This is a genomic window from Pseudomonas lundensis (genome assembly GCF_015377145.2).
GTDB classification, from domain to species: Bacteria; Pseudomonadota; Gammaproteobacteria; order Pseudomonadales; family Pseudomonadaceae; genus Aquipseudomonas; species Aquipseudomonas lundensis.
In genome coordinates this window covers 1,199,775-1,661,147 of the sequence record NZ_CP062158.2, presented here as the reverse complement: position 1 = coordinate 1,661,147, position 461,373 = coordinate 1,199,775, and the positions used below count along the sequence as shown (strand labels likewise).

Here is a 461,373-nt window from a genome sequence, read left to right as displayed (position 1 = left end):
CACCGGCGCCGGCCAGCCCGACGCAGACCACCTATTTTTCGGTCTCGCCTTACAAGTTTGGCAGCGTGAACGCCAAGTTCCGGGTAGCCCCCGACCCTGAGCGGTGCCCGGCCTACACGCTGCCCGAGCAGAACCAGGCGCTGCCCAATTTCTTGCGCCAGGCGCTGACCCGGCAACTGTCGACTGACCGTGTACCGGCCTGTTTCGTGTTGCAAATCCAGCGCCAGAACGCCAATCGCTACATGCCGATTGAAGACACCAGCATCGAGTGGCAAACGTCCGATGCACCGTTCGAGACCGTCGCGCGCATCAACGTACCCGCTCAGGACTTTGACACCCCGCGCCAGAACCTGACGTGCGACAACCTGTCCTTCAACCCCTGGCACGGGATCGAGGCGCATCGGCCTATTGGTGGCATCAATCGGTTGCGCAAGGCCGTGTATGAGTCGGTCAGTGAATACCGTCACTCGCGCAACGCCGAACAATAATGACCTGCAGGCCCGTCTCAGGCAGACGGGTCTTGCCCCTGTTCCGTGAGCACCACAAAGGGCTGCCAGCGCTCGGTCACTCGACCTTTGCGTGTCCACACCGTGTCAGTCACCAACACCTCCAACACGGCCCCCTGGGCCACATGCCGGACATAATCAGCGGCACTCAGCACACCGAGGCTGAGCAAATGCTCGAAGTCGCTGACTTCACCCTCGCGCCGGGTCACGCTGGCAATCAACGCGCGGTCGATACCTTCTGACAACTGGCGATACGACAACAATGCCCCTTGGGGCGCCGAAAAATAGATTTTGTGGCCAATCGCGTTTTGCATCAGCCAAAAACCCATGCACACGTTATCCGGCGAAAAACAGTTGTTCATGAGTAAGCGCTGGCTGGCCGGCACAGGCACGCCAGCGTTATCAGCCGAGTGATACACCGCCACCACCTGATAGCCCGCAGGCAATAGAGGCGCACCTGAGCGCTCTCTGCCGTAGGCGTCCGGGCGGTCGTATCGTTCGAAAGCGGCAATGTGAGGGCGTGTGCAGACAAAACGCGCGTGCTCCGTGTGCTTGAGAATAAAACCCACCCGTTGAACCCTTGCACCTTTAAGCATCTGGGCATGGGCCAGTCTGGCGGCGGCATTAGCCGTTGCCGCGATCGGCCCGCACAGGGGCGGCCGGTCATCAACCTGCGTGTCGATGACCTGGCCGGTTCGCCAATCGCCGGTAATGCGAGCGCGTCGACGCCAGAAAATACCGGGGCATACCACACTCAATTCCCCGGCCAGATACACCATCGCCAAAAAATCGCTCGGCAGCAGCACATTCTCGGCATCTGATTGTTCAAGGTGCCCTGGCGGGCCCGGATGGACCAACCTGAACACAGGCATCAAGGCGCGCTCCAGCTGCGAATCGCTGGAGACGTAGCACAGCAGGCTGCCATCGGGATTGGATAAGTAGAAACGCCCGTAATTGTGGCGAAATGAAATGGCCGTGCGCAGATCCATCATGGAGAAGAAGTTGTCTTGCAGGGCTCGCTCTTCATCACTGAGGTTCAGCGGGTGCGCGAAAACAGTGTGTGAGTGATAAAGCCCTTCAATGGCATAGCCTTCAGGCGGCAAAATATCGCCGTTTGCTCCCAGCGACAGCACGTCTGCGGGCCGGAACAGAGTGCCCTCACTGCTCTGTGGGATGGTGGCAAAGTACTGATGGTCTTTGCTCAAAATAAAGCCGCCGAATTCCTCTTCGCGTTGATTGCCAATTAAATCGTGGGCATACACCGCTGCATCGTCTGCGCTGATAAACGCAGGACTCAGGGTGGGAACAAGCGTTGAGTAAGGGCGGGGGGTGTCGAGGGTGGAGTCGTCCATTAGGGGGTCCTTGAGGTCGCGTGGGGGGGGGTTGAGCCGACTTGGTTCAACGGGCCATCACGCAACAGTGTCAAGGTCATTCCCGGTGCCGGGGCGTTACAGGGCTACTACCCGGCAAACGCCCCCTTAATACGCACCCCGCTTGCCGGGGCAGGTATCGAGCCTCAGTGAACAGGCAATTCGACGCCTTCGAACAGGTCTTCAAGTTCTTGCTTGTTATGGCACTGGATCGCTTTGGCCATCACTTCGCGGGTCAGGTGCGGGGCGAATTTTTCGATGAAGTCACACATAAAACCGCGCAAGAACGTGCCCCGACGGAAACCGATTTTGGTAATGCTCGACTCGAACAGCTCGCTGGCATCCAGCACCACCAAATCTTTATCAAGGGTGGTGTCGACGGCCATCTTGGCCACGATGCCAACCCCCAACCCGAGTCGCACATAGGTTTTGATGACGTCGGCGTCGGCAGCCGTGAACACCACTTTTGGCGTAAGGCCACGATGGCTGAACGCCTCGTCGAGCTTCGAGCGGCCGGTGAAGCCAAAGACGTAGGTCACGATCGGGTATTCGGCCAGCGCTTCAAGGGTCAGCTTGGGCAATTTGGTCAGCGGATGCCCTTGGGGCACCACGACGCAACGGTTCCAGCGATAGCACGGCATCATCACCAGGTCGCCGAACAGTTCGAGGGCTTCGGTGGCAATGGCGAAATCAACGGTGCCATCGGCTGCCATCTCGGCGATCTGCATCGGCGAGCCCTGATGCATGTGCAAGGACACGTCCGGGTATTGCTTGATGAAGTTGCTGATAACCGGCGGCAAGGCATACCGCGCCTGGGTGTGGGTGGTCGCAATCGACAGGGTGCCTTTTTTCTCGTTGGAGAATTCCTGAGCGATTTGCTTGATGCTTTCGACCTTGCGCAGGATCTCGCCGGCCGTGGTGATAATGCGCTCGCCGGCCGGCGTGACGCGGGTCAGGTGCTTGCCGCTGCGGGCAAACACTTCGACGCCTAATTCGTCTTCAAGCAAGCGGATCTGTTTGCTGATACCCGGCTGTGAGGTGTAAAGGCTCTGCGCAGTGGCGGAAACGTTGAGGTCGTGGTGCGCCACTTCCCAGATGTAGCGCAATTGTTGAAGCTTCATATGCATCCCTCAAAGCAATTAGACGCCAAGGGTATCGGCGGCGGTATATAACTATATGGAAGGTCAGAAGAAGAAATCTAGAACTTTTTTATCGTTATCAAGCCTGCAAGCGTCTTAACCCTCCGTGCGACGACGGCGCTGCAGCAGCGGCACCAGGTACACCGGCATGCGTGCCAGCTCAATCACCCGCGCCGCCGTGCGTCCCAGGTGGCTGAGCCCGCCCGAAGGCTTGCCATGACTGCCGAGGATCAACAGGTCAACCGCCAGGCTGTCGGACTGCTGCAAAATCACGTGCGCAGGCTCACCCTGAATCACCTTGACCGAGCGAATCAGGGCCAGTTCCTGCCCGCCTTCGCCCAGCTCATCGCGCAGACTTTGCAACACCCGTCCCTCAATGTTCGACAGCATGGTGCTCATGCCCTGCTGGTGCAGCGCACTGAACGCCTCTTCATCGAGATAACTCTGCAACACCGACTCCGCGAACAGCCCCATCGGCTCCACGGCATGCACCACATACAAGTCCGCACGGAAGGTACGCGCCAGCCCCAAGGCGTGCTGCATCACCAGTGGCGCATAAATACCGAGGTCATTGGCAAACAGTATCGAGCGAATCATGCGACCTCCCCCGACTCAATGAGTGGCCGAGATGGATTCAGCTTAGCAGCGCCAAGGGAAGTGCGAGGGCTATCACCGTGCTGTCAGTCGGCAGGCAAATCCTGCCGTTCGTTGCTGATACCGTGGGGCACATGCCCGGTTGCTACGACTTGCCGGGCGCGCTCGCAGTGACCGGCCTGATCGTCGAAAAACACGTCGGCCGCGAACGCTTCGAGAAAGGCCGACTTGTCTAGGCCGCCCAGAAACAGCGACTCATCCAGCCGGATATCCCAGTCACGCAGGGTGCGAATCACTCGCTCATGGGCGGGTGCCGAACGCGCCGTCACCAGTGCGGTACGAATCGGGCAGGCGTCGTCCGGGAACTCACGCTGCAACAGGTTCAGCGCCTCCAGGAACCCTTTGAAGGGACCGCCGCGCAAGGGGCTGCGCGCTGATTCACGCTCCAGGGATTGAAACGCTTCAATGCCGCCCGACTGATACACGCGCTCGGCTTCGTCGGAAAACAGCACCGCATCACCGTCGAACGCTATGCGCAGTTCTTTGTTTTCAGCCCGCCGCGTGCCTCCGGACAGGATCGTCGCGGCCGCAAAACCGGCATCCAGCGCACTGCGGACATCGTCGGCGTGGGTCGATAAAAACAGGTCGCAGCCAAAGGCATTGAGATAAGGATGCGGGTTACGTCCCCCGGAGAAGGCCGCTCGTGAAATCCCCAGCCCGTAATGCTGGATCGAATTGAAGACCCTCAAGCCCGTATCGGCACTGTTGCGCGAGACCAGCACCACCTCTACCCGCTCACGGCCGAGGGTGGCGTTGAAGCTCAGTAACTTTTGCACCAGCGGAAAAGCATCCCCCGGCGCCAGCACTTCATCTTCGTGTTCAATCTGGTACTGGCGATACGCTTCAATGCCGTGGGCCAGATACACCTCATGGCTCGCACTCAGATCGAACAGGGCGCGAGACGAGATCGCCAGCACCAACTTGCCTTTCAAGCCTTTACTCATGTCGCCTCCGCTGGCAGTGCATGGGGGTGGACGACCGGGTCAAGGCAGTTCGTCCGGTTCCGTCATCAAGGCCAGCCGGATGTGATGCGCCAGCTCGCCTTCACTCAAACGCGCTTTCAACTCGCCATAAAACTGGCCGTCACGCACCACCAGCAGGGTCGGCAAATGGAAAATCCCATAACGCTGCACCAACCCGCCGTTGTCACCCGCATCGATCCAGCACAGCCGGTCAATGGGCAGCGTCATCGCAGGCAGCCTGTGCCGGGCGACACGGCAGCTCGAACACCCGGCGCCGGTAAAAATCACCAGCGATGTACCGGGCAGCGCCAGCAGGTGCTGGTCCGCATCAAAATCTGTCAGTTCCATTTCACCCACTATACTGAGGCAAACAATATCAAAGTGCTGGCACTTGGAGTGTGCGTTCATGGGTCGTTTTTTACCTCACCCAGATGATATCCCCGCTGAGATTACGCCCCGCAAACACCCCGCCCTTTCACGCCACAAGCTGCACTCTATCAGCCTTGGCGGCGTTTCATGCAACAGCGACCGAGGCTGGAAGCGTGGAGCGGCCGTTGACATTCACATGCCCACCCTGGGCGAGGATGCGCATTACCAAGGCTATATCGCGTGGTGTGAAAAACGTGAACAGGGCTACCGCGTGGGCATTGCCTTCACCGATGCCCAAACACTGTTTGGTGCCCGCATGGGCGAACAGGTGTGCCAGATCGAACACTTTTACCGCTTGCAGCGACTACAAAACCCGCAGGTGGACAACCTGCAAGCGCTGGCGCTGGAATGGATCAGCCTGAACGCCGTGGACTTCTCCCAAGCCACCCTGGAGCGCGCGCTGACTCAACCAGCACTGGATTAAACCTGCGTGTGCCCATTGTCGGATAACCGCTTTACGCGTTAAGGTTCGGCTCCCCGTTGCGCTCAATCATGCTGTGCTCCGCCGCACGGGGATCGCTGGCGGCCGGCACCCGTGACCTGACGAGTAACACGATGGCTGATTTACCGATCGACGACCTAAACGTTGCCTCCAACGAAACCCTGATCACACCTGAACAGCTCAAGCGCGAAATGCCTCTGCGTGAAACTGCCTTGCAGACTGTGACCAAGGGCCGTGAGGTGATTCGCAACATCCTGGATGGCAAAGACCATCGACTGTTCGTTGTCATCGGGCCTTGCTCGATCCACGATATCAAGGCTGCCCACGAATACGCCGAGCGCCTCAAGGCCCTCGCCGCTGAAGTCAGCGATACGCTGTACCTGGTCATGCGGGTGTACTTTGAAAAGCCACGCACCACCGTCGGCTGGAAAGGCCTGATCAACGACCCGTACCTGGATGACTCGTTCAAGATCGAAGACGGTCTGCACATCGGGCGCAAACTGCTGCTGGACCTGGCTGAAATGGGCCTGCCAACCGCAACTGAAGCGCTGGACCCGATCTCCCCGCAGTACCTGCAAGACCTGATCAGCTGGTCAGCCATTGGTGCGCGCACCACCGAATCGCAAACCCACCGTGAGATGGCTTCGGGCCTGTCTTCGGCCGTCGGTTTCAAGAACGGCACCGATGGCGGCCTGACGGTAGCGATCAACGCGTTGCAGTCGGTTTCCAGCCCGCACCGCTTCTTGGGCATCAACCAGGAAGGCGGTGTCTCGATTGTCACCACCAAAGGCAACGCGTACGGCCACGTCGTGCTGCGCGGCGGCAACGGCAAGCCGAACTACGATTCAGTGAGTGTCGCCTTGTGCGAGCAGGCGCTGAACAAAGCGAACATCCGCCCGAACATCATGGTCGATTGCAGCCACGCCAACTCCAACAAAGACCCGGCCTTGCAGCCACTGGTCATGGAAAACGTGGCCAACCAGATCGCCGAAGGCAATCAGTCGATTATCGGCCTGATGGTCGAAAGCCATCTGAACTGGGGCTGCCAGGCCATTCCTAAAAACCTCGAAGACTTGCAGTACGGCGTGTCGATTACCGATGCGTGCATCGACTGGGCAAGCACCGAGAGCACCCTGCGCAGCATGCGGGCCAAGCTTAAGGATGTACTGCCAAACCGTGCTCGCGGCTAAGCACAGCCACGGTTGAACCTGCAGGAGCGCGCCCGCTCCTGCAGGGGTTTACAGCGCTACAGCGGAATCGAAGCCCGGCGTTCGCCGCGCTCATACACCACGTTGGCGCGCCCCACGATCAAAGGATCGAGCGCCCCGATACCTTTCAAATCCTTGTCGGCATACGGCAGCTTGTGCAGCACATAGCGCATGGCGCTCAGCCGCGCGCGTTTCTTGCAATTGGACTTGATCACCGTCCAGGGCGCATCCGAGGTATCGGTGTAGGAGAACATGCCTTCCTTGGCCTTGGTGTAGTCGTCCCACTTGTCCAGCGACGCCAGATCGATCGGGCTGAGTTTCCAGTGCTTGAGCGGATGTTTCTCGCGCTCCTTGAAGCGTCGACGTTGCTCGTCGCGGCTGACCGAAAACCAGAACTTGATCAGGTGAACGTTACTGCGCACTAGCATGCGCTCGAAATCCGGGGTCTGACGCATGAACTCAAGGTATTCATCGTCCGAACAGAAGCCCATCACGCGCTCAACACCCGCGCGGTTATACCAGCTCCGGTCAAACATCACGATTTCGCCGGCTGTGGGCAAATGCTGAACATAGCGCTGGAAATACCACTGGCCGCGTTCCACTTCGCTGGGTTTTTCCAGGGCGACAATCCGCGCACCCCGTGGGTTGAGGTGTTCCATAAAGCGCTTGATCGATCCGCCCTTGCCCGCCGCATCTCGCCCTTCGAACAGAATGACGACCTTCTGACCGGTTTCCTTGACCCACGCCTGTAGCTTGAGCAGTTCAACTTGCAGGCGATATTTCTCGCGCTCGTAGTTGCGTCGCGACATCAGGTTCTTGTAGGGGTAGTTGCCTTTGCGCCAGTCCGGTGCCAATTGATCGTCCGGGTGCAGGGGACGCTGGTGGAAAACCGACTCGCTTTCCTGGCTGAGCAATGCGTTGCGCAACACCACCGCATCGTCGGGAGACATGCCCGACATCAAGGTGCCCAAGGTCTGGATAAGGCCCTGTGTATCGCCCTGCGGAATCTGCTGCAGGATGTCTTTGACCGCCGCACTGGTGGCCGCCTGGCGCGACTGAATTTTGTCTTCGACGACATGCCGCTGAAGTTGCGCAGGGCTTTGCGTCGGTGCGACATCACCGGACTGTGTGCGGCGTGGGCGGGAGGTACTTGCCGCTTTTTTGGCTGCGGGCTTTACGGAGGCAGTGCGAGTGACCACATCGGTCATGAGATTTCCTTAAATGAACGGCGGATGATTCAAATAAATACAGCATCTGTCGCCCGACCGCCTAGACACAGATCAAAACCCCCTTGATCACCCTCGCAGCAAACGCAGACACCCCGCGAGAACGAAGGACTCGCGGGGTGCAAGGGGGTACGTTTTATACGGGGGTGCGGCAGATCTAACCCAGTTGCTCGTCCGCTTTCACACCCTTGCGATACACCTCATACACGATGACATCAGCGTTGAGTTCGCCCAGGTGCTTTTCAATCAATGGCTTGACGTCGTGCCATTCCAGCCCGCCGACGCCCGTGGCCAGCCGCGGTAGCGCCACACTTTTAATGTGTTCGTCAGCCACATACCGGGCCAGTTCGCGCAAAGCATGCCCTACGTTTTTCAGGGTTGCCTTGCCGGGCTTGGCCGCATGACCGGTATGCAACGAATCTTGAGTCAACAGGTTCACAATGCTGCGCACTGCGCCCTTGTCATCAACCCCTGACCAGCACCAGATTTCACCGGGCTGTGGGGCCTTGCTGTGGGCGGCGTGACGATAATCCGCCACCAAGGATGGCCAACGCTCGCGCAGAGCCAGCGCCAGGCCGGTATCGAAAGGATCCTGAGGCGCAATGCCGTGAGCAATCACCTGCGCTTGACTCAGTAAAATGTCGCCTTCGACTTCACGGATCATATGCGTTCTCTCCACAGTCATTAACCCGGGCTCGGCAACGCGCCGCCCCCGCCTGATTCCAGACTAAGCGAGGGGGTCAGTGATCACGTTGATTCAGGTCAATAGCGGCAAGAGCGGCGTCGGGCAATGCCCTGGACGGGCAGACGGCGCGCAGTAAAGGGTCAGAGTTTGGCTTGAGCGCGCTTGTGGCGCTCCATGTAACGCTCGACGTAAGAGCATGAAGGAATCACGTCATAGCCCATCTTCTCGGCGTAATCGAGGGCTTCTTCGGTCAATGCAGCGGCAATCCCGCGGCCACGCAGGGCGTTCGGAACAAAGGTGCGGTAGATATCCAGAGTCTGCTTTCCCAGATCCATGTAGGTCAGGTAAGCACGATGACCGTCGACAGTGGTCTCAAACTGGTGACCTGCCTGGTCATGGTGGATGGATAACGCCTCGCTCATCATTACTCCTCGCGGGTCTTGAACCGTGACCCCTACCTTACTGTTGTTTGTCGGCCGAGGGAACCACTGGGCACCCGGCTTGGGCCTCACGCAATAGCAAGACGCCAGCCTGTGTAAAGAGTAGTCAAACTCGGCATAAACGCTCGGTGCACGCGACGTGACCGGAGCATCTGTCGCCCAGCCTCATGCCAGACCATTGAACATTTTGCGCAATGTGGAAGCTATGACGAGACTCCGGCACTAAAGTCACTTGAAACCTGATGACCTGTCCCCAAATAGGGCGATGTGCTTAGTGCGTCAAACCGACTGTTTTACAAGCACAATCTGTTAAAGCTAGCCCATGGCCAGTCATTACCAATTATTTTTTTTGGTTCTTGCGCTAGGTCAGTTTACTTACTACAAGTAATGGGTAGTATGTACGCCGGCTGTTTCCTCATGTTGAAGGAGCAGCTTCAATTAGAAAGTCCTTGAAGGGGAACACGATGAACAACGTTCTGAAATTCTCTGCTCTGGCATTGGCCGCAGTTCTGGCTACCGGTTGCAGCAGCGTATCTAAAGAAACTGAAGCCCGTCTGACTGCAACTGAAGATGCAGCAGCACGTTCCCAGGCTCGTGCTGACGAAGCCTACCGTAAAGCTGACGAAGCGCTGGCTGCTGCTCAAAAAGCACAACAGACTGCTGATGAAGCAAACGAACGTGCTCTGCGCATGCTTGAAAAAGCAAGCCGCAAGTAATAGTCCTTCGGGGCTGTTACCAACCGACCCATTTTATGGGTCGGTTTTTTTTGCCTGAGGTATTTTCAACAGGCATTAAAAAGCCGCCGCAGTCAGTGACTGCGGCGGCTTTTAAACAGATCGATTACTGCACGTAATCGAGCGATTGCCCTTCTGGCACTTCGAGCACACCAGGCACTTGCGGTACGACAGCGGTGCTGATTCCGATCTCAGCCGGTATTCCCGTTTCTGCCACGACCACCGGGAACGCTTTTTCCTTGTCGATCTGAATGCTGTTTTCCAGTGCTTTGTGCTTGAGCACGAAGTTCATGAAACCAGCCCACTTTTGTTCTTTGTCTTCTTGAGTCAGATGCGACTTGTCGCTCTTGGCGAGCAGGGATCCGTCTTTGACGTTCAAAGGCTCGTGTACTTCGAGATACACCTTGCCGCCACTTACGCCCATCTTGTAAGGCTCGTTGATAATGCGAACGGGCGTCCCCACAGGCACCAACTGCGACATTTGCAAGACGTTCTTGTTCAGCATGCGGAAACAGCCGTGGCTCGTGCCCGTGCCAATACCGAACTTGGCATTGGAACCATGGATCAGGTAACCCGGCATGCCCAGCGTGAACTTGAAAGGCCCCAGAGGGTTGTCCGGGCCCGCGGGCACCACATTGGGCAGCGGATCACCATTGCGGGCATGTTCAGCCTTGATCGACGCAGGGGGCGTCCAGGTCGGGTTCGGCGTCTTGGCGGTGATTCGAGTCTGGCCCAACGGCGACCCCCAGCCCTCACGACCAATCCCCAGCGGAAAGGTGTACACCTTGTTTTGACCTTTGGGGAAGTAATACAACCGGTATTCGGCCAGGTTGATCACGATCCCTTCCCGCTTGCCGGGTGGCAGGATGAACTGGGTTGGCAACACGATGTCGGTGTCTACCAGCGTGCCATCGGGGTGCTTTTTGACCGGCAGCCAGGCATCGATGCCGGGGTTGGCCGCGATCATCTCCGAATAGCCCAGCTCATGCTCATTGCCCAAGTCTGCGAAGGAGTCTTCGTAGCGGCCCTTGATGACCTGTACCTGCCCCACCACGTCTTCACCGGGCGGTGGCAACGGAAACTCAAGAGCAGCAACAGGGCCTGCCACACACAGTGCGGCAACTGACAGACAACGGGTGACGGCAGGTAGGCGCGACAACATCCGGAACATCCTTCGCATAATCAACGGGGGACAAAAGGGGGAAAGTGTACACGCAGCCTGCCGGGTTCAGGAGGCGGCGTACCTCGCCGAAACAGTCAGACGAGGTAGATCATAGTTCAAAGCGCAATTCGGGCCAGATCGGCTCGGTGCCGCGGCGCTGCGATTCAATGATTGCGCGGCACAGCGGGCAGAGGCGGTGGTCCTGAAACACCTTGCGCGTGACGTCCGACCAACGCGGCTGCGCAGGCAGCAACGAGCCGCACAACGTACGGTCAATGGTGCCTCCCAGCTCCAATTGACGCGTCACCAGATGCACCCGTACCTCCTGGCAGGCGAACAAATCGAGCTGTTCATCGGGCTCGATCAGTTGATAGGCATATAAAGACCAGGCAGGACGCGACATCGGGGGCTCCAAATCGGGGGGGCGCCACCTTAGCCGAAACGCTGCGACTAGAAAAGCATCAAAGCAACGGTTTTAGCGCAGGCCACACATTATCCAGCAGGCGCTTCTGTCCAGCGGCTGCAGGGTGCAAGCCATCAGCCTGCATCAGCTCGGGATGCCCCCCTACGCCCTCAAGGAAAAACGGCACCAGCGCGATCTGTTTTTCGTCAGCCAGCTGCGTGTAAACACGGGCAAACGCCTCGGTATAGCGCACGCCATAATTGGGCGGCAACTGCATCCCCAACAGCAGCACTTTAGCGCCGGCGGTTTTGGCCGCATCGATCATCGCGGCAAGATTTTGTTGCAATTGCGCAGGCGGCTGACCGCGCAACCCGTCGTTGCCGCCCAATTCGACAATCACCACATCCGGTTTATGCTCTGTAAGCAGTGCGGGCAACCGGGCCTGCCCGCCCGCACTGGTGTCACCACTGATCGACGCATTGACCACCCGGTCGTCATGACCTTCGCGTTCAAGTCGCTGCTCAAGCAAGGACACCCAGCCCAGCCGGGTATCCAGGCCGAAACCCGCGCTGATACTATCGCCGACGATCAAGATTGTTCCCGCCGCTGCGTTCTGCGCCATACACATCAGGGCCAGAGCAGCACTTACAAACCACACACGCATCGGATTCTCCATGGGCGAACGTATTCTCACCGCGCAGAACCTTAGCAAAGTGGTACCCAGCGCGGAAGGCGAGTTAACCATCCTTCACCCGCTGAACCTTGAACTGCGTCAAGGCGACAGCCTGGCCATCGTCGGCGCATCCGGCTCGGGCAAGTCGACCCTGCTGGGATTACTGGCCGGGCTCGACCTGCCCAGCGCAGGTGAAGTCATCCTCGCCGGCCACGCCCTGAGCACGCTGGATGAAGACCAGCGCGCCAGGGTTCGTGCCGAACACGTCGGTTTTGTATTCCAGTCGTTTCAACTGCTCGACAGCCTCAATGCGCTGGAAAACGTCATGTTGCCGATGGAGCTGGAGGGCCGCACAGACGCGCGCGATCACGCGCGGCACCTGTTGGAGCGCGTCGGGTTGGGGCAGCGCCTGAGCCATTCCCCGCGTCAATTGTCCGGGGGTGAACAGCAACGCGTGGCCATCGCCCGGGCTTTCGCGGCCGAGCCCGACGTGTTGTTCGCTGATGAACCCACCGGCAACCTCGACAGTCACACGGGTGAGCGCATCACCGATTTACTCTTTGAGCTCAATCAAGAGCGCGGCACCACGCTGGTGCTGGTGACCCATGACGAACGCCTGGCACACCGCTGCCGGCGCCTGATCCGCCTTGAAGCTGGCCATCTGGTCGGCCCTCTGGAGCCTTGATGGCACGCATGCCACTGTTACGCCTGTTGAGCCTCGCCGTACGCCAATTGCTGCGCGATGCACGTGCCGGAGAATTACGCGTACTGTTCTTCGCCCTGCTGGTGGCGGTGGCGGCAAGTACCGCCATCGGTTATTTCGGCGCACGCCTGAACGGTGCCATGCTGCTGCGTGCCACTGAATTCCTGGGCGCCGACCTGGTCCTCGATGGCACCTCCCCCGCGCGGGACGAACAGGTTCGTTTCGGCAAGGAACTGGGCCTCAAGCATGCGCGGGTCGTGGAGTTCTCCAGCGTGATTGCCACCGACAACGGCATTCAACTGTCCAGCATCAAGGCCGCAGACGATGCCTATCCCCTGCGCGGCGAACTGAAAAGCGCTGCCCAACCCTACGCCCAAGAGCAGCCCGGCGGCGGCCCTGAACCGGGCGAGGCCTGGGCCGAATCACGCCTGCTGACAGCGCTGGACCTGAAGGTCGGTGACCCGATCGACGTGGGTTCAAAAACGCTGCGCATTACCCGTGTCCTGACCTACGAACCCGACCGGGCCGGCAATCTTTACAGCCTGACCCCACGGGTACTGATCAACCTGGATGACCTGGCTGCGACCGGCATCGTACAGCCCGGAAGCCGGGTCAATTTCCGTGAACTGTGGCGCGGCGAAGCGCCCGCGCTGGCGTCCTACCGGCAAGTCATCCAGCCCGGCCTTGACGCCAATCAACGCCTGCTGGACGCCCGCGACGGCAACCAGCAAATAGGCGGCGCACTGGGCAAAGCCGAGCGCTACCTGAACATGGCCAGCCTGGTGGCGGTGTTACTGGCGGGCGTGGCCGTGGCACTGTCCGCCACGCGTTTTGCCAATCGCCGCTTCGATGCCAGCGCGCTGCTGCGCTGCCTGGGGTTGTCGCGTCGCGAAACCTTGTGGCTGTTTGCCCTGCAATTGACCGTACTGGGGCTGCTGGCCAGCGTGGTGGGCGCCTTGCTGGGCTGGCTCGCCCAACTCGGCCTGTTCGCGCTGCTGCATGACCTGCTGCCGTCCGACGTCCCACCAGGCGGTCTGATGCCTGCGTTCGCCGGCATGGGCACCGGGCTGGTGGCGCTGGCCGGTTTCGCCCTGCCGCCACTGGCGGCGCTGGGCCGGGTGCCGCCGCTGCGGGTATTGCGGCGCGACCTGTTGCCGATACCCGCCAGTACCTGGAGCGTCTATGGCGCCGCCCTGCTCGCCCTGGGGTTAATCATGTGGCGCATGAGCCTTGATCTGGTGCTCACCTTCGCCCTGCTGGGTGGCGGAGTGCTGGCTGCGCTGGGCTTGGGCGGCCTGTTGCTGTTGGCCCTGCAAAGCCTGCGTCGCCTGTTGGCTGGCGCCTCACTGCCGTGGCGTCTGGGCCTGGGACAACTGCTGCGCCATCCCCTGGCCGCCGCCGGCCAAGCCTTGGCGTTCGGCTTGATCTTGCTGTCGATGGCGCTGATTGCCCTGTTGCGCACAGAGCTGCTCGACACCTGGCAGAACCAACTGCCCAAAGATGCGCCCAATTACTTTGCCCTGAACATCCTGCCCGCTGACAAAGAAGCCTTTGGCACGCGGTTGATGCAACTGCAGGCCACGGCAGCGCCCCTGTATCCGGTAGTGCCGGGCCGTCTGATCAGCATCAACGGCCAAGCCGTGCAAGGGCTCGTCAGCAAGGACTCAAGCGGCGACAAAGCCATTCAACGCGACTTGAGCCTGACCTGGGCCGCCAACCTGCCAGCGGGCAATGAGTTGACGGCGGGCCAATGGTGGACGCAAGACCCCGGCGACGGCATTCCCGGCGTTTCGGTCGAGGCCAAAGTGGCCCAAAGCCTGAAGCTCAAGCTGGGCGACCACCTGACTTTCAGCGTCGGCGGGGCGCGACGTGAAGCGCAAGTCACCAGCCTGCGCAGCATCAACTGGGACAATTTCCAACCCAACTTCTTCATGATCTTCCAGCCCGGCACCTTGCAGGACTTGCCCGCCACCTACCTCACCAGCTTCTATCTGGCGCCGGGCCATGACCGGGAAATCATCGAGCTGTCCCGCCGTTTTCCGGCCGTGACGATTTTGCCCATCGAAGCCTTGCTGGCCCAACTGCGCAGCATCCTGGCGCAGGTCACCATTGCCGTCGAATACGTGCTGCTGTTTGTCCTCGCGGCCGGTATGGCCGTGCTGTTTTCCGGCCTGCAATCCACCTTGGATGAACGCATCCGCCAAGGGGCCTTGCTCCGGGCACTGGGGGCCCGGCGCGCACTGTTGATCAAGGCCCGGCGGATCGAGTTCGGCCTGCTCGGTGCAACCAGCGGTCTGCTCGCCGCGATCGGCGCCGAACTGGTCAGCCTGGTGCTGTACCGCTTCGCGTTTGACCTGCCCTGGCATCCTCACCCGTGGCTGTTGCTGTTGCCGGTCGCGGGGGCATTGATGGTAGGGGCGGCCGGTGTCTTCGGCACACGCAAAGCGCTCAATACCAGCCCCCTGACAGTGCTGCGCGAGGGCTGATAGACTCGCCGCCTTCTCTGCCAATGGATTGCCCATGAGCCGCTACCGCCCCCCTCGCCCCGCCGGCACCGCGCTGATCACCCCCGAAGGTGAAGCGCGGATGCGGGCCGAACTGCACGAGTTGTGGCACGTGCGTCGCCCGCAAGTCACGCAGTCTGTCAGCGAGGCTGCGGCGCAGGGCGATCGCTCGGAAAACGCCGAATACACCTACGGCAAAAAGATGCTGCGTGAAATCGACAGCCGTGTGCGGTTCCTGACCAAGCGCCTCGAAAGCCTCAAAGTGGTCAGCGACAAACCCAGCGACCCCAACAAAGTGTATTTCGGGGCGTGGGTCACCATTGAGGATGAAGACGGCAAGCAGGCGCGTTACCGCATCGTGGGCCCGGATGAGCTGGATTTGAAACAAGGCTTGATCAGCATTGACTCGCCTCTGGCGCGCGCGCTGATCGGCAAGGCGCTGGATGCTGAAGTGCAGGTCCAGACACCCACCGGCGAACAGTGGGTGTATATCGTCGCCATCGATTACCCCTGACCGATACCCCCACAAAGATGTAGCGGCATATGTAGCAGCCGTTTAAAAGCTCAGTTCCCCTTCTATGCTCAGGTGTATCCACCAACGGTCATTCAAGGAGCGAAAGACCATGAGCACAACAACTAACCATTACTGGATGAGTGAAGTCCCTGACATCAACAGACTGCGCATTGGCGAACTCATCCTCCCCGGCAGTCATGATTCAGGCAGCGATAAACAAGCACCCGACTTCCAGTGGCCACAAGAAATCACCCAAGACTTCGCCCCCCTTCACCAACTCAGGCACGGCATCAGGGCACTGGATTTAAGGGTCGCGTTTTACGGCAAGTATCCGCCCGGTGATGCGCGGCGCTTTCAACTGTTCCACAAAACCTCATCCGGGCGCACGGTCGCTGGCGACATCCTGCAAGCGATCAAGACGTTTTACGCGGATGAACGGGCATTTAAAGAGATCGTCGTGCTGGACTTTCATGAGTTCAGGGACTTTACGGCAGAGGCGCACAGCGAACTTCAGGCGCTGATCCTCTCCATGCTGGGCGAACGCCTCGTGTCTGAAAAATGGGCCGGTTTAACGCTCGATGAACTCTACACCACCCATCCGGGGGCCAACGTGGTCGCGGCTTACAACCATTACACCAGCTCGACGTCGCTCTGGGAGGGTGTCGATCAACGTTGGAGCGGTAAAAACCTGATCTCCACGGCTGACCTCAAACACTTTATGGACAGCACCATTACCCGTTACAAAGCGCGAAACGCGTTGGTTGCCATCCAGTGCGCGAAATATGTCTTGCCGCTGCATGTGCCTGATGATTTCAAAGAGGTAATCAATCAGTGGTTCAAGTCGGAGCACTCAGAAAGTTACATTCAAAATTTCTTCATTATTAATACCGACTGGGCAACCCGCAGTGAACTGGTCAACAACTGCAAACACGCCAATCAAGTCAAAGCCCAACGTGTAACCTGACACGCTTATGGAGGCGCCGGGCATTGTTCAAAACACTCGGCGCACGTGTGCCTCAACGCAAGGTAATCAGCCCTTGGCGGGATATGCGTATCAAGTTGCGAATCACCGACTCGGCCTGTTGGGCAGTGGGCGACTGAATCACGGCCAGATCAAAACTGTCATTGGCAAACCGCGCCAGGCTGTCGTCGCCTTCCACAAACTGAATCAAAAATGCTGAAGCCCGTCCCTTTCGACGCGGCCAACCATCCAGATAACGCAACAGCGTCGGCTGGTGTTTGCCGCCCAACAGGATTTTTGGATTACGAAAGGTTTGATTCGCCGTGATCGGCGCAAGACGTACAAGGGGACGTGGCTGACTCATCTATCGGTTTCTCCGCCTCAGGATTCTGCGTGGCAGGTGAGAGGCAACACCGAACCAGCGCTTTAGCGGTATTTCAAGGCCTGTTACAAGCCTCTTGGGTGTTCAGTCGAACACCCGGCGCCCCGCAAGTAGCTGTTTAAATCGGCGCAAGAAAACATCCTAGATAAACCCGGTTACAACTGTCAAGAATGACGTTCTGAGGCAGTCCGCCGGGCAGTGAACCCCTGACAGCAACCCGCCTGCTCGTCTGTAGTCAGGTCAGACGAGCAGGCCTTTGGGCTTACTTATGGGCAATCGCCTGATCCAGGGACAATTTGCCCGCGCCCTCGATCAATACCGCCAAGGTGCCGCCCAGCAGCGCCAAGGCGAATTCATAGCCGTTGTTGGCCATGAACAGACCGTTACTGATATGCACCGTGAAAATCGCCACCAGCAAGGTAAAGGTCAGCCCCAGTGCGGCAGGCCGCGCCAGCAGCCCAATGATCAGCGCCAGCCCGCCAAAGAACTCCGTCCCGCCCGAGAGCAGCGCCATCAGGGTCCCGGGCGCCAGACCGATGCTTTCCATCCATTGCGCCGTACCCGCCAGACCGCCCCCGCCAAACCAGCCAAAGAGTTTTTGCGAACCGTGGGCGGCGAAGATAATGCCGACCAGAACCCGTAACACGGTCAAGCCGTAGCCCGCGTGAGTCCCCAAAACGGTGTGGGTCAATTTGTTCATGGTGCAGTCCTTTTCATCAGTCAGGTTGGGAGTGGCGCCATATTAATCAATTTTTATCCGGTTAAAAGCCGAATAAATGCCCAATAACAATCGGATTTATCGATTATTTGCGGGAAGCCAACTTCGGTTCAGCGGGCTCCAGCGCGTCGCGTTCCCGGTCGAAGGCCAAATAGTATTTATTCACACTATTAACATAGCTGACCGCCCCCATTCCCACCTGCTCCATGGCAATGCGCTCTACCTGAAAGAACCATTGATTGGGATTAAGCCCCCTGCGACGGGCCTCTGCGCGCATGGCCTGCACGCGTTCGGGCCCCATGTTGTAAGCCGCCAGCACGAACGCCATGCGCTCGCGTTCATTTAATTTGGGGCTGGCAAAGAACTTGCGCCGGATCATCGCCAGGTACTTGGCACCCGCCTGCACATTGCTGTCGACGCTTTGAATATTGTTGACGCCCACCCGCTGCGCCGCCGAGGGCGTAATCTGCAACAGCCCCATTGCGCCGCCCGAGCCTTTGGCATTCGGGTTCAGCGTGGACTCCTTGAACGCCAGCGCCGCCAGATTGAGCCAGTCCATGCCTTGTTGCTGCGCATGCTTTTGCAGCACCGGGCGCAGTTTTTCAAGCTTCTGCCGGTCTGCCCGCGCCAGCGGGTAGTGCACGCGATACAGGCGTCGATAGACGCGCTCGAACGCCACATTCTGATCGTCAGGCACGCTGTAGGTCGTCAGGAAGCGATCGATGCTGGCCCGCAACATCGACGCATCGCGACGCACGTACCAGCGCATGGCGCCCGGCTCGCTGACCAGCACTTTGCGATCAAAGCGCAGCTTGGGCATCAACGCAGCCCAACGCTCGGCAATCGGCTGTTCGACCAGGGTCAGGTGGTAGATTTTGGCTTGCACCATCTCCAGCACATCTTCGACCGCCAGGGTCGGGTCCACCCATTCGATTTTCACCGGCGGCAGTTTGCGCAGTGCCAGTTTTTGATTGATCAGGCTCACCGCTTCGCCAGCCGCACTGCCCGTCGTCAGCGCCACCGTGCGGCCCGACAATTGCTCAAGCCGGGTGAAGCGTCGCTCACCCTTGACCCCCACGAGAATCAGCGACACGCGATCAATGATCGGCTCGCTCGGGCTCACGGCATGGCTCGGTTTGACGTCCATCAGCTCGCCGGGCGCCATTAAGTCGCCTTCGCCGCGCAACAGCGCACCCAGCAGTTGATCTTTGGCTTTAGGGATGATTTTGAGGGTGATCTGTTGACCCGTTCGCGCATGGCCGTTGAGGTAACGCTCGAAGGCCCGCAAGCGATGGTATTCGACACCAATCGACTGGCCCTGCACTTCACCGGAACTGTTGCGGCTTTGGTTAACCAGCACGCGCAGCACCTGGCTGCTACGAATCTGCGCCAGATCGCGGACCTGACTCGGCTGCGCCGCCTGGAGCGGTCCGGGCAGGCGTGCCGTTGCCAGACCGGGCAACAGCATCAGGCACAGCGCAATCCACAGCGTCAGTCTTGTCATCCGTTCTCCGCAAAGAATACAGCCCGTCAGCGTGCCGGATTACCCGACAACCGGTCGCCCTTTTGGGGCATAAGGTGCGCTGCGAGCCGTGTGCAATTGCGCGGATACAGCGAATCCTGTACCGGGAATTGCGCAATTGCGGCATTCAAAGACAACCACAACTCTCTGTAGTTCTTGGTTTTTCTTATTAAATCGACAGCTCTGATATGCTTCGCGGCCTGTGGCCTGAGGTAGCACCATGCAACTCATCGATATCGGCGTCAACCTGACCAACCCCAGCTTCGACGGCAAACATGAGGCCGTGCTGGAGCGTGCCTACGCCGCTGGCGTGTGCCAATTGGTGCTCACCGGCACCAGCGTAGACGGCAGCGAGCACGCCTTGCAGTTGTGCCATGAGCAGGATGAAAGCGCCACGCGGCTGTTCTCGACAGCGGGCATCCATCCGCATTCGGCCAGCGACTGGAACACTGACAGCGCCCGGCGTTTACATGCCTTGCTCACAGAGCCACGGGTGCTTGCTGTGGGCGAATGCGGCCTGGACTTCAACCGTGATTTTTCGCCACGCCCGCAACAGGAAAAAGTGCTCGAAGAACACTTGGCGATGGCTGTGGATTTACAACTGCCCGTGTTCTTGCACGAGCGCGACGCCAATCAGCGCCTGCTGGAAATCCTGCGCGACTACCGCGACCGCCTGCCGGCTGCCGTGGTGCATTGCTTCACCGGTGAGCAGAAGGCGCTGTTCAGTTATCTGGACCTGGATCTGCACATCGGCATCACGGGCTGGATCTGCGACGAACGCCGCGGAACGCATTTGCACCCGCTGGTGCGCAACATTCCCCGCGGTCGCCTGATGCTCGAGAGTGACGCGCCGTATTTGCTGCCCCGCACCCTGCGCCCAAAACCCAAAAACGGTCGCAACGAACCGGCCTACCTCTCCGAAGTCCTGTGTGAAGTGGCGCTGCACCGGGGTGAAAGCGAAGCCGATCTTGCCGAACACAGCACCGCCTGTGCCCGCGCCTTTTTTGGCTTGCCGACCCTGCAACACGTTTGAGGCAACAGGGGTGAGCCCTCACAGGTTCACGCCCTTGACCCACATCAACAAGATCGTCATGGTTTGACGGCACAATGATGGCACCTTGCCAATATTGTTTCCGCCAAATCAGAGAAGACCTTCCATGGGTGCCTGGCTTAGCAACATCTCGCTCAAATACAAATTCTGGGCCGTCAACGCGGTGGCCTTCGTCACCACGCTGTTGCTGGTGCTCTACGCCGTGCAACTCGAACAACAATCGCGCGGCGATGCTGCCCGCGCGAATGCCCATGCGCAGGCGCAATTGCTCAGTGCGTGGCCGGGCGGTCAAGCCTTGCCCGCCGTCGACTTCTTGCTGCCGATGAGTCCGGGTCAGGTTCCCACCGTGGACGAACACCCCCTGCCGCAACTCAGTGAGGGCAATGGGTGGGTCTCCCTCCACGCCATGCCGTTCTTCGGGCACAACCCGCTGCTGGGCGCCGAGGTCATCACCCGCCCGGACGGCCAACGGGTTGCGGTACTGGCCTACGCGCCAAGCCTGGCGCAAGTGTTTGTCGAGCGTCTGGCGAACTACGCGGTAGCGGTGTTCGTGCTGATGCTGGCGATGCTCTGCGCTTCGCAACTGTTGATTCAGTTCTTGCTCAGCCAGCTCAACACGCTAAAAGACGTGATGCTGCACGTCGAAAAAACCGGCGACCTGTCCGCCCGCGTGCCCTTGGCGTGCACCGACGAGGTGGGGCAAATGGCGGGGGCCTTCAATGCCATGCAAGCCGGTTATCAGCGTATCGTACAGACCGTCGCCGACACCGCCGCGCAATTGGATGCCGGTGCCGCGCGACTGGCCAGCAGCATGGACGAAGTGCGTCATGGCATGCTCGGCCAGCAAAGCGAAACCGATCAGGCCGCCACTGCCATCAATGAAATGTCTGCCACGGTCTATCACATTGCCCAGCACGCTGGTGCCACCCGCGACCTGTCGCAAACCGCCGACACCCTCGCCGGCAGTGGTCAGCAAGTGGTCAGCCGGGTTCAGGACTCCATCGCCAGCCTGTCCAACGGCGTGCAACAAACCGCCGAGATGATTCAGCAATTGGCCCAAGACAGTCAGAAGATCAACGGCGTCGTCAGTGTGATTCACAGTATTGCCGAGCAAACCAACCTGCTGGCGCTCAACGCGGCGATTGAGGCCGCCCGGGCTGGTGAGATGGGTCGCGGGTTTGCCGTGGTGGCCGATGAGGTGCGCAACCTGGCCAAGCGCGTGCAAGCCTCGACAGACGAAATCACCACCATGGTATCGGCCCTGCAAGCGGGCACCCGAGACGCGGTGGACTTCATGCAGGAAAGCTCGTTCAAGGCCGATGACTGCGTGCAGCAGGCCCAAGAGGCAGGCGAGGCGCTGGCGGAAATCACCGACGCGGTGGCCAAGATGCGCGAGAGCAACACGCAAATTGCGGTGGCCGCCCAGGAGCAGAGCCATGTTGCCGAAGAAATGAACCGCGCCGTGGTCAGCATCCGCGACGTCACTGAAAACACGGTGCAACAAACCGTCGACTCAGCCACGACCAGTAACCAGTTGGCGACGCTGGCCGGTGAACTGAACCGGGCCATCGGTCAGTTAAAGCTATAAGGCCAATAGCCATTGTCGATTCGCCGCGTGCCTTGCGCGGGCCTATCCTCTGTTCATCCGGTTCAGCCATCGCTGAACCCTCGAACAAGGAGTGCAATCATGGGCAAACGTCATCCCAACCTGCCTGCCTGGCAATGGCGCTCGAACCCACAGAGCCACGCAAGCGCCTCGCATCAGGCGATTGACCTGATGGCTGTCGCGTTGATGGTGGTGGCCTTTCTGCTACTGGCCTCGGGCATCTTCAGTGGCAACGCCACCAGCGCGGTGATCGGCCTGGTGACGCTGTTTGCGGCCACACGCCTGCAACACCAGCGTCACAAGGCGCATGAAGAACCACACAGTCAGGCCTTCTGACTGGGGCGGTTCCCGTTTAATAACCGCCGCAACGAACACCCTCGGGGGTGCAGGGCAAGGCGAGAGAAGCGGGGTTGGGTTGTTCCCAATAAACGTCGAGCAACGCCGCCCTGCGCCACGTGGGCTTTCATCCCCTAGCCAAACACCGTGACAGTCTGGCGGCTGATCGCAATCAGCTCGCCCGCAGGCGACCACAGATTAGCCGCCACATGGCCATACCCATCCTGCGCATGCTCGATCACGGCCAGGTATTTGCACCACTCAAGGGTGCTGATGTGAACCTGCGGCTGCACAAACTCAATGGTCCAGGTCAAAGTGCTACCGGCGGCGGGCTTGTCGAGCAGCGGTAGCAAGGCCGGTGGCCAGGCATCGACCAGGGCAAGCACGTGGGTTTCGGTCAGGGGTTCGTCCTTGACCTCACCCGCAAACCGCACCCAGCCGCCCATTTCACGCCCGCCCTTGCCGGTAAATGGCAAGGCGCCTACCGCCCAGCCCATCGACAAATGGCGCATGAATTCCGGCGTGATGCCTTTGATGTAGGGCAACAGCGGGCAGCTGTCGACGGGCTTCATGTCCGGCGCCGGCAGGCTCTGCACCTTGACGGACGATTCGCGTGGCGCCCCGAAGCTGCCTTGAACCAGCGTCACCACCTGACCCTGTTGCAGCGCCCTGCCCAGCACCTGCGTGACGGCCTTGCCTTCACGCAGCACTTCGACTTCAAAGCTAACCGGCACATCCGGGGCCACAGGCCCGACGAAGCTCACCGACAGCGAGCGTAAAGCACGCTGCGCAGGGACTTGGGCACGCATTGCCTCATACTGCAAGGCCGCCATCAAACCGCCAAATGTCGCGCGTCCCTGACCCCAATCGGCCGGAATCGTGACGGACGACGGGTTATGACGCACCGCCGCAACCAATTCTGAAAACTGCATGAGCACCTCGGCATGGATCATCAGACGCAGATACTACGCACCCGCCGCAGGCAGCACAGCGCTTGATTCGGCCAAATCATGAGTGAAAACAGGCCGCGCTCAACTTGATCAACGCGCGGTCGGCGTCCTGTTCACCAAGGGCCAGGGTGTCACGCCAGCCCTCGACACAGGGCTGCAAGTCCGGCTGCTGCTCGGCCTGCAACAACCATTGCCAGGCATCGTGCCAGTCGCCCAGGGCTTTTTGCGCCTCTTTAAGGCGTACCAGCACCCTCGGCGGCAAGCGATCCAGTTCGGGGTAGGCCTCGGCGGCATAGCGCACGCGTTTAATCAGCAAACGCACACGGTGCCGGTCATGGCCGGGGTCATTCAGCGCCTTTTGTAGGGTCTGCCACTGTTTTTCAAGCACCTTTTCGATGCGCGGGCGCAACCCGCGCAGCAACCCTTCACGCTGGGCGGCCCGCAGAAACCGTGGGAAGACGTCAAGGATCATCAGCAGTTGCGCCAACTGCGCGCTTTCGGCCACGGCGACATAGCTGCCCGCCAGTTGCGACAACCGACGTTCAGCCAGTTGCGCGTGCCCCTGTTGCTGCAAATACGCCGCCAGCACTTCCAAATCACGCAGCGGCGTAGTCAGAGCACCCACCTGTGAGGCCGCCATTTCCAGCTGCACCACCCCCGGCAATCCCCGCAGCGGTCTTAGTAGGCTGCGCAGACGGCGCACCGTGGTGCGCAAATCATGCAAGGCTTCGGGGTCGGTTTCGGCCTGCAAGCGCGCCTGACAGGCCAGCAACCTGACCTCCAGACGCACAATGTTCGCCACAATCTTGTCAACCCATTCAGACATCCTTCCCCTCCCCGTCCCGCACCGGTTTAACGACCCGCGCGTGACTCACGAATATAAAAACGCGCTTTCTCGGCTTTTTTCGAGCAGCCTTCAAACGCTTCGAACTGTTGTTGAGTTTTAGCCCCGGTCAACAACGACAGGGCCTTGGAATAGCTGATCGTGCCTGCAAACCCTTCGGCCTTGGCCAGGTCCAGCTCGTGCCAGGCGGCATCCAGCTGCGTCGCGCAACTGTCACGGTAGGCCGTTTTGCCCGCACAACCGGCCAGCATCAACGCCATCAACGGCACACAGATCAGAGCTTTCATGGACATACCCTCAAACAATTAATGTTAATTAGAGGCTAAGACGCAAAAGCAGGTAGAAAGTGCCCTGCCCCGGCGCGCCGTCTTTGCAAGACTAGCTTGCCCATTCAGGAAAAGGCATTGCATTGTTAGCACCTCACTGGCCAAGGATTGATTCATGAAAAAGCGCGTTGCATTGGTGCTGGGCTCGGGTGGCGCCCGAGGGTACGCCCACATTGGCGTCATTGAGGAACTCGAACGCCGTGGCTACGACATCGCCTGCATTGCCGGTTGCTCGATGGGGGCCGTGGTGGGGGGCATTTACGCGGCTGGCAAGCTGGATCTGTACCGCGACTGGATTCAAAGCCTGGACTATCTCGATGTGTTGCGGCTGGTGGACGTTAGCTTTCGCCTGGGCGCCATTCGGGGGGAAAAAGTGTTCGGTCAAATTCGCAACATCGTTGGCGAGATCAACATCGAAGACTTGCGTATCCCCTACACCGCCGTGGCCACTGACCTGACCCACCAACAGGAAATTTGGTTTCAGGAAGGCTGTCTGCATCAGGCAATGCGGGCCTCGGCGGCGATTCCCAGCCTGTTTACCCCGGTGATGCAGGGCAACCGCATGCTGGTCGACGGCGGCCTGCTCAACCCGCTGCCCATCGTGCCAGTGGTCTCCAGCCATTGCGACCTGATCATCGCTGTCAACCTGAACTCCACCCACCAAAACGGCTACCAGTTGCCCGTCATTCAACGTGCCCCGGCGTTCAAAAGCCGTTTCGACAACCTGATGAACTCCCTCGGCTCACACATCCCCTTTCGCAATAAACATGCAAACGACCTGCTGGAGCTGGAGCAAGCGCTGCTCACGCCTGCCCCGGATACCCCGCCCAATCCCTGGATTGAATCGTCGCGCCCCGACGGCCAGCAACCGGCCGCCGCCCCGACCCAAGAAGGCGCGCCCAAATCCGCTTCTGGTTCATTCATCATCGACAACGTCGGCCCGGCGTCGCTGCTGGATTTGATCAACCAGAGCTTCGAAGTCATGCAGACATCACTGGCGCAATACAAGATCGCCGGTTATCCGCCCGACATTCTGATTAACGTGCCCAAGCGGGTGTGCCGGTTTTTCGAGTTTTACAAGGCGCCCGAATTGATCGCCTTGGGCCGCGAGATTGCCAGCGACACCCTGGACCGCTATGAGAGTGAAACCCCCTAAGCGTCCAGCAAGCGATACCCCACGCCCGGTTCGGTCAGGATAAAGCGCGGGCGGGTCGGGTCATCGGCCAGCTTTTGCCGCAAATGACCGACCACAATGCGCAAGTAATGGCTGTTCTCGACATGGGTCGGGCCCCAAATATCCTTGAGCAGTTGCTGCTGGGTGATGACCCGACCCGGATGGCGCGCCAACTGCGCCAGCACGGCATATTCCTTGCGCGTCAGGGCGACTTCGACGCCGTCCAGCAATACACGGCGATAGGCCAGGTCCACGGTCAAGGGCCCCACGGCCACGGCGGCCTGCTGCACCTCGCCCGCCGGAGCCTGACGCAACAACGCACGGATGCGCGCCAGAAACTCCTGAATGCCGAAGGGTTTGGTCACGTAGTCATTGGCGCCGCCATCCAGCGCTTCGACCTTTTGCGCTTCGCTGGCCCGCACCGAAAGCACCAGCACCGGCACCCCTGACCATTCGCGAAACTCGCGCAGCACGTGCTGGCCGTCCATGTCCGGCAGGCCGAGGTCGAGCACCAGCAGATCCGGTTTTTGCAGCGCGGCCAGACTCAAGCCGTCGGCGCCCGTGGCCGCTTCGAGCACCTGATACCCCTGGGACACCAGGCTGATGCGCAAAAACTTGCGGATCTGCGGTTCGTCATCAATGACCAAAACGGTGGTGGGTTGGCTCATGGCGTGGGTTCACCGTGCAAAGAGGCGCGCAGAATATCAGGCTTCACGGGGCGGCTCTTCCCCTTCCGGCAGCGGCTGTTCAGGCAGCGGCAAGTGCAAGGTGATGCACGTGCCGCGCCCGCCGATGCCCTCGCCCACACTGATGCGCCCGCCATGGGCGCCGACCATGCCCTGACAGATCGCCAGCCCCAGCCCCGTGCCCTGCCCGCCCCGGTCGCCGCGAGCAGCGGTGTAAAACATGTCGAAAATCTTCGCCCGGTCTTCTTCCGGGATACCGGGCCCCTGATCGCTCACGGCAAACCACAGCTCCTGTTGATCGGCCCCGGCCACCAGTTGCAGCACGCCATGGGGCGGTGAAAAGCGTGCGGCGTTTTCCAGGACGTTGACCAGTGCCTGCTCGATCAACGCCGCGTGAATGTGTAACAGCGGCAATTGCGGCGCCACGTCGACCTGCACCTGCAACGGCGCGAGCACCGCCCGTAGCCGGTTCAACGCACTGGCGACGATGTCCGTCGGCGACACCCAGTCCCGCGCCAGCTTCAAGGCCCCATGCCCCAGACGGGTCATGTCCAGCAGGTTCTGGATGTAGCGGTCCAGGCGCTCGGCCTCGTCACGGGTGCCCTCCAGCAACTCGCGCCGGTCCTCCAGCGGGATCGCCTCGCCCAGCGCAAGCAGCGTGTCGATACTGCCGCGCATGGTGGTCAGCGGGGTGCGCAGGTCGTGGGACACGGAGGCCAGCAAGGCGCTGCGCAATTGTTCGGTTTCGCCATGCAGGCGGGCGGCTTCAAGGTCCTGGGCCAATTGCGCGCGGGCCAGCGCCTGTGCCAATGGTTGGCTGAGGGCCATCAGCAGGCGCCGCCGCTGACCGGTCAAGCTCTGGCCTTCTTTCGGGCTGACGCCCAGCAGGGCCAATGGACCGTCGTCCACCGTCAACGGCCACCACCACCAACGGCCCATCGGTAAAGTGCCGGTGCCTTTGCCCGCCGGTTGCTCGTGATTCCAGGCCCAGTCGGCCGCCGCGCGCTCGGCCTCGTTGAAGGTCAACGGCCCTCCGGTTTCCACGGTCCAGCCGCCGCTGCCATCACGGTTGAGCAGGCACAGGTTGAGTTCTTTCCAGCCGCTCAAATGCTGGGCGGCGGCGTTGACCACCGCTTTGCGGTCGGTGGCAGCGGTCAGTTTGCGCGACAGGTCCAACAGCTCGCTGGTCTCTTGCTGGGTCTCGCGCAGCGCCTGCAACTGGCGGCGCTGACGGGCCGCGAGGTTGCCGGTCAAGGCGGCCATGAGCAGGAAGAACACCAGCGTCAGCACGTCTTCTTCGCGCTGGATACTGAACGAGAAGTTCGGCGGGATGAATAAAAAGTCATAGGTCAAAAAGGACATCGCTGCACAGGCCAGCGCAGGTCCCAGGCTGCTGCGCACCGCCACCAGCAGCACGGCCGCCAGAAACACCATCGAAATATTGGGCAGCGCCAGCACGCTCGACACCCCCCAGGCCAACGCACTGGCCAGCACGGTCGCCAGCAGCGCCAGACCGTAGTCGAACCACACCAGCGACCCCACGCGCCGACGCGGCGTGGCATCCGGTGCCTGCTCGTTATCGAGCACATTGATTTCCAGCCCGTGGGCATCGCGCAACAAGCGAGATGCCAGCCCGCCGCCGAAGCATTTCCTGCGCCAGTTCGGCCGTGACTGGCCCACCAGTAGCAGGCTGGCGCGGCGCTCGGCGGCGTGCTGAATCAGGGTTTTCGCCACTTCGCCCGCGCGCAGCAACACCACCTCGCCCCCTAGACGCTCAGCCAATTGCTGCGCGCTTTGCAGGCGCAACCGCGACTGCTCGTCCCGCGCACTGCCGTTGTCCACGTGTACCAGACTCCATGGCAAATGCCGGCGCTCGGCAACCCGGCTGGCGTGACGCACCAGCCGCTCGGCCTGCGCATCGCCATCAATGCCCACCAGCAACCGCCCGCGCAACGCCGGGGCAGCCTGACCCAACTGGCGATAGCCTTTGTCCAGCTCATCATCGACATACACCGCCGCGGTCTGCATGGCCAATTCGCGCAGGGCATTGAGGTTGGTCTGGGTGAAAAAGGCATCGATGGCCGCGCGGGCCTGTTCGGGCACATACACTTTGCCATCGCGCAGCCGCTCCAGCAGTTCGCGGGGCGGCAGGTCGATCAGCAACAGTTCATAGGCTTCCTGCACGATCCAGTCCGGCAGGGTTTCGCGCACGTGCACCCCGGTGATGCCGCGCACCTGATCGTTGAGGCTTTCCAGATGCTGGACGTTGACCGTGGTGTAGACATCTATCCCGGCGGCCAGCAATTCCTGCACGTCCTGCCAGCGTTTGGCGTGGCGACTGCCGGGCGCGTTGCTGTGGGCCAATTCGTCCACCAGCACCAATGCGGGCCGGGCGTGCAGCAGGCCATCCAGGTCCATTTCTTCAAGCTGCACGCCCCGGTATTGCGAGCGCACCAAAGGCTGTTGCGCCAGGCCGTTGAGCAGGGCCTGGGTTTCGGCGCGGCCATGGGTTTCCACCACCCCGACCAGCACCCGGACACCCTGACGCACCTGGGTGTGGGCTGCCTGAAGCATGGCGTAGGTCTTGCCCACGCCCGGGGCCGCGCCCAGAAACACCTTGAGCCGGCCACGGCCAGCCCGAGGCAAATCCGCTAACAACGCATCGGCGCGACCGGAATCTGTCATGTCTTTACCTATTCAAATGGAGATCAACGCGGTCGCTGCCGCAACAGGCGGCAGCGACAACGGCGGCAGATGGCTCAGGGTGTGAGCTGGGCCAGCGCCCGGTTCAGGTTCAGCACGTTCACCACCGGCGGCCCAACCCACGGCTGCTCGATGTGCGCCTGCAGCAAGTGCTCGACCGTTTGCACCGGCAAGCCTCGGGCCGCAGCCACACGTGGCAGTTGATAGCGTATTGCCTCAGGTGGCAAGTGCGGATCCAGCCCGCTGGCGGATGTCGTCAGCATTGCCAGCGGCACTGGCCCCTGTTCGGGCACGGCCCATTCGGCGGCGCTGTCCTTGACCCGCGCCGCCAGCGCCGGGTTGCTGGGCGCCAGGTTGCTGGCCGCGCTCGACACCGTGGCGTAGGCCCCGGCCGAGGGCCGCGAGTGAAACCATTGTTCGCCGGTGAAGGCCTGGGCGATCAACTGCGAACCGCGCACGCTGCCGTCGGCATCGCGCACCAGGCTGCCATTGGCCTGATCGGGAAACGCCAGTTGCGCGATCCCGGTCACGGTCAGCGGGTAGATCACCCCGGTGATGGCCGTCAACAGCACCATCAGGCTCAGGGCCGGACGTAAAAGAGTAGCCATGTTGCGTTCCTCCTCGGGTTAAACCAGATGCAGCGCCGTGAGCAGCATGTCGATCAGCTTGATGCCCACAAACGGCACCACCAGCCCGCCCAGCCCGTAAATCAGCAGGTTGCGACGCAGCAGTTGCGCGGCACTCGCCGCCTGCACCCGCACGCCGCGCAAGGCCAGCGGGATCAGCACCACGATAATCAGCGCGTTAAACACAATCGCGGACAGGATGGCGCTTTGCGGGCTGTTGAGGTGCATCACGTTGAGCACCCCCAGTTGCGGGTAAATCGTGGCAAACAGCGCTGGCAGGATGGCGAAATACTTGGCCACGTCGTTGGCAATCGAGAACGTGGTCAGCGCGCCCCGGGTCACCAGCAACTCTTTACCGATCTGCACCACATCCAGCAACTTGGTGGGGTCGCTGTCGAGGTCGACCATGTTGGCGGCTTCGCGGGCCGCCTGGGTGCCATCGTTCATGGCCATGCCCACGTCGGCCTGTGCCAGCGCCGGTGCGTCGTTGGCGCCGTCGCCGCACATCGCCACCAGACGGCCGTCGTTCTGCTCCTGGCGGATGCGCGCCAGTTTTTTCTCCGGCGTGGCTTCTGCCAACACATCATCGACCCCCGCCTCGGCCGCAATCGCCGCGGCGGTCAGCGGGTTGTCGCCGGTCACCATGACCGTGCGGATCCCCAGCTTGCGCAGTTCGGCAAAACGCTCGCGGATGCCGGGCTTAACCACGTCCTTGAGGTGAATCACGCCGAACAGCTTGCCTTGCACGCACACCAACAACGGCGTGCCGCCACTCTGGGCAATTTTGTCGATTTCACGGGACAAGGCCGGGGCGACTTCATCGCGTTTCAGGCCGATAAAGGCCAGCACCGAATCCACGGCGCCCTTGCGGTACACCCGGTCGTTGTAATCGACACCCGAGAGCCGCGTTTCAGCCGTGAACGGCACCGCTGTGATTGCGTGCGCCTCAGGCTCTGGCAGCGCGTGCAGGCCACGGATGAACTCGACAATCGACTTGCCCTCCGCCGTCTCGTCCGCCAGCGACGCCAACAGCGCGCCCTGAGCCAGCTCCATCGCGGTCACGCCGGGGGCGGCATACAGCGCCGTGCAGCGGCGATTGCCGAAGGTGATGGTGCCGGTCTTGTCCAGCATCAACACGTGCACGTCACCGGCGGCCTCCACCGCACGGCCGGACTTGGCAATCACGTTCAGGCGCACCAGCCGGTCCATACCGGCAATGCCGATGGCCGACAGCAAGCCACCGATGGTGGTCGGGATCAGCGTCACCAACAGCGCGACCAGAAACACCAACGGCAGACTGCCACCCGCAAAATAGGCGAAGGGCTGCAAGGTCACGACCACGATCAGAAAGATCAGGGTCAGGCCGATCAGCAGAATATCCAGCGCCACTTCGTTGGGCGTTTTCTGGCGTTTGGCGCCTTCGACCAGCGCGATCATGCGGTCCAGTGTCGACTCGCCGGGGTTGGCGCTGATCTGTACCAACAGCCAGTCCGACACCAGCCGCGTATTGCCTGTGACGGCCGAACGATCACCGCCCGACTCGCGAATCACCGGGGCAGACTCGCCGGTGATCGCCGCTTCGTTGACTGCGGCAATGCCTTCAATCACCTCACCGTCACCGGGGATCATCTCACCGGCTTCGACACGCACCACATCGCCTTTGCGCAAGCGCGTGGCTGGCACCACTTCAAAGCTGCCGTTGGCCGTGCGGCGGCGCGCACTCAACCCCACGCTGCCTGCTTTCAGGCTGTCAGCCCGCGCCTTGCCCCGCCCCTCGGCCAGGGCTTCGGCGAAGTTGGCAAACAGCACGGTAAACCACAACCACACGGCGATTTGCAGCGCTACGCCGGTGGACACCACAGGGTCGGGCAACACGCACAAGATCGTGGTGAAGACCGCCGTCAGTTCCACCACCAGCATCACCGGCGAGCGCTTGAGCTGACGCGGGTCGAGCTTGACGAATGCGTGTAACAACGCCGGACGCCACAGGTCGGCAAACGCGGTTTTCGGTGACGCAGGCGCCTGGGTGTCAGGCGCAGGCGTCAGGGTTTTAACAGGAGCTGGCATGCTCATCATCGTGTCCTCAGAAACCCGGAATCAGTTGTTCAGCGATGGGGCCAAGGGCCAGTGTCGGCAAGAAGGTCAACCCGCCCACCAGCACGATGGTCATGGTCAGCAGCACCACAAACAGCGGGCCGTGGGCGGGAAAGCTGTCCTGCCCCACGGGGGCGGTTTTCTTCATCGCCAGGCTTCCGGCCAGCGCCAGCACCGGCAGGATGTAGCCGAAACGGCCGATCAACATGCCCAACCCCAACATCAGGTTATAAAACGGCGTGTTGGCATTGAGCCCGGCAAACGCCGACCCGTTGTTGGCACTGGCCGAGGTAAAGGCGTACAGCACTTGACTGAAGCCATGGGCACCGGGGTTGCTCACCGACGCCACGGCGCTCGGCAAACTGGTCGCCAACGCGCTGAGCACCAGCACGCCCACCGGCATCACCAGCAGCGTGACCACCAGCAGTTGCACCTCTTTGGCTTGCAGTTTTTTGCCCAGGTACTCGGGGGTTCGGCCAATCATCAAACCGGCCAGGAACACAGCAATCAATACGTTCAGCAACATGCCGTAGAGTCCGGCGCCCACACCACCAAAGATCACTTCACCGACCATCATGTTGACCATCGCCACCATCCCGCTCAGCGGGTTGAGGCTGTCATGCATGCCATTGACCGACCCGTTAGAGGCCGCGGTGGTGGTCTCGGTCCACAGCACCGTGGCGGTGGTGCCAAAACGCACTTCCTTGCCCTCCAGCGGTGCGGTGTGTTCAACCAGCGGGCTGTTGAGCGCAGGGTTGGGTTGAGACTCTGCGTACAACGCAGTGCCGCCGCCGATCAGGAACAACGCCAGCATGCAGGCGATGATGGCGCGGCTTTGGCGCAGGTCCTTGACGTAATGGCCGAAGGTGAACACCAGCGCCACGGGAATCAGGATGATCGACGCCACTTCAAACAGGTTGCTCCAGGCCGTGGGGTTCTCGAACGGGTGCGCCGAGTTGACCCCGAAAAAGCCCCCGCCATTGGTGCCCAGTTGCTTGATCGCAATCTGACTCGCGGCCGGCCCTAGCGGGATGACCTGATCCACGCCCTCCAGGGTCAGCGCGTGAACATAGTGCGCCAGGGTTTGCGGCACGCCCTGCCACACCAGCAACAGCGCCAGCACCAGGCACAGCGGCAGCAGGCCGTAGAGCGTGGCGCGGGTCATGTCGACCCAGAAATTGCCCAGCGTGCGGGCGGACCGGCGGCTGATGCCACGGCACAAGGCAACCAAGACCGCCAGGCCGGTCGCCGCACTGACGAAGTTCTGCACGGTCAGGCCCGCCATCTGGCTGAAGTAACTGAGGGTCGCTTCGCCGCTGTAGCTCTGCCAGTTGGTGTTGGTGACAAAACTCACAGCGGTGTTGAACGCCTGCGTCCACTCCTGACCCGGCAACTGCTGCGGGTTGAGTGGCAAATACTGTTGCAACAGCAAAATCGCAAACAGCAACACAAACCCTGCGAGGTTGAACGCCAGCAACGCCAGCGTGTACTTCTGCCAAGTGTGCTCATCGCCCGGATCGACCCCGGCCACCCGGTAACAGACCTTCTCGACCGGCCCGAACACCGGCGTCAACCAGGTGCGCTGGCCTTCCATGACCTTGTAATAAAAACGTCCCAGCCAGGGCGCAGGCAGCAACACCAACGCGAAAAAGGCCAGCAACAGCCCATAGTCATAACTGTGCATACCCGCTCCTAATTCCGATCAGCGCGCAACAGCGCCACCAGCAGATAAACGAACAGCCCCACTGCCAACAGCAGCGACACCCCATCCAGAATGCCCATCGACGTGCTCCCCAAAGCGGCGATTGCCGCGTGTGGGGAAAGTGTGGGGTTCAGGGGCGTAAAGGATCGAGATCGAGGGGGATGCGAGGGCGTAAAGAGGCCGTAAAGAAAACCATCACGGCAGATCTGTCGCGGCTGCCGGATCTGCCACGACAGTAAGCCGAGCGGTCAGCGCAGCAGGGGGGTGTCCAGCACTTCGGACGCGCCGCCCAGCACGCTTTCGCTCAGCTGGATAAACGATTGGGTATTGACCTTGTCCATGCGCATTAACGCTTGGCTCACATCGTCCAGCGAACGCTTGCTATGGGTTTGCAGACGGATTTCGCGGTCCAGCGCCTGCAACAGCGTCACCGCACGCGCCACCGCCGCCGGATTGGCCTGCGCGCCGCGCATCCGCGTCACGCCTTTGCCAGTCGCATTGAGCTTGTGCTGCAAGGTCTGATACCGCTCGTCGCTCATCCCGCCTGCGCGGCGCATCAGTTCGATGGCGTAATACTCGCTCAACCCTTGGCTGATCCAGTCATGGCCCGGTTCTACCTTGATGCCACTGAACAGTTGCACCAATTCGCGCAACAACGGGCTGCTGCCGGATTCGCTGACCATCGGCAACGCGCTGCTCAGGTAAATGGAGTTGCGGTCGGCGCTGGCGCCTTTCCACATCGGGCTGCCGGCCCCGACGATCAGCAACTTGGGCGGGTTGCGCGGGAACACCGCTTGCACCTGCGGCCAGACGAAGGTCAGCAGCGTCAGGACGTCCATGCGCCGCATGCCCTGTCCTTGCGGTGCGGCAACGGTGACCTCGGTTTCGCCCAGCGTGGTGCGCCGGCTGCCCAGCGTGCCCGCCAGCATCCACCCGGTTGGCCGATCAAACAAACGCGAAACATCGTCAATGCGGAAACGGTTTTTGCCGATGCGCGGCCACGCGGTTTCGACACTTTTCCAGCCTTCGGGCAAGGCGAACGTCAGCCGTGACACCAGCTCGGTACCGTCTTGCTGGTCGAGGCTGGCAGGCGGCACCAGTTGCTCGCCCCGGAACAACGCCCACTTGGCCGTGGCATAGGTGTCGAAACTGCCGTTTTTAAAGGGGTGATTGAGGCGAACCCGGTAGCTCAGCGTGGCGGTGCCTGACGCGGGATGCCACACCCCACGGCTGTGCTGCGGGTCGGGGGTGAGCTGCCAGCCGCCATCGGCCTTGAAATCGCTGTAGCTGCCGGGTGCGCCAAGGTCGAAATCCAGGCTGCGCACGGCTGAGCCTTCAGCCAGCGTCAGGCGCACGTCGGCCTGGCCGGTTTGCGGCATCAGGCGCACGTGGTAATCCAGATTGACTTTTTGCGCGGCCCACAGCGGACTGCCGAGCAGTGCCATCAGCAGCCCCAGGGGGATTCGGTAACGCAGCGGCATACACACTCCTTGCGACCGCTCCGGCGATTAACCGGCGCGGAAAATCAGATGATCTTCCCAGTCTTCTTCCGGCACGCTGCCTTCGGCCAGCATGCGCCCCGATTGCGAGATGCGCTCGTGGTGCACGGCGTCCGGATCACCACACACCAAGGGGTGCCACAGCGGCAGGTCCTTGCGTTCGCTGACCAGCCGGTAGCCACAGGTGGGCGGCAGCCATTTGAATTCCTCCGCCTTGCCCGGCGACAGTTGAATGCAGTCCGGGACAGAATCACGTCGATTCGGGTAGTCCGTGCACCGGCAGGTTTTCAGGTCGAGCAGTTTGCAGGCAATGCGCGTGTAGTAGACGCTGTTGTCGTCTTCATCTTCGAGCTTTTGCAGGCAGCACAAGCCGCAACCGTCGCACAGCGACTCCCATTCCTCCTGATCCAGTTGATCGAGGGTTTTGCGGATCCAGAACGGTTCAACTTTTGCGGCCATGGCTCAAACATCAACATCGGGGAATGGAAAAGGCCGCCAGTCTAGTGCCCAAGGCCCCGCGGGCCAAGCGCTTGTCGTCAGACTTGTCAGCCAGATGGCATAACAGTAGCTTTGCGCCTACGCTGAACCGCGAAAATCAACTCAGGTATCAAGAATGACTGCTAATACCCGCATCGCCGATCACGCCATTCACGAGCAATTCACCCAGCGCTGGTCGCCCCGTGCTTTCACCGATGCCACCCTCGACACACCGACCCTCATGAGCTTTTTTGAAGCCGCACGCTGGGCGCCTTCGGCTTACAACTCGCAGCCTTGGCGCTTTCTGTTCGCGCTGCGCGGCACCCCGGCGTTTGATCGCTACCTGAACCTGCTGGTGGAATTCAACCAGGGCTGGGCTAAACACGCCGCCGCGCTGGTGGTGATTGTGTCGAAAACCACCTTTGCCGCTCCGGGCACCACCGAAGAAAAACCGTCACCGACTAACGCGTTCGATACCGGCGCAGCCTGGGGCCATCTGGCCTTGCAAGCTCACCTGAGCGGCTGGCATACCCACGGCATGAGCGGGCTCGATTACGAGCGCGCGCACAAAGAGCTGAAGATCCCGGAAGGCTATGCCGTGCAAGCCATGGTGGCAATCGGCAAGCTGGGGGACAAAGCGACGCTGGTCGATTACCTGCAAGCCAAGGAAGTGCCCAGCCAGCGTGAGCCGCTGAGCAAATTAGTCGCTGAAGGTGATTTCAGCCTCTAAGCGCGGCCTGTCGCTGCCGCAAACCGCGAGCTTTCGACCTGGCCCTTGAAAGCTCGCAGCCTCGCGTTGTCCGGCAGCGACCCCAGTCTTGTTAATAGCCGCGTGCGAAATCCACTTCGCCACGCATCGGCTGCCCCGCCTGAAACGCACGCAGGTTGTCGACAAACAGTTGCACCATCAACGACGGTGACGTCGGCGCCGAACTGTGGCCGGTCAACAACAGGCCCCAGGCGGTCCAGAATGGATGCTTGGCGGGCAATGGCTCCTGCCGGCACACGTCAATCACGGCGGCGGCAATATGGCCGACCCGCAATGCTTCAACCAAGTCCGCATCCACCACGGCGACGCCGCGCCCGGCATTGATGAACACCCCGGTCGGATTGAATTGTGCAAACAGTTCAGCATCGTACAGGTCGTGGGTGTCCGGCGTGTTGGGCAACAGGTTCACCACGTAATCCACCGCCCCTACCAGGCGCGGCAAATCCTCCAGCGTGCCGACTTCCTTGAAGGGCGCCTGCTCACGGGCGGTGCGGGCGATGGCATACAGCTCCACGCCAAACGGTTGCAGAAACTGCGCCACGGTCTGGCCAATGTCGCCGGCGCCGACGATCAGCACCTTGCGCCCGACCAGGCTCTGGCCCATGCGGTTGTCCCATTTGCGCTCCACCTGACTGACCAGCCGCGCCATGACTTCACGCTCGTGACCGAGGATGTACGTCAGCACGTATTCGGCCATGACCTGACCGAAAATGCCCACGGCACGGGTCAGGCGGTAGTTGCGCTGCAAGCCGCCGGCCAACAGCGGCGTGATGCCCGCCCAGGTCGATTGCAGCCATTGTGGCTGATGCCCCTGACGCATCAGCGTGGCCAGCAGATCAGGCTGGCCCAGCCATACCGGGCAATCGGCCGCCAGACGCGACAGCTGCGCCGAGTCGCCACTGGTCAACACCTCCAGTTCAGGCGCGGCCGCTTGCAGCAGGCGTGTGTAAAGGGGGTGGTCATGTTCGGCAATCAGAACGCGCATGCTCGTAACCTTTTTAAAACGCTGCCAGCGGCCGCCGTCGCGGGTTAACGCGTCGAATGGGGGCACCGCCAATGCATTTGAATCCACTCAGGACAGGTGCCCTCTGCCGGGCACCCGGATCAGGTCGTTACATCGGGTCGTTGCGACGCAACAGCTCTTCAGGCAAGTGCTCGATGTATTCGTCTTCGGCCGGTGGCATCTGCAGGTGATAACCCTGTTTCTCAAGGTTCTCCAGCACCACGGCGATGTCTTCGCGCGACAGCTTGCGCTCGGGGGTCAGCACCAGATCGAACGCGTGAATGGCTTTGCCAAATGCCGCCATCAAAGGTTCCGGCACGCGCTCCAGGGCATCAGCCTTGAGCACGTACAAGTACATTTCGTTGCGCTTGGTGCTGCGGTAAATAGAGCAAATACGTTTCAAGACGGTTCTCCAGCAGTGGCCAGGCTGTCGAGCAGCGCCTGACCCATCAGCTCACGGCGCCATCCGCGCAGTGAGTCCGGTAATTGATAAGGCCCATTGGGGAAGCCGCTCTTGACCAGCGCTTCCAGGGTTTTCTTGCGCAGCATCAGCTCGGGCGCCATGTTCAGTTGTTCGGCATACACCTGGCCCACCGCCCGCAGGCGTTTGATCAGCGCCGCGGCTTCTACCGGCAACGGCTCGGGCACGGCAGGCGGCCACTGCTCCGGTGGCAGGCTGCCTGCACGCTTGATCAGGTCGAGTAAAAACTCGCCGTCCTGACGCACAGTGCGCGGGTGCATGTCTTCGATGCGTGCCAGCGAAACCAGGTTGTCGGGCTGGGTTTTGGCCAATGGCCACAACGCATGTTCACGCACGATCCGGTTGCGCGGCAGGTCACGGGCGCGGGCTTCACGCTCACGCCAGGCGCAGATTTCACGCAAGACCGCCAACTGATCGCGGGACAACTTCCACGCCAGCTTGGCCTCGCGGTACACCTCGTTCGGGTCCACTTCGCGGCGCAGGTTGGCGACCAGCTCAGCACCGTCTTCGAGCACCCAGTTGTACTTTTCGGGCGACAACCGCGGACGCAACAGCACATACACTTCCGCCAGATGTTGAGCATCTTCGGCGGCGTAGCTGATCTGCGTTTCGGACAGTGGACGTTGCAGCCAATCAGAGCGGGTTTCGCCTTTGGGCAGGTCCAGGTCGAGCACTTCCTTGACCAGACGCGAATAGCCCATCGAGAACCCCAGGTTCAGGTAGGCGGCTGCCAACTGGGTGTCAAACAATGGCGCGGGCAAGCTGCCGGTCAAGCGCAACAGCACCTCAAGGTCCTCGCTGCACGCGTGCAGCACTTTGACCACGGCCGGGTTTTCCAGCAGGGCTGCCAGCGGCTGCCAGTTGTCGATGGTCAGCGGGTCAATCAGGTAGGCCCGCTCCCCGTCGCCGATCTGAATCAAACCGGCAATGGGGTAAAAGGTGTCGACCCGCATGAATTCGGTGTCGAGGGCTACAAACGGCAAGTGCTGCCATTGGGCGCAATGTTGGCCGAGGCTATCGTTGTCGCGGATCCAGTGAATATCGATGGCCACACGGCTCTCCCTTGAAGAATGGCGCGCAGTATATATCGGCATCAGGCATTTCCGGCGATTGACTGACAAACTTGTCGACGAAAAAACCTACACAAATTCGGGCCTCTACCTTCAACACATGCGCCGGTTAAATGTGTATTTTCACCCGGCTCGGGCTTCGAACAGCGTTAGCAGCACGCTCACACCTGTGATCAAACGCAACGCGACTCCGTCTTCAAGAAACATTCAGTGACAAGGCCGTACCCTGCACCCGGCACCATCGGCCCTGTTCCCACATCGACCAGAAGGACGCCCTCATGCGCCAGCTGTTTAAACGCACTGCCACTGCCTTTTCACTGTCCGGTTTATGCGCCCTAAGCCTGCCCGCGATGTCTGCCAGCCTGGACAGCACCGTGCAAGAGGCCGCCCAGGCGGTGATGCAGCAGTACAACGTGCCCGGCCTGGCCATCGCCGTCAGCGTCGAAGGTAAGCAGCAGTTCTTCACCTTCGGTGTCGCCTCAAAATTGACGGCCACCCCGGTGACCGCCGACACGCTGTTCGAAGTGGGCTCCATCAGCAAAACCCTGACCGCGACCCTGGCCACTTACGCTCAGGCCAATGGGCAACTGTCACTCACTAAAACGGTGAGCACGTACCTGCCCGAATTACGCAACACCCCGTTCGGCAACGTAACGCTGATCGGCCTGGCCACTCACACGGGCGGCGGATTTCCGTTGCAGGTGCCCGATGAGGTTCAAAACGATGCACAACTCATGGACTACCTCAAAGCCTGGCAACCGACGTACCCGCAGGGCACCCAGCGCAACTATGCCAACCCCAGCATCGGCATGCTGGGGGTGATCGCCGCCAAACGCATGAGCATGCCCTACACCGAGGCCATGCAAGACCATTTGCTGCCAGCATTGGGGATGAAAAGCAGCTATCTGCAGATCCCTGACAGCGAGATGCACCGCTACGCTCAGGGATACAACAAAGAGGATGCGCCCGTACGTTTAGGGGCAGGCGTATTGGCGGACGAAGCCTACGGCCTCAAAACTTCGGCGCGCGACCTGATCCATTTCGCCGAGCTGAATGCAGGTCTTGGCCAGGTCAGCCCTCCCCTTCGCCGCGCCCTGGACACCACCCATACCGGTTACTTCCGGGCCGGGCCCATGACCCAGGACCTGGTGTGGGAGCAATACCCCTACCCGGTCACATTGGCTGCACTGACCGAGGGCAATTCGAACGCCATGGCCTACGACACTCAACCGGTTGAGGCCTTGAATCCACCGCTGGCCCCGCGCGCAGACAGCTGGATCAACAAGACCGGCTCAACCAATGGATTCGGTGGCTACATCGCGTTCGTGCCCGCCAAAAAGCAGGCCGTGGTCATCCTTGCGAACAAAAATTACCCGAACGAAGCCCGGGTGAAATTGGCTCATGCGCTTTTCGAGGCGTTGAATTAACTGCCTTTGCGCAACACGAAAATGCTGCCCGCCGTGTGGCCGGGCAGCACATCGTATTGTTTGAGCACGCTGAAACCCGCCTGTGAAAACTGGGCTTCGATTGCGTCCTTGGTCACCCAGATGCGCTGCGGATTTTGCGAGGGTTTAATGAACAGCGACAGGATCAACGTGTCACGGCTGACCCGGTGCAATTCGCGCAAGATCGCCAGACGGTGCTCGCTGTCACGCACATGGTGAAACAGCTGCATGCAAAAAATGCAGTCCACGGCGTTTTCAGGCATATCGATGGTAAACACCGAGCTTTTAAACAAGGTGACACGCGCCAGCAAGCCCGTCGAATGGTGGGTTCGGGCGTGATCGAGCATGCCCTGAGACGGATCGGCGGCCAGAATCACCCGGTTGCCATGCTCGGCCAACAACGGCCAGAAACGCCCGGCACCGCACGCCAGGTCCAGCACCAGCCCTGGCTCGCCCGCCACTTTGAGCGCGCGCCGAATCAGCGACTGCTCCCGCCACATGGCCAGACGCCGGAGCACACCTTCAGGCCGCACTTCGCGGCATACCTGAGCATGCTCGCGGTCATAGCGTTCAGCGAATTCAAGCTCGATGGTAGAAGGTGGCTGCGATGACATGGCCCGCGAACTCTTGTGTATGAAGTTATTCGCCAAGGAGGTTAGCGGGCCAGCAGTGAAAAAATTGTCAGGAAAGGATGAAAACCTTCGTGGCGGTTAAACGCCTGCCCTCACAGGAACATGGCGTTTAGCCATCCATGGCCCAGTCGCCGGGGAAGGTGGCCTCGTGGCCAGGGTGACAGGTCCATTGCGCCCGCTCACTCCACCCTGTCGCGGCAAGCTCACGCGTGCTGCAAATACCAGCGCCAGTCCTGCTCGCCCACTTCGCCCATGAACTGGCGGTATTCCGCGTTTTTGACCGCCAGGTACACCTTCACAAACGCAGGGCCGAACGCTTCTTTGGCCCAGTCAGAGCGTTCCAGGGCACGCAAGGTTGTCAACCAGTCGGTGGGCAGTTGCTCGGCGGCCTGTGCGTAACCATTGCCTTGGACCGGAGCGCCCGGATCACGCTGCTCTCGAATACCACGATGAATACCGGCCAGAATGGCCGCCGCGGCCAAATACGGATTGGCATCGGCGCCGCAAATCCGGTGCTCGATATGCCGCGAAAAAGCCGGGCCGCCCGGCACCCGCAGGCTCACCGTGCGATTGTCCACGCCCCACGTCGCGGCCAGCGGCGCGTAGCTGTTGCTCTGAAAGCGTCGATAAGAGTTGGCATTCGGGCAAAACATCAGCAGTGAGTCGAGCAGCGTGCTGAGCATGCCGCCCACCGCCTGTTTGAGCAGCGGCGTGCCTTCGGGCGCTTCACTGGCGAACAGGTTGTTGCCGTCCTTGTCGGCCAGGCTGACGTGCATGTGCATGCCCGTCCCGGCCAGATCGTCAAACGGCTTGGCCATAAAACACGCAGCCATCCCGTGCTTGTGCGCCACGCCCTTGACCAGTCGCTTGTAGCGCACCGCTTCGTCCATCGCCTGCAACGCGTCGGCGCGGTGTTCAAGGGTGATTTCCACTTGCCCCGGTGCGTATTCGGAAATGGCGGTGCGCGCCGGAATGCCTTGCAGTCTGCAGGCACTGTACAGATCGGCCAGAAACGGCTCGATTTGCTCCAGTTCACGCAACCCGTAGACCTGCGTCGCACGCGGTCGCTGGCCGTCGGCATCACGCGCCGGTTGCGGCCGGCCCTGGCTGTCGCGCTTTTGGTCGAGCAAGTAAAACTCCAGCTCCGCCGCCATCACCGGGTAATAGCCGTCGGCCTTTAGCCCGTCGATCACCTTGACCAGCAGATGACGTGGGTCGGCCACGGTGGCGGGCATGCCTTGCTCGGGGTGCATGCTGACTTGCACCGCTGCCATCGGTATCTGGCGCCACGGCATCGGTTGCAGGCTGCCACTCAACGGGTAGGCGCGGCAGTCGATGTCGCCCACGTCCCAGACCAGCCCGGTATTTTCCACATCGTCGCCATTGATGCTCAGGCCCAGAATGGTGCTCGGCAGCGGCCGACCGCTTTCATAAACCGCCAACAGTTCATCGCGGTGCAGCAACTTGCCGCGGGGCACGCCGTTGTTGTCGAGGATGAACAACTCAAACATCTCGATATGCGGGTGCGATTGCAGAAAATCCAACGCTTCTTGTAACGGCGCAAACAGGGTCGTGGCACTCATGGGAAGACTCGTATAGGCGTATCAGACAGGCGCGCAAATGCGCGGTTGATCAACATCAGCCAACACAAGGGGTATCCGGGGGGCGCGCATGACGGCAGTGAAACAAGGCCCAAAACGCCAGTTCGCACGGCAGATCACACCGATCAAGGGTGGCACAGGGAAGATAACCACGAAGCGGCCGTCCTGCAGGCGCGTAAATGCCTGACAGCTTCACGCGTTGAATCTCTACAAGGCCAAGCCTCATACCTGCAACCATTGCCGAAAAAGAACACGCAGCCTCCCATGCGCCGCAGCCCGCTTAAATACAGACTTATCAACCTTTGAGTGGCCAACCGCTAAACATTTGAACGCACGTGATAGCGATGCGATGCCACACACCTTGCGTTGATGAACATCTTTTCATCGAACGACTGCGCCAGGCGCAAGGTCGGATCCAGTGTCTATCCTGCTTGGGAATGGGTTAATCGCCTGTCTCAGGCTGTCTGTTTTCTTACTTCAAGGAGCCTCTCCCATGTCCCGAACGGTTGCTGATTTCATTACCGAAACGCTGCAAGAGGCAGGCGTCAAACGCGTGTTTGGCGTGGTAGGTGACTCGTTGAATGGCTTTACTGACTCGCTGCGCCGTCAGGAACAGATTGAGTGGATTCACATGCGCAACGAAGAGGCCGCTGCCTTTGCCGCCGGTGCCGAGGCGCATTTGACCGCTGAGCTGGCGGTGTGCGCCGGCAGTTGCGGCCCCGGCAACCTGCATTTGATCAACGGCCTGTTCGACGCCCACCGCAGCGGCGTACCGGTGCTGGCGCTGGCCGCGCATATCCCCAGCAGCGAAATCGGCATTGATTACTTCCAGGCCACCCACCCCGAAAGCCTGTTCAAAGAGTGCAGCCATTACGTGGAGCTGGTGTCGCACCCCGAGCAGTTGCCGCAGATTCTGGAACGCGCCATGCGCATGGCCATCGCCAAGCGCGGCGTGGCGGTGGTGGTGATCCCGGGGGATGTCGCCCTGCAAACCACGCAAGCCAAGGTGCCCCACTGGCTCAAGCCCGCCATGCCACTGATTCGCCCCGCCGACACCGAAATCGATCAGTTGGCCTCCTTCCTTAACGACGGGCGCAACGTGACATTACTGTGCGGCGCAGGGTGCGCCGGGGCACATACCGAGATCCTGGCCTTGGCCGAACGCCTCAAAGCCCCGATCGTGCATGCATTGCGCGGCAAGGAACACGTCGAATACGACAACCCGTATGACGTCGGTATGACGGGCTTGATCGGCTTTGCATCCGGTTACAAAGCGATGATGAACTGCGACACCTTGCTGATGCTGGGCACCAACTTTCCATACCGCCAGTTCTACCCGGAGCACGGCAATATTGCGCAAATCGACGTGCGCCCTGAAGCACTGGGCAACCGTTGCCCGTTGCAGCTGGGATTGCTCGGTGACGTCAAGCTGACCTTGCAGGCGGTGTTGCCCAGCATCAGACAAAACGCCGACAGCGAGCACTTGGAGGCGGCACTCAAGGATTACAAAAAATCCCGTGAAGACCTCGATGCACTGGCCGAAAGCGGACCGAACAGCGACATCATTCACCCGCAATACCTCAATCGACTGGTCAGCGAGCTGGCGGATGACGACGCGATTTTCACCTGCGACGTCGGCACGCCCACCGCTTGGGCAGCGCGCTATTTGAAAATGAACGGCAAGCGGCGTCTGGTCGGCTCGTTCAACCACGGCTCCATGGCCAACGCCATGTTGCAAGCGATTGGCGCACAGGCGGCGTTCCCGCACCGGCAAGTGGTGTCAATGTCGGGCGACGGTGGTTTCACCATGATGATGGGCGACTTTCTGACGCTCAATCAGGTGGGTTTGCCTATCAAAGTCATCGTGCTGAATAACGGCACACTGGGCTTTGTCGAGATGGAAATGAAAGCGGCCGGGTATCCCGACGTGGGCTGCGACCTGAAAAACCCAAACTTCGCCGCAATGGCCGAGGCCATGGGTGTCAAGGGCATCCGTGTGGAACACCCTTCGCAACTGGAAGCCGCGCTGCGCGAAGCCTTCAGCCACCCTGGGCCGGTGTTGGTGGATGTGGTCAGCGCCCGTCAGGAACTGGTCATGCCGCCGACCAAAACTTTTGAGCAGGCCAAAGGTTTTAGCCTGTTCATGCTCAAAACGGTGATGGACGGCCGTGCGCGGGAGTTGATCGACCTGGCCAAGGTCAACCTGTTGCGCTGAGGTTCGCCGCCCTGTCAAAACCCTTGGGGCCGGCGCCTCGAGGGTTTTGTTCGCCCGCAGCCCGCGCCGGTTTCTCGCCCCACCCGCAAGGCTATCCCGTCAAATTTTGTAATAACTCCGGCTGACCGAAAAAGCCTGGATCGCTGTAGTCTTGCCCTCCCTCATTGACGCAAGGTTTATATGAACACCCTTCTGGAGCCTCCCAGTCGCTTCTTGGCGCTCGCAACTCACCTTCACGTGCACCGCTTCACCTCATCTCCCGGCATCGCCTCCGCTCGGTGCTCGCTCATTGTTTCAGTCCCTGCCCTGCCCCTGACACCCACGCTGCGTTCGTGCGTCAGCGCGTCTGTGGTCGCCCGGCCTGTCGTTTCCTGTCTTGAACAAGAGGTTTACTGATCCCTATGGAATGGATTGCAGATCCGACGGCCTGGCTGGGCCTGTTGACGCTGATCGTGTTGGAGCTGGTGCTGGGCATCGATAACCTGGTGTTTATCGCGATTCTGGCGGACAAACTGCCGCCGGAGCAGCGCGACCGGGCACGCGTCATCGGCTTGTCGCTGGCGCTGATCATGCGACTGGGCCTGTTGGCCAGTATCTCGTGGATGGTGACGCTCACCGAGCCGCTGTTCGAAGTGTTCGGCAAAGTGTTCTCGGGCCGTGACCTGATCATGTTGTTCGGTGGCCTGTTCCTGTTGTTCAAGGCAACGATGGAGTTGCATGAACGGCTGGAAGGCCATGTTTCTGAACGCACCTCGAACACGACCTACGCACTGTTCTGGCCAATCGTGGCGCAGATCGTCGTGCTGGATGCGGTGTTTTCACTGGACGCAGTGATCACAGCGGTGGGCATGGTGGAGCACTTGTCGGTCATGATGATTGCCGTGGTGTTCTCCATCGGCCTGATGATGCTGGCCAGCAAACCGTTGACCCGCTTCGTCAATAGTCACCCGACGGTCATCATGCTGTGCCTGGGCTTCCTGATGATGATCGGCTTCAGCCTCACGGCCGAAGGCCTGGGCTTCCATATCCCCAAAGGGTATTTGTATGCCGCGATTGGCTTCTCGATCCTCATCGAATTGTTCAATCAGATCGCACGGGCCCGTCGCAAAAAAAGTGTGCAAGGCCTTCGCCCGATGCGAGAGCGGACGGCGCATGCGGTCATGCGGCTGTTGAGCGGACGCAAGCTGGAAGCGGATGAAGTGGACGAGGAAATTGCCGATCTGCTTGAAGGCGGCGAGACCAAAGAGGTGTTTCACCGTCGCGAACGCATCATGATCAGCGGCGTGCTGCAGTTGGCTGAACGCCCTATACGCACCGTGATGACGCCCCGCGCCCAAATCGATCACATCGATCTGGCGGATACGCCCGAAACCATTCGCACGACCCTGATGCACTCGTCTTACTCCCGTTTGCCGCTCATTCGTGAAGGGCGAATTGATGAGCCGCTGGGGTTCATTCACAAGAAAGAACTGCTCAAGGAGTTGCTTGCGGGCAATCAGCCGAATCTGGAGGCCATGGCACGTAAAACCATCAACTTGCTGGACAGCTTCACGATCCTTAACGCCCTGGAGCAGATGCGCAAGGAATCGACCCACATTGCGTTTGTGATCAATGAATTCGGGGACTTCCTCGGCATTTTGACCATGACCGACATTTTGGAGTCCATTGCGGGTGAGTTACCCGATGCCAGCGAAATTGACGGGCCTGACATCGACGTACTGGACGACGGGTTCGCCGTCAGCGGCGCGTTGAACCTGAGTCAGGTACGTGAGCGCACCGGGTTCCCGGCCCACGGCACGGACGACTATCACACGGTGGCGGGGATGGTCATGAGCCTGCTGGACCGTTTGCCGATCAAAGGCGACCGGATTCAATGGGAGGGCTGGCACCTGATCGTCACCGACGTTGAAGAACGGCGCGTAACCCGCGTGCACCTCTCCAAAACGTAAACACCTGCGCGCCCTTGCCCCGTTTTACACCAGCGGCAAGGGCCAACCACCGAGTGCAAAGGCGACATCCGGCCTTTCGCTTCGCCAGAACAATCGCTTAATATACGTTTCATATGCATTTCATATTGAGCGTATCAATGGGCATCGTAAAAATTTCAGACCCCATGCACGAAAACCTGCGGCTCGCGAGCAACGCGCTGAGCCGCTCCATCAACGCGCAAGCCGAACACTGGATGCGCATCGGCATGCTGAGCGAGTTGCACCCTGACCTGGACCACAACCACATCTGCCGGTTGCTGATTCGCGCCGAACTGGCGGGCGGTCTGGACCTCAAGACCCTGAGCGAACTCGCACTCAACGCTTCCCCCCTCGAAACCGTATCGCAGGCCGATCAATGAGAAACCACGTCGTCATCAACAGCCCGGCGCAAATCGCTCAGTCCAAATTGGCCGGCATGCTGGCCGCCGAAGTCCTGGCCATGATCGCGGAACACGTTAAACCCGGCGTGACCACAGACCAACTGGACAAGCTCTGCCACGACTACATCGTCAATGTGCAGAAGGCCATCCCCGGCAACGTGGGTTATCACGGCTTCCCGAAAACAGTCTGCACCTCGGTGAACGACGTCGTGTGCCATGGCATCCCGTCAGCCACCCCGTTGAAAGACGGCGACATCGTCAATATCGACATCGCCGTGGTCAAGGACGGCTGGTACGGCGACACCAGCCGCATGTACTTCGTGGGTGAGCCGAGCCCTGAAGCGCGGCGCTTGGTGAAAACCACTTACGACGCCATGTGCGCCGGTATTCGCATCGTCCGCCCCGGAGCGACCCTGGGCGATATCGGGCATGCCATTCAAACCCTGGCCGAGAAAGCAGGCTACAGCGTGGTGCGCGAATACTGCGGCCATGGCATCGGCAAGGTGTACCACGATGAGCCGCAGGTGCTGCATTACGGCTTCCCGGGCCAAGGCATGAAATTGAAGTCGGGCATGATTTTCACCATCGAGCCGATGCTCAACGCAGGCAAACGCCACGTGAAAACCCTGGCCGATCAGTGGACCGTGGTGACCAAGGACCATTCGTTGTCCGCCCAATGGGAGCACATGGTGGCCGTGACCGATAACGGCTTCGAAGTCCTCAGCCCGTGGCCGGACAGCCAGGCCGACTACCCGCCGGTCGGCTGAAACGCGTGATCAATGAGCGGGCCTGCCGAGCGGTCAGGCCCGTGCAGGTGGACGCTGCTGTAGCTCAGCCAGCTGACTGTGTGGCCATCCGGGCGGGTGGTGGCGATGCGTTGGTTGAGCACGTCGTATTCGTGCTGCTCTATACACTTCTTTGGTTAGGCTCTGTACGAAATCCCGAGAAACCCAATCGCCGCGCTTCGGGAGCTGAGATTTTGTAGAGTGCCCGCCATCTACGGAAAGGAATTCGGTGATGGCTAAGCGTTATGAACTCTCGGACGAGGCCTGGGATGTAGTCTCCGATCTTTTCATCGAAACCCATGGCCGAGGCCGGGCGCGCCTGAGCGATCGCCTGATGCTCGATAGCGTGCTCTGGGTACTCTGCTCGGGTGCTGCATGACGAGATATGCCAGATCGATTTGGCCCGTGGTCAACGGTTGCGAAGTGGGCGAAACCAAGGGACATTCGATCAAATGCTCAAAAGCTTGCAGCTCAGGCTCAATGAAAAAGGCCTGATTGATCTGCAAACCGGGATGATCGATTCAACCGCAGTACGTGCAACCCGAGCCTCATCTGGCGCTCGAAAAAAAGGGGGCCTGACCCACCTGCCGATCACGCTCCAGGTCGCAGTCGCGGTGGCATGACCACCAAAATTCACATGCTCTGCGACGCCAACGGGATAACGTTGCGCTTCCTTCTGTCTGGCGGTCAAGCCAGTGATATCAGCTACGCCCAGCCTATCCTGGACGAAGTCAGCATTCCTTCGAGCCAACGTGGTCGCCCGCGCAAACGCTGTAAATGACTGCTGGCCGACAAGGGCTACGACGCCGAAGCACTGCGCCGCTACTGCGATCAATATCGAATGCAGCCCGTCATCCCGCTGCGCTCAATGAAACGCAAGCCCAAGCCTGGCTTACCCAGGTTGTTCGATCGGCCCAAATACCGACAGCGCAACATCATCGAGCATATGTTTGGGTGGCTGAAAGAGAACCGTCGGATCGTGACACGCTTCGACAAGCTCGCGAAAAGTTATGCCGCCATAGTCTCATTGGCGTGTTCCATGCGGTGTCTGCGACATCTCTTTTCGTACAGAGCCTGGTACTTGGCTTAGCGCTTTCTTTATCCAAGTATCCTCTCAACATCTCTATTATTTCGTCTTTTGAATAAGCAAATTACTCATCAGCACTCATCCCTATAATACGTTCAGGTAAGTCATTTAATTTCTCATCCTTGCATTGTTAAGGGCGGCAATCAAGTGATTTGATATACACATATTTTGCGACAGCGCTTGAGTTATACGCCGTGGTTTTTAGGCGCTCTATTGTGTCGAGAGCCAAACTACCGCAACCATCATATTTAATCATCTTTATCACCTGCGCAAGCAGGGTTATTTCATGACACCTTAAATCTTTAAGGTGTCGACTCAAAAATTATACTTTCAAAATAAGATTACTATTTAATGCTATGATGTCTACATGATCAGAGCTTGAAAAGTTATAAAAAATATCTTGAAGATGCATATGCTCTAAGTTTTCACAGATCATTCGGTCAGCTGCTTTTACCAGAAACTCACCAATAGCCTTTATAGTTTCAGGACAACCTAGTATCGATATTTCATCCAATTTGATTGATGTTTCTTTACCAACAGCCGTACCATGAATCTCAAATCCACCAATATCAGTCATAAGTCAAATCCTTTAGTTCGCAAGTACTCTTTCTCTTTCCGAGTTAGCTCTGAAATACCACCCCGTGAACCGTGGCTCTGAGAGCCATCCTTATTAATAACCACTTCTTCACGTCTTAAATTACATTGACAATGTGCATGTACCTGCTGATTCGTATTCTCAACATGAGGCGGGTCAATGCGAACTCTGCCGTTACCGACTCGCTCCCAACGCCCAGAACGCGCCAACCCCAGCGGATCAACCCACCCCGTTGGATTCGGCGCATACGCATAAAGATTCAGCCCACCCGCATAGCTGATCGGGTCTTTGCTGACAAACCGTCCGACCCGTGGATCATAGTACCTATACCGATTGTAGTGCAGCCCTGTTTCGTGATCGTGGTACTGCCCCTGAAACCTGATCGGGTTGGTCAGGCCTTTCTGCCGCGCCCAGTCCGAGCGTTGTTCAGTGACTTCTCCCCATGCTTTGTACTGCGCGCTCCAGGCGATTTGGCCGGTGGGGTCGGTCAGTTCTTGTGGCGTGCCGAGGTGGTCGCACTGGTACCAGGCCAGTACGTCAATCGGTAGCGCTTGCGGGGTGTGGGTCCACAGCGGGTCTTGGTCGATGTCGTAGGCGCCGGTGTAACTCGGTTGGGCCAGCAGGCGCATCGGCTGGTGGCGCAGGGCCTGGGCCACGGGGACGAAGGTGCCGGGTTCGTAGAGGTAGTGGACGGTTTTGCCGCTCGCGCCGTCGGCCTGTGCGGGGCTGCTTTCCCAGGCCAGGGTGTCGCCGTCCCAGCCGAATAACGTGAAGCCGCACCCCAGTTCGCGCTGTTTGCGGGCCTGTTCGTTGCGGTTCCACTGCGAGCCGGCTTCGCTTCGGTTTAGGTGGTGGGCGTTGGAGTGTTTGTAGAGACGCCTTCCCAGCGGGTCGTAGGCGTAGTCGACGCGCAGTTGGCTGTTTTCAAAGCGCACCAGGCGGTCGAACAGGTCCCAGTGCAGGCGGCTTTGCTGGCCGTTGTGCCAGCGGCGGATCTGGTTGCCGCGTTCGTCGTAGTCGTAGTGGCTGCCGGCGTATTCGCGCAGCAGGTTGTCCATCAGGGTGTTGCGTTTGGGGTCGTGGTCCAGTGGACGTTGGACCTGTTGGTTTTTTTCATCCAGCAGGTTGCTGGCCGGGTCGAAGGCGAAGGTTTCGACGCCCAGGCGACTGGTGGCGTTGAGCAGTCGGCCGACCGGGTCGTAGCGGTAAGACAGCGGCCCACGGCGGCTGTCGTGGATGTCGGTCAGTTGGCTGGCTGCGTCGTACTGATAGGTGCGTTTGAGTAACGTTGTTTGATCTTCGCGGCGGCCCAGCAGTTGTTCTTGCAGGCGCCCGGCCGGGTCCCATTGTTGGGTCTGGAGCAGGTGGTTGCCCTGGTGGCGGGCGACTTACACGCTACAAAAAAATATTATTTTCCTGTTCGGATTTCTGCCAGTGCCTTTTCTAATATTTTCATGTCAGGTGGATTTTTTTTGGATGCTTTTGAATCCAACCATGCAGACTCTTTGCGTTTAATTAAGGCAATACCTTCATCCGTAAATTCACTTCTAAAATATTGGCGATCTATCAATTTGCCATCAGCGTCAAAAGGCTTAACTTTCAATAGCTCATTATCGGCAAAGAACTTTATAAGAGCTGTAAGCATCCGCCTCACAATAACTTGCGACTCAACATCAGGAACTATATCCCCCTTCTCATCAATCATCTTGTAAGCAGAAACCATTGTATCTACAGTACCCCAAATCAAATAATCATGGGTCATATCAAGGTATCCTCACTATTTCAGAAATGCCACTGACTGGCACTATTTCTCGAGTTTCTCTATTGCGAATAAATGCTCCACCCTCTGCACGAATTTTTGTTTCCTTCCTCAACTGCTTAGTTTTGTCAGCTGTTGGGCTGGCCACCTCAAAAGTTTGGGCCTTACCGTCCTCAATAACTACCGTGTCCACCCGACGCCTTTCACTTGTAACGGGATCCTTAACTGACTTCCCCGATGCGTCACGTAGATAACACTCACATTAGTGTCGTCGCGTCAGGGTATTTCTCCTTGATCTTTGCATTAAATTCTTGATGGCGAAGATCCCAGCGGATCAATCCACTCCACCGGATTCGGCGCATACGCATAAAGATTCAGCCCACCCGCATAGCTGATCGGATCCTTACTGACAAACCGCCCGACCCGTGGATCATAGTACCTATACCGATTGTAATGCAGCCCTGTTCGTGCCTATAGTACTCTCCCATTCACAAAGTCGAGCGATCGAATCTGTGGGATTAGTATATGTCAGCTAGAAAGGCTAACGCATAAATTCAGATATTGCTTTCTCAATGCCTGATAATAAACTTTCTTTTCTAATCATCTATCCCAGTTTTTCTGATTTTTTATGATCAACTCAAAGCATTGTAACGTCCCTTGCGCGATCATTTCACTTGTTTGGCTGGCTGAAGGAGAACCGCCGCATCGTCACGCACTTCGACAAACTCGCGAAAAATTATGCGCCGATGGTTTCGTTGGCCTGTGCTATGCGGTGTTTACGACATTACTTTTCGTGTATAGCCTAGACACAACGACGGAAAAATAAGCCTACGAAACTACTGACGCACTGTCATAATTTAACTATTTATATTGAACCTAACCTGGGATCCATCTGGAAGGTCTTTAATTTGGCAAGCTATATTAGCTCTAAACTTCATTCCCTCAACAGCATCAACCAAGTACAAATTATCTAGCACAAACTCACCCCCCATCACAAACGGTACTTTTGGCAACAAACGTTTTCCAGCCGGAAGAAGGCCGTACTGCTTTTGCCACTTGTGTGCTAACGAATATCCCGTGAGGACTTCATAATCATTTATGACTAATTTCGCCCAGCTTTCAATATCGTCTGCAAGGTAATCTAACAATCCTGTCTCGGGGTCAAATATATAAATCTTGCTATCTTTAATACAGAATTGCCCTCCAAATATATCTTCAGCAAAAAACAAACAACCATCGGCAAAACCCTTATAGGCGGAGCGCCACAGAGTATTTTCATTCCACTCGCAAATACCAATTTCATCTTTGCTCGAGTGCGTTGGAAACACGTGCAGCGCACTTTCTAACGCATAAAAACCATTGCGCTTATATAGCATTTCCAAAAGCTGACTAACCAAAGCCCCTGCTAGCCTACGTGGGCTCCCTAAAATCTCAGGTTTGTGCTCGCTCAAAGGTAAGCTTGCATTTGTTAGTAGTTTATCCAAACTAGTCATTTTCTAATCCACCACGCCTATTCGTACCTTCGTTCCGTTTGGCAGTTTCCTGCATTGAGCACCGATACAAGCACCAGCCCCACGGTTATCACTTGGGCTTATATGTCTTACCGAGGAACCTTGACCACCTTCTTGGAACATTGCAGGTGGGTACTCATCACGATCATGACCTGCTTTCGTATCAGTACCGCGCAAAGAGTTACGTCTACGGGATGTTGCATTCGTGCGATCTAAGGTCAGAATTTCTGGCCTTCCTGTATTGATAGCATCTTCAATGTGTTGCGCTGACTCAGGAAATCGGCTTTTACTAACGGTTACAATTTTTTCAGCCTGATTCGCAACTACATCAATGCTACATGGGCAACTAGCCAACCCCAGCGGATCAACCCACCCCGTTGGATTCGGCGCATACGCATAAAGATTCAACCCACCCGCATAGCTGATCGGGTCCTTGCTGATAAACCGACCGCCCTGAGGATCATAGTACCGATAGCGGTTGTAGTGCAGTCCCGTTTCATGATCGTGGTACTGGCCCTGAAAACGGATCGGGTTTTTCAAGCCTTCGCGTTGCGCCCATTCTGAGCGCTGTTCCCGCACTTCTCCCCATGCTTTGTACTGCGCGCTCCAGGCGATTTGGCCGGTGGGGTCGGTCAGTTCTTGTGGCGTGCCGAGGTGGTCGCACTGGTACCAGGCCAGTACGTCAATCGGCAGCGCTTGCGGGGTGTGGGTCCATAGCGGGTCCTGGTCGATGTCGTAGGCACCGGTGTAACTCGGTTGGGCCAGCAGGCGCATCGGTTGGTGGCGCAGGGCCTGGGCCACGGGGACGAAGGTGCCGGGTTCGTAGAGGTAGTGGACGGTTTTGCCGCTCGCGCCGTCGGCCTGCGCGGGGCTGCTTTCCCAAGCGAGGGTGTCGCCGTCCCAGCCGAATAACGTGAAGCCGCACCCCAGTTCCCGCTGTTTGCGCGCCTGTTCGTTGCGGTTCCACTGCGAGCCGGCTTCGGTTCGGTTTAGGTGGTGGGCGTTGGAGTGTTTGTACAAACGACGGCCTAGCGGGTCGTAGGCGTAGTCGACGCTCAGTTGGCTGTTTTCAAAGCGCACCAGGCGGTCGAACAGGTCCCAGTGCAGGCGGCTGTGCTGGCCGTTGTGCCAGCGGCGGATCTGGTTGCCACGTTCGTCGTGGTCGTAGTGGCTGCCGGCGTATTCGCGCAGCAGGTTGTCCATCAGGGTGTTGCGTTTGGGGTCGTGGTCCAGTGGGCGTTGGACCTGTTGGTTTTTTTCATCCAGCAGGTTGCTGGCCGGGTCGAAGGCGAAGGTTTCGACGCCCAGGCGGCTGGTGGCGTTGAGCAGTCGGCCGACCGGGTCGTAGCGGTAAGACAGCGGCCCACGGCGGCTGTCGTGGATGTCGGTCAGTTGGCTGGCCGCGTCGTACTGATAGGTGCGTTTGAGCAGGGTGGTTTTGTCGTCGCTGCGGCCCAGCAGTTGTTCTTGCAGGCGCCCGGCCGGGTCCCATTGTTGGGTCTGTAGCAGGTGGTTGCCTTGGTGGCGGGCGACTTCGCGGTGCAGGTCGTCGCGTTCGTAGCCGATCAGTTCGTGTTCGTCGAGGCGCAGGCCCAGCAGGTGGCCGCTGCCGTAGGTCAGCCAACTCACTCTGTGGCCGTCCGGGCGGGTGGTGGCGATGCGTTGGTTGAGCACGTCGTATTCGTGCTGCCACACGGCGACCACCGGGGTTTGCAGGCTCAGGTAGTGCTGGTGTTCGCGCAGCAGGTTACCCGCCGGGTCGTGGAACCATTGCAGGCGGCTGTCGGCGTTGCTGGCCATGACCAAATTGCCGTTGCCGTCGTAGGCGAAGGTTTCGGTTTGGGTGGTGCCGCCCAGGCGTGCGGTGCGTTCGATGAGGCGGCCGGTGGGGTCGAACTCGACCTGGGTGGTGCGCTGGCCGTCGACGGTGCTGGCCAGGCGCCCGGTTGATTCGTCGTACGCGTACAGGGTGCTGCGTCCGTCAAACCCGGTCTCTTTGAGCAGGCGGCCGACCGGGTCGTAATGAAAGGTCGCCTGTTGCCGGTTTTCGTTTTCCAGCGCGAGCAGTTGCCCGAGGCGGTCCCAGCGGTAGCGCAGGGTCTGTTCGGCGGCGTCGATACGTTCGTCGATCAAACCGGCGGCGGTGTAGCTCCAGGTGGTGCAGCGGTTGAGGCCATCGGTGTGGGCCAGCAGTCGGCCTTCGGCGTCGCGGCTGAAGCGTTCTTCGGTGTTGTCCGGGTGGGTGATGAGGATCAGTTGCCCGGACTTGTATTCGTACTCGGTTTTGTTGCCCGCCGCATCGGTGAAGCAGACCATCTGGCCGAGGTCGTTGTACTCCCAAACGCTGGTTTTGCCGGAGCAGTCGGTGTACTCGATAAGTTGCCCGGCATCGTTGTAAGCGAGGGCTTTTTCGTTGCCGTTGGCGTCTTTGATGGCGCTCGGCAAGCCCGCTGCGGTGTAGGCGTATTCGGTTGTGTTACCCAACGGGTCGACGGCTTCGATCAGGTTGCCGCTGTCATCGTAGTCACGCAGCCACAGGCCGCCTTCGGCGTCGCTGATTTTGATCAGTTGGTCGTGATCGTCGTAGGCGTAGTGCATGACGCTGTGGTCGGCGCGGGTATGTTCGAGCAGGTTGCTGCGATCGTCGTAGGCGTAGCGGTCGGTGCTGCCGTCGGGATGCACGTGGCGCACGATGTTTTTCGCGTCGTCACGGAATAGCCATTCCGAGCGCCCGTCAGCATGGCGGATGCGGTAGGTGTAGCCGAGGATGTCGTAGTAGTGCCAGGTCTCGTGGCCGTGGGCGTCGGTGACGTAGGTCAGGCGGATGTTTTCGTCCCACTCCAGCCGCGTGTCGAAGCTGCCGTCGTCGGCCCATTCACGGACTGCTTTCGCGTCCGGGCCGGTGCCTTGCCATTGCAGGTTCATGCCGCGCTGCGTGCGGTCGGTGTAGCGGGTGATCAGGTGGTGCTGGTATTCGTACGTCCAGGCTGCGCCGTTTTCGTCCTGGGCGTTGATCAGGTCGCCGTGGGCATCGTAGTAATAAGCCGCCAGTTGGCGCACCGGCACGCTGTCGCGGATTTCCCACAGGCCTGTGAGGCGCCCGTGTTCGTCCATCATCGTACCCAGATGTAAATGGACGTTGTCGAGGTCGCCCTGGTAGGTGATGAGGTCGGACAACACCGGCTGGTCAGCGTGGCGGTATTCGTGGTGCAGCATGACGCCTGCGCCGTTGCGCAGTTCGATTTGCGCGAGCAGGAAGCAATCGCCGTGACGAACGTAGGTTTCCCTGCGTTCGAAGCCTCGGCAGAGGAGTAAGGAGTTTTCAGTGACGCGGACCAGCGTCAGGTTTTCAATGGCGTCGTAGTGCGCCTGGCCGACGGGTTTGAGTGCGTATTTATGCTCACGGCCGTCAGAATCGTGGAACACCAGCCCCTTGTCGTGCAGGTCAAAGCGGGTGGTGAATTCGGTGATCCAGCGCGCGCCCAGGGCGCCTTGGTCGTAGGCACTCAGGCGCGAGTAGTAGGTGCGTGTCCAGTCAATCGGGAACGGGCCGGGCAAGCTGAAATCCGTGTGGCCGAGCGACTCAGTGCCCATAGCAAAGTTGATGCTGTTACACGTGCCAACACACGGTCCATTTTTCACCGGGTTAGCCGTATTTTGGGCAGGCACCTCTTTTTTCCGGACTTCCAGCTCACCTTTTCCCTGTGTGTAGCGGGCTTTGCTCGTCGTCCCCGTTTTGATGCTACTGCTCAGTGCGTGCGGGTTGCGCGAACGCCATAACTGAACAGCTTTGTTGAGCACGACCAAAAGCGATCCGATGGATCCCTTAAGGGCTGGATCGCTAAGTTTTCTGAGCTGGACGCGCAGCTCGGGCGCCATCGCTATCAAATGCTCAGTCTGCTCGTACACCCGCTTTTTGGCCTGAGCGGGCATCAGAAGTTTGGCCGCCGAGTTGGCCACGCTGGTGCCCGCAGCGACCTGAACATCCCGCAAAGCGCCATAGACATTCGTGAAGATGTGAAACGGGTTGCGCTTGAGCTGCTCGGTGTTGATGGACGTGATGTGTTGCTGCGCGCTGGCAAGACGCCCCTTCACGTCCATGTCACCGTCTACCAGCGCCCTCATTCCTTTGGCGAGGTCCAACACAAGCTCTTCGCCCACCCCCCCTGCCTGCTCCAGCAAATCCGGTAGCTGGCTTTGGGCAATGGTCAGAAAGTGCTCAAGCCGGCCCACAATCGTTGCATTCAGATGCCCAACCATGACTTCAATCAATGCATCGCCGAGCACTATCTTGCCGGTATGGGCAAGCTCACTACGGGCCAAAGACAGGATTGAGCGCAAGCTCACGCGCGCAGCGGTGGTGCCTGGAAAAGGGGCAACACACACCAGATTGATGCCCAGACTGACCCAGTCGAGCGGGTCGCTGCCACCGTTTTTAATCAGACTCACAATGTCGCCAATGGCATCAGCAAGCGCCATGACATTGCCAACGACCGGAACCAAGCCTGCAACGTGTTGCAGTCGTTCAAGGGTAACCGCCCCGCCGCTGATGTCTTGCAGCCAGGCATCAATGGCGGAAACGTCGCGCCCGACATCTTCGATCTGAACTTCATTGAGCGGAACGATGGCAACTTGGGGCGCACGGGTGTGAGCAACGGCATTTCCAGGGGTCATGAAAGCCTCTCACCCGTCAGCAGGCTGACCAGCTCCAGATCAAAAACAAACGGCCGGTTCAAGGCCTCGCGGCCCTTGAAAGCCACGACCTGAACGTCCGCACCCGCAAGGGTGAGCGTGAAATGGGGCTGATCCGCCGGTGAAAACATCCTGACTCCTCATGCAGTGCTGCAGGCGTGCGTCGCCAAAAAAGAGGCGACGAAAACACATCATTCCGGGGTTGAACCTGCGCACCGACCCTCAAGGCGCCCGTGCGCAGAAACACTCAGCCAGCCTTAGCCAGCCACCGGCGAGCGCCAGTCATCGGAACCGGAAGTGCCCGACACTTCGTGGGTCCAGGTGATTTTTCGGTAGGTGAATTCCACGTCTTCCAGGTGCGTGAAGTGCGAATTCGACGGGTCCTGGCAGTTGTGCATGTAGTCCTTGATGTCGACGATGATGGCGTCTTCAAGTTTGGTGGTGAAGTAATGCTCTTGCGTGCCGGCAGCAGAGGTGCGGAACCATTGGATTTCGATTTCGGTCAGGCGCTCGCCCGAGGTCAGTGCGGCCAGCAGCAGCGGCGAGGACTTGTCGAACACCTTGGTGATCTTCACCGGCTTGTGGACACGCTGGCCGGTCGGTTGGCCCGATTGCGGGTCGCGAGGGATGATCACTTCGTGGCTAAAACCCTGCACCATGACCTGATCTTCATGACCTTCCTGATACGTGTTGCCCACCGAATCCGCGGTGAATGCACCGGCTGTAATCAGACCTTGTTTAGTGCCGGTGATGGACATGTAAGCTGGCGTCGCCATTGATGCTCTCCTTGCTCAAAAATGAGGACTTGAAAGGCCCAAATGCCGCTCAAGTGCTGAATGGAGTAACCAAAGTTCGTGCCAGCTTTAATCAAGTCATTTAAAAACAAGGCGTTACGCGGAGTAAGGATTTTTGCTGGTTATTTTTTAAACAAAAACCTCTCAAAAGTGCGCAAGAAGTTGCGCAGCACTGTGCAACTTCTTGCGCACTCGTCTACAGCCCTCGGTTTATATGTACCGTGGCCATGTATCCACACAGTTATCCACATTTGAGTGCGCAACTTCTTGCGCAGTTGCGAAAAATGGGAAACTTCAGAAACGCGATTTTTAAAAGTCGGGTTAGTTTAAAAACAGGCTGTGCTTAGCCCTCAAAATAGTCTTTGAACAGAGCTAAAAACCCGGGGCATTTGGGTAGGCATTACGCCAGAAATTCACCCCCCTTCGCACAGACTCTTGTGCTACTGGGCAGAACCGACTTCAACGATTGGACGGAAGGCCAGCAAGGCACAAGCAAAGCGCTTTACGTCGAGAAAAAACTCGGCGAATCGTGGATCACAGACATCAGCACACGTGGCATTGGACTGTTCCCGACCCTGCAACTAAAACAAGGGCCCCGCCAAAAGACCGTGAATGACATTTTTACGGTTGTCAGACACATTGGGGCCAGCGCTTTTGGAGACAGGACACTCAGATCCGCCCCCTGTGGGCAGCATCAGTCATGTGGGTACTGATGCCGCCCTTGAGCAGGCCGGTCCATTTAGCCGGGAAGAGATCGAGGGAATAGACAAAGTAGATCCTGCGCGCATACCCGATGCCCGCATGAGCATGCTCAACGGCTGGACGGAGCTGTGGTTATCTGACGTGATTGCACTCGTCGTCGAAGACGTGGAGAGGCGTACGGTGCAGGCGCGCAGGCCGCCAGTGGTTCGAGAATAGAAAGCACCGAAAGCGCGCTCCAGGTTGCGCACCGTCGAACGGATCGACTCGGCCCTGGATCAGCGGGTGTCGAGAATGGCCTTTCATCACATCCCGAAAACGAAAAAACCCCTGAAATGTTCAACCATTTCAGGGGCTTAGTCGTATTCAATAATGGCGGAGAGATAGGGACGTTCAGAATCAAACTCTGCAGCCCGTCAAAACCAACAAACACAGGCAGTTTTGAGTATTTTGCTACAAAACTCTGCTACAAAAAGACGTGAAAACCTACCGTCAGAGGCTTTTGGTATCACGACCATTTTTCAGGGTCTCTAACCTCCTCCAGTATCATGAGATATGCAGAGTCATACTTCTTGAATCGGCCGAACCGAATTTTGTTGATTGTGCTTTCGGCACCGAGCCGCTGGATAGCCCTATAGGTGCAGAGAAAGACATGACGATTCGCCTCATTTGAGTTGTCATCGCTATACGTTGTGTTCGAAGTTTCCAAGCAGTTACCGACATACTCAGTTGTGTACTGGTGGATGGCTGTCTTGAAATACTCGTAGAACTCATTAGGCGTTTTTTTCTTGAACTCACGCAACACCGAAGGTACGAAACCCTCATGCATATAGGCTCTGTCCATCAGCTCACTGATCGGTATATCAGCAACCTGAGTATCAAAATACGCATCAAGCCGTGATGCCAGCAATGGCGTTTCCGGCCATCCTCTGACCTCCCTCTTGTGCTTATACCAACCACTGGCCTTAGCCGCCTCAAAGTGGGCATCAATGATCTCGTTTACCCGTTCATTCAGTCCCAGATGCCCGTACAGCCAACAAACACTATCCACATCACGAATATTCATCTTACTTATGCAGACGGTCAACGCCTTCTCAAACGTCGCTATAACTTCATCCTGATTGTCACTGAATGAGCCGTTTAGGACGTCCCAAGCATCACTGAGTAGCTTCATATCCTTATTGTGCTGTATCGAAGCTTCAAGAGCTATCAGCAGCAATTCAAGCTCTTCCTCATCAGCATAACCACGCTTCACCAAAGCAATGACAGCCAAATCCAGCTCATCAGCATAATAGAAGCCATATTCATTCGACCACTTAACTTTCGCCATCAAAGCGTTCTGAGCGTTCCTCTCTTCTTGTGTCGCATCCTTGGACAAAGACAAAAGCTCGATTCTGGCTAAAGGCTGGCTGATGAAATCAATATCCACCGGGCACACACTCGATCCATACAACGCAAAAATAGCCAAAGGCAGGATAACCATAGCCTTTTCGATAATCTCATCAGGAGCGTGTTTCAGGTGCGGCTGAAGCAGTCCATAGAACAGGTCAATTTTCTTCAACAGGCGAATATTGTTGATTTTGAGCTTTTTTATATTTTTGGAAAGTAAAGCGTATTGTGAGTTAGAAGCAGGAAAGACAATATTGACGCATTCCTCAACCTTTGGCTTGTACACCACCTCATAGTCAAACACTTTTTCATTGAAGGTGAAAAATTCATCATCTTCATCCAGCGAATTATCATTCAGTATCAGAATTACGGAGCATTCCCGCCCTTCGACTAGATTTGAAATTAGACCCAAAACATCCCGAGCAGTCAGTGAATTGCTTTTACGTTCAAAATCATCAATACAGATAAGCGTATCTGAGATAGAAGCAAATTGCATTGAATCAACGATACTGCCGATCCCACCAAGCAGGGGGAGTTTCACATCTTTGGTCTGGCCTGTAGCTTTTCTCACCCAAGCTTTTGCATCGCTGAAATCAAGCCGTAGAAGGTTTTCTTTGATGCTTTCTGTTGTAGCAACCTGACCGGCAACGTCTTTCTTAACAATATTAGTGAAGATGGCCCGCTTTAAATCAGCTAATGAAGACAGACCGAATAGCGAGATATAGGAATAGCTCGAGCGAGAAAAATCTTGACGATGTTTCTTGATAACTTCATTCCAGATAAAGGTTTTCCCTGTACCCCACTCCCCCTTCAGAACAATTGCACGACTAGATTTGTTAGTGGCGAAATGCTTCAAAGCATTCTCAACCTGAATCACCGACATAAATTCTTTCCTATACAACCGACTTCCAGTTAAAAACTATAATTCTCTTCGCCAGATTTCGAATTAATTACTCTCGACCAAATCAGACGCCTACTCCAAGATAGACCAACTTCCATCTAACAAAGAGCTAGTCATTTCAGTACCCTCAATGGAGACTATTTTCAGAGTGACACTACCATCATCATCAACAGTGGAATGATCAACTACAGGCATAAACCCTTTAATTCTTGTTTCGAAACAAGGAGACTGGACAACGTTACCAAAAAGATTGAAGGGTCTAGCCTGTACCTCTTTTATCTGAACGTCAGCTTGAATCGGTTGCCCAGAATATGCATCAAGGGGAGTAGGTTCATAATTCTCGTAGAACGCATTCCATATTTCTTCATCCGCAGCCACTGTTTGTGAAAGAGGTCCACTTACCAATGGATATAGGTTATTTATTCTCAGCTCATCGTCTTCATCAACAATCAAAGAACGGATAACCAACGGTTTATTTAACTTATCAGCAATGGCTTTGCCCTTCTCAATCATGCCTACCAGCCAATGAAAAACGCCCAAGAACTCCTGATATTCGGCTGTGTGCTCCTCACCGATCCGGACACTATTAGAGCCAAAAATTAGATCAATACAAATCTGAACGTCAGTTTGTAGCCGTATAAATCGAGCAGCCTTCAACGCCTTTCGATAGTGTGGAAGATTTCGTATTTCCCGATCCTGCCACAACAGCAAATCGAACGACAGGTCTAGCTTTACGGCTTTTCGGCATTTAAAGCTACAGTATACAAAACTAAAAATTCCATCTAAGAAGGAACCGCGGATAGTCAATTCGTCAGAACCAGAAACGACTGTAGACAATGAAGTACCAATCTCGAATTCAGAACCATTTTCAGCCGTGAGGTACATAATAGTCTGAATATCTGGATGATTTTTTTTGATAACCAAGCGACCATCTAGGCCTCTTTCGGTAGCAATGGCATCAAATAGGGGTGAACCTTCAAAACCTATGTCATTCAGTGAAACTTCCAAAGGATGACCTTTCTTGACCAAATCAGACCACCGTTCACTCATTTTATCTCGCATAGCTTCATTGCGAAGCACCAGCGTGACCTTGGGATTCTGGCCCGGTTTAGGAGTGATTGTGTGAAAAACCCCAGAATCCGAAATCTCAACCTGAACGCTGAAGCGTGGATCTAGCTTTTCTATGGCATCTTTATAAGCATGATGAACAGACTGAACAGGAAATTTGAAAGGATTGACCATATTGCTAAAATTGCATGTCAAAGCTCTGACTACCTCAGCTCGAACACTGTCAGCCAATTCAAACTGGGTCAGAGATTTAGTACCAACCATAGACATTGCACGTTTTTCAGCCTTAGCCTTCCATTCATTCAATAGATCAACAGGGTAGCGTGGTTCATCCCGGTCGATGATGATGGAGCAAGACCCGCAGAGCCAAATCCCATTTTTGTAAGAGCTACGTTCTTCTTTCGTCTGATCTTTATTGTAGCGAGCAGCACCGGGGCCGGGAGCGGCAGCACAAATGTGAGCGGCGATACCGTTACCTGCATAATCGTTTCGCTTAAGATTTGAACCTATAGTGTGATTCAGACAATCAGGGTTGGAGCAGACACCCGCCGCCATATGCTGCAGAAGCAAACGTGTTGGCTTGTCGAAATTATGGCGTGGATGCATATCAACAATCGACCCATCCGCCAAGATGACTTCGTTATTCTTTACTTTAACTTTGCTAAACTTAGCCACCCCAACTCCTTGTAAATCTTAAATCTGGCTTTCAGTTAATTACATGGCACATTTACGCAAACCAAAGACGCTCTATTTGATTCCGATTATAAAGTAAGGCCTAGCTCACAGGCCTACATCTCAAGCTGATCGAGCCTCTATTGCAATGGCTCGCCTAAGCTTAACTGCCCTCGCTTTTGCAAATCATTGGCCAGCCAGAGTCCGGCTTTTGTCATTAAAAAGTAAGTAGCCGCAGTAAACCCAACTTGAAAATTATCTACGGCATTTACTACCTTGCCATCCGAACTAATTTTCGCCTCCCTCACTGGCCCTTCATAACCGTGGATCATACCGACATCCACTGTAAACAAATCCACCAGCTCAAAGTATTTATCCATATCAGACTGCATGATTTTATGATCGAGATTGTGAGCAAAATGGTTTCTAATTTTATTTATATGCTTTAAAGCCCTTGCCAAATCAGCCGGCAAGCCAGAAGCTATCGATGTAGTTAGTCTTTCATTAAAATGGCGGAGAATTTCAGCACTCTTGCCTTTTCCACTAACGAAAAACTCGATATTTTCTGGATAAATCCTTTCTTTCAAATAGACGCTTAAAAACCGCTCGCATATCAGCTGCAGTCTTATCACGCAAATCCCATCATCACCTTTATTAAGAACATCGGCATACAAGCTTGGATCAATAAATTTTACAAAATCGTGATTTACCTGAACATAAGTCATGTTTTTTCTCGATGAGTTAAAATTTTTTATAAATTATGATGCCAGCAAAGCTTTTATTTTTTGTGCTATTTCGTCAGGATTTTCTTGCCAAACAACATAAAGCTTGTCGCTCATCAAAAAATTATTATTGAGAATTTTTTCTTTATCTCCATGAATTAATGGCAGCAGTCGTTTGGTCCCACCAGAAATATCCCCATTGAGAACGGCGTTGATTTCCTTTTGCGGCCACGCTTTCACAACAGAGTTATCAGTCATTACAGCAATCACATATTGCGACTTAATAAGGGCTTTGTTGATTGTTTCAATAAGAGAGTCACCCCACGCAATTTCCTTTGAGTCATAAAATGCATGAACACCGATTTTCGTAAGTGCTTCATACAACGGCTCCACAATGGCTGCTTTGTCTTCTGATGCATGACAGAGAAAAACATCGTACATTTTATATTCTTCCTTAATGGATTTTAAAAATTTAGGAGGGGTTTTATCATGCTCGGCCATTTTCAATATTAGTTTAACGTATGTTGGATCGTCTTTTCCTTTCACCATGGCGATAAAAGATAATCTACCATATATGTTATGCTTTAGTTTTCGCCCATCTTCCGTCAGCTCCACTTCGTCGGGATTAAGCTTCAGTATATCAATGAAATACTTACGCTCCGCCTCTTTTGGGTCTTGAATCCAGTGGTATATCGCGGCACGGACTTTGTTTTTATACTCAGCAGGAATGTTTACTTTTTTATTTGTTATTAGCCCTGTCACTTCCTGCCTGTCATACTTTGATTGAAGACGACTCTTTTTTCATTTATTTCAAAGCTGGCCCTCGAAAAAATATTGGCTAAATCTTCCCCAATGATTGTTCGCCCGTCGCTAACATGAGCGATTTCTCGGGGAAAATTCCTTTTCGCGGATAGTGTTATATCATCAGCGTATCTTGAATAAATAAGACGATGACTTCTTACATGCTTGATAATTCGATTATCCAAAATACTGGCAACAATATTCGACACAACTGGAGAGGTTGCAGCACCTTGGGGAAGGTAATTATTAAAACAGCAGATTTGAGCAATAACTGTCGCTACATCCGGATGAATTTCGAAAGGCTTGGCGATGAAAACAGCACGAACTCTACCAAAATTAATTGAACCAAAAAAATCTTTAATATCTACGTTTAACACCCAGTTAGATTTTTTATGCAGAATGGCATTTTGAAGTATGCCCCTTCCTTTAATAAAACCCTGAACGCAAGGTTTGAACTCTAAGTTCTCAGTCAAAAGCTCTGCCAATTTTTGCTGAATCACCCTCAATCCCTTTTGAGGCGAGTCAATCTTACGAAGACCGCCACGTTTTTTGGGAATCTCAAAGGATTTATATTTTTTTTCATCTGCTCGCTTGTAGCAGATAAAAAGAAGGTGTCCTTTTTTTACACCCAGAAGGTTGCAAAGAAGATCAAGAGAATCGAGCTTATGGATAGATCGACTTGGGGGATTCAGTAGCTTCAAGGCAGCCTCCAGCCTGTACGCTACCGGAGTAAGAAGCGGCACCCCCCGCTATTTACCTTACGCCCCGCGAGACTCATAACATTGCGAATCGATAGTCTCAGCGTAACTCACAGTAGCATATGTCCTTACATTAACGATCATTGCAGTGGTAGCACTGCATAGTTAAAGCTTGGAGGGGTGCCCTCGCTCTTTATGCCCGAAAGGCAAACACATGGCAATAGGACATTAGGACAAAGAGAGAAAAGCCAAAATAGACAAGTGGCTCCCGGGTGTACCCAGTCAGCCACCGGCAGCCAAGCAGGCACACCAGACACCCTCCAATACGTCTCAACGGGTCCGGACGCACTTTCCCCGGTCGACACCCTTTCACAAACCATAGACGGCCACAGAGGGTAACGGCTGATGGGCAGGGCGTTAACACTCATAACTCAATCGAAAAAGGACAGACGAAAAAAAACAGCGATTTATTCGCTGTGTTTTGCAAAAACTGCTGCAAACCACTGCTACAAATCACTGCTTTTTAACCTTCGTAACTCATTGATTTACAAAGGTTTTTCAATAATGGCGGAGAGATAGGGATTCGAACCCTAGGTACTGTCGCCAGTACAACGGATTTCGAATCCGTCCCATTCGGCCACTCTGGCATCTCTCCAACGGCGCGCATCATAACAGCACTTTTGATTCAGGCAAACCTTATTTTCAAAAAAACTGCGTGCTATCAGATGCTTGCGCGTTTTTACGGCTTAAAGCGGAACGCCCAGGCGGTTTGCCACTTCTTCGTAGGCTTCGATGACGTCGCCCAGCCCCTGACGGAAGCGGTCTTTATCCATCTTCTTGCCAGTGGCCTTGTCCCACAGGCGGCAGCCGTCCGGGCTGAATTCGTCGCCCAGTACGATCGAGCCGTCATGGAAGACGCCGAATTCGAGTTTGAAGTCGACCAGCATCAGGCCTGCGTCGTCGAACAGCTTGCTCAGCACCTCGTTGACTTTGAGCGACAGCTCTTTCATGCGTACCAATTGCTCGGCCGTGCCCCAGCCAAACGCCACCACGTGGGATTCGTTGATGAACGGGTCGCCTTTGGCGTCGTCTTTGAGGAACAGTTCGAAGGTGTAAGGGTTGAGCTTCATGCCCTCTTCTACGCCCAGGCGCTTGACCAGGCTGCCCGCCGCATAGTTACGCACGACGCACTCAACCGGGATCATGTCGAGTTTTTTCACCAGGCATTCGTTGTCGCCCAACAGCTTGTCGAATTGGGTCGGCACGCCGGCTTCTTCGAGTTTTTGCATGATGAAGGCGTTGAACTTGTTGTTCACCATGCCTTTGCGATCGAGCTGTTCGATGCGCTTGCCGTCGAACGCCGAGGTGTCGTTGCGGAACAGCAGGATCAAGCGGTTGGCGTCGTCGGTCTTGTAAACCGATTTCGCTTTACCGCGATAGAGTTCTTCACGTTTTTCCATGATGGGCTCCGCATGCTAAGTAGGTGGGCTAGGCGATTGTGCGCCAGTCTAGCCCTGAATCTTGATCGGCCAGTTGCAGCCAGTCCGGGTCGCACCCAAGGGTGTCGACAAAACATTGCCGGGCCAGCTGCGGCAGGTTGTTCTTGCTGCTCAGGTGGGCCAGCACCAGGTGTTGCAGGTCTTTCCAGCCCAACTCGGCCACCAGGCTTGCAGCCTGATGGTTGTTCAAATGTCCTTCCTGACCGCCCACCCGCTGCTTGAGAAAGTACGGGTAGTGGCCACGGGCAAGCATGTCGCGACAGTGGTTGGACTCGATCATCAACGCATCCAGATCGCGATAGCTGTGCAGCACGCCGTCGCAATAGGAACCCAGGTCAGTCAGCAAACCAAAACGTCGCTGACCGTCACTGAATACGTATTGCGTGGGCTCCTGCGCATCATGGGCGACCCGTGTGACGCTGATGCTCAACGCGCCAATCTGTAATGTCTCGCCACCCGCCACGTAACCAGCAGGCTCGAGGGGTTTGCGCATCCCGCGCTGGGTGCCACGGCTCATATAGACCGGCAAATTGTAACGCCGAGACAGTAAACCCACGCCATGCACGTGATCGGCATGTTCGTGGGTTACCAGAATCGCGCTCAGCTGGTGTGGACTGATGCCCAACCGAACCAAACGGCGTTCGGTTTCCCGCAGGGAGAAACCGCAATCAACCAAAACATATGTGCTGTCGCTGGCTATCAGCGTGCCATTCCCTTGGCTACCACTGCCGAGAACGGCAAAACGCATAGAATCAGCCCAAGTTGTCCTGGATCACGCCCAACACTTTGCGCGCCACTTCTGGCGACGCTACGGTGTTGATGTTCTCTTCGACCGTCACTTGCACCGCGTCGCCCACTTTGCTCAGGCGAATCTGATAACGCTCGGCACGGGCTTCAACTTCTTCCTTGTCCGGCTTGCTGCCGAACATACCGGCGAAGAAGCCAGGCTTGTCGTCTTTTTTCTGGGCTTTTTCAGCGAGGTTGATGTAGTACAGGCCCAACGTGCGGTTGATGTCTTCAACGCGCCATTCGCCCTGTTCCAGCGCACGACCCACGCTGGACCACGCACGGTCGAGGTCTTCGTTGAGCGTCAGCACCGGGTTGCCGCTGCCGTCTTCGTTCAGGGTTACGCGAGTCGGCGTGTCAAAGTCGCGGGCCGCGAGCAACGACACCGTACCGCCCTTGTCGGCGCTGCGGTTCATGCTGACCAGCATTTCATTGACCAGTGCCGCATCCAGCCCGGCGTTGACCGAACGGTTGGTGAAGTCGACGTTGGCAGTGCTGCCCGCAGGGCGGTTGGCGCTGACCACGTAGATTTCGCTGGTATTGCGCTGCACGCCTGGCTCGATACGGACTCGCAGGCGAGTTTCGCTGTCGGCGGCCAGACCGCTGCTGCCCAGGTGACGGACCATCGAGGAGGACAATTCGCTGGCGCCCTGCCACGTGGTGGTGAACTCGCCTGTTTGCGGGCGCTGCTCGTCGATACGGAAGCCGTTGTCCTGGAAGAACTGAAGGGCCAGCGGCCAGACTTCAGACGGAGAACGCTGCGCCATCAACCAGCGGCTGTCGCCGCTTTTTTGCAGGCTGAAATCGCTCGCACTGGTGGTCGCCACCAAAGGTTGCGGACGCGGTACTTCAAATTCGCCCTTGACGTTGTCATCCGGCACGTTGCTCGGGATCGGCAACAGCGGCACAAGGCGCTTGTCAGTCTGCACACCCGGCGGCAATTGCATTGGCGCCGTTTGTTGCGCCTCCAGATAGTCGCTGCCACGGTCCCGGAAATAACCCTCTGGACCCCACAGCCAACCGCAACCGCTGGTGCTGGAAATAATCACGGCTAGTGCGGAAAGTCCGGCCAATCGCTTCATGCGTAGTGCTTCCTCAATTAAACCAATACGCCGGACTGGCGCAGGGCCTGACGCAGCGGTTCGTGGCAGGCTTCGCTGAGCCAGGTGAGCGGCAGACGGATACCGTCCGGCATCATGCCCATCTCATGCAGCGCCCACTTCACGGGGATAGGGTTGGATTCGATAAACAGGGTTTTATTGAGCGGCATCAACTGTTCGTGAATGGCACGCGCCTTGACGGCATCGCCCGCGATCGCGGCAGCGCACAGATTGCTCATGGCACGCGGCGCAACGTTGGCCGTCACCGAAATATTGCCCTTGCCGCCCAGCAGCATCAGCTCAACGGCTGTGGCGTCATCCCCGGAGTACACCAGGAAGTCTTTGCTCACGCCGGCCAGGATGTCTTTGGCCCGCTGCAGGTCGCCAGTGGCTTCCTTGATGCCGATGATGTTTGGCACCGTCGACAGGCGCACCACCGTGGCAGGCAGCATGTCGCAAGCGGTACGACCCGGCACGTTGTAGAGGATCTGCGGGATGTGGACCGCTTCAGCGATGGTCTTGAAATGCTGATACAAGCCTTCTTGCGTTGGCTTGTTGTAGTAAGGCGTGACCAGCAGACAAGCATCTGCACCTGCCTTTTTTGCATTGGCAGTCAGCTCGATCGCTTCACGGGTCGAGTTGGCGCCCGTGCCGGCGATGACAGGGATACGCCCTGCGACTTGTTTGACAACGTGACGAATCACTTCGATGTGTTCGTTCACATCCAGCGTTGCCGATTCACCTGTAGTGCCAACGGCAACAATGGCGTTGGTGCCCTCTTGCAGGTGAAAGTCCACCAGTTTGCTCAGAGCGTCCCAGTCCAGGCGACCTTGTGCATCCATAGGTGTGACCAGTGCCACCATACTGCCCGCAATCATGCAACCGCTCCTGCCGGAAAAAGAGAGCCGTAATGGTACTGGCGCCTTGACCCTTGCACAAGCAACAGCGCGCCCGATGAGCATTCCCCTTCGCGCTGCTTTTCGCTACCCTTCAGCCTTTGATTGGTACTGATGTGCACGCGGGCCTGTTTTATGGCTCTTTATATCGCGCCCAAAGCCCCACCCAAACGCCGCCGTGCCGGGTTCGCACCCTTTGCCAACCTTGTGTGATGGCCGCTGCGTGCGAGGGTTTCGCGCCATAAAGTGCGTCACGGGCAACCCGTGCACCGTCCGTACCGACCACTCATCGTTTTAGGAAGGCTGAATGTCCACCCCCACAGTTCGCGAACAATTCCTTGTCATCAGTGCCCTTGGCGCCAACCCAATGGAGCTGACCAACGTCCTGTGCCGTGCCAGCCATGAGAACCGCTGCGCGGTCGTGACCTCGCGCCTGACGCGCCACGGCGAGTGCAGCGCACTGGTACTGGAAGTCACTGGCAGCTGGGATGCGCTGGCGCGCCTAGAGGCCGGCTTGCCATCACTGGCCAAAAAACACGCATTCACGGTCAACGTGATCCGCAGCGCGGCCCTCGAAACCCGTCCGCAAGCCTTGCCTTACGTGGCGTATGTCAGTTCGGCGTATCGTCCGGACATCATCAATGAGCTGTGCCAGTTCTTCATCGACCACAACGTCGAACTCGAAAACCTGACCTGCGACACCTATCAGGCTCCGCAAACCGGCGGCACCATGCTCAACGCCACGTTTACCGTGACCTTGCCGGCAGGCGTACAAATCAGCTGGCTGCGTGACCAGTTCCTTGATTTTGCCGACGCCCTGAACCTGGATGCGCTGATTGAACCTTGGCGTCCACAAAACCCGATGTAAGGAGCGCCCCATGGCTGTAGCAATCGATCAACCCGTCAGCGATTTCCAGATCGCTGCCACCAGCGAGAAAACCGTCAAGCTGTCCGACCTTAAAGGCAAGCAGGTGGTGATTTACTTCTACCCCAAGGACAGCACGCCGGGCTGCACCACTGAAGGCCAAGGGTTTCGCGATCACTACGCGGACTTCCAGGCGGCCAACACCGAAATCTTTGGCGTTTCACGTGACAGCCTCAAATCACACGAAAACTTCAAGGCCAAGCAAGGTTTCCCGTTCGAACTGCTGAGCGACAAGGACGAAGCTCTGTGCCAGTTGTTTGATGTGATCAAGCTGAAAAAGCTGTATGGCAAGGAATACCTTGGCGTGGACCGCAGCACCTTCCTGATCGACAAGGATGGTGTGCTGCGTCACGAATGGCGCGGGGTCAAAGTGCCCGGTCACGTTGAAGCCGTGCTGGAACAGGCCAAGGCGCTGAATAACGCCTGATGCCGCACACTTGCAGGCGCGTCCCCCGCGCCTGCAAGTCAATACGGTTACTGACGCACCAGGCGCAGGTTTTTGAACTCGGCCGTTTCAGTGGAACGGTACGGGTTGATGTCCAGCCCGCCGCGACGCACATAGCGCGCATACACGGTCAAGGCCTCGGGCTTGAGCAGGCGTTGCAGGTCGAGAAAAATCCGCTCGACGCACTGCTCATGAAAATCAGAGTGCTGCCGGAAGCTCACCAGATACGCCAACAGACTGGCGTGATCCAGCGCCGCGCCGCGGTATTGCACCACCACCGTGCCCCAATCGGGTTGACTGGTCACCGGGCAGTTGGATTTGAGCAAATGGCTGTAAACGCTTTCTTCAACCACGTGCGAAGCATCGCACTTCAAAAGCTCCGGACGAGGCTGCGCATAGTCGCTGACCGTGATGTCCAGACCGTCAATGCACACACCCGGCAAAACACCTACGCCATCAGCTTGCACTTCATCCAGCGTCCGTACGCGAACGATGACAGGCTTGCCCGATGCTTCTGACAAGTCAGATGTCAGGGTCTCAAGCAGGCTCGATGTATCCGGGAATACGGTCTGGTTCAGGGAGTTCAAGTACAACTTGAACGACTTGGATTCCACGATGTTGGGCGAATCGGCAGCGAAACAAAACTCGCCGATGGCAACGACCGGTTTACCCGACGGCAACAGCCACGACAGCTCAAAGCAGGTCCAAAAATCCACCCCGACATAGGGCAGCGTCTCGGCGCTCAGACCCAACTCTGCCCATTTTGCGGCACGCGGGATGGGGAACAGCAAGGACGGGGTGTAGGTGCTGATGTATTCACTGGACTTGCCCAGCGGCGAATGTTCGGCTGCGGGATGCATGACAAAAAACCTGGCTAGAAAAACCCCGCAATTCTATCGGGTTTACGCCCGGCTTTCAGCGCCCGCAGACGAACTTCACGATTTAAGGCGCTACTTTGAGCGTCCCGACCATGCCTGCCTGGTAGTGGCCGGGCACATTGCAGGCAAATTCGAGGTCGCGAGTACCGCTGAACGTCCAGGTCAGCTCAGCGGTTTTGCCCGGTTCGACCAGCACGCTGTTGGGGTCATCGTGGGTCATCCCGGCCATGGGCATAGAACCCTGCCCCATCGCACCATGGTCCATGCCGGCGTGGTGCATGCCTGTGGTGGTCATCGCCCCGCTTTGCTGCATCTTGAGCATTTCTTTCTGATGTTCGGCGTGCATCGCGGCATCGCCCAAGTTGAACTCATGCAGCAGTTGGCCCTTGTTGACCAGCACAAAGCGCACGGTTTCACCGGCTTTCACCTCAAGGGTCTTGGGCGAGAACGCCAGATCGGTCATTTCGATGTTAACCGTGCGCGTAGCGCTGGCAGCCGCTGCCGGGTGGCCAATCTCCGCATGACTGCCCGGCGAGGCCACGGCCGACACACTGAATGCCAACACACACGCCGCAAGGGCCAAACGATTACGTAGGGTCATAGGTACTCCAGAAGGCTACTATTCGAACATTCCCTGACTTTAAACCTCGGTACTGGCAGTCAACTGACCGAAAGATTACAACTTTGTCAGGATTACCCTTCGCCACACGCGCCGCTGTATAAGGCTGAGGTATTTTTTTGATAGGTCGCCCATGAAACTGCTGATTGTTGAAGACCAGCCCAAAACCGGGCAATACCTGCGACAGGGCCTGAGCGAAGCGGGTTTCATCACCGAACTGGCTGCTGACGGCATCACTGGCCAGCACCTCGCCCTGACCGGCGACTATGCGCTGTTAATCCTCGATGTGATGCTCCCCGGTCGCGATGGCTGGCAAATCCTGCAAGCGGTGCGCAGCGCCGGGCTGGACATGCCGGTGCTGTTTCTCACCGCCCGCGATGCCGTTGAAGACCGCGTTCACGGCCTGGAATTGGGGGCCGACGATTACCTGGTCAAGCCCTTTGCCTTCTCCGAGCTGCTGGCGCGCGTGCGCAGCCTGTTGCGGCGCGGCAGCAGTACCACCCAGGAAACCAGCCTGCAACTGGCCGACCTGCGCCTGGACCTGATCCGCCGCCGCGTAGAACGCAATGGCCAGCGCATCGACCTGACCGCCAAGGAATTCTCGTTGCTGGAGTTGCTGCTCAGGCGTCAGGGGGAAGTGCTGCCCAAATCGCTGATTGCCTCTCAAGTGTGGGACATGAATTTCGACAGCGACACCAATGTTATCGAAGTCGCCATCCGCCGCCTGCGCCTGAAAATCGATGACAGCCACGACCAAAAGCTGATCCACACCGTACGCGGCATGGGCTACGTGCTTGAAGAGCGCACGCCGTGATGCGTCGCCTGTCGCTGAGCAGTCGTCTGGCGTTGCTGTTTGCGGGGTGTACGGCAGTGGTTTCGCTGTTCGCCGGGGTGCTGTTCGGACGCGCCAGCGAAGTGCATTTCGTCGAACTGGATCAGCAACTGATGGAAGCCCGGCTGGCAGGGTTGCGCAGCACGCTGAACGGCGTAAGCACCCTCGACCAGTTCTCCCGGCGCCTGCCGGTGTTGCTGCAAGATTTGAGTCATCAGCCCGATCTGAGCATTCGCGTGCGCGGCCCCGACGGTCACCCGTGGTTTGACAGCTCAACCAGCCTGCCCAACGATTTGCCCACCACCCCCGGCCTGGGCAGCCTGCAAATAAAGGGCACCGATTATCGCGTGCTCAATCCCCAGCCCGAAACGCCGGATGCACCCCGCTTGACCTTGCTCCTGGACATCACCCATCACCAGCATTTCTTGCAGCGCATGCAACGCTTGATCTGGATGACCGTCGGCCTCTCGGCGTTGGCCACCGCCATTTTAGGGGCGTGGGCGGCGCGCAGTGGCTTGCGCCCGTTACGCCGCATGAGCGCGATTGCGGCCAGTGTCTCGGCTGATTCGCTCACTGCGCGCTTACCTGAAGCGCAAATGCCTACGGAGCTTGCGGACTTGGCGCACGCCTTCAACGCCATGCTGGAGCGGCTTGACGCGTCATTTCAGCGCCTTTCAGCGTTCTCTGCCGACATCGCCCATGAGCTGCGCACCCCGCTCTCCAACTTGCTGACCCACACTCAGGTGACGCTAACCCGGCCACGGGACATTGATGCGTACCGCGAGGCCCTGCACAGCAACCTCGAAGAACTGCAATGGATGGCACAGCTGGTTAACGACATGCTGTACCTGGCCAAGGCCGACCACGGCCTGCTGACACCCAGACGCGAGCCGCTGGACCTGGCACAGGAGGTGGAGGCCCTGCTGGAGTTTTATGCGTTGCTGGCAGAAGAGTCGCAGATTCAATTGACCCATGAAGGCAGCGGCCAGTTGGCGGGCGACCGCAGCATGCTGCGCCGCGCCCTTTCCAACCTGCTGGATAACGCCTTGCGCTACACGCCCGCCGGTGGCGAGATCAAGGTGTGCATGGTGCCCACGGCAGACCGCTTGCGTATCACCGTTGAAAACAGCGGGCCTGGCATCCCCGCAGCGTTACTGCCGAGCCTGTTCGACCGGTTTTACCGGGCGGACCCGGCACGCCGGGAAGGCAGCAGTGAACACGCAGGCTTGGGACTGGCAATCACCCAATCGATCATTCGCGCCCATGGCGGGCAGATCACCTGTGAGTCACAGGCCGGGATGACGCGGTTTGTGATTGAACTGCCTACAAGGGCGCAGTCAATGTAGGCACTGGCGCAGGCTGCATGCCGTCGATCATCAAGCCTGCAGCCTGTGCGCACATGCGAGGGATCAGGAGTAACGCAATGCGTGAGCCGGCTGGATTTTCGCCGCGCGGTACGCCGGGTACAGCGTTGCCAGGAAGCTCAGCACAAAACCCGCCGTGCAAATCAGCAGCACGTCACCGCCTTGCAACTCGGACGGCAGGTTGCTGACGAAGTAGACGTCTGAACTGAAGATGTGTTGCCCGGACACCCGCTCCATCCAGCCCACCAGCGCGCTGACATTCAACGCGGCAATCACGCCCAGCACGCCACCGATCAAGGTGCCGACAATCCCGATCACCGTGCCCTGCACCATGAATATGGCCATGATCTGACGCGGCGTGGCGCCGATGGTGCGCAAGATCGCGATGTCAGCCCCCTTGTCGTTCACCACCATGATCAAGGTGGCGATGATGTTGAATGCCGCCACGGCCACGATCATCAGCAGCAGCAGACCAATCATGGTTTTTTCCATTTTCATGGCACTGAACAGGCTGCCCTGGGTGTGCGTCCAGTCGTCAGCGCGGTAGGCATCACCCAACCCGGCGACCACCTCGGCCGAGACCTTGGGCGCGGCATACAGGTCCTTGACGGCCAGCCGCACGCTTTGGACCTGATTCGGCGCCCAGCGCTGCATGGTTGCTGCATCCTCAACGTGGATCAGCCCCATGGAACCATCCAGCTCGGCCCCCACTTTGAAGATCCCGACCACGTTCAAGCGTTGCAGACGCGGGGTGATGCCACCCGGCGCGGTGCTGGCTTCGGGCACGATCAGGGTGATCTTGTCGCCGACGCCCAACCGGAAACGCCGCGCAGTGATATCACCCAATACCACGCCAAATTCGCCGGGCTTGAGGTCTTCCATGCGCCCCTGCACGATGTGTCGGGTCACGATGGACACCTGGCCTTCGAGTGCCGGATCAACGCCGCTGATCTGAATCGGCTGCATCGACCCCTTGTAGGAGAGCATCCCTTCCATCTCGGTGAACGGCACTGCGGCCGTGACCTCGGGGTTTTTCATGGCGGCTTCAGCCACCGGGCGCCAGTCATCGATGGGCTTTACGCCCACGACCGTGGCATGGGGCACCATGCCAAGGATGCGGTTACTCATTTCACGCTGAAAACCGTTCATCACCGAGAGCACCACAATCATGGCCAATACGCCCAGGGCGAGGCCGATCATCGAGGTCATGGAGATGAACGAAACAAAACGATTGCGGCGCTTGGCGCGGGTATAGCGCGTGCCGATAAAAATCGATAACGGTCTGAACATTCGCGGGCACCGTAAAAAAATAAAAGACCCGGCACCGGTCAGGGTGTCGGGTTTTGGCCGATCAAATCGTGGTCAGGCGACCTTCTTGAAGGTGCAACACGCGATCCATCTGGCGGGCCAGGTTCATGTCATGCGTCACCACCAGGAACGCGGTACGCATCGAGGTGCTGAGTTCGAGCATCAGGTCCTGAATGCCTTGCGCGGTATGGGCGTCAAGGTTGCCGGTAGGCTCATCGAGCATCACCAACCCGGGGTTGTTCACCAACGCGCGGGCGATGGCCACGCGCTGGCGCTCGCCACCGGACAACTCGGCCGGCTTGTGCTCCAGACGGTGGCTCAGGCCGACACGGGTCAACAGTGCCGTGGCCCGCTCCCGCGCTTCGGGAATCGATGTCTTGCCGATGAGCAGCGGCATGCACACGTTTTCCAGCGCCGTGAACTCGGGCAACAAGTGGTGAAACTGGTACACGAAACCCAGTGAACGGTTACGCAACTGGCCACGGGCCTTCTCGCCCAGCGCCGACAGTTCTTCACCCGCCAGCCACACACTGCCGGTAGTCGGCGTGTCGAGGCCACCGAGCAAATTAAGCAAGGTACTTTTGCCCGAGCCCGAGGTGCCGACGATGGCCACACGCTCACCCGGGTGCAACTCCAGTTGCAGGCCCGACAACACCACCACTGACTCCGGGCCTTCCTCGTAGGACTTGCCCAGGTCGCGGCAACTCAACACTGCTTGTTCTTTCATGCCCAACTCACTCATAACGAAGCGCCTGCGCAGGCTGGGTGCGCGCAGCACGCCAGGCCGGGTACAAGGTCGCGAGGAAACTCAGAACCAATGCCGCGCCACAGACCATCAACACGTCCTGCGTCTGCAATTGCGACGGCAGGTAGTCGATGAAGTACACGTCGGCGTTGAGAAACTTGTGGCCGATCAGCCCTTCAAGGGCCGAGATCGCCGCGCTGACATTCAAGGCCGCCAGCATGCCCAGCACCGCACCAATGGCAGTGCCGACCACGCCGATCACGGTGCCCTGCACCATGAAAATGGCCATGATCGTGCCCGGCGTGGCGCCCAGCGTCCGCAGGATCGCGATATCGCCCTTCTTGTCGTTCACCACCATGACCAGCGTGGAAATGATGTTGAAGGCCGCCACGGCCACGATCAGCAACAGGAGCAGGCCGATCATGGCTTTCTCCATGCGGATGGCCTGATACAGGTTGCCGTGGGTGCGGGTCCAGTCACGGGCGTAATAACGGTCATCCCCCAGCTTTTGGGCGATTTCCCACGCTGTGCGAGGCGCCTGGAACAGGTCGTCGAACTTCAGGCGCAACCCCTGGACCTGATCGGGCTTCCAGCGCTGCAAACGCGCCAGGTCCTGCAAATGGGTAATGCCCAGATAGCCGTCGATTTCACCGGCGCCGACATGGAAAATGCCCTGCACCGTGAAGCGTTTCATGCGCGGAAACATGCCCGCCGGGGTCACCGTGACTTCCGGGGCCACGAACGTCAGCTTGTCGCCAACGGCCACGCCGAGCTTTTTCGCCGCCTTGTCGCCAATGATGATGCCGAAGCCGCCGGGCGTCAGTGAATCGAGCTGACCTTGCAACATGAACCGGTCAATGATCGACACCTTGCGCTCTTGCGCGGGGTCGATGGCATTGAGCAGGACTTTTTGCACGTTGCCGTCATGGGTCAGCAGGCCCTGCATCTGGGTGTACGGCGCCACCGCCTCCACCTTCGGGTTCTGCCTGACCTGGGCGGCCAGCGTTTGCCAGTCACTGATCGGCTGGTCGCCGACGATGGTCGCGTGGGGCACCATGCCCAGCACACGGGTGCGCATCTCATGATCGAAGCCGTTCATCACCGACAACACCACAATCATCACGACCACGCCGAGGGCGAGTCCGATCATTGAAGTCAGAGAAATGAACGACACAAAATGATTGCGACGCTTTGCACGGGTATAACGCGTGCCGATAAATACGAAGAGAGGTCTGAACATGTCGGGGCTTGTTCGAGGGAAAAGAAGACGTCCTTGTGGCGGGGCCTGATAAGCAGCTTTACACTCAGACCACAGCCGCCACCATGGGTTCGCCATGTCGACATTAGATGAAGCAGATCGCCGCGAATACTACCGTATCGATGATGTGATCGCACTGGAAATAACCCCGCTGTCGGCACCTCAAGCCGCGAGCACTGAAGTGTTGCAGGATGCTTCGCCTTTATTCAATTTACTCAGTGAGTTACACCTGAGCGAATTCGAGTCGCAGCACCTGCTGCGCCAGATCAGCGAACGCGACCGCACCCTGTCCAGCTACCTCAAAACCCTGAACAAACGGGTCGACCTGCTCAGCCAAGTGGTCGCACAAACCGTACTGGGCAAGATTGGCGAGCTGCAACCGGTCAAGCTGTCCGAAGGCGGCATTGAATTCGAGCATGCAAACGCCTATTCGCCGGGCACCCACCTCTCGATCAAACTGGTGCTGATGCCCCAAGCGCTGGGGCTTCTGTTGCGCGCCAAGGTCACCCATTGCACCCCACGCAACGGCCAGTTCGAGATTGGCACCGAGTTTGAAGCCATCACCGACGCACAGCGTCAGTTGCTGGCCCGTTACATCTTGCAAAAACAGGCCCAGGCACGCCGTCTGGCCCGTGAACAAAACGAAGCAGCCGAAGAAGAGTAAGCGCGTCCCGGCGCTGTGAATTGTGTATTAAGGAGCAATTGTGACCCTGATTTATGGCCATCGCGGCGCCAAAGGCGAAGCACCCGAAAACACCCTCGCCAGCTTCGAGCAATGCCTCAAGCACGGCGTGCGCCGCTGCGAACTCGACCTGCACCTGTCCAAGGACGGTGAGCTGATGGTGATTCACGATCCGACGCTCAAGCGCACCACCGACCGACGCGGCAAGGTGATCGAACACACCGCAGCCGATCTCGCGACCTATGACGCACGCAAGGGCGGCCCGGGCTGGGTGCATCCGTGCCCGATTCCACGACTCGAAGAGTTGTTTGAAAAGTGCGACTTCGAGCATTGGCAGCTGGAAGTCAAAAGCGCGTCCCGTACGCGGGCAGCGACCACCGTGCTGGCGATTCGCGAAATGGCCCAGCGCCACGGTCTGATGGACAAGGTCACCGTGACCTCAAGTTCCCGTGAAGTGCTTAAGGCAGCTATCGAACTGACACCGGACCTGTCCCGCGGACTGGTTGCCGAATACGCCTGGCTCGACCCGCTGAAGGTCGCGCAAAGCTATGGCTGCGAGATGCTGGCATTGAACTGGACACTCTGCACCCCGGAGCGCCTGGAAAAAGCCCAGCGTCAGGGTTTGCATGTGTCGGTATGGACAGTCAACGAGCCTGCACTGATGCGCAGACTCGCTGATTTCGGCGTAGATAGCCTGATTACAGACTTTCCCGGTTTGGCCACTGCCACCCTCGGGAATAGCTGAAATCGGTCTCCCCGGCCGGCTCAGGCCACCGGCCGGAGCCGCTTAAAAAAGCCGGTTAAGGCCGTCGTAAGCCGCTACCCGATAGGCTTCAGCCATGGTCGGGTAGTTAAACGTGGTGTTGACGAAATACTTCAGGGTATTGAGCTCACCCGGCTGGTTCATGATCGCCTGACCGATGTGCACGATCTCCGAGGCCTGATAGCCGAAGCAATGTACGCCCAGTACTTGCAGGGTTTCACGGTGGAAGAGGATTTTCAGCATGCCTTGCGGCTCGCCAGCAATCTGCGCACGCGCCATGCCCTTGAAGAACGCCTTGCCCACTTCGTAGGGCACTTTAGCCTGGGTCAGTTCTTGCTCGTTCTTGCCGATCGAGCTGATCTCCGGAATGGTGTAAATGCCGGTCGGCACGTCATTCACGAAACGCCAGCTGCCGTTGTCCACGATGCTGCCGGCAGCCGAGCGACCCTGGTCGTGCGCTGCACTGGCCAGGCTCGGCCAGCCAATTACGTCGCCAGCGGCGTAGATGTTAGGCACCACTGTGCGGTAGTTTTCGTCCACGCTGATCTGGCCGCGACCATTGGGCTTGATGCCAATGTTCTCCAGCCCCAGCTGGTCAGTGTTGCCGGTACGGCCGTTGCACCAGAGCAAGGCATCGGCCTTGATCTTCTTGCCGGACTTGAGGTGCAGAATCACGCCATTTTCGACGCCTTCAACACGCTCGTACTCTTCGTTGTGACGCACGGTGATGTTGTTGTTGCTGAAGTGGTAGCTCAGCGCCTGCGAGATTTCGGAGTCGAGGAAGCTCAGCAGTTGCTCGCGGTTGTCCACCAGCTCAACCAGCACGCCCAGACCACTGAAAATCGATGCGTATTCGCAACCGATTACACCCGCGCCGTACACGATCAGCTTGCGCGGGGTGTGGCCCAGGCTGAGGATGGTGTCGCTGTCGTAGATGCGCGAGTGGGTGAAATCGATATCGGCCGGGCGGTACGGGCGCGAACCGGTAGCAATGATGATCTGCTTGGCCATCAGCGTTTCGACCACGCCGTTGGCGCAGACCACTTCGATGGTTTGCTCGTCGGTAAAACTGCCGGTGCCGAAGAACAGGTCAACACGGTTGCGGGCGTAGTAACCGGTGCGCGAGGTCACTTGCTTGGAAATCACTTTCTCGGCGCTTTTGAGCACATCCGGGAATGAGAACCAGCGGGGTTCACCGATGGCCCGAAACATCGGGTTGGTGTTGAACTGCATGATCTGCCGGACCGAGTGACGCAGAGCCTTGGACGGGATGGTGCCCAAGTGCGTGCAGTTACCGCCGACCTGACGCCGGCTGTCGACCATCGCCACCTTGCGCCCTGCTTTTGCGGCGTTCATTGCCGCACCTTCTCCTGCCGGGCCGGAACCCAGTACCACTACGTCGTAGTTGTAGACAGCCATGCGTACTCCTCAGAACGGGCCGCGGCGCATTTTCAGGCGCCTGCGGCTAAATCATGACGCGGCCGGCGCCATGAAGGATCAAAACGTGGGGCACAGTCTATAGAAGCCTGAACGCGGCGAACATTAACCCTTGGTCTCGTCGTAGGCTAATTTTGTGTTCACTACATCCAGAACTGACCTTAACTCTCTTCAAGAGACAGTGACGGGTTGCGCGAGATGTAGAATCCGCAGCCTTCTCAACCTTGATCGCGGCCCCGAGCCGCCGCGCCCACTCACCCTTTCAGAGAGCCCCTTATGCGCCATTTATTGATCGCTCTGTTGCTGATGAACAGCCTTTCCTGTCTGGCCGACGAGGCAAAACCGATCAAGGAGGCGAACTTTCCTACTCAATTAAAAGATGGTTCTCAAACCCTACAGCGCAAAGGCCAAATCGTGCTGACGTACCTGTGGGCCGATGTCTATGCCGCGGCCCTGTTTGCACCTGCCAACGTCAGCCCCCGGGACGCCTTTGAGCAGTTGCGCGACCTGCGCCTAGAGCTGTTTTATCTGCGCGACCTTGATCACAGCGACATCACCACCGCCTCTGCCACCATCCTCAAGCGTCAACACTCGCCTGCCACGCTGAGGACCCTCGAAGCGGGATTAAAAAAGCTGCAGGGCAGTTTTGCCAACATCCAGCGCGGTGACCGCTATGCCCTGGATTACGACCCCGCTCGCGGCCTGAACCTGGAACGCAATGGTCAGGTCATCTTCACCAGCACCGACAAAGCGCTCGCCAAAGCGTACCTGGGCATTTGGCTCGCGCCCGAAGGCTTGCCCGAGCCACTGCGTCAAACCCTCTTGGCGCAAACCCTCTGAGCACTCGGTAGTCACTTCATTAGTTGCCTACACATCTTGATACACATATGGTTACAAAACTGTTTGTCTGACTGGCGCAGGCCCGGACCAGACAGTGTGGACGACTAAAAACATGGATACGCATAAAACAGATAACAGCGGGTGATTTCTGATGGCCTCCAGTGCAGGTAAAGGCAAGGCGATTTTTCGCGTTGTCAGCGGTAACTTCCTCGAAATGTTCGACTTCATGGTCTTCGGCTTTTACGCCACAGCCATCGCCAACACCTTCTTTCCAAGCAATAACGCCTTCGCTTCCCTGATGCTCGCGCTGGCCACATTCGGTGCCGGCTTCTTGATGCGCCCGCTGGGTGCAATCTTCCTCGGCGCCTACATTGACCGCCATGGCCGACGCAAAGGGCTGATCATCACCCTCGCCCTGATGGCCATGGGCACTGTGCTGATTGCCTGTGTGCCGGGTTATGCCACGCTGGGCGTGGCGGCGCCGCTGCTGGTGCTACTGGGGCGTTTGTTGCAAGGGTTCTCCGCCGGTGTGGAGCTGGGTGGCGTCTCGGTTTACTTGTCAGAAATCGCCACGCCGGGCCGCAAAGGCTTTTTTGTCAGCTGGCAGTCCGCAAGCCAGCAGGCCGCGGTGGTCTTTGCCGGGCTGCTTGGCGTCGGCTTGAATCACTGGCTCAGCCCACAGGACATGGGTGAGTGGGGCTGGCGCATTCCGTTTTTGCTGGGCTGCCTGATTGTCCCGGTGATATTTGTCATTCGCCGCTCAATGGAAGAAACACCCGAGTTTGAAGCGCGCGAACATCGCCCTACCCTGCGAGAAATCATTCGTTCGATCAGTCAGAACTTTGGACTCGTCCTGGGCGGCATGGCGCTGGTGGTCATGACCACCGTGTCGTTTTACCTGATCACGGCTTACACCCCGACCTTCGGTAAAGCAGAACTGAATCTGTCGGATTTTGATGCACTGCTGGTGACGGTCTGCATCGGCGCCTCCAATTTCTTTTGGTTACCGGTGATGGGCTCACTGTCTGACAAGGTCGGGCGCAAACCCTTGCTGCTGGGCGCGACCATTCTCGCGATCCTGACCGCCTATCCGGCGTTGTCCTGGCTGGTGGCCAACCCGAGCTTCAGCCACTTGCTGATCGTCGAACTGTGGCTGTCCTTCCTGTACAGCTCGTACAACGGCGCGATGGTGGTGGCGCTCACCGAAATCATGCCGGTCGAGGTGCGGACCACGGGCTTCTCGCTGGCGTATAGCCTGGCGACCGCAACGTTCGGTGGCTTTACCCCGGCGGCGTGCACCTACTTGATCCACGTGCTGGACAACAAGGCGGCCCCTGGCCTGTGGCTGACCGGCGCCGCCGTGCTGGGACTGATTGCCACCGTGGTGCTGTTCCGTGGCAACACACATGAACGGCGTACAGCCAAATCGGCCGTGGCCAGTCACGCGTGATATCGCGGCACTGACGCCATAACGCACCTACAAAAACGCCCCGAACCAGTCGGGGCGTTTTCAAGTGCGGCAGTCGCTTAGCGCGGGAACGCTGGCGGGTTAACCCCGGCCATGTCTTCCATCACGCGAACCACCTGGCAGCTGTAACCGAACTCGTTGTCGTACCACACGTACAGCACAACGCGGTTGTCGTTGCAGATTGTTGCTTCCGCATCAACCACACCCGCATGACGCGAGCCAACGAAGTCAGTGGAAACCACTTCCTGCGAGCTGACGAAGTCGATCTGCTTGTGCAGTTCGGAGTGCAGCGCCATGTGACGCAGGTACTCGTTCATTTCTTCACGGGTAGCCGGCTTCTCAAGGTTCAGGTTGAGGATGGCCATCGACACGTTAGGCGTAGGCACACGGATCGCGTTACCGGTCAGCTTGCCAGCCAGCTCAGGCAGCGCCTTGGCCGCAGCAGTAGCAGCGCCGGTCTCGGTGATAACCATGTTCAGCGCAGCCGAACGGCCACGGCGATCGCCTTTGTGGAAGTTGTCGATCAGGTTCTGGTCGTTGGTGTACGAGTGAACCGTTTCAACGTGACCGTTCACAATGCCGAACTTGTCATTGACGGCTTTGAGCACCGGCACGATGGCGTTGGTGGTGCAGGAAGCAGCCGAGATGATTTTGTCGTCAGCGGTGATCTCACCGTGGTTGATGCCGTGAACGATGTTCTTGAGCTTGCCTTTGCCAGGCGCGGTCAGAACCACACGATCAACGCCAGGGCACGCCAGGTGCTGGCCAAGACCGTCGGCGTCACGCCATACACCGGTGTTGTCCACCAGCAATGCGTTTTGAATGCCGTACTGGGTGTAGTCCACCTCGGTCGGATTCTTCGCGTAGATCACCTGAATCAGGTTGCCGTTGGCGGTGATGGTGTTGTTTTCTTCGTCAACCACGATGGTGCCGTCAAACGGGCCATGCACGGAGTCACGACGCAACAGACTGGCACGCTTGACCAGATCGTTATCGGCGCCTTTGCGCACCACGATCGCACGCAAGCGCAGGCCGTCGCCGCCGCCGGTTTTTTCGATCAGGATGCGCGCCAGCAGGCGGCCGATACGGCCAAAACCGTACAGCACAACGTCGGTGCCTTTACGGGCGTCAGCGTTTTGCTGACCCACAACGTCGGCCAGTTCTTCACGCACGAACTGCTCGGCGGTACGGCCATTGCCTTCGGTCTTGAACTTGACGGCCAGCTTGCCCAGGTCTACCGAAGCAGCACCCAGCTTGAGTTCGCTCATCGCTTTGAGCAGCGGGAAAGTTTCGTGCACGGACAATTCGATGTCATCGGACTGACGATGACGCGCAAAGCGGTGAGCTTTGAGAATCGCAATGACTGAACGGTTGATCAGGCTGCGGCCATAGATCGAGCTCACCACGTTGTTATTGCGGTAAAGCTGACCAATCAGCGGAATCATCGCTTCTGCGAGTGCTTCACGGTCGATCCATTCACCAAGACACTGGTCGGGCTTCTGAGTCACGGGAACCTTCCACATGTAGGGGCTGAAAAAAGGGGCTACATTATGCCGCCGCCTCTGGCCATGGGCAATGTGCGCCTGTCATGCGGGCTGACTGAAACGATTAAGCTCCAATATTTACAGGTGAAAAAAATCGCCATGCGCAGTTTTCCCTTGCCTTTTAAGGGCTTGCCAAGGGGGGACGGACGGCGTTTTACCGTTTCCCCGAAGGATTTGGCGCGCCATTAAAGACGGCGACTGACAGCCAACCCCCAGGCCCGTTACAATCGGCCTCTTTGCCGCAACGCTTGGAGCTCAACCTTCCGTGCCCGTCCTGCGACTACCCAAACTTCCTGCTACGGCAGGCAAACAGCACTGGGGCAACCTGCCCGGTGCCGCCCTGAGCCTCGCCATTGCCGAGGCTGCCAGCGCCGCCAAGCGCTTCACCCTGCTCCTGACCGCCGACAGCCAAAGCGCCGAACGCCTTGAGCAGGAGTTGAGGTTCTTTGCACCCGAGCTGCCCGTCTTGCATTTCCCGGACTGGGAAACCCTGCCCTACGACCTGTTTTCGCCGCATCAGGACATCATTTCCCAGCGCATCGCCAGCCTGTACCGGTTGCCCGAGCTGGATCATGGCGTTTTGGTAGTGCCGATCACCACGGCCCTACACCGCCTGGCACCGACCAAGTTTCTGCTCGGCAGCAGTCTGGTGCTGGACATCGGCCAAAAACTGGATGTCGAGCAGATGCGCACCCGCCTGGAGGCCAGCGGTTATCGCTGTGTCGACACGGTGTACGAGCACGGCGAGTTCGCCGTACGCGGCGCTTTGATCGACCTGTTCCCCATGGGCAGCAAGCTGCCTTACCGGATCGACCTGTTCGACGACGAAATCGAAACCCTGCGCACCTTCGACCCGGAGAATCAGCGCTCCATCGACAAAGTCGATTCGGTTCGCCTGCTTCCCGCACGGGAATTCCCCCTGCAGAAGGATGCCGTGACACGCTTCAAGGCACGGTTCCGCGAACGGTTCGACGTCGACTTTCGACGCTGCCCGATCTTTCAGGATTTGAGCAGCGGGATTACGCCAGCAGGTATCGAGTACTACCTGCCGCTGTTCTTCGACGAAACCTCCACCCTGTTCGATTACCTGCCCGGCGACACCCAGGTGTTCTCGTTGCCCGGCATCGAACAGGCCGCCGAGAACTTCTGGTCCGACGTGCGCAACCGCTACGAAGAACGCCGGGTTGACCCCTCCCGTCCTTTATTGCCGCCCGCCGAACTGTTCCTGCCGGTCGAAGACTGCTTCGCCCGCCTGAAAAGCTGGCCGCGGGTGGTCGCCAGTCAGGATGACCTGGACACCGGCAGCAGCCGCGAACGCTTCCCGGCGCAGCCATTGCCCAATCTTGCGATCGAGGCCAAGGCCAATCAGCCGCTGGCCGCCCTCTCGGGGTTTCTTGAGCAATTTGAAGGCCGCGTGCTGTTTACCGCCGAGTCCGCCGGTCGCCGCGAAGTCTTGCTGGAGCTGCTTGAGCGATTGAAGCTGCGCCCCAAAACCGTCGACAGCTGGCCGGACTTCGTGTCCAGCAAGCATCGCCTGGCAATCACCATTGCCCCGCTCGATGAAGGCTTGTTGCTGGACGATCCGGCGCTGGCCCTGATCGCCGAGAGCCCGCTGTTCGGTCAGCGAGTGATGCAGCGCCGACGCCGTGAAAAACGCGCCGACGCCAACAACGACGCCGTAATCAAAAACCTGACCGAGCTGCGCGAAGGTGCGCCGGTGGTGCACATCGACCACGGTGTTGGCCGCTATCAAGGCCTGGCGACCCTGGAAGTCGACAATCAGGTGGCTGAGTTCCTGACCCTCGAATACGCCGAAGGCGCCAAGCTCTATGTGCCCGTGGCCAACCTTCACCTCATTGCCCGCTACACCGGCAGCGATGACGAGCTGGCGCCCCTGCACCGCCTGGGCTCTGAAACCTGGCAAAAGGCCAAACGCAAAGCGGCTGAACAGGTTCGCGATGTGGCTGCCGAACTGCTCGACATTTATGCCCGTCGCGCCGCCCGCGAAGGTTACGCGTTCGACGACCCGAAAGCCGACTACGCAACCTTCAGCGCGGGCTTCCCGTTTGAAGAGACCCCGGATCAGCAGACCGCCATCGAAGCGGTGCGCGCCGACATGCTCGCGCCCAAGCCCATGGATCGCCTGGTGTGCGGTGACGTAGGTTTCGGCAAGACCGAGGTGGCCATGCGCGCGGCGTTCATCGCTGTGCATGGCGGGCGTCAGGTCGCCATTTTGGTTCCCACTACTCTGCTGGCACAGCAACATTACAACAGCTTCCGCGACCGATTCGCCGACTGGCCAGTGCGGGTAGAAGTCATGAGCCGCTTCAAATCGGCCAAAGAGATCAATGCGGCGGTCGCCGATCTGGCCGAAGGCAAGATCGACATCGTGATTGGCACCCACAAACTGTTGCAAGACGACGTCAAAATCAAAAACCTCGGGCTGGTCATCATCGATGAGGAACACCGGTTCGGCGTGCGCCAGAAAGAACAGCTCAAGGCCCTGCGCAGCGAAGTCGACATTCTGACCCTCACCGCCACGCCGATCCCGCGCACGCTGAACATGGCGGTTTCGGGCATGCGCGACTTGTCGATCATCGCCACGCCGCCCGCCCGCCGCCTGTCAGTGCGCACCTTCGTCATGGAGCAGAACAACAGCACGGTCAAAGAAGCCCTGCTGCGTGAACTGCTGCGGGGTGGGCAGGTTTACTACCTGCACAACGATGTGAAGACCATTGAGAAATGCGCGGCCGATCTAGCCGAACTCGTCCCCGAAGCCCGTATCGGCATTGGCCACGGCCAGATGCGCGAGCGCGAACTCGAACAAGTAATGAGCGACTTCTATCACAAGCGCTTCAACGTGCTGATCGCCTCGACCATCATCGAGACCGGTATCGACGTGCCGAGTGCGAACACCATCATCATCGAACGCGCCGACAAGTTCGGCCTGGCGCAATTGCACCAGTTGCGCGGCCGCGTGGGCCGCAGTCACCACCAGGCCTACGCCTACCTGCTGACGCCTCCACGCCAGCAAATCACCGGGGACGCGCAAAAGCGCCTGGAGGCCATCGCCAACACCCAAGATTTGGGTGCAGGCTTTGTACTGGCCACCAACGACCTGGAAATCCGTGGCGCTGGCGAGCTTCTGGGCGACGGCCAAAGTGGCCAGATCCAGGCCGTGGGTTTCACCCTGTACATGGAAATGCTCGAACGCGCCGTCAAGTCGATCCGCAAGGGCGAACAACCGAACCTCGACCAGCCGTTGGGCGGCGGCCCCGAGATCAACCTGCGGGTGCCCGCGCTGATTCCCGAGTCGTACCTGCCGGATGTGCATGCGCGACTGATTCTGTACAAGCGCATCGCCTCAGCGACCGACGAAGAAGGCTTGAAGGACTTGCAGGTCGAGATGATCGACCGCTTCGGCCTGCTGCCGGAACCGACCAAAAACCTGGTGCGCATTACCTTGCTCAAGCTGCACGCCGAACAACTGGGCATCAAAAAAGTCGATGCCGGGCCGCAAGGCGGGCGCATCGAGTTTGCCGCGGACACCCCGGTCGATCCGCTGGTGCTGATCAAACTGATTCAGGGCCAGCCCAATCGCTACAAGTTTGAAGGCGCGACGCTGTTCAAGTTCATGGTGCCCATGGAACGCCCGGATGAGCGCTTCAATACCATCGAAGCGCTGTTTGAGCGCCTGACTCCGAAGCCTTCTTGATGGGGCCCGCACAATGAAGTCCCCATGCCCCTGAACCCGACACCCCGACTGACCAAACCGCTGGCGCCAACGTGGGTCAGCCGGTTCAAAGAGCAAACCCTTGAGCGTGGCCGTCGCTACGCCAGGGAAAATCGCGTCAGAATCGCCCGGATCGGTGACAGCCAGATCACGTCCAGCTGTCAGGGTTCAGGCGAAAACCCCTACCGTCAAACCATTGAGTTGCGCGAGTCTGCCAAAGGCTCGTTGCTACTGGTGGGCGCGACGTGCACCTGCCCTGTGCGCATCCACTGCAAGCACATCGCGGCCGTACTACTGAAGATTGAAGACACTTTGAATTACCCTGCTGCTGCCCAGGACGCCGAGCTTCTGGAAAAACTGCAAGCGGTGCTCGACGCGCGCCGCCCTGCCAACCTGCCCGAACAACTGATCGACGACGTGCAACCGGTGCCGCGCTTGTGGCTGGCCAGTGCCGAGTTCAGTGCGTTCGAGCCGCGCAACGGCAAAATGCAGCGTTACATCCAGCACCGCGCGGCGCTGTCTTTCAACTACCGGGAGCATTACGTCTCGGGGCAGAAAAACGCCGACGTGCTGATTCGCCAGGATGACCACGTGTTGCGCATCAAGCGCCACCCCGAAACAGAAAACGCCTACCGCGAGCAACTGCGTGCCCTGGGATTCAAAATCGCTACCCGCCAGAGCAAAGCCCTGCCTGAAAGCGCCGGTGAACTGTTTGAAATGGTCAACGACAGTGCCTGGCTGAATTTCACCCTCAATCAGATGAACAGCTTGCGAGACCAGGGCTGGGAGTTACAGATCGACGAGCATTTCGGCTTTGACCTGAGCCCTGTCGAAGACTGGTATGCCAACGTCGACGAAGCGCCGGAGCGTGACTGGTTCGACCTGGAACTGGGGATCATCGTCAATGGCCAACGCCTGAGTTTGCTGCCCATCTTGCTGAACCTGATGCGCTCGCACACCGAGATTCTCAGCCCCGAAAAACTGGCCAAACGCCGTGACGATGAACTGATTCTGGTGAACATCCCGGCCATTCCCAACAGCACCCACGTGCCGTTGCAAGTGGCCTTGCCCTACGGACGCCTGAAACCCGTGCTGGCCACCCTGGGTGAGTTTTACCTGGGCGAACCGGGCGCCACGACCTTGCGTATCAAGAGCGCTGACGCGCCACGGCTCAATGCCCTGGACGCTATCCCCCTGCGCTGGGAGGGCGGTGAACAGATTCGCGGGTTCGCCCAACGCTTGCGCGACATCAAGGATTTCAGCGTGGCGCCGCCACAGGGGCTCAATGCCACGTTGCGCCCCTATCAGCTTGAAGGATTGAGCTGGATGCAGTCATTGCGCCAGCTTGAAGTGGGCGGGATTCTGGCGGATGACATGGGACTGGGCAAAACCCTGCAAACCCTGGCGCACATTCTGTGCGAAAAAAACGCTGGCAGACTGGACCGCCCGGCCATGGTGGTGATGCCCACCAGCCTGATTCCGAACTGGATGGACGAAGCCGCGCACTTCACCCCGCAGCTCAAGGTGCTGGCGCTGTATGGGGCCAGTCGCAAAAAACACTACGAACACCTCAGCGAATACGACCTGATCCTGACCACCTATGCCTTGCTGCCCAAAGACATTGAGCGGTTGGCCAACGTGCCGCTACACATTCTGATTCTCGACGAAGCGCAGTACATCAAGAACCCGAACAGCAAAGCCTCACAGGCCGCGCGCGAACTGTCGGCACGCCAGCGCCTGTGCCTGAGCGGAACGCCGTTGGAGAACCATCTGGGGGAACTGTGGGCGCTGTTTCACTTTTTGCTGCCCGGGTGGTTGGGGGACGTCAAAACCTTCAACCGCGACTATCGGGTGCCGATCGAGCGCCAAGGCAACGATGAGCGCCTGCAACACTTGAACGCACGTATCAAACCGTTTCTGCTGCGCCGCACCAAAGAGCAGGTCGCCACCGAGCTGCCACCCAAGACCGAGATCATCCACTGGGTGGACCTGAACGAAGCGCAGCGGGACGTTTACGAAACCATGCGCCTGGCGATGGACAAGAAAGTGCGCGATGAAATCACCCGCAAAGGCGTCGGGCGCAGCCAGATCATCATTCTTGAAGCGCTGCTCAAGCTGCGCCAGGTGTGCTGCGACTTGCGGCTTGTGAGCGATAACCCGCCGAAGAAAGGCAGCACGTCGGGCAAGCTCGACAGCTTGATGGTGATGCTTGAAGCGTTGTTCGCCGAGGGGCGGCGCATTCTTCTGTTTTCGCAATTCACCTCAATGCTCGGGCTCATCGAAGCTGAATTGAAGAAGCGCAACATTGCCTACGCTCTGCTCACAGGGCAAACGCGGGACCGGCGCACCCCCGTCAAAGACTTCCAGAGCGGCAAACTGCAGATTTTCCTGATCAGCCTCAAGGCCGGTGGCGTGGGTTTGAACCTGACCGAAGCGGACACCGTGATTCACTACGACCCGTGGTGGAATCCGGCCGCCGAGAACCAGGCCACCGACCGTGCCTACCGCATCGGGCAAGAGAAACCGGTATTTGTGTACAAGATGATTGCCCGCGGCACCGTGGAAGAGAAAATCCAGCACTTGCAGCAGGAAAAGTCAGATCTGGCCGCAGGGGTTCTGGACGGCCGTAGTGCGGGAGACTGGAAGTTGCAGGACGACGACATTGAGGCGCTGTTCGCGCCCCTGCCACCCAAAACCGAAAAGCGTTAATCCCGATCCTGTAGCCGCTGACCAGCAGCGCCAGGCTTCGTCTGGCGGCTACAGCAGGTAAAGGGCTTACCCTGCCAGCACACGTGCCAGCGTCGATTTGACCTTGCCCATGCCGTCGCGCAGGGCTTGTTCGATTTCGGCCATGGTAATGATTGCCGTGGACTTGCCCGCTGCCGGGTTCACCACCAACGCCAGACAGGCATATTCCAGTTCCAGCTCACGGGCCAGTGCCGCCTCGGGCATACCGGTCATGCCGACAATGTCGCAGCCGTCACGCTCAAGGCGAGCAATTTCAGCCACTGTTTCAAGGCGCGGCCCTTGGGTCGCCGCATACACACCATGGGAGCTGTATGAACACCCCTCGGCAGCCAATGCGCCGATCAACTGCTCGCGCAGGGATTCGGTGTAGGGATGGCTGAAGTCAATGTGCGTGACATGCTCCAGATCCCCCGCAAAAAACGTGTGCTCCCGGCCACTGGTGTAATCGATCAATTGGTGCGGTACGCAGAAATGCCCGGTGCCCATGGCCATATGGATACCGCCTACGGCATTGACCGCCAAAATCGCCTGAGCACCTGCCTGTTTCAGCGCCCAAATGTTGGCGCGGTAGTTCACCTGATGGGGCGGGACCCGATGCGGGTGTCCATGGCGCGCCAAAAACAACACTTCACGCCCGGCGAACTCACCGACCTGAATGTCGGCCGAGGTCGGACCATACGGGGTATCCAGCGCCAGCGAGCGCGTAATGGTCAAGCCTTCAAGCTGGGTCAGGCCCGTGCCACCCATAATTGCGTAAACCGTCATCAGAGCGATCCCTTAATCAATCAACTGAGCATCTTTGAGCGCACCGATCGCCACCTGCCAACGCGGGTCCTGGCGGTAGTCGGTGCTGGCGAAGGCCTGACTGCGCATGCGTGCAATGCGGGCTGAAGGCGTGACCTTCAGGCGCTGGGCCGCCGTGAGGGCCAGCTCCGCCGCCGCGCGGTCATTGCACACCAGGCCCATGTCGCAGCCGGCCGTCAAGGCCGCTTCGATGCGACTGGCCGCGTCACCCACGACATGGGCGCCGGCCATCGACAGGTCATCACTGAAAATGACGCCATCAAACCCCAGCTCACCGCGCAGGATGTCCTGCAACCAGCGACGGGAAAAGCCAGCGGGCTGGCTGTCGACCTTGGGATAAATCACATGGGCCGGCATGACGGCCGCCAACTGCTGACTCAGACGCGCGAACGGCACCAGATCGTGGCTGCGAATCTGTTCAAGGCTGCGCTCATCGACTGGAATGGCCACATGAGAATCAGCTTCAGCCCACCCGTGCCCCGGAAAATGCTTACCCGTGGCGGCCATTCCAGCGTCATTCATCCCGCGGATGAACGCACCAGCCAGGGTTGCAGCCCGCTGCGGATCGCCCTCAAATGAGCGGCTACCGACCACGGCACTGCGCTGGTAGTCGAGATCCAGTACGGGCGCGAAACTCAAGTCCAGACCCACTGCTAAGACCTCAGTCGCCATGATCCAGCCGCATTGCTCGGCAAGGTACTCGGCATTGGGGTTATCAGCGATGGCACGCATGGCAGGCAAGCGGACGAACCCCTGGCGCAGGCGTTGAACCCGCCCGCCCTCCTGATCCACCGCCAGCAGCAGGTCGGGGCGAATGGCGCGAATCGATGCGCACAGTTCACGCACCTGACGCGGGTGCTCAATATTTCGCGCAAAAATAATCAGGCCGCCCACTTCAGGCTGGCGCAGCAGGTGTCGATCGTCAGCCGTCAGCCAGGTGCCGGCGACGTCCACCATCAAGGAGCCTTGCAAGGCAGAACTCATGGGTAATCCTTAAAAGAAAGTGCGCGTGCTCCCCGGCCCCGAATGCAGGCAGCGGCGTGCGCGCCTGCGGTGTGGGCAGCAGCCGTGAAGTGGGGACAGGGGAGCAAGGCGGGAATGAGCATGGCGGCAAGCTTAGCGGAACTGCGCAGCCACGCCCACCCGCGTCAGGTCAAAGCTTGGGGTTGGCTTGAGACGTTTTGTTGCGCGGGCGCATTTGTGCCGCCGCCATCGCAGGATCGACCACGCCGCTTTCGGCACGCATGCCAGCGGCCAGAAAAGGCACCATCAAACGCATGACTTGCTCGATCGAGGTGTTAACCCCGAAATCGGTTTCGGCAATTGCGCGCAGCGCCTTGATCCCGGACATGCTGAACGCAGCCGCCCCCAGCATGAAGTGCACGCGCCAGAACAGTTCAATCGGCGGGATTTGCGGCGCCGCTTCATTGACCAGCAGCATGTAACGGCGAAACACCTTGCCATACATGTCTTCAAGATAGCGGCGCAAATGCCCCTGGCTCTGACTGAACGCCAACCCCAGCAATCGCATAAAGATGGACAGGTCGTTGCCGCTGCGCGGCTGAATCACCAACGCTTGCTCCACCAGCATTTCCAGCAGTTCTTCAAGCTCGGGACGGCTGTCCGGCCTGGCCTGACGCCGTTCCAGCTCACGGTCGAGGTTGGCGCAGAAAGGCCCGAGGAAGCGCGAAAAGACGGCCTGGATCAGCGCTTTTTTAGACCCGAAATGGTAATTCACAGCCGCCAGGTTGACCCCGGCCTTGCTGGTGATCAGCCGCAATGAAGTCTCGGCAAAACCTTTTTCCGCGAACAGCTGCTCAGCAGCATCAAGGATACGTTCAACGGTTTCCGACTGGGCCATGTCTACTCCGACTGACAAACACTTAAACAGTTGTTTGAAACATACGTTTCAGTTTGTAAAAAGTCAAGGTGGGCATTCTTTTTGCGACCGGCCAGTCCGGCATTTAACCACAGCCTCGGAGGACGCGATCTGTGCTGATAAAGTAGCCGCCTCACTGCTCATCGACGACCGTCCAGCGGACGGTTAAAAATGGAGCATTGCCAATGAGCCTTCACTGTATATAATCCCAGTCACTGTATAAAAAGACAGAGCGATCAACATGCTAAAACTGACGCCACGCCAAGCTGAGATCCTGGCCTTTATCAAACGCTGCCTGGATGACAACGGCTACCCGCCCACCCGTGCCGAAATCGCACAGGAGTTGGGCTTCAAGTCACCCAATGCCGCCGAAGAACACCTCAAAGCCCTGGCCCGCAAGGGCGCCATCGAAATGACGCCGGGCGCCTCCCGCGGCATCCGGATCCCCGGCTTCGAGGCCAGTGCCGACGAGTCCACCCTGCCCATCATCGGTCGAGTGGCCGCTGGCGCTCCCATACTGGCGCAGGAACACGTTGAAGAGTCCTGCAACATCAACCCGACCTTCTTCCACCCGCGCGCCGACTACCTGTTGCGCGTCCAGGGCATGAGCATGAAGGACGTTGGCATCTTTGATGGCGACCTACTTGCCGTCCACACGTGCCGCGAGGCAAGAAACGGGCAAATCGTGGTAGCCCGTATTGATGACGAAGTAACGGTCAAACGATTCAAGCGAGAAGGCAGCAAAGTCTGGCTGATCGCCGAGAACCCCGATTTCGCGCCGATTGAGGTCAACCTCAAAGAGCAGGAACTGGTTATCGAAGGCCTGAGTGTCGGCGTTATTCGCCGTTAATAAGGAGGCGTCATGCAGTTCCCGCACACATCGCTACCCGCACAACTTCCTTTATTCGAGGCATTCATGGCTCAACCCATGCCCGCCACGATCAAGACCGTGCTTGATTCACCCTGGCGCGCAGAACCTGAAGTTTTCAGTGAACTGTCGCTACGCGGCGCTGCCGAGAACTGCTTGAGCCTGTTGGCCCCCATGCTTCGCGAACTCAGCGAGCAACAAGATGAGCGCTGGCTGACACTGATCGCTCCACCCGCCAGCCTGACGCAAAGCTGGCTGCGCGATGCTGGCCTGAACCGCGAACGCATTTTGCTGCTCCAGCCCAACGGCAACAAGAGCGCTTTGCAATTGACCTGTGAAGCGCTGCGCCTGGGCCGCAGCCACACGGTGGTGAGCTGGATAAACCCGCTCAACAGCACCGCACGTCAACAATTGATTGGCGCAGCCCTGATGGGTCAAGGGCAAAGCCTGAATATTCGATTGGGCTAAACAGCTCCAGCACGGGGCTTCTATAGAACACAGAAGCCAGCCGTTGAACGGTTCAACCGAAACACTCAGTGAAGGATGCGCGGTCCTTCATCCTCTTTATCAAGCTCGCCCTCGGCCAGCCGCCCCGCCATTTGCACCCCAACACTCAACATGGCTTTTGCCACTTCAACATGCTGCCCCTGAAGAAAGGCCTTGGCGTCTTCAGAGAAGTTCAGCGTCACCAAAGACCCCTCGTCCTCAGCCCGGCGCAATTCGATACGGCCGTCAGGCAATTCGACAATTTCTAGAAAGGACGTTGGCATAAAAGTTGGTTCTCCACGAAAGCGCGGGATTATATCAGTCATCCCTCAGGAATTTGCCACGTTCTGTGGCGCTTTAATGACGTCCTGATGAATGACCGTACAGTTTCGAACCCGACTTTTAGCACTCATTGAGTGCATCGCGAAAGCGCAGGGCCATTTTCTTAAGGCTTTGACGCCATTGTTCAAGGGTTTCGTGGCTGAGTGTTTCCTGCACGTCATCTTCCAGACTGACCACGTCAATCAAGGGTTGAAACACATCGGCCTTGACCTTTTTAGGCGCCTGCAAGGGTTGATACAGGGCTGCATGCGCGGCCACTAACTGCGCCAGCCAAGTGCCCGGAGCCCGTACCAGCTCCACCATTTCGGCCAGTTCCGGAATAGCGTTGGCGTCCAATACGTCTTGCGTCAGCAACAACTCCACACGATTAGCGTGAGCCTGCGGTAACCGATAGAAACCCGCAATTTCATGACACAAACCCAGCAGCGCGCCATACAAGTGAAACACTGCCGACTCGCACTCTGCCTGTCGCAATGCTTGCGCGTTCATGGCCCCGCCGTGTGATGCCTTATTCATGGCTTCCAGCGCCAAGCCCGCAAAATAAATTTTCTGATTGGTGCGGGTATAGAGTTCGTGAGCCATACAGGCGCTCCACAGCAAAAGGGTTAGGGCAGGTCGAGCAGTCTCAAGGAAATGAGGTGACAGGCGCAAGGGGCTTCACTCTTCGCGCCCTGAATCTGCGGCAACCGGACTGTTGCCTCTATAGCCTTTGACGCTTAGCGCGGCGTCCGGCGACGAAGTCGTCGCACGAAAGCATCAGCCTCTTGCCTGGCCGAGACCTCAACCACAGGTCAAAAAAAACCGCGCGGGGCATGCAGCCCTCGCGCGGTTTTTAGCCGTTCAGCAACGGATCAAGCGTCTTTGTCTTTGCGCTTGTCTTCAACTTTCCAGCTGGAACCGTCGTAGAACGCGCGCCAGCCTGTCGGCTTGCCGTCCACTTCAGTTTGCACGTATTGCTCCTTGGTTTTACGGCTGTAACGGATCACAGCAGGTCGACCCTCCGGGTCTTTCTTCGGCGCTTCACACAAGAAGTGGTACTTCGGATCGATTTCATCCTTATGCGGAATGATTTCAATCACCAGCGGTGCGCGAGTCTCACGGTTTTTCGGGAACTGACTGGCTGCCAGGAACAGCCCCGACGCACCGTCACGCAGAATGTAGGTGTCGTTGACCTTCTCGCACTTGAGCTCCGGCATTTTCACCGGGTCCATTTTCGGCGGGGCCGCTTCACCGCTTTTCAGCAGCTTGCGTGTGTTTTTACATTCCGCATTGGTGCAGCCGAAGAACTTGCCGAACCGGCCGGTCTTGAGCTGCATCTCGCTGCCGCACTTATCACATTCCAGGCTCGGGCCTTCATACCCTTTGATGCGGTAGCTGCCCTCTTCGATTTCGTAGCCAGCGCAGTCCGGGTTGTTACCACAGATGTGCAGCTTGTGCTTCTCATCCAGCAGGTAAGCATCCATGGCGGTGCTGCAAATCGGGCAACGGTGCTTGCCCAGCAAAACCCGCGACTCAGACTCACCCTCATCGTCCGCTGCGATCTCGTCGCCCGGCACCAGGTTGACGGTGGCTTTGCAACGCTCTTTGGGCGGCAGGCTATAGCCCGAGCAACCAAGGAATACACCGGTCGATGCCGTACGGATCTGCATCGGGCGCCCGCATTCCTTGCACGCAATATCAGTCATCACCGGCTGGTTGGCACGCATGCCACTGTCCGGGTCCGCCGCCACTTCAAGTTTTTTCTTGAAGCTGCCGTAGAACTCGTCCAGCACGTTCTTCCAGTCACGCTCACCGTGCGCCACGTCATCGAGGTTTTCTTCCATACCGGCGGTGAAGCCGTAGTCCATCAGGTCGGAGAAACTCTCGGACAAACGCTCGGTAACGATGTCGCCCATTTTTTCGGAGTAGAAACGGCGGTTGTGCAAGGCCACATAGCCGCGATCCTGAATGGTCGAAATGATGGCTGCATAGGTCGATGGACGACCGATGCCACGCTTTTCCATCTCTTTGACCAGGCTGGCTTCGGAGTAACGTGCCGGTGGCTTGGTGAAGTGCTGGGTCGGATCAAGGTTGATCAGTTTCAACACATCGCCCTGAGCCATGTCCGGCAACACATCGTCGTCGCCCGGCTTGGCAATTTGCGGCATGACGCGGGTGTAACCGTCGAACTTGAGAATGCGGCCTTTGGCGCGCAGCTCAAAATCACCGGCCGCCACACTCACGGTGGTGGACAAATATTTGGCCGGCAGCATCTGGCACGCCACAAACTGGCGCCAGATCAGCTCGTAAAGGCGCTCAGCGTCGCGCTCCATGCCCGACAGCTTGCTCGGGTGCATGTTCACGTCTGAAGGACGAATCGCTTCGTGAGCCTCTTGTGCGCCTTCCTTGCTGCTGTAGACGTTAGGCGCTGGCGGCAGATACGACGCGCCGAACTCACCTTCAATGTAGGTGCGGGCCATTTCAACCGCATCCGCCGACAGGTTGGTGGAGTCGGTACGCATATAGGTGATGTAGCCCGCTTCGTACAAGCGTTGAGCCATCATCATGGTTTTCTTCACCCCGAAGCCCAAGCGATTGCTCGCGGCCTGTTGCAGGGTGGAGGTGATGAACGGTGCCGACGGCTTGCTGCTGGTCGGTTTGTCTTCACGCTTGGCGATGGTGTAGCTGGATGCCTTGAGCTTCTCCAGCGCTGCCATGGCCTGGGCTTCATTCAGCGGCTTGAAGGCCTCGCCTTTTTCGCGGGCCACATCGAAGCGCACTTTTGCGCCTTTGGCCGTGCCCAGGTCCGCATGAACTTCCCAATACTCTTCAGGGTTGAACGCGCGAATTTCGCGCTCACGCTCAACCACCAGCTTCACGGCCACCGATTGCACGCGACCTGCCGACAAACCACGGGCAATTTTTGACCACAGCAACGGCGAAACCATGTAGCCCACCACGCGATCGAGGAAACGGCGCGCTTGCTGGGCATTGACGCGGTTGATGTCCAGCTCGCCCGGTTTGGAAAACGCTTCCTGAATGGCTTTTTTGGTGATCTCGTTGAACACCACGCGCTTGTAGCGACTGTCATCCCCACCGATGGCTTCGCGCAGGTGCCATGCAATGGCCTCCCCCTCGCGATCCAAGTCGGTTGCGAGATAGATGGTGTCAGCATCCTTGGCGAGCCGGCGCAGCTCTTCGATGACCTTTTCCTTGCCGGGAAGGATCTCGTACTTGGCTTTCCAGCCGTGCTCCGGATCGACGCCCATGCGCGAGATCAGCTGCTTTTGAGCTTTCTCTTTCGGCGACAAAGCAGGTGCTTCGCCCGCCGCGGCCTTGCCACGCTTGGCAGCCGGTTCTTTGCTGGCGCTAGCCGAACCGCTGGTGGGCAGGTCTCGGATATGGCCGATACTCGACTTCACCACGTACTCGTTACCCAAGTACTTGTTGATGGTCTTGGCCTTAGCCGGGGATTCCACAATGACCAGCGATTTGCCCATGGATCAGAAAATTCCTGAATTCTAGAAGTGAAAGGCGGTTCGCGCCTGACGCGGCACCGCTATATATAGTGGCAACAAGGTGAGGTCAAGCGCAGGGTGCTGCGCGACGCCCGCTTATGGCCGGGAAAAAAGACTGGGTTCGGCCTCGATCAGTGCAAAGCGCGGTACCTGCTCGCCATCCACTTCGACCGTTTCCAAAAACATGCTCAATGGGCGCACCCAAAAACCGAAATCCCCATACAGGGCTTGGTAGAACACCACTTCCTCTTCGGTTTCAGAATGGCGAGCCACATTGAATACCCGATATTGCGGCCCTTTGTAATGCTGATAGAGGCCCGGTTGTAGCGGCATGTTGCGACACCCTCTTTACACATAAAAAAATTAAAGCTCATGACGATTAAAAAGTCATAAAAACAAAAACCGGGGCACTTGGCCCCGGCTTCTGTCAACGCAACGCTTAGACGCGTTCGAAGACAGTTGCAATGCCCTGGCCAAGACCAATGCACATGGTGGACAACCCGAAGGTGCCGCCATTTTGTTTCATCACATTGAGCAAGGTGCCGGAGATACGCGCACCCGAGCATCCAAATGGATGACCCAGAGCAATGGCGCCGCCGTGCAGGTTAACCTTCTCATTCATCTTGTCGAGCACTTTCAAATCTTTCAGCACCGGAAGCGCCTGTGCAGCGAACGCTTCGTTGAGTTCGATGAAGTCTATATCGGCCATGCTCAAGCCCGCGCGCTTCAAGGCTTTCTGCGTCGCCGGAACCGGACCATAACCCATAATTGCAGGGTCTACACCTGCAACAGCCATCGAACGAATCACGGCCAGAGGCTCCAGACCCAGGTCTTTTGCACGCTGAGCGGACATCACGATCATGCACGATGCACCATCAGTGATTTGCGACGACGTACCGGCGGTTACCGTGCCGCCTTTAGGGTTGAACGCAGGTTTCAACGCCGCCAGGCTTTCCATTGTCGTTTCCGGACGAATGGTCTCATCGTAGTCGAAGGTTTTCAGGAAGCCATTTTCGTCATATCCCTGCATCGGAATAATTTCGTCTTTGAACTTGCCTTCAATCGTCGCCTTGTGGGCCAACTGGTGTGAACGAACGCCGAAAGCATCCTGTTGCTCACGGGTGATACCGTGCATCTTGCCCAGCATTTCAGCGGTCAGGCCCATCATGCCCGACGCCTTGGCCGCATACAGCGACATGTGCGGGTTAGGGTCGACGCCATGCATCATGCTCACATGCCCCATATGCTCGACGCCGCCTACCACGAATACGTCACCGTTGCCGGTCATGATCGCTTGCGCCGCGGTGTGCAACGCGCTCATGGATGAACCGCACAGGCGGCTCACGGTCTGGGCTGCGGAGGTGTGCGGGATTTGGGTCATCAACGACGCCATGCGCGCGATGTTCCAGCCCTGCTCCAGGGTCTGGTTAACACAACCCCAAATCACATCTTCCACTTCGTTCGGGTCAACCTTGCTGTTGCGCTCCAGCACTTTGCTGATCAGGTGCGCAGACATGTCTTCAGCACGGGTGTTGCGATGCATGCCACCCTTGGAGCGGCCCATCGGGGTGCGACCGAAGTCTACAATCACCACGTCTCTAGGATTCAAGCTCATAATTTCACTCTCACTCTAATGGGGCGCTTAACCGAAGAAGCTCTGGCCGTTTTTGGCCATTTCACGCAGCTTCGCCGTCGGGTGGTACAGCGCGCCCAGTTCAGCGTACTGATCAGCCAGGGCCACGAACTCTGCAACACCGACCGAGTCGATGTAGCGCAGGGCGCCGCCACGGAATGGAGGGAAACCGATGCCGTACACCAGGCCCATATCGGCCTCGGCGGCGGTTTCAACGATGCCGTCTTCCAGGCAACGCACGGTTTCAAGGCACAGCGGGATCATCATCCAGTTGATGATGTCTTCGTCGGTGACGTCACGCTGCTCGTAAACGATCGGCTTGAGCACCTCAAGCACGCTTGAGTCGACGACTTTCTTCTGCTTGCCGCGCTTGTCCGCCTCGTAAGCGTAGAAACCCTTGCCGTTTTTCTGACCCAGACGCTTGGCTTCGTAGAGCGCATCGATCGCTGAACGACGGTCATCTTTCATGCGGTCCGGGAAACCTTCCGCCATCACGTCGCGACCATGGTGGCCAGTGTCGATGCCGACCACGTCCATCAGGTACGCCGGGCCCATTGGCCAGCCGAATTTTTCCATGACCTTGTCAATGCGCACGAAGTCGACGCCAGCGCTGACCAGCTTGGCGAAACCGCCGAAGTACGGGAACAGCACACGGTTGACCAGGAAGCCCGGGCAATCATTGACGACGATCGGGTTTTTACCCATTTTCTTGGCGTAGGCAACCGTGGTGGCCACAGCCAGGTCACTGGATTTCTCGCCACGAATCACTTCAACCAGCGGCATCATGTGCACCGGGTTGAAGAAGTGCATGCCGACGAAGTTTTCCGGACGCTTGAGGGCTTTTGCCAACAGGCTGATGGAAATGGTCGAGGTGTTCGAGGCCAGAATGGCATCTTCCTTGACGTGGTCTTCAACTTCAGCGAGTACCGCCTGCTTGACCTTCGGGTTTTCAACGACCGCTTCGACCACCAGGTCCACGTGACCGAAATCACCGTAGGACAAAGTAGGACGAATTCCATTGAGCACTTCAGCCATTTTGGCGGGGGTCATACGACCTTTATCAACGCGCCCCACCAGCAACTTGGCGGCTTCAGCCAGACCCTGCTCGATGCCGTGCTCGTTGATGTCTTTCATCAGGATCGGCGTGCCTTTGGAGGCCGACTGATAGGCAATACCGCCCCCCATGATGCCCGCGCCCAGAACGGCAGCCTGCTTCACGTCTTTGGAGATCTTGTCGTGGATCTTGGCTTTTTTCTTCAGTTCCTGATCGTTCAGGAACAACCCAATCAGGCATTGCGAGGCAGAGGTCTTGGCCAGCTTGGCAAAACCTGCCGCTTCCACTTCCAGTGCTTTATCGCGACCGAAGTTCGCAGCCTTCTGGATGGTTTTGATCGCTTCAACCGGCGCCGGGTAGTTCGGACCGGCTTGACCGGCCACGAAACCTTTGGCGGTTTCGAATGCCATCATTTGTTCAATGGCGTTCAGCTTGAGCTTCTCAAGTTTTGGCTGGCGCTTGGCCTTGTAGTCCAGCTCGCCGCTAATGGCACGCTTGATCAGGTCCAAGGCCGCAGCGCCCAGCTTGTCGGCCGTCACTACAGCGTCAACGGCGCTGACTTTCAGCGCATCTTCAGCACGGTTTTCTTTGCCGGAGGCGATCCACTCAACCGCGTTGTCCACGCCAATCAGGCGCGGCAGGCGAACCGTGCCGCCAAAGCCCGGATAGATGCCGAGCTTGACTTCGGGCAGACCGATTTTGGCGCTGTCGGCCATGACACGGAAATCCGCCGCCAGGCACATTTCCAGACCACCGCCCAGTGCAATTCCGTTGATGGCTGCTACGGTTGGGACATTGAGGTCTTCGAAGTCACTGAAGATCTTGTTGGCTTCGAGGTTGCCAGCAATCAGCTCGGCATCCGGCAACTTGAAGTTTTCGACGAATTCGGTGATGTCCGCGCCGACGATGAAGACGTCTTTGCCGCTGGAAACAATAACGCCCTTGACCGAAGCATCTGCCTTGATCGCATCGACTGCCTGACGCAGTTCGTTCAGGGTTAGACGGTTGAACTTGTTGACGGACTCACCCTTGAGGTCGAACTTCAGTTCGACGATGCCACTTTCAAGAGCCGTAACCGTGATGGCTTTACCTTCGTAAATCATCAACTGATCTCCAGGATATGGAAGCTGAACAGTACACGTCGGACGCTAGCGTCTGGCTGGCAATGACGACACCGTCAATGCTAACGCCAATCCACCAGGCACACCCGCCAACGCGATATTCGGGGTTATGCGAACGTTGCCTGCACGGCAAACACTCGATTCATACGCCCGTTTGATTTGGGTGTCACACCTTCACGGAAAAGCGTGCGCTTGTCAATTGTCCGAAACAACGATGACAAAACGACCCATCAGTCAGTTCTTGCTCGCCTGCGCACGCCGCCGCGAGACGGTGGCAGCCCGCTCACGCGAGGGCTTTGAGGACTTCATCGATCGCCACCAAGACCTGCGATTCGCCTTTCTCGCCCCAGTACAGGGCGATCATCTGCTTGCCTGCTTCCACTTTGTATACGTTCGCCGGCAGCTTGCGAAACTGCGCCAACAAGCGCTCATCGGTGCAGACTTCACGCCATTGATTGACCCATATTCCCGGCGCGGATTGCCAATAACACCACACCTGCGGGTCGTTGCCGCGCCGCGGACGATGAAACTGCGCACATGAGCCGGGCGGCTCCGGCTCCAGCCAATGCGGCCATTCCTGAGGCGTCAATTGCATGGCCAAACCCATCCGCCGTGCTTCCATGCGCAGCGCCATACGCCCGCTTTGACGACGCGAAGGACGCAGCCAGGCAAGCGGACTCAAAATCAGCGCCAGGATTGACACCACTATCCATACCGTCATATGTGTACTCTCACTGCCTTCAAATTAATGCATTGACCCTGACTTGAACCAAGGCTCTGCAAAAGAGCCATACTCACGCCCATGACCGTTTACAGGAGCGCCTCACATGTCCACCCCCAAACCCTACACGCATATTTTGGTTGCCGTAGACCTGACTGAAGAGTGCGACCCGGTGATTTATCGCGCCAGCGCCAGCGCAGAAGCCAATGGCGCCACGCTGTCTTTGATCCACATCGTCGAACCCATGGCCATGGCCTTTGGCGGGGATGTGCCGATAGACCTGTCACAGGTGCAACAACAACAGTTTGATCAGGCCAAAAAGTGCCTTGATCGGCTGATCGATATCTATCCGCAACTCACAAAAGAAAATTGCAAGCTAGCCTATGGCCAGCCCCGACAAGAAATTCACAGTTTTGCCAAGGAGCATCACTGCGACCTGATCGTCGTCGGCAGCCACGGCCGCCACGGCCTTGCCCTGCTACTGGGCTCCACCGCCAACGACGTGCTGCATGGCGCGCCTTGCGACGTACTGGCGGTCAGCCTCAAAAAGCCCGACTGAGCCCCCCCCCGCGAGCAAAAAAGCCCGACCTTTTGATTAAAAAGGCCGGGCTTTTTCAGTTCAGCAACTGCTCAATCAGGCATCCAGCTCAGCCCAACGCTCCACCAGTTGCTCAAGTTCCGCTTGCAACGCTTCAAGCTTGGCAATCACTTCAGCCGTTTGTGCAGCAGGACGCTGATAGAAGCCCGCGTCAGCCATTTCAGCTTCGACTGCGGCAATCGCCTGCTCCTTGGCATCAATCTCGCCCGGGAGCGCTTCCAGTTCGCGCTGCAGCTTGTAGCTCAGCTTCTTTTTTGCCGCAACAGGCGCCGCCGCCGGCGCTTGCGCGGGAGCTGCTGTGACCACGGCCGAGGTGAGGTCCGCCTTGCCGGATTTGCTTTCAGTCACGCCGAGCAAGCGCGGCGAGCCGCCCTGGCGCAGCCAGTCCTGATAACCGCCCACGTATTCACGCACCTTGCCTTCGCCTTCAAAGACCAACGTGCTGGTGACCACGTTGTCGAGAAATGCCCGGTCGTGACTGACCATCAATACGGTGCCCTTGAAGGTCAGCAAGACCTCTTCCAGCAACTCGAGGGTTTCGACGTCGAGGTCGTTGGTCGGTTCGTCGAGGACCAGCAGGTTGGCAGGCTTGCTGAACAACTTGGCCAGCAGCAAGCGCGCACGCTCGCCCCCTGACAGCGCCTTGACCGGCGTGCGGGCACGCTGCGGACTGAACAGGAAATCACCCAGGTAGCTGAGGACGTGGCGGCTTTGGCCATCGATATCGATAAAGTCACGGCCTTCAGCCACGTTATCGATAACGGTTTTTTCCAGGTCCAACTGATGACGCAACTGGTCGAAGTACGCCACGTCGATGCGCGTCCCCTCTTCCACCTTGCCGTTGGTAGGCTGCAAACCGCCCAGCATCAACTTGAGCAGGGTCGTTTTGCCCGTACCGTTGGCGCCCAGCAGACCGATACGGTCGCCGCGCTGCAACACCATCGAGAAGTCCTTGATCAGGAACGGACCTTCCGGGTGCGCGAAGCTGACGTTTTCCAGCACCATCACTTGCTTGCCGGACTTGTCAGCGGTGTCGAGCTGGATATTGGCTTTGCCGGTGCGCTCACGGCGCTCGCTGCGTTCAACACGCAGGGCCTTGAGCGCACGCACACGGCCTTCGTTACGGGTGCGGCGCGCCTTGATGCCCTGGCGAATCCACACTTCTTCCTGGGCCAGGCGCTTGTCGAACAGCGCGTTCGCGGTTTCTTCCGCTGCCAGGCTGGCTTCCTTGTGGACCAGGAAACTGGCGTAGTCGCCGTTCCAGTCAATCAGGCCGCCACGGTCCAGCTCCAGAATCCGGGTCGCCAGATTTTGCAGGAATGAACGGTCGTGGGTAATGAACAGCACGGCCCCCTGGAAGTCCTTGAGGGCTTCTTCGAGCCAGGCAATGGCACCGATGTCCAGGTGGTTGGTCGGTTCGTCGAGCAGCAGCAGGTCCGGCTCGGACACCAGCGCTTGCGCCAACAGAACACGACGACGCCAGCCGCCGGACAATTCGGCCAGGGTTTTATCCGCCGGCAATTGCAAGCGGCTCAGGGTGCTGTCGACCAGTTGCTGCAAGCGCCAGCCGTCACGGGCTTCGAGGTCTTGCTGGACGTGCATCAGCTTGTCCAGATCGGCGTCGGTGACGATGTTCTGGCTGAGGTGGTGGTACTGAGCCAGCAGCTCGCCCACACCGTCGAGGCCTTCGGCCACCACGTCGAACACCGTCCGTCCGTCGGCAACCGGCAACTCTTGCGGCAATTCGCCAATCTTGAGGCCGGGTGCGCGCCAGACAGAACCGTCGTCGGGCTTTTGATCACCTTTTACCAGCTTCATCATGCTGGACTTGCCGGTGCCGTTGCGGCCGATGATGCACACCCGCTCTCCACGGGCGATCTGCCAGGACACCTTGTCCAACAACGGCGTAGAGCCGAAAGCAAGGGACACATCGCTGAATTTGAGCAGGGTCATGAGCTTCTCCAAAAACTGGGCGCGCATTCTACCTGATTTGCGCCTTCAGGCGGCCGGCTATTTATTGTTGGCCCTGCGCTTGCCTCCATTTAGTCGCAAGTTTCACCGCTGGGCCTGCAAGGCGTTCACGCGCTGCTGGCAAAAGGCTAAGCTACGACTCAATCAGTGCCGGGCTCCCCCTGCACACACCGCGTTTTTCATCTGTACGGAAGCCCCATGCGCAGTCGTCTCTTCAACTTTTTATCCTGCCTGCTTCTCACCAGTTGCGCCGTGCAAGCCGCACAGGCCGCAGACCTGACCCAACAACGCCAACTGTACGACGAGGCCAAACGCGCCTTGGCCAAAGGCGATTCCGGCCCCTACTTCCGAAATGCCGATGCCCTGCGCAGCTATCCGCTGACGCCGTATCTGGTCTACGACGAACTCACCGCCCGCCTGAAAAGCGCCAGCAACGCTGAAATTGAGCAGTTTTTGGCGGCGCATGGCGACCTGCCGCAAGCCAACTGGATGAAACTGCGCTGGTTGCGCTGGCTGGCTGATCGCGGCGACTGGGCGACCTTTGCCAAGTATTACGACCCCAAGCTCAACTTTACCGAGCTGGACTGCCTGAACGGCCAGTACCAACTGGCGCACAACCAAAAAGCCGAAGGTTACGCCAGCGCGGAAAAACTCTGGCTGGTGGGCAAAGCACAACCGGCGGCGTGCGACGCCCTGTTCAGCCAGTGGGCCGCCGACGGCCAACTGACCGAACAAAAACGTTGGCAGCGGGTAAAGCTGGCGGCTGAAGCCCGCAATTACGGCCTGGCCACCACCCTGGCTAACGGCCTCAACACGCTAGGCCCACAAGCCAAAGTGATGATTGAAGTGGCACAAAAGCCCGATCTGCTCAGCCAACCATCGCGCTTTCTGCCCGCCAGTGAGGCCATGTCTGACGCCGTAGGCCTGGGCTTGCGACGTTTAGCGCGACAGGACCCTGAGAAAGCGGCAGCACTGCTCGACACCTACGCCACCAACATGCATTTCTCACGGGATGAAAAGGTCGCCATCGCCCGTGAGATTGGTCTGACGTTTGCCCGCCGTTATGACAGCCGCGGCTTGGACATCATGACAAAATATGACCCCGAGCTGCGCGACAACACCGTCACCGAATGGCGCTTGCGCCTGCTGTTGCGCCTGGCTCGCTGGGAAGATGCCTATCAACTGACCCGCCAATTGCCGCAGGATCTGGCCACCAGCAACCGCTGGCGCTACTGGCAGGCGCGCAGCCTGGAGCTGGCCGAACCGAAAAATCCACAAGCGCAAGTGCTGTTCAAAAATGTGGCCCGCGAGCGTGATTTCTACGGCTTCCTGGCAGCCGATCGGGCGCAGACCCCGTATCAGCTCAACAACAAACCGCTGGTGCTCAGCCCGCAATTGATTAACAAAGTGCGCAACACCCCCGGCGTACAGCGTGCACTGGAATTTCATGACCGCGGGCAAATCGTCGATGGCCGCCGTGAGTGGTATCACGTCAGCCGCCACTTCAATCGCGACGAAATGGTGGCGCAAGCCAAATTGGCCTACGACCGCAAATGGTATTTCCCGGCCATTCGCACCATCAGTCAGGCGCAGTATTGGGACGATCTGGACATCCGCTTCCCGATGGCGCACCGCGACACTCTGGTGCGCGAGGCCAAAGTGCGCGGCTTGCATTCCAGTTGGGTATTCGCCATCACCCGTCAGGAAAGTGCCTTTATGGATGACGCGCGTTCCGGTGTGGGCGCAAGCGGCTTGATGCAATTGATGCCAGCCACAGCCAAAGAAACCGCCAGAAAATTCAGCATTCCGCTGGCATCGCCCCAACAAGTGTTGAACCCGGACAAGAACATCCAGCTGGGCGCCGCCTACCTGAGTCAGGTGCATGGCCAGTTCAACGGCAACCGGGTATTGGCTTCAGCGGCTTATAACGCAGGCCCGGGCCGCGTTCGCCAATGGCTGCGGGGCGCCAACCACCTGGGCTTTGACGTGTGGATTGAAAGCATTCCCTTCGACGAAACCCGCCAGTACGTGCAGAACGTGTTGTCGTACTCGGTGATCTACGGTCAGAAACTCAACGTGCCCCAGCCTCTGGTGGACTGGCATGAGCGGTATTTTGACGATCAGTGACCGCGGGTAATCCCCTGCAGGGGCGAGCGCACCTGCAGGGGCAACGCGTTATTCCAGCACAGTCACCGGCATGCCGACTTCCAGCAGGCCGTGGCTGTCGTTCACCAGGTTCTGCCCGAACATCGTGCCGCCTTCCTGCTTGCGGTAGCTCATCAGGGTATTCAAGGGTTCACGCTGCGCATCACGCTCGCCGGTGTGCGGATCAATGGTGGTGAGGATGCAACGCGAGCATGACTTCACCACGCGAAACTCCACCTCGCCAATACGCACACGCTTCCAGCCATCTTCGGCAAACGCTGCACTGCCGGAGACCACGAGGTTGGGACGAAATCGCAGCATCTCCAAAGGTCGACCGACCTTGTCTGAAATGTCGTCGAGCGATGCCTGACCAATGAGCAACAACGGGTAACCATCCGCGAACGCCACTTTGTCGTCATCGCGGCCATAACCGGACTCAGTGGTCCGCGCCCGCGCCAACGGCACATGCACCAGGCGCACGCGCTGGTCTATAAAACGGCTCAACCACCCGGCAGCTTCATCCCCGGCGTCCGGCACGCGCAAGGTGTCGCGCCAAATGGTCACGCCTCGCAGGTCGCTGTCGGCCTGGGGCACGGGCACCTCCAGCGCCTCAAAGCCATCGGCCTTCAAGGTCAGGCCGCCATTTGCATTCCACAGGGCAGACAGCTGGCTCATGTGCGGGTGGGTGCGCTGGGTCAAAAAGCGCCCGGAGGCTTCATCCACCAGCATCCAGCGTCGATCACCCTCTACGCCCAACGGGTCCAGGCGCACCTGAGACAAGCTTTCGCCTTTGCCGGACTTGAGCGGGAATCGGTATATCGAACTTAGCTGCAGCATGAATCAGCTCCCTGCGGATTAAAAACGCCACAGTATACGAGCCGATCCTGCGTGCAAAGAATCAGGCGGGCACTTGATCCAGCATCAGACGCTGACGGACCACGTCCACCAGTTTGTCCGGCTGGAATTTGGACAGGAAATTGTCACAGCCCACCTTCTTGACCATGGATTCGTTGAAGCTGCCCGACAGCGAGGTGTGCAGCACCACGTATAGACCGCGCAGGCGCGGATCGTTACGAATTTCAGTGGTCAGGCGATAGCCATCCATCTCGGGCATTTCCGCATCGGTGAAGATCATCAACAGCTTGTCGGTCATGACCTGCCCGGCATCTGCCCAGCCCTTGAGCATGTTCAGTGCCTTGAGACCATCGCTGGCCACGTGCATCTTGACCCCCAACTGCGAAAGGGTTTCGCGCAATTGAGACAGGGCGACTTTGGAGTCATCGACCAGCAGCACTTCGCGGCCCCGCGCATGTTCCAGGATCGGGTCCTCGAGCTTCTCACGCGAGACCTTGGCGCTGTAGGGCACGATTTCGGCCAGCACTTTTTCAACGTCGATAATCTCGACCAGTTGCTCATCGACCTTGCTGATGGCGGTCAGGTAATGCTGACGCCCGGCGCTGGTGGGCGGAGGCAGGATGGCTTCCCAGTTCATGTTGACGATGCGGTCGACCCCGCCCACCAGAAACGCCTGAACCGAGCGGTTGTACTCGGTCACGATGATCGTACTGTCAGGGCCGGGCACCAGAGGCCGCATGCCGATGGCCTGCGACAAATCAATCACGGGCAGGGTCTGACCACGCAGATTCACGACACCACACACAAACGGGTGTCGCTGCGGCATCAGGGTCAATTTGGGTAATTGCAGAACCTCTTGCACCTTGAACACGTTGATCGCGAACAGCTGCCGACCCGCCAGACGGAACATGAGAATTTCCAGTCGGTTTTCACCGACCAACTGGGTGCGCTGGTCTACCGTGTCGAGAATGCCGGCCATGAATAACTCCTGGGCGTGGGGGCTGAGTGTGTAGGGTCTGTTCGCATTTGTTCGCAGCGGCGACGAACACCCGCCCTGCGCCTTGCCTGGCTAAATGTGACCCAGCGACGCTGGCTTACATTGAAACAGGAACAGACCCTAGCCTTATCGGCAGCAAAATCAGGACCTTGACCCCCTGCGCCAAACGGCCACACAAAGTGATGGCACTTTAACATCATCTAGTGCCATTATTGCTGCCTGCGCTTGACCCGAGCCCCCTCACCTTTCTCCCTAGCGGGCCCCTCCTAAGGGATTCCCTGAGCAGCACTCAGGAAGGCCCTGATATTCGTGCTATTCGATTGCCATTATTGTGACCCCCTTCGCATTATATGAATCACGGCAGGAACTTTTTATTACTGAAACAGCGCTGTCTTGTGCCGGAAGGTGCATATCTGCGCACCGTGCTTTTTAAAACTTCCGAAGCGAACACATCCACTGCTTACACCCAAAAAGTTGCACTTAAAGTCACCCAAAACGCTGATCCAGTTGCCATGCTCACGGGTGGCTTTTGCACGATGAGCCCGGACATTTACTTAAAAGGCGTTCCAGAAGAGTGAGAATAAGCATGTTCAATGGCAATGACCGGCCATTAGCGCTAGCCGACTTTTTAATCGAAGCTCAGGTGTTATTGACCACCGCAGAAGAATGCCTGACTCACTTGCGACTGATTCACCACGACGAAGACGCGATCGACTGCATAGTCAAGACCCTCTCCAAGCTGGAGAGGCGTGCCAAAGCGTTGACCATCGCGCCCATTGCAGGCTTTTGCCAAACCCTGCGCAACTTGCTCAGGCAGGCAAGAAACCTGGGCGCCCTGCACGAACCGGCGGTCGAAATCCTGAAGGATTGCTTCAGCCTGCTGGCCTGGCAGGTTGAGTTGATAGACCCCCACACGGGCCAACTGACCCTCGATGACAGTGAACAAAAGCTGCTGATTACCTCTTTCACCGAACAGATCGAAGCCATGCAAACGGCTCCGCCGCCCCTCGGCTAGCCTCGTCCGCCCGCCTTCTCCCGGTCCATTTATTCAATGCCCGGTTCAAAGACAGCGTGCGGTGAATACATCATATGTCGATCATCTTGTAAGTTAATTCGCATATCAGACTATAGGCGCCGCTCAGGTATTTGCAGTTAAGCGCCAACTAAGCTATCGACTTATTTCCTATTTAAGCGCGCACGCAAAACCTGTAATACGCCAACTAACACCGCTGTGCAGGGCGCCATTTAAATTGCGTCAAAGGCGACCCGCTTTAAATGAAGTGATACCATGCGCGCCGATCGTTGAGCCGGACGTCTGTGTCGCAGATCCGTTCAGGCTTCGCATCAGCCATGAACGTTGATCCCGTTAACTCTTTACCTGCCAGCCATCTGCCAGGTCCTTCAGCGAACACCTTTGGCTCCACACGCTATGCACGCCAGTCTCAAGTCATTCAAGCCTTTGTGCCCAACGGGTAAAACCGCTCGCCGGCTGACGGCAGCGCTTTGTCTTTGCTCTGCACTTTCAAGCCTCATCGTCTACTGGACCTGCGACGCATTGCCCACCCCGTTGATGCTGCTCGACCTGACCGCCCTGGCCAGCGTCGGCTGGCTGCTGCGGGACTCGCGCAACGCCATCCAACTGCAACCCAAAGAACTGGCGGCGCGCATGATTGAAGTGCAGGAAAACGAACGCCAGCACTTGAGCCGCGAACTGCATGACGACATTGGCCAATTGCTGACCGCCGCCACCCTGCAAACCCGCTGGCTGCAACGCCGGGTTCCCGACGACTTGCAAGCGCACTGCCTGAGCCTGTGCACGTTGCTGGAAGAAACCCTGGCCAAGGTGCGCGATGTCTCCGCGGCGTTCAATCCACGCCAGATTGCCAGTCTCGGTATCGAAGTCAGCCTGCGGGCACATTTGATCAAGACCCTCGAAAACGCTTCGCTGGGCTGGACCTTCGAGTGCCACCCGCGTTTGAGCGATATTCAGGAGGAGATGGCGGTGGTCATCTTTCGCGTCACCCAGGAGTCCGTCACCAATGTGCTGCGCCATGCCAGGGCCAGCAACCTGCTGGTGCAACTGCGGCGCCAGGCTGACGGCCTGCAGTTGAGCGTGCGCGATGACGGCGTCGGCTTTGTCCCTGCCAGCAACCCCGCAGCGGCCGGGCAACGCGGCATGGCCGGGATGCTGGAACGGGTCGCGCAACTCGGAGGCACCCTGCGCGTGATCAGCGAACCCGGCGCGGGCGCCCACATTGACGTGTTATTGCCCTGGCCCCGGCGCACGCGGCAACGGGCACAGCTGGGCCCAACCTCATGACCTGCAATCTGCTACTGGTGGATGACCACCTGTTGATTCGCGCCGGGGTCAAGGCGCTGGTCAACGACTTGCCGGGCTACGCGGTGATTGGCGAAGTCGAGGATGGCGGGCAACTGGTGGAGGCCGCCGAGCGACTTCAGCCGGACATCATTCTGCTGGACTTGTCGATGCGCCATACCGGCGGCCTCGAAGCCCTGCGTCAACTCAAGGCGGTTCTGCCACACAGCAGCGTGCTGATCCTGTCGATGCACACCGACCCGCACCTGATCATGCAAACCCTGGAAAGCGGCGCCCACGGCTACCTGCTCAAGGACACCAGTGCCGTGGAACTCGAACAGGCGCTGGGCGCGCTGCGCAACAATGAGCGCTACCTGAGCCCGGCCATTGCCCATACCGTGATCAATCAGGCGCTCAACCGCGGCCCTGACCCGTGTGCGACCCAGGCCCGGCAGCACAACCTGACAGAGCGTCAACTGGAGATCCTGCGCCTGATCGTGCGCGGCAAATCCACCCGCGAAATTGCCTGCGGCCTCGGCCTGAGCATCAAAACCGTCGAAACCCACCGCGCCCAGGTCATGAAGCGTTTGCAGATCCATGACGTGGCCGGGCTGGTGCTGTTTGCCGTACGCGAGCAAATCATCAGCCTTGATGACTGACCAGCGGCGAATCGTCGGGCAAATGCACCTGCAAAGCGCCCTGACGCACTGAGAACCGGCTCGCTTCCTGCGCCATCGGCTCGCCGTCGAGGTTAATCGACAGCCCTTGCGCCGACGTGATTTTCACCCATGGCAGGCGTGCCCGGACAAACAGGTTGTCCATGCCCCAGCCCCCTTCCATCAGGCCCTTGAGGGTGCCGACCACTTCCTGCGGTGCAGGCAAGATGCTGATGTCCAGCAAGCCATCATCGGCCACCGCCGAGGGGCACAACTCATGGCCGCCCCCGGCCTGACGACCGTTGCCAATGCCCAGCGCCAGCAGATCGCCTTTCCAGTGAAAATCGGGGCCTTGCAATTCAGCGTAGGCCGCGTGCAACTCACTGAAGCGTGACAGGCCGGTAAACAGATAAGCCGCCCCGCCCAGCACCTTTTTCAAGTCCTCGGACGTATTGGCCGTCACCTGACTGCCAAAGCCGCCCGTGGCCATGTTCAAGAACAGTTCGCCGTCAGCATCGCCCAGGTCAATGCGCCGGGTCGGGGCATCCAGCAATGCCAGCGCGTGCAGTGGTTCCAGCGGTACTCCGGCAGCCCGCGCAAAATCGTTGGCCGTGCCCAAGGGCAGCAGCACCAGACTCGCCTGCGCATCCGCTTTGGCCATCGCCTCGGCAATATCGCGCAGGGTGCCGTCTCCCCCTCCGGCAATCAGGTGGGTATACCCCGCATCGAGCGCTTCGTGCACCAGACGCTGCGCATCCCCCGCTTCCCAGGTCAGCCGCACGGCCAGCTCCCAGCCTTGCGCCCGCTGGTGTTCAACAGCAGCCCGCACGTCTTCGTTGAGTGCCTGCTTGCCATGCAAGATTAAAAAAGCCTTTGCTGCGCTCATTCATCGTCCCTCAAACAGTGAGTCTGGTGGGTTGGACAACAGCCAGATGAAAACGGCCTGTTGTTTTTTTAAAAGCGCATCCGCCCGGTCTACACGGCTCAAAACACGATTGAAAAAACGGATCCAAAAATTTGTATTCGCGACAATCTGTTTCATGTTCTTTACTACTCTTCATTCGCTGATAAAGCCCCGCCGGACGCCTGCCAAACGCCGGAATACAAGGGTTTCAGCTTTGTTGTCACACAAAAAACAATCGCGTCTACACTCCTGATCAAACGCAAAACGCCAAGTAAAGAGTGATCAAAAAAACCACCGCAGATTCAGCGTCTGCTGACTATCTGACGTAAAGCAGCATGGATGAATGGCATTGCTTTGCAGTCCGCGCCGTCGACAGGGGGCGCGATTAAGAAGGGATCCTTATGCGCTTGCAGCCCGTTGACAGTTTGTCCCTCACCCGCCCGAGCATGGTCGAGTACTTCTTGTTCGCCATTCGCGTGGTGCACGGCCTCACCGCCATCCTGCCCGGCCTGTTACTGCTGTTTTATTTGCGTGAGCAGCACCCGGAAACCACCAAAAGCTATTTCGCCGTACTGATATTTTTCGGGGTGGTGAGCGTGCTGTTTTTCCAGGCGCTGGGGGTCTACGCCGAAAACATCTTCAGCAACCGCTGGCGCCTGCAACTCACCTTGTTCGCCTGGTCGGCGGCGTTTTGCCTGCTGTTGTTCATGCACCGCGCGCTGGACCTGTTCAACTACATCAGCAACGCCGAATTACTGGTGTGGTACCTCGGCAGCCTGCTGCTGTTCGGGGTCGAGCGGATGATTTTGCTGACCCTGTTCAAACGCCTGATGAGCCGCGGGATCTTCTTGCAACAGGCCGTCATTTTGGGTGCCACCGAAAACGGCGTGCGCCTGGCCGAATACCTGGCCCAGCATCAGGACATCCGCAGCGGGGTGATCGGTTTTATCGATGACCGCATGGCCCGCCTGCCCGACACCGTGGCCCACCTGCCGGTGCTCGGCAATACCCAGGATCTCGAAAAAATGATCCGCGAAGAGCGCGTCACGCAGATTCTGGTGGCGCTGCCCTGGTCGGCTGAAAACCGTCTGGATTACATCATCCGCAACCTGCGCAAGTTCCCGGTGAACGTACTGCTGGTGCCGGACATGATCGCCTTTCGGCATGCCCACAACCGCATCAGCGAAGTGGCCAACCTGCCGATGTTCAACGCCTCCGAAGTGCCCTTGCGCGGTTGGTCGCCAGTGTTCAAGCGCATTGAAGACATGGTGCTGTCGAGCGTCGCACTGATCCTGCTGTCGCCGGTCATGCTGCTGGTGGCGCTGGCGATCAAACTCGATTCTCCGGGCCCGGTGCTGTTCCGGCAAAAGCGTTATGGCTACAACAACCGGTTGATCGAAGTGTTCAAGTTTCGCTCGATGTACCAGAACCAGTCAGACTTCACCGCCGACAAACAAACCACCCGGGGCGACCCGCGCGTGACCCGGGTCGGGCGTTTCATCCGCAAGACCAGCCTTGATGAACTCCCGCAACTGTTCAACGTCTTCGCCGGCAGCATGTCCATGGTGGGTCCGCGCCCGCACGCCACGGCCACCAAGGCCGCCGGCATTTTGTTCGAAGAAGCGGTGCAGGAATACACCGCGCGCCATCGGGTCAAGCCCGGCATCACCGGCTGGGCGCAGATCAACGGGTATCGCGGCGAGACCGACACCCTGGAAAAAATCGAAAAACGTGTCGAGTTCGACCTCGAATACATCGAAAACTGGTCGGTCTGGTTCGACCTGTACATTCTGTTCCGCACGGTTCCGGCGGTCATCCTGACAAAAGAGGCGTTTTGAATGAGCACACTCATTCCGTGCATTATCGCCGGCGGTGCTGGCACACGACTGTGGCCTGTTTCACGGGAGGCCATGCCCAAGCCGTTTATGCGCCTGCCGGACGGTGAAAGCCTGCTGCAAAAGACCTTCCGGCGCGCCACTGGCTTGCGCGATGTGGGCCAACTGCTGACCGTGACCAACCGCGAGGTGTTTTTTCGCACCCTCGACGACTACCGGCAACTGAACAAAGGAGGCGTCGAACTGGACTTCATCCTCGAACCCTTTGGCCGCAACACCGCCCCCGCCATTGCCGCCGCAGCCCTGCACGTGGCGCAGCGCTATGGCGAAGACGCGCAGTTGCTGGTACTGCCTGCCGACCACCTGATTAAAGACATCGAGGCGTTCGCCAAGGCCGTCGACAATGCCCGCCAATTGGCCGATGAAGGCTGGCTGGTAACGTTTGGCATCGTGCCAACCAAGGCAGAAACCGGCTTCGGCTACATCGAAAAAGGCCCTGCGCTGAGCAGCGAAGCCTATGAAGTGGCCCGCTTCGTGGAGAAACCCGATGCCGCCACCGCACAGCAGTATCTGGACGGCGGTTTGCACCTGTGGAATGGCGGCATGTTCTGCATGCGCGTCGACAGTGTGCTGCGCGAGTTCAAAGCCTACGCCCCCGACGTACTGGCGGCGGTCAGCCATTGCCTGGAACACAGCCAGGTGTTTCAGGGCAAACAGGAAATCCACCTCGAACTGGACAGCACCACCTTCGCCCTAGCGCCGGACATTTCCATCGATTACGCGTTGATGGAGCGCTCGAAAAAGGTCGCCGTGGTGCCCTGCAATTTGGGCTGGAGTGACATCGGCTCGTGGGAAGCGGTGCGAGAACTCAGCCCGGCTGACGCCAATGGCAATCAGTGCAACGGCGAAAACGTGCTGCATGACGTACACAACTGCTACATCGATTCGCCCAAGCGTCTGGTGGGCGGGGTCGGGCTCAATGACCTGATCATCATTGACACCCCGGACGCCCTGCTGATCGCTGACGCCAAGCGCAGCCAGGACGTGAAATACATCGCCCAGACCCTCAAGCGCCAAGGCCATGACGCTTATCGCTTGCACCGCACCGTCACCCGGCCGTGGGGCACCTACACCGTGCTCGAAGAAGGCCGCCGCTTCAAAATCAAACGCATCGTGGTCAAGCCGCAGGGCACGTTGTCCCTGCAAATGCACCACCACCGCAGCGAACACTGGATCGTGGTCAGCGGCATGGCCAGGGTCACCAATGGCGACGATGAATTTCTGCTCGACACCAACGAATCCACCTTCATCAAACCCGGCAAGACCCACCGTCTGGTCAACCCCGGGGTGGTTGACCTGGTGATGATCGAAGTGCAGAGCGGCGAATACCTGGGGGAAGACGACATCGTGCGCTTTACTGACATCTACGGACGTGTGCCGGTCGACGCCAGCAAAAACTGACTCAGGTTTTCCATTTGCCCAACACCCGCAAGGGAGCTGTGATCATGCATGCCAGGAAGCGCGAACAATGAAAAAAATCCTGTTGCTGTTGAGTGCCGTGTTGTTGAGTGCGTGCGGCTTGCCGTCCAAAGTGACACTGCCGGACGATGACGTCCTGCGCGAAGGCCACCGCGCCGGGCAAGCCCTGGCCGGAAAACCCCTACCCCTTGAACGCATCCGGGCAGGCGACACCTTGCGCATTGTGCGCAACACCGGTGAAGCGCCGTCGATCTCGGCATTCACCGCCAACTCGATCTACGAACTGACCCTGTTCAACGTGCGCACCGACGGCACGTTTTCTTACCCCTACATCGGCAGCGTCAAGGCAGCGGGCTTGACCCCCGACCAACTGACCGCCGTGCTGGAGAAGAAGCTGACCCACGTCTATCAAGACCCGTCGCTGACCATCAACTTCTCGCAAACCCCGAGCAACACCGTGTACGTGGGCGGCGCGGTGCAAAACCCGGCCACCCTGCAAGTCAACATCGCCACCACCCTGGAACAGGCCATCGTCGGCGCCGGGGGCGTGCTGCCCGTGGGCGACAGCAACAACGTGGCGCTGCTGCGTCAGGAAGACGACGGGCGCTACAACACGTATTTCTTCGATTACAAAAACTCCATCGCGCGGGGCAACAGCATGCAGGCACCGGTTTTGCTGCAGCGCGGCGACGTTGTGTTTGTGCCCAAGTCGTCAGTGGGCAATGGCATCGAGTGGGTCGACCTTTACCTCAACCAATTGATTCCGTTCACCAAGTCAATTGGCATCGGGGCGTCCTACGAACTGCGTAAAAACGACAATAACTAATCGCCAAAGGACTGCAGACATGATCAATATCCGTTCCTTCCGCGATGTGTTGCGCCTGTTCTTCATCTTCAAACGCGAAGTCAAAATCACCGTGCTGGTGACCTTCATCATCATCGTGCTCGGCGCGTTCCTGTTGCCCAACCGCTTTGAGTCCACGGCTTTACTGCTGGTCAAACCCGGCCGCGACACCAGCACCCTGCCGATCGAAATTGCCGACCGCCAGGCGGTGGTCATCCCCAGCGCCATGCGCGACCCGATCATCGACGAAGAACGCATCCTTACCGGCCGCCCGATCGTGCGGATGGTGGCCGAAAAGTACCTCGATGACCTCTCACGGCAGCCACAGCCCACCGGCCCCATGGCGACGATCAAAAACGCCCTGAAAGCCACTGTGCAAGGGCTGGTCGACATCGGTCGCGGTTTTCTGCAAATGCTCGGGCTGGTGGAAAAGCAAACCCCGGTCGAGCGTCTGGCGGACCAGTTGAGCAAAAATTTCAGCGTCACCCACGCCCCCGGCTCGTCGGTCATGGAGGTCAGCTTTACCTGGAATGACCCCAAGGTCGCCCAGCAGGTGGTGAAATCGTGGATCGACCAATACGAGCAGGAACGCACCTCGACCATGGGCCGCAAGAGCCTCTACGGCTTCTATGAAACCGAAGCGGCCGCCACCCAGGCGCGCATTCTCGATTACCAACGCCAGATCGAAAAAATCCTTAACCAACTGGGCGCCGTCAGCATCGATGAACGCCTGAGCGACATCGCCCGCAACCTCAATAACCTCAAGGGCGAACACCTCAACACCACCCGCGCCGTGGCCTCTACCCAAAGCGGCCTGGAGACGATTCAGGCGCAGCTCGACAGCATGAAAAAAGAGATCAGCATCGGCCGGCAAATCAGCATTAACCCGGACCGCCAGGACCTGGCCCAACGCATCAACGCCAAGCTGATCGAACGCCAGGAAATGACCCGCACCTTCAAGGAGACTGCCCCGCCGGTCAAAGCGCTGGACGCGGCCATCGCCAACCTGCAAGCACTGCTCAACAAAGAAAAAGCGGTGGTGCAACGCAGTGAAAACCTCGCTCCCAACCCGGTCTTTACGCGCTTGCAAAACAGCTTCGCCGATCAGCAGGCCAGCCTGAGCCGCCTTAAAACCCAGGCGGCCCAGCAAAAAGTGCAGCTTGAAAAACTGGAACAGGACCGCCGCGAAGCGCTGGCGCTTGAGCCTGAGCTGTCGCGCTTGCAACGCGAGCTGGCCGCCGCCGAAAAAAGTTTCGCGCTCTACAGCGACAGCACTGAAAAAGCACGCATTGACCGTGAACTGGACAAGAGCCGCATCAGCAACATCGCCGTGATCGAACAAGCCACGCTCAACCCCAACCGTGTCTTTCCCAAGAGCCTCTTGATGCTGTTTCTGGCCCTCCCGATCAGCCTCGCGGTCGGCCTGCTGGCGCTGTATTTCTTCTACCTGCTGGATCAACGCATTCACGACGGCGACCACATCGAAGAGCGCTTCGGGGTCAAGGTCTGGACCAGCCTGCAAGACCTCAGCGACAACCAGCCCCAGCGCCGCAGCGCCTTCACCGCCAGCATGTACCGGCTGTATGGCGTGCTGCCGCTGGAGCAAGTGGCCGAGCGCGGGCTCAGCATCGGCCTGACCTCGGCGCGCCGGGGCGAAGGCGTGAGCTTTGTGATTGAGCACCTGCGCCAGTTGCTGCAAGAGCGCGGCCATCAGGTGCGCGTCGAAGGCACCGGCCCTGCGGCGCCGGGGGAAATCCTGCTGCTCAACGCGTCGGGGTTCTTCTCCAATCAGGAAGCCTTCGTGATTCTGCGCCAGGCCGATTTGATTTGCCTGATCGTGGAGGCCGAAAAAACCACCGTGCCGATCCTGCAAACCGCGCTCAACACCTTGAACACCGCGTTCAAGCGCGTGGACGGCATCATCATCAACCGCCGTCGTTTCGACATCCCGGAAAAGGTGTTGAACTTTCTGGCGCGGATACGGGGTAAAGCCTGATGCACATCGCCCTGCTGGCGCCTTTGGCGCCCGAACAAAACGGTATTGCCGACTACGCAGGGCACCTCAAGGCCGCCCTGTTGAGTCAAGGCGTTGAAGTGAGCACGCCGCTGGCCGGGATCGGCAACGACCCCGAACGCGCCCTGCAACGGGTGGCCAGCACTGACTGGCGCGGCATCGATCTGGTACATGCCGAGCTGGGTGGCGGGCGCCTGGCAGAGTTCCACGCCCTGCGTGCCTTGCGCGAACGCTTCCCCAAACTGCCGCTGACGGCCACCGTGCATGACCCGGAGCGTCTGGTCTGGCGTCGCGCCCGGCTGCCATGGCCGTTATCACTGGCCAGCCGCCTGCCGTCACCGCTGCCGCAAATGGCCACCGTACTGGCCGACCCGTTGTGCCTGTATGAAGAACGGCAACTGGCCCGCAGCCTGACGCGCCTGGTCACCCTCACGCAGTCGGGCAGCGACTGCCTGAAACAGCGCATGGGCCTGCGCAACGAGCAAATGGTGGTCATTGCCCATGGCAACTTGCTGATCCCGCCTGCGCCACTGCCTGATCTCAACCCGCTGAAGCTGTTGTATTTCGGCTTTATTTATCGCGGCAAGGGCATTGAGGATTTGCTCGAAGCCCTGGCCATGACCTTCATGCACAAGCCCGAACTCAAGCAACAACTGACCCTGACCCTGGCCGGGGGCAGTGAACCCGAAATGGCCTTCGAGTCGGGCGGCAGTTACCTGCACCTGTTGCGCCAGCGCATCGAGCAATTGGGCCTGGAAAACAGTATCGCCTGGCGCCTCGACCTGCCAGCCAGCGACATTGCGACGGTCATTCAGGAGCATCACGTGATGGTCCTGCCCTACCGCGAGTCAAGCAAGCTCAAGCTGTTGGGCCAATTGCGCGGCACCAGCGGGGCGCTGTCATGGGCCGCGGCCTGCGGGCGCGGGGTGATTACCTCGGACGCCCGTTCATTTGCCGAGGAAGTCGACCACGGCAACGGGGTGATTTACCCCCAAGGCAACGTCGCCGCGCTGGCCGCGGAGCTGGGCCATTTATGTGCCGACCCGATGATGGCGGTGCGCTGGGCCGAGCACGCCCAACAGATTGGCCAAGAACGCGTCTGGAGCGAAACCGCCGAGCGTTTTCACCAGATGTTCAAATCCGCCTGCTGGGGGCGCACCCATGTGGCGTAAACCTGTGTTCTGGCTGCCCGCGCTGCTGATCGCCGTGATCGGGGTCAGCCTGTTGCCATGGAGCCCGCCCGTTGAAGCCCAGGGCACGACCTTGCGCGGGCCACGCCCGGTGGAATGGAAAGACTTTTTGGGGGTCAACGCGCAGTTTCAGTACTTCCCGCAGCCGGTGTATGAAAAGCAGATGCAGCGCCTCGATGAGCTGGGGCTGGACTGGGTGCGCCTGACGATCCACTGGGCGATGATCGAACCCGAAGAAAACCAGCTGCAATTGGCGCCGCTGGATGGCGTGATGCAAGCCATCCGCGCTCACCAGTTCAACACCTTGGCCTACCTGGTCGGCTCAGCGCCGTTCGCCAGCAGCGTACCCCCCGGCGAGCCCACCTCCGACCTCTACCCGCCGAGGGATTTTTCCGTGTTTGCCCGGCGCATGCTGATGCTGGCGCAACGCTACCCGAACGTGAACGTCTGGCAAGTCTGGAACGAGCCCAACATCATGTGGCTGCCCCAGGCTGACCCGGCCGAGTATTACCGCCTGCTGACCACCACCGCCAAGGCGATCCGCGACGTGCGGCCCGAGCAAAAAGTCGCCACCGCCGGGATGGCGTATTACAGCCAGATGCCTAAGCAATCGGGCCTGATGCTGGAAAAAATGCTCGAACAAGGCTTGGCCCAGCAAAACCTGATCACGGCCTACCACCCCTATTCGCAGTACCCGGAGGGCGATACCCCCGCCGACAATGACTTCCTGACCCGCGCCAACTTCCTCAACAGCGCCTTGCACGCTAAAGGCATTGCCCAGGTGTGGGCCACGGAATGGGGCTGGTCGAGCTACAACGGCCCGCAAGAAATGCAACTGCTGATCGGGGTCGATGGCCAGTCCGATTACACCTTGCGGCGGCTGGCGCTGATGAGCGCGATGGATTTTCAGCGCATCTTTTTGTTCAACCTCAGCGACCTCGACAGCCGCGCCAGCCCGCGTGACCAGTACTACGGCTTGCTGGACCTGCAAGGCAATCCCAAGCCCGTGTATGTGGCGTTGCAGAACTTCTTCAAGGTCACCGGCCCGCGTCTGGACCCGGCCGACGCGCCGCAAGTCGAGGGCGCGCCCAACGACCTGTACAGCATTGGCTGGACCCGGGACGACGGCAAACGCCTGTGGATGTTCTGGAGCGCCAGCGGCGATCAGGTGCAGTTGCCGGGCGTGACCCGGGCCACCCTGTACAACCCGCACACGGGCACTGAAACCCCGTTGAGCGACGCGACGGCGATCAGCGTGCCGCTCACATCCAGTTTGCAACTGTTGGTATGGACGCCATGAAAATACTCTGGACCCTGCCCTATCTGCCCTGGCCCACCACCAGTGGCGGCAAGACACGCCAATACCATTTGCTGCGCAGCCTGGCCGCGCGCGGGCACCGAATCACCTTGCTGGTGCAGTCTAAAACCGCCCTCGACGCCGCCACCCGCGCGGCCCTTGAGCCGTTTCTCGAGCGCTTGATCGTGCTCAGGCGTCGACCCTTACGCAGCTTTAAAACCCTGCTGGCCGTGGCCTTGGCGCCCTACCCGATGCTGGCCGGCATCAACGGCGTGACGGCCCCGCTGGAACAGCAAGTCGGGCAACTGTTGCAAGAGCCGTGGGACGTCATCCAGATCGAACACAGCTACAGTTTTCAGCCGTTCGAACGTGCGCTGGCAGCCGCCGGACGCGACTTTATTCTCACCGAGCACAATGTCGAATCCGCTATCGGAGCCGCCAGCTACGACCGTTTGCCGGGCTGGCTCAAGCCGTTTACCTCCTATGACCAGTGGCGCTACCGGCGCTGGGAAAAACGCGTGTTCGGGCTGGCCAAGGAACTGATCGCGGTCACCGAACAGGACGCACAGGTGATGCGCCAACTGACCCGCACGCCGGTGTCGGTGGTGGTCAATGGTGTCGACAGCGGGCATTACGCCCAGGTGCAACCGGACCTGCACAGCCAGCGCCTGCTGTTTGTCGGCAATTACGAATACCACCCCAACGTCGATGCCGTGGAATGGGCGCTGGACAGCATCCTGCCGCAGCTGTGGGCGCTCAACCCGCACGTGCGTTTTGCCGTTTGCGGCTTTGGCCTGCCTGACCGCTGGCGTCAGCGCTGGACCGACCCGCGCATTGAATGGCAAGGCTTTGTCCCGGACTTGCGCGATTTACAGCGGCAGGCCGCCGTCTTTTTTGCCCCGTTACGCCAGGGCGGCGGCTCCAAGCTCAAAGTGCTCGAAGCCATGGCCGCCGGTTTGCCGGTGGTGACCACCGGGCAAGGCAGCTCGGGGTTAAAGGTCATCAACGGCGAGCACTATCTGGGCAGCGAACACCCGCAAGAATTGGCCCAACTGTTGAATACGGCACTGAGCGATCCCGCCCTGCTGCAACGTATTGGCGAGGCCGGACGCGCTTACGTCAGGGCCGAGCATGACTGGGCGGTGGCCGCGGCCCAGCTGGAACAGGTTTACACCCGTCTTCCCTCCTTAAAAGAAGAAGTCAGCGTATGCGCATAGGTCTGGATTACCGCCCCGCCGCGGGCTATGGCAACAGTGGCATTGGTCGTCAGGCGCTGGCGCTGGAAGCGGCGTTGCGCGCACACCCCGAGGTGCAATTGCAGTTGTTCGGCGTCGCCCCCGAAGATCACCCGCTGCGCCGCCGCGTGCATTGCCCGCGCTGGGGGGCGCCGCTGCAAAGCGTGCACCGGCTGCCCGGCCGGTTACGTTTTGAAGGCGGCTTCCTGCCGGGCGCCCTGCGCGAAGCCGGGGTTGAAATTCACATCTGCAACTTCAACATGGGCTTGCCCCTGGGCGCCAAACCCCACGGCATGCGCTATGTGCTGCAACTGCACGATTTGTTCCAGCTGACCCACATCAACCACCACGGCTCTCGTCTCAAAGAGAAGGTGTACCGCACCAGCGACCAACTCTCGATCGGGCATTCGATCAAGATTGCAGACCGCATCTGGACGCCCTCGCAATACACGGCGGATGAAGTGGTCAAGCGCTTCCCCGGCGCCAAAGACAAAGTGCGGGTGCTGCCCAATCTGGTCAGCGGCTTTGTCGGTGAACCGGCCGATATCAGCGAACTCAACCTGCCTGCGCGCTATTGGCTGGCAGTCGGCACCCGCGAGCCGCGCAAGAACATTCCCTGGCTGGTGGGTGCCTGGCAGGCAGCGCGTCAACGCTCGCAACAGGTGCCGGAGCTGGTGCTGGTCGGCACCCGAGAACACCTGCCTGAGCCCTTGCAGTCATTAGCCGGCCTGCATTTTTTAAGCGACCTGACCGACGCCCAACTGCACGCGGTGTACCAACACGCCGAACGCCTGTGGCAGCCCTCTTATGCCGAAGGGTTCGGCCTGCCGGTGATTGAAGCGCTGAGTGTCGGCACCTCGGTGGCCGTGGCCAGCGGCTCGGCACTGGATGAGATCACCCCGGCGCAGAGCCCTCGCTTCTCCCCCACTGACACCCAGGCGCTCACCGGGTTGATGGTAAGCCTGGCCAGTCAGGCCCCGGAAGACCCGCAGCAGATGAAAACCTGGGCCGGCCGTTACGCGGACGAGGCTTACCGCGAGCGTCTTTACGCGCTGCTGGAGGAGCTTCGCTAATGCCTTTGGCGCTTCCGCTGGCGTTGATATTCAGCCTGCTGTTCGGGTTGATGGCCTGGGTGCTGCCGCCGCTCAGCGTGATCGTGTTGATGGTCGGCGTCGCGGGCGTGGTGACGGTGCTGCGCCATCCGCTGTGGGGGCTGCTGCTGTTTGGCGTGCTCGCGACGTTTTTACCCTACACCACGGTCAATATCGGCTTTCGCACCACAGTGTCGGAGCTGCTGATCCTGCTGGTGTGGGGCAGCGTGCTGGTGCAAAAGTTGCTCAATAACCTGCCTCCCGCCCCCACACTGCTGCGCACCGAACGCTGGGTCCTGGCGTTGATGCTGTTCAGTGCCTTGCCGTTTCTGGTCGGCCAGTGGATGGTCAGCGCTGAAGGCAACGGGCCGGTCAATTGGGTGCGCTGGCTGCTGAACCTGTCGGTGCTGTTTTTGGTGCCACGGCTGCTGGATACGCCCAAAGCCCGCGAGCAGATGGTGATCGCATTGCTGCTCGGCACGTTATTGCTGTTGCTGCTGTCGATCCCGGTGTACCTGCGGGACCGTTCTGCCAGCGGCATTACCTCGATCCTCGGCCACTTGGGCTATGGCGGGGTGAGCATGCTCGACGACCGCTTGCAGTCCTTTACCACGCGCATGAGTTCGCCGTGGATGCACCCCAACGTGACGGGCGGCGCCATGGCCTTGTTGGTGCCGTTGGCCCTGTGCTTCGGGTTTACCCGGCGGGGCTGGCTCAGGCTGCTGGGGGTCAGTGTCGGCCTGCTGGGGGTGCTTGCACTGGCCATGACCGGCTCGCGCGGGGCGTTGATCAGCATGATGGTGGTGCTGATCTGGTGCGCCAGCCAACGCGTCCCCTACACCGGGCGCATGCTGCTGGCCGGGGTTGCGGCGGTGGTGGTGCTGTTGCTGGTGTACCCGCCGTTGCAAGAACGCCTGGCCGCCATTTTCTCCACGGCCGACACCGGCAGTACCAGTGTGCGCCTGGATGAATACCGGGCTTTTCCCAACGCCATCGCCGCCTTTCCGCTGGGCATCGGCTTCAAGGTGGAGGCCGGGCTGGCAGGCACGGGTTTGCTGGGTATTTCCAACCTGTTCCTGAACTTTATGTACAAGCTCGGCCTGCCCGGTATGTTGCTGTTCATCGCCGTGATCGCCAGTTGGTGGCGCAGCGTGCGTCCGCGGCACACGCCCATCGTCCTGACGGCCGACAATTCAATCTGGTTCGGCACCACCGTCGGCCTGCTGGCTGCGCTGGTCAGCGGCCTGTTCGATCACTATTTCAGCTTCACTCAGGTGTTGATCGCCTTGTTCTGGCTGATGCTCGGCTTGAGCCTGCATGAAGCCCGGCGCCTCACACACAATGCCCCGGCGCCTTTTTCAGGAGTTCGCCCATGAAGCACCGTCTTTTTCACTCGCGCAACCTGCGTCAGGCCTTGCCCGAGTACGCCGAGAAAATGGGGGTCAGCCTTGAAGATCTGACCAACGCCTACGACTGGATGCTGGCCAATGACGTGTGCTTCGAACAGCCGCTCAAAGGCGACACGTTGTGCTTCATCAGCTACCTGAACATCGAGCCACGCATCGAACCGCCGCTGGCCCGACGGTTTTATGCGTTGCTGGGCCGCGAACTCAAAGGCGCGCTGATCCCGCTGTACGGCAAAAACTGGCCGACCTTGCGCGACCGCCTGCTGCGCTGGTGGGAGCTGGCCTACAACATTCTGATTTGCAAGATCCCCAGCCATACCGTGCGCCTGCTGTGGCTACGCGCGGGCGGGGCGAAAATCGGCAAGGGTTCGACGGTCTGGCGCGACACGGAAATCCTCGGCGTGGACAGCTTGCGCATCGGCGACGACAGCACCGTGGGCTGGCATTGCCAACTGGACGCACGGGGCGGACTGATTATTGGCAACCATGTGACCATCGCCTCGCACGTGCTGATTATTGCGGGCGGGCATGACGTACAAGCGCCCGAGTTCTGGGCCATTGGCGGCCCGGTCTACATTCGCGACTACGCCTGGATTGCCAGCCGCGCCCTGCTCTCCTTCGGTGCCGACATCGGAGAAGGCGCCGTGGTGGGTGGCAATTGCGTGGTGTCCAAACCGGTGCCGCCCTACGCCATCGTCGGCGGTCCCGATGCCACCATCAAAGGCGAACGCTGCCGCAACCTGAACTACAAAGTGGGCGGCAAAGGCCTGTTCACGTTGTTTCACTAGGGCCGGGCCATGTTCGGATCAACCCTGTGGCTGACCCTGGCAACCCTCACCGGACTCGCGGCGGGGTTCGCCCGCGAGTGGTTGTTGGTGGCCGCATGGGGCGCGGGCGGGCGCAGTGACGGTTTTCTGGTGGCCCTGTTTCTGCCCGAAGCATTGCGCATGGCGCTGGCCGCCGGCTTGTTGAGTGCAGCCGCCTTGCCGCTGTACCAACAACGCACGGCGCTGGAGCAACGTGCCTGGCTCGGCGCGTTGGCCCCGCGTTTGTTGCTGTGCGGCCTGCTGCTGAGCGGGATTCTGGGGGTGGGTTCGCTGCTGTGGGTGCGCTTGATCGGCCCAGGCCTCGACAATCAGGGCTATGAACTGGCCAGCCACAGTTTGCGCATTTTGGCGTGGTGCGCACCGGGCTTTGTGCTGCACGGCTTGTTTTGCGTGCCCTTGCAAGCCCGTTCGCGGTTCGTGCTGGCCGGGCTCGGATCGCTGCTGTTCAACCTGCCGCCGGTTATCTACCTGGCCTTCTTCAAGCACCAGTCCACCGCCGAGGGGCTGGCCAGTGCCTGCGTACTGGGCAGTGTGCTGATGCCGTCGGTGATGCTCCTGCCGCTGTACCGCGACGGCTGGAAACCCTGGCAAATGCAGGCCGCGCCCGGTGCCGGTCGTGAACTGCTGCAACGCATCGGCCCGTTGTTGAGCAGTAATCTGGCCAGTCAGGGGCTGGCCTTGCTGGAGCGGATGGTCGCATCGCTACTGGGCGAAGGCTCGGTCACGTGGATCAACCTGGCGCGCAAGCTGATTAACCTGCCGCTGATTGCACTCATGAGTCTCAATCAGGTGTTACTGGGCCTGATGAGCGGCAGTTCCGGCGAGCAACGCCTGGGCCTGCTGCGCAAGGGGCTGGCCAGCGCCACCTTGCTGACCGTGCCCGCCGTGGCCGGACTGATTGGCGCTGCCGGCGCGCTGGTGCACCTGCTGCTGCCCAATCAGGCCGCCGACAGCCCCTTGCCCCACTTGCTGGCGTGGTTTTCGGTGCCCTTGATGTTCGGCGCATGGAACGCCCTGCTCGCCCGTTATGCCTACGCGGCCGGTGATACGCGCCTGCCGCTGACCTGCGAATTGATCGGCAGCCTCTTCAACGCGATCCTGCTGGCCGTGTTGCCCTGGTTTTTCGGCCTCATCGGGATCGCACTGGCGGCGGTGGGGGGCGTGGTGCTCACCGGCCTGCTGCTGATGCGCCGTCAACACCTGCTGGCTGACGTGCCATGGCGCAGCCATTGGTTGCTCGGGCTGGGCATGATGCTGCTGTCGGCCGGGCTGTTGCACCCGTTGCAGTCCATCTGGCTGCAATTGGGCCTGAGCACGGCGTTCGGCGCGTTACTGATGCTGGCGCTGGCGCTGTGGTTACGCCCGTGGCGCACTGACAACCCGGAGGCCCCATGACTGAGCCGCTCACCATTGCCTGCATCATCCCGACTTACAACGGTCGTCAGGAGCTGGAGCGCCTGCTCGACTCGCTGGCGCGCCAGCGTATCGAGTTCGACACTTTCATCGTCGACTCCAGCTCCCGCGACGGCACCTTCGAACGGGCGCAGGCGCGCTGCCCGAACGTGCTACGCATCGACAGCAAGGATTTCAACCACGGTGGCACGCGGCAGATGATGGTCGAGCGCCACCCGGATTACGCAGTGTGCGTGTTCCTGACCCAGGATGCCTATCTGGAGGACCCCGACGCGCTGGCCGCCATCGTTCGCCCGTTCAGCGACCCGACAGTGGGCGCAGTGTGCGGGCGACAGTTACCCCATCTGGACGCCGTGCCACTGGCGCAACACGCGCGGCAGTTCAACTACCCGCCCCACTCGCAGCTCAAAAGCCTTGCCGATGCGCCGCAGCTGGGGATCAAGACCGCGTTCATGTCCAACTCGTTTTCCGCCTACCGGCGTGAAGCCTTGCTCGCAGTGGGTGGGTTTCCCAACCACGTGATCCTCTCGGAAGACATGTACGTCGCCGCCAAAATGCTGCTGGCGGGCTGGAAAGTCGCGTACGAGGGCCAGGCGTGCTGTCGGCACTCCCACAATTACTCGCTCAAGGAGGAATTTCGCCGCTACTTCGACATCGGGGTTTTTCAGGCGCGTGAGCCCTGGATCAGGCAGGCGTTTGGCGGAGCCGGGGGTGAAGGGCTGCGCTACGTGAAATCCGAACTGCGGTTTTTAGGGCCGCGACGCGTGTTCAGTTGGCCGGGTTCGCTGCTGCGCAATGCCGTCAAACTGGGGGCCTACAAGCTCGGTCAGCAGGAGCGGCATTTACCCCCTGGCTGGAAGAAAAGACTCGGCATGTACCAGCGCTATTGGGACGGGCCGTTTGCCTGAATCGCGCGATGGCTGCGTCACTGGCAGCCATCGCGTGGTGCGTCAGCAGCTGCGCGGCGTTAGCCCAGCACTTCGCTCAACGGGATGAAACCCACTTCATCGCCCTGCGCCAGCGTACTGCCCTCGCGCACCTCCACCAGCCCTTCGGCCCACGCCGCGCTGCGCAGCACGCCCGAGCTTTGGTTCTTGTAGATAACCGCACGGCCCTGTTCCAGTCGCCCGCGCAAGTACTCGCGACGATTGCCCGGCTTGGCCCAGACGAACCCGGCCGGCACCTGAAAGGTCAGCGGCTCGACCGCCTGCACACCTTGACGGCGCAGCAGGTACGGCCGCGCCAGCAACGCAAAGGTCACCAGCGTCGAGGCCGGGTTACCCGGCAGGCCGATGACCGGCACGCCACGGTAATGCCCGCACGTCAGCGGTTTACCGGGTTTGATCGCCAGCTTCCACAGCGCCAGCTCACCTTCTTCACGCAGGGCAATCCCCAGGAAGTCAGCTTCACCGACGGACACCCCGCCCGTGGACAGAATCAAATCCACATCGCCCAATTCAACCAGGCGTTGGCGGGTGGCCGGCAAATCATCCGGCAAGATGCCCGCATCCAGCACCTCACACCCCAGACGGGTCAGCCAACTGCACAGCAACACGCGGTTGCTGTTGTAGATCTGGCCCGGCCCCAAGGGCTGTCCCGGCTCAATCAGTTCATCCCCGGTGGACAACACGGCCACGTGGACCCGCCGAATCACTTCAAGCGTGGCGCAGCCCAGCGACGCGGCCAGCCCTTGCTCAATCGGCCCCAGGCGCGTACCTGCGGCCAATACCACCTCACCGACCGTGGTTTCCTGCCCTTGTGGACGAATGTTCTGCTGGACGCGCAGCGACTGAGTGAACACCACCCGCCCATCGGCCTGCACCTGCGCGTTTTCCTGCATTTCGACGCAATCCGCCCCGGCAGGCACCGGGGCCCCGGTGAAGATCCGCGCACAGGTGCCGCGCGCCAGCGCCTCGGGCGCCTGCCCGGCAAAAATGCGCTGGCTGACGGGCAACGGCTCACCCGTCCAGTCAGCAAGGTGCAGTGCGTAACCGTCCATGGCGCTGTTCGGCCAGGGCGGCAGGTCCAGGGTGGAGACCAGATCCTGCGCCAAGACCCGCCCCTCGCAAGCGGCCAGTGGCAAGGTCTCGGTGTCGCGGATCGGCGCGGCTGCGGCCAGCGCCAGCAGGCGCGCAAGGGCCACTTCAACCGGCATCAACTCGCCGGTACGGCCCGGCTTACCCACGGGTTTCACAGGCCGCTGCCTGCTTCAGGTGCGCCACGAAATTGCAGGGGCGATGCCGGGCGTCCAGTTGCTCGGCCAGAATCCCGTCCCAGCCCGTGCGCACGGCATTGGTCGAACCCGGCAGGCAGCACACCAGCGTGCCGTTGGCCAGACCGGCCAGGGCGCGCGATTGCACGGTCGAAGTGCCGATGTCGGCCACGGAAATCTGCCGGAACAACTCACCAAAACCGTCCACCTGTTTGTCCAGCAGGCAGCTCACGGCCTCGGGCGTGCTGTCGCGGGCCGTGAAACCGGTGCCGCCGGTCATCAGCACCACCTGCACGTCATCCTCGGCAATCCACTGCGCAACCTGAGCGCGGATTTTGTACAGGTCATCCTTGAGTAACACCCGCGCCGCCAATCGATGGCCCGCGTCAGTCAGGCGGTCGACAAACACTTGACCCGAGGTGTCGGTGTCGAGGGTGCGGGTATCGCTGACGGTCAGAACAGCGATGTTCAAAGGTACGAAAGGCGCATCAACCTTGGCTTTCATAGACGAGGTCCAGTTGTAGGAAGAACAGCCCGGTGTTATATCACAGCCCTTCTTTTGCCTGACTGCGCGGAGTCAATTCATGAACCGGTTCCCCTGCTCCATCCTGTTACTGGCGGGCGGACGCGGCCAGCGCATGGGCGGGCACGATAAAGGGCTGGTGCAGTGGCAGGGTCAGCCGCTGATTACCCATGCCGTGCAGGTGGTACGGCCTTTCACCGATGACCTGATTATTTCCTGTAACCGTAACCGCGAGCGTTACGCGGCCTTGGCCGATCAATGGGTCAGCGATGGCAACGACGACTTCGAGGGGCCATTGGCCGGTATCCGCGCCGGGCTGGCGGCCGCACGGCATGCCCATTTGCTGGTGCTGCCTTGTGACGTACCGCAGATCGACGCCGCACTGATCGCCCGGTTGCTCGACACCGCCGCTCAGCACCCTGCCCGACCGGTCATGGTGCGCCAAGGCGAACACTGGGAGCCGTTGCTCTGCGTGATCCCCGTGCAACACCGCGGCGTGTTTGATACGGCTTGGGAAAACGGCGAGCGCAGCCCGCGCAAAGTCATGCTTGAGCTCAATGCACAGGCCTGCGAGTGCGCCGAGAATGATCCGCGGCTGCTCAACGTTAATACCCCGGATTTACTCAAATAAACGCAATAGCTATCCTTGCGCCACTAGTCAGGGAACTTGCAGACGATGTATACGTCTCAGGGTCAGTTACCTATAAAGCACATTCATTTGTTGGAGAAACACCATGACTCATCGGACTCTCGCCGCTCTCATGCTCACTGCTGGCCTGGCCGCCCTTGCTGGCTGTGCTTCGCCAACCGTGATCACGCTCAACGACGGTCGTGAAATCCAGGCAACCGACACGCCTAAGTACGATGAAGATTCGGGCTTCTACCAGTTCAAACAATTGGACGGTAAAGAAACTCGCATCAACAAAGATCAGGTTCGTACCGTTAAAGAGCTGTAAGTTTCATGCGTTAAAACAAAACCCGCCTGGTGCGGGTTTTGTTGTTTCTGGCTCGCCGTCGGTTGTGTGTTGCCTACCAGTCCAGCTCGATCCGGCTCTCGAAATAACGCGCCTGGCCTGTCACCGGGTCGATAAAACGCAACGTTTTGGCCAGCAGTTTCAACGGATTGGCGTAGTCATCCACCGCATCCTTGATCACCTGCGGGTAAAACGGGTCGTTGCAAATCCCGGCCCCCAGCGCCGCCATGTGCACGCGCAATTGATGCTTCTTGCCGGTCACCGGCGATAACCCGTAACGCCACAGGTCGCCATTTTTCTCGATCACACTGACGTGGGTCTCGGTGTTGATGGCACCCGGCCCTTCCTGCATACGGAAGAACGGTTCGCCATCGATCAAACGACTTTTATGAACGCGGGGGAGCGGCAGATCCGGCAACGCCGGGGCAATGGCTTCGTAGTGTTTGTCGATTTGGCGAGTGGGGAACAGCGACTGATACGCCGAGCGACTCGCCGGGTTGGCCGAGAACAGCACCAGCCCGGCGGTGTGCCGATCAATGCGGTGCAAGGGCACCAGATTCGGATTGCCCAAGGTGCGAATCAGCCGCCGCAGCAACGTGTGCTCGACGTATTCACCTGCCGGGGTGACGGGCAAAAAGTGCGGTTTATCGGCCACGACCAAATGCTCATCGGCATAAAGGATGGTCTCTTGCACGGGGATCGGCGTTTCGTTGGGCACTTCACGAAAATAGTGAATGCGCAGGCCTTCCTTGTACGCCAGTTGCGGGCCCACTGGCCGACCGTCGGCATCCAGCACCCGCCCACGGGCCATGCGGTCCAGCCACTGCTCACGGCTGATCGCACGAAAGTGATCGCACAAACAGTCCAACACGGTCGACCACTGGCCCGGCGGCAGGTACAGGGTGCTGGCTTGGTGCTCGGCGGCGTTGAAAGCAGGGGTCGACATAGTGAACTCGGCAGTGAAAAAGCAGCCCGGGATTATCCCCCACAGCGCCCTGCCAAGAAACCATCAATCATGCCGCGCCCTATATATGTAGCCATTTCATGCACGCGCACCGGTACACACTGCTCACGTCCTTCTCCCCACCCGGCGGTTGGCTGGATGACACCAGGGCCGCGGGTTACTTGAACATGCGTGAGTGATGTCTATGAGTGATGTGTTTCATCTATCGGATGCCTTGAGCACCGAACTGGTCATGGCAAGCCCGGATGCCGAAAAGCAGCGCATCCAGACGTGGACCGCGCTTGATACGGCGATTCAAACCTTATTGGCGGACCAGCCCACCCTTGAGTCGGTGCTGCACGACGAGCTGAAAACCCGGTTTCCCGAGGCCACAGGTTCACTCGATCCCGAGCGTCTGCTGGTGGTGGTCACGCCGACCAGCCCGCCCTTGTCAACGCTGAGTCCGCAGCCATTAAGCGTGATCGATACAGTACTGGAGACCTTCCGTACCGGGGTCTACCCGCGCTACCCCAAAGAGCGCACCACGGTTGCCCGGGACGACGAAGCCGCAGCCGGCAGCCTGGATATTGCACGTTTTGAAACGTTCGCCGCAGACGTGCGCCAACACCTGCGAACCTACGTAAAGCAACAGACCACTGAATTTTGGAGCGCCCAGACCTCGGTCACCGGAACGCTGTCGCGCAAAGCGTGGCTGCTGGGAAAACTCAGCGAGCTGGTGGTGGCCGAGTCCCACTTGTTGTCCTACGACAGCACCCTGACGCCCGAGCACCGGGTGATGATCGATCAGGTGGTGCGCTACCCGACGCTCACGGCACGGGGCGCGCTGCCTGCTTATTCACGCCCGGCCGTCTACGCCCTGTCGATCAAGACCCTGGAGGACCCGGCACTGGCAGACCTGACGGGCGCATTTGTCATTACCGAGCGTGATGGCACTGGCGCCAATGATGAAGCGGGCGCGTTTTCGATCCCGGCCAAAACCGCCACCGTGCAAATAGGCTCCAGCACCGACGCCGCCAGGGTAGTGCTGTACACGCCGTCTGGGGGCCTGCTGGGCTTCGAATCGTTACAGGCGTTACACACGGAGATCGAACGTCGCTGGCGCAGCGTCTCGGAATTCGAGTCGATGCTGGAGCTGCTTTCAACCCAGGACCTCAAGCGTGTCGTGACGTGGGACAACAGCCCGCAAGCAGCGCTGGATATGGTGTTCACGGAAATTCAGGGTTCAGTGTTTGAGCATGTGTTTAACGCACATGACACTCAGCGCGAACAGAATCTGTTTCATGCCCTGCTCAATGCCGCGCAGCGCTCGCCAACAGACATCAGGGAAGCGGTCGCGCACGTACTCGATTACACACACCGCTTCAAACAGGCCAAAGCGCTGAATGCGCGATCGGTTAAACGGCTTGCCAAGAAAGCCCGCGACTGGTTACTCAAAGCCAGCAGCACCGACCGCCAAACCTGGCTGCAGGTGTCCGAGCAGTACCGACTGCTGAGCCTGATCGCCCATGAAAATGGCGAGCCGTCTCCCGACCAGTTTGGCGACCGGCCCTTCTTGTTGCGCTACGCGCGGGAGCAGTTGCAACAGCATATTTTCGCGGAGTATGGGCTGGAGGTTGATCCGGACACGGTGCTGATTACGGTGACGTCTGCCGAACGAGGATCAGGCCCCGTGATTCCGCTGACAGGCTGGGCGCCTTCGTCGTACACGGCGGCCAACAGCCTTTCACGTACCGGGCCCACGATAAAACTGAGCAGCACCACCCGCACCATGACCGAGCTGGCGCTGGAGAATGTCAGTAAATTCGATATCGACTACGCGCTGACGGCCCGTGTGACCACGCTCAATAACGATGACCCTGCTGCGGCACCGCTGGATGCCGGGCAAGTCAAAACCATCATTCGCGCCGTCAACATTGGCGACAGCTACGCGGCGTTTCTTCAAGACGCCCTGATCGACTCCCCCAAAGCCCAGGCGCGACGCGAAACCGCCATGCGCGTGATGAGTGCGCGCATGCTGGCGGATGCACTGGAAGCCAAGATTTCCGGGGATTTTTCCCCTGATCGCGTGGATCGCGGGTATCGATGGGTGGAAACCGCCGTGAATGCCGCGCAAGACCCGACCCACGCGGGCACCTTTGAAGGCCACCTGATCCAGACCTACCAACTGCTGATCAGCGGGGCGACCGTCAGGGGCGTGTTGATCTTTGGCACACCCGCCGATCAGCAACGCGCGAATTCGCAAATGGAGCTGGACATCAACGCCCCGCAACCTCAATTCGCGGTGCGCTCACTGGTGGTCTACACCCCTGAAGCCCCTGACGGAAAACGCTTTCGCGAATTTGAAAACCGCCAGCATTTTGCCAAGCACTTTTTGGGCAATCCTCAGTTGCTGGACTACTTCGTGGGCCGCGTCAGCCAGGGCAATCAGGAGCGGATTCGCCCGTTACTCGCCCGAGGGCTCAGGGCGCCCGAGGTCAACATACTGCCCGTCGCCGGTAACTTTATCGAACAGGCCTGCCTGGCCGACGCACGGCATGCCCTGGCCAATGCCGACGCCTTGAGTACCTCAACCTCGGAGATCAATCAGCTGACGGTGTGGAACAGCATTGAAACTGCCGTCGACGTGGTGACCATGCTGCTGCCTCTGAAAGTGACGGCACCGATTGCCTTGGGCCGCAGCTTGATGTCGCTGTGGAACTTCATCGACGCGCTCAAACGCGACAGCCAGCGCGAGGCGATCGGGCACTGGGTGAGCATGATTGCGCACTGGGTAGACGCGGGCATCGATGTCGGGGTCGGGATTGTGAGAGGCGTAAAAAAACCTGCCACGCCTGCGCCGGGCCTTGATCCGAAACTGAGCTACAACCAGAGCCTTTCCGACCTGACTTTACGTTCCGACGGTATCTACGAGGGCGTCTATGAAAAAGCGGCCGCACCACGAGGTACGCCGCAACACTTCATCAAGCAGGACGAGCATTGGTTTCAGGTCAAATACGACGCCCACTTGCGCACATGGCGCGTGATGGACATGCGTCACCCGCAAGCCTGGTACCGCTCGCCCGTCGAGCGCGACAGTGCCGGGGTGTGGCGCGTGGGCAGCCCGCAAGGAGGGCTGCGCGGCGGTGTGAGATCGACACTCGCCCCGCTTCGCGTACGCGTGGCATTTCCCAATTTCAGTTACCGCGAAGCGCGAAGGCTGCTGGATCAGTTTGAGTTCCCGGCCGCCAGTCAACAGCGCCTGGAACTGGATCTGGCCGAGTACCTGGTCAAGCATCAGGAGTTTCCGGTCTGGTCCCGGCAATACCACAAGCCTGGCCTGGGTGAAGCCGCGCCACGCGCCGGCACAAGCACTGGCACGGCAGGAAGCCGCGTGGGCCTGAGCAACAAACGCAAGGCGCCTGCGGTCCCCGAAGAACAGCCGGTCAGCCCCGCGAAACAACCCGTGTTTTCAACCACCACGGCCAGCGTTGAACCGTTGAATAACACCAGCTGGAGAAGGTGGGGCGAGACATTTGAAGACGCTCAACTCAAACCTCAAAGCATCAACCCGCCCATCTCAACAGTCACTGACGCACGGGGCACTCACCGGGTTATAAAAATCGACGATCTGTATTATCAGATATTGCCCCAGGGCAACCTTGCCCAAGGCAAACGGGTGTTTATCAAATACCCGGACAAACCCTGCAATACCTATGAGCAACTGGGCTTGCGCATCCATGAAAGCCCTTTTTTACAGCCGAGGCTGGCCGAGTACATCAGCGGTTCCTGGATCGTTTTCCCACCCTTTTTCCAGAAAACCCTGGCCCAATTCATCGGCTCACTCTTGCCCGCCCTGACACCGGTTTCGAGGAGTGCACTGGCCAAACGACTCTACGTAACCGCCGACGCTTCCAGCCCTGACCTGACCCCCACGCGCATGAGCAATATCAACAACACCTTGCACGGCTGGCGCAGCGGCAATGCAGTCCCCGACAACATTCACCTGGGCGACCCGCTGGCCCTGCTGGCGCAAGGGACAGGGATCGGCAACAAAACGTTCACCATGGGGCAACTGGCCCGCCGGGCATTTTTCAACCAGCTCGATCTGGTCTTGCTGGCCAGCGAACGGCTGCTGCTCACGGAGCCCCTAGGGTTGAACAAAATGATGAGGGGCCTGCTGGAACGCTTGGGGTTCGAGATCTATCCCGACGTCACCAGTGCGACTGAGCTGGTGTTCCGCCGCAAGGGCGCCAGCACCCTTAACTACCTGCAACTGCACCGTGTTGACACGCCACAGATTTCATTGGCCAAACCACTGACGGAATCGGTCGACGACTTTATCCGGCGCAATCCTCTGTCGCCGCTTTCCATGGCGCTGAAGACGGCCAAACAGGAAGGCAAGTTGTTGACGTTCTTGGGCGGGGTTCTAGTTGCCCCGCTCAGCGACGTGCCGACCGGGTTCATCTACAGGGCCTGACACAGCGGCGTGAACCCCTGCTGCGCTGCGCCATGCCGAGCCATTCGCTCAGCATGGGCGGTGCATCAGCGGTTGGACGTCGACCTACCGCAGAAACGCCACAATCTGTTCGGTATCGAATGGCCAATCCAACTCGGCGCCCGTGTCCACGCGACGCAGGACAGGAATGCGCAACCCGTAGGCTTCAACCAGTGCCTCGCTGTCGACAATATCGATCAGTTCGACCAGTAAACCGTGTTGGACCAGCGGCATGACTTCTGCTTCAGCGAGTTCACACAGATGACAACCCAGCGTGCCGAACAGTTGACATTCGGAAGGCATAATTCACGACCTGAGAAAAATAGGCGTTCATTCTAGGAGCCTCACCCTGTGTCGTCGACCCGAATCCGGCGCCGCCAGTCACTTGGCCGAATCGGTCTGCGGGCGCCGGGGGCTGACGGCGAAGGTGCGGGCGCAATAGGCCGTGGCCCAGTCCAGTACCGGCTTTTCGAAGAAACGATAGGCCAGCGCCCCGTAACACAGCACGGCGGCCATCATGAGCAGCAGAAACAGCGCGTTGTCCCACGGACTGTCAGGCCACGCCCCGACCCGTTGCCAGAGATGACCGATCACCCCCAACACCAACAAATGCGACAGGTAAATGGTGTAGGACATATCGCCGGTAAAGACCAGAAACGTGGGCACGCGAATCAACTTGCGGCGTTCCAGCAGCGCCAGCGAGCCCACGACGGCGCCGAACACCAGCCCTACTGACAGCATGCGCACCAGCCCTTCGGCAAAGAACAGCTTGTACCCGTAAATCAGCGGGAAACCCGCCAGCAGTGCGATCAGCAACGTCGTCCACACCCAAGCGGTCGGGACCTTGGCGCTGTGCCTGCTGTAAAAAAACAACGCCAGTGCGCTGCCCGCAATGAACTCCAGCGCATAGGGGTGAAGCATGATTTTCAATGCCGGATTGAAGTCTTGCCAATTGGCCAGCCCGTTGAAGGCAACCAGCCCGATCGCCCACAGTGCGAGCAACACCGGCAGGTGTTTCTCCCTGAAAAACAACAGCCCGGTGAAGACCAGGTAAAACCACAGCTCAAACACCAGCGACCAGGCCACCATAACTAGCAACACGCGGTCATTGGGCAATAGCAAAAACGACATCAGCAGGTTCGAACTGCCGTGTGAGGTGTTCACCACCCCCGGCATCGCCAGGGTCACGCCGAGCGTAATGAAGAAGTACAACCAGTAGTTGGGGTAGATACGCGACAGTCGATTGAACACAAAACGCCAGGTTTGCACGGCGTTTTGAAAGCGCCCACGGGTCACGATGACCATGACAAAGCCGCTGATGACGAAAAAAAGGTCGACCCCCAGCTGAAAAAAATTCACCAGCGCTGGCAATAACAGATCGCCACCGGAATACTTCGCCTCCACCGACGCCATGTGAAATAACACCACCCCCAGAACGGCAGCGCCTCTCAAGCCTTGCAGGGAATACAGACGTTCCATAACGCTCCTGACGACTACGCTTGTCTTGCATCCAATTAAGCAGCTGGTTCTGAGCATAGCGAAGGACCGTCATTTTGGAATTTTGCCGTCAAACAATGATGCACATCAGCGCCGGCCCCTTCTGTTTGCCGGATGCTCGCGACTTTTTTTATTTGAACTGACAGGGAAGACTTTTGTGTTTGCCAATTTACTGATCATCCTCGCCTCTTCGCTGGTGGTGATCGCCTTTTTCAGGCGATTGAAACTGCCGCCGGTACTGGGCTATTTGTGCGTAGGCCTGTTTGTCGGGCCTACCGCGCTGGACTGGATCAACGACAGCCCGAACCTGCCCGACCTGGCCGAGCTGGGGGTGGTGTTCCTGCTGTTTTCCCTGGGGCTGGAGTTTTCGTTGCCCAAGATGCTGGCGCTGCGCAAGGTGGTGTTCGGGTTGGGCAGCTTGCAGGTGCTGTGCACCTCGCTGGTGTTGGGGCCACTGTTATATGCATTTGGCATGAGCCTGAACGCCGCGTTCTTGCTGGGGGCCGGGCTCGCCCTGTCGTCCACGGCCATTGTCAGCAAGGAGCTCACCAGCCTGGGTGAAATCTTCAGCCGCCATGGGCAGAACGCCATTGGCGTCTTGTTGTTTCAAGACGTGGTCGCGGTGCTGTTGCTGACGCTGGTGCCGGTATTTGCCGGGAGCAGCGATCAGGCCTGGTACTGGGCACTGCCAATCACGCTGGGCAAAACCGTGATTCTGTTCGTGGGCCTGTTACTGGCCAGCCGTTTTCTGCTGCCGCGCCTGTTCCATGAGGTGGCGGCCTCGCGCTCGGCGGAGCTGTTTGTGCTGCTGGCGCTGGTCATTGTGCTGCTGACCGCTTGGCTCACGCACTTGTTGGGCCTGTCGCCTGCCCTCGGGGCATTCCTGGCCGGGATGCTGTTGGGGGAAAGCCATTACCGCCATCAGATCGAAGCCGACATCCGCCCGTTTCGCGACATCTTGCTGGGGCTGTTCTTCGTCAGCATCGGCATGCTCATCGACCTGCAACTGTTCGTGCACGACGGTTTTCTGATCCTGGGCCTGACCCTGGCCTTGCTGTTAATCAAGGGCGGCGTTGTGGCGCTGTTGGTCAAGCTGCGCGACAGCGATGGCGAGACCGCGTGGCGCAGCGGCCTGGCGCTGGCACAAGGCGGCGAATTTTGTTTCGCGCTGATGGCGCAAATGCAAAGCAATGCCTTGATCCCGCCCGAAATGGCCAGTTACCTGCTGGCCGCCACGTTCTGCTCCATGCTGCTGACGCCTTTGCTGCTGCGCGCGGCGCCACAAATTGCTGCACGCTTGCATCGCAAGTCGTACGAAGAAGCCGAGCTGGAAGAGATCGCGGCGCAGAACGCCGAATTGCACGGGCATGTGGTGATGTGCGGCTATGGTCGCGTCGGTCAGTCCATCGGGCGGTTCTTGCGCAGTGAGCACCACGATTTCGTGGCGCTGGACTATGATCCTGAACGCATTCAGGAGGCCGCCAAGGTCGAGAGTTGCGTGCATTACGGCGACGCCCGGCGCGGCGACCTGTTACGCGCCGTGGGCCTGGACCGCGCGCGCCTGCTGGTGATTGCGGTCGACGACACGGACGTGGCCATGTGCGTGCTCAAAGAGGCGCGCCTGATCACGATTGATGTGCCGATACTGGTGCGCACCCGCGACGATAGCCTGTTGGTCGAGCTCAAGGCTGCCGGGGCAACCGAAGTGGTGCCCGAATTGCTGGAGTCGAGCCTGATGCTGGCCTCCCATGCGCTGATTCTGCTGGGCATCCCGGAACGCGCCGTTCGACACCGCGTGGACGAAGTCCGGCACAACCGTTACCACTTGCTGGACGGGTGCCTGGAAAACGCCGATGCGCGCGAAACGCCAGGCTTCAACCGCGAAGGCGAGTAATTTAAGGTAAGGTTTTGTCACAACGCACGGGTAACGGCTCCAGGGCCTGCCCGACACGAGAATTTCAGTGAACCTTCATTCACTGCCTACACTCTGAACCATCAAGAAGCCACTCACGGAGATCATCATGGCCCGCACTACAGCAAAAAATGCTCAAGAGATTTTGATGGCTGACTTCCAGACACTGGTTGCCGACACCGAACGCCTGCTGGAACACACCGCCTCGCTGGCGGGGGATCAGGCAGACGAACTGCGTGCACAGATCAAGGACAGCTTGCTCAAAGCCCGTGAATCCCTTGAAGAAACCAAAGAGTCACTGCAAGAACGTGGTCAGGCTGCGGTGGTGGCCACTGAAGATTACGTGCAGGCCAACCCTTGGCAATCGGTCGGCATCGCGGCGGGCGTTGGCTTTCTGATTGGTCTGCTGGCTACGCGGCGCTGAATATGACTGACGAATCCGGCTCCCCTCGTTCCTCACCGCGGCGCCTGGGTGCCGCCTTTCTCGGCCTGTTGCACAGCCATGTCGAGTTGCTGGGCATTGAGCTGCAAGAACAGAAAGCCCGCACGGTCAGCCTGTTGCTGTTTGCCGGGCTGGCCTTGGTATTCGGGTTGTTACTGCTGATCGGGTTGTCGGCACTGGTGCTGATTCTGGTCTGGGACAGCTATCGTCTGGCCGGCATCATCGGGCTGTGCGTGTTCTACACCCTGGCCGCCATCTACTGTGGCCTGCGGCTCAAAGCGGCCGTGTTCGATGAGTCCTCTCCTTTCAACGCCACGCTTGAAGAGCTGGCCAAAGACCGCGAGCGTTTGTTGCCATGAACCTGCCTGAAATGCCGCCCAAAGCGTCGCGTCGCGAGATGCGCAAGGTGTTGATCCGCTTGCGGATGGAAATGCACCGCCAGGAGATCCGCCACGAAACGCAGCAGTTGCTACAGCCCTTGCAGAAAATGCGCGGGATGACGAGCAACTGGCAAGAAAGCCTGGGCATCAAGCACGCTCCGCTTTGGGGTGTCGGGGCGGTCACGCTGCTCGGGTTTCTGACGGGCAAAGGTGCCCGCTCCAAGGGCACCGGCCGCATGTCTCGCCTGATCGGCCTGACAACAGGTCTGTTGCCCTTGATCAAACTGGTGATTCAGAGCACAGCCCGTAAACCTTGAACGGGCCCCCATGATTGGCGCAGAGGGCAGCGAAGCAACACTCGCCTGCCCACTGCGCTGGATCATTCTCCAACCTGATCCCCCTTGCACCCTCCTGCGTGAAGCGAGAAGCTGAACCCCTACTCACTGACGGAGCACCGCGCCTTGGATTGGCAGACCCTACTTAATCGCGAACGCCTCGGAAAACCCCATCACAGCCCTGAAGAACTCGGGCGCAGTCCATTCCATAAAGATCATGACCGCATCATTTTCTCGGGCGCCTTCCGACGCTTGGGCCGCAAGACGCAAGTTCATCCCGTCACCAGCAACGATCACATTCACACACGCCTGACCCATTCCCTGGAAGTCAGCTGCGTGGGCCGTTCCCTGGGCATGCGGGTGGGCGAAACCTTGCGCAGCGCCCTGCCCGACTGGTGTGACCCCGCCGACCTGGGGATGGTGGTGCAATCGGCCTGCCTGGCCCATGACATCGGCAATCCTCCGTTCGGCCACTCGGGTGAAGACGCGATTCGCAACTGGTTCCAACAGGCCGCAGACCGCGGCTGGCTGGACGACATGAGTGAAGCCGAGCGTCGGGACTTCCTGAGCTTTGAAGGCAATGCACAAGGCTTCAGGGTGCTTACGCAGCTGGAGTATCACCAGTTCGACGGTGGCACCCGCCTGACCCACGCCACGCTGGGCACCTTCCTCAAATACCCGTGGACAGCACGGCATGCGGACTCGCTGGGTTATAAAAAACACAAGTTCGGCTGCTATCAGAGCGAGCTGCCCCTGCTTCAAGGGATCGCTCAGAAACTGGGCCTCCCGCAACTTGAAGACGAGCGCTGGGCTCGCCATCCATTGGTGTACCTGATGGAGGCAGCCGACGATATCTGCTACGCCTTGATTGACCTGGAAGACGGTCTGGAAATGGACTTGCTGGCCTACCACGAAGTGGAAGCCTTGCTGCTAGGCCTGGTAGGCGATGATTTACCGCAAACCTATCGACAGCTCGGGCCCAAGGACTCGGAGCGGCGCAAGCTCGCCATTTTGCGCGGCAAAGCCATCGAACACTTGACCAATGCCGCGGCGCGCACGTTCGTCGAGCAGCAGGATGCGTTGCTTGAAGGCACGTTATCGGGTGATTTGGTCGAGCACATGCACGGCCCGGCAAAACGTTGCGTGCTGGATGCCAAAAACATGGCTCGGCAAAAGATATTCCAGGACAAACGCAAAACCCTGCATGAGATTGGCGCCTACACGACGCTGGAGATCTTGCTGAATGCCTTTTGCGGGGCGGCCCTGGAGCAGCACAAAGGGCGTACGCCCTCCTTCAAGAGCCGTCGCATCCTCGATCTGCTGGGTAATAACGCGCCAGCCCCTCATTGGCCACTGCATCGTTCATTCATGCGCATCATCGACTTTATCGCCGGCATGACCGATAGCTACGCCACAGAAATGGCCCGAGAAATGACAGGCCGCTCAAGCCCCGTCTGAGCCCCCTGCTTTTCTATACAGGGCTCATCCCGATAACGGATGAGCCCTGTATAGCCCTGTCAGAAAATGGCGTTTAACACCAAAGAATTAAAACAACACAAATAAACACAACAACCAAATACCCCGACAGCATGTAGTACTTTTCCTTCATCGCACTAAACAACTGCTTTAAACCCCAAACATTCAAGCCAAGAAACAGCCAATCCCTTCAACAACCGGCTCTTCGCCTATTCAACTAACCGTACTCTTGCGCCTTAATTTGCGTAGGAATTTTCCCATACTACGTTTGTAGGCCAAAGGGTTCGTGTGCCCACTCCTATAACTGAGCTATGGTGCGCGCTTTCTATACCGTGCTTAACAGGAATTAACTATGACCACCGTCTTTATTGTCGACGACCATCCGGTTATCCGGCTCGCGATTCGTATGTTGTTAGAACATGAAGGGTATGAAATAGTCGGCGAAACCGACAACGGCGTGGATGCAATGCAAATGGTGCGCGAGTGTGTTCCCGATTTGATCATTCTCGACATCAGCATCCCGAAACTCGACGGACTGGAAGTGCTTGCACGCTTTAATGCCATGAACTCAACCCTTAAAACGCTGGTCCTGACAGCGCAATCCCCCACCCTTTTTGCCATGCGCTGCATGCAATCCGGGGCTGCCGGGTATGTGTGCAAACAAGAAGAACTGAGTGAACTTGTCAGTGCAATAAAAGCGGTCTTCGCGGGCTACAATTATTTCCCCAGTCAAGCCCTGGCACCCGAGCGTCACGAGGACGGGGATTCTTCAGAAATCGAATTATTCAAATCGGTCAACGACCGGGAGCTGATGGTTTTGCAGTTATTTGCACAGGGCAAGACCAACAAGGAAATAGCCAAAGGCATGTTTCTAAGCAACAAAACCGTGAGCACTTACAAGAAAAGACTCATGCAAAAACTAAAAGCGAATTCATTGGTTGATCTTATCGAATTAGCCAAACGCAATTCTTTAGTGTGAGAAACAGGATGCCCACGCGGTTAATACACTTCCTTTCACTGATCACAGGTTTCATTCTGTGCTGGCCGGTATTGGTGCAGGCCAACGGCCGTGACAACTATTCATTGCTAAGCCGCTCGGGCATCTATTATCAGGAAGCGCTTCTCGATAAGAATCAACGTACCTGGTTGCAGGAAAAGCGCATATTGCGGGTGGGTATTTCATCGCCGGACTACCCGCCCTTTGACATGACCACCAGTGGTCAGGATTACGAAGGGCTTACTGCCGATTACACAGGGCTTTTGTCCAAGGCGCTCAACGTCTCTATCCGGGTTCAACGCTTCTCTACCCGAGAACAAGCGATTGATGCACTCGTGCAGGGCACCATTGATTTGCTCGGCACCTCAAATGGCTACGAAGCCACCAACCCCGACCTGGTCCTGTCCATTCCCTACGCGGTTGACCAACCTGTGCTGGTAAGCCGCGAAGGAGAAAATCGTTCGCTGACGCAAGGTCTGCAGGGCCTGCGCCTGAGCATGGTTTATCACTATTTGCCACTGGCGGATGTCAAAAAGCTGTATCCCAAGGCGATTGTCCAGTCCTACCCTTCCTATCAGAACGCAATAAATGCAGTGGCCTTTGATCAGGCCGACGTATTTCTTGGGGATACGATTTCAACGCACTACATGATTAACAAGGGCTATTTGAAGAACATCAAAATGGCCAACTTCAGCAAGCATGAAGCGTATGGTTTCAGTTTTGCCGTTCGCCGCGACAACCCCATGCTGCTGGACATTCTCAATACCACGCTGGCGGCCATCCCCAACAGCGAACGTGAAAGCATTGCCAAACGCTGGAGCGCAGGCAGCGACATCCTGCTCTCCGACCAAAAACTTCAATTGACCGAGCGCGAGGAACGCTGGCTGGCTAAACACCCCACGGTCAAAGTCGTGGTCAACGAAACCCTGGCCCCCCTCAGTTTTTTTGATGCGGAGGGTAATTTTCGGGGCATTACGGCAGATCTGCTGGAAATGATCCGACTGCGAACCGGCTTACGTTTCGAAATCCAGCGCACCCGCAGTCTGGGCAACATGATTGACATGATCCAGCATCACGAAACCGACATCATTTCAGCGATCAGTCCTTCGGTGTCCAGAGAGAGCCAGCTCAACTTCAGCCGCCCCTATCTTGAAAACTCATTTGTACTGGTGACTGAAAAAGGCCCCGATCACCCTTCAAATCTTGAACAACTGGCCGGTAAACGTCTCGCACTGACGCTGGGTAATCCACTCACCCCTTATCTTCGTAAAGAGTTCCCCGGTATTACGCTGGTAGAAACAGACGACATCTATCAGGCCACACAACTCGTGGCTGAAGGCAAAGTTGAGGGGGCGGTCAACACGCTGGTCATTGCCAACTACCTGCTGGCGTCTCAATTATTTCAGGACCGGTTACAAATCAGCGCGACCATTGGCACCCAACCAGCCACGTTCTCGTTAGCGACGGCCCGTGATGCCAGCGAGCTGAGCTCCATTCTGGATAAAGCGCTGCTCAGCATTGCGCCTGATGAGCTGGGCATTATCAACAGTCGATGGCGCGGGTATGTCCCGGCCTCTGACAGCTACTGGCGCAATTACCATCGACTGATTTATCAAATCATCATTGGCACCCTGCTTATGTTGCTGCTGTCACTGCTCTGGAACGCTTACATGCGTCGCCAGATCCAGCAACGCAAGCGTGCCGAGCGCGCCCTCAACGACCAGTTCGAATTCATGCGTGCGCTGGTCAATGAAACCCCCCACCCGATTTATGTACGCGACCGCGAGGGCGTACTGAAAACCTGCAACGACAGCTACCTGAAGACTTTTGCCGCCAAGCGCGAAGATGTGATCGGCAAAACGGTCATACAGACCCGGCGCGCCATCAGCAATGAACACGAGGCTCACGACTTTCAGTCAGATTATCTGCGTGTCATTCGAGAAGGCACGCCACTGATCATGGACCGCCAACTGCACGTAGGCGATCAAGCCATCACCATCTATCACTGGATACTGCCTTACCGGGATTCTCTGGGCGAGGTTCAGGGCGTCATCGGTGGCTGGATTGATATCAGTGACCGTCGCCAGTTGATGGACGAACTGCGGGCCGCCAAAGAGCGGGCCGACGAAGCAAACCGCGCCAAAAGTACTTTCCTGGCAACGATGAGCCACGAAATTCGCACCCCGATGAATGCCGTAATCGGCTTGCTGGAACTCACCCTCAAACGGGCCGACAAGGGGCAACTGGACAGGCCCTCCATCGAGGTGGCGTACAACTCGGCCAAAGATCTCCTGGAATTGATTGGTGACATCCTGGACATCGCCCGTATCGAATCCGGTCGGTTGAACCTGTCCGCCGAACGGGTCAATTTGCGCGAACTGGCCAACGCAGTCATTCGCGTGTTTGACGGCCTGGCCCGGCAAAAGAAACTGACCCTGGCTCTCCTATTCAATCCCGAACACGACGCCCCGGATGTCCTGATCGACCCTTTGCGCTTCAAACAGATCCTGACCAACCTGATCAGCAATGCCATCAAATTCACGGAACGAGGACAAGTCACGCTGCAAATGAATGTGCGACCAACCGAGGTTGCGGACCAGGTAGAACTGCAACTCAGCGTCCAAGACACGGGCATTGGCATTAACGAAGCCGATCAGGCCCGCTTGTTCCGACCTTTTTCCCAGGTTGAAAACACCGGGCAACTGGCCTTGGGAGGTGCCGGGCTGGGCCTGGTCATCTGCAGAAGCCTGTGCGAAATGATGGGCGGCACACTGGCACTCAGCAGTCAGCCGAACGTGGGGACGCAGGTACACATCACCCTGAAACTTCCTTCGTTGACGCCGTGCCTTGAGCAGGCGGAAAAAGAACCCGAAGTCGCCCAGAGCACACGCCCGCTAAACGTACTGGTCGTCGATGATCATCCGGCCAATCGCTTGCTGATGTGCCAGCAACTGGGGTTCCTGGGGCACATGTTTACGACTGCGCAGCACGGCGCTGCCGGACTGGAACTCTGGAAACAGGGCGCATTTGACGTCGTTATCGCGGACTGCAATATGCCCGTCATGAATGGGTATGACTTGACCCGGGCCATTCGCCATATCGAATACGTCGAACAACGCCCGCCTTGCGTGATATTGGGTTTTACAGCCAACGCGCAACCTGAAGAACGCCTTAATTGCCAGGATGCAGGCATGGACGACTGCATGTTCAAACCCATAAGCCTGACGTTGCTCAGCAAGCGGTTGAACGAGCTCAAACCGGTTTCAAACGAAGTCGCCTTCAACGTAGAAAGCCTTTACGCCCTGTCCGGCTCGGATCCGGTTCGAGTCAAACGCTTGCTCGAAGAGATCTTGCGCAGTAACCGCACTGACCTTGAGGAACTTCAAAAACTCCGGGCCGAAGACGGGTTGCCGCCGTTTTCAGAGTTGGCGCACCGCATCAAAGGCGCAGCACGAATTGTCAGTGCCCAGCTCTTGATTGCGCGATGCGAAGCACTTGAGCAGGCCGACCTGACGACCGTGGATGAGTGCTGCGACCAAGTGGTACACGCCATGACGTCGATGGAACAAACACTGCTCGCAGAACTTGAGAAACTGAACCACTGATCAACGGCTCCGCGCTGTGAACACAAAAAAAGCGCCGATTATTCGGCCCTACTATGCTTAAGGCGACCTGAGCATTGTTCACAGCGGAGACCCTTTCATGCCCACGACTGCGCCAGCCAGCAAGCGTCAGTTTCCGCTGCATGTGCACATCAGTGTGATGTTTACACTGCTTCTGATCGTGCTGGGCGTAACGCTGGGAATTTTCAATTATTTGCAAACCACGCGCATTATCCTCAACAGCAGCCAACAGCTGTTTCAGCAAATCGAGCGGGATGTTCAGCAAGATTTACAACACACTTACCAACCGATTCGACATGCGTTAAGGCTGCTTGCCCTGAATGCCAATACGGGCATCGAAGGTTCAGAAAGCCGGATGGCGTTGTTGGAGCCCTTTGTCCAGACGCTAAAAGACAACCCTTCTCTGGCTGCGCTGTATCTGGGGGACGCGCAAGGGAATTTCTTTCTGGTCCACCCACTGCGCTCGCAAGCCGCGAAGGACCGCCTCTCTGCCCCGTCATCAGCCACCTACGAAGCCTGGGATATTCAACGTTCGGGCCAGGACGCCGCCCCCCTGTCCCGGCACTTTTTCTACGATGACTCGCTGTCGCTGGTTGGCCAGCGTGACAAACCCGATGAGTCATACGACCCGCGCCAGCGCAGCTGGTTTATCCCCGCCAGGGGCATACACGACGAAATCACCACCAGCCCCTATCTGTTTTTCTCCACCCGCGAGGTGGGTACGACGGTGTCCAGACGCAGCTCCGCAAAAGTCGTCATCGGTGCCGACCTGACCCTCTCGCAATTGTCCGCCACACTCGCCCGACACAAAGTCACGCCCCACACAGAAATAGCCTTGTTCGATCAGGACAACACTGCGATTGCCTACCCTGACTATTCCCGTTTGGTAGCGGCGCCTGAATCCACTCAACTGCCAAAAGTCGATCAGCTCAGTTCGGCCTTGAGCACATTGATCGCCCAACCTGGTACAGCGGGCGCTGAGCTGACGGCGGACCAACGGCAATGGATCGTGTCGCGAGCCGGGCTCACGGATGGTGCGCTTAATGGCCTGCAGTTAGCGCTGATGGTCCCCAAAGACGAATTGCTGGCCGATGCGTACCGATTACGCTGGCAAGGCGCCCTGGTTACGCTGGGTATTCTGTTGTTATGCCTGCCCGTGGGTTGGCTGGTGTCCCGAGTGCTGGTCAAGCCCCTGCGCAGGCTGGTGCAGGAAGCCGAAGCCATTCGCCGGTTCGACTTCAATTACCCCGCCAGCCCGCACTCACCCGTGTTGGAGATTGATCAACTGGCGTCCTCCATGCGCCGCATGAAAGAAACCCTGGCCAGTTTTTTCGAAATCACCGCGAGCCTGTCGGCGCACACCCGGTTTGAACCGTTGCTGCAATCGGTCGTGCTGGAAACCATGAAAATCGCTCAAGCCCAGGCCGGGCTGATTTACCTGATAGACAACGATGGGCCTGAGCTTTCCCTCAAAGGATTGATCATTGGCGATCAGCCCCGGGACGTGAACCTCCTAGAGACCGCCATTAACGCAGACCCGCACCAATACCCTGACTGGCTGCGCACGTTGCACCAAGGGGGCGATAGCGTGGTGTGTACGCTGAACCTTGAGCAGGCGGGCATGCTGCACCCTGTGCTGCAAGCGCTAGACACCCACAGTGCGCACCTGCTTGGCATTCGGTTGCATAACCGCCACGGCGAAACTGTGGGCATGCTGGTGTTGCTGCTCAACAACAGTGACTCCACTGAAGACCGGGAACACCTGCGCCCTGACCGGATCGCCTTCATCCAGGCGGTGTCCGGGGCGGCAGCCGTGTCCATCGAGAGTCAGCGGTTACAGGCACGGCAAAAGCAGTTGCTCGACGCCTTCATTCAATTGCTGGCGGGGGCCATCGACGCCAAAAGCCCTTATACCGGCAGCCACTGTCAACGTGTGCCTGCCCTGACCCTGATGCTGGCGCAAGCCGCGTCCTCCAGTCAGTCACCCGAATTCGAGCATTACCGCCCCACCGACGAAGAATGGGAGGCGCTGCACATCGCGTCCTGGCTGCATGACTGCGGCAAAGTGACGACCCCCGAATACGTGGTGGACAAAGCCACCAAACTTGAAACGCTGTACGACCGCATTCATGAGGTACGCACGCGCTTCGAAGTGCTCAAGCGCGATGCATGGGTCAATTACTGGCAAGGTCGGGCGCTGGGCGGCAACGATCAGCAACTGACTCAGATCCGCGAAGCGGTATTGGCCGCTCTGGATGACGATTTTGCCTTCGTCGCACGTTGCAATCTGGGCGGCGAGGCCATGGCCGAAGATGATCTGCAACGCCTGCAAACCATTGCCCTGCGTACCTGGACGCGCACACTGGATGACCGGCTGGGGGTCTCATGGGAAGAAAACAAACGCCAGACAACGCGTCAGGAACAGCCTTTGCCCGTGACCGAACCCTTGTTGGCCGACAAACCGGAACACCTGTTTGAGCGCAACGACTCCGAGCGGATTGAGCCCGACAACGTCTGGGGTTTTCAGCTGGATGTCCCGGCCTACAAATTCAATCGCGGCGAGCTGTACAACCTGAGTACAACCCGAGGGACGCTGACCCGGGAAGAGCGCTACATCATCAACAACCATATCGTGCAGACCATTCTGATGCTCAAGCACCTGCCCTTCCCCAGCTATCTGGGCAACATCGCTGAGATTGCGGGCGGCCATCACGAAAAAATGGACGGCACCGGGTATCCGAAACGGCTTAAGCGCGAAGAAATGAGCCTGGCGGCGCGGATGATGGCGATTGCCGATATCTTTGAAGCGTTAACCGCTTCGGATCGCCCCTACAAAAAGGGCAAAACACTGAGTGAAGCGCTGAGCATCATGGCAGCGATGTGCCACGACGCTCATATCGACCCGCACCTGTTCGCCCTGTTTATCCACGAACAGATTTTCATGCAATACGCCCGGCGCTTTCTTGAACCCGCGCAGATCGACGCGGTGGATGTCGACGCGTTGTTGCGCAAGGCCGGGCTTGCGGCTTAGCAGTCGCTCAAACGCAAAAAGATCGCCGCCAGCGCTTCAATGCCGACTTGATCCTGCTCGGTGAAACGGCCAATGCGTGGACTGTCCAGGTCCAGCACGCCAATCAGGCGACCGTCCTTGATCAACGGCACGACCAGCTCACTGTTCGACGCGCTATCGCAGGCAATGTGGCCCGGGAATGCATGCACATCGTCAACCCGCTGAGTTTGACGGGTGGCAGCGGCTTCTCCGCAAACACCCCGCCCGAACGGGATGCGAACACAGGCGATCTGGCCCTGAAAAGGCCCCAGCACCAGTTCTTCATTACGGTTGAGGTAAAAACCGGCCCAGTTGAGGTCGTCCAGTTGATGAAACAAAAACGCCGAAAACTGCGAAGCATTGGCAATAAAGTCGCGTTCATCGGCCAGCAGCGATTCCAACTGCGCCGTTAACAGGGTGTAACCGTCCAGGCCTGCGCCTGTGGCGTTCAAATCAATCATTCGTTTGCTCCAGCAATTTCAATCCGACCCAGTAGCGCGCGAACTGGTAAGCGCAACGACCATTACGGTTGCCGCGCCCGGTCGCCCAACGCACTGCCAAAATATCCAGCGCTTGATCACGTTGCCACTGCAAACCGGCTTTGGTCGCCAATACGCCGATCCAGTGCTCAACCACGCTCAAAAAATGTTCTTGTGTGAACGGGTAAAACGACAGCCACAGACCAAAGCGGTCAGACAAGGCGATCTTGTCCTCCACGGCTTCGCTGGGGTGCAGTTCACCGTCCACGCGTTTCCAGTGTTCGTTATCGCTTTCTTGCTCCGGCACCAGGTGGCGGCGGTTTGAAGTGGCGTACAACAGGACGTTTTCCGGTGCCTGCTCCAGCGAGCCGTCCAGCACGCTCTTGAGCACTCGATAATCGCCCTCGCCCGCCTCAAACGACAAGTCATCACAAAACAGGACGAAACGCTGCTCCAGCCCCTGGAGGGCTTCAACCACCCTCGGCAGATCCGCCAGGTGATCGCGTTCGATTTCAATCAGGCGCAACCCCCGCGGGGCATATTCGGCCAACAGAGCGCGGATCAGCGAAGACTTGCCCGTGCCGCGCGAGCCCCAGAGCAATGCATGGTTGGCCGGTAAACCGTCAAGGAATTGCTGGGTGTTGCGCCCCAACTGATCGCGCTGCTTATCAATCCCGATCAAGTCGCTCAGGCGCATCTCAAGGCTGACGTCCAGCGCCTGCAAAAAACCCGTGCGGCCTTCTCGCTGCCAGCGAGCGGCGTAAGCATGCTGCCAGTCCACCGGCTCGCGGACGGCTGGCAACAAGGGCTCAATACGCGCCAGCACCGCGTCGGCACGCTCCAGAAAGGCATTCAGTTTAGAATCCACAACTTCTCCTCGGGCTGATACACAGGGTGCGCAGTGATCGAACGGGCATGGCGATCCATTCTCGACGTCACCGAAACCCGTCAGCAGGATGATCCCGGCACCGTGTGTCGGCTAACCTGTTAATCTCTGGTCCGGCGAAAAGAATGGAAACAGGTGCAGCACCCTATGGATATAAAACTCACCCACCGCCTGTCTTTCAAACAGGCGAGGCTGACAGTGCTGGTCGGCTTTGTATTGGGGACGCTGCTCAGCCTGCTACAAATTGGCATCGATTATGCCAGCGAAAACGCTGCCATCAATCGTGAAATCCAATCCTTGCTTGAGATCAGCCATAACCCGGCCTCACGCATTGCCTACAACCTCGACTCCGAACTGGCGCAGGAGCTGGTACTGGGGCTCTTGCGCTCGCCCGCCATCATTGGCGCGCAATTGAGTGACAACGACAAATCCATGCTGGCCTCGGTGCATGATCAGCCTGAAGACGGCCGCTATCGTACGCTGAGCGACTTTTTGTTCGGCGCCAACCGCTCATTCGATGACCGGCTCTACTTCAATCATTTGCCGGAACAAAGCGTGGGCGTGCTGCACCTTGAGGTGGACACTTATCCGTTTGGCAGCCGCTTCTTGCACCGGGCAGAAGTCACCCTGCTGACCGGCTTTGCCCGCAGCCTGATTTTGTCCGGGCTGCTGCTCGCGCTGTTTTACGTGATGCTGACCAAGCCTCTGGTGCGGGTGATTCGCGACCTGAGCAACAGCAAACCCGGTGATCCCAAACAATCGCGTATTGATTGCCCGCCCGGCCATGAGGACGACGAAATCGGGGTGCTGGTCGACGTCGCCAACCAGCAATTTGACGCCCTGGTGCGGGAAATCGACCACCGGCGCAGCGCCGAGAACCGCCTGACCGAGTACTTGGCGCAACTGGAACACATCGTGTCGGCCCGCACTCAGGAGCTCAAGGCGATCAACGCGCGGCTGACGCAATCCAATGAAGAGCTCGAAACCGCCCGCAGCACGGCGCTGGAGATGGCCCAGGCGCGCTCGGCGTTCCTCGCCAACATGAGCCACGAAATACGCACGCCGCTCAATGGCCTGCTGGGCATGCTGGCTTTGAGCCTGGACAGCCCGTTGAATGCCGAACAGCATCAGCAACTGTCGATCGCCCACGATTCGGGCAAAGTGCTGGTCGAACTGCTTAATGACATTCTCGACCTGTCGAAATTCGACGCGGGGCAACTGGAACTCGAACACATTGCGTTCGACCTCGGCGCACTGGTTGAAGACACGGCCAACCTGCTGTCGCAGAATGCCGCGCCAAGCGTGGAACTGACGTGCCTGATTGACCCGCACTTTCCGGCACTGGTGATCGGTGATCCGACACGAGTACGGCAAATCGTCAGCAACCTGCTCTCCAACGCGCTGAAGTTCACCCGCTTTGGGCGCGTGGATGTGCGTCTGCATGCAGAAAACGACCGGGTGCGCATCGAGGTGTGTGACACCGGCATTGGCATCGCCCGGGAAGCCCAGGCCAGAATATTCAAACCCTTTACCCAGGCCGGCGCAGGCATTACCCGGCAGTTTGGCGGCACAGGCTTGGGGCTGGCATTGACCAATAGCCTGTGCGAGGTCATGCAAGGGCGTCTGACCATTAGCTCCGAGGTGGGTTTTGGCAGCCAGTTCTGCGCCGACCTGCCGCTGCCCTGTCACACGCCGGCCCTTTCGCCCAAGCCATTGCAGGGCAAGGTCATTGCCGTCACCACCGCCAGCAGCGGCTTGTCTGAACTGCTTGGCAACCTGTTGCCGACCTGGGGGCTGAACTATCAACGTTTCTCGATCGACGACTCACTGGCAGGCATTGAGCCTGACCTGCTGATCACCGATTGTCCGGAATGCCTGTTTGGCTTGCGGCCCGCGATCAAAGCGCCGATTTTGCTGGTCACGGCGTATGGCAACTTCATGCCCGGCGACCAAGTGAATGCCCTTGCGCCCCTGCAACAAAAGGCCCGCCCGCTTTCGCGTAAAGCGCTCTATCAAAGCCTGCAGCACTTGCTGCAACACGACGATGACGAAGCCTTGAGCGTGCCGCCCAGCAGCCAGCCCACCGAACATCGGGCGCGAATCCTGCTGGTCGAAGACAACCCGGTCAACCAATTGGTGGCCAAAGGCATGTTGAGCAAATTGGGATGCGATGTCGCGGTTGCCGCCCACGGCGGCGAGGCCTTGAGTCAACTGGAGCAGCAGGACTTTGACCTGGTGCTGATGGATTGCAACATGCCAGTCATGGATGGTTATGAAGCCAGTCGGCAGATCCGCCAGAGTGAGCGCTGGCCGGACCTGCCGATTGTGGCCCTGACCGCCAACGCCATGCCCGAAGAGCGCGAGCGTTGCCGGGCAGCCGGTATGAACGACTATTTGGCCAAGCCTTTCCGCCGTGAAGAACTTGAGGCGCTGCTGGACACCTGGGTGCCCTTGACGCCTTGAAAGGTTGGCCCGGTGTCAGCAAGGACGCTTAGCCGAGAAGTGCTTCTATGTCGGGTTTCAAGGCATTCGGCTTGGTCGGTGGGGCGTAACGCTTGATGGTCTGACCGTCGGCACTGATCAGAAACTTGGTGAAATTCCACTTGATGGCGGTGGAGCCCAGCAACCCCGGCGCCCGGGCCTTCAACGCCCTGAACAGCGGGTGCGCCTGGGCACCATTGACCTCGACTTTTTTGAACAGCGGGAAGCTCACGCCGTAATGGGTCTCGCAAAACTGCGAAATGGCCGCCTCGTCCCCCGGTTCCTGTTGCCCGAACTGGTTGCAAGGGAAGCCAAGAATCACCAAGCCACGATCCTTATACGCCTGCCACAGGGCTTCAAGGCCCTTGTATTGAGGCGTAAACCCGCAGTTGCTGGCGGTATTGACCACCAGCAGCGCTTTGCCATGGAAGTCGGCCAGGGTCTTTGTTTCCCCCGTCAGCGTAGTGCAAGGGATATTCAGCACGTTATCAGTCATGACGGCGCCTCGAAAAGTGATGGTCAGTCGCGCGGTACGAGATCCAGACACACCGAGTTGATGCAGTAACGTAGCCCTGTTGGCGGTGGGCCGTCGGGGAATACATGCCCCAGATGCGCGTCACACTTGGCGCACACCACTTCGGTGCGAATCATGCCGTGGCTCATGTCACGAATCTCAAGCATTGCACTTTCGCCAATCGGCTCATAGAAGCTCGGCCAGCCGCACCCCGAATCAAACTTGGCTGTTGAGTCAAACAAAGGCGCTTGGCAGCAGATGCAGTGGTAAACGCCATCTGTTTTGGTGGCGTTGTATTTGCCCGAAAACGGTCGCTCGGTGCCTTTAAGACGGCAGACGTTGTATTGCTCCGGGTCGAGCATGGCCTTCCACTCGTCCAGTGTTTTTTCCAACTTGTGCATGGTTATCCCTCTGTCACTGAAAAACCCCCGACCAGTGGCTTTTCCAGGGGTCGGGTGGCACGTATGATTGCGCCTCGTTAAACGCCAGTCTGGCACCCGCGTTATCCGCATTCAAACGGATTGTTGAAGCGACGCGGATTGCCGCTGTGTGAAGGCACAGAATTTCCCAGTCAGGCAACACCTCTGGCTGGATCGTTCATTTTCGGGATCACATCGCCATGCAGGTCAGCAAATCAAACAAGCTCGCCAACGTCTGTTATGACATTCGCGGCCCAGTGCTCAAGCACGCCAAACGCCTGGAAGAGGAAGGCCATCGCATCCTCAAGCTGAATATCGGCAACCCGGCGCCATTTGGTTTTGAAGCCCCGGATGAAATCCTCCAGGACGTGATCCGCAACCTGCCCACCGCGCAGGGCTACAGTGACTCCAAAGGCTTGTTCAGCGCGCGCAAGGCGGTGATGCAGTACTACCAGCAAAAACAGGTCGAAGGCGTCGGTATTGAAGACATCTACCTGGGCAACGGTGTGTCCGAGCTGATCGTGATGTCGCTGCAAGCACTGCTCAACAATGGCGATGAGGTGCTGGTCCCGGCCCCTGATTACCCGCTGTGGACCGCTGCGGTAACACTGGCAGGCGGCCATCCGGTGCACTACCTGTGCGACGAACAGGCCAACTGGTTCCCGGACCTGGCCGACATCAAGGCCAAAATTACTCCGAACACCAAGGCCATGGTCATCATCAACCCGAACAACCCGACGGGGGCGGTGTACTCCAAAGAAGTGCTGCAAGGCATGCTGGAAATCGCACGCCAACACAACCTCGTGGTGTTCTCTGATGAGATCTACGACAAGATCCTGTACGACGATGCCGTGCACATCTGTACGGCTTCGCTGGCCCCGGACGTCCTGTGCCTGACCTTCAATGGTTTGTCGAAATCCTATCGCGTCGCGGGCTTTCGCTCCGGCTGGATCGCCATTTCCGGCCCCAAACACAATGCCCAGAGCTACATTGAAGGCATCGACATGCTGGCCAACATGCGCCTGTGTGCCAACGTCCCGAGTCAGCATGCGATCCAGACGGCGCTGGGCGGTTATCAGAGTATTAATGACCTGGTGCTGCCTAACGGTCGCTTGCTCGAACAACGCAACCGCACTTGGGAGTTGCTCAACGATATCCCGGGCGTCAGTTGCGTGAAGCCCATGGGGGCCTTGTATGCCTTCCCGCGGATTGACCCTAAAGTCTGCCCGATCCTCAACGATGAGAAATTCGTCCTGGACCTGCTGCTTTCGGAAAAACTGCTGGTGGTGCAAGGCACGGCGTTTAACTGGCCGTGGCCCGATCATTTCCGTGTGGTCACGCTGCCACGGGTGGATGAACTGGACCAGGCGATCGGCAGAATCGGTAACTTCCTGAAAACCTACCGTCAGTAATTTCCCAACATGCTGTGCGACACATCAAATGTCGCACAGCATGTTTTGTATGAAATATTCTTCACCCGCCACATCCGCTCGCCTGCTGCCCCCCTCCCCGCACCTCGCTAAAATCGCCATGCCTTGTATTTATTGACCCGAAACCGAATTTTCGCGTCTAAAAAAAGTCAATCCGTATTAGGAAACGGCTTTCTTGCAACTAGAATCAGCCTGTAGGACACAGTTTGAAATAGTCACTTGGTTGAATAGCCTGTAACAGCACCTTATATACCCGCATGCGGCAATACCTTAAGTCGAGGAGATTCTTACAACCATGATGCGCATTTTGCTGTTTTTGGCCACTAACCTGGCGGTCGTGCTGATTGCCAGCATCACCCTGAGCCTGTTCGGCTTCAACGGGTTCATGGCGGCCAACGGGGTTGATCTGAACCTCAGTCAGCTGTTGGTTTTCTGTGCAGTCTTTGGTTTCGCAGGATCTTTGTTCTCGCTGTTCATTTCCAAATGGATGGCGAAAATGAGCACCAGCACCCAGGTCATCACTCAACCCCGTACTCGTCATGAACAATGGCTGATGCAAACCGTTGAGCAATTGTCCCGGGAAGCCGGGATCAAAATGCCCGAGGTCGGGATTTTCCCCGCCTATGAGGCCAACGCCTTTGCAACAGGCTGGAACAAGAACGATGCACTGGTTGCTGTCAGCCAGGGCCTGCTGGAGCGTTTTTCTCCCGATGAAGTAAAAGCGGTTCTGGCTCACGAAATCGGCCACGTCGCCAATGGCGACATGGTGACCCTGGCCCTGGTGCAAGGGGTGGTGAACACATTTGTGATGTTCTTCGCCCGCATCATCGGCAACTTTGTGGACAAGGTGATTTTCAAGAACGAAGAAGGCCGCGGCATTGCCTACTACGTGGCAACGATCTTCGCAGAGCTGGTGCTGGGCTTCCTGGCCAGCGCCATTGTGATGTGGTTCTCGCGCAAGCGTGAATTCCGGGCTGACGAAGCAGGTGCTCACCTTGCGGGCACAGCAGCCATGATCAGCGCCCTGCAACGCTTGCGCTCCGAACAGGGCCTGCCTGTGCACATGCCGGACAGCCTGGCGGCTTTTGGTATCAATGGCGGCATCAAACAAGGTCTGGCCCGTATGTTCATGAGCCACCCACCGCTGGAAGAGCGTATCGACGCACTGCGTCGCCGCGGCTAACGTTTACGGCGAACAAAAAAGGGCGACTTCGGTCGCCCTTTTTCATATCGGTCCAGTGCGCGTCAGGCCGTTTTTTCCAGGCGGTAGACACGCTCAACCAACCGGGTTGCACCGCCTTTCAAAAACTTCCAGCTCTTGCCCAAGATGTCCGGTTGCTCAAGGATCTCGACTGACCAATCTGCCGCCAAAAGACGCTGGACCTCCGCATCGGGCACGGAAAACGGCGGGCCTTGCATCTGCGACTGCTCGTAATCAAGGGTAATCAACAGGCCCCGGCAGCGCGCTGGCAAGATGCGTGTCAGATGGGCCGTGTAGTCCTCTCGCATCTGCGGGGGCAAGGCGATGATGGCCGCGCGGTCATACACACCTGAACAGGCCGCGACCTCCTCAGCGCTCAACGCAAAAAAATCACCACACAGCAACGTCACCGGCCCTGCCTCGTAGACCCTGAAGCCGCCCCGCTGACTGACCCTGGGTTCGAGGTCGTGTTCGCTGAAAAACGCCTGCACCGCTGTCTCAGACAGCTCAACGCCCAGCACCTCATAACCCTGTGCCGCCAGCCACGTTAAATCGAGGGTTTTCCCGCACAGCGGCACCAGCACACGCGCTCCAGGCTCAAGGCCGAGGTCGGGCCAATAACGCGCTAAATGGGGATTGACCTGCTCCAGGTGAAAGCCAATCTGATTACGCTCCCAACGGTCGTGCCAAAAGTCAGCCTGCATGATTCACCTTTAAATTCGATGGATAACCACTAAAACTTATATTGGATTTAGATCATTGATCAGAACGAAGATGACGCATCTTAACCCTGAGGGCCCTGTTCATGCTTCCCAGCCTGTTTATTTCTCATGGCTCGCCAATGCTGGCACTTGAGCCCGGCGCCAGTGGGCCCGCCTTGACCCGTTTGGCCGCCGAACTGCCGCGCCCGAACGCTATCGTAATCATGTCTGCACACTGGGAAAGCGCGGAACTGATTGTCAGCAGCGGCGCGGCACCTGAAACCTGGCATGACTTTGGCGGATTCCCCCCTGCCTTGTTCGCTGTGCAATACCCGGCCCCGGGGAATCCCCAACTGGCCGCAAAGGTAGCGCAACGCTTGGCTGACAACGGTTTACCGGCCCGACTGGACCCGCGACGCCCTTTTGATCACGGCACCTGGGTGCCCTTGTCCCTGATGTACCCGCAGGCCGATATCCCCGTGGTGCAGGTTTCTCTGCCCAGCCAACGAGGCCCGGCCTTTCAGACACACATCGGCCGCGCCCTGGCCGGTCTGCGTGAAGAAGGCATCTTGTTGATCGGCTCCGGCAGCATCACCCACAACCTGCGCGAGCTGGACTGGCACGCAGGCCCCGAGCGCATCGAGCCGTGGGCCAAGGCATTTCGGGACTGGATGATTGAAAAACTCGAGGCTGACGATGAGGCAGCGCTTCACGACTACCGGCGCGCTGCCCCCCATGCCGCGCGTAACCACCCCAGTGATGAGCACGTGCTGCCCCTGTTTTTCGCCCGCGGGGCCGGCGGGGCATTTCACGTGGCGCACGCGGGCTGGACGCTGGGTGCGCTGGGCATGGATATTTATCGGTTTGGATGACGGCAGGCTATCGACCTGACGTAGACCCACCTACCGGACAAAAAAAATCCCCGAACACGTCGGGGATTTTTTTATCGATCAATCACTGCAGCAGTGATTAATCTTCGCGGTAGCGGCGCAGCTTGAGCTGTTTGCCGGCAACACGGGTGTCTTTCAGCTTGGCCAGCAGTTTTTCCAGGCCATCTTCCGGCAGTTCTACCAGGCTGAAGCTGTCACGCACCTGGATGCGACCGATGGCTTCACGTGCCAGGCCACCCTCGTTGAGGATAGCGCCCAGCAGGTTCTTGGCAGCGATACCATCACGCGCACCCAGCGCGGTACGGCAACGGGCACGGCCTTCGGCCAATGGAACCGGCGCACGACGCTCACGATCACCACGCTCAGGACGATCACCCGAACGTTCACGCGGCGCGCTGTTCGGCACCAGTGGACGCTCGCGCTCGATGGCCGCCAGGGTCAGGGCTTGACCGTTGGTGGCTTTGCGCAGCAGAGCGGCGGCCAGGGCACGCGGGCTGCAACCGATGTCGGCAGTCAGGCGATCCAGCAGATCACCGTGAGTCGATTCGGCATCAGCCACCAGCGGCGCCAGGCTGTTGGTCAGCTTCTTGATGCGAGCATCGAGAACGGCTTGAGCATCCGGCAGGCGAACTTCAGCAACCTTTTGACCGGTTACACGCTCGATCACTTGCAGCATGCGACGCTCACGCGGCGTTACCAGCAACAGCGCACGACCTTCGCGACCGGCACGGCCAGTACGGCCGATACGGTGAACGTAGGACTCAGGGTCGTACGGCATGTCAACGTTGAACACGTGGGTGATACGCGGAACGTCGAGACCACGTGCTGCTACGTCGGTCGCCACAACGATGTCCAGACGGCCATCCTTGAGGGAGTCGATCACGCGCTCACGTTGGTTCTGGGCGATGTCACCGTTCAGCGCAGCGGCTTTGTAGCCTTTGGCTTCCAGGGCACTGGCCAGATCCAGGGTCGCTTGCTTGGTGCGCACGAACATGATCAGGGCGTCGAAGTCTTCGACTTCCAGCAGGCTCAATACAGCCGAGGTCTTCTGGTCAGCGTGAACCAACAGGTGAGCCTGTTCGATCGCGGTAACGGTCTGAGTCTTGGTCTGGATCTTCACGTGTTGCGGATCGCGCAGGTGGCGCTCAGCAATGGCACGGATCGACTGCGGCAGGGTCGCGGAGAACAAAACGGTCTGACGGGTCGATGGCAGAGCCTTGAAGATCACTTCAAGGTCGTCCATGAAGCCCAGCTTCAACATTTCGTCAGCTTCGTCGAGAACCAGGTGGTTCACGGTTGCCAGTACTTTTTCGTCACGACGCAAGTGGTCGCACAGACGGCCCGGTGTGGCGACAACGATCTGTGCGCCATTACGGATTGCTTTCAGCTGTGGGCCCATAGGCGCGCCGCCGTAAACGGCTACCACAGTTACGCCAGGCATTTGCTTGGAGTAGGTTTCGAAAGCGGTTGCTACTTGCAGCGCCAACTCACGGGTTGGCGCCAGGATCAGGGCTTGCGGCTCGCGCTTAGCAGGATCGATGCGGTGCAGGATCGGCAGGGCGAACGCGGCGGTTTTACCCGTACCGGTTTGCGCCTGACCAATCATGTCGTGACCGGCCATGATGATCGGGATCGATTGCTGCTGAATAGCCGAAGGTTCTTCGTAGCCAGTCGCTGCGACGGCTGCAAGAATATTCGGATTAAGATTAAAAGCGGCGAAGCCGCCGGTTTCCTGGGTCATGGGTCTGCCTCTAAGTGCATCCGCAAAGACCCATGCTCCAAAGCTGCGCATGCCGTGTAAGACTCAAGAGTCGCCCTGGCTGCTTTGTCGGCGGGGATTTGCGAAAACGTTTAAATGAATGGAGCGTTCAGGGTTGTCCGCGAAACGGACGAGCAGCCGAAGCGTGCTTCGGGAAATGCGACACCTAAACGTGGCCCGGCTAAAGGCCGGCGCGCACTATACCGGATTTATCAAAAAAAAGAAGTGTTTTTTTGAGGCAAAAAGCGCTGTATGCCTCTATAGACCGGGCCTTAAGGATATTTTGACCGGTTCAAAAAACGCCAAACCCTTGGCCACTCGGGGCCAAAGGCTAAAACGTTTCATCTTTGCGCATTCAGGTGGCAGGGCGAATGGCTTTGATCAACGGCTCCAGCGAGTACCCCAGCGTCGACGCCAGCGCTTGAGCACGCCCGGTGACCGCGTCCAGCGCCAGTGTCTGCTCCAGATCCGCAGGCACCATCAAGATCACGTTGCCCTCCTTCACCGGCAACTCCCAGTAATGGCGATGGTACAAACCGCGCAGCAGTGCCGCGCCCAACGGTTTGCCATCATCGGTGGCCCACTGATTGATGATCAGCCAGCCGCCGGGATTGAGTTTCTTCTGGCAGTTTTCAAGGAACCCCCAGGCCAGGTGCCCGGACGCAGGCCCGAGGTCGTTATAAAGGTCGACAAAAATGAGGTCCGCCGACTCCGCACTGTCGAGCAACTCCAGGGCGTCCCCGATACGGATGTAAAGCCTGGGGTCATCATCCAGGCCCAGGTACTCGATGGCCAGCCGGGGGACGTCAGGTCGCAGCTCGATGGCTTCGACATCGTCGAGGGGCAGAAACTTGAGGCAGGCCTGCGTCAGAGTGCCTGCGCCCAACCCTAAAAACAGGGCACTTTCAGGGGCTTCATGGCACAGCGCGCCGATCAGCATGGCGCGGGTGTAGTCATACTCCAGCCAGCTGGGATCAGCGGTGAAGACACAACTTTGCTCGATCGCATCGCCAAATTCGAGGAAGCGGTAATCCTCCACTTCAAGCACCCGAATCATGCCGAAGTCATCATGGACTTCGGCGAGCAGACGCTCAACGCGCTCCTCAGACATTTCCTCTCCTTGCCGCGACCCGGCACAACCCGGGCATCGCACTAAAAAACCACCACTCGGCGCCGAGCAGAAAGGCGCGATTGTCGGCCATAGCAGCGCGACAGGTCACGCACTAATTTGCTGCTACCATGGCCCACCTCACTTCCACATTAGAGTCTGCGATGAGCCAATCCTGGAGCCCCGACAGCTGGCGAGCCCTGCCAATCCAGCAACAACCTGTCTACCCTGACGCCGCTCACCTGCTGCGGGTCGAACAAAGCCTGGCCAGTTACCCGCCACTGGTCTTTGCAGGCGAAGCACGCGAGTTGCGCCGCCAATTTGCGGAAGTCACACAGGGTCGGGCTTTTCTGCTTCAAGGTGGCGATTGCGCTGAAAGTTTTGCCGAGTTTTCCGCGGCCAAGATTCGCGACACGTTCAAAGTGTTACTGCAAATGGCCATCGTCATGACGTTTGCGGCGGGTTGCCCGGTGGTCAAAGTCGGTCGCATGGCCGGCCAATTCGCCAAACCGCGCTCGGCCAATGACGAAACCCTCAACGGCGTCACGCTCCCGGCCTATCGCGGCGATATCGTCAATGGCATCGGTTTTGATGAAAAAAGCCGTGTACCGGATCCCGAACGCCTGGTGCAGGCTTACAACCAGTCCACCGCCACCCTGAACCTGCTACGCGCTTTTGCCCAGGGCGGTTTTGCCGACCTGCATCAGGTCCACAAATGGAATCTGGACTTCATCGCCAACTCGGCCCTGGCTGAAAAGTACAGCCAACTGGCCACCCGCATTGATGAAACCCTGGCCTTTATGCGCGCCTGCGGCATGGACAGCTCGCCGCAATTGCGCGAAACCAGTTTCTTCACTGCCCACGAAGCGCTGCTGCTCAATTACGAAGAGGCCTTCGTGCGCCGCGACAGCCTGACCAACGATTACTACGATTGCTCGGCCCACATGCTGTGGATCGGTGACCGTACGCGCCAGCTGGACGGCGCGCATGTCGAGTTTTTGCGCGGGGTCCATAACCCGATCGGGGTCAAGGTCGGGCCGAGCATGAACACCGATGACTTGCTGCGACTGATCGACATGCTCAACCCGAACAACGACCCGGGCCGCCTCAACCTGATCGCGCGCATGGGCGCCGACAAGGTGGGCGATCACTTGCCACAGTTGATTCGTGCGGTCGAGGGTGCAGGCAAGCAAGTGCTCTGGAGTTGCGACCCGATGCACGGCAACACCATCAAGGCCAGCAGTGGCTACAAAACCCGCGACTTTGAGCAGATCCTTCGCGAAGTGAAACACTTCTTCCAGGTACATGAAGCCGAGGGCAGTTACGCCGGCGGTATTCACATCGAAATGACCGGGCAAAATGTCACCGAGTGCATTGGCGGCTCACGCCCGATTACCGAAGATGGCTTGTCGGACCGCTACCACACCCATTGCGACCCGCGAATGAATGCCGATCAGTCATTGGAGCTGGCGTTTTTGATTGCCGAAACACTCAAGCAAGTCAAACGCTGAAATGTTGCGCCTGGCATCAGGCGTAAGGGCGCATGAGGACCCGTTTATTTGTTAAACGGGTCTTCCCAAAAGTGCCGATGACTTTCAATTTCAACGTCCGCACGGCTCAGCCCCAGATCCTTGAGCGTCGCATCACTGATCCTGCGCAAACATGCCCGTTCGCGGGCTAACTGGTGCCACCGGACGAGCCGTGACCACACGACTGAAACCTTATTACCTTTCATCGCTTGAGTCCTCCTGGGGGATGGCTCAAGTGTCTGTCTGCGCTTAAGATCAATCCAACGAATGTTTCTTATGCGACTCATCTCAGAGATTGATGAATGGCTGATTTCCCCAGCATAGATACCGACCTGCTGCGCACGCTTGTGGCGATTGCGGACCATGGCGGCTTCACCCGCGCCGCCGCCGTTGTCAACCGCACGCAATCGGCAGTGAGCATGCAAATGAAGCGGCTTGAAGAAGATGTCCTTCAATGCCCGCTTTTTCAGCGCGACGGGCGTAATGTCTCACTGACGACCGAAGGCCACGTCCTGCTCGGCTACGCGCGGCGCATTCTGAAATTGCACGGCGAGGTCTTCAATACCCTGCGCCAGCCGCACATGGTGGGCACGATCAAAATCGGCTCACCGGACGATTACGTGATGCGTTTTTTACCCGGGGTGCTGTCGCGATTCGCTCAGGATTACCCGCTGATCAATGTGGAAGTGCATTGCGAGCCATCTGCGTTACTGCTGCAACGTAACGATCTGGACTTGACCATCGTCACCCGCAAGCCAGGCTCAGAGCGAGGACAGATTCTGCGTCAGGAACGCTTCGTGTGGATGGTGGCCGAAGGTTTTACGCCCCATGAACAAACGCCGCTGCCACTGGCCATGTTCAACACCGAGTGTTTTTGCCGGGTCTGGGCCTGCAATGCACTGGATGCGATGCAACGCGAATACCGGGTCGCTTATACCAGCGCCAGCCTGGCGGCCATTAATGCTGTGGTCAGTACGGGGCTGGCCGTGACTGCGCAGCTCGAGAGCCTATTGACCCCCGGTCTGCGCATCGTCGCAGAAGCCGAAAATCTGCCTCAGCTGCCGTCTGCCAGCATTGTATTGCTGCGCAAACCCACCACGACGCCCTCACCGATTATTGAATGCTTTGCGCACTACATCGTCGATGGCTTCAAGCCTTGATGGCCAACAACCCGGCGCATACCAACAAGAAGCCGCAATACAAGGCGCGCAGCACACGCTCGGGCAGCGCATGAGCAACTTTTACGCCCCAACTGATACTCAGCAACCCGCCGATGGCCATGGGCACCCCCATCAGCCAGTTGACCTCGTGATGAACGGCGTAGGTCAACAGCGTGACGCTGGTACTCGGTGCCGCCAGGGCCAGCGACATCCCCTGCGCCACCACCTGCGAGGTGCCGAACACGCTGGTCAACACGGGCGCCGCGACGACGGCGCCGCCTACGCCAAATAACCCGCCCGTGGTTCCCGCCAATGCCCCCAACGCGCCAAACCATGGCCAGCCGTAGCGAGAGCCTGTGGGCGCTTGAGCCGCTGCCCCATACAGCTTGATCAGGTTATACAGCGTAATCGCCAGCAAAAAACCGACAAATCCCCACCGAATAATGCGCTGATCCAGCCCTACCGCGAGCATCGCGCCCAGCCACGCAAAGCAGAAACTCATGACCACCAGCGGTAACGCCTGACGCAGGTCGATGCGATTGCGCTGGTTGTAGCGATACAGCGCCACCAGCACATTGGGCACCGACATGACCAAGGCCGTACCTTGCGCCATTTGCTGATCCAGACCAAACCACAGGCCCAGCACGGGAATGGCAATCAAACCACCGCCTATCCCGAACAATCCGCCCATCGCCCCCAGCGCGACACCCAACGCGGTGTACATCACAACATCCATCAACATCACTGCCCCTCATGGTGATCGGCCATGCTACCCAGTCGCAGGCCAGTGGCAAAGCTCAAAACCGCGCCTTGCGCACGATTTCATGAAGCAAAAAAAACCCGACCTTGTGGTCGGGTTTTTGTCGTGCGGTGAACGCCAGGATTAAACCTTGGCGCGGCCCTTGTAGGAACCACCGTCACGGGTATCGATCTCGATCCAGTCGCCGATTTCAACGAAATCTGCAACGCTCAGCTCGGTACCGTTTTTCAGTTTGGCAGGCTTCATCACTTTGCCCGAGGTATCGCCACGAGCGGAACCTTCGGTGTAGTCAACCTGACGCACGATGGTGGTCGGCAGCTCAACGGAAACCAGACGGTCTTCGAAGAAGATGGCTTCGCAAACATCGGTCATGCCTTCTTCAACGAAAGGCAGAACGGCTTCGATGTCTTCAGCGTTCAGCTCGTACATGGTGTAGTCAGTGGTGTCCATGAACGTGTAAGTGTCGCCGGAGATGAAGGACAGGGTCGCTTCTTTACGGTCCAGGATCACGTCGTCCAGCTTGTCGTCAGCGCTGTAAACGATTTCAGTCTTGTAGCCAGTCAGCAGGTTCTTCAGCTTGGTCTTCATGATCGCGCTGTTACGGCCCGACTTGGTGAATTCAGCTTTCTGAACCAACCAAGGGTCGTTTTCGAGCTTGATGACTGTGCCGGGTTTAAGCTCTTTACCAGTTTTCATTGCGAGTATCCGAATTTGGATTGAGATTTACAAAAATCTAGGCCGCGTATCATATCCAATTTCTATAAAACAGTACCAGCGCTTGCGCAAGATCAGCCTGGTTTGCCTGTTGTAGACACCAGCGCTCAGCGTGGGCGGACAGTTGCTCCCAGTGTTCTTCTACGTCATTCCAGCTTTTGGTCATGTCCGCGCCCGCATTCCAGGCCAGCCACAGGTCGGTAATCGCCTGCGCGGCGGCCGGTGACAGGCCGTTGACGTATAACGCCAGGAAGGCTTTGAGCTTGACCCAATGCGCGTCCTCTTCTTGCTGGTAAATATGCCAAAGCATGGGACGAGCGGCCCACTGCGCCCGCACAAAGGAGTCCTCGCCCCGCACGGCATTGAAGTCACAACTCCACAGGATGCGGTCGTAATCCTCCTGCCGGACAAACGGCAACGCCTGAACAGTCAGCGTGCCGCGCCGCTCAACGGTGCCAGGCGGTAACGCTTCAACGTCAAGCCAGTGCAGCAGATCCGTCATGATCCGCCCTTGCGGAACCAGCAAATGCGTCGCGCGATGACCCGCTGACAAGGCTGACAGCCAACTGGCGAGGCCCGTGTTTTCATAAGCAAACAACGAGATCAGGCGCGCCTGCGGGTCTGGAAAGACGCCCAACGCTTGCAGGAACGCCTGCCGCGCCAGCGGATCCCGCTGAAAGGCCTGACGTCGTGCGAGTAAATCGCCTTCGCGCAGCAAGCCGCCCGTCCCAGCTTCAAAGCCGGGAAAAAAGAACATGCGTTTAAGGCCATCGGGCCGCAGGGAAGGCAAACCGTGACAGCCGGCCACCCAGTCCTCTGCACTCAGGTACTCAAGATTGATCCACAACGCAGGGCTGACACGCTCTTTCATGGCGCGCAAATAAGCCTCTGGCAATTTGCAGCCGAACGCCTCGATCACTACGTCGGCCACCTCCACCGCCGCCCAGACCTGTGGCCACTGGCGAACCTCCACGCCCTGCTGCCATTGCTCACTGGCTGTGGCATCCGCCTTAGGACACAGCGGCACGAACGCGCGTAAATCGTCGACCCACAACCGCACCGCCAGATCATGCTCGGCCGCCAACTGACGGGCCAGACGCCACGTGACACCAATGTCGCCGTAGTTGTCGACCACACTGCAAAAAATATCCCAGGAGACTTTCATTCCGGGCTCCAACATTCAAAGGCCCGATTGTCCGCATAAAACAGCAGGGACAGAAGCGTTATGGCGCATTAATCTGCGCGACAGTCGTGCGACAATCGCCGCTCACTCACACCACGCGCCCGCCCGGAGGCTGCCATGCCCGCTCGTCCGATTGCTCGCCGTCGATTGTCAGTCACCCTCACCCCGCTTCCCCTGATCGGCTGTATTGCCCTTGGGCTTTGGTTCGGGTTTGTAGCGATAGCCCTGACGTGCTGGTTGATCTATCGCGCTGCCGGACCCGCTTCCCTGGCGCCTGTAGCCGCCCTCTTGCACCCGACGACACTGCCATCGACGCCGCCGCCCGCCCCAAGCAATGTGATGTTTGAGCAATATCAGCAAAACCTGTATCAACACGAACAGCAGCAACGTCTGGAGCAGGCGCGTGACAGCAACCGCAACCTGGCAAACCCCACCTGCCAGTTTTGGCTACAGCAAGATCAGAACGCACCGACCGACAAAAGCCGCGCCAACGTGCTGCGTTTTTGCAATTAAACGAAGACCCGACCGTCCCTGCCTATGAACAAGATCGACGTACACCGCCTGTTACTGGAGAAACTCGAGGTTGATCTCGATGTGCTGCAACGCGCGGCTCAGACCGCCTACGAAGCTGCCACCCACGAAGAAAATGTGGCTGAGAACAAGTACGACACCCTTGGGCTGGAAGCTTCCTATCTGGCAACAGGTCAGGCACGTCGGGTAGAGGAAATTCGCCAGGCACTTAAACGCTGTCAGGCCATGTCGCTGGAACCACTGGACCCCACGCGCGGGATTCAGATCGGGGCGCTGGTGTGTCTCGAAACAGACAAGGGCACCTCGCAGTACCTGCTGCTGGCCCCTGATGCGGCAGGCTTGACGCTCAAGGCGAACGGGCAAACCGTCACCGTCATCACACCGCGCTCGCCGCTGGGCGCTGCGCTGCTGGGCAAGTACCTCGACGACGAGGTGCAGATCAAGGTCGGGGCCGCAGTCCAGCATTTCAGCGTGCTGGAGATCGCCTGATCAGCAGCATCTACGCGTTTTACTTGGCCGCGGCCATCAGACGGTTCACTTCACTGCGCACCATGTTTGCGTATTCGGGCGGCGACATGGCGTCCAGCTCGGAACGGACCCATTCGGCCCATTTGCCCTTGCGCTTGGCACGCTCACCGAACAGACGTGCGGCATCGCCTTTGGCCTTACCCAGATTGCTCTGCCAAAGGTCAAACAGACGTGATTTTTCATCTTCAAGCGCAGCACGCTCAGCAAGGGGCTTATTGGCGAGATTGAAGCTCATGACAGGTTCCTGCGGCGTAAATTGGGTTACATCTTACACCTTCAAAAGAAGTGTCTCAGCCAGGTTTTTAACTACGCTGTCAGCTCAACACCGTGCATCCCGCAAAACAGATGCAACTTTTCACGACCGGATTGACTCCATAACTCATCATCCTTTTCACCTGCAAGGAGTACCGCAATGGCTCGAAAAAACGCCGTACAAGCCGCTGAAGACCAAATCAAAGACCAGGCTTTCAGCGAGCTGCAAGACCTGATAGCCGAATCGGACAAGCTGCTCAAGGACAGTGCATCGCTGGTTGGCGAAGAAGGCGAAACACTGCGTGCGCAGGTGGGCCTGAAACTCAAGCAGGCACTGGACTCCGTAAACAACGTTCGCGAACGCAGCAAGCCGGTGGTTGACGCAACCGAGCATTACATCGGCGGCCACCCCTGGCAGACCGTTGCTATTTCTGCCGGTTTCGGTCTGGTAGTAGGCCTGTTGCTGGGCCGTCGTAACTAAGATACGGCGACTGTCTCGGCCATCACCGAAACGTTGCATTTTCAAAACCCTTCTCCCTCCGGGTGAAGGGCTTTGTCGTTGGCCTGGAAAAAACTTCGACATATTCAGTGACATGCACGGGCAGCAGTCCTGATACTTCACGCCACACTCCATGCCGATGAGACAGTCGATGTCCACCTCCCCTGCCGCTCACAAACCCCTGAGCACTGCCCTGATCCTGCTGATGGCCACTGCGACGGGCCTGGCCGTGGCCAGCAACTATTACGCCCAGCCTTTGCTGCACACCATCGCCCAAGAGCTGGGCTTGAGCATGAGCAGTGCCGGTACGGTCGTGATCACCGCCCAGTTGAGTTATGGCGCCGGCCTGCTGCTACTGGTGCCGCTGGGCGACCTGTTTGAGCAACGCCGCCTGATCGTCAGCATGACCGTCTTAAGCGCGCTGGGCTTGCTCTTGAGTGCTTTCGCCCCGTCGCTCCCCCTGTTGCTGCTGGGTACGGCGGTCACCGGCTTGTTTTCTGTCTCGGCCCAAGTGCTGGTGCCCATGGCTGCCAGCCTGACGGACCCGCAAAGCCGGGGCCGGGTCGTAGGCACACTGATGAGCGGCCTGCTGCTGGGTATTCTGCTGGCGCGCACCGTGGCCGGCGCCCTCTCTTCGGCAGGCGATTGGCGCACGATTTACCTGCTGGCCGCCGCGCTCATGTTTATCAGCGCCATCGCGCTGTACTGCGCCCTGCCCAATCACCACCAGAGTGCAGGGCTGAGCTATCCGAAACTGCTGGGATCGGTATTTCGCCTGTTCGTCGAAGAGCCGGTATTGCGCCTGCGCGCGCTGTTGGGCCTGCTGACATTCTCGTTGTTTGCCTTGTTCTGGACACCCCTGGCCTTTCTGCTGGCACTGCCGCCCTACGGTTATTCAGACGCCGTGATCGGCCTGTTCGGCCTCGCGGGTGCCGTCGGTGCGGTGGCGGCCAATTGGGCCGGGCGCATGGCTGACCGTGGCAAGGGCCGACAGGCCACCACTGCCGGTTTATTGGTATTGCTGGCGTGCTGGCTGCCCATGGCATTTGCCGGTAGCTCGCTGGCCGCCCTGTTGATCGGCGTGCTGGCCTTGGACTTTGCTGTGCAACTGGTCCATGTGAGCAACCAGAACGCCGTGTTTCAAATCCGGCCCGCGGCGCGCAATCGCCTTAACGCGGGTTACATCACCTGTTATTTCATTGGCGGCGCTCTGGGCTCGCTCGCGGGCGCACAAACCTACCCGGTTTACGGTTGGGAGGGCATCGTCATGGTCGGCGCCGTCATCGCGACCCTGACCCTCGCAGTGTGGGGTTATGCCCTGCAACGAGAAAGCAAGTTGCAGCCTGTCGGGTAGCCCGTGTTGCGGCGCTTTTCATCACCGGGTGAAGCCGCTAGGATGCTCAACACCTTGAAAACGGCCTGTCTTGGCAGGTCGTTTATTGCCCTGAATGGCCCCGAGAATACGAATGATCCCTAAAGAATCCCGCAACGAACTGGCCCTGGATACGTTCATCAAAGGGCACCCTGAACTGATCGAAGAAATGAAAGACCTCAGCCACGAGGATCGCCAGCAGCAGATCCTCTGGGCATTTGAAGACGAAGCCCAAAGCCGTGGCCTCGAAGCCTGGGAACTGGCCCTGGAACTCATCGCTCGCTCGCCGGAAGAATTGGCCGCGATGCGCCGGGAAGTGCATCAGGAAGTCGCTGAAGCCCTGGACATGAGCTGGGAAGAATACTGCAGCTTCAACGACATCGCCGTTTGAGCCTGACGCCTCAGGTGACGCGGCGATTATCGAGTAACCGCTCGTCACTTGGGTGGCACGAACCTGTGCATTTCATACACCAACATCATGTAGCCCTCCCCACTTTGGAGTCGACCTCATGATGACCTTGATTAAACAGCTGTCTTTCGCCACTGCCTTGGGCATGGTGTCCGTCAGCAGCTATGCGGCTTCGTCTTCCACCGGCCCGACCCTTCCCGAAGGGCCCGCCCCCGCGCCAGCGACCCAAGGGATTGAGCCCACCATCAATCAGGATTCCAAAATCCACAACGATGCGGACACCCCGACGCACCCGTCAGTCGATCCACGCATTCAAGGCAATGATCCAGGCCGTCAGGGCGGTATGAACACGGATGGCAATGGCCCGATAGGCGATGGCGAGCGCTCAGTCACACCACCTTCGGCCTTGCCCGGCTCAACCCAACCTTGATGCCGCCTAACGGGCAATGTTTCCACTGGAGATGAAAAGGTCGATGTAAGAAAAAAGAATTTCAAACACCTGCCGTGGTCCCAGTTATAACGACCACTCAGAGGCACAAGATGAAATTCGATACCTTTTCCCAAGGACTTGCCAAGCAGGCAGGAAGCCCCAGAACATTCCAGATCGCCATTTTACTGATCGTGATATGGGCCGTTTCGGGGCCCTGGTTTCATTACAACGACACGTGGCAACTGATCATTAACACCTCGACCACCATCATCACGTTCCTGATGGTGTTCCTCATTCAAAATACCCAGAACCGCGACAACGATGTGCTGCATATCAAAATTGATGAACTGCTGCGCGTCACTAAAGAAGCACAAAACGCCGTGCTCAACCTGGACGCGCTGGACACCAAAGAGCTGCACAATATTCGCAAGCAATACAAACGCATCGGTGAAAACCAGTCAGTGGAAGTGACCTGCACCGAAACGGTCATCACCTCCAACGAAGAAACAAGCGACGCCAACGCCTAGCGACAGTGCGCTGACGCGCCACAGCGTCAGCGCCACAGGGGCCATTAACTGACCGGTTTATCCACCTCACCTTTTTGATGGGTAGTCGCCAACTTCTTGGCCATGTCCAGATGCATCTCCAGCTTTGGCAAATACTTCTTCGCGAACGCTTTAAGCTGCGGCGACGTTGACTGGTGAGCTTGCTGCTTAAAGAGCGAAATAGCGTCTTCGTGGGTTTTTACCTGATTGGCCACATACGCCACATCAAACGACGCGCCTTCCTGCACTTGCAGCATCATCGTCTTGGCCTTGCTCAAGACATCTTCTTCAGCCGCCACCTCCAGCCCTTGCTTCTGAGCAATATCCTTAAGGTCACGGTTGGCATCGGTGTAATCCTTGATCACTTCCACGGCATAGCTGTTGATATCGACCGACTTGGTTTTCTGAATCGCCATACGGCTGTTCTCGATTTCCGCAATCCCTGCCGCAGACGCTTCGTCAACAAACTCAGCGGGGCTTGCAGCCACGGCAGAGCCGGCCATGAACACGGCATAAGCCAACGCACAGCCCGCGACAAAACGCTTAGTGGCACTCGGGGTTTTCATAACATCCTCCAGAAAAAGGCAGGTTTATCTCTGCATTGAATCTGAAGGCGTATGCCGGTAAAGGTTTAGAAAAACCTGCCGGGAACGACGAATGGTAACCCGCCAGCATGTCCGTCACGCTTGATGACTGTATTTGGAACGGTCAAAAACTTTCAATCACCGTTGCCGCCAATGCCTTCGCCCGGTCGAGATTATAAATGCGATGAAGAAACACCCATTGTGCTTCCAACAGATAAACGTTCGTTTCCAGAAGCATTTCTTCAAACAAGAAAACAGGGCAACTTAACTCCATCGTTATCTGTTTTATTGGCCTGCCAAGTATTTCACCCATCGGGTATTCACTTGAAGAGGCCGATAATACAACACGCTCGCGCATCTGCGCCGTCAGCGCGGTCAACTCATGAAATGCCCATTGGTCTGCAACTTCACACTGATGCCGGTGCAACGTCTGATTATACGAGCCCTGCACATATAATTGACCTACAGTTTCAATCTCGACAACCTTCAGCGGTAATATTCGCTGAATGGGTAATGAATCCAGCTCTACAGATTTAAATCGCTTCAATAACGATACACTCATATTCCCTGATACCGCTGATAACGCCGCATCTCCTTCGAGTCTTACTATTTTCCAGCGCGTGACCACTCGGGCGAATTCATGACCACCGGCGGTGAACACATGGAAAAACTCCAGCAAGGAACTCGACTGCCTGACCCGGACCTTCTCCAGAATTGCCGTAAACTCATCAACCTCAAAAAAATCAAACGGACGAATGTAATCAATCTCACATCCGACGACCACCATACTCTGACAGTGTTCACTCACTTGCTGTGCAATCGACACACCCAAATGCTTAATAAACCAGGCACAAATACCATTCACGCTGTACCCCAGTAAAGCTCGCGCATGAAACTGCACCGGCGTAAACAATGTCGGATCGACAGCATAGGTAGCTGAAACACTGCGCTCTGCATTCACTTTAACCTCCCGCAATCGCTGTAAAAATGTCGAGCTGATCATCATTAACAATTTCTTTATGAAACTCATCCACTCTTATCTTTTCCCCGTTCAACGACACATGAAAATTTCGCTTCACATTCCCTTGCCGATCTAAAATCACTTCATTAAGGGCGGGGTACTGCTCAACCATCTTATGAATAGCGCCGACCACCGTATTCCGACATCCCACATCAATATCCAGTGCTCGCTGATAGCTAATAAACCGTGCCAGATTTCCTGATAATTTTATATGCATGATTCCTCCCTATTGAGGATAGCGCTGATAGTACATTTCTATTTCATGGATTTTCTGAATACCAATATCAACTTTAAGTTTCTCTTGAGGATCAGCACCCGCAATCAAGGATGCAAAATCTCGTTGCGCCCGGCCAATGCCGCTGCTTTCGCTATATCCCCATCCGCCTGTCACATTCAATGCCAGGGCCGCAATTTTATTCACCGCCTCAACAGCCTGGTATTTAGCGGACGAAGAGACTGAATCCCAATAGGGATCGGACTCCGCCCTGTCCTGCCGATGCAAGGCATAAAAGACTGACGTTCTGGCAGACTCAAGCAAGATGTACATCTCCCCCACCAAGGCCTGCACATGCTGAAGATCAATCAAAGGACGCTGATGGCGCACAGTCGTGTGTAGATATCCCAGTGTCGCCTCAATCACTGCGCGCGCCCGCCCCAGAAATAAAGTGGTTTGTAAAGCGCGTCGACAATTGAGGAAGTAACGCTGAGCAAAACTAAGGCCATCCGTTGCAATCAACAATCGACTCTTATGTACCCTGACATTAACCATCTCCACTGACGCAATCCCCGTGGAGCGGCAGCCATGCATGGCGCGAGGCGTCACGACTACACCCGGGTCATCAGTGCGCACTAAAAACACTTGGATATCAGCAGTTTCTCCGCGCACAAACATTAAAAAAATATCTGCAGTCTCTGCGCCAGTGACAATTGCTTTCAATCCGTTTAACAGGTAGTACTCAGTCTCCTTTTCAGGCAGTGCACATGATAGAAATGAAAATGCATCTGCGTTCTCTGTATAAGCAAATGCACCAGCCTTTTTTCCCTCTATCAAATCCCTCATATAGACATCATTGATATCAGCACGCTGAACAGCCAATAGCGCGTTGATGAATGACATCCTGACGGATATTAAAAAAGGAAAAGAGACATCGTGAGACAAATAACCAATCTTTTCTAACACTTTCCCCCACGGAGCATATCCCCACCCAAAGCCACCCCATGTTTCTGGCAGGTTATAGGTATAAATGCCGAGCTGAGCAAAACTTCGCATTTGCGCGTGCGTAATCACCGCCGACGCCTGATCGCGAGCCTCAACAGAAACATTCAATTCATTCTCTATAAGGCATCCATATACATCCTTTAAATCCTGAGCACCTTGCCACTCTATATTCATCGCAGTTCCTTCCACGGTGAACAGCACGACATGCCCATACGGGCACACAAACAACCAACTCCCGATTCCGGGCCAAACTGTAGTTCACTCAAGCCAAGACCAAGCTTAGGCGACAAAAAAAATCCGCAACCTTCTTTTTACACAAAACTTCCGACACACAACAAGCAACACTTTGCCCCTTAAGGGGCAAAGCGTGTAATCAGCAGCAACTCGAACGACTACAAAAAATAGCAACCCGCCAAACAGACTTAAAAAGACCTTCACAAACACATATAAATCATCAACTATTAAAGCAATTTACAACCGTGAAAAAACACTAAATCCTCTATAAAAAACCCTCGTAGCCAAAACGCCAGATTTAATTTATTTACATCGATTAATCCATGGCGACGTATGGAAAACCACAATCGACAGTATTAGATCGAACCGTCCAAACGGGCCATGTAGCCATTGGCGAGGCCCGAAAACACTTCCATCGCACGACTATGTGCGCCATGGCACTGTCACGTTATTCGCTGCGCTGGATCATCGTTAGGGCCGTTTGATCAGCAGCATGAGTACCAGCACCGGCATCAGGAGTGGCTGGATTTCCTCAAGAAGATCAACCGAGAAACGCCCAAGCACCTTCAACCGCACTAGATCGTCGACAACTACACGACTCACAAATCCCCCAAGTGAAGGCGTGGCTGGAAAAACACGAATGCTTCCATATGCATTTCACACCGACATCCAGTTCGTGGATGAACATGATCGAGCGTTTGTTTGGGGACAACACGGTGTATGTGCGCGACGGCAGTTTTGGATCAGTACGCGAACTGAAAGCTTCGATGACTACTTTTTTGGCGCGTCAAAATGCGCAACCGTCACGGTATGTCTGGAACGCCAAGGGGAAGATATCTTCAAAAAAATTCATCGCGCCCGCGATGCGATGACATCACAGGTTTATGGGTAAATTATTTCGAGAACCGCACACTAGCACGCGCATGCTCACGCTCTTACTGGAATTTCATAGGGTTTGAAGCGTACGACCTCCTCCCCGAGCCAGTCATCCCCCTACGACATACGCGCCCGAATCGGCTCCAGTTCATTGGCCTCATTGGCCGCATAAATCTGCGCCGCCTCCCTGGTCGACCCAAAACCACCCGCATTCTGCGCCACTATGCCCATCAGCTGCGGATGCTACTGGCCCGGCTGGAGCCAGCAGCACGTAATAAGCTGGCCCGCAGCATCGAGCAGGAACTGCGCCGCAGCCAGCAAAAACGAATCACCGCCCAGCAGAACCCCGATGGCAGCAAGCCCCCCTCGCAAACAGCGTAATTTACGCGGCAAACAGGGGCGTGCTCGAAGAAAGCTGGCAATGGTCAAGAAGCTGCGAACTGCCAGCTATTTGAAGGTGCAAACTGACAGTAACGCCATAAGCGTTGGTTTTACCAGGCGTATTGCCCGGATTGCGAGAGTTCACCAGTACGGGCTGAAGGATCGCGCAGAGGCGCTTGCTCCGCAGGCTCGATATCAAAAGCGGGAAGTATGGGGCTGACTCATACGGATCTGGCGATGATCCGCAATGGACTACTGGCTCACCTTGCAACATGAAACTCAGTCTAAAAACAACCGTTACCTATCAGTTCTACCAGTACCCTGCGCTCGCATAACCCTGTAAACCTTTTAACTAAATGTGATCGAGGTGATGTAGCCCATGAGTAAGCCCACACAGAAAGAGTCGACAGCGCCTCGAACAACGCTGCTTGCTACCGATGCAAGCAACTCGGTGCTGACAGAAATCAACGATTCAGGCCTCAACCAAGCGTCTTACAGTGCTTACGGTCACTATTCATCTGATGCGCAACCAAGCTCTAACCTTGGATTTAATGGAGAAATGCGTGACCCCATCACCAGTTGTTACTTTTTGGGTAATGGGAACCGTGTCTACAATCCTGTACTAATGCGCTTTCACAGCCCGGACAAGTTAAGCCCATTTTATGCAGGCGGATTGAACGCCCATATGTATTGTATTGGTGATCCGATTAACCATTCTGATCCCACGGGTAATTTTCCAATCTGGACACGGATTGTAGGGGGTCTTGCATCTGCTGGAATTATCGTGGGTGCTGTAAGCGCTGCTACAGATGGAGATACGCGCACCATTTTAGGTGCAATTGCACTCACAGCAATTGTGGGAGCTTCGGGTTTAGGCGGGTACAAATTATCTAGAACAACAATCGGAAAAAGCTTCGGGAATTCTTCATTTGCTGGAAAGAAAGCAGGGTACAGAAGGCTGTCAACCGACTCAGTTAACCCTCAACAAAAGCTTAGGGCAGGAACCACGTCTTCGATTAAACCAATAAAAGCCATACCCGTAACCCCAAGTGATCCCCGAGCAGTAACAACAATTAAAAACGCAGTCGGAACAGCCCCACCTGAAAGACCAAACTACTGGCGCGAAGTTATTCCAGCAGATGAGGCGTTTAGACGTCAGGTACGTCTGGCGGAAATTCAAGGTCGAGTGACCAACAACCCGGGCGGAAATGGGCCTTGGGGGCTAGCCGCTCGTAGAGCAATGAGAAGACCCGCAACCGGGGTCCCTGATGGTGTGTCAGAAGCACAACGTATTAGACGGGCAAACTTGTTTTTGGAGATTTAAACCTCCTCCTGTATCCATACGCTTTACAAACCCTTATAGCTGCGCTGTCAGTCCTCATGACGCCAACATTGGCGTCATGAACGACTTAGCCGCCCTCTCACGCATGCTCGAAAGGTAGTGATCTAATGAAACCAGACACCCATTTAGGCGAGAATGCTCTCCATAACGAGATGTCAGATGACCACTACAGCTAGCCTCGCTTCAAGGATGTCCCGAAGGGTAAAACGATCTCACGCAAGATTAATCGACATCAGTTATGGCGATACTTGGTTACCCCTAAACCTCTACGAACCAACCTACGCTTTCAAACGTTATTGCATGCCTGTTTGAGGCATAGAGCCTGGAGCAGAGGCGGATGCTTTCATTGCGAAAAATAATCATCTAAATGCCTCAGACCATCCCCACACCGCTTTTTTCCAGACGCCAGAAACCACAAACCCCCGACTTTCTCTAGGAAAATCAGGGGTTTGTGTTTACTTAATGTGGCGGTGAAGGAGAGATTCGAACTCTCGATACAATTTCTTGTATACACACTTTCCAGGCGTGCTCCTTAAGCCACTCGGACACTTCACCGTATCTCTTCAAACATGTTCTGTCTGTCGAGGCGCGCTAATGTAGTCGAAACCTTTGGAGATGACAAATGTTTTTTTCAGAATTTTCATGCGCTTACGCCATTTAGCCGTTTTTGGGCGTCTGGGCTGGGCCTTGTCGCTACATTCGCCGCGGCACAGGCGCCCGTTCGGTCCAAGGAGGCGGGCTTATATATAGAAGAACCCTGCATAACAGCTGACTCACCAGTCAGTCACGGCGCTTTACCTGCGCCACGTGGCTGGGTAACGTCTGCTCCTCTTCAATACAAGGAATTGCGCCATGAGTGACCTGATTGCTTATCACCTGGAAGACGGTATCGCCACGCTGACCCTGAGCAACGGCAAGGTCAATGCCATTTCCCCGGAGGTTATTGCGGCCTTCAATACGGCGCTGGATCGCGCTGAACAGGATCGCGCTGTGGTGATCATTACCGGGCAGCCGGGGATTCTCTCCGGCGGGTATGACTTGAAGGTGATGACGGCCGGTCCTGAGCAGGCGGTCAATCTGGTGACTCAGGGCTCAACCCTGGCACGCCGCCTGTTAGCGCATCCATTCCCCGTGGTGGTGGCCTGCCCGGGTCATGCCGTCGCTAAAGGCGCCTTCCTATTGTTGTCGGTGGATTATCGGATTGGCGTCGACGGTCCGTTCAGTATTGGTCTGAATGAAGTGCAAATCGGCATGACCATGCATCACGCCGGCATTGAGCTGGCACGTGACCGCCTACGCAAGTCGGCATTTCATCGCTCGGTCATCAACGGTGAAATGTTTACCCCACAACACGCAGTGGACGCCGGTTTCCTTGACAAGGTGGTGCAACCCGAGGAGCTGCACGCGGCGGCACTTGAAGCAGCGCGCCAGCTGAAAAAAATCAACATGAAGGCGCACAAGAACACCAAGCTCAAAGTGCGCAAGGCACTGCTGGACACGCTGGACAACGCGATCGAGCTGGATCAGGCCCACTTGATCTGAATGGTTGGCATCTCGACAGCAACTGCGGTCGAGGTGCCTCCCCCTGTTTTCATGTCCGCCTTCGTTATTGTTCCGAAAACGCTCTATCCCGCCTCCACACCCTAGCGTTGAAACATGCGCTTAAACATCAGCCATCTCCTACATGTATCGGAGTAATTGCCGAATACAGTGCACGTCCGTACACTGCGCCACCTTTTGTTTTGACGAGCCTGTAAATGCTACTTTCGTTCCGTATGTTGTTGATGAGTGTGCATTTTCTGATGGCCGGTATTCTCGGCGTGTTGCTCGGCCTGTGTCGGCCCTTCAACCCTGACAATAGCCGCCTCTGCGCGCGCCTCTACGCACTGCCGTCCAAATGGATCATGGGCTATAAGCTGAAAACCGAAGTCGGGCCGCTGATGGATAAGCCGCAAAGCTGCGTGGTCATTGCCAACCACCAGTCCAACTACGATTTATTTATCTTTGGCAATGTCGTGCCTCGTCGCACGGTGTGCATCGGTAAAAAAAGCCTGAAATGGGTGCCACTTTTCGGCCAACTGTTCTGGCTGGCGGGCAACGTGTTGATTGATCGCGGCAATGCGCAGAAGGCGCGTAAATCAATGCTGACCACCACCCGCACGCTGCAAGAAAAAGACACCTCGATCTGGGTCTTTCCGGAGGGCACCCGCAACCTGGGCCAGACGTTGTTGCCGTTCAAGAAAGGCGCCTTTCAAATGGCGATTACCGCCGCAGTTCCGATTGTGCCGGTGTGTGTCAGTACCTACAGCCAGCACCTGAAGCTCAACCGTTGGCACAGCGCCGATATCCAGATTCGCTCCCTGCCCGCCATCCCTACGGCCGGCATGACCCTGGACGACATGCCAAGGCTGATGGAGATGTGCCGCGAACAAATGCGCGACTGCATCGAGGCCATGGATCGCGAAGTGATGGCCCAGCAAGGCCGCCACGCGCCCGTCCAGAGTGACAGCAAGCGCAAAGGAACCGCCTCCCACCCGAACCTCTGAATGTTTGTCGACTCAAAGGGGGGCATTGCACGCTAAGCTGCATCTTCGTGCCCTAACCCTTTGAAGAAGAAGCGATTAGAACTATGGGGAGAGTTGTTGCTGCCGCGGTGTACAACGCTGGCAAAAAAATCAGCAATATCACGCTGGACGAGGGTAGCGACTGGGCTAAAAAACCCGGTCATTTCGTCTGGATCGGCCTTGAGCAGCCTGATGCGCAAGAGATCAGCAATTTGCAGCGCCAGTTCAACCTCCACGAACTGGCCATCGAAGATGCCCTTGAGCAGCACAGCCGACCCAAACTGGAAACCTTCGGTGACGCGCTGTTTATCGTGATTTATTCGCCGATACGCCACGAAGGCAAACTGGAATTCGTCGAAACGCATATTTTCGCGGGTAACGGTTACATCATCACCTGCCGCAACGGGCATTCAGCCTCATACAAGGCCGTGCGCCAGCGTTGTGAGGCGCGCCCATTACTGCTGGATCACGGTGAAGACTTTGTTCTGTATGCGCTACTGGACTTTGTCACCGAAAGCTATCAACCCGTGAGCGAAGCGATTCATGCCGAGATCGAGGCGCTTGAAAAAAGCATCATGAGCAATTCGCTGAAAGAGGCCGACATTGTGCATCTGCACGGTCTGCGTCGTGATGTGCTGCGATTGCGCCGCTATGTCGCGCCCATGGTGGAAATCAGTGAAGAACTGCAACGCCTGACCTTCCCGTTTATCGACAAGAACATGCGTCCCTATTTTCGGGACGTGCAAATTCATGTCACCCGCCAGATGGAAGACCTCTCCACGCTGCGCGACATCGCCAGCCAAACCATTGAAGTGGTGGTGCTGCTGGAGTCTTCAAGGCAAAGCGCCGTGCAGCGAAAATTCGCTGCTTGGGCGGCGATCCTGGCGTTTCCGACCGCCGTGGCCGGTATTTACGGGATGAACTTTCAGAACATGCCCGAGCTGAGCTGGCATTACGGGTACTTCGGGGTGCTGACGTTTATTGGTGTAGGCGTAACGACGTTGTGGGCCAGCTTCAAACGTTCGGGCTGGCTATAAATACGCGGGCGGACAAGTGCCCGCCCGCCTCATCTGTGCTCGCCCTTTATACGGCTTGCTTTTCAGGCTTGTGCGCCACAAAACGCATCATCCACTCTGCGACTGTCTGACCGTGATGGTCCTTGGCGAGGCTGGCAATGCCCGAGCCATAGACCTCAGCCCCTAACGCGTCCTGGCGCAGGTCCAGCAAGGCACGCGAGTAGTCGTGGATGAACTCGGGGTGCCCCTGGAAGCACAGCACCTGATCGTTGATGTGGTACGCAGCAAACGGGCAAAAATCGCTGGACGCAATCACCGTGGCGTTTTCGGGCAATGCGGTGACCTGATCCTGATGGCTGATGAGCAATGTCAGGTCTTCGACGGCGGGGCTCATCCAGGGCGCCTTGGCCGCCAACCTGTATTGGTGAGTGCCTACACCCCACCCCTGGCTCGCACGCTCGCTCTTGCCGCCCAACAACAGCGCCAATAACTGATGGCCAAAGCACACGCCGAGCAACTTGTCGCCCCGCTCATAGCGCGTCAGCAAATAACGTTTAAGGGTTTCAATCCACGGGTCGGTACCAAACGAGTCGGCCTTGCTGCCGGTCACCAGATACGCATCGTAGGTCTCATCGTCCGCGGGATATTCACCCTGCAAAACGTTGAACACCGTAAATTGCGCGGCGATCGGTTGTTGGGTAAACAGACGCTTGAACATCTGTCCGTAGCCCTGGTATTGATCCACAAACTCAGGGCGCAGAACGTCGGTTTCCAGAATGCAAATGCGTAACGACATAAAATTACCTGGCACGATGAATACAGAAGGGATGAAAACAATGCACAGAGCCTGCCTTGAAACGGCAATTCAAGGCAAGCACTGCACGCTTTGAAACGGTTGCGCAGGCTGCTTGGCGCGGTTGGGCGAACGGAACGTGTCCACCCAACCACGGGCTGACGAACGGTAGCTCACTAAGCACTCTGGTGTTTTGATTCTCCGTTGCGTCTAGCAACGGGGTGTCAGACATAACGGAGGACAGCTAATAGCGTTTTAGAAACTTTCCTCACTGACATGATGTGAAAGGGTTCTAAGCGAGGCGAGAGACCGGCTCTAAGGTAAACCTGTCAGCCGCTGCGAAACGCAAGGACATGCCGTTACTGTCGCGCGGTGCCGTTTTTCAGGAATAACAATAAAGGCAGATCGCCATGCTCAAACACACCAAACTCCGCCAAGCAGGACTCATCCTTTTTGCCACCACCCTGTTGTTGATCGTGCCGAATCTGACCAAGGTCATCGGCTGACCTCTCCTTTTTCAGGCTCCTGGTCTTATTTATAGCGGTGACTTTCGAGGTTGGCACTTGTGTGCCAATCTCAAGGCTCGCCTTTATGGAGGGAACCCTATGCGCCCGTGGTTTACAGTCGTTGCGCTGCTCATGTGCAGCACTGCTCAGGCAGGCATCATTGACGTGAACCGCGCCGTGGATGAAATCAACGATGGCGCGCTGATCCTGGACCTGCGCAACAACAGCGATTTTGCGGCGGGCAATCTGCATAACTCTTTACAAGTCGATCTGACACTGGAAGATGGCACCGGCATTAGCGCGGAAGGCCTCGCCTATCAATTGGGCCTGGTCGTTCTGGACCCCAATAACACCATTGTGATTTACAGTGACACCAATCAACACGCCCTCGAAGCCGAAGACACCCTGATCAAACGTGGGTATTTCGGCGTCGTGAACGGCGGCAATTACGAGGAGTAGCGCGATGCGCTCTTCGATCACGTCTCGCTGACCGAGAACGTACTGCCCGGCGACGAACCCACCGACGACGACATTACAGCCATCAATTGAAATTTATCTGCCTGCTTTTTACCGCCCTGTTCTGCCTGCCGACCTACGCCGCCCAGCTCACCCTCGAGCTGGGTGACACCCGCCGTAGCTGGCAAACGGCCGATTTGCTGAACCACCCTGCCACCCAAGAGGTGCGCATTGTTGATGATGTGTCCTATAAGCGCGACATGACTTATCGCGCAATTCCTGTGGCCACGTTACTGGAAGGCCTTTCACCTGAGGATCATGTGCAAGCCGTCGCGCTGGACGGCTTTGCGGCGGAGCTCAATGTGGCACCGCTGTTGAATCAACACGGCGCAAAAGCCTGGCTCGCCATCGAAGACCCCGAACAGCCGTGGCCGCCACTGGGTAAGGGAAAACCCAGCGCCGGGCCGTTTTATCTGGTGTGGACAGACCCGCAAGCGGGTCACATCAGCCCGGAACAATGGCCGTTTCAAGTGGCGCGCTTTAAACGCCAACAGCCGGTTGCCGAGCGTTTTCCAGCGATGCGCCCCGATCCGTCACTGGCAGCCGATGCGCCAGCCAATCAGGGGTTTGTTGTCTTTCAGAAGCATTGCCTGGCGTGCCACCGGCTTAACGGCGCAGGTGACGCACAGTTTGGGCCTGATCTGAACATCCCTTACAACCCGACCGAATATTTCGGTAAGGCATTCCTCACACGCTACATCCGCGACCCGCAAAGCCTGCGTCAATGGCCACAGGCCCGCATGCCCGGCTTTTCCAGCGAGGTACTGACTGAAGCCGAACTGGCGCAACTGATCGAGTACTTGCAGCACATGGCCACACGCAAGGTGGTGACACCTGAGCGTCAGCCATAAGCTTCTGGCTATCAGCGACATAGGCATTGGTGATTTCACCCGGCGCATACACCCGTGGATACTTGCCGCCATTGTCGAACTTCCCTTTAGCCACCGCCTGCGGTGGCTTTTTTTTTGCCTGCCATAACGCAAAATGGCCGGCCCGCAGGCCAGCCATCTGTGTCTTGAACCACTTTAATTCAGCAGGCCACGCACCTCCTGCTTCACACCCCAGCCTTCAATAATCCCGCCAAGGGGTACGACTACGGCTTCAAAGTCTTGCTCAAAATCCCCGATGCCCCCGTAGGTGGCATACATCACCTTGCTCAGCTCCAGATTCCAGGCACCGTCATCACGCACGTTAATTTGCGCATTTAGCGATTCTCCACAAAATTTTTGTGCTGCACGGCGTGCCCGCTCCTCATCCGGGAAAATGGCGTAAAACTCGATGGGATGAATACGTGAAAAATCAAAACCGCCTTCTTTCATGCGGCGCAGCACGTAGCTGCTGAGGTCTTCTTGATGGGCTGTGCTCATGAAACGTCCTCCTCGCAATGGATAGACTTTCAACGCTCCCCGAGATGCAACCGTCAATTCGTTGCGGGGATCAAGCATGTCGCGAACAAGATCAGAACCAGTCGAACACTTCGCTGGCCTGGTTGCAGATTAGCTCCGCCGCACAGCGCATGCCAAGCGCGGCGTTAAAAAAAGAAACGTTTATAGAAAACGGTTCTATTGCATCGCTGCCGCCTGACGCTTAACAGATGCGCTGTACAGCGTCAGGCAGCCTACAGAGCGCTTATTGCTTCTCTGCGCGCTCTTTGAGCGCTTTGAGGGTATTGAACGGGGCGTCCACTACGAACTTGTTCGCCAACCAGGAGGGCACGCTGCCGCCTGGCTCAGTGTGAACCTGATAAGTGACTTCAGTCTGATCGGCCCCTTTGGGAACCATCTTCCAGAAGCCCTCTACCTGACTCACCCGCACAAAGCCTTTCTCTTCCGGCAGGTACGTGGGCACCTCTTTAAGGGTGCGAGTAACCGTACCATCAGCCCCGACCGTGGTGGTGACTTCCAGAATCGAGTCGCGCGGCGTCACGGGCCAAGGGGTACTGAACTGCGTGTACGTCCAGCTCTTGTCGCCTTCGGCTTTAAGCAGTTTTTGCGACTTGCACTCGTGAATCCACTTGCACGCCCCCGCCACGTCTTCCTGCAAACCACGGACCTTGGCGATAGGTGCCTTGATCGTGGTCACACCTTGATAGGCCTTGTATTTCGAATCTTTGACTTCACTAAGCGACACTTTGATGCCGTCTTCATTCTTCGCCACTTGCCAGTTTTCTGCGTGAGCCGCGCTCACCATTAACACGCTCAAGCCACATGCAATTGCCACTCGATGCAACGAACCCATGGTCTTATTCCTTATTGTCGATGGTTTGTTCACTGGACATGAACACACTATGCCGCCGTCACCTGTTCCCACCACCCGATCAGGTTGATGGCTTCTTCCCGCGTGCTGCCACACACCTCGATGTCGGCCTTGAACGAACCGCACACGTCGGGACGTTCTGGCCGCCCGAACAAATCGCACAGGTTATCGACCGACAGATGCAGGCAGCGTTCCCCGGCGGGCTTGCCCTCGGGCATGCCGGGGATCGGTGTACTGATGGAAGGGGCTATACAGCAAGCGCCACAGCCTTCACGGCAATTCATGACGTTAGCTCCTTAGACGGGGCAAAGTGCGTTGATGACAAGGGATAGTACTCGCTGGAACGGGCGTTTGAAATTGACCGTTCAGCCGAATGTGCGGATTAATGGCAGTGACTGAACAGTCAGTTTAGAAGCCCGTTTTCCGGCATTCGGCACTTATTGTTTGAACTGAAAATCCAGCGCCGCCCCTTCGATCTGCCGGTCGCGGGCTTCGTTGCGCAATTGCAGCTCCATTTCATTGCTCAACAAACGGCCGTTCAACTGAAACGGACTGTCTTGTTCAGGCTTCTCGCCGAACATATTGGGCAACAAAGGTTTGTGTTTTGGCATGGGGATCGTGCCCAGTGGCTGGAGCTGCTTGACCATGTCGGGCGGCAAACTCAAGTCCAGATTGGCACTGGGTATACGTTGCTTGGCAATTTGGCGTGCAGACTTGGATTTACTGGCGATGGGTGCGCGTTTGTGGGTGGGTGTTTTTTTGGCACGGGCAGCGGGTTTTTCTGACGGTTTGACAGACTGGGTCGCAGGCTGTTGAGCGGGTGTCGCAGCCTGCGCCGACACAGCGCTGAACGCGGTCAGCACACCCACCAACACCAGCCTCACACAATAGGTCGCTTTCATAACTCCCACAGCTTTAACGATTTAGGCACCTATGCTCGCGCTTTAAACACATCGTTACAAGTCAACATTAGGCAAATTGCCATACCGTAATGTCGCATGGCCTTCAGTACAGGCCAGCGGCCTCCTGACACAGCTGACTGGCGAGCATCCCCAATGTCATCAACGCACGTTCAGCTTCACGGTTCCACGCTGTGCCGCAATTGAGCCGGATGCAATGGTTGAACTGCTCGGTATTACTGAAGATCAACCCCGGCGCAATGCTGATGCCCTGCTGCAACGCTCGCACGTGCAACTCTTGGGTATTGACCCTGCCCGGCAGGCTGACCCACAAAATGAAACCTCCACTGGGTCGCGACATTTGCGTGCCTTCCGGGAAGTATTGCTGAACAGCCAACTGGAAGGCGCTCAGGTTTTTTCGATACTCCTGCCGGATATGCCTTAAATGACGGTCGTATCCGCCGTTTTCAAGGTAAGCCGCCACCCCCATCTGCGTCACACTGCACGCTGAATGGGTGGTGAATGTCTGTAAGCGCTGAATCTCGGATTGGTATTTGCCGGCAATCATCCAGCCAATACGCACGCCCGGCGACAAGGTCTTGGAAAAGCTCGAGCAATAGATGACCCGATCCAGGCGATCGTAGGCTTTGAGGGCCTTGGTGCGGCCCACCTCGAACATCAACTCGCCGTAAATATCGTCTTCGACAATCTGAATGTCGAAATCAGAAGCCAGGCGCAGCAATTGCTTTTGCCGCTCTTCCGGCATGGTGCCGCCCAGCGGATTGCTTAGGCGCGTAGTCAGAACCAGCGCTTTGATCGACCACTGGTTGGCTGCCAGTTGCAACGCTTCGAGGCTCATGCCAGTGGCCGGATCGCTGGGGATCTCGATCACTTTCAAACCCAGCAAATCAGCCAGTTGCAACAGCCCGTAATAGGTCGGGGATTCCGCAGCGATCAGGTCTCCTGGGCGCGTCAGGGTCCGCAATGACATTTGCAGTGCATCAACGCAGCCGTGGGTGATGATTACTTCCGAGGGGTCGACCACCACGCCGGCATCCCGCATGCGTATCGCCACCTGACGACGCAACGGCTCAAAACCGGGGCTGAACATGTAGCTGAACGCCCGCGGGCTATGGAAGCGCGTGACTTTGGCCAGTTGCTGATGCAGTGCCCGCACGGGCAAATAATCGACACTGGGCACCGCTGCACCCAGCGGGAACACCCCTTCTCGCCGCGATTCCACCAACACTTGCTGGATGATGCTGCTGCGCGTCACCAGCCCTGGCCGCTCGACCCGGGCGATATCCGGTGTGGGGGCGGTCAGCGCAGGCGTTTGGTGAACGTAATAGCCTGATTGCGGGCGAGCGCGAATCAGCCCTTGATCTTCAAGGTTGGCGTACGCCTGCAAAACCGTGGCATGGCTGACATTAAGCTGCGAGCTCATCTTGCGCACAGACGGGACCCGTTCGCCAGGCTGATAGACGCCGCGCCGGATATCCTCGGCCAATTGCTGGGCGATGCGTTGATAAAGCAAAAGGTTGGTCATGACGCAGCACTCGATGTTCAGGCGTTTTTTTTGTTGTGGAGAACAATACCGGAACAGTTTAGAAGTGTACGGGCACAGTTGTCATCCATCTGAGCCGTACAGTGCTGGACGGGGTGTAACTGTATGGGTACAGACGGAACAGGGACGCCTGCAGTCGCTGCCCGACAGCGACTGCATCTGATGCGCTGAGGTGGGGGATTAGCGGGCTGCGCCCAATTGACCTTTTTCGTCAGAAAAAACGATTTCAACACGACGATTCTGCGCCCGGCCACGTTCCGTGGCGTTTACATCCACCGGGTATTCGTCGCCATAGCCTTCAACCTGAATCCGTTTTTCGTCGATGCCCAGGTCAATCAGCACGTCAGCAACGGCTTGCGCACGGTCGCGTGAGAGCTTGAGGTTATCTTCTTTACCGCCCGTGCTGTCGGTGTAGCCTTCAATGCGCACTACACGCTTGGGGTTGAGTTGAAGAAACTGCACCAGTTTGAGCACGGTGCGATTGGCTGAGTTCTTCAGGTCCGCTTCACCGGTGTCAAACAGCACATCGCCCAAGGTCATGACCAGCCCACGATCCGTTTCGTTGGTCGCCAGGTTCAGGATTTGCTCTTCCAGCCATTGCCCCTGCTGTTGAACGCTCAACAGTTTGGCCTCACGCAAGGCCAGTTGCAGGCGTTGGCGCTCCAGCTCAAGTTTGGCGGCGCGTTCCTGATTAAGCACCTGCCGGGTGTGCTCCCGCGCGATATCGCTATAGCGCTGGCTCAAATAGGCGTAATGCGCAACATCGTCGCCACTGCCCCAGTAACTGGACAGACGCTCGGCACGGGCCAGCGACTCACCGGCCCTGATCACGTCCTTGGGTGCGATACGCAGCACATTGGTGTCTTCTTTAACCGACTGAAATTCGCTGGCCGCCTGTTGCAGTGCCTGCTCGCTGGCGTGATGCCCCGCGCAGCCGACAAGCCCTGCACCGGTGATCAGTAACGCGCCATACATGACTGACTTGATGCTCATTGGGCCTCCGCCAGTTGTTTGCGCAAACGGGTGATACGGGTGTTGAGCACGTTCAACTGCTCCTGACTTTTGAGGGTCAACACACGGGCTTCAGCCAGACGCGCATCCAGCTCTGCCTGTTCAGCCAGCATCCGGGCATCTTTATAAGAGCCCTCGGTCATCTCGGCCGAGGCCCGAGCCACCTTGTCTTCGGCCTGTTTGAGCTCGGTAATGTCCTCTGAATTCGCGCCCACGGCACGGGCTTGCTCCAGCGCCTGCTCGGTCAGGCGCATTTGTTCATTCGGCGCAGGATCAGCTGCACAGCCCGCCAAAGCCACAACGGCCAGGGCAGCAAAAAGTGGTCGAATTGTCACTGGGATTTCCTACTGTTTCGGAGCGTTGACCGGCTGTTGCAGCTGGTTTTTCCACCGCTCCAGGTTGCGTTGCAGCGCCGCCTCACTCAGGCCGGACGCCGGCAATTCTGTCATCTTTTTCGCGAGCTGTCCGCGTAACCACGGCTCATTGCAGGCCGAGTCATGGGAAATGGCCAGAAACAGCCCCGGCTGATCAATCGGCTGTACATGGGCACGCACATCCTCACTGATCCCGAGCGTCTGAGCAGTGGCCATTCCCGCATAGCGCCCGGCCAGCACGTATTCGACCTGCCCCAGCAGCAACTTCTGGAAGGCCTGGGTCAGGCCGGGTTGTCGCTCCAGCGTGAGCTGGTGGCGGGCAAATGCGTCGAAGGTTTCAGTCATACGGGCTTTTTCAGAAAGCGCACCGGTATGGCCATGCAGGTCATCCGGCGTTTCGTAGATAAGGGATGAGTCCGCGCGAGTCCAGACCAAATAGTCGTTGCGCACCAGCGGCGGGTGAATGTAATCCTGCGCAGTCAGCCCCGCCAGTGTCAGCGGTGCATCGACCAGCATGTCCATACGGCCCGTACGGACCTCGTTCTGCGCCTCGGACCGCTTACCGCCATAGAGCACCTCAACCTTGATGCCGAGGTCTTGCCCCACTTGTTGCAGCAGGTCGGCACTGGCTCCGATCAGATGCACAGGATCGGCCGGGTCGCGCCAGAGGTAAGGCGGCGCATCCGGGCTGCCCGTCACGATCAGGCGTTCGCATTTGCCTGCCGCCACCGACACGTGGGGCAGCAGCATCAGCCCCAGCAACCATCCGCTTAAATACCGCACATCCATCCCTCACACTCCGTTAAGCCCATTCCGACACACTAAAAAGCCCGATCATACAGACCATGAAGAATCAGCCAGAACACAACGTGCTCCGCCCTTCTCCACGGCCCGGATGATCGGGCTCTTTATAAGTGAAGCGACTGGATTAAACCAGCTTCTCCAGCTCAGGTACGGCTTCGAACAAGTCCGCCACCAGGCCGTAATCGGCTACCTGGAAGATCGGCGCTTCTTCGTCCTTGTTGATCGCGACGATCACTTTGGAGTCTTTCATGCCCGCCAAATGCTGAATCGCGCCGGAAATACCGACCGCAATGTACAGCTGCGGCGCAACGATTTTGCCGGTCTGGCCCACCTGCATGTCGTTCGGTACGAAACCGGCGTCAACCGCAGCACGGGACGCACCCACGGCAGCGCCCAGTTTGTCGGCCAGTGCGTACAGGTGTTTGAAGTTGTCGCCGTTCTGCATGCCGCGACCGCCGGATACGACGATTTTGGCTGCGGTCAGCTCAGGACGGTCCGATTTGGCCAGTTCTTCGTTCACGAACGAAGACGTGCCTGCATCGTGAACGGCCGCGACCGCTTCCACTGCCGCAGCACCACCTTGCGCCGCCACCGGGTCGAAACCGGTCGCACGCACGGTGATCACTTTGACCGGCGCTGTCGATTGCACGGTAGCAATGGCGTTACCGGCATAGATCGGACGCTTGAAGGTGTCAGCGCTTTCTACCGAAACGATCTCGGAGATCTGGTCAACGTCCAGCTGCGCAGCCACACGCGGCAGGATGTTTTTGCCGTTGGAGGTCGCCGCAGCCAGGATGTGGCTGTAGCTTTTGCCCAGTTCTGCAACCAGCGGGGCAACGTTTTCAGGCAACTGATGCGCATAAGCCGCGTTGTCGGCAGCCAGCACCTTGGCCACGCCCGAAACCTGTGCAGCGGCTTCAGCGATGGCGCCAATGCCCTGACCTGCGACCAGAACGTGGATGTCGCCACCGATTTTGGCAGCGGCGGCTACGGTGTTCAGCGTGGCCGGGGCCAGGGCTTTACCGTCGTGTTCTGCGATTACCAAGATAGTCATGTTTAGATTACCTTCGCTTCGTTTTTCAGTTTCTCGACCAGTTCAGCCACCGACTTGACCTTGATGCCTGCGCTGCGTGCCGCCGGCGCTTCGACTTTCAGGGTTTTGTTGGTCGATGCCGTGGAAACGCCCAACGCGTCAGGCGTCAGCACTTCAAGCGGCTTCTTCTTGGCTTTCATGATGTTTGGCAGGGACGCATAGCGCGGCTCGTTCAAACGCAGGTCAGTGGTGACGATGGCGGGCAGGTTCAGGGAAACCGTTTGCGCGCCGCCGTCGATTTCACGGGTCACCGCTACCTTGTCACCGGCCACTTCAACCTTGGAAGCGAAGGTGCCCTGGCCGTAACCGGTCAGCGCTGCCAGCATCTGGCCCGTCTGGTTGTTGTCGCTGTCGATGGCCTGTTTGCCCAGGATCACCAGTTGTGGCTGCTCCTTGTCCACCACAGCCTTGAGCAGCTTGGCCACAGCCAGCGAGGTCAGGTCTTCGGCGGATTCGACGAGGATGGCGCGATCTGCACCCAGTGCCAGCGCGGTACGCAGCTGTTCCTGAGCCGTGGTCGGGCCGATGGAGACGACGACGATCTCAGTTGCCACGCCTTTCTCTTTCAGGCGTACGGCTTCTTCCACAGCGATCTCGCAGAAGGGGTTCATCGACATCTTGACGTTGGCGAGGTCAACGCCGGAGTTGTCCGCCTTGACGCGAACTTTAACGTTGTAATCGACCACTCGTTTGACAGCTACAAGAACCTTCATGGATTCCTCGTTACTCTCCGGTGAAAAGAAAGTCGCCTAGGCGAACCTGGCGGTTGATGCTCATCAGCACAAGGGCACCTCCAAAGATCGTTGCCCTGCTTATATAAAGAAAGACGAGTGCCCAAAACTTCCCTTGCGACCGCTTATCGGATGTGACTGGTAAGTCATTCATCGCAATGACGTGTAAACTTCGCTCAAAAAATGGCAGGCCCCATCAGGCTCATGCCTGTGCCCTGTCTTTAGAGGTGCTCTTGAAACCGACAATCAGCCTACGGCGAGCGCAAAACCGCCCGTATCTTGACCGGAACGCCTTTTGCGGTCAATACAGCAAATCGGCCACTTTAGAGCCGCGCGTCATTGATTTGTCTGGGTTACAGCGATTTCAAACAAACGTTTGTATTGGACCCCGCGGGTGGTGTAGATATAATGCCGTCCCTTAGAGAGAGCGGTGCGTCATCCATTGCGTCTTCAGCCTGCGCCGAGGAAATAATGGATGAAACGCCAAACCTCCAATTAGAAAAATACCGTTGAGCCTTGAGTAGGAGATAGCCTGTGGAACGCGAATACATGGAATTCGACGTGGTCATCGTCGGCGCCGGCCCTGCCGGTTTGTCCGCCGCCTGCCGTTTGAAGCAGAAGGCCGCCGAAGCCGGTAACGAAATCAGCGTCTGCGTGGTGGAAAAAGGCTCTGAAGTCGGTGCACACATCCTGTCTGGCGCCGTGTTTGAACCCCGCGCCCTGAACGAATTGTTCCCGGACTGGAAAGAACTGGGCGCTCCGCTCAATACCCCGGTCACCCGTGACGACATCTATGTACTGCGCAGTGAGACGACCTCGACCAAGGTGCCGGATCTGTTTGTGCCCAAGACCATGCACAACGAAGGCAACTACATCATCTCGCTGGGCAATTTGTGCCGCTGGCTGGCGCAACAGGCCGAGAATCTGGGCGTCGAAATCTACCCGGGCTTTGCCGCTCAGGAAGTCCTGTTCGATGAAAACAACGTCGTGCGCGGGATCATTACCGGCGACCTCGGTGTTGACCGCGAAGGCAATCCGAAAGAAGGCCTGTACACCCCAGGCATGGAACTGCGCGGCAAATACACCCTGTTCGCTGAAGGCTGCCGCGGCCACCTCGGCAAGCAACTGATCGAACGCTTCAAACTGGACGCCGACGCGGACAGCCAGCATTACGGCATCGGCCTGAAAGAAATCTGGGAAATCGACCCGTCCAAGCATAAGCCCGGTCTTGTGGTTCACACCGCAGGCTGGCCACTGGACGTCATGAGCAGCGAAAACACCGGCGGCTCATTCCTGTATCACCTGGAAAACAACCAGGTGGTGGTCGGCCTGATTGTTGACCTGTCCTACAGCAACACCTTCCTCTCGCCGTTCGATGAGTTCCAGCGCCTCAAGCATCACCCGGTGCTCAAGCAGTACCTCGAAGGCGGCAAGCGCATCAGTTACGGTGCCCGCGCCATTTGCAAAGGCGGCCTGAACTCGCTGCCGAAAATGGTGTTCAACGGCGGCGCACTGATCGGCTGCGATCTGGGCACGCTGAACTTCTCCAAAATCAAGGGCAGCCACACGGCCATGAAGTCCGGCATGCTCGCCGCGGATGCCGTGGCGGATTCGCTGCTCGCCGGTTCTGAAGGCGGTGATGCGCTCAATACGTATGTTGAAGCGTTCAAAGGCAGCTGGTTGTTCGACGAACTGTTCGCCAGCCGTAACTTCGGCCCGGCGCTGCACAAGTTCGGGCCTATCCTGGGCGGCGGTTTCAACTGGATGGATCAGAACATCTTCGGCGGCAAACTGCCGTTCACGCTGCACGACAACAAACCAGACTACGCGTGCCTGAAGCTGGCCAAAGACTGCAAGCAGATCGACTACCCGAAACCTGACGGCAAGCTCAGCTTCGACAAGCTCAGTTCCGTGTTCCTCTCCAGCACCAACCATGAAGAAGAGCAGCCTTGCCACCTCAAGCTGCGCGACCCGAACATCCCGATCAACGTCAACCTGCCGTTGTACGACGAACCGGCGCAGCGCTACTGCCCGGCGGGCGTGTATGAAGTCATCACTCAGGAAAGTGGCGAGAAGCGTTTCCAGATCAACGCGCAAAACTGCGTTCACTGCAAAACGTGCGACATCAAAGACCCGTCGCAGAACATCACCTGGGTGACCCCGGAAGGCGCAGGCGGTCCGACCTACCCGAACATGTAAGCCTGAAGCGGCCTGCTAGCCGCTGACGAGACAATGACAAGGAACGAGCGGCCCCGGCATCCGGAGCCACTCGTGCCCTCGGCCAAAGCCTTGCGCTGCTCGTCAACGGCTACAGGCACACTCAAGCACTGCTGATTACGCCCCTCCTGCCCCTTCATGTCCGGGGCTGCGCTCGAAGTAGCGTTTGTACTCGCGACTGAACTGCGAAGTACTTTGATAGCCCACCCGCTCTGCCACCTGCGCAACACCCAACCCCTCATTCAACAGCAACTGCTGAGCCCGCAATAAACGCAAGCGCTTGAGGTACTGCACGGGCGACAACAGCGTGCTGCGTTTGAAGTGCTCATGAAAGGTCGACGCACTCATGTTCGCGCAACGCGCCAGCGTTTCGACATTCAATGGCTCGGCAAAGTGCGCGTGCAAATGGCTCAAAGACGCAGCCACCCGCGCAAACTGGCCTTGCTGCTCGACCAGCGCCCGCAACACCCCCGCCTGCGGACCTCGCAAGGCCGCAAACAGCACTTCGCGCAGCCGCGCCTTGCCCATGATCCGGCACTCCAAAGGGTCATGCAGACAGCGCAACAACCGCTCAACCGCCTGGCGCATTTCGTCATCCAGCACGGCAGAAGTCATGGACTCAGGGGTTTGAGCCACAGCGCTGCGATCAGGATCAAGCCCCATGGCCAGTACCAGCTCGCCGAGTACGGCGCGGTCGATGCTGATGGCCACGCCCAGCAGAGGGACTTGCTCCGAAGCAAAGGTCTCGCACTCGAACGGGACGGACAGCGCCTGCACCAGATAATGGCCCGCGCCATACTCCAGAGTCCGCTGTCCGAGGTAGGCCAACTTACTGCCCTGCGCGATGACCATTAGGCTAGGCTCATAAATCTGCGGCATGCGCGCCACCGCCCGACAAGCCGAAACCACGCGCACTTCGGGCAACAAGGTCGATACAAAACCGATTGACGAGGCCAGCGGCTGGATCAATGAAACCAGCGTGGCATTCTCGTCGCGATGGCGAGTCAAAAACATGCAGACAACTTCACAGGAGGAATAGACAGGCGCATCTTCGCAGAATTAACCGTTAAAACCAGATCCACCCCGACACGCCGGAGGAATAGGCATAACAGGCGGAGGAATCGTCATAGTCCTCAAAGACAGGCGAGCGCAAAATCACCTCCTTGTTTACAGTCAACGTTTCGCGAGGTTCTCCATGTCCAACGTCACCTACAACGCCATCGGCTACGCCGCTCAAACCGCCTCTGCGCCCCTGGCGCCGATGCAGTTCAACCGCCGCGCACCGCGCCCGGACGATGTCGCCATCGAGGTCATGTACTGCGGCGTGTGCCACTCCGATATTCACCAGGTGCACAACGATTGGGGCTTTGCCGTTTACCCGGTCATGCCGGGCCACGAAATCGTCGGCAAAGTGACCGCTGTTGGCAACGATGTGACCAAGTACAAGGTGGGCGATCTGGTCGGAGTGGGTTGCATGGTCGACTCCTGCCGCGAATGCTCCGCCTGCAAGGAAGACCTGGAGCAATACTGCCTGGAAGGTTTTACTCAAACATACGGCTCGCCGGACCGCATTGATGGCACCACCACCATGGGCGGCTACTCGGACAGCATCGTCGTACGCGAAGACTTCGTGGTGCGCATCCCGGAAAACCTAGACCCGGCCAGCGCTGCGCCACTGTTGTGTGCTGGCATCACCACCTACTCGCCGCTGCAACACTACGGGGTTGAACCGGGCGACAAGGTAGGCGTGCTGGGCATGGGCGGCCTGGGGCACATGGGCATCAAGTTCGCCAAGGCCATGGGCGCTGAAGTGACGCTGTTCACCCGCTCTGCCGCCAAGGCCGAAGAAGCCCGTCGCCAGGGCGCCGATCACGTGATCGTTTCCACCGATGCCGAGCAAATGAAAGCCGCTGCCGGGAGCTTCGATTTCTTGCTGGACACCATTCCGGTGCAACACGACCTCAACCCCTACCTCGAAACCCTGCGCTTTGACGGCGTGCACATTCTGGTGGGTCTGATCGAGCCTGTCGAACCTGCTGTGGATGCCTTCAATTTGGTGTTCAAGCGCCGCGTGCTGGCCGGCTCGCTGATTGGCGGGATCGCTGAAACGCAAGAGATGCTGGACTTCAGCGCCGCCAACGGCATCACCTGCGACATCGAAATGCTCGACATCAAAAACATCAATCAGGCATTTGAACGCGTGCAGAAAGGCGACGTGAAATACCGCTTCGTGATTGATATGAAAACGCTGAAAGCCTAAGGGCTTACGCACCCGGGTCCGGGGCGATGGGGAAAAACTCCCCGTCGCTCCAGACGCCGAGCCACAACTGGCCGTCAATCGGTAGCGACTGCGCCAGCTCAACTAACTGGTAGAACACATTGCGGTGGATCAGCGCGTCCAGGTTACGGCGCACCCGCAGATAGGGCGAAGGCTCCTGGGTCACCGGGTCGATCTCCACCCGCAACGGGTGTTCACGCCCCGCCTCAATCAGCTCGTCCACATTAGTGGTGAACCGCAACACCTGCTGCTCACCTTGCCCCTGCACATCCAGCGCCACCGCCACAAAGGGCGCGTCATCGACCTGTATGCCGACTTTTTCCACGGGTGTGATCAAAAAATAATCATCGCCATCACGACGAATGATGGTCGAGAACAATTTGACCATGGGTTTGCGGCCAATCGGCGTTCCCATGTAATACCAGGTGCCATCACGGGCAATGCGCATGTCGATATCACCGCAAAAGGCGGTGTCCCACAAGTGAACCGGCGGCAGCCCCTTGTCGGCTTTAGGGATTTGCGCCAACAGATTACTGACGTCTACCGGCTCGCTCATGGTCATTCCCTCGCTTTATTGGTCGCTCAAGCCTATCAAGCTGCGCGCGTACTTAGCCAGCGGCGGGCCAATCAGGTCGGCCGGTTTGTTGTCATGGAAGGTCAGTAAGCCACCACGGCTGCGGATGGTCGCCGTGTCGATCAGGTATTGGGTGCTGGTTTCGATCAACATCACTTGAATCACACCGCTGTCGATGCCCAAACGACTGATTTCTTCCTGATCCAGCCACTCATCACTGTTGCCAATGCGGTCGTCGGCTCGGGCAAAACGTGTGTACAGCAAGTAATGAGCGCCGTAACCCCGCGCCTCGGTCATTGCATCATCCAGCCCGACAGGCGCTTTGGCGCGACGAACCATCGGGAAGTATTCGACAAAGCCGTTGAACGCTTCTTCTGCGACCACATTGGGCCGCACATAAGGATCGCCAATCGGCTTGAAGGGGCCCTGGGCAATGTAAATAAAGGAGTCAGGCTGAATGCGCAGTGAATTGCTGCGACGCGTGTTGCTGTGGTCCAGCAGACCGGCATCACTCATTTGGTCACGCGCGCCTTCGCCCAGGTCGCTGACCTTCATGCACCCACCCAGCGCCAACAAAGCCAGCAAAACAAACAGACTACGCATCCTGATCTCCCGATGACCGGCGACAAAAAACCGGCGAATAGCCGCGTGATGCAGTTTGCGCGCCAGTTTAAGCCGCTGTTCGGATTTTGGGATCTCGCACGCTATCCGCCGATGATTTTCATCACGGTGGCGCCGCCCGAGAAGGCGACGTCCTGTTTATCGCCCAAGGCTTTCATTAGCAGCCCCTGCAACGCCGGAAGGGCTTCATGACGGGGTTTGTTGAGCAGGTCGCCGACATAATGGCGATTGCTTGACGATAAACAGCCGTGCAGCCAACCGGTAGAGGAGAGTCGCAAACGCGAACAGGTTCGGCAAAACGGTACGCTTTCGTTGGCAATAACCCCGAAATACCCACGCCCGGGGATGTGGTAGCGCACAGCAGTGGCATCCACCGGCGCATCGGCCTGCAAATACTCGTGACGCTCACCGATCAACGCGAGCAGTTGTTGCAGGCTGACGAATTGTTGCAGAAACCCGTTCCCGTCACTGGCCAGATGCCCCATGCGCATGAGTTCGATAAAGCGCAGCTCGTACCCTCGCGCCAGACAGTATTCGAGCAGTGGTATGACCTGATCGAGGTTCTGACCACGCAACGGCACCATATTGACCTTGATTTTCATGCCGGCATCGCTGGCCTGACGCAACCCGTCGAGCACCGTCGCCAGGTCGCCGCCGCGAGCAATCGTGCGAAAGGCGTCGGGGTTCAGCGTATCCAGGGAGACATTCAGGCGACGGATGCCCGCCTCTCTCAATAACGGCAATTTGCGCGCGAGCAGTTGGCCATTGGTGGTCAGGCTGATCTCACTCAGGCCCAACTGCCCGACTTCGCGCATAAAGGTCTCAAGCTTGGGGCTTACCAGCGGCTCGCCCCCGGTAATGCGCAAACGCTCAATCCCCGCGGCTTCTATCAAGTAGGCCACTCCACGCGCCATGGCTTGGGCCGACAACTCGTCCTGCGCCGCCACCAGCCTCTTGCCGTTGGGCACGCAATAGGTGCAGGCATAGTTGCAAGCTGACGTCAGACTGATACGCAAATTGCGAAATTGTCTGCCCTGGCGGTCAACGATCATGGATGACTCCGGCACGCGAAAAAGGGGGTGCGCCAAAACCTGACTCAAGTATCAGATTTTGGCAAGACCCACGCCTGAGTATAGGCAGCACGCCAAGGTGCCATGCAGGCCCAGGCAGCGGGATTATTCCACCGCCGGGCTGTCTGAATCGCGCTTGCGCTTGTTGCCCATGCGCACACCGATGTCCATCAGGAACTGGAAAAAACCTTCCTGGTCTTCCAGCACATTGCTCCAGAACGGCGAGTGATACAGCGCCACGGCGCCGTGTACCAACGCCCAGGCGGCGCAATAGTGGAAGTAAGGCGGCACATCTTCCAGCTTGCCTTCGCTGATACGGCCCTTGATCAGCAGGGTCAGGCGCTCAAAATTCGACGCGCGAATTTTGTGTAACTCCTCCACCAGCTCAGGCACCTGATTGCCTTTGACGACCTTTTCTTCAAGCCGGTCAAACAGCCGATAACGCTGAGGATCGCGCATGCGGAATTCAAAGTAGGCACGCGACAGCGCTTCCTTATCCTTGTCCACATCAGCGGAATGCAGCAGCTCGTTCAAATCGCGCTCGTAATCGAGCATCAGGCGCAGGTAGATCTCGGCCTTGGATTTGAAGTGCTTGTAAATGGTGCCTTTGCCGATACCGACGGCATCCGCAATCATCTCGACGGTGACGCTGTCTTCACCCTGTTCGAGGAACAGCTTGAGCGCGGTATCGAGAATTTCTTGCTCACGGCGACGAAACTCACGGACCTTACGGGGTTCTTTGTGCATAAGAAAAGGTCTGTAGGGGTCAAAATCGAAGCCCGGTATTATGCCTAAGTCACGCTAAATTGCACGGATCATCCTGCAAATCGATGGGTGCAGGTAAATTGTGCGGCAGCTAATGCGTACTCAACCGAATCACGGGTATTCCAAATCTGTTTAAAAAATGTACAGCCAGGACTGGACTCCCGTTAAAGCTGACCAATACTAAAGGAGTCGGCGGTACATCCCCCCAAGTGCTTCGCCGATAAAGGCCGCCAGGGACTGTGTGCCTTTGTTTTACTCCTAATGGTCTTAACCCGGATTCCCCCAGAGCCCGGGTTTTTTTTGCCTGTGTGCCGCACGCTCCGATCAGCGTTGGACCCGCGCCAACGGGAACAGGCGCTGGAAGTTTTCGGTGGTCTGCTCTGCAAAGCGTTCGTAGGACTCACCACGCAGCATGGCGAGGAACTCTGCCACTTCGCGCACGTATTGCGGAAGATTCGGCTTGCCACGGTAAGGAATGGGCGCGAGGTAAGGGGAATCAGTCTCCACCAGCAAGCGGTCGGCAGGCACCTGTCGCGCCACATCGCGCAGCGCATCGGCATTGCGGAAGGTCACGATGCCCGACAATGAAATGTAAAACCCCAGGTCCAGCGCAGCCTTGGCCATCTCCCAGTCTTCGGTAAAGCAATGCAGCACACCCGCCTGGGGCAAGGCCGCCTCACGCAGCAGCGCCAATGTATCGGCCCGGGCACCACGGGTATGAACGACCACAGGCTTGCCGGTCTTCTGCGCAGCCTCAAGGTGAACGCGAAATGACATTTGCTGCAATTGGGCCGCTTCAGGTTCGTAGTGATAATCCAGACCGGTTTCACCGATAGCCACGACGCGCGGATGGTTCAACTCGCTGAGCAACCAGTCCAGCGCCGGAGCCGCACCAGGCTGTACGTCCAGAGGATGGACGCCCACCGAGCAATCGACATCGTCGTAACGATCAGTCAGGGCTTTGACATCGGCCGCATTGTCGGCACTGACACCAATGCACAGAAAGTGCCCCACACCCCGTGCCCGCGCCGCTTGCAGCGCGGCATCCAGCGAGCCGTCGTGGGCGCTTAAATCGAGACGGTCGAGATGGCAATGGGAGTCGACGAGCATAGTAATCACCTGCGTGGAATTTGAATCAGATCAGCGCTGGCCGGGCAGGCTTGCCCATTGCACCAGTAACGCTTCGAGCAACAGCACACGATTGAGGTTGGCTTTGCCCAGCACTTTCTGACGCTGGGCAAGAATCCAGTCCTGAATGTTCAACACTTTTTCCTGCGGGGTTTTCTGTGCCAGGTATTGCAGCACTTTGCGCATGTCTTCCAGACCGAGGCCTGACTCATCCTGCGTCAATTGATAGCGCAGAATCAGGCTCGACCAGTCGCAGAACCAGTCAAACAGCAGCAACAAGGGAATCGCATTCCAGCTTTCCGCCAACTGAGTGGCCGACTGCTGATGCTTGAGCAGTTTTTTCACCCCCTCCACCACCGCTGCCCGCTGCTCGCGCACGCCTTGGGCCTGCAACTTGACCGCCGCCAAAGGCGAACCGGCCGCCAGGGTCAGCAACTCCACACGCTCCTGGGCACTGCAATCGGGCAAGGCCGTGGCCAACCAGTGCAGGCTCAGCGCCTCGCCCGGCAGTGGGCAGGCCTGCTGAACACAGCGGCTGCGGATGGTGGGCAGCAAACGGCTGGACTGGTGGCTGACCAACAGCAACACCGTATCGCCCGAGGGTTCTTCCAGACTTTTCAGCAAGGCATTGGCAGCATTGATGTTCATGGCCTCAACAGGCTCAACCAGCACCACCTTGCGCCCGCCCAACTGGGCCGTCTGCACGACAAAACTTACCAGCTCGCGCACTTGATCGACCTTGATCGCCTTGTCGGCTTCTTCGGGCTCAAGAATGTAGTTGTCGGGATGGCTGCCCGCGGCCAGCAATAAACAGGATTTGCACGTGCCGCACGCTTCAAGCCCTGCGGGCTGCTTGCACAACAGACTGGCCATCAGACGCTCGGCAAGGGCCCGTTTGCCGATCCCCGCTGGCCCGTGCAGCAAGTAAGCATGCGCATGCTGAGCACGCCCGGCCATTTGCTGCCATAAGTCGTCTTGCCACGGATACACCTCAGCCACGGTACATGCCCAGTAGTTGTGGCAGCAGGGTATCCAGTTGAAGCTGGACCTGCTCCAGGGTTTGAGCAGCGTCGATCAGCCGATAACGCTGTGGCGCGGCCTCGGCGCGTTGCAAATACGTGCTGCGAACGGCATCGAAGAAAGTACGGCCTTCCTGTTCAAAACGATCCAGACGCCCGCGCGCACTGGCGCGGGCCATGCCGACTTCGATCGGCAAGTCGAATACCAGCGTCAAATCCGGACGCAGATCGCCTTGCACAAACGCTTCAAGCGCTGCGATACGGGCGTGCGACAAACCGCGACCGCCGCCCTGATACGCATAGGTGGCGTCGGTAAACCGGTCGCACAACACCACCGCACCGCCGGCCAATGCCGGGCGGATGACCTCGGCCAAATGCTGGGCGCGTGCCGCGAACACCAGCAGCAGCTCGGTATCGGCGCACATGGCGTCTTCGCTCGGTGTGAGTAACAGCTCACGGATGCGCTCGGCCAAGGGAGTTCCACCCGGTTCGCGGGTCAGCACCACGTCAATGCCCGCCTCGCGCAAGCGTGCAGCCAGGTACTCGCGGTTGGTGCTCTTGCCCGCACCTTCGGGGCCTTCCAGGGTAATAAACAAGCCAGTCACAGGCTGCGGTCCTTCATCAGTGTCATTGCTCGCCTTTCGGCTCGGTTTCAGCGGGTGACGGCTCAACCGCAGGCTCGGCCGGCGGCGTCGCGTCAGACGCGGGCGCGGGGCTTGAACGGTAGTCGGCACGGCGCTTGATCTGAAACTCGCGAACGGCGTTGTTGTGCGCGTCCAGATCGTCTGAGAACGTATGGCTGCCATCGCCCTTGGCCACAAAATACAGGCTGCTGCCGCTGACCGGGTGCAACGCTGCGTGAATCGCCTCGCGCCCCACCATGGCAATCGGTGTCGGCGGCAGTCCGGGGATGGTGTAAGTGTTGTAGGGCGTCGGCTCGCGCAGGTGGGCGCGGGTCAACTTACCGTTGTACCGCTCCCCCAGACCATAAATGACGGTCGGATCGGTCTGCAAAGGCATGCCGATTTTCATGCGACGCACAAACACCCCTGCTATTTGCCCACGCTCGTGAGGCACACCGGTTTCTTTCTCGACCAGCGACGCCATGGTCAACGCCTGGTAGGGATCGGTATAAGGCACCGCCGGGTCGCGCTGCTCCCACTCTTCGGCCAGCACCTTGTGCAGGCGGTCGTAGGCTTTCTCAAGGAGTTGCGCGTCACTCATGCCGCGCACAAAACGGTAGGTGTCGGGGAAAAACCGCCCTTCAGGGAATTCACCCGGATGACCGAGTTTCGTCATCACTTCGCTGTCGCTCAGGCCGTCGAGTGTCTGTTCGATTTTTTCATGACGGGCCAGCGCACTGCGCACCTGGCGGAAATTCCAGCCTTCGACCAGCGTCAGGCTGTATTGCACCACTTCGCCACGCTGCCACAGGCCAATAAGGTCACTCGCCGTCATGCCGGGCGTCATCCGGTACTCGCCGCTGTGCAGCGGCTGCCCCGCCAGGTTGAAGCGCCAATACAGGCGCAGCCAAAATGCGTCGCTGAGTGTGTCGTCGGCCTCAAGGCGATTGAACGTCCCGGTCGGGGTTGCGCCAGCGGGCACATCAAGCAGTTGCTCTTGGGTCAGGTTCAGCGGTTGCTCAAGCGCAGCGTTGAGCTTCCAGGCACCAGCGCCCAGCATCAAGCCCGCCAGCACCAGACCTGTCTCCAGCAGCAGCAAGAATTTACGTTTCACGAATCAAACATCCAATAGGGTGCGGGCAATGCCTTGCAGTTTACGGGTGAGCGGCCCCACCGGCCAGCTCAGGTCGGCAAATGCGCGTACGGGCCAAACGCCATACACGCTGTTACAGACAAAGAGTTCATCGGCCTGTTGCAACTGCTCAAGGCTGATGTCGGTGATATGGCACGGGATCGCCAGGCGCGCGGCCTGCGCGAGTAACGCTGCGCGCATAACGCCGGCCACGCCGCTGCGTTGCAAATCGGGCGTCAGCAACCTCCCGTCCTGCACCAGAAAAAGGTTACTGAAAACCCCTTCAATGACCCGCCCGGAGGTATCGCGCATCAACCCTTCGGCGTAGGCCGGGTCTTGCCATTCGGAACGGGCCAGCACTTGCTCCAGTCGATTGAGGTGCTTGAGCCCCGCCAGCAACGGCTGTTCGGACAAGCGGGTGGCACAGTCAAACAGAACAACCCCGTCACGGGCATTGGCCTGTGGATAGGAAGCAGAGGGACTGGCTTGCAGAATTCTTCGAGGCTGGGCCCCGGGTGACGCGCCATACCCGCGCTGGCTGTCGCCGCGGGTCAGGATGAGCTTGAGAATGCCGTCGCCCATTTGCTGCGCGTAAGCCAGCAACTCACTGCGGATCAACACATGATCCGCAGCGATCGCCAACCGGGAGCACCCCAGGGCCAGGCGCTGCAGGTGCAGCTCCAGCAACAAAGGGTGCCCTGCCTTGACGGCAATGGTTTCAAACAACCCATCACCGTAGGCGAGCCCACGGTCCTTGAGCGACGACAAACCGTCAACTGGCAGACCGTCGACCCAACTGTGCATCACTCGGCGTACCGGCGGAAAACCAGTGAGCCGTTGGTGCCACCAAACCCGAAGGAGTTGGAGAGCACGACATCAATCGGCATTTCGCGCGGCGTATGCGGCACAAAATCCAGATCGCAGCCTTCATCGGGCTCGTCGAGGTTGATGGTCGGCGGGGCGATCTGACTGTTGATGGCCAGTACGCTGAAAATTGCCTCCACTGCGCCTGCTGCACCGAGCAAGTGACCGGTCATTGACTTGGTCGAGCTGACTGCCAACTGGTAGGCGTGGTCACCGAACACCGACTTGATCGCCGAGACTTCTGCCAGGTCACCGGCAGGCGTCGACGTGCCGTGTGCATTGATGTATTGCACTTGCTCAACGTTCACCTTCGCATCACGCAAAGCATTGGTGATGCAACGTGCCGCGCCTGCACCGTCTGCCGGTGGCGAGGTCATGTGATAAGCGTCGCCGCTCATCCCGAAACCGATCAGCTCGGCATAGATGGTCGCGCCGCGGGCCTTGGCGTGCTCAAGTTCCTCAAGCACCAATGCACCGGCACCGTCCGACAGCACAAAGCCGTCACGGCCTTTGTCCCACGGGCGACTGGCGCGTGTCGGGTCATCGTTGCGCGTCGACAGCGCACGTGACGCGCCAAAGCCGCCCATACCCAGACCGCACGCCGCCATTTCGGCACCGCCAGCAATCATGACATCGGCTTCGCCGTAGGCAATATTGCGCGCCGCCATGCCGATGCAGTGCGTACCTGTGGTACACGCGGTCGAGATGGCATAGTTAGGCCCCTGTGTCCCCAAATGGATAGACAGGAACCCGGAAATCATATTGATGATCGAACCCGGCACAAAAAACGGAGAAATCCGTCGCGGGCCTTGTTCGTGCAAGGTACGGCTGGTTTCTTCGATATTGGTCAAACCGCCAATACCCGACCCCATCGCCACACCGATGCGCTCACGATTGGCGTCAGTGACTTCAAGGCCGGCATTACGCACTGCCTGAAAACCAGCTGCCAAACCGTATTGAATAAACAGGTCAAGTTTTCGGGCTTCTTTGACGGAGAGGTAATCCTCGACGTTAAAGCCCTGTACCGAGCCGCCAAAACGGGTGGAATAGGCAGAAAGATCCGTGTGTTCGATCAGACCAATGCCACTGCGGCCTGCCAGAATGCCTTGCCAGGTGCTCGGAACATCCGCACCCAGTGGCGACAACATCCCCATACCGGTGACTACGACGCGTCTACGCGACACAGCACTCTCCTTTATTCTATTGACGACACTTTGCATCACGCCTAAAGAAAAAACCGCACGCCTGAGCGGCAGTGCGGTTTTTCCATGACAGCGTGCAACGATTACAAACTATTACGCCTGGTGGGCAGTAACGTAATCGATAGCAGCTTGTACAGTAGTGATCTTCTCAGCTTCTTCGTCAGGAATTTCGGTCTCGAATTCCTCTTCCAGAGCCATCACAAGCTCAACGGTGTCAAGGGAGTCGGCACCCAGGTCTTCAACGAAGGAAGCGCTGTTGGTCACTTCTTCTTCTTTAACGCCCAGTTGCTCGGCAACGATTTTCTTGACGCGTTCTTCGATGGTGCTCATACCTTGTTTTCACTCCTAATGGACAAATTCAGGCAGCTGGCCAGTGGGCAAGTGTATCTAAAGGCTTTTCAATTTTTCAACTGAAAGCTTTGCACGTGCCCCGCAATGACCGGCTACCTATAAAAAGATGCAGCTTTATAACGGATTTTAGACAGCTCGTATGACATTTTTTTGAAGCAATCCGTCACATTTAACTCATGTACATCCCGCCGTTGACCGGGATTGTAGCCCCAGTCACGTAAGCTGCGCCGTCCGAAGCCAGGAAAGACACCACATTCGCGATCTCTTGAGCCTGACCCAGACGACCCAGTGGAATCTGTGTCAGCAACGCTTCACGCTGTGCTTCAGGCAATTCGCGCGTCATGTCGGTATCGATAAAACCGGGCGCTACCGAGTTGACCGTGATGGAGCGCGAGCCCACTTCACGCGCCAGAGCACGGCTGAAACCTTCAAGGCCGGCTTTGGCCGCGGCATAGTTTACTTGGCCTGCGTTGCCCATGGCACCCACAACCGAGCCAATGTTGATAATTCGACCCCAACGAGCCTTGGTCATGCCACGCAAAACACCCTTGGACAGGCGGAACAGACTGTTCAGGTTGGTATCGACAACGTCATGCCACTCGTCGTCTTTCATGCGCATCATCAGGTTATCGCGGGTGATACCGGCATTATTGACCAGAATTGCCGGCGCACCGAATTGCTCCTGAATGCTGGCCAACACCGCCGCAACCGATTCGTCATTGGTGACGTTGAGTTCCATGCCGGTGCCTTGAACGCCGTTTTCTTTCAGCGTCGCGGCAATGCGCTCAGCGCCAGAGGCCGAGGTCGCGGTGCCGATGACGATGGCGCCCTGACGCCCCAACTCCAGTGCGATCGCCTGGCCAATGCCACGGCTAGCGCCTGTTACCAGTGCAACTTTACCTTGCAAGCTCATGCAGAATTCTCCTGATTCAGTCCAGTGCCGCACGCGCAGCGGCGAAGGCATCCGGGGTATTCAAATTGTGGGTAGTGACGCCTTCAGCACAACGCTTGCTGATGCCGACCAAAACCTTGCCCGGGCCGCATTCAACCAGATCAACCGGGCCATTGGCCGCCAGGCATTGAACCGACTCAACCCAACGCACAGGCTTGTACAGCTGCTCAAGCAAATCGCGCTTGAGGGTGTCCAGGTCACCGGCCACAGTAGCACTGACGTTTTGCACCAGCGAGATCTTCGGCATTTGCCAGTCAATGGCTTCAATCGACTCGGCAAAACGCTCTGCCGCCGGGCGCATCAGTTCGCAGTGCGACGGCACGCTGACCGGCAATGGCAACGCACGCTTGGCGCCCGCCGCCTTGCACAGCTCCATGGCACGTTCAACCGCCGCCTTGGCACCGGCGATCACCACTTGGCCCGGCGAGTTGAAGTTCACTGCACTGACGACTTCGCCTTGCGCAGCCTCTGCACATGCCTGGATAACAACGGCATCATCAAGGCCCAGAATCGCCGCCATGGCGCCCTGACCGGCCGGAACGGCCTCCTGCATCAGACGGCCACGACGCTCTACCAGCTTGACCGCTTCAGCCAGGGTCAGGCATTCAGCGGCAACCAGTGCGCTGTATTCGCCCAAGCTATGGCCCGCAACATAATCAGGACGCTTGCCACCTTCGGCCAACCACAAGCGCCACAAGGCAATCGAGGCCGTCAGAATCGCAGGCTGGGTGATATCAGTTTGATTGAGCTTCTCGGCAGGGCCTTCCTGGGTCAACGCCCACAGGTCGTAACCCAGAGCGTCAGACGCTTCTTTAAATGTTTCCAGGACCAGCGGATGTGCCGCGCCCAGCTCGGCCAACATGCCGAGGGACTGCGAACCCTGCCCTGGAAAGACGAATGCGAGGGATGTAGACATGTAACAAGCCCCTAATAATCTGGTCGTCGGTGAATTGACGTTCCGCCATTGCGGACGCAAGAAACTGACAGTTGGATGGCTATTTGGACCGAGCGGTCACATTTAAGCACTCGGCCGGCAAAACGCCTACGGTAACAACCCTTCAAGACGCCCATGTAAACGCTTTGGCAGGTCTTCATGGATTTCAATCAATGCGCGCTCTATCGCACTTTGAAAGCCCTGAGCACCTGCCGAACCGTGACTCTTGATCACAATGCCCTGCAACCCTAGAAAACTCGCCCCGTTGTGCCGGGCAGGCGCCAGATCAGCCTGCAGGCGGCGCAACAAAGGCAAGGCCAGCACACCGACAAAACGACCCAAAAGCGTGCGCTTGAACAAGGCTTCAATGCGGCCACCAATCATGGTGGCCAGACCTTCGCTGGACTTGAGCAGGATATTGCCGACAAATCCGTCGCACACGACGACGTCCGCTTCACCCCGATACAGCCCGTCACCCTCGACAAAACCGACGTAATTCAAACCCGGCGCAGCCTGAAGCAGACTGGCGGCCTCCTTGACCTGCTGATTGCCCTTGATGTCTTCCGTACCAATATTGAGCAGCGCCACGCGCGGGCGTTGTGTACCCAGCGCCTGCGCAGCCACCGACCCCATCACGGCAAACTGAAACAACTGCTGCGCAGTGCAGTCGACATTGGCCCCGAGATCCAGCAACTGACAATAGCCTGCCTGCGTCGGCACCGCCGCAACCATTGCCGGACGATCAATACCCGGCAGGGTTTTAAGGACAAACCGCGACAGGGCCATCAATGCACCCGTATTGCCGGAACTCACACACGCCTGCACTTTGCCGTCACGCAACAATTCCAGCGCCACACGCATGGAAGAATCCGGCTTACCACGCAAGGCATGGGACGGCCGTTCACTCATGGCAATGACTTCGGAGGCAGGAGTAATGGTCAGGCGCGAGCGATCCACAGCCGAATGACTGGCGATCAAATCTTCAAGTACGGAGGGTTGACCTACGAGGGTCAGGTGAAGCGAGGGCGTAGCAGATAGGCAAGCGATACATGCCTGAACAATGCTGCGGGGACCGAAGTCCCCGCCCATTGCGTCGATCGCGATGACCTGAACGGACAAGTGATTACTCGTCAGCGCCCTTGTCGATCACTTTACGACCACGGTATACGCCTTCTGGCGATACGTGGTGACGCAGGTGAATTTCACCGGTGGTTTTTTCTACAGACAGCGTGCTAGCCGAAAGAGCATCGTGCGAACGACGCATGTCACGGGCAGAGCGGGATTTTTTGTTCTGCTGAACAGCCATAATTGATTAACTCCTAAACGTTTGGGTCACGCTTTAACTGCGCCAATACACTGAACGGGTTGGACCGCGTTACCTCGTCCTCGCCTGGATCGGGCTCATCGAGACCCGCCGGCTGCTGGCATTCTTCCGGATGATGAGCAGGCACAATGGGCAAGGCGAGCAAAAGCTCCTCCTCGATCAGTGCATGCAGATCCAATGGATCTTCGCCCAGTTCCAGCACGTCATAACCTTTCGGTAACGACTGGGTATTCGCACCCTCTTTCACCACGGCATAACTGCATTCGCTGTGGATCGGCAGGGTGACCAGCTCAAGACAACGCTGGCAAACCATCTTGACCTCGACGTCGATGGAGCTGTGTATTACCACAGATCTTCGCTCGTCGCGCTCAAAAACAAATTTAGCCTGCACCGTACCGACATCGTCGGAAAGCGGGTCGCAGAGTCTCTCCAAATCGGCCAGCAGCACTTCACCTTGAAGGGTAGTGCCACGATCAGCCAATTTGCGCGGGTCAACGTGAGGTGGAATCGGGTCATTCAACATAGGCGCAGCATTCTAGGGACGACCCCCTCACCTGTCAAAGGAAATTGTGCCTGTGCGACATCCCGTACGCCCGCTAGAATCGCCGCTCATCTTCAGGAGACGCGCATGCTGCCTTTATTACTCGCCTCAAGCTCGGTTTATCGCCGCCAATTGCTCGACCGCCTGCGCCTTCCTTTCACGTGCAGCTCACCCGATATTGACGAAGCCCACTCCCCTGACGAGAGCGCAACGGAACTGGTCCGGCGCCTGTCCCTGCAAAAGGCGCAAGCCCTGGCTAGCAGCCACCCACAGCACCTGATCATCGGCTCCGACCAAGTAGCCGTCCTTGACGCAAAGATCCTTGGCAAGCCTCACACCTTTGACAACGCGCGACAGCAACTGCTGGACGCCAGCGGCGCCAGCGTCAGCTTCCTGACCGGCCTGACGCTGCTCAACAGCCAGACCGGCAAGTACCAGACCGACTGCGTACCTTTTACCGTGCACATGCGCCCGCTCACCACGCAGCAGATCGAACGCTACCTGCATGCCGAGCAACCCTACGACTGCGCTGGCAGCTTCAAAGCAGAAGGCCTCGGGGTCAGCCTGTTTGAGCGCACCGAGGGCGATGACGCCACTAGCCTGGTCGGGCTGCCGCTTATCAGCCTTGTGACCATGCTTATTAATGAAGGCATCAGCATCCCCTGACGCCTGGCCCGGACACAAAAAAGCCGACCTTCTCAGGTCGGCTCTTCAAGCGACATTCCCTCTTAGCGAAGGGTCGGGCCCTGAAACCCCATCCACAGGGCGATATGCTCCGCCACGCTGGCACCCAGTTTTTTAGAGAAGCGATCGAACGCCGATTCTTGCACCGTGAAGTCGACCAGCTCTTTCTCACCGATCACATCACGCGCAACAGAACTGGCATTACCCAGCCCATCGATCAACCCCAAAGGCAGTGCCTGCTGTCCCGTCCAGACCAGCCCCGAAAACAGCTCGGGATGCTCTTTATCCTTCAGGCGATCGCCGCGCCCTTGTTTGACGCTGGCAATAAACTGCTCATGGGTAATATTGAGTACGCCCTGCCAGAACTTGGTTTCATCCGGCTTTTCGGGCTCAAACGGATCCAGAAACGCCTTGTGCTCGCCCGAAGTGTAAGCGCGACGCTGCACGCCGAGCTTCTCCATGGCGCCAACAAATCCAAAACCGGCCGCCGTGACACCAATCGAACCCACCAGACTGGCCTTGTCGGCATAAATCTCATCGGCCGCACTGGCAATGTAATAAGCACCTGAAGCGCCCAGATCGGAGATCACCGCATACACCTTGGTCTCGGGGTGCAACCCGCGCAGACGGCGTATTTCGTCGTACACGTAACCCGACTGCACGGGACTGCCGCCCGGGCTATTGATGCGCAGCACCACGCCTTTAACCTTCGGATCGTCAAACGCCGCTTGCAGGCTGGTCACCAGATTGTCGGCGCTGGCCTGCTCTTTGTCGGCGATCACACCCCGCACATCGATCAATGCACTGTAGTGCGTACCCGAAGCGACATTGCGCTCCATCTCCATCAACGGCGTGAAGGTCAACAGCACAGCCACCAGCAACAAGAATGAGAGCAGCTTGAAGAAAATCCCCCAGCGCCGCGCTCGGCGCTGCTCCTGAATACCGGCCAGCAAGGTTTTTTCCAGCAGCTTCCAGCTCTTGTCATCGCCTGCCGCGGGCTCAGCCTCGACAGGCGCCTTCCATTGATCAACCATGCGTTACCTCAGCAAAGACGTGAATGAGCGCGCGCCTCCAACCAGCCACGCAACTCGGGAAAATGATCAACCTCCAGCACCGGGTCAAAGTCGCGCAAACGCTCAATCGACTGAGCCCCGTAACTCACAGCAACCGAATCAATACCGGCATTGCGCGCCATTAGCAGATCAAAGGAGGCATCACCCACCATCAGCGCCTGCTCCGACCGCATGTCGCAGTGCGCGAGAATCTGATTGAGCATCAAGGGATCTGGCTTACTGGCGGTTTCATCGGCGGCGCGGGTCACGTCGAAAAAACGCTCCCAGCCGTGAGCCTTGAGCACGCGATCCAGCCCCCGTCGAGCCTTACCTGTTGCAACAGCCAGACGATAGCCCTGCGCACGAAAAGCCTCAAGCGACTCGGCCACACCGGCAAACAAAGGGGAAGGCTCGGCATCCAGGGCAATATAGGTATTCGCATAGTGCTGACGGAAGGCAATCACCTGCTCTGGCGCCATATCGGGATAAAGCGTCAGAATTGCCTCAGGCAACCCCAGCCCGATAATGCCCTTGATCGCTTCATCATCACGCTCGGCACGCCCCGCGCGCTGCGCAGCCTCTTGCATCGAGGTCACGATACGGCCGATGGAATCCGCCAGCGTGCCATCCCAATCAAAAATCAGCAGCTTGTACTCAGACGACACTCAGTCGCTCCACGGTCTTGGCCCACATGTCGTCGACCGGCGCCTGAAATTTCATTTCGCCCCCATCCGGCATCGGCACCGTCAGCATGTAGGCGTGCAAGAACAAACGCTTGCCACCCAGATCGCGAATTTCTTTCGAGAAACCTTCTTCGCCGTACTTGGTATCGCCCGCAATGCAGTGCCCGGCATGCAACGTGTGCACGCGGATCTGGTGGGTACGACCGGTAATGGGCTTGGCCTCAATCAGGGTGGCAAAGTCGCCGAAGCGACGCAGCACCTTAAACACCGTGACTGATTCCTTACCCTCTTCATTGACTTCAACCATGCGCTCGCCGGAACGCAAGTTGCTTTTCATCAGCGGCGCACGCACCTGCTTGATGGAAGACGCCCAATGACCGCGCACCAGTGCCATGTAGCGCTTGTCGATACCGTCGCCACGCAACGCTTCATGCAAGTGACGCAACATGCTGCGTTTTTTGGCGATCATCAGCAGACCCGAGGTATCACGGTCGAGACGATGCACCAGCTCCAACTCTTTGACATCGGGGCGCAACTGACGAAAGGCTTCAATAACGCCGAAATTAAGACCGCTGCCCCCATGCACCGCAATGCCCGCAGGCTTGTTCAGCACAATCAAGGCCTTGTCTTCGTAGACAATCGCCGCTTCAAGCCGCTGCAACAGCCCTTGCGCCAGCGGCACAGGCTCATCGCGCTCCGGGACTCGCACAGGGGGCACGCGCACGATATCGCCCGCCTGAAGCTTGTACTCAGGCTTGATCCGGCCCTTGTTCACGCGCACTTCGCCTTTACGCAAAATGCGGTAAATCAAGGTCTTGGGAACACCTTTGAGGCGAGCAAGAAGAAAGTTATCAATGCGTTGGCCGGCATATTCCGGCGAGACCTCAAGCAGCTGGACGCTGGGGGTCGGGGGGGTAGTCGTCGTCATGGCGCGGATGATAACAATTTTTTATGGAATTGAAGCACTTAATCATTGCTGCTATAGTCGCGAACGCCGCCAAAAGCGGCCCGGACAGCGGATTAACGGTGTATCGCCGGCCCTGACCAACGCTCTTCACGAGGACGCGAGGCCGTCCTACGGGACTTTTGCTGCAACGGAATGCCTGGAGTTGTAACAAGCGCAGGTGACATGAGGCCTGAAGCGAGCCTGGAAAGCAGAGTGCAAACTCGCCTTTTACGCCGATATTCACGGCCAGTTCACAAAGTGCAGTCAGCCCCGGGGATGCCGAGCGAATGTTTCGGAAACTTCGCCTTTATTAGCCATGATGCGTGGCCTCCCCTTTTGGAGTTCACGGTAAATGCCAACCCGCTGCGGATTCTGCGCGCGGCAGCACCCGAATTATCAGGGATACGTGTAGGGTGGAGATGCACAACCGCCGGACTGTGTAGCAATAGGCTTTATCAAGACGCTTCATCTCGTCCACAGCCGCCGGTTGATTCCTCCTCCTGACCAGACTTTTGCTTAAGGCGGTGCATTAGCACCACAGCAAGCAGGACGCGTTAGTCGCGACTTCGGCCTCCGGGTTGAACATCGCTGGACACTGGAGTGGCCAACTACTCCTGACGCACCTGACACCGACCATGAGAAGTCGTGTGTGCCGAACGCCGTTTCCGGCAGCCCGGAAACCGACGGTACAACATGAAAAGAATGCTGATTAACGCAACTCAACCTGAAGAGTTGCGCGTAGCACTGGTAGATGGCCAACGCCTCTATGACCTGGACATCGAGTCAGGTGCGCGCGAGCAAAAGAAAGCCAACATCTACAAAGGCCGTATTACTCGCATCGAACCCAGCCTTGAGGCTGCCTTTGTCGATTTCGGCTCTGAGCGCCACGGCTTCCTGCCCCTCAAAGAAATCTCCCGCGAATACTTCAAGAAAGCCCCAGAAGGCCGCGTCAATATCAAGGACGTCCTGAGCGAAGGCCAGGAAGTCATCGTTCAGGTCGAGAAAGAAGAGCGTGGCAACAAGGGCGCAGCCCTGACCACGTTCATCAGCCTGGCCGGTCGTTATCTGGTTCTGATGCCGAACAACCCGCGCGCTGGCGGCATCTCGCGCCGCATTGAAGGCGAAGAGCGCAACGAACTGCGTGAAGCGCTGAACGGCCTGATCGCCCCTGCCGACATGGGCCTGATCGTGCGCACTGCCGGCCTGGGCCGCAGCAGCGAAGAAATGCAGTGGGACCTCGACTACCTGCTGCAACTGTGGACCGCCATCAAAGAAGCCTCGCTGGACCGCGCTGCCCCGTTCCTGATCTACCAGGAAAGCAACGTCATCATCCGTGCCATCCGCGATTACCTGCGCCAGGACATCGGTGAAGTTCTGATCGACAGCGTTGAAGCCCAGGACGAAGCCCTGACATTCATTCGCCAGGTGATGCCGCAGTACGCCAGCAAAATCAAACTCTACGAAGACAGCGTTCCGCTGTTCAATCGTTTCCAGATCGAAAGCCAGATCGAGACCGCTTTCCAGCGCGTCGTTGAACTGCCTTCCGGCGGCTCCATCGTTATCGACCCTACCGAAGCCCTGGTGTCCATCGACATCAACTCGGCGCGCGCCACCAAAGGCAGCGATATCGAAGAAACCGCCCTGCAAACCAACCTTGAAGCGGCTGAAGAAATCGCTCGCCAGTTGCGCCTGCGCGACATCGGCGGCCTGATCGTCATCGACTTCATCGACATGACCCCTGCCAAAAACCAGCGCGCCGTGGAAGAGAAAGTCCGCGAATGCCTGGAAGCAGACCGTGCCCGCGTACAGGTCGGCCGCATCTCGCGCTTCGGCTTGCTGGAAATGTCCCGTCAGCGTCTGCGTCCTTCTCTGGGCGAAAGCAGCGGCATCGTATGCCCGCGCTGCAACGGCACCGGCATCATCCGCGACGTCGAGTCCCTGTCGCTGGCCATCCTGCGCCTGATCGAAGAAGAAGCCCTGAAAGACCGTACTGCCGAAGTTCGCGCCCAGGTACCAATCCCGGTTGCTGCGTTCCTGCTTAACGAAAAACGCAACTCGATCACCAAGATCGAACTGCGGACTCGTGCACGCATCGTCATTCTGCCGAACGACCACCTCGAAACGCCTCACTTCGAAGTGCAGCGCCTGCGTGATGACAGCCCGGAAGCCCACACCAATCAGTCCAGCTATGAAATCGCCGCGGCTGCCGCTGAAGTGGAAGAAGTTCAGCCGGCTGCTGCCACCCGCACCCTGGTTCGTCAGGAAGCTGCCGTCAAGACAGCCCCGGCCCGCACCTCGGCGCCGGTCCCGACCGAAGCTGCCGCTGCCGCTGCACCGGCTCCCGCGCCAACCATCGCTGAGCCAAGCCTGTTCAAAGGCCTGGTGAAGTCACTGGTCAGCCTGTTTGCCTCCAAGGAAGAGCCAGCACCGGCCCCGACCGTGGTTGAAAAACCGGCCACTGAACGTCCGCAGCGTAACGAAGAGCGTCGCAACGGCCGCCAGCAAAGCCGCAATCGCAACGGTCGCCGCGACGAAGAGCGCAAGCCTCGCGAAGAGCGTGCACCTCGTGAAGAGCGCGCCCCGCGTGAGCCGCGTGAAGCCCGTGAACCTCGTGAAGAGACACCGGTTGTAGCACGTGAAGAGCGTCAACCTCGTCCACCCCGTGAAGAGCGCGCTCCACGCGCACCGCGTGAAGACCGCAAGCCGCGTGGCGAACGTGAAGAGCGCGTGCGTGAATTGCGCGAACCTCTGGATGCCGCTCCGGCCATCACCCCTGAGCAAGAACGTCCGGCCCGCCCACCCCGTGAAGAGCGTCAACCTCGCCCGCCACGTGAAGAACGCGCCCCTCGCACAGAGCAAGCCGCGCCTGCTGTCGAAGACGAAGCAGCTCTGAGCAACGCCGAACAAATCCAGGATGATGCCCAGGACAACGCCGAGGGCGATCGCCCACGTCGCCGCTCACGCGGTCAGCGTCGTCGCAGCAATCGTCGCGAGCGCCAACGTGATGCCAACGGCAATGTGATCGAAGGCTCGGAAGAAGGCAGCGAAGAAGCCAAAGCTGAAAACGCGCCAGCCACCACAGCTGAACTGGCGGCCGGTCTGGCCGTGACAGAAGCCGTTGCCAGCACTGTAATCAGCGCCCCGGCTGAAGCCCAGGCCAATCAGCAAGCCGAACGGGCGACCGCTGCAACCCAGGAATCGGCTCCGGCTGAAACCGTAGTTGCTGAGCAAACCAAAGCCGTGGCGATTGTTGAAACGCCCGCTGCTTCGGCACCGGTTGTTGAAACGCCTGTTGTTGAAACACCGGTTGTGCAAGCGCCAGTCGTTGAAACTCCCGTGATTGAAGCCACCACACCGGTCGAAGCGGTTAAAGCGCCTGAAGTTGAAGTGGCTCCGGCCCCAGAGACTCAGCCTCAGATCAAGGCCGCTTCCGAGCCTGCGCCTGTGATTGAAGCGCCCGTCGAACTGACAGCAGAGCCTGTTGCAGAGGCCCCAGCGGCAGAGACGCCGGTTGTACAAGCGCCAGTCGTTGAAAAGCCTGCTTTTGAAAAGCGTCCTGAGCCCGTCAAGGAAGCGCGCACCCTGCGCGAACCCGTTGCCGAGCCTGCGATGATTGAAGAAGCACCCGCTGCGCCGCAGCCTGCTGAACCTGAAGTGATCGCCCAACCAGAACCGGTTGAAGTGATTGTGAAGGCTGAGGTGGTTGAAGTGGCTGTCGTTGCAGCGCCTGTGGCAAGCGCCCTGACCAGCAACGGTCGCGCCCCTAACGACCCACGTGAAGTGCGTCGCCGCAAGCGTGAAGCCGCTGCTGCCGCAGCCGCTGCTCAAGCGCAAGCTACCGAGGCCGTTGCAGAGCACACGACGCCAACCGTCGACGAAAACCTGCGTTCCGTCGAAGACCTGGTCGAGCAAAACCCTAAAGCCCTGGAAGAAGAACACGAGCCTAAACCCCTCGCCTGATTCCAGCCGCTGTTAAAAAGCCCCGCCTGAGCAATCAGGCGGGGCTTTTTAATGTCCGTCAAAGCTTAGAAGAACCAGAATGAACGACGCTTGCTCTCTAACTCGCCGCGGCACTGGTTAAGCTGCGCACCGTAGGTTCTGGACTGCTGCTCAACCTTGCGCGCGACCTGCATCAGCCAGGGCTTGGCGCGGTAAGTCCCGCGACTGTAGCCCCCTCGACCTTCGTGATAGGCCAAATACTGGTTATAAGCATCCCACTTGGAAATCCCCAACTGCTGTTGCGTGCCCGCCGTATACCAGCCGATAAAGCGGATGGCGTCCGCAAAGTTGTCCCGCGACCCACTTTTGCCGGTGCTTCTTTCAAAGTCACTCCAGGCGGGAGGCTGAGCCTGAGCATATCCGTAGGAAGGACTCACACGCCCCCAGGGGATGACCCACAACAGATAAGCACGCGGTGGCAGCGCGTCGGCCACGAAACTGCTCTCCTGCTTCATGATTGCCATCGCCACCTGGGGCGGTGTGCCCCATTGACTCTGCATAGCAAGGGAATCTTCATACCAGCGCGGGTATTGCCGGTAGATGTTGCACAGGTTGCCCTGATCCCGCGGAGGTGCAGTGGTGCACCCCGACAGCGCCACCAGAGTCAACGCCAGGGCCCATGCAGGCTTATGTTTCATTGAATGTCCTCAGGGCACTGCCAATGACACCGCGAAGGCGCTCATCAATACAGATTGGGTTCCATCTCAAGCTTCACATTGAACCGCCGGGCGATGTCTTCCTGAATGCGCTGCGCCAGCGATAACAATTGCAAACCAGTTGCCGCGCCATAGTTGACCAACACCAGCGACTGCAAGCGATGGACGCCTGCATCGTCTTCCCGGAAGCCTTTCCAGCCAGCCGTCTCGATCAACCACCCGGCCGCCAGCTTGACCTGGCCATCGGCTTGCGGATAGCCGACGAGGTTGGGGTGGGTCAATTTCAGCTCAGCCGCCATTGCTGAGGACACCACAGGGTTTTTGAAGAAACTCCCGGCATTGCCAAGCACCGCAGGATCAGGCAGTTTTTCGCTGCGGATGCTGCTGATGGCGCGACTGACATCCGTGGCCGTCGGCTGATGGATGCCTTGCTCGCTCAGTCGCTGACGTACCGGGCCGTACTCCAAGTGCAAACGGGCAGCGCGGCTCAGGGCAAAACGGACCCGTAAAATCAACCAGCGCCCCGGATGCTGCTTGAACACGCTGTCGCGGTAACCAAAGTTGCATTCCTCAAGCGTGAAATCACGCAGTTGGCCTGTTTGACGATCCAGCGCCGTCAGCCCGGCAAACACATCCTTGATCTCCACCCCGTAGGCGCCAATGTTCTGCATCGGTGCAGCGCCGACCGTACCGGGGATCAGGCTCAGATTCTCAAGCCCGGCGAACCCCTGGGCCAGGGTCCACAAGACAAAGGCATGCCATACCTCGCCCGCCTCGGCCTCCACCACCACACGCTGCCCGCTGTCCTCGATCACCCGAATGCCGCGCGTGGCCATGCGCAAGACCAGCGCCTGAACATCCTGAGTCAGCAGCACGTTGCTGCCACCGCCAATGACCAGCAACGGCAATTCGCGCTCGGCGCAATACTGCAACGCTTCACGCACCTCGTCATCGTTGTGCGCCTCGGCAAACAGCCGCGCACGCACATCGACACCGAAGCTGTTGAACGGTTTGAGCGACGCATCAACCTGCAACTGCAAACTCATACACGTCCCTTCAATTCGATCACCAGCCCATCACAGGCCGCCTCTATCAAGTCCAGCACTTCTTCAAACCCTTGTTCACCGTCGTAATAAGGGTCGGGAACTTCATGTTTCACGCCCTTATACCGACGCAGGAACAGATCCAGCTCAGCCTTGCCCTTGGCAGGCTGTAGGGCCTTGAGGTCCCGCAGGTTGCTGTTATCCATCGCCAGAATCAGGTCATAGCGCTCGAAATCCTGCGCACGAACCTGTTGTGCTCGTTGCTGCGACAGGTCATAGCCCCGCCGCAGAGCGGCCCGTTGCGTGCGCTTGTCTGGCGGCTCGCCAGCATGCCAGCCGCCAGTCCCGGCCGACGCCACTTCAACCTGCCCTTCCAGACCCGCCTGCTGAAGTCTGTGGCGCAGCACACCTTCGGCCGTCGGCGAACGGCAAATATTGCCCAGGCATACAAACAGGATGCGCATCACGCCTCCAACAAACGCCGAACGCGCTCAAGGTCTTCGGGGGTGTCGACTCCCGCAGGGGGGGCTTGCAGCACATCGGCCACATGAATCCGCACGCCATGCCACAACGCCCGCAGTTGCTCCAGGCGCTCGGTGTTTTCAAGCCAGCACGGCCCCCAACTGACGAAGTCATGCAGGAAGCCCGCCCGGTAGGCGTAGATCCCGATGTGTCGGCGGTAAGGCACGCCCTCAGGCAAACGGTCGGTGCTCAGGGCAAAATCGTCACGCGCCCACGGCAATGTGGCACGGCTAAACGTCAGGGCCAGCCCGTTGACATCGCTGACCACTTTGACCACGTTCGGGTTGAACAAGGTCGCGACGTCTTCAATCGGCTCGGCCAGGGTGGCCATGCTGGCTTCACCATGGGCCGCGAGGTTGACAGCCACCTGGTCAATCACTTGCGGCGGGATCAGCGGCTCATCACCCTGAACGTTGACTACGATCGCATCACTGGCCAGGCCCAATTGCGTGGCCACTTCGGCCAGACGATCGGTGCCTGACTCATGGTCGGCCCGGGTCAACAGCACCTCGGCGCCAAACGCCTTGCAGGCTTCGACGATGCGCGCGTCATCGGTGGCGACCACAACACGCTGCGCACTGCTTTTGCACGCCTGTTCCCAAACATGCTGGACCATGGGTTTGCCCGCAATCATTTGCAACGGCTTGCCGGGCAAACGCGTCGAAGCAAAACGCGAGGGGATGACGACCGTAAAAACCGGAATCATTTATCCAGACGCTCATCATCGGTGAGGGTGCGGGCTTCGGTTTCCAGCATGACCGGAATGCCATCACGGATCGGGTACGCAAGACCGGCGCCCTTGCTGATCAGCTCCGTTTTGTCGGCGCTGAGCTTGAGCGGGCCTTTGCAAACCGGGCAGGCAAGGATGTCGAGCAATTTGGTGTCCATAAGGTTTCCCTGAATAAAGATGAGTTAGGGCAAAAAACGATCAGGCAAAAGACGCAATAACTGTTGATCCAACCAGAGCGCGAAGGCTTCTGAAGGTACAGCGTCTACCGCCAGATACCACCAGTTCGGCGCGGCAAAGTCGCGGCATTTCACCGCATCCTTCTCCGTCATGACCAGCGGCAGGTCCGGCTTGAAATTCAGAACTTCAGCACTGTAGGGCGCATGGTCGGCAAACGCGTGGGCAATTGGCCGCCAGTGTAGCGTTTCAAGGGTTTTGAAAAAACGCTGCGGGTTACCGATACCGGCCACCGCGTGCAGTGCTTGCTCAGGAGGAAAATAATCCAGTGCCTGACGCTCACCCGTGCGCACGTTGATGAGCGCTGTCGGCTGCAACTGAAAGGCAAAACCTAGGGCAGGGTCTGTTTGGGCGCCGTTGTACAGCACCGCATCGACACTGCTGAGGCGTTCAGCCGGTTCACGCAGCGGGCCGGCTGGCAGGCAGCGGCCGTTACCCAGGCCGCGCGCGTTATCGATCAACACCAGTTCCAGATCGCGGGCCAGCCGGTAATGTTGCAGACCGTCATCAGACAGGATCACGTCCAGCGGCTCAGTGGCCAACAGCGTTTTCACCGCACGGCTGCGATCCGGGTCGATCATTAACGGCACGCCCGTGCGCTGCACAATCAACAACGGCTCATCCCCCGCCTCTGCGGCCGGTTGATCCGCCGTGACCCGCCAAGGGAACTGCCCCGGTCTGGCGCCGTATCCCCGGCTGACCACCCCGACCCGCAGCCCTTTACGTTGGCAATGCGCGATCAGCCACAGGATCAAAGGCGTTTTGCCTGTGCCTCCCACGGTGATATTGCCCACGACTACGACAGGCACCGGGGCTCGATAAATGTCGCCCTGCCCGGCCATAAAACGCGCACGTTTGCCGTTCACCACACGCCGGTAGAGGCATTCGAGCGGTCTTAATAGTGTCAGCAAGGGGTGCCCGGTGTACCAGGCCCGCAACAAACGATCGGACATGGCCATCAGGGATTCACCTGCGCCTCGACCGTGGTCATGCGCAAATGGCTGAACCCCAGTTTGCCCGCTGCATCCATGGCGGTTACCACGGCCTGGTGCTGGGTTTTGCCATCCGCACTGATCGACAAAGGCAATGACGTGTCCCCGCCGGATTCTTTCTGCAGGGCTTCCATCAGGCTGGCCAGATCATTTTTCGGCAATAACTGGTTATTCACCGAAAACACGCCGTCCGCGCTGATGGCGATATCCAGCTGTTTAACGGTTTGATCTTCGCTCGGGGAGCCACTCACCGCTTCAGGCAGGTCAACCCGCAGTTGGGTTTCACGGGTGAAGGTGGTGGTCACGACGAAAAACAGCAGCAGGATAAACACCACGTCGATCAGCGAAGCGAGGTTGATATCCACCGTTTCTCGTGGCTTGCGGCGAAATTTCACGCTGTGCTCCCGGCCATGTCGACTTCGCGGTCGCCTTGAACGACTTCAACCAGTTTGATGGCTTCCTGCTCCATGCCGACCACCAGCTCGTCGACGCGGCGCTGCAGGAAACGATGGAAGAACACCGCCGGGATACCCACCATCAGGCCCGCTGCCGTGGTGATCAACGCTTTGGAGATACCGCCTGCCAGGATTGCAGCATTGGTGCTCATGCCCGAGCCCATGAATGAGCTGAAAATATCGATCATGCCCAGTACGGTGCCCAGCAGGCCCAGCAACGGGGCCATGGCGGCGATCGTGCCCAGCGCGTTGAGGTAGCGCTCCAGTTCGTGAATCACCCGGGCAGCCGCCTCCTCAATGCACTCTTTCATGATCTCGCGACCGTGACGGGAATTGGCCAGACCCGCCGCAAGGATTTCACCCAGCGGCGAATCAGCACGCAGTTGTTTGAGTTTCTCTTTGTCCAGCTGCTTGTCTTTGATCCAGACCCAAACTTGCCCCAAGAGATGAGGCGGCGTCACGCGGCTGGCGCGTAATGTCCAAAGACGCTCGACAATAATGCCCAGCGCGGCAACAGAGCTCAGAATGATCGGCAGCATCATCCAGCCACCGGATTTGACCAGTTCCCACACAGTGACAATCCCCTCGAAAAAGTGCGCCACTCTACCATAGGATTGGCTCGCCGCTCAGGCACGCACAAAACCCCTGTCACCCGTCAAGGCGCCAGAACCTGCGTTGTTGACGCTCGCCCAGGGCCACCCCCTTCGCCCCCAGGCTCAAACGCACGGCGCCTTGTTCTGCACTGTCGAGCACCGTCATGCCCAACGCCCGGTAACGAGCCAATACCTGAGGGTGCGGGTGACCAAAACTGTTGCCAGCCCCGCGTGAAATCAAGACATGTTGCGCAGACAGCGCGTTCAGAAACACCCGGGACGACGAGGTGCGGCTGCCGTGATGCGGAGCTTGCAACCACTGTACCGGGACCGCCAAAGGGCTGCGCAAAAAAGCCCGCTCAGCCTGCGCGTCGATGTCTCCGGTCAGCAATAGCCGCTCATCGCCAGCCTGTACCAAGAGCACACAGGACTTTTGGTTGCCGTTGCTGGCGTCCGGCCATTGCCAAAGCGAGAAGCGCACACCGTCCCACTCCCAGCCGTCTTGCGCGGCGCAAGGTTGAGCCTGTAACTGAGCGGGCAAACCGGGTACGTCGCCGCTGATCACCTGCTTGACGTTCAGCGCTCGCTGGACCGCCAACGCCCCCCCTGCGTGGTCTGAGTCGGCATGGCTGATCAGCATCAAATCCAGCTCATGGATGCCTTGCGAGCGCAGAAAAGGTACGACCACCCGCTCCCCCTGATCCAGATCCCGAAGCGTGGGGCCCGCGTCATAAAGCAGGGTGTGGTGGCGCGTGCGCAACAGCATGGCCAACCCTTGCCCGACGTCCAGTTGCCAGACCTCAACCTGACCGTGCGGGACCTGCTCGCGCGGCGCAAGCAACGCCAATGCCAGCAGCGGCCACCCCAATGGCCTCAGCGCAACGCCCGCCGGCAACAGCAGCATCACAACCCCTGCCGCCGTCAGCACCCAAATGCCGATCGGTACGGCTGGCGGCAACCAGGCCGGGAATGTCCCCGCCAACCAGGTCAAACCGCGTATCAACACGTCCAGCAGACCGCCGGACACCCAGAGTAACCCCTCTCCCAGCCAGGGCACGGGCAGCAAGAAGGTGCCCAGCAACGCTGAGGGCAACACCAGCAGGCTGATCCACGGCACCGCCACCAGGTTCGCCAGCGGGCCGGTCGCACTCACGGGTAACGCCAAGGCCCACATCACGGGAAACAGCCCCAGGGCAATCAGGCCGTGTGGCCTTGTCCAGGCAGACCACTGACTCCACGCCCCCAAACGCCCGCTGAACGTAAAAATCAGCACGGCAACCGCTGCAAATGAAAGCCAAAAACCAGGCATCAGGCTGGCTAACGGCTCCACCAGCAACACCGCATTCAACGCCAGCAAAAATGGCAACCACACCCCTAAATGCCGAAAGCGCAGACGCCATAACAGCACCAGCCCCAGCATCACGCAGGCGCGCTGCACTGGCACTCCAAATCCGGCCAACAGGCCATAACTGACCGCCCCCACAAACGCCATACCACACGCCCAAGGCAGCCACGGCCAGCCTCGGGGCCATATGCCATAACGCGCGAGCAGTGCGATCAGCCCGTAGAGCAATCCGGCAAACAAACCAATGTGCTGCCCCGAGATCACCAATAAATGCACGGTGCCTGTGGTTTGCAGCAGTTTCCAGTCTTCGCGATCCAGACCGGAGCCGTCCCCCATCACCAGCGCCGCCAGCCAAGGCGCCCGGCCATGGGCCTCGACACTCAACAAACGTTGACGCAACCCGTCGCGCCACGCAGCAGAGGCTGTCGCCAGCCGCTGCCCGTCCTTGACCGTTCCGGTTGCGCCTATCCGCTTGCTGAGCAACCACGCCTCGTAATCAAACCCCTGAGGATTAAGCAGACCCCGCGGCTTTTTCAGCTTCACGGCCAGGCGCCAGCGTTCGCCACTGTTAACCGGCGGACCACCCTGCCAGCTCAAGCGAAGCGTGCGCGGCAACTCAGCCCGACGAGAGACGGGCGTATCGATGTCAAACCCTACGTAGGACGCCGTGCGTTGCGGCAACCCGGTCACCCGCCCTTCAATCCAGAGGGTGCGACCGTCGAGGGCATCCGACAGGCGGTCATCCAGCGCCGACTGCCCCTGCACGCACGCCCACACCAACCCCAGCAGCCACAACCCGACCGGGTACGTTCGAAAAAACATCAGCCCTACTGCAAGGCCGCACAACACCCCTAACCACCCTGCCGGGGGCAGTACCGGCAAATACCCCAACGCCATCAACCCCAGCGCCAGCCCTGTCATCCCTGTGTACATAGCCCGCCCAAAAAATCCCTTTCACACGGATTAGTTCATCAGGGCAAACGACGCTTTAATAATTGTCACAAAGTCTGAATAGGCATAAGGCCGAATTTGGGCATACTGGCCCATTCACCCCAGGGAGAGGCCCATGCCACGGCGTTTATTCAAACGTTACATGCCAGATCCGGCAAGCATCAGGGAACACAAATCCTTACGATTTATGGGCACCCTGCTTCATGATCCAAACCTGTGGCACCTGAACCGGCACTCCGTATCCCGCGCCATGGCCGTGGGCATATTCGCCGCATTCATTCCCATGCCGTTTCAAATGCTGCTGGCCGCGTTCCTCGCAATCACCGTGCGCAGCAACATGCCCATTTCGGTCGGACTGGTGTGGCTGACCAACCCGATCACCATGCCACCGGTGTTTTATTGCACCTACAAACTCGGCGCGTGGCTAATGGACGTACCGGTACGTAAATTACCGGACGACCTGACCTGGGAGTGGATCAGCGGGCAGCTGTCTACGCTCTGGCAACCCTTCTTGCTCGGTTCGGTGGTGTGCGGCGTGGTGTTGGGTGCGCTGGCCTATTGCTTGACACAGCTGTATTGGCGTTGGTGGGTGAGCCGCCAATGGAAGCGCCGGCAAAACAATCGCCCATAAAAAAGACCCCGTTCGGGGTCTTTTTGCAAAGCGCGGAACGTATTACTGACGCATGCCGCGACCGCTGACCAGTAAGCGGGCGCACAAGACGTACAACACCACGGTCGCCACCACCATAAAGGTCAAGGCCACGCTGATTTTGATGTCAGACACCCCCAGAATGCCGTAGCGGAAGGCGTTCACCATGTGCAACACCGGGTTGGCCATCGACACCGTCTGCCAGAACGGCGGCAGCAACGAGATCGAATAGAACACCCCGCCCAGATAAGTCAACGGCGTGAGCACGAACGTGGGAATGATCGAAATATCATCGAAATTGCGTGCAAACACGGCGTTAACGAAGCCCAACAGCGAAAAAATGGTCGCCGTCAGCAATACCACGGCCACCGTCAACCCCAGGTGATGCACCTGCAAGTGGGTGAAAAAGAGCGACAGCAACGTCACGATCACGCCCACCATCAAGCCTCGTAGAATCCCGCCCACGGTGTAGCCGATCAAAATGGTGTGCGGCGATACCGGCGACACCATCAATTCCTCGATGGAGCGCTGGAACTTGCTGCCAAAAAAGCTCGATACCACGTTGCCGTAGGAGTTGGTGATCACAGACATCATGATCAGGCCGGGCACGATGTACTCCATATAGGTGAAACCACCCATATCGCCGATTTGTCGGCCAATCAGGTTACCGAAGATCACAAAGTACAGAACCATGGTGATCGCTGGCGGCAGCAACGTTTGCGGCCAGATGCGCATGAAACGGCGCACTTCGCGGTAAACAATGGTGTTCAACGCAATCAGATTGGGGCGCAGCTCCGAGCTCATATCGCCACCTTCGCCAGATTTTTCTCGACCAACGACACAAACAACTCCTCAAGGCGATTGGTTTTATTGCGCAAGCTCACCACTTCAATCTGCTGGGCAGCCAGTTGGGTGAACAAACCGGTAATGCCGACCTGTTTGTCCACCTGAACTTCCAGCGTCACGCTGTCGAGCAATTGACTCGGGTAACCGATCAGCTGCGGCGCTGCCTGCAATGGGGTTTTCAGGTCCAGCAGGAAGGTTTCGACATGCAGCTGGCCCAACAACTGGCGCATGCTGGTGTTTTCAACGATGGTGCCGTGATCGATGATGCCGATGTTGCGGCACAGTTGCTCAGCCTCTTCCAGGTAGTGGGTGGTGAGGATGATGGTGGTGCCCTGCTCGTTCAGCTCGGTAAGGAACGTCCACATCGAACGACGCAGCTCAATGTCGACCCCCGCCGTCGGCTCGTCGAGAATCAACAGGCGCGGCTCGTGCACCAGGGCGCGAGCAATCATCAGGCGGCGTTTCATGCCCCCTGACAATGAGCGCGAGGGCGTGTCGCGCTTGTCCCACAATCCGAGCTGGGTCAGGTATTTCTCAGCGCGTTCCTTGGCGACTTTGGGCGCAATGCCGTAATAACCCGCCTGGGTCACGACGATGTCGAAGGTCTTTTCAAACTGGTTGAAGTTGAACTCCTGGGGCACCACACCGATGCAACGCTTCAAGGCGGCGGGTTCGCGGTCCAGGTCATGGCCGAACACATTCACCGTGCCGCTGGTTTTGTTCACCAGCGTCGAGAGAATGCCAATGGTTGTGGATTTGCCGGCGCCGTTGGGGCCAAGCAATGCGAAAAAATCACCTTCAGAAACATCCAGATCGATACCACTCAGGGCCTGGAAACCGTTGCCGTAGGTTTTGGTTAGCTGCCGTATGGACAGAGCGGAACTCATATCTGATTACGCACCAAGATGGGGGAATAGGAGGTGTAAGTATGGGCGAGCCGTCTGTCATACAAGTCCGACACGCTGGCAGCATGGTGCTTGGCCTCGACGCACAAGTACAGTCGCCCGTATTAATAGTGAGTATTAAGTCAACGCGGTCATGACCGCATGGCGGTAGCACGGGCGCAGTTTCAGGCGCTCATACCACGCTTCCAAATGCGGCATTGAAGGGCGCTCAATGGGCATTTCAAACCAGGCATAAATGAATGACCCCAGCGGAATGTCGCCCATGCCAATTTCATCACCCGACAAATAAGGTTTTTCCGACAAGGCCTGATCCACAATCGACAGCAACTCTGCGCACGTTTTACTCGCACCGTTGATCAACACCCAGTCCTGCTGCTCGGCTGGCGTACGCAACATCCCCCAGAACAGATCGCGGAAAGGCCCTGCAAATGTCGACGTGGTCCAGTCCATCCACTTGTCTGCCTGTGCGCGCACGCACACATCGCGCTGATACCAGGAAGTGTCTGAGCCATAACGGGCAGCCAGATACCGCACGATGGCGTTGGATTCCCACAACACGAAACCGTCGTCTTCAATCATCGGCACCCGACCGTTGGGGTTTAACGCCCGGTACTGTGGGCTATCGACCACCCCAAACGCACCACCGGCCTCTTCTCGGTCGTAAGGCAAGGCCAACTCTTCGGCACACCACAGGACTTTTCTGACATTGGATGAATTCTTGCGACCCCACACTTTCAGCATGACTCAACTCCTGATTGATAGACGCCGCAGGAGTCTAACCCCACAGGACGAACTCCGCCTCCCGGGTGAGGTCACTATCCATAGCACCCCGAACAAGACTTGCGACTAAGCTCTAGAAGGTTCCCGCCACTGGTTTCACGGAGGATTGAATATGCTGTTGTTGTGGATTGTGGTTTTAATCGTTGGCGTCGCCTGGCTGGCGCATCGCCGCGTTGCACCGCTGCCCGCCATGGGCGTGGTGGCTGTCTATCTCGTGGCCATGGCCATTTTCAGCCATGCACCGGGCTGGCTGCTGGGGATCTTCTGGATTCTGCTGGCGATACCGGCCGCGCTGTTGTTGCTGCCTGATCTGCGGCGCAAGGTGTTCACCGCCCCGCTGTTCAACTGGTTTCAAAAAACCCTGCCACCCATGTCGCAAACCGAGCGCGACGCCATCGACGCTGGCACCGTGTGGTGGGATGGCGAATTGTTCAGCGGTCGTCCCGACTGGAATCAGTTGCTGGCTTATCCCAAAGTCCAGCTGACCGATGAAGAACAGGCCTTTATTGACGGCCCCACCGAAGAACTGTGCGCCATGGTCTCGGACTGGGACATCGGCCAGCGCATGGACTTGCCCCCTGAAGCCTGGGCGCACATCAAGCAACACGGTTTCTTTGCACTGATCATTCCCAAGGAGTTTGGCGGCAAGGGCTTTTCGGCGTATGCGCATTCACAGGTGGCCATGAAACTCGCCACCCGCAGTGGCGACCTGGCGTCCACGGTGATGGTGCCCAACTCCCTCGGCCCGGCTGAATTGCTGCTGCACTACGGCACGGATGAACAGCGCAACCACTACCTGCCCCGCTTGGCCCGGGGCGACGACATCCCGTGCTTCGCCCTCACCGGCCCGCTTGCTGGTTCTGACGCGGGCGCCATGCCCGACACCGGCATCATTTGCAAAGGCCAGTGGCAAGGCGAGGAAGTTATCGGTCTGCGTCTGAATTGGGAAAAGCGCTACATCACGCTCGGCCCGGTCGCCACGCTGCTGGGCCTGGCCTTCAAGGCCCATGACCCCGACCACTTGTTGGGTGAGGAAGAAGATCTGGGCATCAGTCTCGCGCTGATTCCGACCGACACTCCAGGGGTCGAGATTGGCCGACGCCATCTGCCCCTGGGTGCAGCCTTCATGAATGGCCCCAACTCGGGCAAAGACGTGTTTATTCCGCTGGACTACCTGATTGGCGGGCAGGAGATGCTCGGCAAGGGCTGGATGATGCTGATGAACTGCCTGTCCGTGGGCCGTTCGATTTCCCTCCCGGCCGTAGGCACCGGCGCAGCCAAGTTCACCAGCCTGGTCACCGGGCAATACGCTCAGGTGCGCGAACAGTTCAACGTGCCCCTCGCAGCGTTCGAAGGCATTCAGGAAGCGCTGGCCCGTATCGGCGGCAATGCCTGGTTGATGGACAGCGCCCGCATGCTGACGGCCAATGCCGTCGATCTGGGGGAAAAACCGTCCGTGTTGTCGGCCATCCTCAAATACCACCTCACCGAGCGTGGCCGCGAATGCATCAGCCACGCCATGGACGTGCACGGCGGCAAAGGCATCATCATGGGGCCCAACAACTATTTGGGTCGCAGCTGGCAAGGGGCGCCGATCTTCATCACCGTGGAAGGCGCGAACATTCTGTCGCGCAACCTGATGATCTTCGGCCAGGGTGCCATTCGCTGCCACCCGTTTGTACTCAAGGAAATGGCACTGGCCGGGCGCGAGGACCACGAACAGGCCCTGCGCGAGTTTGATGACCTGCTGCTCAAACACATCGGTTTTGCTGTCAGCAACGCCGCTAGTACGCTGGTCTTGAACCTGGGGCTGGGTCGCTTCGAACACGCACCGGGCAACGCGTTGAGCCAAGGCTATTTCCGCGCCTTGAACCGTCAGGCTGCAGCGTTCGCGATGCTGGCAGACCTGAGCATGATGCTGCTGGGTGGCGAACTTAAACGTCGCGAACGCCTGTCGGCGCGTCTGGGCGATGTGCTCAGCCATATGTACCTGGCCAGCGCAGCCCTCAAGCGCTATCACGATCTGGATTCACCCGAGCATCTGAACCCGCTGTTTACCTGGGCCATGGAAGAAAGCCTGGGACAGGCCGAGCGGGCACTGGATCAATTGCTGAAAAACTTCCCGAGCCGCACTTTGGGCTGGCTGCTGCGCGGGGTTGTCTTCCCGTTTGGCCGACGTCACACCGGGCCGGACGATGCACTGGACGCCGAGGTGGCCGCCGTATTGGGACGCGCCAAAGGCGATCCGACACTGGAGGCCGTACTAGCCGGGTGCTATCGCCCGCAATCGGCTGACGATCCGGTCGGCGCCTTGCAACATGCCAGTCAACTGCTTAGCGCCGCCCAACCGCTGTTCAAAAAACTCCATCAAGGGCTCAAAAGCGGCCAGGTCAAACCGGCCGCAGGGGAACATGCGATTGATGCGGCGCTCACCGCTGGCGTGCTGCAACCGGCCGAGGCGCAGACCCTGCGCGAGGCCGAGGCGGCACGTCGCAAGGTGATCGACGTCGACGATTTCTCGAAGGAAGCACTCACCCACAGCGAAGGAAAAGTTCGATAGCACGACAGCAGGCGCGCGGAGCTTTATACTCCCGCGCCCGTTTTGCTTTAGAGGACACCGCAATGGCCACCAACGATCTCAACCACAACCTCGTGTTGCTCGACATTCTGCGCAGCATTCTGGTTGCTGTCGGTGATGCCGAGCAGATCCCCGAAGAAAGCCACGCATTGTTTATCGAACGGTTCGACGAAATGCGCAGCGCATTGCCGGTCGATCCGATCGAGAGTCAGTACCTGGGCCAGGACATCATGTGCCAGGTGATCGAACGCTACCCGCAAATCGCTCACCTGGTGCCCCGCGATCTGCTGTGGTACTTCGGCGGTGCATGCTTCAACTTCCTGTCCGATGAAGAACTGGACATGTATGAGGCGCTTGAAGAGCGCCGTCATGAAGCCGAAGAAAACGGCGAACCGTTCGACTGGAATCAGGAAAAGCAGTTCATGGCGTTGCCGACAGGCGAAGACAGCCCGCAACACTGATCGGCGCCCAGCACCACATCAGGCCCGCCCGGTTACCCGGACGGGCCTTTTTTTTCGCCCGGCTGTTTTAAGGTCCACTGTCACGGCGGGTGTGGCACTTAGGCAGTGCTCGCGTCCGGACTAGAGGCTGACTGCGGCCGACTCGCTTCTTGCGCCAGCCGTTCAACCAGAAAGTCGATAAACACCCGCAATTTCGGCGGCAGATAACGCGTCGGCTCGTACAGCAGCCACACGCCACCGTGGTAGGACGCAATAAAGTCCCACTCGGGCAACACCTGAACGATGCGCCCTTGCTCCAGTGCCTGACGCGCCGTGAAGTACGGCAGGCTGCCAATTCCGATGTGCTGCAACACCGCATCCAGCCGAACCCCCGTGTGATTGGCGGCATACCGCCCTTTCACCCCCACCACAGCGGATGCGCTGCCCTGCTTGAACTTCCACCGTGCATCGGCCGGAGTCTCGCCCAGGCAAATACAGCTGTGATGGCGCAGATCTTCGGGCTGTTGCGGGACGCCGTGTGACGCCAGGTACTGAGGGGTTGCGCACAGCAGTTGCTCGATCACACACAATTGCCGCCCCGCCAAGCCCGGCGCGGGCTGGTCAGTGACGCGAATGCTCAAGTCGACGTTGCCATCAATCAAATCCACATACCGGTCTTCAAGCACCAACTGCACATCCACGTGCGGGAAGCGGCGCAGGAACTCGGGCATATGCGGGTGGATGACATAGCGGCCGATGGCCTTGGGGACGCTCACGCGCACCAGACCTTCAGCCTCTTGGGTAAACCGTCCACTGACTTCCATGACCGATTGCGCCGCGCCCACCACATCCCGGCAGCGCTTATACACCTGCTCCCCGCCATCGCTCAGGCGCAGTTTGCGGGTGGTGCGCTGCAATAAACGGATGGCCAATGCCTTTTCCAGCCGGGCAATGCTGCGGCTCACCGCAGAGGGCGAGGTACCCAGTTGCCGCGCCGCTTCAGAAAAATTACCGGCCTCGACCACCTTCACGAAAATCGCCATTTCGGCCAATAAGGACAACGGTAGATTTATGCTCACAGCGCACAGGTCCATTGAAAATTGAAGGGATTATCACGCAAAGGTGACGTCCTTATACTTTAAAAACTCGTTTTTCAGGAACCTCCCCATGACCCCACGCCTGTTTTTTACCGAAGATGGACTCACCGCGCAGGTCGATGTGCTCAGCTGCGCCCCGTGTGACGATGGATTTGCGGTGGTGTTGAGTCGCACCCCTTTTCATCCACAGGGTGGCGGGCAGCCCAGCGACACAGGCTGGATTGGGGACAGCGAAGTGATCAAGGTTTTCCATGATGTCGAGCACGTGGTGCATGTGGTCAACGCCGCAGTGCAAACCGGGGAAACCCAGGCCCGAGTCGATGCGACGCGGCGCCTTTTGAATACCCGCCTGCATTCGGCCGGTCATTTGATCGGCGTCTGTGGCGAACGCGCTGGCTGGATCCCCAGCAAAGCGCATCATTGGCCCGGTGAATGCCGGGTCAGCTTCGTCCCGGGCAACGCCCCTCAGCCGCTGCAGGCGCAACAGGTCGAGGAGCAACTGCAGCGCTGGATCGACGCAGACTTGCCGCGGATGACGCGCATGGAAGGCGACCAGCGTTTCATCGGCTTCGGTGAACTGCCCACCCATCCATGCGCTGGCACCCATGTCAGCTCGTTGAAGCACTTGAAGACAGTGCCCATCCTGTCGATCAAAGAAAAGAAAGGCGTGCTCACCGTTCGCTACGACGTGCAATAAGAGCCCGCCATTAAGGGATCGACAGGAACAGCCGCTGGGCCAATGCCGTATCCAGTTTGGCGCGGTACACCTCAATCACTTCTTGCGAGGTGCCGGCCTTTGAATACAGCGCCTGTTCACTCAACCGCCGCTGGGCTGCCGTTTTGAGATGCGCCACATCGAACGCAGCCGTCGGGGTATCGAGCGCTTTGTAATGAAAGTGCGCGTACCACAGCGCTGCCCCCTGCTTGTCGTCGATGGCGTATTCCTGCAGGTAATCCTTGCGCTGGCCGCGGGACAAGAACTTGCGCTCACCCAGGCGCCGAATCCTGATTTCTCCCTGCGTATTCAAATACTCCACATTGGGGCCCGTCGGCGGGAGGCGCTTGATCATGCTGATTCGCAAACGTTTACCCAACGCGCGCAACTTGATGGCCTCTGCCTTCAATTGTTCGCTCAGTGCCCGGGCTGCCTGTTTGCGCGTTTCGTTCAGGGTTTCCGGTTCAGTGCTGACGGCCGTCACAATCCGGTCGATCTGAACCGCCACCTCATCAAGGCTCTTGCCTTTGAATTCCAGAATCTCTTCGATTTCGACGGGGATTTTTGAAGTCATGGCGCTGGAACGGCTGGTTTCAATCGCACTGTCGACCTTGGCCAGCAGGCGTCGACCGTCAGCTACCAGCCGCGAGAGATCTCTGGATTGAGTGGCCAGTTGCACAGCCGGTCGACGTTGAGTGATTTCCTCCCACGCACCGTTTTCGACCTGCTTATAGGTATGGACGGACAGCCTGCCAAAGCCTTCGGTCACATCCACCACGCCGCCAGATTGACCCTCGGATGATTCGCGCGGGGCGCCGACCAATACCTGATGGGTGGTGGTTTTAATCACCTGTTGTGGCGCTCCGGATGTCGCCGTCTTTTTACTGAGTGCTGCATACGCCAATCGGCTGGGCCCCGGCCGCGGCTCTTCATAGTCAGAAGACGAACTTTCGGAATCGCGAATGACTTTTTCGAGCTGGGATTCTGCAAACACTCTCAAGTGCCTGACCACCTGAATGATCGGAGTGAGGTACTCGTTGCGAAAATGCTCGGACTCCAGATGGATCAGGTTCGCGCACAGACTTTCTGCTGTGTAGTACTGCTCGATAGCGCGGTCCAGCAGCGCAATCTGATCTTGGCTGTACAGCTGATTATCCATCCGCAAACTCAGTTGCGACCACGCCGTATCAACCAGTGCTGCACTGCCAAATAAGTTGAAGGCATGCTCTTCTTCCGCAGACAAGTTAACCGCCCCCCGACGGATTACCAGCTCACACAGGGTTTCCAGATACACAGCCGACCAATGACGATCGAAGTACTCATGTTCCTCCATGTTTTTTAGCTCGCGCAACGCACTGTCCTTGGGTAAAGGGCGCCCATCGACGTGCCTGAGGGCTTCAAGTTCCAGCGCCGAGTTGGAAAACAGTTTGGCTTCGATAGTGCGAGCTTTTTCCAGGTGCTCAATCCACGTTTCATACGAACTGACAGAACCGGCACTCATCTGTTGGACCACGTCCAGCGCCTTATCCAGAAAGTCCACTTGAGAGTTGTAGACCGGGAGGCTCTGGCGTTCAGACTCATAATAGTTTTGTAATTTGAAATGCTGCAGGGTCAAACTTACCCAGCAATGATGGAGAAACGTCGCACGCGACTCCAACGGCGAGATCGCTTCGACCTTGTCCAAGAGGTTGATCAGTTCGTGCATCTTCAGCCGCCAGCTTTCAAACTCAACGCTGAAACGCTCAAGAAACGTTGCCCGACGGTCAACTGCGATTTCCAGAAGCCCCTCGGTGACTTGCATCACGCGCTCATTGTCGTGAAGTTGGCCTTTGAGGATTTCAGCTTGCTGAAGCAGTTCGTCAACTTTCTTTTGTTTCTCTTCCCGCAGTTTCTTGATCCTGGATTTAGGCCCGCCTCCTTTTAAACCCAAGCGCAAATCCAATTGCCATTGACCCGAAAGGTCTTTCATCAGGCGAGGCCCTCGACGATCGGCTTGCTGTACATCCTGAATGTGCAAGCCTTCAGCATCACGCGCCACGCAATAGGTTTTGTCAGCGAGGCGCACGTAGGACAAACCTTGATACGTCAGGATTCCAGCCAATTCACCTACTTCAATCAGCGTGGCACCGGCCAGGTCAAAGGCCACTTCATAGGTTTCAAGCTCCAGACGCTGCGCGCCGGTCAAGCGCTGCGACGGACTGAACCAGTGCACGTCCAATGCCGAATAATGCTGCGCAGCCGAAGGGGTGAGGTCCGGCCGTTTTTTAGGGGTTATCAGCGGCAACACGGGAGGTTTCACCTGGGGCGCAGAAGGTGATTCATAACGTGAGAACAAGGGCTCATCAACAGGCACCCTCAGGCGCCGTCTGTCATTGGCCTGCGCCCTGAAATTCAGACCTTCCTGCAATAACGCCAGGCTGATGTTGAGCAACAGGTCGATCACCGACTCCAACGCGGCCTCTTTGTCCCCGCTCAAACGCGCATGCAGCGTGTTATCAATGCTCAGCAAGGTCTGGAGCAACCAGGCAGCCTTCTGCAATGGCCCATTGACGAAAAACGTGAGGCCATTGAACAAGGCCCAACCCGCTTTTTTAACCAACAGCCAACGCCGCTCAGCCACGGTGACGGTTTGTTTGTCCGCCAATGAAAGCAATGCCTGGGCATTGGCCTCAAACAGCGCGTCAAAGTAGTTACCCACTACGGCCTGAGTGCTCAACATCGCAGGACTGCGCGGTAACAGCGCCAGAAAGCCTTCCAGCAATACCCCCTCAAGATGCGGTCTGGCAAACCCGCCTTCAGCGTACAACGCGCGCGCATCATCATTAAGCCATTGCAGCACGCTGTAATTCAGGTCTTCAGATTCGCTGATGGCGGCAAACAATGCTGCCCATGTTGCACACTCCAGCAACGGTTCAGACGCGAAGGGTTGATAGAGGATAAACGGGCCTGTGCCGACCTGACGCGGGCCCAGTACAAACATGTTGGCGACATAATCGGTGGGCGCCCCCTCATAGGCGATGAAACCCAACGGCCGCACACAGAGGCCACTTTTCTCCAGTGTGTCGTGTGCATCGGGACGCATCAGGCCGTTCACGATGTTCCAGCCCTGTTGCGTAAACCCGGCTTCACCCTTGATCAGTTTTTCCAGGGCAAACAGCGGCAGTTGCACGCTCAGTTGGGACTTGAACAAGGTTTTACGACGCGCGACCTCATCCGCCTCATCAATCAGTAACCGTTTGATCTGCGCGATGTACTGCGAGCCAACATCCAGCTCGTCCACTAACTGCCGCGCATAATCTGCGGTGAACCAATCTGGCAAAACGGCGGCGTCGCGCCCCTGAACGCTAATAAGCCCGACAGGCCAGCCGCCGCGATAGCTCAGGACAAACTCGGTCAGGGGCAGCGTCTTATCGGTAAAAATCGGCAGGGTCAGCACTTCGACCCCGAGGTCATGAATCTCGACCCTGGCGATGTCGATGTCTGCGCCGGGGTGATCCCTGTCCAGCCGTTGTCTGATTAGCTGCTCGGCAAATGTCGGCAAGGCCTCGATCCCGTCCAGGAATGTTTTCCCCTGTGATTGCTGCTGAAACAAGGCTTGGGCAATCATCAGTTTGCTGTAGGCCAGCAGGTGCTGCGCCGATGCCTGCTTGAGCCATGCAGGCAATTTCGTCATGACATGGTTCAGCCACGGTCGGTCTTGCTCATTGAACAAAGGGAACATGCCCACAGCTGCATCCAGTTTCTGCTCCAGACGCAAGGCACTCCACTGTTCGCGCCGGGCCGTTTCGCCAAGCGCCTGCACAGTGCGCAACTGCTCATCCAGCAGGGTGCAGGAAAGTGCGGTAAAAAAGTCACCTTGCGGTTCATGCAACGCCCATGCAAACACTGGTTGTTCGAACGTGTCCTGAAGGCGGCGGGCCAGTTGGCTAGCGTGATCCGCCAACGATTCAAACACTTCAATACCGGATTCCAGGGAGTAACTCAGCACCAGCAGGCGCTGCTTCATCTGCCGCGTAACAAGCATCACACCGGGTAATTGAAAGCGCTCCACTCGTAGATTCTTGAGCGCCTGCAGGTAAACCAGGCACGCCCGCACCGGGGTTTCTTCCGTTCCTTTTTGGCGGCTTTCCCGGTCCGCAAAGCTGGCCACCACGGCCATCGAAACCGCTTGCTCATTGGTCAAGGCGGGGACGTATTGATCGTCAGCCAACGTCGATTGCAGCCCCCATTGCTGCACATGGCTCAACCACTGAAACGGCGATCTGCCTTGCCCGTTGCCCACACTGCAAAACTGCGTCAGCGCGTGCTGCCAAATGTCGATCAGCAACGCAGCGCATTCATTGATGGCCGTTTGCAGGTCATCCATGTGTACAGCCAATGGGTGGGGATCGCGCTCGCGGGTGTCGTCGGTCAACCGATGGAACCCCTGGATCAGGGTCACCGGCCGCGCATCAATGTAACTCTGGATCAGCATGTCCACCGGGGACATCAGCCGAAAGTGCCGGGGCATGCCGTTCTCGGGTGTGATTAAGGCGGCCGCCACTGGCCAAGGCTCAGCGATATGCAAACCGGTCACATCAAGGTCGAGGCTTGGGTACTTCTCTGCCAGCGCCTCATTGAGTTGGCGGGCCAGCACACTGAACAGCGTGGGACGCGGCGGAAAATGTTGGGCATTGAAGCTGCCCAGAACCTTGAAACGTGACAATAACCCGGGGGTCGTGGAGAGGGTTTTCATAGAGCGTCCATTGCGGTGGCATGTAAAGGCCAGTCCGCCCGGCGCTATGCCCGGGACTGGACTGTCTTTTCATTAAACGCAATGCACACCTTTCAACTGCGGTAGCGGGTTACTTCTCGCTTACACCTCTGTGCGCCGCCGTTGCACAAAACGATCGACGTACTCATCCGCTGGCGCGTTGAGTATTTGCTGCGGCGTCCCGACCTGTATCAATTGCCCGTCCTTGAGAATGGCAATGCGGTGGCCGATACGCAGCGCCTCATCCAGATCGTGGGTAATGAAGACAATGGTTTTTTGCAGCGTGCGCTGAAGTTCGAGCAGCTGGTCCTGCATTTCGGCGCGGATCAAGGGATCAAGCGCGCTGAAGGCTTCGTCCATCAGGATGATGTCGGTATCGGTGGCCAAGGCCCTTGCCAGCCCTACGCGCTGACGCATGCCCCCCGACAATTGATGAATCATCGCCTGTTCATAACCCTGCAAGCCCACCACGCCAATCCAGTGCCGTGCGCGCTCATTGCACTGCGCTTTGCTTTCGCCACGCACCTTGAGCCCGTAGGCCACGTTCTCCAGCACGGTGCGATGGGGCAACAGGCCAAAATTCTGAAACACCATGCTGATTTTATGGCGGCGCAGGTGACGCAAGGCTGACATGTCGTACTGAAGAATATCTTCACCATCGACCAGGATCTGACCGCTTGTAGGGTCGACCAAACGGTTCAGGTGGCGAACCAGCGTCGACTTGCCCGACCCGGACAGACCCATGATGACGAAGACCTCCCCCGCCTGGATCGACAGCGACAAATCATTGATGCCCACCACGCAGCCGGTTTCGGCCAGGACTTGATCCTTGCTTTTGCCCGCCCGAATCAGCGCCAGCACCTCTTTTTCGCGGTTGCCAAAGACCTTGAACACATGACGGACTTCGATTTTGCTCTCGGTCACTGCGCTCATTTACGCTCTCCGTGCCGTGGCCGACCATAAGCCTGAGTAATGCGATCAATCACCACGGCGAGAATCACAATGGCCAATCCTGCTTCCAACCCTTTGCCGACGTTGAGGGTTTGAATGCCCACCAGCACATCCTCGCCCAATCCCCTGGCCCCGATCATGGAAGCGATCACCACCATCGACAACGCCATCATGGTGGTCTGATTGATCCCGGCCATGATGCTCGGCAAGGCCAGTGGCAATTGCACGCCAAACAGTTGCTGCCACGGGGTGGCACCAAATGCGTTGATGGCCTCCATCACTTCGCGATCCACCTGACGCAGGCCCAGATCGGTGAGGCGGATCAACGGGGGTACGGCATAAATGACCGTGGCGAAAATGGCCGGAACTTTGCCCAGACCGAACAGCATCAGCACCGGGATCAGGTAAACGAAACTGGGCATGGTTTGCATGATGTCGAGCAACGGCATCATCACCGCCCGCAGACGATTGCTGCGCGCAGCCAGAATGCCCAAGGGAATGCCGACGAGCACCGAAATCACGGTGGCCACCATCATCAACGCCAGGGTCTGCATCAGCTTGTCCCAAAGCCCGACCGCACCGACCAGGAACAGCAAGCCGACGATTAACAGCGTACTGATGATCTTGCGGGTGGCATGCCAGGCAATGGCGCCGACGATGGCCAGCATCAGCCACCACGGCGTCAGGCGCAGCAGGTTTTCAAGGTGAATAATGGCCCACAGCAACGTGTCAGAGATGTTGCGCAACACATCCCCATAATTGCTTACCAGCGCATCGACCCCATCGTTGACCCAACCGGCGATGGAGAACGTCAGATTTTCAGGAAACATGCACGGCTCTTGTTCTGAGAAATAGACGGTTTATAACGCCGATTTAACCTTTTGGGCGGCCTCAGGGGTTACCCATTTCTCCCAAATCTGCGGCTGTTCACGCAGGAAAGCCAGCGCGGCCTTACGCGGTTCGGTTCGTTTTTCACTCATTTGCGCCAGCGTCTGATTCAGCAGGTCGATCGGGAAGTCGACCTTCTCATAAAACTGCACCAACTGCGGGTACTCGGATTTGAAGGGGGCAGAAACGCCAATCGCCAATTTCGCAGGCAACGAACGCGTGCCCTTGGGGTTTGGATCGTTCGCGTCGGTCAGGGTTTTCCAGGCCTGGGCATCAAATGGAGGTTCTTCCAGCTTGATCAACCGATAGCGACCGATCAGAGGTGTCGGGGACCAGTAATAGAACAACACCGGCTTGCCGCGTTTGATCGAAGAACTGATCTCGGCATCCAGCGCAGCCCCGGAACCTGTCCGGAAATTCACAAAATCTTTATCCAGCCCGTAGGCTTTGAGCTTTTGACTGTTAACGGTTTCAGACGTCCAGCCGCTGGGACTGTTGAGAAAGCGCCCGCGGCTCGGGTCTTCCTGATCGCGGAATACATCCTTGTAACGGGCCAGATCGCTGACGGACTTCAGCTCGGGCGCCAAGGGCTCGATCCCTTTTTTCGGATCGCCTTTGATAACGTACTCCGGTACCCACCACCCTTCGCTGGCGTTTTTCACGATATCGCCCAGGCCGAAGACCTTGCCTTGTGCTTCAGCCTTGACCCACACCGGACTGCGCCCGGCCCACTCTTCGCCGATCACCTGAATATCGTTTTTAGCCAACGCCGCTTCAAGGCTGACAGTGCTGCCTGGCAATGTGTCGGTGCTGACGCCGTAGCCCTTTTCGGTGAGCTGGCGCAGCACCTCAGTGATAAAACTGCCGCTTTCCCACGTGAGATCTGCGAAATGAACCGGTGTTGCCTGGCTTTGTGCCCACACCGGTTGCGTGACGATCCCAAAGGCCAGAAGCGAGCCACTGAGCCACTTTTTAAGATTGTTCATACGGATTCTCTTGTTGTGTTGTGTCGGCTTGATCGGAGCATTAATGGTTTTGAACAACGAAGGTGACGCAAGGTTCAGGTCAGTACTGACTGAACAAGGGGATATGTCCAACCTTAGCAGTCATACCGTCCAGCGGGCGGTGACGCTTAATGATAAGAACACGTATTTGACTGTTATTGAGGCGCAGGAGTGATTGTGCAAAGCCGCACGGATTGAGCACGGCCTATAAATCGCAGGCACAAAAAAAGCAGCCCGTAGGCTGCTTTTATGTGTTTTTTGAAACTGCGTTGCTCCAAAAAACAAAATTTGGAGCGGGAAACGAGACTCGAACTCGCGACCCCGACCTTGGCAAGGTCGTGCTCTACCAACTGAGCTATTCCCGCAAAATGGCGTCCCCTAGGGGACTCGAACCCCTGTTACCGCCGTGAAAGGGCGGTGTCCTAGGCCACTAGACGAAGGGGACGTTGCCCAAAACATACGTTGTATGTCTCAGTGCCAGCCGCATCAAACTCAATTGCTGCGCTGGCGTTTCACTCAACCTCACCCGAAGGCAAGGCTGCTCGTGACACAAAAAAAATCAGCCTCAGCTGATCTTTTTATGCTTCCTGAATGTTGCTTGACTTCAGAAAACAAAATTTGGAGCGGGAAACGAGACTCGAACTCGCGACCCCGACCTTGGCAAGGTCGTGCTCTACCAACTGAGCTATTCCCGCAATAATGGCGTCCCCTAGGGGACTCGAACCCCTGTTACCGCCGTGAAAGGGCGGTGTCCTAGGCCACTAGACGAAGGGGACGTTGCCCGAAACATACGCTGCATGTTTCAGTGCCAATCACATTGACCGAAGCTAATGTTTTGGCTTTCACTCAACCCCGCCCGAGAGCGAAGCTGCTTAAAAATGGAGCGGGAAACGAGACTCGAACTCGCGACCCCGACCTTGGCAAGGTCGTGCTCTACCAACTGAGCTATTCCCGCATTGGCGTCCCCTAGGGGACTCGAACCCCTGTTACCGCCGTGAAAGGGCGGTGTCCTAGGCCACTAGACGAAGGGGACACGCTACAACTTCACTGGTTACTGCGTTTCGCTGTGTGCTTTACGCTGCAATTGGCGCGCATTCTAGGGATGGTTTTAGAAGTCGTCAACCCCAATATGAAAATATATTGAAATCAATGACTTCCCCAAACTTAAGACCATTTCCTACGCCGTCTAGCGCCCAAGTCCTGACGCCTATATTCCGACATCCTACAAGGAGTTATAGTTGGCACCGCACAATAGTGGCACTCTGTACCACATCCAACACATCTGCCTCTTTATAGACGAGAGCTCTGACCTTCAAGATTGTTCGCAACACCAAAATAAAGCCCATTGACTATCCAAAGAGGTTTTCACGTTGACACCATCCATGATCACCCTGCTTGTAGTGGCCGGGATCGTCCTATTGATCGCCATCGGTTACATGAACCATGTGGTGGAAAACAACAAACTCGAAAAGGCGCGCCTGAAGGTCGAACTGACTGACCGCGTTCGTCGTTGCAGCGAAGTCAGCGAAACCTTCCCCGGCCAATTGATGTCGCCCGGCTTGAAGCACTTGCTGACACGCCTGGAGCTCAATGCCTGCCAGCGCCTGCTGCATCTGGATAAGAACAGTGCGCCAGTCAAGGCGCGTATTGCCGAGCTGAACGCACTGGTGGGCCAAGGCGAGTCGATCCCCGTCAATAACCCGCCCGGCCCGATCCTGACTGAAGCCAAGGCCAAGGATGTGCGTTTCTTGTTGGAAACATTGCACGGGCAAATCACCCGCGCGGTGCAAGATGGCTTTCTGCCTACTAACGAAGCCAAACGCTGGATCAAAGAGATCCGCCATTTGCTGGTCGTGCTGCACATCGAATTCTTCAACAACCTTGGGCAGTTGGCCTTCCAGCAAAATCAGCCGGGGCAGGCACGCCTTGCCTATGAACGCGGCGCCCAGTACCTGCGCAAACAACCTGAACCCGCCATGTACAGCAGCGCGTTGAAGGAAATGGAAGAACAACTGGCGCGGGCAAATTCGCTGGTGCTTACCAAGCTTGAGCCGACAAAAGATGAGGTCAACGAACTGACCGAGGGCTTGAAAACTGACGAAGCTGATGCGGACTGGAAGAAAAAGGTCATCTACGACTGATGCCCTGATTGCCAATCGATAAAAGGACAAGCTCATCCCTTGTCCTTTTTTTTTGCATTCGCGAAAGCGTGATGAGTGAGCCGGACACACCCATGCACGCAGATAACCACGTACGAAGCCGTCTCACCCTCGACTACACGGCTAAAAAACGCACGCACGGGGGCGCAAGGAATGCAGGCAAAAAATAATCAAGGAATGTGTATCGGTCGCCCGGACGGGCCAGAGGATCTTGCAGAACAGCCGCATGGAAGCAGCCAGACAGGCTGCCTCCATGCATCACATCAGGCTACCGGATTGATAGGCTTTTCCGGGTACCACACGTCGAGCAGCGGGCTCACTTCAACGCTGGTCAGCTCTGGACGAGCTTTCAGCCAGGCTTCAACAGCGGCACGCTGCTCTTCGCTGACCGAACCGCGCTTCTGCAGGCACACCAGACCGTAGTCGTCGCCGCCAACATAACCAAGGCCGTTGGCTTCCATGGCTTCTTTCAAGAACGCTTCGAGGAAAGCGTCGATAGCTTCTTCCGACAGGTCTTCTTTGAAATCCAGGTTCAGCTCAAAACCCAACTCCTGAAATTCATCAACGCACAGCTTTTTGCGCAGACGCTGGGAACGATTAGTAGCCATTGAACAATCCTCTTAAGTAATAACGGCGGCACTTTACCAGTTTCGAGCTGTACGTGCCCGGTTCAGTGTGGACGGCTCATCGTTTTGTGCATTTAATCAATGCACGTGTGTATCACGGCAATGCACAAGACTGACGACCTTGGGGCATAATGCCGTCACTTTCATGACCATTGAGGGAATTTTCATCATGCCCTCGTATTTTTTCCCCTCGCCTGCAGGGTATTACTTTTTATGATCAAGTCTTTACGTCCACTGCTACTCGCCGGGTTGATGCTGCCATTTGCCTTTGGGGCCAACGCAGCCCCGGTCAACACCACACTTTCGCCCAAGGTTCAGCAGGCGCTCAAAACCAACAAATTGCAAAACAACGCACTATCACTGGTGATGCTGCCGCTCAACGGCCCCGGCGTACCGACTGTGTTCAATGCTGATGTCTCAATGAACCCGGCCTCCACCATGAAGCTGGTCACCACCTACGCAGCCCTGGAAATGCTCGGCCCTACCCATCAGTGGAAAACCGAGTTTTACACCGATGGCACGCTGAGCAACGGCATCCTGCAGGGCAACCTCTATCTCAAAGGCGGCGGCGACCCCAAGCTGAACATGGAAAAGCTGTGGCTACTGATGCGCGACCTGCGTGCCAATGGCGTGCAACAAGTCACCGGGGATCTGGTGCTGGACCGCAGCTTCTTCGAGCAACCGCAATTGCCAGTGTTTGATGACGACGGCAATGACAAGAACAAGCCGTTCCTGGTCAAGCCCGACGCGCTGATGGTCAACCTCAAGGCGCTGCGCTTTGTTGCACGCAACGACTCAGGCAAGGTCTTGATATCAGTTGAGCCGCCGATTGCCAGCATCCGCGTGGACAATCAGGTAAAAGCCGTCAACGCCAAGCAATGCACGGGTGACGTGCGTTACAACCCGGTGCCGCAGCCGGACGGCTCAGTACTTGTAACCGTCACGGGTCAATTGGGCGATGGCTGCAACTCGCAGACCTACTTGTCGCTGCTTGACCACGCCACGTATACCGCAGGCGCCGTTCGCGCGATCTGGAAAGAACTGGGCGGCAGTATTCTGGGGCAAGATCGCCAGGGTTCCGTCCCTAAAAGCGCCAAAGTCCTGGCCCGCGCCTTCTCGCCAGACCTCGCTGAAATCATTCGTGACATCAACAAGTACAGCAACAACACCATGGCTCAGCAGTTGTTTCTGAGCCTGGGTGCGCAGTTCCGCACGGATGCCGACGGCGATGACGCCAAAGCAGCCCAGCGTGTGGTTCGTCAGTGGCTGGCCAAGAAAGGCATCACGGCGCCGCACCTGGTGATGGAGAACGGCTCAGGCCTGTCTCGTGCCGAGCGGGTCAGCGCCCGTGAAATGGCTCAAATGCTCCAGGCCGCCTGGAAAAGCCCCTACGCCGCCGAGTTCATCAGCTCCATGCCCATTGCTGGCAAGGACGGCACGATGCGCAAGCGTCTGAAAACCACCGCCATGAACGGTCAGGCTCACATCAAGACCGGCACTCTCAACACGGTGCGTGCGATCTCGGGCTTTAGCCGTGATAGCAATGGCAACACCTGGGCCGTGGTGGCCATTCTCAATGACCCACGCCCATGGGGCGCCTCGGCCGTCCTCGACCAGGTCCTGCTGGATCTTTATCGTCAACCGCAACTGCCGAACAGTGCGATTTCAATCGCCCAATAAGGCTTTTACGAAGCCATAAAAAACGCCCCGGCTCACTCGAGCCGGGGCGTTTTTGTGTATGGCCTCTGTCATCCCTGCCTGCAGCCCGGGATGACAGGTGCGCGATCAACGCGCCGTGATTTTCCAGGCGCGGTGAATCTTGCTGTTGCGGGCAAAATCCGGATCAATCGTGCTGGCAGTGATTTCTTCGACGGCGTAACGCGCTTCCAGGTGCTCATCGAGGATGAACTTGCGGAAGTTGTTGGAGAAATACAACACACCGCCGGGCGCCAGACGCGCCATCGCCAGGTCCAGCAATTGCACGTGGTCACGCTGGACATCGAAGATGCCTTCCATGCGCTTGGAATTGGAAAAGGTCGGCGGATCGATAAAGATCAGGTCGTACTCTTCCCGGCATGCATCGAGCCATACCATCACATCGCCCTGCTCCAGACGGTTCTTGTCTGAAAAACCGTTGAGCGACAAATTACGACGCGCCCAGTCCAGGTAAGTTTTGGACAAATCCACGCTCGTGGTGCTGCGCGCGCCCCCTTTAGCGGCGTGAACACTGGCGGTTGCGGTGTAGCAATACAGGTTCAGGAAACGCTTGCCGGCCGCCTCGCGCTGAATCCGCATGCGCATCGGGCGGTGGTCGAGGAACAGACCGGTATCCAGGTAGTCCGTCAGGTTGACCAGCAGCTTCACGCCGCCTTCATTGACCTCGGTGAACTTGCCTTGCGCGCTTTGGCGCTCGTACTGCTTGGTCCCGCTCTGGCGCTCGCGCCGCTTGACGATCACACGGCTTTTATCGACGTTCAATGCCTGAGGAATGGCCGCCAGCGCATCGAACATGCGCGCCGAGGCTTTTTCCGGGTCAATGGATTTGGGCGCTGCATACTCCTGAACGTGCACCCAGTCGTGGTACAGATCAATCGCCATCGAGTATTCAGGCATGTCTGCATCGTAGACACGGTAGCAATCGATGCCTTCGCGCTTGACCCATTTGCCCAAGGCTTTGAGGTTCTTTTGCAGACGATTGGCGAACATTTGCCCGCCTTCGCTCAGACGCGGCTGCTCAACCACCACGGGAACCGGCTTGATCGGGTTACCGTTCTTATTGAATTTTTCGTATTTACCCGGTGCTTCAATGTTGGACGGCAGATCGGACTCAGCCTGCTCGCGCTCAGCCTGACGCTGCTCAGGGGTACGACGCTCACCCGTCACGAACTGGTCCGGCACGACCTTGATCAGCAGCAACTTGCACGGCAAGGCGCCGTTCCAGAACGAATATTGTTTGTGGCTACGAATGCCCATGCGCTTGCCCAGGTCAGGCGCGCCCGTGAACACCGCCGCCTCCCAGTTCAAACAGGCCTGACGCAGGCGCTCGCCCAGGTTCTGGTAGAGATAGAGCAGGCTCGCCTCATCGCCCAGGCGCTCGCCATACGGCGGGTTACAAATGACCAGGCCTTTCTGGTTCTGATCCGGGCGAGGTTCGAACGTCGCAACTTCACCCTGGTAAATCTTGATCCAGTGACTCAGACCGGCGCGCTCAATGTTGTTGCGCGCAGGCTGGATCAGGCGCGGATCGGCTTCATAACCCCGAATCCACAACGGCGGTTTTGACATGCCCGCTTCAGCTCGCTCAGTGGCTTGCTGGTGAAGTTTCTTCCAGATCGCCGGTACGTGGCCGAGCCAGGCGTCAAAGCCCCAATGAATGCGGTTGAGGTTAGGCGCCATGTCGGCGGCAATCATCGCGCCCTCGACCAAAAATGTGCCCACACCGCACATCGGGTCAGCCAGCGCAGCGCCTTCAGCTGCCATGCGCGGCCAGCCCGCACGAATCAGGATGGCTGCTGCAAGGTTTTCCTTGAGCGGCGCAGCGCCTTGCTGCAAGCGATAACCGCGCTGGTGCAGGCTGCTGCCTGACAGATCCAGCGACAGAATGGCTTCACCCCGATCCAGTCGCAGGTGGATACGCAAATCAGGGCTGATTTTGTCGATCGACGGACGCTCGCCGGACGGCGTGCGCAATTTGTCGACAATGGCGTCTTTGACTTTCAACGCACCAAAGTGGGTGTTGTCGATGCCGGAGCCGTGGCCGCTGAACTCCACCGCCAAGGTGCCGTCGGGCACCATGTGATCCTGCCAGTCAACCTCCAGCACGCCGTGATAGAGGTCCTCGGCGTCCTTCATCGGAAAACGCTTGAGCACCAGTAATACGCGGTTAGCAAGACGCGACCAGAGACAAAGACGGTAGGCAGTTTCCATATCTGCAGTACCACGAATGGCCGAGGTATGCTCGCGAGCGTCCTCAAGGCCAAGGCCAGTGGCCTCCTCAAGGAGCAAGCCTTCAAGGCCTTTCGGGCAGGTAAGGAAGAGTTCGTAACGATCCGACATGGGATTCCTGAGCTTTTAGCTATCTGTGAAGAGGCAACGCATTGCCTGCTCCGTTTTCAATCAAGCGCTTTTCTTGAAGAGCGCTCGCGTGGCACGAGACTGTGCCGGTCCATCCCCGCGCCCAACCTTGCCCGCAGGCATGAAGAGTTTAGACGCTGAGACAGGTCATTCATCTTGAAACAAAGGGACATATTCAGACCCTTCGTCGAATAGTACCCGAGCAAATAAGGCGGTCATTCGCAGCGGAGAATGAAACGCATCATCTTTGCAAACACTCGCAGGATCAGGCTTTGGTCGTAGAAAGGGGCAAAAGGCCTCCCTTTCTTATGGCCTGAACACCACTATCGTTACGTCCTTATGACAAAACGATCATTCACACACCCAACCACATTGGTTAGAACTGAACGCAGGTTGTCACCGCGCAGGTGATAACAAAAATGCTCGCCACGCCGGCAGCGAGCCACCCACGGCAGAAGCACTCTGCCCCGACCTGAGTCAGGTCGACGCGATATAAAACAGTCAACAAGTGAGGGCAATACCCTATGAGAAGACTTAAGCGTGATCCGTTGGAAAGAGCTTTCTTGCGCGGATACCAATATGGCGTTAACGGAAAGTCCCGTGAGCTTTGCCCTTTTACTCTACCGTCGGTGCGCCAGGCATGGATTAATGGCTGGCGCGAAGGACGCGGCGACAACTGGGACGGTATGACAGGCACTGCGGGCATCCACAGACTCAACGAACTTCACGCCGTCGGCTAACTCTGGGCACATTCCGACATCACCTCGAATACGCAACACGTTAACCATGTCGTCCTATCCGGGCGGCGGGCTGCGGCCCAAGGGCTCCTTCAAGGAGCCCTTTTTATTGGGTGTTTATCGACGGGTGATGGCCGAAATAGCATCCACTGATTCGCGAATCAGCGCTGGCCCTTTGTAAATGAAGCCGGAATAAATCTGCACCAAACTGGCACCTGCCTCGATTTTCTCAGCCGCATGCTTGCCTTCAGTGATACCGCCCGCCGCAATAATCGGCATCCGGCCAGCAAGTTCTTCAGCCAGGACCTTGACGGTATGGGTGCTTTTTTCTCGTACGGGCGCACCCGACAGGCCGCCTGCCTCATCCCCATGCTCCATGCCCTCCACACCGACGCGACTCAACGTCGTGTTGGTGGCGATCACCGCATCCATGCCGGTTTCCAGCAAGGCACGCGCGACGAGCACGGTTTCTTCATCTGTCATGTCAGGTGCAATCTTGATCGCTAGCGGTACACGCTTGCCGTGACGCTGCGTAAGCTCGTTCTGACGCAGCTGTAAGGCCTCCAAAAGCTGCTTGAGTGAATCACCGAACTGAAGCGTGCGTAGACCCGGAGTATTCGGAGAACTGACGTTGACCGTCACGTAGCTCGCGTGAGCGTAAACCTTGTCCAGGCAAATCAAATAATCATCAACGGCCCGCTCAACCGGTGTATCGAAATTCTTGCCGATGTTGATACCCAGGATCCCGCTGTATTTGGCCGCCTGCACACGGGTCAACAAATGATCGACCCCCAGGTTGTTGAAGCCCATGCGATTGATAATGGCCTGCGCTTCAGGCAAGCGAAAAATCCGCGGCTTGGGATTACCGGGCTGAGGGCGCGGCGTCACGGTGCCGATCTCCACAAACCCGAACCCCAATTGGGCAAATCCATCAATCGCCGCCCCGTTTTTATCCAGGCCTGCGGCCAACCCTACCGGATTAGGGAACTCAAGCCCCATGACGCTAACGGGCAGCTTGGCTGGCGCCTTGCACAGCAAACTGTTCAGCCCCAAACGGCCGCCCGCTCCGATCAAATCCAGAGACAGATCATGCGAGGTTTCAGGGGAAAGTTTGAAGAGCAACTGGCGGGCCAGGTTATACATGGGCTCGATGGTCTCGGAAGGCGGCTGAAAGTGAGCGCGATTATAGCCGTGCCGAGCGGTAAGACGCGAGGGAAGTGTGGGACGCCGTTTCAGGCCTTCCCGGCTTGAGACATCGGGACTAAATCGCAGACAAAGAAAAGCCCGGCCTGAGCCGGGCTTTTCTGAACAGGCTAGCTAATAATTACTTAGCTTCTGCTTGAACGGTAGCTTCTACGCGACGGTTCAGAGCACGGCCTTCATCAGTTGCGTTCGAAGCAACTGGGTTGGCTTTGCCGTAACCCACTGCGTTTACGCGACCGGATTCAACACCGTCGTTAACCAGAGCTGCACGAACTGCTTTAGCACGACGCTCGGACAGTTTTTGGTTGTAGGCGTCTGGACCTACGCTGTCAGTGTAACCAGCAACAGTCGTGGTGGTCGCAGGGTACTGCTTCATGAAATCAGCAACGTTGCGGATGTCAGGCATGTACTGCGATTTAACAACCGACTTGTCGAAGTCGAACTTAACGTCCAGCTCAACCTTAACCACTTCAGCGATTGGAGCTTCTGGTTCTGGCTCAGCGATTGGTGCTGGAGCTGGAACTGGAGCAGGAGCTACTTTACCGCCGTTGCCGCCGAAGTTTACACCCAGGCCAACAGTAGGCGCGTAGTCCCACTTGCCGTTGTCCAGTTTGTAGTCAGCTTCAACGCCTGCACGGGCGAACAGGTTGTCAGTGATGTACCACTTAACACCAGCGCCAGCAGTCAGGAAAGTCGACTGGTCACGACCGCTGTGGCCGTCAGCTTCTACGTTGGTCATGCTCTTGTGAGCAACACCACCGGAAACGTAAGGACGCAGAGCGTCACCAACGGTGCCGAAGTGGTACTGAGCGTTCAGACCAAAGTTGTCGCCTTTGATTTTCTGGTGGCCAGTGCCGTCGTTCGAACGGGTGTGGTTAGTCTTGTCGTAGGTCAGGTTCAACGAGACGTCGTCGGTCAGGAAGTAACCGATCGATGCGCCTGGGTTGTAACCGTCTTCTACGTGCTTGACGCTGTCGTTGTACTGTTTTTTGTAGAACAGTTCACCCTCGACCGCGCCTTGGCCTTGTGCCAGGGCACCGAACGAAGTTGCGGCTACAAAGGAACCAATGGCAATGCCCAAGGTGTTTTTCAGTTTCATCCGTTAAATCCCCATCTGGTGATTGTAAAGCAGTCCCACATACCGGGGGACAACTCGGCGGCAAGTCTATCAGAACTTACCTACACGTAGAGCTATTTGCGCTGAACTAAGTTTCAGCAATGCCTGCAAATTTCTCACGCAATTTATCAAGAGCACGCTTGTAGCGCATTTTCGTCGCACTCAAACCCATATGCATTATGTCCGCGATTTCCTGAAATTCCAGTTCTGCGACAAATCGCAGCACCAGAATCTCCCGGTCGATCGGGTTCACATGCACCAGCCAGCGATCGAGTCCGCCCTTTTCCTCAGGTTTCGGCGCCTTTTCTTCAGACGCTTCCTCAAGGGGGTCAATACTCAATGCGTCCATCAAGCGACGCTTTCGCCGTTCTTTCCGATACTGCGTAATGCATTCGTTGTAGGTGATGCTATATAGCCAGGTCTTGAATTTCGATTTGCCCTCAAAATTCTTCAAGCCATACAGCACCTTAAGCATTACCTCCTGACAGACATCGTCAGCATCACGATCGTTCCCTAAATACCTTGAACAAACGTTGAACAAAGTGCGTTGGTAACGCCGCATCAACTCTTCATAGGCGCGCGTGACGTGAAACAACTCATCATGCGAGCGCGCCACCAGCTCCTCATCAGAGAGTTCGCGGGGGTCATAGCGCATGGATAGCGATTGGGCTTTATTCAAAACGAGTCGTGCCGACAGTCAGGTCAATGTCCGCCACAGCCGAGAACACAGGCATATTTGCGGCGGCATACATTAGCAGGGTTTGCCGCATCAGCGGCTAGTCACGTGCTGCTCCAGCAAGATCCGATTGGAGATGGAGACTAGCTCACCCTCCTCGGTCAGCAACGTGGTTTTAACCGTGCCGATCTGTTCGATCTGCCCTTCTATCTCGCCAACACGTACGTCTTGCCCAACCTGATACAGCTCACGCACATAGATCCCAGCAAGGATCTGACCCGCAATTTCCCGACTTCCCAACCCCATTGCCAGCGCAACGGCCAGACCAACGGTAATCAAAACGATGACAATCACATGGTTCAGCAGGTCAGTTTTGACCTCAAGCTGACTGATGGCCACTGAAATACTGATGATGATGACCAGCCCCTGAGCCACACGACCCAGCCCGCCAGCATAATCAAACCCGACGCTTTCGGCCGCGCCACGCACCAGACCGTTGAGCAATTGCGCAAGCAATACCCCCACCAGCAGCACCAGCAACGCACCAAAAACCTTGGGCAGGTAAAGCGTGAAAATGTCCAGCGTAGCTGAAACCCGCTCAAGTCCAAGGGACTGAGCCGCAGAAACGAGGAAAATCAACAAAATAAACCAGTAGACGATCTTGCCGATCAAGGTGGAGATCGGCACCTGGATCCCCGCACGACCCAGGATTTTAGTCAGACCGGTCCCGCCCATCAGGCGATCAAGGCCCAGCTTGGCCAGCAACTTCGACAGCAGGGTATCAAGCAGTTTTGCAACCACGAAGCCCAGCAGTACAACCACCAACGCCCCAAACAGGTTTGGAATGAAGTTGGCAATTTTGGTCCAAAGGGCGGTCATTGCCGTAACCAGGCTCTGGGTCCAGAGATCAAGTTCCATGTTCAATCAGCCTTATCAGCAGGGCGAGCAGCAGGTTTGCGTCGCGAAACGGGCGCAATATGAGCCGAACCGCTGTTCAAAGCAATCATCAGTGCCTGCACCCAACGGCCCAGAAGACTGAAAAGATCACCTGCACCCACTTGGCGGTTTGCAGTTTTCAGTACTCGGCCCAGGCATGCATCGTCGTCACGGGTCGACGGCTCAGCCTTGAGCATTTCACGTAAAGACTGTTCAAACGGATCGTGCATAAGCACCTCTCGGTATGTCAGTGAAAGACGCGGGCCACATCAACGGGGTCACATGCCCACCCTTCACAACCATTGCAACCGGCGATAAAACCACCACTGGCCCACGCCAATAACCAGCATGACGAGGCACGTAACAGCAAAGCCGTAAGGGTCATTGGAGAAGGGAACGCCCCCCACATTGATACCGAGTAATCCGGTAATAAAGGTGATGGGTAAAAAGATTCCGGTCAGTACGCCAAAGCGATACATGATGCGGCTCATGCGCACATTCAGACGCCGATCTTCAGCCTCAAGCACCAGCCCCACGCGCTCGCGGGTCAATTCCAGCTCTTCCAGGTAGCGGGTCAGACTGTTATTCAATTCGTTCCAGTAGTCGGCATCGTCCGCCGTAAACCACGGCAATTTGGTGCGCGTCAGCTGTCCGAAGATATCGCGCTGCGGTGCAAGAAAACGACGCAATGCCGCTGCCCGACGACGGATCTGCAAAATCGCGCCATGCTCAGGAGTGTACCGTTCGTCGGCATCTATCTTATCCTCCTCGTCATCGACGATTTCAGACAGCTCACCGATCAAATCCTGCACCTTTAATGTCAGGTGCTGAGCCAGATAGAGGATCAATTCAGCGGGATTTTTAGGCCCTTCGCCCTGATCGAACTCCGTCAGCAACTCATCGGTTGCACGCAAAGGGCGCATGCGCAGCGAAATTACCCGCTGCGCACTGCCGAAAATGCGCAGTGACACCATGTCTTCCGGCTCCGCCCCCGGATTTAGGTTCACGCCGCGCAAGAACAGCAGCAGTTCATTGTTGGGCAAAGGCAGCAGACGTGGACGGGTGTTCTCTTCGAGCAGCAAATCACAGCTGAATTCGCTCAGGCCGCTGGCGTTACGCAACCAGCTCTGGGTTTGAGGATGACTGCGATCCCAATGCAACCAGAGGCTTTCATGACTGTGCAACTCAAGGTCATTGAGCTCGGTGCGGGCAATCGGGCGGGCACCGCCCTCGCCGTCCAGCACCAACGCGTGCACCAGGCCCCATTGAGCGTTGTCTTCCTCGAACATCCGTGATCCTTAGCGGTTGCGCCGTTATTCCGGCATTTTCAAAGCAGTGGGCGACACAATGACGCCGTTATTGTCGGCGTAAATGTACTCACCCGGCCGAAACGTCACGCCCGCAAAGGTCACGGCAACATTGAGGTCGCCCAACCCGCGTTTGTCGGTTTTCATCGGATGACTGGCCAGGGCCTGTACGCCCAGATCCGTTTGCGCAATGACGTCGACGTCACGGATGCAGCCGTAAATAACCAGGCCTTCCCAGCCGTTTTTCGCCGCCTTTTCAGCGATCATGTCGCCCAGCAAAGCACGGCGTAGCGAACCACCGCCGTCGACCACAAGCACTTTGCCTTTACCGTCTGCCTCTGCCTGCTCTTTGACCAGTGAGTTGTCCTCAAAACACTTGATGGTCACGATTTGGCCACCAAATGAATCGCGCCCCCCAAAATTGCTGAACATCGGCTCTAGCACTTGAACCTGGTCAGGGTAGGCATCGCACAAATCAGGCGTGATGTAGTGGTTCATGGAAACTCCTTGGGAGAAGACGCTACAGGAAGAAACAAAGGGTTCTAGTGTTATAGACGCCAGCACGCAGCCAAGCTTTAAATGTTGCCCTACAGGTCAGAACACACGCTGGCCCCAGCCACACAATATGACCAGAACCACAAATCGCGTCACATAGTAGCCTCAACCTCGGCCTGTCGGAACCCCAACTGGGTATCGTCGCTTTGTTTGTCAGTGCCGGGGGGCTGCAGCGCCGTGTGGCCGTGCAACCATTCAAGCACCAAAGGCCAAACCTCGGCTTGAGCAGCGTCACTGTCCAGCATTTCAGCGTGCCCGAAATCAGAACTGAAACCGTGCGCATGCCCCAACGTAATGAATTTTCGCGCCTCTGAGCCCATTTGGTCATACAACGTGCGGCAAGCCCGCTCCGGCGTTTTCAGGTCACCCACCGCCGCGACTGCCATGATCGGCAAGCGGACTTCAGCCAGCCCCGCCCACCAGTCACGCTCGGCATCCTTGAAGCGCCCCAGAAAACCGTTCCAGCGTAAGGATTCCAGCGCAATGCCGATCGGTTCATCCTCAGGCCCGCGCTTAAGGCGCGTTCCAGACAGTTGCGCGCAGCGTTTTAGTAATAAATGAGCGCCCCACTCCACCGGCGGTATTTTCAATGGCCAGTAACGGCGATTGACCTGAGTGCCAAAAAACGCAGCGGAGGCTACGGCCGGCTCACCCAAATACTGACCGCCGAGTGCCGCGGCCAATGTGATGCCGCCTTGTGAATGCCCGATCCAGTGCGGGACCTGCCCGCTCTGCTCACGCACAAACGCAGCAATGGCCGGCAAATCGTAACGTGCGTAATCGGCCACGCGATTGTTGCGCCATTGTTGATTACGCACAGAGAGGCCATGGCCGCGCATCTCCGGCAACCACACATCAAAGCCTGCACGGGCCAAAAACGCCCCAAGCCCGACACCTTTCGGGGAGTACCAGAAACGCCGATTAGAAAAACTGCCGTGCAACAAAATCACGGGCACGCCCCGCGCCAGCCCGGCATCTGCCAGGCCCAGGCGGGTGACCGCCAATTCCACGGACACATCCGGGCTATTGGCGGGTTTCAAGCGATACACGTCTTCGCTCAGATCGCCCCGACGCTCGGCGCTGATCAGGGCAACGGGAAATAGATGACTGCTGCTTTGCATAATGCTCTTGCACAAAAAAGGGCGACCCCATACAGGAACTCGCCCTACCACTGCTTATATAAGGACAGGGCAATCACTGGACTGCCCTGCCCCTCATTTAACGACTCAAGCCTTGGCTTGACCTTCAGCCAGGAAGAACCAGGTTTCCAGCACGGTATCCGGGTTCAACGAGACACTTTCAATGCCTTGCTCCATCAGCCAGCGCGCCAGATCCGGGTGATCGGACGGGCCCTGACCACAAATACCGATGTATTTGCCGGCCTTGTTACACGCCTGGATGGCGTTGGACAACAGCTTCTTGACCGCCGGATTACGCTCGTCGAACAAATGCGCGATAACACCCGAGTCACGGTCAAGCCCTAACGTCAGCTGAGTCAGGTCGTTGGAACCAATGGAGAAACCATCGAAGTACTCCAGGAACTCATCCGCCAGAATCGCGTTGGACGGCAGCTCGCACATCATGATGACGCGCAGGCCGTTTTCGCCACGCGTGAGGCCGTTCTCAGCCAGCAAATCGATCACCTGACTGGCTTCGCCCAAGGTACGCACGAATGGCACCATGATTTCGACGTTCGTCAGGCCCATCTCATTGCGCACACGCTTCAGGGCACGGCATTCGAGTTCGAAGCAGTCACGGAAGTTTTCGCTGATGTAACGCGAAGCACCGCGGAACCCCAGCATCGGGTTTTCTTCTTCCGGCTCGTACAGCTTGCCGCCGATCAGGTTGGCGTATTCGTTGGACTTGAAGTCCGACAGGCGCACGATCACTTTCTTCGGCGCAAAAGCCGCTGCCAGCGTACTGATGCCTTCGACCAGTTTCTCAACATAGAAACCCACCGGGTCGTCATAACCGGCGATACGTTTGTCGACGCTTTCCTTGATGTCCTGCGGCAGACCGTCGTAGTTCAACAGGGCTTTGGGGTGCACGCCGATCATGCGGTTGATGATGAACTCCAGGCGGGCCAGGCCCACACCGGCATTCGGCAACTGCGCGAAGTCGAAGGCGCGATCCGGGTTACCGACGTTCATCATGATTTTGAACGGCAGCTCCGGCATGGCATCCACGGAGTTTTTCTTGATGTCGAAGCCCAGCTCGCCTTCAAAAATAAAACCGGTATCGCCCTCGGCACATGAAACAGTGACGCCCTGGCCGTCTTTCAACAGCTGGGTGGCATTGCCGCAACCCACCACGGCCGGGATGCCCAGCTCACGGGCAATGATCGCCGCGTGGCAGGTACGGCCGCCCCGGTTGGTCACAATAGCGCTTGCACGCTTCATGACCGGTTCCCAGTCCGGGTCGGTCATGTCGGACACCAGTACGTCGCCCGGCTGCACTTTGTCCATTTCGGACACATCTTTAATGATGCGGACCTTGCCAGCGCCGATGCGCTGGCCGATCGCACGGCCTTCTACCAGCACAGTGCCGGTTTCCTTGAGCAGGTAGCGCTCCATGACATTGGCCTGAGAGCGGCTTTTCACGGTTTCAGGACGTGCCTGAACGATGTACAGCTTGCCGTCATCGCCATCTTTGGCCCATTCGATGTCCATCGGGCACTTGTAGTGCTTTTCGATGATCATCGCTTGCTTGGCCAATTCGCAGACCTCAGCGTCACTCAGGCAAAAACGTGCGCGATCAGCGGGTTCGACGTCGATGACCTTGACCGACTTACCGGCCTTGGCTTCGTCGCCGTAGATCATCTTGATGGCTTTGCTGCCCAGGTTACGGCGCAGGATCGCAGGACGGCCTGCGTCCAGCGTCGGTTTGTGAACGTAGAACTCGTCCGGGTTAACCGCGCCTTGTACGACGGTTTCGCCCAGGCCGTAGGCGCCGGTGATGAAGACCACATCACGGAAACCCGACTCGGTGTCCAGGGTAAACATCACGCCAGCGGTCCCGGTTTCGGAACGCACCATGCGCTGTACGCCCGCAGACAGGGCGACCAGTTTGTGATCGAAGCCCTGGTGCACGCGGTAGGAAATGGCACGGTCGTTGAACAGGGAAGCGAACACTTCCTTGGTCGCACGAATCACGTTTTCTACGCCACGGATGTTAAGGAAGGTTTCTTGCTGACCGGCAAAGGATGCGTCCGGCAGGTCTTCGGCGGTGGCTGAAGAACGCACGGCCACTGCCACGTCGGGGTTGCCCTGCGACAAGCTGGCAAATGCAGTGCGAATTGCTTCGTTGAGCTTCTCCGGGAACTCGGCTTCCATGATCCATTGACGGATCTGGGCGCCGGTTTTGGCCAGTGCGTTCACGTCATCAACATCCAGCGCGTCGAGTGCCGCGTGGATCTGATCGTTCAAACCGCTGAGTTCAAGAAAATCGCGATAGGCCGCAGACGTGGTGGCGAAACCACCGGGTACCGAAACACCGGCGCCTGCAAGATTACTGATCATCTCGCCGAGGGATGCGTTCTTGCCCCCCACATGCTCTACATCATGGACGCCGAGCTTATCGAGGGAAACTACGTACTCTACCAAGGTGATCTCTCCACTAACTGTGTTGGAAAAGCTCAGGGCGCTGGACGCTCTACAGGGCGGCATCTCAGCGAATGTGGCCTGGACCTGGAAAATAAGTGACACTGCCTGACACTGAGGCCGACAAAATCGCGCCTATCATATCCAAGAATCGTCACCAGCTTAAGGCCCAAGGCGCAAATGAAACGATCTGCTTTCTTTATCTCCGATGGCACCGGCATCACCGCCGAAACCCTCGGCCAGAGTTTGTTGGCCCAATTCGAAAATGTGACCTTTAGCAAGTTCACGCGGCCTTATATAGACAGCGCAGAAAAAGCGCGGGCAATGGTACAACAAATCGATAACGCCGCCGAAAAAGACGGCGTTCGTCCCATCATCTTCGACACCATCGTCAATCAGGACATTCGTGAAATCCTCGCGACCTCCAATGGCTTCATGATCGATATTTTCTCCAGCTTCCTCGCCCCGCTGGAGCAAGAGCTGGCCGAACATTCCTCCTACTCGGTAGGCAAGTCGCACTCCATCGGCCACAACTCCAACTACATGGAGCGTATCGAGGCGGTGAACTTCGCCCTCGACAACGACGACGGCGCCCGCACCCACAAATACGACAAGGCCGACTTGATTCTGGTCGGCGTCTCGCGCTGCGGTAAAACCCCGACCTGCCTGTACATGGCCATGCAGTTCGGCATCCGCGCGGCCAACTACCCGCTGACCGAAGACGACATGGAAAGTCTGAAACTGCCCGCTGCCTTGCGCGAGCACAAACACAAGCTGTTTGGCCTGACCATCGACCCTGACCGCCTGACCGCGATCCGCAACGAGCGCAAACCCAACAGCCGCTACTCCAGCTTTGCCCAATGTGAATTCGAAGTGCGCGAAGTCGAAAACCTGTTCAAACGCGAAAACATCCCGCACATCAACTCCACGCATTTTTCCGTGGAGGAAATCTCGGCCAAGATCCTGGTCGAGAAAGGCGTGGAACGCCGCTTCAAATAAACCTCGCCTGTCGCACTGCCACCGGCTGCACTACGCAAGCGGATGAGCCCCGAGTGCAGCCTGTTGCAGTGATGACAAAGGCGGGTTTAGATCACCCACTTCTCGACAAACTCATTGACCGGCGTCGACTCAAGCCGTGCCTGGTCGTTGCACAGTTCAACAATCTGCGCGCAACGCTGCCCTGTAAAACGCGTCGCCAGGTTATGCCTGAACTTCTCTTCCAGCAGCACAATGCCTTGCGCCCGGCGCCGACGATGGCCTATCGGGTACTCCACGACCACTTGTTGCGTGCTGGAACCATCGGTGAAAAAGACCTGTATGGCGTTGGCAATCGACCGCTTGTCGGCCTCCAGATACTCCCGGGTAAAACGTGGGTCTTCGACGATGTGCATCTTCTCCCGCAGCTCATCAATGATCGGATGCGCCGCATGGAAATCGTCCTCGTACTGTTCAGCCACCAGATTGCCAAACGCCAGGGGCACGGCGGTCATGTATTGCAGGCAATGATCGCGATCTGCAGCATTGGCGAGTTTGCCCTGCTTGGAAATGATCCGGATCGCCGATTCGTGGGTGGTAATGACGATTTTCTCGATCTCATGCAGCCGATCCCTGACCTGCGGATGCAAGGTGACGGCAGCTTCGCAGGCGGTTTGCGCATGAAATTCCGCCGGAAAACTGACCTTGAACAGCACGTTCTCCATCACATAAGTGCCATACGGCTGCGCCAGCGTGAACGCGCGCTGGCCTTCAGGTTTGAGGGCCAAATCCTTATTGGTATGGCTGAAGAGCACATCATAAAAGCCCCATTGCGGCGCTGTGAGAGCCCCGGGAATACCCATTTCTCCCCGCAGCGCGATGTCGGCCAGACGCACTCCACGGCTGGTGGCATCCCCCGCCGCCCACGATTTGCGCGAGCCGGCATTGGGCGCGTGGCGGTAGGTGCGCAAGGCCTGACCGTCCACAAATGCGTGCGACAGCGCTGACAACAGCTGTTCGCGACCCGCCCCCATCAGCTTGGCGCACACGGCCGTCGAGGCGACTTTCACCAATAACACATGGTCGAGGCCGACTCGGTTGAACGAGTTTTCCAGCGCGATCACGCCCTGAATCTCATGCGCCATGATCATTGCGTCGAGCACGTCGCGCACCGTCAGGGGCGCTTGCCCCTTGGCCACGCGCTGCTGTGAGAGGTGATCGGCCACCGCCAGAATCCCGCCGAGATTGTCCGAAGGATGCCCCCACTCCGCAGCCAGCCAGGTGTCGTTGTAATCCAGCCAACGCACGCAGCAACCGATGTCCCACGCCGCTTTTACGGGATCGAGCCGGTAGGACGTACCGGGCACTCGCGCACCGAATGGCACCACGGTGCCTTCGACCAGCGGCCCGAGGTGCTTGGTGCACTCCGGAAAACGCAGGGCCAGCAAACCGCATCCCAACGTATCCATCAGGCAGTAACGGGCTGTGTTCAGGGCTTCGGGCGACGTGATGCGGTAATTAAGGACGTAATCGGCAATGTCCTGCAAAACCTGGTCATAGTCGGGACGGATATTGAGGTCGACATTGGCGCTCATGGGGTGTCTCCAGAACAGTCAGTGAGTGGTGTGTTCCATCCTCAGGTTTATCGTGATGGTGCAGGTCTCAAGTGCCCGCTCAATAGTGCCTGTGCACCTTGGCCCGTCACCCCGCCCTTCACCTGACGGAAAAGGGCGGGATGAGGGAAAAGGGTTCACACGGTCAAAAGGAATCGCCCGGCACTCGTACCCAGCCTTCCATCAGCACCCGCGCGCTGCGGCTCATGATGGCTTTGGTGACGGTCCATTCGCCGTTGACCTGCTGCGCCTGTGCGCCGACGCGCAACGTCCCTGAAGGGTGGCCAAAACGCACGGCATCACGGGTTTCGCCGCCAGCCGCCAGGTTCACCAACGTGCCGGGAATGGCGGCCGCGGTGCCAATCGCAACGGCTGCCGTGCCCATCATGGCGTGGTGCAATTTACCCATCGACAGCGCCCGCACCAGCAGATCCACATCCTGCACCTTGACCGCTTTGCCGCTGGACGACACGTAATCCGCAGGTGCCGCTACAAAGGCGACTTTCGGGGTGTGCTGGCGTTTGGCGGCTTCTTCCACGGAGCCGATCAGCCCCATGCGCAGCGCCCCGTAGGCCCGGATGGTTTCAAACATGGCCAGGGCCTTGGCATCACTGTTGATGTCGCTTTGCAGTTCCGTACCGCTGTAACCAATGTCGCGGGCATTGACGAAAATAGTGGGAATGCCAGCATTGATCATAGTCACGTTCAGGGTGCCGACGCCGGGTACGTCCAGCTCATCGACCACATGCCCGGTGGGGAACATGGAGCCACCGGCGCCGTCTTCATCCGCCGCCGGATCAAGGAACTCCAACTGCACTTCGGCGGCCGGAAACGTAACGCCATCCAGCTCAAAATCGCCCGTTTCCTGCACGGCTGAGTCCGTGATGGGGACATGGGCAATGATGGTTTTCCCGATATTGGCTTGCCAGATTCGCACTACGGCAGTGCCGTTCTGCGGAATGCGTGACGCGTCCACCAGGCCGCTGCTGATGGCAAAGGAGCCGACGGCGGCCGACAGGTTGCCGCAGTTGCCGCTCCAGTCCACGAACGGTTTGTCGATGGCGACCTGACCAAACAAATAGTCGACGTCGTGATCCGGTCGCAGGCTCTTGCTCACAATCACCGTTTTGCTGGTACTGGACGTCGCGGCGCCCATGCCGTCGATTTGTTTTTCGTAAGGGTCCGGGCTGCCAATGACCCGCAGCAACAAGGCATCACGGGCCGCGCCCGGCACCTGCGCGATCGCGGGCAAGTCGAGCAGACTGAAAAACACACCTTTACTGGTACCGCCCCGCATATACGTCGCCGGGATTTTTATTTGCGCTGCATAAGCCATGACACAGTCCTGTTTAGGCCGGGGCGAGGCGCCCCGGCGCTGTGATTACGCGGTGGCCGATTCCAGGAAGTCTTGCGCGAAACGCTGCAACACGCCGCCCGCTTCATAGATCGAGACTTCTTCAGCCGTGTCCAGACGGCACGTTACAGGCACTTCGATGCGCTCGCCGTTCTTGCGCGTGATGACCAGCGTCAGCGTGGCACGCGGGGTCCGCTCCCCCATCACGTCGTAGATCTCGCTGCCGTCCAGCGCCAGGGTTTTGCGGTTGGTGCCCGGCAGGAACTCAAGCGGCAGAACGCCCATGCCCACCAGGTTAGTGCGGTGGATGCGCTCGAAACCCTCGGCGACGATGGCTTCCACGCCCGCCAGCCGCACGCCCTTGGCCGCCCAGTCGCGGGAAGAACCCTGGCCGTAATCGGCACCGGCGACAATGATCAGCGGCTGCTTGCGCTCCATGTACGTCTCAATGGCTTCCCACATGCGCATCACCTTGCCTTCAGGCTCCAGCCGCGTCAGTGAGCCCTGTTTGACCTTGCCGTCCTCCATCACCATTTCATTGAACAGTTTCGGGTTGGCAAAGGTGGCACGCTGCGCAGTCAGGTGGTCACCGCGGTGGGTCGCGTAGGAGTTGAAGTCAACTTCCGGCAGGCCCATTTTCGCCAGGTACTCACCGGCCGCGCTGTCGAGCATGATCGCGTTGGACGGCGACAAGTGGTCAGTGGTGATGTTGTCGGGCAGCACCGCCAGCGGGCGCATGCCCTTGAGTGGACGCGCGCCGGCCAGTGCGCCTTCCCAGTAAGGCGGGCGGCGAATGTAGGTGCTTTGCGGGCGCCAGTCATACAGCGGCTCGACTTTCGGGCCGGTGTCTTCGTGAATCGCGAACATGGGGATGTAGACCTGACGGAACTGCTCCGGCTTGACCGCCGACTTGACCACCGCGTCGATTTCTTCGTCGCTCGGCCAGATGTCTTTGAGGCGGATTTCAGTGCCGTTGGCGTCCCGTCCCAACACATCTTTCTCGATGTCAAAACGGATGGTGCCCGCTATCGCGTAGGCAACCACCAAGGGTGGCGAGGCGAGAAACGCTTGCTTGGCGTAAGGATGAATACGCCCGTCGAAGTTACGGTTACCCGACAGCACGGCCGTGGCGTACAGGTCACGGTCGATGATCTCCTGCTGGATGTGCGGGTCCAGCGCACCCGACATGCCGTTGCACGTGGTGCAGGCAAACGCCACGACACCAAAGCCCAACTGCTCCAGTTCATCGGTCAGCCCGGCTTCGTCCAGGTACAAGGCGACGGTTTTCGAGCCCGGCGCCAGCGACGATTTGACCCACGGTTTACGGGTCAGTCCCAGGCGGTTGGCGTTACGGGCAATCAGGCCTGCCGCGATCACGTTGCGCGGGTTGCTGGTATTGGTGCAACTGGTAATGGCCGCGATGATGACCGCGCCATCCGGCATTTGCCCCGGCACGTCGTCCCATTGGCCAGCGATGCCTTTGGCGGCCAGATCGCTGGTAGCCACCCGGGCGTGCGGGTTGCTCGGGCCCGCCATGTTGCGCACGACGCTGGACAGGTCAAAGCTCAAACGGCGCTCGTATTGCGCGTCTTTGAGGCTGTCAGCCCACAGGCCGCTGACCTTGGCGTAGGTTTCCACCAACTGCACCTGTTGGTCCTCGCGCCCGGTCAGCTTGAGGTAGTCGATGGTTTGCCGGTCGATATAGAACATCGCCGCCGTGGCGCCATATTCCGGGGCCATGTTGGAAATCGTTGCGCGGTCGCCCAAGGTCAGCGCCGCGGCCCCTTCACCGAAGAACTCCAGCCAGGCGCCGACCACTTTTTGCTTGCGCAGGAACTCAGTGAGGGCCAGCACCATGTCCGTCGCCGTGATGCCCGGCTGTAATTTACCGGTCAGCTCAACGCCAACGATCTCGGGCAACCGCATCCAGGACGCACGGCCCAGCATCACGCTTTCGGCTTCCAGCCCGCCAACGCCAATCGCAATCACCCCCAGCGAGTCGACGTGGGGCGTGTGGCTGTCGGTGCCGACGCAGGTATCAGGGAACGCCACGCCGTCACGCACCTGAATCACCGGCGACATTTTCTCCAGGTTGATCTGGTGCATGATGCCGTTGCCCGGCGGGATCACGTCGACGTTTTTGAAGGCTTTTTTGGTCCATTCAATGAAGTGGAAACGGTCTTCGTTACGGCGGTCCTCGATGGCGCGGTTCTTTTCGAACGCCTCAGGGTCATAACCGCCGCATTCCACTGCCAGCGAATGGTCAACGATCAGTTGGGTCGGCACCACCGGGTTAACTTGCGCCGGGTCGCCGCCTTGTTGGGCGATGGCATCACGCAGGCCAGCCAGGTCAACCAGCGCGGTCTGGCCGAGAATGTCGTGGCACACCACGCGGGCCGGGAACCACGGGAAGTCGAGGTCACGCTTGCGTTCGATCAACTGGCTCAGCGAAGCATTGAGGGTCGCCGGATCGCAGCGACGCACCAGGTTTTCGGCCAGTACGCGGGAAGTGTACGGCAGCGTGTCATAAGCGCCGGGCTTGATCGCATCGACCGCCGCGCGGGTGTCGAAATAATCCAGCCGGGTGCCCGGAAGTGTTTTGCGAAATTCAGTGTTCATTGGCATGGGACTCGATCACGGTTAGGTCGGGGCCGCCACACGCGGCGCCGTCAGGCGCAAGTCACGCGCCTGTGGGCGGGTGGGCGGCCTTGCGGTCAGCGACGTTCGATTGGCACGAACTTGCGCTGTTCGACGCCGATGTACTCGGCGCTCGGGCGAATGATGCGATTGTTGGCGCGCTGCTCGAACACGTGCGCGGCCCAGCCGGTCAGGCGGGAGCAGACGAAGATCGGGGTGAACAGCTTGGTTGGAATGCCCATGAAGTGGTACGCCGAGGCATGGTAGAAGTCGGCATTGGGGAACAGCTTCTTTTGCTCCCACATGGTCTTGTCGATGGCTTCGGACACCGGGAACAGCACGGTGTCCCCCACTTCGTCCGCCAGCTTTTTCGCCCAGCCCTTGATCACTTCATTGCGCGGGTCGCTGTCTTTATAGATGGCGTGACCAAAGCCCATGATCTTGTCTTTGCGTTCGAGCATGCCGAGGGTGCCTTTGATGGCTTCGTCGGCCGAGCTGAAGCGCTCGATCATTTCCATCGCCGCTTCGTTGGCCCCACCGTGCAACGGGCCACGCAACGAACCGATGGCTGCCGTGATGCACGAAAACAGATCGGACAGCGTGGAAGCGCAAACGCGGGCAGTGAAGGTCGAGGCGTTGAATTCGTGCTCGGCATACAGAATCAGCGACACGTTCATGACGTTGACGTGCAAGTCGCTTGGCTTTTTGTCATGCAACAGGTGCAGGAAATGGCCGCCAATCGACGCTTCGTCCGTCACGCAATCGATGCGCACGCCGTCGTGGCTGAAGCGATACCAGTAGCACATGATCGCCGGGAAGGCCGCCAGCAGGCGGTCGGTCTTGTCGCGCTGCTCGCTGAAGTCCTGTTCCGGCTCAAGGTTGCCCAGGAACGAGCATCCCGTGCGCATCACGTCCATCGGGTGGGCATCGGCCGGGATACGCTCCAGAACTTCCTTCAGCGCTTGCGGCAAATCGCGCAGGGTTTTGAGCTTGCCTGTGTAGGCCTCCAGCTCGGCCTGGGTCGGCAACTCGCCGTACAACAACAGGTAAGCCACTTCTTCAAAGCGCGCCTGGGCGGCCAGCTCACGTACGTCATAACCACGATAGGTGAGCCCGGCGCCTTCCTGGCCTACGGTCGACAGCGCCGTTTGCCCGGCCACCTGGCCGCGTAATCCGGCACCACTCAATACTTTTGCTTCGGCCATTGCGCTTCTCCAATCTTGAATTTGTTAGGGATTCGGCAAGAACTTATAAATTTTTTTACACCCGTCTTGCGTGTCGAGCCCCGCGAGGCTCGACAACCATCACAGGCGTCAGGTCAATCCGGTTTCAAGCGGCGTTACTTTTTGCTGGCAAACAGCGCATCGAGCTTCTGTTCGAACACGTGGTAATCGATGGCGTCGTACAGCTCCATACGGGTTTGCATGGTGTCGATGACGTTTTGCTGAGTGCCGTCGCGGCGAATCGCGCCATAGACGTTTTCCGCAGCCTTGTTCATGGCGCGGAAGGCCGACAGCGGGTACAGCACCAGCGACACATCGGCCTCACGCAGTTGATCCACGGTGTACAACGGGGTGGCGCCGAATTCAGTGATGTTGGCCAGAATCGGCGCTTTGACGCGGCTGGCGAACAGCTTGTACATCTCAAGCTCGGTGATGGCTTCCGGGAACACCATGTCGGCGCCCGCTTCGACGCACGCAGCGGCACGCTCCAGCGCGGACTCCAGCCCCTCAACCGCCAGCGCATCGGTACGCGCCATGATCACAAAGCTGTCATCGGTGCGCGCATCCACGGCGGCCTTGATGCGATCAACCATCTCTTGTTGCGAGACGATTTCCTTGTTCGGACGATGGCCGCACCGCTTGGCACCCACCTGATCTTCAATGTGAATGGCGGCAGCGCCAAACTTGATCATCGACTTGACGGTACGCGCCACGTTGAACGCCGAAGAACCGAAGCCCGTGTCGACATCCACCAGCAGTGGCAGGTCGCAGACGTCCGTGATGCGGCGCACATCGGTCAGTACGTCATCCAGGCCGGTGATGCCCAGGTCCGGCACGCCCAGCGAACCCGCCGCCACCCCGCCACCGGACAAGTAGATCGCCTTGAACCCGGCGCGCTTGGCCAGCAAGGCGTGGTTGGCGTTAATCGCGCCCACCACTTGCAGTGGGTGTTCATTGGCGACTGCATCACGGAAACGTTGGCCTGGACTGTTTTTATTGCTCATGACTCACCTCGTGGAGTGGCTGTCTGCTGGGCGCTGTCTTGGTAGTGACGCGCAATATTGCGTTTGGACGCGCCGATGTGGCGACGCATCAATAACTCGGCCAGTTCGCCGTCGCGATCGGCAATGGCATCGAGAATCCGGTGGTGCTCGGCGAATGCCTGGTGCGGGCGATTCGGGGTGGTGGAGAACTGGATGCGGTACATGCGCACCAATTGATACAACTCACCGCAGAGCATCTGGGTCAGGGTGCGATTGCCGCTGCCCTGAATAATTTTGTAATGAAAATCGAAGTCGCCTTCCTGCTGGTAATAGCCCACGCCTGCCTGGAACGCGGCATCGCGCTCGTGGGTTTCGAGCACCCGACGCAGCTCCGCGATGTCCTCATCGCTCATGCGTTCAGCCGCCAGACGGCAGGCCATGCCTTCAAGGGACTCGCGAATTTCGTAGAGTTCAATCAGCTCAGCATGGCTCAAGGACACGACCCGCGCCCCGACATGCGGCACCCGCACCAGCAGGCGCTGGCCTTCAAGGCGGTGGATCGCCTCGCGCAGCGGCCCGCGGCTGATGCCGTAGGTGCGCGCCAGTTCCGGCTCGGAGATTTTGCTGCCCGGCGCGATATCGCCTTTGACGATGGCGGCCTGAATACGCCTGAAGACGTTCTCGGACAGGGTTTCCGAGTCATCTTGAGTCAGCACGGCACCTTCGGACGAATCCAGCATATTGTCGACACCTTGAAAATCAATAGTGCCAAAACTAGCCATTTCAGGCCTTACAGTCAAAGGATAAATGTGGATTGTCGACAATCATCGGATACGACCTTGGTTGAATCGACAGACGCAGGCCACGATCGGAACGGTCTGGGCGCTGGCGTCATAAAACCATCATGCTAGAATGCCGACCGCATCAGCCTTGCCCAATTAACAGGGCAGCCGCACGAGGACGCTTGCGCTGTATTGCCAGTCGCCTTGAACTGAAGATTGCAAGAGACTGCCCCCGGATTTATGAAATTTCCCTCCTTCTTTATATGTCTTTGCCTGCTGGCCTTGCCGGGCCTGAGCCTGGGCGCCGAAAAAACCGTATACGGCCTTAATGAGTACGCTGAACTGGCAGGTATCAACCTGCAAGTGGCCGCCAAACTCGACACCGGCGCCAAAACCGCCTCGCTGAGTGCCCGCGATATCAAACGCTTCAAGCGCGACGGCGAGAGCTGGGTACGCTTTTATCTGGCCATTGACGATGCCCACTCGCACCCCATCGAGCGTCCGCTGGCACGGGTCAGCAAGATCAAGCGCCGCTCCGGGGATTACGACCCCGAATCGGACAAGAACTACACGTTGCGCCCGGTTATTTCCCTCGAAATCTGTATGGGTAAAGCTTTACGCACCATCGAAGTGAACTTGACCGACCGAAGTGCGTTCCAATACCCGCTGTTGATTGGCTCCGAAGCGCTCAAGCGCTTCGATGCGCTGGTCGACCCAAGCCTTAAATACGCTGCTGGCAAACCTGCCTGCGCCGCCATCGCTCAAACCGCAGAGTAATTGAAATGCGCGCTCTTACCTTTCACCTGAAAGTCTTGATTACCATCCTTGTGGTGCTGGGCATTTCGATTACGGCCTACCAGATTTTCGTCGTCGGTATCCCGGTGACCGAAGACGCAACGGATGACCTGTGGAACATCGACGCAAAAGTCGAATTCGTCGCCAGCTCCAAGGATCCGGTCAAGATCCAAATGTTCGTACCGCCATTGAACCGCGACTACGTCAGCCTCAATGAAAGCTTCATCTCCAACAATTACGGGGTGAGCGTCAACCGGGTTGACGGCAACCGTAAAGTCACCTGGTCAGCCCGTCGCGTCAGCGGCAAGCAAACCCTTTACTACCGTCTGGTCTTGACCAAGCGTTACACCGGCGACAAAACCAAGGCCAAAGGCCCGGTATTCCGTGACAGCATCGCGGTCGAAGGGCCCGAAAAAATCGCCGCCGAAGCCTTGTTGGCCCCAATTCGCCAGCACTCGGCCGACGTTGAAACCTTCATCAGCGAAACCATCAAGCGGGTGAACAACCCCAACGACGACAACGTCAAACTGCTGCTGGCGGGCGATCCGTCGACGCCGCACAAGGCACAAATCATCGAGCTTTTGCTGTCGATTGCCCACGTGCCGCTGGAAAAAGTCCACACCATCCGCCTGGTGGCCGATCAGCCGCAAACCCCGGAGCTGTGGTTGCGCAGCTTCAACGGTAACGACTGGCTGTACTTCAACCCCGAAACCGGCGAACAGGGCCTGCCGTCCGACCGTCTGCTGTGGTGGACCGGCGACGAGCCGATGATCAGCGTCGATGGCGGTAAAAAAGCCAACGTCACGTTCAGCCTGAACAACAGCGAAATGAACGCCATTCGTCTGGCCAAACTGACCGACGAAAACACTGACGCCAACTTCCTCGAATACTCGCTGTACGGCCTGCCGCTGCAAACCCAGCAAACCTTCATGATCATGGTGATGATCCCGATTGGCGTGCTGGTGATTCTGGTGTTGCGCAACCTGATCGGCCTGCAAACACTGGGCACGTTCACCCCGGTACTGATTGCACTGGCGTTCCGTGAAACACAATTGGGGTTCGGCATCATCCTGTTCACGGTGATCACAGCGCTCGGGCTGATGTTGCGCTCCTATTTAGAGCACTTGAAGCTGCAGATGCTGCCGCGCCTGTCCGTGGTACTGACGTTCGTGGTGATACTGATTGCCGCCATCAGCCTGTTCAGCCACAAGTTGGGCCTTGAACGCGGACTCTCGGTGGCCCTGTTCCCGATGGTGATTCTGACCATGACCATCGAACGCCTGTCGATCACTTGGGAGGAGCGAGGCGCAGGGCATGCGATGAAGGTCGCCATCGGCACCCTGTTCGCGGCGACCCTGGCGTACTTGGTGATGAGCATTCCGGAGCTGGTGTACTTCGTGTTCACTTTCCCGGCAGTCCTGCTGATTCTCGTGGGCTTCATGCTGGCCATGGGTCGCTATCGCGGCTATCGCCTGACTGAACTGGTCCGTTTCAAAGCCTTTTTGAAGGCAGATTCCTGATGTTTGGCTTCTGGAAGACCTGGAAGGCCCTGGAAGCCAGGGGCATCATGGGCATCAATCGGCGCAATGCGGACTACGTACTCAAGTACAACAAACGCAGCCTGTATCCGATCGTGGATGACAAGATCATCACCAAGGAACGCGCCATCAAGGCCGGCATTCACGTGCCGGAGATGTATGGCGTGATTTCCACCGAGAAAGAAATCGAAAAGCTCGACGAGATCATCGGCGGGCGCAGCGACTTCGTGATCAAGCCCGCCCAAGGCGCGGGCGGTGATGGCATTCTGGTGATCGCCGACCGCTTCGAAGACCGCTTTCGCACCGTTTCGGGCAAGATCATCAGCCATGAAGAAATCGAGCATCAGATCTCCAGCATTCTGACCGGCCTGTATTCCCTCGGCGGGCACCGCGACCGTGCCCTGATCGAGTACCGCGTCACCCCCGACCAGATCTTCAAAAGCATCAGCTACGAAGGCGTGCCAGACATCCGCATCATTGTGCTGATGGGCTACCCGGTGATGGCGATGCTGCGTTTGCCGACCCGTCAATCCGGCGGCAAGGCCAACCTTCACCAGGGCGCTATCGGGGTGGGTGTCGACCTGGCAACCGGCCTGACCTTGCGCGGCACCTGGCTGAACAACATCATCAGCAAACACCCCGACACCACCAACGCGGTGGACGGGGTGCAACTGCCCTACTGGGACGGCTTCATGAAGCTCGCCGCGGGCTGCTATGAATTGTGCGGCCTGGGGTATATCGGCGTGGACATGGTGCTGGACCAGGACAAGGGCCCCTTGATCCTGGAGCTGAACGCCCGTCCGGGCCTGAACATCCAGATCGCCAACGACTGCGGCCTGACCCTGCGCACCCACGCCGTCGAAGCGCACGTTGAAGCGCTGGCCGCAAAAGGCATCAAGGAAACCGTTGAAGAGCGGGTCCGTTTTGCTCAGGAAATGTTCGGGCACATCCCCCTTAACGCCTGACCCGCAGGAGCGAGTTGGCCACCCAAGGCCTGCTCGCTCCTGAACGGTGTCATGGATTTACCCGCCGACACAGGCCTACAATCCCCTCCCCGCTTCGATGGCTGATTTGCTGCGCATGTTGACCTGCTCCGTTCATCCACTGCCTTACCTCGCCAACCCGGCCGATTACTTTGCTGCCTTGCGCCACGCCCCCGGCGCGGTACTGCTGGACAGCGGCCGACCCGACGCTGACCGTGGCCGTTACGACATCATGAGCGCCTGGCCCTTGCACACACTGCAACGCCAGCCAGAAGAACCGGGGCGCGCGTTTTTGCAGCGTTTGCGCAAACAGCTTCAGGCGCTGGGCCAGGCGCAGTTGCCGGCGCAGTACGAACTGCCGTTTGCTGGCGGACTGATCGGTTACTTGAGCTACGACTTCGGCCGCCAGCTCGAACAGCTCCCCGCGCAGGCGCAGGACGACTTGCAACTGCCGGATGCACGCCTGGGCCTGTACCCGTGGGCGTTGATCAGCGATCACCAACGCGCAACCAGTCAATTGGTGTTTCATCCCACCCTGGAAACCCGCGAACGCCTGCGCCTGATTGAGCTGTTCAGTGCGCTTGAGCCCGCAACCGCGGCACCTTTCAGCCTGAAACAACCGATGCAGCCGGATATCAGCGCCCAGCAGTACGCGCAGGCCCTGGCGCAGGTGCAGCAGTACATTCAGGCTGGCGACTGCTATCAGGTCAATTACACCCAGCGCTTCAGCGCCCACTGCCACGGCGATGCATGGACCGCGTACTGCGCGCTGCGTGCAGCTTGCCCGACCCCGTTTTCAGGTTTCATGACACTGCCCGCAGAGGGCGCGATTGTCAGCCTCTCGCCAGAGCGCTTTGTGCGGGTCAGCAAGCGCCAGGTCGAAACCCGTCCGATCAAAGGCACCCGTCCACGGGGCAAAGACAACGCAGAAGATGCCGCCAACGCCGCCCAATTGCTTGCCAGCCCAAAAGATCGCGCTGAGAACCTGATGATTGTCGACCTGCTGCGCAACGACCTCGGCCGCACCTGCCGCACAGGTTCGGTCCGCGTACCGGAGCTGTTCAGCCTCGAAAGCTACCCTAACGTGCATCACCTGGTGAGCAGTGTCACGGGCGAGCTCGCGACGGATAAAGACGCGCTGGACCTGATCGGCGACAGTTTTCCGGGCGGCTCGATCACCGGCGCACCGAAGATCCGCGCCATGCAAATCATCGACGAGCTGGAACCCACCCGGCGCAGCATTTACTGCGGTTCACTGCTGTACCTCGACGTTCGCGGCGAGATGGACAGTTCTATCGCCATTCGCAGCCTGTTGATCAAAGACGGGCGGGTCAGTTGCTGGGGCGGAGGCGGCATTGTCGCGGACTCGGACTGGGAAGCCGAATACCAGGAATCCATCACGAAAGTGAAGGTGCTGCTCGATACGCTGCAAACCCTGTAGCACGCGGTATTTGCTAACATCGCGCCACTAGAGAGCGCCCAGCGCCATTTACTGTAGGAAGCCGCCTGATGAGCCATCCGTTCGACGTCGCTGAACTCGCCGCGACATACGCCAGCAAATCCCCGCAGGACATTCTCAAACTCGCGTTTCAGCACTTTGGCGACGAGCTCTGGATTTCATTCAGCGGCGCCGAAGATGTGGTGCTGGTGGACATGGCCTGGAAGCTCAATAAAAACGTCAAGGTGTTCAGCCTCGACACCGGGCGCCTGCACCCGGAAACCTATCGTTTCATCGAGCAGGTGCGCGAGCACTACAACATCCCGATCGAGCTGATTTCACCAGACCAGCAACAACTTGAGCCCTTCGTCAAAGAAAAAGGCTTGTTCAGCTTTTACAAAGACGGCCATGGCGAATGCTGCGGTGTGCGCAAAATCCAACCGTTGCGCCGCAAACTGGCGACCGTCACCGCCTGGGCCACGGGCCAGCGTCGCGACCAGAGCCCGGGCACCCGCAGCCAGGTTGCCGCGCTGGAAATCGACGGCGCCTTCTCGACCCCGGAGCGCACGCTGTACAAATTCAACCCGCTGGCGCAAATGACCAGCGAGGAAGTCTGGGGTTACATCCGCATGCTGGAGTTGCCCTATAACAGCCTGCACGAACGCGGCTTTATCAGCATCGGTTGCGAGCCCTGCACCCGTCCCGTGCTGCCTAACCAGCACGAGCGTGAAGGTCGCTGGTGGTGGGAAGAGGCCACGCAAAAAGAATGCGGCCTGCATGCTGGCAACTTGATCACCAAGACCTGATCCGGCGCTGCCCCGCCTCGCCTGCGATGAATAAGGGGAACGAGGCTGCAAGCACGCAGCCTCGCGCCGTGTCTCAGCAGATGAGGCCTGCCTTGCGTTTACCGAAGACTTGAGCACAGAATTAGCAATTATTCTCAATAGCGTTTGAGCCTAGTTCTATGTCTTCGGGTGAACCTCCGTTTCAATCCGCGATTACAGACCTGTACTGCGAACATCACGGCTGGCTACTTGGCTGGCTGCGCAGAAAGCTGGGGTGTGCGCAGAATGCTGCCGACCTGACTCAGGACACCTTTGCCCGAATCCTTAATGCACGCGAGTCGGTCGCCAGCCTGCGCGAGCCGCGAGCGTTTCTGAGCACCACGGCCCGGCGCCTGATCATCGATCAGGCACGGCGCAAGAAGATCGAACAGGCTTATTTGCAAGAACGTGCGCTCACCGCCCAAGCACTGGAAGGCCACCACTCACCCGAGGCCATCCTGACCACCCTTGAAGCCCTTGAACACATCGCCTTTATGCTCGAAGGGCTGCCTGAAAAGACCCGCCAGGCGTTTGTGCTGTATTACCTCGACGGCCTCAACCAGGCCGACATCGGTCGCCAACTCGGCTTGTCTGATCGCACCGTTCGCAAGTATTTGATTCAGGCGCTGCTGCATTGCAGTCATAGCCTCACACCATGAGCAAGCCGATGCACAGCACGCCCCAGCAGATCGATGAACAAGCGGCCGAATGGATGATTCGCCTGCATGAAGGAGATTTGTCTGACGAGTTGAGGCTCGCCTTTGAGCACTGGAAGCGTCAAAGCCCGCAACACGGCGCAGCGGCCGAGCGCATGCAGGAGGTCATTTCACAGCTGCAGTCATTACGCACTCAGGCAGCGCCAGCCAAAGCGGCGCTGAACGCAGCGTTCCCCTCGCAGCGCAAAACATCCGCACGCAAACCGATCGTTCGGGCCTTGGTCCTGGCGGGCTGCCTGATTATTCCGGCCACTGTGTTACTGCGCAGCCAGTACCCCGCGCGCTGGCTGGCCGATACCCACACAGCGCCCGCCGAATGGAAAACACTGCACCTGCCGGACGAGTCATCCCTGACCCTCAGCGGCGCCAGCGCCGTGAATGTGCATTTCGATAAGCAGCAGCGACGAATCGAACTGCTGCAAGGCGAGATACTGGTGGACGTGGCCCATGACGCCACACGCCCGTTTGTGGTGCAGACCGCCCAAGGCACCCTGCGCGCGCTGGGGACACGCTTCGTGGTCAAGCGCACGGGGGACACGACGATCCTGACCATGTTGCAATCGCGCGTCGCGGCGCACAGCGAAAACCGGCAACACGCGCTGGAGGTGGATGCGGGTGAACAGGCACTGATTGAGACTGACGCCATCCGCAGTCTGGGCCACATTGATCCGCAGCGAATCGATCACGCCTGGAAACGCCATCAACTGGTGGTTCAGGACCTGCCGTTGAGTGACGTGCTTGAAGAGATTGCCCGCCAGCGATACGGCCTTTTGACTTTCGACCGCGCGGCGCTGGCGGACCTGCGGGTGTCGGCCGTTTTACCGATGGACGATCCTGAGCGCGCATTGAACCTGATTGCTGAAACACTGCCGATCAGCGTCCGTCACTTCACGGCATTGCTGATCCGCGTGGACCGTGACACGCAGACTAAAAAATAATGATTCGCATTGCTTCCGCTTTTTAAAGGTCGCTCGTCAAGGTAGGTACATAGACTCTAAAGGACTGCGCCTACCATGCTGACTTCACCCAAAACCCGCGACCGCTTGCGTGCAAAGGCTTATGCACCGCTGTCACTGGCCATCCCTTTGGTGGTTGCCTGTACCGCCGCAATGCTGGTCAGCACCGCTGCGCAGGCGCAAAGCAGTGCCTCGGTGCAGGTCTATAACATTCCTGCCGGGCCGCTGGGCGATGCATTGAACCGCTTCGCTCAACAAGCCGGGGTCGCGATTGCGTTCCAGCCCCGTGACGTTGACGGCGCGACAACTCAAGGCTTACAGGGCAGCTACAGCGAGATGGACGGTTTCGACACGCTGCTGCGCGGCAGCGGGTTCAGCGTGGTCAAAAGCCAGAACGGCTATTTGCTGCAAGCCACTCCCCAAGCAGGCGGCGCTCTGGAACTGGGCGCCACCGAGGTCAGCGCCAACCAGCTCGGCACCATCACCGAAGGGACTGGCTCCTACACGCCCGGAAGCATCGCCACAGCCACTCGCATGGTGCTCACACCCCGCCAAACCCCACAGTCGATCTCCGTCGTGACCCGACAGGCAATGGATGATTTCGGCCTGAACTCGATCGACGACGTCATGCGCCACACGCCCGGCATCACCGTGGCCACCTATGACAGCGACCGCACCAGTTACTACTCGCGCGGCTTTGCCATTAAAAACTTCCAGTACGACGGCATACCCATCTTGCAGGACCCGCAGTACTCGGCCGGTCACACACTCACCGATACGGCGATCTATGACCGCGTCGAGATACTCAAAGGCGCCACCGGGCTGCTCACTGGCGCTGGCGGGCCGGGCGGGACCATCAACATGGTGCGCAAAAAGCCTACCCGTGACTTCAAGGCCCACATCGATCTGGGCGCCGGATCATGGGACAACTATCGCTCGGAAGTGGACGTCAGCGGCCCCCTGAGCGACAGCGGCCATGTACGTGGCCGGGCGGTCGCGGCTTATCAGGACAAGCACTCATTCATGGACCATTACAAGCGCGACAGCGAGGTGTACTACGGCATTCTTGAGGTCGACTTAACCCCGGACACCTTGCTCACCCTGGGGGCCGACTATCAGGACAATCACCCCACCGGCTCGAGCTGGTCGGGCAGTGCATCGCTATTCAACTCTGCGGGTGACCGGATCGATAACCCACGCTCGTTCAACAATGGCGCGAAATGGAGCAGTTGGGAGCAATACACCCGGACTGTCTTCGCCACGCTGGAGCATGACTTCGCCAATGGCTGGGTGACCAAAGGTCAGTACAACCATCAGATCAATGGCTACGACGCCCCGCTGGGAGCACTGCTTGATCCGGATGTGAACACCGGCAAGGCAAAAATCCTGGCGCGCAAATACACCGGCGAGTACGTCAGTGACAGCGCAGACCTCTACGCCACGGGACCTTTCAACCTGCTGGGCCGCGAACATCAACTGGTCGTCGGCGGCTCGGTCTCTCGCTCTCACTGGACAGGCAAGGACTACACGAACGCGCTCATGGTCAATAACGCCTATGACTATTACCACTGGGACGGCGACGCACCGGAACCCGACTGGGGCAATGTCACCTCCAAAAACGATGAAATCACACGCCAGACCGGCACTTATATGACGGGGCGTTTCAGCCTGACCGATGACTTGACCCTGATGTTGGGCACCCGCGTTGCCAACTACTCGCTAACAGGCACCAGCCAGGCCAAGGACACCGGCAAAGTGCTGCCTTACGCAGGCCTGATCTACGACATCAACGACTCTGTTTCGGCCTATGCCAGCTACACCGAAATATTCTTGCCCCAGTCTTACTACCGCAATCGCGACAACAAAATGCTTGAGCCAGACGAAGGCAGCAACTATGAGATCGGCCTGAAAGGCGAATTCTTCGACGGGCAATTGAACTCAAGCCTGGCGTACTTTGAAGTGCATCAAGATAACCGGCCCGAAGCGGACACCGCTTACAACGCCCACCCGACCAACCCTGACATTGACTACGCCTACAAAGGCATCAAGGCCACCACGAAAGGCTACGAGGCGGAAATATCGGGTGAAGTGATGCCAGGTTGGCAGTTACAGGCAGGCTACACGCACAAAGTCAGCCGCGATCAAAGCGGCAAGAAAGTGTCGACCTGGGAACCGGAAGATCAAATCAACCTGTACACCCGCTATAAATTGAGTGGCAACCTCGACAAATTGACCGTGGGCGGCGGTGTTCGCTGGCAAGGCACCGGCTGGCAAGTGCTGACCAACTACAACAAAGGCGGCGCGCAGGAGAAGTTTTCGCAAGACGCGTACTGGCTTGTCGATGTGATGGCCAAGTATCAGCTGACGGAGCATGTGTCAGCCACGGTGAACCTGAACAACGTCTTCGACAAGTCGTATTACACCAATATCGGGTTTTATAACTCATCGTATTACGGCGATCTGCGCAATGTCATGGTGACAACGCGCTGGGACTTCTAACGCCACAATCGTCGCCTGTGGCCACTTATCGGAACGCGAACGCCTGCCAAGCTTTTATTGGCTTGAGTTTGCGGCGGAAGGAATGAGGGTGGTCACAGACCTGGCGACGGCTTCGGACTGCCGCCGTTGCCGGGAGGGGCTTACACAAAACACACGCGCACAAAAAAGCCTGCACATGGCAGGCTTCTTGTGGATCACAAGCGTTCAAGGGGCTTGTGTTCCGAATATGGCGCAGCGGACGGGACTCGAACCCGCGACCCCCGGCGTGACAGGCCGGTATTCTAACCGACTGAACTACCGCTGCGCGTAACATTGAAAGCGAATGGTGGGTGATGACGGGATCGAACCGCCGACCCTCTGCTTGTAAGGCAGATGCTCTCCCAGCTGAGCTAATCACCCTTTCACTCTCGTTGCGTGGCGCATTCTCTCACACTTATTGTGTAAGTGGTTGTTTTTATTCAGTTTTTTTTAAAAACTGTCAAAAACGACCTTTTCCAGCGCCCTGCTCTTGGATTCCTCAGCAAGCTGTTGAATCTAAGTCTTTCAAGAAAAACCCCGCGTTGAGCGGGGCTTCCCCAGATCACAAGCGTTCAAGGGGCTTGTGATCAAAATATGGCGCAGCGGACGGGACTCGAACCCGCGACCCCCGGCGTGACAGGCCGGTATTCTAACCGACTGAACTACCGCTGCGCGTAACACTGCAAGTGAATGGTGGGTGATGACGGGATCGAACCGCCGACCCTCTGCTTGTAAGGCAGATGCTCTCCCAGCTGAGCTAATCACCCTTTCACTCTCGGTGTGGCGCGCATTCTACGGAGCGACCTGAAGTCTGGCAAGCACTTTTTAAAATAATTTTCTTATGCACGACAAAGGCTTAGCGCAGGGTTGGCCTATGCGCCCATGAGGCGAATAATGCCGTCTTTGTATAAAGGAGTGATTCACCCCATGTGGTTCAAAAACCTGCTTATCTATCGCCTGACCCAAGATCTGCCTTTTGATGCGCAGGTGCTGGAAACTGCACTGGCCACCAAACTGGCCCGCGCCTGTTCAAGTCAGGAATTAGCCACTTACGGTTTCGTCGCCCCTTTCGGCAAAGGCGAAGACGCTCCCCTGGTTCACGTCAGCCAGGACTTCCTGCTGATCGCCGCCCGCAAAGAAGAACGCATCCTGCCCGGCAGCGTGGTGCGTGACGCACTCAAGGAAAAGGTCGAAGAGATCGAAGCCGAGCAAATGCGCAAGGTCTACAAAAAGGAACGCGACCAGCTCAAGGACGAAATCATCCAGGCCTTCTTGCCCCGTGCCTTTATTCGTCGCTCGGCCACCTTCGCCGCCATTGCACCTAAACAGGGTCTGATTCTGGTTAACGCCTCCAGCCCGAAACGCGCTGAAGACCTGCTCTCCACCTTGCGTGAAGTGGTGGGTTCGCTGCCGGTGCGTCCATTGGCTGTCAAAGTGGCGCCAAGCGCGACCATGACCGAATGGGTCAAGACCCAAAAAGCCGCCGAGAACTTCTTTGTCCTCGACGAATGCGAGCTGCGCGACACCCATGAAGACGGTGGCATCATTCGCTGCAAGCGTCAGGATCTGACCAGCGACGAAATCCAGCTGCACCTGAGCACCGGCAAAGTCGTGACTCAGCTGTCACTGGCCTGGCAGGACAAACTGTCGTTCGTGCTGGACGACAAACTGGTGGTCAAACGCTTGAAGTTTGAAGACCTGCTGCAAGACGAAGCCGAACAGAACGGCGGTGATGACGATCTGGGCCAACAGGACGCCAGCTTTACCCTGATGATGCTGACGTTCGGCGAATTCTTGCCGCAGTTGTTTGAAGCGCTGGGCGGTGAAGAAATCCCTCAAGGCATCGAATAACGCCTGTTCAGGAAGCACGCCTGACCGGTGATGCACGATCACCGGTCGGCTGCTTCCTATATAGAAAGCGCGTTAATAAAACTACGCTTCTGAAAATTCAGAGTTGCCTGTCAGATTATTCATGGGCAATATACTGCGCACAGCGAGGACGACCTCGCGACTCATCGAGTGATTTTCTGGGGACGACCCCATCAATTGATGGAGGTAAGCATGTCCTGGATTATTCTGTTTTTCGCCGGCCTGTTTGAAGTCGGCTGGGCTGTAGGCCTGAAATACACTGACGGCTTCAGCCGCCCCCTCCCCACCGCATTGACCATCGCCGCCATGGCGGTAAGCCTCGGCTTGCTGGGCCTTGCGATGAAGGAACTGCCATTGGGCACGGCCTACGCCATCTGGACAGGCGTGGGGGCAGTGGGCACGGTCATCGCCGGGATCATCCTGTTTGGCGAATCCATGGCCTTGTTCCGCTTGGCCAGCGTGGCGCTGATCATTGCCGGCCTGGTTGGCCTGAAAATCAGCGCCTGAACCCTCACTCGCCAGCGACTACAGCCCCACCCACTCTGTAGTCGCTGGCCAGGCCGCCCCCCCCTGCCAACAATGGCTCTAGAGTGTCTGCCCACGTAGCGCCGTCACCTGCTCGCGCAGCCTTTTTTGCGTCGCTTCACTCGCCGCTATCGGCTCGCCAGCTACCAGTGTTACTCGCGACCACAACCTGCGCAAGAACCCCTTATTGGGATCGCGACTAAAGAAGCTGCCCCATAGCCCTTGCAACGCCATCGGAATGACCGGCACTGGCGTTTGCTCCAGAATCCGTGTGACGCCTGCCTTGAACTCGTTGATCTGGCCATCGGTGGTGAGCTTACCCTCCGGAAAGATGCACACCAGCTCGCCGTCGTTCAGGTATTCGGCAATTTTCTTGAACGCCCGCTCGTAGATCGCTTCATCTTCAGCGCGCCCGGCGATAGGAATCGTCCCTGCTGTGCGAAAGATGAAGTTGAGCACCGGCAAATTGTAGATTTTGTAATACATCACAAACCGAATCGGCCGACGCACTGCTCCACCTATCAGCAATGCATCCACAAATGACACGTGATTACACACCAGCAAAGCTGCGCCCTCATCCGGGATCGCTTGCAGGTTTTTATGTTGCACCCGATACATGGAATGGCTCAGCAGCCAGATCATGAAGCGCATGCTGAATTCGGGAACAATCTTGAAGATGTAGGTATTGACCGCGATGTTCAGCAGTGAAACCACGAGGAACAGCTCAGGAATCGTCAGTTTCGCCACGCTGAGCAGCAGGATGGTGACGAGGGCCGAGACCACCATAAACAGCGCATTCAAGATGTTGTTGGCCGCAATCACCCGCGCACGCTCGTTTTCTGCCGTGCGCGACTGAATCAAGGCATACAGCGGCACAATGTAAAAACCGCCAAACACGCCCAGACCCAGAATATCGAACAGCACCCACCACGCCTGGCTGAAGCCCAATACGGCCAGCCAGTCGTTAGGCTGAAGGGTCGACGGCATCTGCCCGGAATGCCACCACAGCAACAGGCCGAACACGGTCAAGCCGAATGAGCCAAAGGGCACCAGGCCGATTTCGACTTTACGCCCCGACAGTTTTTCGCACAGCATCGACCCCAACGCGATGCCCACCGAAAACACCGTCAGGATCAACGTCACCACGGTCTCATCGCCATACAGCCACTCTTTGGCGTAGGCCGGAATTTGTGTCAGGTAAATCGCACCGACAAACCAAAACCACGAATTGCCCACAACGGAACGCGACACGGCTGGCGTCTGGTTCAGCCCCATTTTCAAGGTGGCCCAGGACTCGCTGAAGATGTTCCAGTTCAGCCGTAATTCAGGCGTATCGGCCGGTGCGCTGGGAATCGCCCGGCTGGCCAGATACCCCAGGGCCGCCACGGAAACGATCACCACCGACACCACCCCTGCGTAATTGCTCGAAGACAGCATGATTCCCGCGCCGATCGTACCGGCCAGAATCGACAGGAAAGTCCCCATTTCTACCAGACCGTTCCCCCCGACCAGCTCATCCTCATGCAATGTTTGCGGCAGGATTGAGTATTTGACCGGTCCGAACAACGCCGAATGGGTGCCCATCGCAAACAGCGCGACCAGCATTAACGCCAGGTGATCGAACGCAAACCCCGCCGCTCCGACCAGCATGATCGCGATTTCACCGAGCTTGATCAGACGGATCAGACGATCCTTGTCGTACTTCTCGCCAAACTGGCCCGCCAGGGCTGAAAACAGAAAGAACGGCACGATAAACAGCAGCGCACACAGATTGACCCAAATCCCTCGGTCCCCCTCGATGGCGAGCTTATAAAGGATGGCCAGAATCAACGATTGTTTGAACAGGTTGTCGTTTAGCGCGCCCAGCGACTGGGTCACAAAGAAGGGCAGGAAGCGGCGCTTCCTTAGCAAGCTGAACTGCGAGGGGTGACTCATCATCCATGTTCTCAAGTTGCGCCAGAGGCTTTCTCATTGGAGGGCTGTTGTAACACCCGAGACACAACCTTGCCTCAGGTTATGTAACGGATGCCACCAGTCTCAGCGCATTCGTACAAAACCCGAGGCAAACTCTTACTTCTTCAAACCCGCGATGCAGGGCGAAACAAATAACTCGCCCCGGTAAGCGCCGATCAGGGTTTTACGCCCCACGATCAGCCACATCATCACCAGCAAAGCCACCAGCGCACAGCCCGCAATCTCGAAGAACGTCAGGTGCAGCACGTTACCCAAACGCAAGGTGGCCAGCGAATACACACCCAGCGGGAACGTGAACCCCCACCACCCCAAATTGAACGGGATGCCGTCGCGGTAGTAGCGATGGGTAATCAGTATCGCCATCACAATCCACCACAACCCGAAGCCCCACAGGGCAACCCCTGCAATCAGGCCCATGCCGTTGGCCACTTCACCAATACCGGCAAATCCATTGGCCGCAAAGATCGCAGGCGAGTTCGCGCCCAACAGCAACAAGCCGAGCGCTCCCGTACCAATCGGCCCCAAGGCCAGCCAGCTCGAGGCCGCCATGCTTTCGTGAGGCAATTTATGCAGTGCCATGCGCAGCATCAGGATGGTCAGGATGCTGAACGCCAGCGGCACCGAAAAGGCCCACAGGACGTAGCTGGTGATCAGTACGTGGAACTGCGCCAGCGAATCCGACAGGTGCGGCGCCAACTGGCCACCGCTGGCAGCCGCCACTTCAGCCGCCACCACTGGCAACAACCAGACAGCGGTCATTTGATCAATGCTGTGCTCCTGACGGGTGAACATCATGTAAGGAATCAGCACACCGAACGCCAGCGACATCGCCACGTCCAGCCACCACAGCACCTCGGCCACCTGCACCATGCCGCTGCCCCAGCGGGCGACCCCAAACAGTAGAAAACCATTGATGATGGTCGCCAGCCCCATGGGAATCGTGCCGAAGAACATCGAGACAGTTGAGTGGCCAAAAATCCGCCGTGCCTCATCGAAATACAGCACCCAGCGGGCGCCGTAGAGCACGCTGAATAAAATGAACAATCCGATATTGAACAGCCATAGCCCTTCAGCGACAGCGTGCAGGCCGGGAATGTTCACCGGCAACGAAGCCAGTGCCAATGCCAGCACACCGGTGCCCATGGTGGCGGCAAACCAGTTCGGGGTGAATTGACGAATCACCTCACGCGGGTGCTGCAAGGCGCTCAAGGGCCGTAAAGTGGTGTGGGTCGTGTTAGGGCAAATCATGGGTTCCTCCTGATCCTCGTACGAGGTAGTGCAAGAGTAGAACTGAATCGAATATCTATATAACGGGTAATTTCTCTAACTGTTATCGACTTTACAGATATGTGCGATATGCGCGCCTTTCAAGAGCTGCGACACCTGGCCGCGCTGCGACCATCGTCGACACTGACGGCGCCTGAACATCATGCGAGACTAGCCCGCAGCAGCCGGATTGCTGCGACCTTATACCTCCAGGAGTCACCATGTCGTTGTCCAGCGGGCTGATCGCCGCCGTTGCCCTGGCCTATATGGCCGTCATGTTTGCCATTGCCTTTTATGGTGACCGGCGCAGCACCCCGCTGCCGCCGCGGGTTCGCGCATGGGTCTATAGCTTGTCGCTGGCGGTGTACTGCACCAGCTGGACGTTCTTTGGCGCCGTCGGCCAGGCCGCCGAGCAACTGTGGTCTTTTTTACCCATCTACCTGGGCCCGGTGCTGTTGTTGGTGTTTGCACCCTGGGTGCTGCAAAAAATGGTGATGATCAGCAAACAGGAGAACATCACCTCCATTGCCGACTTCATCGCCGCGCGGTATGGCAAATCCCAGTCGCTGGCCATTGTCGTGGCCCTGATCTGCCTGGTGGGCGTATTGCCTTATATCGCCTTGCAACTCAAAGGCATCGTGCTCGGCGTGAACCTGTTGATCGGTGCTGGCGCCGACGCCACGGGCACCCGCGCACAAGACACGGCCCTGATCGTGTCGCTGGTACTGGCGCTATTTACCATCGTCTTCGGCACCCGCAACCTCGACTCCACCGAACACCACCGAGGCATGGTGCTGGCCATTGCGTTCGAGTCGCTGGTCAAGCTGTTCGCGTTTCTCGCCGTTGGCGCGTTCGTGACCTTCGGCCTGTATGACGGCTTCGACGATTTGTTCAATCAGGCCATGCTCGCACCGCGCCTGGAGCAATACTGGAAAGAGACCGTCAATTGGCCTTCGATGGTGGTGCAAACCGGCGTGGCCATGATGGCCATCATTTGTTTGCCTCGCCAATTCCACGTCACGGTGGTGGAAAACATCGAGCCGCAGGATTTGCGGCTGGCGAAATGGGTGTTCCCGGCCTATTTGATCCTCGCCGCCCTGTTCGTCGTCCCGATCGCGCTGGCCGGGCAAATGATGTTGCCCAGCTCCGTCTTGCCCGACTCTTTCGTCATCAGCCTGCCATTGGCCCAGGCCCACCCGGCACTGGCGTTGCTGGCCTTTATCGGCGGCGCATCGGCGGCCACCGGCATGGTGATCGTAGCCAGCGTCGCCCTGTCGACCATGGTTTCCAACGACATGCTGTTGCCGTGGTTATTACGGCACAAAAACGCCGAGCGCCCCTTTGAAGTATTCCGCTACTGGATGCTGTCGGTGCGCCGGGTATCGATTGTGGTCATCCTGCTGCTGGCTTACGTCAGCTATCGCCTGCTGGGCTCGACGGCCAGTCTGGCCACCATCGGGCAGATTTCTTTCGCCGCCGTGACGCAACTGGCGCCCGCCATGATCGGCGCGCTGTACTGGAAACAAGCCAACCGTCGCGGCGTCTTCGCCGGTTTGGCGACCGGCACCTTTATCTGGTTTTACACGCTGGTGCTGCCCCTGATTGCTCACAGCCTCGGCTGGCAATTAAGCCACTTCCCCGGTTTGGCCTGGCTGCACGGCAACCCGCTGGGGCTGCCGATTACACCGCTGACACAAGGCGTTGTGCTGTCACTGGCCGGCAACTTCACCGTCTTTGCGTGGGTCTCGGTGTTGTCGCGCACCCGCGTCTCGGAACACTGGCAAGCCGGGCGCTTCATCGGCCAGGAAATCAGCCACCCGAATGGCCGCTCCATGCTGGCGGTACAGATCAATGACCTGTTGACGCTGGCCGCACGTTTTGTCGGCGAAGAACGCGCGCGTCAGAGCTTTATCCGTTTCGCTTACCGGCAGGGCAAAGGCTTCAACCCAAACCAGAATGCCGATGGCGAATGGATTGCCCATACCGAACGCCTGCTGGCAGGCGTACTGGGTGCTTCTTCGACGCGGGCTGTGGTGAAAGCGGCCATCGAAGGCCGGGAAATGCAGCTCGAAGACGTCGTGCGCATTGCCGACGAAGCGTCAGAAGTCCTGCAGTTCAACCGCGCCCTGCTGCAAGGCGCCATTGAGAACATCACCCAAGGCATCAGCGTGGTCGATCAGTCCTTGCGGCTGGTGGCCTGGAACCGCCGTTACCTTGAGCTGTTCGACTACCCCGAAGGCCTGATCAGCGTGGGCAGACCGATAGCAGACATCATCCGCCACAATGCCGAACGCGGCCTGTGCGGCCCCGGCGAAGCCGAAGTGCATGTGGCCCGTCGCCTGCACTGGATGCGGCAGGGTCGCGCCCACACCTCTGAACGGTTATTCCCCAATGGCCGGGTGATTGAGCTGATCGGCAACCCGATGCCGGGCGGCGGGTTCGTCATGAGTTTTACCGACATTACGGCCTTCCGCGAAGCAGAGCAGGCGCTGACAGAAGCCAATGAGGGCCTGGAACAACGAGTGGCCGAGCGGACCCGCGAACTGTCCGAGCTGAACAAGGCGCTGATCGAAGCCAAGGGCGTCGCGGAAGCCGCCAACCAATCGAAAACCCGCTTTCTGGCTGCCGTCAGCCATGACTTGATGCAACCCATGAACGCCGCGCGACTGTTCTCCTCCGCCCTTTCCCATCAGGAGGAAGGACTTAGCCCGGAAGCCCAGAAGCTGGTGCAGCATCTGGACAGCTCCTTACGTTCTGCCGAAGACTTGATCAGCGATTTGCTGGATATTTCCCGACTCGAAAACGGAAAATTCACTCCCGACATCAAGCCGTTTGCCCTCAATGACCTGTTCGACACGCTGGGCAATGAGTTCAAGGCGCAGGCCCAGGAACAAGGACTGACCTTCCGTGTGCGTGGCAGTCGATTGCGGGTGAGCAGTGATATCAAACTGCTGCGCCGGATTTTGCAGAACTTCCTGACCAACGCCTTTCGCTATGCCAAAGGCCCGGTCCTGCTAGGCGTGCGACGTCGTGGCAATGCGTTGTGCCTTGAAGTATGGGACCACGGCCCGGGCATTCCGGAAGACAAGTTGCAGGTCATTTTTGAAGAGTTCAAACGCCTGGACAGTCATCAGACCCGCGCCGAAAAAGGCCTAGGGCTGGGCCTGGCGATTGCTGACGGGTTGTGCCGCGTGCTGGGGCACACCTTGCAAGTCCGTTCATGGCCGGGCAAAGGCAGCGTATTCAGCGTCAGCGTGCCGCTGGCTCAGAGTCAGGTTGCCCCACAACCGGTCGTCGCAGAGCAAAATGGCCAACCCGTGACCGGCGCCCAAGTACTGTGCATCGACAACGAAGACAGCATTCTGATCGGTATGCAAAGTTTGTTGACCCGCTGGGGATGCCGCGTGTGGACAGCGCGCAATCGCGAAGAATGTGCGGCCCTGCTCAATGAAGGGGTACGCCCACAACTGGTGCTGGTGGATTACCACCTCGATAACGGCGAAGTCGGCACTGAGCTGATGCGCTGGTTACGGGCCGAGCTGGGCGAGCCAGTGCCGGGCGTGGTCATCAGTGCGGACGGTCGCCCGGAGATGATTGCGCAGGTGCATGCGGCGGGTCTGGAATATCTGGCCAAGCCGGTAAAGCCCGCCGTGCTGCGGGCACTGGTTAGTCGGCACGTCCCGCTTTAACCGTGCGGCAGAGCGATTCACTGCGCCGCACACACGTCACTCTGCGGGGTGCGCCACGCCGTTCACGTCGGTCATGGCGCGCTCCAGCAGGTCCGGCGGCAAGCTTTTACTGGCGCGCGCGCCCAGCAGCTTGAGTTGCTCGCTGCGGCTCACCAGGTTGCCACGCCCCTCGGTCAACTTGTTGCGCGCCGCAGCATAGGCTTTGTCCAACTGCTGCAAGCGATTGCCCACCTCATCCAGGTCTTGAATAAAGAGCACGAACTTGTCGTACAGCCACCCGGCGCGCTCAGCAATTTCCCGGGCGTTCTGACTTTGGCGCTCTTGCTTCCACAAACTGTCGATCACCCGCAACGTGGCCAACAAGGTCGTCGGGCTGACAATCACAATGTTGCGGTCGAACGCTTCCTGAAACAGATTGGGCTCGGCCTGCAATGCTGCGGAAAAAGCCGCTTCAATGGGCACGAACAACAAAACGAAGTCCAGGCTGTGCAAGCCTTCCAGCCGCTTATAGTCCTTGCCTGCCAAGCCTTTGACGTGATTACGCAACGACAGCACGTGCTGCTTGAGTGCCGCCTGCCCGATGACCTGATCATCCGCGGCTACAAACTGCTGATAAGCGGTCAGGCTGACCTTGGAATCGACCACTACCTGCTTGTCGCCAGGCAGCATGATGAGGACGTCCGGCTGAAAGCGTTCGCCATCCGGCCCTTTGAGGCTGACCTGGGTCTGGTATTCGCGGCCCTTCTCCAGCCCCGCATGCTCCAGCACCCGCTCCAGAATCAGCTCCCCCCAGTTGCCTTGGGTTTTCTGTCCCTTGAGGGCCCGCGTAAGGTTAGTGGCCTCGTCACTCAAACGCAGGTTGAGCTGCTGGAGGCGCTCCAGTTCTTTGCCAAGGGAGAAACGCTCGCGGGCTTCTTGCTGATAGGTTTCCTCGACGCGCTTTTCAAACGACTGAATGCGCTCTTTGAGCGGGTCCAGCAACTGTCCCAGCCGTTCATTGCTGGTCTGCGCAAACCGTTGCTCGCGTTCGTCGAATATTTTGCCGGCCAACTCTGCAAACTGCGCCCGCAACTCATCGCGCGAACCCTGCAGGTCGTTGAGTCGTTGCTGATGGCTTTCCTGCTGCTCGCGCAATTCAGCGGCCTGAGCGGCGGACTGAGCGTCCAGCCTGCGCAATTCAGTTTCTTTCTGGGCGCGTTCCAGACTCCAGGCATGGGCGGCATCCCGGGCGTTGTCGCGTTCCACCTGCAACAACTCCACCTCACGGCTCAGGGCCGCCAGCTCTGCCTGCTTGGCGGCATTGGCCTGCCCCAGATCACTGATTTCGTCACGGCTGGCATCGAGTTGCGCATTAAGACCTTCCTGCGCCAATTGCGCCATATTCAGGCGCTCTTCGAGCCAGGCCAGCTCAGCGTGATGCGCGCTGGCCCGGCGCTGCAGTTGCCAGATAAAAGCCAGCAGCGGCACGCCCGCCACCGCCAGGCCCAGCAGAATGCTGTTCAAGTCCAGGGCCATAACCCCTCCGCACACGGTAAAAGAGCAAGGTTAACCAAGCTGCGGAGTCGAAGACAGCTCAGTCTTCGATCTTGTTGAGTTCCTGCTGGGCTGACTCATCGCCCGCACGCGCAGCATTGCGCAGTAAGGCCTGACCAATGCGCTGGTCGCGCTTGCTGCCGCAATCGCGGCACATCAGTTGACCCAGACGACTTTGCGCCAGCACCACGCCCTGGCGGGCAGGTTGCTTGAGCAGATGGCCCGCAACATGTTTGATGCTCGGATTGGTACCCAGCCGCGGGTTGTCCAACAGCCAGATCGCTACGCGCAAAGAAAACCGTTTTTTGGGTGCTTCGGCAGGTGATCCGGAGGGCGTAACAGAGGAAGAGTTTGTACGAAACTTCATAGAACACTGTGGGGCAGAACAGAAGGCGCGCCACTCTACTCCTTTTTTCGTTTGGGTAAAGTCGAAAAAGGTCTACAACCCCGATCTAGAGCAACGGCGCGGGACAATCCACAGATCCTGTGGATAAGTCAGTGGACAACCCCCTTTTGCCCCCGCCAAACCCCCACAGGACGGGGGCCGAGGTCAAACTGACGATTTTTTCACCAATTCAAAAAAACGATGTTTTTCATTGACTTAAATTTGCGAAACAGGCTAAGCGGCTGTGTGGCTTGCGCCCTGCCATGCGTTTATATGACGCACTGCAAATGTGCACAAGTTCATACTCATCAGCAGGAATCGGCCCAAAACTTAGTGAAATCTGTAGGACTGTGCGCTCCCAAGGGGCGTCTATTCAGGGCCGGCGTTTACCCTCGAGCCCCTGCCCAGTTGACTGGCGTTTTGGCAAAAACCGACTAGCGGCTTGCTGCCGCTCTTTGCACCGTACAGAAAGTATTTTTGCTAGCACAGTTGCGTTTATTTTTTCAAGCCGTTAGTATCCGCAGCGTTAGTACCAAGCTGAAAGTCAATTCGGGCCGAACAAATCCCCCAGCCACCTTCCCTAAAGAGAAGTCACGCTGATACACACGGGATCGACCCCCTCGATGGTTTCCAGGTAAATCTTGCGACGATACGGCCTTTGAACAAACACAAAGGGTATCGCCAAGCGCTCTTACTCTGACCGAACCAACCTGCAAATTGATCAGGAACTTCACCCCGAGCACGGAACCTTAGCTCTTGTTGTGATTGCCTGCCCTCCTAAGTACCTACCTGCCAGCCCAAGCGCCACATACTTAAATGCGCTCCAACTGGCGGCTTTGTTCCAGTCAGGTTCTTCGTCACGCCAAAGATGGCTCGACGTCACTGGAACGTTTTAACGTTGCACGGATCATATCCGTGTCATTTGTAGGAACACCTAATAACTATGTCTACTCAAATCCATACTCAGGATGCCATTCGCACCCTAACCAACGCCTTCGCTCCTATGAACTGCCTGATTATGGCCGCTCGCAAAGGCTGCTTTAGCTTCACACTGGTCAACGAACACGGTATCGCACGTCACAGCGAACGCCTGTATCCCGATCAATACTCCAGCGCAGAACCCCTGCAAGCTGTGATTGACCGGACACGTCAGGCATTGATCGCCTGACAACGCGGCCAGCGTCTATACAACAAGCCCTGCTCCAATAGCAGGGCTTTTTGTTGTCCTGAATTTAAGAAATATGCCGCATTGTTTAATTACTTGCGGGTATATAGCCACAACCTAGATGCTGCAAATGTTTTAAAAACAATCCTTTACAGCATAGATATGACACTACACTTCAACTCAAGCGGTTCATTCCGCTTCCGGCGAACCCTACCGACTCACAGCTGCCAAGCGCCTGGGTGTAGCCGGCCAATTTCAGGCTTCGAGGTTGCCATGGGTATCGCTGCCAGGGAGTTGAGCCTTTACGTGATCCGCCCGACGCTTCTGTATTTAGGCATGAACAATCCTGATGCAGAGGCGTTGTTGCTGGGCATTGCTGCAAGTCAGTCCAATCTGGGCTCTGCGCTGCATGATCGGCGCGGCCATGGTCTTTACTGCATCCGCGAACCCCGACACGCCGCACTGTGGGATGGCTACCTCGCCCATGACCCGGATCTGGCAAGCCTGGTCAGGGGGCTTGCCAGCCAGCACGCTTTTTTATGCAGCCCGCATCTGGAGCTAACTGTAAATTTGCGTTACGCCACCGCAATCGCATGGATGTTGATTGAAGAGCAAAAAGCCATCATCCCGAAACCCAATGATTTGCTGGGCATGGCTAAAATTTGGCGCCAAGTCTTTGAGCCACAAGGACGTTTACGTGACTTCACCCATGCTTGGCGCATCTGCGTTACACCTCTCAACCAGGTGGCCTGAGATTTTCAACCACCTCAACAACCAGAAAAAGATCCAAAACCGGTAGGATTGTCCTACAAAACATCGCTATCTCCTGCGATTTGGCCTATAGCGCTTAAACAAAAATGTTGGTAGCTTTCCACCCGGTGATCACAAGGAGTTCTAATAATGAAAAAAGTAATGCTCAAGACCACACTTAGCCTCGCCGTCACTTTGGCTTCCAGCCAGATTTTCGCCAGCGGCTTCGCCCTCAACGAACAAAGCGTTAGCGGTATGGGGACCGGTTTCGCAGGTCGTTCATCTTCTGCCGACGATGCCAGTACCGTCTTTGGTAACCCTGCCGGTATGTCCCGCCTTCAAGGTCAGCAAGTGACCGGCGGTTTCGCAGTCATTGATGCTTCGACTGATATCAAAGATGCCCGTGGCAGCATTGCCGGAACCAACAAAGGCGACATGGTTCCCTTCACTGGCGTGCCGATGGGTTTCTACACCAATAAGCTCAACGATCAGTGGTCGGTTGGCTTTGGTTTGTATGCACCGTTCGGTCTGGTGACCGATTACGAAGGTAGCTTCCAGGGCCGTGGCTTTGGCAGCAAAAGTGAAGTGAAGGTTGTCACCCTGCAACCGACCATCAGCTATGCCTTCAACGACCGTGTGTCGATCGGTTTTGGTCCGACCATCAACCGCATTGCCGGTACGCTTGAGTCCGAAATCCGTTTGACCCCGATCCCGCAAGCTCGTGCTGGCGACAACAACGTCAAGATCAAGGGTGATGACACGGCACTGGGCTTCAACGCCGGTATCCTGATCCAGGCCACTGACACGACTCGCGTAGGTCTGACCTACCACTCCAAGGTTAAATACAAACTCGACGGCCACACCAATGTCACGGCCAGTTCCGATCCTTTCACCGCAGCGCGTCTGAAAAGCAACCGCTACGACGCCTCGCTGAAAATTGACACCCCGGAATCCTGGGACCTGTCGGTGACTCAAGAGCTCTCGGATGCCTGGAGAGTGTATGCCGGTACCACGTGGACCCGCTGGAGCCGCCTGAAGGACATCACCGTTGAAAACAAAGGTGTAACTGCCGCCGCAGGTGGTGCTGCCGCACCTCAGCTGTTCGGCACCATCACCGAAGAGCAGAACTGGCACGACACCTGGGCTTACGCCATCGGTACGTCGTATCAGCTCAACAAGCAATGGGTAGTGCGTACCGGTCTGACCTGGGACCAGTCGCCAACCAACAACACCAACCGTTCGCCACGTATTCCTACCGGTGACCGGACAATCTTCAGCCTGGGTGCCGGTTATGCCGTCACTGACGACCTGACCATTGACGTGGCCTACTCCTACCTGAAGGAAGAGTCCGTCAAGGTTCACGACGCCAAGCCACAGATTGGCAGCTTCTACGAAGCCAAGTATGAAAACAGCGCGAACGGCTTCGCAGTGGGTGCAACCTACAAGTTCTAATTCGCGACGAACCTCAGGGTTCTTCTGCTGAATAAAAAAATCCCCGCCTCGGTGACGAGCGCGGGGATTTTTATTGACCGTCAATCAGGGTTTTGAAGCGATCGCCTTTTCGATCGCCTCGATCAGCTCCGGGCTGTCAGGTTTGGTCAGGCTGGAAAAGTTGGCAATCACATTGCCCTGACGGTCCACCACGTACTTATAAAAATTCCACTTCGGCGCACTGCTTTGCTCAGCCAGCACTTTGAACAGATGAACTGCGTCGGCCCCGCGAACCTTTTGCGGGTTGGTCATGGTGAACGTCACGCCGTAGTTCACGTAACACACCTTGGCGGTCTCTTCGCCATCTTTGGCCTCTTGTTTGAAGTCATCCGATGGCACGCCGATCAGCTCAAGCCCCTGATCCTTGTAACGTTGATTCAACGCTTCAAGCCCTTTGAATTGAGGCGCGAACCCGCAAAAACTCGCGGTATTGACAATCACCAGCGGTTTTCCGGCAAAACGCTGACACAAGTCGATGGACTCTTTTGAGCGCAACTTGGGCAGCGAACCTTCGAGCAGCGGCGGGCATTGGGCCGCCCAAACAGGTCCAGCACACGCCAACAACAGTACGGGCATCGCCATCCAGCGCTTGAGCATCATCGGTGTCCTTTTAAAAAATGCAGACCCTGAACTTACGCGCCAAGGCCATCAACTAGCAAGTCGCCATACCCAGTTGCAGCAAGGCCAGCCCACTCTGATGCCAACCCCACCACGCCAGCGCAATAAGGGCCAGCCCGGCCCCCACGCCGCCCAACCAGATCAAGGTCGAATTCACAACGCACCCTCCTGCAACTGCAAACGCGCAACAGGCCGCTCGCGTACCGGCACGTTAAGGGCAGCCGCTAACAGGCTCAAGCCAATCGAAACGTGCCAAATCAGGTCATAGCTACCGGTTTTATCGTAGACCACGCCACCGAGCCATCCACCCAGAAAGGCCCCCAATTGGTGGAACAGAAAGACGATACCGCCCAGCATCGACAGGTTACGCACACCAAACAGCGTCGCCACCGTTCCGTTGGTCAGAGGCACTGTCGAGAGCCACAAGAAACCCATGGCCATGCCGAACACGTAGGCGCTGAACGTCGTGACCGGCGCCCACAAGAACAGCGCAATGACCACCGCCCGCGCCAGATAGAGGCCGGTCAACAGGCGCGGTTTGGACATCCGCCCGCCCAGCCATCCCGCCGTGTAGGTGCCAAAGATGTTGAACAACCCGATCAGCGCCAGCACCGAGGTACCGACCGTCGCTGGCAGATGCTGATCCACCAGGTAGGCCGGTAAATGAATGCCGATAAAGACCACCTGAAAACCGCAGACGAAAAAACCAAAGGCCAATAGCCAGAACCCGGAGTGGCTGCACGCCTCTTGCAACGCTTGCTTGAGAGTCTGTTCGCCGCCCAGCGCTGGCATGGGCCGATCCTTGAGCATGCTCACCAGCGGGACGATTAGCGCGACCAACAGGCCCAACACCAACAAGGCGCTTGACCAACCGAGCCAACCGATCAGCCCCAGCGTGCCCGGCAGCATGGCGAACTGCCCGAAGGAACCTGCTGCGCTGGCGATCCCCATGCCCAGGCTGCGCTTTTCGGGCGGCAAGGCACGCCCTACAACACCGAGAATCACTGAAAACGAAGTGCCCGACAGGCCAACCCCGATCAGCAGCCCTGCGCTCAACGACAGCGACAGCGGCGAATCGGACATCCCCATCATGACCAGGCCCACCGCGTACAACACGCCGCCGACGATCACCACCCGGGCCGCGCCAAAGCGGTCTGCCAGCGCCCCGGTGAAGGGCTGCGCCAGCCCCCACATCAAGTTTTGCAGGGCGATAGCAAAGGCAAACACTTCGCGCCCCCAGCCGAACTGCGCACTCATGGGCGGCAGAAACAGCCCGAAGCCATGCCTCACTCCCAAGGACAGCGCCAATATCAACGCACTGCCCAACAAGACCCAACCGCTGTTACGCCACACCGTTGTCATTATTATTCTCCGGGAGCGGGTAAAAACCCTTTTGTAGACACGCGGCCGCCGCTCAGTCAGGGCCTGCCAGTTCATTCAACAGTTCTAAAAGTTGGGCACGTCGTGCCTCACCCAACCGGTCCATCAAGCGTTGCTGGGCCGCCTCCCAGGCGGGCAAGGCTGCCGCAAGACGCTCGTTGCCCGCCTCCGTCAGGCACACCAGACGGTTACGTTGATCAGCGCCTTCCGACAGTTTCACCAGCCCCATGCCCTCAAGCACCCGCAAATTGCGGCCCAACGTGCTGCGGTCCAGCCCCATCGCTTCAGCGAGGCTGGAGATGCTCGGCCGATCGAGACGCTTGAGGTTGCTGAGCAGCGAATACTGGGCAACGTTGATGCCAAAGCCATCCAGGGCGCCGTCGTAATGCCTGCTGACGCCACGGGCGGCGCGCCGCAGGTTGGTGCATAAACACTGGGTCGGTAACATTTTGTATGTATATACCCGCAATAAAAGAGTGGCAAGAATAAAACCGTAGCGGCTGTCAGCGCCTGAGCTGCCTTGAAGCGCACAGTGGCTGACCCCATTGCTCGTGCCCGCTCAACACGGGGGCTAGCCGATCAGGGCCAGCCCCACCAACACCCCCACCTCAAGCAACTCCAGCAGCGCGCCAGCGGTATCGCCGGTGGTGCCGCCCAATCGACGCATCATGATTCGGCGCAACCAGGCAAACCCGATGACAGCCAACACCAGCGACCAAACGCCACTCATGCCCGCCACCAGCACACATCCCAGCGCGCTGAAGCCCAACACCCACCAGCCTGCGGTGCGCGGCAAATGATCGGCCAGCGCCTGCCCCAGACCTCCCTCACGCACATAAGGTGTGGTCAAAAAAACAACCAACAACGCACTGCGCCCGATCAGCGGCACGATCAACAACCCCGCGAACTGTTGCTGCTCGATCACCGCCAACAAGGCACAGAACTTGAGCAGCAGCACCAGTACTAACACCACCACGGCAATCGGCCCACTGCGCGGGTCTTTCATGATGGTCAGCGTGCGCTCGCGATCACCAAACCCGCCCAGCCACGCATCAGCGCTGTCCGCCAGGCCGTCCAGGTGCAACCCGCCACTGAACAGCACCCACACCGTTAGCAGCAAAGCGGCATGCAGCATAAGCGGCGCACCCGACAACACCGCGTTGGCGCCGTACAAAACTACGCCCAACACCAGGCCCACCAGCGGGTAATACAGCAGCGAACGGCCCGTTTCCCGAGGCGACGGCATGCCGGGTAACCGCACCGGCAAACTGCTCAGAAATTGCAGGGCAATCCAGAACGGTCCCTTCACGCACTCACCTCCCGCAACTCGCCCTCAGCGCTGACCTGCACGTGCAACAAGGCGCCGTGGGGCACCGCGACGCTCAGCAGCTGTTCACGGGGCAAGTCGCGCGCCTGTGCCAATAACCGTTTGATCACACCGCCGTGGCAAACCACCAGCACTTTTTGCCCCGCGTAACGCTGTTGCAGGCGCAAAACCGCCGCTAACACGCGTTCGGCAAAGTCCAGTACCGGCTCCCCTTCGGGCGGCGTAAAGGCATAGGGGTCAGACCAGAACAAGCCCAAAGCCTCGGCATCGGTTTGCATCAAGGCCGCCGCGCTTTGCCCTTCCCACACGCCGAAGTGCAGCTCTTGCAAATCCGCGTCGAGGGTCAACGGCACCTCCAGCGACGCAGCCAGCGCTTGCGCAAACAGGCGGCAGCGCTGCAAGGGCGAGCTGACAATCCGGTCCCACGGCCCCTGCCCCTGAACCGCCTCGTGCATCTGCGCCCAGCCCAGTTCAGTCAGTGCATCGTCCAGACTGCCGCGCAAGCCGCCGCCCAGTTCGGTTTCGCCGTGGCGCAGCAGGTCCAGGCGCACAGTCATGCCGGACGATCCGCCACGGCCGCTTCGGCAAACGTTGCCATGTGCCCGTGCAGGTCGCAGGCCAGGCGCAGCAACGGCACGGCCAGCGCCGCCCCGCTGCCTTCGCCCAGTCGCAGGCCGAGGTCAAGCAACGGCGCGGCCTCGAGGCTTTCGAGCACATGGCGGTGCCCGTGTTCGGCACCCCGATGGCTGAACACCAGCCATGGACGGCACTCGGGGTTCAACCGCACCGCGACCATCGCCGCGACCGTGCAGATAAAGCCATCCACCAACGCCACCACGCCCTCTTGAGCACAGGCCACATACGCACCCGCCAGCGCGGCAATCTCAAAACCACCCAGTCGGAATAACGTTTGCAACGGGTCGTCCAGCAGGCCTGCATGGAAGTCCAGCGCTTGCTCAATCACCCGCGCTTTATGGCTGACGCCCGCTGCGTCCAGGCCAGTGCCGGGTCCGGTCAACAAGGCCGCAGGGCATTCAAGCAACGCACTGGCCACGGCACTGGCCGACGCCGTGTTACCGATGCCCATTTCACCACCAATGAACAGCTCGCTGCCCTGTTCGCGAGCGCGCAAGACACTGTCGCGCCCTGCCTGCAACGCCTTCAAACCTTGGGCATCCGTCATGGCCGGGCCTGTGGCGAAGTTCGCCGTGCCGGCGCCCAGTTGCAGGTGACGAACACCCGCCAGATTGAGCATCGGCGTGACCGTGCCCAGGTCCACCACATCCAGTTGCGCGCCCAGTTGCCGGGCAAGCACGCTGATGGCTGCGCCGCCACTGACAAAGTTGTGCAACATTTGACCGGTAACGGCTTGCGGATAAGCCGAAACACCTTCGGCGACCACGCCATGATCCCCGGCGAAGAGGGCAATCCATAACTGATCGACACGCGGCTTGACCCGCCCTTGCAACCCGGCCAGTTGAATCGCCAGTGTTTCGAGCTGCCCCAGCGAACCTGCGGGCTTGGTCAGTTGCTGTTGACGCTCGGCCGCAGCCTTTTGCGCGTCACGGTCCGGGGATTTACACGGACGCAGCCACCACGGCGTATTCATAAGGCAGTTCCTTTCAACGTCAGGGGCAGGCCTGCGACAGTCAACACAACACGCTGACAGCGCTCAGCCAAGGCTTGATGCAGCCAACCGGCTTCATCGACATAGCGGCGAGTCAATTCGCCCAGCGGCACGACACCCATCCCGGTTTCGTTGCTGACAAACAGAATTTCACCCGGCAACCCTGCCAGGCACGCCAACAGGGCGTCGCGTTCAGCCGTCAGGCGTTGCGCGTCGTCCAGCATCAACAGGTTGGTCATCCACAGCGTCAGGCAGTCCACCAGCAGGCAGGTATCGGCGCGGGCGTTTTCGCGCAGCACGCGGGCCAGTGCCAGCGGCTCTTCAATCAGCCCCCATTGCGCAGGCCGACGCTCGCGATGATGCCGTACCCGCTCGCTCATCTCGCCGTCCTGCGGCTGGCTGGTTGCAATGTACGTCACTGCGTAACCGGACTCGGCTGCCAGCTTTTCGGCCAGACGGCTTTTACCCGAGCGGGCACCGCCCAAAATCAGTTGCAGCATGTTCACGCACCTCTCAAGACAAAACAGCCCGCGGCATCGATTACACCGTTATTGCAGCCCACACAGTTGCCGCAGACGGGCCGTGTCCAAATGGTTTTCCACCAGATCGGCCAAGCGCTCAATGTCCCGCTCGCGCAGCGCGTGATAGTCCACTGCCTGAACGCTAGGCAACCCGGCCCAGCGCAACAGGGCGCTGCAGGCTGCCGGCGACTCGAACAGACCATGCAGGTAAGTCCCGATAATCTGTCCGTCGGCGCTGCAAGCGCCATCGCAACGGCCGTCTTCAAGCTGCACGGCAGGCAGCTCAAGGGCGCTGCCGCGGGTTACACCGGCGTGAATTTCATAACCGCTGACCTCGGCGTTTTCCAGCGCCAGGCGCCCGCGCACATTACGCAGTTGTTTTTCAGCCTCAAGCTGCGTGGTGAATGCCAGCAGGCCCAGCCCGTCACTGGAGCCCGGCGCGCCTTCCAGCCCCAGCGGGTCGTGGACCTGCTCGCCCAGCATCTGCAAGCCGCCGCAAATCCCCAACACCCGGCCGCCGTAGCGCAAATGCCGCTCAATGGCCGTGTCCCAGCCATTGGCGCGCAGGTAGGCCAAGTCGCTGCGAACGCTTTTGGAACCCGGCAGGATGATCAGGTCGGCGGGGGGAATCGGCTGACCCGGCCCTACAAATTGCACATTCACCTGAGGGTGCAGGCGCAGCGGATCGAAATCGGTGTGGTTGCTGATGCGCGGCAGCACCGGCACCACGACGTTGAGCACCCGGTCGGCCTTGTTGATCTGGCGCTGGTCGATGCCGTCCTCGGCTTCCAGGTGCAGGTCCATGACATACGGGAGCACGCCGATCACCGGTTTGCCGGTCCGCTGCTCCAGCCAGTCGAGCCCCGGTTGCAGCAGGGCAATATCGCCACGAAAACGGTTGATGATAAAACCCTGAACCCGCGCCTGTTCGCTCTCGGACAGCAGTTCCAGAGTGCCGACCAAGTGCGCGAAGACGCCACCGCGATTGATGTCGGCAATCAGAATCACCGGGCAGTCCACGGCCTCGGCAAAGCCCATGTTGGCAATGTCGCCGGCGCGCAGGTTGATCTCGGCCGGAGACCCGGCTCCTTCGACCATCACCACCGGGTAGGCCGCACTCAGGCGGTCATGGGAGGCCAGTACGGCCTGCATCGCGATGGCTTTGTAATCGTGATAGGCCACGGCGTTCATGCTGGTCACGGCGCGCCCGTGAATGATCACTTGCGAGCCGGTGTCGCTGTTGGGCTTGAGCAACACCGGGTTCATGTCGGTGTGCGGCGCCAACCCGGCAGCCTGCGCCTGCACAGCCTGCGCGCGACCGATTTCGCCGCCCTCGGCCGTCACCGCGCTGTTGAGCGCCATGTTCTGCGGCTTGAACGGCACCACGCGCACGCCCTGACGAGTCAACCAGCGGCACAACGCTGTCACCAATGTACTTTTGCCCGCATCGGACGTGGTGCCTTGCACCATCAACGTGCTCATGGGGTTTCCTTGGTGTAAGCCTGCAAGGCCTGTTCAAGCTTGAGCCAGTGCGCCTCATCGGCGGGAAGGCCGAAACGCACGCTGCTGTTATGGGTAAACAGGCGCAGGAGAATGCCGCGCCGGGCCATGAAGTCGTACAGGTACTCGGCGTGCGGGGTCATCAGCCACTGAAACAGCGCGCAGCCCCCTTGAGCGGGCAACCCGTACTGGCTGAGCATCGCCACCAGCCGCTGGCTGGCCTGTTCGCTGCGCTGGCGTTGCCGGGCGTGCGCCTCGGTGTCGAGCAGGCACGCCTGTCCCAACACCCGCGTCGGCCCGCTGACCGCCCACGGGCCGACTTGCTCCGCGAGCAACTTGAGCAGCTTGAGTTCCGCCAGTACAAAACCCAGGCGCACCCCCGCCAGCCCGAAAAACTTGCCGAACGAGCGCAGGACGATCAGGCCGGTGCGCTGGCTTTGCGGCGCCAGGCTCATCGTCGGCGTGTTGTCCATGAACGCTTCGTCGACCACCAGCCAGCCCCCGCGCTGCACCAGACGCGCATGCCAGTCCAGCAAGTGCTCGGGCGACAGGCTCAGGCCCGTCGGGTTATTGGGATTGACCACCACCAGCACGTCCAGCTTATCGAGGTAGAAATCGACTTCCTGCTCCATGATTTCGCGCACGATGTGCCCGTTGCGGCGCCAGGCTTCGGCGTGTTCGGCATAGCACGGTGACAATACCCCGACTTTGCCACTGCGGCGCAGACGCGGCAGCAACTGGATGGCACATTGCGACCCCGGCACAGGTAGCACGTTCGGGGCGCCGTAATAGCTGCACGCGGCCTGTTCAAGGCCGTCATCGGTCTCGGGCAATCGGGCCCAGGCGCGCTCGGGTATGTGCCCGATTGCAAAGGGCCAGGGCGCCAGACCGCTGGACAGGTCCAGCCAGTCAGCTTCGGCAATCCCGTAGCGCAGGGCGGCCTGACGCAAACGTCCACCGTGCTCAAGCATAGAATTCACTCCCGACACACAAAATCAGCAGCCACAGCCACACGCCACGCTGCACCAGTTGCCAGCCGCGACCGATGGAATCGGCGTCGGCAGGCAGGCCTTCCCCCAACTGTGGGCGCTCGTGCAACTCACCGTGGTAAATCGCCGGACCTCCCAACGCTACACCCAGTGCGCCTGCACCGGCAGCCATGACCGGGCCGGCGTTGGGGCTGTCCCAGAGTGGCGCCTGTTGTCGCCAGCAGCGCAATGCGGCTCGGGTTTTACCCAACACTGCGTAGGTCAGGGCCACCAGACGCGCGGGAATATAGTTAAGTACATCGTCGATACGGGCAGCGGCCCAGCCGAAACGCTCGAACCGCTCATTGCGATAGCCCCACATCGCGTCGAGGGTATTGCTCAGACGATAGAGCACCACGCCGGGAGCCCCCGCCACGGCAAACCAGAAAATCGCCGCGAACACGGCATCGCTGCCGTTTTCCAGCACCGACTCAGTGGCGGCCCGCGCCACGTCGGTCGCGTCCAGTTCGCTGGTCTGTCGACTGACCAGATAACCGACACGGGTGCGGGCTTCATCCAGGTCCTGACGGCGCAATGCATCAGCCACCGGTTGCACGTGTTCGCCCAAGCTGCGCATGCCCAGCGCGCAATACAAGGCCAGAATGTCCACCAGCCAACCGATGTAAGGCAGCCATGACAACGCCGTGGCCAGAATCGTCAACGGAATGACCGCCAGCACCCAGGCCGTGACCCCGTGACTGCGCCAGCCGCGTCCACCGGAATTGAAACGCTGTTCGATACGGTCCGCCATACGGCCAAACGCGACCAGCGGATGCCAGCGCCTGGGCTCGCCCAACAGTGCGTCCAGCGCCACCCCGGCGACGCACAGCAACGCCACACTCATGGGCTCACTCCCCAATAGTTCTCGTACACCAATTCATTGAGCGGACGCGCCTGCGCCCACCCTTCCAGCACCAGCATAGGCGCCGGGTAAAACGCTTCGACCGGCCCCAGGCACAGCACCGCCAGCGGCTTGGCCCCGACGGGCAAGCCCAGCAGGTCCGCCAGCGCTTGCGGCTCGAACAACGACACCCAGCCCATGCCCAGGCCTTCAACCCGGGCGGCCAGCCACAGGTTCTGAATGGCGCAAGACAATGACGCCATGTCCATTTCCGGCAGCGTGCGCCGACCGAAAATATGCTTCTCGCGATCGTCCATCAACGCGGCCACCAGCACTTCGGCGCAGTCGTGGATGCCTTCGACCTTAAGGGTCATGAATTCATCGGAACGCTCGCCCAGCGCCTCGGCGGTGCGCACCCGCTCCTCCTCCACCAGCGCTTGAATCTTGTCGCGCAGCTCACGGCAGGTGATGCGGATAAACCGCCACGGTTGCATCAAGCCCACGCTAGGGGCCTGATGCGCCGCTTCGAGCAGGCGCGCCAACAGTTCGGGCGCAACGGCGCCGCCGCTGAAATGGCGCATATCGCGGCGCTCGGCGATGGCGCGGTACACCGCTGCGCGCTCTTGGGGACTGAATGCGTTGTCGCTCATGGCACCTTCACAGCACACGGCGCGAACAGCGCAGCCACGGCCTTGGGATTGGACGGAAAGTAAAAGTGCACATAGGACGCTGTCAGGCGGCCTTCGCGATACACCGCTTCGGCACCGCGTCCACCATTGGGGCTCAGGCCCCGGGCAATGGGTTGCAGCTCGGTACGGGTCAGCGAATGGTGATAGGTATGACCGCGCAGTTGGCCTTCAGGCAAGTCCACGGCTTGCAACGCCAAGGCCGCCAGACGCTTTTGCATGGTTGCCTCACCCGCCAGCACCCCCACCAGCTCGGCGCGCTGGCCGTCGACATCGGTCAAGGCATCGAGCAGGTACAACATCCCGCCACACTCCGCCAGCAACGGCTTGCCTGCGGCATGATGAGCGCGGATCGCATCAAGCATCGCGTGGTTACGCGACAGCTCAAGGTGATGCAGTTCGGGGTAGCCACCCGGTAAATACAGGCTGTGCGCAGCGGGAAGCTGCGTGTCACGGATCGGTGAAAAGAACGCCAGCTCCGCGCCCATGTCCCGCAGCAAGGCCAGGCTCGCGCCGTAGGTAAAGGCGAACGCTTCATCCCGGGCCACGGCAATCCGTACGCCCGCCAGCAACGGCTCGACCGTCACCGGCGTCGGCGCGGCGAATTCAACAGCGGGTGGCAGCGCTACCTCGCAGGTGCTGGCCAGCGCGTCGGCTGCGGCATCCAGGCGGGCGTCCAGGTCATTCAACTCGCTGGCTTGCACCAGCCCCAAGTGACGGCTCGGCAACTCGATGCCGGTTTCCCGGGACAACGCGCCATACCAGCGCAAGCCTTCGGTCAGGCTGCCTTCCAGCAATTGCGCGTGACGCACCGTGCCCACCCGGTTGGCCAGCACCCCGGCAAAGGGCAGGTCCGGCTGGTACCGCGCAAGCCCCAAGGCCAGGGCACCAAAGGTCTGGGCCATGGCCGTGCCATCGATGACCCCCAGCACCGGCACCCCGAAATGACGGGCCAGATCTGCGCTGGACGGGGTGCCATCAAACAGCCCCATAACCCCTTCAATCAGGATCAGGTCAGCTTCGCCAGCGGCCTCCCACAGCAAGCGCCTGCTTTCCTCTGCGCCCACCATCCACAAATCGACCTGATACACCGGCGCACCGCTGGCGCGCTCCAGAATCATCGGGTCGAGGAAATCCGGGCCACATTTAAACACCCGCACCTTGCGCCCCTGATTGCGATGCAAACGGGCCAACGCGGCGGTAACGGTGGTCTTGCCCTGACCGGAAGCCGGCGCGGCGATCAACACCGCCGGGCAATGACGCGACTCTCTCATGCTTGAACACTCACAATTCGATGCCTTTCTGGGCTTTGATACCGGCCTGGAACGCGTGTTTGACTACGTTCATTTCCGTCACGGTGTCGGCCAGGTCAATCAGTTCAGGTTTTGCACCGCGCCCGGTGACCAGCACATGCTGCATCGGCGGGCGGGCTTGCAGGTCTGTCAGCACCTGATCCAGGTCGAGGTAGCCGTGCTTGAGCGCAATGTTCAGCTCATCGAGCACCACCAGCCCGATGGACGGATCGCGCAGCATGTCGCGGGACACTTCCCAGGCAGCCTCGGCCGCCGCGATGTCGCGCTGGCGGTCCTGGGTTTCCCAGGTGAAGCCCTCGCCCATCACGTGATAGCGCACTTGCTCCGGAAAGCGGCGGAAGAAGCGCTCTTCACCGGTGCTGTTGCGGCCCTTGATGAACTGCACCACGCCGCACTGCATGCCGTGGCCCATGGCGCGGGCCAGCATGCCGAAAGCCGAGCTGCTCTTGCCTTTGCCATTGCCGGTCAAGACCAGCAGCAGACCACATTCATTGGGTGCGCTGGCGATGCGCTCGTCCATGACGGCTTTTTTGCGCAGCATGCGCGCCTGATGACGTTCGTCGCGTTCGGGGGATTCATTCATGGCAGCTCTCCGTTGGGGCTGAAAAAAGCAAACGGGAGGCGGGGGGAGATTTAACAACAGCGACACACCGTCGCCCGCCGCGAGGTGCTGGATGGATCAGGCCGGTCTCCGGGCTCATGAGCGGGCCGCCTGCCTGGCAGCAACCCTGACCGCGCGCCTTCCCGTGTACAGACACAGTGGCACTCAGCGCGGTGTTGACTCATTTACCGTTGCGGGGGCAGCGCCGGAATCGTGAACCTGGCGCACTGCGCCCTGCCCCTCACCGGCTTCCCTGTTTCACCCTGCCAGCCCATGGCTGCAGAGCACCTGAAACAAGCGGCGAAGGTTAGAGGGTTGGGGGTGGAGCGTCAATTAAAGGAAGCGCTGACCTGCACTTCAAAACGGCATTGCCCTGAACCTTTGCACGACTAGGCTTCTCTATCACTTACACCCCACTCATGGAGATTCACATGCTTAAGCGCCAGCACGCTGTTGTCATCGTACTTGCAGCAGGGTTAGCCGCCTGTGGTGAGAGTTCGACCTTGCAAGTGGCGGATGGCACCGGCCCCTCGCCCAAGCTGCCTGAGCCCAACAAGACGCTGATTCCGACGGTCAATATCGCACCCGCCGTGGGATGGTCTCAGGGCGCCAAGCCGATTGCCGCCGAAGGGTTGCAGGTCAGCGCCTTCGCCGAGGACCTCGACCACCCGCGCTGGCTGTATGTGCTGCCCAACGGTGATGTGCTGGTGGCAGAAACCAATGCCCCGCCCAAACCGGACGACAGCAAGGGGATTCGCGGCTGGGTGATGGAAAAGGTCATGGGCAAAGCGGGCGCGGGCGTGCCAAGTGCGAACCGGATCACCCTGTTGCGCGATGCCAATCACGACGGCATCGCTGAAACCCGCAGCGTGTTTTTGCAGAACCTGAATTCGCCGTTCGGCATGGCGCTGGTCGGCAACGATCTGTATGTGGCCGACTCGGACAAGCTACTGCGCTTCCCCTATCAGGCCGGTGCCGACAGCATCAGCGCCCAGCCGACCAAAGTGGTCGATCTGCCGGGCGGCCCGCTGAACCATCACTGGACCAAAAACGTGATTGCCAGCCCCGATGGCAAAAAGCTCTACGTGACCGTTGGCTCCAACAGCAACGTGGGCGAGAACGGCATGGATAAAGAGGAAGGCCGCGCGGCGATCTGGGAAGTAGACCCGGCCACCGGCAGCCACCGGATTTTCGCGTCGGGCTTGCGCAACCCCAATGGCATGGACTGGGAACCGGCCACCGGCAAGCTCTGGACCGCCGTTAATGAACGCGACGAGATCGGCAGCGACCTTGTACCGGACTACATCACTTCGGTTAAAGACGGCGGTTTCTATGGCTGGCCCTACAGCTATTACGGCCAACACGTCGACGTCAGGGTCGACCCGCAAAACCCAGAATTGGTGGCCAAGGCCATTGCCCCCGACTTTGCCGTCGGCCCGCACACCGCGTCATTGGGGTTGAGTTTTGCCGATGGCAGCAAGTTGCCAAACTTCACCGAAGGAGCGTTTATCGGCCAGCATGGCTCTTGGAATCGCAAACCCCACAGCGGTTACAAAGTGATTTTCGTGCCGTTCGCGGATGGCAAACCAACCGGCATGCCGATGGATGTCTTGACCGGGTTCCTCAACGCGGATGAAAAAGCGATGGGCCGGCCGGTGGGCGTGGTGATCGACAAACAGGGTGATCTGCTGGTGGCCGATGATGTCGGCAACAAAGTCTGGCGCGTGTCAGCCAAGTAAGGGGCTTTCTGGTTGCCCCGATAAAAAAAAGAGAGGCTGTGCAATCACAGCCTCTCTTTTATTCAACAGTGCCGCTTATGGATTGCGGGCCAGGTGCTGCTCGGTAGGCAGTACACGCTTGGCATTCAGATAGGCTTTTTGCCAGTAGGCTTTGGACAGGCTGTCGAGCTTGACCGTACCGCCCGTGGCCGGCGCATGAACGAAGCGCCCTTCTCCCACGTAAATCCCCGCATGACTGACCTGCGTCCCGCCACTGGTGGCGAAGAACAGCAGGTCGCCGGTTTGCAGCTTGTCTTTACCCACATTCGGCGCACTCATCACGATCATCTCGCGGGTCGAGCGCGGCAACGAAATGCCAGCGGCATCGTTATAGACGTACTTGATCAGACCACTGCAATCAAAGCCCGAGTCCGGGGTATTACCGCCCCACCGATAAGGCGTGCCCACCAGCCCCAGCGCACGGAACAACACATCGGCGGCGACGGGCGAGAAGTCATCAGAGGGGTTGGCAAATACCACCGGCTTTTTGGCCACGGGGGCGGGCGGCGGGTTGCTGGCGCAAGCACTGAGCAGGGCTGCTAGAGTCAAAACTGAGAGGCGGGCCATGATTGACATAAACAGAACGTTCCTGATTCTGGATACGGCAACTCGGCCGCGAAACCTGAAACCGCGACAGGCACTACCTTCGCGGCTCAGGAATTTAACAATGCGACTGAATTCTAGCCCTTAGAGGCCAAACTTCAAGTGAAGCTTTAACTTTACTTGCGGGCTATGACGCTCGTTGGCGCCATGGCCAGTGCGCGCTTGGCTTCAATGAAGGTTTTGCTCCAGTAGGTATCGCCCAACTTGTCGATACGCACCCCGCCACTGCGACGGCTGCTGGAGTGGATGAACTGGTCGTCCCCCAAGTAGATCCCGGCATGGCTGACACGCCCGCGACCGTTGGTGCTGAAGAACAGCAGGTCACCCGGCTTGAGCTTGTTACGCGCCACCAGCGGCGCATCAACGTTGATCATTTCGCGCGTGGAACGCGGCAATTGCATGCCAGCTTCTTCGCGGAACAGATAACCGATGAAACCGCTGCAGTCGAAGCCTGCTTCCGAGGTGCCGCCAAAACGGTAACGGGTACCGATCAAGGACATGCCGCGCTCAAGAATGCTGTCCGCCAATGCTGGCAGCTCATAAGGCTTGCTGTTTTCGGAGAATTGAGCCAGTTCTTTTTCGGTCGCCAGTTCTTCCTGATAAAGAGCGGAATCCTGGGACACAGATGACTTTTGAACCTGCCGGTCGACTACTTGCTGAGACACTGGCGAGTGCGCAGCGCAACCAAATAACAGGGTAACGAGTGCGAGGGGCACGAGGGGTGCGAAGCGATTTAGCATGGGCACGACCGTGGCTTGTAGGAAAAGTAGCCGCGACTATGCCAACTATGATCCTCATTTGCAAATTCAATCGATCTAAATGTGACTCGGCAGTTTTCTCATGACATCTAAGGTTTTACACCCCTGACGATAGAATCTGCGTTCGCCACCCTGCTGGCGCGCGGTTTTTCTGGCGCCTGCCATTTGCCAGACCGGCTATAAAACGAGGGATTACCAGCCCAAAGTTTCTTTCAGAAAAGGGATGGTCAGCTTGCGCTGGGCTTGCAAAGACGCCTGATCGAGCTGCTCCAGCAGATCAAACAGCGCGCTCATGCTGCGGGTACCACGGGTGAGGATGAAGTGCCCGACTTCGTCGGTCAGGTGCAGGCCACGGCGCGAGGCGCGCAACTGCAAGGCTCGCAGCTTGTCTTCGTCAGACAGCGGTCGCATCTGGAAGATCAACGCGAGTGTCAGGCGGGATTTGAGGTCAGCCAGCTTGATCGGCAATTCTCGCGGTGATGCCGAGGCCGCGATCAACAGCCGTCGCCCGCTGTCGCGCAAACGGTTGAACAGGTGGAACAGCGCTTCTTCCCAGTCCGCGCGTCCGGCGACGGCCTGAAGGTCATCCAGACACACCAGCTCGTACTGTTCGAGGTTATCGAGGATTTCGATGCCGCGATCCATCAGCTCGCCCAACGGCAGGTACACAGCGGGCTCACCCATCTGTTCAAAACGCAGGCAGGCTGCCTGCAACAGGTGCGTACGCCCGACGCCATGCTTGCCCCAAAGGTAGATCAGACTTTCTGTCCAGCCGGCGTCGGCTTCGCATAGACGCTCGACATAGCCGAGTGCAGCGGCATTGGCGCCTGGATAGTAGTTTATGAAGGTAGCGTCATCACGCAGACGCACACCTAGGGGCAGCTGAATCGGTTTCATGCTGACTGAACAGTTCAAACGAACCGTTAGTGGCCTCTGTGTAAAGTTTGCAAAGTTTATACCCGTTGTAGCCGGGCGCACAATGTAACAGACCACGAGCAAAATCAAAGGTTTGCGTTAAGGCCTTGGATTATTTGAGTTTTTGCCAACGCTCAAGCTCAAGCCGCGCCATAAAAAAGGCAGGCCCGCGAAACCAGCGGCCTGCCTTTTTCAACATAAGAAGACCTACAACTCGGGGTCTTCTTCACCTTTATACACGTGCGACTCCTTGTACATGTCCTGCACATGGCGAACCAGCACCATGATCACGGCGGCCACCGGCAAGGCCAGCAGCACCCCGGTAAAACCGAACAGTTCACCCCCGGCCAAAATCGCAAAGATCACCGCTACCGGGTGCATGCCGATTTTGTCACCTACCAGCAATGGCGTGAGCACCGTACCTTCCAGCGCCTGCCCCACCATAAACACTGCGACGATTCCGAGCATCGGGTACAGGTCACCGCCAAACTGGAAGAGCCCGGCAATCAATGCCGCCCCAATGCCGATGATGAACCCCATGTACGGCACGATGGCCGCAATGCCCGCCATCAAACCAATCAGCAGGCCCAGTTCAAGCCCGACCAGCATCAGCCCCGCGGAATAAATCACCCCGAGCGCGAGCATCACCAGCAACTGCCCACGGACAAACGCACCGAGCACGTCATGACACTCTTTGGCCAGCGAAACGATTTGCTCTTCACGGTCACGCGGCAGCAAGCCCCGGATCTTGGCCAGCATGATGTCCCAGTCACGCAACAGGTAAAAAGCCACCACCGGGATCAATACCAGGTTGGCCAAAAACCCGATCAGTGCCAGGCTCGACGCCGTGGCCTGCGACAGCACCACCCCGACGACATCGGACGCCTCCCCCATATGCTCAGTGATCGCCGCCTTGATCTTGTCGAACTTCCAGAAGCCGTCGCTCAGGCCGAATTTGCTTTGCGCCCACGGCATCGCCGTATGTTGCAACCAGTCCAGCACTTGTGGCGCCAGTTGGTACAGTTTCATCAACTGCTTGGCCAGCAACGGCACCAACACCAGCACCAGCGCCGTCACAATCACGGTGAACAGCGTAAACACGGTCACAACCCCCCAGGTTCTGGACAAGCCGAGCCTCTCCAGACGGTCCACCACGGGATCGAACATGTACGCCAGAACGATAGCGACCAGAAACGGCGTGAGTATCGGATGCAAGAAATACACAAACAGGGCAAACACCAGCGCCACGCCCCACCATACCCATCGCCGCGAATCCGTCATCAAGCGTCCATCCTTTATAAAGAAGAAAAAACCTACCAGCGAAAGCGTAGCTGTGCGGCGGGCGTAGCGGCGGGCGTCTGACCCGCCTCAGTCACCGGCGCGCCCTCACTCGCCGGGATTTCCTGCAAATGCGCCAGCCCCAGTTGAGCACGCAACTGCTCGGCACTGCCATTGACCTGATACACGCTACGGTCGCCGTCTATTCGCACAAGCTGCCCGCCAAACGGCTCAAGCAAACGCCCCAGCGAGGCATAACGCTCAAGGGTCATGCCGTGGACCTCCAGCAACTGCTCTGTGGAGATGCCCGGTTTGACCACATAACGCGGCGCCAGACGCTCACTCACGGCCAGCATCACCGCATCGGCCAACGCTGCCTGATCGGCCGCCTGCGCACTGCCCTGCTCCTGCTGATCGCCCAGCCACATCCGCCATTTGGCTTGCCACTGGCCGCCCTCTTCTCGGGCATGCACCGCCAGCAACGCATCGGCACCGTACCGCTCGGACGCTTCACGCAACGGCGCAGGGTTGGCGCCTTCAATATTGTCGACCGTGCCAACCAGTTGTTCGCTCAAGTCCGCCAACGGCAAGCGCAATGGCAGCCCCCGGTGTTGCGCTGCACGGCGCAGCGGTTCGGCCGCCGACTGCCCGTCACCGACCAGGCTTGAACCTTCCACCGAGTCGGCCAGCCACCAACCCAGCAACGCCGGACGGTTGCTGCCCCACAACGACAGGCCCGCCTGACGCAACGCGCGCTCGGTGCTCACAGGATCGAAGTCCACCTGCAGGCTTTCGGGCGGCCCGGCGTCATACCCGTACTGACGAATGATCTGCTGCGGGTCCTTGCGCACCGGCTCAAGAGCGGGGTTTTGCAGCGCCTTGGCATCGCCGGTCAGGCGGATGACCAGTGTTTGCAATGCTTTTTGCGTGGCTTGCGTGCGCTCTTCAGGCGACTGACTGCTCACCGGCTCACGCACTTGATACAAATTGGTCAGAATTTCGGCATGACTCGCCAGGCTGAAAAAGGACAAACAGCCCGCGGCTAAAAGATGATGAAAACGCATGAAATATTCCTGACGACAAAAAAGCAGTCTTGAAAGACCCGATAAACCCACTGCACAGGCTTCAGACAGGGCGCAAGCCAAATCATTCAGCGCGACGGCAGCGTTTTCACCCGGTCATAAAAAATCAAAAGTGAACCCGTATACCTTATACAGGCCTGCCCGCAGCGGCCAGTAAGACTAAATAAGGTTTTTTTTCGCGCTATATAACCCTGCCCGTCGGCCCGAGGATGGCCGCTGCCCTTCAAGCCTGATAAAATCGCGCGCCTTCGCAGACCGGCGACAGCCGGGCACCCGGCAAATGTTTCATTCACAGCGATGAGCACTTGCCAGCGGGCCCTCTGAGATCGGTCGACCTCCCCGAATCCCCCCTAAAGGCCTGGATTATGAGCAAGCAACCATCCCTGAGCTACAAAGACGCCGGTGTAGACATCGACGCCGGTGAAGCATTGGTCGAACGCATCAAGAGCGTGGCCAAGCGCACTGCACGCCCGGAAGTGATGGGCGGCCTCGGCGGTTTTGGCGCCCTCTGCGAAATTCCTGCCGGTTACAAGCAGCCTGTTCTGGTCTCCGGCACCGACGGTGTGGGCACCAAGCTGCGTCTGGCCCTGAACCTGAACAAGCACGACAGCATCGGCATCGACCTGGTGGCCATGTGCGTGAACGACCTGATCGTCTGCGGCGCCGAGCCACTGTTCTTCCTCGACTACTACGCCACCGGCAAACTCAACGTTGAGACCGCGACCCAGGTGGTGACCGGTATCGGCGCAGGTTGCGAACTGTCCGGCTGCTCGCTGGTAGGCGGCGAAACCGCTGAAATGCCGGGCATGTACGAAGGCGAAGACTACGACCTGGCAGGTTTCTGCGTCGGCGTGGTCGAAAAATCCGAAATCATCGACGGCTCTAAAGTGGCTGCCGGTGACGCCCTGCTCGCCCTGCCGTCTTCAGGCCCGCACTCCAACGGTTACTCGCTGATCCGCAAGATCATCGAAGTGTCCGGTGCAGACATCGAAAACATCCAGCTCGACGGCAAGCCGCTGACCGACCTGCTGATGGCTCCGACGCGCATCTACGTCAAGCCGCTGCTCAAGCTGATCAAGGAAACCGGCGTGGTCAAGGCCATGGCGCACATCACCGGCGGCGGCCTGCTGGACAACATTCCGCGCGTGCTGCCTAAAGGGGCCCAAGCCGTGGTGGACGTGGCCAGCTGGCAGCGTCCTGCGGTATTCGACTGGTTGCAGGAACAGGGCAACGTGGCCGAAACAGAAATGCACCGCGTCCTGAACTGCGGCGTCGGCATGGTGATCTGCGTGGCCCAGGCTGACGTAGAAACCGCCCTGAACGTGCTGCGTGAAGCCGGTGAACAGCCTTGGGTCATCGGCCAGATCGCAACCGCCGCCGAAGGCGCTGCGCAAGTCGAGCTGCAAAACCTCAAGGCGCACTGATGCCTGACACCTGTGATGTAGTGGTGCTGCTTTCCGGCACCGGCAGCAACTTGCAGGCCTTGATCGACAGCGATGACGTCAAGGCAAGCCCGGCCACCCTGCGCGCGGTGATTTCCAACCGCACCGACGCCCCGGGCCTGCAACGCGCCAAGAACGCGGGGATCGACACCCGTGTACTGGATCACACAGCATTCGAAGGCCGCGAGGCCTTCGATGCTGCACTGATCGAAATCATCGACACTTTCAATCCGCACCTGGTGGTACTGGCCGGCTTCATGCGCATACTCAGCGCTGACTTCGTGCGCCACTATCAGGGGCGCCTGCTGAATATCCACCCGTCTTTACTGCCCAAATACAAAGGCCTGCACACGCATCAGCGCGCACTGGAAGCGCAAGATCGTGAGCACGGTTGCAGCGTGCACTTCGTGACCGAGGAACTCGATGGCGGCCCCCTGGTCGTACAGGCAGTGATACCGGTCGAGTCTGAAGACACGCCAAGCAGTCTGGCGCAACGGGTGCATGCCCAGGAACACCGGATCTACCCGCTTGCAGTGCGCTGGTTTGCCGAGGGTCGCTTGTCTCTCGACGAACAAGGTGCATTATTGGACGGTCAATTACTCCCGGCCAGCGGCCACCAGATACAAATCTAGGAGATTTTATGCGTCGTGCCCTGCTCCTTGCCCTTAGCCTGCTAGCCATCCCAGCAGTGCAAGCGGCCGATCTTCAGCCTTTCAAGGCCAGCTACACCGCCGACTGGAAACAGTTGCCGATGAGCGGCTCCGCAGAACGCAGCCTGACCAAAGGCGCAGACAACGTCTGGACCTTGAACTTCAAGGCCTCGATGCTGATCGCGAGCCTGAACGAAGTAAGCACACTCAAGCTGGAAAAAGACCAGCCAGTGCCTCTGAGCTATCACTTCGAACGGGGTGGCCTGGGTAAAGCCAAAAACATCGACCTGAACTTCAACTGGAAGGACATGACGGTTACCGGCACCGACAACAAGACGCCCGTGACGGTAAAACTGCTAACCGGCATGCTCGACAAGTCGACCTATCAACTGGCCCTGCAGCGCGACGTCCTGGCCGGCAAAAAGTCGATGAGCTACCAAGTGGTTGATGGTGACGAAGTGGACACTTACGACTTCCGCGTCATCGGCCCTGAAGTGGTCAGCACCAAGGCCGGCAAAATCAACGCCATCAAAGTCGAGCGCGTCCGCGACCCGGCCCAGAACAAGCGCATCACCGAGATGTGGTTCGCCAAACAGTGGGATGGTTTGCTGGTTGCCTTGCGCCAGGTTGAAAAAGACGGCAAGGAATACAACATCATGCTGCTCGACGGCACGGTGGACGGCAAGACAGTCAAAGGCAAATGATCCGCGACTGACAGCACCGACTAAAACCTCGCTCCGGCGAGGTTTTTTTTCGACTTTGAAACCCCGGCGAAGATGAAACTTTTGTCATAAAACTTTCCGCTAATGACGCAAACACCCCGTAATACAAGGGCTGCAAGGTTTTTTTGTTATTCCGACACATGACAGCACACCCGCTAGCCATTTACTTAGCTAGCTAACAAACCCTATAAATAAGACCTGCGACGACTTGCCGCATCCCCCATCAGAATTTGGAGCAAGCAGATGACTATCAAAGTAACTGAGCGCGACGATTCGCGTATATTTCACCAACTCGTGGCCCACGGTGTTCACCTGTGGGATGTTCACCAACAAGACGTCTTGGTCGGTATGTTTCACCGCGAAAGCGACGCCAATGACTACAAGGCCGAGCTGGAAAAGCTGGAAGCGCAAAAGCGCCGGACCTGAAGCATTGAAATAACTGTCTTGAAAACAACAAACCCCGCCGAAGCGGGGTTTGTTTTGACCGTCATGAATACGTGTTTACCACATCAGGTCATCCGGAATCTGGTACGCCGCGTACGGATCGTCTTCTTCAGGTGTTTTAGGCTCAACCAGAATGTTCAGCTGCACGATCCGGCGCGGGTCGCGTTCCTGAATCTTCAGAGCGGCTTCGCGCGGGATGACTTCGTAACCCCCCTGGTGCTGCACGATCGCCAGCGAACCATTGGCCAGCTTATTACGCATCAGCGTGTTGACCGACAGGCGCTTGACCTTCTTGTCGTCAACGAAGTTGTAGTAGTCCTCAGTGCTGAGCTTGGGCAGGCGCGAGACTTCAATCAATTGCTTGATTTGAGCGGCGCGGGCCTTTTGTTCGGCCTTCTCCTGCTGCTGACGGTTCAGCTCCTGGTCGCGCTTGATCTTCTCGGCCTTGGCTTCGGCCGCCAGGCGCTGCTGAGTGTCATCGAGCTCGATCTGGCCTTTATGGGCCAGACGCTGCTGCTTCTGCTTTTCTTTACCGGCCTGTTTGGCCTGCTTCTCGTTAACCAGTCCGGCTTTGAGCAACTGGTCGCGTAGGGAAATGCTCATCTACTTACTCACTTAGGCAAACTCAGCCGCAGCTGGGTAAATTCTTTTCCTGGCGCTTGGCTTCACCCCAGAGGGCGTCCAGGTCTTCAAGGGTGCAATCTTCAATGGGTCGCAGGGTATCGCGCAATGCCTGCTCGATAAACCGGAAACGCCTGTCAAATTTGGCATTTGCACCGCGCAAGGCGGTTTCTGGGTCGACTTTGAGGTGACGCGCCAGATTCACCACGCTAAACAACAGGTCGCCGATCTCGTCATGGATGGCCGCCGAGTCGTTGTCCGCCATGGCCTGCAGCACTTCATCCAGTTCTTCGCGCACCTTGTCCAGCACCGGCAAGGCCGCAGGCCAGTCAAAGCCGACCTGCGCGGCGCGCTTCTGCAACTTGGCGGCCCGCGAGAGGGCGGGTAATGCCACGGGCACGTCATCGAGCAACGATAGCTGGAGCGGCACCGAGGCTTTTTCAGCCCGTTCTTGCGCCTTGATTTCATCCCAACGCTGCTTGACCTGTTCTTCGCTCAGGCGCGGCACGTCCAGCGGCGCGTACAGATCGCCCGTCGGGAACACATGGGGATGGCGGCGGATGAGCTTGCGGGTGATGCTGTCGATCACCCCGGCAAATTCAAAGCGGCCTTCTTCACGGGCCAACTGGCTGTAATAAACCACCTGAAACAACAAGTCACCCAACTCGCCCTGTACGTGCTCAAAGTCGCCCTGCTCGATGGCATCAGCGACTTCATACGCTTCCTCAAGGGTGTAAGGCACGAGGGAGGTCCAGGTTTGCTTGATGTCCCACGGGCAACCGAACTGCGGGTCACGCAGCCGGGCCATGAGGTGGAGCAAATCGTCGAGGTTGTACATCACGGATCTCTTCTACAAAACGCTATGAGCAGGACCGCACGCGAGGCTGCTTACCCGTCTCCACTGACTGAAGGCGGGGTAGCTCGGCCCTTATCGCGGCTCACTGCGCCCGATACGCCGGGTTTCAATGATGTTCGGCAGTTGCGAGATTTTGCCCAGCAGACGCCCCAACGAATCGAGCCCCGGAATCTCGATGGTCAAGGACATCAGCGCGGTGTTGTCCTCTTTGTTCGAGCGGGTGTTGACCGCCAATACGTTGATCCGCTCGTTGAGCAGCACTTGCGACACGTCACGCAGCAGCCCGGAACGGTCGTACGCCCGAATCTCGATATCCACCGGGTAGGTGGAAACCGGGATCGGCCCCCAGTTGACCTGAATCATCCGCTCAGGCTCGCGGCTGCCCAGTTGCAGCACCGAGGCGCAATCCTGACGGTGAATGCTCACGCCACGCCCCTGGGTGATGTAACCGACGATGGCATCGCCCGGCAGCGGCTGGCAGCAACCGGCCATTTGTGTGAGCAGGTTACCCACGCCTTCGATCTGGATGTCGCCGCGCTTGCCCGGTTTGTAGCCGGTGGCCTTGCGCGGGATCAGCTCCATCTGCTCGTTGCCGCGTTCGGGCTCGACCATTTGCTGCGCAAGGTTGATCAACTGCGCCAGACGCAAGTCACCCGCGCCCAGTGCCGCGTACATGTCTTCGGCGGTTTTCATGTTGGCCTTGTCGGCCAACTTCTCGTAATCCACCGCAGGCAGGCCCAGACGGCCGAGTTCGCGCTCAAGCAGGGTTTTACCCGCGGCCACGTTCTGGTCACGCGCCTGCAACTTGAACCAATGCACAATCTTGGCCCGGGCCCGCGACGTGGTGATGTAACCCAGGTTCGGGTTCAGCCAGTCACGGCTCGGCGTGCCATGTTTGCTGGTGATGATCTCGACCTGCTCACCGGTTTGCAGGCTGTAGTTGAGCGGCACAATCCGCCCGTTGATCTTCGCGCCCCGGCAGTTATGGCCGATTTCAGTGTGCACCCGATACGCGAAGTCCAGCGGTGTCGCGCCTTTGGGCAAGTCGATGGCGTGCCCGTCCGGGGTGAAGATATAGACCCGGTCCGGTTCGATATCGACCCGCAGTTGCTCGGCCAGACCACCGATATCGCCCAGTTCTTCGTGCCATTCCAGCACTTGGCGCAGCCACGAGATTTTCTCTTCGTACTGATTGGACCCGGCCTTGACGTCAGTGCCCTTGTACCGCCAGTGCGCGCATACCCCGAGTTCGGCCTCTTCGTGCATGGCGTGGGTGCGGATCTGCACCTCAAGTACCTTGCCCTCCGGCCCGATCACGGCGGTGTGCAGCGAGCGATAGCCGTTCTCTTTCGGGTTGGCGATGTAATCGTCGAATTCTTTCGGGATATGGCGCCACAGCGTATGGACGATGCCCAGCGCGGTGTAGCAATCGCGCATCTCGGGCACCAGCACCCGCACGGCTCGCACGTCATAGATCTGGCTGAAGGCCAGACCCTTGCGCTGCATTTTGCGCCAAATGGAATAGATGTGTTTGGCCCGGCCGCTGATGTCCGCGTCAACGCCGGTGGCTTCCAGCTCCGTACGCAACTGATTCATGACATCGGAGATGAAACGCTCGCGATCCAGACGACGCTCATGGAGCAAGGTCGCGATCTGCTTGTACTGCTCAGGCTCAAGGTAACGGAAGGACAAATCCTCCAGCTCCCACTTGATATGACCGATGCCGAGACGGTGCGCCAAGGGCGCATAAATATCGAACACCTCGCGGGCCACGCGGTTGCGTTTTTCGTCCGGGGCATTCTTGACGGCGCGAATGGCGCAGGTGCGCTCGGCCAGCTTGATAAGCGCGACGCGCACATCATCGACCATGGCCACCAGCATTTTGCGCAGGTTCTCGACCTGGCCCTGAGTGCCCAACACCATCGACTGGCGCGGGCTCAGGCTGGCGCTGATCGCGGCCATGCGCAGCACGCCATCAATCAGCTTGGCCACCACCTGGCCGAAGCGCTGGGTAACGGCGGGCAGTTGAATCTGGCCTTCACGTACCCCGCGATAGAGAATCGCCGCGACCAACGAGTCCTGATCCAGCTTCAAATCCGCGAGGATTTCAGCGATTTCAAGCCCGGTGCGAAAGCTCGACGTGCCTTCGGTCCACAGGTTTTTCGCGGCATTGGCTTGCTGTTCGGCCTCGCGTGCAAACTCACAGGCTTCTTTCAAGGCTTCACGGTCCAGCGCGACATCCACACTCACGGCATGATCAAGCCATGCGTCGAGGTTGAGACTGCCGTCGGTGTTGATCGGCTGGTGTGCTCTGACCTGTACCATCTTGCTTACCTTCCCTACGGCGCACATTCAGTGCGCCGAAATCACCGGCCCGAATCCCGATTCCACGCCACAGGGCCAAGTCGCGTGGAACTGCGGGCCCGTAGAAATAGACAGACCGTCCTAGTCTGCTTCAAATAACGCCATTGCCTCGACATGCGCGGTTTGCGGAAACATATCGAGGATTCCGGCACGTTTTAACCGATAACCCTGCTTCATCAGTTCAACCGTATCGCGCGCCAGCGTGGCCGGGTTGCACGACACATACACCAAGCGTTTGGCCCCAAGGGCAGACAGCTTGCATACCACTTCATAAGCGCCGTCACGGGGCGGGTCCAGCAGCACGGCAGAAAAACCGTCTTTGGCCCATGCTGCTTGCGCCAGCGGCTGCGACAGATCGGCCTGAAAAAACGCTGCATTATGCAGGTTGTTACTGACCGCGTTTAGCGCAGCGCGTTCGACCATCGTCGCAACCCCCTCAACCGCCACCACCTCGCGGACCTGTTTAGCCAGCGGCAACGCGAAGTTACCCAGCCCGCAAAACAAGTCAAGAACCCGCTCGTCGGCTTGGGGCGCCAACCATTCCAGCGCCTGAGCCACCATGGCTTCGTTGACCCCTGCATTGACCTGAACAAAGTCGCCGGGGCGATAGGCCAGTTGCAAATTCCATTGCTCTAAACGGTAGCCCAACGTTTGAGTCAAATCGACAGGCTGCGGTTCACCTTCGCCATGCAACCACAATTGGGCACCGTGGGTGAGGCAAAACCCCTGCAACAGCTGCATGTCTGCTTCGCTGAGCGGCGCCATGTGGCGCAGCAGCACGGCAATCGCCGACCCACTGAACAACTCGACATGGCCCAGCGCCCTCGGGTTGCTCAACTGACGCAACAGAGCGGGCAGCCCGGCCATGATAGGTTGCAAAGCCTGTACCAGAACCAAACAGTGATCGATGGCCACAATGTCCTGACTGCCAGCCGCGCGGAAACCGACTTCCAGCTGTTTGGCACGCGCATCCCAACGCACCGCAATGCGGGCGCGGCGGCGGTAGCCGAACTCGGGCCCGGTCAACGGCGCGGCCCACTCTTCAGGTTCGACAGTCGCTACCCGCGACAACTGCTCGGCCAGCATGCGCTGTTTAAGTGCAAGCTGCTCGTCGTGGGGCAGGTGCTGCACGCTGCAGCCACCACAGCGCCCGGCATGGGCACACGGGGCGACGCGGCGCACTTCACTGGCTGTAAAGACGCGCTCGGTGCGGGCCTCAACGATTTTGCCGTGGGCACCCAGCACCCTGGCCTCCACGTCTTCACCGGCCAGCGCACCGCTGACAAACCAGGTCCGGCCGTCAAGGAAGGCAATGCCGCGGCCATCATTGGCCAGACGCTCGATGCGCAAACGCTGTTTTTTGCCCGTGGGCACTTGCGGGGCCTTGGTGCCGCCAGCCGGCTGAAACCGCAGGCCTCTTGCTTGCTTAGCCATCAGTTCGGCGCATCGTAAATGCCGGTCGACAAGTAACGGTCGCCACGGTCACAAATGATCGCGACGATCACCGCGTTTTCCACTTCCCGGGACAACCGCAGCATCGCGGCCACTGCACCGCCCGAAGAGACGCCACAGAAGATGCCTTCTTCGCGGGCCAGTCGACGCATCACGTCTTCAGCTTCGCGCTGGGCCATGTCGACGATCCGGTCCACCCGGTCAGCCTGATAAATCTTTGGCAGGTACTCAGTCGGCCAGCGGCGAATGCCCGGGATGGCGGCGCCTTCCATCGGCTGCAGGCCGATGATCTGGACGTTGGGGTTTTGTTCTTTCAAATAGCGCGACACGCCCATGATGGTGCCGGTGGTGCCCATCGAGCTGACAAAGTGGGTGACGCTGCCCTGGGTCTGACGCCAGATCTCCGGGCCGGTGCTGGTGTAGTGCGCTTCGGGGTTGTCACCGTTGGCAAACTGGTCGAGCACCTTGCCGCGACCTTCAGCCTGCAGCTTGTCGGCCAGATCGCGCGCGCCTTCCATGCCCTCTTCCTGGGACACCAGAATCAGCTCGGCGCCATAGGCGGTCATGGCCGCCTTGCGCTCGGCACTGGAGTTGTCAGGCATGATCAGGATCATCTTGTAGCCTTTGATCGCAGCGGCCATGGCCAGTGCGATGCCGGTGTTGCCGGACGTGGCTTCAATCAGGGTGTCGCCGGGCTGGATCTGACCGCGCGCTTCGGCGCGGGCAATCATCGACAGCGCCGGGCGGTCTTTGACCGAGCCCGCCGGGTTATTCCCTTCGAGCTTGAGCAATAACGTATTGGTGGTGTCGCCGGCCAGGCGCTGCAAGCGCACCAGCGGCGTGTTGCCGACGCAGTCGGCGATAGTGGGGTACTGCAAAGTCATGGCGTATTCGCAATCCGGACTGCGGGGTCGCACATCATACCGACAAACGCCAATTGGCCATATCACGCAAAGTGCGGAGCTTATGGCGAAAGGCTATAAGCCCGGCCCTCGAAGGCTGTGTCATCGCTGTCGAGCAGCCGTTTACAGATGCGCGGGCAAATAGCACGGCAATCGCAGGTGTACCCGCAACCCCTGAGAGGTGTTTTCCGCCCACAGGCTGCCGCCCTGCAGCCGCAAGGCATTGCGCGCGATGCTCAAGCCCAGGCCAAAGCCGCCATCGCCGGGCCGCGAACCATCGAGTCGGGTGAACGGCGCAAAGATACGCTCCAGTTCGTGCGGCGCCACACCGCCGCCCTGATCGTCGAGCCATAAGTGCCACTGGTCGCCTTCACGCTGGCCGCTAAGACTGACGACCCCGGCGGGCGGGGAATGTCGAATGGCGTTGCGCAGGATGTTTTCCAGCGCTTGCGCCAAGCTGTTGAGATGCCCTTGCACCCAACACTCGGCGCCCACAAAACACGGCAGACGCGATTCGGGCCAGCCGCTTTCAAAGCGGGCGTTTTCGCTGATCATTTCCCACAGCGCCTGCACCTGAATCGCTTCCACCGGCAGCGGCCCGCGCTCGGCGTCGAGCCAGGCCAGTTGCAGGGTGTCTTCCACCAGACGCTGCATGCCATCGACCTCGCGGCTCAATCGCTCGCGCAACGCGGCTTCGCCCTGCTCGCTGTCGCAGGCCACGCGCAAACGGCTTAAAGGCGTACGCAGCTCGTGGGACAAGTCACGCAGCAACTGCTGCTGTTGGCTGACGGTGCTTTGCAAGCGCTCCGACATTTGATCGAACGCGCGCCCCAGATCGCCCAACTCATCCTGACGGCTGGTGGTCTGGCTCGACACCCGCGCGCCCAATTGGTCGGCGCGCCAGGCGTGAGCCTGCTCGCGCAGTTGATTGAGTGGCACGATCAGCAGGCGATAAAGGCCGACACACAGGAGTAAGGTGAACAGGCCAGGGATCACGCCATTGGTGATGATGCGCCAGACCCACTGCGAATACCCCGGCATGAAGCGCTGTGGCAGCTCAATGACCAGATAACCGATGGACGAGTCGCGCGGGAACGGCACTTTCATCCACGGGCGGGCGTTTTTCAAATGGCTGATGGGCCAGTCCACCCCGCGCAGGAAGGTCAGGCGCTGGCTTTCACGTTCATTGAGCGGGTAGCTGCTCAGCGACTGCAAATCCTGACCGATGACGCCGACCCAGCCGCTTTCGACGTGCCCCAGCGCCTGCAACCACTGATCGACACCCGCTTGTCCTGCCTGCTCCCAAGCGGTTTCTGCCTCACCGGCGTAACGCATCAGCGTGCTGCGGGCCTCATGGGAGAGAAAACCGGTGCGTTTGTCCATGTAGCGGCCCCACGACCAGCTCAACCAGATCATGAGCAAACAAAAAGCGACCAGCAGGCAGGCCAGTTTCCAGAACACCGAGTGTTTGCCGGGGACCTTATAAGGCATCGCTGGCACTCAGCACGTAACCCTTGCCCCACACCGTGCGCACTTCCCGTGCGTGATAACCGATGCTCTTGAGCTTGCGGCGGATCTGGCTGATGTGCATGTCGAGGCTGCGATCGTGGGGCGCGTAGCCGCGTTGCAGCACGTGCTGGTACAGAAACGCCTTGCTCAACACTTCATCGGCATTGCGGTAAAGGGTGTCGAGCAGGCGAAATTCGCTGCGGGTCAGGCCCGCGTACTGCGCGCCATGGCGCACGTCGCTGGCGGCGTCGTCGAAGACCAACCCGCTTTCCTGGTCGACAGGCAGCGACACGGCACTGGCACGGGGCGTGCGGTCCAGCGCCACCCGCCGCAGGATGGCCTCGATGCGCACTTGCAGTTCAGCCATGCTGAACGGTTTGGGCAGGTAGTCATCGGCGCCCAGTTGAAAACCGTTGATGCGGTCGGCTTCGGCGCCCAGGGCCGACATCAGAATGACGGGCAATGCATGGGTCTGGCGCAGTTGCGTGAGCACCTGCAAGCCATTCATGCCGGGCAGCAGAATGTCCATCAACACCACGTCGAAGGGCTGCTGTTGCGCCAGGTTCAAACCGTCCTGACCGTTTTGGCACCAGCGCACCTCAAACCCGGCGCGCTGCAACTGCGCTTGCAGGTAAGCGCCCAGTACGGGGTCGTCTTCGATGGCCAACAGGCGGTAGGGATTGTTCACGGCGGGATTCATTAGCGTCTGCAAGTCATTCTCAATCGGCGATTATTCAAGATTGAACCGACGCGGGCAACCGCCACGCCAATGGTTGTCGATTGATGGCGATCAATGCCGCGACCCGCAGGGCAAATTTCTGCAAGTCGGGCGCGGGGCAAATCGCTACACTGCCAGCAAACCTGCGCCGGATGCGCGGGGCAAGATCAGAAAAACGTGGAGCTGGAGAATTGCGTGCTTAAAAATCTGGGAATCAAAGGCCGCGTATTGCTGCTCACGTTACTGCCCGTCACCTTGATGGCCATGGTGCTGGGTGGCTACTTCACCTGGGTGCAACAGTCCGAGTTGCAGTCCCAGCTGTTGCAGCGCGGTGAAATGATTGCCGAACAGCTCGCGCCACTGGTCGCGCCCGCCCTCGGGCGGCACGACACTGCCCTGCTGGCACGCATTGCCACCGAGTCCCTGGAGCAACAGGACGTGCGGGCCGTGTCGTTCCTCGACGCCAATCACGAAACCCTCGCCCACGCGGGCCCGGTCATGCTCAATCAGGCACCGCTGGGCAATAGCACGCAGTTGCTGCAACGCACTGACAACGACGCCACGCGCTATTTACTCCCGGTCTTTGGCCGTCATCGCAACCTAGCGGGCGACATCATTCCCAACGAAGCCCATCGCCTGCTGGGCTGGGTCGAGCTTGAACTGTCCCACAGCAACATGTTGCTGCGCGGTTATCGCAGCTTGTTTGCCAGCTTGCTGTTGATTGCCAGCGGGCTGGTGTTCACCGCCTTGCTGGCGTTGCGCATGAGCCGCACGATCAATGCACCGCTGGGCCAGATCAAGCAAGCCGTGGCCCAACTCAAGGACGGGCGACTTGAAACCCGCCTGCCACCGTTGGGCAGCCATGAGCTGGACGAACTGGCGTCGGGCATCAACCGCATGGCCGAGACCTTGCAGAACGCGCAGGAAGAACTGCAAAACAGCGTCGATCAGGCCACCGAAGACGTGCGCCAGAACCTCGAAACCATCGAAATCCAGAACCTTGAGCTGGACCTGGCGCGCAAGGAGGCCCTGGAGGCCAGCCGCATCAAGTCCGAGTTTCTGGCCAACATGAGCCACGAAATCCGCACCCCGCTCAACGGCATTCTGGGCTTCACTCATTTGCTGCAAAAAAGCGAGCTGACCCCACGTCAGTTCGATTACCTGCACACCATCGAAAAGTCGGCCGACAACCTGCTGGGCATCATTAACGAGATCCTCGACTTCTCGAAAATCGAAGCCGGCAAACTGGTGCTCGACAGCGTCCCGTTCAACCTGCGCGACTTGCTGCAAGACACGCTGACCATTCTCGCCCCGTCCGCCCACGAGAAAGGCCTGGAGCTGGTCAGCCTGGTGTACCGCGACACGCCGTTGTCGCTGATTGGCGACCCGCTGCGGCTCAAGCAGATCCTCACCAACCTGGTCAACAACGCGATCAAGTTCACCCGCGAAGGCACCATTGCCGTGCGCGCCATGCTCGAAGACGAGGATGAGGACGACGGCAGCGTGCAACTGCGCATCAGCGTTCAGGACACCGGCATCGGGCTGACCAGTCAGGATGTGCGGGCGTTGTTTCAGGCCTTTAGCCAGGCAGACAACTCGCTGTCGCGCCAACCCGGCGGAACAGGTTTGGGACTGGTGATTTCCAAGCGCCTGGTGGAACAGATGGGCGGCGAAATCGGGGTCGAGAGCACCCCCGGCGAAGGGTCGGTGTTCTGGATCAGCGTCAAGCTGCCCAAGGCACGGGATGACGTGGAGGACCTGCCGGGCGCGCCGCTGCTGGGCCGTCGGGTGGCCTTGCTGGAAAAACACGACCTGGCGTGTCAGGCCTTGCAGCACCAGCTCGAAGACTGCGGGCTGGCGGTCACGCCCTTCAACACCCTCGAAACCCTGTGCAATGGCGTGACCAGTGCCCATCACACCGACCAGGCTTTCGATCTGGCGGTGTTTGGCGTCACCGCCTCGGACCTGCCGCCGGAACGGCTGAATCAGCCCATCTGGGACCTCGACCGCATGGGCTGCAAGGTGCTGGTGCTGTGCCCCACCACCGAACAGCAACTGTTCGCCGCCGCTGTGCCCAACTCCCATGAACAGTTACAGTCCAAACCCGCCTGCACCCGCAAGTTACGCCGCACGCTGGCGGATCTGGTCCAGCCGCGTCACACCCGTAGCGAGCGCGGCGAGTTACTGGCCAGCCGCGCCCCGCGAATCCTGTGTGTCGACGACAACCCGGCTAACCTGCTGCTGGTGCAAACCCTGCTCGAAGACATGGGCGCGCACGTCACGGCCGTGGACAGCGGCTATGCGGCGATTGATGCGGTCAAGGCCCACGCCTTCGATCTGGTGCTGATGGACGTGCAAATGCCCGGCATGGACGGCCGCGAAACCACAGAGCTGATTCGCCAGTGGGAAAGCGAGCGCCAGTCCACCCCGCTGCCCATTGTGGCCCTCACCGCCCACGCCATGGCCAACGAGAAACGCGCCCTGCTGCAAAGCGGTATGGACGACTACCTGACCAAGCCCATCAGCGAACGCCAGTTGGGCCAAGTGGTGTTGAAATGGACCGGGTTGGCGCTGATCAACCAGGTCAACGATAGCCAACAGGAACCGCCGACCCCTGACACGCAACTCCCCGTGCTGGATCTCGAGGAGGGCTTGCGGTTGGCGGCCGGTAAACAGGATCTGGCCGCAGACATGCTGGCCATGCTGCTGGCCTCGCTGGAATCCGACCGCGAAGCGATTCGTCAGGCCCGTGAAGCCCGGGACAACAGCGCCCTGATCGAACGGGTTCACCGCTTGCACGGCGCCACCCGCTACTGCGGCGTACCGCAATTGCGCGCCGCCTGCCAGCGTACCGAGACGCTGCTCAAGCAGGAGAGCCCCAACGCGTACGCCGCACTGGACGAGCTGGATCACGCCATCGTCCGCCTTGGCGCTGAAGCCCGAAGCGCCGCCTGACACTTTCTGCACTCAACCAAGGAAGACTCCCATGCGCATCCTTCTGTTCAGCAGCCAGACCTACGACCGCGACAGTTTCACCGCTGCCGCGCAACACGACGACCTTGAGCTGCACTTCCAGCCCGCGCGCCTGAACCTCGACACCGTGGCCCTGGCCCATGACTACGAGGTGGTCTGCCCCTTCATCAATGACGACTTGAGCGCCCCGGTGCTGGAGCAACTGGCCCTTGGTAAAACACGCCTGATTGCCCTGCGTTCGGCCGGTTACAACCATGTCGACCTGCCCGCCGCCCGGCGCCTGGGCCTGAGCGTGGTGCGCGTACCGGCGTACTCACCCCATGCCGTGGCCGAGCACGCCGTGGCGCTGATTCTGGCGCTCAACCGTCGCCTGCACCGCGCCTACAACCGCACCCGTGAAGGCGATTTCACCCTGCACGGCCTGACCGGGTTTGATGTGGTGGGCAAGACTGTCGGGGTGGTCGGCACCGGGCAGATCGGCGCCACCTTCGGCAAAATCATGGCGGGCTTCGGTTGCAAACTGCTGTGTTTCGACCCTTACCCCAACCCGGCCCTGCTGGCGCTGGGCGCCGAATACGTCAGCCTGCCCGAGCTGATCGCGGGCTCGCACATCATCAGCCTGCACTGCCCGCTGACCGCCGAAAACAAGCACATGATCAACAGCCAAAGCCTGGCCACCCTTCAACACGGCGCCATGCTGATCAACACCGGGCGCGGGGCGCTGGTGCACACGCCCTCCCTGATCGAAGCCCTGAAAAGCGGGCAACTGGGGTACTTGGGGCTGGACGTGTATGAAGAAGAAGCCCAACTGTTCTTCGAGGACCGTTCCGACCTGCCCTTGCAAGACGATGTGCTGGCACGCCTGCTCACGTTTCCCAACGTCATCATCACGGCGCATCAGGCGTTCCTGACCCACGAAGCCCTCAGCGCGATTGCCGCCACCACATTGGAGAACATCGCGGCCTGGAAAGCCGGATCGCCCCACAACCTGATCGAAGGTTAAGCGGCCACGCCTCGTGGATTGGCGTCTGCGTGCTAGCATAGCGGCCTATTTGGAGGACCCATGGTCGAACACGATTTCCGCTACAACCTGCTTAGTCCGCAGCACACCCTGATCGAATGCCGCTCCTTGGCGGCAGGCCTTTATCAAGTCACCGGCAACGGTGGCTCGATTCAGAACGGTGACGTGCTGGTGGTCACCCTCAAGGGCAGCAAAGACCTGGCCATGCGCCTGACCGTCGAAAAAGTCCGTCACCTGATCAACCCTCGCGGCCAGTGGGTGGCCGTCGCCAAAGGCCCGGTGTTTGGCGAGTTGTCGATTCACGCGTGGCAGGTCAACTGCGACGGCTGCGCCAAAGAACTGAAGTTCGAATTCGCCGTCGACGCGAAGTTGGGCGCCAAGGCGCAAAAACCGGCCGCCAGCGCGCGCATTGCCGAATTGGGCTGGCGCACCGAAGGCAGCAAGCACCTGTGCCCAACCTGCCAACAAAAGGAAGCGGCATGAAGCGTTTGACCCTGATGGCCCTGCTCGGCGCCAGCCTGATGGGCTGCGCGGGTGACCCGGTGAAATTGCAACAGAACCACACGTACGTGCTGGAGTGGATCGGCGAACGTCCGCTGATCGACAACAGCCACCTGACCGTCACCCTGGACGATGCCGGTCGTGCCTATGGCAGCGGCGGCTGCAACCACTGGTTCGCGCCGTACACGCTGGACGGCCAACGCCTGACCTTCGGCGGCGTCGGCAGCACCCGCAAGGCGTGCGCGCCCGCGCTGATGGAGCAGGAGCACCGCTTCTTTGAAGCGCTGCAAACCGTGGAACGCTGGGATATCTCGCCCATTGAGCAAGTGCGTTTCTGGCCTGCCGAAGGCAAGCCGTTGCGCCTGTGGCCCGAAGAAAGCTGATCTCGCGTCACCGGTAGCCGCAGCCCGGGGCGGCGGCTACCGCGGTTAATGACCGCGCAGTTCCTTGATCTTGGCCATCACCCCTGCGGCTGTCTGTTCACCCATCAACTGCGCCTGCACCTTGCCCTTCTCGTCGAGGATGTAGGTTACCGGCAGCGCTTCACTGCGCGGCAGATCAAAGACCTCAGCCGGGTCCTGAGCCAGCACGGTGAAGGTGATCCCCAGCGCAGTCGCCGCATCGCTCAGCTCCTTGCCTTGCAAACCGTCGAAATTCACCCCGAACACCCCCACGGACTGCCCTTGCAGCTGTTTTTCCAGCGCATTGAGTTCCGGGATCTCCACACGGCACGGCCCGCACCATTCGGCCCAGTAGTTGATGACTTTCCACTGTTTGTCCAGGCGCTCGGACGCCACTTTCTGGCCGTGCTGGTCAACCCCGTAATCATTGCCGCACCCTGCCAGCGCTAAGGTGGCAGTGAGGGCTGCGAGCGCCATGAGTCGCTTAAACATGCGTTGATCCTTCTCGATAAAGACACACAAACAATCGGGGGACGGCGGCCAATTACCGCACACGGTTCAGGCGCGGCCGTCAGGCGGGTAGAATAGCCGCCACCTTACCCAAGATGCGACCCGCACATGACCGATCTGACGCTTTATCACAACCCGCGCTGCTCGAAATCGCGCGGTGCGCTCGAACTCCTCGAAGCCCGTGGCCTGTCGCCTAACGTGGTGCGCTACCTCGAAACACCACCCACCGCCGCCCAACTGACCGACCTGCTGACCAAACTGAAAATCAGCGCGCGCCAGCTGTTGCGCACCGGCGAAGACGAATACAAAACCCTGAATCTGGCCGACAGCAGCCTCAGCGACGCGCAGTTGATCGATGCCATGGCCGCGCACCCCAAGCTGATCGAACGCCCGATTCTGGTGGCGGGCGACCGCGCAATCATCGGGCGACCGCCTGAAAACGTGCTGGAGATCCTGTCGTGAGCACCCCTTACATTTTGGTTCTGTATTACAGCCGTAACGGCTCGACAAGCGACATGGCGCGGCATATCGCGCGCGGGATAGAACAAGGCGGCATGGAAGCGCGCTTGCGCACGGTGCCAGCCGTCTCCACCGAATGCGAAGCCGTTGCCCCGGCGATTCCGACTGAAGGCGCGATGTACGCCAGCCTCGATGACCTCAAGCACTGCTCAGGGCTGGCGCTGGGCAGCCCGACCCGCTTCGGCAACATGGCCGCGCCCCTGAAGTACTTTCTCGATGGCACCAGCAATTTGTGGCTGACCGGCGCACTGGTGGGCAAGCCTGCAGGCGTGTTCACCTCCACCGCCAGCCTGCACGGCGGTCAGGAAACCACCCTGCTGTCGATGCTGCTGCCGCTGATGCACCACGGCATGCTGGTCACCGGCCTGCCTTACAGCGAGTCGGCGTTGTTGCAGACCACCGCAGGCGGCACGCCCTACGGGCCTAGCCACCACGCCGGGGCCGACGGCAAACGCGGGCTGGACGAACACGAAATCGCCCTGTGCCGCGCCCTCGGCCAGCGCCTGGCCAGCATCGCGTTGAAACTGGAGACGCCCCGTGGCTAAAAAGCCCAAAGTGTTGCCCTCCATCGAATGGCTACAGCCTCGCGTGCGCTTGATGCGCCTCTTGAGCCTGGTGTGTTTCTTCGGTTTTATCGGCTTGCTGTGCGTGTATTACCTGATGTTCGCCGACTTGCACGGCGCACGCCCGTGGGTGATTTTGCTGATCGAGCTGGTGCCGCTGATGTTCCTGGTGCCGGGCATGCTGATCGGCAATCCGCGCGGCCATTCCTTCACCTGTTATGTGATCAATCTGTACCTGATCAAAGGCGCCCTGGCGGCGTTCGACCCCAATCGGCAAGTGTTCGGATTGCTGGAAATCGCCGGGAGCGTGGCGGTGTTTGTCAGTGCGATGCTGTTTGTGCGCTGGCGCCATCAGCTGGATCGACGGCTGGCGGGAGAGTAATCCGCCACCGTGCGTCGATCCGGCCGATGGTGGTCAATGATTGACGGTCAGTGCCAGCATCTGTGACAGCTGGCACATCGGCCGCCCGCTCTCGGCGTGCCACTGATTGAACGCATTTTGCACAATCGCCAGATCCCGCAGGCTGGTGGGCGCCTTGTCCACCAGCTTCTGCGCATTCAATGCGGCTACCACATCATCGCTGGGCACGAACGTGTCTTTACCGACCATCCGCAAAAACCGTGGTGCCGAAAGGCCGCCCAACTGATGCCCGTGTTTGGCCAGGTACTTCCACAGCCCGACAATGTCGGTCACCGGCCAATCAGCGATGAAGGCACCGAAACTGCCGTGTTCGTGAGCGATGTCGAGCACCATTTGCGCATTGCGCGGCACGCTTTTGAGCTTGCCCAAATGGCGAATGATCCGCGCATCCTGCATCAGCCGCTCCAGGTGTTCGGCGCCCATGAGCACCACTTTTTCCGGGTCAAAACCGAAAAACACCTCTTCAAACACCGGCCACTTTGCGTCAACCACGCTGTGCTTGAGCCCGGCGCGAAAGACCCGCAGGGCCAGGGTCGAGAGATAACGATCATCGGGGATCGCCCGCAATTGCGCGGCCGTTCGCGGCACGGGCAACCGGGCTTCGAGCGCGGCTGCCGAACCAAAGCGGTTCAAGCAATATTCGTGCAGCCATTTGTAATCGCGCATGCCCTCTCCTCTTGGCAAATAGGGTGTCACTGGGGGATCTGAGCCCTGCCCAGGCCTAGAGGTTCAGCAAATTAACAAAGCGCGGCGTAGCCGTTTCGTCGATTTTCAGGCTGGCGAAGTCGAACAGGTTGCGATCGGCCAACTGTGACGGGATCACATTCTGCAAGCTGCGGAAGATGCTCTCGGTGCGCCCCGGCGTCTTGCGGTCCCATTCTTGAAGCATGTCCTTGACCACTTGGCGTTGCAGGTTTTCCTGCGAGCCGCACAGGTTGCACGGGATGATCGGGAACTGCTGCAAATCCGAGTACGCCTGGATGTCTTTCTCGTTGCAGTACGCCAGCGGACGGATCACCACGTTGCGCCCGTCGTCGGACAGCAGCTTGGGCGGCATCGCCTTGAGGGTGCCGTTGAAGAACATATTGAGGAAGAACGTCTCGACGATGTCGTCGCGGTGATGCCCCAATGCCATCTTGGTCGCACCGATTTCATCGGCAAAGGTGTAGAGCGTGCCGCGCCGCAAGCGCGAGCACAGGGAACAGGTGGTCTTGCCTTCCGGGATCAGTTCCTTGACCACCGAGTAGGTGTCTTTCTCAACGATGTGGTACTCAACGCCCAGGGCCTTGAGGTAGGCCGGCAACACCTCTTCCGGGAAGCCCGGCTGCTTCTGGTCCATGTTCACGGCAACGATTTCAAAGCTGATCGGCGCCACTTTCTGCAAGTGCAACAGCACGTCGAGCAGGGTGTAACTGTCTTTGCCGCCCGACAGGCAGACCATCACCTTGTCGCCATCTTCAATCATGTTGAAATCGGCAACGGCCTCACCGGTCAATCGGCGCAGGCGTTTCTGGAGTTTAATTTGAGAGACCGAGAGAGTGCCCATAGCGCTTCAATTCCGCGAGTTAAGACAAAAAGGCGGCGATTTTACCCTTAAAGCGCCCGCACACGAACCCCCTGTGGCCGCCCTTAAGACGTCTCGGCAATTACGCCAGGGACTGACAGCACAATATGCTCTAACGCCCCGGCGTCATTAACCACGGGGTTTCCTATACTGCGACATAAGGCCGCAAGCCCTGCTTGAACCTCACATTATCTGGCTGCGCGACCGGCACGCGTCCCACTGGGGGCGATGCGTTTTATTACAGGAGCGACAGCCATGATCCATCACGTTGTGGGCCTCTTTACCCACCCCGATCAAGAGTGGCGGCAAATACGCGGCGATGCCGAAGAAAGCATCAGCCACATGTACCTCACCCATACCCTGATCCTGGCCGCGATCCCGGCCATTTCCGCGTTTATTGGCACCACCCAGGTCGGCTGGGTCATTGGCAGCCGGGCACCGGTCATGCTCACCACAGAAAGCGCCCTGTGGATGACGGTCATGTCCTACCTGTCGATGCTGGTGGGGGTCGGGGTGATGGGCGCATTCATTCACTGGATGGCACGCACCTACGATGCCCAACCCAGCCTGGCGCGGTGTGTCGCGTTCGCCACGTACACCGCCACGCCGCTGTTTATTGGCGGGTTGGCGGCGCTGTACCCGCACATGTGGCTGGGCATGGCCGTGGGCACGGCGGCGATTTGCTACACCGTGTATTTGCTGTATGTCGGCCTGCCGACCTTCATGAACATCGACCCCGATGAAGGCTTTCTATTTTCGAGTTCGGTGCTGGCCGTCGGTTTGGTGGTGCTGGTCGCGATCATGGCATTTACCGTGATCGTATGGGGGTTGGGCGTCGGCCCGGTCTACACCAACTGACGGGGGCATCCTGTAGCCGCCTCCTGCGCTAGCGGCTACAGGATTAACAGCCGGGTGAACCGCTCGGCACTTTGACCCTTCGCCCGCTTCAGGCTTGCGGCATAATCGCGGGCTCTGGAGAACCGAACCGCATGCCCGAGCTGCTCAATTCCCGCGTCGAAGACTGTTTCAACCTTGCCGAAGCGTTTTTCAAGCGCCCTTTCAAGCGCCCCGTGGTCAGCTTCAAGCTGCGCGGCCAGAAGGCCGGTGTGGCGCACCTGCATGAAAACCTGTTGCGCTTCAATCCACAGCTGTACCGCGAAAACCGCGACGACTTCCTCAAACAAACCGTGGCCCACGAAGTCGCGCACCTGATCGCCCATCAACTGTTTGGCGACCGCATCGCGGCCCATGGTGAAGAGTGGCAACTAATCATGCGCGGGGTGTACGAACTGCCGCCCAATCGTTGCCATACGTATGACATCAAACGCCGCAGCGTGACCCGTTACATCTATCGCTGCCCCTGCCCGGACAGCGACTTCCCGTTCACCGCCCAACGCCACGGGCTGGTCAATAAAGGCCGCCGCTACCTGTGCCGCAAATGCCGGAACACGCTGCTGTTCACGGGCCAGACCCGAATTGAATAAACGGGTACAAAAAATGGGGGGAAGGTTCACCGACGCATCTCCGAATATTGGATAACACAAGAAGCGGACCAGCGCTGGAGAGGTGTTGATTCAAAAACAGCACAAACCGTTCTGTACGAAAAGTAATGTCGTAAACACCGTCTAGCACAGGCCAGCGAAACCATTGCCGCGTAACTGCCAGTACGTCGATCGGCAGCGCTTGCGGGGTGTGGGTCCACAACCGGTCCTGGTCGATGTCGTAGGCGCCGGTGTAACTCGGTTGGGCCAGCAGGCGCATCGGTTGGTGGCGTAGAGTCTGGGCCACGGGGACGAAGGTGCCGGGGTCGTAGAGGTAGTGGACGGTTTTGCCGCTCGCGCCGTCGGCCTGTGCGGGGCTGCTTTCCCAGGCGAGGGTGTCGCCGTCCCAACCGAATAAGGTGAAGCCGCACCCCAGTTCCCGCTGTTTGCGCGCCTGTTCGTTGCGGTTCCACTGCGAGCCGGCTTCGCTTCGGTTTAGGTGGTGGGCGTTGGAGTGTTTGTACAGACGACGGCCCAGCGGGTCGTAGGCGTAGTCGACGCGCAGTTGGCTGTTTTCAAAGCGCACCAGGCGGTCGAACAGGTCCCAGTGCAGGCGGCTTTGCTGGCCGTTGTGCCAGCGGCGGATCTGGTTGCCGCGTTCGTCGTAGTCGTAGTGGCTGCCGGCGTATTCGCGCAGCAGGTTGTCCATCAGGGTGTTGCGTTTGGGGTCGTGGTCCAGTGGGCGTTGGACCTGGTGGTTTTTTTCATCCAGCAGGTTGCTGGCCGGGTCGAAGGCGAAGGCGAAGGTTTCGACGCCCAGGCGGCTGGTGGCGTTGAGCAGTCGGCCGACCGGATCGTAGCGATAGGACAGCGGCCCACGGCGGCTGTCGTGGATGTGGGTCAGTTGGCCTGCGGCATAGTATTTATAGTCGCGTCTGAGGAGGTTGTTTTGAGTTGATTTTTTAAAGAGCAGTTTTGCCGTACAACTGCTTACGGCACTTTTCGGGCCACTGGCAATCAGCGCGGCGCCGCACGCGATTTTCATCTCGTCGAGGACAACGACAATCCCGTCAACTGCGTAAGTAGCGCTGCCCTCGGTAATCGGGAAGATTCCCTTGCACAATGGGCAACTGGCTTTGTGGCCGACCCGGCAATGGGCTTGCCGTTTAGGTCGGTCTGGGAAAAAGCTTCCAGAACGACGCCACCGAGGGTGCTGTCTTCGCCTTAGCGGATGATGTCTTTATTTTTTACGAACTGCTCAATATCATCTAGGGCATCGCTTGCTCGCCCGGATAAATCCTGGTCTTTACTAAGCTTTATCAATAAAGGGATTGTGATATTTTTATCAATTGTTCCATGTATTCTGGCAACATGTCCCAAACAGGCAATTGCAAGTCCCTTTATGTTCAAACTCTTGTCTGAATATATTAATTCATGGCATTTTTCCTGGACCCACCTAGGCTCATCAATATTAAATACAGCGTACATTAGAGCCTCTATAATCTCCTGCTCATTGTCGGATTTTAATAAGCTCTCCAGTTCTGTTAAAGAGAGTTTATTCGGAATATTCATTTCTTTATTCTCCCTTTGGTAGTTGTTTTTTTGGATTTTCTAAGCGCATTTTGCTGATCACTATGAAGCTCGCACCAACACCGTACATGCCCATGAAATTCCTCATCCCCGTTCGGTAGTGTCTGGGTCTTATCAAGAACCACTAATTCATTCTTTGCCGTATCTACTCCTACTCTTCTAGGAGAGGTTTCTTTAACTTGAACAGAATTGTCTAAAGCCGCCTGCCCATTTGAAGGTGCCCGGCTCTTTACGCGTTATCAGCTGGTCCATGGTACGGGGCATCTTTATAAATACGCGCCAACCCCAGCGGATCAATCCACCCCGTTGGATTCGGCGCATACGCATACAGATTCAGCCCACCCGCATAACTAATCGGATCCTTACTGACAAACCGGCCGACCCGTGGATCATAGTACCTATACCGATTGTAGTGCAGCCCTGTTTCGTGATCGTGGTACTGCCCCTGAAACCTGATCGGGTTGGTCAGGCCTTGGCGTTGTGCCCATTCGGAGCGTTGCTCTTTGACTTTTCCCCACGCTTTGTACTGCGCGCTCCAGGCGATTTGGCCGGTGGGGTCGGTCAGTTCTTGTGGCGTGCCCAAGTGGTCGCACTGGTACCAGGCCAGTACGTCAATCGGCAGCGCTTGCGGGGTGTGGGTCCACAGCGGGTCTTGGTCAATGTCGTAGGCACCGGTTTAACTCGGTTGGGCCAACAGGCGCATCGGTTGGTGGCGCATTGTCTGGGCAGGGCTACTTTCCCAGGCGAGGGTGTTGCCGTAGAGGGTCATAACTCAACGCTATTAACTTACGAAAAACTTTATGACTCTATCTCGAACTCATCGTCTCTAATTTTAAGTGCAACTTCCAAAGGCCCCAAATAAAAAAAACCCCATTCCACATCATCAAACTCACCTACGGGCTTCAGTATAAAACCATTAGAACTCGCCACACGACAAATAAAACTCAAATCACTTACAACCTCCCCAGACCACCCTCCTTTCAATAATCTATCAACATCACACCCTTTTGGAAAGCAAGCAAAATATGAACAACACTCATTCAAAATAATATTTATCACAGAGCTTGCTGAAGACAAAGTCAAAGCAGCCGCTCCGTAAAACTTTATACCATCTCCCCCTTCAACTATAAACTCTTTAAAGTCATTACCACACAACACCTCTAACCCTCTCAGCTTCAGCGCACCCCACAACCTTCTATAACGAGTTATACGAGTATCAGGCTGCCAAGCACTGGCACCTAACAATAACCAAACATCATAATCGGGTAATCTTTCTTGAAGCATCTTGTAGAGGCCCTTAAAAACTTGCAAGAGGGCGCTTTCCCCACGCACTTTTACCAACCAACTTATTACTGATAGCTTACATCCACCTTCCTCGACCGACCGACCCAGATGAATTACATCATTATCTGAAAAAGCGTCTTTAGCAATTGTCACTGCAACCTTAGTAGTCATAGTGGAAACCTGATTCATCATTAAAGTGAGCACCTCTATTCTGTGGGTTTCCTGTGCCAAAATCGTGTCTGCCTGAATCATCTCTAACTCTTACTTTTTTAATCCCCCCGCCTGGCGCAGCGACTTCAAATTCATAAATTTTTCCTGGCTGTCGATTGCCACGTTTATCCACGTTATGAATTACCCTACTTGGCTGTTGACTTGTCGGAATTCCTGACTGGCGCTTAGCTTCATTAAACGCTCCCCGACGACCAGCCCCTTCGGGCGTCATATTCTTAAGGAGCTGAATTTATTACTTCACTATCACTAATACAACGCGCCAACCCAACGGATCAACCCATTCCACCGGATTAGGCGCATACACATACAGATTCAACCCACCCGCATAACTGATCGGGTCTTTGCTGACAAACCGCCCGATCCGTGGATCATAGTACCTATACAGATTGTAGTGCAGCCCAGTTTCGTGATCGTGGTATTGGTCTACAAAACCAGATCGGATTATTCAATCCTGCACGCCACGCCTATTAGCCTCGCTCGCATGCAGCTACTGCCAGCCTCAGGTTTTTAAGCGTACTGTGGAAATAATTATAGACAGGGTCCGTAGGCGGAAGCTGATTCCCATTACTCAAAAACACCTCTACCCCCTTATCAATAGCTTTAATTAATATACAAAAATCACACACCCCTAATAGCTCATTTTCTCCCCATACGACCCCCCCTTCCTTTGAAGTTCGAAGACTAACGAAAAAGACGAATCCACACCGACAAATTCGTATTTCCTGCCAACCCTCAGGCTTAACAAAGTATCGACCAAGGATACAACCGACAAATAAACCATCATCAACAGCCTAGGACTGCCTTTTGAAGATATTTCTTTTCCCCCAGTTGAAAACCCCATACCTCCCAAATCAAAACCTGTCACTTTTCCAGTGTCGTTTCTGCAAACTGAAAACTCAAACATTATCTACTCTCTCCTGACAGGAAATACTGTGATAGTTCGATTGCCATGATGCACTTCCCCCCTGACTTACAAGCGCAAGTCAGGCTTTACTTAAAGGGTTACTTGGAACAGCAAAGATCCTGACAATATCTTCGTCGCTAGCCGAATCATAAAATCTGCTCTCATAAAAATCAAACACTCTTTCTAGCTGACAATTTGAAAAGTGCAACCTGACCAACTTCATTTCTTGCGACAATACATCACAATCCTTACTCTTTAATTTATTTAAAAAACCAATCGAACCGGGCTCTGGATAAACAAAAATCTTAGGTATTATTACCCCCTGTTCTTCAAAAACCTCGAAATCCGTAAACGTCACAGCTATAAACATGTCACGCCCACAACTCGCCCGAGATTGCAATCTAATCGTATTCACGAGAAAGGCGGACAATCCGACTAAAAAATCAGACACACCTTCACTAGTCATACTTTTTTTCAGAAAGCTTAATCGACTATACCTTGAGACTAATGGTATCTCTTCAAAACCCTCATAATCTGAAAAAAATATATCAATATCATTATAGGGCTCCTTGCTGATTATTTTATTATAAAGATCTGCAAGCTTCACTTTGTAGGGATACTCCATCCATGACTATTTAACCAGTCGATTGTTTTCCGTGAAAAACTAACTTTTCCTTTGCCTTTATCATGAATAGTGCCGTCAAGATTATAGCCTGGCCCGCACTTACAGTGCGCATGCCACTGACTACTAGGAACACTCTCCTCTGGCTCATCAATACGGGTAATATCTCCTGGCGCCTGGTCTTTGTTCACTTTCGATTGCGCCTGTTTAGGCGTCCCCCCTACACCCACTCTTTTTTTAGCAAGCCCCAGCGGATCAACCCACCCCGTTGGATTAGGCGCATACGCATACAGGTTCAACCCACCCGCATAGCTGATCGGGTCTTTGCTGACAAATCGTCCGACCCGTGGATCATAGTACCTATACCGATTGTAGTGCAGCCCTGTTTCGTGATCGTGGTACTGCCCCTGAAACCTGATCGGGTTGGTCAGGCCTTTCTGCCGCGCCCAGTCCGAGCGTTGTTCTTTGACTTCTCCCCACGCTTTGTACTGCGCGCTCCAGACGATTTAGCCGGTGGGGTCGGTGAGTTCTTGTGGCGTGCCCAAGTGGTCGCACTGGTACCAGGCCAGTACGTCAATCGGCAGCGCTTGCGGGGTGTGGGTCCACAGCGGGTCTTGGTCGATGTCGTAGGCGCCGGTGTAACTCGGTTGGGCCAGCAGGCGCATCGGTTGGTGGCGCAGGGCCTGGGCCACGGGGACGAAGGTGCCGGGTTCGTAGAGGTAATGGACGGTTTTGCCGCTCGCGCCGTCGGCCTGCGCGGGGCTGCTTTCCCAGGCGAGGGTGTCGCCGTCCCAGCCGAATAACGTGAAGCCGCACCCCAGTTCCCGCTGTTTGCGCGCCTGTTCGTTGCGGTTCCACTGCGAGCCGGCTTCGCTTCGGTTTAGGTGGTGGGCGTTGGAGTGTTTGTACAGACGCCGCCCCAGCGGGTCATAGGCGTAGTCGACGCTCAGTTGGCTGTTTTCAAAGCGCACCAGGCGGTCGAACAGGTCCCAGTGCAGACGGCTGTGCTGGCCGTTGTGCCAACAGTGATATCAATCCATATCGGCTAAGTCTTTTAAAGAACGTTTTGTAGTTCACGGTTGACTGCGCTTTACATGGCTACTGGCAATCCGTGCGGCGCCATACGCTGTTTTCATTCCAACTAGCTCAACAGCAACTCCATTAACAGAGTAGGCACTGCTGCCCCCCCGCCATCGAGAAACTACCTGTACAGCGGGTAGCTGAATTTATGGCCGACTCCGACAATGGGTTTGCACTTCAGGTCGGTCCCGATAAAAGCGTTAAGTGCGACTTTTCCGGGGGTGATGGAGTCGCGCAAACAGATGATGTCTTTCATTGCCACTTAACGCCTCTAAATTTCGCATACTAAAAATATAAAGCACTCTATACATTATTCAGATAGCCTTACGGCGCTCCCATTTTTCTTCACTATTACGCCAGACATTCACTCCATCAATCTTAGGAATTCCGCCTTCCACATTCAAAATGTATTGGTAACGCTGACTAATACCTTTCTTTCTTTTAGTTTCAACCGTCCATTCCGCACCGGAACTATTCACACTATCAATTAAAACCGCCTGATCATATTCAGATGGCCGCCCAGTACCTAAGGTTTCGAGTCGAGCAGCACCAATAGTATTCAAGCTTTTCGCACTAAGATTTTCAGAGAATATTTCAAGCAACCGTGCTTTCGCATCAGCATCAGCACGGCATCTGTATTCAGTATTATGTTTGTATTGGTCGCTTTTTTTTGCAGCATGAAAGCCAGCCTCCCACACAACCATCTGATTTATGAATGTTTGAACTCTCTCTGCAGGTGACATTGATTTCATCTCCGTTTCAACAGTTGCAAGAACATGGATTAAGAAATATCCGAGACTCAGTATTTCCGTCAACTCGGGCTTGGTACAGAATTGAATGAGGTCGGGTTGATCCTTCATCGTATTGCGGGACCACACGAACAATTACGTTACTGCCGCGTCTCACTGATTCTGCGATGTCACCTTCGAAGTCACGAAATTCTCCACGATTGACGCTAGGAGCCTGTGGAAAAATATTACTTTTGCCACCACTTCCACCAAGTCGATTTCCTATTGCATGGCCCGCATCATCGCCTTCACAGCCTAAATTTCGAGCGAATATTCGTGAACTCGAATTTGTACTTGTTCCTTTACCTAAATCTTCAGTACGTATTTTTGCTGTTGCACTTTTCAAAGAGCCATTTTCGTTGTGACGATATTTTGCACGTAAGTTTGAACCACGAAGACCCAGCGGATCAACCCACCCCACCGGATTCGGCGCATACGCATATAGATTCAGCCCACCCGCATAGCTGATCGGGTCTTTGCTGACAAACCGCCCCAACCCGTGGATCATAGTACCTATACCGATTGTAGTGCAGCCCTGTTTCGTGATCGTGGTATTGCCCCTGAAACCTGATCGGGTTGGTCAGGCCTTGGCGTTGTGCCCAGTCCGAGCGTTGTTCTATGACTTCTTCCCCGCTTTGTACTGCGGGCTCCAGGCGATTTGGCCGGTGTGGTCGGTCAGTTCTTGTGGCGTGCCCAAGTGGTCGCACTGGTACCAGGCCAGCAGGTCAATAGGCAGCGCTTACGGGGTGTGACTCCACAGCGGGTCTTGGTCGATGTCGTAGGCGCCGAATAACTAACTCGTCAGCAAATTTCGTCCACTGCCCAATTCTCCAATCAAAGCCAACTTAAAATCTCTTTACCGCTGACCAAACTACATTTTTCGAAGGACAAAATTCCACGCCCTTAAATCACCCTCCCGACGCCTTAAATACCTCAGAACAAATCAGTGTATCGCTATCCTTATATATTTAAAAAGATCTGGCCCCGACTCACCAGGAAGAACAAGTCTCTTAAAGCTAACAGGCCTGCCACTATCCTCCACAAAAAAAGAAGACAGATCCGCATTCTCTCTTGAGTCCAACTCTTCAAATAAAAACGGCATTTTACTTTTTCGAAGATATGCATTCACCCCACCTGAAACCACTTTAACTCTTGAGGTATCAACAATCAATACGCTAATCTTGCGCCACAAAGCAAAAAAAACTAATGACTTGCAATATATCAAAACCTTAAATCACCAAACATGTCAAATTCATAATTTCTATCTTTAGAAATAAGCACCATCCCACCAAAAATAGGAATGCGCGAAGTGACTCTACCTCTTTCTACATATCATGGGAAAAAGCTCATACTCGACATTATCAGCCGTGCAATAGTATTTATCATACAAAGCGGAATTTAAAATTCCAAACGCACAGCCTGAATCTTCGCTTTATGAAAGCAAGTAAAAATTTATTCAAGCCTCAAAAGATCATTCATCTAACTCGACGCGAAGTCATACCTTTCGCCAATAGAGCCTCTCTTGATGTAGATTGAATAACTGATATTTGTACCCCCGGCAAAGCCTCATCAAGGTTCGCTTTGTAAGGTGACTCTAAAAGGAAGTTTCAGGTACTAAAAAGAGACACATGAAATCACTACTGAAGTGACAGCCATTTTGCAAAACGCCATCTTTCTCATCTCGGATTTCGATATTTAATTTCTAAGCAAGGTATCCGTGAAACAGAGTAATATTATTTTTGACACCGACCGGATTGTAGCGACTCACAACAGTTACATCGACCCGGTCAACTGCTCTGTATGGACAGGAGCTACGTTGAGCTCCTTGTAGCGCCCTCAGTCATCAGGGTGCGTATTTTAATCAGTTCTTTTTCAAGAATTTTCATGTCGGGTGGTATTTTTTTTGCTGCTTTAGATTTCAACCATGCGGCTTCTTTATGCTTGAGAAGCTCTATCCCCTCATCAGTAAAATCATTTCTATAGTAATGGCGATCGATTAAATTACCATCATTATCAAAAGCTGTTACTGTAAGTAATCCATTATCGAAAAAAAAACGCCTAAGAGCCGTAAGCATGCGCCTCACAATAACTTGCGACTCAAGATCAGGAACTATATTTCCGTTCTCATCCATTATTTTATAAGCCGCCACTATGGACTCTACAGTCCCCCACACTGAATAATTGTGGTTCATTTCAAGGTATCCTCACGATTTCAGAAACGCCATTCACTGGAATTAAATCTCGAGTTGTTCTATCACGTATAAATACCCCTCCCTCTGTGTGAATATTGATTTCCTTCTCTATTTGTTTCGTTTTATCGGCGGTCGGACTGGTCACCTCAAAGGTCTGCGCCTTACCATCCTCGATAACGACTGTATCAACACGACGCCTTTCTTCTGAAATAGGATCCTTAACAGACTTCCCAGATGCGTCACGTAGATAACACTCACATTGGATTGTCGCGTCAGGGTACTTCTCCCTTATCCTTGCATTAAATTCTTGATGGCGACGATCCCCCTCAACTGCGTTTTTGATTCGCGCCAACCCCAACGCATCAACCCACCCCACCGGATTAGGCGCATACGCATATAGATTCAGCCCACCCGCATAGCTGATCGGGTCTTTGCTGATAAAGCGTCCGACCCGTGGATCATAGTACCTATACCGATTGTAGTGCAGCCCTGTTTCATGATCGTGGTATTGCCCCTGAAACCTGATCGGGTTGGTCAGGCCTTTCTGCCGCGCCCAGTCCGAGCGTTGTTCTATGACTTCGCCCCATGCTTTGTACTGAGCGCTCCAGGCGATTTGGCCGGTGGGGTCGGTGAGTTCTTGTGGCGTGCCCAAGTGGTCGCACTGGTACCAGGCCAGTACGTCAATCGGTAGCGCTTGCGGGGTGTGGGTCCATAGCGGGTCTTGGTCGATGTCGTAGGCACCGGTGTAACTCGGTTGGGCCAGCAGGCGCATCGGTTGGTGGCGCAGGGCCTGGGCCACGGGGACGAAGGTGCCGGGTTCGTAGAGGTAGTGGACGGTTTTGCCACTGGCGCCATCGGCTTGGGCGGGGCTGCTTTCCCAAGCGAGGGTGTCGCCGTCCCAGCCGAATAACGTGAAGCCGCACCCCAGTTCGCGCTGTTTGCGCGCCTGTTCGTTACGGTTCCACTGCGAGCCGGCTTCGCTTCGGTTTAGGTGGTGGGCGTTGGAGTGTTTGTAGAGACGTCTTCCCAGCGGGTCGTAGGCGTAGTCGACGCTCAGTTGGTTGTTTTCAAAGCGCACCAACCGGTCGAACAAGTCCCAGTGCATACGGCTGAGCTGGCCGTTGTGCAGGCGCTGGATCTGGTTGCCTCGTTCGTCGTATTCGTAGTGAGTGCCGGCGTATTCGCGCAGCAGGTTGTCCATCAGTTTGTTGCGCTTGGGGTTTTGCTCCAGCGGTCGTTGTATTTGCTGGGTTTTCTCGTCCAGCAGGTTGCTCGCCGGGTCGAAGGCGAAGGTTTCGACGCCCAGGCGGCTGGTGGCGTTGAGCAGTCGGCCAACCGGGTCGTAGCGGTAGGACAGCGGCCCACGGCGGCTGTCGTGGATGTGGGTCAGTTGGCCTGCGGCATCGTATTTATAGTCGCGTCTGAGGAGGTTGTTTTGAGTTGATTTTTTAAAGAACAGTTTTGCCGTACAACTGCTTACGGCACTTTTCGGGCCACTGGTAATCAGCGCGGCGCCGCACGCGATTTTCATCTCGTCGAGGGCAACGACAATCCCGTCAACTGCGTAAGTAGCGCTGCCCTCGGTAATCGGGAAGATTCCCTTGCACAATGGGCAACTGGCTTTGTGGCCGACCCGGCAATGGGCTTGCCGTTTAGGTCGGTCTGGGAAAAAGCTTCCAGAACGACGCCACCGTGGGTGCTCTCTTCGCCTTAGCGGATGATGTCTTTATTTTTTACGAACTGCTCAATATCATCTAGGGCATCGCTTGCTCGCCCGGATAAATTATGGTCTTTACTAAGCTTTATCAATAAAGGGATTGTGATATTTTTATCAATTGTTCCATGTATTCTGGCAACATGTCCTAAACAGGTAATTGCAAGCCCCTTTATATTCAAACTCTTGTCTGAATATATTAATTCATGGCATTTTTCCTGGATCCACCTAGGTTCATCAATATTAAATACAGCGTACATGAGAGCCTCTATAAGCTCCTGCTCATTGTCGGATTTCAATAAGCTCTCCAGCTCTGTTAAAGAGAGTTTATTCGGAATATTCATTTTTTGATTTTTCCTTTGGTAGTTGTTTTTTTGGATTTTCTGAGCGCATTTTGCTGGTCACTATGAAGGTCGCACCAACACCGTACATGCCCATGAAATTCCTCATCCCCGTTCGGTAGTGTCTGGGTCTTATCAAGAACCACTAATTCATTCTTTGCCGTATCTACTCCTACTCTTCTAGGAGAGGTTTCTTTAACTTGAACAGAATTGTCTAAAGCCGCCTGCCCATTTGAAGGTGCCCGGCTCTTTACTGCGTTATCAGCTGGTCCATGGTACGGGGCATCTTTATAAATACGCGCCAACCCCAGCGGATCAACCCATTCCACCGGATTAGGCGAATACACATACAGATTCAACCCACCCGCATAGCTGATCGGGTTGGTCAGGCATTCGCGCCGTGCCCATTCCGAGCGCTGTTTTTTTTACTTCACTCCAGGCTTTGTACTGCGCACTCCAGGCCATTTGGCCATTGTGATCGGTCAGTTCTTGCGGGGTGCCGAGGTGATCGCACTGGTACCAGGCCAGTACATCGATCGGGTTCGCTTTGGTTTGGAAGGTCTACGGCGGTTTTTTTATCTATATTTTAACCACCTGTGTAAACTGGCTAATTATCAAATTCGCTCATGGCGCACATCCTAATTTCTTCTATTTTTGTAATTGTAGGCAGCGCTACTAGCAACATCGGAATCAAAGTCATTCAAGAGTTTCTTAATGATCCCAATTGGTGTTTTCTTATTGGCAGCAATTGCTATTCGCACAGTACTATCTGGGTCATTTGATAGTTTTTCAAATAACTCAACAGTCAGCTTTCGCTTGGAAGCTACAAATTGACGTACCCCGGTATCGAATTTGCATAGTTCTTCAAGAATTTCTATCGGAACGGTTTTGTTATGAGCTACCCATTTTCTGTGATTCGGATATTTTTTAATTATATCTCGCCAAATAGAAATATCAGCTTCATCCATGGCTGCTCGGTCGTACTCGCTTTTTATAGGGCTCTCTCGTAGCTTTACGAATTCTTCGGCAGAGTAAATCATTTGGCGTCCTTGCATTTAAGCGATTTAAAGTTAATTATCTTCCCAACGTTGCTTTTGTGCTTACTCATATAGTCACCATACACGTCAGCGTCAGCAATCCAATCGCCGTTTTTATCATAGAGTTTCCATGCGCTCTCGCCGTGACCAGTTTTATCCTCTGACCACCATTGTTTAGTCACTGGATCTCGCTGATATTTCACTTGGCCAACACCACCAACATGTCCTTCACAAAGTCGATCATAGCGGTTAACTTCCCATTTTTTTCTACATGGGCATTTAGAATTTTGATTGCGCTTCTCTGACGTTGGTTTGCGTCCTGCATCAACAGGAAACTTCGTCAACCCCAACGGATCCGTCCATTCTATGGGATTCGGCGCATACACATAAAGATTCAACCCACCCGCATAGCTGATCGGGTCTTTGCTGATAAAGCGTCCGACCCGTGGATCATAGTACCTATACCGATTGTAGTGCAGCCCTGTTTCGTGATCGTGGTATTGCCCCTGAAACCTGATCGGGTTGGTCAGGCCTTGGCGTTGTGCCCAGTCCGAGCGTTGTTCTTTGACTTCTCCCCAGGCTTTGCAGTGCGCACTCCACGCCATTTGGCCGTTGTGGTCAGTCAGTTCCTGCGGGGTGCCGAGGTGGTCGCACTGGTACCAGGCCAGTACCTCGATCGGGTTGGCTTTGATTTCGTAGGTCCACAGCGGGTCTTGGTCGATGTCGTAGGCGCCGGTGTAACTCGGTTGGGCCAGCAGGCGCATCGGTTGGTGGCGCAGGGCCTGGGCCACGGGGACGAAGGTGCCGGGTTCGTAGAGGTAGTGGACGGTTTTGCCGCTCGCGCCGTCGGCCTGCGCGGGGCTGCTTTCCCAGGCCAGGGTGTCGCCGTCCCAGCCGAATAAGGTGAAGCCGCACCCCAGTTCCCGCTGTTTGCGGGCCTGTTCGTTGCGGTTCCACTGCGAGCCGGCTTCGCTTCGGTTTAGGTGGTGGGCGTTGGAGTGTTTGTAGAGACGACGGCCCAGCGGGTCGTAGGCGTAGTCGACGCGCAGTTGGCTGTTTTCAAAGCGCACCAGACGGTCGAACAGGTCCCAGTGCAGGCGGCTTTGCTGGCCGTTGTGCCAGCGGCGGATCTGGTTGCCGCGTTCGTCGTAGTCGTAGTGGCTGCCGGCGTATTCGCGCAGCAGGTTGTCCATCAGGGTGTTGCGTTTGGGGTCGTGGTCCAGTGGACGTTGGACCTGTTGGTTTTTTTCATCCAGCAGGTTGCTGGCCGGGTCGAAGGCGAAGGTTTCAACGCCCAGGCGGCTGGTGGCGTTGAGCAGTCGGCCCACCGGGTCGTAGCGGTAGGACAGCGGCCCACGGCGGCTGTCGTGGATGTCGGTCAGTTGGCTGGCCGCGTCGTACTGATAGGTGCGTTTGAGCAGGGTGGTTTTGTCGTCGCTGCGGCCCAGCAGTTGTTCTTGCAGGCGCCCGGCCGGGTCCCATTGTTGGGTCTGCAGCAGGTGGTTGCCCTGGTGGCGGGCGACTTCGCGGTGCAGGTCGTCGCGTTCGTAGCCGATCAGTTCGTGTTCGTCGAGGCGCAGGCCCAGCAGGTGGCCGCTGCCGTAGGTCAGCCAGCTGACTGTGTGGCCGTCCGGGCGGGTGGTAGCGATGCGTTGGTTGAGCACGTCGTATTCGTGCTGCCACACGGCGACCACCGGGGTTTGCAAACTCAGGTAGTGCTGGTGTTCGCGCAGCAGGTTGCCCGCCGGGTCGTGGAACCATTGCAGGCGGCTGTCGGCGTTGCTGGCCATGACCAAATTGCCGTTGCCGTCGTAGGCGAAGGTTTCGGTTTGGGTGGTGCCGCCCAGGCGTGCGGTGCGCTCGATGAGGCGGCCGGTGGGGTCGAACTCGACCTGGGTGGTGCGCTGGCCGTCGACGGTGCTGGCCAGGCGCCCGGTTGATTCGTCGTACGCGTACAGGGTGCTGCGTCCGTCAAAACCGGTCTCTTTGAGTAAGCGGCCGACCGGGTCGTAATGAAAGGTCGCCTGTTGCCGGTTTTCGTTTTCCAGCGCGAGCAGTTGCCCGAGGCGGTCCCAGCGGTAGCGCAGGGTCTGTTCGGCGGCGTCGATACGTTCGTCGATCAAACCGGCGGCGGTGTAGCTCCAGGTGGTGCAGCGGTTGAGGCCATCGGTGTGGGCCAGCAGTCGGCCTTCGGCGTCGCGGCTGAAGCGTTCTTCGGTGTTGTCCGGGTGGGTGATCAGGATCAGTTGCCCGGACTTGTATTCGTACTCGGTTTTGTTGCCCGCCGCATCGGTGAAGCAGACCATCTGGCCGAGGTCGTTGTACTCCCAAACGCTGGTTTTGCCGGAGCAGTCGGTGTACTCGATAAGTTGCCCGGCATCGTTGTAAGCGAGGGCTTTTTCGTTGCCGTTGGCGTCTTTGATGGCGCTCGGCAAGCCCGCTGCGGTGTAGGCGTATTCGGTTGTGTTGCCCAACGGGTCGACGGCTTCGATCAGGTTGCCCTGATCGTCGTAGTCACGCAGCCATAGGCCACCTTCGGCGTCGCTGATTTTGATCAGTTGGTCATGATCGTCGTAGGCGTAGTGCATGACGCTGTGGTCGGCGCGGGTATGTTCGAGCAGGTTGCTGCGATCGTCGTAGGCGTAGCGGTCGGTGCTGCCGTCGGGATGCACGTGGCGCACGATGTTTTTCGCGTCGTCACGGAACAGCCATTCCGAGCGCCCGTCGGCATGGCGGATGCGGTAGGTGTAGCCGAGGATGTCGTAGTAGTGCCAGGTCTCGTGGCCGTGGGCGTCGGTGACGTAGGTCAGACGGATGTTTTCGTCCCACTCCAGGCGCGTGTCGAAGCTGCCGTCGTCGGCCCATTCACGGACTGCTTTCGCGTCCGGGCCGGTGCCTTGCCACTGCAGATTCATGCCGCGATTCGTGCGGTCGGTGTAGCGGGTGATCAGGTGGTGCTGGTATTGGTAGCTCCACGCTGCGCCGTTTTCGTCCTGGGCGTTGATCAGGTCGCCGTGGGCATCGTAGTAATAAGCCGCCAGTTGGCGCACCGGCACGCTGTCGCGGATTTCCCACAGGCCTGTGAGGCGCCCGTGTTCGTCCATCATCGTGCCCAGGTGTAAATGGACGTTGTCGAGGTCGCCCTGGTAGGTGATGAGGTCGGACAATACCGGTTGGTCAGCGTGGCGGTATTCGTGGTGCAGCATGACGCCTGCGCCGTTGCGCAGTTCGATTTGCGCGAGCAGGAAGCAGTCGCCGTGGCGCACGTAGCTTTCCTTGCGCTCAAAGCCACGGCACAGCAACAAGGTGTTTTCCGTGACGCGCACCAGCGTCAGGTTTTCGATGGCGTCGTAGTGCGCCTGGCCGACGGGTTTGAGTGCGTATTTATGCTCACGGCCGTCAGAATCGTGGAACACCAGCCCCTTGTCGTGCAGGTCAAAGCGGGTGGTGAATTCGGTGATCCAGCGCGCGCCCAGGGCGCCTTGGTCGTAGGCACTCAGGCGTGAGTAATAGGTGCGTGTCCAGTCAATCGGGAACGGGCCGGGCAAGCTGAAGTCGGTGTGGCTGAACGTTTCCGCCCCTAAAGAGAAAAGGATGCTGTTACAAGACCCAACGCATGGACCATTTTTCACCGGGTTGGCCGTATTTTGGGCAGGCACCTCTTTTTTCCGGACTTCCAGCTCACCTTTTCCCTGTGTGTAGCGGGCTTTGCTCGTCGTCCCCGTTTTGATGCTACTGCTCAGTGCGTGCGGGTTGCGCGAACGCCATAACTGAACAGCTTTGTTGAGCACGACCAAAAGCGATCCGATGGATCCCTTAAGGGCTGGGTCGTTAAGTTTTCTGAGCTGGACGCGCAGCTCGGGCGCCATCGCTATCAAATGCTCAGTCTGCTCGTACACCCGCTTTTTGGCCTGAGCAGGCATCAGAAGTTTGGCCGCCGAGTTGGCCACGCTGGTGCCCGCAGCGACCTGAACATCCCGCAAAGCGCCATAGACATTCGTGAAGATGTGAAACGGGTTGCGCTTGAGCTGCTCGGTGTTGATGGACGTGATGTGTTGCTGCGCGCTGGCAAGACGCCCCTTCACGTCCATGTCACCGTCTACCAGCGCCCTCATTCCTTTGGCGAGGTCCAACACAAGCTCTTCGCCCACCCCCCCTGCCTGCTCCAGCAAATCCGGTAGCTGGCTTTGGGCAATGGTCAGAAAGTGTTCAAGCCGGCCCACTATCGTTGCATTCAGGTGCCCAACCATGACTTCAATCAATGCATCGCCGAGCACTATCTTGCCGGTATGGGCAAGCTCACTACGGGCCAAAGACAAGATTGAGCGCAAGCTCACGCGCGCCGCGGTGGTGCCTGGAAAAGGGGCAACACACACCAGATTGATGCCCAGACTGACCCAGTCGAGCGGGTCGCTGCCACCGTTTTTAATCAGACTCACAATGTCGCCAATGGCATCAGCAAGCGCCATGACATTGCCAACGACCGGAACCAAGCCTGCAACGTGTTGCAGTCGTTCAAGGGTAACCGCCCCGCCGCTGATGTCTTGCAGCCAGGCATCAATGGCGGAAACGTCGCGCCCGACATCTTCGATCTGAACTTCATTGAGCGGAACAATGGCAACTTGGGGCGCACGGGTGTGAGCAACGGCATTTCCAGGGGTCATGAAAGCCTCTCACCCGTCAGCAGGCTGACCAGCTCCAGATCAAAAACAAACGGCCTGTTCAAGGCCTCGCGGCCCTTGAAGGCCACGACCTGAACGTCCGCACCCGCAAGGGTGAGCGTGAAATGGGGCTGATCCGCCGGTAAAAACATCCTGACTCCTCATGCAGTGCTGCAGGCGTGCGTCGCAAAAAAGAGGCGACGAAAACCCATCATTCCGGGGTTAAACCTGCGCACCGACCCTCAAGGCGCCCGTACGCAGAAACACTCAGCCAGCCTTAGCCAGCCACCGGCGAGCGCCAGTCATCGGAACCGGAAGTGCCCGACACTTCGTGGGTCCAGGTGATTTTTCGGTAGGTGAATTCCACGTCTTCCAGGTGCGTGAAGTGCGAATTCGACGGGTCCTGGCAGTTGTGCATGTAGTCCTTGATGTCGACGATGATGGCGTCTTCAAGTTTGGTGGTGAAGTAATGCTCTTGCGTGCCGGCAGCCGAGGTGCGGAACCACTGGATTTCGATTTCGGTCAGGCGCTCGCCCGAGGTCAGTGCGGCCAGCAGCAGCGGCGAGGACTTGTCGAACACCTTGGTGATCTTCACCGGCTTGTGAACGCGCTGGCCGGTCGGTTGGCCCGACTGCGGGTCACGAGGGATGATCACTTCGTGGCTAAAACCCTGCACCATGACCTGATCTTCATGACCTTCCTGATACGTGTTGCCCACCGAATCCGCGGTGAATGCACCGGCTGTAATCAGACCCTGTTTGGTGCCGGTGATGGACATGTAAGCTGGCGTCGCCATTGATGCTCTCCTTGCTCAAAAATGAGGACTTGAAAGGCGCAAATGCCACTCAAGTGCTGAATGGAGTAACCAAAGTTCGTGCCAGCTTTTATCAAGTCATTTAAAAACAAGGCGTTACGCGAAGTAAGGAAATTTACTGGTTATTTTTTAAACAAAAACCTTTAAAAAGTGCGCAAGAAGTTGCGCAGTACTGTGCAACTTCTTGCGCACTCGTCTACAGCTCACGGTTTATATGGATCGTGGCCATGTATCCACACAGTTATCCACATTTGAGTGCGCAACTTCTTGCGCAGTTGGTGTTTTTTTGAAGTTGGGCTTGAGGCCATTTAGAACGTCTGTCAGAGCGCAAACTTGCCCTGTTTTAAAAGGTTTTTACCCTCGCCATTCCTTACTACTGCGTTGTTAACTTAAGGCGCGAAAACGCGAGCAGAAATCAAGCAAAGAGCACTGGACCTCAGCCTTCGCGACATCATGGAACAACAACTTCAGATCAGCTGAGGTGAGGTGAGGTCAATGCGTGCGAACCAATTGCGAACGGCGCGCGTTCGGTCTTTACGACATCTGCGCTGTGACGGGCATGGCTGTACGAACAGCTAAGTTTCCCGCAGCAATGCATCCAGGCGCTGATGGACCACGCGTACGTGAAGATGACCAAACACGATCAGGAGGGACACGCTGAGAAAGGTATCGAGTACCTTGAGGTGGGGGTTTTGCACATTGCAGACAACCATAAAAAAACCCATCCGAAGATGGGTTTTTTAATCGCTTGCGGTTTACTTCATCAGCGAAGGCGTCGGGCCTTCAGCCACACCCAGATCGTCTTGCGGCCGGGTTTCTTCCAGCGGGCGACCGCCGGAGGCCAGTTCAACCTGCAGTTTGTCTTCGTCCAGCTCTTTGACCCACTTGGCAACCACCAAAGTGGCCACCGCGTTACCTACGAGGTTGGTCAGGGCGCGGGCTTCGGACATGAAGCGGTCGATACCCAGAATCAGCGCCAGGCCGGCAACCGGCAGATGGCCCACCGCCGATAATGTCGCGGCCAGTACGATAAAGCCGCTACCGGTCACGCCCGCAGCGCCTTTGGACGACAGCAGCAGCACCAGCAACAGGGTGATCTGGTGCGTGATGTCCATGTGCGTGTCGGTGGCTTGCGCGATAAACACAGCAGCCATGGTCAGGTAGATCGACGTGCCGTCGAGGTTGAACGAGTAACCGGTCGGGATCACCAGGCCAACCACCGACTTCTTGGCGCCCAGACGTTCCATTTTCACCAGCATGCGTGGCAGCGCGGACTCGGACGAGGACGTGCCCAGTACGATCAGCAGCTCTTCACGGATGTAGCGAATCAGCTTGATCACGCTGAAACCATGAGCGCGCGCGATACCGCCCAATACCACCAGCACGAACAGCACGCAGGTGATGTAGAAGCACAGCATCAGTTGGCCCAACTGCACCAGCGACCCCACGCCGTAGGCGCCGATGGTGAACGCCATGGCACCCAGCGCGCCCAGCGGGGCAAGCTTCATGATCATGTTGATGATGTTGAACATCACGTGGGCGAAGCGGTCGATGAAGTCCAGGATCGGCTTGCCGTAGGCACCCAGGCGATGCAGGGCAAAACCGAACAGCACCGAGAACATCAGCACTTGCAGGATGTCACCGTTGGCGAAGGCGCCGACGATGGTGGACGGGATCACGTTGAGGATGAAGCCCACGATGCTTTGGTCTGCGCCAGCGGTCACATAGGCCGCGACTTTGGAGGCATCCAGCGTGGAGGCGTCAATGTGCATGCCGGCGCCAGGCTGCACCACGTTAACCACGACCAGACCGATCAACAGGGCAATGGTCGATACGATTTCGAAGTAGAGCAGTGCATAACCGCCGGTCTTGCCGACCGATTTCATGCTCTGCATCCCGGCGATACCGCTCACCACCGTACAGAAAATGATCGGGGCAATGACCATCTTGATCAGTTTGATAAAGCCATCACCCAAGGGTTTGAGCGCTACACCGGTTTCCGGGTAGTAGTGGCCCAGCAAAATGCCGATCGTGATCGCTACGATTACTTGCACATACAGGGATTTGTACAGTGGCTGACGAGTCGTCATTGCAAAGTTCCTCAAGTGCATCACTCGGCCATCATTCCATCTGAGACCGGCAACGCCTAAAGCGCGAACCCTCCTGTACTTGGAGGGATTTGTTGTGTCGAGCTGCTCTGTCGGCAGACCTCTCGCACTTATTGCAAGCCACGGGCCAACGTTGGCAAAACACGCCCAAAGCCCGACGCCACTTAGCCTTGTAGGAAATTACAGACAATTTTTGTAGGACAACTTTGGCGGGTTTCCGCCCATTGACTGTGAACGACAGGAGGAAATGGCGGATTTCCGCCTGCTTCACGTCAGCGGGAAGCGTATGCGGAATGCCGCGCCGCCCAGGGAGGAATCATCCAGGGTCAGCTGCGCGTCGTAGCTTTCGATGATGTCCTTGACTACCGCCAGGCCGATCCCCTGCCCCGGATGCTGGCGATCAAGACGTTCGCCACGTTGCAGAATGCGCGCTCGCTGATCGGCGGGCACGCCGGGCCCGTCGTCTTCCACGCACACGTCAATCCCGGCCGCCGTGCGATGCAGGCTGATGCGCACCTGGCTCAAACACAGGCGGTAGGCGTTTTCGAGCAGGTTGCCGAGCAGCTCCAGCAACGCGTTTTGCTCGATCGGCACATGGCTGAGGGGCGCAATGTCCAAACTGACCTTGACCCGCTTGTCGCGGTAGACCTTCTCCAGGGTGTTGCACAGGCTTTCAACCACCGGGATCAGCTCGACCTGATGGCGCACCAGGCCACTTTTGCGCAGGCTGGCGCGTTGCAACTGGTAGCTGATTTGCTGGTTCATGCGTTCGATCTGGGTTTGCAGTACCCACGCCTGCTCGCGGTCTTCCGGACGCTGGGCCATGCTTTCGCTGACGCCCTGCAACACCGCCAGCGGGGTTTTCAGACTGTGGGCCAGGTCATCCAGCGAGTCACGGTAGCGGGTGCGCTGTTCTCGCTCGCTTTGCAGCAAGCGGTTCAAGGAGCCGGTCAAGCGCAGCAATTCACGCGGGTGCTGTTCGCTGAGGCTGTCGCGCTCGCCGGTTTCGATCTGGTCCAGTTCCTGACTTAAACGTCGCAAGGCACGCAACCCCCACGTCAATCCAATCCATAGCAGCGCCAGCAACACACACAATGCAGCGCCAAATCCCAGGTAAAGATTTTCACGCAGCCCGGCGAGGGTCATGTTGTATTCGCGCATGGGCTGCAACGCCACGAAGCTGAAGGCCGCGCTTTTGCCGCCCAGCAGCTTGACCTCCACGTCATAGACGAAGAACTCTTCGCCGCTGTCCTCACGAATACTTGCGAACTCGTTACCGCGCCCGTCATAACGCGGCTTGTAGTTGATGGATTCTTCTTGCGTGGCCCGCGAGCGCCAAACCAGATGGCCCTCGCGGTCATAGATGTAGCCGAGCAGGCGACTGTCCGGCAGGTTGAATTGCTCATCCGGCAACAGGACCGGCATTTTCAGGTGATTCTTTTCGACCCGTGCCGCGGAAATCAGGGTGTTTACATCCGATGCCAAACGCTGCTCGATGGCGCCCTTGAGCGCCAGACTGAATGCCCCTTGCATGGCCGGTAACAGCGCCAGCATGAACAGCACGGCCAGCAAGGTGGCCGCAAGCATCAGTCGAACGCGCAGCGAACGAATCATCGGCAGCGCTCAGTAAACAAATACCCCATGCCGCGCACCGTATCGATTGGCTTAAAGCCGTTTGCCCCCTCCAACTTGCGTCGCAAGCGCCCGACCAGCACCTCGATCACATTCGGATCACGTTCCTCGTCATCCGGGTACAGCTGTTCCATCAGTCGGTCCTTGGCCACCACCTGCTGGTGATGACGCATCAGGTATTCCAGAATCCGGTATTCATAGGCCGTCAGCGCCAGCGGCTCACCCTCCAGCACCGCCTGCTTGCGATTGATGTCGAGCACCAGTTCGCCAGCCACGATGGTGGGCTGGGTAAAACCGCTGGAGCGGCGCAACAAGGCATTCAAACGCGCTTCAAGTTCTTCGAACTGGAACGGCTTGACCACATAGTCGTCAGCGCCCGCTGCCAGCCCTTCGACCTTGTCTTGCCAGTTGCCGCGCGCGGTCAGAATCAGGATCGGGAACGTCTTGCCACGCTGGCGCAACTCACCAATGAGCTCAAGCCCGCCAAGCCCCGGCAGCCCCAAGTCAATCATCGCCAGGTCGTAGTTGAACTGCCCGGCCTGGTACAGCGCTTCTTCAGCATTGGCCACGGCCTCGACCACATGCCCCCCTTCCCTGAGGCGGGTTTGCAAGTGATGGCGCAACAGCGCCTCGTCTTCTACCACCAGCAGTTTCATCGCGCTCTCCCAAGCCTGATCGCGCCTCCATAGGCGTAAAACACGTGGCCACTGTATCGTTACGGCCCTGAACACACTCTGAACGATAGCCAACCGCCGCAAGCGACTACCCAGCGCGGCGCGGACCCGGCAAAATGCGCGGCATGACTCGACTCCCTGCCTTGCCCGCCTGCTGCACCCCGTTGCGTGCCGACTGGCCTTTGCCTCAACCGCTGCCGGGCAGCGTTTGGCGCAGTACCGACTTCACGCCTGCGCACTTGCTGGCTGACGACTTTGCCCGCAGCGCAATCGAAATGCCCGCCAGTATTCAACGCTCAGTGGCCAAACGCCAAGCCGAATTTCTGGCCGGACGCCTGTGCGCGCGCGCCGCCTTGCTGCACTTGGATGGCACCTGCGCCACGCCCGCCATCGGTGAAGACCGCGCCCCCGTATGGCCCGCCCACATCGCGGGGGCCATCACCCACAGCAACGGCCGGGCGGGCGCCGTGGTAGCGCTCAAAAGTGAGTGGCAAGGGCTGGGCATCGACCTCGAAAACCTCCTCAGCGACGAGCGCGCCCGGCGTCTGGTCAAAGAAATCCTCACGCCGGGTGAGCAACGGCGCATGGCCGAAGGCTGCGATGAGGATGTGGCGTTGGTCGTCACCCTGACCTTTTCAATCAAGGAAAGCCTGTTCAAGGCGTTGTTCCCCCTCGTAGGTCAACGCTTCTACTTTGAACACGCCGAAGTGCTGAGCTGGTCGAAAGACGGCCACGTGCGCCTGCGCCTGCTCACCGACCTGTCGACCGAGTGGCACCACGGCAAGGAAATCGAAGGGCAGTTTGCGGTGCATGAAGGGCAGCTCTTGAGCCTGGTGGCCATCGCTGCCTGATAAAAAGCCCTGAAGCCATCGCTTCAGGGCTCACTTCATCATTGGGCAACGCCACGGTTTATCCTGCAAGGCCCGCCGCTGCTTGTTCAAAACGGGTCAGCTCATCAAACAGCGCCTCTCTGGCCTGTTTGTGGCTGGCGGCTGCTTCCTCGCCTTGCTGGATATAGAGCGCCTCCTCCAGGGTTTCGCTTTGGCTGGCGAGTTGCTCGCGCTTTTTATCGTAATCGTCCCTGACCGCCTTGAAGCGTGCCTCGTATTTGCGCTTGAGGAACCGGCGCCAAAATTTTTCACGGGTGATCGAGTAGTGCAGCGCCGGGCTGGCGTCCAGACTCAACACGTGCGCCTTGGCAGCGTTAAGCATCTGCGGGGTGACGCCAGCTATTTGTTCATGCTGCATGCTGCGGGTCTTAAGGGGCAGCCCCAGCTCTTCGGCCAGGAAGACCCGGTAATACAGCTGAATTTCAGCGTCGTCGGGGTGGGCGCCGGCCTGATAGCGATCCCGGATGTCCTTGTTCGCAATGTCATCCACCTGACGCAGCCGGAACAGGCTTTTGGCGAACTTCAACAAGTCAGCGGCAATGGTTTCCTCAGTGCTCATACGCTCGATTTTATGCACCTGCGCGGTCACTTCGAGGTTGCCGAAAATCACCATGACGCCATCAGCGCAGGTCGCCACAAAATTGATTTCATGGAAGATCGCCTGGCGCAGCGCTGTGGATTCCAACATCAGGTCAATCAACGCCCAGACACGCTCCTGAAGCGGCTGGCGGGTGGATGACGTTTCGTATTCCCTGGAACCGGTCATGTCGCGGATGACCCTGAAAAAGTCTTCCGCCACCCGGCCTTCGCGCCTGAGCAAGTCCCATTGGCGGGTTCTGCGGGCCTTCTCGCCGCTGGCCAGACCCGGCGGAAACCACTGGGCTACCAGCCGTTTATGGTCATGCTCCGGCACCGTTCTGTCGGGCAGGATGATGCCGAAACTCCACCCTGTGCGCTGGTGATACACCTCCAACTGCTCCATCGCCTCAGGCATGAGCGGATTGCCAAACAAGCGGATACTGCGCGCCACGGAGCTGTCGGCAGGCAGGTCCAGAATGGCTTGCGGAATGTTGAACAGGTGATTGAAGTCCATGCGCACCGTTTCGAGGTGCGCCAGGCCAACCAGCCCGGACGGCCATTGCAGGAGCTGGTTGCCACGCAGATGCAGTTCTCGCAATTCCGTCATGTGGGTGACATCGGGCACGGCAGACGCTACTTGGGGCCAGCCGCCAGATCCGACGAGGTTGAAGTTGAGGTTCAACACCCGCAGGGACGTGAGCGTGCTCAACCCTTGGGCACTTTCAGGCGTGAGCACGATGCGATTGCCGCTCAGGTCGAGGCGCGTCAGCCCCGTCATGTGGAAGACGCGCTGCGGTACGGCCGCAAGCCGATTGTTGGTGATCGCAAGGTGGCGCAAGCCGGTGAAACGGCTCAAGAAATCACTGGGGTCATTAAATAGCCCCATACCGTCCATGACCAACGAGCCGATGTGGCTGAAATTCGCGTTGAGCGCCGGTAAGTCGCCGACAACCAGATTGGACAGGTCCAATGTGTACCCGATGAACTGGCCGTCGGTTGAATACAGGGGCTCGGTTTCTGTCCGCCAGGCACTCAAGATCCGCTGCACCGCCTCGCGCCTGGCAGGGTTAGGCGCTGCCTGAGCAGAGCCGGGCGAAACCACTTCCAGCGCCGCCCATGCCTCCAACTGTCGTTTGTTGTTTTCAAACTCAACCCGCAGTTGCTCCACGGCTCTGTAGCGGGACGCTTCGTCATTGCCCAAGCGATTGAGCCAATGGTTGATCTGCTCGCCCGTCAAGCTTGGGTAAAGGAGAACGGCTTTGCGTATCAGGTCATTGGCGTGCGCACCCGCCCCCGTCGGCGGGTACAAGGGATAAGCAACAATCGAGGTATCCATCTTGATTACGGGCTCAATCCAGGGCTTTTCGGTCTCCAGCCCCAGCAAGGTGCGGATATTTGTCCGGTGGGCCAAGGCCAGGTCGCTGATTTTCGCCCCCAGGGTCTGGCTATCCTCCACGCCCTGCAGGCCGATGGCCGCGCGTTCCTCTTCACTGAGCACATGCAGGATGGACGACAGCAGGTTATTGCCCGTCTCCGGCAGCGCATTCAAGACCGATCCGTTGTTTGAATACGCCAGGTACTGATGCTCCTGCTTGACCAACAGCCGGTAATGGCCCGGTTCGGCTGTACCGATACTGTCGAGCACAGGTCCGTCCAGCGTCTGGCTACGCACTTCAATCGCCACCTGCCCCGGCCAGCCCGGCAGAGCCTGCAACAGATGCAGCATGAGTTTTTCACTGTCAGGGGTGGCCGTGGCCTTCAGGTACAACCCCTCGTAGGCGCGGGTCAGGCGCACTTCCCTCGCGGTGTGGGCCATCTGTTCTGCCAGTCGAGGCGCTATATCGCCGTTGTCCAGGTACTCGGACTTTTCATGTGCCGTGGCCTGGTGCAGCAGATGGCGGATAACACTCAGGGGCAGTGCAGTCGGATCTTGCTGGATCAGTTGCACGTGCGGATCTGAGCTTTTCTCTTCTTTTTCGTAGAGCGACTTGAACAAATCAGGCATGCGCGCAAGGGCGTGTTCGCCCAGCTTTTTGCCCAGCGCCAGCATGCGTTGCTCAATCACCGGTGCGTATTCGCCCAGCAGTTGCAGGGTGTCAGCCTTGTCCAGACGCATCAGCACCGCGCGCAACAAGCTGCCATTACTGGCGTCTGCACGGGACAACGTGACACGGGGAATCGCACGGCTCAGATCGGCCCCGTATTCGGCCAAGGTGTTGCCGTGCTCGTCCACCACTTGCAGCACTTTATCGCGGGGCCACCCCGGCAGGCTTTGCAGCAACAGCAACTGGATATCGGCACGGGCCGTACGCAGGGAATAATGCTCCTGCATGGCGTTCACAAAACGGTGAATCTCAGCCTCGATATCAAAGCGTTTCCAAGTGTCCATCAACAGGGGTGGAGCCGCACGGTTGTTCACGTGCACATGGCGCAGGCTGCCTTCATCGGTATGGCTGACGCGCATGATCTGCTGGCCCACCGCGTCTTCAAACGAAACGGGCGTCGCACGCAACCGGCGCAGCAGGGACAAGCCTTGCCATTGCAAAGGGTTTTCAGTGCTGACGCGCCACGCACCTTCAAAGTTGTGTTCCAGTACCGGCGCATCGACCCCCACTCGGGAGGGGTGCTTGAGCCGCCAGTGGGCGGTGACTTTGTCGTATTCCACTTGAAACACCCAACCGTACAACGGCACGTATTGTTTGCCGTTGAGGTGGTAAAGCCCCAGTTCATCGGGTTGAAGGTCACGGGGCAGGCGCAGGTCCTGAATGTATGGGCTGGCCGAGTTGTCCCAAAGCCGAACCTCACCGCTCGGTTGGCGCATGGCCGACATGGCATCGCCCAACGCGGTGCGAAACCCCTGGCTGTCGGTGGGGTGCCGCATGCCCAGAAGCGTGCGCTCGTGGGGTTGTAGCACCGAGGCAATCGCCAGATAAAAACTGTCACTGGTCTCGGGGACCGGAATGACGCTGCTGTTTTTGACGTCGTAGGCCTTGTAAATGCCGTTGCCGTAATGCCGCAGTTCCACAGCGGTGTCGTCAGGCCCGGTGCGCACAAGGTACGGGGCGTCATGCTCGGTAATCGCCAGGTATCGGTCCAACTTGTCACTCAGCAGGCCTTTGGCAAACTCGCGTGTCCACTGGTCAATGTCCGGGTTATAGGCCCGGCTGTAATAAATGCCATCGAGCGCCTGATCGATACGCAACTGGATTTTCAGACGATCCGCTGCTTCAGAAAACGGAATCGGCTGACGATTGTGCAGCAACGCATCACGGGCCTGATTCCCACTGAAGGGGTACTGCCCCAGCAAGTGTTCAAGGCACGCCACCGACAACGACGAGTTCAGCGCATGCAGTTTGGCGATCAAAGCCGACGTTCGGCTGGAAAACGCTGGATACACCCGCGGCAAGAACTTGCGGGCCGGGTTGCGGCTGGCCACCGGGTCAGAGCGCTGATGCCCCTCCAGCACCGTCAGGGCCTGAAACAACAGCGCCCGTTCGATTTGGGCCAGTTGGGCGATTTGTTCACGCAGCGTGGCAATCTGCCCGGCTTTGCTGACCGCCGGATTGACGTCACGCCCCAGCTCAGAACCCTCAGGCAGTTGATCGACAATCAGCGTAAACAGTTGCTCGACGCTGGCGGGACCTTGCGTCACATCCTCTTTGGCCACGTAGCGGCCGGTGTCCAGCCGTTTAATGTCAATGCTGTGCGGCTCAACGCCCGGTCGTGGATCGGGCCCATAAGATTCGATCCGCACACCCTGACGGTCGAACACATTGAGTACGGTATCGGCAGGCCAGTGCGGTAACTGGGTGAGCAAGGCGAACACGGCATGATCGGCATTGGCCGGCAGTTCACCGCGCAGGGGCAAGTCATCAATGATCCGGGTGATCTGCTGTTCAACCCGCAACCGGCGAACCCCGTCGGCCAAAGGCCCCGGCAGCGGCTCGCCCAGCCAGACCTGTTCCAGCTGCACCCGCGTGGTCGCGGTGGTGCGCAACATCAACTCAATGTCCTTGATGGCCACGCGCGTCGAATCAAAGGGCAACATGCGTTGCACCAGTTGCACATCGCTCAGGTGGCCGACATCGTCCAGCACCAGCTGCCACATCTGTTTGGCAGGATCGAACTTCACCGGCGGGCGGTACGCGTGCAGGTCCGGGGTGTTGAGCACGTAGCGCTTGTCTTTCGGGTCGTAGACCACCTCGGCAGCGCGCACGGCATCCCCGTCGTACACCTTGACGTAGAGTTTGTCGTTGATTTCATACAGGCCTTGAATGTCAGGCGTCAGGCTGTCCAGTGTGCTGGCTTGCACGAGGGAATACTGATCCAGTTGAGGTCGCCACAGCGCTGTGTTGCCATCGCCCAGGGTGACTTTTCGTGGTTCCCCCAAGCGGTTCCACAAGGCATTCATCCGTTTGTCATGCACCCTTGCGCCCGCCCCGATCAACCACCCGGTGAGCAACAGATCGGCCGTGTCGGCCAAGGCACTGGCAAACTCACTGGACTCCCCACGGCTGGCCCCGATGACGCCTTTGGCGAAGCTATAGCCAAGCGAGCCAAACACCACGACTTGCATCACCCGGGTCAACCCCGTCACGCCACCGGGGACCGGGGTCAAGAGCAAGCTCAGTAGTTCATTGCCAATGGCCAGCATGGCGTCCTTGAGCGCTTGCCAGTCGGCTGCAGAGCGCGAAGACGCCATCAGCGTGAGGTTGGTCTTGTAACGCTTGACCTGACGCCTGCTCAGCACATCGACCAGCTTTCGCCGTGGGTAGCCAACCGGCTCCACTTTGAACTTCAGGGTGTTGAGGGTCGGCTCCGCAAACGCCAGGTGAAAACCGTCATACAGCGCCCCGGCCAGCCAGCTCAAGCCCGGCGGACGCGGTTCATCACTGAGCAGCTTTTGAAATTCGTTCAACGCCGGCAGGGGTAATTGAGCGGCGAACCAACCAAGGTCCTTCTCGCGGTGGGACTGCTTCAATTGCCGCCTGAAATGCTCGGTGAAACTCGTGCGAGGGGGATGGTACAAGAGCGCGCCGCCCGGCCGGTTCGGAAAGTAGCTGTACACCCCTTTTACATCCTCGAATTCAAGGACCACCAACGACGTTTCCATGGGGTCGTCAAAAATCGCGCGCGCCGAACGATAGACCGACACTGGCCGCACATCGCAGGCTTTGGGGTCGTTGAACACCTTGAGCAAGCGCTGATAGTCCTCGCGCTGGATACCACTGACAGCGGCATTGCGGTACGCCTCCAGCAGGTCAAATTCAAAGCTGGCACGGGTGGCCTTGCCAATCAGAATGTTCAAGATGCCGTCAGGCCCCATCGCCTGTACCAGGTCTTGTGCCAGAGCACCGCCCATGTCCAGCTTTCGAACAATGGCGATAAACCCGCGCACATCCATCGGTTTTCTGGCCGGGCCATAGTGAATGAAGCTGGCTTCAACGAAGCTGAACGGCTTGAGGAAGATCGAGTCGGTGCTGAAACCAAAATTGGCGCACGCGGCCTCCCACAACGTCATGGAGCGCACGTGCTCGACGGTTTTGGACTCATCCAGCGCGCGCCGCCGTCGCATCGGTTGCTCTTGGACTTTGGACGAGGGATTGACCCACTCGCTTAACAGGTCCAGCGGCGTACGGCCTTCCTTGAACTCCAGATAACGGGTGTAAATTCGGGTTTGCTCAGGGTCGACGTCGTCCCCGGTCAGGGTTTTCAGCGCCTGCTTGAGCCGGGCCATGTGTGTGGTTTTGAAGGCTTCCCTGAAACGTGTGGTTTCTGTTTCGGCCTCTTTCACGCTGCTCTGGGCCGCGCGCTGTACGTCGATGTAGCGCTTGATCAGATCATTGTCGAAGTTGGCAAATCGGGCACGCATGTTGGCCGCCATAAAGGCCAGTGCTTCCTGCTGGGCAAGCAGCTTGGCCGTCAGGAGGGCCGGTGGACGCTCAGGTCCATCTGAAGAGAGGGTCATGTCAGGTAATCCAGTGAAGGGAAAAACTCACCCTAAACAGGATCAGCACGGTAGATGCGGTAGTTATTTAACCACCCCTGACTGAGGCAAAACGCTGCTATTGCGTCGCCGCAGTGGTGGCGCGAGTTGGAAACCGGCTCGAAAAAAGGCCCTGATGCACACGCTTCAGGGCCTGAAAACAGCAGACAAACGTGCAACCGATTAGAAGAGGTTGACCTCAACGCCTGCGGTCTCCGCTTGCGCTTGGCGGGTCAGTTCATCGAACAGGGCTTCGATCGCCTGATCCTTGCGGGTCACGGCCTCCTGCGCCTGGCGTTCATAGTCTGTTTCACCCAAGGCCTCACTTTGCTCGGTCAGCGCTTCGTAGGTCGTTTTGAACTCATCCTCAATCGCCTGAAAGCGCTCCTCATGCGTACGCAGCAGAAACTGTCGCCAAAACTTCTCTGTGGTGATGGCGTATTGCTGTGCGGGTGAGCCTTCCATGCTCAGGATTCGGGCCTTGATGAGTTCGATTTGAACCGGGGTGACGGCTGCAATCGCCTCAAAGTGCATGCCTTGGGTTTGTGTGGGCAATGCCAGGTCCCGGGCCAGTTTGATGCGGTAAGCCAGTTGTATTTCCGCTTCATCCGGCATCCCGCCCGACCTGTAACGCTCGGCAATATCCTGACGGGCGGCCTCATCCACCTGTCGCAAACGAAACATGCTCTTGGCCAGCGCCAGCAAATACGCGGCACTCAAGGTCTGCGTGTCCTGCTGCTCAGCCTTGTGCACGAGGGTCAGCACTTGCAGGTTGTCGAAAATAAACATGACCCCATCGGAGCACGTGCGCTCGTGATTGATCTCATTGAACACGCTGGTGCGCAGCTCGGTGGACTCCAGCATTCGTTCGATCAGGGTCCAGACGCGCGTCTTCAGGCGCTCTTGCGTGACACTGGTGCGGTAGTCTTTGGAGTCGGTCATGTCATGCAACAGCCTGAAAAAGTCTTCGGCCACCTGGCCTTCACGCTTGAGCAAGAGCCACTGCGAGGATTTGCTCATCAGGTCAGCGTCGGTCAATTCATCCGAAAGCCAGGCTTCCAGCTCGATCAGGTCTGACTCAGGGCCCTCGAGGTGCTCGCGATGGACCGCAATGCCCAGTCCCAAACCTGTGCGCTCGCGGTAAGCCTGCAGACGCTCCAGGCTTTGCGCGCTCAGGGGGTTATCGTGCAGCACCGTGTGGCGATTGACCGGGCTGTCATCCGGCACCTCAAACACGGCCTGGGGAATGTCGGTGATCTGGTTGTTACGCAGGTCCAACCGCTCGATGTGGGTCAACTCAAGCACCCCCGTGGGCCATGTCGAAATTCGGGCATGGCGCAAGTACAGGCCCCGCAGATCACTCATAAGGCTGACATCAGGCGCCAGCCCCAGGCGGTTGTACTTGAGGTTGAGAATTTTCAGCAGACGCAGATTTCGCAGACTTTGCACGGTTTGAGGCGTGAGGACGATGAGGTTGTTGTTTAAAATCAGCCGGGTCAGCCCCGTCATCCTCAAGACCCCGGCCGGCACCTCCGGTAGCAGGTTGTTGGCCATCGACAACCAGCGCAGCCGGGTGAAGCTGTTCAGAAACTCGTTGGAGCCGCTGTACAGCCCCATGCTGTCCATGTCCAGCGACCCAATGTGGCTGAAATCCCCCGCCAGCGCCGGAAGATCCCCGACCACCCAACTGGACAGGTCCAGCTTGTGGCCGATGAAGTGCCCATCGTGGGCGTAGATTCTGGGGGTTTCTTTACGCCATGCGCTCAAGATGCGCTGAACAACCTGCTCGCGGTCCTCTCTGGAAACGGGCAACACATACCCCGGCGACACGGTACGAATCAGCGTGTGTGACCAGACCTCCAGTTGCAACTTCATCGTTTCGTACTCGACCCTCTTGCGCTCCAGCGCCACCAGCCGGCTGGCCTCATTGGCACCCAGCGTATTGAGGAGCAAGTTGATCTCATCCGCATTCAGGCTGGGGTACAGCCGCACGGCCTTGCGGATCAAGTTGTTGGAATGAATGCCTTGGCCCTGCCGCCCAAACAAGGGATAGGCCAGGAAGGACACGTCGATGTTCATCGGTGGCCTGAGCCAGGGTTTATCGGCATCGAGCCCCAACAGGGTTTTGACGTTGGCCCGGTGCGCGAGGGCCAGGTCACTGACTTTTGCGGCCAGAACCTGGCTTTCATCAACCCCCTGAATACCGATGGCATTGCGCTCGTCCTCGCTGAGCACATGCAGGATGGAGGGCAGCAGGTTGTTGCCCGTTTCAGGCAAGGTATTCAAGGGCTGGCCCTCTGGCGAATAGGCCAGGTATTGATGCTCGCGCTTGACCAGCCGACGCACACTGACCGCGTCGGTACTCGATATCCGGTCAAGCACGGCGCCGTCCAGCGTGTTGCTGCGCACCTCGATCGCCACGTGACCCGGCCATCCCGGCAGCGCCTGAAGCATGTGCAAGGTCAGCTTTTCACTGTCCGCTGTGGCCGTGGCTCCCAGAAACAGCCCTTCATAGGCGCGGGTCAGGCGCACTTCCCGGGCGGACCAGGGCAGTTGTTCAGCCACACGCGGTGGCATGACGCCCTTATCCAGATAATCGGTTTTTTCACGGGTGGTGGTATGGCGCAGCACGGTTTTTATAACGCTCAGGGGCAACTGGGACGGGTGTTTCTGGATTAATTGAATGTGCGGGTCGCTGCTGTGCTCGGCTTTCTCGTAGAGCGATTTGAACAGTTGCGCATGCCGCGTGAGTGCGTGCCCGGCGATTTTTTTGCCCAGGCGCAACATCCGTTGCTCAATCACCGGGTCATAGTGCCCCAGCAGCGCCTGAGTATCGGCCCGGTCGAGTTTCATGAGCACCGCCCGCAGCAAGCTGCCGTTACTGGCGTCTTCACGCGAAAGCCTGATCCGAGGCACAGCGGGGCTTAAATCGGCACCGTATTCGGCCAGCGTGTTGCCCTGCGCGTCCACCACGTGCAGCACCTTGTCGCGTGGCCAGCCGGGCAGGCTTTGCAGTAGCAGCAATTGAATGTCTGCCCGGGCAGTGCGCAAGGCGTAATGCTCCTGCATGGACTGCACGAAGTGCTTGATCTGCGCCTCGATGTCAAAGCGTTTCCAGGTGTCCATCAGCAAGGGCGGTGGCGCGCCGTTGTTGAGGTGTACCTGACGTAAAACCCCCTCATCGGTGTTGCTGATCTGCATGATCTGCCTGCCCACCGTCTCCTCGAACGAAACCGGGGTGGCGCGCAGTCGGCGCAACAGGGTCAGGCCCTGCCACTGCAAGGGATTTTCGGTGTTGACCCGCCACGCCCCCTCGCCATTGTGCTCAAGCACGGGCGCATCGACCCCCACGTTGGTGGGGTGTTTGAAGCGCCAATGCTTGAGGCTGGCGTCCCATTCGACTTGAAACACGAAACCATAGAGCGGCAGGTAGTGTTTGCCGTTCACGTCGTACAGACCGATCTCGTCCGGCATCGCGTCATGGGGCAAACGCAGGTCCTGCGCAAACTGGCTGGCGGTGTTTTCCCAAAGCCTGACCTCGCCATTGGGCTGGCGCATCGCCGACATCATGTCCCCCAGGGTTTGGCGCAACCCGGCGGCATCACTCGCCGTGCGCATGCCCAGGGAAAGCCGCTCGTCGAAGCGCAAAATTGAGCCAATGGCCAGATAGAAGCTGTCACTGCTGACGGGAACAGGCACCACCACATCCCTCTGAAAATCGTAGGCCTTGTAAATACCGTTGCCGTAATGACGTAACACCACGGCGTTGTCTTCGGGGCCGGTGGGCACGTACGGGGTGATGTTCTGCGGGTCGCCATATTCCGTAATAACCAATGAGCGATCCAGCTTCTCACTCAGCAGCCCCTTGGCAAACTCACGGGTCCACAGGTCGGTGTCGTGGCTGTGAGCCCGTGTGTGGTAGATGCCGTCCAGCGTCTGATCGATCCGTAACTGAATTTTGAGCCGTTGCGCGGCCTCGGCAAACGCAACAGGCAGCCGGTCATGGGTCAGCGCCTCGTCGATCTGGGCGGCAGTGAACGGGTACTCGTCCAGCAACTGCTCCAGGCATTCGACCGACAACTGCGGGTCCAGCCCATGCAACTTGGCAATCAACGCCGTGGTGGTGGCCGTTAACGGCGGGTACACCAACGGCAAAAATCCACGGGCTGGGTGCTGGCTGGCGACGGCATCCGAACGCTGATGCCCCTCCAGCACCGTCAGCGCCTGAAACAACACCGTGTATTCACGCTTGGCCAACTGCGCGATCTGTTCCCGAATAGTGGCAATCCGACTGGTCGTGCTCGCCTGTGGCCGCCCTTCTCGCCCCAGTTCGCACGTCTCAGGCAACTGATCGACGATCAGGGTGAACAATTGTTCAACACCTGCCACGGTGTGCGTCACCTCTTGGCGGGCCACATAGCGGCCGTAGTCGAGCCGCTTGATTTCGATGGCGTGCCTGGCCGCGCCCGGCCGTGGCGCCTGCCCGTACGACTCCACCTGCACGCCCTGCTGATCGAAGACGTCCAGCACGGTGTCCGCAGGCCAGTGGGGCAACTGTGTCAGCAAAGCAAAGACAGCGTGATCGCTATTGGCCGGCATTTCACCGCGCAACGGCAGGTCATCGATGATGCGCGTGATCAACCTATCCACCCGCAAGCGCCGCACACCGTCGGTCAAAGGGCCTGGAATGCGCTGGCCGTGCCAGGTACGTTCAAGCTGCTCGCGCGTGGTCGCTGTAATCCGCAGCATCAAATCGATAGCGTTGAGGTCGAGCTGCGCGTCGTCAAAAGGCAGCATCCGTTGCACTAACCGGGCGTCACTCAACAGGTCAATGTCGTCCAGCGCCAGACGCCAGACTTGGCGGGCCAAATCAAACTTCACCACGGGCCGGTACGCATGGGCCTGCGTGGTGTTCATCACGTAGTGCTTGCCCTGGGCGTCGTAGATGATTTCCACGGCACGGTGTACTTCGCCGTCATAGACCTTGGCATACAGCTTGTCATTGACCTCATAGATACCCTCAGCGTTGGGCGTCAGGCTGTCCAGCGCGCTGGCGTCCACCTGGGAGTAACGGTTCAGATCGGGGTGCCAGAGATCGGTTTTGCCGTCGGCATAGACCACTTTTCGCGGCCGGCCCAATTGGTTCCAGAGTGCAGTCATGCGCGTGCGGTGAACGTGGCTACCGACCCCGATGAGCCATCCGCTGAGCAGCATGTCCGCTGTATCGGCCAACGCTCCGGCAAACTCATTGGTCGCGCCTTTGCTCGCCTCCCAAAATCCTTTGACCACGCTGTAGCTCAAAGACCCGAACACGGCCGCCTGCATCACCCGGTTCAGCCCCGTAACGCCCCCAGGCACCGGCGTGGTCAGCAAGCTCAGGACTTCCTGCCCGATGGCCAGCATGGCCTCTTTTAGCGCCTGCCAATCGGCCTCGGAGCGGGAAGTGGCCAACAGGCTCAAATCCGCTTTGAATCGAGTTTCGTGAAACGCGCTCAGCATCTCGAGCATGGATTTGCGGGGCGAAGCCAAGGGGTTGGCGTATAGGCTCACCGTGTCCAGCGACGGTTCCGGGAATGCCGCATGAAACCCGTCATACAGCACCCCTGCCAACCAGCTCAGGCCCGCAGGACGCGGTTCGGCATTCAATAATTTTTGAAAGCGCCGCAGATGGGTCAACGGCAGTTGCGAAGCAAACCAACCCATTTCACCGTCGCGATGGGCCTGTTTGAGTTGGGCCAGGAAGTGCTCTTTGTAGGCTTCCCCTTGCGCGTGATACTGCAGCGCGCCGCCGGGCCGGTTGGGAAAATAACTGTACCCGCCCACCTCTGCCGGGAAGTGCATGAAGAGCAGCCCAACGGGGATTTGATCGGCCACTGCCAGAATGGAGCGGGCCATTTCCACCGAGTGCACATGCCAGGGCAGCTCACCCTTGAAGGCTTTAAGCAGTTGTTCGTAACGCTCGCGGGTGACACCGCTCACCGCCGACGTGCGATAAGCCTCCAGCAGGTCAAAAGCAAAAACGGAGGTGGCGGCCTCTGAAATGAGCTTGTTTAACGTGCCGTCGGGGCCCATTGCCTGTAACAGCGTGGTGGACAGCCACGTGCCGAAATCCAGCTCGCGAACGATGGCAATGAAGGCCCTGACGTCCATCTCCTTGTTCGTCTGCCCGTATCGAATAAAACTGGCCTCAACGAAGCTGAACGGCTTGAGAAAGATCGAGTCGGTGCCGAAACCGAAATTGGCGCACGCGGCGTCCCATAGGCTGATTGAGAACACGTGATCGACATACTTTGATTCATCGAGGGCGCGGTCAGCCCTGGCGGCACCGTCAGAGACGTCCGGTTTGGGGCTGACCCATCCGCTCAATACCTCCAGCGGCGTGCGCTGCTCTTTGAATTCGCGGTAACGGGTGTAAAGCCAGGCACGTTCGGGGTCCACGTCATCGCCGGTGAGGGTTTTCAGGGCGCGCTTGAGTTGGGCCAGCCGGGTGGATTTGAAGGTGTTGCGAAAACGCATACTTTCAGTGTCCAGGGCCTGCACGCTGGCCAGCGCCTTGCGCTGCAAATCGATGTAATGCTGAATCAGCGCCGTCTCAAAGCCTGCAAAGTTGGCCTTCATGTTGGCGGCCATATAGTTGAAAGCATCGTGCTGCGCCCATTGCTTGGCTGATAACAGCGCGGGCGCGCGATCTATGTTGTTGAGAGAAAAACCGGTCATGGGCCATGTTCCTGTGGGAGAAGGGTTCACCCTAAACAGGAACAAAACGCGCCAAGCGGTAGATAGCTATGCCGGGCAACACCCGCCCTACGTGCGCACCTCATCGGTTGAGGGTGGTGCGTAAACGCTTCACCTGACCATGACATAGATCTGCGTCATGCTTTATGACGCTTGCCGCAAACGCCGTTATTGGCCCGACAGCCCCGCATGCTATGGTTTGCGCCCCATAATCGAGCGTATTGCCACTATGCCCGTGACGTCCCGCTATCTGCGTTTGACGCTGTACACCGTGTTGATTTTGGTCGGGGCTGTGGTTGCAGGCGGCTGGGCCATGCAACAGGCCAAACACCATGCGCTGGAAGAAAGCGCCCGACGCGGGCCCGAGCAACTGAGCTTATATGCCAATTCGCTGCACACGCTGATCGAACGCTACCGCGCCCTGCCCGCCGTGCTGGCGCAAGACCCGGAACTGATCGCCGCATTGGCCGGGCACGTCACCCCCGAGGTACAGGCCCAGCTCAATCGCAAACTGGAACGCATCAATGGGGCCGCGCAATCGTCCACGCTGGAGCTGCTCGACAGCACCGGACTGGCCGTGGCCGCCAGTAACTGGAACACCTCCAACAGTTACGTGGGCCATAACTACGGGTTTCGCCCTTATTTCAGCCAGACCCGCAGTCAGGGCACCGGGCGGTTTTATGCCGTGGGCGTGACCAGCGGGATCCCGGGCTACTTTTTGTCCAGCGCCGTCCACGATGGCGGCGGGCGCTTTCTGGGCGCCATTGTGGTCAAGCTTGAGTTCCCGGAGCTGGAGCGCGAGTGGAGCCAGGGCAGCGACACCCTGCTGGTCAGCGATGCGCGCGACATCGTGTTTATCGCCAATCAACCCGGCTGGCGCTATCGCCACCTGCGCCCGCTCATTGACAGCGACCGCGACAACATCACGTTGACCCGCCAATACGACAAACAGCCGTTGACCCTGATGCCGACCCGCACCCTGCGCGTGTTTGATGACAACAGCTTCCTGACCCAGGTGGATGGCCCGGACGGCCCGACGGACTATTTGTGGGGGTCGTTGCCACTCAAAGCCGAAGGCTGGACCCTGCACTTGCTGCGCAAACCGCCGACCGCCAGTGAAGACGGGCGCAATGCCGCGCTGGCAGCCGTTGGTTTATGGCTGACGCTGGTGTTTCTGGGGCTGTTTTTGTTCCAACGCTGGCGCATTGGCCGCATGCGCCAACGTAACCGTGAAGAACTTGAACAACTGGTCGAAGCCCGCACCCGTGACCTGCGCACCGCGCAAGATGGCCTGGTGCAATCGGCCAAACTCGCGGCGCTGGGGCAGATGTCGGCGGCGTTGGCCCACGAAATCAATCAGCCGCTCACCGCCCAGCGCATGCAACTGGCCACCTTGCGCCTGTTGCTTGACCACGGTCGCATCGAAGACGCCTATAAAGCCCTTACGCCGCTGGAACATATGTTGACGCGCATGGCGGCGCTCACTGGGCATCTGAAAACCTACGCCCGGCAAAGCCCCAGCGGCCTGCGCGAGCGCCTGGATCTGGCCAGTGTGGTGGACCAGGCCTTACAGTTGGTGGAGCCGCGGCTCAAGGAAGAAGGGGTTGAACTGCACACCCGGCTGGTGCGCCCGGCCTGGGTGCGCGGCGATGCGATTCGTTTGGAGCAGGTCATGATCAACCTGCTGCGCAATGCGCTGGACGCCATGCACGACACACCGCGCAAGCAGTTGGAAATTTGCATCGAAGCCGATCAGCAGTTGTGGCATTTGACCGTCAGCGACAGCGGTGGCGGCATCAGTGACGAACACTTGGGCAAGGTCTTCGACCCCTTTTTCACCACCAAACCGGTGGGCGACGGTTTGGGCTTGGGGCTGGCGGTGTCGTATGCCATCGTTCATGAACTCGGCGGTCGCCTGACTGCCTGTAACCACGCCGATGGCGCACTGTTCACATTGACGCTGCCCATCGCACAGGACGCTTGAAACATGCTTGATTCGGTAATCGTGGTCGATGACGAGGCCAGCATTCGAACCGCCGTTGAGCAATGGCTGAGCCTCAGCGGCTTTGACGTGCAGCTGTACAGTTGCGCCGAAGACTGCCTCAGCCACCTGCCCGCGCATTTTGCTGGGGTGATTGTGAGTGACGTGCGCATGCCCGGCATGGGCGGTCTGGCCCTGCTGACCCGTTTGCAACAACTGGACCCGGACTTGCCGGTGATCCTGCTGACCGGGCATGGCGATGTGCCCATGGCGGTGGAGGCCATGCGCGACGGCGCTTATGACTTCCTGGAAAAACCCTTCAGCCCCGAGGCCCTGCTCAGCAGCCTGCGCCGCGCGCTGGAGAAACGTCGGCTGGTCCTGGAAAACCGCCGCCTGCATGAACAGGTCGATGTGCGCGAACAGCTTGACGGCCGGTTGCTGGGTGTATCGCGCAGCTTGCAGACGTTGCGCCGGCAGGTGATCGACTTGGCGCCGTTGCCGGTCAACGTACTGATCCGTGGTGAAACCGGCAGCGGTAAAGAGCTGGTGGCGCGCTGCCTGCATGATTTCGGGCCACGTGCCGACCAGCCCTTTGTGGCGCTCAACTGTGCCGCCATCCCCGAACACCTGTTTGAAGCCGAACTGTTTGGCCACGAAAGCGGTGCCTTTACCGGTGCTCAGGGCAAACGCATCGGCAAGCTGGAATACGCCGACGGCGGCACCCTGTTCCTGGATGAAATTGAAAGCATGCCGCTGGCCCAACAAGCCAAATTGCTGCGGGTGCTGCAAGAGCAAAAACTTGAACGGCTGGGTTCCAACCTCAGCATCGCGGTGGATTTGCGCATCATCGCCGCCACCAAGCCTGACCTGCTGGACGAAGCCCGCGCCGGGCGCTTTCGCGAGGATTTGGCCTATCGCCTGACGGTGGCCGAGTTGCGCCTGCCTCCCTTGCGCGAACGCCGTGAAGACATTCCGCTGTTGTACGAGTTCTTTTCCCACAGCGCTGGCGAGCGTCTGGGCCGCAGTGTGCAGCCACTCAGTGGCGCGCAGTTAACCCGCCTGCTGAGCCACGACTGGCCGGGGAACGTGCGCGAGCTGGCCAACGTGGCGGAACGACGGGTATTGGGGCTGGGCGAACCGCAATGGGACGACCCCGACATTGGCCAGTCCTTGGTGGCCCAGCAGGAAGCCTTTGAAGCGCAATGCCTGCGCGCCGCCCTGAGCCGCCACAAAGGCGATATCAAAGCGGTGATGGCCGAGCTGCAACTGCCTCGCCGCACCCTGAACGAAAAAATGCAGCGTCACGGGCTGGTGCGCGAAGCGTTCTTGAACACCAACTAGAACGCGGCACCTGCCGACCCTGCCGCCAGCGCCACACTCCGCAGTGATAGGCGGATTTCCGCTTATCGCTTAAGGGGTTTGAGCGAAATTCCGCTCACCCTCATAGGTTTTGCCCTTGTAAACCGGGCATTTACGTCTTGGCACAACTCCTGCTATGTCCCGGTAAGCACGCGTTTTAACGCGCTATAACAAAACCAAAAAAAGAAGGATCCAGTTAATGGATAACTCCAGCACCCTGCCTGCCGGGTCGGTCCCTGCGACCCCGAAAGAAAAGACCACCTCCAGCCGTATCAAATCCATTTTCAGCGGCTCCGTCGGCAACATGGTCGAGTGGTACGACTGGTACGTCTACGCCGCTTTCTCGCTGTATTTCGCCAAGGCCTTTTTCCCGAAGGGCGACACCACGGCTCAATTGCTCAACACCGCCGCGATTTTCGCCGTGGGCTTCCTGATGCGCCCCATCGGCGGCTGGCTGATGGGCCTGTACGCTGACCGCAAAGGCCGTAAAGCTGCGTTGATGGCCTCGGTGCTGCTGATGTGTTTCGGCTCGCTGATCATCGCCCTGTCGCCGGGGTATGAAACCATCGGCGTCGGCGCGCCGATCCTGTTGGTGTTCGCCCGCTTGCTGCAAGGGTTGTCCGTGGGTGGCGAATACGGCACCTCGGCCACCTACCTCAGCGAAATGGCCACCAAGGAGCGTCGCGGCTTCTTCTCCAGCTTCCAGTACGTGACCCTGATCTCGGGCCAGCTCATCGCGCTCGGTGTGTTGATCGTGCTGCAACAGACCCTGACCGAAGAGCAGCTGTACAGCTGGGGCTGGCGCATCCCGTTCGTGATCGGCGCCTTGTGCGCGGTGGTGGCGCTGTTTTTGCGTCGCGGCATGGAAGAGACCGAGTCGTTCAACAAGGTCAAGGTCAAGCCAAAAGAAAGCGCCATGCGCACCTTGCTGCGTCATCCCAAAGAGCTGATGACCGTGGTCGGCCTGACCATGGGCGGCACGCTGGCGTTTTACACCTACACCACGTACATGCAGAAATACCTGGTGAACACGGTGGGCATGAGCATCTCCGACTCCACCACCATCTCGGCCGCGACGCTGTTCCTGTTCATGTGCCTGCAACCGCTGGTAGGCGGGCTGTCGGATAAGGTCGGGCGGCGTCCGATCCTGATTGCCTTCGGCGTGCTGGGCACCCTGTTTACCGTGCCGATCCTGACCACGCTGCACACCATCACCACGTGGTGGGGCGCGTTCTTCCTGATCATGGCAGCGCTGATCATCGTCAGTGGCTACACCTCGATCAACGCCGTGGTCAAAGCCGAACTGTTCCCGACTGAAATTCGTGCACTGGGCGTCGGCCTGCCGTACGCACTGACCGTGTCGATCTTTGGCGGCACCGCTGAATACATCGCGCTGTGGTTCAAAAGTGCGGGCATGGAAACCGGCTATTACTGGTACGTAACCGCCTGTATCGCTTGCTCGCTGTTCGTTTACGCCACCATGAAAGACACCCGTAAACACTCGCGCATCGAGACCGACTAACCGCTGTTACCCCGTGCAGACGCCCGTGAGCGCCTGCACGGGGGGTTCAGTTCACGACAACTCGGCCACTGGCGGCCGGGTTTGTCGGTTTTTCGCGTAGGCAGCACCGGCAATCATTGCCACCAAAATCCCCGCCAACACCAGTGATGATCCGACCGTGCCGAAATCGAGACCGCCTTTTTCATGGGGTTTGGTCAGGAAATCGCCCAATGTCGCGCCGAACGGCCGTGTCAACACGAATGCCACCCAAAACAGCACCACGGATGAGATCTTGGTGAAGTAGCGCGCCAGCACCACCAGCCCGATGGTTGCACCGATGAACAGTGCTCCGCCCGCAAACCCCAGCCCGGAATCGTCCGCCAGGTAATCACCCAGCGCCGTGCCCAGCGTGTTGGAGAACAAAATCGCCATCCAGTAGAACAACTCACCCCGTGGCGTCTGTACGTTGTTGACGTTGAGCGACTCTCCACTCCATTTCCACAACGCAAAAATCGCCACCAGAATCGACACCAAAATCAATGACCCCGAGGCATAGCCCAGGCCTAACGTGCGGTCCATGAAGTCGGACATGGTCGTGCCCGCGGTGCTGGTCGACAGAATCACCAGCCAATACAGCACTGGATTGAAGGTTTTGGAGAACAGCTGGGTCAGCAAGGTCAGGACAAACACACTGAGCAGAAGCATCGAACTGACGGCATACCCCACGTTCAGGGTCATCGACAGCAAATCACCGGCGGTTTCGCCCAACGTGGTGGCGCAGATTTTCATCACCCAGAACGCAAGGGTGATCTGTGGAAGTTTATTCATTTGGGTCAAGGCTCCAAGGGGCTAAGCAATTATCACGTCTGCTTTTTATGCCCGGAGAAGCCTGAGTTTCAGGCCGTGAAAAATAGGTAAAACGCAAATGAAAAGCGCATCCACAAACATGAATTACCTGAATTAATTGTCAGTTAATTCGCCTCCTGCACACTCTTCTTCACATTCAGCGCTATACCGATGACCGAAGCCTTCAGGGTTAATCGCCCAGATGTTGCGTGCGGCCTACAGAGAGTCTTGCCTTTATATATCGAATAAAACGATATTTAAGCGCCATTTTTTGCGCTTTTTAATCTATTTGATCGGCGTAATCTGAACCCATCGAGACACAACATCCCCAACACGCAACAAGGAGCACGACCATGAAAACCCGAATGATCCTCGCCACCGCCCTCTCTGTACTGGCTTTGAATGCGTTTGCAGCAGACGGTTATGACCGCACCCATTCTTCGAGCTTTGCTGAAGACGGCTACAGCCGCACCGGGTCGGCCACCTTTGCCGCGGATGGTTATGACCGCACTCACTCGGCCACGTTTGCTGAAGATGGCTTCGACCATACGCATTCCGCCACATTCGCCGAAGATGGCTACGACCGCACTCACTCCGCCACATTTGCCGAAAATGGCTACGACCGCACACAAGGCGCACGTTTCAGCTAATTGACCGCATGCCCACTCCCGCCGCTGACGAGCCTTGCAAGGCTGCGTTCGGCGGCAAGGCTGTGAGCGATGGGCGGGTGAGTGTATTGACGCGCAATAACGTTTCAGGGCTGGGCGAACGCAGGCTCAGGCTGCGACAGGGATTGCAGATCCAGGAGACAAACTTTGTTTTTAAGGGCAATGCCTTGCACTATAGGGCCCTTCTAAATCAGCCGTTTGCGGATGCTTGTGATGCCTGACGATATCCATTTCTACGAACCTTCCCAAGGCCATGGCCTGCCCCACGATCCGTTCAATGCCATTGTCGGGCCGCGTCCGATTGGCTGGATTTCATCGCAGGATGCCCAAGGCCACCTCAACCTGGCGCCTTACAGCTTTTTCAATGCGTTCAATTACATTCCGCCGATCATTGGGTTTTGCAGCGTGGGGCGCAAAGATAGCCTCAACAACATTGAGCAAACCGGCGAGTTCGTCTGGAACCTGGCCACGCGCCCGCTGGCTGAAGCCATGAACCAGAGCTGTGCCATGGTCGGCCCCGAGGTCAATGAGTTTGAATTGGCAGGCCTGACCACCGCACCTTCGCGGGTGGTGAGTGTGCCGCGCGTGGCGCAGACGCCGGTGTCGTTTGAATGCAAAGTGACGCAGATCGTGCAACTGCAACGCGCCGACCAGCAGTTAGTGCCGAGCTGGCTGATTCTCGGCGAGGTGGTGGCGGTGCATATCGCCAAACACCTGCTTAAAGACGGGGTGTACGACACGGCGGCCGCCGAACCGATTTTGCGCGGTGGCGGCCCGGCGGATTACTTCCAGCTAGGGCCTGAAGCCCTATTCAAAATGCACCGCCCAACCTGATCACCAGACCAGCTCGGCGTCTTCATTGACGCCTTGCAGGGCGGCCAGTTGTTGCTCGGCAGCAGCATCGGCCGCTGTCGCTGTGGCGAAGGTCTGCTCCGGCAAGATCGTGTGAAAACGCGGTGCTCCGCCTTCGTACAACGCTTTGACGGCAATCGCTGCGTGGTAAGTCCCAGGTTTTACAGGGACGACTGCCGATACCGCTTCAAACTTTTCGAATTCTTTGCGCGCCATGGTTCTGATTCCGGCCTGTGAAAAGGCGGCATTCTACCCGCTTACCCGGCGCGTTTCTGCAAGCCGCTAACGGCCGCGTCGCAGTCGCTCTGAAAATCCAGACGGTCGACCACGTGGCTGTGCATGAGCACGCTGTAGACCTGCATCAGCGTGGACTCAAAGTACGCCAGCATCGACGCCTGATCCTGCCAATACCCCACGACATGCCACAGCAGTGGCTCATTGCGCGATTGCTGCAACGCGAAGTGCAGGCAGCCTTGCATCTGTAACGTCGGTTCAATCAGTGGGCTCAGGCAGGCCTCAACCTGACCCGAACAGCCGGCGCGGGCAAGCACCCGGGTCGTATGAATGGCAACAGTGGACTGGGGCATGAAGACCTCCACAAATCTTGGGGGCGTGAGGGGAGGTTCAAAGCGTAAGGCGCAGCCGCGCGCAGCCGTTAGTCGATTCCTGCCCTTCCCTTGCACAATCCTGCATACCGTCTCGCAACGACCCACCACGCCACCAGCCACCCCACGGTCCCTAAAAAGCGCGATTTCAAGCAAGCAGGCGCCCGCAGGACGCGAATTTGATCGTTCATCGCAGGCACCCTGACAGGATCAGGCAAGGGTGCGGCAGAAATCGGCTACCCCTCGGGCTTGCACAAACCTAAGCTATGACGACTTCGTCGCACCCATGAGGACGCGCCTCCCATGTCAACGCTACAACCGCCCATGGCCGCACTCGATGCCGCGCTGGAAGAAAAGCGCATCGAACTGGCCGACCTCATTGATCGTCACACCCGCGAAGACGGCACCTGCGCCACCGGGGTCGACGCGCTGTTCATGTCGCGTTACAGCCAATCCAGCGACTTTTCTCCCAGCCTGCCGCAACCGGCGCTGTGCATCCTTGCCCAGGGCCGCAAGGAAGTGCGCCTGGCCGATGAGTACTTCGCCTACGATCCGCTTAATTATTTGGTGGTGTCGGTGTCGATGCCGATCAGTGGCCGGGTGGTGGAAATCTCCCCGCAACACCCGGTACTGGCGTTGCGCCTGGATATTGATCCGATGGACATCACCACCCTGATCAGCGAAGCCGGGCCGATTGGCGTACCGTCGCGGCCTGCAGGGCGCGGGGTGTATGTCGAACCCATCGATCAGGTCATGCTCGATGCCCTTCTGCGCCTGACCCGCCTGTTGGACACGCCACGGGACATCGCCATGCTCGCTCCACTGATTCGACGCGAGATTTTGTACCGCTTGCTGCGCAGCCCCTTGGGCTACCGGCTGTATGAAATTGCGACCGAGAACAGTCAAACCCACCGTGTGAGCCGTGCGATTTCGTGGCTCAACGGCCATTTCCAACAACCGTTGCGCATTGATGACTTGGCCCGCGAAGCCAACCTGAGCGTGTCGACCCTGCACCATCGATTCAAGGCCATGACCGCCATGAGCCCGCTGCAATACCAGAAACAACTGCGCCTCAACGAGGCGCGGCGCCTGATGCTCAGCGAAGGGCTCGATGCGTCGGCGGCAGGGTATCGGGTGGGGTACGAAAGCCCGTCGCAGTTCAGCCGCGAGTACAGCCGCCAGTTTGGCGCGCCTCCGGTGCGGGACCTGGCGCGCCTGCGGATGGGTTTATAGGCCCGGCGACTGCTGCGCCGGGGCCAGGTCAGGGTTCAGGATCAGTAGCCGACGGTAAAACGCTGGCGTGAATGCGCCGGGTGCTCGACTTCATCCAGCAGAGCGATGGCGAAGTCAGCAAAGGTGATCCAGCTTTTGCCGTCGGCGCCGATCAGCAGGTGGTCCTTGCCCAGACGGAATTTACCGGTGCGCTCGCCTTCGACAAATTCGGCCGATGGCGACAGGAAGGTCCAGTCCAGGTCCTGTTCTTTGCGCAATGTCTCCAGGTACTGCCCACCCGCTGTAGCTTCTGGTTTGTACTCGTCCGGGAAACCCTCGCTGTCGATGACTTTGGTGCCATCGGGCAGCAATAACGAACCGGCGCCGCCGACAAACAGCAAGCGTTTCACGCCTGCTTTTTTCACCGGTTCGATAATGGCTTCCACGGGCAACGTCGAGAAATGCGCGGCACTCAACACCACGTCGCTGCCTGCCACGGCCTCTTGCAGTGCCTGGGCATCGTGGACGTCCACGTCCTTGGTGACCACGTGCTCACGGTGGCCGATTTTTGAGGCATGACGCGCAATGGCGATCACGCTATGACCGCGGCGCAGGGCTTCTTCCAGCAGTTGGCTACCAGCACGTCCGGTAGCACCAATAATCGCAATCTTGCTCATGAGGTTCTCCTGTTAAATGGACTGATGTCACTGAACGTTTGAATCACCACTTCATTTCGCCTTTGGCCACTTTGGCGCTCAGTTCCAGCGAAGACGCTTCGCCCAGATCCGGGTAGCGTTTTTTCATCGCGTCAATCAGCTCGGCCGAGTCCTTGGCCTTGAGGGTTTCTTCATCGAACGCCTTGATGTAATCGCGGGTAAAGTGCACCGCGCTGACTGAGCGGTCGTTCTCACCCACGTAATGCCCGGGCACCACCACTTCGGGTTGCAGGCTGTCGATGCGCTTGAGCGTAGACAACCATTGCTTGTGTGACTGAGGCGTTTGCGTGTCGGCCATCCACACGTGAATGTTATCGGCCACGACCACCCCGCCCACCACGGCTTTGAGCGAAGGAATCCACACAAAACTGCGGTCCGGCTGTTTGCCGTTGAGCCCGATCACTTCCAGATCGCGGCCTTCAAGTTGCAGGCTGTTGCCTTTGAGCACGTGCGGCACAATCAGTGTGCTCGGGACATCCACGCCCATTTGCGGGCCCCAGAACGCCAGTTTGGCGTCCTTGGTCTTGGTGATGTGCTCAACCGTGGGCGCGGAGGCCAGCACCTGGGCGTGCGGGAACGCTTCGGTCAGGGTTTGCAGGCCGAAGTAGTAATCCGGATCGCCGTGGCTGATGTAGATGGTGGTCAGGTGCTTGCCGCTGGCGCGGATTTTGTCCACCACGTGTTGGGCCTGAGCTTTGCCGAATTGGGCATCGATCAGAATGGCGTCCTTGTCACCGCTCACCAGCACCGACGACACCGGAAAAATCGCCGCAGCGCCGGGGTTGTACACGTCCAGCGTGAGGGGCGCGGGCGCGGCGCCAGCCTGTGCGGCAAAGCCCAGCGCAACGGCACCGAAGAACAAACGACGCAAGGTTGAAAATACGGTCATGGGCGGTGTCCTGAATCAAAAGGCCGTGAGTGGCGATGAACACAGCTTAGTAGCCCGATCAGGGTTAAAAAATGCGATGCTGCGACATAGTTTGTTTCAGAAATCGGGCAGATCATGGACCGTCTTAATGCAATGCGGGTATTCGTCACCGTCGTCGACCTCGGCAGCCAGTCAGCGGCGGCCGATCATCTGGACCTGTCGCGGCCGGTGGTGTCGCGCTACCTGGCCGAGCTTGAAGCGTGGGTGGGCGCGCGGCTGCTGCATCGCACCACGCGCAAATTGAGCCTGACTGCCGCCGGCAATGAAACGCTGCCGCGCTGTCGGCAGATGCTGGAGCTGTCCGAGGACATGCAGGCCGCCGTGGGCTCGGCCGGGGATACGCCACGGGGCCTGCTGCGCATCAGCGTCAGTACGTCATTCGGGCAATCGCAACTGGCAGCAGCCGTGACCGACTATGTACGCCTCAACCCCGGCGTGACCATTGACCTGCAAATGCTCGACCGCACGGTGAATTTGGTGGATGAACGCATTGACCTCGCCATTCGCACCAGTCGGGAGCTTGACCCCAGCCTGATTGCGCGCCAATTGACCGTTTGTCGCTCGGTGCTGTGTGCCTCGCCCGCGTACCTGCGCGAGCACCCGGCGCCCCGCCGGGTGGATGACTTGAGCCAGCACAACTGCCTGACCCACTCCTATTTCGGCAAAAGCCTGTGGCATTTCACCTGTGATGGCGAAGAACTGTCGGTGCCAGTGCAGGGCAATATCAGCGCCAACGAAGCCAGCACGCTGCTCAGCGCCACGCTGTCTGGCGCGGGGGTTTCTCTCCTGCCCAGCTACCAGGCCGGGGTGCATGTGCAGCGCGGGGACCTGGTGCGTTTGTTGCCCGACGCCGAACCCCGGGTCATGAATATTTATGCGGTCTACGCCTCGCGCAAACACATGCCCGCCGCGTTGCGCAGCATGCTGGACTTTCTGGCGCAACGCTTCACCCCGGAGCCTGCGTGGGACAACGGTTTGTAAGGCCTAGTCCATTTGAGGGATGAAGGCTTACAGGGGCAGTCGTACAACTGGCGTGGCAAGTCCGAGGGTCTGAACTAGCCTCAAAAGTGTGACGTCTAGGTATCAGGAGATGACTGCCATGACCACGAAAACAAAAACCAGATGCATGACCGCGTTTGTTGTGTTTGCTGCCGCTGTACTGTTTGCCAGCGCGTGTTACCGCGCCGAGCAAACGCGCCTCTCCCCTCGATTTACCGCCAGTTGCCAGGGCGAGCATTGCAATTCGTTGAATGCCGCATTCAGCGCGTTGAGATAAACAATCGGTGCAGCCGTTGATGGAGTGACGACTGCGCCTTTTTTTGCGCCTGTTCGTTAGCGAGCTATCCAGTACACTGGGCGGCATTCCGCCACAGGCCATCGCGCCTGTGCCTTTGCGCCTACAGGTGTACTGATGGCCAGCCTGAATCAATCCGCCCCGTCCAAACCCGCCATTCGCAGTATCCTCGTGGCCTTGATGCTGGCCATTTTCCTGGGTGCGCTGGATCAAACCATCGTTGCCGTGTCCATGCCTGCCATCTCGGCACAGTTCAAGGATGTCAGCCAACTGGCGTGGGTGATTTCCGGCTACATGGTGGCCATGACCGTGGCCGTGCCGATTTACGGCAAGCTCGGTGATTTGTACGGCAGGCGCCGCCTGATGCTGTTTGGCATGGGCCTGTTCACCCTGGCGTCGTTGTTTTGCGGGGTGGCGCAAAACATGGAGCAACTGGTGCTGGCGCGGATCATTCAGGGCATTGGCGCTGGCGGCATGATCTCGGTGAGTCAGGCGATCATCGGCGACATCGTGCCACCGCGCGAACGCGGCCGTTATCAGGGCTACTTCAGCGGCATGTACGCGTTGGCCAGTGTCGCCGGGCCCGTGTTGGGCGGTTTCATGACGCAATACCTGTCGTGGCGCTGGGTGTTTTGGATCAACCTGCCGCTGGGGCTGGTGTCATGGTGGATTGCCAGTCGCACGCTGGTGGGCCTGCCGATTGCGCAGCGCACGCCGATCATTGATTACCTGGGCACGGTCTTGATGATCGTCGGTCTGACCTCGCTGCTGCTGGGCATCACCTTTATCGGTCAGGGCCACAGCTGGCGCAGCGATCAGGTGCTGATGCTATTGGGCGCGGGAGTGTTCGCCCTGCTGCTGTTTGTGTGGCACGAGCGTCGGGCGCGCGAGCCGCTGCTGCCGATGCATTTATTTGCCAATCGCAATGCCGTGTTGTGCTGGTGCACGGTATTTTTCACCAGCTTTCAGGCCATCTCGCTGGTGGTGTTGATGCCATTGCGTTACCAAAGCATCACCGGTGCCGGGGCAGACAGCGCGGCCCTGCACTTGTTGCCGCTGGCAATGGGCCTGCCCATCGGCGCGTATGTGGCCGGGCGCATGACCTCGGTGACCGGGTATTACAAGCCGATGATTCTGGGCGGCGCCGCGCTGATGCCGTTCGCCATTTTGGGCATGGCCTACAGCCCGCCGGGCGCGGAACTCTTGAGCGGGGTGTTCATGCTGTTGAGCGGAATCGCTTCGGGCATGCAATTTCCCACGTCATTGGTGGGCGCGCAAAATTCGGTGGCGCAACGCGATATCGGCGTGGCCACCAGCACCACCAACCTGTTTCGTTCGCTGGGGGGCGCCGTGGGCGTGGCCTTGATGTCGGCGCTGCTGTTGGCGTTACTGCACGACTCGCTGAGCACCCCGGCCATGGGGAGACCGTTGCTGGGTGAAGGCAGTTCGGGAAATGTGCTGCTCGATGGCCTGAACGCGGTGCAAGGCCCGGCACTGGATAACCTGCGGGCCGAGCTGCAAATCACCTTCCGCCACCTGCTGAGCATCAGCGCCGCGTTTTCGTTGCTGGGGCTGGGCGCGGCGCTGGCGATGCCCAATCAGGTGCTGCGCGGGCGTGAAGACAAGGCCACGTAGCACCGCCAGCCTTTGGATTATTTGGCGCTGATCTGTTTTTGTAGGTTCTGGATCTGACTTTGCAACGTGTTGATGTTGCGCGTCACCTGCCCGCGGAACAGGTCAAACTCCGCGGTGCTGCCTTGGGCCGGGGCGGCTGCGGGGCGGGTTTCCAGTTCACTTTTAAGCACCAGTAAATCCTGCTCCAGACGCTGGATGGCGGCGGCCGGATTGCCCTGCTTTTTCAGCGTGGCCACGTCGGCGCTGACACTTTTGAGCTGCGCGTCCAGTTTGCCCTGTTCGGCCACGCTGGCTTTGAGGGTCGCCAGTTCTGTGCCCAGCGCTTTCACCTCAGTACTTAACTGGGTGTTGCTCGCCTGCTGCGCCGAGACCTGGGCCACCATGGCCGCATTGATCTGCTCGAAGCGCTTGTCCAGCTCACCTTGCTGACCGGCCACCGCGCCTTGCTGTTGCTGGTGTTGCTCAAGGAGTTTTTCTTCCAGTTGCTTGATCTGCAACTTCAAGGCTTCGCTGCCGCTGTTGATCGTGGACTCGCTGGCCACCACCTTGCCGGAAATAGCCTGCAACCGTCCTGCCGCTTCTTCGCTGATGCGGGCGAAACTTTCCTGGGTCGCCACCAGTTGCTGTTCCATCATCGACAGTTGCTGGAAGCTCCACCACGCCAACCCGGCAAACGCCAACAGCACGGCGCCGAGCAGGGCCCATAACGGGCCGGTGGTGGGTGCTTTGACCTTGATCACAGGCGTGGCGCGCGAATACACCGTGGTGCGCTCGCGGGCTGCTGCGCCCAGGGGCTGTTCATCATGGTCATCGACCGTGGCTCGTAGGGTCGGGACATCATCGAAGTCGTCGCGTGCATCGTTACGCATGGCAAACCTTATTTAAAACCTGAGTGAAAGCTGAATGGCGCGAGTATAAACCTCGGACTCGCGCCCTGATCGTCCTTGAACCTTCGTCAGGCTCATCGGTATTACGGGGGTTAACGGTAAGGCGATTCCTGGGCTTTCCACCAGCCGCAGAATTCATCGAGCGCCGCCCACAGCGAGACTTTGGGGTCGTAGTCCAGATAATGCCGGGCGCGGCTGATATCGAGGGTGAAATCTTTGTTCATTTCCTGGGTGCGCAGGCGCGTGCGCGTTGGCTCGGGCTGGCCGGGCCACAGTTTACAGGCGACTTCACTGAGCGCACTCATGCTGTAGGCCGAGGCGTAGCCCCGATAACGCGTGACCTGAGCCACGTTCATTTGCCGCATCACGTAATTGACCACGTCCCAGAAGGGTATCGGCGTGCCGTTACTGATGTTGTAGGCCTTGCCCAAGGCCGAGCCGGTGGCCAACAAACCACTGAGCAACGCTTCGTTGAGGTTTTGCACGCTGGTGAAGTCAACTTTGTTCAGGCCGTTGCCTATGATCGCCAGACGCCCTTTACGCTGTTGTTGCAGCAGACGCGGGAACAGGCTCATGTCGCCAGCGCCGGTGACCATGCGCGCGCGCAGGGCAATCACTTCCAGTCCGAACTCCTGCGCACCAAAGACTTTTTGCTCGGCCAGGTGTTTGGTCGCGGCATAGGTGTGGCTAAAGCGCTTGGGCACCTGTTCTTCTGTCAGGCCCACGTGTGAACGGCCGTCAAAATACAGCGACCCCGAGGACAGGTGCACCAAGCGGCGCACCCGCTGTTTCAAACAGGCTTCGACCACGTTTTCCGTGACCAGCACATTGTCGCGCTGTAACTCTTGCGCGCCCCCCCAGGCACTGACAGCGCCCGCGCAATGCACCACGGCGTCGATATCGACGCACAGGTCACGCACCTGCAAGCCATCGGTCAAATCACCCGGGATAAACTCAGCCCCGCGTCGTACTAGGTGTTCAACACCGTCGGCACGACGCCCGCTGACCCGTACGTCAAAGCCCTGCTCCAGGGCAAAACGCGCAAAGCGTCCGCCAATGAAGCCGCTTGCGCCGGTGACCAGAATCTTCATCAATCGCTCCAAATACTCTATGCGTGCTGCCTGCTGTTTAAACGCCTGATGTCAGGCCAAAGGCACTAACCAGCGTGACGCTGACCGCGATAAATGCTCGGTCAGTTGCCCCAGCAGTTGTCCACCGTTACGCCAATGATGCCAGTACAGTGGCACGTCGATGGGTTTATCTGGCACAAGCTCCACCAGTGTTGCGTTTTCAAGTTGCTCGCGTACCTGCAATTCAGGCACCAGTCCCCAACCCAGCCCTGCTTCGGTCAAGCGGATAAAACCTTCGGAAGACGGGCACAAGTGGTGTTCGAAAACACCGTCCACTCCCAGCGAAGCCAGGTAGCGATGTTGCAGGAAATCGTCCGGGCCAAACACCAGCGCCGGGGCCTTGGGCAATAACGCCGCGCTCACACCGCTGGCAAAGTGCCGGGCAATGAATGCCGGGCTGGCCAGCGCCCGGTAGCGCATGGCGCCCAGCAACACGCTGCGCGCTCCCGCCACCGGCCGTTCGCTGGCACATAAACAGGCGGCCACTTCACCGGCGCGCATGCGTTTGAGGCCCACGGTCTGATCCTCTACCACCAAGTCCAGCAGCAGATGGTGCTCCGCGCAAAAATCCCCCACGGCCGGCGCCCACCAGGTCGCCAGGCTGTCGGCATTCAAGGCGATGCGCAGACGCTCCGGCAGCCCCTCGTCGTCCAGTGCTGGCACTGCGCTTTGCAGATCGCGCTCCAGTAAGCGCACCTGTTGCACATGGTTCAGCAGGCGGCGGCCGATCTCGGTCGGGCTGGGCGGCGTGGCACGCACCAGCACAGGCTGGCCGATGCGCGCCTCCAGCAATTTGATGCGTTGCGAAATCGCCGATTGTGACAGCCCGAGCACCTGCGCCGCACGCTCAAATCCCGCTTGTTCCACCACGGCCGCCAGGGCGGAGAGTAATTTATAGTCGAACATCAGTTTTCCTAATGAGCGATCAGCAATATTGGTTTTTCTTATACCGCTAACACCCCGAGAATAGCCAGCAGCACACCTCTCCTCCCGCTGTAGTTCAACGAGTACTTCTTATGTGGCAAAGCTACCTGAACGGTCTGTTGGTCGCGTTCGGCCTGATTATGGCCATCGGCACCCAAAATGCATTCGTGCTGGCGCAAAGCCTGCGCCGTGAACACCACTTGCCGGTGGCCGCCTTTTGTGTGGTCTGTGATGCCCTGCTGGTAGCGGCCGGGGTGTTTGGGCTGGCCACTATCCTGGCGCAGAACCCGGTGCTGCTCAGCGTTGCCCGCTGGGGGGGCGCGGTGTTTTTGCTGTGGTACGGCACGCAGGCCTTGCGCCGTGCGTTCGCCAACTCAAGCCTTGAACAATCGGCAGGCCAGACCGCCCGTTCGCTAAAAGCCGTGATGCTCAGCGCACTGGCGGTTACGCTGCTCAACCCCCACGTCTACCTCGATACCGTGCTGCTGATCGGTTCGCTGGGCGCGCAACAAAGTGTGCCGGGCGCTTATGTGATCGGGGCCGCCAGCGCTTCGCTGCTGTGGTTCTTCACCCTGGCCCTCGGCGCTGCATGGCTGGCGCCGTGGCTCGCACGTCCCGGCACCTGGCGCCTGCTCGATTTGCTGGTGGCGGTGATGATGTACACCGTGGCGGTGCAATTGATCGTCGCCGGGTGATGAAAGACCGGGAAATACTTGCCGGGCGAAACGCATCGACTTTTTCCATCAATCGCGCTGGAACCTCTATTCCACACAGTTGTTGCGTGGTTAAGCCGCCACCCCGGTGCTATGATCCTGCCCCTGCGCCGCAAAGAGTAAAAACTCATCGGCGCGTGTTTGGCCGCCCGTGATCGGCCTTGCGCTCATCGCAACTGACCTGATTAGGAGAATCACCATGGCTTTCGAATTGCCGCCACTGCCGTACGCACACGATGCCCTGCAGCCGCACATCTCCAAAGAAACCCTGGAATATCACCACGACAAGCACCACAACACCTACGTCGTGAACCTGAACAACCTGGTACCAGGTACAGAATTCGAAGGTAAAACCCTGGAAGAGATCGTCAAGACCTCTTCGGGCGGCATCTTCAACAACGCAGCTCAAGTGTGGAACCACACGTTCTACTGGAACTGCATGACGCCAAACGGTGGCGGCCAGCCAACCGGCGCACTGGCTGACGCGATCAACGCTTCGTTCGGCTCGTTCGACAAGTTCAAAGAAGAATTCAGCAAAACCTCCATCGGCACTTTCGGTTCCGGCTGGGGCTGGCTGGTGAAAAAAGCAGACGGTTCCCTGGCCCTGGCCAGCACCATCGGCGCCGGCAACCCGCTGACCAGCGGCGACACCCCGCTGCTGACCTGCGACGTTTGGGAACACGCTTACTACATCGACTACCGCAACGTACGTCCTAAGTATGTTGAAGCGTTCTGGAACCTCGTTAACTGGACATTCGTGGCTGAGCAGTTCGAAGGCAAAACCTTCACCGCTTAAGTACGGCGCCAGACAAAAAACCCGGCATTGCCGGGTTTTTTTTGGCCACGCGAAAGTTGCGAGGTCGCTGGCCCCGAAGCTCACGCGAGCTAGACTCACACCACAGAAATTTTCTTCGCTTGGTGCTCAAGTTCAGCACAGGCCAGACCGACACAGTGTGCACAGCGTTACCGTATTAAAGTTTTAAAGGCGAAGAGTGTCCGCGAGGGATTACCCACAGTCATGGCTACTTGATATCATCCGCCAGAAACAAGGAAGCGCTCTTTGAAGCTGGAACTCAAAAACAGCTTGTCAGTCAAGTTGCTCCGGATCGTGCTGCTGTCGGCACTGATCGTCGGGGTGGTGTTGAGCTGCGCGCAGATTGTGTTCGACGCCTACAAGACCCGGCAGTCGATCAACAACGACGCCGAACGTATTCTCGACATGTTTCGCGACCCCTCCACTCAGGCCGTCTACAGCCTGGACCGAGAGATGGCGATGCAGGTCATCGAAGGCCTGTTTCAGGACGATGCGGTGCGCCAGGCCTCCATTGGCCACCCCAAAGAAACCACGCTGGCTGAAAAATCCAGGCCTTTGCGTGAAGCCACCAGTCGCTGGCTGACGGATGTGTTTCTGGACAAGGAACGGACATTCGTCACCCCGCTGGTGGGTCGCGGGCCTTATAGCGAGTACTACGGCGACCTGACCATCACCCTTGATACCGCCAACTATGGCGACGGTTTTTTGATCAATTCGGGGATTATTTTCATCTCCGGCGTCTTGCGCGCCTTATTGATGGGGCTGGTGCTGTACCTGATCTATCACTGGCTGCTGACCAAGCCCCTGTCACGCATGATCGAGCACCTGAGCACCATCAACCCGGACCGCCCCAGCCAGCATTTGCTGCCTTTGCTCAGGGGCCACGAGAAAAACGAGCTGGGCATCTGGATCAACACGGCCAACCAGTTACTGACCTCCATCGAGCGCAATACCCACCTGCGCCATGAGGCTGAAAACACTCTGCTGCGCATGGCCCAGTACGACTTTCTGACCGGGTTGCCCAATCGCCAGCAACTGCAAACCCAGCTCGCCAAGATCCTGTTCGATGCCGGTCGCTTGCAGCGCCGGGTGGGGGTGTTGTGCGTGGGGCTGGACGATTTCAAAAGCATCAACGAACAGCACGGTTATCAAACCGGCGACCAACTGCTGATGGCCGTGGCTGACCGCCTGCGCTCGCACAGCGGTCGGCTGGGGGCCCTTGCGCGCCTGGGGGGTGATCAGTTTGCGCTGGTGCAGGCCGATATCGATCAGCCCTATCAGGTCGCGGAGCTGGCGCAGAGCATTCTCGACGACCTTGAAACCCCGTTCCTGCTGGCCGAACAATCCATCCGGCTGAGGGCCACCGTCGGCATTACCCTGTTCCCGGAAGACGGTGACTCCAGCGAAAAACTGCTGCAAAAAGCGGAACAGACCATGACCCTGGCCAAGTCACGCTCGCGCAGCCGTTATCAGTTCTACATCGCCAGTGTCGACACCGAGATGCGCCGTCGGCGCGAGCTGGAAAAGGACTTGCGCGACGCCCTGCTGAGCAATCAGTTGTACATGGTGTACCAGCCGCAAATCCGCTACAGCGACCATGAGGTGGTGGGTGTCGAGGCGCTCTTGCGTTGGCAGCACCCCGTTCACGGCATGGTGCCGCCTGATTTGTTTATCCCGCTGGCCGAGCAAAACGGCAGCATTATTGCTATCGGGGAATGGGTACTGGATCAGTCCTGCCGCCAATTGCGCGAATGGCACGATCAGGGTTTCACCGAACTGCGCATGGCGGTCAATCTGTCGACCGTGCAATTGCACCACGCGGACTTGCCGCGAATGGTCAACAACCTGCTGCAAATCTACCGTTTGCCACCCCGCAGCCTTGAACTGGAAGTCACTGAAACCGGCCTGATGGAAGACATCAGCACGGCCGCGCAACACCTGCTCAGCCTGCGCCGCTCCGGTGCCCTGATCGCCATTGATGACTTCGGTACCGGGTATTCATCGCTCAGCTACCTCAAGAGCCTGCCGCTGGACAAGATCAAGATCGACAAGAGCTTTGTGCAAGACCTGATCGATGACGACGACGATGCCACCATCGTGCGGGCCATCATTCAGCTCGGCAGAAGCCTGGGCATGCAGGTGATTGCCGAAGGTGTCGAAACCCTTGAGCAGGAAACGTATGTCATCAACGAGGGCTGCCACGAAGGCCAGGGTTACCTGTACAGCAAACCGTTGCCAGCGCGCGAGTTGAGCGTTTTTCTGAAGCAGGGCCAGCGCAACAATGCCGTCATTATGTAAATCCGTGTTTCAAGGTTTGCGGTGTATCCGGGTGAGAGAGACGTAAATAGGAAATATTTACAACGCTAACCCTTTACACAAAATGCAAATCTTTCGCATCATGTCGCCATTGTTTTGTGCACTCGCACACGTGTCCCACCTCTCGAAGCAGGATGTTCGCCATGATTCGTTTGCCTCTGGCCTCCGCCAGTTTGCTGGCCATTGCTATTTCACTCGCCGGTTGTGGCGACAAAGACCAAGAAAAAAACACAGCAGCTCCAGCCCCTGCCGCCGCAACGACTCAGGCAACACCGGCGGCTGACATCAGCGCGGTGAAAATCGACGAAGCCGCCGCCAAAGCCGTGGTAGCTCATTACGCCGACATGGTTCACGCCGTGTACAGCGACGCGCAAAGCACCGCGAAAAAACTGCAAACCGCCATCGATGCCTTCCTCGCCAACCCCAATGACGACACCCTGAAAGCCGCCAAGGCCGCGTGGGTTGAAGCGCGTGTGCCGTACCTGCAGAGCGAAGTATTCCGCTTCGGCAACACCATCATTGACGACTGGGAAGGTCAGGTGAACGCCTGGCCACTGGACGAAGGCCTGATCGACTACGTTGACGCCAGCTACGCTCACGCACTGGGCAACCCGGGCGCCAACGCCAACATCATCGCCAATACCCAGATCCAGGTGGGCGAAGACAAAGTCGACGTCACCGAAATCACCCCTGAAGTCCTGGCCAGCCTGAATGAACTGGGCGGCTCGGAAGCCAACGTAGCCACCGGCTACCACGCCATTGAATTCCTGCTGTGGGGCCAGGACCTGAACGGCACCGGCCCTGGCGCGGGCAACCGTCCCGCCTCTGACTACCTGGAAGGCCAAGGCGCCACCGGCGGCCACAACGACCGTCGTCGCGCGTACCTCAAAGCCGTGACCCAACTGCTGGTCAACGACCTGGACGAAATGGTCGGCAACTGGGCGCCCAACGTGCCGGACAACTACCGCGCCTCGCTGGAAGCCGAGCCGGTACAGAACGGTCTGCGCAAAATGCTGTTCGGCATGGGCAGCCTGTCGTTGGGCGAACTGGCGGGCGAGCGCATGAAAGTGTCGCTGGAAGCCAACTCCCCTGAAGACGAGCAAGACTGCTTCAGCGACAACACCCACTACTCGCACTTCTACGACGCCAAAGGCATCCGTAACATCTACCTGGGTGAGTACCTGCGTGCCGACGGCACCAAGATGACCGGCCCTAGCCTGTCCTCGCTGGTGGTGGTGGTTGACCCGGCGGCTGACGCAACGCTGAAATCCGACCTGGCCGACACCGAAGCCAAGATTCAGGTCATGGTGGATCGCGCTGCCAAGGGCGAGCACTACGACCAACTGATCGCCGCCGGTAACGAATCGGGCAATCAGGTGGTGCGCGATGCCATCGCCGCACTGGTCAAGCAGACCGGCGCCATCGAGCAGGCCGCCGGCAAGCTGGGCATCAGCGACCTGAACCCGGACAACGCCGATCACGATTTCTGATCCGCTGCGTCTGCGCGTATGACAAAAGGCGACCTGCGGGTCGCCTTTTCACGTGATGAGACGCCTTGACTGCCGTAAGTCAAACCAAACGCTAATTCCTCTTATTTCAATTCTCCTTCCCTGCTAGACTTTGTGCCCTCGATTTTGCTCGTAGAACTGGACGCTGATGCCTTCGTTGCCTCTTCGCCTGTCGCTGCTGCTCGTGGCCTTGGGCCTGGGCGGTTGTGACGATGCCCCGCGCTTTACCAAACCCGAGCCTGGCGAAGCCCGCTCCGGGGGAGCCACCACGGTGCGCAAAACCGACCAGAACGCCTTTTCCCTGCCGTCTGCCAACCTGGCACCCAGCCGGCGTCTGGACTTCAGTGTCGGTAACAGCTTCTTCCGCAGCCCATGGGTGATCGCGCCTTCGACCACCACCGCGCGCGACGGCCTCGGCCCGCTGTTCAATACCAATGCCTGCCAGAACTGCCATATCAAGGACGGTCGCGGCCATCCGCCCGCTCCCACTGCGAAAAACTCGGTGTCGATGCTGGTACGCCTGTCGATCCCGGATGACCCGACGTTTGCCACCCTGATCGAGCAAGCCGGTATTGTTCCCGAGCCTACCTATGGCGGCCAGTTGCAGGACATGTCGGTGCCCGGCGTCGTCCCGGAAGGCAAAGTGCGCGTCGACTACGAGCCGGTTTCCGTCCGGTTCAAGGACGGCACCGAAGTCGAGCTGCGCAAACCAGCCTTGCAGATCACCCAGTTGGGCTATGGCCCGATGCACCCGGACACCCGTTTTTCGGCACGCATTGCCCCGCCCATGATCGGCCTCGGGCTGCTCGAAGCCATCCCCGAAGCCGCGATCCTGGCCAATGCCAAAGACGACCACGCAGGCGGGGTGTCCGGGCGCCCCAATTGGGTCTGGGATGACGCGCAACAAAAAACGGTGTTGGGCCGATTTGGCTGGAAAGCCGGTCAACCGAACCTCAATCAACAAAATGTTCACGCCTTTTCTGGTGATATGGGGCTCACCACGTCTTTGAGACCCTTCGATGATTGCACCCAAGCCCAAACGGCATGCCTTGAAGCGCCCAATGGCAACGGCGCGGACGGCGAACCCGAAGTCAGCGACAACATTTTGCGCCTCGTGGAGTTCTATACCCGCAACCTCGCCGTGCCGGCACGCCGTGATGTCGGGGCGCCCGAGGTACTGGCCGGGAAAAACCTGTTCTACAAGGCCGGGTGCGTGGCGTGCCATACGCCCACCTTTACCACCGCACCCGACGCCGCCGAGCCCGAACTGGCCAATCAGGTGATTCACCCCTATAGCGACCTGCTGCTCCACGACATGGGCGAGGGCTTGGCCGACCACCGGACCGAGTTTGCCGCCAGTGGTCGCGAGTGGCGTACGCCGCCGCTGTGGGGGATCGGCTTGACCCAAAACGTCAGCGGCCATACCCAGTTTTTGCATGACGGTCGCGCCCGCAATCTGCTCGAAGCCGTGCTGTGGCATGGCGGCGAAGCCGAACCGGCGCGCCAGAACGTTTTACAGTTCAATGCCGAGCAGCGCGCTGCGTTGCTGGCGTTCCTGAATTCTCTTTAAACGCCTACACGATCGGGGACCCCGACATGTTTCGACCCAAGTTGTTGTTCACCAGCCTTGCCGCGTTAGCCCTGGGCGCGTGCGCCCCCCAGGACCCGCAAGCGGTTACCTCGGCTGCGATCGCCAAACAGGTAATCCTGCCCACCTACAGCCGCTGGGTAGACGCCGACCGTCAACTGGCCGTCAGTGCATTGGCCTATTGCCAGGGCAAGGAAACACTCGACACCGCGCGGGCCGATTACCTGCACGCACAGAAAGCCTGGGCCGAACTGCAACCCTTGCTGATCGGGCCACTGGCTGAAGGCAACCGTTCGTGGCAAGTCCAGTTCTGGCCGGACAAAAAAAATCTGGTCGGCCGTCAGGTCGAGCAACTGGTCATCGCCCAACCGCAAATTGATGCCGCCGCACTGGCCAAATCGAGCGTCGTGGTCCAGGGGTTGTCTGCTTATGAGTACATCCTGTTCGACAGCAAAATCGACCTCGCTGACGAGGCTACCAAAGCCCGTTACTGCCCGCTGCTGAGCGCCATTGGCGAACGTCAGAAGCAACTGGCCGAAGACATTCTGGCGAGCTGGAACAGCACTGACGGCATGCTGGCGCAAATGACCAAGTTCCCGAACCAGCGCTATGCCGACTCCCACGAAGCCATCGCTGACTTGCTGCGGGTTCAGGTCACTGCACTGGACACCCTGAAGAAAAAACTCGGCACGCCGATGGGCCGCCAGAGCAAAGGCATCCCGCAGCCCTTCCAGGCTGACGCATGGCGCAGCGAGTCGTCGCTCAAAAGCCTGGCCGCCAGCCTCGCCGCTGCCCGGACAGTGTGGGTCGGTGTCGACAACAAGGGCCTGCGCGGCCTGCTGCCTGCCGATCAAAAGCCGCTGGCTGACAAGATCGATGCGGCATACGACGCGTCGCTCAAACTGTTCAATGACAACACCCGGTCGCTCAATGAGCTGCTGGCTGACGACGCCGGCCGCGCTCAACTGGATGCGATCTACGACAGCCTGAACGTGGTTCACCGCCTGCACGAAGGCGAGCTGGCCAAAGCGTTGGGCATCCAGTTGGGCTTTAACGCCAACGACGGCGATTAATGAAGGAAGGTTCGATGATGCGCAGGCAAGCTTTGAAACTTGGCGGTTTACTGCTCAGCGCCGTCACGCTGGGCGGCTGGTCGCTGTTCAAACAGAAGGGCCAAAGCCCGCTGTTGCTCAGTGCCCGTGACGACGTCGACGGCAATCACTTCGCCGTCGGCTACACGCTCGACGGCACCCAGGTGTTCAATACCCAGGTCAAACAACGCTGCCACGACATCATCAACCACCCGACCCAGCCCATTGCGCTGTTCGTCGCCCGCCGCCCAGGCACCGAAAGCTACCTCATCAGCCTCAAGGACGGGGCGTTGCTGCAAACCCTCACGTCGCTGCCCAATCGTCACTTTTATGGCCATGCCGTGATTCACAAGGACGGCGAATGGCTCTACGCCACTGAAAACGACACGACCGATCCGGGCCGCGGGTTGCTGGGGGTTTACCGCTTTGAAGGCGAACGCCTGATTCACAGCGGGGAGATCCCGACCCATGGCGTCGGCCCGCATCAGGTGTCGTGGATGCCGGACGGCGAAACCCTGGTGGTGGCCAACGGCGGCATTCGTACCGAAGCCGAAAGCCGCGTCGAGATGAACCTCAACGCCATGGAGCCCAGCCTGGTACTGATGCAACGCGACGGCACCCTGCTGAGCAAAGAGACCTTGAGCCAGCAGATGAACAGTGTGCGGCACTTGGGCATTGCCAGCGATGGCACCGTGGTGGCCTGCCAGCAGTTCATGGGTGATGCGCACGAGTTGTCGGAGTTACTGGCGATCAAACGGCCGGGCCAGCCTTTCGAGCCTTTCCCTGTGGCTGAACAACAGCTGCGCGCCATGGGCCATTACACGGCCAGCGTCGCGGTGCACAGTGATCTTCGGTTGGTGGCCTTGACGGCGCCGAGGGGCAATCGGTTTTTTGTCTGGGATCTGGACAGCGGCGCGGTGCGCCTGGATGCGCCATTAGCGGATTGCGCGGGTGTAGCGGCGGTGAAGGACGGTTTTGTGGTGACTTCGGGGCAAGGCCGGTGCCGGTTCTATGATTGCCGACAACCGCAATTGACTGCCCAACCTCTGGATCTGCCAGCCGGGCTTTGGGACAACCATTTACACGTGATGTAAAGCAGACGCCGGATTAGCAATTGCCGTGGGAGCGCGTCGCCGGGGGTCGGTCCGGCGACTGCTATAGAACGCCTCTGACATGTTTTCAACTCTGTGGACGCAACCCCTGGGACATACCGAACATGAACAGCAGCAAGTCGTGATCGGGCTTGGCCACGCTCTCAACCTTGGCCACCCTCGGCAACGGGCAGTGATTGCCACTGAGGGTGGCGCTCAATACCTGTGGTCTGGGTTGCTCCCAGGCGGCCAGCGCCACTGACGCAATGGCCAGTGCAGCCAGCAAAAACAAACCTCGTGCAATTTCTCGCTTCATCACCGTAAACCTTTGATGGCGCTGCCAAACACCGTTTCGTAAAAGTAGATGAGTTTGCGCCAGTCGGTATCGCTCCACGACGAATGGCGTCGTAACTGTTTCAGATCGTGCGAGGCCGCTTTATAGGGCGTCAGACGTTGCCTGCATTTCTCCAGATCCAGCAGCGCGGCATCGACCTGAGCAGCCTGGGCGGTGCCCGTGACCCGCACAAAAACGTGTTTGATATAAAGGCATCCGTGCTGCCAGCGCCCCAAGTGCATGCGCGCCAGGTTCTGTGCAACGGCTTGAAGCACCCGGTCATGCACCGCTTCGCCGTACTGCTCGCGACCGCCGGCGGCGTACCAGTCTTGAATTTCGATATAACCGTCCAGCGCCGATGTGACCAACAAGGCACGCCATTGTTTGTCTTGCGCCTGTTTGGCGCCGCAAAACACCAACTCCGGCACATTCACCTTCAGTTCGCGCAACCCGAGCAGTGCATCACGTTCGCGCAGCACCGTCGGACGCCCCTGGGGGTAGCGCCAGCTGCGGTAAATATGACCCACTTGACGCTTGGCATAGAGCAACTTGCCATTCTCATGAATCCTTTGTACGCCACTCTCCCCGCCCCGCCGCCGGTTGGGTTCTTCAACCCATTCACCTTCTTGGCGCCAGTAATGTTCAAAGCAATCTTCAGTGGACATCGGGGGTTGCTGTACAAAAAAAACGGTCATGAGCTATCTCTTGCGTAATACGTAAATCCGCCACATCGCGTACAGCGGAATAAAATCCAGATGTTTCTGAATGGTGAAACCGGCCTTCTTGAACTCGTCCTCAACTGTAGCAACAGGTAACACAAATCGATTTTGGTAACCTTCCTGCACAGATGAAGCACCGCGTCGATGCTCAAGGCGCTTGCGTTTCCACGCCTTGAAATTGCCATCGACCCACAGGGAAATAATCACACTGTCGCGGCTAACACGATGAAACTCACGCAATAGAGCCATCCGATGACGGGCATCACCGATATGGTGGAGCAGGCGCATGCAAAAAATACTGTCGACCGCGTTGTCGGGCAGGTCGATGTCGAAAGCAGATGTCTGCAAACGGCGTACCCGTTTGACCACTTCGTCAGGTTGCGCCTTTGAAGCCACATCCAGCATAGACGCTGAATTGTCCGCGCCAATGATTTCACGATTATGTCTTTGCGCCAGCAACGGCCAAAAACGCCCCGCGCCGCAGGGCAAATCCAGCACCACTCCAGGATCACCGGCCAACGCCAGGGCATGGCGGGCCAATTGTTCGTCCCGGGCATGGGACAAGCGCCGTGCCAAACCGTTCTGGTGCTTTAACAGATAATTCGAGGCGTGTTGCTGGTCGTACTTTTCAGAAAATTTGAGTTTGATGGCGGGGCTCATGATGGCTCTCCTGAAGCGTGTAGCCATCACCTTAATCAGGCGGCTGTGAGCTTCAGGTCATCAACGAGTGAAAAAAACGTGGTGTAAACCCCGCAAGGGTTGCAAGGTTTTACAGGCTAGAAATAGTGGCGCAGGGCCACTTATCGACTAAAAGCTCTAGTTTTGCGACAGCCTGCAAGGCGCAACCCGTCGCAAAAAAGGCTCAATCCGAAGGATTGAGTTCAACGCGGAATCGGCATCCATTGGGCTCCATGGTGGTCAGCGTTACGCGCCAGCCCTGGCTGTCACAGATTCGCTGAACCAGCGACAACCCCAGCCCAAGCCCTTCTCCGCGTTTTTCGCTGCCGCGCACGAAGGGTTGGAACATCGCCTGACGTTTCTCTTCCGGGATCCCTACGCCGCTGTCTTCCACCACAAAACCGGTCGGTTCGAGGGTCAGGCGGATGAAACCGGTGTCGGTGTAATGCAAGGCATTACGCAGCAAGTTGCCCATCACTGCATGCAGAAAAGTCGCGTTGTAGAGCGTATCCAGAGGGTCGCCTGGCTGATAGATCAGTTCCAGCCCTTTGGCTTCGATAGGCCCGCGCCATAAGCTGATGAGGCCTTCAGCCACTGTCGAGAGGTTGACCTTGGGCGACATGCTGGCGTCCTCATGCTGCGCACGCGCCAGCATCAGGAAGGTCTGCACCAGTTCACGCATTTCTTCACACGCGCGGGAAATCCGCTCAACCTGCGAACGACTGCGCTGATCCAAGGCCGGGCTTTCGAGCAACAGCTCGCAGGAACTGGCCAGTACCATCAAGGGCGTACGCAATTCATGGCTGACGTCACTGGTAAACAGGCGTTCACGCGTGAGGGTGGCCCGCAGCCGGCCCAAGGTGGCGTCAAAAGCCACGGCCAGTTCCCCCACTTCGTCAGCGGCGTAATCGGGCGCCAGCGGCGGTGCCAGCCCAAGGAGCTGGTCGCGGTGACGCACCTGCCGTGCCAGCCTGACAACGGGAGCCATCACCCGGCGTGCCAGCACCCACCCCAGAAACACGGCCAGCGCCAGCGCCAGTACAAAGCCCACCAGCACCACGGCAAACAGCACCCGTTCGCGCTCTTCGAAATCACTCTGGTCTTGCAGCAATACGTAGCGACGCCCGTCCACCACTTCCACCATGGCGTGATACGACAGCTGATCGCGAAATACTTCGTGGAAGCCCGGCTCCAGATGTCGCAAATCCTTGGGCAAGGCGAAATCGCCGCGCCCGCCACTGTAATAAAACAGCTGATCCGGCTCGGGACGGTGGTTCCAATCCGCCACATTGTCCATCAGCAGCAGACGCTGCAAGTCGCCGCCCAGGCCCGCCGAAATGAGCTTCTCTTCCACCAGGTGCACGGTGGCCACGATGCCCATGGCGAACGTCCCCGCGACCAGCGCGCTCATCAGCGCAAACGCAATGATGATCCGCTGGGCGAGGCTTTGCTTAAACTCCATCGCGTGCCTCGGCGAGGCGATAGCCCACGCCATGCACGGTTTGCAGCAGCGGCTTGTCGAACGGTTTGTCGATCACTTGACGCAATTGATGAACGTGGCTGCGCAGGCTGTCACTGTCGGGGCAGTCATCGCCCCACAAGGCTTCTTCCAGTACTTCACGGCGCAACACGTGGGGGCTTTTTTGCATCAGCACCGCCAGCAGCTTGAGGCCCACCGGGTTGAGCTTGAGCAGGCGGCCCTGGCGGGTAACCTCAAGGGTGTCGAGGTCGTATTTCAGATCCGCCACTTGCAACTCGCGACGCCCGCCGCCCTGAGCACGGCGCAGCACGGCTTCGATGCGGGCCGCGAGTTCCGACAAGGCGAACGGCTTGAGCAGGTAATCGTCGGCTCCTGACTTGAACCCCTGCAAACGGTCGTCCAACTGATCCCGCGCGGTGAGCATGATGACCGGCGTATCGCGACGCGCATCTTCACGCAGGCGTTTGCACAAGGTGTAGCCATCAATGCCGGGCAACATGATGTCGAGCACGATCAGGTCGTAATGCTCGGTGGCTGCCAGATGCAGGCCTGACAAACCGTCTTGCGCGCAATCCACGGTATAGCCTTTAAGCCCCAGGTAATCAGCCAGATTGGCGAGGATATCGCGGTTGTCTTCAACCAATAGAATTCGCATGGGCACTTTCTCCGTACGCAGTTACGGCCGTCTTGGCCCGCGCAGCTTAGTGCGAACCACGCCGCAGGGCCAGCGCCACAAGGCGTTCTGGCTATTTAGTTGAGTGTCATCAAGGCTTAACATTTTTTTCACCTGCGGTTCACAAGTGGCCGACAGCCCCCTCAGCAGACTTGCGCACCCCACGGGTTTACGGAAAAACAACCATGCGTCTGCTGCACACCGCGCCAATGCGCTATCTCCTTCTGTTGACAGGCTGTTGGCTGGCAACCTTTCTCATGACCCGAAGCCTGTTGCTGGCCACCCATTGGGGGGAAGCGGGACACCAATGGCTGCCGGTAGTGGGCGTTGGCCTGGTCTACGACCTTGGGTTTTTGACTTACGCCGCGTTGCCTCTGGGCCTTTATCTGTTGTTGTGCCCGCCTGCGCTGTGGCGTCGACGGGGGCATCGCTGGTTTCTGCAAGGGTTACTGGGTGTCAGCATATTTGCCATGCTCTTCACGGCCGTGGCGGAGTGGTTGTTCTGGGACGAGTTCGGCGTGCGCTTCAATTTCATCGCTGTCGACTACTTGGTCTATTCAGATGAAGTGCTCAATAACGTGCTGGAGTCCTATCCAATAGGTGCTTTGCTCAGCGCCATTGCAGCGACGGCCATTGCCTTGTGCTTTGCTCTGCGCAAACCCTTCAATGCCGCCATGAATGCGCCACTGCCCACGGTGCGCACCCGCGTGGCCAGCTTCGCCGGTCTGGCGCTGCTTGCTGGCCTGAGCGCGCAACTGCTCGATCAAGACAACCCGCGTGGCCAAGGCGGCAATGCCTACCAGCACGAACTGGCAAGCAACGGGCCTTATCAATTTTTCGCGGCCTTTCGCAACAACGAGCTGGATTACTCGCAGTTCTACACCAGCTTGCCCGCTGAGGTGGTGGCCAAACAATTGCGCGCCGAGCTGACAGAGCCCAACGCGACGTTTGTGGGCAAAGACCCGCTGGATATCCGCCGCACGATCGACAACCCCGGGTCGCCCATCCAGCCCAATATTGTGCTGGTGACCATCGAAAGCTTGAGCGCCAAGTACTTGGGCAGCAACGGCGATGATCGCCAGCTCACGCCGAACCTTGACCGGTTGCGCCAAGAAAGCCTGTATTTCAATAACTTTTATGCCACCGGCACCCGCACCGATCGCGGCCTGGAAGCCATTACGCTGGCCATTCCACCGACACCGGGACGCTCCATCGTCAAACGTATTGGCCGGGAAAGCGGTTTTGCCAGCTTGGGCCAGCAACTCAACGCCGTCGGCTACGACAGTGTGTTTGTGTATGGCGGCCGTGGTTACTTCGACAACATGAATGCGTTTTTCAGCGGTAACGGCTACCGCGTGGTGGACCAAAGCAGCGTGAACGAAGCTGACATTCACTTCAAAAACGCGTGGGGCATGGCCGATGAAGACCTGTACCGCGAAACCCTGAAACTGGCCGATGCTGACTATGCGCAGAACAGGCCGTTTTTGTTGCAATTGATGACCACCTCAAACCACCGTCCTTATACGTACCCGGACAACCGAATCGATATCAAGTCGGGGAATGGCCGTGACGGCGCGGTGAAATACACTGACTACGCTATCGGCCAGTTCCTGAACGATGCCCGCAAGAAACCGTGGTTCGACAACACGATCTTCATCTTCGTGGCCGACCACACGGCGGGGAGCGCCGGCAAAGAAGACCTGCCGATCGCCAATTACCAGATCCCGCTGTTCATCTATGCACCCAAGCTGATCCAGGCCCGGGAAAGCGCACAACTGGCCAGCCAGATCGACCTGGCGCCGACCCTGCTCGGCCTGTTGAACATGGATTATCAGTCCACGTTTTTCGGCCGCAACCTGCTGCAAGATAACCCGCTGCCGCCACGGGTGGTGGTGGGCAACTACCAGCACCTGGGGCTTTTCGACGGCAACGATCTGGCGATTTTGAGCCCGCGCCAAGGCTTGCGTCGCCACGACCAGGCACTGACCGCCAGTGTTGAATCCCGCGTACCGGCCACTGATGCGCTGATTGAGCGGGCAATCACCTATTACCAGACCGCCAGTTATGGCTACAAACAGCAGTTATTGAGTTGGAAACCCGTACAGGCTGTGCCCGAACAGGTCACAAAACGCTAAAGCGAAAGCGCAGCTGCGTGCCTTAAAACGGCACGCAGCCGTGAGATCGCCTGACCACGGCAGCAGGTGTTCCCCACTTCAAGAGCATGTTGCGCCGCTAACGACCTGAACAGGGAGCCTTCCTAAAACCGCAGACAATAAAAAGCCCCGCCTGATTACTCAGGCGGGGCTTTTGCGTATCGGGGTAAGGCTGGCTTACATCATGCCGCCCATACCACCCATGCCGCCCATGTCTGGCATGCCGCCGCCAGCTGGTTTGTCTTCCTGGATCTCGGCGATCATCGCTTCAGTGGTGATCATCAGGCTGGCAATCGACGAAGCCGCTTGCAGAGCCGAACGGGTCACTTTAGCCGGGTCAAGGATACCCATTTCGATCATGTCGCCGTATTCGCCAGTGGCCGCGTTGTAACCGTAGTTACCCGAACCCTGCTTCACTTTGTCGACCACGACGCTTGGCTCGTCACCGGAGTTGGCAACGATCTGACGCAGAGGCGCTTCTACTGCACGACGCAGCAGCGCGATACCGACGTTTTGATCAGCGTTGTCGCCTTTAAGCTCAGAGATGGCCTGCAGAGCGCGAACCAGTGCCACGCCACCGCCAGGTACCACGCCTTCTTCAACGGCTGCACGGGTAGCGTGCAGGGCGTCTTCAACGCGGGCTTTCTTCTCTTTCATTTCAACTTCAGAACCGGCACCTACCTTGATCACAGCAACACCGCCGGACAGCTTGGCCAGACGCTCTTGCAGTTTTTCACGGTCGTAGTCAGAAGTGGTATCAGCCACTTGTGCACGGATCTGGGTCACACGTGCCTGGATGTCCGCATCGTTGCCAGCACCATCGATGATGGTGGTGTTTTCTTTGGACAGGATCACGCGCTTGGCGTTACCCAGGTGCTCCAGGGTGGTGCTTTCCAGGCTCAGGCCGATCTCTTCGGAGATAACGGTACCGCCCGTCAGAACGGCGATGTCCTGCAGCATGGCTTTGCGACGGTCGCCGAAGCCAGGTGCTTTTACGGCAGCGACTTTCACGATACCGCGCATGTTGTTCACAACCAGCGTCGCGAGGGCTTCGCCTTCAACGTCTTCGGCCACGATCAGCAGTGGACGGCCGGCTTTTGCAACGGCTTCCAGGACTGGCAGCATTTCGCGGATGTTGGAGATCTTTTTGTCAACCAACAGGATCAGCGGACCGTCCAGCTCAGCCACCATGGTGTCTGGCTTGTTCACGAAGTAAGGGGACAGGTAGCCGCGGTCAAACTGCATGCCTTCAACCACAGACAGTTCGTTTTCCAGGCCCGAGCCTTCTTCAACGGTGATCACGCCTTCTTTGCCGACTTTTTCCATGGCTTCGGCAATGATGTCGCCGATGGAGTTGTCGGAGTTGGCAGAGATAGTACCTACCTGAGCAATCGCTTTGCTGTCAGCGCAAGGCTTGGCCAGTTCACGCAGTTCTTTGACGATAGCGATGGTCGCTTTGTCGATACCGCGCTTGAGGTCCATCGGGTTCATGCCGGCAGCGACGGCTTTCAGGCCTTCGTTGACGATCGATTGAGCCAGAACGGTTGCAGTGGTAGTACCGTCACCAGCGTCGTCGTTGGCACGGGAAGCAACGTCTTTAACCAGTTGCGCGCCCATGTTTTCGAAGCGGTCTTTGAGCTCGATTTCTTTAGCAACGGACACGCCGTCCTTGGTGATGGTCGGAGCGCCGAAGCTCTTCTCGATGATCACGTTACGGCCTTTAGGGCCCAAGGTCGCTTTTACTGCGTCAGCCAGGACGTTGACACCGGCGAGCATTTTCTTACGGGCGGAATCGCCAAATTTAACTTCTTTAGCAGCCATGATCGTTCTTCCTTAAATACTGTGTAGTAACGGGAAAATGAGCGGGAAATCAGCCTTCGATAACAGCGAGAATCTCGTTCTCAGCCATTACCAACAGGTCTTCGCCGTCTACCTTCACGGTGTTGCTGCCGGAGTAAGGGCCGAACACGACTTTGTCACCCACTTTCACGGCCAGCGCACGCACTTCACCGTTGTCCAGAACTCGACCCGTGCCCACGGCGATCACTTCACCGCTGTTGGCTTTTTCGGCAGCCGAACCAGGCAGAACGATACCGCCAGCGGTTTTCTTTTCTTCTTCGCTGCGACGGATTACGACGCGGTCATGCAGAGGACGAAGCTTCATTGTCGATCTCTCCTAATTGTGGTGTTCATCGGCCGGTGTCATACCGGCTGGGTTTACAAGTCCGGAATTGCCGGGGGTGTTTCGCGGATAAGTGCTTGCTGTTGCCAGCAAAACCCTGCGGTGTCCGTTACATGAGGGCGACCGTGGTGATTACAAGGGTCGACCCATGATTTTTTTTGCGCGCTCCTGCGGCTAAAAACGAACACGGCACCGAAGTGCCGTGCTGTAAAAGCTGAAGCGTTTTACTTGTCGCGGTGCTCAAACTCACCTTCGATCACATTGGGTTCACGCCCCAAGGGCTGGTGTGTACCGGGACGCGCCGTGGCATCGAATTCATCCGCAAAGGCACGCTGGCGCATGGCTTGCTCTTCAGCGCGTTTGCGCAAGCGATTGACCAGCAGACCGCGAACCGGTGGCAGCAGCAACAGCAAACCGGCGATGTCGCTGATAAAGCCGGGCAGCACCAGCAAGCCACCGCCCAACGCCATCATCAAACCGTGGAGCATTTGTTCGGCAGGTAACTCGCCGCGATTCAAACTTTCGCGCGCGCTGAGTGCCGTCGCCAATCCGGCGACCCGCACCACAAGAATCCCCAGCATGGAGCCAGCAATGATCAGCAACAACGCGGGGAAAAAACCAATCGCGGTGCTGACCTTGAAAAAGACGTACAGCTCTAGCACGGGAAACAACAGAAAGAGCAATAGAAAAGCGCGCATCAAGTGATTCCTCTCCGGAAGAATATCTTCCAACTCAACCTAGATGACGGCGCTTGGCGCTGAATTCAAGGTCAGGCTGGCTGTTTTTTCGGCCATTCGCTGGCGCGGGCCAGAAGAACCAAGGCTTCGCGCGCTTGTATCGGGGTGTTGCAGCTCTCAGGAAAGCCTAGCCAATAAAGCCCCTCACCGATGCGCAAATGCATGCCCTCGCTGTCTATTCCGACCAGCACGGCAGGTGCGGTTTGCGGCAACCCGGCTAACTGCACGTAATGCTGAATGGCATTGGCATGGTCGTCGTTCATGTGCTCAACCATGCGCAGCTCGACCTGCCCGGCAAACGGGTTGGCCAACGTCACCTGATCCAGCCAGTGGATGGCACCAAACCCGCCGATATAACGATGGCGCACCGGTTTTAGCACCCAGAAATCAAAATCGTGGGCCGTGTGATAGCTGCGGGACTCGGGGAAGTAGCGGTAATAACGCTCGGCAGCCGCTTCAATGGCCGCCGCATCGGTCAACTGCTCGGCTTCGGCCATCACGGTCAAACGCCCTACAGCCTGTACATCCTCTGCCCCACGCTCGCCAACCATCAACGAGCACTTGGGGTCTTGACGCAGGTTATGGGTGTGTTGGGCAATGCGGCTGATGAGAATCAAGGGACGACCTTGATCGTCCAGGCAATACGGCACCACCGAGCCGAATGGGAAGCCCGGCATCGCCTTGGACTGCGTCGCCAGTGCTCCACGGTATTCCTTGAGCAGTAATTCTCGGGCATGCTTGGCAGCTTCAACGCTCAATCTGTGACTCCTTATAAAAAATCCGTCGAAAACGGACGAGTTCAGGGCATGCATTACACCCGCACTCAGGGCTGTATTTGATAGACGACCACTCCCCCGGCGTCGATCAAAGGCAGTGTAAGGAATCACTCCGATGAATTGCTGCCGAGGGCTGTCATGCAACTTAAAGACAAAGTAATCATTATCACTGGCGGTTGCCAAGGACTAGGTCGTGCCATGGCCGAGTATCTGGCGGCCAAAGGCGCAAAGCTGGCGCTGGTTGACCTGAACCCCGAAAAGCTCGAAGTCGCCGTAGCGGCCTGCCAGGCCCAAGGCGTCGAAGCCCGGGCCTATCTGTGCAACGTGGCGGATGAAGAGCAGGTCACCCAAACGGTGTCACAGATTGCCGATGACTTTGGTGCAATCCACGGCCTGATCAATAACGCCGGCATCCTGCGCGATGGCATGTTGCTCAAGGTTAAAGACGGCGAGATCACCAAGATGAGCCTGGCGCAGTGGCAGGCGGTGATTGATGTGAACCTGACCGGTGTGTTCCTGTGCACCCGTGAAGTCGCCGCCAAAATGGTTGAGCTGAACAATCAGGGGGCGATTATTAATATCTCGTCCATCTCACGGGCCGGCAACGTGGGTCAGACCAACTACTCGGCGGCCAAAGCTGGCGTAGCCGCTGCGACCGTGACCTGGGCCAAAGAGCTCGCTCGTTATGGCATTCGGGTCGCGGGCATTGCACCGGGCTTCATCGAAACTGAAATGACCCTGGGCATGAAACCGGAAGCCCTGGAGAAAATGACGTCGTTCATCCCGCTCAAGCGCATGGGCAAAGTCGAAGAAATCGCTCATTCAGCGGCTTATATCTTTGAAAACGACTACTACAGCGGCCGAATCCTGGAGCTGGATGGCGGGCTGCGAATTTAACCCGCGATTGCGCCGCGCCCGTCCGGGCAGTTGTTTCGGGCAATGCCATTCACGCAGCAAGCATTAGGCACCGAAACTGCCCATACAGGCAGTTTCGGCAGCCGATATGCCTAGGCTGACTGATTACCAGGTCACACCAAAACCTGCGGTGTAGCGGGTTTTGTTGAGTGTGTTATCAGTCCCGCTGCCACTGCCCACCAGGTCTTTCTCAGCTTTCAGGTTGAGGGAGGCCCATTCGGTGACTTTGTAACGCAAGCCGATTTCAGCCTCAAGGCTGTAATCCGAGGCACTGGCCAACGGTTTACCCACTTCGCCATTGGTGAACAGCGACACCGTCTTGCCCAGCAAATAACGGTTGTAGTCCCAACGCATGGCCAAGGAATAGAAGTTGTCTTTCTTGCCGTCTGAATATTCGTAATCCGTGCGGTTCACCAGTGAGCCCAGTGAAAACGCGCCAAGCTCGTCATCCCAGAACTGATAGCCAGGACCCGTACCCACGGTGCGCTGACGGGAGATATCTTCGACCTTGTCACGCTTGTACGTCAGGCGACCTTGCCAATACCACTTTTCATCAATGAAGTGGTCAAGGGCGTATTCAGCGCTCCAGTTATCCGTGGTGACCACATCGTTCTGGAACTCGCGGTTATATTCGCCTTCAGCGTGATGACGCCAGGCACCGTGACGGGCAGTGGTTTTAAAGTCGATGTCGTAGTCGTCGGTGTCTTTGTCGGCACGCTTGTAGTCGAGGGCCACATCTATATTGCCCTTCCAGACCAGATCTTCGATCACCGGTTTGGGCTTGATGATCTGTTGAATGCTTGCCAGGTCGACTGTTCTGGGGGCATCACCATTGGCCAGCGTGACCTTGCCGTCCTCGGCTGCTTTTAGCGATTTGGCTTTTTCGCCCGTGTACTCATCCTGTTTGACCAATAACTCCTGATCGCTCTCAAGGGTTTTAACCTCTTTCCAATCAATGGGAATGGCCCCCGCATATTTGGTTTGAATAAGTAACTTGCCGCCATCAAACACTTTGATCTTGCCGCTCAGGCGGTCGCCGTTTTTCAACCAGACCGTATCAGCAAGCAAAGGCGTGGACACATTCAACACAGCGAGGCATAACAGGGTTCTGGACAACATAAGCAGATGCGAAACTCAGGTTTGCGAAAGAATGCCGGCATTATCCAGATGGACACGCCCCAGGCAAAGAAAGACCGGCTGAAAAGGATGTAGTTCCTTCATTAGTCCAATTGACAGAAATGCCTTCAGCTATACACCCCAGCCAACTCGATAAAGAAACCTGACGTGAATTGCGACCCATCTCCCACTCAAACGCCAGCCGATATTCGGCGCGAAGCCCTCTATTCAACGCTGATGCAGGTGCCCGCAGGCTCTGTGGTGACGTACGGTCAGCTCGCCGGGCTGGCGGGCCTGGGCCGGGCAGCGCGGTGGGTCGGGCGCACACTCAGCCAGCTACCGGAAGGCTCGCGCTTGCCGTGGCACCGTGTCGTGGCCGCGGGCGGGCGTATCAGTTTGCCAGCAGGTTCGCGGTCAGGGGACGAGCAGCGCGCGCGGCTTCGCGATGAAGGGCTGAGCATTGTGAATAATCGCGTGGATATACAACGCCATGGCTGGCGCCCGATAGAGCACTGCGGTTAGAGTGCGCCCTTTGTTTCCGTAACCTGAGGCAGACTCCAGCCCATGCCCCGTAAAACCTGGCGCGCCGCGCTCGCTGCCTATGCCAGCCCCTCGACTCTTGTGCTGTTGTTGCTCGGTTTTGCCGCCGGCTTGCCGTACATGCTGGTGTTCTCAACGCTTTCCGTCTGGTTGCGCGAAGCCGGTGTGGCCCGCGAAACCATTGGTTATGCCAGCCTGATCGGCCTGGCATACGCTTTTAAGTGGGTGTGGTCACCCCTGCTCGACCAATGGCGCCTGCCCTTGCTGGGTAGGCTCGGCCGCCGCCGTTCGTGGCTGGTTCTGTCGCAGTCGCTGGTCATTCTGGGCCTGGTCGGCATGGGGTTCTGTGACCCGCAAAAACATCTGTCCTGGCTGATTGCCATTGCCGTAGTCGTGTCTTTTGCTTCGGCTACCCAAGACATTGCCGTCGACGCGTACCGCCTGGAGATTGCGGAAGACAGCCGTCAGGCCGCACTCGCCGCCAGCTACATGTCGGGCTATCGGGTAGCCGCCTTGCTGGCCACGGCCGGCGCCCTGTTTTTCGCGGAAGGATTCGGCTCCACCGGGTTTAACTACAAACACTCCGCCTGGACCGGCACCTACGTGCTGTTCGGGGTGCTGATGGTCCCGGCCCTGCTGACCACCTTTTTCATGCGCGAACCGCCCGTGCCCCTGCGCACGCAGTTGTCCGCCGGGCGATACGGCTTCGGCCATCAACTGGCATCGGTATTCGTACTGATTGTGCTGCTGGTCTCGTTCCCCGCGATGTTTACCCAGCTCTACAACACCGATTTCGCAAGTGTGCTCTTTGGTGACCAGACACCTCTTGATTTACTGCTGGAAGACCGAGCTTTTCTGCGTGCGATTCTTTACACCCTGCTGACCGCGATGTGCCTGTCGTCAATCGGACGACGCGGGTTGGCGCCCGTGCTTACCCCTGTAAACGACTTTATCGTGCGTTATCGGTGGCAAGCATTGTTGCTGCTCGGCCTGATCGCCACCTACCGCATGTCTGACACGGTCATGGGCGTCATGGCCAATGTGTTCTATATCGACCAGGGCTTTACCAAGGATCAGATTGCCGGGGTCAGCAAGATTTTCGGCCTGATCATGACCCTCGTGGGCGCAGGCATGGGCGGCCTGCTGATCGTGCGCTTCGGTATCTTGCCGATCCTGCTCATTGGCGGCGCGGCGTCGGCCGGGACGAACCTGCTGTTCATGCTGCTGGCCGACATGGGCCCGAACTTGCAGATGCTGATTGTCACGATTTCACTCGACAACTTCAGCTCCGGCCTCGCCACGTCGGCGTTCGTGGCCTACCTGTCGAGCCTGACCAACCTCAAGTTTTCCGCCACTCAATACGCGCTGCTCAGTTCCATCATGCTGCTGCTGCCGCGTCTGATGGGGGGTTACTCCGGCGTTCTGGTCGAGAAGTTCGGCTACCACAACTTCTTCATCATTACGGCGGTGATGGGCATCCCCACGCTGCTGCTGATCAGCCTGCACTGGTATCAAGAGAGCCGCCGCGCACGGCAAAAACCGCCTGTCGACCTCCAAAAAGCCCCGTAAACACTCGGGGGAGCCAGCCTCCCCCGCCCGGCCTGTACGCAAGCACATCTCGCCCGTACAATGCCCAGTCATTTCTAGTCATCAGCAACGGCACCGGCTAACCATGCGCACCAGTCAATATTTGCTCGCCACACAAAAAGAAACGCCATCGGACGCGGTCGTTATCAGCCATCAGCTGATGCTGCGCGCAGGCATGATTCGCAAACTTGCTTCCGGCCTGTACACCTGGCTGCCCATGGGCCTGCGCATCATGCGCAAGGCCGAAGCCATTGTTCGTGAAGAAATGAACGCTGCAGGCGCTCTGGAAGTGCTGATGCCGAGCATCCAACCGGCCGAACTGTGGCAAGAATCCGGGCGCTGGGAAGAGTACGGCCCCGAGCTGCTGCGCCTTAAAGACCGTCATGGCCGTGAGTTCTGCGTGGGCCCGACCCATGAAGAAGTGATCACCGATCTATGCCGCAACGAGTTGAACAGCTACAAACAGCTGCCTATCAACCTGTATCAGATCCAGACCAAGTTCCGTGACGAAATCCGTCCACGTTTCGGCTTGATGCGCGGCCGTGAATTCATCATGAAGGACGCGTACTCCTTCCACGCAGACGACGCCTCGCTGCAGGTCACTTACGACCGCATGCATCAAGCGTACTGCAACGTGTTTACTCGTCTGGGCCTCAAATTCCGTCCGGTTGAAGCCGATAACGGCTCCATTGGCGGCGCCGGCTCCCACGAGTTCCACGTACTGGCTGAATCGGGCGAAGACGACATCGTGTTCAGCAACGGCTCTGACTACGCGGCCAACATTGAAAAAGCCGAAGCCATCCCAACTGAAACCGTGCGCCCGGCTGCCACTGAAACGCTGCGCCTGGTGGACACCCCGGACGCCAAAACCATTCAGCAATTGGTCGAAGGCCATGGCCTGGCGATTGAAAAAACCGTCAAGACCCTGATCGTCCACGCTGCCGAAGAAGGCAAGCTGATTGCGCTGGTCATCCGTGGCGACCACGAACTGAACGAAATCAAAGCGTCCAACCACCCGCTGGTGGCCAGCCCGCTGGTCATGGCGGGCGATGCCGAACTGCGCGAGGCCATCGGTGCCGGTGCAGGCTCGCTGGGCCCGATGAACCTGCCATTGCCTTGCATCATCGATCGCTCGGTCGAAATGATGAGCGACTTCGCCGTGGGCGCGAACATCGACGACAAGCATTACTTCGGCGTGAACTGGGAGCGTGATCTGCCAGTACCGACGGTTGCCGACCTGCGTAACGTCGTGGCGGGCGACCCGAGCCCGGACGGCAAAGGCACGCTGGAAATTAAGCGCGGCATCGAAGTGGGGCACATTTTCCAGCTGGGCACCAAGTACAGCGAAGCCATGAAATGTCAGGTGCTGGGCGAGAACGGCAAGCCGGTCACGCTGAGCATGGGCTGCTACGGCATTGGCGTGTCGCGCGTGGTTGCCGCTGCCATCGAGCAGAACAACGACGAGCGCGGCATTATCTGGAGCGATGCGTTGGCGCCGTTCCAGGTGGCGCTGGTGCCGCTGCGTTACGAAACCGAAGCGGTGCGCGAAGCCACTGACACCCTGTATGCCCAACTGACAGCGGCAGGCTTTGAAGTGCTGCTGGATGATCGCGACAAGAAAACCAGCCCCGGCATCAAGTTTGCCGACATGGAACTGATCGGCATCCCGCACCGCATCGTAGTCAGCGACCGTGGCCTGGCCGAAGGCAACCTGGAGTACAAGAGTCGCACCGAAGCAGAGCCGCAAGCCCTGCCCGTGGCTGACGTCCTGGCCTTCCTTCAGGCACGCATCCGTCGCTGAACCCGAATATAGAGACGCCATGTTCAATCGAAGTACCTTAACCCTCGGGGGCGCCGCCATGTGCGGCGCCCTGCTGTTGAACGGCTGTGCCAACCACATGTCGCAACGCAGCGAGCACGAGGAGCGCATCGAGCGCAAACTGCTGTCCCACAGCCTGCTCATCGATGTGGGTTCGCCGGCTGTTCTGGAGTTGCCGCAACGTCGTGTGCGCATCAACGAGCAAAAGACCTTCGAAGTCACCGAGTTCGATGTCACCCGCCGTTACGACCGCTACACCCCTTACCAGCCCTGGAGAGAAATCTACGAGGTGCCATTGGGGGCTGTGGCAGTGGTTGCGGGGGTCGGCGCCAATGTGCTGAACATCTTCATGTTCGGGCAATTGCCGGACAGCGTCACCAGAGACTGGCTCAGCTATGGCGTTGACGGGCTGAATCCGGCCATGAACGTGCAATCCAATGGCCGGGCCCAACAGAGCCTGGCCGGGATCGAAGACGTCCAGCGCGATTCTCGTCTGGAGTATTCCAGCCTGCCGTGGGCTGAACGTCCCGTAGCGGTGACAGCGGGCAAACAGACCCACGAACTGACCACTGACCGCAATGGCGTGTTACGCCTCAACCTGCTGGACGGCCCTTTTGCCGAACAGGATCTCAACCACGTCGGCAAATTGACGATCACGGTAGAGGACGCACAGGACGAGACGCACTCCGACTCAACCCTCTCAATCAGCAGCCACTTGCGCGGCAAACTGCTGGAAGCGCACAACCTGATCTTCGACGACCTTGAGGGTGACGATGTCAACCAATGGGTGCATCGGGTCAAACGCTTGTCTGAGTTAGGCCTTGAAGAAGAAGCCAGCGAACTGGAACAGAGCCTGATCGAACTCACACGCAACGATCCTGAGTTGCAGCGTGAATTCCTTCAGTCTCTGACCAAAAACGCCGGTCGGCTGGTCGCAGACCCCGGCGTAAGTTGAGGGGCGCGCTACGAGCGCCCGTCAAATAACTCCAACTGCTCAAACCCGGTACTCAAATCCTGCAAGCGCACGCCAAGCCCGAGCAATCGAACGGGTTTGGCGCCGCGCGCAAAGGCCTGACTCAACAGGCCCTGATAACTCTCCAGATCCCTTCCGGCCCCCGACTGCTCAAGCGTGGTCTGGGTGAAATCGTGAAACTTCACTTTGACGAACGGCTTGCCCGGACGGTAACTCGCGTCCAGCCGCCCGATACGCCCATTCAAGGTGTCGAGCAGTTCCGGGAGTTTTTCCAGGCAGGTCGCCAGATCCGGCAAGTCGACGTCGTAGGTGTTTTCAACACTCACGGACTGACGGCGACTGTCGCTGTGCACCAGGCGCTCATCAATGCCTCGCGCCAGCCCCCACAACCGCTCACCAAAGCTGCCGAATTCACGCACCAGCGCCAGCTTGCTCCAATCGCGCAATTGCAGGCAGGTCTCGATCCCCAGCCGCGCCAGCTTGTCGGCGGTCACCTTGCCTACGCCATGCAGCTTGTTGACCGGTAGCGCAGAGACAAAATCGTCCACTTGATCTGGGGTAATCACAAATAACCCGTTGGGCTTGCGCCAGTCACTGGCGATTTTTGCCAGAAACTTGTTAGGCGCCACCCCGGCCGAGACCGTGATGTGCAACTGATTGGAAACTCTGCGCCGGATATCCTGAGCAATGCGCGTGGCACTGCCGGCGAAGTGCGGACTGTCCGACACATCCAGATAAGCCTCATCCAGCGATAACGGCTCAATCAACTCGGTGTAATCGCGCAGGATGCCGTGAATCTCGCGGGATGCTTCTTTATAAGCGTCCATCCGCCCATGCACGATCACCAGATCCGGACACAGCTTCAGCGCATGCCGCGAGGACATGGCCGATCGCACCCCATAAGCCCGCGCTTCATAGTTGCACGTTGAGATCACGCCCCGCCGATCTGCTGAGCCTCCGACCGCCATAGGCTTGTTTGCCAGGCTCGGATCATCACGCATCTCAATGGCGGCGTAGAAACAGTCACAGTCGACATGAATGATTTTTCGCTGCGTCATGTGGGGCGGCGTTCTTTCTAAGGTTCAAAGCGGGCCGCCAGTATGTCATCCGCAACTGTATATAGCACCAGTAGTCTTCAGCATCCCCGACCAGCGTGGTTCTACAGCGGCACATATTTATTTCCCCTATCGAACTCACCCCTTTAATAGAGCAAACTCCCATACCACGTGGCCTGCAGACCCTCATATAACTTCAATCACGGCCTAACCAATTGAACCAGAACACTTTTTTCTAAATTAACGTTTGACACATGCGCGTATCGCTGTAGAATCCGCCCCACAGACGCGGGATGGAGCAGTCTGGTAGCTCGTCGGGCTCATAACCCGAAGGTCGTCGGTTCAAATCCGGCTCCCGCAACCAAACATCGAAGAAGGCCACTTGAAAAAGTGGCCTTTTTTGTGCGCGTCAGTTTCTGCGTACCCTGCGGCGCCCGGCATTACTCATTTCGTTCCCGCGCTTGATTCACGCAGACAACCAACAGCATTTCATCTAATTGCCTGCATTTATGCATTAAAGGTTGACTCCTCAGCTCATCACTGTAGAGTGCGCCCCACAGACGCGGGATGGAGCAGTCTGGTAGCTCGTCGGGCTCATAACCCGAAGGTCGTCGGTTCAAATCCGGCTCCCGCAACCAAACATCGAAGAAGGCCACTTGAAAGAGTGGCCTTTTTTGTGCGCGTCTACTTTTACCCTTACCGTCACGCAAACCCGTCTAATTCGACCGCAGAGTCAATTAGACGTTGACACATTTGAGTTCCTCTGTAGAATGCGCCCACACAGACGCGGGATGGAGCAGTCTGGTAGCTCGTCGGGCTCATAACCCGAAGGTCGTCGGTTCAAATCCGGCTCCCGCAACCAAACATCGAAGAAGGCCACTTGAAAGAGTGGCCTTTTTTGTGTGCGCTCAAAAAGTGAGCGGCAGACGTTTATTGACAATAAACGACATATTTCTGAAAGTTCGCCCGCCTATGCTCAATCCCCACGACGCCCCTCTTTTCAAGCTCGCAACCTGAACCTCAGGCAAACGGCTGAAAGTATTTCAAAATATTTTAACCAAAAGGATTGGTAACTTGAGTCGATGCATCCATCCTATCGCGCACGATCCACGAGGTGATTGATGCCCGATAATTCGCCACTCCCTAAAGACTCCGTTACTGCAGCCCAGCCCATTGCCGCGGCGCGTTTGCGCTGGCTGGATTTGCTGAGCAAATACCGTCAGCCCATCGGACTTGCCCTCACCCTGCTGTTGTTCGCAATCGCCCTGATCGCGTGTCGACACTTGCTCAGTGAGCTGGACCTGAGCGCATTGCACGACTCGATTCTGGAAGTGCCCAAACCCGCACTTTTTGGCGCCGTGGCTGCCACAGCAGTCGGCTTTGTCATTTTGCTGGGGTACGAGTGGTCAGCCAGCCGTTACGCAGGTGTCAAACTGCCGCCCAAGACCCTGGCGCTTGGCGGGTTTACTGCCTTTGCGATTGGCAATGCCATCGGGCTGTCGCTGCTCTCCGGCGGATCGGTTCGCTACCGCTTGTACGCACGTGAAGGCGTAGGCGCCTCGGAAGTCGCACACATGACGCTGTTCGCCAGCTTGTCATTGGGATGCGCTCTACCGCCGTTGGCAGCCCTCGCGACACTAAGCAACCTGCCCGCCGCCTCTGCCGCCCTGCACCTTCCAACTTATGTACTGGGGGCGATTGCCATCGCAGTGCTGGCATTGTTCGGCCTGCTCGCGCTGGGCATTTACCGCCGACGCCTGCCCGAACAACCGATCCCCGACAACCTGCTGGTGAAAGCCGGCCGACGCACCCTGCGCCTGCCCAGCCTGCGTCTGACATGGCTGCAACTGCTGATTACCGCGCTGGACGTGGCTGCCGCTGCCACCGTGCTCTATCTGTTACTGCCAGAAGCTCCGCCTTTCGGTGCCTTCCTGTTGGTCTATCTGCTGGCCCTGGCTGCAGGCGTGCTCAGCCATGTCCCCGGCGGGGTCGGGGTGTTCGAAGCCATTTTGCTGGCCGCGTTTGCCGACACGCTCGGCGCCGCCCCGCTGGCCGCGGCGTTGCTGCTGTATCGCATGATCTACGTGATATTGCCGCTGCTGATTGCCTGCCTGATGCTGCTTATCAATGAAGCGCAACGCTTGATCCAGACCCGCCAAAGCCTGCGCGTAGCCTCTGGGCTTGCGGCACCGATTCTGGCGATTCTGGTGTTCATGTCCGGTGTCGTGTTGTTGTTCTCCGGCGCCACGCCTGAAATCGACACGCGCCTGGAACACATCGGCTTTCTCATCCCCCATCGTCTGATCGACGCGTCGCACTTTGGCGCCAGCCTGATTGGCGTGTTGTGTCTGTTGCTGGCTCAAGGCTTGCGCCGACGCTTATCGGCCGCCTGGATGCTCACCACCGTTTTGCTGCTGGTCGGCGCCGTGCTGTCGCTGCTCAAAGGCTTCGACTGGGAAGAAGCCTGCATCCTGACCCTCACGGCCAGTTTGCTGGCCCTGTTTCGCCGCTCGTTCTACCGCCCGAGCCGTTTGACCGAACTGCCGTTCTCGCCGCTTTATCTGGTTGCCAGCCTGTGTGTATTGGCGGCGTCGATCTGGCTGCTGCTGTTCGCCTACCAAGATGTGCCTTACAGCCATCAGTTGTGGTGGCAGTTCACCCTGGACGCAGACGCGCCTCGCGGTTTGCGCTCGCTGCTAGGCGCTGCGGTGGTGCTGGTGGTGGTGTCGCTGACCTGGTTGTTGCGCACGGCCCGCCCGGTGATCCATCTGCCCGATGCCAGCGAGTTGGAACGCGCAGAGAAAATCCTCCTCGCTTCCGATCAACCTGACGGCGGCCTGGCCCTGACCGGCGATAAAGCGTTGCTCTTCCACCCGGACGACAACGCCTTTCTGATGTATGCCCGTCGCGGTCGCAGCCTTGTTGCGCTGTATGACCCCATCGGCCCCAATCAGCAACGCGCCGAACTGATCTGGCAATTTCGCGACCTGTGCGACACCTTCCACGCCCGCCCGGTGTTTTATCAGGTGCGCGCTGAAAACCTGCCGTTCTACATGGACATCGGCCTGACCGCGATCAAACTTGGCGAAGAAGCCCGCGTCGACCTGCACCGCTTTGATCTCGATGCCAAAGGCAAAGAGATGAAAGACCTGCGCTACACCTGGAACCGCGGCACCCGTGACGGGCTGTCACTGGAGATCCACGAGCCGGGCGAGGCACCGATGGATGAACTGAAGGTGATTTCCGATGCGTGGCTGACTGGCAAAAACGTGCGTGAAAAAGGCTTCTCCCTCGGGCGATTCAGCGAAGCGTACATTCGGCATTTTCGGGTGGCGATCATTCGTTTCGAAGGCAAGCCGGTGGCCTTTGCCAACCTGCTGGAGACCCACAGCCATGAGCTGTCGAGCCTGGACCTGATGCGCGCGCACCCGGACGCGCCGAAACTGACCATGGAATTCATGATGGTCGGCCTGATTCAACACTATAAGAAGCACGGCTACGCCCGCTTCAGCCTGGGCATGGTGCCGTTGTCGGGCCTGCAACCCCGGCGCGGCGCGCCGTTGACCCAGCGCTTGGGCTCAATGCTGTTCCAGCGCGGCGAGCACCTGTACAACTTCCAGGGATTGCGCCGATTTAAAGACAAATTCCAGCCCGACTGGGAACCTCGATACATGGCCGTGCCTGCCGGGCTTGATCCGCTGGTCGCACTGGCTGATACCGCCGCCCTGATCGCGGGCGGCTTGACTGGATTGGTGAAACGTTAATGAAACATCGTTCCTGGCGGTTGTTGCTGGTAACTCTGGTGGTCGTGGTAGCGCTGGCCGCAGGCGGGTATGCATGGTGGAACCGCCCCGCGCCTGAACCAACAATCGAACATGTCAGTCAAGCCGACGGCTCCACACTGACAAACGTCATGCCGGGCGAAAAGGCCCGCGCACAGGTCGTCATCGCCACGCCCGCTGACCAAGCGCTGAATGACAAGCAACTGCTGGCATTGAGCCGTGGCGGGGCTGCGCAGCTGGTTCAAGTGATCGTGCCCAAGGATGACTGCACGCTGCAACAGCAAGCCCTGCAAAGCGCCCTGAGCCAACTCAAAGGGCCTGCCACGCTGGTCAGCGGCATTGGCCCCGGTGCCAGCCTGGCATGGCGCTGGCTCGCCGGGCAAACCAGCGACAACGCCCGGGCAGTGTCGGTGGGGTTCGCACTGGAACAGCCGGGGTGCGCCCTGCCGCTGCCCGCGTCCGCAGTCCATGGCAACTGGCTGGTGGCCTGGAACGACAACCCCGACGATCCAAGCGCTGCTTTCGTGCGCGATCAACCGAACGCACAGACCAGCATCAGCGATTACGACATCCACTTTGCGCAAGTGCTGAGCAACGAGCTGCGCAAGCTACTGGTGGGCACCGAAAACGGCGGGTTGAACATGCCCGTGGTTGAAGTGCCCGCGGGCCAGCAAAACGACACCGTGACCCTGTTCCTGTCCGGTGACGGCGGCTGGCGTGACCTGGACCGCGACGTGGCGGGCGAAATGGCCAAGATCGGCTTTCCGGTGGTAGGCATCGATATGCTGCGCTACTACTGGCAGCACAAAACCCCGGAACAGAGCGCCACCGACCTGACTGAACTGATGCAGCACTATCGCCAGAAATGGGGCACCCAGCGCTTTGTCCTGGTGGGCTATTCGTTCGGCGCTGACGTACTGCCCGCCACGTATAACCGTTTGCCGGAAGCCGAGAAGAACCGGGTTGACTCCATCCTCCTGCTGGCTTTTGCGCGCAGCGGCAGTTTCGAGATCCACGTCGATGGCTGGCTTGGCAAAGCGGGCGCCGAAGCCGACACCGGCCCGGAAATGGCCAAACTGCCCGCTGCCAAGGTGGTGTGCATTTATGGCGAAGAGGAAGTCGACGAAAGCGGCTGTACGGCCAAAACCGCTGTAGGCACAGGCTTGAAGCTGCCGGGCGGTCATCACTTCGATGAAAACTACCCGGCCCTGGCCCAGCGCCTGGTCGACCTGATCAAGACGCATCAGGCCGCCGCTCAGTAACGCTCATAACGCTGACAGCCGCACACAATAAAGCCCGACCTCTTGCGAGGCCGGGCTTTTTTTCAGGCTAGATTTCGACCTGTGTGCCCAGCTCGATCACCCGATTGACCGGCAATTTGAAGAATCGCAGATTGCCGTTGGCGTTTTTCAACATGAACGCAAACAACCCCTCGCGCCAGCGCGCCATGCCCACCAGTTTGGAGGGAATCACGGTCTCGCGACTGAGAAAGTACGTGGTGCGCATCGGGCTGAAATCCAGTTCATCCAGATGACACAGCTTTAATGCTTGCGGCACATCGGGCTCATCCATGAAGCCAAAGTGCAGGATCACCCGGAAAAAACCGTCGCCATAGGCGTCCACTTCAAAACGCCGTTCGGCTGGCACCCGCGGCGAGTCTTCGTTGACCACCGTCAACAGCACCACTTGCTCATGCAATACCTGGTTATGCAGCAGGTTATGCAGCAACGCGTGGGGCACGGCATCCGGCCTTGCGGTCAGGAACACGGCCGTGCCTTGCACGCGATGCGGGGGCTGCACGCGGATGCTGCTGATGAACAGCGGCAGCGGCAATGCGTTTTCGTCCAGACGGTCCACCAGCAATTGCTTGCCCCGTCGCCAGGTGGTCATCAGCACGAACAGAACAATACCGGCCAGCACCGGGAAGGCCCCGCCCTGCACGATTTTCGGCACGTTGGCAGCAAAGAACAGCCCGTCCACTAGCAGAAAACCCACCAAAATCGGCACCGTGAGGATCGGCCGCCATTTCCACAGCAACAGCATCACAGCCGACACCAGAATGCTGGTGATCAGCATGGTGCCGGTCACCGCCACGCCATAGGCCGAAGCCAGTGCGCCCGAGGACTCAAAGCCCAGCACCAGCAGAATCACACCGACCATCAGCGACCAGTTCACAGCACCGATGTAAATCTGGCCCTGCTCGTCACTGGAGGTGTGCTGGATATGCATGCGCGGGATGTACCCCAACTGAATGGCTTGACGGGTCAGGGAGAACGCCCCTGAAATCACCGCCTGCGACGCGATCACCGTGGCCAGCGTCGACAGCACCACCAAAGGAATCAACGCCCAACTCGGGGCCAGCAGATAAAACGGGTTGCGCGCAGCTTCGGGGTTTTCCAGCAACAGCGCACCCTGACCGAAGTAGTTCAGCGCCAGCGCTGGCAGCACCAGAATGAACCAGGCACGGGCAATCGGTTTGCGCCCGAAGTGCCCCATGTCGGCATACAGCGCTTCGGCACCGGTCAAGGCCAGCACCACCGCACCCAGAATGGCCACCCCCATGCCCGGGTGGGACACAAAGAAACGCACGCCCCATATTGGGTTCAGCGCGTGGAGCACTTCAGGGTGTTGCGCGATCCCGTGGATACCCAAGCCGCCCAGCACCACAAACCACACCACCATCACCGGGCCAAACAGCTTGCCAATACTGGCGGTGCCATGCCGCTGAATCAAAAACAGCAACACCAGCACAATCAAGGCCAGCGGCACCACCCAGTGCTCCAGCCCGTCGAAGGCCAGTTCAAGCCCCTCGACTGCCGATAACACAGAAATGGCCGGGGTGATCATGCTGTCGCCGTAAAACAACGACGCGCCGATCAGCCCAAGGATGACCAGCATCGTGCGCAGTTTGGGATAGGGAGACGCGGCACGACGTGCCAGTGCGGTCAGGGCCATGATGCCGCCCTCGCCCTGGTTGTCGGCACGCAAGATAAACAGCACGTACTTGATTGACACCACCCAGATCAGTGACCAGAGGATCAGCGCCAAAATGCCGAATACGCCGTCGTGGTTGACTTGAACCCCGTAAGCACCGGAAAACACCTCTTTGAGGGTATATAACGGGCTGGTCCCGATGTCGCCGTAGACCACCCCGACTGCTGCAACCAGCATCCCAATCGGCCTGGCTGTGGAATGCCCGCTTTCTGCCGCCTGACTACTTGCCTGCCCCATCAACCACTCCTACAACTCTGGTCTACGTTACTTAATGGCGAGCGCTACGCTTGATCGGCAGCATGCGCTGATTGTCTGACTGTTATCTACGAAAAATCGCAGGTTAAAAACCCTACTTTCGCAACGGCGCGCAGCATAGCGCAGCACTCGTCGTAAATCCCCGTATAACGCTGGTCAAGTGCGTTGACCATAGCTAAAATTGCGCACTTTTTTTCACTAGAGGCGCATCAAGCGTCCGTTCGTCGTGCAGCCTTTACGGGCATGTAACGTCACTACATACCGAGGTTCGCCATGTCCACCGTTACCACGCCAGCCAACCCCAAGGTTGGCTTCGTCTCTCTGGGTTGCCCGAAAGCGCTGGTCGACTCCGAGCGCATCCTGACGCAGCTGCGTATGGAAGGCTACGATGTCGTTTCCACCTACCAGGACGCCGACGTCGTGGTGGTCAACACCTGTGGCTTCATCGACAGCGCCAAGGCTGAGTCGCTGGAAGTCATCGGTGAAGCCATCAAGGAAAACGGCAAGGTCATCGTGACCGGCTGCATGGGCGTCGAAGAAGGCAATATCCGCAACGTGCACCCAAGCGTGCTGGCGGTGACTGGCCCTCAGCAATACGAGCAAGTGGTCAATGCCGTGCACCAAGTCGTACCGCCACGTCAGGATCACAACCCGCTGATCGATCTGGTGCCGCCCCAAGGCATCAAGCTGACCCCGCGTCATTATGCGTACCTGAAGATTTCCGAAGGCTGCAACCACAGCTGCAGCTTCTGCATCATTCCCTCGATGCGCGGCAAACTGGTCAGCCGTCCGGTAGGCGATGTGCTGGACGAAGCTCAACGCTTGGTCAAGTCCGGGGTTAAAGAGTTGCTGGTCATCTCCCAGGACACCAGCGCATACGGCGTGGACGTGAAATACCGCACCGGCTTCTGGAATGGCGCCCCCGTCAAAACCCGCATGACCGAGCTGTGTGAAGCCTTGAGCACGCTGGGTGTCTGGGTGCGCTTGCACTACGTTTACCCGTACCCGCACGTGGACGAGCTGATTCCTTTGATGGCAGCGGGCAAAATCCTGCCGTATCTGGACATTCCGTTCCAGCACGCCAGCCCAAAAGTGCTCAAGTCCATGAAGCGCCCGGCGTTCGAAGACAAGACCCTGGCCCGCATCAAGAACTGGCGCGAAATCTGCCCGGACCTGATCATCCGCTCAACCTTCATTGTCGGCTTCCCCGGCGAAACCGAAGAAGACTTCCAGTACCTGCTGAACTGGCTGACTGAAGCGCAACTGGACCGCGTAGGCTGCTTCCAGTACTCGCCGGTAGAAGGCGCACCGGCCAATGATCTGGACCTGGACGTCGTGCCAGACGAGATCAAGCAGGATCGTTGGGAACGCTTCATGGCGCATCAGCAAGCCATCAGCGCCGCACGCTTGCAGATGAAAATCGGCAAGGAGATCGAAGTCCTGATCGACGAAGTGGACGAGCAAGGCGCAGTGGGCCGCTGCTTCTTCGACGCACCGGAAATCGACGGCAATGTGTTTATTGCCACCGAAAAAGACATCAAGCCGGGTGACAAGATCATGTGCCGTGTCACCGATGCGGACGAATATGACTTGTGGGCTGAAGCGCTGTAACACGCAATCAGCTCTCAAAAAGCCCTGCCGCGCTCGCGTCAGGGCTTTTTTTACGACTATTGTTAAGCCATGCCCTTAATCACGGATGAGGAGACCTGCTCAGAATGAAGCCGACTTGGGTCGTTCAAACACCGAGCCTCAAAGATTTCAATGAACTCGCCAATGTGTGGGAAGCATCGGTTCGCGCCACCCACGATTTTTTGCCCCGCAGCTACATTCAGGAGCTTAGAGAGCTGGTGGAGCATCGCTACTTGGATGCCGTGATGCTGGTGTGCTGCCGCGACCCTGTGAACAAGCGCATTGCAGGGTTTGCCGGGGTGGCGGCGCGCAAGGTCGAAATGCTGTTTATTCACCCCGATTACCGGGGACACGGCGTGGGCAAGAGCTTGCTGATGTTTGCCATCAATGAGCTGAACGCGATTGAACTCGATGTGAATGAGCAGAACCCGCAGGCCATCGGCTTTTACCTCAAACAAGGCTTTGAAGTGATCGGCCGCAGCGAAACAGACGGTCTGGGCGAGCCCTATCCGCTGCTGCACCTGCGATATAAGCGCGCAACCCGAAGCCAGGACAAATGTTGCCGGGCTTAACCGGCCCGAGGCGGGTACAATAGCCGCCCAATTACATTACGGCCCTTGTCATGTCTGAACCGATACGTCTCTCCAAACGCCTCATCGAACTCGTCGGCTGCTCCCGCCGTGAGGCCGAACTGTTCATTGAAGGTGGCTGGGTCACGGTAGATGGCGAAGTCATCGACGAACCGCAGTTCAAGGTCGACAACCAAAAAGTCGAGCTGGACCCGCAAGCCAAGGCCACCGCGCCTGAACCCGTGACCATTCTGCTGAATGCCCCCGCCGGGCTGGACACCGACAGCGCCATGGCACTGATCGGCCCGGACTCCTTGAGCGAAGAGCACCGCTATGGCAAGCGCCCACTTAAGGGCCACTTCCTGCGCCTGAGCGTGGGCAATGAGCTGCAAGCCAACGCCAGCGGTCTTTTGGTGTTTACCCAGGACTGGAAAATCGTCCGCAAGCTGACGGCCGACGCGAGCAAGATCGAGCAGGAATACGTGGTCGAAGTCTCCGGTGAGATGGCGCCTCATGGCTTGAATCGCCTCAACCATGGCATGACCTATAAGGGTCGCGAACTGCCTGCGGTCAAAGCCAGCTGGCAAAGTGAGAACCGCCTGCGCTTTGCGATGAAAAACCCGCAGCCGGGTGTCATCGCCCTGTTTTGCCAGGCCGTGGGCCTGACCGTGATTTCAATGCGCCGCATCCGTATTGGCGGCGTGTCGATGGGCAAGCTGCCCGTCGGGCAATGGCGCTACATGACAGCCAAAGAAAAGTTTTAACGACAGCTCAACCCCGCACATTTCGACACCGCAGCACGCCTGCGGTGCTCACTGCTGACTATCAGGATTGCTCACATGATTCATAACGACGTACTGCGCAGCGTGCGCTACATGCTCGACATCAGCGACAACAAAGTGGTCGACATCATCAAGCTGGGTGGGCTGGACGTCACCAAAGAAGACGTGCTGACTTACCTGAAAAAAGACGAAGAAGAAGGGTTTGTGCGTTGCCCGGACAACGTGATGGCGCACTTCCTCGACGGGCTGGTGTTCTTCAAGCGCGGTAAGGATGAAAGCCGCCCACCCGTACCGGTGGAACTGCCCGTGACCAACAACACCATTCTGAAAAAGCTGCGTGTGGCCTTCGAACTCAAAGAAGACGACATGCATGCCATTTTGAAGTCGGCAGGGTTCCCGGTGTCCAAGCCAGAGCTGAGCGCACTGTTCCGCAAGTTTGGCCACACCAATTACCGCACCTGTGGCGATCAGTTGTTGCGCAACTTCCTCAAGGGTCTGACCCTGCGTGTTCGCGGCTAAACCCTGAGGCACTGAAACAGCCCATGTCCTCGTTGTCCAAGGCTTCAACTTCATGACCTACAACGTGTCTGCGATAGGTTTTGTGCGCTCCTGCTTCAAGGAGAAGTTCGCCATCCCGCGCCAGCCCCAACTGGCGCCCGCGGCCCGTGGCGTCGTGGAGCTGATCGCCCCGTTCAATCAGGGCGATGCCGTGCAAGGCCTGGAACAGGTCAGCCACGTCTGGTTACTGTTTGTGTTCCATCAGGCCCTGGAGGACAAGCCGCGGCTCAAGGTGCGCCCGCCACGCCTGGGAGGCAACACCTCCATGGGGGTATTCGCGACCCGCGCCACCCATCGCCCGAACGGCATAGGCCAGTCCGTGGTCAAGCTGGACAAGGTCGAGGCTGATCGGCTGCATGTCTCGGGCATCGACCTGCTCGACGGCACACCGATTCTCGATATCAAACCCTACGTCCCTTACGCCGACATCATCGCCGGCGCGAGTAACAGCATGGCCAGTGCAGCGCCGGTGCTGATTCCTGTGAGCTGGACGGACACGGCGTTGCAGCAGGCACAGAGCCACGGGCTGCGTCTTCAGGAACCGCTGGTGGAACTGATTGAACAGTGCCTGGCCCAAGACCCGCGTCCGGCCTACCAGACGCCAACAGCGCAACGTGAGTACGGCGCACAGTTTTGGGACCTGGATGTGCGCTGGCACTACCCGGAACCGGGCATGATCCGCGTACTTGAGGTCATTGCCGCGCGTTAAGTAACCGACAGCAAAAAGCCCGCGCAGTCCTTGGACCCCGCGGGCTTTTTGTTGAACGACGCGGTTACTTCTCGACGAAGGCGCGCTCGATCAGGTAGTCACCCGGCTCGCGCATGCGCGGCGAAACGGTCAGGCCGAAGCTGTTGAGCACTTCACTGGTTTCGTCCAGCATGCTTGGGCTGCCGCACAGCATGGCGCGGTCGTCCTGCGGGTTGATCGGCGGCAGGCCGATATCGCTGAACAACTTGCCACTGCGCATCAGGTCGGTCAGACGACCCTGATTTTCAAACGGCTCGCGGGTAACCGTCGGGTAGTAGATCAACTTCTCGCGTACCGCATCACCGAAAAACTCGTTCTGTGGCAGGTGCTCGGTGATGAATTCGCGGTAAGCGACTTCGTTCACATAGCGCACGCCGTGGCACAGAATGACCTTGTCGAAACGCTCGTAGGTTTCCGGGTCTTGAATCACGCTCATGAAGGGCGCAAGGCCTGTGCCGGTGCTCAGCAGGTACAGGTGCTTGCCCGGCTTCAAGTCGTCCAGCACCAGCGTACCCGTAGGTTTTTTGCTGATGATGATCTCATCGCCTTCCTTCAAGTGTTGCAACTGGGACGTCAGCGGGCCATCCGGCACCTTGATGCTGAAGAACTCCAGATGCTCTTCCCAGTTGGGGCTGGCGATCGAATAGGCGCGCATAAGCGGACGGCCGTTGGGTTGCATCAGGCCGATCATCACGAACTGACCGTTCTCAAAGCGCAGGCCCGGGTCGCGGGTGCACTTGAAGCTGAACAGGGTGTCGTTCCAGTGGTGAACACTGAGGACACGTTCGTGGTTCATGTTGCTCATCTACGGGGCTCCTAATTTCGCCTGCGCTGACTATGGGCGCGATTGCATAGCATTCTAATGGCGAGGACAATATCTGTTAACTGAATTATCAAGATAAGGGTTATCGGTTATATCGATATGCGATTTACTCTCAGACAACTCCAAGTGTTCGTCACCGTCGCCCAACAAGAGAGCGTGTCACGCGCTGCTGGCTTGTTGGCCCTTTCCCAGTCCGCCGCCAGCACGTCGATTACCGAACTGGAACGCCAGACCAGTTGCCAACTGTTTGACCGTGCCGGCAAGCGCCTTAGTCTCAATGCCTTGGGACGCCAATTGCTGCCACAGGCGGTCGCGCTTCTGGACCAGGCCAAAGAAATCGAAGACTTGCTCAATGGCAAATCCGGTTTTGGCTCACTCACCGTGGGTGCAACCCTGACCATCGGTAACTACCTGGCCACGCTGCTGATTGGCAGCTTCATGCAAGCTCACCCCGAGAGCCAAGTAAAACTGGTCGTTCAAAACACAGCGCATATCGTGCAGCAAGTGACCCACTATGAAATTGATCTGGGTCTAATTGAAGGCGACTGTAGCCATCCGGACATCGAAGTGCAGAGCTGGGTGGAGGATGAGCTGGTGGTGTTTTGCGCACCACAGCATCCGCTGGCAGCGCGAGGTCACGCCACTCTGCAAGAGTTGACCCGCGAAGCCTGGATCCTGCGCGAGCAAGGATCCGGCACACGCCTCACTTTCGATCAGGCCATGCGCCATCATCAAAGCGCGCTCAACATCCGGCTTGAACTGGAGCACACCGAAGCGATCAAGCGCGCCGTTGAATCAGGGCTGGGGATTGGCTGCATCTCCCGCCTGGCGCTGCGCGACGCCTTTCGACGCGGCAGTCTGGTTGCGGTTGAAACCCCCGAGCTGGACCTTGCGCGGCAGTTTTATTTCATCTGGCATAAAAAGAAGTACCAGACCTCCGCCATGCGCGAGTTTTTGGACCTGTGCCGCGCCTTCACCGCCGGGGTACACCGCAGCGACGAAATCGTACTGCCCAATATCGCTTAAAGCAGGATCACCGCCCACACCACTGCAATCAGGGTCAGCACCACAAATTGCGCGGCGCTGCCCATGTCTTTGGCGTTTTTCGACAACGGGTGCAGGTCCAGGGAGATACGGTCGATCGCGGCTTCGATGGCCGAGTTAATCAACTCGACAATCAGGGCCAACAGGCACACCGCGATGAGTAACGCACGCTCTACCCGACTGACACTCAGGAAAAACGTCAACGGGATCAGTACCACGTTGAGCAACACCAACTGACGAAACGCCGCTTCGCCGGTGAAGGCCGCACGCAGGCCATCCAGCGAATAGCCGCCAGCGTTCAAAATCCGTTTAAAACCGGTTTTCCCTTTAAAAGGCGACATATAAGTAACTGCGTAAGAAATGAGAAAGGGACGCTAGATCACGCTTCGTCAAAAAAGCGTGAAGAGCGGCCGATTAATGGCTCGAAATTGACTCCAGTTGTTGCAGAAGCAGCGCAGCCTGTGTGCGCGTACGCACGCCCAACTTGCGGAAAATCGCCGTCACGTGGGCCTTGATGGTCGCTTCCGACACGCTCAGCTCATAGGCGATCTGCTTGTTCAACAGCCCTTCACAGACCATGGTCAGCACCCGAAACTGCTGCGGCGTCAAACTGGCCAGACCTTCGCTGGCCGCTTTGGCTTCGGCAGATACTTGAACCTGTTCGAACGCCTGTGGCGGCCACGACACATCGCCATCGAGCACGGCGCGCACGGCCGTTTGAATCTGCTCCAAAGAGCTGGATTTTGGAATAAACCCGCTGGCGCCGAACTCTCGGGACCGCACCATCACCGAAGCCTCTTCCTGGGCAGAGACCATGACCACCGGAATTTGCGGATATTGCCCGCGTAACAGTACCAACCCGGAAAACCCGTAAGCGCCCGGCATGTTCAAATCGAGCAGCACCAGATCCCAATCCGCCTTGATGGCCAGCTGTTTTTCCAGCTCGGCAATACTGGCGACCTCTACCAGACGAACATCTGGTCCCAGCCCCAATGTCACCGCCTGATGCAAGGCGCTGCGGAACAGAGGATGGTCGTCGGCAATCAGGATTTCGTATGTGGCCATTTTTTAAATGATCCCGTTTCAGGCGAGTACTGACGCATTGCAGTACCCGCTAAGGCAACTTGAGCAACAGTGTCGACACCGTGCGTCAAAGGGCGCGTTTTACGCTAAACGTCGCGAAAAATAGGGGTTTGAACGGCAGCAGCGCCCGAATCGGCGCCAAGCATGCCCAGCGAATGCAAGAGGGTCAAGGATAAAACAGACGTCGCCTTTGAGCCCTGCCTGACATCCAGCACACCTGCAAGGCCGCGACTCTTTGACACACCCTGTCATTGCTGAAAATTGTAGCGCTACTTCTTTAGTCTATTGAGAGCGATTCTGGCGAAGGTCTTTTACAGAAAACGTCCAGCTCACGGTGCGCTGCGCTGCTTTCGTTGATCGGCAACTGATTGCGGGCATCGAGGTAGTGCTGGCTGAACACATCGAAGTAGGCGTCCAGCGCAGTAGAAGCCTGGGTATCGCCGGCCAGATCCAGGCACAGGCTCGCGACTTCTGCGGTGCATAAATGCTCGCTGCGGGTAGAGCGGCGAAGTCGATAGCGCGACAAACGCTCGGGCAACAGGCTCAGAATGGGCAACCGATCAAAGTAGGGGCTTTTGCGAAAGATCTTGCGCGCCTCCGTCCAGGTTGCGTCCAGCAGGATAAACAGCGGACGCTTGGCACTGTCGAGTTCAACGCTATGGGTCACACGCTCAGGCTCGACATATTCACCCGGAAACACCAGATACGGTTGCCATTGCGGGTCGGACAGCAACGCCAGCAAGCCCGGATCGGTTTCGGTACGCGACCAAATGAAGGCGTAGTTGTCACTCACCACATCCGCAATCAACCACCCGGTATTACTTGGCTTGAACACTTCCTTTTTGGTCATGATCAGGCACACGCCCGCCCGCGTGCTGACCTGCGGTCGCCAGCGACACAAGCAATGACTCGCGATCACCCGGCAGGTGTGGCAACGGGGCGCGCGTGAGCCGCGGGACAGGTAGGGTTTAGTGCTTTCCTCTTCTCGCTCGTCTCGTAAACGGGCGACTGCATTCGGGGAAAAAGTCATCAGGGTCATGTTTTTTACTTAAGGGGCAGATCGCCCGCTCGCCTCGGATGGGCGCAGGAGTCGATTCACTGAATAAAGGCGCGCAGTCTAACAGAGGCCACGCCCTGACGGCGGCGCCCGTGACGTGAGGCATTTCCTGACAGCGCAGGCTGACCTATACTCCCGCGCCACTGAACGCATAGACCTGTGGCGGGTCAAAGCCTGCGTCACTGAATCAGGAGAGTTTCATGCTGCGCTATATCATTCCGACCGTTGCTCTATTGCTCGCACTGCCTTTAGGCGCACAAGCGGCCTCTCTTGCAGAATTCAACCTGAACAAAACCCTGCTCAAAGTTGCTGACAAAAGCAACGAAGGCAAACCACGGGCAATCAACGCCGACTTGCTGGACAAAGGCTTTACTGTTGAAGGCACGGTACTGGTCAATAACCTGGAAGCGAGTCCGAACCTAGCCGCCCAGATGCGCTCCGCACCAGAAGCGGCCATCCCCCAGCTGGGTCGCAGTGTTTGCAGCAATCCAAACTTCCGCAAGCTGATGGCCAAAGGCGCAACCATGCGCTTTAACATCCGGGAATATAAAACCAACAAGCCTGTGCTGGTTCAGGACATCGGCGCCGACAACTGCCAGCGCAAGAAATAACGGTTTAGCCCTCAAGGCCTGCACGCCGCATACCGATGCGGCGTGAACGGTCTCTGCACGTTTTACGATTCTTCATGTGCTTCAAGTAATTAGCGGTTGCCAGCCTTGGCGGTGCAAGACCATCATCAGGCCATCACTTTTGACACGGTGTGTCTGCGCTGTCTCATTCGCAGCGCCCAAAGGATGTTGTGCTGAAGGAGACGTACATGCCTGACCAACCCCATGAATCCCTGCCTTTTGAACCTGAGCACTTGAGCCTTGATATTGCGGCGCAAGTAGACGCTCAACTGCAGTTGATAGCACCCGACAGCCCTAACCGCCCGCTCTACCGCGAAATGCTGATGACCGTGTTGCGCATGGCCCACGACGACCTTGATCGCTGGAATGCCAAAATCACACTGCAAGCCATACGCGAACTGGAAAAGACGTTCCGGGTACTGGAGCAGTTCCGGGGCCGTCGCAAAGTGACAGTATTTGGTTCTGCGCGAACCCCCATCGAAGATCCTCTCTATGCATTAGCCCGAGAAGTGGGCGCCACGCTTGCGCAATCAGATTTCATGGTCATCACGGGCGGCGGTGCTGGCATCATGGCAGCCGCGCACGAAGGCGCTGGGGCTGATCACAGCCTGGGTTTCAACATCACCCTGCCTTTCGAACAGCGCGCCAACCCCACCATTCTTGGCACCCCCAACCTGCTGGCGTTTCACTTCTTCTTCACCCGCAAACTGTTCTTCATCAAAGAGGCCGACGGGCTGGTCATGTGCCCTGGAGGGTTCGGTACGCTGGATGAAGTGCTGGAGGTGCTGACCCTGATTCAGACGGGTAAGACGCCGTTGGTACCGGTGGTGTTGCTGGACATGCCGGGCGGAACATTCTGGCAAAGCGCGCTGGACTTTGTTCACAACCACCTTGAAGCCAATCATTACATCTTGCCCAACGACCTCAAGCTGATGCGGCTGGTTCACAGCCCCGAAGAAGCCGTGGCCGAGATTAACCAGTTCTATAACAACTTCCACTCGACCCGCTGGCTGAACAAACTCTTTGCCGTGCGCATGAAACGCCCACTCAATGAGGAGGCGTTACATCAGGTTCAACAAGCGTTCGCAGACATTTGCCTGAGCGATGGCTTCCATCAGCACATCGACGATGAGCCCGGCTTCAGTCATTTGACTCGCTTAAGCTTTGCTTTCAGTGGTCGCAATCAAGGCCGCCTGCGTGAACTGGTTGATTTTATAAACCTGCCGCGCAACTGGGCTGAACAATCGGGGGCGAGCTGTAACCCAGAGATGGGCACAACCTGCACTTAATGGGGTGCATTGGAACACGAAGGGCTTGGCGTACCTCGCAACGCTTGGCAGCAACAGCTGTTATCTGCTGTTGCTGCCAAGCGTTGTGATAGGCGTATTAATCATCAAACTCTCGGCCACTCAGCAGTCGACCGATCATTTCAAGCGAATAGCCGCGATAGCTCAAGAAACGCCCCTGACGGGCGCGCTCTTTGGGATCTTCTGGCATGCACCCGGAAAACTTTCGCTGCCACGCCTCTTTCAACTGCTCTTGCCAGTTGATGTCAGACTCACGCAATGCTTGCTCAATATCCCCCCGCGCCAAGCCACGCTGGTTGAGCTCTTCACGAATACGCAAAGGGCCGTAACCGGAACGGGCGCGATAGCGGATATAGCTTTCGAGGTAACGCGACTCTGACAACAGCCCCTCTTCCGTTAAACGGTCGAGGGCGATGTCGATCATCTCAGGGCAAGCACCGCGCTGACGCAATTTGCGCGTCAGCTCGACTCGACCATGCTCGCGGCGCGCGAGCAGGTCCATTGCGGATCGCCGGATGGCGGTGAGGTCTTCCAGAACAGCTGTCATGGCTCAATCAGTTGCTGTCGTCGTCCGAACCGGTGTTTTCAAGCTCCATTTCGGCAGCTTCCTGCTCAGCCGCCGCTTGCTTGGCCGCCTTGCTCATTTTTGGCATGACTTTCATTTCAGCCAGTTCGCTTTCAGTCTTAGGGCCCAACAGCTTGTCACGCAGCTGCTTTTCAAGGGCGGCCTTGATGTCCGGGTTCTCATCGAGGAACTTGGCCGAGTTGGCCTTGCCCTGACCGATTTTGCTGCCCTGATAGCTGTACCAGGCACCGGCTTTTTCAACGAAACCGTGCAATACGCCCAGCTCGATCATCTCGCCATTGAGGTAAATGCCCTTGCCGTACAGAATCTGGAATTCTGCCTGGCGGAAGGGAGGTGCCACTTTGTTTTTGACGACTTTGACCCGGGTTTCGCTGCCGACTACGACGTCGCCTTCTTTCACTGCACCGGTACGACGGATGTCCAGTCGAACCGAAGCGTAGAACTTCAGGGCGTTACCACCGGTAGTGGTTTCCGGGCTACCGAACATCACGCCGATTTTCATACGGATCTGGTTGATGAAGATCACCAGGCAGTTGGCGTTTTTGATGTTGCCAGTAATTTTGCGCAAGGCTTGCGACATCAAGCGAGCTTGCAGACCCACGTGGGTATCACCCATGTCGCCTTCAATTTCCGCTTTAGGCGTCAGGGCTGCCACGGAGTCAATGATGATCACGTCAACCGCATTGGAACGCACCAGCATGTCGGTGATTTCCAGTGCCTGTTCGCCGGTGTCAGGCTGGGAAACCAGCAGGTCATCAACATTCACGCCAAGCTTGGCAGCGTATTCAGGGTCCAGCGCATGTTCAGCGTCGACGAATGCGCAGGTGGCGCCCGCTTTTTGGGCTTGCGCGATAACGGACAGGGTCAGTGTGGTTTTACCGGAAGACTCTGGACCGTAGATTTCAACAATGCGGCCCTTTGGCAGACCGCCAATGCCCAGCGCGATGTCCAGGCCCAGCGAACCGGTAGAAATAGCCGGGATGGCCTGGCGCTCCTGATCGCCCATCAGCATGACGGCGCCTTTGCCGAATTGACGTTCGATCTGACCCAAGGCCGCAGCCAAGGCTTTCTTCTTGTTGTCGTCCATTAAAGTCCTCTCGTAATCAATAAGGCCTGGCGGCCGATAACTGTATAAGTAGCCAGTATTATTCCACAGGGTTTCAGGATCGCCTACCCCTGATTTTTTATTTCTCTTACCGTTCGGCGTATTAAGCCTTCCAGAGCCGCTTTGACTGTTTGCCGACGGACCTCGTCGCGGTCCCCCGGGAAATGCCTGCACTCGGCAGAAACCTCGCTGCCAACCCCCCAGGCCAGCCAGACCGTGCCCACCGGCTTGGCCGCAGAACCTCCGCCGGGCCCTGCCACACCGCTGACCGCAACTGAAAAACGTGCCCCGCTCTGCGCTTGTGCGCCGCGGGCCATGGCCTCTACCACTTCACGGCTGACAGCGCCGACCTGGGCGAACAATGGCTCCGGTACTTGCAACTGCCTGGTTTTCTGCTGATTGGAATAGGTAACAAACCCCGCTTCAAACCAGGCCGAACAGCCTGCGATACGGGTGATGGCTTCTGATATTGCGCCACCGGTGCATGACTCGGCGGTCGTGACCTGCGCATTAAGAACCTGCAATTGCCGCCCAAGTTCAGCCGCAAGCTGAGTTAATTCATCCACGATCGACTCCTTTAAAGCGCTCACTCGGGCCACTAAGCTACACGACCCACATTCGGGTCGCCACGGGCCGGGCATAACCTCAGGCGGTGAGCGCTCGTCAGCCCAAAAGGGCTAACCGTCAACCCCCAAACGCTTTGCAGCCCAACGTTGATACAGGCTGATGGCAGCATCTGCACCCGCCAGTGCCGTCAAACACCCCAAGGCGCCCGCGGCCCAGACCGACATGCCGGCCGCGTAAAGCAGCATGAACGTCGAGACCCCGCACACCATGCAAGCGCCAGAACGCAGCGCCAGCCGGCGCACCAGCGGCCATCCGCTCGCGCCCTCTTTGTCGGCCCGCCACATTTCACCAAAAATACCGCCCACCAATGCCAGAAGGACGACCAGCAACACCGGCATATCCAACAAAACTTGCGGATCATTCATCGCTTCATCACTCCTGAGTCCTTATCGAAAAGCGTCAATGTCTGACTTATAGGCTGAACACTTGACGCTCCTCTCGCACCACATCCTTGCGTAAGGTCGACCTCTGCAGCCATAAAACCAAGATTATGCCTGTATGAATATACAGTCAATGCACTGATGCATATTCTTTCCTTCGCTTATGAGTGTCAGCTGTAATCGCAAGCCGGGCAGGACATTTCTTTTCAGGTGCGAAAAAAGCCTGCTGTGGGCAGGCTTTAGGGGGGAGAAGCGTCTTAGCGGGCGTACATGCCCCACCAGAACACATGGCCGAGAATCACCAGTTGCTCATCCTCAAGGTCGGCATAGAGGTAATCCTCGTCTGGATACTCGTCGTGGTTAAAACTGCGCAAACGCAGTCCAGTCGCCAGGCGATACAGCTGTTTTACCCGAAGCTCGCCGTTGTGGTTGATTGCATACAGATCGCCGTCCACAACATCATCCAGTGAACGTTTACCGGCATTGACCCCGACTGTTGCGCCGTCACGCAGGACCGGCAGCATGCTGTCACCACGTACCGTTACACATTTCGCCTGATCGAACTGCACACCGTTGTGCCGCAGGCTGCGCTTGCCAAAACGCAGCTTGGCTCGCTCACTTTCCTCAATGGCAAAACGCCCGGAACCTGCCGCCAGCTCAACCTGACGCAAGAACGGGATCGACACCTCGTCATCGGCCACGGGCGTATCGTCATCCCACAGGCAAATATCACGCAGCTCCGGATGCCGCGGCTCGGGGTCCTCACGCCCACGCAGGCGGTCAGTACTGATATTGAAATACACGGCTATTTTTGAAAGATGGCGGTCAGAGGGCTCGGCAATCTTGCCACTCAAAATTCTGGACAGCGTGGATTGCGGGACACCGGTCAGGCGATGCAACGCCATGGCACTGATGTGGTGCCGTTCGAGCAACGCTTTAAGGACGGTTGAAACAGTACGTTTAGGCATGCGCGGAATATTGCTGGGCAAGCGCCCCGTTGGCAAATCCTAATTCTTCTCTATATAGCAACACGCCGGACTGAGCCGAGCATGCCTGTAGATGCAAGGCGCTGGCATGTTAACCTTGCGCCCATTGCCATAAAGCTGTGCACGGCACCCGCTTTTCACTCCTCTTTTATAAATGAATCCGCCTAAGCCCTGATGAGTAAAAATACTTCCGACCTGTCTTCCCACACACCGATGATGCAGCAGTACTGGCGCCTGAAAAACCAGCACCCTGATCAGTTGATGTTCTATCGCATGGGCGACTTTTACGAGATCTTCTACGAAGACGCGAAGAAGGCCGCCAAGTTGCTAGACATCACCCTCACGGCACGTGGACAGTCGGCAGGACAGGCGATTCCCATGTGTGGCATTCCTTATCATGCGGCCGAAGGTTATCTGGCCAAGCTGGTGAAGCTGGGCGAGTCGGTGGTGATCTGCGAGCAGGTTGGCGACCCGGCCACCAGTAAAGGACCGGTTGAGCGTCAAGTGGTGCGGATTATCACGCCAGGCACCGTCAGTGATGAAGCGCTGCTGGATGAGCGCCGCGACAACCTGATTGCCGCCGTTCTTGGCGATGAACGTTTGTTTGGTCTGGCCGTTCTGGACATCACCAGCGGCAATTTCTCGGTATTGGAAATCAAGGGCTGGGAAAACCTGCTGGCTGAACTGGAGCGTATCAATCCGGTTGAGCTGATGATCCCCGACGATTGGCCTCAAGGCCTGCCCGCCGAGAAACGCCGTGGCGTGCGTCGTCGTGCACCGTGGGACTTTGAGCGCGATTCAGCCTTGAAAAGCCTGTGCCAGCAGTTTTCTACCCAAGACCTTAAAGGTTTTGGCTGTGAAAACCTGACATTGGCCATTGGTGCAGCCGGTTGTTTGCTCAGTTACGCCAAGGAAACCCAACGCACCGCCCTGCCCCACTTGCGTAGCCTGCGCCACGAGCGCCTGGACGACACGGTGGTGCTCGATGGCGCCAGCCGTCGCAATCTTGAGCTGGATACCAACCTGGCGGGCGGGCGCGACAACACGCTGCAGTCGGTAGTGGATCGCTGCCAAACGTCCATGGGCAGCCGCTTGCTGACCCGATGGCTGAATCGTCCATTGCGCGATTTACCGGTACTGCTGTCACGCCAGACCTCGATTACCTGCCTGCTGGACGGCTATCGCTTCGAGCGCTTGCAGCCCCAGCTCAAAGAAATCGGCGATCTGGAGCGCATTCTGGCGCGTATCGGCCTGCGCAACGCAAGGCCCCGCGATTTGGCACGCCTTCGTGACGCACTGGCCGCACTGCCTGAACTGCAAGACGCCATGCTCGATTTGCACGCGCCGCACTTGCAGCAGTTGGCGGCCACCACCAGCACCTATCCCGAACTGGCTGCGTTGCTGGACAGAGCGATTATTGATAACCCGCCTGCGGTGATTCGTGACGGCGGCGTGCTGAAAACCGGCTATGACGCCGAGCTGGATGAACTGCAAGCCTTGAGCGAGAACGCGGGTCAGTTCCTGATTGACCTGGAAGCCCGTGAAAAAGCCCGTACCGGGCTGGCCAATCTCAAGGTCGGGTACAACCGGGTACATGGCTATTTCATCGAGCTGCCAAGCAAACAAGCAGAACAGGCGCCTGCGGACTACATCCGTCGCCAGACCCTCAAAGGTGCCGAGCGGTTTATCACCCCCGAGCTCAAAGCCTTTGAAGACAAGGCCCTGTCCGCCAAGAGCCGTGCCCTGGCCCGCGAGAAAATGCTTTACGAAGCGCTGCTTGAAACCCTGATCGGTGAATTGCCGCCGCTGCAAGACACGGCCGCCGCACTGGCCGAACTGGACGTACTGAGTAATCTGGCCGAACGCGCTTTAAACCTCGACCTCAATTGCCCGCGGTTCGTTGAAGAACCGTGCATGCGCATTCAACAAGGTCGTCATCCGGTGGTGGAGCAAGTGCTGACCACCCCTTTCGTGGCCAACGATCTGGCGCTGGATGACAACACCCGCATGCTGGTGATTACCGGCCCGAACATGGGTGGTAAATCCACTTACATGCGGCAAACCGCCCTGATTGTGCTCTTGGCGCACATCGGCAGTTTTGTCCCGGCCGCCAGTTGCGAACTGTCGTTGGTCGACAGGATTTTCACGCGTATCGGCTCCAGCGATGACCTGGCTGGCGGGCGCTCTACCTTTATGGTGGAAATGAGCGAAACCGCCAACATTCTGCACAACGCGACAGAGCGCAGCCTGGTGTTGATGGACGAAGTGGGCCGTGGTACCAGCACGTTTGACGGTTTGTCGTTGGCATGGGCTGCGGCAGAACGTCTCGCTCAATTGCGTGCCTATACGCTGTTCGCTACCCACTATTTCGAATTGACCGTGCTACCAGAGAGCGAACCACTGGTGGCCAACGTGCATTTGAGCGCGACCGAACACAACGAGCGCATTGTCTTCCTGCACCACGTATTGCCTGGCCCTGCGAGTCAAAGCTACGGGCTTGCGGTGGCCCAACTGGCGGGGGTTCCGGCGAATGTCATCACTCGTGCTCGCGAACATTTAAGCCGACTCGAAACCACCAGCCTGCCCCATGAAGTGCCTGCACCGGCCCCAGGCAAACAATCAGCGCCCCAGCAAAGCGATATGTTTGCTAGCCTTGCGCATCCGGTGCTGGACGACCTGGCCAAGCTGGATCTTGACGACCTGACGCCACGCAAAGCCCTTGATTTGCTCTACACATTAAAGACACGCATCTAACCATGCGATAGAATCGCGCGCGGTTCGGGATGCTAATGGCCTTTTAGCCTGGTCAATAGATACCACTCCCGAGCCTGGCGAGCCCGACCTGGAAGGGCTTCGCTGCCGCCGCCTGAGGAGAAAATTAGAAATGACCTTCGTCGTCACCGACAACTGCATCAAGTGCAAGTACACCGACTGCGTAGAAGTCTGTCCGGTGGACTGCTTTTACGAAGGCCCGAACTTCCTGGTGATTCACCCGGACGAGTGCATTGATTGCGCGCTTTGTGAGCCTGAATGCCCGGCGCAAGCCATCTTCTCCGAGGATGAAGTGCCAGCGGGTATGGAGAATTTCATTCAGTTGAATGTGGAGCTGGCTGAAATCTGGCCGAACATCACTGAACGCAAAGACCCTCTGCCGGACGCGGAAGAGTGGGATGGCAAAACAGGCAAGATCGAACACCTGGAGCGCTGATTCACGCAGCACTAAAAAGCCCCGTCTCTTGCGAGCCGGGGCTTTTTACGTTTTGACGGTGCGCTTTAATCCTCATCCGGGCCGCACGCCTCTCCCGCCACAGCAAAGCAGGCCGGGCTTAGCGCTGATTAGCCTGCGATGTCGCACCCCGTGGCTTCTTGCAATTGTTCACGGGTAACACCGGACGCCAGCTCTACCAGCTTGAGCCCTTGTTCGGTGACATCCAGCACCCCCAAATCGGTGATGATGCGATCCACCACACCCACGCCAGTGAGCGGCAGATCGCATTGCTTGAGCAGTTTGTGGGCGCCACCTTTGGCGGTGTGCTCCATCAATACCACCACGCGTTTGACTCCGGCCACCAAATCCATGGCCCCGCCCATGCCTTTAACCATCTTGCCGGGAATCATCCAGTTCGCCAGGTCCCCCTTCTCGGAGACTTGCATCGCGCCCAGGATCGACAGGTTGATGTGCCCGCCGCGAATCATCGCGAAAGAGTCCGCGCTATTAAAGAAGCTGCTCCCGGGCAAGGTGGTGATGGTCTGCTTACCCGCATTGATCAAGTCAGCATCGACTTCTTCTTCAGTGGGAAACGGACCAATCCCCAACAGACCATTCTCACTTTGCAGCCAGACGTCCATGCCTTGCGGGATGTAGTTGGCCACCAGCGTCGGCAAACCAATGCCCAGGTTGACGTAAAAACCATCCTGCAGTTCTTGGGCGGCGCGGTGCGCCATTTCTTCACGAGTCCAGGCCATGCTCAGGCGCTCCGCACAGTGCGTTGTTCGATGCGTTTTTCCGGGGTGGCGTTGAGGATCAGCCGCTGTACGTAGATCCCGGGCAAATGAACCTGATCAGGTTCGATCTCGCCAATTTCAACGATTTCTTCCACCTCGACCACACACACTTTCGCGGCCATCGCGGCCAACGGGTTGAAGTTGCGCGCTGTTTTATTGAACAGCAGGTTGCCTGATTTATCGGCTTTCCAGGCTTTAACCAGTGCGACGTCGGCACGCAGTGAGCGTTCCATGACGTACCACTCGCCATCGAATTCGCGGGTTTCTTTGCCTTCGGCAACCAGAGTTCCGTAACCGGTCTTGGTGTAGAACGCCGGAATACCAGCGCCACCCGCGCGCAGCTTCTCAGCCAGCGTCCCTTGTGGGGTGAACTCAAGCTCCAGCTCACCGGCCAGGTACTGACGTTCGAACTCTTTGTTCTCACCCACGTAGGAAGAAATCATTTTACGAATTTGCCGCGTGGTCAGCAGTTGACCCAGGCCAAACCCGTCTACACCGGCGTTGTTGCTGATCACGGTCAACTCGCGCTTGCCACTGTCGCGCAAGGCAGCGATCAGGGCTTCTGGAATCCCGCACAATCCAAAACCGCCCACGGCCAGGGTCATCCCGTCTTCGACGAGCCCTTGCAAGGCGGATTCAGCACTCGAGTAAATCTTATTCACTTGTTATTCCTCGAATTGGCCACGGTGCGCCTGGCACCTGTGGCCTGCTTGCTTTAGTCGAGGACGGGCACCTAAGAAAACGGCTGTCGCCCATCCCCCGATCTTGGCTGCCCCAGCCTCAGGCCAGAGCGTTGCCCGAGTGTAGGGGAAGGCGGCGAAGGAACTCTAGCCATGAGTGTGGATGGCGCAGAAATAAATGCAGAGTGTGTCGCGTTTGCGCAACGCTTTGACGGGTAAACCGGGCCACGGATACGATCTTTAACAAACTCGTAACAATTGCCCTACAAAATACTTAGCTCGCTAACTTTAAACCCGCGGCCTAGACGTATATAAAGACCGCCGTGGTAGTAAACGTCCTACAGACAAAATCTTCTCTCGCCTTATGGCTGTAGAGAACTAGACTCTGATTCAGTTTTGTCTGATGTTCGCAGGCTCGGGGTCAAGCGCAGCATATCCAGGCCCACGTCGACCCAGGACTCCGCTTCTTTATGAAGTTCAAAACTGTCGGGAACCAGCAGCCATTGCCCGAGAAGACCGTCGATATAGGCGTGAAAACAGATGGCTGCACGGCGTACGTCAAGGGTTTCGGGGAGTTGGTGCCGATGAATCGCATTGCTCAAGGTGAGCTCGATCCGGGTGTTGCAATCGATCATCGCCACCTGGCGCTGACGTCGCAAATCGCACATTTCGTCAGTGAATTCGCATTTATGAAACAAAATCTCATTGATTCGCCGAGTTTTTGGATCAATTGCCACTTGGTGAAACAAATGGATCAGCAGCTTACGCATGCAACCCAGGGGGTCGATTTCGTCTTGGCTCTCACACGCTTGAGCGAGCGCATCCAAAGGCTCATGCAGACTGTCCAGCATGGCCTGCACCACGTCAGCCTTGTTGCTGAAATGCCAATAGATCGCGCCTCGGGTTACCCCGGCCAGCGTGGCGATATCCCCCAGCGTCGTGCGCGCAACACCTCGCTCATAGAAAGCCCTTTCGGCCGCTTCGAGGATCGCACTGCGGGTTTCCTGAGCTTCTTCTTTGGTACGACGCACCATGGCAATAAAAACCTCAATCAGGGTGGTCAAGACGACTCTGAAAAGCCTTCCAGACCTATATCGGGTGGCGTTTGTTGTGCCTTATCCCGGCCTACAGCTCACGCATTGAAAAGGGTTGCGGCATGCCTTTAACGACACAGCCCTGCTATTTACAAACAGACACGAATGTAAGTATATTCCTTAGCAAGCTACTTATCCACCCGGAACAGCTTTCTTTACCCTTCCACTATTCTTGTGCGCTTTCGCGTGCCTGACCCGAGGATCTTCATGCAATTCAAGCCAGCTGTTACCGCTCTGGTTGCCGCCGTCGCCCTGGCATCGCTGCTCAGCGGATGCAAAAAGGAAGAAGCGGCACCTGCCCCCCAAATCCCTCAGGTCGGTGTTGTCACGCTGAAAGCCCAGCCCTTTACCTTGACGACCGATCTTCCAGGCAGAACAACGTCCTACCGTTCTGCCGAGGTTCGCCCACAAGTGAACGGGATTATTCTTAAGCGCCTGTTCAAAGAAGGCTCTGACGTCAAAGTCGGTCAGCAGCTGTATCAAATTGATCCGGCCATCTATGAAAGTGCCGTTTTGAGCGCACGCGCGACCTTACAGTCGGCCAAATCACTGGCTGACCGCTACAAGCAATTGGTCGCAGAACAAGCCGTAAGCCGCCAGGAATACGACAACGCCGAAGCCGCGCGCCTTGAAGCTGAAGCCACGCTGAACACGGCTCAGGTCAACTTGCGTTACACCAAGGTATTGGCACCTCTGACCGGCCGCATCGGTCGTTCGCTGTACACCGAAGGCGCGCTGGTCACCAGCGGCCAGGCCAATGCACTGGCAGTGATCACGCAACTGGACCCCATCTACGTGGACGTGACCCAGTCGTCGGTTGAAATGCTGGAGCTGCGCAAAGACCTCGCCGATGGCCGTTTGAAGAAAGCTGGCGAAAATGCCGCCAAGGTCAAGCTGACACTGCCCGATGGCAGTGAGTATGGTCAGGAAGGCCGCCTTGAATTCAGCGAAGTCTCGGTCGACGAAACCACCGGTTCGGTGACCTTGCGCGCCGTATTCCCCAACCCTGATGAAATCCTCTTGCCCGGCATGTTTGTGCACGCGCAACTGGAAGCCGGTATCGACAGCAATGCAATCCTCGCGCCTCAAGTGGGCGTGACCCACAACCTCAAAGGTCAACCGACAGCATTGATTGTCGGCCCGGACAACAAGGTTGAGCTGCGTGTGCTTGAAGCATCGCGCACCGTGGGCAGCGACTGGCTGGTCGAGAAAGGCCTGAACCCGGGCGACCGCCTGATTACTGACGGCCTGCAATTCATCAAGCCTGGCGTTGAAGTCAAAATCATGGAAAAACCACAAGGCGCAACCCCGGCATCTGCCCCGGCAACAGAAAAAGCTGCAGGCAGTAAAGGGGAATAAACCATGTCGAAATTTTTTATCGACCGTCCGATTTTCGCTTGGGTAATCGCCCTTGTGATCATGCTGGTCGGGGCACTTTCGATCTTGAAACTGCCAATCAACCAGTACCCGAGCATCGCGCCTCCGGCCATCTCGATCTCCGTGACCTATCCGGGTGCTTCGGCACAAACCGTACAGGACACCGTGGTTCAGGTGATCGAGCAACAGCTCAACGGTATTGACCACTTGCGTTATGTGTCGTCTGAAAGTAACTCCGACGGCAGCATGACCATCACCGCGACCTTTGAGCAAGGGACTGACCCGGACACCGCCCAGGTGCAGGTGCAGAACAAGCTCAACCTGGCCACCCCACTGCTGCCCCAAGAGGTTCAGCAGCAAGGTATCCGTGTGACCAAGGCAGTGAAAAACTTCCTCATGGTTATCGGCGTGGTGTCTGAAGACGGCAGCATGAACAAGGATGACTTGTCCAACTACATCGTCTCCAACATGCAAGACCCGATCTCCCGTACCGAAGGTGTGGGTGACTTCCAGGTGTTTGGTGCCCAGTACGCCATGCGCATCTGGCTCGACCCAGCCAAGCTGAACAAGTACAACCTGACCCCGATTGACGTTAAATCCGCCATTTCCTCGCAGAACGTACAGGTGTCTTCCGGGCAACTGGGCGGCCTGCCAGCGGTCAAAGGCCAGGAACTGAACGCCACCATCATCGGCAAGACGCGCCTGCAAACTGCCGAAGAGTTCAAAAAGATCCTGCTCAAGGTCAACACCGACGGCTCGCAAGTACGCTTGCATGATGTCGCGGAAGTCGCCCTGGGCGGTGAAAACTACAGCATCAGCGCGCAGTACAACGGCAAGCCGTCCTCGGGCCTTGCAATCAAGCTGGCGACCGGTGCCAACGCACTGGACACCGCCAAGGCGCTGCATAAAACCATCGACGACCTGGCCCCGTTTTTCCCGCCTGGTATGAAAGTGGTTTACCCGTACGACACCACGCCCGTGGTATCGGCCTCGATCAAAGGGGTGGTTGAAACCCTGGTCGAAGCGGTTGCGCTGGTGTTCCTGGTGATGTTCCTGTTCCTGCAGAACTTCCGCGCTACCATCATCACGACGATGACCGTGCCAGTGGTATTGCTCGGTACTTTCGGGATCCTGGCGGCGGCCGGCTTCAGTATCAACACCTTGACCATGTTCGGTATGGTACTGGCCATCGGCTTGCTGGTGGACGACGCCATCGTAGTGGTGGAAAACGTCGAACGGGTCATGAGTGAAGAAGGCCTGCCCCCCAAAGAAGCCACCAAGAAATCCATGGAGCAAATCCAGGGAGCGCTGGTCGGTATTGCCCTGGTTCTGTCAGCCGTACTGCTGCCCATGGCGTTCTTCAGCGGCTCGACCGGTGTGATCTACAAGCAGTTCTCGATCACCATTGTTTCGGCGATGGCGCTTTCGGTACTGGTTGCCCTGATCTTCACCCCGGCCCTGTGCGCCACCATGCTTAAGCCGGTCAAGAAAGGCGATCATGGTGAGAACAAGCGCGGCTTCTTCGGCTGGTTCAACCGCACATTCGACAGCGGTGTAAAACGCTACGAGAAAGGTGTCGGCAGCATCCTGCGCCACAAAGCACCGTACTTGCTGGCCTATGTCTTGATCGTTGTCGGCATGGTGTTCCTGTTCACCCGCATCCCGACCTCGTTCCTGCCGGAAGAAGACCAAGGCGTTCTCTTCGCTCAGGTACAAACCCCGGCGGGTACAACTGCAGAGCGCACCCAGGTCGTAATTGACCGTATGCGTGAATACTTGCTGACGGACGAGTCGGCGGCGGTGTCCTCGGTCTTTACCGTTAACGGCTTTAACTTCGCCGGTCGCGGCCAAAGCTCAGGCCTGGCGTTCATCATGCTCAAACCGTGGGCCGACCGTGATGCCGATAACAGCGTATTTGCGCTGGCGGCACGTGCTCAAGCGCACTTCTCCACCTTCCGTGACGCCATGGTGTTTGCCTTTGCTCCGCCGGCCGTAATGGAGCTGGGTAACGCCACTGGCTTTGACGTGTACCTGCAAGACCGTGCCGGTATTGGCCACGAAAAGTTGATGCAAGCCCGTAACCAGTTCCTGGGCATGGCATCGCAGAGCAAAATCCTGGCAGGCGTGCGTCCTAACGGCCTGAACGATGAACCTCAGTACCAGTTGGAAATCGATGACGAAGCAGCCCGCGCCCTTGGCGTAGGTCTGAGCGACATTAACAACACCCTGTCCATCGGTCTGGGTGCCAGCTATGTCAACGACTTCATCGACCGTGGTCGTGTGAAAAAGGTCTATCTGCAAGGCGAAGCTGACTCGCGGATGAACCCCGAAGACCTGAAAAAATGGTATGTGCGCAACGCTGAAGGAACCATGGTGCCGTTCTCTGCATTTGCCAAGGGCAAGTGGATTTACGGTGCGCCGAAGCTGTCGCGTTACAACGGCGTAGAAGCCATGGAAATCCTGGGCGCCCCGGCACCCGGCTACAGCAGTGGTGAAGCCATGGCTGAAGTCGAAGCACTGGCCAAGAAGCTGCCGGCAGGCGTCGGTATTTCCTGGACCGGCCTGTCCTACGAGGAACGTCTGTCAGGTTCTCAAGCACCTGCGCTGTATGCGATTTCCTTGTTGATGGTGTTCCTGTGTCTCGCGGCACTGTATGAAAGCTGGTCGATTCCGATTGCGGTCATGCTGGTGGTCCCTCTGGGGATTATCGGTGCACTGCTGGCCACCAGCCTGCGCGGGTTGTCCAACGACGTGTACTTCCAGGTGGGCTTGCTGACGACCATCGGTCTGGCCTCGAAAAACGCCATTCTGATCGTCGAGTTCGCCAAAGAGCTGCACGAACAAGGGCGAACCTTGACCGAAGCCGCCATTGAGGCCTGCCGCATGCGTCTTCGCCCGATCATCATGACCTCGCTGGCGTTCGTACTGGGCGTTATCCCGCTGGCCATTTCTTCGGGCGCAGGTTCGGGTAGCCAGCACGCCATTGGTACAGGTGTGATCGGCGGTATGATCACTGCAACTGTTCTGGCCGTGTTCTGGGTGCCGCTGTTCTTCGTCGCGGTGTCGTCCTTCGGCAGCGGCAAAGACAAGGACTCGGAAAAGAAAGTGGACCTGACTAAAACTCCAAATCAAGAGGCTGGCCAATGAGCAAGTCGCTTCTCGCAGTCGCCGTAGCAGCGTTTACGCTGGGCGGTTGCTCGCTGATCCCTGACTACCAGCGCCCTGAAGCGCCGGTAGCAGCGCAGTACCCGCAAGGCCCGGCCTACAAGCCTAACGAAGCGCCAGCTCAAGCGGCGGCAGAACAAGGCTGGCGTGAGTTCTTCCGCGACCCGGCCCTGCAACAGTTGATTCAGACAGCTCTGGTGAACAACCGCGACCTACGGGTCGCGGCCCTGAACATTGATGCGTATGCCGCTCAGTACCGTATTCAACGTGCCGATCTGTTCCCGGCGGTGACGGCCAATGCCAGCGGCAGCCGTCAACGGATGCCAGCACGCCTGTCGCAAACCGGCGAGTCAGGCATCACCAGCCAATATTCGGCGACCCTCGGGGTCAGCGCGTACGAGCTGGATCTGTTCGGTCGCGTTCGCAGCCTGAGCGATCAGGCCTTGCAGAACTACTTTGCGACTGAAGAAGCCCGACGCACCACTCAGATCAGTCTGGTTGCCAGCGTCGCCAATGCTTACTTGACCTGGCAAGCCGACAAAGAGCTGCTCAAGCTGACTGAAGACACGCTCAAGGCGTTCGACGAGAGCTACAAGCTCACCTTGCGCAGCAATGAAGTGGGCGTTGCTTCGGCACTGGAAGTCAGCCAGGCGCGGACCTCGGTGGAAAACGCCAAGGTTCAACTGGCGCGCTACACGCGTCAGGTGGCTCAGGATCAGAACAGCCTGGCCTTGCTGCTCGGCACGACCCTTCCGCAGAACCTGCCCGCGAGTAAACCGCTCGCCGCTGATCTGCTGACAGAAGTACCAGCAGGCCTGCCTTCAGATTTGTTGCAACGCCGTCCTGACATTCTGGAAGCCGAGCATAAGTTGCTGGCCGCCAATGCCAATATCGGCGCCGCACGTGCCGCGTTCTTCCCGAGCATCAGCCTCACCGCCAATGCCGGGACCTTGAGCCCGGACCTGTCGGGGCTGTTCAAGGGAGGCTCGGGCACTTGGCTCTTCTCGCCGCAAATCAACCTGCCCATCTTTAACGCAGGGGCTTTGCGCGCCAGCCTGGACTACTCGAAAATCCAGAAGGACATCACCGTCTCGCAGTATGAGAAGGCGATCCAGACAGCATTCCAGGAAGTATCTGACGGTCTGGCAGCGCGCCAGACCTACAATCAACAGTTGCAAGCCCAGACGGACTTCGTTAACGCCAACCAGGATTACTACCGGTTAGCCGAGCGTCGTTATCGGATTGGTGTCGACAGCAACCTGACGTTCCTTGATGCACAACGCTCCCTGTTCAGCGCGCAACAATCGTTGATCAGTGACCGCCTTTCGCAGCTGACCAGTGAAGTCAATCTGTACAAGGCGCTGGGGGGTGGCTGGTACGAACAGACCGGGCAAAACCGCCCGATTTCGTCCGAGCCGCCTAAGGCCTGATAGAGAAACTGCTAAACACACAAACCCGCCTTTTGGCGGGTTTGTGTGTTCAAGGGCGGTGAATTTACCTAAACGCGCTGAGCATTTTCTCCCCTGACGTGCCTTGGCCGTTGATCACACCAGTGGGCGTAAAAATGAAATACATGGCTTAAAGTCCTGACTGCCTTATTAGTGGATATCAGATCCCGACCCAACATGCTGCTTTGCGCAACGATGCTTAGCCCTTATGGCAACCGTAGGATATGCAAACTTGATAGTCGCCGCTGCGGTTCAGCACTGTATAAGCGGCCCTGAAAGATTGATCCGCCTCAGTTGCCAGGCCATTTAACTACCTGACTGAACACGCAGGGTGATTTCACCCATCGCTCTTTGCGCACGTGCAACCCGTACCGTGTGGATATAGAACGCGCGTTCTATATCCACACTTCACTTATCCAAGAACACCCCCTCCTCAGAAGTTATTTGCTCCTGAAAGACGCTCATTGATTAATCATTCAATACGTTTGTTTCTTTCGTCCGATAACCTGCTGTTTTGTCACTCATGGAAGTTGACGTGCCCGAACAGCATCGGCGATAGTAGCAGCCACTGTTCAGACGCAGCACAGAACAGTCTACACGCGGGCTAAAGTGCCACTCTCTCAACCGCCTCTTCTTGGCCCATTCAGCGCCAGGACGGTCACCGAGCGATTGATTGTTGCGTGGCTTTTAAAAAGGGTGAAGTCGCAAACTTTAACAGGACAGTTAAAGCGTCCCGGTGCGTGGGACATGGCGGTTTAATAGCCGGCTTATTTATGAGCGACGTACACGGCCAATACGCATTAACCGATTCAAACTCTACTTAATTAGGTAACACTGTGACGAAAGACGAACTGCGCGCTGAACTTGAGCGTCAGGAGCAACGTTACAAGGACGTTTACGGTGGTGAAGTGACGACTTACGCAGCTCAACCCGAGCCCGAGCGTAAGCCATGGCGCAAGCGCGCCAGCCTGCTTGACCAGGCCTTCACACAAGAAATCCAGAAAATTGAAAAAGAGTTAAAACCCGAGGCCCCCTGACAGGGGCTTCGTCTGCGCCCTGCCGAAACCGGCCTGTAGGGTGAACCCGCCAAAGGCGTGTGCACCCATCATCCTGTACGAACGACTGTGTTCAAGGTGCGCAATGCAAGCCGGATCGTGCAACTGAAGCCACTCAGTAGCACTCGCCTGGGGTTTTCAGGTCTCTGACAAGAACGGGCTGCGGCTAAACACCGCAAAAAAGAAATTTCATACACCTCATTCAGACCTGCGCCAAGGGCCAACACTTGCCTGCCAAACAGCGTAGAGCCTTTGTTATCAGCGGCTTGGAAGCGTTTTCCGACCCATTGAAGCTGACCGGTCTGACAGGCTTTTTCATTTACAGATGTTACCAACGGGCAGCTAGTGCATCGATTACCAAGGTTTTCTGGCATAATCCGGCCCCCTTTATGACCGTGTCAGAAAACCTTCATGATCGATCTATTAAGCGGATTGGATGCCTGGGTTCTTGTCAGCCTCTTCTTCGCCCTAGCCTTTGTTCTCGCGTTTGAGTTCATCAACGGCTTTCATGACACCGCGAATGCGGTAGCGACTGTCATCTACACCAAAGCCATGCCGCCTCACCTGGCGGTGTTCTTTTCCGGTGTGTTCAATTTTCTCGGCGTTTTGCTGGGTGGTGTGGGTGTGGCATACGCCATTGTCCATTTGCTACCGGTCGAACTGCTGGTCAATGTGAATACCGGACATGGCCTGGCCATGGTGTTCTCACTGCTTGCAGCGGCCATCACCTGGAATTTGGGTACTTGGTACTTCGGCATCCCGGCCTCCAGCTCCCACACCTTGATCGGTTCGATCCTGGGTGTAGGCCTGGCCAACGCATTGATCACCGGTATCCCGGTGAGCGATGGCGTGAACTGGCAGAAGGCAATCGACATTGGTGCTTCGCTGGTGTTCTCGCCGCTGGCAGGCTTTGTTGTCGCCGGTTTACTGCTGGTGGGCCTTAAGTGGTGGCGTCCGAACTCCAAGATGCACAAGACGCCCGAGCAACGCCGCAAGCTGGATGACAAGAAGCATCCACCGTTCTGGAACCGTCTGGTACTGGTGATCTCGGCCATGACCGTGAGCTTCGTGCACGGCTCCAACGATGGCCAGAAAGGTATCGGCCTGATCATGCTGGTGTTGATCGGTATCGTGCCAAGCGCCTTCGTACTGGACCTCAACAGCACGACGTATCAGATCGAACGCACACGCGACGCGACCCTGCACTTGAGTCAGTTCTATCAACGCAATAACGCGAGCCTCAGCGAGTTCCTGGCGCTGGGTAAAAGCGTGAAAGACGACTTGCCCGGCGAGTTCCGCTGCAACCCGCAACAAACCGAGCCGACCATCGCGGCCTTGCTCAGTTCGTTGAAAGGTGTCGAGAACTATCAGTCGCTGTCGGCCGAGAAGCGTATCGAGATCCGTCGTTACCTGCTTTGCCTGGATGACACCGCGAAGAAAGTCAGCAAATTGCCAGTGCTTGAGCCACGCGAGAAAGCGGACCTCGAAAAACTGCGCAAAGACCTGACCGCCACCACTGAATACGCGCCGTTCTGGGTGATTCTGGCGGTAGCCCTGGCCTTGGGCCTGGGCACCATGGTTGGCTGGAAACGCGTGGTCAAGACCATCGGCGAGAAGATCGGCAAACAAGGCATGACCTACGCACAGGGCATGGCGGCACAGATCACCACCACCTTTGCCATTGGCCTGGCCAACATCTTCGCCTTGCCGGTATCCACGACTCACATTCTGTCGTCGGGTGTCGCGGGCACGATGGTTGCGAACAAAAGTGGCCTGCAAGGCAACACCATCAAGACGATTCTGATGGCATGGGTGCTGACGTTACCCGCAACGATTGCACTCTCTGCTGCGTTGTTCTGGCTGGCGTCCAAAGCGCTCGCCTAAGCAACAAATGCACTAAAAAAGGTACGCCCCAGGGGCGTACCTTTTTTTTGCCTGACGCAGGCACTCAACGGACACTTGCAGGCATGGCCTGGCAACCACGACACGCCCCTGCACAAAACACACACGCAAAAAAATAGGCGACCGAAGTCGCCCAAAATGCCTTGCGTGCTCGTGTACCGAAAAGACCCGGCGCTACTTATTGCGCTTCTGGGAGTCTTTCCAGATAAAAATGCCCAAACCCGCGAAAAACAGGACCATGAGGCCGACGGTAAGTACTCCAGCGATAACCACATTATCGAGAAACATGACGGCCTCCTGCGCGTGTTTGTTTGTGTGAAGCCAGAATAACCAGACGCGCAGGGGAGGAACTTGACCGGGATCAATAGTGACCACCGCTTCGAGGACGTTAGGGGGAATAGTTGACGCAGATCAGGAAAAACGCCGCAGTTCAGCGTTTTTTAGGCTTTTTCTTTGGCTTTTTCTTGGGACTGGTCAGGGGCATGGCCTGCTCAAACGCCTGGCGTACTTCATTAAGGCGCTTTTCGTTGAGGTCATGCACGCGTTTGGCACGTTCGGCGCCCAGGTCTACGAGCTTGCTGTCTTGGTTCATAACGGGATCGGATCACTGTCAATGTGTCGGCAAGGGCCCATAATGCGGCGCGCCAGCCGAGCTGACCAGAAAAAATTCAGACCTCGATGTCCACCCACTGGCCCTGACGCGGCGCACCGTCGATCAGCGGCGAGACGGGCACGGTATTGTCTTCATTCAACTCATCACCCGGCACGATGACCACCTCTTGAGCCTGATCGCGCGACTCACGCCGACGCTTGTCCTGCTGGCGTCGTTGCTCTTCGCACAACAACAGCGAGGCCTGATCGGGGTCCTGATTCTTCAAGTTGATCGTGCTGTCACCCGAGCTGGCTTGCGCTGGCACCACGGGCGGAATATCCGGACGCGGGCGCACCGGATCCTGTTGGGATGTGACGGGCACCACACTGATGGGAAGGATCGGCGGCAGCATAATTATTGTTCTCCTGTTTTCAGGCTGTCGGCCCGACGCCGATTGACTTGAGGCGCCCGTTAAATCCGGCAGCAGACTGAAGGACGTCGATCAGGTTTTTATCAGAGACCTTTGGTCTCAGGCCCTCGTTCCGTTAATATACTCGGCTTTTTCAAAGCGGGAGTCAGGCAGCATGGCGCAGCAGTATCAACCGGGGCAACGCTGGATTAGTGACAGCGAAGCTGAGCTAGGTTTAGGCACCGTTCTGGCACAGGACGGTCGCTTGTTGACCGTGCTCTATCCGGCCACTGGCGAAACCCGTCAATATTCGCTGCGCAACGCACCGCTTACGCGCGTACGTTTCTCGCCGGGTGATTCCATCATCCACTTCGAAGGCTGGAAGATGACCGTGCGCGAAGTCGAAGATGTCGACGGTCTGATGGTGTACCACGGCCTTAACGAGCAAAACGAAGTCGTTACCCTGCCCGAAACCCAACTGTCCAACTTCATTCAGTTCCGTCTGGCCAGCGACCGTCTGTTCGCCGGGCAAATCGACCCGCTGTCCTGGTTTTCGCTGCGTTATCACACCCTTGAGCACACCAGCCGCCAGTTGCAATCGCCGCTGTGGGGCCTGGGTGGCGTACGGGCGCAACCAATCGCCCACCAATTGCACATTGCCCGTGAAGTCGCGGATCGCATTGCGCCACGTGTCCTGCTGGCTGACGAAGTGGGCCTGGGTAAAACCATCGAAGCCGGCCTGGTGATTCATCGTCAGCTGCTGAGCGGTCGTGCAAGCCGCGTGCTGATCGTGGTTCCCGAGAACCTGCAGCACCAGTGGCTGGTTGAGATGCGTCGGCGCTTCAACCTTGAAGTCGCGCTGTTTGATGAAGAACGCTTTATCGAAAGCGATGCCAGCAACCCGTTTGAAGACACCCAACTGGCGCTGGTAGCGCTGGAATGGCTGGTGGACGATGAAAAGGCGCAAGACGCGCTGTTCGCCGCCGGTTGGGACCTGTTGGTGGTGGACGAAGCTCACCACCTGGTCTGGCACGAAGACAACGTCAGCCCCGAGTACGCGCTGGTTGAACAGTTGGCCGAAACCATCCCTGGCGTCCTGTTGCTGACCGCGACCCCGGAGCAGTTGGGTCAGGACAGCCACTTTGCCCGTTTGCGCCTGCTCGACCCCAACCGCTTCCACGACTTGGCGGCCTTCCGGGCCGAAAGTGAAAACTACCGCCCCGTGGCTCAGGCGGTGCAGGAGCTGCTGGACAAAGGCAGCCTGTCGCCGCAAGCACACGCCACCATTCACGGCTTCCTCGGCGCTGAAGGCGATGCCCTGCTGGCTGAAGTCAATGCCGGTGATGCCGAGGCCAGCGCACGTCTGGTGCGTGAACTGCTGGACCGTCACGGCACGGGCCGCGTGCTGTTTCGCAACACCCGCGCCGCTGTTCAGGGCTTCCCGGAGCGCAAGCTGCACGCCTACCCCCTGCCCTGCCCGGACGAATACCTGGAATTGCCGCTGGGCGATCACCCCGAGCTGTACCCCGAAGTCAGCTTCCAGTCGCAGCCGGACATCAGCGAAGAACAACGCTGGTGGAACTTCGACCCTCGCGTCGAATGGCTGATCGACACCCTGAAAATGCTCAAGCGCACCAAAGTGCTGGTGATCTGCGCCCACGCCGAAACCGCAATGGACCTGGAAGACGCCCTGCGCGTACGTTCCGGCATCCCGGCCACGGTGTTCCACGAGGGCATGAACATCCTGGAACGCGACCGTGCCGCGGCGTACTTCGCTGACGAAGAATTCGGCGCGCAAGTGCTGATCTGTTCGGAAATCGGCAGTGAAGGCCGTAACTTCCAGTTTGCCCATCACCTGGTGTTGTTCGATCTGCCGTCGCACCCCGATTTGCTGGAACAGCGTATTGGCCGTCTCGACCGTATCGGCCAAAAACACGTGATCGAACTGCACGTGCCGTACCTTGAAACCAGCCCGCAACAGCGTCTGTTCCAGTGGTACAACGAAGCGCTCAACGCGTTCCTCAACACGTGCCCGACCGGCAACGCGTTGCAGCACCAGTTCGGCCCGCGCCTGCTGCCGTTGCTCGAAGCCGCTGACGATGACCAGTGGCAAGCCCTGATCGACGAAGCCCGTACCGAGCGCGAGCGTCTTGAAGAAGAACTGCACACCGGCCGCGACCGCTTGCTGGAGTTGAACTCAGGCGGCGCAGGCGAAGGCGAAGCGCTGGTGGAGGCGATCCTTGAGCAAGACGATCAATTCGCCTTGCCGATCTACATGGAAACCCTGTTCAACGCGTTCGGCATCGACAGCGAGGATCACTCCGAAAACGCCCTGATCCTCAGGCCCAGCGAAAAAATGCTGGATGCGAGCTTCCCGCTTGGTGACGACGAAGGCGTGACCATCACCTACGATCGCAATCAGGCACTGTCGCGCGAAGACATGCAGTTCATCACCTGGGAACACCCGATGGTGCAAGGTGGCATGGACCTGGTGTTGTCCGGTTCGATGGGCAACACCGCCGTAGCACTGATCAAAAACAAGGCACTCAAGCCGGGCACGGTATTGCTTGAGCTGATTTACGTCAGCGAAGTGGTTGCCCCGCGCGCCCTGCAATTGGGCCGCTACCTGCCCCCTGCTGCCCTGCGCTGCCTGCTGGACGCTAACGGCAACGACCTGTCTTCGCGCGTGTCGTTCGAAACCCTGAATGAACAACTCGAAAGCGTGCCACGTGCCAGCGCCAACAAGTTCGTGCAGGCCCAGCGCGACCAGCTCACGCCAAAGATCAACGCCGGTGAAGCCAAAATTGCGCCGCGTCATGCTGAACGTGTCGCTGAGGCCCAGCGCCGTCTGGCCGCTGATACCGAAGAAGAACTGGCACGCCTGACCGCGTTGCAGGCCGTCAACCCGAGCGTGCGTGACAGCGAACTCGTGGCATTGCGTAAACAGCGTGAACAGGGCCTGGCCATGCTTGAAAAAGCGGCGCTGCGTCTTGAGGCCATTCGCGTTCTGGTCGCAGGCTAACCTCAAACGCTCGTCACTGCGCCAGACTGCAACGGTCTGCCCGTCAGTGACTTAAGGATCGGGTAAGAGACTCAACGCTCTTACCCGACCGGCGTCTAATCGCTGATAGCCAGCAAGTTTGGGTATAAAAACCCGCTGCTAATAGCAAAATGGTAAGCATCATCTTGCCATCATTCCGCATTCCTACATTCCGCCTTCTACACTTCAGACAAGCTAGCGCCTGACGACTAGCACCCTGCACTCAGTGTTGAGGCATGCAATGGAATGGCTGGGCCTGCAGTTTATGGGAGACCGCACCGCCAACGGGCAACTGCTAATCATCAGCAGCCATAACCCGTACCTGGTGTTTCTTGCCTTTTTGGTCGTTTGCGCCGCGTGCCTGGCGACGTTGCATATGTATGAACGGGCGTGCAACGCCGAAAAACCGGCTGCCAAAACCGTCTGGCGCTGGGTGGGTGCAAGTTCGTTGGCGGGCGGCATCTGGGCCATGCATTTCATCTGCATGCTCGCTTACCAATCCCCGCTCAACGTGCATTACGACTTAAGCATTACCGTTGGGTCGCTGTTTATCGCACTGCTGTCTGCCGTCATCGCCATGCAGGTTTTAGTAAAACCCCACGTAACACGCGCCCGCCTTCTAGTTGCCGCGCTGGTGTTCGGCTCAGGCATTTGCACCATGCATTACGTGGGCATGTCTGCCATGCACTCCAGCCATTTGCAGCACTACGACCCCGTGCTGTTCGTGCTGTCGTGGCTGATCGCCGTTTCAGCCTGTTATGCAACACTGCTGCTGGCCCGTGCGCTGCGTAGCGCCAGCGGTCTGGTGCATCAGTTTTTCAAGTACTTCATCAGCTTGGTCGCCGGTCTGGCCATTCTCAGTGTTCATTTCGTGGGGATGTGGGCATTGCACACTTATGCCCCGGCAGATGGCGCGTTAAATGCACCCATTGAAAACAATCACTGGCAACTGGCATTGACGGTGGCGTTGATCGCCCTCTTGTTAATTGGCAGCAGTATCAGCGCAGCGTTGGTCGACAAAAAGTTGCAACTCAAAGAGCATGACCTCAGGCGCGTCAATGCGCTGCTTAGCCAGCTGGATCAGGCGCGCGCCTCATTGCAACAAGTTGCCCATTACGATCCGCTGACCAACTTGATCAACCGTCGTGGTTTCAATCAATTGTTTGCCGAAAAGTTGATTGAGCGCGCCAGCAACAACAGCATGCTGGCGGTCATGTTTCTCGATATTGACCACTTCAAACGCATTAACGACAGCCTGGGTCATGATGCAGGTGATGAGCTTCTCAAGGTGATTGCCGCGCACATCAAAAGCGCAACCCGTCATCATGAAGACGTCGTGGCGCGTTTTGGCGGCGATGAGTTTTGCATTCTGTTCAGCCTGAACAGCCGCGAAGAAGCCCGAAACATGGCCCAGCGAATCATGCTCAAAATGAAAGAGCCGATCGAGCTGGCGGGCCGCCACATGGTCATGACCACCAGCATCGGGATCAGCGTGTTCCCCGATGATGGCACCACGATTGACGAACTCCTCAAGCATGCCGACCTGGCGCTGTATCAATCCAAAGACGCCGGGCGCAACAGCCTGCACTTTTTCAGTTCAAACCTGAAAGCCCGCGCCTCGCTTGAATTGCAGATTGAGGAGGAACTGCGCACGGCCATGCGCGGCGATCACGGGCTGTTCCTGCACTATCAACCGATCTTCGACCTGAAAACCGGTCAGGTTGCCAAACTTGAAGCCTTAGTCCGCTGGCAACATCCCGAACACGGACTGCTAGGCCCGGAGCGTTTTATTCATATTGCAGAAGCCAATGACCTGATCGCAGAACTCGATAACTGGGTGTTGCGCAAGGCTTGCCATGACATGGCCGCGCTGACAGCGCTGGGCTGGACGGACATCAGCGTTGCCGTCAACTGCTCGGCGCTGAATCTAGTGCGCGAAGCACTGGGCGACGAAGTCGAAAGCGCTCTGCGCTCAAGCGGCCTGAGCGCCAATCGTCTGGAGCTGGAAGTCACTGAAAACGCCTTGATGGGCAATATCAGCAATACATCCCACCTGTTGCGCCACATCCGCTCGCTGGGCGTTTCCCTGTCCATTGACGACTTTGGCACCGGCTACTCTTCCCTTGCGTATTTGAAACGCCTGCCACTGAACACGTTGAAGATTGATCGATCCTTTATTCAAGACATCCCCAATTCCAGCCAGGACATGGAGATCGTTCAAGCCATCATCGTCATGGCCCACACCCTGCACCTGCAAGTGGTCACCGAAGGCGTAGAAACCCATCAGCAATTCGCGTTCCTCAACCAGTACAACTGCGACTTTATTCAGGGCCACCTGCTCAGCCATCCCGTGCCTTTTGAAGCGCTGCACAGCTTGCTGCAGGCGCTCAACACAAGCCCCTTGTCGAGCTTTGATTTCAGTCCCTTACAGCTCTCAAGCCAGTAAATTGCCAGCATCCTCGTAACGGACCGAAAACAGTCATTAAAGAACCCACGGTTCAGGCCGATTCTTTTCTATCCGCGCCGTTTAAAAGCCTTATACAAAATAAGGATTAAGCGCCGCGAACGCCTGATCGCCCCGTAAATACGCGATTACCACCCTCGTATTGGCCTGTTGAATGTCCCTCAACAGTCGTCCAGCCCAGACAGATGGCAAACAATGACGTCGAACAATAATGCGACACCCTTGGTCTCTGACGTGTCTCTAAAAACAATAAACGAGCCCCAACGTTCATCGAACAGTTATTCAAGCCAGCAGCCACTGGCGACTCAGCAGTACCTGTACTTCACCGAGACCAACACCGACCGGATTCTCGATAACCTCGACGGTTTGCGTGACATCGTGTTCCCGCAGCCAGAACTGATCGAGGGCGACAACGAGCACCGCGCCGAACAGCAATTCCCTTCGGTGTGCCTCATCGGGCTGGGCCGTTGCGGTTCCAACATTGCGCTGGATGTCGCCGAACTGGTGTACAACGCCCGCACGTTCTACCTCAACGAATTCAGTACGGTCGATCCGCGTCACGAAGACAAGCGCTACAGCCCCGGACAATGGATTCGCAATAACCTGCGCCTGGTACACAACAAGCCGACCAAACCCGTATTTCTGGTCGAGCCGCTGGTGCTGCTGGGGGATCTGGACAAGGACATCGCCGGGCGCATCCGGTTTTCGCGCAAGAGCGAAAAAAGTAACTTCATCCGCGACTACAGCAAGATGAAGATCATGGACTTGTCGGAAGTTCACGCAGGTGGCGCGGGTAATGCGCCTATTTTGGGTCAGTACCTGGCCAAGATTATTCTCAATAAAGATGCGCAGCGCTTCTCCAGCCCCGACTGGAAGCTGATCCACTCCTACCTGATCGACTCCTGCGGCATCAAGGCCAACCAGTCGCGTCTGTATTTCTCGATCTTCAGCGCTGGGGGCGGTACGGGCTCGGGCATGGCCTCGGAGTTCGGCCTGGCTCAACAGTTCTCGTACATGAACAAAACGTTCGACACCAAGCCCGCGGATGAACACGACAGTAAAAGCGGCCACGCCTTTGTCTTCGAGCCCATTTTCACCAGCGGCATTTGCGTGTTGCCGAACATCTCGGATCACCGCAGCGAAATGTCCGAGGCGTTGCACATCAACGCCGGTCGTTTGCTGTGTAAGTACCTGTCCGAAGAGTGGGACTTCTCATACAACTTCGATAATGAAGACTGCAGCGAAGCCAGTGTCATGGGGCGCATTCGCCCCTGGAACGCGATGATGCTGATCTCCAACGACATCATGCGCTATGCCGAACAAAGCGATGACGGCACGATTCAGAACATCGACGTCAACGCGATGGAAAAGCACGCCAACCAATATATCTCGCAACAGATCTTCAACATTCTGACGGCCCAGGCAGTCACCACAGACTACGATCAGAATTACTTCCGACGCGCCGGGATCGACATTGGCGAAACCATCCGCCTCGACGCCAACGACTTGTTCATGAGTCTGGCCGGGCCTGTGGCCATTGCTTATGCAGAATCGGTGGTGCCTGAACAGCCCGTACCGGGCACAGACAAATTTAAAGTGTTCGAAAAAGAGCCGCCTCGACTGGACATCGATGACTTGTTCTTCCGTTCTATCGATTTGCCGCATTTCAACAAGGACACCCAGGCCATCGAAGGCATCAGCCTGCTGCCCATCGAGTCTCAGCGCTACCGCGCGGCGCTGGAACAATACAAGCACTCGGGGTATGACGCCGCTGCCCTGCATGACCTGCACTTCTTCAAGAACTGCTCATCGGTGGTGTCCATCGTGTCGCTGCCCAAGGACTACAAGCTGTCGTACATGGACTTGAACCGCCTCAAGACCCACCTCAACAGCCTGTTCCCCAACACCACCCTCAAGCGCTATGCGCTGGTGATTGGCGCCTCGGCCAACCTGTCGCTGACGACCCTGATCGCGAAAAGCCCGTGTTTGTCGGATGATTTTCTGACCTTGATCGTGGCCTTTATCAAACGCTGCTTTGCCCGTAACCCTTACCGGTTTGACGACACGCTCGACGATTCGGTGCTGGAGTTCATCACGGGTGAGCACTTCGATGAAAGCCGGATCGATGAACTGCTCAACGCGTTTGAAAACCCGGCGAAAATCCTCGACACCAACTGGTACGCCATCAAACCGATGTACGAGAAGAAGTACCGCGAGCTAATCAACGATAAAGACAAATTTGTCTCTATCAACGACATCCGCCTGTCACGCGATTGCGTGAAAAAAGCCATCAAATACCTGCGCGAGATCTATCGCCACCGTATCGGCAAAACCCGGATCATCTCGCTCAACAGTCACACCGGTAAAACCGCGTACTGAAGCCGCGCGGCAAATAAAAAAAACGCCACAGCACTAACTGTGGCGTTTCTCTACGGCAACTGGCCACTATCGGGCAACCGGTTACTGGCCTACACACTTGAGCGTGAGCGTTGTGCGCCTCAGCATCGCCCGATTTTGGTGCGCAGCATTAATTTTCTGCCCTTTCCTGGATCAGGATCCAGGGCGAAACCACCACTGCCCACAGCACCGGATCACGCTCGGCAAAGTCTAACGCCTGCGTATCAGACACTTTGTCGAGGGCTCCCTCGGCCATCCACTGCGCCACTTTCCCTGCCTCATCCTGGCTCACAGCCTGCGCCGCTTCGATCAAGTCCACATCGTCGCTGACCCACAGCAGTTCACCTTTGGCGAAAAACTTTTCCAGCGCTTTCCATTCGATTGTTGAGGTCTCGCCGAGCAGCTTGGCATAGAGGGTGCTAGGTTCTTCGATCATGGGGTCCACCAGGTAAAAAATCGGCGCAATGATAGCGCTGCTGACCTGGTAGAAAAACCCGGATTCAGGTGGGAGTACGAAGAAAGCGACGGGGACGAGGCATGCGGGGGCACGACAGCAACATCCTGTTAATAAAGCCCCTGCCATTTCGCCGCCATTCTGTCTCTTTCTTTCGTTTAGGCGACATTTCTCGGTTTTTCCCTCTTCAGCCCGCTATTCAACCGCTGAAGGGCCGCTCTACACTGTACCGGTACAGTTGCAGGGGGGATTGGCCGGGATTTTCGCTCAGAAACAGACCCGGTCCGGCTGCCTTGGCTTCCAGGACTATAAAAATTACAACAGAAGAGTGGAGCAACAATAAAGATGGCTATTAAGCACATGACTAAACTGTTTGCCGCTATGGTGTTGGCCGGCGTTGCCAGCCATTCGTTTGCCGCAGACACCATCAAGATCGGTATTGCCGGCGCCAAGACCGGCCCTCTGACCCAGTATGGCGACATGCAGTTCTCGGGCGCCAAGATGGCCATTGAGCAGATCAACGCCAAAGGCGGGGTAGACGGCAAAAAGCTAGAAGTCGTTGAATACGATGACGCTTGCGAGCCCAAGCAAGCCGTCGCGGTGGCGAACAAAGTGGTTAACGACGGCGTTAAATTTGTGGTTGGCCACCTGTGCTCCAGCTCCACTCAGCCTGCTTCGGACATCTACGAAGACGAAGGCATCATCATGATTACCCCGGCCGCTACTGGCCCTGAGATCACTAACCGTGGTTACAAAATGGTGTTCCGCACCATCGGTCTGGACAGCGCCCAAGGCCCGGCTGCTGGTAACTACATTGCCGATCACATCAAACCGAAAATCGTCGCTGTGGTTCATGACAAGCAGCAGTACGGTGAAGGTATTGCCAGTGCGGTGAAAAAAACCCTCGAAGACAAAGGCGTGAAAGTAGCGGTCTTCGAAGGCATCAACCCAGGCGAAAAAGACTATTCCTCCCTGATTGGCAAGCTCAAGCAAGCCAATGTCGATTTCGTTTACTACGGTGGTTACCACCCGGAACTGGGGTTGATCCTGCGTCAGGCTAAAGAAAAAGGCCTGAACGCCAAGTTCATGGGCCCTGAAGGCGTGGGCAATGACTCTATCTCGCAAATCGCTCAGAACGCTTCCGAAGGGCTCCTGGTAACCCTGCCGCAAGCATTCGATAAGGACCCGGCAAACCAGCCATTAGTTGAAGCTTTCGCTGCCAAGAAAGAAGACCCCAGCGGCCCGTTCGTATTTCCGGCCTACGCGGCTGTAGAAGTAATTGCGCAAGGTATCGCGCAAGCCAAGAGCGAAGACCCGGCCAAAGTGGCAGAAGCCATCCACAAAGGTTCTTTCAAAACCCCTACCGGCGAGTTGACCTTCGACGAGAAAGGCGACGTGAAGAACTTCAAATTCGTCGTCTACGAATGGCATTTCGGCAAACCTAAAACCGAAGTCAGCCCTCAATAAGGGCCGCGTGTTGATCTGACAACGAAGCCCACTGCACAGCGGTGGGCTTTGTTTTACGGACGTTCGTTGGACTGAATTGGGGCTGCGTTTTCGTGATCCGAAAGCCTGTCCACCTGAAAATCTTTAAAACCGTCACCAGCGGTTCGCTGGGAGAAGGCTTGTGCGCCAAGTGGATGCAAATCCACACCGCCAAGTCCGGAAAATGACTCCACCAGTGAAATGCGTCTCAGGTTTTTAGGAGCTTGGTAATGCCTGACATCTATCACTTTTTCCAAATGCTGGTTAACGGCCTCAACGTTGGCAGCACCTATGCCCTCATCGCCATCGGCTACACGATGGTGTACGGCATTATTGGAATGATCAACTTCGCCCACGGCGAGGTGTACATGATTGGTTCCTACATCGCGTTTATCGCCATTGCCGGACTGACCATGATGGGGCTGGACAGCGTGCCGTTGCTGATGACGGCAGCGTTCCTCGCCAGCATTGTGGTGACCAGTGCCTACGGCTACAGCATCGAACGGGTTGCCTACCGTCCGTTGCGCGGCAGCAATCGCCTGATCCCTTTGATCTCTGCCATTGGTATGTCGATCTTCCTGCAAAACATGGTGCTCTTGTCACAGGACTCAAAAGACAAATCCATCCCGAACCTGATTCCGGGAGGCTTCACCTTCGGGCCGGGTGGCGCGAGCGAAGTGGTTATTTCCTACATGCAGATTGTGGTCTTCATCGTCACCTTCCTTGCCATGCTGGGCCTGACGCTGTTCATCTCCCGTTCACGCTTGGGCCGCGCCTGCCGCGCCTGTGCCGAAGACATGAAGATGGCCAACCTGCTGGGCATCAATACCAACAACGTGATTGCGCTGACCTTTGTGATTGGTGCTGCTCTGGCCGCCGTCGCGGCGGTTCTGATCAGCGTGCAATACGGTGTGATCAACCCCAACGCCGGTTTTCTGGTGGGGCTAAAAGCCTTTACCGCCGCCGTGCTGGGGGGTATCGGCAGCATTCCTGGCGCCATGCTGGGCGGGCTGGTACTGGGGGTAGCTGAAGCCTTTGGCGCTGATATTTTCGGCGACCAATACAAAGACGTTGTGGCGTTTGGCCTGCTGGTATTGGTGCTGTTGTTCCGTCCGACCGGCATTCTGGGGCGTCCGGAGATCGAAAAAGTATGACTAGGAATCTTAAATCGGCGTTCTTCAGCGCCCTGTTGGTCTGGGCTGTGGCCTACCCGGTACTGGGTCTGAAACTGACCATCGTCGGCATCAACATCGAAGTTCACAACACCAGCACCTTCACGCTCAGCGTGATCGCTCTCTGTTCGTTGCTGATGTTTGTGCGCGTGTTGTTCAACCAGCAATTGAGCGCTGCCTGGAAGGCTTCGCCCAACCTGCCGAAAGTCCCTGCCAAAGCCACTAACTTTCTGACATTGCCCAGCACTCAGCGCTGGATCATCCTCGGTCTGGTGGTAGTGGCACTGGTGTGGCCGTTCTATGGTTCGCGTGGCGCGGTGGACATTGCGACCCTGATCCTGATCTACGTGATGCTGGGCCTTGGCCTGAACATCGTGGTGGGTCTCGCGGGCTTGCTGGACTTGGGTTATGTCGGCTTTTATGCCGTCGGCGCTTACACCTACGCGTTGCTGTCGCACTTTTTTGGCTTCAGCTTCTGGGTGTGCCTGCCACTGGCGGGCCTGATGGCTGCCACCTTCGGCTTTTTGCTGGGGTTCCCGGTCTTGCGTTTGCGGGGTGACTATCTGGCCATTGTGACCCTGGGCTTTGGCGAGATCATTCGCCTGTTCCTGCGTAACCTGACCGACATCACCGGCGGCCCCAACGGCATCAGCAACATCCCTAAGCCCACGCTGTTCGGATTGAGTTTCGACCGCACCGCTGCCGAGGGGATGCAGACATTCCACGAATACTTCGGCATCCCCTATAACTCGATCAACAAGGTGATTTTCCTGTACCTGATCGCGTTACTGCTGGTGCTACTGGTGCTGTTCGTGATCAACCGTTTGCTGCGCATGCCGATCGGCCGGGCCTGGGAAGCCCTGCGTGAGGACGAAATCGCCTGCCGGGCACTGGGTTTGAACCCTACCGTCATCAAACTTTCGGCCTTCACCCTGGGCGCAACATTCGCCGGGTTTGCCGGTAGCTTTTTTGCGGCCCGCCAAGGGCTGGTGACCCCCGAATCGTTCACCTTCCTGGAGTCGGCGATCATTCTGGCCATCGTTGTGCTCGGCGGTATGGGTTCGCAGTTGGGTGTGATTCTGGCTGCCGTGGTGATGATTCTGCTCCCGGAAATGATGCGCGACTTCAGTGAATACCGGATGTTGCTGTTCGGCGCCCTGATGGTGCTGATGATGATCTGGCGTCCGCAAGGTCTGCTACCGATGCAACGTCCTCACCTGGAGCTGCGAAAATGAGCCGCGAGATACTGAAAGTCAGCGGCCTGAGCATGCGCTTTGGCGGCTTGTTGGCGGTCAACGGCGTGGGCCTGACCGTGAAGGAAAAACAGGTGGTTTCCATGATCGGCCCCAACGGGGCGGGTAAAACCACCGTCTTTAACTGCCTGACCGGGTTCTACAAGCCTTCGGCCGGAAGCATTTTGCTCGATGGCCAAGCGATTGAAGGCCTGCCCGGTCACGAAATTGCCCGCAAAGGCGTGGTGCGCACCTTCCAGAACGTGCGCCTGTTCAAGGACATGACGGCTGTCGAGAACTTGCTGATCGCTCAGCATCGCCACCTCAACACCAATTTCCTGGCGGGCTTGTTCAAAACGCCAGCCTTTCGTAAAAGCGAACATGACGCCATGGAGTACGCTGCGTACTGGCTGGACAAGGTCAACCTGACCGAGTTCGCCAACCGCCCGGCGGGCACTTTGGCTTATGGCCAGCAACGACGTCTGGAAATCGCCCGCTGCATGATGACGCGCCCGCGCATTCTCATGCTCGACGAACCCGCCGCCGGCTTGAACCCCAAGGAAACCGACGACCTCAAGGCGCTCATCGGCGTACTGCGTGAAGAGCACAACGCCACGGTGTTGCTGATTGAGCACGACATGAAACTGGTGATGAGCATCTCTGACCACATCGTGGTTATCAATCAGGGTACGCCGTTGGCCGACGGCACACCGGAACAGATTCGCGACAACCCTGACGTGATCAAAGCCTATTTGGGGGAAGCGTAAATGCTGCAATTCGAAAACGTTTCAACCTTCTACGGCAAGATTCAGGCATTGCACAGCGTCAACGTCGAGGTCCGTCAGGGAGAAATCGTGACCCTGATCGGCGCCAACGGTGCGGGGAAATCCACGTTGATGATGACCCTGTGCGGTTCGCCACAGGCTCACAGCGGCAGTATTCGTTACTTGGGCGAAGAACTGGTGGGGTTGAGTTCGGCGCAGATCATGCGCAAGAGCATCGCCGTTGTCCCTGAAGGACGTCGTGTTTTTGCTCGGCTGACCGTCGAAGAAAACCTCGCCATGGGCGGTTTTTTTACCGACAAGCACGAGTACCAGGAGCAAATGGACAAGGTGCTGCACCTTTTCCCGCGGCTCAAAGAGCGTTTCACCCAACGTGGCGGGACCATGTCCGGTGGCGAACAGCAAATGCTTGCCATTGGCCGGGCGCTGATGAGCAAACCCAAGCTGTTGTTGCTGGATGAGCCGTCACTGGGGCTGGCACCGATCATCATTCAGCAGATTTTCGACATCATCGAACAACTGCGCAAAGAAGGTGTGACGGTGTTTCTGGTGGAACAAAACGCCAACCAGGCCCTGAAAATTGCCGACCGCGCCTACGTGCTGGAGAACGGCCGGGTGGTCATGCAAGGCACGGGCGAGCAGTTGCTCTGCGATCCAAAAGTGCGCGACGCCTACCTCGGCGGCTAAGCCTGCCTGTGACACGAGAGCGGCCCTTCGGGGCCGTTTTTTTTGCGCAGCGGTTTAAGGGGTTTGGGGAGCAACGGAACAGAAAGTGCACTTAAGCTCTGGCAGTACAGTTTCGTGATCTGCCGATAGATCTGCCTGATCAGTTTATGGATCGTTCATCAAACTGAATGCTACTCGACTGCACGCTTGGGTCTGGCTTCACTTACTCCCTGGCCGGTAGGCTTGTTGTCTGAAATCAGGATGAGA

General features: G+C 58.3%; 409 protein-coding genes, 15 tRNA genes, 14 pseudogenes and 1 riboswitch (1 of these 439 cut by a window edge). Of the genes and pseudogenes, 174 read left to right on the top strand and 264 right to left on the bottom strand.

Annotation, left to right across the window (positions count from 1 at the left end):
* A protein-coding gene (locus IF654_RS08085; RefSeq protein WP_047274184.1) for a catalase family protein crosses the window boundary here: on the top strand, positions 1-488 show its 3' end. The gene continues 649 nt to the left of window position 1, outside the view; the window shows 488 of its 1,137 coding nt (coding positions 650-1,137); the start codon falls outside the window, past its left edge; it ends in the stop codon at positions 486-488.
* 17 nt (positions 489-505) lie between these two features.
* Here IF654_RS08085 and IF654_RS08080 read toward each other — a convergent pair whose 3' ends face one another.
* The 5 genes from IF654_RS08080 to IF654_RS08060 all read right to left on the bottom strand — a co-directional run bounded on the left by IF654_RS08080 (position 506) and on the right by IF654_RS08060 (position 5,039).
* Positions 506-1,858 carry a hypothetical protein gene (locus IF654_RS08080; RefSeq protein ID WP_047274182.1) on the bottom strand — a complete coding sequence of 451 codons (1,353 nt, stop codon included), beginning with the start codon at positions 1,856-1,858 and terminating at the stop codon, positions 506-508.
* Positions 1,859-2,022: 164 nt separating this feature from the next.
* Complete coding sequence (gene cysB / locus IF654_RS08075; RefSeq protein WP_047274180.1) at positions 2,023-2,997, bottom strand: HTH-type transcriptional regulator CysB; 975 nt, start codon at positions 2,995-2,997, stop codon at positions 2,023-2,025.
* 114 nt (positions 2,998-3,111) lie between these two features.
* Complete coding sequence (locus IF654_RS08070; RefSeq protein WP_194862605.1) at positions 3,112-3,612, bottom strand: universal stress protein; 501 nt, start codon at positions 3,610-3,612, stop codon at positions 3,112-3,114.
* A gap of 83 nt (positions 3,613-3,695) precedes the next feature.
* Positions 3,696-4,613 carry a 5'-nucleotidase gene (locus IF654_RS08065; protein WP_047274176.1) on the bottom strand — a complete coding sequence of 306 codons (918 nt, stop codon included), beginning with the start codon at positions 4,611-4,613 and terminating at the stop codon, positions 3,696-3,698.
* 39 nt (positions 4,614-4,652) lie between these two features.
* Positions 4,653-5,039, bottom strand: a complete 387-nt coding sequence (locus IF654_RS08060; protein WP_194862606.1) for a thioredoxin family protein — start codon at positions 5,037-5,039, stop codon at positions 4,653-4,655.
* On the opposite strand from IF654_RS08060, the gene IF654_RS08055 reads away from it, so the two are divergent.
* Entirely contained in the window at positions 5,038-5,484 is a 447-nt protein-coding gene (locus tag IF654_RS08055) for a PilZ domain-containing protein (protein ID WP_095009553.1), read from the top strand. The two genes, IF654_RS08060 and IF654_RS08055, sit on opposite strands and share 2 nt — an antisense overlap.
* Positions 5,485-5,615: 131 nt before the next feature.
* Entirely contained in the window at positions 5,616-6,692 is a 1,077-nt protein-coding gene (locus tag IF654_RS08050; RefSeq protein WP_047274545.1) for a 3-deoxy-7-phosphoheptulonate synthase, read from the top strand.
* Positions 6,693-6,748: 56 nt separating this feature from the next.
* Here IF654_RS08050 and ppk2 read toward each other — a convergent pair whose 3' ends face one another.
* The 3 genes from ppk2 to IF654_RS08035 form a co-directional block, all read right to left on the bottom strand.
* Positions 6,749-7,918 (bottom strand): polyphosphate kinase 2, encoded by a 1,170-nt coding sequence (gene ppk2, locus IF654_RS08045; RefSeq protein WP_047281720.1) that lies wholly within the window; start codon positions 7,916-7,918, stop codon positions 6,749-6,751.
* A 175-nt stretch (positions 7,919-8,093) separates the two neighbouring features.
* Positions 8,094-8,600 carry a macro domain-containing protein gene (locus IF654_RS08040; protein WP_047281719.1) on the bottom strand — a complete coding sequence of 169 codons (507 nt, stop codon included), beginning with the start codon at positions 8,598-8,600 and terminating at the stop codon, positions 8,094-8,096.
* A gap of 161 nt (positions 8,601-8,761) precedes the next feature.
* The gene (locus IF654_RS08035; protein WP_047274167.1) at positions 8,762-9,043 is read right to left on the bottom strand and encodes a GNAT family N-acetyltransferase; all 282 of its coding nucleotides are present in this window, start codon (positions 9,041-9,043) and stop codon (positions 8,762-8,764) included.
* Between the two features lie 482 nt (positions 9,044-9,525).
* Here IF654_RS08035 and oprI point away from each other — a divergent pair, with 482 nt between their 5' ends.
* On the top strand, positions 9,526-9,777 hold the full coding sequence (oprI, locus tag IF654_RS08030; protein WP_003172710.1) for an outer membrane lipoprotei OprI: 252 nt from the start codon (positions 9,526-9,528) through the stop codon (positions 9,775-9,777).
* A 124-nt stretch (positions 9,778-9,901) separates the two neighbouring features.
* Here oprI and IF654_RS08025 read toward each other — a convergent pair whose 3' ends face one another.
* The 3 genes from IF654_RS08025 to IF654_RS08015 all read right to left on the bottom strand — a co-directional run bounded on the left by IF654_RS08025 (position 9,902) and on the right by IF654_RS08015 (position 12,024).
* Positions 9,902-10,957, bottom strand: coding sequence for a L,D-transpeptidase family protein (locus IF654_RS08025; protein ID WP_047274164.1), 1,056 nt, complete (start codon positions 10,955-10,957; stop codon positions 9,902-9,904).
* 109 nt (positions 10,958-11,066) lie between these two features.
* Positions 11,067-11,360 carry a hypothetical protein gene (locus tag IF654_RS08020; protein WP_003446817.1) on the bottom strand — a complete coding sequence of 98 codons (294 nt, stop codon included), beginning with the start codon at positions 11,358-11,360 and terminating at the stop codon, positions 11,067-11,069.
* 58 nt (positions 11,361-11,418) lie between these two features.
* Positions 11,419-12,024 (bottom strand): arylesterase, encoded by a 606-nt coding sequence (locus IF654_RS08015; RefSeq protein WP_047274159.1) that lies wholly within the window; start codon positions 12,022-12,024, stop codon positions 11,419-11,421.
* Between the two features lie 10 nt (positions 12,025-12,034).
* Here IF654_RS08015 and IF654_RS08010 point away from each other — a divergent pair, with 10 nt between their 5' ends.
* From IF654_RS08010 to IF654_RS07995, 4 genes are all read left to right on the top strand, one after another.
* Positions 12,035-12,718, top strand: coding sequence for an ABC transporter ATP-binding protein (locus tag IF654_RS08010; RefSeq protein WP_047282616.1), 684 nt, complete (start codon positions 12,035-12,037; stop codon positions 12,716-12,718).
* Entirely contained in the window at positions 12,718-15,222 is a 2,505-nt protein-coding gene (locus IF654_RS08005) for an ABC transporter permease (protein WP_094989514.1), read from the top strand. The genes IF654_RS08010 and IF654_RS08005 overlap by 1 nt, the downstream gene beginning before the upstream one ends.
* Before the next feature lie 34 nt (positions 15,223-15,256).
* Entirely contained in the window at positions 15,257-15,754 is a 498-nt protein-coding gene (gene greB, locus IF654_RS08000) for a transcription elongation factor GreB (RefSeq protein WP_047274153.1), read from the top strand.
* 109 nt (positions 15,755-15,863) lie between these two features.
* A complete protein-coding gene (locus IF654_RS07995) occupies positions 15,864-16,718 on the top strand; it encodes a PI-PLC domain-containing protein (RefSeq protein WP_047282618.1) in 855 nt (284 codons plus the stop codon).
* Between the two features lie 52 nt (positions 16,719-16,770).
* Here the strand turns inward: IF654_RS07995 and IF654_RS07990 are convergent, their stop codons facing one another.
* From IF654_RS07990 to IF654_RS07980, 3 genes are all read right to left on the bottom strand, one after another.
* On the bottom strand, positions 16,771-17,079 hold the full coding sequence (locus tag IF654_RS07990; RefSeq protein WP_047274149.1) for a hypothetical protein: 309 nt from the start codon (positions 17,077-17,079) through the stop codon (positions 16,771-16,773).
* Between the two features lie 280 nt (positions 17,080-17,359).
* The gene (locus IF654_RS07985) at positions 17,360-17,797 is read right to left on the bottom strand and encodes a DoxX family protein (protein WP_047274147.1); all 438 of its coding nucleotides are present in this window, start codon (positions 17,795-17,797) and stop codon (positions 17,360-17,362) included.
* Positions 17,798-17,900: 103 nt separating this feature from the next.
* Positions 17,901-19,319, bottom strand: coding sequence for an MltF family protein (locus IF654_RS07980; RefSeq protein WP_194862607.1), 1,419 nt, complete (start codon positions 19,317-19,319; stop codon positions 17,901-17,903).
* Positions 19,320-19,557: 238 nt separating this feature from the next.
* Between IF654_RS07980 and IF654_RS07975 the strand changes: the two genes are divergently transcribed.
* The 3 genes from IF654_RS07975 to IF654_RS07965 all read left to right on the top strand — a co-directional run bounded on the left by IF654_RS07975 (position 19,558) and on the right by IF654_RS07965 (position 22,330).
* Positions 19,558-20,370: a TatD family hydrolase gene (locus IF654_RS07975; protein WP_194862608.1), complete on the top strand. Its 813-nt coding sequence runs from the start codon at positions 19,558-19,560 to the stop codon at positions 20,368-20,370.
* A 124-nt stretch (positions 20,371-20,494) separates the two neighbouring features.
* The gene (locus tag IF654_RS07970; protein ID WP_097192540.1) at positions 20,495-21,976 is read left to right on the top strand and encodes a methyl-accepting chemotaxis protein; all 1,482 of its coding nucleotides are present in this window, start codon (positions 20,495-20,497) and stop codon (positions 21,974-21,976) included.
* 99 nt (positions 21,977-22,075) lie between these two features.
* A complete protein-coding gene (locus IF654_RS07965) occupies positions 22,076-22,330 on the top strand; it encodes a hypothetical protein (protein ID WP_052892149.1) in 255 nt (84 codons plus the stop codon).
* A 134-nt stretch (positions 22,331-22,464) separates the two neighbouring features.
* Here IF654_RS07965 and IF654_RS07960 read toward each other — a convergent pair whose 3' ends face one another.
* The 3 genes from IF654_RS07960 to IF654_RS07950 form a co-directional block, all read right to left on the bottom strand.
* A complete protein-coding gene (locus IF654_RS07960) occupies positions 22,465-23,262 on the bottom strand; it encodes an acyl-CoA thioesterase (protein ID WP_047274140.1) in 798 nt (265 codons plus the stop codon).
* A gap of 76 nt (positions 23,263-23,338) precedes the next feature.
* On the bottom strand, positions 23,339-24,106 hold the full coding sequence (locus IF654_RS07955) for a CHAD domain-containing protein (RefSeq protein WP_047281713.1): 768 nt from the start codon (positions 24,104-24,106) through the stop codon (positions 23,339-23,341).
* A 26-nt stretch (positions 24,107-24,132) separates the two neighbouring features.
* Positions 24,133-24,411, bottom strand: a complete 279-nt coding sequence (locus IF654_RS07950) for a hypothetical protein (RefSeq protein WP_047274136.1) — start codon at positions 24,409-24,411, stop codon at positions 24,133-24,135.
* A gap of 154 nt (positions 24,412-24,565) precedes the next feature.
* Here IF654_RS07950 and IF654_RS07945 point away from each other — a divergent pair, with 154 nt between their 5' ends.
* Positions 24,566-25,606 (top strand): patatin-like phospholipase family protein, encoded by a 1,041-nt coding sequence (locus IF654_RS07945; protein WP_047281712.1) that lies wholly within the window; start codon positions 24,566-24,568, stop codon positions 25,604-25,606.
* Here the strand turns inward: IF654_RS07945 and IF654_RS07940 are convergent.
* From IF654_RS07940 to IF654_RS07905, 8 genes are all read right to left on the bottom strand, one after another.
* Positions 25,603-26,292, bottom strand: a complete 690-nt coding sequence (locus tag IF654_RS07940; protein ID WP_047282622.1) for a response regulator — start codon at positions 26,290-26,292, stop codon at positions 25,603-25,605. The genes IF654_RS07945 and IF654_RS07940 overlap by 4 nt on opposite strands.
* Before the next feature lie 36 nt (positions 26,293-26,328).
* Positions 26,329-28,995 carry a sensor histidine kinase gene (locus IF654_RS07935; RefSeq protein WP_047277801.1) on the bottom strand — a complete coding sequence of 889 codons (2,667 nt, stop codon included), beginning with the start codon at positions 28,993-28,995 and terminating at the stop codon, positions 26,329-26,331.
* Between the two features lie 74 nt (positions 28,996-29,069).
* Entirely contained in the window at positions 29,070-29,621 is a 552-nt protein-coding gene (kdpC, locus tag IF654_RS07930; RefSeq protein WP_047277802.1) for a potassium-transporting ATPase subunit KdpC, read from the bottom strand.
* Between the two features lie 18 nt (positions 29,622-29,639).
* Complete coding sequence (gene kdpB / locus IF654_RS07925) at positions 29,640-31,712, bottom strand: potassium-transporting ATPase subunit KdpB (RefSeq protein ID WP_083334008.1); 2,073 nt, start codon at positions 31,710-31,712, stop codon at positions 29,640-29,642.
* A 10-nt stretch (positions 31,713-31,722) separates the two neighbouring features.
* Positions 31,723-33,417, bottom strand: a complete 1,695-nt coding sequence (kdpA, locus tag IF654_RS07920; RefSeq protein ID WP_194862609.1) for a potassium-transporting ATPase subunit KdpA — start codon at positions 33,415-33,417, stop codon at positions 31,723-31,725.
* A gap of 8 nt (positions 33,418-33,425) precedes the next feature.
* Positions 33,426-33,515: a K(+)-transporting ATPase subunit F gene (gene kdpF / locus IF654_RS07915; RefSeq protein ID WP_047274123.1), complete on the bottom strand. Its 90-nt coding sequence runs from the start codon at positions 33,513-33,515 to the stop codon at positions 33,426-33,428.
* A 168-nt stretch (positions 33,516-33,683) separates the two neighbouring features.
* Complete coding sequence (locus IF654_RS07910) at positions 33,684-34,916, bottom strand: hypothetical protein (RefSeq protein WP_047277808.1); 1,233 nt, start codon at positions 34,914-34,916, stop codon at positions 33,684-33,686.
* A gap of 27 nt (positions 34,917-34,943) precedes the next feature.
* A complete protein-coding gene (locus IF654_RS07905) occupies positions 34,944-35,393 on the bottom strand; it encodes a YcgN family cysteine cluster protein (protein ID WP_047274118.1) in 450 nt (149 codons plus the stop codon).
* 154 nt (positions 35,394-35,547) lie between these two features.
* On the opposite strand from IF654_RS07905, the gene IF654_RS07900 reads away from it, so the two are divergent.
* A complete protein-coding gene (locus tag IF654_RS07900; RefSeq protein WP_047277809.1) occupies positions 35,548-36,141 on the top strand; it encodes a nitroreductase family protein in 594 nt (197 codons plus the stop codon).
* Positions 36,142-36,232: 91 nt separating this feature from the next.
* Here IF654_RS07900 and IF654_RS07895 read toward each other — a convergent pair whose 3' ends face one another.
* The 3 genes from IF654_RS07895 to rnd form a co-directional block, all read right to left on the bottom strand.
* Entirely contained in the window at positions 36,233-37,165 is a 933-nt protein-coding gene (locus IF654_RS07895; RefSeq protein WP_047277872.1) for a D-2-hydroxyacid dehydrogenase, read from the bottom strand.
* Between the two features lie 127 nt (positions 37,166-37,292).
* Entirely contained in the window at positions 37,293-37,586 is a 294-nt protein-coding gene (locus IF654_RS07890) for a YcgL domain-containing protein (protein ID WP_047274112.1), read from the bottom strand.
* A complete protein-coding gene (rnd, locus tag IF654_RS07885) occupies positions 37,583-38,716 on the bottom strand; it encodes a ribonuclease D (protein ID WP_047274110.1) in 1,134 nt (377 codons plus the stop codon). The genes IF654_RS07890 and rnd overlap by 4 nt, the downstream gene beginning before the upstream one ends.
* A gap of 296 nt (positions 38,717-39,012) precedes the next feature.
* On the opposite strand from rnd, the gene ampC reads away from it, so the two are divergent.
* Positions 39,013-40,161: a class C beta-lactamase gene (ampC, locus tag IF654_RS07880; RefSeq protein WP_047282625.1), complete on the top strand. Its 1,149-nt coding sequence runs from the start codon at positions 39,013-39,015 to the stop codon at positions 40,159-40,161.
* On the opposite strand, the gene IF654_RS07875 is transcribed toward ampC, so the two are convergent.
* Together IF654_RS07875 and IF654_RS07870 are read right to left on the bottom strand one after the other, a co-directional pair.
* Positions 40,158-40,793 (bottom strand): class I SAM-dependent methyltransferase, encoded by a 636-nt coding sequence (locus IF654_RS07875; protein ID WP_047274107.1) that lies wholly within the window; start codon positions 40,791-40,793, stop codon positions 40,158-40,160. The genes ampC and IF654_RS07875 overlap by 4 nt on opposite strands.
* Before the next feature lie 221 nt (positions 40,794-41,014).
* Entirely contained in the window at positions 41,015-42,394 is a 1,380-nt protein-coding gene (locus tag IF654_RS07870) for a glutamine synthetase family protein (RefSeq protein ID WP_047282626.1), read from the bottom strand.
* 511 nt (positions 42,395-42,905) lie between these two features.
* Between IF654_RS07870 and poxB the strand changes: the two genes are divergently transcribed.
* From poxB to map, 4 genes are all read left to right on the top strand, one after another.
* Positions 42,906-44,627, top strand: a complete 1,722-nt coding sequence (gene poxB / locus IF654_RS07865) for a ubiquinone-dependent pyruvate dehydrogenase (protein WP_194862610.1) — start codon at positions 42,906-42,908, stop codon at positions 44,625-44,627.
* A 401-nt stretch (positions 44,628-45,028) separates the two neighbouring features.
* Complete coding sequence (locus tag IF654_RS07860; RefSeq protein ID WP_047277817.1) at positions 45,029-46,576, top strand: TerC family protein; 1,548 nt, start codon at positions 45,029-45,031, stop codon at positions 46,574-46,576.
* A 137-nt stretch (positions 46,577-46,713) separates the two neighbouring features.
* Positions 46,714-46,974, top strand: a complete 261-nt coding sequence (locus IF654_RS07855) for a ParD-like family protein (protein WP_047282627.1) — start codon at positions 46,714-46,716, stop codon at positions 46,972-46,974.
* Positions 46,971-47,762: a type I methionyl aminopeptidase gene (gene map, locus IF654_RS07850; RefSeq protein ID WP_047282628.1), complete on the top strand. Its 792-nt coding sequence runs from the start codon at positions 46,971-46,973 to the stop codon at positions 47,760-47,762. Before IF654_RS07855 ends, map begins: the two co-directional genes overlap by 4 nt.
* On the opposite strand, the gene IF654_RS07845 is transcribed toward map, so the two are convergent.
* A complete protein-coding gene (locus IF654_RS07845; protein ID WP_157774094.1) occupies positions 47,744-47,884 on the bottom strand; it encodes a hypothetical protein in 141 nt (46 codons plus the stop codon). The two genes, map and IF654_RS07845, sit on opposite strands and share 19 nt — an antisense overlap.
* A 128-nt stretch (positions 47,885-48,012) precedes the next feature.
* On the opposite strand from IF654_RS07845, the pseudogene IF654_RS07840 reads away from it, so the two are divergent.
* Positions 48,013-48,870: pseudogene (locus IF654_RS07840) on the top strand (IS5 family transposase).
* 319 nt (positions 48,871-49,189) lie between these two features.
* Here IF654_RS07840 and IF654_RS07835 read toward each other — a convergent pair.
* The 4 genes and pseudogenes from IF654_RS07835 to IF654_RS07820 all read right to left on the bottom strand — a co-directional run.
* Positions 49,190-49,444 carry a hypothetical protein gene (locus IF654_RS07835; RefSeq protein ID WP_047282629.1) on the bottom strand — a complete coding sequence of 85 codons (255 nt, stop codon included), beginning with the start codon at positions 49,442-49,444 and terminating at the stop codon, positions 49,190-49,192.
* A 221-nt stretch (positions 49,445-49,665) separates the two neighbouring features.
* Positions 49,666-50,850 (bottom strand): annotated as a pseudogene (locus IF654_RS07830) (RHS repeat-associated core domain-containing protein); the annotation flags it as partial.
* 20 nt (positions 50,851-50,870) lie between these two features.
* Positions 50,871-51,224, bottom strand: a complete 354-nt coding sequence (locus tag IF654_RS07825; RefSeq protein ID WP_194862611.1) for a hypothetical protein — start codon at positions 51,222-51,224, stop codon at positions 50,871-50,873.
* Between the two features lie 321 nt (positions 51,225-51,545).
* Positions 51,546-51,686 (bottom strand): annotated as a pseudogene (locus IF654_RS07820) (RHS repeat-associated core domain-containing protein); the annotation flags it as partial.
* Positions 51,687-51,895: 209 nt separating this feature from the next.
* Here IF654_RS07820 and IF654_RS07815 point away from each other — a divergent pair.
* A pseudogene (locus IF654_RS07815) lies at positions 51,896-52,027 on the top strand (IS5/IS1182 family transposase); the annotation flags it as partial.
* Between the two features lie 51 nt (positions 52,028-52,078).
* On the opposite strand, the gene IF654_RS07810 reads toward IF654_RS07815, so the two are convergent.
* From IF654_RS07810 to IF654_RS07795, 4 genes are all read right to left on the bottom strand, one after another.
* Positions 52,079-52,714 (bottom strand): SMI1/KNR4 family protein, encoded by a 636-nt coding sequence (locus IF654_RS07810; protein WP_230683768.1) that lies wholly within the window; start codon positions 52,712-52,714, stop codon positions 52,079-52,081.
* Positions 52,715-52,717: 3 nt separating this feature from the next.
* Complete coding sequence (locus IF654_RS07805; RefSeq protein ID WP_194862612.1) at positions 52,718-57,406, bottom strand: RHS repeat-associated core domain-containing protein; 4,689 nt, start codon at positions 57,404-57,406, stop codon at positions 52,718-52,720.
* Positions 57,403-57,555, bottom strand: coding sequence for a hypothetical protein (locus tag IF654_RS07800; protein ID WP_170320287.1), 153 nt, complete (start codon positions 57,553-57,555; stop codon positions 57,403-57,405). Before IF654_RS07800 ends, IF654_RS07805 begins: the two co-directional genes overlap by 4 nt.
* A gap of 126 nt (positions 57,556-57,681) precedes the next feature.
* Positions 57,682-58,200 (bottom strand): Hcp family type VI secretion system effector, encoded by a 519-nt coding sequence (locus IF654_RS07795; protein WP_047274249.1) that lies wholly within the window; start codon positions 58,198-58,200, stop codon positions 57,682-57,684.
* A gap of 672 nt (positions 58,201-58,872) precedes the next feature.
* Between IF654_RS07795 and IF654_RS07790 the strand changes: the two genes are divergently transcribed.
* A complete protein-coding gene (locus IF654_RS07790; RefSeq protein WP_143518693.1) occupies positions 58,873-59,136 on the top strand; it encodes a hypothetical protein in 264 nt (87 codons plus the stop codon).
* Between the two features lie 289 nt (positions 59,137-59,425).
* Here IF654_RS07790 and IF654_RS07785 read toward each other — a convergent pair whose 3' ends face one another.
* From IF654_RS07785 to dapA, 10 genes are all read right to left on the bottom strand, one after another.
* A complete protein-coding gene (locus IF654_RS07785) occupies positions 59,426-61,189 on the bottom strand; it encodes a P-loop NTPase fold protein (protein WP_047282364.1) in 1,764 nt (587 codons plus the stop codon).
* A 90-nt stretch (positions 61,190-61,279) separates the two neighbouring features.
* The gene (locus IF654_RS07780; RefSeq protein ID WP_052892934.1) at positions 61,280-62,950 is read right to left on the bottom strand and encodes a hypothetical protein; all 1,671 of its coding nucleotides are present in this window, start codon (positions 62,948-62,950) and stop codon (positions 61,280-61,282) included.
* 137 nt (positions 62,951-63,087) lie between these two features.
* Positions 63,088-63,672: a hypothetical protein gene (locus IF654_RS07775; protein WP_047282363.1), complete on the bottom strand. Its 585-nt coding sequence runs from the start codon at positions 63,670-63,672 to the stop codon at positions 63,088-63,090.
* Between the two features lie 33 nt (positions 63,673-63,705).
* Positions 63,706-64,431, bottom strand: a complete 726-nt coding sequence (locus IF654_RS07770; RefSeq protein ID WP_194862613.1) for a toll/interleukin-1 receptor domain-containing protein — start codon at positions 64,429-64,431, stop codon at positions 63,706-63,708.
* Complete coding sequence (locus IF654_RS07765) at positions 64,428-65,171, bottom strand: reverse transcriptase domain-containing protein (RefSeq protein WP_194862614.1); 744 nt, start codon at positions 65,169-65,171, stop codon at positions 64,428-64,430. Before IF654_RS07765 ends, IF654_RS07770 begins: the two co-directional genes overlap by 4 nt.
* Before the next feature lie 562 nt (positions 65,172-65,733).
* Positions 65,734-65,823, bottom strand: a tRNA-Ser gene (locus IF654_RS07760).
* Positions 65,824-65,914: 91 nt separating this feature from the next.
* The gene (purC, locus tag IF654_RS07755; RefSeq protein WP_047274084.1) at positions 65,915-66,628 is read right to left on the bottom strand and encodes a phosphoribosylaminoimidazolesuccinocarboxamide synthase; all 714 of its coding nucleotides are present in this window, start codon (positions 66,626-66,628) and stop codon (positions 65,915-65,917) included.
* Between the two features lie 28 nt (positions 66,629-66,656).
* Positions 66,657-67,415 carry an MBL fold metallo-hydrolase gene (locus IF654_RS07750; protein WP_047280172.1) on the bottom strand — a complete coding sequence of 253 codons (759 nt, stop codon included), beginning with the start codon at positions 67,413-67,415 and terminating at the stop codon, positions 66,657-66,659.
* A 4-nt stretch (positions 67,416-67,419) separates the two neighbouring features.
* Positions 67,420-68,535 (bottom strand): outer membrane protein assembly factor BamC, encoded by a 1,116-nt coding sequence (gene bamC / locus IF654_RS07745; RefSeq protein WP_194862615.1) that lies wholly within the window; start codon positions 68,533-68,535, stop codon positions 67,420-67,422.
* A gap of 17 nt (positions 68,536-68,552) precedes the next feature.
* Positions 68,553-69,431 (bottom strand): 4-hydroxy-tetrahydrodipicolinate synthase, encoded by an 879-nt coding sequence (gene dapA, locus IF654_RS07740; protein ID WP_047274078.1) that lies wholly within the window; start codon positions 69,429-69,431, stop codon positions 68,553-68,555.
* A gap of 325 nt (positions 69,432-69,756) precedes the next feature.
* Between dapA and IF654_RS07735 the strand changes: the two genes are divergently transcribed.
* The gene (locus tag IF654_RS07735; protein WP_047274076.1) at positions 69,757-70,317 is read left to right on the top strand and encodes a glycine cleavage system transcriptional repressor; all 561 of its coding nucleotides are present in this window, start codon (positions 69,757-69,759) and stop codon (positions 70,315-70,317) included.
* A gap of 10 nt (positions 70,318-70,327) precedes the next feature.
* Positions 70,328-70,801: a peroxiredoxin gene (locus IF654_RS07730; protein WP_047274075.1), complete on the top strand. Its 474-nt coding sequence runs from the start codon at positions 70,328-70,330 to the stop codon at positions 70,799-70,801.
* 47 nt (positions 70,802-70,848) lie between these two features.
* On the opposite strand, the gene queF is transcribed toward IF654_RS07730, so the two are convergent.
* Positions 70,849-71,679: an NADPH-dependent 7-cyano-7-deazaguanine reductase QueF gene (queF, locus tag IF654_RS07725; protein ID WP_047280170.1), complete on the bottom strand. Its 831-nt coding sequence runs from the start codon at positions 71,677-71,679 to the stop codon at positions 70,849-70,851.
* Positions 71,680-71,761: 82 nt separating this feature from the next.
* Positions 71,762-72,298, bottom strand: a complete 537-nt coding sequence (gene copI / locus IF654_RS07720; protein WP_047274070.1) for a copper-resistant cuproprotein CopI — start codon at positions 72,296-72,298, stop codon at positions 71,762-71,764.
* A gap of 151 nt (positions 72,299-72,449) precedes the next feature.
* Here copI and IF654_RS07715 point away from each other — a divergent pair, with 151 nt between their 5' ends.
* Both IF654_RS07715 and IF654_RS07710 read left to right on the top strand, forming a co-directional pair.
* Positions 72,450-73,130: a heavy metal response regulator transcription factor gene (locus tag IF654_RS07715; RefSeq protein ID WP_047274069.1), complete on the top strand. Its 681-nt coding sequence runs from the start codon at positions 72,450-72,452 to the stop codon at positions 73,128-73,130.
* Positions 73,130-74,494, top strand: coding sequence for a heavy metal sensor histidine kinase (locus IF654_RS07710; protein WP_194862877.1), 1,365 nt, complete (start codon positions 73,130-73,132; stop codon positions 74,492-74,494). Before IF654_RS07715 ends, IF654_RS07710 begins: the two co-directional genes overlap by 1 nt.
* A gap of 63 nt (positions 74,495-74,557) precedes the next feature.
* Here IF654_RS07710 and IF654_RS07705 read toward each other — a convergent pair whose 3' ends face one another.
* The 3 genes from IF654_RS07705 to IF654_RS07695 form a co-directional block, all read right to left on the bottom strand.
* Positions 74,558-75,802, bottom strand: coding sequence for a lipoprotein-releasing ABC transporter permease subunit (locus tag IF654_RS07705; protein ID WP_047275678.1), 1,245 nt, complete (start codon positions 75,800-75,802; stop codon positions 74,558-74,560).
* Positions 75,803-75,863: 61 nt separating this feature from the next.
* The gene (gene lolD / locus IF654_RS07700) at positions 75,864-76,547 is read right to left on the bottom strand and encodes a lipoprotein-releasing ABC transporter ATP-binding protein LolD (protein WP_169835868.1); all 684 of its coding nucleotides are present in this window, start codon (positions 76,545-76,547) and stop codon (positions 75,864-75,866) included.
* A 7-nt stretch (positions 76,548-76,554) separates the two neighbouring features.
* Positions 76,555-77,805, bottom strand: coding sequence for a lipoprotein-releasing ABC transporter permease subunit (locus tag IF654_RS07695; RefSeq protein WP_047274060.1), 1,251 nt, complete (start codon positions 77,803-77,805; stop codon positions 76,555-76,557).
* A gap of 94 nt (positions 77,806-77,899) precedes the next feature.
* Here IF654_RS07695 and IF654_RS07690 point away from each other — a divergent pair, with 94 nt between their 5' ends.
* Together IF654_RS07690 and IF654_RS07685 are read left to right on the top strand one after the other, a co-directional pair.
* Positions 77,900-78,487, top strand: coding sequence for a PilZ domain-containing protein (locus tag IF654_RS07690; RefSeq protein ID WP_047274058.1), 588 nt, complete (start codon positions 77,900-77,902; stop codon positions 78,485-78,487).
* A gap of 40 nt (positions 78,488-78,527) precedes the next feature.
* On the top strand, positions 78,528-79,250 hold the full coding sequence (locus IF654_RS07685; protein WP_047274055.1) for a glycerophosphodiester phosphodiesterase: 723 nt from the start codon (positions 78,528-78,530) through the stop codon (positions 79,248-79,250).
* Between the two features lie 42 nt (positions 79,251-79,292).
* Here IF654_RS07685 and sthA read toward each other — a convergent pair whose 3' ends face one another.
* Positions 79,293-80,687, bottom strand: a complete 1,395-nt coding sequence (sthA, locus tag IF654_RS07680) for a Si-specific NAD(P)(+) transhydrogenase (protein ID WP_047275673.1) — start codon at positions 80,685-80,687, stop codon at positions 79,293-79,295.
* Positions 80,688-80,981: 294 nt separating this feature from the next.
* On the opposite strand from sthA, the gene IF654_RS07675 reads away from it, so the two are divergent.
* Together IF654_RS07675 and tcuC are read left to right on the top strand one after the other, a co-directional pair.
* Positions 80,982-81,545 carry a chalcone isomerase family protein gene (locus IF654_RS07675; protein ID WP_194862616.1) on the top strand — a complete coding sequence of 188 codons (564 nt, stop codon included), beginning with the start codon at positions 80,982-80,984 and terminating at the stop codon, positions 81,543-81,545.
* A 151-nt stretch (positions 81,546-81,696) separates the two neighbouring features.
* Positions 81,697-82,995 carry an MFS transporter gene (tcuC, locus tag IF654_RS07670; RefSeq protein ID WP_047274049.1) on the top strand — a complete coding sequence of 433 codons (1,299 nt, stop codon included), beginning with the start codon at positions 81,697-81,699 and terminating at the stop codon, positions 82,993-82,995.
* Between the two features lie 77 nt (positions 82,996-83,072).
* On the opposite strand, the gene IF654_RS07665 is transcribed toward tcuC, so the two are convergent.
* Positions 83,073-84,536 (bottom strand): glyceraldehyde-3-phosphate dehydrogenase, encoded by a 1,464-nt coding sequence (locus IF654_RS07665; protein WP_047274047.1) that lies wholly within the window; start codon positions 84,534-84,536, stop codon positions 83,073-83,075.
* Between the two features lie 27 nt (positions 84,537-84,563).
* Between IF654_RS07665 and IF654_RS07660 the strand changes: the two genes are divergently transcribed.
* From IF654_RS07660 to IF654_RS07650, 3 genes are all read left to right on the top strand, one after another.
* Positions 84,564-84,746, top strand: a complete 183-nt coding sequence (locus tag IF654_RS07660) for a hypothetical protein (protein WP_157774096.1) — start codon at positions 84,564-84,566, stop codon at positions 84,744-84,746.
* Positions 84,747-84,822: 76 nt separating this feature from the next.
* Positions 84,823-88,272 (top strand): transcription-repair coupling factor, encoded by a 3,450-nt coding sequence (gene mfd, locus IF654_RS07655; protein WP_047274045.1) that lies wholly within the window; start codon positions 84,823-84,825, stop codon positions 88,270-88,272.
* Positions 88,273-88,296: 24 nt separating this feature from the next.
* On the top strand, positions 88,297-90,999 hold the full coding sequence (locus IF654_RS07650; protein ID WP_047280168.1) for a DEAD/DEAH box helicase: 2,703 nt from the start codon (positions 88,297-88,299) through the stop codon (positions 90,997-90,999).
* Between the two features lie 66 nt (positions 91,000-91,065).
* Here IF654_RS07650 and IF654_RS07645 read toward each other — a convergent pair whose 3' ends face one another.
* The 3 genes from IF654_RS07645 to IF654_RS07635 form a co-directional block, all read right to left on the bottom strand.
* A complete protein-coding gene (locus tag IF654_RS07645; protein WP_047274042.1) occupies positions 91,066-91,803 on the bottom strand; it encodes an S-methyl-5'-thioinosine phosphorylase in 738 nt (245 codons plus the stop codon).
* Positions 91,804-91,815: 12 nt separating this feature from the next.
* Positions 91,816-92,814, bottom strand: coding sequence for a beta-N-acetylhexosaminidase (gene nagZ, locus IF654_RS07640; RefSeq protein ID WP_169835869.1), 999 nt, complete (start codon positions 92,812-92,814; stop codon positions 91,816-91,818).
* Between the two features lie 181 nt (positions 92,815-92,995).
* Positions 92,996-93,703, bottom strand: coding sequence for a TetR/AcrR family transcriptional regulator (locus IF654_RS07635; RefSeq protein WP_047274039.1), 708 nt, complete (start codon positions 93,701-93,703; stop codon positions 92,996-92,998).
* A gap of 259 nt (positions 93,704-93,962) precedes the next feature.
* On the opposite strand from IF654_RS07635, the gene lexA reads away from it, so the two are divergent.
* Entirely contained in the window at positions 93,963-94,571 is a 609-nt protein-coding gene (gene lexA, locus IF654_RS07630) for a transcriptional repressor LexA (protein WP_047274037.1), read from the top strand.
* A 12-nt stretch (positions 94,572-94,583) separates the two neighbouring features.
* Positions 94,584-95,057, top strand: a complete 474-nt coding sequence (gene sulA, locus IF654_RS07625) for an SOS-induced cell division inhibitor SulA (RefSeq protein WP_047274035.1) — start codon at positions 94,584-94,586, stop codon at positions 95,055-95,057.
* A gap of 65 nt (positions 95,058-95,122) precedes the next feature.
* Here the strand turns inward: sulA and IF654_RS07620 are convergent, their stop codons facing one another.
* The 7 genes from IF654_RS07620 to IF654_RS07590 all read right to left on the bottom strand — a co-directional run bounded on the left by IF654_RS07620 (position 95,123) and on the right by IF654_RS07590 (position 103,443).
* Positions 95,123-95,359, bottom strand: coding sequence for a hypothetical protein (locus IF654_RS07620; protein WP_047274033.1), 237 nt, complete (start codon positions 95,357-95,359; stop codon positions 95,123-95,125).
* A 118-nt stretch (positions 95,360-95,477) separates the two neighbouring features.
* A complete protein-coding gene (locus tag IF654_RS07615) occupies positions 95,478-95,999 on the bottom strand; it encodes a DUF6586 family protein (RefSeq protein ID WP_194862617.1) in 522 nt (173 codons plus the stop codon).
* A 269-nt stretch (positions 96,000-96,268) separates the two neighbouring features.
* Entirely contained in the window at positions 96,269-98,896 is a 2,628-nt protein-coding gene (gene topA, locus IF654_RS07610) for a type I DNA topoisomerase (protein ID WP_094988216.1), read from the bottom strand.
* 114 nt (positions 98,897-99,010) lie between these two features.
* Positions 99,011-99,247, bottom strand: a complete 237-nt coding sequence (locus IF654_RS07605; protein ID WP_047274027.1) for a DUF1653 domain-containing protein — start codon at positions 99,245-99,247, stop codon at positions 99,011-99,013.
* Between the two features lie 106 nt (positions 99,248-99,353).
* A complete protein-coding gene (gene fadA, locus IF654_RS07600) occupies positions 99,354-100,529 on the bottom strand; it encodes an acetyl-CoA C-acyltransferase FadA (protein WP_047274026.1) in 1,176 nt (391 codons plus the stop codon).
* A gap of 27 nt (positions 100,530-100,556) precedes the next feature.
* Positions 100,557-102,704: a fatty acid oxidation complex subunit alpha FadB gene (fadB, locus tag IF654_RS07595; protein WP_094988215.1), complete on the bottom strand. Its 2,148-nt coding sequence runs from the start codon at positions 102,702-102,704 to the stop codon at positions 100,557-100,559.
* Positions 102,705-103,005: 301 nt separating this feature from the next.
* Entirely contained in the window at positions 103,006-103,443 is a 438-nt protein-coding gene (locus IF654_RS07590; RefSeq protein WP_047274023.1) for a hypothetical protein, read from the bottom strand.
* A gap of 106 nt (positions 103,444-103,549) precedes the next feature.
* Here IF654_RS07590 and IF654_RS07585 point away from each other — a divergent pair, with 106 nt between their 5' ends.
* On the top strand, positions 103,550-104,002 hold the full coding sequence (locus IF654_RS07585) for a universal stress protein (protein ID WP_094988214.1): 453 nt from the start codon (positions 103,550-103,552) through the stop codon (positions 104,000-104,002).
* Between the two features lie 75 nt (positions 104,003-104,077).
* Here IF654_RS07585 and IF654_RS07580 read toward each other — a convergent pair whose 3' ends face one another.
* On the bottom strand, positions 104,078-105,994 hold the full coding sequence (locus tag IF654_RS07580; protein WP_047274090.1) for an ATP-binding cassette domain-containing protein: 1,917 nt from the start codon (positions 105,992-105,994) through the stop codon (positions 104,078-104,080).
* Between the two features lie 216 nt (positions 105,995-106,210).
* On the opposite strand from IF654_RS07580, the gene IF654_RS07575 reads away from it, so the two are divergent.
* Entirely contained in the window at positions 106,211-108,139 is a 1,929-nt protein-coding gene (locus IF654_RS07575) for a transglycosylase SLT domain-containing protein (RefSeq protein WP_194862618.1), read from the top strand.
* A gap of 48 nt (positions 108,140-108,187) precedes the next feature.
* Here the strand turns inward: IF654_RS07575 and IF654_RS07570 are convergent, their stop codons facing one another.
* Both IF654_RS07570 and IF654_RS07565 read right to left on the bottom strand, forming a co-directional pair.
* Entirely contained in the window at positions 108,188-108,994 is an 807-nt protein-coding gene (locus IF654_RS07570) for an MOSC domain-containing protein (RefSeq protein WP_083334028.1), read from the bottom strand.
* A 61-nt stretch (positions 108,995-109,055) separates the two neighbouring features.
* Positions 109,056-109,991: a chemotaxis protein CheV gene (locus IF654_RS07565; RefSeq protein WP_047274015.1), complete on the bottom strand. Its 936-nt coding sequence runs from the start codon at positions 109,989-109,991 to the stop codon at positions 109,056-109,058.
* A 604-nt stretch (positions 109,992-110,595) separates the two neighbouring features.
* On the opposite strand from IF654_RS07565, the gene IF654_RS07560 reads away from it, so the two are divergent.
* The 3 genes from IF654_RS07560 (at position 110,596) to IF654_RS07550 (ending at position 112,985) form a co-directional block, all read left to right on the top strand.
* Positions 110,596-111,024, top strand: a complete 429-nt coding sequence (locus IF654_RS07560; RefSeq protein ID WP_047274013.1) for a hypothetical protein — start codon at positions 110,596-110,598, stop codon at positions 111,022-111,024.
* A gap of 414 nt (positions 111,025-111,438) precedes the next feature.
* Positions 111,439-112,329, top strand: a complete 891-nt coding sequence (locus IF654_RS07555; protein ID WP_194862619.1) for a sensor histidine kinase — start codon at positions 111,439-111,441, stop codon at positions 112,327-112,329.
* Positions 112,326-112,985, top strand: coding sequence for a response regulator (locus IF654_RS07550; protein WP_047274009.1), 660 nt, complete (start codon positions 112,326-112,328; stop codon positions 112,983-112,985). The genes IF654_RS07555 and IF654_RS07550 overlap by 4 nt, the downstream gene beginning before the upstream one ends.
* Here the strand turns inward: IF654_RS07550 and yegS are convergent.
* The gene (gene yegS, locus IF654_RS07545) at positions 112,969-113,868 is read right to left on the bottom strand and encodes a lipid kinase YegS (RefSeq protein ID WP_047274007.1); all 900 of its coding nucleotides are present in this window, start codon (positions 113,866-113,868) and stop codon (positions 112,969-112,971) included. The genes IF654_RS07550 and yegS overlap by 17 nt on opposite strands.
* A gap of 419 nt (positions 113,869-114,287) precedes the next feature.
* Between yegS and IF654_RS07540 the strand changes: the two genes are divergently transcribed.
* The 12 genes from IF654_RS07540 (at position 114,288) to IF654_RS07485 (ending at position 129,425) form a co-directional block, all read left to right on the top strand.
* Positions 114,288-115,724, top strand: coding sequence for an undecaprenyl-phosphate glucose phosphotransferase (locus tag IF654_RS07540; protein WP_047274005.1), 1,437 nt, complete (start codon positions 114,288-114,290; stop codon positions 115,722-115,724).
* The gene (locus IF654_RS07535; protein ID WP_047274003.1) at positions 115,725-117,182 is read left to right on the top strand and encodes a mannose-1-phosphate guanylyltransferase/mannose-6-phosphate isomerase; all 1,458 of its coding nucleotides are present in this window, start codon (positions 115,725-115,727) and stop codon (positions 117,180-117,182) included. It begins immediately after the preceding gene.
* A gap of 67 nt (positions 117,183-117,249) precedes the next feature.
* The gene (locus IF654_RS07530; protein ID WP_047274001.1) at positions 117,250-118,026 is read left to right on the top strand and encodes a polysaccharide biosynthesis/export family protein; all 777 of its coding nucleotides are present in this window, start codon (positions 117,250-117,252) and stop codon (positions 118,024-118,026) included.
* A gap of 19 nt (positions 118,027-118,045) precedes the next feature.
* On the top strand, positions 118,046-120,040 hold the full coding sequence (locus tag IF654_RS07525; protein ID WP_047273999.1) for a GumC family protein: 1,995 nt from the start codon (positions 118,046-118,048) through the stop codon (positions 120,038-120,040).
* Complete coding sequence (locus IF654_RS07520) at positions 120,040-121,230, top strand: glycosyltransferase (RefSeq protein ID WP_047273997.1); 1,191 nt, start codon at positions 120,040-120,042, stop codon at positions 121,228-121,230. Before IF654_RS07525 ends, IF654_RS07520 begins: the two co-directional genes overlap by 1 nt.
* Complete coding sequence (locus IF654_RS07515; protein ID WP_047273995.1) at positions 121,220-122,548, top strand: cellulase family glycosylhydrolase; 1,329 nt, start codon at positions 121,220-121,222, stop codon at positions 122,546-122,548. The genes IF654_RS07520 and IF654_RS07515 overlap by 11 nt, the downstream gene beginning before the upstream one ends.
* Positions 122,545-123,762 (top strand): glycosyltransferase family 4 protein, encoded by a 1,218-nt coding sequence (locus IF654_RS07510; protein WP_047280162.1) that lies wholly within the window; start codon positions 122,545-122,547, stop codon positions 123,760-123,762. The genes IF654_RS07515 and IF654_RS07510 overlap by 4 nt, the downstream gene beginning before the upstream one ends.
* Positions 123,753-124,853, top strand: a complete 1,101-nt coding sequence (locus tag IF654_RS07505) for a glycosyltransferase family 4 protein (protein ID WP_194862620.1) — start codon at positions 123,753-123,755, stop codon at positions 124,851-124,853. The genes IF654_RS07510 and IF654_RS07505 overlap by 10 nt, the downstream gene beginning before the upstream one ends.
* The gene (locus IF654_RS07500) at positions 124,853-126,247 is read left to right on the top strand and encodes an O-antigen ligase family protein (protein WP_094988208.1); all 1,395 of its coding nucleotides are present in this window, start codon (positions 124,853-124,855) and stop codon (positions 126,245-126,247) included. Before IF654_RS07505 ends, IF654_RS07500 begins: the two co-directional genes overlap by 1 nt.
* Entirely contained in the window at positions 126,244-127,065 is an 822-nt protein-coding gene (locus IF654_RS07495; protein WP_094988207.1) for an acyltransferase, read from the top strand. The genes IF654_RS07500 and IF654_RS07495 overlap by 4 nt, the downstream gene beginning before the upstream one ends.
* A gap of 9 nt (positions 127,066-127,074) precedes the next feature.
* Positions 127,075-128,499 (top strand): lipid II flippase MurJ, encoded by a 1,425-nt coding sequence (locus IF654_RS07490; RefSeq protein ID WP_083334034.1) that lies wholly within the window; start codon positions 127,075-127,077, stop codon positions 128,497-128,499.
* Complete coding sequence (locus tag IF654_RS07485) at positions 128,496-129,425, top strand: glycosyltransferase family 2 protein (RefSeq protein ID WP_094988206.1); 930 nt, start codon at positions 128,496-128,498, stop codon at positions 129,423-129,425. Before IF654_RS07490 ends, IF654_RS07485 begins: the two co-directional genes overlap by 4 nt.
* Positions 129,426-129,484: 59 nt before the next feature.
* On the opposite strand, the gene IF654_RS07480 is transcribed toward IF654_RS07485, so the two are convergent.
* Both IF654_RS07480 and moaB read right to left on the bottom strand, forming a co-directional pair.
* Positions 129,485-130,711 carry a molybdopterin molybdotransferase MoeA gene (locus IF654_RS07480; RefSeq protein WP_083334036.1) on the bottom strand — a complete coding sequence of 409 codons (1,227 nt, stop codon included), beginning with the start codon at positions 130,709-130,711 and terminating at the stop codon, positions 129,485-129,487.
* On the bottom strand, positions 130,695-131,234 hold the full coding sequence (moaB, locus tag IF654_RS07475; RefSeq protein ID WP_047273979.1) for a molybdenum cofactor biosynthesis protein B: 540 nt from the start codon (positions 131,232-131,234) through the stop codon (positions 130,695-130,697). The genes IF654_RS07480 and moaB overlap by 17 nt, the downstream gene beginning before the upstream one ends.
* A 79-nt stretch (positions 131,235-131,313) precedes the next feature.
* Here moaB and mobA point away from each other — a divergent pair, with 79 nt between their 5' ends.
* Together mobA and IF654_RS07465 are read left to right on the top strand one after the other, a co-directional pair.
* Positions 131,314-131,883, top strand: a complete 570-nt coding sequence (gene mobA, locus IF654_RS07470) for a molybdenum cofactor guanylyltransferase MobA (protein WP_047273977.1) — start codon at positions 131,314-131,316, stop codon at positions 131,881-131,883.
* 103 nt (positions 131,884-131,986) lie between these two features.
* Positions 131,987-132,208 carry a YgdI/YgdR family lipoprotein gene (locus IF654_RS07465; RefSeq protein WP_047273975.1) on the top strand — a complete coding sequence of 74 codons (222 nt, stop codon included), beginning with the start codon at positions 131,987-131,989 and terminating at the stop codon, positions 132,206-132,208.
* Positions 132,209-132,281: 73 nt separating this feature from the next.
* Here the strand turns inward: IF654_RS07465 and IF654_RS07460 are convergent, their stop codons facing one another.
* Positions 132,282-133,172: an RluA family pseudouridine synthase gene (locus IF654_RS07460; protein ID WP_047273973.1), complete on the bottom strand. Its 891-nt coding sequence runs from the start codon at positions 133,170-133,172 to the stop codon at positions 132,282-132,284.
* A 202-nt stretch (positions 133,173-133,374) separates the two neighbouring features.
* Here IF654_RS07460 and IF654_RS07455 point away from each other — a divergent pair, with 202 nt between their 5' ends.
* The gene (locus IF654_RS07455; protein ID WP_194862621.1) at positions 133,375-137,646 is read left to right on the top strand and encodes a dermonecrotic toxin domain-containing protein; all 4,272 of its coding nucleotides are present in this window, start codon (positions 133,375-133,377) and stop codon (positions 137,644-137,646) included.
* An 84-nt stretch (positions 137,647-137,730) separates the two neighbouring features.
* Here IF654_RS07455 and IF654_RS07450 read toward each other — a convergent pair whose 3' ends face one another.
* On the bottom strand, positions 137,731-137,967 hold the full coding sequence (locus IF654_RS07450) for a glutaredoxin family protein (RefSeq protein ID WP_047273969.1): 237 nt from the start codon (positions 137,965-137,967) through the stop codon (positions 137,731-137,733).
* 78 nt (positions 137,968-138,045) lie between these two features.
* Positions 138,046-139,143 (bottom strand): acyltransferase family protein, encoded by a 1,098-nt coding sequence (locus IF654_RS07445; RefSeq protein WP_194862622.1) that lies wholly within the window; start codon positions 139,141-139,143, stop codon positions 138,046-138,048.
* Positions 139,144-139,318: 175 nt separating this feature from the next.
* Here IF654_RS07445 and IF654_RS07440 point away from each other — a divergent pair, with 175 nt between their 5' ends.
* From IF654_RS07440 to IF654_RS07405, 8 genes are all read left to right on the top strand, one after another.
* Entirely contained in the window at positions 139,319-141,055 is a 1,737-nt protein-coding gene (locus IF654_RS07440; RefSeq protein ID WP_047273965.1) for a cation:proton antiporter, read from the top strand.
* A gap of 127 nt (positions 141,056-141,182) precedes the next feature.
* On the top strand, positions 141,183-141,497 hold the full coding sequence (locus IF654_RS07435; protein ID WP_047273963.1) for an ElaB/YgaM/YqjD family protein: 315 nt from the start codon (positions 141,183-141,185) through the stop codon (positions 141,495-141,497).
* A gap of 2 nt (positions 141,498-141,499) precedes the next feature.
* Positions 141,500-141,874 (top strand): phage holin family protein, encoded by a 375-nt coding sequence (locus IF654_RS07430; RefSeq protein ID WP_047273962.1) that lies wholly within the window; start codon positions 141,500-141,502, stop codon positions 141,872-141,874.
* The gene (locus IF654_RS07425) at positions 141,871-142,212 is read left to right on the top strand and encodes a hypothetical protein (RefSeq protein ID WP_047273960.1); all 342 of its coding nucleotides are present in this window, start codon (positions 141,871-141,873) and stop codon (positions 142,210-142,212) included. Before IF654_RS07430 ends, IF654_RS07425 begins: the two co-directional genes overlap by 4 nt.
* A 144-nt stretch (positions 142,213-142,356) precedes the next feature.
* On the top strand, positions 142,357-143,688 hold the full coding sequence (locus IF654_RS07420; RefSeq protein WP_047273958.1) for a deoxyguanosinetriphosphate triphosphohydrolase: 1,332 nt from the start codon (positions 142,357-142,359) through the stop codon (positions 143,686-143,688).
* Between the two features lie 370 nt (positions 143,689-144,058).
* The gene (locus IF654_RS07415) at positions 144,059-144,685 is read left to right on the top strand and encodes a response regulator transcription factor (RefSeq protein ID WP_047273956.1); all 627 of its coding nucleotides are present in this window, start codon (positions 144,059-144,061) and stop codon (positions 144,683-144,685) included.
* Between the two features lie 8 nt (positions 144,686-144,693).
* Positions 144,694-148,308 (top strand): transporter substrate-binding domain-containing protein, encoded by a 3,615-nt coding sequence (locus tag IF654_RS07410; protein ID WP_194862623.1) that lies wholly within the window; start codon positions 144,694-144,696, stop codon positions 148,306-148,308.
* Between the two features lie 97 nt (positions 148,309-148,405).
* A complete protein-coding gene (locus tag IF654_RS07405) occupies positions 148,406-151,357 on the top strand; it encodes an HD domain-containing phosphohydrolase (RefSeq protein ID WP_194862624.1) in 2,952 nt (983 codons plus the stop codon).
* Here IF654_RS07405 and IF654_RS07400 read toward each other — a convergent pair.
* On the bottom strand, positions 151,354-151,836 hold the full coding sequence (locus IF654_RS07400) for a GAF domain-containing protein (protein ID WP_047273950.1): 483 nt from the start codon (positions 151,834-151,836) through the stop codon (positions 151,354-151,356). The two genes, IF654_RS07405 and IF654_RS07400, sit on opposite strands and share 4 nt — an antisense overlap.
* Positions 151,829-152,722 carry an ATP-binding protein gene (locus IF654_RS07395; RefSeq protein WP_047273949.1) on the bottom strand — a complete coding sequence of 298 codons (894 nt, stop codon included), beginning with the start codon at positions 152,720-152,722 and terminating at the stop codon, positions 151,829-151,831. Before IF654_RS07395 ends, IF654_RS07400 begins: the two co-directional genes overlap by 8 nt.
* 165 nt (positions 152,723-152,887) lie before the next feature.
* Between IF654_RS07395 and IF654_RS07390 the strand changes: the two genes are divergently transcribed.
* A complete protein-coding gene (locus IF654_RS07390; RefSeq protein ID WP_047273947.1) occupies positions 152,888-155,203 on the top strand; it encodes a response regulator in 2,316 nt (771 codons plus the stop codon).
* Between the two features lie 28 nt (positions 155,204-155,231).
* Here the strand turns inward: IF654_RS07390 and IF654_RS07385 are convergent, their stop codons facing one another.
* Positions 155,232-155,717: a glutathione peroxidase gene (locus IF654_RS07385; protein ID WP_047273945.1), complete on the bottom strand. Its 486-nt coding sequence runs from the start codon at positions 155,715-155,717 to the stop codon at positions 155,232-155,234.
* Positions 155,718-155,740: 23 nt separating this feature from the next.
* Positions 155,741-156,136: a peptide-methionine (R)-S-oxide reductase MsrB gene (msrB, locus tag IF654_RS07380; RefSeq protein WP_047273943.1), complete on the bottom strand. Its 396-nt coding sequence runs from the start codon at positions 156,134-156,136 to the stop codon at positions 155,741-155,743.
* A 218-nt stretch (positions 156,137-156,354) separates the two neighbouring features.
* Here msrB and IF654_RS07375 point away from each other — a divergent pair, with 218 nt between their 5' ends.
* Positions 156,355-157,566, top strand: a complete 1,212-nt coding sequence (locus IF654_RS07375; protein WP_047273941.1) for a pyridoxal phosphate-dependent aminotransferase — start codon at positions 156,355-156,357, stop codon at positions 157,564-157,566.
* Between the two features lie 313 nt (positions 157,567-157,879).
* Positions 157,880-158,767 carry a protease HtpX gene (gene htpX, locus IF654_RS07370; protein WP_047273939.1) on the top strand — a complete coding sequence of 296 codons (888 nt, stop codon included), beginning with the start codon at positions 157,880-157,882 and terminating at the stop codon, positions 158,765-158,767.
* A 62-nt stretch (positions 158,768-158,829) separates the two neighbouring features.
* On the opposite strand, the gene IF654_RS07365 is transcribed toward htpX, so the two are convergent.
* Entirely contained in the window at positions 158,830-159,489 is a 660-nt protein-coding gene (locus IF654_RS07365) for a thiopurine S-methyltransferase (RefSeq protein WP_047273937.1), read from the bottom strand.
* A 101-nt stretch (positions 159,490-159,590) separates the two neighbouring features.
* Here IF654_RS07365 and IF654_RS07360 point away from each other — a divergent pair, with 101 nt between their 5' ends.
* Entirely contained in the window at positions 159,591-160,358 is a 768-nt protein-coding gene (locus tag IF654_RS07360) for a DODA-type extradiol aromatic ring-opening family dioxygenase (RefSeq protein WP_047273935.1), read from the top strand.
* A 97-nt stretch (positions 160,359-160,455) separates the two neighbouring features.
* On the opposite strand, the gene IF654_RS07355 is transcribed toward IF654_RS07360, so the two are convergent.
* Together IF654_RS07355 and IF654_RS07350 are read right to left on the bottom strand one after the other, a co-directional pair.
* Complete coding sequence (locus IF654_RS07355) at positions 160,456-162,117, bottom strand: DEAD/DEAH box helicase (protein WP_047275591.1); 1,662 nt, start codon at positions 162,115-162,117, stop codon at positions 160,456-160,458.
* Positions 162,118-162,490: 373 nt separating this feature from the next.
* Positions 162,491-163,246 (bottom strand): spermidine synthase, encoded by a 756-nt coding sequence (locus tag IF654_RS07350; protein ID WP_047273931.1) that lies wholly within the window; start codon positions 163,244-163,246, stop codon positions 162,491-162,493.
* 161 nt (positions 163,247-163,407) lie between these two features.
* On the opposite strand from IF654_RS07350, the gene IF654_RS07345 reads away from it, so the two are divergent.
* On the top strand, positions 163,408-164,754 hold the full coding sequence (locus IF654_RS07345) for a class II 3-deoxy-7-phosphoheptulonate synthase (RefSeq protein WP_194862625.1): 1,347 nt from the start codon (positions 163,408-163,410) through the stop codon (positions 164,752-164,754).
* Positions 164,755-164,798: 44 nt separating this feature from the next.
* On the opposite strand, the gene IF654_RS07340 is transcribed toward IF654_RS07345, so the two are convergent.
* Positions 164,799-164,978 carry a DUF1127 domain-containing protein gene (locus IF654_RS07340; protein WP_047293008.1) on the bottom strand — a complete coding sequence of 60 codons (180 nt, stop codon included), beginning with the start codon at positions 164,976-164,978 and terminating at the stop codon, positions 164,799-164,801.
* A gap of 96 nt (positions 164,979-165,074) precedes the next feature.
* Here IF654_RS07340 and IF654_RS07335 point away from each other — a divergent pair, with 96 nt between their 5' ends.
* Positions 165,075-165,932 carry a LysR substrate-binding domain-containing protein gene (locus IF654_RS07335; RefSeq protein ID WP_194862626.1) on the top strand — a complete coding sequence of 286 codons (858 nt, stop codon included), beginning with the start codon at positions 165,075-165,077 and terminating at the stop codon, positions 165,930-165,932.
* Here the strand turns inward: IF654_RS07335 and IF654_RS07330 are convergent.
* The 3 genes from IF654_RS07330 to earP all read right to left on the bottom strand — a co-directional run bounded on the left by IF654_RS07330 (position 165,922) and on the right by earP (position 168,571).
* On the bottom strand, positions 165,922-166,674 hold the full coding sequence (locus tag IF654_RS07330) for a sulfite exporter TauE/SafE family protein (RefSeq protein WP_047280149.1): 753 nt from the start codon (positions 166,672-166,674) through the stop codon (positions 165,922-165,924). The genes IF654_RS07335 and IF654_RS07330 overlap by 11 nt on opposite strands.
* Positions 166,675-166,815: 141 nt before the next feature.
* Entirely contained in the window at positions 166,816-167,388 is a 573-nt protein-coding gene (locus IF654_RS07325; protein ID WP_047273922.1) for an elongation factor P, read from the bottom strand.
* A 49-nt stretch (positions 167,389-167,437) separates the two neighbouring features.
* Complete coding sequence (gene earP / locus IF654_RS07320; RefSeq protein ID WP_194862627.1) at positions 167,438-168,571, bottom strand: elongation factor P maturation arginine rhamnosyltransferase EarP; 1,134 nt, start codon at positions 168,569-168,571, stop codon at positions 167,438-167,440.
* Between the two features lie 135 nt (positions 168,572-168,706).
* Between earP and IF654_RS07315 the strand changes: the two genes are divergently transcribed.
* Complete coding sequence (locus IF654_RS07315; protein WP_194862628.1) at positions 168,707-169,102, top strand: hypothetical protein; 396 nt, start codon at positions 168,707-168,709, stop codon at positions 169,100-169,102.
* 24 nt (positions 169,103-169,126) lie between these two features.
* Entirely contained in the window at positions 169,127-169,609 is a 483-nt protein-coding gene (locus tag IF654_RS07310) for a GreA/GreB family elongation factor (protein ID WP_194862629.1), read from the top strand.
* Between the two features lie 19 nt (positions 169,610-169,628).
* Here the strand turns inward: IF654_RS07310 and IF654_RS07305 are convergent, their stop codons facing one another.
* Positions 169,629-169,883 carry a hypothetical protein gene (locus IF654_RS07305; RefSeq protein ID WP_047275577.1) on the bottom strand — a complete coding sequence of 85 codons (255 nt, stop codon included), beginning with the start codon at positions 169,881-169,883 and terminating at the stop codon, positions 169,629-169,631.
* A 177-nt stretch (positions 169,884-170,060) separates the two neighbouring features.
* On the opposite strand from IF654_RS07305, the gene IF654_RS07300 reads away from it, so the two are divergent.
* The 5 genes from IF654_RS07300 (at position 170,061) to IF654_RS07280 (ending at position 173,137) form a co-directional block, all read left to right on the top strand.
* Positions 170,061-170,381 carry an ElaB/YgaM/YqjD family protein gene (locus IF654_RS07300; protein ID WP_047273911.1) on the top strand — a complete coding sequence of 107 codons (321 nt, stop codon included), beginning with the start codon at positions 170,061-170,063 and terminating at the stop codon, positions 170,379-170,381.
* Positions 170,382-170,550: 169 nt separating this feature from the next.
* Positions 170,551-171,753: an MFS transporter gene (locus tag IF654_RS07295; protein WP_194862630.1), complete on the top strand. Its 1,203-nt coding sequence runs from the start codon at positions 170,551-170,553 to the stop codon at positions 171,751-171,753.
* 112 nt (positions 171,754-171,865) lie between these two features.
* Positions 171,866-172,162, top strand: coding sequence for a DUF6388 family protein (locus tag IF654_RS07290; protein WP_047275572.1), 297 nt, complete (start codon positions 171,866-171,868; stop codon positions 172,160-172,162).
* 118 nt (positions 172,163-172,280) lie between these two features.
* A complete protein-coding gene (locus IF654_RS07285) occupies positions 172,281-172,610 on the top strand; it encodes a hypothetical protein (protein ID WP_052892147.1) in 330 nt (109 codons plus the stop codon).
* Positions 172,611-172,720: 110 nt separating this feature from the next.
* A complete protein-coding gene (locus tag IF654_RS07280) occupies positions 172,721-173,137 on the top strand; it encodes a low affinity iron permease family protein (RefSeq protein ID WP_094988196.1) in 417 nt (138 codons plus the stop codon).
* Positions 173,138-173,181: 44 nt separating this feature from the next.
* Here IF654_RS07280 and IF654_RS07275 read toward each other — a convergent pair whose 3' ends face one another.
* From IF654_RS07275 to IF654_RS07260, 4 genes are all read right to left on the bottom strand, one after another.
* Entirely contained in the window at positions 173,182-173,721 is a 540-nt protein-coding gene (locus IF654_RS07275) for a DUF4142 domain-containing protein (RefSeq protein WP_047273904.1), read from the bottom strand.
* 142 nt (positions 173,722-173,863) lie between these two features.
* On the bottom strand, positions 173,864-174,745 hold the full coding sequence (locus tag IF654_RS07270) for a hypothetical protein (protein WP_194862631.1): 882 nt from the start codon (positions 174,743-174,745) through the stop codon (positions 173,864-173,866).
* Positions 174,702-174,977: a MoaD/ThiS family protein gene (locus tag IF654_RS07265; protein WP_047274329.1), complete on the bottom strand. Its 276-nt coding sequence runs from the start codon at positions 174,975-174,977 to the stop codon at positions 174,702-174,704. The genes IF654_RS07270 and IF654_RS07265 overlap by 44 nt, the downstream gene beginning before the upstream one ends.
* Before the next feature lie 9 nt (positions 174,978-174,986).
* Positions 174,987-176,153 carry an acyl-CoA dehydrogenase family protein gene (locus IF654_RS07260; protein WP_194862632.1) on the bottom strand — a complete coding sequence of 389 codons (1,167 nt, stop codon included), beginning with the start codon at positions 176,151-176,153 and terminating at the stop codon, positions 174,987-174,989.
* 472 nt (positions 176,154-176,625) lie between these two features.
* On the opposite strand from IF654_RS07260, the pseudogene IF654_RS07255 reads away from it, so the two are divergent.
* Positions 176,626-177,105: pseudogene (locus IF654_RS07255) on the top strand (IS630 family transposase); the annotation flags it as partial.
* A 104-nt stretch (positions 177,106-177,209) separates the two neighbouring features.
* On the opposite strand, the pseudogene IF654_RS22865 reads toward IF654_RS07255, so the two are convergent.
* Positions 177,210-177,329, bottom strand: a pseudogene (locus IF654_RS22865) (phage portal protein); the annotation flags it as partial.
* Here IF654_RS22865 and IF654_RS07250 point away from each other — a divergent pair.
* Together IF654_RS07250 and IF654_RS07245 are read left to right on the top strand one after the other, a co-directional pair.
* Positions 177,330-177,746: pseudogene (locus tag IF654_RS07250) on the top strand (phage virion morphogenesis protein).
* A gap of 103 nt (positions 177,747-177,849) precedes the next feature.
* Entirely contained in the window at positions 177,850-178,794 is a 945-nt protein-coding gene (locus IF654_RS07245; protein WP_194862633.1) for an RHS repeat-associated core domain-containing protein, read from the top strand.
* 483 nt (positions 178,795-179,277) lie between these two features.
* Here IF654_RS07245 and IF654_RS07240 read toward each other — a convergent pair.
* Positions 179,278-179,367, bottom strand: a tRNA-Ser gene (locus IF654_RS07240).
* 297 nt (positions 179,368-179,664) lie between these two features.
* On the opposite strand from IF654_RS07240, the gene IF654_RS07235 reads away from it, so the two are divergent.
* From IF654_RS07235 to IF654_RS07225, 3 genes are all read left to right on the top strand, one after another.
* Positions 179,665-180,354: a crotonase/enoyl-CoA hydratase family protein gene (locus IF654_RS07235; protein ID WP_194862634.1), complete on the top strand. Its 690-nt coding sequence runs from the start codon at positions 179,665-179,667 to the stop codon at positions 180,352-180,354.
* Between the two features lie 215 nt (positions 180,355-180,569).
* Entirely contained in the window at positions 180,570-181,358 is a 789-nt protein-coding gene (locus IF654_RS07230) for a lysophospholipid acyltransferase family protein (protein ID WP_047273896.1), read from the top strand.
* 83 nt (positions 181,359-181,441) lie between these two features.
* Positions 181,442-182,413 (top strand): magnesium and cobalt transport protein CorA, encoded by a 972-nt coding sequence (locus IF654_RS07225; protein ID WP_047273894.1) that lies wholly within the window; start codon positions 181,442-181,444, stop codon positions 182,411-182,413.
* 46 nt (positions 182,414-182,459) lie between these two features.
* Here the strand turns inward: IF654_RS07225 and IF654_RS07220 are convergent, their stop codons facing one another.
* Entirely contained in the window at positions 182,460-183,188 is a 729-nt protein-coding gene (locus IF654_RS07220; protein ID WP_047273892.1) for an amidotransferase, read from the bottom strand.
* 602 nt (positions 183,189-183,790) lie between these two features.
* Between IF654_RS07220 and IF654_RS07215 the strand changes: the two genes are divergently transcribed.
* Together IF654_RS07215 and IF654_RS07210 are read left to right on the top strand one after the other, a co-directional pair.
* Complete coding sequence (locus tag IF654_RS07215) at positions 183,791-184,150, top strand: rhodanese-like domain-containing protein (RefSeq protein ID WP_230683765.1); 360 nt, start codon at positions 183,791-183,793, stop codon at positions 184,148-184,150.
* 86 nt (positions 184,151-184,236) lie between these two features.
* Positions 184,237-185,058, top strand: a complete 822-nt coding sequence (locus IF654_RS07210) for a cytochrome c (protein WP_094988192.1) — start codon at positions 184,237-184,239, stop codon at positions 185,056-185,058.
* A 174-nt stretch (positions 185,059-185,232) separates the two neighbouring features.
* Here the strand turns inward: IF654_RS07210 and IF654_RS07205 are convergent, their stop codons facing one another.
* From IF654_RS07205 to IF654_RS07160, 10 genes are all read right to left on the bottom strand, one after another.
* Positions 185,233-185,574 (bottom strand): ribonuclease E inhibitor RraB, encoded by a 342-nt coding sequence (locus tag IF654_RS07205; RefSeq protein ID WP_047273886.1) that lies wholly within the window; start codon positions 185,572-185,574, stop codon positions 185,233-185,235.
* A gap of 262 nt (positions 185,575-185,836) precedes the next feature.
* Entirely contained in the window at positions 185,837-186,445 is a 609-nt protein-coding gene (locus tag IF654_RS07200) for an START domain-containing protein (protein ID WP_194862635.1), read from the bottom strand.
* Positions 186,446-186,492: 47 nt separating this feature from the next.
* Entirely contained in the window at positions 186,493-186,747 is a 255-nt protein-coding gene (locus IF654_RS07195) for a YkgJ family cysteine cluster protein (RefSeq protein ID WP_047273881.1), read from the bottom strand.
* 153 nt (positions 186,748-186,900) lie between these two features.
* Positions 186,901-187,365 carry a hypothetical protein gene (locus IF654_RS07190; RefSeq protein ID WP_047282341.1) on the bottom strand — a complete coding sequence of 155 codons (465 nt, stop codon included), beginning with the start codon at positions 187,363-187,365 and terminating at the stop codon, positions 186,901-186,903.
* A 103-nt stretch (positions 187,366-187,468) separates the two neighbouring features.
* Entirely contained in the window at positions 187,469-188,908 is a 1,440-nt protein-coding gene (locus IF654_RS07185) for an aminotransferase-like domain-containing protein (RefSeq protein ID WP_047273873.1), read from the bottom strand.
* Positions 188,909-189,106: 198 nt separating this feature from the next.
* Complete coding sequence (locus tag IF654_RS07180) at positions 189,107-189,919, bottom strand: OmpA family protein (RefSeq protein WP_094988191.1); 813 nt, start codon at positions 189,917-189,919, stop codon at positions 189,107-189,109.
* On the bottom strand, positions 189,916-190,272 hold the full coding sequence (locus tag IF654_RS07175) for a DUF4398 domain-containing protein (protein WP_194862636.1): 357 nt from the start codon (positions 190,270-190,272) through the stop codon (positions 189,916-189,918). The genes IF654_RS07180 and IF654_RS07175 overlap by 4 nt, the downstream gene beginning before the upstream one ends.
* Positions 190,273-190,281: 9 nt before the next feature.
* Positions 190,282-191,100 (bottom strand): substrate-binding periplasmic protein, encoded by an 819-nt coding sequence (locus tag IF654_RS07170; RefSeq protein ID WP_047275546.1) that lies wholly within the window; start codon positions 191,098-191,100, stop codon positions 190,282-190,284.
* Between the two features lie 139 nt (positions 191,101-191,239).
* Positions 191,240-192,169, bottom strand: a complete 930-nt coding sequence (locus IF654_RS07165) for an electron transfer flavoprotein subunit alpha/FixB family protein (protein WP_070414826.1) — start codon at positions 192,167-192,169, stop codon at positions 191,240-191,242.
* A gap of 2 nt (positions 192,170-192,171) precedes the next feature.
* Complete coding sequence (locus IF654_RS07160) at positions 192,172-192,921, bottom strand: electron transfer flavoprotein subunit beta/FixA family protein (RefSeq protein ID WP_083331112.1); 750 nt, start codon at positions 192,919-192,921, stop codon at positions 192,172-192,174.
* A gap of 552 nt (positions 192,922-193,473) precedes the next feature.
* Between IF654_RS07160 and IF654_RS07155 the strand changes: the two genes are divergently transcribed.
* Positions 193,474-195,138 (top strand): electron transfer flavoprotein-ubiquinone oxidoreductase, encoded by a 1,665-nt coding sequence (locus IF654_RS07155; RefSeq protein WP_047276211.1) that lies wholly within the window; start codon positions 193,474-193,476, stop codon positions 195,136-195,138.
* 135 nt (positions 195,139-195,273) lie between these two features.
* Here IF654_RS07155 and IF654_RS07150 read toward each other — a convergent pair whose 3' ends face one another.
* Complete coding sequence (locus tag IF654_RS07150; protein WP_047276212.1) at positions 195,274-196,170, bottom strand: AraC family transcriptional regulator; 897 nt, start codon at positions 196,168-196,170, stop codon at positions 195,274-195,276.
* 181 nt (positions 196,171-196,351) lie between these two features.
* Between IF654_RS07150 and IF654_RS07145 the strand changes: the two genes are divergently transcribed.
* Entirely contained in the window at positions 196,352-197,416 is a 1,065-nt protein-coding gene (locus IF654_RS07145) for an NAD(P)-dependent alcohol dehydrogenase (protein WP_047276215.1), read from the top strand.
* A gap of 4 nt (positions 197,417-197,420) precedes the next feature.
* Here IF654_RS07145 and IF654_RS07140 read toward each other — a convergent pair whose 3' ends face one another.
* From IF654_RS07140 to IF654_RS07065, 16 genes are all read right to left on the bottom strand, one after another.
* Positions 197,421-197,990, bottom strand: coding sequence for a DUF1285 domain-containing protein (locus tag IF654_RS07140; protein ID WP_047282845.1), 570 nt, complete (start codon positions 197,988-197,990; stop codon positions 197,421-197,423).
* 15 nt (positions 197,991-198,005) lie between these two features.
* Complete coding sequence (locus tag IF654_RS07135) at positions 198,006-198,611, bottom strand: DUF4823 domain-containing protein (protein ID WP_047276217.1); 606 nt, start codon at positions 198,609-198,611, stop codon at positions 198,006-198,008.
* A 101-nt stretch (positions 198,612-198,712) separates the two neighbouring features.
* A complete protein-coding gene (locus IF654_RS07130) occupies positions 198,713-199,681 on the bottom strand; it encodes a GTP 3',8-cyclase MoaA (protein ID WP_194862637.1) in 969 nt (322 codons plus the stop codon).
* Between the two features lie 123 nt (positions 199,682-199,804).
* On the bottom strand, positions 199,805-200,446 hold the full coding sequence (locus tag IF654_RS07125; RefSeq protein ID WP_047276220.1) for a TetR/AcrR family transcriptional regulator: 642 nt from the start codon (positions 200,444-200,446) through the stop codon (positions 199,805-199,807).
* Between the two features lie 342 nt (positions 200,447-200,788).
* A complete protein-coding gene (locus IF654_RS07120; RefSeq protein ID WP_047282846.1) occupies positions 200,789-201,574 on the bottom strand; it encodes a TatD family hydrolase in 786 nt (261 codons plus the stop codon).
* Positions 201,575-201,604: 30 nt separating this feature from the next.
* Complete coding sequence (locus IF654_RS07115) at positions 201,605-202,591, bottom strand: DNA polymerase III subunit delta' (protein ID WP_047276224.1); 987 nt, start codon at positions 202,589-202,591, stop codon at positions 201,605-201,607.
* Positions 202,584-203,216, bottom strand: a complete 633-nt coding sequence (gene tmk / locus IF654_RS07110; RefSeq protein WP_094988423.1) for a dTMP kinase — start codon at positions 203,214-203,216, stop codon at positions 202,584-202,586. Before tmk ends, IF654_RS07115 begins: the two co-directional genes overlap by 8 nt.
* A gap of 22 nt (positions 203,217-203,238) precedes the next feature.
* Positions 203,239-204,348, bottom strand: a complete 1,110-nt coding sequence (gene mltG, locus IF654_RS07105; protein ID WP_094988422.1) for an endolytic transglycosylase MltG — start codon at positions 204,346-204,348, stop codon at positions 203,239-203,241.
* A 3-nt stretch (positions 204,349-204,351) separates the two neighbouring features.
* Positions 204,352-205,170, bottom strand: coding sequence for an aminodeoxychorismate lyase (pabC, locus tag IF654_RS07100; protein WP_047280943.1), 819 nt, complete (start codon positions 205,168-205,170; stop codon positions 204,352-204,354).
* Positions 205,170-206,414 carry a beta-ketoacyl-ACP synthase II gene (gene fabF / locus IF654_RS07095; protein WP_047276233.1) on the bottom strand — a complete coding sequence of 415 codons (1,245 nt, stop codon included), beginning with the start codon at positions 206,412-206,414 and terminating at the stop codon, positions 205,170-205,172. The genes pabC and fabF overlap by 1 nt, the downstream gene beginning before the upstream one ends.
* Positions 206,415-206,525: 111 nt before the next feature.
* Positions 206,526-206,762, bottom strand: a complete 237-nt coding sequence (gene acpP / locus IF654_RS07090) for an acyl carrier protein (protein WP_016973676.1) — start codon at positions 206,760-206,762, stop codon at positions 206,526-206,528.
* Positions 206,763-206,952: 190 nt separating this feature from the next.
* The gene (fabG, locus tag IF654_RS07085; RefSeq protein WP_047276236.1) at positions 206,953-207,696 is read right to left on the bottom strand and encodes a 3-oxoacyl-ACP reductase FabG; all 744 of its coding nucleotides are present in this window, start codon (positions 207,694-207,696) and stop codon (positions 206,953-206,955) included.
* 16 nt (positions 207,697-207,712) lie between these two features.
* The gene (gene fabD, locus IF654_RS07080; RefSeq protein WP_047280944.1) at positions 207,713-208,651 is read right to left on the bottom strand and encodes an ACP S-malonyltransferase; all 939 of its coding nucleotides are present in this window, start codon (positions 208,649-208,651) and stop codon (positions 207,713-207,715) included.
* 126 nt (positions 208,652-208,777) lie between these two features.
* Positions 208,778-209,788, bottom strand: a complete 1,011-nt coding sequence (gene plsX / locus IF654_RS07075) for a phosphate acyltransferase PlsX (protein WP_094988421.1) — start codon at positions 209,786-209,788, stop codon at positions 208,778-208,780.
* 4 nt (positions 209,789-209,792) lie between these two features.
* Positions 209,793-209,975, bottom strand: coding sequence for a 50S ribosomal protein L32 (gene rpmF, locus IF654_RS07070; RefSeq protein ID WP_003442519.1), 183 nt, complete (start codon positions 209,973-209,975; stop codon positions 209,793-209,795).
* A 13-nt stretch (positions 209,976-209,988) separates the two neighbouring features.
* On the bottom strand, positions 209,989-210,516 hold the full coding sequence (locus IF654_RS07065; protein WP_047276241.1) for a YceD family protein: 528 nt from the start codon (positions 210,514-210,516) through the stop codon (positions 209,989-209,991).
* A 105-nt stretch (positions 210,517-210,621) separates the two neighbouring features.
* On the opposite strand from IF654_RS07065, the gene IF654_RS07060 reads away from it, so the two are divergent.
* The gene (locus tag IF654_RS07060; protein ID WP_094988420.1) at positions 210,622-211,200 is read left to right on the top strand and encodes a Maf family protein; all 579 of its coding nucleotides are present in this window, start codon (positions 210,622-210,624) and stop codon (positions 211,198-211,200) included.
* 62 nt (positions 211,201-211,262) lie between these two features.
* Here IF654_RS07060 and sppA read toward each other — a convergent pair whose 3' ends face one another.
* Genes sppA through rluC form a run of 3 tightly spaced genes read right to left on the bottom strand, consistent with a single transcriptional unit; the run spans position 211,263 to position 213,881 of the window.
* A complete protein-coding gene (sppA, locus tag IF654_RS07055) occupies positions 211,263-212,252 on the bottom strand; it encodes a signal peptide peptidase SppA (protein WP_047276244.1) in 990 nt (329 codons plus the stop codon).
* Between the two features lie 8 nt (positions 212,253-212,260).
* The gene (locus IF654_RS07050) at positions 212,261-212,935 is read right to left on the bottom strand and encodes an HAD-IA family hydrolase (RefSeq protein ID WP_094988419.1); all 675 of its coding nucleotides are present in this window, start codon (positions 212,933-212,935) and stop codon (positions 212,261-212,263) included.
* Entirely contained in the window at positions 212,925-213,881 is a 957-nt protein-coding gene (gene rluC / locus IF654_RS07045; protein WP_047276249.1) for a 23S rRNA pseudouridine(955/2504/2580) synthase RluC, read from the bottom strand. The genes IF654_RS07050 and rluC overlap by 11 nt, the downstream gene beginning before the upstream one ends.
* 711 nt (positions 213,882-214,592) lie before the next feature.
* On the opposite strand from rluC, the gene rne reads away from it, so the two are divergent.
* Positions 214,593-217,859, top strand: a complete 3,267-nt coding sequence (gene rne, locus IF654_RS07040) for a ribonuclease E (RefSeq protein ID WP_428982815.1) — start codon at positions 214,593-214,595, stop codon at positions 217,857-217,859.
* A 65-nt stretch (positions 217,860-217,924) separates the two neighbouring features.
* Here the strand turns inward: rne and IF654_RS07035 are convergent, their stop codons facing one another.
* From IF654_RS07035 to IF654_RS06995, 9 genes are all read right to left on the bottom strand, one after another.
* The gene (locus IF654_RS07035) at positions 217,925-218,536 is read right to left on the bottom strand and encodes a transglycosylase SLT domain-containing protein (protein ID WP_047276253.1); all 612 of its coding nucleotides are present in this window, start codon (positions 218,534-218,536) and stop codon (positions 217,925-217,927) included.
* Positions 218,537-218,580: 44 nt separating this feature from the next.
* Positions 218,581-219,600, bottom strand: coding sequence for a UDP-N-acetylmuramate dehydrogenase (gene murB, locus IF654_RS07030; RefSeq protein ID WP_194862638.1), 1,020 nt, complete (start codon positions 219,598-219,600; stop codon positions 218,581-218,583).
* On the bottom strand, positions 219,597-220,061 hold the full coding sequence (locus tag IF654_RS07025) for a low molecular weight protein-tyrosine-phosphatase (protein ID WP_047280947.1): 465 nt from the start codon (positions 220,059-220,061) through the stop codon (positions 219,597-219,599). The genes murB and IF654_RS07025 overlap by 4 nt, the downstream gene beginning before the upstream one ends.
* Entirely contained in the window at positions 220,061-220,825 is a 765-nt protein-coding gene (kdsB, locus tag IF654_RS07020; protein WP_047276260.1) for a 3-deoxy-manno-octulosonate cytidylyltransferase, read from the bottom strand. Before kdsB ends, IF654_RS07025 begins: the two co-directional genes overlap by 1 nt.
* On the bottom strand, positions 220,822-221,007 hold the full coding sequence (locus tag IF654_RS07015; protein WP_047276262.1) for a Trm112 family protein: 186 nt from the start codon (positions 221,005-221,007) through the stop codon (positions 220,822-220,824). Before IF654_RS07015 ends, kdsB begins: the two co-directional genes overlap by 4 nt.
* Before the next feature lie 24 nt (positions 221,008-221,031).
* Positions 221,032-222,042, bottom strand: a complete 1,011-nt coding sequence (gene lpxK / locus IF654_RS07010) for a tetraacyldisaccharide 4'-kinase (protein WP_047280948.1) — start codon at positions 222,040-222,042, stop codon at positions 221,032-221,034.
* Positions 222,042-222,470, bottom strand: coding sequence for an ExbD/TolR family protein (locus tag IF654_RS07005; RefSeq protein ID WP_083334056.1), 429 nt, complete (start codon positions 222,468-222,470; stop codon positions 222,042-222,044). The genes lpxK and IF654_RS07005 overlap by 1 nt, the downstream gene beginning before the upstream one ends.
* Entirely contained in the window at positions 222,467-223,102 is a 636-nt protein-coding gene (locus IF654_RS07000; protein ID WP_047280984.1) for a MotA/TolQ/ExbB proton channel family protein, read from the bottom strand. Before IF654_RS07000 ends, IF654_RS07005 begins: the two co-directional genes overlap by 4 nt.
* A gap of 76 nt (positions 223,103-223,178) precedes the next feature.
* Positions 223,179-225,401, bottom strand: a complete 2,223-nt coding sequence (locus IF654_RS06995) for a DNA internalization-related competence protein ComEC/Rec2 (protein ID WP_194862639.1) — start codon at positions 225,399-225,401, stop codon at positions 223,179-223,181.
* 133 nt (positions 225,402-225,534) lie between these two features.
* Between IF654_RS06995 and IF654_RS06990 the strand changes: the two genes are divergently transcribed.
* Positions 225,535-226,050, top strand: a complete 516-nt coding sequence (locus IF654_RS06990) for a DUF2062 domain-containing protein (protein ID WP_047280950.1) — start codon at positions 225,535-225,537, stop codon at positions 226,048-226,050.
* 42 nt (positions 226,051-226,092) lie between these two features.
* On the opposite strand, the gene IF654_RS06985 is transcribed toward IF654_RS06990, so the two are convergent.
* The 3 genes from IF654_RS06985 to IF654_RS06975 form a co-directional block, all read right to left on the bottom strand.
* On the bottom strand, positions 226,093-226,872 hold the full coding sequence (locus tag IF654_RS06985; protein WP_047276272.1) for an ABC transporter permease: 780 nt from the start codon (positions 226,870-226,872) through the stop codon (positions 226,093-226,095).
* A complete protein-coding gene (locus IF654_RS06980) occupies positions 226,869-227,801 on the bottom strand; it encodes an ABC transporter ATP-binding protein (RefSeq protein ID WP_047276274.1) in 933 nt (310 codons plus the stop codon). Before IF654_RS06980 ends, IF654_RS06985 begins: the two co-directional genes overlap by 4 nt.
* A 135-nt stretch (positions 227,802-227,936) precedes the next feature.
* Entirely contained in the window at positions 227,937-228,560 is a 624-nt protein-coding gene (locus IF654_RS06975; protein WP_047276275.1) for a glutathione S-transferase, read from the bottom strand.
* A gap of 151 nt (positions 228,561-228,711) precedes the next feature.
* On the opposite strand from IF654_RS06975, the gene IF654_RS06970 reads away from it, so the two are divergent.
* Entirely contained in the window at positions 228,712-231,159 is a 2,448-nt protein-coding gene (locus IF654_RS06970) for an acyl-CoA dehydrogenase (protein ID WP_047277334.1), read from the top strand.
* A 62-nt stretch (positions 231,160-231,221) separates the two neighbouring features.
* Positions 231,222-231,638 (top strand): PA2817 family protein, encoded by a 417-nt coding sequence (locus IF654_RS06965; RefSeq protein WP_047276279.1) that lies wholly within the window; start codon positions 231,222-231,224, stop codon positions 231,636-231,638.
* A 98-nt stretch (positions 231,639-231,736) separates the two neighbouring features.
* Here the strand turns inward: IF654_RS06965 and IF654_RS06960 are convergent, their stop codons facing one another.
* On the bottom strand, positions 231,737-232,696 hold the full coding sequence (locus IF654_RS06960; RefSeq protein WP_094988425.1) for a LysR family transcriptional regulator: 960 nt from the start codon (positions 232,694-232,696) through the stop codon (positions 231,737-231,739).
* Between the two features lie 88 nt (positions 232,697-232,784).
* On the opposite strand from IF654_RS06960, the gene IF654_RS06955 reads away from it, so the two are divergent.
* Positions 232,785-233,411: a hypothetical protein gene (locus tag IF654_RS06955; RefSeq protein WP_083334060.1), complete on the top strand. Its 627-nt coding sequence runs from the start codon at positions 232,785-232,787 to the stop codon at positions 233,409-233,411.
* A gap of 10 nt (positions 233,412-233,421) precedes the next feature.
* Here IF654_RS06955 and IF654_RS06950 read toward each other — a convergent pair whose 3' ends face one another.
* From IF654_RS06950 to IF654_RS06905, 10 genes are all read right to left on the bottom strand, one after another.
* Positions 233,422-238,164, bottom strand: coding sequence for a dermonecrotic toxin domain-containing protein (locus IF654_RS06950; RefSeq protein WP_194862640.1), 4,743 nt, complete (start codon positions 238,162-238,164; stop codon positions 233,422-233,424).
* Positions 238,165-238,284: 120 nt separating this feature from the next.
* A complete protein-coding gene (locus tag IF654_RS06945; RefSeq protein WP_052892188.1) occupies positions 238,285-239,115 on the bottom strand; it encodes a quaternary amine ABC transporter ATP-binding protein in 831 nt (276 codons plus the stop codon).
* Positions 239,112-239,963, bottom strand: a complete 852-nt coding sequence (locus IF654_RS06940; RefSeq protein WP_047276285.1) for an ABC transporter permease — start codon at positions 239,961-239,963, stop codon at positions 239,112-239,114. The genes IF654_RS06945 and IF654_RS06940 overlap by 4 nt, the downstream gene beginning before the upstream one ends.
* A 30-nt stretch (positions 239,964-239,993) precedes the next feature.
* Entirely contained in the window at positions 239,994-241,007 is a 1,014-nt protein-coding gene (locus tag IF654_RS06935) for an ABC transporter substrate-binding protein (protein ID WP_194862641.1), read from the bottom strand.
* 307 nt (positions 241,008-241,314) lie between these two features.
* A tRNA-Gly gene (locus IF654_RS06930) sits at positions 241,315-241,390 on the bottom strand.
* A 4-nt stretch (positions 241,391-241,394) separates the two neighbouring features.
* Positions 241,395-241,470: transfer RNA gene (locus IF654_RS06925), tRNA-Glu, on the bottom strand.
* Positions 241,471-241,644: 174 nt separating this feature from the next.
* A tRNA-Gly gene (locus tag IF654_RS06920) sits at positions 241,645-241,720 on the bottom strand.
* 5 nt (positions 241,721-241,725) lie between these two features.
* Positions 241,726-241,801 (bottom strand) — tRNA-Glu (locus IF654_RS06915).
* Between the two features lie 103 nt (positions 241,802-241,904).
* Positions 241,905-241,980: transfer RNA gene (locus tag IF654_RS06910), tRNA-Gly, on the bottom strand.
* Between the two features lie 2 nt (positions 241,981-241,982).
* A tRNA-Glu gene (locus IF654_RS06905) sits at positions 241,983-242,058 on the bottom strand.
* A gap of 349 nt (positions 242,059-242,407) precedes the next feature.
* Between IF654_RS06905 and IF654_RS06900 the strand changes: the two genes are divergently transcribed.
* Positions 242,408-243,166, top strand: a complete 759-nt coding sequence (locus IF654_RS06900) for a hypothetical protein (RefSeq protein WP_047276289.1) — start codon at positions 242,408-242,410, stop codon at positions 243,164-243,166.
* Between the two features lie 281 nt (positions 243,167-243,447).
* Here the strand turns inward: IF654_RS06900 and IF654_RS06895 are convergent, their stop codons facing one another.
* Entirely contained in the window at positions 243,448-243,792 is a 345-nt protein-coding gene (locus IF654_RS06895; RefSeq protein ID WP_047276290.1) for a YggL family protein, read from the bottom strand.
* Between the two features lie 231 nt (positions 243,793-244,023).
* Between IF654_RS06895 and dacB the strand changes: the two genes are divergently transcribed.
* Positions 244,024-245,490 carry a D-alanyl-D-alanine carboxypeptidase/D-alanyl-D-alanine endopeptidase gene (dacB, locus tag IF654_RS06890; protein WP_047276292.1) on the top strand — a complete coding sequence of 489 codons (1,467 nt, stop codon included), beginning with the start codon at positions 244,024-244,026 and terminating at the stop codon, positions 245,488-245,490.
* 105 nt (positions 245,491-245,595) lie between these two features.
* Here the strand turns inward: dacB and rlmKL are convergent, their stop codons facing one another.
* Positions 245,596-247,866 carry a bifunctional 23S rRNA (guanine(2069)-N(7))-methyltransferase RlmK/23S rRNA (guanine(2445)-N(2))-methyltransferase RlmL gene (gene rlmKL, locus IF654_RS06885; RefSeq protein WP_047282857.1) on the bottom strand — a complete coding sequence of 757 codons (2,271 nt, stop codon included), beginning with the start codon at positions 247,864-247,866 and terminating at the stop codon, positions 245,596-245,598.
* Between the two features lie 542 nt (positions 247,867-248,408).
* Between rlmKL and rmf the strand changes: the two genes are divergently transcribed.
* Positions 248,409-248,624, top strand: a complete 216-nt coding sequence (gene rmf, locus IF654_RS06880; protein WP_010448881.1) for a ribosome modulation factor — start codon at positions 248,409-248,411, stop codon at positions 248,622-248,624.
* Positions 248,625-248,738: 114 nt separating this feature from the next.
* On the opposite strand, the gene IF654_RS06875 is transcribed toward rmf, so the two are convergent.
* From IF654_RS06875 to ppsA, 9 genes are all read right to left on the bottom strand, one after another.
* Positions 248,739-249,764, bottom strand: a complete 1,026-nt coding sequence (locus IF654_RS06875; RefSeq protein WP_047276296.1) for a quinone-dependent dihydroorotate dehydrogenase — start codon at positions 249,762-249,764, stop codon at positions 248,739-248,741.
* Between the two features lie 181 nt (positions 249,765-249,945).
* Entirely contained in the window at positions 249,946-250,923 is a 978-nt protein-coding gene (locus IF654_RS06870; protein ID WP_194862642.1) for an OmpA family protein, read from the bottom strand.
* A gap of 106 nt (positions 250,924-251,029) precedes the next feature.
* A complete protein-coding gene (sigX, locus tag IF654_RS06865; protein ID WP_029611289.1) occupies positions 251,030-251,620 on the bottom strand; it encodes an RNA polymerase sigma factor SigX in 591 nt (196 codons plus the stop codon).
* Positions 251,621-251,710: 90 nt separating this feature from the next.
* Entirely contained in the window at positions 251,711-252,535 is an 825-nt protein-coding gene (locus tag IF654_RS06860) for a mechanosensitive ion channel family protein (protein WP_047280958.1), read from the bottom strand.
* A gap of 2 nt (positions 252,536-252,537) precedes the next feature.
* Entirely contained in the window at positions 252,538-252,783 is a 246-nt protein-coding gene (locus IF654_RS06855; RefSeq protein WP_047276304.1) for a hypothetical protein, read from the bottom strand.
* A gap of 63 nt (positions 252,784-252,846) precedes the next feature.
* Positions 252,847-253,842, bottom strand: coding sequence for a CorA family divalent cation transporter (locus tag IF654_RS06850; RefSeq protein WP_047276305.1), 996 nt, complete (start codon positions 253,840-253,842; stop codon positions 252,847-252,849).
* Between the two features lie 24 nt (positions 253,843-253,866).
* Positions 253,867-254,358 carry a ribonuclease E activity regulator RraA gene (gene rraA / locus IF654_RS06845; protein ID WP_047276306.1) on the bottom strand — a complete coding sequence of 164 codons (492 nt, stop codon included), beginning with the start codon at positions 254,356-254,358 and terminating at the stop codon, positions 253,867-253,869.
* A gap of 149 nt (positions 254,359-254,507) precedes the next feature.
* Positions 254,508-255,536 carry an alpha/beta fold hydrolase gene (locus tag IF654_RS06840; protein WP_194862643.1) on the bottom strand — a complete coding sequence of 343 codons (1,029 nt, stop codon included), beginning with the start codon at positions 255,534-255,536 and terminating at the stop codon, positions 254,508-254,510.
* Between the two features lie 105 nt (positions 255,537-255,641).
* Entirely contained in the window at positions 255,642-258,017 is a 2,376-nt protein-coding gene (ppsA, locus tag IF654_RS06835; protein ID WP_194862644.1) for a phosphoenolpyruvate synthase, read from the bottom strand.
* A gap of 177 nt (positions 258,018-258,194) precedes the next feature.
* On the opposite strand from ppsA, the gene ppsR reads away from it, so the two are divergent.
* Positions 258,195-259,013, top strand: a complete 819-nt coding sequence (ppsR, locus tag IF654_RS06830) for a posphoenolpyruvate synthetase regulatory kinase/phosphorylase PpsR (protein WP_047276310.1) — start codon at positions 258,195-258,197, stop codon at positions 259,011-259,013.
* An 86-nt stretch (positions 259,014-259,099) separates the two neighbouring features.
* On the opposite strand, the gene prpD is transcribed toward ppsR, so the two are convergent.
* The 6 genes from prpD to IF654_RS06800 all read right to left on the bottom strand — a co-directional run bounded on the left by prpD (position 259,100) and on the right by IF654_RS06800 (position 267,539).
* The gene (prpD, locus tag IF654_RS06825) at positions 259,100-260,584 is read right to left on the bottom strand and encodes a 2-methylcitrate dehydratase (RefSeq protein ID WP_194862645.1); all 1,485 of its coding nucleotides are present in this window, start codon (positions 260,582-260,584) and stop codon (positions 259,100-259,102) included.
* A gap of 163 nt (positions 260,585-260,747) precedes the next feature.
* The gene (gene prpF / locus IF654_RS06820; RefSeq protein ID WP_047276314.1) at positions 260,748-261,938 is read right to left on the bottom strand and encodes a 2-methylaconitate cis-trans isomerase PrpF; all 1,191 of its coding nucleotides are present in this window, start codon (positions 261,936-261,938) and stop codon (positions 260,748-260,750) included.
* A 45-nt stretch (positions 261,939-261,983) separates the two neighbouring features.
* Entirely contained in the window at positions 261,984-264,575 is a 2,592-nt protein-coding gene (gene acnD, locus IF654_RS06815; protein ID WP_047276316.1) for a Fe/S-dependent 2-methylisocitrate dehydratase AcnD, read from the bottom strand.
* A 95-nt stretch (positions 264,576-264,670) separates the two neighbouring features.
* Complete coding sequence (gene prpC, locus IF654_RS06810) at positions 264,671-265,798, bottom strand: bifunctional 2-methylcitrate synthase/citrate synthase (RefSeq protein ID WP_047276319.1); 1,128 nt, start codon at positions 265,796-265,798, stop codon at positions 264,671-264,673.
* Between the two features lie 134 nt (positions 265,799-265,932).
* Positions 265,933-266,820, bottom strand: a complete 888-nt coding sequence (gene prpB, locus IF654_RS06805; RefSeq protein WP_047276320.1) for a methylisocitrate lyase — start codon at positions 266,818-266,820, stop codon at positions 265,933-265,935.
* Positions 266,817-267,539, bottom strand: a complete 723-nt coding sequence (locus tag IF654_RS06800) for a GntR family transcriptional regulator (protein ID WP_094988428.1) — start codon at positions 267,537-267,539, stop codon at positions 266,817-266,819. Before IF654_RS06800 ends, prpB begins: the two co-directional genes overlap by 4 nt.
* A gap of 282 nt (positions 267,540-267,821) precedes the next feature.
* On the opposite strand from IF654_RS06800, the gene rloA reads away from it, so the two are divergent.
* From rloA to IF654_RS06760, 8 genes are all read left to right on the top strand, one after another.
* On the top strand, positions 267,822-268,358 hold the full coding sequence (gene rloA / locus IF654_RS06795) for a retropepsin-like aspartic peptidase RloA (RefSeq protein WP_047277367.1): 537 nt from the start codon (positions 267,822-267,824) through the stop codon (positions 268,356-268,358).
* Positions 268,359-268,363: 5 nt separating this feature from the next.
* Positions 268,364-269,896 (top strand): osmotic stress tolerance membrane protein RloB, encoded by a 1,533-nt coding sequence (rloB, locus tag IF654_RS06790; protein ID WP_047276325.1) that lies wholly within the window; start codon positions 268,364-268,366, stop codon positions 269,894-269,896.
* Positions 269,896-270,879: an alpha-L-glutamate ligase-like protein gene (locus tag IF654_RS06785; RefSeq protein ID WP_047276327.1), complete on the top strand. Its 984-nt coding sequence runs from the start codon at positions 269,896-269,898 to the stop codon at positions 270,877-270,879. The genes rloB and IF654_RS06785 overlap by 1 nt, the downstream gene beginning before the upstream one ends.
* A gap of 115 nt (positions 270,880-270,994) precedes the next feature.
* Positions 270,995-272,338: an aminodeoxychorismate synthase component I gene (gene pabB, locus IF654_RS06780; RefSeq protein WP_083334419.1), complete on the top strand. Its 1,344-nt coding sequence runs from the start codon at positions 270,995-270,997 to the stop codon at positions 272,336-272,338.
* A gap of 68 nt (positions 272,339-272,406) precedes the next feature.
* Positions 272,407-273,141, top strand: a complete 735-nt coding sequence (locus IF654_RS06775; protein WP_194862646.1) for a phosphoadenylyl-sulfate reductase — start codon at positions 272,407-272,409, stop codon at positions 273,139-273,141.
* A gap of 158 nt (positions 273,142-273,299) precedes the next feature.
* Positions 273,300-273,818, top strand: coding sequence for a sigma-70 family RNA polymerase sigma factor (locus tag IF654_RS06770; RefSeq protein WP_047276330.1), 519 nt, complete (start codon positions 273,300-273,302; stop codon positions 273,816-273,818).
* Between the two features lie 8 nt (positions 273,819-273,826).
* Complete coding sequence (locus IF654_RS06765; RefSeq protein WP_169835864.1) at positions 273,827-274,813, top strand: FecR family protein; 987 nt, start codon at positions 273,827-273,829, stop codon at positions 274,811-274,813.
* A 75-nt stretch (positions 274,814-274,888) separates the two neighbouring features.
* The gene (locus IF654_RS06760; protein ID WP_194862647.1) at positions 274,889-277,330 is read left to right on the top strand and encodes a TonB-dependent siderophore receptor; all 2,442 of its coding nucleotides are present in this window, start codon (positions 274,889-274,891) and stop codon (positions 277,328-277,330) included.
* Between the two features lie 227 nt (positions 277,331-277,557).
* Here the strand turns inward: IF654_RS06760 and IF654_RS06755 are convergent.
* From IF654_RS06755 to IF654_RS06740, 4 genes are all read right to left on the bottom strand, one after another.
* Positions 277,558-277,634, bottom strand: a tRNA-Asp gene (locus IF654_RS06755).
* A gap of 19 nt (positions 277,635-277,653) precedes the next feature.
* Positions 277,654-277,729, bottom strand: a tRNA-Val gene (locus IF654_RS06750).
* Positions 277,730-277,943: 214 nt separating this feature from the next.
* Positions 277,944-278,020 (bottom strand) — tRNA-Asp (locus tag IF654_RS06745).
* 19 nt (positions 278,021-278,039) lie between these two features.
* Positions 278,040-278,115: transfer RNA gene (locus tag IF654_RS06740), tRNA-Val, on the bottom strand.
* A gap of 160 nt (positions 278,116-278,275) precedes the next feature.
* Between IF654_RS06740 and rdgC the strand changes: the two genes are divergently transcribed.
* Entirely contained in the window at positions 278,276-279,199 is a 924-nt protein-coding gene (gene rdgC / locus IF654_RS06735; protein WP_047276336.1) for a recombination-associated protein RdgC, read from the top strand.
* Positions 279,200-279,409: 210 nt separating this feature from the next.
* Positions 279,410-279,724 (top strand): quaternary ammonium compound efflux SMR transporter SugE, encoded by a 315-nt coding sequence (gene sugE, locus IF654_RS06730; protein WP_047276339.1) that lies wholly within the window; start codon positions 279,410-279,412, stop codon positions 279,722-279,724.
* A gap of 78 nt (positions 279,725-279,802) precedes the next feature.
* On the opposite strand, the gene IF654_RS06725 is transcribed toward sugE, so the two are convergent.
* The gene (locus IF654_RS06725; RefSeq protein ID WP_047276453.1) at positions 279,803-281,677 is read right to left on the bottom strand and encodes an MFS transporter; all 1,875 of its coding nucleotides are present in this window, start codon (positions 281,675-281,677) and stop codon (positions 279,803-279,805) included.
* Between the two features lie 135 nt (positions 281,678-281,812).
* Complete coding sequence (locus IF654_RS06720) at positions 281,813-282,964, bottom strand: TDT family transporter (protein ID WP_083334071.1); 1,152 nt, start codon at positions 282,962-282,964, stop codon at positions 281,813-281,815.
* 239 nt (positions 282,965-283,203) lie between these two features.
* Here IF654_RS06720 and IF654_RS06715 point away from each other — a divergent pair, with 239 nt between their 5' ends.
* The gene (locus IF654_RS06715) at positions 283,204-286,671 is read left to right on the top strand and encodes a hybrid sensor histidine kinase/response regulator (protein WP_047282866.1); all 3,468 of its coding nucleotides are present in this window, start codon (positions 283,204-283,206) and stop codon (positions 286,669-286,671) included.
* 36 nt (positions 286,672-286,707) lie between these two features.
* Here the strand turns inward: IF654_RS06715 and IF654_RS06710 are convergent, their stop codons facing one another.
* Both IF654_RS06710 and IF654_RS06705 read right to left on the bottom strand, forming a co-directional pair.
* Complete coding sequence (locus IF654_RS06710) at positions 286,708-288,051, bottom strand: DNA recombination protein RmuC (RefSeq protein WP_194862878.1); 1,344 nt, start codon at positions 288,049-288,051, stop codon at positions 286,708-286,710.
* 193 nt (positions 288,052-288,244) lie between these two features.
* Entirely contained in the window at positions 288,245-288,571 is a 327-nt protein-coding gene (locus IF654_RS06705) for an SEL1-like repeat protein (RefSeq protein ID WP_047276347.1), read from the bottom strand.
* A 961-nt stretch (positions 288,572-289,532) separates the two neighbouring features.
* Between IF654_RS06705 and IF654_RS06700 the strand changes: the two genes are divergently transcribed.
* From IF654_RS06700 to IF654_RS06690, 3 genes are all read left to right on the top strand, one after another.
* Positions 289,533-289,757: a hypothetical protein gene (locus IF654_RS06700; RefSeq protein WP_034156218.1), complete on the top strand. Its 225-nt coding sequence runs from the start codon at positions 289,533-289,535 to the stop codon at positions 289,755-289,757.
* Between the two features lie 270 nt (positions 289,758-290,027).
* Positions 290,028-290,507 (top strand): hypothetical protein, encoded by a 480-nt coding sequence (locus tag IF654_RS06695; protein ID WP_047280966.1) that lies wholly within the window; start codon positions 290,028-290,030, stop codon positions 290,505-290,507.
* Between the two features lie 147 nt (positions 290,508-290,654).
* The gene (locus IF654_RS06690) at positions 290,655-291,956 is read left to right on the top strand and encodes an OmpP1/FadL family transporter (protein ID WP_047282867.1); all 1,302 of its coding nucleotides are present in this window, start codon (positions 290,655-290,657) and stop codon (positions 291,954-291,956) included.
* 84 nt (positions 291,957-292,040) lie between these two features.
* Here the strand turns inward: IF654_RS06690 and IF654_RS06685 are convergent, their stop codons facing one another.
* From IF654_RS06685 to cobO, 14 genes are all read right to left on the bottom strand, one after another.
* Positions 292,041-292,592 (bottom strand): glutathione peroxidase, encoded by a 552-nt coding sequence (locus IF654_RS06685; RefSeq protein WP_047276354.1) that lies wholly within the window; start codon positions 292,590-292,592, stop codon positions 292,041-292,043.
* A gap of 55 nt (positions 292,593-292,647) precedes the next feature.
* Positions 292,648-292,770 (bottom strand): hypothetical protein, encoded by a 123-nt coding sequence (locus tag IF654_RS23095; protein ID WP_255164190.1) that lies wholly within the window; start codon positions 292,768-292,770, stop codon positions 292,648-292,650.
* The gene (locus IF654_RS06680) at positions 292,767-293,975 is read right to left on the bottom strand and encodes an MFS transporter (protein ID WP_047276356.1); all 1,209 of its coding nucleotides are present in this window, start codon (positions 293,973-293,975) and stop codon (positions 292,767-292,769) included. The genes IF654_RS23095 and IF654_RS06680 overlap by 4 nt, the downstream gene beginning before the upstream one ends.
* Before the next feature lie 52 nt (positions 293,976-294,027).
* Positions 294,028-294,441, bottom strand: a complete 414-nt coding sequence (locus IF654_RS06675; protein ID WP_047276358.1) for a MarR family winged helix-turn-helix transcriptional regulator — start codon at positions 294,439-294,441, stop codon at positions 294,028-294,030.
* A gap of 123 nt (positions 294,442-294,564) precedes the next feature.
* Complete coding sequence (locus IF654_RS06670) at positions 294,565-295,302, bottom strand: adenosylcobinamide-GDP ribazoletransferase (RefSeq protein WP_083331114.1); 738 nt, start codon at positions 295,300-295,302, stop codon at positions 294,565-294,567.
* A complete protein-coding gene (gene cobC / locus IF654_RS06665; RefSeq protein ID WP_047282869.1) occupies positions 295,299-295,877 on the bottom strand; it encodes an alpha-ribazole phosphatase family protein in 579 nt (192 codons plus the stop codon). The genes IF654_RS06670 and cobC overlap by 4 nt, the downstream gene beginning before the upstream one ends.
* On the bottom strand, positions 295,874-296,929 hold the full coding sequence (cobT, locus tag IF654_RS06660) for a nicotinate-nucleotide--dimethylbenzimidazole phosphoribosyltransferase (protein ID WP_047276362.1): 1,056 nt from the start codon (positions 296,927-296,929) through the stop codon (positions 295,874-295,876). Before cobT ends, cobC begins: the two co-directional genes overlap by 4 nt.
* Complete coding sequence (gene cobU / locus IF654_RS06655) at positions 296,926-297,447, bottom strand: bifunctional adenosylcobinamide kinase/adenosylcobinamide-phosphate guanylyltransferase (RefSeq protein ID WP_047276457.1); 522 nt, start codon at positions 297,445-297,447, stop codon at positions 296,926-296,928. The genes cobT and cobU overlap by 4 nt, the downstream gene beginning before the upstream one ends.
* A 48-nt stretch (positions 297,448-297,495) precedes the next feature.
* Positions 297,496-298,950, bottom strand: coding sequence for a cobyric acid synthase (locus tag IF654_RS06650; RefSeq protein ID WP_047277394.1), 1,455 nt, complete (start codon positions 298,948-298,950; stop codon positions 297,496-297,498).
* A complete protein-coding gene (cobD, locus tag IF654_RS06645; protein ID WP_094989553.1) occupies positions 298,947-299,939 on the bottom strand; it encodes a threonine-phosphate decarboxylase CobD in 993 nt (330 codons plus the stop codon). The genes IF654_RS06650 and cobD overlap by 4 nt, the downstream gene beginning before the upstream one ends.
* Positions 299,932-300,840, bottom strand: coding sequence for an adenosylcobinamide-phosphate synthase CbiB (cbiB, locus tag IF654_RS06640; RefSeq protein WP_047282871.1), 909 nt, complete (start codon positions 300,838-300,840; stop codon positions 299,932-299,934). Before cbiB ends, cobD begins: the two co-directional genes overlap by 8 nt.
* The gene (bluB, locus tag IF654_RS06635; RefSeq protein WP_047276370.1) at positions 300,837-301,487 is read right to left on the bottom strand and encodes a 5,6-dimethylbenzimidazole synthase; all 651 of its coding nucleotides are present in this window, start codon (positions 301,485-301,487) and stop codon (positions 300,837-300,839) included. Before bluB ends, cbiB begins: the two co-directional genes overlap by 4 nt.
* Positions 301,484-302,797, bottom strand: a complete 1,314-nt coding sequence (locus IF654_RS06630; RefSeq protein ID WP_047276372.1) for a cobyrinate a,c-diamide synthase — start codon at positions 302,795-302,797, stop codon at positions 301,484-301,486. Before IF654_RS06630 ends, bluB begins: the two co-directional genes overlap by 4 nt.
* Before the next feature lie 10 nt (positions 302,798-302,807).
* Positions 302,808-303,419, bottom strand: a complete 612-nt coding sequence (gene cobO, locus IF654_RS06625) for a cob(I)yrinic acid a,c-diamide adenosyltransferase (RefSeq protein WP_047276374.1) — start codon at positions 303,417-303,419, stop codon at positions 302,808-302,810.
* A gap of 82 nt (positions 303,420-303,501) precedes the next feature.
* Positions 303,502-303,744: riboswitch (cobalamin riboswitch) on the bottom strand.
* 124 nt (positions 303,745-303,868) lie between these two features.
* Between cobO and IF654_RS06620 the strand changes: the two genes are divergently transcribed.
* Complete coding sequence (locus IF654_RS06620) at positions 303,869-305,176, top strand: PQQ-dependent sugar dehydrogenase (protein ID WP_047277401.1); 1,308 nt, start codon at positions 303,869-303,871, stop codon at positions 305,174-305,176.
* A 75-nt stretch (positions 305,177-305,251) separates the two neighbouring features.
* Here IF654_RS06620 and IF654_RS06615 read toward each other — a convergent pair whose 3' ends face one another.
* The 5 genes from IF654_RS06615 to IF654_RS06595 form a co-directional block, all read right to left on the bottom strand.
* Positions 305,252-305,791, bottom strand: a complete 540-nt coding sequence (locus IF654_RS06615; RefSeq protein WP_047276378.1) for a C40 family peptidase — start codon at positions 305,789-305,791, stop codon at positions 305,252-305,254.
* Between the two features lie 143 nt (positions 305,792-305,934).
* On the bottom strand, positions 305,935-306,558 hold the full coding sequence (locus tag IF654_RS06610) for a C40 family peptidase (RefSeq protein WP_047276380.1): 624 nt from the start codon (positions 306,556-306,558) through the stop codon (positions 305,935-305,937).
* A 210-nt stretch (positions 306,559-306,768) separates the two neighbouring features.
* Positions 306,769-307,473, bottom strand: a complete 705-nt coding sequence (gene hda, locus IF654_RS06605; protein WP_047276383.1) for a DnaA regulatory inactivator Hda — start codon at positions 307,471-307,473, stop codon at positions 306,769-306,771.
* 225 nt (positions 307,474-307,698) lie between these two features.
* Positions 307,699-308,772 (bottom strand): AI-2E family transporter, encoded by a 1,074-nt coding sequence (locus IF654_RS06600; RefSeq protein ID WP_047276385.1) that lies wholly within the window; start codon positions 308,770-308,772, stop codon positions 307,699-307,701.
* A gap of 32 nt (positions 308,773-308,804) precedes the next feature.
* Complete coding sequence (locus IF654_RS06595) at positions 308,805-309,833, bottom strand: DUF2066 domain-containing protein (protein WP_047276387.1); 1,029 nt, start codon at positions 309,831-309,833, stop codon at positions 308,805-308,807.
* 383 nt (positions 309,834-310,216) lie between these two features.
* Between IF654_RS06595 and purM the strand changes: the two genes are divergently transcribed.
* From purM to IF654_RS06575, 4 genes are all read left to right on the top strand, one after another.
* Positions 310,217-311,275, top strand: a complete 1,059-nt coding sequence (gene purM, locus IF654_RS06590; RefSeq protein ID WP_047276389.1) for a phosphoribosylformylglycinamidine cyclo-ligase — start codon at positions 310,217-310,219, stop codon at positions 311,273-311,275.
* On the top strand, positions 311,275-311,925 hold the full coding sequence (gene purN / locus IF654_RS06585) for a phosphoribosylglycinamide formyltransferase (protein WP_094988364.1): 651 nt from the start codon (positions 311,275-311,277) through the stop codon (positions 311,923-311,925). Before purM ends, purN begins: the two co-directional genes overlap by 1 nt.
* A gap of 8 nt (positions 311,926-311,933) precedes the next feature.
* Positions 311,934-312,647, top strand: a complete 714-nt coding sequence (locus tag IF654_RS06580; protein WP_194862648.1) for a DUF3108 domain-containing protein — start codon at positions 311,934-311,936, stop codon at positions 312,645-312,647.
* A gap of 261 nt (positions 312,648-312,908) precedes the next feature.
* Positions 312,909-313,091: a hypothetical protein gene (locus IF654_RS06575; protein WP_047276396.1), complete on the top strand. Its 183-nt coding sequence runs from the start codon at positions 312,909-312,911 to the stop codon at positions 313,089-313,091.
* Positions 313,092-313,166: 75 nt separating this feature from the next.
* On the opposite strand, the gene IF654_RS06570 is transcribed toward IF654_RS06575, so the two are convergent.
* The 7 genes from IF654_RS06570 to IF654_RS06540 form a co-directional block, all read right to left on the bottom strand.
* A complete protein-coding gene (locus IF654_RS06570; protein WP_047276399.1) occupies positions 313,167-313,712 on the bottom strand; it encodes a DUF2058 domain-containing protein in 546 nt (181 codons plus the stop codon).
* Positions 313,713-313,734: 22 nt separating this feature from the next.
* Positions 313,735-314,568, bottom strand: coding sequence for a nucleoside triphosphate pyrophosphohydrolase (gene mazG / locus IF654_RS06565; RefSeq protein WP_047276401.1), 834 nt, complete (start codon positions 314,566-314,568; stop codon positions 313,735-313,737).
* A 90-nt stretch (positions 314,569-314,658) separates the two neighbouring features.
* Positions 314,659-316,911, bottom strand: coding sequence for a GTP diphosphokinase (gene relA / locus IF654_RS06560; protein WP_047276403.1), 2,253 nt, complete (start codon positions 316,909-316,911; stop codon positions 314,659-314,661).
* A gap of 120 nt (positions 316,912-317,031) precedes the next feature.
* Positions 317,032-318,384 (bottom strand): 23S rRNA (uracil(1939)-C(5))-methyltransferase RlmD, encoded by a 1,353-nt coding sequence (rlmD, locus tag IF654_RS06555; protein WP_194862649.1) that lies wholly within the window; start codon positions 318,382-318,384, stop codon positions 317,032-317,034.
* Positions 318,384-319,286, bottom strand: a complete 903-nt coding sequence (cysM, locus tag IF654_RS06550; protein WP_047276407.1) for a cysteine synthase CysM — start codon at positions 319,284-319,286, stop codon at positions 318,384-318,386. Before cysM ends, rlmD begins: the two co-directional genes overlap by 1 nt.
* A gap of 141 nt (positions 319,287-319,427) precedes the next feature.
* The gene (locus IF654_RS06545) at positions 319,428-320,795 is read right to left on the bottom strand and encodes a sensor histidine kinase (RefSeq protein WP_047277420.1); all 1,368 of its coding nucleotides are present in this window, start codon (positions 320,793-320,795) and stop codon (positions 319,428-319,430) included.
* Positions 320,785-321,513, bottom strand: coding sequence for a response regulator transcription factor (locus tag IF654_RS06540; RefSeq protein ID WP_070411627.1), 729 nt, complete (start codon positions 321,511-321,513; stop codon positions 320,785-320,787). Before IF654_RS06540 ends, IF654_RS06545 begins: the two co-directional genes overlap by 11 nt.
* 213 nt (positions 321,514-321,726) lie before the next feature.
* Between IF654_RS06540 and IF654_RS06535 the strand changes: the two genes are divergently transcribed.
* The 4 genes from IF654_RS06535 to IF654_RS06520 are packed head-to-tail and all read left to right on the top strand — an operon-like array spanning position 321,727 to position 326,409.
* Entirely contained in the window at positions 321,727-324,486 is a 2,760-nt protein-coding gene (locus IF654_RS06535) for a response regulator (protein ID WP_095010257.1), read from the top strand.
* Positions 324,487-324,517: 31 nt separating this feature from the next.
* Positions 324,518-325,507, top strand: a complete 990-nt coding sequence (locus IF654_RS06530) for a 2-hydroxyacid dehydrogenase (RefSeq protein WP_047276415.1) — start codon at positions 324,518-324,520, stop codon at positions 325,505-325,507.
* A 60-nt stretch (positions 325,508-325,567) separates the two neighbouring features.
* Positions 325,568-326,008 carry a hypothetical protein gene (locus tag IF654_RS06525; protein WP_047276417.1) on the top strand — a complete coding sequence of 147 codons (441 nt, stop codon included), beginning with the start codon at positions 325,568-325,570 and terminating at the stop codon, positions 326,006-326,008.
* Positions 326,005-326,409, top strand: a complete 405-nt coding sequence (locus tag IF654_RS06520) for an META domain-containing protein (protein ID WP_047276419.1) — start codon at positions 326,005-326,007, stop codon at positions 326,407-326,409. Before IF654_RS06525 ends, IF654_RS06520 begins: the two co-directional genes overlap by 4 nt.
* Positions 326,410-326,454: 45 nt before the next feature.
* On the opposite strand, the gene IF654_RS06515 is transcribed toward IF654_RS06520, so the two are convergent.
* Positions 326,455-326,919, bottom strand: coding sequence for a TlpA family protein disulfide reductase (locus IF654_RS06515; protein ID WP_095010256.1), 465 nt, complete (start codon positions 326,917-326,919; stop codon positions 326,455-326,457).
* A 126-nt stretch (positions 326,920-327,045) separates the two neighbouring features.
* Between IF654_RS06515 and arsC the strand changes: the two genes are divergently transcribed.
* Genes arsC through IF654_RS06500 form a run of 3 tightly spaced genes read left to right on the top strand, consistent with a single transcriptional unit; the run spans position 327,046 to position 328,401 of the window.
* The gene (arsC, locus tag IF654_RS06510) at positions 327,046-327,399 is read left to right on the top strand and encodes an arsenate reductase (glutaredoxin) (RefSeq protein WP_047282879.1); all 354 of its coding nucleotides are present in this window, start codon (positions 327,046-327,048) and stop codon (positions 327,397-327,399) included.
* Positions 327,396-328,001: an NAD(P)H:quinone oxidoreductase gene (gene wrbA, locus IF654_RS06505; RefSeq protein WP_194862650.1), complete on the top strand. Its 606-nt coding sequence runs from the start codon at positions 327,396-327,398 to the stop codon at positions 327,999-328,001. Before arsC ends, wrbA begins: the two co-directional genes overlap by 4 nt.
* Positions 327,994-328,401, top strand: coding sequence for a DUF2069 domain-containing protein (locus tag IF654_RS06500; protein ID WP_047276427.1), 408 nt, complete (start codon positions 327,994-327,996; stop codon positions 328,399-328,401). The genes wrbA and IF654_RS06500 overlap by 8 nt, the downstream gene beginning before the upstream one ends.
* Positions 328,402-328,434: 33 nt before the next feature.
* Here IF654_RS06500 and IF654_RS06495 read toward each other — a convergent pair whose 3' ends face one another.
* Together IF654_RS06495 and ttcA are read right to left on the bottom strand one after the other, a co-directional pair.
* The gene (locus IF654_RS06495) at positions 328,435-329,106 is read right to left on the bottom strand and encodes a DNA-3-methyladenine glycosylase I (RefSeq protein ID WP_047276429.1); all 672 of its coding nucleotides are present in this window, start codon (positions 329,104-329,106) and stop codon (positions 328,435-328,437) included.
* 55 nt (positions 329,107-329,161) lie between these two features.
* A complete protein-coding gene (gene ttcA, locus IF654_RS06490) occupies positions 329,162-329,986 on the bottom strand; it encodes a tRNA 2-thiocytidine(32) synthetase TtcA (RefSeq protein ID WP_047276431.1) in 825 nt (274 codons plus the stop codon).
* A 273-nt stretch (positions 329,987-330,259) separates the two neighbouring features.
* On the opposite strand from ttcA, the gene IF654_RS06485 reads away from it, so the two are divergent.
* On the top strand, positions 330,260-330,862 hold the full coding sequence (locus IF654_RS06485; protein ID WP_047276433.1) for a Yip1 family protein: 603 nt from the start codon (positions 330,260-330,262) through the stop codon (positions 330,860-330,862).
* A 131-nt stretch (positions 330,863-330,993) separates the two neighbouring features.
* Complete coding sequence (locus IF654_RS06480) at positions 330,994-331,488, top strand: SprT family zinc-dependent metalloprotease (RefSeq protein ID WP_047277434.1); 495 nt, start codon at positions 330,994-330,996, stop codon at positions 331,486-331,488.
* Here the strand turns inward: IF654_RS06480 and IF654_RS23390 are convergent.
* From IF654_RS23390 to IF654_RS06370, 25 genes and pseudogenes are all read right to left on the bottom strand, one after another.
* A complete protein-coding gene (locus IF654_RS23390; protein WP_463894169.1) occupies positions 331,463-332,389 on the bottom strand; it encodes a hypothetical protein in 927 nt (308 codons plus the stop codon). The two genes, IF654_RS06480 and IF654_RS23390, sit on opposite strands and share 26 nt — an antisense overlap.
* Positions 332,390-332,470: 81 nt before the next feature.
* Positions 332,471-332,679: pseudogene (locus tag IF654_RS22860) on the bottom strand (PAAR domain-containing protein); the annotation flags it as partial.
* Positions 332,680-332,709: 30 nt separating this feature from the next.
* The gene (locus IF654_RS06470) at positions 332,710-333,057 is read right to left on the bottom strand and encodes a hypothetical protein (protein ID WP_194862917.1); all 348 of its coding nucleotides are present in this window, start codon (positions 333,055-333,057) and stop codon (positions 332,710-332,712) included.
* A 292-nt stretch (positions 333,058-333,349) separates the two neighbouring features.
* Positions 333,350-333,841 (bottom strand): annotated as a pseudogene (locus IF654_RS06465) (RHS repeat-associated core domain-containing protein); the annotation flags it as partial.
* 32 nt (positions 333,842-333,873) lie between these two features.
* Positions 333,874-334,611 (bottom strand): hypothetical protein, encoded by a 738-nt coding sequence (locus IF654_RS06460; protein ID WP_047282180.1) that lies wholly within the window; start codon positions 334,609-334,611, stop codon positions 333,874-333,876.
* Positions 334,520-334,801 (bottom strand): HNH/endonuclease VII fold putative polymorphic toxin, encoded by a 282-nt coding sequence (locus IF654_RS23245; RefSeq protein WP_194862651.1) that lies wholly within the window; start codon positions 334,799-334,801, stop codon positions 334,520-334,522. Before IF654_RS23245 ends, IF654_RS06460 begins: the two co-directional genes overlap by 92 nt.
* 51 nt (positions 334,802-334,852) lie before the next feature.
* Positions 334,853-335,042 (bottom strand): annotated as a pseudogene (locus tag IF654_RS23240) (RHS repeat-associated core domain-containing protein); the annotation flags it as partial.
* Positions 335,043-335,573: 531 nt separating this feature from the next.
* Entirely contained in the window at positions 335,574-336,101 is a 528-nt protein-coding gene (locus IF654_RS06445) for an Imm15 family immunity protein (protein ID WP_230683764.1), read from the bottom strand.
* Between the two features lie 242 nt (positions 336,102-336,343).
* Positions 336,344-337,144 (bottom strand): annotated as a pseudogene (locus IF654_RS06440) (RHS repeat-associated core domain-containing protein); the annotation flags it as partial.
* 366 nt (positions 337,145-337,510) lie between these two features.
* Positions 337,511-338,056, bottom strand: coding sequence for an NTF2 fold immunity protein (locus IF654_RS06435; RefSeq protein WP_047274956.1), 546 nt, complete (start codon positions 338,054-338,056; stop codon positions 337,511-337,513).
* Positions 337,956-338,501, bottom strand: coding sequence for a DNA/RNA non-specific endonuclease (locus IF654_RS22855; RefSeq protein WP_286675663.1), 546 nt, complete (start codon positions 338,499-338,501; stop codon positions 337,956-337,958). Before IF654_RS22855 ends, IF654_RS06435 begins: the two co-directional genes overlap by 101 nt.
* Positions 338,392-338,637, bottom strand: a complete 246-nt coding sequence (locus tag IF654_RS22850) for an RHS repeat-associated core domain-containing protein (RefSeq protein WP_286675662.1) — start codon at positions 338,635-338,637, stop codon at positions 338,392-338,394. Before IF654_RS22850 ends, IF654_RS22855 begins: the two co-directional genes overlap by 110 nt.
* The gene (locus IF654_RS23185) at positions 338,601-338,681 is read right to left on the bottom strand and encodes an RHS domain-containing protein (RefSeq protein WP_252190530.1); all 81 of its coding nucleotides are present in this window, start codon (positions 338,679-338,681) and stop codon (positions 338,601-338,603) included. Before IF654_RS23185 ends, IF654_RS22850 begins: the two co-directional genes overlap by 37 nt.
* 1,114 nt (positions 338,682-339,795) lie before the next feature.
* Positions 339,796-340,176: a hypothetical protein gene (locus tag IF654_RS06425; RefSeq protein ID WP_047274958.1), complete on the bottom strand. Its 381-nt coding sequence runs from the start codon at positions 340,174-340,176 to the stop codon at positions 339,796-339,798.
* 1 nt (position 340,177) lies between these two features.
* A pseudogene (locus IF654_RS06420) lies at positions 340,178-341,614 on the bottom strand (RHS repeat-associated core domain-containing protein); the annotation flags it as partial.
* Positions 341,615-341,647: 33 nt separating this feature from the next.
* A pseudogene (locus tag IF654_RS22845) lies at positions 341,648-341,856 on the bottom strand (PAAR domain-containing protein); the annotation flags it as partial.
* 30 nt (positions 341,857-341,886) lie between these two features.
* Positions 341,887-342,234 (bottom strand): hypothetical protein, encoded by a 348-nt coding sequence (locus tag IF654_RS06415; RefSeq protein WP_047296774.1) that lies wholly within the window; start codon positions 342,232-342,234, stop codon positions 341,887-341,889.
* Between the two features lie 296 nt (positions 342,235-342,530).
* A pseudogene (locus tag IF654_RS23235) lies at positions 342,531-342,777 on the bottom strand (RHS domain-containing protein); the annotation flags it as partial.
* 92 nt (positions 342,778-342,869) lie between these two features.
* Positions 342,870-343,271 carry a hypothetical protein gene (locus IF654_RS06400; protein WP_047296775.1) on the bottom strand — a complete coding sequence of 134 codons (402 nt, stop codon included), beginning with the start codon at positions 343,269-343,271 and terminating at the stop codon, positions 342,870-342,872.
* Positions 343,268-347,932, bottom strand: coding sequence for an RHS repeat-associated core domain-containing protein (locus IF654_RS06395; protein WP_194862653.1), 4,665 nt, complete (start codon positions 347,930-347,932; stop codon positions 343,268-343,270). Before IF654_RS06395 ends, IF654_RS06400 begins: the two co-directional genes overlap by 4 nt.
* The gene (locus IF654_RS06390; protein WP_194862654.1) at positions 347,929-348,081 is read right to left on the bottom strand and encodes a hypothetical protein; all 153 of its coding nucleotides are present in this window, start codon (positions 348,079-348,081) and stop codon (positions 347,929-347,931) included. The genes IF654_RS06395 and IF654_RS06390 overlap by 4 nt, the downstream gene beginning before the upstream one ends.
* A gap of 125 nt (positions 348,082-348,206) precedes the next feature.
* Positions 348,207-348,725 carry an Hcp family type VI secretion system effector gene (locus tag IF654_RS06385; RefSeq protein WP_047274249.1) on the bottom strand — a complete coding sequence of 173 codons (519 nt, stop codon included), beginning with the start codon at positions 348,723-348,725 and terminating at the stop codon, positions 348,207-348,209.
* Between the two features lie 773 nt (positions 348,726-349,498).
* A complete protein-coding gene (locus IF654_RS06380; RefSeq protein ID WP_047274246.1) occupies positions 349,499-350,833 on the bottom strand; it encodes a dicarboxylate/amino acid:cation symporter in 1,335 nt (444 codons plus the stop codon).
* 285 nt (positions 350,834-351,118) lie between these two features.
* A complete protein-coding gene (locus tag IF654_RS06375; protein ID WP_047274244.1) occupies positions 351,119-352,465 on the bottom strand; it encodes an ATP-binding protein in 1,347 nt (448 codons plus the stop codon).
* Positions 352,462-353,139 carry a response regulator gene (locus IF654_RS06370; RefSeq protein ID WP_047274242.1) on the bottom strand — a complete coding sequence of 226 codons (678 nt, stop codon included), beginning with the start codon at positions 353,137-353,139 and terminating at the stop codon, positions 352,462-352,464. Before IF654_RS06370 ends, IF654_RS06375 begins: the two co-directional genes overlap by 4 nt.
* Before the next feature lie 143 nt (positions 353,140-353,282).
* Here IF654_RS06370 and IF654_RS06365 point away from each other — a divergent pair, with 143 nt between their 5' ends.
* On the top strand, positions 353,283-354,008 hold the full coding sequence (locus IF654_RS06365) for a 4'-phosphopantetheinyl transferase family protein (RefSeq protein WP_047281161.1): 726 nt from the start codon (positions 353,283-353,285) through the stop codon (positions 354,006-354,008).
* Positions 354,009-354,066: 58 nt separating this feature from the next.
* On the opposite strand, the gene IF654_RS06360 is transcribed toward IF654_RS06365, so the two are convergent.
* Positions 354,067-360,594, bottom strand: coding sequence for an NEL-type E3 ubiquitin ligase domain-containing protein (locus IF654_RS06360; protein WP_194862655.1), 6,528 nt, complete (start codon positions 360,592-360,594; stop codon positions 354,067-354,069).
* A 201-nt stretch (positions 360,595-360,795) separates the two neighbouring features.
* Positions 360,796-367,329, bottom strand: coding sequence for an NEL-type E3 ubiquitin ligase domain-containing protein (locus IF654_RS06355; RefSeq protein ID WP_194862656.1), 6,534 nt, complete (start codon positions 367,327-367,329; stop codon positions 360,796-360,798).
* A 247-nt stretch (positions 367,330-367,576) separates the two neighbouring features.
* On the opposite strand from IF654_RS06355, the gene IF654_RS06350 reads away from it, so the two are divergent.
* The 3 genes from IF654_RS06350 (at position 367,577) to IF654_RS06340 (ending at position 372,209) form a co-directional block, all read left to right on the top strand.
* Complete coding sequence (locus IF654_RS06350) at positions 367,577-369,331, top strand: ATP-binding protein (RefSeq protein WP_194862657.1); 1,755 nt, start codon at positions 367,577-367,579, stop codon at positions 369,329-369,331.
* Between the two features lie 3 nt (positions 369,332-369,334).
* Positions 369,335-370,669: a sigma-54-dependent transcriptional regulator gene (locus tag IF654_RS06345; RefSeq protein ID WP_194862658.1), complete on the top strand. Its 1,335-nt coding sequence runs from the start codon at positions 369,335-369,337 to the stop codon at positions 370,667-370,669.
* 217 nt (positions 370,670-370,886) lie between these two features.
* The gene (locus IF654_RS06340) at positions 370,887-372,209 is read left to right on the top strand and encodes an MFS transporter (protein WP_047274233.1); all 1,323 of its coding nucleotides are present in this window, start codon (positions 370,887-370,889) and stop codon (positions 372,207-372,209) included.
* A 51-nt stretch (positions 372,210-372,260) separates the two neighbouring features.
* Here IF654_RS06340 and IF654_RS06335 read toward each other — a convergent pair whose 3' ends face one another.
* Positions 372,261-373,016 (bottom strand): COG4705 family protein, encoded by a 756-nt coding sequence (locus tag IF654_RS06335; protein ID WP_194862659.1) that lies wholly within the window; start codon positions 373,014-373,016, stop codon positions 372,261-372,263.
* Between the two features lie 371 nt (positions 373,017-373,387).
* On the opposite strand from IF654_RS06335, the gene IF654_RS06330 reads away from it, so the two are divergent.
* Both IF654_RS06330 and IF654_RS06325 read left to right on the top strand, forming a co-directional pair.
* The gene (locus tag IF654_RS06330) at positions 373,388-373,684 is read left to right on the top strand and encodes a hypothetical protein (RefSeq protein ID WP_047282324.1); all 297 of its coding nucleotides are present in this window, start codon (positions 373,388-373,390) and stop codon (positions 373,682-373,684) included.
* A 231-nt stretch (positions 373,685-373,915) separates the two neighbouring features.
* Positions 373,916-374,536, top strand: coding sequence for a flavin reductase family protein (locus tag IF654_RS06325; RefSeq protein ID WP_047282322.1), 621 nt, complete (start codon positions 373,916-373,918; stop codon positions 374,534-374,536).
* Here the strand turns inward: IF654_RS06325 and IF654_RS06320 are convergent, their stop codons facing one another.
* Entirely contained in the window at positions 374,537-374,770 is a 234-nt protein-coding gene (locus IF654_RS06320; RefSeq protein WP_083334089.1) for a hypothetical protein, read from the bottom strand.
* A 41-nt stretch (positions 374,771-374,811) separates the two neighbouring features.
* Positions 374,812-375,141 carry a putative quinol monooxygenase gene (locus IF654_RS06315; RefSeq protein WP_194862660.1) on the bottom strand — a complete coding sequence of 110 codons (330 nt, stop codon included), beginning with the start codon at positions 375,139-375,141 and terminating at the stop codon, positions 374,812-374,814.
* Positions 375,142-375,462: 321 nt separating this feature from the next.
* Between IF654_RS06315 and IF654_RS06310 the strand changes: the two genes are divergently transcribed.
* Entirely contained in the window at positions 375,463-376,392 is a 930-nt protein-coding gene (locus tag IF654_RS06310) for an AraC family transcriptional regulator (protein ID WP_047282320.1), read from the top strand.
* A gap of 41 nt (positions 376,393-376,433) precedes the next feature.
* Here the strand turns inward: IF654_RS06310 and IF654_RS06305 are convergent, their stop codons facing one another.
* Positions 376,434-377,048 (bottom strand): NAD(P)-dependent oxidoreductase, encoded by a 615-nt coding sequence (locus IF654_RS06305; RefSeq protein ID WP_070413711.1) that lies wholly within the window; start codon positions 377,046-377,048, stop codon positions 376,434-376,436.
* Between the two features lie 43 nt (positions 377,049-377,091).
* Positions 377,092-377,976, bottom strand: coding sequence for an MBL fold metallo-hydrolase (locus tag IF654_RS06300; protein ID WP_047282319.1), 885 nt, complete (start codon positions 377,974-377,976; stop codon positions 377,092-377,094).
* A 114-nt stretch (positions 377,977-378,090) separates the two neighbouring features.
* Between IF654_RS06300 and IF654_RS06295 the strand changes: the two genes are divergently transcribed.
* From IF654_RS06295 to IF654_RS06285, 3 genes are all read left to right on the top strand, one after another.
* Positions 378,091-378,996: a LysR family transcriptional regulator gene (locus IF654_RS06295; RefSeq protein WP_047282318.1), complete on the top strand. Its 906-nt coding sequence runs from the start codon at positions 378,091-378,093 to the stop codon at positions 378,994-378,996.
* Between the two features lie 118 nt (positions 378,997-379,114).
* Positions 379,115-379,291, top strand: coding sequence for a hypothetical protein (locus tag IF654_RS06290; protein WP_156425770.1), 177 nt, complete (start codon positions 379,115-379,117; stop codon positions 379,289-379,291).
* Between the two features lie 135 nt (positions 379,292-379,426).
* Positions 379,427-380,944, top strand: coding sequence for an MDR family MFS transporter (locus IF654_RS06285; protein WP_094988356.1), 1,518 nt, complete (start codon positions 379,427-379,429; stop codon positions 380,942-380,944).
* Between the two features lie 17 nt (positions 380,945-380,961).
* On the opposite strand, the gene IF654_RS06280 is transcribed toward IF654_RS06285, so the two are convergent.
* From IF654_RS06280 to IF654_RS06270, 3 genes are all read right to left on the bottom strand, one after another.
* Positions 380,962-381,813 carry a hypothetical protein gene (locus IF654_RS06280; protein WP_047274214.1) on the bottom strand — a complete coding sequence of 284 codons (852 nt, stop codon included), beginning with the start codon at positions 381,811-381,813 and terminating at the stop codon, positions 380,962-380,964.
* A gap of 110 nt (positions 381,814-381,923) precedes the next feature.
* Positions 381,924-382,922 carry an NAD-dependent epimerase/dehydratase family protein gene (locus IF654_RS06275; protein WP_194862661.1) on the bottom strand — a complete coding sequence of 333 codons (999 nt, stop codon included), beginning with the start codon at positions 382,920-382,922 and terminating at the stop codon, positions 381,924-381,926.
* A gap of 51 nt (positions 382,923-382,973) precedes the next feature.
* The gene (locus IF654_RS06270) at positions 382,974-383,867 is read right to left on the bottom strand and encodes a LysR family transcriptional regulator ArgP (RefSeq protein WP_047274210.1); all 894 of its coding nucleotides are present in this window, start codon (positions 383,865-383,867) and stop codon (positions 382,974-382,976) included.
* A 110-nt stretch (positions 383,868-383,977) separates the two neighbouring features.
* Here IF654_RS06270 and IF654_RS06265 point away from each other — a divergent pair, with 110 nt between their 5' ends.
* The 7 genes from IF654_RS06265 to IF654_RS06235 all read left to right on the top strand — a co-directional run bounded on the left by IF654_RS06265 (position 383,978) and on the right by IF654_RS06235 (position 393,009).
* The gene (locus tag IF654_RS06265; RefSeq protein ID WP_047281151.1) at positions 383,978-384,580 is read left to right on the top strand and encodes a LysE/ArgO family amino acid transporter; all 603 of its coding nucleotides are present in this window, start codon (positions 383,978-383,980) and stop codon (positions 384,578-384,580) included.
* A gap of 217 nt (positions 384,581-384,797) precedes the next feature.
* On the top strand, positions 384,798-385,394 hold the full coding sequence (locus tag IF654_RS06260; RefSeq protein ID WP_047274206.1) for a superoxide dismutase: 597 nt from the start codon (positions 384,798-384,800) through the stop codon (positions 385,392-385,394).
* A gap of 264 nt (positions 385,395-385,658) precedes the next feature.
* Positions 385,659-387,710 carry a putative bifunctional diguanylate cyclase/phosphodiesterase gene (locus IF654_RS06255; protein ID WP_047274204.1) on the top strand — a complete coding sequence of 684 codons (2,052 nt, stop codon included), beginning with the start codon at positions 385,659-385,661 and terminating at the stop codon, positions 387,708-387,710.
* A gap of 161 nt (positions 387,711-387,871) precedes the next feature.
* Entirely contained in the window at positions 387,872-389,218 is a 1,347-nt protein-coding gene (locus IF654_RS06250; protein ID WP_194862662.1) for an imelysin family protein, read from the top strand.
* Positions 389,219-389,384: 166 nt separating this feature from the next.
* On the top strand, positions 389,385-390,806 hold the full coding sequence (locus IF654_RS06245; RefSeq protein ID WP_070413715.1) for a di-heme oxidoreductase family protein: 1,422 nt from the start codon (positions 389,385-389,387) through the stop codon (positions 390,804-390,806).
* A gap of 26 nt (positions 390,807-390,832) precedes the next feature.
* A complete protein-coding gene (locus IF654_RS06240; protein WP_047274198.1) occupies positions 390,833-391,897 on the top strand; it encodes an imelysin family protein in 1,065 nt (354 codons plus the stop codon).
* Positions 391,898-391,911: 14 nt separating this feature from the next.
* Entirely contained in the window at positions 391,912-393,009 is a 1,098-nt protein-coding gene (locus IF654_RS06235; RefSeq protein WP_047282314.1) for a DUF1513 domain-containing protein, read from the top strand.
* A gap of 85 nt (positions 393,010-393,094) precedes the next feature.
* On the opposite strand, the gene IF654_RS06230 is transcribed toward IF654_RS06235, so the two are convergent.
* The 5 genes from IF654_RS06230 to colR form a co-directional block, all read right to left on the bottom strand.
* A complete protein-coding gene (locus IF654_RS06230) occupies positions 393,095-393,322 on the bottom strand; it encodes a hypothetical protein (RefSeq protein WP_047274194.1) in 228 nt (75 codons plus the stop codon).
* Positions 393,322-394,035 (bottom strand): lipopolysaccharide kinase InaA family protein, encoded by a 714-nt coding sequence (locus IF654_RS06225; RefSeq protein ID WP_047274191.1) that lies wholly within the window; start codon positions 394,033-394,035, stop codon positions 393,322-393,324. The genes IF654_RS06230 and IF654_RS06225 overlap by 1 nt, the downstream gene beginning before the upstream one ends.
* 3 nt (positions 394,036-394,038) lie before the next feature.
* Positions 394,039-394,719, bottom strand: coding sequence for a class I SAM-dependent methyltransferase (locus tag IF654_RS06220; RefSeq protein ID WP_194862663.1), 681 nt, complete (start codon positions 394,717-394,719; stop codon positions 394,039-394,041).
* Positions 394,720-394,921: 202 nt separating this feature from the next.
* Positions 394,922-396,199 (bottom strand): sensor histidine kinase, encoded by a 1,278-nt coding sequence (locus tag IF654_RS06215; RefSeq protein ID WP_047278621.1) that lies wholly within the window; start codon positions 396,197-396,199, stop codon positions 394,922-394,924.
* Complete coding sequence (colR, locus tag IF654_RS06210) at positions 396,189-396,872, bottom strand: two-component system response regulator ColR (RefSeq protein ID WP_047274185.1); 684 nt, start codon at positions 396,870-396,872, stop codon at positions 396,189-396,191. Before colR ends, IF654_RS06215 begins: the two co-directional genes overlap by 11 nt.
* A 203-nt stretch (positions 396,873-397,075) precedes the next feature.
* Between colR and IF654_RS06205 the strand changes: the two genes are divergently transcribed.
* The gene (locus tag IF654_RS06205; protein WP_047282313.1) at positions 397,076-399,025 is read left to right on the top strand and encodes an LTA synthase family protein; all 1,950 of its coding nucleotides are present in this window, start codon (positions 397,076-397,078) and stop codon (positions 399,023-399,025) included.
* 195 nt (positions 399,026-399,220) lie between these two features.
* Here IF654_RS06205 and groL read toward each other — a convergent pair whose 3' ends face one another.
* The 4 genes from groL to IF654_RS06185 form a co-directional block, all read right to left on the bottom strand.
* On the bottom strand, positions 399,221-400,864 hold the full coding sequence (gene groL, locus IF654_RS06200) for a chaperonin GroEL (RefSeq protein ID WP_047274181.1): 1,644 nt from the start codon (positions 400,862-400,864) through the stop codon (positions 399,221-399,223).
* Between the two features lie 49 nt (positions 400,865-400,913).
* Positions 400,914-401,207, bottom strand: coding sequence for a co-chaperone GroES (locus IF654_RS06195; protein ID WP_016779794.1), 294 nt, complete (start codon positions 401,205-401,207; stop codon positions 400,914-400,916).
* Between the two features lie 242 nt (positions 401,208-401,449).
* Positions 401,450-401,923: an FxsA family protein gene (locus tag IF654_RS06190; RefSeq protein ID WP_047274179.1), complete on the bottom strand. Its 474-nt coding sequence runs from the start codon at positions 401,921-401,923 to the stop codon at positions 401,450-401,452.
* A gap of 71 nt (positions 401,924-401,994) precedes the next feature.
* Positions 401,995-402,720 (bottom strand): HugZ family pyridoxamine 5'-phosphate oxidase, encoded by a 726-nt coding sequence (locus IF654_RS06185; RefSeq protein WP_083334096.1) that lies wholly within the window; start codon positions 402,718-402,720, stop codon positions 401,995-401,997.
* Positions 402,721-402,876: 156 nt separating this feature from the next.
* Here IF654_RS06185 and IF654_RS06180 point away from each other — a divergent pair, with 156 nt between their 5' ends.
* Positions 402,877-403,635, top strand: coding sequence for an SDR family oxidoreductase (locus IF654_RS06180; RefSeq protein ID WP_047274175.1), 759 nt, complete (start codon positions 402,877-402,879; stop codon positions 403,633-403,635).
* Between the two features lie 123 nt (positions 403,636-403,758).
* Here the strand turns inward: IF654_RS06180 and IF654_RS06175 are convergent, their stop codons facing one another.
* Positions 403,759-404,772, bottom strand: a complete 1,014-nt coding sequence (locus tag IF654_RS06175) for a DUF481 domain-containing protein (RefSeq protein ID WP_047281158.1) — start codon at positions 404,770-404,772, stop codon at positions 403,759-403,761.
* A gap of 165 nt (positions 404,773-404,937) precedes the next feature.
* Here IF654_RS06175 and IF654_RS06170 point away from each other — a divergent pair, with 165 nt between their 5' ends.
* The 4 genes from IF654_RS06170 to IF654_RS06155 all read left to right on the top strand — a co-directional run bounded on the left by IF654_RS06170 (position 404,938) and on the right by IF654_RS06155 (position 409,670).
* The gene (locus IF654_RS06170) at positions 404,938-405,291 is read left to right on the top strand and encodes an MGMT family protein (RefSeq protein WP_070413720.1); all 354 of its coding nucleotides are present in this window, start codon (positions 404,938-404,940) and stop codon (positions 405,289-405,291) included.
* Positions 405,292-405,333: 42 nt separating this feature from the next.
* On the top strand, positions 405,334-406,878 hold the full coding sequence (locus IF654_RS06165) for an AmpG family muropeptide MFS transporter (protein WP_047274169.1): 1,545 nt from the start codon (positions 405,334-405,336) through the stop codon (positions 406,876-406,878).
* A gap of 103 nt (positions 406,879-406,981) precedes the next feature.
* The gene (locus IF654_RS06160; RefSeq protein WP_194862664.1) at positions 406,982-408,697 is read left to right on the top strand and encodes a proline--tRNA ligase; all 1,716 of its coding nucleotides are present in this window, start codon (positions 406,982-406,984) and stop codon (positions 408,695-408,697) included.
* Between the two features lie 19 nt (positions 408,698-408,716).
* The gene (locus IF654_RS06155) at positions 408,717-409,670 is read left to right on the top strand and encodes a hypothetical protein (protein WP_047274165.1); all 954 of its coding nucleotides are present in this window, start codon (positions 408,717-408,719) and stop codon (positions 409,668-409,670) included.
* Between the two features lie 8 nt (positions 409,671-409,678).
* Here IF654_RS06155 and dinB read toward each other — a convergent pair whose 3' ends face one another.
* Entirely contained in the window at positions 409,679-410,746 is a 1,068-nt protein-coding gene (gene dinB / locus IF654_RS06150) for a DNA polymerase IV (protein ID WP_047274163.1), read from the bottom strand.
* A gap of 284 nt (positions 410,747-411,030) precedes the next feature.
* On the opposite strand from dinB, the gene IF654_RS06145 reads away from it, so the two are divergent.
* From IF654_RS06145 to IF654_RS06125, 5 genes are all read left to right on the top strand, one after another.
* Positions 411,031-411,107: transfer RNA gene (locus IF654_RS06145), tRNA-Met, on the top strand.
* Between the two features lie 197 nt (positions 411,108-411,304).
* Positions 411,305-411,381: transfer RNA gene (locus IF654_RS06140), tRNA-Met, on the top strand.
* 147 nt (positions 411,382-411,528) lie between these two features.
* Positions 411,529-411,605: transfer RNA gene (locus IF654_RS06135), tRNA-Met, on the top strand.
* Positions 411,606-411,864: 259 nt separating this feature from the next.
* Complete coding sequence (gene mprF, locus IF654_RS06130; protein ID WP_047274162.1) at positions 411,865-414,507, top strand: bifunctional lysylphosphatidylglycerol flippase/synthetase MprF; 2,643 nt, start codon at positions 411,865-411,867, stop codon at positions 414,505-414,507.
* Positions 414,507-415,787: a virulence factor family protein gene (locus IF654_RS06125; RefSeq protein ID WP_194862665.1), complete on the top strand. Its 1,281-nt coding sequence runs from the start codon at positions 414,507-414,509 to the stop codon at positions 415,785-415,787. Before mprF ends, IF654_RS06125 begins: the two co-directional genes overlap by 1 nt.
* Before the next feature lie 67 nt (positions 415,788-415,854).
* Here IF654_RS06125 and IF654_RS06120 read toward each other — a convergent pair whose 3' ends face one another.
* Positions 415,855-417,756, bottom strand: a complete 1,902-nt coding sequence (locus IF654_RS06120) for a potassium transporter Kup (protein WP_047274160.1) — start codon at positions 417,754-417,756, stop codon at positions 415,855-415,857.
* Between the two features lie 291 nt (positions 417,757-418,047).
* Here IF654_RS06120 and rimO point away from each other — a divergent pair, with 291 nt between their 5' ends.
* The 5 genes from rimO to tsaA all read left to right on the top strand — a co-directional run bounded on the left by rimO (position 418,048) and on the right by tsaA (position 422,021).
* Positions 418,048-419,385 carry a 30S ribosomal protein S12 methylthiotransferase RimO gene (rimO, locus tag IF654_RS06115; protein WP_047274158.1) on the top strand — a complete coding sequence of 446 codons (1,338 nt, stop codon included), beginning with the start codon at positions 418,048-418,050 and terminating at the stop codon, positions 419,383-419,385.
* 104 nt (positions 419,386-419,489) lie between these two features.
* Entirely contained in the window at positions 419,490-419,975 is a 486-nt protein-coding gene (locus tag IF654_RS06110) for a GNAT family N-acetyltransferase (RefSeq protein ID WP_070413723.1), read from the top strand.
* Between the two features lie 50 nt (positions 419,976-420,025).
* Complete coding sequence (locus IF654_RS06105) at positions 420,026-420,736, top strand: rRNA pseudouridine synthase (RefSeq protein ID WP_047274154.1); 711 nt, start codon at positions 420,026-420,028, stop codon at positions 420,734-420,736.
* A gap of 75 nt (positions 420,737-420,811) precedes the next feature.
* Positions 420,812-421,273: a YehS family protein gene (locus IF654_RS06100; RefSeq protein WP_047274152.1), complete on the top strand. Its 462-nt coding sequence runs from the start codon at positions 420,812-420,814 to the stop codon at positions 421,271-421,273.
* 52 nt (positions 421,274-421,325) lie between these two features.
* Positions 421,326-422,021 carry a tRNA (N6-threonylcarbamoyladenosine(37)-N6)-methyltransferase TrmO gene (gene tsaA / locus IF654_RS06095; protein WP_047282307.1) on the top strand — a complete coding sequence of 232 codons (696 nt, stop codon included), beginning with the start codon at positions 421,326-421,328 and terminating at the stop codon, positions 422,019-422,021.
* A gap of 64 nt (positions 422,022-422,085) precedes the next feature.
* Here tsaA and fpr read toward each other — a convergent pair whose 3' ends face one another.
* Complete coding sequence (gene fpr, locus IF654_RS06090; RefSeq protein WP_047274148.1) at positions 422,086-422,865, bottom strand: ferredoxin-NADP reductase; 780 nt, start codon at positions 422,863-422,865, stop codon at positions 422,086-422,088.
* Between the two features lie 117 nt (positions 422,866-422,982).
* On the opposite strand from fpr, the gene IF654_RS06085 reads away from it, so the two are divergent.
* On the top strand, positions 422,983-423,909 hold the full coding sequence (locus IF654_RS06085; RefSeq protein WP_194862666.1) for a LysR family transcriptional regulator: 927 nt from the start codon (positions 422,983-422,985) through the stop codon (positions 423,907-423,909).
* On the opposite strand, the gene IF654_RS06080 is transcribed toward IF654_RS06085, so the two are convergent.
* The 3 genes from IF654_RS06080 to IF654_RS06070 form a co-directional block, all read right to left on the bottom strand.
* A complete protein-coding gene (locus IF654_RS06080; protein ID WP_047274143.1) occupies positions 423,906-424,268 on the bottom strand; it encodes a diacylglycerol kinase in 363 nt (120 codons plus the stop codon). The genes IF654_RS06085 and IF654_RS06080 overlap by 4 nt on opposite strands.
* A 73-nt stretch (positions 424,269-424,341) precedes the next feature.
* Positions 424,342-424,992, bottom strand: a complete 651-nt coding sequence (erdR, locus tag IF654_RS06075; RefSeq protein ID WP_047274141.1) for a response regulator transcription factor ErdR — start codon at positions 424,990-424,992, stop codon at positions 424,342-424,344.
* A gap of 295 nt (positions 424,993-425,287) precedes the next feature.
* Positions 425,288-426,040: a tRNA-uridine aminocarboxypropyltransferase gene (locus IF654_RS06070; RefSeq protein WP_047279228.1), complete on the bottom strand. Its 753-nt coding sequence runs from the start codon at positions 426,038-426,040 to the stop codon at positions 425,288-425,290.
* A 227-nt stretch (positions 426,041-426,267) separates the two neighbouring features.
* Here IF654_RS06070 and IF654_RS06065 point away from each other — a divergent pair, with 227 nt between their 5' ends.
* Positions 426,268-426,678: a PA3611 family quorum-sensing-regulated virulence factor gene (locus IF654_RS06065; protein ID WP_047278646.1), complete on the top strand. Its 411-nt coding sequence runs from the start codon at positions 426,268-426,270 to the stop codon at positions 426,676-426,678.
* A 206-nt stretch (positions 426,679-426,884) separates the two neighbouring features.
* A complete protein-coding gene (locus tag IF654_RS06060) occupies positions 426,885-427,985 on the top strand; it encodes an LOG family protein (protein WP_194862667.1) in 1,101 nt (366 codons plus the stop codon).
* Between the two features lie 97 nt (positions 427,986-428,082).
* On the opposite strand, the gene recX is transcribed toward IF654_RS06060, so the two are convergent.
* The 5 genes from recX to IF654_RS06035 all read right to left on the bottom strand — a co-directional run bounded on the left by recX (position 428,083) and on the right by IF654_RS06035 (position 431,669).
* On the bottom strand, positions 428,083-428,550 hold the full coding sequence (gene recX, locus IF654_RS06055) for a recombination regulator RecX (RefSeq protein ID WP_047274135.1): 468 nt from the start codon (positions 428,548-428,550) through the stop codon (positions 428,083-428,085).
* A 7-nt stretch (positions 428,551-428,557) separates the two neighbouring features.
* A complete protein-coding gene (recA, locus tag IF654_RS06050; RefSeq protein ID WP_047278651.1) occupies positions 428,558-429,676 on the bottom strand; it encodes a recombinase RecA in 1,119 nt (372 codons plus the stop codon).
* Between the two features lie 83 nt (positions 429,677-429,759).
* Positions 429,760-430,260 (bottom strand): CinA family protein, encoded by a 501-nt coding sequence (locus IF654_RS06045; protein WP_194862880.1) that lies wholly within the window; start codon positions 430,258-430,260, stop codon positions 429,760-429,762.
* Between the two features lie 111 nt (positions 430,261-430,371).
* Positions 430,372-430,686: a phage holin family protein gene (locus IF654_RS06040; protein ID WP_047274129.1), complete on the bottom strand. Its 315-nt coding sequence runs from the start codon at positions 430,684-430,686 to the stop codon at positions 430,372-430,374.
* 272 nt (positions 430,687-430,958) lie between these two features.
* Positions 430,959-431,669 carry an XRE family transcriptional regulator gene (locus IF654_RS06035; RefSeq protein WP_194862668.1) on the bottom strand — a complete coding sequence of 237 codons (711 nt, stop codon included), beginning with the start codon at positions 431,667-431,669 and terminating at the stop codon, positions 430,959-430,961.
* A gap of 192 nt (positions 431,670-431,861) precedes the next feature.
* Here IF654_RS06035 and mutS point away from each other — a divergent pair, with 192 nt between their 5' ends.
* Together mutS and fdxA are read left to right on the top strand one after the other, a co-directional pair.
* Positions 431,862-434,441: a DNA mismatch repair protein MutS gene (gene mutS / locus IF654_RS06030; RefSeq protein ID WP_047274125.1), complete on the top strand. Its 2,580-nt coding sequence runs from the start codon at positions 431,862-431,864 to the stop codon at positions 434,439-434,441.
* Positions 434,442-434,571: 130 nt separating this feature from the next.
* Entirely contained in the window at positions 434,572-434,895 is a 324-nt protein-coding gene (gene fdxA / locus IF654_RS06020; protein ID WP_094987354.1) for a ferredoxin FdxA, read from the top strand.
* Between the two features lie 128 nt (positions 434,896-435,023).
* Here fdxA and IF654_RS06015 read toward each other — a convergent pair whose 3' ends face one another.
* The 3 genes from IF654_RS06015 to IF654_RS06005 all read right to left on the bottom strand — a co-directional run bounded on the left by IF654_RS06015 (position 435,024) and on the right by IF654_RS06005 (position 437,406).
* Positions 435,024-435,653 (bottom strand): CoA transferase subunit B, encoded by a 630-nt coding sequence (locus IF654_RS06015; protein WP_047274121.1) that lies wholly within the window; start codon positions 435,651-435,653, stop codon positions 435,024-435,026.
* A 2-nt stretch (positions 435,654-435,655) separates the two neighbouring features.
* The gene (locus tag IF654_RS06010; RefSeq protein ID WP_047274119.1) at positions 435,656-436,354 is read right to left on the bottom strand and encodes a CoA transferase subunit A; all 699 of its coding nucleotides are present in this window, start codon (positions 436,352-436,354) and stop codon (positions 435,656-435,658) included.
* 380 nt (positions 436,355-436,734) lie between these two features.
* On the bottom strand, positions 436,735-437,406 hold the full coding sequence (locus tag IF654_RS06005; RefSeq protein ID WP_047274312.1) for a TetR family transcriptional regulator: 672 nt from the start codon (positions 437,404-437,406) through the stop codon (positions 436,735-436,737).
* Positions 437,407-437,673: 267 nt separating this feature from the next.
* Between IF654_RS06005 and IF654_RS06000 the strand changes: the two genes are divergently transcribed.
* From IF654_RS06000 to IF654_RS05980, 5 genes are all read left to right on the top strand, one after another.
* The gene (locus IF654_RS06000) at positions 437,674-438,825 is read left to right on the top strand and encodes an efflux RND transporter periplasmic adaptor subunit (protein ID WP_047274117.1); all 1,152 of its coding nucleotides are present in this window, start codon (positions 437,674-437,676) and stop codon (positions 438,823-438,825) included.
* 3 nt (positions 438,826-438,828) lie between these two features.
* Positions 438,829-441,990 (top strand): efflux RND transporter permease subunit, encoded by a 3,162-nt coding sequence (locus IF654_RS05995; RefSeq protein ID WP_047274116.1) that lies wholly within the window; start codon positions 438,829-438,831, stop codon positions 441,988-441,990.
* A complete protein-coding gene (gene adeC / locus IF654_RS05990; protein WP_047274114.1) occupies positions 441,987-443,438 on the top strand; it encodes an AdeC/AdeK/OprM family multidrug efflux complex outer membrane factor in 1,452 nt (483 codons plus the stop codon). The genes IF654_RS05995 and adeC overlap by 4 nt, the downstream gene beginning before the upstream one ends.
* An 854-nt stretch (positions 443,439-444,292) precedes the next feature.
* Entirely contained in the window at positions 444,293-444,493 is a 201-nt protein-coding gene (locus IF654_RS05985) for a hypothetical protein (protein ID WP_047274113.1), read from the top strand.
* A gap of 429 nt (positions 444,494-444,922) precedes the next feature.
* Positions 444,923-446,395 carry an inorganic phosphate transporter gene (locus IF654_RS05980; RefSeq protein WP_047274111.1) on the top strand — a complete coding sequence of 491 codons (1,473 nt, stop codon included), beginning with the start codon at positions 444,923-444,925 and terminating at the stop codon, positions 446,393-446,395.
* A 192-nt stretch (positions 446,396-446,587) separates the two neighbouring features.
* Here IF654_RS05980 and ccoM read toward each other — a convergent pair whose 3' ends face one another.
* From ccoM to IF654_RS05970, 3 genes are all read right to left on the bottom strand, one after another.
* Complete coding sequence (gene ccoM, locus IF654_RS23180; protein WP_019411060.1) at positions 446,588-446,701, bottom strand: cytochrome c oxidase subunit CcoM; 114 nt, start codon at positions 446,699-446,701, stop codon at positions 446,588-446,590.
* Between the two features lie 142 nt (positions 446,702-446,843).
* Entirely contained in the window at positions 446,844-447,005 is a 162-nt protein-coding gene (locus IF654_RS05975; RefSeq protein WP_094987356.1) for a hypothetical protein, read from the bottom strand.
* 76 nt (positions 447,006-447,081) lie between these two features.
* Positions 447,082-447,417, bottom strand: a complete 336-nt coding sequence (locus IF654_RS05970) for an aspartate-semialdehyde dehydrogenase (protein WP_194862669.1) — start codon at positions 447,415-447,417, stop codon at positions 447,082-447,084.
* A gap of 172 nt (positions 447,418-447,589) precedes the next feature.
* On the opposite strand from IF654_RS05970, the gene rapA reads away from it, so the two are divergent.
* From rapA to IF654_RS05955, 3 genes are all read left to right on the top strand, one after another.
* Positions 447,590-450,436 (top strand): RNA polymerase-associated protein RapA, encoded by a 2,847-nt coding sequence (gene rapA, locus IF654_RS05965; protein WP_047274106.1) that lies wholly within the window; start codon positions 447,590-447,592, stop codon positions 450,434-450,436.
* 259 nt (positions 450,437-450,695) lie between these two features.
* Positions 450,696-452,900: a putative bifunctional diguanylate cyclase/phosphodiesterase gene (locus IF654_RS05960; RefSeq protein ID WP_047282302.1), complete on the top strand. Its 2,205-nt coding sequence runs from the start codon at positions 450,696-450,698 to the stop codon at positions 452,898-452,900.
* Positions 452,901-453,113: 213 nt separating this feature from the next.
* On the top strand, positions 453,114-455,297 hold the full coding sequence (locus tag IF654_RS05955; protein WP_047274102.1) for a hypothetical protein: 2,184 nt from the start codon (positions 453,114-453,116) through the stop codon (positions 455,295-455,297).
* 148 nt (positions 455,298-455,445) lie between these two features.
* On the opposite strand, the gene IF654_RS05950 is transcribed toward IF654_RS05955, so the two are convergent.
* Positions 455,446-455,751, bottom strand: a complete 306-nt coding sequence (locus IF654_RS05950; protein ID WP_047274101.1) for a DUF2288 domain-containing protein — start codon at positions 455,749-455,751, stop codon at positions 455,446-455,448.
* 363 nt (positions 455,752-456,114) lie between these two features.
* Between IF654_RS05950 and IF654_RS05945 the strand changes: the two genes are divergently transcribed.
* From IF654_RS05945 to IF654_RS05925, 5 genes are all read left to right on the top strand, one after another.
* Positions 456,115-457,236 carry a branched-chain amino acid ABC transporter substrate-binding protein gene (locus IF654_RS05945; RefSeq protein WP_083334110.1) on the top strand — a complete coding sequence of 374 codons (1,122 nt, stop codon included), beginning with the start codon at positions 456,115-456,117 and terminating at the stop codon, positions 457,234-457,236.
* Between the two features lie 248 nt (positions 457,237-457,484).
* Positions 457,485-458,408 carry a high-affinity branched-chain amino acid ABC transporter permease LivH gene (livH, locus tag IF654_RS05940; protein WP_047274097.1) on the top strand — a complete coding sequence of 308 codons (924 nt, stop codon included), beginning with the start codon at positions 457,485-457,487 and terminating at the stop codon, positions 458,406-458,408.
* Positions 458,405-459,661 carry a high-affinity branched-chain amino acid ABC transporter permease LivM gene (locus IF654_RS05935; RefSeq protein ID WP_047274095.1) on the top strand — a complete coding sequence of 419 codons (1,257 nt, stop codon included), beginning with the start codon at positions 458,405-458,407 and terminating at the stop codon, positions 459,659-459,661. The genes livH and IF654_RS05935 overlap by 4 nt, the downstream gene beginning before the upstream one ends.
* A complete protein-coding gene (gene livG / locus IF654_RS05930; protein WP_047274093.1) occupies positions 459,658-460,425 on the top strand; it encodes a high-affinity branched-chain amino acid ABC transporter ATP-binding protein LivG in 768 nt (255 codons plus the stop codon). Before IF654_RS05935 ends, livG begins: the two co-directional genes overlap by 4 nt.
* On the top strand, positions 460,426-461,127 hold the full coding sequence (locus tag IF654_RS05925; protein ID WP_047274091.1) for an ABC transporter ATP-binding protein: 702 nt from the start codon (positions 460,426-460,428) through the stop codon (positions 461,125-461,127).
* Positions 461,128-461,373: the final 246 nt, after the last annotated feature.

Coding starts and splice junctions, on each gene's coding strand:
- IF654_RS08080 (WP_047274182.1), bottom strand. CDS start 1,858: ATGGACGACTCCACCCTCGACACCCCCCGCCCTTACTCAACGCTTGTT.
- cysB (WP_047274180.1), bottom strand. CDS start 2,997: ATGAAGCTTCAACAATTGCGCTACATCTGGGAAGTGGCGCACCACGAC.
- IF654_RS08070 (WP_194862605.1), bottom strand. CDS start 3,612: ATGATTCGCTCGATACTGTTTGCCAATGACCTCGGTATTTATGCGCCA.
- IF654_RS08065 (WP_047274176.1), bottom strand. CDS start 4,613: ATGAGTAAAGGCTTGAAAGGCAAGTTGGTGCTGGCGATCTCGTCTCGC.
- IF654_RS08055 (WP_095009553.1), top strand. CDS start 5,038: ATGGGTCGTTTTTTACCTCACCCAGATGATATCCCCGCTGAGATTACG.
- IF654_RS08060 (WP_194862606.1), bottom strand. CDS start 5,039: ATGAACGCACACTCCAAGTGCCAGCACTTTGATATTGTTTGCCTCAGT.
- IF654_RS08050 (WP_047274545.1), top strand. CDS start 5,616: ATGGCTGATTTACCGATCGACGACCTAAACGTTGCCTCCAACGAAACC.
- ppk2 (WP_047281720.1), bottom strand. CDS start 7,918: ATGACCGATGTGGTCACTCGCACTGCCTCCGTAAAGCCCGCAGCCAAA.
- IF654_RS08040 (WP_047281719.1), bottom strand. CDS start 8,600: ATGATCCGTGAAGTCGAAGGCGACATTTTACTGAGTCAAGCGCAGGTG.
- IF654_RS08035 (WP_047274167.1), bottom strand. CDS start 9,043: ATGAGCGAGGCGTTATCCATCCACCATGACCAGGCAGGTCACCAGTTT.
- oprI (WP_003172710.1), top strand. CDS start 9,526: ATGAACAACGTTCTGAAATTCTCTGCTCTGGCATTGGCCGCAGTTCTG.
- IF654_RS08025 (WP_047274164.1), bottom strand. CDS start 10,957: ATGTTGTCGCGCCTACCTGCCGTCACCCGTTGTCTGTCAGTTGCCGCA.
- IF654_RS08020 (WP_003446817.1), bottom strand. CDS start 11,360: ATGTCGCGTCCTGCCTGGTCTTTATATGCCTATCAACTGATCGAGCCC.
- IF654_RS08015 (WP_047274159.1), bottom strand. CDS start 12,024: ATGCGTGTGTGGTTTGTAAGTGCTGCTCTGGCCCTGATGTGTATGGCG.
- IF654_RS08010 (WP_047282616.1), top strand. CDS start 12,035: ATGGGCGAACGTATTCTCACCGCGCAGAACCTTAGCAAAGTGGTACCC.
- IF654_RS08005 (WP_094989514.1), top strand. CDS start 12,718: ATGGCACGCATGCCACTGTTACGCCTGTTGAGCCTCGCCGTACGCCAA.
- greB (WP_047274153.1), top strand. CDS start 15,257: ATGAGCCGCTACCGCCCCCCTCGCCCCGCCGGCACCGCGCTGATCACC.
- IF654_RS07995 (WP_047282618.1), top strand. CDS start 15,864: ATGAGCACAACAACTAACCATTACTGGATGAGTGAAGTCCCTGACATC.
- IF654_RS07990 (WP_047274149.1), bottom strand. CDS start 17,079: ATGAGTCAGCCACGTCCCCTTGTACGTCTTGCGCCGATCACGGCGAAT.
- IF654_RS07985 (WP_047274147.1), bottom strand. CDS start 17,797: ATGAACAAATTGACCCACACCGTTTTGGGGACTCACGCGGGCTACGGC.
- IF654_RS07980 (WP_194862607.1), bottom strand. CDS start 19,319: ATGACAAGACTGACGCTGTGGATTGCGCTGTGCCTGATGCTGTTGCCC.
- IF654_RS07975 (WP_194862608.1), top strand. CDS start 19,558: ATGCAACTCATCGATATCGGCGTCAACCTGACCAACCCCAGCTTCGAC.
- IF654_RS07970 (WP_097192540.1), top strand. CDS start 20,495: ATGGGTGCCTGGCTTAGCAACATCTCGCTCAAATACAAATTCTGGGCC.
- IF654_RS07965 (WP_052892149.1), top strand. CDS start 22,076: ATGGGCAAACGTCATCCCAACCTGCCTGCCTGGCAATGGCGCTCGAAC.
- IF654_RS07960 (WP_047274140.1), bottom strand. CDS start 23,262: ATGCAGTTTTCAGAATTGGTTGCGGCGGTGCGTCATAACCCGTCGTCC.
- IF654_RS07955 (WP_047281713.1), bottom strand. CDS start 24,106: ATGTCTGAATGGGTTGACAAGATTGTGGCGAACATTGTGCGTCTGGAG.
- IF654_RS07950 (WP_047274136.1), bottom strand. CDS start 24,411: ATGAAAGCTCTGATCTGTGTGCCGTTGATGGCGTTGATGCTGGCCGGT.
- IF654_RS07945 (WP_047281712.1), top strand. CDS start 24,566: ATGAAAAAGCGCGTTGCATTGGTGCTGGGCTCGGGTGGCGCCCGAGGG.
- IF654_RS07940 (WP_047282622.1), bottom strand. CDS start 26,292: ATGAGCCAACCCACCACCGTTTTGGTCATTGATGACGAACCGCAGATC.
- IF654_RS07935 (WP_047277801.1), bottom strand. CDS start 28,995: ATGACAGATTCCGGTCGCGCCGATGCGTTGTTAGCGGATTTGCCTCGG.
- kdpC (WP_047277802.1), bottom strand. CDS start 29,621: ATGGCTACTCTTTTACGTCCGGCCCTGAGCCTGATGGTGCTGTTGACG.
- kdpB (WP_083334008.1), bottom strand. CDS start 31,712: ATGAGCATGCCAGCTCCTGTTAAAACCCTGACGCCTGCGCCTGACACC.
- kdpA (WP_194862609.1), bottom strand. CDS start 33,417: ATGCACAGTTATGACTATGGGCTGTTGCTGGCCTTTTTCGCGTTGGTG.
- kdpF (WP_047274123.1), bottom strand. CDS start 33,515: ATGGGCATTCTGGATGGGGTGTCGCTGCTGTTGGCAGTGGGGCTGTTC.
- IF654_RS07910 (WP_047277808.1), bottom strand. CDS start 34,916: ATGCCGCTGCGTTACCGAATCCCCCTGGGGCTGCTGATGGCACTGCTC.
- IF654_RS07905 (WP_047274118.1), bottom strand. CDS start 35,393: ATGGCCGCAAAAGTTGAACCGTTCTGGATCCGCAAAACCCTCGATCAA.
- IF654_RS07900 (WP_047277809.1), top strand. CDS start 35,548: ATGACTGCTAATACCCGCATCGCCGATCACGCCATTCACGAGCAATTC.
- IF654_RS07895 (WP_047277872.1), bottom strand. CDS start 37,165: ATGCGCGTTCTGATTGCCGAACATGACCACCCCCTTTACACACGCCTG.
- ampC (WP_047282625.1), top strand. CDS start 39,013: ATGCGCCAGCTGTTTAAACGCACTGCCACTGCCTTTTCACTGTCCGGT.
- IF654_RS07875 (WP_047274107.1), bottom strand. CDS start 40,793: ATGTCATCGCAGCCACCTTCTACCATCGAGCTTGAATTCGCTGAACGC.
- IF654_RS07870 (WP_047282626.1), bottom strand. CDS start 42,394: ATGAGTGCCACGACCCTGTTTGCGCCGTTACAAGAAGCGTTGGATTTT.
- poxB (WP_194862610.1), top strand. CDS start 42,906: ATGTCCCGAACGGTTGCTGATTTCATTACCGAAACGCTGCAAGAGGCA.
- IF654_RS07860 (WP_047277817.1), top strand. CDS start 45,029: ATGGAATGGATTGCAGATCCGACGGCCTGGCTGGGCCTGTTGACGCTG.
- IF654_RS07855 (WP_047282627.1), top strand. CDS start 46,714: ATGGGCATCGTAAAAATTTCAGACCCCATGCACGAAAACCTGCGGCTC.
- map (WP_047282628.1), top strand. CDS start 46,971: ATGAGAAACCACGTCGTCATCAACAGCCCGGCGCAAATCGCTCAGTCC.
- IF654_RS07835 (WP_047282629.1), bottom strand. CDS start 49,444: ATGACTGATATTGGTGGATTTGAGATTCATGGTACGGCTGTTGGTAAA.
- IF654_RS07825 (WP_194862611.1), bottom strand. CDS start 51,224: ATGACCCATGATTATTTGATTTGGGGTACTGTAGATACAATGGTTTCT.
- IF654_RS07810 (WP_230683768.1), bottom strand. CDS start 52,714: ATGACTAGTTTGGATAAACTACTAACAAATGCAAGCTTACCTTTGAGC.
- IF654_RS07805 (WP_194862612.1), bottom strand. CDS start 57,406: ATGACCCCTGGAAATGCCGTTGCTCACACCCGTGCGCCCCAAGTTGCC.
- IF654_RS07800 (WP_170320287.1), bottom strand. CDS start 57,555: ATGTTTTCACCGGCGGATCAGCCCCATTTCACGCTCACCCTTGCGGGT.
- IF654_RS07795 (WP_047274249.1), bottom strand. CDS start 58,200: ATGGCGACGCCAGCTTACATGTCCATCACCGGCACTAAACAAGGTCTG.
- IF654_RS07785 (WP_047282364.1), bottom strand. CDS start 61,189: ATGTCGGTGATTCAGGTTGAGAATGCTTTGAAGCATTTCGCCACTAAC.
- IF654_RS07775 (WP_047282363.1), bottom strand. CDS start 63,672: ATGACTTATGTTCAGGTAAATCACGATTTTGTAAAATTTATTGATCCA.
- purC (WP_047274084.1), bottom strand. CDS start 66,628: ATGGAAAAACGTGAAGAACTCTATCGCGGTAAAGCGAAATCGGTTTAC.
- IF654_RS07750 (WP_047280172.1), bottom strand. CDS start 67,415: ATGCGTTTTGCCGTTCTCGGCAGTGGTAGCCAAGGGAATGGCACGCTG.
- bamC (WP_194862615.1), bottom strand. CDS start 68,535: ATGAAGCGATTGGCCGGACTTTCCGCACTAGCCGTGATTATTTCCAGC.
- dapA (WP_047274078.1), bottom strand. CDS start 69,431: ATGATTGCGGGCAGTATGGTGGCACTGGTCACACCTATGGATGCACAA.
- IF654_RS07735 (WP_047274076.1), top strand. CDS start 69,757: ATGTCCACCCCCACAGTTCGCGAACAATTCCTTGTCATCAGTGCCCTT.
- IF654_RS07730 (WP_047274075.1), top strand. CDS start 70,328: ATGGCTGTAGCAATCGATCAACCCGTCAGCGATTTCCAGATCGCTGCC.
- queF (WP_047280170.1), bottom strand. CDS start 71,679: ATGCATCCCGCAGCCGAACATTCGCCGCTGGGCAAGTCCAGTGAATAC.
- copI (WP_047274070.1), bottom strand. CDS start 72,298: ATGACCCTACGTAATCGTTTGGCCCTTGCGGCGTGTGTGTTGGCATTC.
- IF654_RS07715 (WP_047274069.1), top strand. CDS start 72,450: ATGAAACTGCTGATTGTTGAAGACCAGCCCAAAACCGGGCAATACCTG.
- IF654_RS07710 (WP_194862877.1), top strand. CDS start 73,130: ATGCGTCGCCTGTCGCTGAGCAGTCGTCTGGCGTTGCTGTTTGCGGGG.
- IF654_RS07705 (WP_047275678.1), bottom strand. CDS start 75,802: ATGTTCAGACCGTTATCGATTTTTATCGGCACGCGCTATACCCGCGCC.
- lolD (WP_169835868.1), bottom strand. CDS start 76,547: ATGAAAGAACAAGCAGTGTTGAGTTGCCGCGACCTGGGCAAGTCCTAC.
- IF654_RS07695 (WP_047274060.1), bottom strand. CDS start 77,805: ATGTTCAGACCTCTCTTCGTATTTATCGGCACGCGTTATACCCGTGCA.
- IF654_RS07690 (WP_047274058.1), top strand. CDS start 77,900: ATGTCGACATTAGATGAAGCAGATCGCCGCGAATACTACCGTATCGAT.
- sthA (WP_047275673.1), bottom strand. CDS start 80,687: ATGGCTGTCTACAACTACGACGTAGTGGTACTGGGTTCCGGCCCGGCA.
- IF654_RS07675 (WP_194862616.1), top strand. CDS start 80,982: ATGCGCCATTTATTGATCGCTCTGTTGCTGATGAACAGCCTTTCCTGT.
- tcuC (WP_047274049.1), top strand. CDS start 81,697: ATGGCCTCCAGTGCAGGTAAAGGCAAGGCGATTTTTCGCGTTGTCAGC.
- IF654_RS07665 (WP_047274047.1), bottom strand. CDS start 84,536: ATGTGGAAGGTTCCCGTGACTCAGAAGCCCGACCAGTGTCTTGGTGAA.
- IF654_RS07660 (WP_157774096.1), top strand. CDS start 84,564: ATGCCGCCGCCTCTGGCCATGGGCAATGTGCGCCTGTCATGCGGGCTG.
- IF654_RS07650 (WP_047280168.1), top strand. CDS start 88,297: ATGCCCCTGAACCCGACACCCCGACTGACCAAACCGCTGGCGCCAACG.
- IF654_RS07645 (WP_047274042.1), bottom strand. CDS start 91,803: ATGACGGTTTACGCAATTATGGGTGGCACGGGCCTGACCCAGCTTGAA.
- IF654_RS07635 (WP_047274039.1), bottom strand. CDS start 93,703: ATGGCCCAGTCGGAAACCGTTGAACGTATCCTTGATGCTGCTGAGCAG.
- lexA (WP_047274037.1), top strand. CDS start 93,963: ATGCTAAAACTGACGCCACGCCAAGCTGAGATCCTGGCCTTTATCAAA.
- sulA (WP_047274035.1), top strand. CDS start 94,584: ATGCAGTTCCCGCACACATCGCTACCCGCACAACTTCCTTTATTCGAG.
- IF654_RS07620 (WP_047274033.1), bottom strand. CDS start 95,359: ATGCCAACGTCCTTTCTAGAAATTGTCGAATTGCCTGACGGCCGTATC.
- IF654_RS07615 (WP_194862617.1), bottom strand. CDS start 95,999: ATGGCTCACGAACTCTATACCCGCACCAATCAGAAAATTTATTTTGCG.
- topA (WP_094988216.1), bottom strand. CDS start 98,896: ATGGGCAAATCGCTGGTCATTGTGGAATCCCCGGCTAAGGCCAAGACC.
- IF654_RS07605 (WP_047274027.1), bottom strand. CDS start 99,247: ATGCCGCTACAACCGGGCCTCTATCAGCATTACAAAGGGCCGCAATAT.
- fadA (WP_047274026.1), bottom strand. CDS start 100,529: ATGAGCTTGAATCCTAGAGACGTGGTGATTGTAGACTTCGGTCGCACC.
- fadB (WP_094988215.1), bottom strand. CDS start 102,704: ATGATTTACGAAGGTAAAGCCATCACGGTTACGGCTCTTGAAAGTGGC.
- IF654_RS07590 (WP_047274023.1), bottom strand. CDS start 103,443: ATGACGGTATGGATAGTGGTGTCAATCCTGGCGCTGATTTTGAGTCCG.
- IF654_RS07585 (WP_094988214.1), top strand. CDS start 103,550: ATGTCCACCCCCAAACCCTACACGCATATTTTGGTTGCCGTAGACCTG.
- IF654_RS07580 (WP_047274090.1), bottom strand. CDS start 105,994: ATGACCCTGCTCAAATTCAGCGATGTGTCCCTTGCTTTCGGCTCTACG.
- IF654_RS07575 (WP_194862618.1), top strand. CDS start 106,211: ATGCGCAGTCGTCTCTTCAACTTTTTATCCTGCCTGCTTCTCACCAGT.
- IF654_RS07570 (WP_083334028.1), bottom strand. CDS start 108,994: ATGCTGCAGCTAAGTTCGATATACCGATTCCCGCTCAAGTCCGGCAAA.
- IF654_RS07565 (WP_047274015.1), bottom strand. CDS start 109,991: ATGGCCGGCATTCTCGACACGGTAGACCAGCGCACCCAGTTGGTCGGT.
- IF654_RS07560 (WP_047274013.1), top strand. CDS start 110,596: ATGTTCAATGGCAATGACCGGCCATTAGCGCTAGCCGACTTTTTAATC.
- IF654_RS07555 (WP_194862619.1), top strand. CDS start 111,439: ATGCACGCCAGTCTCAAGTCATTCAAGCCTTTGTGCCCAACGGGTAAA.
- IF654_RS07550 (WP_047274009.1), top strand. CDS start 112,326: ATGACCTGCAATCTGCTACTGGTGGATGACCACCTGTTGATTCGCGCC.
- yegS (WP_047274007.1), bottom strand. CDS start 113,868: ATGAGCGCAGCAAAGGCTTTTTTAATCTTGCATGGCAAGCAGGCACTC.
- IF654_RS07540 (WP_047274005.1), top strand. CDS start 114,288: ATGCGCTTGCAGCCCGTTGACAGTTTGTCCCTCACCCGCCCGAGCATG.
- IF654_RS07535 (WP_047274003.1), top strand. CDS start 115,725: ATGAGCACACTCATTCCGTGCATTATCGCCGGCGGTGCTGGCACACGA.
- IF654_RS07530 (WP_047274001.1), top strand. CDS start 117,250: ATGAAAAAAATCCTGTTGCTGTTGAGTGCCGTGTTGTTGAGTGCGTGC.
- IF654_RS07525 (WP_047273999.1), top strand. CDS start 118,046: ATGATCAATATCCGTTCCTTCCGCGATGTGTTGCGCCTGTTCTTCATC.
- IF654_RS07520 (WP_047273997.1), top strand. CDS start 120,040: ATGCACATCGCCCTGCTGGCGCCTTTGGCGCCCGAACAAAACGGTATT.
- IF654_RS07515 (WP_047273995.1), top strand. CDS start 121,220: ATGTGGCGTAAACCTGTGTTCTGGCTGCCCGCGCTGCTGATCGCCGTG.
- IF654_RS07510 (WP_047280162.1), top strand. CDS start 122,545: ATGAAAATACTCTGGACCCTGCCCTATCTGCCCTGGCCCACCACCAGT.
- IF654_RS07505 (WP_194862620.1), top strand. CDS start 123,753: ATGCGCATAGGTCTGGATTACCGCCCCGCCGCGGGCTATGGCAACAGT.
- IF654_RS07500 (WP_094988208.1), top strand. CDS start 124,853: ATGCCTTTGGCGCTTCCGCTGGCGTTGATATTCAGCCTGCTGTTCGGG.
- IF654_RS07495 (WP_094988207.1), top strand. CDS start 126,244: ATGAAGCACCGTCTTTTTCACTCGCGCAACCTGCGTCAGGCCTTGCCC.
- IF654_RS07490 (WP_083334034.1), top strand. CDS start 127,075: ATGTTCGGATCAACCCTGTGGCTGACCCTGGCAACCCTCACCGGACTC.
- IF654_RS07485 (WP_094988206.1), top strand. CDS start 128,496: ATGACTGAGCCGCTCACCATTGCCTGCATCATCCCGACTTACAACGGT.
- moaB (WP_047273979.1), bottom strand. CDS start 131,234: ATGAAAGCCAAGGTTGATGCGCCTTTCGTACCTTTGAACATCGCTGTT.
- mobA (WP_047273977.1), top strand. CDS start 131,314: ATGAACCGGTTCCCCTGCTCCATCCTGTTACTGGCGGGCGGACGCGGC.
- IF654_RS07465 (WP_047273975.1), top strand. CDS start 131,987: ATGACTCATCGGACTCTCGCCGCTCTCATGCTCACTGCTGGCCTGGCC.
- IF654_RS07460 (WP_047273973.1), bottom strand. CDS start 133,172: ATGTCGACCCCTGCTTTCAACGCCGCCGAGCACCAAGCCAGCACCCTG.
- IF654_RS07455 (WP_194862621.1), top strand. CDS start 133,375: ATGAGTGATGTGTTTCATCTATCGGATGCCTTGAGCACCGAACTGGTC.
- IF654_RS07450 (WP_047273969.1), bottom strand. CDS start 137,967: ATGCCTTCCGAATGTCAACTGTTCGGCACGCTGGGTTGTCATCTGTGT.
- IF654_RS07445 (WP_194862622.1), bottom strand. CDS start 139,143: ATGGAACGTCTGTATTCCCTGCAAGGCTTGAGAGGCGCTGCCGTTCTG.
- IF654_RS07435 (WP_047273963.1), top strand. CDS start 141,183: ATGGCCCGCACTACAGCAAAAAATGCTCAAGAGATTTTGATGGCTGAC.
- IF654_RS07430 (WP_047273962.1), top strand. CDS start 141,500: ATGACTGACGAATCCGGCTCCCCTCGTTCCTCACCGCGGCGCCTGGGT.
- IF654_RS07425 (WP_047273960.1), top strand. CDS start 141,871: ATGAACCTGCCTGAAATGCCGCCCAAAGCGTCGCGTCGCGAGATGCGC.
- IF654_RS07415 (WP_047273956.1), top strand. CDS start 144,059: ATGACCACCGTCTTTATTGTCGACGACCATCCGGTTATCCGGCTCGCG.
- IF654_RS07410 (WP_194862623.1), top strand. CDS start 144,694: ATGCCCACGCGGTTAATACACTTCCTTTCACTGATCACAGGTTTCATT.
- IF654_RS07405 (WP_194862624.1), top strand. CDS start 148,406: ATGCCCACGACTGCGCCAGCCAGCAAGCGTCAGTTTCCGCTGCATGTG.
- IF654_RS07400 (WP_047273950.1), bottom strand. CDS start 151,836: ATGATTGATTTGAACGCCACAGGCGCAGGCCTGGACGGTTACACCCTG.
- IF654_RS07390 (WP_047273947.1), top strand. CDS start 152,888: ATGGATATAAAACTCACCCACCGCCTGTCTTTCAAACAGGCGAGGCTG.
- IF654_RS07385 (WP_047273945.1), bottom strand. CDS start 155,717: ATGACTGATAACGTGCTGAATATCCCTTGCACTACGCTGACGGGGGAA.
- msrB (WP_047273943.1), bottom strand. CDS start 156,136: ATGCACAAGTTGGAAAAAACACTGGACGAGTGGAAGGCCATGCTCGAC.
- IF654_RS07375 (WP_047273941.1), top strand. CDS start 156,355: ATGCAGGTCAGCAAATCAAACAAGCTCGCCAACGTCTGTTATGACATT.
- htpX (WP_047273939.1), top strand. CDS start 157,880: ATGATGCGCATTTTGCTGTTTTTGGCCACTAACCTGGCGGTCGTGCTG.
- IF654_RS07365 (WP_047273937.1), bottom strand. CDS start 159,489: ATGCAGGCTGACTTTTGGCACGACCGTTGGGAGCGTAATCAGATTGGC.
- IF654_RS07360 (WP_047273935.1), top strand. CDS start 159,591: ATGCTTCCCAGCCTGTTTATTTCTCATGGCTCGCCAATGCTGGCACTT.
- IF654_RS07355 (WP_047275591.1), bottom strand. CDS start 162,117: ATGACCCAGGAAACCGGCGGCTTCGCCGCTTTTAATCTTAATCCGAAT.
- IF654_RS07350 (WP_047273931.1), bottom strand. CDS start 163,246: ATGTCTGAGGAGCGCGTTGAGCGTCTGCTCGCCGAAGTCCATGATGAC.
- IF654_RS07345 (WP_194862625.1), top strand. CDS start 163,408: ATGAGCCAATCCTGGAGCCCCGACAGCTGGCGAGCCCTGCCAATCCAG.
- IF654_RS07340 (WP_047293008.1), bottom strand. CDS start 164,978: ATGAAAGGTAATAAGGTTTCAGTCGTGTGGTCACGGCTCGTCCGGTGG.
- IF654_RS07335 (WP_194862626.1), top strand. CDS start 165,075: ATGGCTGATTTCCCCAGCATAGATACCGACCTGCTGCGCACGCTTGTG.
- IF654_RS07330 (WP_047280149.1), bottom strand. CDS start 166,674: ATGTTGATGGATGTTGTGATGTACACCGCGTTGGGTGTCGCGCTGGGG.
- IF654_RS07325 (WP_047273922.1), bottom strand. CDS start 167,388: ATGAAAACTGGTAAAGAGCTTAAACCCGGCACAGTCATCAAGCTCGAA.
- earP (WP_194862627.1), bottom strand. CDS start 168,571: ATGAAAGTCTCCTGGGATATTTTTTGCAGTGTGGTCGACAACTACGGC.
- IF654_RS07315 (WP_194862628.1), top strand. CDS start 168,707: ATGCCCGCTCGTCCGATTGCTCGCCGTCGATTGTCAGTCACCCTCACC.
- IF654_RS07310 (WP_194862629.1), top strand. CDS start 169,127: ATGAACAAGATCGACGTACACCGCCTGTTACTGGAGAAACTCGAGGTT.
- IF654_RS07305 (WP_047275577.1), bottom strand. CDS start 169,883: ATGAGCTTCAATCTCGCCAATAAGCCCCTTGCTGAGCGTGCTGCGCTT.
- IF654_RS07300 (WP_047273911.1), top strand. CDS start 170,061: ATGGCTCGAAAAAACGCCGTACAAGCCGCTGAAGACCAAATCAAAGAC.
- IF654_RS07295 (WP_194862630.1), top strand. CDS start 170,551: ATGTCCACCTCCCCTGCCGCTCACAAACCCCTGAGCACTGCCCTGATC.
- IF654_RS07290 (WP_047275572.1), top strand. CDS start 171,866: ATGATCCCTAAAGAATCCCGCAACGAACTGGCCCTGGATACGTTCATC.
- IF654_RS07285 (WP_052892147.1), top strand. CDS start 172,281: ATGATGACCTTGATTAAACAGCTGTCTTTCGCCACTGCCTTGGGCATG.
- IF654_RS07280 (WP_094988196.1), top strand. CDS start 172,721: ATGAAATTCGATACCTTTTCCCAAGGACTTGCCAAGCAGGCAGGAAGC.
- IF654_RS07275 (WP_047273904.1), bottom strand. CDS start 173,721: ATGAAAACCCCGAGTGCCACTAAGCGTTTTGTCGCGGGCTGTGCGTTG.
- IF654_RS07270 (WP_194862631.1), bottom strand. CDS start 174,745: ATGATGATCAGCTCGACATTTTTACAGCGATTGCGGGAGGTTAAAGTG.
- IF654_RS07265 (WP_047274329.1), bottom strand. CDS start 174,977: ATGCATATAAAATTATCAGGAAATCTGGCACGGTTTATTAGCTATCAG.
- IF654_RS07260 (WP_194862632.1), bottom strand. CDS start 176,153: ATGAATATAGAGTGGCAAGGTGCTCAGGATTTAAAGGATGTATATGGA.
- IF654_RS07245 (WP_194862633.1), top strand. CDS start 177,850: ATGAGTAAGCCCACACAGAAAGAGTCGACAGCGCCTCGAACAACGCTG.
- IF654_RS07235 (WP_194862634.1), top strand. CDS start 179,665: ATGAGTGACCTGATTGCTTATCACCTGGAAGACGGTATCGCCACGCTG.
- IF654_RS07230 (WP_047273896.1), top strand. CDS start 180,570: ATGCTACTTTCGTTCCGTATGTTGTTGATGAGTGTGCATTTTCTGATG.
- IF654_RS07225 (WP_047273894.1), top strand. CDS start 181,442: ATGGGGAGAGTTGTTGCTGCCGCGGTGTACAACGCTGGCAAAAAAATC.
- IF654_RS07220 (WP_047273892.1), bottom strand. CDS start 183,188: ATGTCGTTACGCATTTGCATTCTGGAAACCGACGTTCTGCGCCCTGAG.
- IF654_RS07215 (WP_230683765.1), top strand. CDS start 183,791: ATGCGCCCGTGGTTTACAGTCGTTGCGCTGCTCATGTGCAGCACTGCT.
- IF654_RS07205 (WP_047273886.1), bottom strand. CDS start 185,574: ATGAGCACAGCCCATCAAGAAGACCTCAGCAGCTACGTGCTGCGCCGC.
- IF654_RS07200 (WP_194862635.1), bottom strand. CDS start 186,445: ATGGGTTCGTTGCATCGAGTGGCAATTGCATGTGGCTTGAGCGTGTTA.
- IF654_RS07195 (WP_047273881.1), bottom strand. CDS start 186,747: ATGAATTGCCGTGAAGGCTGTGGCGCTTGCTGTATAGCCCCTTCCATC.
- IF654_RS07190 (WP_047282341.1), bottom strand. CDS start 187,365: ATGAAAGCGACCTATTGTGTGAGGCTGGTGTTGGTGGGTGTGCTGACC.
- IF654_RS07185 (WP_047273873.1), bottom strand. CDS start 188,908: ATGACCAACCTTTTGCTTTATCAACGCATCGCCCAGCAATTGGCCGAG.
- IF654_RS07180 (WP_094988191.1), bottom strand. CDS start 189,919: ATGAGCATCAAGTCAGTCATGTATGGCGCGTTACTGATCACCGGTGCA.
- IF654_RS07170 (WP_047275546.1), bottom strand. CDS start 191,100: ATGGATGTGCGGTATTTAAGCGGATGGTTGCTGGGGCTGATGCTGCTG.
- IF654_RS07165 (WP_070414826.1), bottom strand. CDS start 192,169: ATGACTATCTTGGTAATCGCAGAACACGACGGTAAAGCCCTGGCCCCG.
- IF654_RS07160 (WP_083331112.1), bottom strand. CDS start 192,921: ATGAAGGTTCTTGTAGCTGTCAAACGAGTGGTCGATTACAACGTTAAA.
- IF654_RS07150 (WP_047276212.1), bottom strand. CDS start 196,170: ATGTTTTTGACTCGCCATCGCGACGAGAATGCCACGCTGGTTTCATTG.
- IF654_RS07145 (WP_047276215.1), top strand. CDS start 196,352: ATGTCCAACGTCACCTACAACGCCATCGGCTACGCCGCTCAAACCGCC.
- IF654_RS07140 (WP_047282845.1), bottom strand. CDS start 197,990: ATGAGCGAGCCGGTAGACGTCAGTAATCTGTTGGCGCAAATCCCTAAA.
- IF654_RS07135 (WP_047276217.1), bottom strand. CDS start 198,611: ATGCGTAGTCTGTTTGTTTTGCTGGCTTTGTTGGCGCTGGGTGGGTGC.
- IF654_RS07130 (WP_194862637.1), bottom strand. CDS start 199,681: ATGATCGTTGACCGCCAGGGCAGACAATTTCGCAATTTGCGTATCAGT.
- IF654_RS07125 (WP_047276220.1), bottom strand. CDS start 200,446: ATGCACAAAGAACCCCGTAAGGTCCGTGAGTTTCGTCGCCGTGAGCAA.
- IF654_RS07120 (WP_047282846.1), bottom strand. CDS start 201,574: ATGCTCGTCGACTCCCATTGCCATCTCGACCGTCTCGATTTAAGCGCC.
- pabC (WP_047280943.1), bottom strand. CDS start 205,170: ATGCACAGTTGGGTCGACGGTCTGCCAGTTGACGGTTTGTCGTCGCTC.
- acpP (WP_016973676.1), bottom strand. CDS start 206,762: ATGAGCACCATCGAAGAACGCGTCAAGAAAATCGTTGCCGAGCAACTG.
- fabG (WP_047276236.1), bottom strand. CDS start 207,696: ATGAGCTTGCAAGGTAAAGTTGCACTGGTAACAGGCGCTAGCCGTGGC.
- fabD (WP_047280944.1), bottom strand. CDS start 208,651: ATGTCTACATCCCTCGCATTCGTCTTTCCAGGGCAGGGTTCGCAGTCC.
- rpmF (WP_003442519.1), bottom strand. CDS start 209,975: ATGGCTGTTCAGCAGAACAAAAAATCCCGCTCTGCCCGTGACATGCGT.
- IF654_RS07065 (WP_047276241.1), bottom strand. CDS start 210,516: ATGTTGAATGACCCGATTCCACCTCACGTTGACCCGCGCAAATTGGCT.
- IF654_RS07060 (WP_094988420.1), top strand. CDS start 210,622: ATGCTGCCTTTATTACTCGCCTCAAGCTCGGTTTATCGCCGCCAATTG.
- sppA (WP_047276244.1), bottom strand. CDS start 212,252: ATGGTTGATCAATGGAAGGCGCCTGTCGAGGCTGAGCCCGCGGCAGGC.
- rluC (WP_047276249.1), bottom strand. CDS start 213,881: ATGACGACGACTACCCCCCCGACCCCCAGCGTCCAGCTGCTTGAGGTC.
- rne (WP_428982815.1), top strand. CDS start 214,593: ATGAAAAGAATGCTGATTAACGCAACTCAACCTGAAGAGTTGCGCGTA.
- IF654_RS07035 (WP_047276253.1), bottom strand. CDS start 218,536: ATGAAACATAAGCCTGCATGGGCCCTGGCGTTGACTCTGGTGGCGCTG.
- murB (WP_194862638.1), bottom strand. CDS start 219,600: ATGAGTTTGCAGTTGCAGGTTGATGCGTCGCTCAAACCGTTCAACAGC.
- IF654_RS07025 (WP_047280947.1), bottom strand. CDS start 220,061: ATGCGCATCCTGTTTGTATGCCTGGGCAATATTTGCCGTTCGCCGACG.
- kdsB (WP_047276260.1), bottom strand. CDS start 220,825: ATGATTCCGGTTTTTACGGTCGTCATCCCCTCGCGTTTTGCTTCGACG.
- IF654_RS07015 (WP_047276262.1), bottom strand. CDS start 221,007: ATGGACACCAAATTGCTCGACATCCTTGCCTGCCCGGTTTGCAAAGGC.
- lpxK (WP_047280948.1), bottom strand. CDS start 222,042: ATGGCCATGTCCGATCGTTTGTTGCGGGCCTGGTACACCGGGCACCCC.
- IF654_RS06995 (WP_194862639.1), bottom strand. CDS start 225,401: ATGTACACAGGGATGACAGGGCTGGCGCTGGGGTTGATGGCGTTGGGG.
- IF654_RS06990 (WP_047280950.1), top strand. CDS start 225,535: ATGCCACGGCGTTTATTCAAACGTTACATGCCAGATCCGGCAAGCATC.
- IF654_RS06985 (WP_047276272.1), bottom strand. CDS start 226,872: ATGAGCTCGGAGCTGCGCCCCAATCTGATTGCGTTGAACACCATTGTT.
- IF654_RS06980 (WP_047276274.1), bottom strand. CDS start 227,801: ATGAGTTCCGCTCTGTCCATACGGCAGCTAACCAAAACCTACGGCAAC.
- IF654_RS06975 (WP_047276275.1), bottom strand. CDS start 228,560: ATGCTGAAAGTGTGGGGTCGCAAGAATTCATCCAATGTCAGAAAAGTC.
- IF654_RS06970 (WP_047277334.1), top strand. CDS start 228,712: ATGCTGTTGTTGTGGATTGTGGTTTTAATCGTTGGCGTCGCCTGGCTG.
- IF654_RS06965 (WP_047276279.1), top strand. CDS start 231,222: ATGGCCACCAACGATCTCAACCACAACCTCGTGTTGCTCGACATTCTG.
- IF654_RS06955 (WP_083334060.1), top strand. CDS start 232,785: ATGACCCCACGCCTGTTTTTTACCGAAGATGGACTCACCGCGCAGGTC.
- IF654_RS06950 (WP_194862640.1), bottom strand. CDS start 238,164: ATGAAAACCCTCTCCACGACCCCCGGGTTATTGTCACGTTTCAAGGTT.
- IF654_RS06945 (WP_052892188.1), bottom strand. CDS start 239,115: ATGAGCGCAGTGACCGAGAGCAAAATCGAAGTCCGTCATGTGTTCAAG.
- IF654_RS06940 (WP_047276285.1), bottom strand. CDS start 239,963: ATGTTTCCTGAAAATCTGACGTTCTCCATCGCCGGTTGGGTCAACGAT.
- IF654_RS06935 (WP_194862641.1), bottom strand. CDS start 241,007: ATGAACAATCTTAAAAAGTGGCTCAGTGGCTCGCTTCTGGCCTTTGGG.
- IF654_RS06900 (WP_047276289.1), top strand. CDS start 242,408: ATGATCACCCTGCTTGTAGTGGCCGGGATCGTCCTATTGATCGCCATC.
- IF654_RS06895 (WP_047276290.1), bottom strand. CDS start 243,792: ATGGCTACTAATCGTTCCCAGCGTCTGCGCAAAAAGCTGTGCGTTGAT.
- dacB (WP_047276292.1), top strand. CDS start 244,024: ATGATCAAGTCTTTACGTCCACTGCTACTCGCCGGGTTGATGCTGCCA.
- rlmKL (WP_047282857.1), bottom strand. CDS start 247,866: ATGTCGGATCGTTACGAACTCTTCCTTACCTGCCCGAAAGGCCTTGAA.
- rmf (WP_010448881.1), top strand. CDS start 248,409: ATGAGAAGACTTAAGCGTGATCCGTTGGAAAGAGCTTTCTTGCGCGGA.
- IF654_RS06875 (WP_047276296.1), bottom strand. CDS start 249,764: ATGTATAACCTGGCCCGCCAGTTGCTCTTCAAACTTTCCCCTGAAACC.
- IF654_RS06870 (WP_194862642.1), bottom strand. CDS start 250,923: ATGAAACTGAAAAACACCTTGGGCATTGCCATTGGTTCCTTTGTAGCC.
- IF654_RS06860 (WP_047280958.1), bottom strand. CDS start 252,535: ATGGAACTTGATCTCTGGACCCAGAGCCTGGTTACGGCAATGACCGCC.
- IF654_RS06855 (WP_047276304.1), bottom strand. CDS start 252,783: ATGCACGATCCGTTTGAACAGTCTTTACGTGAAATGCTCAAGGCTGAG.
- IF654_RS06850 (WP_047276305.1), bottom strand. CDS start 253,842: ATGTTCGAGGAAGACAACGCTCAATGGGGCCTGGTGCACGCGTTGGTG.
- rraA (WP_047276306.1), bottom strand. CDS start 254,358: ATGAACCACTACATCACGCCTGATTTGTGCGATGCCTACCCTGACCAG.
- IF654_RS06840 (WP_194862643.1), bottom strand. CDS start 255,536: ATGCAAAGCAGCAGTCATCTATTTCCCGTTGCCCTGATCAGCGCCGAG.
- ppsR (WP_047276310.1), top strand. CDS start 258,195: ATGAAACGATCTGCTTTCTTTATCTCCGATGGCACCGGCATCACCGCC.
- prpD (WP_194862645.1), bottom strand. CDS start 260,584: ATGAGCGCCAATGTCGACCTCAATATCCGTCCCGACTATGACCAGGTT.
- prpF (WP_047276314.1), bottom strand. CDS start 261,938: ATGGCTTATGCAGCGCAAATAAAAATCCCGGCGACGTATATGCGGGGC.
- acnD (WP_047276316.1), bottom strand. CDS start 264,575: ATGAACACTGAATTTCGCAAAACACTTCCGGGCACCCGGCTGGATTAT.
- prpC (WP_047276319.1), bottom strand. CDS start 265,798: ATGGCCGAAGCAAAAGTATTGAGTGGTGCCGGATTACGCGGCCAGGTG.
- prpB (WP_047276320.1), bottom strand. CDS start 266,820: ATGAGCAATAAAAACAGTCCAGGCCAACGTTTCCGTGATGCAGTCGCC.
- IF654_RS06800 (WP_094988428.1), bottom strand. CDS start 267,539: ATGCTGGATTCGTCCGAAGGTGCCGTGCTGACTCAAGATGACTCGGAA.
- rloA (WP_047277367.1), top strand. CDS start 267,822: ATGAAATTTCCCTCCTTCTTTATATGTCTTTGCCTGCTGGCCTTGCCG.
- rloB (WP_047276325.1), top strand. CDS start 268,364: ATGCGCGCTCTTACCTTTCACCTGAAAGTCTTGATTACCATCCTTGTG.
- IF654_RS06785 (WP_047276327.1), top strand. CDS start 269,896: ATGTTTGGCTTCTGGAAGACCTGGAAGGCCCTGGAAGCCAGGGGCATC.
- pabB (WP_083334419.1), top strand. CDS start 270,995: ATGTTGACCTGCTCCGTTCATCCACTGCCTTACCTCGCCAACCCGGCC.
- IF654_RS06775 (WP_194862646.1), top strand. CDS start 272,407: ATGAGCCATCCGTTCGACGTCGCTGAACTCGCCGCGACATACGCCAGC.
- IF654_RS06770 (WP_047276330.1), top strand. CDS start 273,300: ATGTCTTCGGGTGAACCTCCGTTTCAATCCGCGATTACAGACCTGTAC.
- IF654_RS06765 (WP_169835864.1), top strand. CDS start 273,827: ATGCACAGCACGCCCCAGCAGATCGATGAACAAGCGGCCGAATGGATG.
- IF654_RS06760 (WP_194862647.1), top strand. CDS start 274,889: ATGCTGACTTCACCCAAAACCCGCGACCGCTTGCGTGCAAAGGCTTAT.
- rdgC (WP_047276336.1), top strand. CDS start 278,276: ATGTGGTTCAAAAACCTGCTTATCTATCGCCTGACCCAAGATCTGCCT.
- sugE (WP_047276339.1), top strand. CDS start 279,410: ATGTCCTGGATTATTCTGTTTTTCGCCGGCCTGTTTGAAGTCGGCTGG.
- IF654_RS06725 (WP_047276453.1), bottom strand. CDS start 281,677: ATGAGTCACCCCTCGCAGTTCAGCTTGCTAAGGAAGCGCCGCTTCCTG.
- IF654_RS06720 (WP_083334071.1), bottom strand. CDS start 282,964: ATGATTTGCCCTAACACGACCCACACCACTTTACGGCCCTTGAGCGCC.
- IF654_RS06715 (WP_047282866.1), top strand. CDS start 283,204: ATGTCGTTGTCCAGCGGGCTGATCGCCGCCGTTGCCCTGGCCTATATG.
- IF654_RS06710 (WP_194862878.1), bottom strand. CDS start 288,051: ATGGCGCAATTGGCGCAGGAAGGTCTTAATGCGCAACTCGATGCCAGC.
- IF654_RS06705 (WP_047276347.1), bottom strand. CDS start 288,571: ATGAAGTTTCGTACAAACTCTTCCTCTGTTACGCCCTCCGGATCACCT.
- IF654_RS06700 (WP_034156218.1), top strand. CDS start 289,533: ATGTCTACTCAAATCCATACTCAGGATGCCATTCGCACCCTAACCAAC.
- IF654_RS06695 (WP_047280966.1), top strand. CDS start 290,028: ATGGGTATCGCTGCCAGGGAGTTGAGCCTTTACGTGATCCGCCCGACG.
- IF654_RS06690 (WP_047282867.1), top strand. CDS start 290,655: ATGAAAAAAGTAATGCTCAAGACCACACTTAGCCTCGCCGTCACTTTG.
- IF654_RS06685 (WP_047276354.1), bottom strand. CDS start 292,592: ATGCTCAAGCGCTGGATGGCGATGCCCGTACTGTTGTTGGCGTGTGCT.
- IF654_RS06680 (WP_047276356.1), bottom strand. CDS start 293,975: ATGACAACGGTGTGGCGTAACAGCGGTTGGGTCTTGTTGGGCAGTGCG.
- IF654_RS06675 (WP_047276358.1), bottom strand. CDS start 294,441: ATGTTACCGACCCAGTGTTTATGCACCAACCTGCGGCGCGCCGCCCGT.
- cobC (WP_047282869.1), bottom strand. CDS start 295,877: ATGACTGTGCGCCTGGACCTGCTGCGCCACGGCGAAACCGAACTGGGC.
- cobT (WP_047276362.1), bottom strand. CDS start 296,929: ATGAATACGCCGTGGTGGCTGCGTCCGTGTAAATCCCCGGACCGTGAC.
- cobU (WP_047276457.1), bottom strand. CDS start 297,447: ATGCTGCAACTGATTTTGGGCGGTGCCCGCTCGGGTAAAAGCCGTCTG.
- IF654_RS06650 (WP_047277394.1), bottom strand. CDS start 298,950: ATGAGCACGTTGATGGTGCAAGGCACCACGTCCGATGCGGGCAAAAGT.
- cobD (WP_094989553.1), bottom strand. CDS start 299,939: ATGCTTGAGCACGGTGGACGTTTGCGTCAGGCCGCCCTGCGCTACGGG.
- cbiB (WP_047282871.1), bottom strand. CDS start 300,840: ATGAGTGTGGCGTTGCTGTGCGTCGCCGGGGTGGCGCTGGACGCACTG.
- bluB (WP_047276370.1), bottom strand. CDS start 301,487: ATGAGCGACAACGCATTCAGTCCCCAAGAGCGCGCAGCGGTGTACCGC.
- IF654_RS06630 (WP_047276372.1), bottom strand. CDS start 302,797: ATGAGAGAGTCGCGTCATTGCCCGGCGGTGTTGATCGCCGCGCCGGCT.
- cobO (WP_047276374.1), bottom strand. CDS start 303,419: ATGAATGAATCCCCCGAACGCGACGAACGTCATCAGGCGCGCATGCTG.
- IF654_RS06620 (WP_047277401.1), top strand. CDS start 303,869: ATGCTTAAGCGCCAGCACGCTGTTGTCATCGTACTTGCAGCAGGGTTA.
- IF654_RS06615 (WP_047276378.1), bottom strand. CDS start 305,791: ATGTCAATCATGGCCCGCCTCTCAGTTTTGACTCTAGCAGCCCTGCTC.
- IF654_RS06610 (WP_047276380.1), bottom strand. CDS start 306,558: ATGCTAAATCGCTTCGCACCCCTCGTGCCCCTCGCACTCGTTACCCTG.
- hda (WP_047276383.1), bottom strand. CDS start 307,473: ATGAAACCGATTCAGCTGCCCCTAGGTGTGCGTCTGCGTGATGACGCT.
- IF654_RS06600 (WP_047276385.1), bottom strand. CDS start 308,772: ATGACGGATTCGCGGCGATGGGTATGGTGGGGCGTGGCGCTGGTGTTT.
- IF654_RS06595 (WP_047276387.1), bottom strand. CDS start 309,833: ATGCGTTTTCATCATCTTTTAGCCGCGGGCTGTTTGTCCTTTTTCAGC.
- purM (WP_047276389.1), top strand. CDS start 310,217: ATGAGCAAGCAACCATCCCTGAGCTACAAAGACGCCGGTGTAGACATC.
- purN (WP_094988364.1), top strand. CDS start 311,275: ATGCCTGACACCTGTGATGTAGTGGTGCTGCTTTCCGGCACCGGCAGC.
- IF654_RS06580 (WP_194862648.1), top strand. CDS start 311,934: ATGCGTCGTGCCCTGCTCCTTGCCCTTAGCCTGCTAGCCATCCCAGCA.
- IF654_RS06575 (WP_047276396.1), top strand. CDS start 312,909: ATGACTATCAAAGTAACTGAGCGCGACGATTCGCGTATATTTCACCAA.
- IF654_RS06570 (WP_047276399.1), bottom strand. CDS start 313,712: ATGAGCATTTCCCTACGCGACCAGTTGCTCAAAGCCGGACTGGTTAAC.
- mazG (WP_047276401.1), bottom strand. CDS start 314,568: ATGTACAACCTCGACGATTTGCTCCACCTCATGGCCCGGCTGCGTGAC.
- relA (WP_047276403.1), bottom strand. CDS start 316,911: ATGGTACAGGTCAGAGCACACCAGCCGATCAACACCGACGGCAGTCTC.
- rlmD (WP_194862649.1), bottom strand. CDS start 318,384: ATGGCTAAGCAAGCAAGAGGCCTGCGGTTTCAGCCGGCTGGCGGCACC.
- cysM (WP_047276407.1), bottom strand. CDS start 319,286: ATGACTTTGCAGTACCCCACTATCGCCGACTGCGTCGGCAACACGCCG.
- IF654_RS06545 (WP_047277420.1), bottom strand. CDS start 320,795: ATGCCTTATAAGGTCCCCGGCAAACACTCGGTGTTCTGGAAACTGGCC.
- IF654_RS06540 (WP_070411627.1), bottom strand. CDS start 321,513: ATGAATCCCGCCGTGAACAATCCCTACCGCCTGTTGGCCATCGAAGAC.
- IF654_RS06530 (WP_047276415.1), top strand. CDS start 324,518: ATGCGCATCCTTCTGTTCAGCAGCCAGACCTACGACCGCGACAGTTTC.
- IF654_RS06525 (WP_047276417.1), top strand. CDS start 325,568: ATGGTCGAACACGATTTCCGCTACAACCTGCTTAGTCCGCAGCACACC.
- IF654_RS06520 (WP_047276419.1), top strand. CDS start 326,005: ATGAAGCGTTTGACCCTGATGGCCCTGCTCGGCGCCAGCCTGATGGGC.
- IF654_RS06515 (WP_095010256.1), bottom strand. CDS start 326,919: ATGTTTAAGCGACTCATGGCGCTCGCAGCCCTCACTGCCACCTTAGCG.
- arsC (WP_047282879.1), top strand. CDS start 327,046: ATGACCGATCTGACGCTTTATCACAACCCGCGCTGCTCGAAATCGCGC.
- IF654_RS06495 (WP_047276429.1), bottom strand. CDS start 329,106: ATGCGCGATTACAAATGGCTGCACGAATATTGCTTGAACCGCTTTGGT.
- ttcA (WP_047276431.1), bottom strand. CDS start 329,986: ATGGGCACTCTCTCGGTCTCTCAAATTAAACTCCAGAAACGCCTGCGC.
- IF654_RS06485 (WP_047276433.1), top strand. CDS start 330,260: ATGATCCATCACGTTGTGGGCCTCTTTACCCACCCCGATCAAGAGTGG.
- IF654_RS06480 (WP_047277434.1), top strand. CDS start 330,994: ATGCCCGAGCTGCTCAATTCCCGCGTCGAAGACTGTTTCAACCTTGCC.
- IF654_RS06470 (WP_194862917.1), bottom strand. CDS start 333,057: ATGAATATTCCGAATAAACTCTCTTTAACAGAACTGGAGAGCTTATTA.
- IF654_RS06460 (WP_047282180.1), bottom strand. CDS start 334,611: ATGATTCAGGCAGACACGATTTTGGCACAGGAAACCCACAGAATAGAG.
- IF654_RS23245 (WP_194862651.1), bottom strand. CDS start 334,801: ATGACGCCCGAAGGGGCTGGTCGTCGGGGAGCGTTTAATGAAGCTAAG.
- IF654_RS06435 (WP_047274956.1), bottom strand. CDS start 338,056: ATGAAGGATCAACCCGACCTCATTCAATTCTGTACCAAGCCCGAGTTG.
- IF654_RS06425 (WP_047274958.1), bottom strand. CDS start 340,176: ATGAACCACAATTATTCAGTGTGGGGGACTGTAGAGTCCATAGTGGCG.
- IF654_RS06415 (WP_047296774.1), bottom strand. CDS start 342,234: ATGAATATTCCGAATAAACTCTCTTTAACAGAGCTGGAGAGCTTATTG.
- IF654_RS06400 (WP_047296775.1), bottom strand. CDS start 343,271: ATGATTTACTCTGCCGAAGAATTCGTAAAGCTACGAGAGAGCCCTATA.
- IF654_RS06395 (WP_194862653.1), bottom strand. CDS start 347,932: ATGACCCCTGGAAATGCCGTTGCTCACACCCGTGCGCCCCAAGTTGCC.
- IF654_RS06390 (WP_194862654.1), bottom strand. CDS start 348,081: ATGTTTTTACCGGCGGATCAGCCCCATTTCACGCTCACCCTTGCGGGT.
- IF654_RS06385 (WP_047274249.1), bottom strand. CDS start 348,725: ATGGCGACGCCAGCTTACATGTCCATCACCGGCACCAAACAGGGTCTG.
- IF654_RS06380 (WP_047274246.1), bottom strand. CDS start 350,833: ATGACGACTCGTCAGCCACTGTACAAATCCCTGTATGTGCAAGTAATC.
- IF654_RS06375 (WP_047274244.1), bottom strand. CDS start 352,465: ATGATTCGTTCGCTGCGCGTTCGACTGATGCTTGCGGCCACCTTGCTG.
- IF654_RS06370 (WP_047274242.1), bottom strand. CDS start 353,139: ATGAAACTGCTGGTGGTAGAAGACGAGGCGCTGTTGCGCCATCACTTG.
- IF654_RS06365 (WP_047281161.1), top strand. CDS start 353,283: ATGACTCGACTCCCTGCCTTGCCCGCCTGCTGCACCCCGTTGCGTGCC.
- IF654_RS06360 (WP_194862655.1), bottom strand. CDS start 360,594: ATGACCCTCTCTTCAGATGGACCTGAGCGTCCACCGGCCCTCCTGACG.
- IF654_RS06355 (WP_194862656.1), bottom strand. CDS start 367,329: ATGACCGGTTTTTCTCTCAACAACATAGATCGCGCGCCCGCGCTGTTA.
- IF654_RS06350 (WP_194862657.1), top strand. CDS start 367,577: ATGCCCGTGACGTCCCGCTATCTGCGTTTGACGCTGTACACCGTGTTG.
- IF654_RS06345 (WP_194862658.1), top strand. CDS start 369,335: ATGCTTGATTCGGTAATCGTGGTCGATGACGAGGCCAGCATTCGAACC.
- IF654_RS06340 (WP_047274233.1), top strand. CDS start 370,887: ATGGATAACTCCAGCACCCTGCCTGCCGGGTCGGTCCCTGCGACCCCG.
- IF654_RS06335 (WP_194862659.1), bottom strand. CDS start 373,016: ATGAATAAACTTCCACAGATCACCCTTGCGTTCTGGGTGATGAAAATC.
- IF654_RS06330 (WP_047282324.1), top strand. CDS start 373,388: ATGAAAACCCGAATGATCCTCGCCACCGCCCTCTCTGTACTGGCTTTG.
- IF654_RS06325 (WP_047282322.1), top strand. CDS start 373,916: ATGCCTGACGATATCCATTTCTACGAACCTTCCCAAGGCCATGGCCTG.
- IF654_RS06320 (WP_083334089.1), bottom strand. CDS start 374,770: ATGGCGCGCAAAGAATTCGAAAAGTTTGAAGCGGTATCGGCAGTCGTC.
- IF654_RS06315 (WP_194862660.1), bottom strand. CDS start 375,141: ATGCCCCAGTCCACTGTTGCCATTCATACGACCCGGGTGCTTGCCCGC.
- IF654_RS06310 (WP_047282320.1), top strand. CDS start 375,463: ATGTCAACGCTACAACCGCCCATGGCCGCACTCGATGCCGCGCTGGAA.
- IF654_RS06305 (WP_070413711.1), bottom strand. CDS start 377,048: ATGAGCAAGATTGCGATTATTGGTGCTACCGGACGTGCTGGTAGCCAA.
- IF654_RS06300 (WP_047282319.1), bottom strand. CDS start 377,976: ATGACCGTATTTTCAACCTTGCGTCGTTTGTTCTTCGGTGCCGTTGCG.
- IF654_RS06295 (WP_047282318.1), top strand. CDS start 378,091: ATGGACCGTCTTAATGCAATGCGGGTATTCGTCACCGTCGTCGACCTC.
- IF654_RS06290 (WP_156425770.1), top strand. CDS start 379,115: ATGACCACGAAAACAAAAACCAGATGCATGACCGCGTTTGTTGTGTTT.
- IF654_RS06285 (WP_094988356.1), top strand. CDS start 379,427: ATGGCCAGCCTGAATCAATCCGCCCCGTCCAAACCCGCCATTCGCAGT.
- IF654_RS06280 (WP_047274214.1), bottom strand. CDS start 381,813: ATGCGTAACGATGCACGCGACGACTTCGATGATGTCCCGACCCTACGA.
- IF654_RS06275 (WP_194862661.1), bottom strand. CDS start 382,922: ATGAAGATTCTGGTCACCGGCGCAAGCGGCTTCATTGGCGGACGCTTT.
- IF654_RS06270 (WP_047274210.1), bottom strand. CDS start 383,867: ATGTTCGACTATAAATTACTCTCCGCCCTGGCGGCCGTGGTGGAACAA.
- IF654_RS06265 (WP_047281151.1), top strand. CDS start 383,978: ATGTGGCAAAGCTACCTGAACGGTCTGTTGGTCGCGTTCGGCCTGATT.
- IF654_RS06260 (WP_047274206.1), top strand. CDS start 384,798: ATGGCTTTCGAATTGCCGCCACTGCCGTACGCACACGATGCCCTGCAG.
- IF654_RS06250 (WP_194862662.1), top strand. CDS start 387,872: ATGATTCGTTTGCCTCTGGCCTCCGCCAGTTTGCTGGCCATTGCTATT.
- IF654_RS06245 (WP_070413715.1), top strand. CDS start 389,385: ATGCCTTCGTTGCCTCTTCGCCTGTCGCTGCTGCTCGTGGCCTTGGGC.
- IF654_RS06240 (WP_047274198.1), top strand. CDS start 390,833: ATGTTTCGACCCAAGTTGTTGTTCACCAGCCTTGCCGCGTTAGCCCTG.
- IF654_RS06235 (WP_047282314.1), top strand. CDS start 391,912: ATGATGCGCAGGCAAGCTTTGAAACTTGGCGGTTTACTGCTCAGCGCC.
- IF654_RS06230 (WP_047274194.1), bottom strand. CDS start 393,322: ATGAAGCGAGAAATTGCACGAGGTTTGTTTTTGCTGGCTGCACTGGCC.
- IF654_RS06225 (WP_047274191.1), bottom strand. CDS start 394,035: ATGACCGTTTTTTTTGTACAGCAACCCCCGATGTCCACTGAAGATTGC.
- IF654_RS06220 (WP_194862663.1), bottom strand. CDS start 394,719: ATGAGCCCCGCCATCAAACTCAAATTTTCTGAAAAGTACGACCAGCAA.
- IF654_RS06215 (WP_047278621.1), bottom strand. CDS start 396,199: ATGGAGTTTAAGCAAAGCCTCGCCCAGCGGATCATCATTGCGTTTGCG.
- colR (WP_047274185.1), bottom strand. CDS start 396,872: ATGCGAATTCTATTGGTTGAAGACAACCGCGATATCCTCGCCAATCTG.
- IF654_RS06205 (WP_047282313.1), top strand. CDS start 397,076: ATGCGTCTGCTGCACACCGCGCCAATGCGCTATCTCCTTCTGTTGACA.
- groL (WP_047274181.1), bottom strand. CDS start 400,864: ATGGCTGCTAAAGAAGTTAAATTTGGCGATTCCGCCCGTAAGAAAATG.
- IF654_RS06195 (WP_016779794.1), bottom strand. CDS start 401,207: ATGAAGCTTCGTCCTCTGCATGACCGCGTCGTAATCCGTCGCAGCGAA.
- IF654_RS06190 (WP_047274179.1), bottom strand. CDS start 401,923: ATGCGCGCTTTTCTATTGCTCTTTCTGTTGTTTCCCGTGCTAGAGCTG.
- IF654_RS06180 (WP_047274175.1), top strand. CDS start 402,877: ATGCAACTTAAAGACAAAGTAATCATTATCACTGGCGGTTGCCAAGGA.
- IF654_RS06175 (WP_047281158.1), bottom strand. CDS start 404,772: ATGTTGTCCAGAACCCTGTTATGCCTCGCTGTGTTGAATGTGTCCACG.
- IF654_RS06165 (WP_047274169.1), top strand. CDS start 405,334: ATGCCCCGTAAAACCTGGCGCGCCGCGCTCGCTGCCTATGCCAGCCCC.
- IF654_RS06160 (WP_194862664.1), top strand. CDS start 406,982: ATGCGCACCAGTCAATATTTGCTCGCCACACAAAAAGAAACGCCATCG.
- IF654_RS06155 (WP_047274165.1), top strand. CDS start 408,717: ATGTTCAATCGAAGTACCTTAACCCTCGGGGGCGCCGCCATGTGCGGC.
- dinB (WP_047274163.1), bottom strand. CDS start 410,746: ATGACGCAGCGAAAAATCATTCATGTCGACTGTGACTGTTTCTACGCC.
- mprF (WP_047274162.1), top strand. CDS start 411,865: ATGCCCGATAATTCGCCACTCCCTAAAGACTCCGTTACTGCAGCCCAG.
- IF654_RS06125 (WP_194862665.1), top strand. CDS start 414,507: ATGAAACATCGTTCCTGGCGGTTGTTGCTGGTAACTCTGGTGGTCGTG.
- IF654_RS06120 (WP_047274160.1), bottom strand. CDS start 417,756: ATGGGGCAGGCAAGTAGTCAGGCGGCAGAAAGCGGGCATTCCACAGCC.
- rimO (WP_047274158.1), top strand. CDS start 418,048: ATGTCCACCGTTACCACGCCAGCCAACCCCAAGGTTGGCTTCGTCTCT.
- IF654_RS06110 (WP_070413723.1), top strand. CDS start 419,490: ATGAAGCCGACTTGGGTCGTTCAAACACCGAGCCTCAAAGATTTCAAT.
- IF654_RS06105 (WP_047274154.1), top strand. CDS start 420,026: ATGTCTGAACCGATACGTCTCTCCAAACGCCTCATCGAACTCGTCGGC.
- IF654_RS06100 (WP_047274152.1), top strand. CDS start 420,812: ATGATTCATAACGACGTACTGCGCAGCGTGCGCTACATGCTCGACATC.
- tsaA (WP_047282307.1), top strand. CDS start 421,326: ATGACCTACAACGTGTCTGCGATAGGTTTTGTGCGCTCCTGCTTCAAG.
- fpr (WP_047274148.1), bottom strand. CDS start 422,865: ATGAGCAACATGAACCACGAACGTGTCCTCAGTGTTCACCACTGGAAC.
- IF654_RS06085 (WP_194862666.1), top strand. CDS start 422,983: ATGCGATTTACTCTCAGACAACTCCAAGTGTTCGTCACCGTCGCCCAA.
- IF654_RS06080 (WP_047274143.1), bottom strand. CDS start 424,268: ATGTCGCCTTTTAAAGGGAAAACCGGTTTTAAACGGATTTTGAACGCT.
- erdR (WP_047274141.1), bottom strand. CDS start 424,992: ATGGCCACATACGAAATCCTGATTGCCGACGACCATCCTCTGTTCCGC.
- IF654_RS06070 (WP_047279228.1), bottom strand. CDS start 426,040: ATGACTTTTTCCCCGAATGCAGTCGCCCGTTTACGAGACGAGCGAGAA.
- IF654_RS06065 (WP_047278646.1), top strand. CDS start 426,268: ATGCTGCGCTATATCATTCCGACCGTTGCTCTATTGCTCGCACTGCCT.
- IF654_RS06060 (WP_194862667.1), top strand. CDS start 426,885: ATGCCTGACCAACCCCATGAATCCCTGCCTTTTGAACCTGAGCACTTG.
- recX (WP_047274135.1), bottom strand. CDS start 428,550: ATGACAGCTGTTCTGGAAGACCTCACCGCCATCCGGCGATCCGCAATG.
- recA (WP_047278651.1), bottom strand. CDS start 429,676: ATGGACGACAACAAGAAGAAAGCCTTGGCTGCGGCCTTGGGTCAGATC.
- IF654_RS06040 (WP_047274129.1), bottom strand. CDS start 430,686: ATGAATGATCCGCAAGTTTTGTTGGATATGCCGGTGTTGCTGGTCGTC.
- IF654_RS06035 (WP_194862668.1), bottom strand. CDS start 431,669: ATGCCTAAACGTACTGTTTCAACCGTCCTTAAAGCGTTGCTCGAACGG.
- mutS (WP_047274125.1), top strand. CDS start 431,862: ATGAGTAAAAATACTTCCGACCTGTCTTCCCACACACCGATGATGCAG.
- fdxA (WP_094987354.1), top strand. CDS start 434,572: ATGACCTTCGTCGTCACCGACAACTGCATCAAGTGCAAGTACACCGAC.
- IF654_RS06015 (WP_047274121.1), bottom strand. CDS start 435,653: ATGGCCTGGACTCGTGAAGAAATGGCGCACCGCGCCGCCCAAGAACTG.
- IF654_RS06005 (WP_047274312.1), bottom strand. CDS start 437,406: ATGGTGCGTCGTACCAAAGAAGAAGCTCAGGAAACCCGCAGTGCGATC.
- IF654_RS06000 (WP_047274117.1), top strand. CDS start 437,674: ATGCAATTCAAGCCAGCTGTTACCGCTCTGGTTGCCGCCGTCGCCCTG.
- IF654_RS05995 (WP_047274116.1), top strand. CDS start 438,829: ATGTCGAAATTTTTTATCGACCGTCCGATTTTCGCTTGGGTAATCGCC.
- adeC (WP_047274114.1), top strand. CDS start 441,987: ATGAGCAAGTCGCTTCTCGCAGTCGCCGTAGCAGCGTTTACGCTGGGC.
- IF654_RS05980 (WP_047274111.1), top strand. CDS start 444,923: ATGATCGATCTATTAAGCGGATTGGATGCCTGGGTTCTTGTCAGCCTC.
- ccoM (WP_019411060.1), bottom strand. CDS start 446,701: ATGTTTCTCGATAATGTGGTTATCGCTGGAGTACTTACCGTCGGCCTC.
- IF654_RS05975 (WP_094987356.1), bottom strand. CDS start 447,005: ATGAACCAAGACAGCAAGCTCGTAGACCTGGGCGCCGAACGTGCCAAA.
- IF654_RS05970 (WP_194862669.1), bottom strand. CDS start 447,417: ATGCTGCCGCCGATCCTTCCCATCAGTGTGGTGCCCGTCACATCCCAA.
- rapA (WP_047274106.1), top strand. CDS start 447,590: ATGGCGCAGCAGTATCAACCGGGGCAACGCTGGATTAGTGACAGCGAA.
- IF654_RS05960 (WP_047282302.1), top strand. CDS start 450,696: ATGGAATGGCTGGGCCTGCAGTTTATGGGAGACCGCACCGCCAACGGG.
- IF654_RS05955 (WP_047274102.1), top strand. CDS start 453,114: ATGACGTCGAACAATAATGCGACACCCTTGGTCTCTGACGTGTCTCTA.
- IF654_RS05950 (WP_047274101.1), bottom strand. CDS start 455,751: ATGATCGAAGAACCTAGCACCCTCTATGCCAAGCTGCTCGGCGAGACC.
- IF654_RS05945 (WP_083334110.1), top strand. CDS start 456,115: ATGGCTATTAAGCACATGACTAAACTGTTTGCCGCTATGGTGTTGGCC.
- livH (WP_047274097.1), top strand. CDS start 457,485: ATGCCTGACATCTATCACTTTTTCCAAATGCTGGTTAACGGCCTCAAC.
- IF654_RS05935 (WP_047274095.1), top strand. CDS start 458,405: ATGACTAGGAATCTTAAATCGGCGTTCTTCAGCGCCCTGTTGGTCTGG.
- livG (WP_047274093.1), top strand. CDS start 459,658: ATGAGCCGCGAGATACTGAAAGTCAGCGGCCTGAGCATGCGCTTTGGC.
- IF654_RS05925 (WP_047274091.1), top strand. CDS start 460,426: ATGCTGCAATTCGAAAACGTTTCAACCTTCTACGGCAAGATTCAGGCA.